The sequence below is a fragment of the Streptomyces sp. DSM 120436 genome (genome assembly GCF_055778765.1).
Genome location: NZ_JBSKBS010000001.1, coordinates 2144793 through 2599162 on the forward strand (window position 1 = coordinate 2144793; position 454370 = coordinate 2599162).

A 454370-nucleotide genomic window follows, 5' to 3' on the forward strand; every position below is an offset into this window, starting at 1 on the left:
ACCGTCACCAAGGAGGCGCAACTGCCGCCGGGCGTGAAGTGCAGCGGCGAGAGCTGCGACGGCAAGGACGCCGAGGTCATGGGGTGCAGCGGCGACCTGGTCACCACGGCCGGCACCGCGACCGTCGGCGCCACCACCGTCGAGGTCCGCTACAGCGAGGTCTGCGGTGCCGCCTGGGGACGCATCACCCAGGCCACGCAGGGGGACACGGTCGAGATCACCTCGGGGGCGTACCAGCAGACCGACTCCGTCGACGCGCCGGGCGACACGGTCACCTACACGATGATGGTCCCGGTCGCCGCCGCCACCGAGGCCAAGGCCTGCGCGGTGCTGGCCGCGACGGGCGAGAAGGGCTGCACGGAGTAGGCGGCGCGCCCCGCGTCCTGCCCGTGCGACGCGACTTCTGTCCGTGCGACGCGACTCTTGTCCGTGCGACGTGACTTCTGTCCGTGCGACGCGAGCGGCAGGCACGGTGTGTGGACGCCGACGGTGCACACCGGTCGGCACCGGCGTCCGGCCGCTCGCCGGAGACGGCTCGGTGACCCGGCGCCGACGAGGCCGCGTGGACGCGGGCGGCGGCGTCCGTCACAGCCGGCGAGGGGCGGCGGGGCGGCCGGAGCCATGTCCGTGTGGGCCGTCCGGGGCATGACATGTGAGGGATCCGTGGTGACGCGAATGCGGCGGCGCGGGGCGGGCACGCGAGAAGTACCCCCACGGGATTCCGGCACGGTCGGTTCCCGGCGGCGGCCGCCCCGTCCCCACCTCTCCCGGGCGGGGCGGCCGCCCCTCTCCTTCACCTCTCCGCCGCCCCGGTTACCCGCGTACGCGGGCGGTCACTCTGTGGGACGGGCCACAGGGAGCCCGGCCGTGCGCGCCGACGGATGCGCGATAGCCTGACCGCTGGATCTCTCTTGACGCCAAGAGATCGATCATTCGAACCGGTGATCGATCATCGTGGCGGACGCCGGTCACGAGCCGGAGCGGGATCCCGCACCAGGGGGCAGGGACCGCCCCACCGCCAGCTGTCATACGGAGAACGCCATGACCCGCACTCCCGTGAACGTCACCGTCACCGGCGCGGCCGGCCAGATCGGTTACGCCCTGCTCTTCCGCATCGCCTCCGGCCAGCTGCTCGGCGCGGACGTGCCGGTCAAGCTGCGCCTGCTGGAGATCACCCCGGCGCTCAAGGCCGCCGAGGGCACCGCCATGGAGCTGGACGACTGCGCGTTCCCGCTCCTGCAGGGCATCGACATCACGGACGACCCGAACGTGGCCTTCGACGGCGCCAACGTCGCCCTCCTCGTCGGCGCCCGGCCGCGGACCAAGGGCATGGAGCGCGGCGACCTCCTCGAGGCCAACGGCGGCATCTTCAAGCCGCAGGGCCAGGCCATCAACGCCCACGCCGCGGACGACATCCGCGTCCTGGTCGTCGGCAACCCGGCCAACACCAACGCGCTGATCGCCCAGGCCGCCGCCCCGGACGTCCCGGCCGAGCGCTTCACCGCCATGACCCGCCTGGACCACAACCGCGCGCTGACCCAGCTCTCGAAGAAGACCGGCGTCCCGGTCTCCGAGATCAAGAAGCTGACGATCTGGGGCAACCACTCCGCCACCCAGTACCCGGACATCTTCCACGCCACCGTCGCCGGCAAGAACGCCGCCGAGGTCGTGAACGACGAGAAGTGGCTGGCCGAGGACTTCATCCCGACCGTCGCCAAGCGCGGCGCCGCCATCATCGAGGCCCGCGGCGCCTCGTCGGCCGCCTCCGCCGCCAACGCCGCCGTCGACCACATCTACTCCTGGGTCAACGGCACCCCGGAGGGCGACTGGGTCTCCATGGGCATCCCGTCCGACGGCTCCTACGGCGTGCCCGAGGGCCTCATCTCCTCCTTCCCGGTCACCGTGAAGGACGGGACGTACGAGATCGTCCAGGGTCTGGAGATCAACGAGTTCTCCCGCGCCCGCATCGACGCCTCCGTCAAGGAGCTCGAGGAGGAGCGCGAGGCGGTCCGCGGCCTCGGCCTCATCTGAGCCCGGCCACCACGGCCTTCACGGGGCCCCGCACCGGTTCGCCGGCGCGGGGCCCCGCGCGCGTCCGGCACGGGCTCCGCACCGGCGCCGTCCCCCAGGCCACCGCCGTCGAAACCCGTTCGCACACGCCCGCCCTTCCCCTATGCTGATGCCCCGTCACCCCACGTGGTGGTGACGTTCGTTCGCGTATCGGGGGATCCGCGTGAGCACCGTGTTCGTGCCGCAGCAGCAGCCACAGCACCCGGGCGGGGCGCCGGACGGTCCGCCGCCCGTGCCCCCGCACGCCAGTGAGGCGTCCCGGCTGCTGTGCGCGGGGGCCTACCTGGACCCCGGCTACCGCGACCGTGTCATCGAGGAGCTGTACCTCCACGAACAGCGGGCCGTGGCGCCCTCGCTCGGTTTCGACGCCGCCCGCGTCCTCGCCCACGCGCTGCGCGCCCGGCGCCTGGAGACGCTGTGGGCGGCGGCCGTCCTCGGCCTGTGGATCGTGGGCATCCCGATCAGCGGCAACCTGCTCCTCCACTTCGTGTGGCCCAGCCTGCTGCTCGCCGTCGCGCCCCTGCTGCGCGGGCGGGCCGCCCGGCCGCCCTGGTACCGCTCGCTCGCCGCGTTCCTGGCCCGCTGGGGCGGGCGCGTCCTGACCGTTTTCGCCCTGTTCGCCCTGGTCTCCGTGGCGTTCGGCGAGCAACGGGGGAGTTCCTCGTACGCGTCCTCCTCCTACGGTTCCTACAGCTCCTCCGGTGACGACGACCTGCTGGGTGCGGTCACCGACGGGCTCACCGAGGGCGCCGAGCCCTGGCAGGCGTGGTTCGGGATCGGCGTGCTCGTGGTCATCGGCCTGTGCGTCGCGGGGCGCCGCACCCAGTCCGCCCGGGTCATCGCCGCCGAGCTGTCCCCGGCCCGCTTCCCCGACGCCGCCGGCGACCCCGCCGAACAGGCCGGCGGACCGCGGTTCCGCAGGCTGTCGCAGCGCATCCGGCTGGAGCAGCACACCCCGCTCGTCATGTACCACGAGGCGCGCCCGTTCTGCGGGGCGGGCACGGCGCACGACACCTGGGTGCTCGCCGTCGAACTGCGGCCCGACGAGGACGCGGAGCAGCAGCCGCTCGGCAACCGGGCGATCCTCGACCGGGTCAGGCCCCTGATCGAGCAGCTGCGGGTCCCCGCCGAGCACGCGGGCCCCGGGGTACGGGACCGGCTGCGCCGGCTGGAGATCGACGAGTGCGTGTTCCTGCCCGTCGAGGGACTCCTGCGCCGCGACGAGGCGCCGTACGGGCAGGCGGAGTTCGAGCAGCACCGGGCGCGGGCCGTCGAGGAGGGCGGCGAGAAGCGGCGGCACTTCCTGCGCGTCCGCGTCGGCGGCTGGGAGGAGGAGCTGGTCGTCACCGTCTTCGTCCGCGTCCACACGCAGGGCCGGATGCTGATGCTGGAGATCGCGCCGCACGTGCTGCTGCCGGTGCGCGAGGACTTCAAGGACGCCGACCGCACCGCGCACCGGTTCCTGCACGACCGGGCCGGCCGGATCACCGGCTCCGCCGCCCTGGTGCCCCGCTCCGCCGGTGACTCGCTCATCACCCTCGGCCGGGGTGCCGCCTACCTGTGGCGGCTGCTGACCGGCGGTCACGCGCACGCGCTGCCCGACGGTCCCGCCCTGTCCGTGCGGGAGCTGGCCGCGGCGCCCGCCGGGTCCACCTTCCAGGACATGGACGTCGCCCGGTACCTGCGCAGCGTCCAGGACCGCATCAGCCGCGGGGTGCGGCTGGCGCTGGGCGAAGCGGGCTACGAGACCGGCGAGTTCGTGCAGAAGATCGTCAACATCAGCAGCGGCGCGGTGCACATCGGACGCGCCGACCACTCGTCGTTCGCCTTCGGCGACCACGCGCGCGCCGAGACCACGACCGGCGGCCCCGGGCCGCAGAAGGGATCCGACTGACGATGGCGACCGACGAACCGAACGTCAGCATCGGCCGCGCCGACCACTCCTCCTTCGCGTTCGGCGCCCACGCCCGCGCCGAGACCCGCAACACCGCGGCACCGGCGCGCGACGAGTCCGCCGAGCACCTGCTGGCCGCCGTGCGGGAACTGCGCGCCGACCTCGCCCGGCTGCGGGAGAACGAGCAGGCCGCGCGGCTGGACACCACCCTCGCCGACACCGAGGAGGAGATCACCCGCACCGGGACGGCCGGCGAAGGGCGCATACAGCGGCTGCGCGAGGCGCTCACGGACGCCCAGAGCATCCTGGCCCTGTTCGCGTCGGCCGGGACCGTCGCCGGGCTGCTGGGAATGTGAGAGGAACGCCATGACCGGGGGACAGCGGTACTGGAACGAGGACACCCAGCGCTGGGAGGACGGCGCTGGCGCCACCGCCCCGGTGACCCCGCCGCCCCCGCCGCCGCCGTCCTTCGCGCCGTCCGCGCCGTCCGCGCCGGCCCCGGCGCGGGGCGGCGTGACCGACCCCGACGCGCCGGCCGGCGTGCTGCACGCGTCGCCCGGCGGAGACTGGTCCGCCCCGGAACCGCCGGGGCGCGGCCGGCCGTTCGCCGGCCGACGGCGGCTGGTGTGGGGCGTGCTGGGCGGGGCCGCGGCGGCGGGGGTCGCCGGGGCCCTGCTCCTGAGCCTCGTCGTCGGCGACGACGGCACGGACGCTCGTGCGGACGACCGGGCCGGCGGTACGGCCACGGCGCGGACGTCGCCGTCACCGGCGGGGGAGTCGGAACCCGTGGCGCCGGACGAGGGCTTCGACACCGCCGAGCCGTCGTCCGCCCCCGAGCCGTCACCCCTCCCCGAGGGCTTCGAACTGCACCGTGACGCCGAGGGCTTCACCGTCGCCCGCCCGACGGGCTGGGAACGGGAGACGGTGCCCTCCCAGCACGGCTTCGACGTCGTCAACTACCGCGACCCGGACGGCTTCCGCCGCCTCCAGGTGTACGAGGTCGAGGAGCGCTCGCCGGAGGAGTCCTTCGACCTGTACCTGTCCGACCGCACACCGAAGGCGGACGGCTTCGAGAAGGTCGCGCTGGCGCCCCTGGAGATGGAGGGGGCCTCCGGCCTGCGCCTCGAGTACCGCGCCGACTCGCTGCGCGGAGAGCCCGACGTGGGGAGCTGGCACGTCCAGGACGTGCGCTTCCGCTCACCGGCCGACGGCAAGGTGTACGCCATCGCCGCGTACGGCGCCCCCACGGACGGCGTCGACCCCGAACTCGCCCTGGTCCTCACGGCGGTCGCCCACTTCTGCCCCCCGTCGGCGCCGTGCCCGTCGCCCTGACCTGAGGCGGGTCCGCCGTCCTCTCCGCTCCCGGTGACCGCCGTGGCCCTTCCCCGCGGCCTGCGCGGGCGCCGGGCATCGCGGCGTGGCCGGTGGGCGCGCCGGCCCCCTCCGCCCGGCGCCCGCGCAGGCCGCCGTGCCGTGACCGTGCACGCTCAGCATCCGACTCCGCGCCGTCCCGCATCCGGCCCGCCCGGCCGGTGCGTACCGGACCCGCCCCCGCCGGAGGGCCCCGTCGCGCGGGACGGCCCCGCGGCGGTGCCGTGACGAAGCGCACTCCGGGCCCGCGTTCCGCATGCATCCCGTCCGGCAGGGCAGGAGCACCCGGTCTCGGGGGTAGCAGGAAGGTGACTCACGGGCGTGGAGAAGAACGGAAGGCAGTAACCGATCATGGCGGACAGCACAGAACTGCGGGCACGCGACACCATCCACGCGGGAGGCGAGTGGCGGGCCGCCGTCTCCGGGGCCACCCGGGAGATCCTCGACCCGGCGGACGCCCGGCCGTTCGCCCTGGTCGCGGAGGGCGACGAGCAGGACACCGACCTCGCGGTCGCGGCCGCGCGCCGCGCCTTCGACGAGGGCGACTGGCCGCGCACCCCCGCCGCCGAACGGGCCGCGCTGCTGCGCCGCGTCGCCGACCTGCTGGTCCGGGACCGCGAGGAGCTGGGTCTCCTGGAGAGCCGGGACGCGGGCAAGACCCTCGAGGAGGGCCGCGTCGACATCGACTGCGTGGCCGACGCCTTCCGCTACTTCGCCGACCTGGTCGCCGCCGAGTCGCCCGGCCGGGTCGTGGACGCGGGCTCGCCCGACGTCCACAGCGTCGTCGTGCACGAGCCGGTCGGCGTCTGCGCCCTGATCACCCCCTGGAACTACCCTCTGCTCCAGGCCAGTTGGAAGATCGCCCCGGCGCTCGCCGCGGGCAACACCTTCGTGGTCAAGCCCAGCGAGATCACCCCGCTGACCACGGTCGCCCTGATCGGCCTGCTGACCGAGGCGGGGCTGCCCGCCGGCGTCGCCAACATCGTGACCGGCCCCGGCCACACCGTCGGCGCGCGGATGGCCGAGCACCCCGACGTCGACCTGGTCTCCTTCACCGGCGGCCTGGTCAGCGGCACCAAGGTCGCCCAGGCCGCCGCACCGACCGTGAAGAAGGTCGCCCTCGAACTCGGCGGCAAGAACCCCAACGTGGTGTTCGCCGACGCCTGCGCCACCGAGGAGGGGTTCGACACCGCCGTCGACCAGGCTCTCAACGCGGCCTTCATCCACAGCGGCCAGGTCTGCTCGGCCGGCGCGCGGCTGATCGTCGAGGAGTCCGTGCGGGATCGTTTCGTCGCCGAACTCGCCCGCCGCGCCGAGAGGATCCGGCTCGGCCGGGGCACCGAGGACGGCGTCGAGTGCGGCCCGCTGGTCTCCGCGCAGCAGCGCGAGAAGGTCGAGGCGTACGTCGAGTCCGCGCTCAAGGAGGGCGCGGTGCTGCGCTGCGGCGGCAAGCGGCCCGAGCCGGCGCCCGAGCGCCCCGCGTCCGGCTACTTCTACGAGCCGACCGTCCTCGACCGCTGCCACCGCGAGATGCGGGTGGTGCGCGAGGAGGTCTTCGGGCCGGTCCTCACCGTCGAGACCTTCCGCACCGAGGACGAGGCCGTCGCCCTCGCCAACGACACCGAGTACGGACTGGCCGGCGGCGTGTGGACGGCCGACGCGGGCCGCGCCCGCCGGGTGGCCGGGCGGCTGCGTCACGGCACCGTGTGGATCAACGACTTCCACCCCTACCTCCCGCAGGCGGAGTGGGGCGGCTTCGGCAAGAGCGGCACGGGCCGCGAACTCGGCCCGGCCGGGCTCGCCGAGTACCGCGAGACCAAGCACGTCTACCAGAACCTGGCGCCGGCGCCGGTGCGCTGGTTCGCCGGCTGAGCGGCGGACGCGGGCCGCCGGGCGATGTCCCCCCCACCGCCACGACGGCGGCCGTCCCGGCGCCCGCGCTGTCCACCCCGTACGCGCCCCGTACGGGACGCGCTCCTCTAGCCCTTCCGGGCGGTCCGCGTCCCGTACGAGCAGCCGTCCCCGAGCGGCCCCACCGGGCCGCCGCCGCGAGACCCCCGTCCCGCACGCCACGGGACGCCCCGCCCACCTGCCCCGAGCCCCGAGGAGCACCGCCCCGATGCCCGCCGAGACCCCCGCGCGTGAGACCGAGTACGACTACGTCGTCATAGGCGGCGGCACCGCAGGTTCCGTCATCGCCTCCCGCCTCACCGAGAACCCGGACGTCACCGTCGCCGTCATCGAGGGCGGCCCCAGCGACGTCGGCCGCGACGACGTGCTGACGCTGCGCCGCTGGATGGGTCTGCTCGGCGGCGAGCTCGACTACGACTACCCCACCACCGAGCAGCCGCGCGGCAACTCGCACATCCGGCACAGCCGCGCCCGCGTCCTCGGCGGCTGCTCCTCGCACAACACGCTCATCGCCTTCAAGCCGCTGCCGTCCGACTGGGACGAGTGGGAGGCGGCCGGCGCCACGGGCTGGGGCGCCGTGCAGATGGAGGCGTACTACGCGCGCCTCAAGAACAACATCGTCCCGGTCGACGAGAAGGACCGGAACGCCATCGCCCGCGACTTCGTCGACGCCGCGCAGACCGCGCTCCAGGTGCCCCGCATCGAGGGCTTCAACAGGAAGCCGTTCGACGAGGGCGTCGGCTTCTTCGACCTGGCCTACCACCCCGAGACCAACAAGCGGTCCTCGGCGTCGGTGGCGTACCTGCACCCGGTGATGGACGAGCGGCCCAACCTGACGCTCTGGCTGGAGACCTGGGCGTACCGGCTGGAGCTGAACGGCACCCGCGCCGAGGGCGTCCACGTGCGCACCAAGGACGGCGAGGAAGTGCTGATCCGGGCCCGCGACGAGGTGGTGCTGTGTGCCGGCGCCGTCGACTCGCCGCGGCTGCTGCTGCACTCCGGCATCGGGCCGCGCGCCGACCTGGAGGCGCTCGGGATCCCCGTGGCGCACCACCTGCCGGGTGTCGGCGAGAACCTGCTCGACCACCCGGAGTCGGTGATCGTGTGGGAGACCGAAGGACCCCTCCCGGAGAACTCGGCGATGGACTCCGACGCCGGTCTGTTCGTGCGCCGCGACCCCGGCCACGCGGGCCCGGACCTGATGTTCCACTTCTACCAGATCCCGTTCACCGACCATCCGGAGCGACTGGGCTACCGGCGGCCGGAGTTCGGCGTCTCCATGACCCCGAACATCCCCAAGCCGAAGAGCCGCGGACGGCTGTACCTGACCAGCGCCGACCCCGAGGTGAAACCGGCGCTGGACTTCCGGTACTTCACCGACGAGGACGACTACGACGGCCGCACGCTCGTCGACGGCATCCGCATCGCCCGTGAGATCGCCAGGACCGAGCCGCTCGCGCACTGGCTCAAGCGCGAGGTGGCGCCCGGCCCGGACGTCACCGGCGACGAGGAGCTCAGCGAGTACGCCCGCAAGGTCGCGCACACCGTCTACCACCCGGCCGGCACCTGCAGGATGGGCGCCGCCGACGACGAACTCGCGGTCGTGGACCCCGAGCTGCGCATTCGCGGGCTCCAGGGCCTCCGCGTCGCGGACGCCTCCGTCTTCCCGGCCATGACCGCCGTGAACCCGATGATCGGCGTGCTGATGGTCGGCGAGCGCGCCGTCGATCTCCTCGGCGGTGACGCCCGCTGAGCGCGCCGGCCACGAACGTCACCGCCGCCGCTCCGGCCCCCGCGTCCGACGCGGGGGCCCCGCCCGTCCTCTGCGCCGACGGTCCGTGGCCGGTCCTCGGGCCCCGCGCCGACGGACGGGAGAAGCGGCTGCCCCGACCCCCTAGCGGTGCTGTCCCGGCTGGTAGTGACCGGGCGCCATCCGGCAGGTCACGCCGAACCGGTTCCAGGCGTTGATCACCGTGATGACGGCGATCAGCTGGGACAGCTCCGCCTCGTCGAACTGCTGGGCGGCCCGCTCGTACACCTCGTCCGGCACGAAGCCTCCCCCAGACTTCGTCTGGGAGGCGCCCCCAGCCAGGACCGTGACCGCCTCGGTCAGCTCGATCGCGGCGAGCTCCTTCTCCGTGTAGAAGTGCCGCGACTCCTCCCACGCGGAGAGCTGGACGATCCGCTCGACGCTCTCGCCCGCCGCGAGGGCGTCCTTGGTGTGCATGTCCAGGCAGAACGCGCAGTGATTGAGCTGCGAGGCGCGGACCTTCACCAGCTCGGCCAGCTTCGGGTCCAGCCCCTGCCGGGCCGCGACGTCCAGCCGGACCATCGCCTTGTAGACCTCGGGGGCGTGCTTCGCCCACTCCAGGCGGGCGGGCTCCTCCGCCGCGTACGGGACTGCCCCGGTCGTGTCGGTGTGCGTCATGCCGTCGACCCTAGGAGCGAGGCAGCCCAGGAGTATGGTCCACTTCCATGGCGGAACGCTGGGCCACTTTCGGCATCGACCTCCACCTCGACCCGCGCGGGTCCGGACTGCGGCGCGGCCTCACCGACGCCCTGCGGGAGGCCGTCCGCGGCGGCCGGCTCGCCCCCGGCACCCGGCTGCCCTCCTCCCGCTCCCTCGCCGCCGACCTGGGCATCGCCCGCAACACCGTCGCCGACGCCTACACCGACCTGGTCGCCGAGGGCTGGCTCACCGCACGCCAGGGCTCCGGCACCCGGGTCGCCGACCGCGCCGTCCCCGGCCGCCCGGCCGCGGCCCCCACGCCCCGCCGCACCCCCGGCCGGCTCCCTTACAGCCTGATGCCCGGCACCCCCGACCTCGCGTCCTTCCCCCGCGCCGCGTGGCTGCGGGCCACCCGCCGCGCCCTCGCCGCCGCGCCCCACGACGCCTTCGGCTACGGCGACCCGCGCGGCCGTCCGGAGCTGCGCGAGGCCCTCGCCGGGTACCTGTCCCGGGTCCGGGGCGTGCGCGCCGACCCCGAGCACGTCGTCGTCTGCTCCGGCTTCGCACACGGCCTCCGGCTGCTGTGCGAGGTGCTGCGCGCCCGCGGCGCCCGTACCCTCGCCGTCGAGCCGTACGGCCTCGACGCGCACTGGGACCTGGTCCGCCGCGCCGGCCTGGAGACCGTCCCGCTGGCCCGGGACGACCTCGGCACCCGCGCCGACGATCCGGGCGACGCCGACGCGGTGCTGCTCAGCCCGGCCCACCAGTTCCCGCTCGGCGGGGCGCTGCGCCCGGAGCGCCGGGCCGCCGTGGTCGCGTGGGCGCGCCGCACCGGCGGCCTGATCCTGGAGGACGACTACGACGGCGAGTTCCGCTACGACCGCCAGCCCGTCGGCGCCCTCCAGGACCTCGACCCCGGGCGGGTGGTCTACCTCGGCACCGCCAGCAAGTCCCTCGCCCCCGGCCTGCGACTGGGCTGGATGGTGGTGCCGCCGTGGCTGCTGCCGGACGTCGCCGCGCACGGCGGCGGCCGCACGGTGAGCGTCGTGGAACAGCTCGTCCTCGCCGAGTTCCTCTCCTCCGGCGCCCACGACCGGCAGGTCCGCGCCGCCCGCCTGCGCTACCGCCGCCGCCGGGACGCCCTCGTACGGGCCCTCGTCGAACGGGCGCCGCACGTCCGCGTCACCGGCATCGCCGCCGGACTGCACGCCGTCCTCGAACTGCCGCCCGGCACCGAGCAGGCGGTCCAGCGGGCGGCCACCTGGCAGGGGCTCGCCGTCAAGGGCCTGGACTTCTTCCGCCACCCCGACGTCACCGACCCGGCCGGCGACGCCCTCGTGGTCGGCTACGCCACCCCGCCCGACCACGCCTGGAACGGCACCCTGGAGGCCCTGCTCCGCGCCCTCCCGTGACCGGGGGTCCCGCGCCCTCCCGTGACCGGTTCCTGCGGGTCTCCCGTGAGCGCTGAACGGCCATTTCCCGTCAAAGGGTGACAAAGAGCCAGCGGCGGAACGGGCGGGTCCGGGGGCTCCCGTGCGGCCCGGCCGAACGGTCTCTAGGCTGTCCGCCGCGAGCCGGGACGACACGGAAACGATTCGGCGCGACACGAGGGGGAGCGAAAGGCATGGCGCAGACACGGCGACGACTGCGGTCCAGCACGGTGGTGCTGGGCGGCATGGGAGTGCTCGCGGCGGCACTGTCGGCCTGCGGGTCCGACCCGGACCGGCGGTGCGTGGACCGCGACAGCTACACCCTCGGCGACGGTTACAAGGTCGTCTCCGACAAGAACTGCTCCAGCGGCTCCCGTTCCTCCGGCTCCGTGGGAAAGGGCCGGTCGTCCCGCACCGCCGACGCCGAGTGGTACTACGACTCCGACGTCCGCAGCGGTTACGCCCGCAACGGCACCTTCAGCCGCAGCGAGGCCGTCGACCGGGGCGGCTTCGGCTGCTCCGGCAGCGGCGGGGGCTGATCCGCCGTGGAACGGCGCACCACCGAGCCCCGCCCCGGCTGGCAGCAGACCGTCGAGGAGCAGGGGCTCATCTACCCGCTGACCCGCTACCCCGACGACTCCCTGCGCCCCTACTGGGACGAGAGCGCCTACTACGTCTTCGCCCTGGACGAGGTCGAGGCGCTCGAGGAGACCGTCGAGGAACTGCACGCGATGAGCCTGGCGGCGGCCGGACACATCGTCGCCGAGGGCCGCTTCGCCGACCTCGGCATCACCGACCCCCGGGTCGTGGACGCGGTGACCGAGGCATGGCACCGCAAGGACGAACTGCCGTCCCTGTACGGCCGCTTCGACCTCCGCTACGACGGCACGGGCCCGGCGAAACTGCTGGAGTACAACGCGGACACCCCGACCTCCCTGGTGGAGGCGGCCTCCCCGCAGTGGTTCTGGATGGAGGAGCGCTTCCCCGGCGCCGACCAGTGGAACTCCCTGCACGAACGGCTCGTCGACGCCTGGAAGAAGCAGTCCGCCCTGCTCCCGCCGGGCAGCCCGCTGTACTTCGCCCACACCGCCGGCGACGAGAGCGGCGAGGACCTGATGACCGTCGCCTATCTCAAGGAGACCGCCGAGCAGGCCGGCCTGGAGACCGACTGGCTCGCCATGGAGGAGATCGGCTGGGACCGGCTCTCCGGCCGCTTCGTCGACAACCGCCTGCGGTTCATCCGCAGCATCTTCAAGCTGTACCCGTGGGAGTGGCTGACCACCGACCGCTTCGCCGACCACGTGCTCGACACCCTCGACAACGGCGGCGGTACCGGCTCCACCCTGTGGATCGAACCCGCCTGGAAGATGCTGCTCAGCAACAAGGCGCTGCTGGCGATCCTCTGGGAACTCAACCCGGGCCACCCCAACCTCCTCCCCGCCTACCTCGACGGCCCGCGCGAACTGGCGGACACCACGGGCTGGGTCGCCAAGCCGCTGCTGGGCCGGGAGGGCGCCGGCGTCACCGTGCACGAGCCCGGCACCGCCCCGGAACCCCGCGACGAGCCCTGCTGCTACCAGGGGCTCGCCCCGCTGCCCGACTTCGACGGCAACCGCGTCGTCCTCGGCACCTGGGTGGTGGAGAACGAGGCCGCGGGTCTCGGCATCCGCGAGTCCTCCGGACTGATCACCGACGAGTACGCCCGCTTCCTGCCGCACGTGATCCTGTAGCCGGCGGACAAGGAGCGGGCGGACAAGGAGCGTGCGGCTCCCGCATCGCGGACATCCCCCGCGCCGCCCCGGCACACCCGGTAACCTGGCCCACGGGCCGTGACTGGCGCGCTGGGATGGGACCAACCATCGGGGAGCGGCCCGGGAGAAACGTGCCGTGCGCCTGGGCCATCCGTACCGTGAACGCTGAACGCTACGTCCGGAGGTCCCCATGTCCGCCGAGCAGCCGCTCACCCCCGAGTCCACCGCCTTCCGCTCCGCCCTCGACGTGATCCGCGCCGTCGAGCCGCGCGTCGCCGACGCCATCGGCCAGGAGGTCGCCGACCAGCGCGAGATGCTCAAGCTGATCGCCTCCGAGAACTACGCCTCCCCGGCCACCCTCCTGGCGATGGGCAACTGGTTCAGCGACAAGTACGCCGAGGGCACCGTCGGCCGCCGCTTCTACGCCGGCTGCCGCAACGTGGACACGGTCGAGTCGCTCGCCGCCGAGCACGCCAAGGAGCTGTTCGGCGCCCGCCACGCCTACGTCCAGCCGCACTCCGGCATCGACGCCAACCTGGTCGCCTTCTGGGCCGTCCTCGCCGACCGCGTGGAGGCGCCGTTCCTGGAGAAGACCGGCGTCCGCCAGATCAACGACCTCTCCGAGGCCGACTGGGCCGAACTGCGCCAGGCCTTCGGCAACCAGCGCATGCTCGGCATGTCCCTGGACGCCGGCGGCCACCTCACCCACGGCTTCCGGCCCAACATCTCCGGCAAGATGTTCGACCAGCGCTCCTACGGCACCGACCCGGCCACCGGCCTGATCGACTACGACGCCCTGCGCGCCTCCGCCCGGGAGTTCAAGCCGCTGATCATCGTCGCCGGCTACTCCGCCTACCCCCGCCTGGTGAACTTCCGCGTCATGCGCGAGATCGCCGACGAGGTCGGCGCCACGCTCATGGTCGACATGGCCCACTTCGCGGGCCTGGTCGCCGGCAAGGTCCTCACCGGCGACTTCGACCCCGTGCCGCACGCCCAGATCGTCACCACCACCACCCACAAGTCGCTGCGCGGCCCGCGCGGCGGCATGGTGCTGTGCGACGACTCCCTGAAGGACCAGGTCGACCGCGGCTGCCCGATGGTCCTCGGCGGCCCGCTGCCGCACGTCATGGCCGCCAAGGCCGTCGCCCTCGCCGAGGCCCGGCAGCCCGCCTTCCAGGACTACGCCCAGCGCATCGTGGACAACTCCCGCGCGCTCGCCGAGGGCCTGATGCGCCGCGGCGCCACGCTGGTCACCGGCGGCACCGACAACCACCTCAACCTGATCGACGTCGCCACCTCCTACGGCCTCACCGGCCGGCAGGCCGAGGCGGCCCTGCTCGACTCGGGCATCGTCACCAACCGCAACGCCATCCCGGCCGACCCCAACGGGGCCTGGTACACCTCCGGCATCCGGGTCGGCACGCCCGCGCTGACCACGCGGGGGCTCGGGACGGCGGAGATGGACGAGGTCGCCGGTCTCATCGACCGCGTCCTCACCACCGCGGAGCCGGGCACCACCAAGTCCGGCGCGCCGTCCAAGGCGTCGCACGTGCTCGACGAGAAGGTCGCCGACGAGGTCGCGCGGCGGGCCACCGACCTGGTCGCCGGCTTCCCGCTGTACCCGGAGGTCGACCTCGGCTGAGGCCGGCCGCCGGCTGCCCGGTCATGTGTCCAGCAGTCCCCCGGCGGGGGCGGCCCCCCGGGTCCTTGCGGGCGCGGACGGCGGCCGCTCCCCGGAGCGCGTACGGGCGCAGTGTCAGGGTCAGGGCGGCTCCGGCCGCCAGACCCGGTACGGCCCACCACCAGTCGGTGCCGTCGTCCGCGACGGGGGCGGCCGCCTGGGCGGGGGCTATGTGCAGGTCCTCCCGCGGCGCCGGCTGCGCCTCTCGTCCGGTGCCGGCGCCCGTCACGCCCAGCTCCGACAGGAGCCTGCGCAGCTCCGCCGGGTGCTCGGCGGAGCGCCAGACGCCGTCGTCGCCGTCGCCGTCGGTGATGCGGGTGGACGTGTGGATCCAGGCGTCCCGGCTGCCGTCCGGGAGGACGATCTGGTCCACCCGCCACGGGGTGACGTCGTGAACCATCCACGTCACGTTGATGTGGTGGCCCGAGGCCGTCGCGAGCCGGGGCGGCCTGGCGCGCGTGCCCTGGTGCATCGGGCCGAGCAGGCGCTCCAGCTCCGTGTAGCGCTTGTCGGCGTGGTACAGCGAGGCGGTCTTGCCGCTCGTCGCCGAGACGATCAGGACGCTGGTGGGGCCTCCCGCGGAGGCCGGTGAGACGGCCCAGAGGAGCAGGGCCAGCGCCGCGATCACGGTCGCCGTCAGTTTCTGTCTTACGCCGTCCTTCCAGATGTGCATGTCGGTCCCCCACGTGGCTGGTCGAACCTTTGCGGCCCCTTCCGCGGGCCGCCTGTCACTACTGGTACACCGGCCGGTCCGGTCGGGTTCCCGCGGGGTCTCCTCGCCCTCGCCGCCCCTTCCCGTCCCGTCCCCGGGGCCGCGCCCCAGCCCCCCCTTCTCGGCCCCGGCGGGCCTCGTCCTCAAGCGTCGGACGGGCTGACATCAGCCCCTTCGGCGCTGGTCGGTGACGGACGCCGCTATGTCTCGCGCGCGCGTGCGGGACGGCACGCCCTCCAAGCGGAGCGTCACCGTGCCCGTGGGGCTCCACAGCAGCGTCGGCCCCGCCGTGCGGTCCTCGCGGGTGAACCGGCGGCCCTCCGCGTCGGTCATCCAGAAGGTCAGGACGTGCGGGCGGGGGAACCACAGGGCGGGGCCGCCCACGTCCAGCCACTCGGGGTCCTCCCGGACCGCCTTGACGAACGTGAAGTCCAGGCGGCCCGGGAACTGGTCCAGCCGGACCGTCCGGCCGCCCTCCCGCCAGCACAGGCTGATCAGGGACCGCCCCTGCGGCAAGGTGCCGACCGCCACCGCGTCCGGCGCGCCCAGCGCCTCCGGGACCACGGGCACGAACCCGGCCCGTCGCTCCGCCTCCCCCGGCGGCACCGGGTCCGCGCAGTCCGGCACCCGGGCGCCCGGCGAGGGCACCGCGGACGGGTCGTGCCGGACCTGCACGCCGTGGAAGCCGAACCAGTCGCTCACCGCCGCCCGCACCGGGGGCGTCAGCGCCAGCACCGTCAGCAGACCGCACAGCGCCGCCAGCAGGGAGCGCCGGCGCGCCCGCGTCCAGTGCCGCACCGCCCGCAGGCGGGACCGGGAGGCCGCCGTCGGGACGGGCGTCTCCTCGGCGAGCAGCTGGGCGAGCACGCGCTCGGCCATCGTCCCGCCCGTCGCCCCGTCCGGGGCGTCCAGGGAGCGGCCGTAGGCGCGCAGTTCCTCGCGCAGGCGCCGCAGCTCCTCCTCCTGCTCTCCGCTCACGCCGGCGCACCCCCTTCCCGGGCCGCTCCGGGGCGGAAGTCCGGCAACAGCCTCTGGAGCCTGCGCAGGGCGCGGTTCAGGCGTGACTTCACCGTGCCCCGGGGCCAGCCGAGGGCTTCGGCGGTCTCGCGCTCGTCCATTTCCAGCAGGTAGCGGTAGGTGACGACCAGCCGGTGCTCCTCGCTCAGCTTCTCCAGGGCCGCCAGCAGAGCCGCGCGGCGCTCGGTCTCCAGCGTGGCGACGGCGGGGTCGGCCGACTCCGGTATCACCGGCTCGGCCCCGACGAGGGCCGCCTCCCGGCCGGCCAGGGTCGTCCTGCGTGCCGCCGCGCGCACTGTGTTCCTCGTCTCATTGGCCACGATCGACAACAGCCAGGGCCGGAAGGCCGCGCCGTCCTTGAACCGCCCCAGCGCGCAGTACGCCTTCACGAAGGCCTGCTGCACCACGTCCTCCGCGTCCGCCCCCGCCCCGAGCGCGGCGGCCGCCCTGAGCGCGATGCCCGTATGGGCCCGCACCAGCTCCGCGTACGCCTCCGGCTGTCCGGCGCGTACGCGGGCGATCACCGCGGCCTCATCGACGATGCGGCCCCCCTCCCGCGTCCTCACACCTTTGTTACACCCCGCGGAACGGATCGGTTCCCACCTGTTCCCGGTCCGTTCCGGAGCGCCTCGCGGGACCTGAGAGAATGGGGGGCATGGCCTCTGATCGCCCCTCCGTCTCCCCCCAGCACCCCCAGGGGAATGGCTCCGCCATGCGGCATCGTCCTCGTGTGCTCTCCGGGATCCAGCCCACCGCGGGCTCCTTCCACCTCGGCAACTACCTCGGCGCCGTCCGCCAGTGGGTGGCGCTCCAGGAGACCCACGACGCCTTCTACATGGTCGTCGACCTGCACGCGATCACGGTCCCGCAGGACCCCGAGGAGCTGCGGGACAACACCCGGCTCGCCGTGGCCCAGCTGCTGGCCGCCGGTCTCGACCCGGACCGCTGCACCCTCTTCGTGCAGAGCCACGTGCCGGAGCACGCCCAGCTCGCGTGGGTGATGAACTGCCTCACCGGCTTCGGCGAGGCCTCCCGCATGACCCAGTTCAAGGACAAGTCCGCCAAGCAGGGCGCCGACCGCGCCTCCGTCGGGCTGTTCACGTACCCGATCCTCCAGGTCGCGGACATCCTGCTCTACCAGGCCCACGAGGTGCCGGTGGGCGAGGACCAGCGCCAGCACATCGAGCTCACGCGCGACCTCGCCACGCGCTTCAACGGCCGGTTCGGCGACACCTTCACGCTCCCGAAGCCGTACATCCTCAAGGAGACGGCGAAGATCTACGACCTCCAGGACCCGGCGGTCAAGATGAGCAAGTCGGCGTCCACGCCCAAGGGACTGATCAACCTGCTGGACGAGCCGAGGACCACCGCGAAGAAGGTCAGGAGCGCGGTCACCGACACCGACACGGTGATCCGCTACGACGTGGTGGAGAAGCCCGGCGTCAGCAACCTGCTCACGATCTACTCCGTCCTCACCGGCACCGGCATCCCCGAGCTGGAGGAGAAGTACGCGGGCAAGGGCTACGGCGCGCTCAAGACGGACCTCGCCGAGGTCATGGTCGACTTCGTGACCCCGTTCCGGGAGCGCACCCAGCAGTACCTGGACGACCCGGAGACGCTCGACTCGATCCTCGCCAAGGGGGCCGAGAAGGCGCGCGCCGTCGCGGCCGAGACCCTCGCCCGGGCGTACGAACGGGTCGGCTTCCTGCCCGCCAAGCACTGAGCCGACCACGGGGCCGACCACCCGGCCGACCACTGAGCCACCGCATCGAACCGGCGCAGTGAACCGGCCCACGGGCCCGTCCGTACCACCGCGCAGCGCTCTACATCACTCCGACTGCGCCTGCCCGCGTCCGGGTCGTGGTCGTACAGTCGAGGAACGGGTGACCGCTTCGGCGGCCGCCCGGACGCGCACCCGCTCCACCACCGCGCTTCACCACCACAACGACAGGAGACGACGTGGGGACCGTAACGATCGGTGTGTCGATCGCGGTCCCGGAGCCTCACGGCAGCCGGCTTCAGCAGCTGCGCGCGGGCTTCGGCGACGCCGCCGCCTACGGCATCCCCACGCACGTCACCCTGCTGCCGCCCACGGAGGTCGCCGACACGGTCGTGCCGGCCGTCGAGGCGCACCTCGCCGAGGTCGCGGCGGCGGGCAGGCCGTTCCCGATGAGGCTGTCGGGCACGGGCACCTTCCGGCCGCTGTCGCCGGTGGTGTACGTCCGGGTCGTCGAGGGCGCCGAGGCCTGCGCCCGGCTGCAGCAGCAGGTCCGTGACCCCTCCGGGCCGGTCGCCCGCGAGCTGCAGTTCCCCTACCACCCGCACGTCACCGTGGCGCACGGCATCGACGAGGCGGCCATGGACCGCGCCTACGAGGACCTCGCCGGCTACGAGGCCGAGTGGGCCTGCACCGGCTTCGCCCTCTACGAGCAGGGCGCCGACGCGGTGTGGCGCAAGCTGCGCGACTTCCCCTTCGGGACCCTCGTGGTGCCCCCGCAGACCGGACACGCCGACCGGGGGTCGGTCTCCGCGCGGTGACCCCGGCGGCCCGGCCTCACACCGGCAGCCGGCGGAACACCCCGCGCGGCAGATGCCGCAGCGCCGACATCACCACGCGCAGCGCGCCCGGCACCCACACCGTCTCCGAGCGGCGCCGCAGCCCCAGTTCGACGGCCGTCGCCACCGCCTCCGGGGTGGTCGCCAGCGGCGCCTCGGGCAGCCCCGCCGTCATCCGGGTGCGCACGAACCCGGGGCGCACCACCATCACGTGCACGCCCGTGCCGTACAGCGCGTCGCCCAGGCCCTGCGCGAACGCGTCCAGGCCGGCCTTGCTGGAGCCGTAGATGAAGTTGGCGCGGCGGGCCCGCTCGCCCGCGACGGAGGACAGCACCACCAGCGAGCCGTGCCCCTGCGCCTGGAGGGCGGCCGCGCAGACCAGGCCCGCGGAGACCGCGCCGGTGTAGTTGGTCTGCGCCACCCGCACCGCGGCCCGCGGGTCCCGCTCGTCGCGCGCCTGGTCGCCCAGGGTGCCGAAGGCGAGCAGCACCAGGTCGACGTCGCCCTCGGCGAACACCTTGCCGAGCGTCTCCTCGTGGCCGGCCGGGTCGAGCGCGTCGAAGTCGACGGTGCGCACCTCGGCGCCGAGGCCGCGCAACTGCCCGGCCGCCTCGTCGAGACCGGGGGAGGGGCGGCCGGCCAGCCACACCGTGCGGGTGCGGCGGGCGATCAGCCGCCGCGCGACCGCCAGCGCGATCTCGGACGTGCCGCCGAGCACGAGCAGGGACTGGGGGAGGCCGAAGGCGTCCTTCACGACAGCTCCTCAAGGGGCCGGGGCGGGGAGAGGGGGTCACAAGCGGAGGCGGCGGGACAGGTCCGAGGTGAACACGCCGCGCGGGTCCAGCTCGGCGCGCAGGGCGCGGAAGTCGTCCAGCCGGGGGTACATGGCCGCGAGCAGCTCGGGGCGCAGCCGGGAGTCCTTGGCGAGGTAGACGCGGCCGCCCGCGGCGGCGACCTCCTCGTCGAGCTCGTCGAGGAAGGAGCCGAGGCCGGGCAGCGACGCGGGGATGTCCAGGGCCAGGGTCCAGCCCGGCACGGGGAACGACAGCCAGCCCGGGTCGGCGTCCCCGAACCGTTTGAGGACGGCGAGGAACGACGGGCAGCGGCGCTCGGAGATCCGGCGCACGATCCGGCGCAGGGTGTCCTCCCGGCCGTGCCCGACGACGAACTGGTACTGCACGAAGCCGCCCCGCCCGTAGATCCGGTTCCAGTGCGGCACGCCGTCCAGCGGGTGGAAGAAGGCGGGGATCCGCTGCAGCTCCCCGGTCCGGGCGCGGGGCGCCTTGCGGTACCACAGCTCGTTGAACAGGCCCACGGTCGTCCGGCTGAGCAGGCCCTCCGGCACGAAGGAGGGAGCGGCGGGCAGGCGGGAGGTGCGGAACGACAGCGGTTCCCGGCGGGCGCGGGCGCCGCGGGGCAGGGCGTCCAGCGGGGCGTGGTCGCCACGGGTGAGGACCGCCCGGCCGGTGGCCCGGCCGCGCGCCAGCAGGTCGATCCAGGCGACCGAGTAGCGGTAGCGGTGGTCGGTGCCGGCGAGACGGGCCATCAGGTCGTCGAGGTCACCGGCGCGTTCGGTGTCGACGGACATCCAGGAGGTCTCGACGGGCTGGAGCCGCACCGTCGCGGTGAGGATCACCCCGGTCAGCCCCATGCCGCCCGCGGTCGCCTCGAACAGCGGCGTGCCCGGCGCCACGGTGCGGACCCGGCCGTCGGCGGTGAGCAGCTCGAACGACCGCACATGGCGCGAGAAGGATCCGCTGACGTGGTGGTTCTTGCCGTGGATGTCGGCGCCGATCGCCCCGCCGACCGTCACGTACCGGGTGCCGGGCGTCACCGGCACGAACCAGCCCAGCGGCAGCAGCACCTCCATCAGCCGGTGCAGGGACACGCCCGCGTCGCACCGCACGGTGCCGCCGTCGGCGTCGATCGCGTGGACGCGGTCCAGGCCGGTCATGTCGAAGACCTCGCCGCCCGCGTTCTGCGCCGCGTCCCCGTACGCCCGGCCCAGGCCCCGCGCGATGCCGCCGCGCGCCCCGCACCCCCGGACGGCCAGGGCGGCCTCCTCGCACGTCCGCGGACGGACCAGCCGGGCGGCGGACGGGGCGGTGCGGCCCCACCCCGTGACGGGAACGGTGTCGGCAGGCATGGCGGCGACCGTATCGCCCCTCTGTGCGCCGTTGGTTTAAAAACGTCAATCCCATCCCCGAAACGGGTGATTAATGGGATGTCGTCCCGAAGGGATGGAATTCCGGTGCGCCGGGGGTGAACAGTGAGCCACATGGACGACCAGCACGACCTCTCCCGGCCCCGCGGTCTGCACGGGGTGGACCACCGGATCGTCTCCGCGCTCAGGGCGTGCGGCGCCGACCCCCGCGTGGCCGGGGCCGCGCGCGCCCTGTCCTGGGCGGGGGAGCACGGCGCCCTATGGGTCGCGGCGGGCCTCGCGGGCGCCGTCGCGGACCGCCCGCGACGCACCGCCTGGCTGCGCGGCACCGCCCTCACCGCCGGCGCGCACGCGACGAGTTCGCTGGTGAAGCGGGTCGTGCGCCGTCCCCGCCCGGCGCACGTCGAGCCGCTGGTCGGCACCGTCGGACGGCACTCCTTCCCCAGCTCCCACGCCACCTCCGCGGCGGCCGCCGCCGTCGCCTTCGGCGCGCTCGGCGCCCGCGCGGTGCCCCCGCTGGCCGTCGCCGTGTGCGTGTCCCGCCTGGTGGCCGGCGTCCACTACCCGTCGGACGTGGCGGCCGGCGCCGCCCTCGGCGCGCTCACCGCCCGGCTGGGCGCCCGCTGGATGACGGGGGGCCCGGCGTGACGCTGCTGCGCGAGCGCCCCGAGCGGGAGCGGGCGGAACCGTCCGTCCGGGGCGGGCTCCTCACCGGTCTGCTGCGCACCGCGCGGCCCAAGCAGTGGGTGAAGAACGTCCTGGTGGCCGCCGCCCCGGCCGCCGCCGGCGACCTCTTCTCCGTCCCCGCCCTGACCCGGCTCGCGCTGGTGTTCGTGCTGTTCACCGCCTGCGCCGCCGCCGTCTACCTGGTCAACGACGCGCGCGACGCCGAGGCCGACCGCGCCCACCCCGTCAAGCGCCGCCGCCCGGTCGCCGCCGGACAGGTCCCCGTGCCCGTCGCCTACGCCGCCGGGACCGCCCTCGGCGCGCTCGCCCCGGCCGCCGCCGCGCTGCTCTGCCCACCCGAGCTCGCCGCGCTGCTCGCCGGCTACCTCGTCATGCAACTGGCCTACTGCGTCCGCCTCAAGCACGTCCTCGTCGTCGATCTCGCCGTCGTCACCGCCGGGTTCGTGATGCGCGCGGTGGCCGGCGGGCTCGCCCTCGGCATCCCGCTGTCCCGTTGGTTCCTCATCACCACCGGCTTCGGCGCGCTGTTCATGGTCGCGGCCAAGCGCTACTCCGAGGCCGTGCAGCTCGCCGGGAACGGCGGCGCCACGCGCGCGCTGCTCACCGAGTACACCACCGGCTACCTGCGGTTCGTCTGGCAGCTCGCGGCCGGGGTCGCCGTCCTCGGCTACTGCCTGTGGGCACTGGAGGAGGGCGGCGTGCCGCACACCAGCGTGCTGCCCTGGCGCCAGCTCTCCGTCGTGGCCTTCGTCCTCGCCGTGCTGCGCTACGCCGTCTTCGCCGACCGGGGCACCGCCGGCGAACCGGAGGACGTGGTGCTCGGCGACCGCGCGCTCGCCCTCATCGGCCTGGTGTGGGCGGCGATGTACGCCCTGGCGGTGGTCGACTGGTGAGGGAGCGCCTGCGCCGGCACCGGCGGGAACTCCTCGGCTTCGCGACCGCCGGACTGCTCGCCTACGCCGTCGACCTGGCCCTCTTCCTCTGGCTGCGCGGCCCCGGCGGACTCGGCCCGCTCACCGCGAAGGCGCTGTCCTTCGTCGCCGGCTGCACCGTCGCCTACGCGGCCAACGCCCACGGCACCTACCGCCACCGGCGCGTGCACGGCGCCCGTCCCTACGCGGTGTTCTTCGCCGTCAACCTCGCCGGCGCCGCCGTGCAGCTGCTGTGCCTGGCCGTCAGCCACTACGGGCTGGGGCTCACCTCGCAGCGCGCGGACACCGTGTCCGGCGCGGTGGTCGGCATGGCACTGGCCACCGTCGTCCGTTTCTGGGGCACCAGGACATTGGTCTTCCGGGATGCGGGCAGAGTCGGAACGTGGACTGGCTGAAAAAGCTCCCGGTGGTGGGGCCGTGGGTGACCCGGCTGTCGCTCACGCACGCGTGGCGGTCGTTCGAACGGCTGGACCGGGTGCACTGGACGCGGCTGGCCGCGGCGATGACGTTCCGCAGCTTCGTCGCGCTGTTCCCGCTGCTCACGCTGGCGGCGGCGATCGGCGCGGCGGCCCTCGGCCGGGAGCGGCAGGACGCCCTCCAGAACACCCTCACCGACCAGGTGCCCGGCATCTCCGACCAGTTGGACGTCGGGGAACTGGTGGACAACGCGGGCACCGCCGGTCTGATCGCCGGCGCCGCCCTGGTGTTCACCGGGATCAGCTGGGCCGGCGCCATGCGGGAGTGCCTGCGCGCGGTGTGGGAACTGCCCGACGACGAGGAGAACCCCGTCCTGCGCAAGGGCAAGGACGCGGGCATCCTCGTCGGGCTCGGCGGGGCCGTCCTGGTCACCCTGGCCGCCTCCGCCGTCGCCACCGCGCTGGTCGGCCGGATCAGCGCCGCCGCCGGGCTGGAGGAGGGCGGCTGGGGCGGGGTGGTCCTGCGCACCGCCGCGTTCGCCGTCGCCGCCGGCACCGACTTCCTGATCCTGCTGTACGTCCTCACCCTGCTGCCCGGCGTCCATCCGTCCCGGCGCCGGGTGACGGTCGCCGCGCTCACCGGCGCCGTCGGCATCGAACTGCTGAAGCTGCTGCTCAGCGGCTACATCCAGGGCGTGGCCGCGAAGAGCATGTACGGCGCGTTCGGCGTCCCGGTGGCGCTGCTGCTGTGGATCAACCTCACCACGAAACTCGTCCTGTTCTGCGCCGCCTGGACGGCCACCCCGAGCAAGCCGAACAAGGAGGACGAGGCCCCGCCGGTCACGGACGGGGACGGCGGCGCACCAGGTCCGGCAGCGGCCAGCGCCGGTTGACCAGGAACGCGCCGCCCGCGAGCAGCACCAGCGCCCCGCCGGTGACGCCGAGCGCCACGCCCATGCCGTCGGCGCCGCCGCCCGTGTCCGCGCTCGCCACCGGCTTCGTCCCGGCCACGACGCCGCCCGCCTCACCGGGCGACGCGGACGGACCGGGCGCGGCGGTGGCCTGCGCGACGCTCCTCGGCGGCACCAGCTCGCCCACCGGCTCGACCTTGCCGGCCGCCGCGAAGCCCCAGTCCAGGAGCCGCGCGGTCTCCTTGTAGACCCCGTTCGACTCCTTCTCCTGCGGGTTCATCACGGTCACCAGCAGCACCTTGCCGCCGCGCTCGGCGACGCCGGTGAAGGTCGAGCCGGCGTTGGTGGTGTTGCCGTTCTTCACCCCGGCTATGCCCTGGTAGACGGGCACGTCGCGGTCGCCGCTCAGCAGCCGGTTGGTGTTCTGGATCTCGAAGGACCCGCGGACCCGCTTGCCCTTCTTCCGCTCGGTCTCCCCGGGGAACTGCGCCCGCACCGTCGAGCTGTACTCCCGGAAGTCCTTCTTCTGCAGCCCGGAGCGGGCGATCAGGGTCAGGTCGTACGCGGAGGACACCTGGCCCGGGGCGTCGTAGCCGTCGGGGCTGACGGCGTGCGTGTCGAGAGCCCGCAGCTCCTCGGCGTGCGCGTTCATCTCCTCGACCGTCTTCTCCACGCCGCCGTTCATCGCGGACAGCACGTGCACCGCGTCGTTGCCGGAGCGCAGGAAGACGCCCAGCCACAGGTCGTGGACCGTGTAGGTCTCGTTCTCCTTGATGCCGACCATGCTGGAGTTCGGCCCGACACCGGCCATGTCCGAGGGCCGCACCCGGTACGTGGTCGTGCGCGGCCACTTCGGCAGCAGCGTGTCGGCGAACAGCATCTTCAGGGTGCTCGCCGGGGCCAGCCGCCAGTGCGCGTTGTGCGCGGCGAGCACGTCGCCGCTCTCGGCGTCCGCGACGATCCACGACCGGGCGGACAGCTCCTTCGGCAGCACCGGCACCCCGGCGGCCAGGTTCACCTGCGTCCCCGGCCTGCCGAGCCGCTCGCCGCCCACGGTCGACATCTTCGCCGGGGGAGCGGCCGACGGGGACGGCGACGGCCGGGGAGCCGCGAGGGCGGCCGGCGCGGTCAGCGCGGTGGACAGCAGGACGGCGGAGGCGACCAGCAGGGAGCGCCGGACGGTCTTCTCGGTAGCGGGCACGGTCCGCAAGGTACATGCCATGCCGGTGGGCGTCCCGTCCCGGTCCCCACCCCGCGAAGGGAACCGGACACGGCGCGGCGATACTGGACGTATGAAGCTCAGCCGCCCCGTCTCCTGGTTCCTGCTCGCCTTCGGGGTGTGGAGCTGGGTCATCTGGATCACTTTCGTCAAGAACCTGGTCAAGGACAGCAGCGGGCTCGCCTTCGACGACGGGCACCCCACGGCGTACTTCTTCGTTCACCTGACGCTCGCCGTCGTCTCCTTCGTACTGGGGACGGTCGTCGGGGGCATCGGGTTGCGCGGTCTGCGCGCATTGAGCCGGACGTCACGGACGTCGTGACGCCGTAACGGGAAGCAGGGGAAGTCCGCCTCGTGGCCATCGTCTTCGTACTCGTCGCACTGCTGGTCGTCGCCGTCCTGGTGACGGGCAACTGGTACGTGTGGCGCCGTCTGTTCCGGGACACCACAGCGGGGCCCGGCCCCGTGCGCCGCATCGGCGCGGCGGTGATCGCCGGGGGGTGGCTGCTGTTCGTCGGAAGCATGGTCGCCTCCCGCACCGAGGCGCCGTTCACCCTCCAGCGGGTGCTGGCCTGGCCTGGCTACCTGTGGCTGGCCCTCACCCTGTACCTGCTCCTGGCGCTGCTCGTCGGCGAACTGGTCCGCCCGGTGCTCCGCAGGGTCCTGGAGCGGAGGGCGGCGGAGCGGGCGCCGGCGCCCACGCCGGTCCGCGACCCGATACCGGCGGGTCAGAACACGGGCCCGGCCCCGGAACCGGCCGAGGGCCCGGAGACGACCGCCCCGGCGCAGGCCGTCCCCGCGGAAGGCGGCTCGGCGCAGAGCGGCACGCCGGAGAACGGTACGGCGGCTGCCGGAGCCGAGGGGCCGGGCGCCGGTCCCTCCCGCCGGCTCTTCGTCTCCCGCGTCGTCGGCGGAGCCGCCGCCGCGGCGGCGGTCGGCACCGTCGGGTACGGGACGTACGGCGTCCTGCGCGGGCCGAAGGTCAAGCGGGTCACCGTGCCGCTGGCCAAGTTGCCGCGCGCCGCGCACGGTTACCGCATCGCCGTGGTCAGCGACGTCCACCTGGGCCCGGTGCTCGGGCGCGGCTTCGCGCAGAGGGTCGTCGACACCGTCAACGCGACGCAGCCCGACCTGATCGCCGTCGTCGGCGACCTGGTGGACGGCAGCGTGCAGGACCTCGGCCCGGCGGCCGCCCCGCTTGCCCAGCTGACGGCGCGTCACGGCTCCTTCTTCGTCACCGGCAACCACGAGTACTTCTCCGGCGCCGAGCAGTGGGTCGAGGAGGTCCGCCGGCTCGGCCTGAACCCGCTGGAGAACGCCCGCACGGAACTGCCCCACTTCGACCTCGCGGGGGTGAACGACGTGGCGGGCGAGGACGAGGGCCAGGGGCCGGACTTCGCCCGCGCCCTCGGCGACCGGGACCGCGAGCGGGCCTGCGTGCTGCTCGCCCACCAGCCGGTGCAGATCCACGAGGCCGTGGACCACGGCGTGGACCTCCAGCTCTCGGGCCACACCCACGGCGGCCAGCTCTGGCCGGCCAGCCTGATCGCGGGCGCCGCGAACCCGACCCTGGCGGGCCTCGACCGGTACGGCGACACGCAGCTCTACGTCAGCCGGGGCGCCGGCGCGTGGGGACCGCCCACCCGGGTGGGGGCGCCGTCGGACATCACGGTGATCGAGCTGGCCTCCCGCCAGGCGTGACCACGCCGTGCACGGCCGCGTCCGCGCTCCGAGGGCGAGCCGGTGCGGGGCGCGGCCGGCGACCGTCAGGTGGACCGGGGGCGGGTCCCTCCCGCCGACGGGGCGTGCGTCGTGGCCGTCCCGTCGCCGGTCACCTGTCCGCCGGCGGTGACGGCCTCGCCGTGCGGGGCGCGGGCGGCGCGTGTGACCGTGGGGGACGGCCCGCACGTGCACGACGTGGAGCTCACGCCCGGCGGGGCGGACGCCGTCAGCCGGCGTCGTCGGGGCGTCCGTCGGAGGCGGGCGTTCCCTCGCCGTCGTCCTGCGCGCCCTTCCCGCGTGCGCCCCGCCGGCCGGCGGGGTCGGGCAGGGCCCGCGTCATCCCGGGCAGGAACTCCGTGAACAGCTCGTGCACGTCCCGCACCAGCGGCCGCAGCACCCGGAACCGGGCCAGGGCGACGCCCCGCGCGGTGAGCCGGGCGCCCCGCTCGGCGAGCCGGTAGCTGCGCCCGCGGCCCTCGGTGCGGTCGAAGATCCAGTACAGGCACAGCCCCATCTGGGACAGCCACATCAGCTCGGGCAGGGCGTCCCGCAGTTCCTCGGGCACCTTGGTCCTCGTCCCGGCCAGCACGGCCCGGTGCACGCTGATCGCCTCCTCGCGCGCGTGCTCCGACTCCGGGGAGAAGGGGCTGAGCGGGCTGTCCGGGTCGGCGGCGTTCTTGAAGAACTGCACCGCGAACTCGTGGTACGGCGTGGCGATGTCCAGCCACGCCTTCAGCACCCCGGCGAGGCGCGCCTCCAGGTCGGTCTCCCGGGCGAGGATCTCCCGGACCGCCGCCTGGTGCTCGGCGGCGATCCGGTCGTAGAACCCCTGGATCAGGTGTTCCTTGCCCTCGAAGTAGTAGTACGCGTTGCCGACGGAGACCCCGGCCTCCTTGGCGATGGCCCGCATGGTCGTCTTGTCGTACCCGCGCTCCTGGAAGAGCCGCATGGCGGTCTCGAGGATCAGGGCGCGGGTCTGCTCGGACTTGCTGAGGGGGGCGCCGGGGGCGGGGCCGTCGTTCTTCGCGGGCACGGGAACAGAGCCTAACGCCCGCCGTGCGCGGCCTACGGGGCGGCGCAGGCGTCGGAGCCGCAGCCCGGCGGGGTGTGATGCCAGCCGTCGCGCGGGTCGTACGCCCATCCGTCGCCCCGGCGGTGCCCGCCGCCGCCCCGCGAGGCGGTCGTCCCGCGCCACTTGGCGGCGGCCAGCACGGCACCCTTGGCGAACCGCGTCCCGGAGGGGGTGCTCAGCCGGTGCGCCAGCCGCCGGTGGTCGCGCAGCGCCCACAGGGTGACGATCCAGGCGGCGGCGCCCCGGTACACCTGCCCGCCGTCCCCGATCACGGTGATCTCGGACAGGGTGGACCGGTGGTCGAGACCGGGGAAGCGGTCCCGGGCGGCCGGCGACCCCGCGGGTACGAGCTGGAGGGGGACGAGCTGGGGCCGCTTCACCAGCCAGTCCCGGACGAACACGCACAGCGGGCAGTCCGCGTCGTACAGCACGGTCAGCCCGCGGACCGGGACGCGGCGCGCGTCCCGGCCCCCGTGCGCCGGCGCGGCGCTCACGCCTGCGCCGCCGGAGCGGTCCAGCCCTGCGGGGGCACCGGCGGGTTCTGCTCCCGCTCCATCACCCCGCGCCGCCGGATCCTGTTGAGCACGTACACGTTGCCCAGGTGCATCACACCGAGCACCAGCAGCACCACGCCGAGCTTGGTCGACAGGGCCTCGAAGATGCCGCGGGTGTCGGTGATCGTCTCGTCGTCGCTCAGGTACAGCGCGACGAACCCGAGGTTGACGAGGTAGAAGCCGACCACCAGGAGGTGGTTGACGGCGTCGGCGAGCTTCTCGTTGCCGTGCAGCACGTCGGCGAGGAAGACCCGTCCGTTGCTGCTGAGCGTGCGAGCCACCCAGACGGTCAGCCCGATGCTGACGACGAGATAGATGACATAGGCGATGACCGTGCGGTCCATGTCCCCCAGCCCTTCTTGAACGCGTTCAAAACGCTGACGGGAGAGACTCTAGACCCTTTTTTTGAACATGTTCAACCCGGTTGCGGACGGGCCTCGTCACGGCCGTCGTCCCGGCCCCGTACGGTGGTTGTCAGTGGCGGCCCGTACTGTCCTCGCCATGGGAATCGTGACGTTCGTCGACGAGACGACGACGGGGGAGCGGCGCGCGGCCTGGGGGCTGGAGATCGCCGAGGAACGGCTGACGGTGCGCGAGCTGATCAGGCGCAGGGTGTTCCAGGAGGTCGCCGAGTACAACGCCCGTACGCCGGAGGTGTTCCAGGGGCTCGTACGGCCGACGGACGCGGAGCGCGCCGTCAACGGCTACGCGCTCAAGGAGCCCCGCCGCATCGACCCGGAGGCGCAGACCGGGCTGGCGCTGCGGGCCTTCGCGGGCAACGGCTTCCTGGTCCTGGTGGGGGACCGTCAGGTCACCGACCCGGACGAGGAGATCGACCTGCCGCTGGGCACCGAGGTCACGTTCCTGAAGCTCGTGCCGCTGGTGGGTGGCTGATGCGCACGCCCACGTCGCACCTGGCGCGGCTGCGCGCCCGGATCGACGGCGGCGACCTGGACCGGGCCGCCGCCGAGGCGATGAAGGCGCTCGGTTCGCGCAGCGGCGGCTGGAGCGGGCAGTGGGACTCCGTCCTCGACGCGCTGCGGGACCTCCCGGCGGAGCACCGCCGCGCGCTGGTGCGCGCCGTGGCCGACCGCTTCGGCTCGGTCGGTGACGACCTGGAGGAGCGCGGTCGCGTCCTCGCCCTGTGCCACCGCCTTCTCGACGGCGCGGCCGACGACCCCCTCGCCGACGAGCGCCGCGAGGCCCTGGACGAGGTGGGCCGGTGGCACTCGTTCTGGTACACCTCCCGCTTCGACGTACTGGCCGAGGCGGAGCTGTCCGCGGGCCGCCCGCTCGCTCCGGCCGTCGTGGCCGTCGTCCGCCGTTCGGCGTTGAACGCCGCCACCTGCAAGGAGCTGGCCTTGTTGGGGAAGAGCCTCACCGACCCGGTCCTCAACGTCGGCGAGCAGTGGTCCGAGCAGGCCCTGCGCGACGCCACAGGACCCGACTGGGAGGCCCTGCTCGCCCACGCCGCCACCGCCGGCTCGTCCAGGCCCACCGCCGAGTGGGACACCCGGGCCCGCGCCCTCGTCGAGGCCCTCGGCGCCGACCGGGTCCGCGAGACCGTCCTGTCCTGGCTCGCGCTCGTGGGCCGCCCCCGCACCCTCCCGCTGGCCCGCCCCGGGTACGGGCCGGACCCCAACGACACCTTCGACCCCTGCAACGCCACCGCCCTGCGCGGACTGGCCTGGCTGCTCTCCCTGCTGCCGCCGCACCCCGACACCGTCCGGGCGCTGGGCGCGCTGGTCGAGACGTCCCTCAAGAAGGTGGCGGGCCTCGGCCCCCGCAGCCCCAAGGTCGCGGGCGCCGGCGTCCTCGGGCTCGCCCGGACCGACGGCGAGGCCGCCCTCGCCGAACTCGCCCGGCTCGCCACCCGCGTGACGTTCAAGACCACCGCCAAGCTCCTCGACGCGGCCCTCCAGGAGCGGGCCGCCGCCCTCGGGCTCGGCCGCGAGGAGATCGAGGAGCTGGCCGTCCCGGCGTACGGGCTGACCGGGGTCGGCCGCGCGGAGCACCGGTTCGGCGACGCCACCGCCGTACTGGAGGTGCACGGCACCCGCGCCCGGCTGACCTGGCGCAACGCGGCCGGCAAGACGGTGCGGAGCGTGCCCGCCGCAGTGCGGCGGGACCACGCCGAGGAGCTGAAGGAGCTGAAGGCCGCGGTCAAGGACGCCGACAGGATGCTCTCGGCGCAGAGCGAGCGCCTGGACCGCCTGTTCCTGGCCCGCCGCACCTGGTCCTACGCCGCCTGGCGCGAGCGCTACCTCGACCACCCCCTGGTCGGCACCCTGGCCCGCCGCCTGCTGTGGACGGTCGACGGCACGCCGGCCGGTTACGCGGACGGCGCCCTGCGCACCCTCACCGACGATCCCGTGACCGGGGGCGCCGAGGTCGCCCTGTGGCACCCGGTCGGCCGGAAACCCGCCGAGATCGTCGCCTGGCGGGACTGGCTGGAGCGGCACGGCGTCACCCAGCCGTTCAAGCAGGCCCACCGCGAGGTGTACCTGCTCACCGACGCCGAGCGCGCCACGCGCACGTACTCCAACCGCTTCGCGGCCCACGTCCTGCGCCAGCACCAGTTCCACTCCCTGGCGGCCGTCCGGGGCTGGCGCAACCAACTGCGGCTGTGCGTCGACGGTTCGGCGCCGCCGGCCACCCGCGCCCTGCCCGCCTGGGGCCTGCGCGCCGAGTACTGGATCGAGGGCGACGGCCAGGAACACGGCGTCGACACCACCGACTCCGGCACCTACCTGCGCCTGCGCACCGACCAGGTCCGCTTCTACCCGATCGACGCGCCCGGGAACTCGGCGCACTGCTACGGCGGCGAGTACTCGATGTGGCCGCGCGACGGACAGGAACCCGTCGACCCGATTCCGCTGGAGGACATACCGCCCCTGGTCCTCTCCGAAGTGCTGCGCGACGTCGACCTGTTCGTCGGCGTGGCCAGCGTCGGCAACGACCCCACCTGGCAGGACGGCGGTCCCGGCGGCCGCTTCGGGGCGTACTGGACGTCGTACGGCTTCGGCGAGCTGAACCAGAGCGCCCAGACCCGGCGCGCCCTGCTGGAGCGGCTGGTCCCCAGACTGGCGATAGCCGACCGGTGCACCGTCGAGGGCCGCTTCCTGCACGTGAAGGGCGAACGCCACACCTACAAGATCCACCTGGGCTCGGGCAACATCCTCATGACCCCGAACGACCAGTACCTGTGCATCGTCCAGAAGTCCGACCCGGCCGCCCCGCAGGCGGGTTACCTCCCCTTCGAGGGGGACCGGATGCTGGCGGTGATCCTCAGCAAGGCGATGCTGCTGGCCGACGACACGGCCATCACGGACCCGACGATCCTGAGCCAGCTCTAGCTCTGGCTCAGGCTCTGATCAGGGGTCCGCTTCGCACTGCCGGCCTCCAGGATCCCGGTCACGTCGAGGGTGACCTTGGCGCCGATGGGGTCGGGGAGGGTGACGAGCTGCCCGGGGGAGTGGAAGCGGTGGGTGGCGTACTCGCTCCCGACCGGGCCGGTCAGGACCACGGCGTGCGGGCCGTCCGGCGGCGGGGCCACGAGGAGCTGGTCTCCGGTGATCTCGACGCGGTGGCCCGGAAGGCGGTCCATGAGAAGGTTCGCCTCCGCGGTCAGCGGACGTTCGTCGGGGGACCGGTCGTGGTGGGGCCGCTCGACGGATGCTGCGGGCATCGCGTGCCTCCTGAGGGCTGGTGCCGAGAGCATCATCGTAGGGCGGAGGACGCCCTCGCGTCCGTTCCGGGCACGTTCACCCGAGCGTGTGGCATATGCCAGAGGGCCCCGTCTCCAGGGGAGACGGGGCCCTCGTGGGGTGAACGGACGGCGGGCGTCAGTAGCGGCGCGTGATCAGCGCGCGCTTCACCTCGGCGATCGCCTTGGTGACCTCGATGCCACGCGGGCAGGCGTCCGTGCAGTTGAAGGTCGTGCGGCAGCGCCACACGCCGTCACGGTCGTTGAGGATCTCCAGACGCTGCTCGCCGGCCTCGTCACGCGAGTCGAAGATGAAGCGGTGCGCGTTGACGATCGCGGCCGGGCCGAAGTACTGGCCGTCGTTCCAGAACACCGGGCACGACGTGGTGCACGCGGCGCACAGGATGCACTTGGTCGTGTCGTCGAAGCGCTCGCGGTCCTCGGCGGACTGCAGCCGCTCACGCGTCGGCTCGTTGGTGTCCTTCGTGATCAGGAAGGGCATCACGTCCCGGTACGCCTGGAAGAACGGCTCCATGTCCACGACCAGGTCCTTGAGGACCGTCAGGCCCTTTATGGCCTCGACCGTGATCGGCTTCTCGGGGTTGATGTCCTTGATCAGCGTCTTGCACGCCAGGCGGTTCTTGCCGTTGATCCGCATGGCGTCGGAGCCGCAGATGCCGTGGGCGCAGGAACGGCGGAAGGTCAGGGTGCCGTCCAGGTCCCACTTGATCTTGTGCAGCGCGTCGAGGACGCGCTCCTTGGGGTCGATCTCGATCTGGAAGTCTTCCCAGGTCGCGTCCGCGGAGATCTCCGGGTTGAACCGGCGGATCCGCAGGGTGACGGTGATGTAGGGGGAGTCGGCGAAGCCGGGCTCGGGGGAGCCGGCCGCGTCCGCCTTGTCCAGTACGGGAGTAGCCATCAGTACTTACGCTCCATCGGCTGGTAGCGGGTCTGGACGACCGGCTTGTAGTCCAGACGGACGGTCTCGGTGCCGTCGGCGCCGACCTCGCGGTACGCCATCGTGTGGCGCATGAAGTTGACGTCGTCGCGGTTCGGGTAGTCCTCGCGGTAGTGACCGCCGCGGGACTCCTTGCGGGCCAGCGCGGAGACGGCCATGACCTCGGCCAGGTCCAGCAGGTTGCCCAGCTCGACGGCCTCCAGCAGGTCGGTGTTGAACCGCTTGCCCTTGTCCTGGATGGCGACGTTCTTGTAGCGCTCGCGCAGCTCGGCGATCTTCTCGACCGCCGTCTTGATGGTCTGCTCGGTGCGGAACACCATGACGTTGGCGTCCATGGTCTCCTGCAGCTCGCGGCGCAGCTCGGCCACCCGCTCCTTGCCGGTGGAGGACCGCAGCCGCTCGATCTGCCCGACCACGAAGGACTCCGGGTCCTCCGGCAGCTCGACGAAGTCCGCGGTCTGCGCGTACTCCGCCGCCGCGATGCCGGCCCGCTTGCCGAACACGTTGATGTCCAGCAGCGAGTTGGTGCCCAGGCGGTTGGCGCCGTGCACCGACACGCAGGCCACCTCGCCGGCCGCGTACAGGCCGGGCACGACCGTGGTGTTGTCCGCGAGGACCTCACCCTGGACGTTGGTCGGGATGCCGCCCATCGCGTAGTGCGCGGTGGGCTGGATCGGGATCGGGTCCGTGTAGGGCTCGATGCCGAGGTAGGTCCGCGCGAACTCGGTGATGTCGGGCAGCTTGGCGTCCAGCTGCTCCGGCGGCAGGTGCGTGAGGTCCAGGTAGACGTGGTCGCCCTCGGGACCGCAGCCGCGGCCCTCGCGGATCTCCGTGTAGATGGAGCGGGAGACGACGTCGCGGGAGGCGAGGTCCTTCATGACAGGCGCGTACTTCTCCATGAAGCGCTCGCCGTCCTTGTTGCGCAGGATGCCGCCCTCACCGCGGGCGCCCTCCGTGAGCAGGATGCCCATGCGCCAGATGCCGGTCGGGTGGAACTGGAAGAACTCCATGTCCTCCAGCGGCAGCCCGCGCCGGTAGACGGCGGCCTGGCCGTCACCGGTCAGGGTGTGCGCGTTGGACGTCACCTTGAAGAACTTGCCGGTGCCGCCGGACGCGTAGATCACGGACTTCGCCTGGAAGATGTGGATCTCGCCGGTCGCCAGCTCGTACGCCACGACACCGGCCGACTTCTTGACGCCGTCGACCTCGGTGATCAGCTGGTCCAGGACGTAGAACTCGTTGAAGAACTCCACGCCCTCCTTGACGCAGTTCTGGTACAGCGTCTGGAGGATCATGTGGCCGGTGCGGTCCGCGGCGTAGCAGGACCGGCGGACCGGGGCCTCGCCGTGGTTGCGGGAGTGACCGCCGAAGCGGCGCTGGTCGATGGTGCCGTTCGGGGTGCGGTTGAACGGCAGGCCCATCTTCTCCAGGTCGAGGACGGAGTCGATGGCCTCCTTCGCCAGGATCTCGGCGGCGTCCTGGTCGACCAGGTAGTCACCGCCCTTGACCGTGTCGAAGGTGTGCCACTCCCAGTTGTCCTCCTCCACGTTGGCCAGCGCGGCGGCCATGCCGCCCTGCGCGGCGCCCGTGTGGGAGCGGGTGGGGTAGAGCTTGGTCAGCACGGCGGTGCGGCTGCGCTTGGTCGCCTCGATGGCGGCCCGCATACCGGCGCCACCGGCGCCGACGATGACGGTGTCGTACTTGTGGATCTTCATGATTCTCGCAGCCCCGTGCCTAGCGGATGTTCGGGTCGAAGGTGAAGATCACCAGCGTGCCCAGCAGGATGGTGAACACCGTGGCCGTGTAGAGCAGGCCCTTCAGCCACAGGCGGGTGCTCGGCCGCTCGGCGTAGTCGTTGATGACCGTGCGCAGGCCGTTGGCGCCGTGCAGCATCGCCAGCCACAGCATCAGCAGGTCCCAGACCTGCCAGAAGGGGCTCGCCCAGCGGCCCGCCACGAAGGCGAAGCTGATCTTGGACACGCCGCCGTCCAGCACCAGCTGGATCAGCAGGTGGCCGATGACCAGCACGACCAGGACGACACCGGACAGACGCATGAACAGCCACGCGGCCAGCTCGAAGTTGCCGCGGGTGCTCTTCGGGCTCTTCTTGGTCCGCTTGCGCGGGGGCTCGATGACCGGCGCCGGGTTGTCGACGGAGTACAGCGAGCCGCCCTCGACGGGGCCGACGCCCGAGGCGGGGGTTTCAGTGGTGGACATCAGCGTCAGCTCCCGAACAGTTCACGAGCGGCGTGGCCGAGGACGGGGTAGATCGCCCCGAGCATCAGCACGGTCCACAGGGCGACGACGGTCCAGAGCATCTGCTTCTGGTACCGGGCGCCCTTGATCCAGAAGTCGACGGCGATGACGCGCAGACCGTTGAGCGCGTGGAAGAGGATGGCGGCGACGAGGCCGTACTCCAGCAGCGCGACGATCGGCGTCTTGTACGTGGCCACGACGGTGTCGTAGGCCTCCGGGGACACCCGCACGAGGGCGGTGTCCAGCACGTGAACGAACAGGAAGAAGAAGATGAGGACGCCGGTGACTCGGTGAGCCACCCAGGACCACATTCCTTCCCGGCCGCGGTACAGCGTTCCAGCCGGCACGGAAATTTCCTCCGGGAGCGGGGTTCGGGGCCGCGCCGGCTTTCCTTGTCGGTCGGGCCCGGCCGGGTACGGTCCACCGGCCCCCAGCATGGTAGCGACGGATGCCCGCGGTGCTTACAGGGGGCCTGCTTGTGTGATCAAACTTGCACTCGAAAAGGGGGTGCGGGGTTTCGGGGCGGCCACCGGAGCGGGGGGTATGCGGCTATTCGCCGGGTGCGGCGGCCGGTGGGCCGCTCGCGCGGTTCTCCGCGCCCCCGAGGATGTCGTTCAGGCGCTCCCTGGCGAGGAGGCGGAGCTGGTCCCTGGTGACCGCGTGCTCCTCCTCCGGATCGTTCGCCAATCGTGACCGGATGCTCTCGAGGACGCGGTCCAGGGTCTCGTTCGCGGGGACGCCGTCCAGGCAGAGGACGAAGACGTGGCCGAACCTGGCCTCGTAGGCCGCGTGGGCGGCGTTCAGGGCGGTGTGGGCGGCCGAGTAGGCGCCCTCGGGAAGGGCGGGGAGGGGTTCACGGGCCAGGGCCTCGGCGATCTCCTCGGGGGAGAGGTCGTACGTCGCCTCGTCCGCGGCCGCCAGGAGGGACGCCGGGTCGGGGTAGGGGCGGTGGCCGGCCAGCAGCCGGGCCCAGCGGGGGCTGTGCAGACAGGACAGCAGGGCGCGCTCGGCGTCGGGCCCGGGAGCGTCGTTGAACCGCTCGAGCGGGGACGGGGCGCCGGGCGCGCCGCGGGACTGTCCGGGTATGGCGACTCGGCCGGGGAGGTCTGGGAGTCGGTGCGCAGGCAGCGTGGGTCCTCGTGGGCGTGGTGTGTGTGTCGTTGGCAGATGCTGTGAGAGTTGTGACGTCACGTTATCGAGTGGGTCCGGGACGTGTCCGATCGGTGCCCCCATTTCACCCGCACGGCAGGGTTTGGGAACGGCCCATGGACGCCTCTCACCCGAACGGGTCGTACGTTGGCAGGGTGAGTCGGCACAGGCACAGGCGGCACGGTCAGCGCAGGCGGCGTCCCGGGGCGGAGGCGACGGTGGGACGGCGGCGGGTCCTGGCCGTCGCGGTGGCCGCGGGGGCGGCGGTGGCCGCCTCCGGTGTGGGGCTGGGGCTGTGGGCCTCGGGGGACGACGGCGCGTCCGGCGGCCCGGCGGCCGCCCCGTCGTCGCCGTCGCCGAGTCCCACCCGCAGTCACCCGCTGTCCGAGGCGCCGCGGACCATACCCGCCGTGCGCGAGCACACGGCGGAGCGCGGCCCCGGGTGGCGGCCGGCCCCCGGGCACCGGGTGGTCGTCTCCGACCCGGCGCTGGCCGACGAGGGCCGGCTGACCGCCCGCGAGCTGGGGCTGGCGTACGCGGGCGAGCGCGACGACGAGCGGCCCGGCGACGTGCGCCTGGAGCTGAACCGGGACGCGGGCGCGGACCCGGAGTCGTACACCCTGACCGTGCGCGGCGGACGGGTCACCGTCAGCGGGCCGGGCGAGGCGGGCGTCTTCTACGGCACCCGCACCCTCAAGCAGGAGATACGCGGGGCCGGCGCCGCACCCGAGGGCGTGGTGCGGGACGCCCCGGCCAAGCCGCGGCGCGGCATGATGCTGGACATCGCGCGCAAGCACTACAGCGCCGGCTGGATAGAGGACCGCATACGCGAGCTGGGCGACCTGAAGTACAACGAGATCGGCCTGCACTTCTCCGACGACCAGGGCTTCCGCGTCGCGTCCGACACGCACCCGGAGATCGTCTCGGCGGAGCACCTCACCAAGGCGCAGGTCCGGAAGATCGTCGAGCTGGCGGAGAGCCGGCACATCACGGTCGTCCCCGAGATCGACTCGCCCGGACACCTCGGCGCCGTCCTCGACGCCCACCCCGACCTCCAGCTGCGCAGGGCGAACGGCGAGGCGGTGCGCGGCGCCATCGACATCGCGAACCCGAAGGCCGCCGAGATCGTCGACGACCTGCTGGAGGAGTACGCGGACCTCTTCCCCGGCGACCAGTGGCACCTCGGCGGCGACGAGTACCAGGCCCTCGTCGTGTCCGACCCCGAGGCGTCCTTCCCCGGCCTCGCCGCCGCGGCCCGCGAGAAGTACGGCCCCGGCGCCACCGTCGAGGACCTGACCACGGGCTGGCTCAACGACCGCGCCGCCACCGTCCGCGCCCACGACCGCGTCCCCCGCGCCTGGAACGACGGCTTCTTCCGCGACGGGTCCGTGCGGGCCCGCGAGGACCTCCGGGCCGCCTACTGGACCGGCAAGGAGATCGGCGCGCGCAAGCCCGCCGAGTACCTGGCCGAGGGCCGCGAGGTGATCAACTACAACGACGAGTTCCTCTACTACGTCCTCGGCGAGCCGCTCACCTTCGTCTACCCGACCGGCGAGCGGATCTACGAGCAGTGGACGCCACGGGTGCTGCGCGGCACCGACCCCGTCCCCGCGCGCTACGACCGCCAGATCCTCGGCGGGTCCTTCGCCGTCTGGGGCGACCTGCCCCGCTCCCAGACCGAGGAGCAGGTCGCGCAGGGCATCCGGATGCCGCTGCGGGCCCTCGCCCAGAAGCTGTGGGACGCGGGCGAACCCGAGCTGTCGTGGGACGGGTTCCGCGCCCTGGCGGGCCGGCTGGGCTGACGGGTCGCCGCGCACGCCTGCGGAAGCCCCGCACGGCTGTGGTGATGTTCTGGGCGAGCCGGCGGCTCGGCGCGCCGGGCCGGGAGACGACATGCGGGGGGAACACCGGCACCTGGGCCACTGGGGCTGTTTCGTCGTGGGCCGCGCGGAGCGGCCGCTGGCCGCACTGGACGCGCTGGGCGGCGCGGGCGCGGACCTGACCCTGCGCACCGGGGCGCCGGACGGCTGGCAGGTGTGGGAGCTGCCGGGCCGCGAGGGCGAGCTGGGCAGCATGAACGAGCTGGCGGAGGAGACCGGCGCGCCCGCGCTCTTCGGCTACGTCATGGACGGCGACTGCGTGGCGGTGGAGGCGGCGTCCCCCGGGAGCGGGGTGTGGACGGCCTGCCTCGGCCGGGACGCGATGGCCGGGTACCTCGACGGGCGCCAGGAGGGGCTCACCGTCGACGACTACTTCCTCGAGCCCGCCGACGCCGCCGAGCGGGCCGTCTTCCGGGCCGAGGAGGCCGGGCGCACGGCCGTCGCCGGGGACGTCCTGGAGGTGCTGACCGCGGACCCCGGACCGGTGGCCGAAAACCTCTTCTTCCGACAGCTCGACCGGCTGGGCGTGGTGCCCGAGTGACACTCCCGGCCTGTCGCACGCAGTAAGGGGAAATGCGGGTTCCGTGAGGGAAGAGGCCCGTCAAGGCCTCGTCCGGGGGCCTGCGGAACCCGCGGAGGGAGGCGTGGATGAGCCTGGAGGAACTGATCGCGCGGGCCGACGAGCGCGCACTGGCCGTGAGCGGCGTGGCTTGTTTGGATCGGTGCGTGCCGCTGCTGGGCGGCGACGACGAGGTGCTGCGGCCGCTGTGGGGAACCCTCGCGGAGGGCGCCGCCGGCGGCGACTGGGGCGAGGTGCTGCGGCAGATGTGCGAGAAGCTGGACGCGGCGGCTGCCGAGACCGCGGACGGCGGCGACGAGGCGGCGGAACTCGCACGGGGCATGCTCGCCGCCGCCCCCGCCGACCGGTCCGGGGGCGCGCTGCGGACGTGGGCCGACGGCTGCTCGGCCGACGCGCTGCGCATCCACCTCCTGCTCGACGGCGCGGGCGACGCCGAGCTGACCGCCGCGCGCCGCGAGGGCCGTACCGACGGCCTGTCCCCGCTGCTCGCCGCCGAACTGCGCCGCCAGACCGCCGTCCTGGAACTGGTCGCCGCCCACGGAACGGCGGGGCTGCGCGGCGCGCTGGAGGTGTCCACGGAGGGGCGCCGGGTGCTGCGCGCGGCGGTCTCACGCCGCAGCCGCCGCGACGGCTGACCGGCGGGCGACCGCGGGCGACCGCGGGCGACAGGCGGAGGCGAGGGCGTGCGGTGACGGTCCTGGGGTGGCCGTGCACCCGTTGCGGGAAGCCCGCCGGGTCGGGTGACGAAACGCTTCGCCGCAGCGCTCTCCAGAGTGTGACGACTGCGACGACTGTGACGACACAGCAGGAGACCAGGCCCTCGGCGGCGGCGAAGCCGGTCCGCTGGGCGGCGGACGCGGTGGCGGCGATGCGCGAGGGGGCGCGGCTGCGCCTCGACTACTCGGCGCGCAGTCTGTGGAGCGTCGACCGGGTGATCGAGGACATCCGCCGGGAGTCGGCCCCCTACGCCGCCGTGGAACTGGTGCTGCGCGGCTTCGGGGCCTACGCCGGCGAGGTGATCGTGCGCCGGACCGGCGGCGAGTGGTGGTCCTCCGGCGGCGACCACTGGGTCCGCACCCCCGACGGCCGCCTCTGGGACCCCATCGAGGAGGCCCGCCGCTGCTACACCCGGGACGGCTCCCTGCGACTCCTGTGCCGGGACGCGACGACGGGGGAGCGGCGGGACTGAACCCCGGGCGGGGGTGGAGTCCGGGCGGGCTGAACTCCGGGCGGGGGTGGAGTCCGGGCGGGCTGAACTCCGGGCGGGGGTGGAGTCTGGGCGGGCTGAACTCCGGGCGGGGGTGGGGCCTGGGCGGGCTGAACTCCGGGCGGGGGTGGGGCCTGGGCGGGGCCGGAGCCGACGAGACTGAAGCACGGCGGGGCCGCATCCGGCGGGTCCGGGACGTGGTGGGGCCGGACCGGGGCGGGGCCGGGGCTTGGCGGGACCGGTCCCGGTCCCGAAGGGTCCGGGCCTCGGGGCTGAAGCATGGCGGGGCCGGGCCTTGGCGGACCGGGCGGTGTCCGGTGGGGCGGACCTTGGCGGGGCCGGATCCCGGCGGGGCTGAACCTGGTGGGGATGAACCTGGTGGGGCGCGCCGACCGGGCCGGGCCCCGGGCGGAGTGCTCGGACGCGTCCGGAGGAAGCGTGCCGTCGGGTCCCGCGGGGCCCGTGCGAGGGCCGGGACGCGGGGTGACCTGTGACACTTTCCCGGCCGCGCACGCTGAGGTCGCTGGGGGCGTGACACGGCGGACGTGCGCACATCATGCGAGGCGCTTCGCGCTCGGTACGGACGAGGACGGTTCTTGGGCCACGGAGGGGAATCCCGCCGCACGCAGGCGTTCGACGGGGAACTGGGCGACGCCGTCGCGCGTGCCCAGCAGGGCGACGAGGCCGCGTTCGCCGTGGCCTACCGGCTCGTGCAGCCCGGACTCCTCGCGTACGTACGCGGACTGGTCGGCGCCGACGCCGAGGACGTGATGTCGGACGCCTGGCTGGAGATCGCCCGGGACCTCGGCCGCTTCAAGGGCGACGGCGCCGGGTTCCGCGGCTGGACGGCCACCATCGCCCGGCACCGCGCGCTGGACCACCTGCGCCGCCGGCGGGTGCGCCCCCGCGCGTCCCCGCTGGAACAGGACGTCCTGGAACTGCCCGCCCCGCACAGCACGCACGACCAGGCGATGGAGGCCCTGTCCACCGAGCGGGCCCTCGCCCTCGTGGGCCGGCTGCCCCGGGACCAGGCCGAGGCCGTGCTGCTGCGGGTGGTCGTGGGCCTCGACGGGCCCTCCGCCGCCCGTGTGCTCGGCAAGCGGCCGGGCGCGGTGCGGACGGCCGCGTACCGGGGCCTGCGGCGCCTGGCGCGGCAGCTCGGCGCCGACGGTGTGACGGACGGGGCGCCGCGGACGCTGGGTGAGTCGACGTGACCGTGGGCCGGGACGGCGGTCGCGCCGGACGACGCGGCGGGGCCCGCCGGGCCGGCGAGTGAACGGTCCGGGCGGACGGGCCGTATCCGTCTGTCCGGGGCCGGACGGGACTCCCACCTGGTGGGAGGGGGCGCGCCGGCCGTGAGGCAGGCGCGGGGCCGCGTCGCGCCGGGCCACCGGGCGGGACCGGGCGGTCCGGACTGTGGGGAACATCCGGATGGCCCGGACATGATCGAGCAGGGACGGAAGCGGACATGGGTGAACGGCAGAGCGACGGCGGGCGGGCCGGCCGCCGGCGTGTGCACCCCGGGCACCCCGGGCGCCCCGAGGGTGCGGTGTCCGCGCCCGGCCGTCCCGCATCCGCCTCCGTCGAGGGGCCGGCCGGGGACACGGCCCGCCTGGAGGCGCTGCTCGCCGCCGCCCTGGTCCGCGACGAGGTGGACGCCGGGGCCGAGCAGCGGGCCGTCGCCGCGTTCGTGGCCGCCCGGCAGTCGGGAGCGCATGGCGCGCGCACCCGCCGCCGGGACGACTGGCGGGCCCCTCGACGGCGGTTCGGCGGGAGGTCGCTGCGCGCGACGCTGGGCGCGCTGGTCGCGGGCTGCGCCCTGAGCGGGGTGGCGGTGGCCGGGATCCATGCGGTGGGGGCGCCGGGCGGAGGACGGCCGCCGGAGGACACGGGGCCGGCTCGGACGCCGTCCGCCGGCTCGGTCCCGAAGTCCTCGGAGATTCCGGAGGTTCCGGACGCTTCCGGTCCCTCCCCTTCCCCCCCTTCCTCCGGATCCTCCCCTTCCTCCGGAGCCGCCGGCGCCTCTGAGGCTCCGGAGGCGTCGGCGTCCGCCGGGCCGGGGCGCGACGGAGCGCGGGGCGGCGCGGGGCGGGCCGAGGCCGCGGGGGACGTCGAGGCGTGGTGCCGGGCCTACGAGCGGGTCGCCGGACGGGGGCGGGCGGTGGACGCGCCGATGGGGGAGCGGCTCGTCGCCGCGGCGGGGGGTGCGGAGCGGGTGGACGCGTACTGTGCGGGGCGCTCCGTCGCCGCGCCTCCCGCGCCGGTGCGGCCCGGTACGCCCGCGGCGTCGGAGGCCGGTGCCGTTCCGCGGGGCGAAGCGGGCGGCGCGGCCAAGGGCGAAGGCGGTCGAGGGGGCGTCGGTGTGCCTCCTGGGCGTCAGCCCTGAGCGCCGACGCCTGTCACCTGAACGGGGGGTGTTCGCGCGGCCCGGCATGTGCGAGGCGCCTCCCTCGGAGGGGGCACCCCCAGCGCCCGCCGCGCCTGCTCGACGGGGCGCGAAGGGTGACGCGCCGTCAAAGTGCCGCGCGGGGACGGCCGGGGCCGCCACCCCCCACAGGAGAGGCCCCGGCCGTCGCGCGGTACGGGCCGCGTCGCGGCCCGTACCTTCTACAGCGCCGGGCATGCGTTTTCTGTCACACGTCCCGTGTCACGGGTTAGTTGCATCTTGTACGGTCATGGACGGGCCGCGGTTTCAGGTCGTAACGTGCCTTTCGCGCCAGGCCGCGGGAGACAAACGACCACAACCTCCGCACGCGGCCTTGAGGCCGCAACGACCGATTGGGCAATGACGACGGCGAACGACCCGGTCCGCGAGAGCGGCGCCGGCTGAGGCGCAGAAGGGCGCACGCGTGCTGGGGGACGACGCGGAGCTGACCGCCGCGGTGCGCGCGGCACAGGACGGGGACGAGACCGCGTTCCGGACCGTGTACCGCGCCGTGCACCCGCGGCTCCTCGGGTACGTCCGGACACTGGTCGGCGAGCCCGACGCCGAGGACGTGACGTCCGAGGCGTGGCTGCAGATAGCCCGTGACCTGGAGCGGTTCTCCGGGGACGCGGACCGTTTCCGCGGCTGGGCCGCCCGCATCGCCCGCAACCGTGCGCTGGACCACATCCGCATGCGCGGCCGCCGCCCGGCCATAGGCGGTGACGAGACCGAGCTCACCGGGCGGCCCGCCGAGTCGGACACGGCCGGCGAGGCGATCGAGGCGCTGGCCACCGACGGCGCGTTCCACCTGATCTCCCGGCTGCCGCAGGACCAGGCCGAGGCCGTCGTCCTGCGCGTGGTCGTGGGCCTCGACGCCAAGACGGCCGCGCAGACCCTGGGCAAGCGTCCCGGCGCCGTACGGACGGCCGCGCACCGCGGCCTGCGCCGGCTGGCCGAACTGCTCGGCGACGATCCGGACGGCCATCCGGAATCCGCAGGGGTGCTCGACGCTCTTCCGCCCCAGAGAGAACCACGCCGTCGTACGGTGACGTCCGCGAGTGTGACGCAGTTGCGAACGCGGACGCAGAAGGACATGTGATGGCCGATGAGCGGTACCGGTGGCTGGACGCGGAGGCGGCGGAGCGCCTGCTGAACGGTGAGTCACCCCAGGCTGCCGGTCCCCCCGCCGATGACCAGGCCGAACGGCTCGCCGGCGTGCTCCGCGCGCTCTCCGCGCCCCCGCCCACGGCAGACGCGGAACTTCCCGGGGAGGCGGCCGCGCTGGCCGCTTTCCGCAAGTCGAGGGACGAACGGACAGGGCAGGCCGACTCGGCCCCGCACACCGGTCACGGCACCGGCCCCGGGGACGCCGATGTCGGCCTGATCCGTCTCGGCACCCCGCGCACCGGCCGTTCCGGAACGCCCGGCGGATCCCGCGGGCCGCGTCCCGCACGCCTCCTGCTGGCCGCCGCGCTGGTCGCCGGCATGGTCGGGGGCACCGCCGTGCTCGCCGGGACCGGGCTGCTGCGCACGCCCTTCGACGACTCCCGCTCCGGCCCTGCGGGCGCCGCCACGGCCACCCACCCCCAGCACCCCCTGGAGTCCCCGCCGGCGCAGGACGTCTCCCCGCAGGACCGTCGCCAGGGCGAGCCCGCCGGCGAGGGCGGCGCGAGCGCCCCGGGCGGCGAGGATCCCGACCGCACGCCGGCCGCCTCCTCCGGCGACGGCACGCTCGTCCGCGGCACCCGGAAGCTCGTCGTGTCCGCCTGCCGGGCCTGGCACGAGGGGCAGCCGGTGAACGGCGAACGCCGCCGCGCCCTGCACGAGGCGGCAGGCGGCGCCTCCCGCGTCGCCGCGTACTGCCGCACCGTCACCGCCAAGGAAGATGCCGGCCGCAAGGACGACAAGAGCGGCGAGGGCGCCGGGGGCGGGACCGGTGCGCACGACGCCGAGACGCGGACCGGCGAGGGTGAGGGCGAGCAGCAGGACACCCGCCCCGACCAGGGCGACGGCCGCCCGGACACCGGCGACAGCGGCGAGGGCGAGGGCAACAACGGCAACGGGAACGGGAACGGGAACGGGAACGGCGCGGGCCGCGGCAACAGCGGCTCCGGCACCGACAAGGCCGAGGACCACCCGGGCAAGGGCAAGGACAAGGGGCAGGGCAACGGGAACGGGAACGGCAAGGGCAACGGCAAGCAGGACTAGGCGGGCGGCCGGAACCCGCCCGTAAGCCCCGTTACCTGCACAAACTCCCCCCACGGAGCGGTTCCGTACCGCCCGGTGTGACACTTCCGGCTCTCGTGACGCAGTACTGAGTGAGCCGACTGGTCATCGGCCGTCGCACGGAGCCGGGGTTCCCCCCGTACCCGCGGCTCGTGCACCTGGCGCGGGCGGGACACGTTCCCCCGGTCCCGCCCGCGCCCCTCTTCTCACCAGTGGACGATGACCTTGTCGCCGTCGCGCACCTGCTCGTACAGCCGGGCGATCGTGTCCTCGTCGCGCACGTTCACGCAGCCGTGCGAGGCCCCCGCGTAGCCACGGGCGGCGAAGTCGGCCGAGTAGTGCACCGCCTGCCCGCCGCTGAAGAACATCGCGTACGGCATCGGCGAGTCGTACAGCGTGGAGACGTGGTGCCGGGACTTCCAGTAGACGCGGAAGACGCCCTCGCGGGTCGGCGTGTACTCGGAGCCGAAGCGGACCGGCACGGTCGACACCGTCCGGCCGTCGATCATCCAGCGCAGGGTGCGGCTCGACTTGCTGATGCACATCACCCGGCCGGTCATGCAGCGCGGGTCGGGCGGGTCGGCCGGCTGGCCGCCCATCAGGTACAGCTCCCACCGTCCCGGCTCCCGCGTCATGGCGCGCAGCCGCTCCCAGGTCACGGTGTCCGTCACCCCGGTCCGCGGCAGCCCGCGCTTGCCCTGGAAGCCGCGGACCGCCTCCGCCGTCAGGTCGTCGTAGGTGCCGGTGGGGCCGTGGAAGATCCAGGCGATCTGCCGCAGCCGCGCCTGGAGTTCGCGTATGTCCCGCCCCTGGTCGCCGGGCGACCACAGCACGCGCGCCGGCGTCGGGCGGCTGGACGGCGTGACGGACGGCGACTTCCACGCGGGCGCCTCCGGTGTCCGGCCCGGCGACGCGGGCGCCCGTGGCGCGTCCGGCGTCCGGGACGGCACCTCGATCCGCACCGGCGGTCCGCCCCGCCCGTCCGTACCGGCGGGATGCACCGTGCACCCCGCCGTGCCCACGGCCATCGCGCCCAGCGCCGCCAGGACGGTCATGCCCCTCTTCCCCACGCCCCTGCCCCTCCCACGCACCCCGGTCCCCCGTCGTCCCGCCGCACCGGCCCTGCCCGGTCGTCACCTGACTTCTACCCCGGACGTGACCGGGGCGGAACAAGCGGGCATGGTGGGGAGTGACCGGACCATGGCCGCCGGGGGAGACCCTGTGAGCGGGGTCCCACGGTGGCTGTGAGGAAGGTCCCAGCGTGTGCCCCTCCACCGGGCCGCACGCGCACCGCTACAGTCCGTCGAGGGGTCGGCCTGTACTGGTGAGTAACTGACGAGTGACTGACGAGTGACCGGCGAGTGACCGGCGATCGGATCGAGCAACGCTGCTCAGCGGGAGGCATGCACATCATGGCGCGTGAGTCGGAGTCCGGACTGCCCATCGAGCCGGTCTACGGGCCCGACGCTCTCGAGGGCTGGGACGCGGCGGAGAAGCTGGGCGAGCCGGGCGCGTACCCCTTCACGCGGGGCGTGTACCCGACGATGTACACGGGCCGTCCGTGGACGATGCGCCAGTACGCCGGCTTCGGCACGGCGACCGAGTCCAACGCCCGCTACAAGCAGCTCATCGCCAACGGCACGATGGGCCTGTCGGTCGCCTTCGACCTGCCCACCCAGATGGGCCACGACTCCGACGCGCCGATCGCGAGCGGCGAGGTCGGCAAGGTCGGCGTCGCCATCGACTCGATCGACGACATGCGGGTGCTGTTCAGCGGGATCCCGCTGGACAAGGTCTCCACGTCGATGACGATCAACGCCCCCGCCGCGCTGCTGCTCCTGCTGTACCAACTGGTCGCCGAGGAGCAGGGCGTGCCGGCGGACAAGCTGACCGGCACGATCCAGAACGACGTGCTGAAGGAGTACATCGCCCGCGGCACGTACATCTTCCCGCCCAAGCCGTCGCTGCGGCTGATCGCGGACATCTTCAAGTACTGCAGGGCCGAGATCCCGAAGTGGAACACCATCTCCATCTCCGGCTACCACATGGCCGAGGCGGGCGCGTCGCCCGCGCAGGAGATCGCGTTCACCCTCGCCGACGGCATCGAGTACGTGCGCACCGCGGTCGCGGCCGGCATGGACGTCGACGACTTCGCCCCCCGACTGTCCTTCTTCTTCGTGGCCCGCACCACCATCCTGGAGGAGGTCGCCAAGTTCCGCGCCGCGCGCCGGATCTGGGCGCGGGTGATGCGCGAGGAGTTCGGCGCGAAGAACCCCAAGTCGCTGATGCTGCGCTTCCACACCCAGACGGCCGGGGTGCAGCTGACCGCCCAGCAGCCCGAGGTGAACCTGGTGCGCGTCGCCGTGCAGGGCCTGGCGGCGGTGCTCGGCGGCACCCAGTCGCTGCACACCAACTCCTTCGACGAGGCCATCGCCCTGCCCACCGACAAGTCCGCCCGCCTCGCCCTGCGCACCCAGCAGGTCCTCGCCTACGAGACCGACGTCACCGCCACCGTCGACCCCTTCGCCGGCTCCTACGTCATCGAGAAGATGACCGACGACGTCGAGGCCGCCGCGCTGGAGCTGATGGGGAAGGTCGAGGACCTCGGCGGCGCGGTCAACGCCATCGAGCGCGGCTTCCAGAAGAGCGAGATCGAGCGCTCCGCCTACCGCATCGCCCAGGAGACCGACTCCGGCGAGCGGGTCGTGGTCGGCGTCAACCGCTTCCAGCTCGACGAGGAGGAGCCCTACGAGCCCCTCCGCGTCGACCCCGCCATCGAGGCCCAGCAGGCCGAACGCCTCGCCAAGCTCCGCGCCGAACGCGACCAGCAGGCCGTCGACACCGCGCTGGCCGCGCTGAAGAAGGCCGCCGAGGGCGACGACAACGTCCTCTACCCGATGAAGGACGCCCTGAAGGCGCGGGCCACGGTCGGCGAGGTGTGCAACGCCCTGCGCGAGGTGTGGGGCACGTACGTGCCGAGCGACGCCTTCTGAGCGTCGTTCCCGCAGGCCGGGACGGGGTCAAGGAGGGGCGCACGGCGTGCGACACTCCTTGCCATGTTCGGTGTCGTCGACCTTCCCACCTACCTGGCGGGCCTGGTGCTGATCATCCTGCTGCCGGGGCCCAACTCGCTGTACGTCCTGTCCGTCGCCGCCCGCCGCGGGGTGCGCGCCGGCTACACGGCCGCCGCCGGCGTCTGGTGCGGGGACGCCGTCCTGATGACGCTGTCGGCCGCCGGGGTCGCCTCCCTGCTCCAGGCGAACGCCGTGCTGTTCGGCATCGTGAAGTACGCCGGCGCCGGCTATCTGGCCTGGCTGGCCGTCGGGATGCTGCGCGCCGCGTGGGGCATGTGGCGCACCCGCGGGGAGGAGCGCGCGGAGCGGGCCTCCGCCGCCGGGACGCCCGGTGAGCGTCCGTTCCGCCGGGCGCTGGTGGTCAGCCTGCTCAACCCCAAGGCGATCCTGTTCTTCATCGCCTTCTTCACGCAGTTCGTGCCGAAGTCCAACCCCTTCCCCGGCTTCATGTTCCTCGGCTTCCTCGCCCAGGTCGCAAGCGTCCTGTACCTGTCGGTGCTGATCTTCGCGGGAGCCCGGCTCGCAGCGGCGTTCCGCAGGCGCAAGGCGCTCAGCGCAGGAGCGACCTCGGCGGCAGGCGCGCTGTTCCTGGGTTTCGCGGTGAAGCTGTCGCTGGCGAGCGCGTAGGGCGTCCGGGGTTCACGGCCCGGGCGCGCCGTCAGCGCCGGCCGAACCGGGCGAGGTCGATGCCGAGGGTGAGTCCGGTCGGCCCGGCGCCCACGATCAGGACAGAGGTGTCGTTCACGGTCCGCCTCCTTAACGGCGTTAAGTGATCCGCCGTCCGAGCGTCTCCCTAACGGTGTTAAGTTGTCAAGCGTGAGCACGGAACGACGCGCGCCGCTGGACCGCCGACGGGTCGCCGGGACGGCACTGAAGCTGCTGAACGAGGTCGGCCTGGACGGCCTGACCCTGCGCGCCATCGCCAGGGAACTGGACGTCAAGGCGCCCGCCCTCTACTGGCACTTCGAGGACAAGCAGGCGCTGCTGGACGAGATGGCGACCGAGATGTTCCGCCGGATGCTCGACGGGGCCGAACCCGACCCGGACGACGGCTGGCGGGAGCGGTTGCTCAGGGTCAACCGGGTGCTGCGCCGGACGCTGCTCGGCTACCGCGACGGCGCCAAGGTGTTCAGCGGCACCCGCTTCACCGGCCTGGAGCACGCCGAGCAGCAGGAGGCCGACCTCCGTCTGCTCACGTCCGCGGGGCTCACCCTCACCCAGGCGGTACGGGCGCTCCAGACGACGTTCCTCTACACGCTCGGCTTCGTGGCCGAGGAGCAGGGCGTCGAGCCGCGCCCGGGGGAGCGCCGTGCGGGCTTCGACGTCGGGGAACGCGCCCGTGCGATGGCCGGCCGGCCGCTCGCCGCCGAGGCCGGAGCCGCCCTCTTCGGCGACTACGACGAGCACTTCGAGGAGGGCCTCGCCCTGATCGTCGCGGGCATCGAGGCCCGCTACGGGCCGAGCTGATCAGTCCGCGCGCAGGAACGCCGACAGGGACGCCTTCCCGAGGTACGTGAAGCGGGTGGCGCCCGCCAGGTGGGCCTCCAGGGCCTCGGCGACCCCCGGCCACTTGGGGTCGCCGAAGTCGTCCAGCACGACGATCCCGCCCGGGGCGGCGATCTCCTCCGCCCACCGCAGATCGCCCGCGACGCCCTCGGCCGAGTGGTCGCCGTCGACGACGATCACACCGTAGCGGCGGTCCGAGACGGCGGCGCGGACCGCGGGGTCCTGCGAGAAACCCCGCTCGATCCGCGCGGCCAGGCCGGCCGGACCGGCCAGGGCGAGGTTGGTCCGCACCGTGCGCGCGTCGACCGGGGTGCCGGACGGGTCCGAGCGGCGGGGCGTGCCGGGCTGGAGCTGGATCCCGGCGAACGGGTCGACGATCGTCACGGACGGCTCACGGCCGTCGCGCTCCAGCATCCGGATCAGCCCCGCGCAGAACATGCCGTGGAGCGTGCCGATCTCCAGCACCTCGTCGTTCGGCGGGTCCAGCAGGGGGATCGTGCCGAGCTTGCCGCAGATGTTCATCGTGCCCCCGGCGATCCGCCCGGCCCCGAGCGACTCCAGGCCGACCAGCAGCCGGTAGGCCGTGGCGACGTTGCGCACGGCGGCGTCCCGGTCCCCGGCCAGCTCCGCCACCTCGGCGTGCAACCGGCCCAGCGGTCCCGGCGACACCACCCGGGACAGGCCGCGCCCGGCGGGGCCGAGCAGCAGGTCGAGGGTGAGCTGCTGGCGCTCCACCGTCCCGGCGATCTCCCGCAGCCGCTCCCGGCCCGCGGCCTCCACGGCGCGCAGCCGCCGTTCGATGCGCCGGTCGACGAGGTCGGCGACCGGCCGCAGCAACCGCCGGGCGGGGGAACTGGTCAGCAGGGCGTGGCTGTTCAGGGGCACGGGGACCTCGATCCGTCGGAGGGCGGTCGGGAGGGCCGGCACGGCGTCAGCCGAGCAGGCGGCGCAGGTTCAGCCGGCCCCACAGGAGGCTGGCGGCGAACGACAGGGTCATCACCGTGACCAGCAGACCGGCCAGCAGCAGCGCGGCCGCGGGTCCGCTCAGGTCCGGCGACACGAGGGGGGCGGCGATCTCCTCGACGAACAGCACGTGCACCATGTACGCGCCGAGCGCCGCGCCGGCCAGTCTCCGCAGCGCCGGCCGCCACCGCTCCGGCACCCGCACCCTGCTGACCAGCAGCAGGACGCAGACGCACATGACGGCGACGAACAGGTGCGCGTTGGGCATCACGTAGTGGACCCGCGTGTTGTACCAGAGCGCCCCGGCCATGGAGAGCGGCAGCAGCACGAACAGCGGCCACCGTGGCCGTACCGCCCCGGCCGGCAGGGACAGCAGCAGCGCCCCGCCCACCGCGTAGACGATCGCGTAGAAGGCGAAACCCCAGGAGGAGGCGGGCATCTCCCGGCCCGTCACCTCGGCTGCCGTGGTCAGCACGCTGGGCGTCACCGCGATGCCGAGCAGCGCCGCGCCCAGCCCCCAGGGGCGACGGCCGGACCGCAGCAGGACCACGAAGGCCAGCAGCGCGATCACCGGGATGTAGTTGTACATGAACCACAGGTGGTAGGCGGGCCGCACCGAGCCGAAGAGGGAGTCCGCCGCCAGCTCCGTCATGGGCCGCTCGTTGCGGTCGCGCAGCCAGGCCCACGCCAGGTAGACGCCCGTCCACACGAAGAGCGGCACGAGGTTGTGGACGATCCGCCGCCGCATGTGCGCGCCGTCGCGCGGAGGCGCCCCCACGAGCACCGCCCAGCCGGCGACCGCGAAGTACACCGGGACGGCGAACGGGTTGACCGCCTCGGCGACATGGCCCGCCCAGTAGGAGCCGGCGCCGTTCGCCGGGTCGTTGCCGGCGGCGTGGATGAACAGGGCGCCGACGTGGCCCACCATGATGGTCGCGGAGCAGACCAGCCGCAGAAGGTCGATGTCGTAACGGTGCTCCCGCGCGGCGGTCCGCGCCGGGGGAGAGCCGGTGCCGCCCTTCTGCTGCGGCATGCGTACGGCGATGTCGTCGGTCACCGCGCCACCGTGCACCCCCGGTGTGTACGGGAGTTGACGGGACGGTGGCGCGCCCGTGGCCGGTGCGTTCCCGGCGGCACGCGGGACCGCCGGGAGCACCGGGAGCGCTGGGAGCACCGGGAACACCGGGACCGGCGCGGCGGCCCCGTGTCACCGCTTCCGGGTACGGCGGACCGCCCGCCCCACCTTCCGCCTGGCGCGCGCCGCGCGGACCCGTGCCCGGGTGGCGGGACTGCTGCCGGGCAGCCCCAGCTCGGCCAGGCGCAGGGCGGGGAAGTACGGGGCGGGACTGTCCGCGAGGTGGGCGCGCAGCCACTCCTCCGCGGGCCCCCGCAGCGCCGGATACGTCCGGGGCTGCATGCAGAAGCCCATCGTCCGCACCAGCGGCTCCAGCGACGCGGGCGCCGCGCCCAGCACGGCCGGGGTCTCGTCCCGCTCCAGGTCCGGCACCAGGTGGTCGACCAGCGTCAGCGGGATCCGGTTGCTGTTCTGGTACGGCCGCAGCCGGTCCAGCACCAGGGCCGTCCCCACCCGTGCCACCGGCACGTCGTAGTAGGCGGACGCGGTCACCATCGCCGTGGAGAAGCAGCCGGCGACCAGCTCGGGCCGGGCGTGGTGGTACAGCGTCTCCGCGAGCAGCGGCGCGTCCAGCACGGTGAGCCGCACGCCCGCGTCGGCCGCCGCCTTGTGCAGTGCCGCCGAGTAGCCGGCGGGAGCGGTCGGGTGGGGCTTGAAGACGATCGAGCGGTGCCCGGCGCGCACCGCCCCGGTGAGCATGCGCACGTGCAGGTCCTCCTCCTCGCGCGCGCTCAGGATGTCGATCGCCGCCAGGTACTGGCCGAGCAGCACCGCCGTCGGCCGCTCCTCGCGCACGGGCGCGAGGAGCGGGTCGTCCGCCGCCTCCCGGGCGACCTCGTCCAGCACCGCGCGGAACGCCCCGTCCGGCACGATCACCGGCTCCACGCCGTACTCGGACAGCAGCAGCGGCCGCAGCCCGGGGACCAGGTCGAGGTGGAGCAGCCGCCGGACGCGCCGGCCGAGGGTCAGCGGCAGCTTCTCCCGGGTCGGTCCGTAGCTCATCAGACCGTCCGCGTAGACGTCGACGGACGCCTCGGAGAAGATCGCGACCAGCGCGCGGGCCGGGTTGGCCTGGATCGACTCGACGGCCAGATCGACCCGTTCGTCCTCGTCGATGCCCCACAGCAGCCGCAGCGCCCGCTGCCACAGCACCGTGTCCGCGCCGCGCGGGCCCCAGGCGCTCGGGTGGTACGGGCTGATCGCCTCGTTCCAGCTCACCACCGTGTCGAAGCGGGCGGCCAGCGGGCCGTAGCCGTGCATCTCGTCCAGGCGCAGCGCGGTCTCCGGGACGGCGGCGTTGTGCGAGACGAGAAGGATCCGGCGGGCCCGGCCGCGCGGTCCGAACAGGCCCGCGTCCAGCGCCGCGGCCAGGGTGGCGGCGCCGTAGAGGGTCGAGACCTGGAATATCTGCGTGGTGCGGTGCATGGGTCAGGCAGCCTTCCGCCCGTCGCGCAGGCGGCCGAGGAGCCTGCTCCGGGTGCTGTCGATGGTGGCCAGGGTCTCCTCCAGCGCGTGCTGGGGCATGCGCAGCAACGCCCCCCGCGCCTCCTGCCGCAGCCGCCGGGCCGCCGACGGCTCGTACGCGTCCGCCTTGCCGAGGTGGAAGGCGATCATGGCGCAGTAGGTGCGGACGGCCTTCGGGAGGAAGCGGTCGCACTCCGGGTCGCCCTGCACGTCCCGCAGCAGCAGGTCGTACGCCGGGATGAAGTCGAGCTGGCGGGAGTCCTTGATCTGGGTGAGGGAGGTCGCGACGCCCCGCCGGTAGAACACCCCGTGCAGTCCGAGGGACGCGTAGGTGCGCGCCGTCAGGTGCAGCCGCCAGATCCACAGCCGGTCCTCGGCGGTGCGCAGTTCGGTGACGAAGCGCATCCCGCCGTCGTCGAAGAGACGGCGGCGGTAGATGCCCGCCCAGACGAACGGGTAGTCGACCATGGTCTCCGTGTCGACGGGCGTGATCCCGTCGCGCGGGTCCATCACCGCGTTCCGCACCGGGGCCGGGGGCCGCTTGACCACCCGCTCGGTGCCGGTGGCCTGCACATGATCCGTGCGGGCGAAGTCGCAGCCCAGCTCGTCCATCGCCCGCACCATCGCGGCGAGATGCCCCGGACCGTACCAGTCGTCGCCGTCGAGGAAGGCGAGGTACTCCCCGTCGGCCGCGTCGATGCCGGAGTTCCGCGCCTGGGCGATCCCCCGGTTGGTGTCGTGCCGGATCACCCGCGCGCCCGGCAGCCTCTCCGCCCACCGGTCGATCACCCAGGGCGTGGCGTCCGTGGAGCAGTCGTCGACGATCAGGAACTCGACGTCCGGGTGCGCGTTGGCGGCGAGACTGCGCAGGGTGCTCTCCGCGAACGCCTCCACGTTGTGCATCGGGACGACGACGGACAGTTTCGGCACGGGGTTTCTCTCTTTCGGGACGGGAAGCGGCGGCGGTCGCGGTGGTTCGGGCCGGGCCGGACACCTCCCTCAGCTCGTCGCGGTCCGCCCGCGTGGTCTCCCACGGGGGCCGCCGCGCGGCGTGCGCGTCCGCCACGGCGGCCGGGTGGTCGTCGAGGACCGCGGACGCCCGCTCCGGGAGCAGCGGGCCGAGGTCCCGGTCGTGCACCGGCGGTTCCCCCTCCTCGCGGCCGATGCCGGACAGGAGGCAGGCGAGCACCGGGTGCGGGACCGTCCTCGTTCCGGACGCCGAATGTGCCCCGGCACGGCGGTCCGCCGATGGCGTCCGGGTGGACATCCGGTGAACAGTCACCGGCCAACAGCCGACCCGTGCCCGGGTGTTCGTACTCAGACGGCGCCCGGCCGGACCCGGCGCGGATACCCGGACACTTCTGGGCGCCTTCGCCCTGTCGGGCCGGGGCGGGCGCCCGGCACCGTGGTGACCGGCGGAAGGACGCGTCCCCGCCGCGCGCGGGACGACCGACGGAGGGACGGGCGCATGGCTGTGAGGACCTGGCCGCGAATACTGGCCGCCGGCGCGGTGCTGCTCGGCCTGACCGGGTGCGGTGCGGCGGACCGGGCGGTGCTCGGCGCGCCCCCGTGCCCCGACGGTCCCGCCGCGCGCCCCGGGCCGCCGCCCGCCCGGCCGGGCACGCTGTGGGTCTGGGACCCGACGGCCGGCGCCTCCCCGGGGGCGCCTGTCCTGACCGACGTCGTCTCCGTCGCGGACGGCCGCTTCACCACCGTCGCGGTCCGCGCCGACGGCACCGTCTGGTCCTACGGCACCAACATCAAGGGCAGCCTCGGCCGGGGCTCCGCGGAACGCCACCACCTCGCCGCGCCCCGGCAGGTCCCCGGCATCGACGACGCCCGCGCGGTGTACGACAGCGGCCCCACCTTCTACGTCGTGCGGCGCGACGGCACCGTGACGGCCTGGGGCAGCGACCGCTTCCTGGTCGGCGCGGGGAAGCGCGAAGGGCACGAGGGGGTGACCCGGCCGCGCCCCGTGCCCGGGGTGAAGGACGTCGTCTCGATGGGGCCGGGCTCCCTCAACGCCTTCACCCTGCGCTCCGACGGGCGGGTGCAGGGCTGGGGCATCAACCTGACCGAGGTCCTCGGCGACGCCGACGGCACCCGGCTCACCACGATCGACGGCGTCGGCGGGGTCGTCGACGTGGCCTCGGCGGGCGGCGCGGTGGTCGTCGCCCGCGCCGACGGGCTGGTCTGCGCGTGGGGCAACAACGCGCACGGCCTGCTGGGCGTCGAGCCCCGCGGCGGCCAGACCGGCCGCCCGGTCCACGTCACCGGGCTGACGGACGTCGTCCAGGTCGCGGGCGGCCACGACGTCGCCTACGCCCTGGACCGGGACGGGGCGGTACGGGCCTGGGGCCGCGGCGCCGGGGGAGCGCTGGGCGACGGCGACACCGCGGACCACAGCACCGCCACCCCGGTCCGCGTGACGGGCCTGCCCCCGGTGCGCAGGATCGCCGCGTACAGCCTCGCGGGCCTGGCCCTGGACACGCGGGGCGGACTCTGGGCCTGGGGATCGGGCCTGAACCTCGACGACGGACCCGTCGGCCGCCCGGTGCGCGTGCCGCTCCCCGGTCCGGCGGTGGACGTGTCGGGCCGCCATGTGATCCTGGCCGACGAACCCGCCGCGCGGGGCGACCTGTGACATCTTTCAGCCCCGCACGGCCGTGCGCACCCGCCGCACCACCCGCCGGGCGACCCGGCTCCGCGACAGGAACACCACCTGCCTCGGCACACCCCCCGGCAGTCCCGACGCGGCGAGCCGCCTCCGCGGAAACCACCGCCGGTCCCACGTCCCCGCCCCGAGATACCGCTCCGCGACGGCACGCAGCGAGGGACGCACCTGTGGCCGCATGGTGAAGGCGAGGGCGCCCAGAAGCCCTTGGAGGTCGTCACCGACCGCCCCGTCCCCGGCGGCGGGCCGAGCACCCGCGGGCGCGTCCCCGCCGCCGCGTGGGGCCGGCGGCGTGTCTGCGGCACGGTGTCGTGCGCCGGGCGGCGTGTCGCCGCTGTCGGGTCGAGGGCCGGCCGGGGGGTTCCCGCTGCCGCGCGGGCTGCCGGGGGGCACGTCCGTGCTGTCGTGTCGTGCGCCGGTCGGGGCGCTCCCCCCGCCGTGGCGTGCGCGGGTCTCCGTGCCGTCGCCGCTCCACCGTGCGCCGGATGGCGCGCCTCCGCCGTCCGGCCGGGTGCCGGCCGGCGCGCCCCCGCCGCCCTGCCCCGCGCCCCTCGCCGCTTCCCCGCCCCCGAGCCGTGCGGCTTCGCCGCCGGACCCGGCGGCGGGCACCGTGCCCGCCCCCGCCCCCGACCGCGCGGGCCCCGCCCCGGACCCCGCCCCCGGCAGCACCGCCTCCGCCAGGACCAGGGCGACCCGGTGCGGATGGTGATAGGGCGTCAGCCGGTCCAGCAGGCGCTCCGTGCCGACGCGGGCGACCGGGAGGCCGTACAGGGCGGACGCCGTGAACAGGGCGGTCGACGAGCAGCCGACGACCAGCGCCGGGCGGCACGCCTCGTACAGCGCCTCCGCCGGGACGGGGACGTCCAGGACCGTGAGGTCCACGCCCAGGCGTGCCGCCTCGGCCCGCGGTGCGCTGCCGTGCCGGGACGGGGAGGCGGGGTGGGGTGCGAACACCACGTGGCGGTGGCCGCGCCCGGCCGCCGCCCGCACCATCTCCGCGTGCAGCGCGTCCTCCCCGTCCGGGGCCGCGACCCCGAGGGCGGAGAGACACTGTCCGGCGACCAGCGCCGCGCCCTCCGGCACGCCCCTCACCGCCGAGGCGATCTCACCCGTCACCGCCCGGAAGGCGTCCGCCGGCACCACCCGCGCCGGCGCCCCGAACTCGCTCAGCAGCAGCGGTGTCAGGCCCGGCACCAGGTCGAGGTGCAGCACCTGCCGCACCCGCGTGCCGATCAACGGGTCGAGCTTGCCCCGTGTGGGCCCGTAGTCCGCCGGTCCGCCCGCGCAGACGTGCAGGGGCGCGCCCGTGAACACGCGGGCCACCGCCTGCGCCGGCGGGGCGTCCGGGGCGCCCAGGACCAGTTCCACGCGGTCGTCCCCGAGCCCCCACAGCCGTCGGACGTGCCGTTCGAGCAGCGGGACGTCCTCCGTGCGGGGCGTCCAGGCCGCCGGGTGGAAGGGCCGTATCGTCTCGTTCCAGGACAGCACCGCGTCGAAGCGGGCGCGCAGCCGGGCGAAGCCCGGCACCTCGTCCCACGGCGGGGCCGCCTCCGGCACCGGCGCGTCGTCGCACACCAGCAGCATCCGGCGCCCCGTCTCCGGCAGCAGCCCCGCCTCGGCCGCGGCCGCCATCACGACGACCGCCGACGGAGCGGCCGCACAGAAGATCTGCGTGCCGGCCCCCATCACGCGACTCCCTTCCCCGCGCGCAGCGGCGCCCGTCGCAGCCGCCGCAGCCGCGCCGCCCGCCCGGCGTCCATCGAGTCCAGCACCTCGTCCAGCACGTCCCGCGGCAGTCGCCGCAACGCGTCCGCGCACAGCGCCCGCAGCCGTGCGGCCACCGCCGGCTCGAACTTGTCCCGCTCGGCCAGGTGACGGTCGATCACCGCGCAGTACGTCCGCACCGCCTTCGGCAGCAGCCGGTCCGCGTCCCGGTCCGCCGCCGTCTCCGCCACCACCCGGTCGAAGGCGGGGACGAAGTCCAGCTGCCGTTCGTCCCCGATCCGGGTGAGGGAGGAGGCGACGCCCCTGCGGTAGAACACGCCCAGCAGGCCCACCACGGCGAATGACTCCGCCTCCCGGTGCAGCCGCCAGATCCACGGCCGGTCCTCGGCGGTGCGCAGCCCGTCGGGGAAGTGCAGCAGCCCCCGCTCCAGCAGCCGCCGGTGGTAGACGCCGGCCCACGCCTGCGGGTAGTCCACGGCGGTGGTCCGGTCGGCGGGCAGGATCGCCGCCCGCGGGTCCAGCACCTCGTCCCGCGGCCCGACCGGCACCCGGTGCACGGTCCGGGCACGCCCGGTGACCCGGACGTGGTCGGTGCGCAGGAAGTCGCAGCCCAGCTCCTCCGCCGCGGCGACCAGCCGGGGCAGGTGGCCGGGGGCGTACCAGTCGTCGCCGTCCAGGAAGGTCAGGTACTCGCCGCCCGCCGCGTCCAGCCCGGTGTTGCGCGCGGTGGCGATCCCGCCGGCGCGCTCCCGGCGGACGTGACGCACCCGCGCGACACGGGCCAGCTCCTCGGCGGCCCGCTCGACGAGCACCGGGGTGTCGTCCTCCGAACCGTCGTCGACCAGAACGAACTCGAAATCCGCGCGGGCATTCGCGCGCAGACTTCTGAGCGCGTCCGGCGCGTACGGACGGACATTTCGAAAAGGCACGATCACGGAAAGCTTCGGCACCCGGAAAACATTAGGAGACCGCCCGGCGCGCTTTCCGTCCGCCGGCCGTACGGGCGGTGAACTCCGTGTGTCGGTCCGGTGGACCGCGTCCGACTCCGGCGTTTTCCCGGCCGGGTTCGGTTCTCGGTGGGCTGTTGTTAACGTTTCGTTGAGGTGCGGTTGGGCCGTTCGCGGAATTCGCTTCCTAACTTCTCCGGCGTGCCAGCAAGTGCAACGAAGCCCCTCAGGGTGGCGGTCCTCGCGGATTCCGACACCCGCTGGAAATGGGGCACGCTCACCGCGAAACGCATCGCGCCGCGCGACATCCGCCTGGACGGATACCTGCTGCGGGGCCGCGCCACGCCCACCGCCCGCCAGCTCGGCGAGGTCGGCGTCCGCGCGGACTCCCTGCGGGAGGTCACCGCGGCCGAGTTCCTGCACGCCCTGCGCGAGGAGACGTACGGGTCGTACGACGTTCTCGTGCTCGCGCTGGTCGGCGGCGGGGTGCAGGCGATGCTGCACGGGCTGGGACGCGTCTGGGCCGGCCGGCCCAGACGGCCCGTCGTCGTCACCGGCTACGTCGGCGTCGTCTACGAGAAGCTCACCGACGGCCTGCTGCTGCGCCACGGCGCCGACCTGGTGCTGGCCAACTCCCGCCAGGACGCGGAGCGTTTCCGCGCCGTCTACGAGGGGGTCGGCGCCGACGCCGGCGCGGTCACCGAGGTCGCGCTGCCGTTCCTCGGCGGCGCGCCCCACACCGGCGACCACGAGCCCCGCCGGGTGGTGTTCGCCGCCCAGCCGTCCGTGCCGGACACCCGCGCGGACCGCACGTACCTGCTGAACCGGCTGGTCGAGCACGCCCGCCGCCACCCCGAGCGCGAGGTGCTGCTGAAGCTGCGCTCCCGGCCCGGCGAACACACCACGCACATCGAGGAACTGCCCTACCAGAAGCTGGCCCGCGGCCTCGTCCTCCCCGCCAACCTGCGCCTGGTCTACGGGCACATGGGCGAGGTCCTGGACCGCACCGACCTCCTCGTCACCGTCAGCTCGACGGCCGCCCTGGAGGCGCTGCACCGGCGCGTCCCCACCGCCGTCCTCACCGACCTCGGCATCCGCGAGGCGCTCGGCAACCACCACTTCGTGGGCTCCGGCTGCCTCGCCTCCTGGGACCAGCTCGACGCCGGACACCGCCCGGTGCCCGACGAGGAGTGGCTGGCCCGCCAGGGCGTCGCGGCGGACGGCTCGTACGCGACGGCCTTCGACGCGGCCCGCGCCCGCATCGCCGAGCTGCTCGACGAGCCCGGCGGACTCCCGCCGCTCACCCCGTACTACACGCCCGTCACCGCGCCCGGCTACCTGCCCGGCATCCTCGCCCGCCACCACCTCGGCCCCGACGGGACGCCGCTGCCCGGCGCGCCCGCCGCCGGCCGGGACCCCGGGCCGGTCCGGCGGATCGTGCGCCGCACCGCACGCGGCGCCTACCGCCACGGCGTGCAGCGCGTGGCTCCCGCGATCCGCCGGATGGGCGAGCTGTGACCGCCCCGACCCCCCTTCGAGGAGCTGACCCCATGTCCGACTCTCCGGCCGCCCGCCGGGTGCTCGCCGTGATACCCGCACGCGGCGGCTCCAAGGGCGTCCCCGCGAAGAACCTCGCCCCCGTCGGCGGCGTGCCCCTGGTGGCCCGCGCCGTACGGGAGTGCCGCGCCGCCCGGCACGTCACGGACGTGGTGGTCTCCACCGACGACGCGGCCATCGCCGAGACCGCGCGCCAGGCGGGCGCCGAGGTCGTGCTGCGGCCCGCGGACCTCGCCGGGGACACCGCCACCTCCGAGGCGGCCGTGCTGCACGCCCTGGACGCCCACGAGGCGCTGCACGGCGCGCGGGTGGACGTCGTCCTGCTCGTGCAGTGCACCAGCCCCTTCCTCACCCGCGAGGACGTCGACGGGGTGGCCGCCGCGGTCGCCCACGGCGGCGCCGACACGGCGGTGACGGTCGCCCCCTTCCACGGCTTCGTCTGGCGTCACGGCCCCGGCAGCGGCGACCCGGCGGCCGGCGGCGGACGCGGCGTCAACCACGACAAGGCCGTCCGCCCCCGCCGCCAGGACCGCCCCCAGGACTTCCTGGAGACCGGCGCCGCCTACGCCATGGACGCCGCCGGCCTGCGCGAGCACGGCCACCGCTTCTTCGGCCGCACCGACCTCGTGCGCACCGACCCGGCGCGCGTCCTGGAGATCGACGACCCGCACGACCTCGCGCGGGCCCGCGCCCTCGCGCCGCTCCTCGACGCCGGCCGGACCGGCCCGCCCACCGCCGGCGACATCGACGCGGTGGTCCTCGACTTCGACGGCACCCAGACCGACGACCGGGTGCTGATCGACGCGGACGGACGGGAGTTCGTCTCCGTGCACCGCGGCGACGGCCTCGGCATCGCCGCCCTGCGCCGCAGCGGCCTGAAGCTGCTGATCCTGTCCACCGAGCAGAACCCGGTCGTCGCCGCCCGCGCACGCAAGCTGAAGCTCCCCGTGCTGCACGGCGTCGACCGCAAGGACCTCGCCCTCAAGCAGTGGTGCGAGGAGCAGGGCATCGCGCCCGAGCGCGTGCTCTACGTCGGCAACGACGTCAACGACCTCCCGTGCTTCGCCCTCGTCGGCTGGCCCGTGGCGGTCGCGAGCGCCCACGACGCCGTACGCGGCGCCGCCCGCGCGGTCACCACCCTCCCCGGCGGTGACGGCGCGATCCGAGAGATCGCCGGCTGGATCCTCGGTCCCTCTCTCGAAACCCTCCCCCAGTAAGGAAACCCCTGGTCATGAGCGACTCCCGTATCCGCACCCTCGGCTCCCGCGAGGCCGGCCCCGGCCGCCCCGTCTACGTCACCGGCGAGATCGGCATCAACCACAACGGCGACCTCGAGAACGCCTTCAAGCTGATCGACGCCGCCGCCGAGGCCGGCTGCGACGCCGTCAAGTTCCAGAAGCGCACCCCGGAGATCTGCACCCCGCGCGACCAGTGGGACATCGAGCGCGACACCCCCTGGGGCCGGATGACGTACATCGACTACCGGCACCGCGTGGAGTTCGGCGAGGACGAGTACCGGCAGATCGACGCCTACTGCAAGGAGAAGGGCATCGACTGGTTCGCCTCCCCGTGGGACACCGAGGCCGTCGCCTTCCTGGAGAAGTTCGACGTGCCCGCCCACAAGGTGGCCTCCGCGTCCCTGACCGACGACGAGCTGCTGCGCGAACTGCGCGCCACCGGCCGCACGGTCATCCTGTCCACCGGCATGTCCACCCCGAAGCAGATCCGCCACGCCGTCGAGGTGCTGGGCAGCGACAACATCCTGCTCTGCCACGCCACCTCCACCTACCCGGCGAAGGCGGAGGAGCTGAACCTGCGGGTCATCCACACCCTCCAGCAGGAGTACCCGAACGTCCCGATCGGCTACTCCGGCCACGAGACCGGCCTGCAGACCACCCTCGCCGCGGTCGCCCTCGGCGCCTGCTTCGTCGAGCGGCACATCACCCTCGACCGCGCCATGTGGGGCTCCGACCAGGCCGCCTCCGTCGAGCCGCAGGGCCTGGCCCGCCTGGTCCGCGACATCCGCACCATCGAGGCCTCCCTCGGCGACGGCGTGAAGAAGGTCTACGACTCCGAGCTCGGCCCGATGAAGAAGCTGCGCCGCGTGGCCGGTGTCGTCGCCGAGGCGGAGATCGCCACGGCCGCCGGCGAGCCCGTGGCCGTCTGACCCGCCCCCACCCACCCCTACGACGGGAACGGTCGTACGTCGATGAGCCCCCGCACCGGCCCCCGCACGCTCGCCTTCGTGGAGAGCCCGGTCCAGCTGCTCAACGTGCTGGAGTGGGCGCACGCCCACGCGCCCGGCGCGGGACTCGCCCTCGTCGTGCTGTCCCCGGTCGACCCGATGACCCGCGGCCAGCTCCGCCGCATGGCGGAGCTGGCCCGCGAGGAGGGGCACGACGTCCGCTGGGAGGAGGCGCGCGGCGGAGCGGGCGCCCCGCTGCGCACCATAGGCGGCCTCGCCGCGCCGCTGCGCCGGGCCCGGCGGGTCGTCCTCGGCGACCCGTTCTCCCGGTACGTGCAACTGCTGCTGACCCTCACCCGGGCCCCCGAGGTGGTGGTCGTCGACGACGGCACGGCGACCATGGAGTTCGCCGGCCAGCTCGCCCGCGGCGAACGCCTGGTGCGCTGGCACCGCAAGGGCGGCCGCCCCGGCCCCCGCGACCTGGTCCTCGCCCCGGTGTCCGCCGCCGCCCGGCGCCGGCTCACCCCCGGCGAGGACCGCACGGTGGAGGTCTTCACCTCCATGCCGATGGCGGACGTCCCGCCCGGCGTCACCGTCCGCGCCCACACCTTCGCCTGGACCCGCGACCGCTTCGGACCACCGCGCGTCACCCGGGGCGCCGACCTGGTGGGCACCTCCCTGGTGGAGACGGGCGTGGTGGACGCCGACGCCTACGTGCGGGCGGTCGGCGCCCTCGCCCGGACGCACGGCGCCCGGCGCTACTTCGCGCACCGCCGCGAGACCACCGAGAAGCTGCACCGGCTGGCCGTGGAGACCGGCCTGGAGATCGTCCGCCCCGAGCTGCCCCTCGAACTGGTCGCCCGCCGCGGCCCCGTCGGCCGTACGGTCGTCAGCTTTCCCTCCACCGTCGTCCACACCCTGCCGCTCGCCCTGGCCGGCACGGGTGTGCGGATCGCGGTGTGCGACATCGACCCGGAGTGGCTCACCGCCCACGCCTCCCCGCGCGCCCGGGGCTTCCTCGCCGACGTCGCCGGCACCGCGCGGGACACCCACCACCTGCGCGCCGTCGCCCCGCACCGCCCCGCGGGCCCCGGCCCGGCGGCCCCGCGCCCGCGCCCCTGCTGAACCCGCCCCCGCGCCCCTGCTGAACCCGCCCCGGACGCCCCGGGGCCGTCGCCCGCTGTCCGCCGTATGAACCGCTCAGCGTGGGTTGGGCCGAGCGTGGTAACCGTGGAAGTACGGATGGTGCCGACGCCCGCGCGGGGGCTGTGACCGGCCTCATGGCCCGGCAGGCCGGAACGCCCCTACCCTCACAAAAGGGGCGGTGAGTGTACCCATCTCACTGGACAGCTATGCGTAGGGCAGCCGGATTTTCTCCCTCCAACGGGCTGATTTTTCTTGATCAGGGGACAGTGGAGCGCTTCGGAGCCCTACCCTTCAAAGGGTGAAGCCACTGATGTCACTGGAGTCCGAGATCGATCTCCCCGGGGGAGCGGTGCTCCCCGGCGCGCTGCCCGAGGCGCTGCGCACGGAACTCGTGGCGTTCCGACGAGACCTCCACATGCACCCGGAGCTGGGCAACCAGGAGTTCCGTACCACCGCCGCGATCAAGGAACGCCTGCAGCGCGCGGGCCTGCGCCCCCGGGTGCTCTCCAGCGGGACCGGGGTGATCTGTGACATCGGGACGGACGAGGAGGCCGGCACCGACGCGGCGATGCTCGCCCTGCGCGCCGACATCGACGCCCTGCCCATCCCCGACATGAAGGCCGGCTGCGCCTACCGGTCCACCGTCCCCGACCGCGCCCACGCCTGCGGTCACGACGTGCACACCACCGTGGTGCTGGGCGCCGGCCTGGTGCTGGCCGAACTGCACCGCCAGGGCCTGCTGCCCCGCCCGGTCCGGCTGATCTTCCAGCCCGCCGAGGAGGTGCTGCCCGGCGGCGCCGCCGAGGTCATCGCCGACGGCGCGCTCGACGGCGTGGGCCGGATCCTCGCCGTGCACTGCGACCCGCGCGTCGACGCCGGGCGGATCGGGCTGCGCCAGGGCGCCATCACCTCCGCCTGCGACCGGCTGGAGATCGCGCTGGAGGGCCCCGGCGGCCACACCGCCCGCCCGCACCTGACGACCGACCTGGTCACCGCCGCCGCCCGGGTCGTCACCGACGTGCCCGCGCTGGTCGGCCGCCGGGTCGACAGCCGCAGCGGCCTCGCCGTCACCTGGGGCCGGGTCGAGTCCGGCCACGCGCCCAACGTCATCCCGCAGCACGCCGAGCTCTCCGGCACCATCCGCTGCCTGGACCTGGAGACCTGGCGGCAGGCGCCGGACATCGTGGTCGAGGCCATCGACGAGGTGGCCAATCTGCACCGCGCCAAGTCGCAGATCACCTACGTGCGCGGCGTCCCCCCGGTCGTCAACGAGGCCGGGGCCACCGAGCTGCTGCGCGACGCGATGATCGCCCGGCGCGGCACGGAGTCCGTCGAGGGCACCGAACAGAGCCTCGGCGGCGAGGACTTCTCCTGGTACCTGGAGCGCGTCCCCGGCGCCATGGCCCGCCTCGGCGTCCGTCCCCCCGGCGAGCGGATCGTGCGCGACCTGCACCAGGGCGACTTCGACGTGGACGAACACGCCATCACGGTGGGCGTGGAACTGTTCACCGCCGCCGCCCTGCTGGACGCCCTGCGATGACGGCGCACGCGTGACGAGGGCGGCCGTGTCCCCGGCGGACACGGCCGCCCTCGCGTGCGTCACCTGCCCCGGCGCCCTCCGCTTGCGGCCCGGCCCCGGGAGGTGCAGCGTGGGCCCCGTGCAGACGCGTACGCCCGCCCGGCTCCCCTGCGACCCCACGGCTCACCGGGGCGTGACCGGCCATCGGCACGAATGGATAACGGCCCCGCGCCATCCCGTTCCCAGGAGTGTCTACGCGCGTTAATGTGCGCCGAACCGAGCACCCGCTGCGGGGCTTTGGAGAATGGGGAACTTCAGATGCGTCGGATATCCACACTGACCCGCGTAGCGGTGGGGGTCGCCTCGCTCGCGCTCGCCGCCACCGCCTGCGGCGGAACCAGCGGTGACAACGGTGACAGCGGGGGTTCCAAGGACGACCTCGGCGTCGCCATCGCCTACGACATCGGCGGCAAGGGCGACCAGTCCTTCAACGACGCCGCGTTCGCCGGCCTCGCCAAGGCCAAGGAGGAATTCGGCTTCAAGACCGCCGACGTCGAGCCCACCGAGGGCGAGACCGACGCGGACAAGGAGCAGCGCCTGGCCTCGCTGGCCCGCCAGGGCTACAACCCGGTCATCGGCGTGGGCTTCGCCTACGGCCCCGCGATGGAGGCCGTGGCCGCCAAGTACCCCGACACCACCTTCGGCATCGTCGACTCCGTCGTCGAGGGCGAGAACGTCGCCTCCCTGGTCTTCGCCGAGGAGCAGGCCTCCTACCTCGCCGGTGTCGCCGCCGCCAAGGCCACCAAGAGCGACACCGTCGGCTTCGTGGGCGGTGTGGACATCCCGCTGATCCACAAGTTCCGGGCCGGTTACGAGCAGGGTGTCAAGGAGACCGACCCCAAGGTCCGGGTGATCTCGCAGTTCCTCACCCAGACGGCCGAGGAGGGCGGCTTCTCCAGCCCCGACAAGGGCAAGGCCGCCGCCGAGGGCCAGATCGAGAAGGGCGCCGACGTCATCTACCAGGCGGCTGGCCTCTCCGGCCAGGGCGTCATCGAGGCGGCGGCCAAGGCGAAGGTCTGGGCGATCGGCGTCGACTCCGACCAGTACAAGCAGGAAGCCCTCGCCGGCTACAAGGACTACATCCTCACCTCCGCCCTGAAGGACGTCGGCGGCGCGGTGTACACGCTGACCAAGTCCGTCCAGGACGGCGAGCCGTTCACCGGCACCCAGGTCTTCGACCTGAAGGTGAACGGCGTCGGCCTCTCCGACAGCAACCCCAGGATGGCCGAGGTCGCCGGCCTGCAGGAGGCCGTGGACGAGGCGAAGAAGGGCATCACCGACGGCACCATCGAGGTGAACACGGAGTGACCCCCGTGCCGGGCCGTCCCCGGCACCGGCCTCCCGTACGAAGCGGGCGGGCGCACACGGCGCCCGCCCGCTTCGCCGTCCCCCCTCCGCGCCCCTCTCCGCCTCCCTCCGGACCCTCCCGAAAAGCGCCGGACGCTCACCCAAAGCCACCCTCCGTTCGCGAACAGCAACCCCTTGTCCCGGTGGACGGAACCGGGTTGAACACGGGCGCATAACAAGGTGGACAGAAGGGGTTTTCAGGCAGGTCTACGCGCGTTAATCTGCGGCGAAGCCAGCGCCGTAGCTGTACCGTCCCGGCGCTTTGTACGACTAGGAGCACCACACATGCGCCGGATTTCCCGGATCACGGTCGCAGGCGCAGCGACCGCCTCCCTGGCCCTCGCCCTCTCCGCCTGCGGCGGCACCTCGACCTCCTCGGGCTCCTCGGAGTCGAAGGAGGGCAAGGGCCTCGCCATCGCGTACGACGTCGGCGGGCGCGGCGACCAGTCCTTCAACGACGCCGCCTTCGCGGGCCTGCAGCAGGCCAAGAAGGAGTTCGGCTACGAGACGGCCGACGTCGAGCCCACCGACGGTGAGACGGACGCCGACAAGGAGCAGCGTCTCGTCTCGCTGGCGAAGCAGGGCTACAACCCGGTGGTCGGCGTCGGCTACGCCTACGCGTCCGCCGTCAAGGGCGCCGCGGAGAAGTTCCCCGACACCACCTTCGGCATCGTCGACGACGCCACCGTCGAGGCGGAGAACGTCGCCGACCTGGTGTTCTCCGAGGAGCAGGCCTCCTACCTGGCCGGCGTCGCCGCGGCCAAGACCACCAAGACCGGCACCGTCGGCTTCGTGGGCGGCGTGGACATCCCGCTGATCCACAAGTTCCGCGCCGGCTACGAGCAGGGCGTCAAGGACACCGACCCCAAGGTCAAGGTCATCTCGCAGTTCCTCACGCAGACCGCGGAGGAGGGCGGCTTCTCCAGTCCGGACAAGGGCAAGAGCGCCGCCGAGGGCCAGATCGAGAAGAAGGCCGACGTGGTCTACGCGGCCGCCGGTCTGTCCGGTCAGGGCGTCATCGAGGCCGCCGCCGCCAACAAGGTGTGGGCGATCGGCGTCGACTCCGACCAGTACAAGCACGAGGCCCTCGCCAAGTACAAGGACTCGATCCTCACCTCGGCGATGAAGGATGTCGCCAAGGCGGTGTACAACCTGGCGAAGTCGGTCGAGGACGGCAAGCCCGCGACCGGTATCGTCAAGGGCGATCTGAAGACGGGTGAGGTGAGCCTGTCGAACTCCAACCCGAAGTTCGCGGACGACGCCGAGCTCCAGAAAGCCATCGAGACGGCCAAGGAGAAGATCGTCAGCGGCGAGATCAAGGTCAAGTCGAGCTGAGTCACACCCTGAACCACCGCGGGGTCGCGACCGCTCGACGGGGTGCGAGGAGCCCGGCTCCTCGCACCCCGTCGGTCAGGTGTGCCACCCCTTTGTCTGCCGAAGGGGCGCTACGCGCGTAGACGGCCCCCGTCCCCAGGAGAGTGCGTCATCAACGCGTCCAGCAGCCCTCCGGCCGGAGCGGCGGCCCACACGGCGGTGGCCGCCGTGGAGCTCGCCGGTATCACCAAGCGCTTCCCCGGAGTCGTCGCCAACCACGACATCCACCTGACCGTCCGCAAGGGCACCGTCCACGCCCTCGTCGGCGAGAACGGCGCCGGCAAGTCGACCCTGATGAAGATCCTCTACGGCATGCAGAAGCCGGACGAGGGCACCATCACGGTCCACGGCGAACAGGTGAACTTCTCCTCGCCCGCCGACGCCATCGCCCGCGGCATCGGCATGGTGCACCAGCACTTCATGCTGGCCGACAACCTCACCGTCCTCGAGAACGTCGTCCTCGGCAGCGAGAAGCTCCACGGCATCGGCGGCAGGGCCCGCCGCCGCATCAAGGAGCTGTCCGAGCGCTACGGCCTGGACGTGCGCCCCGACGTCCTGGTCGAGGAGCTGGGCGTCGCCGCCCGCCAGCGCGTGGAGATCCTCAAGGTCCTCTACCGCGGCGCCACCACCCTGATCCTCGACGAGCCGACGGCCGTGCTCGTCCCGCAGGAGGTCGACGCGCTCTTCGACAACCTGCGCGAGCTCAAGGCCGAGGGCCTGTCCGTCATCTTCATCTCCCACAAGCTGGGCGAGGTGCTGTCCGTCGCCGACGACATCACCGTCATCCGCCGCGGCACCACGGTCGGCACCGCCGTGCCGTCCGAGACCACCCCGCGCCAGCTCGCCGAGCTGATGGTCGGCAGCGAGCTGCCCACGCCGGAGACGGCCGAGTCCACGGTCACCGACCGGCCCGTCATCACCGTCGACAAGCTGCGCCTGGCCGCCCCCGGCGGCAAGGCCCTCCTTGACGACATCAGCTTCACCATCCACGAGGGCGAGGTCCTGGGCATCGCCGGCGTCGAGGGCAACGGCCAGACCGAACTGGTCGACGCCCTCATCGGCCTGCGCCACGCCGACTCCGGCGTCATCCGGCTGGCCGACGAGGAGATCACCGCCTGGCCCACGCGCAAGCGCCGTGAGGAGGGCATCGGCTACATCCCCGAGGACCGCCACCGCCACGGCCTGCTCCTCGAAGCCCCCCTCTGGGAGAACCGCATCCTCGGCCACGTCACCGAGAAGCCCAACGCCAAGGGCATCTGGCTGGACCCGAAGGCCGCCCAGGAGGACACCCGCCGGATCGTCACCGAGTACGACGTCCGCACCCCCGGCATCGACGTCACCGCGGCCTCCCTGTCCGGCGGCAACCAGCAGAAGCTGATCGTCGGCCGGGAGATGAGCCACAAGCCGCGCTTCCTGATCGCCGCCCACCCCACCCGCGGCGTGGACGTCGGCGCGCAGGCCGCGATCTGGGACCACATCCGCGAGGCCCGCCGCGAGGGCCTGGCCGTGCTGCTGATCTCCGCCGACCTGGACGAGCTGATCGGCCTGTCCGACACCCTCCGCGTGATCTACGACGGCAAGCTGGTCGCCGACGCCGACCCGGCCACCATCACCCCGGAGGAACTCGGCACCGCCATGACCGGCGCCGCCGAGGGCCACCTCGAACACGAAGAGACCCCTGCCGAGACCCAGGCCGACCTGTCCAAGTCCGCCGAGTCTCCGGAAGACGAGGCCCGCTGATGAAGAAGTTCGACAAGGAGCGCGTGCTCCTCGCGGTGGCCGGCCCGGTCATCGCGCTCGCCGTGGCCTTCGCGCTGAGCGCGATCGTGCTGGTCGCCTCCGGCAAGAACCCGGTCGAGCCGTTCGCCCTCATGTTCGAGCAGGTCGGGTACTCGGACGTCCAGGTACTGATCCTCAACCAGGCCTCGATGTACTACATCGCGGCCCTGGCGGTGGCCATCGGCTTCCGGATGAACCTGTTCAACATCGGCGTCGACGGCCAGTACCAGCTCGGCGCGATGATGGCCGCCATCGTCGGCGCGCACGCCAACCTCCCGGCGTTCCTCCAGGTCCCCCTGCTGCTGCTGACCGCCGTGTGCACCGGCGCCTTCTGGGCGGGCGTCGCCGGCGTCCTCAAGGTCACCCGCGGCGTCAGCGAGGTCGTCGCCACGATCATGCTCAACGCGATCGCCACCTCGCTGATCGTCTACATGTGGAAGCCGGACGTCTTCGGCGTCAAGATCGGCAACAACAGCACCACCGGCGAGATGCACGAGTCCGGCTGGATCCCGGGCATCGACCTCGGCGCGGCCGGCGAGATCTACGGCCTGGTGATCCTCGCCGTCCTCCTCGGCATCGGCTACTGGGTCGTCCTCAACCGCACCCGCTTCGGCTTCGACCTGCGCGCCTCCGGCGCCTCCAGCTCCGCCGCGGCCGCCAGCGGCGTCGACCCCAAGCGCATGGTCCTCACCGCCATGCTGCTCTCCGGCGCCATCGCCGGCCTCGCGGGCCTGCCGATCCTGCTCGGCGACTCCCACACCTACAACCTCAACTTCCCCACCGGCATCGGCTTCCTCGGCATCGGCATCGCCCTGCTCGGCCGCAACAGCCCGGTCGGGATCGTCTTCGCCGCCCTGCTGTGGGCCTGGCTCGACAAGGCGTCGCCCGAGCTGGACTTCCACGGCTACGACAAGGAGATCGCGGTCATCATGCAGGGCCTGATCGTCCTCTCGGTGGTCGTCTCCTACGAGGCCGTCCGCGAGTGGGGCCTGCGCCGCCAGCAGCGCCGGGTCGGCGCCGAACTCGCCGCGGGACACGTCCTGGGCGCCGACAACAACACCACGAAGGAGGTGGCCGGCCGATGACCGCTCCGACCACAGCGACCGACGTCAACCAGCCGTCGCTGGAGCACGCCCCGCAGACCGGCCGCCGCATGTCGCTGCCCGTCCTGATGCTCGTCATCGCCGGAGGGCTGGCGCTGACCTCGATCGTGCGCCTGATCACCGGCGCCGACGGCATCACCAACGTCAGCCAGATGTCCACCGCGCTCCAGCTCGCCGTGCCGATCGGCCTCGCCGGCCTCGGCGGCCTGTGGGCCGAGCGCGCGGGCGTGGTGAACATCGGCCTCGAAGGCATGCTGATCCTGGGCACCTGGTTCGGCGCCTGGGCCGGATTCCAGTGGGGTCCGTGGACCGGCGTCCTCGTCGGCATCATCGGCGGCTGCCTCGGCGGCCTGCTGCACGCGATCGTGACCGTCACCTTCAACGTCAACCACATCGTCTCCGGCGTGGCGATCAACATCCTCGCCCTCGGCGCCACCCGCTACCTGGCCCCGCTCGCCTTCGAGGGCCACCAGGGCGGCTCCGCCAAGCAGTCCCCGGCGGTCGAGTCCCTCGGCAACTTCACCGTGCCCGGACTCTCCGACTGGCTGACCGACCTCAACGCCAAGGGCTGGTTCTTCGTCTCCGACATCGCCGGCCTGCTCGGCGGCCTGGTCACCGACGTCTCCTGGCTGACCCTGATCGCCGTCGCGCTCATCCCCGCCACCTGGTGGATCCTGTGGCGCACCCCGTTCGGCCTGCGGCTGCGCTCCTGCGGCGAGAACCCGGTGGCCGCCGAGTCCCTCGGCGTCAACGTCTACAAGTACAAGTACCTCGCCGTGATCATCTCCGGCGGACTGGCCGGCCTCGGCGGCGTCTTCCTGTCCATCGTGGCCAACCCCTTCTACCTGGAGGGCCAGACCAGCGGCCGCGGCTACATCGGCCTCGCCGCGATGATCTTCGGCAACTGGATGCCGGGCGGCCTCGCCATCGGCGCCGGCCTCTTCGGCTACACCGACAGCCTCAACCTGCGCGGCGGCTCCACCAACGTGCACGCCCTGCTGCTGCTCGGCGCGCTGCTGCTGGTCATCGGCGCCATCTGGCTGGCCGTCCGCAAGAAGTACGTCCACGCGGTGATCACCCTGATCGTCGGCGCCCTCGTCTTCGCCTGGTACGCCGGCACCAACGAGGTCCCGAGCCAGGTCGTCGCCGCCACGCCGTACGTCATCACCCTGGTCGTCCTCGCCCTCTCCGCCCAGCGGCTGCGCATGCCGAAGGCGAACGGCATGCAGTACCGGAAGGGACAGGGCAAGTGACCGCGGCCGACGACGTCGACTGGGAGGCGCTGCGCGCGGCGGCGCGGGACGCCATGTCCCACGCCTACGCCCCCTACTCGGGGTACCCGGTCGGCGTCGCGGCCCGGGTCGACGACGGACGCACGGTCACCGGCTGCAACGTCGAGAACGCCAGTTACGGACTCGGCCTGTGCGCCGAGTGCGGACTCGTCTCGGAGCTGCAGCGCACCGGGGGCGGCCGGCTCACGCACTTCACGTGCGTGGACGGCGGCGGCGAGATCCTCGTCCCGTGCGGCCGCTGCCGCCAGCTGCTGTACGAGTTCGGCGGACCCGGACTGCTGCTGGAGACGCCCGAGGGCATCCTGCCCCTGTCCGAGATGCTGCCCCAGGCCTTCGGCCCCCAGCACCTCACCAAGTAACTCCCGTGCGGCCCCTCCCGACGGCACCCGGCACCCCGGGCGGCGTCGAGCGGAGGGGCCGTGCTCTTCGCACTCCGGAAGGAACGCCAGCCATGGCCATGGACGTCATCTCCGTCATCCGCACCAAGCGGGACCGCGGCGAACTCACCGACGAGCAGATCGACTGGGTCATCGACGCGTACACCCGCGGGGAGGTGGCCGACGAGCAGATGTCGGCCCTCGCCATGGCGATCCTGCTCAACGGCATGAACCGCCGGGAGATCGCCCGCTGGACCGCCGCGATGATCGCCTCCGGCGAGCGCATGGACTTCACGTCCCTGTCCCGCCCCACCGCCGACAAGCACTCCACGGGCGGCGTCGGCGACAAGATCACCCTGCCGCTCGCGCCGCTGGTCGCCGCCTGCGGCGCCGCCGTCCCGCAGCTCTCCGGCCGCGGCCTCGGCCACACCGGCGGCACCCTCGACAAGCTGGAGTCGATCCCCGGCTGGCGCGCCCTGCTCTCCAACGAGGAGATGCTGCACGTCCTCGACACCACCGGCGCGGTGATCTGCGCGGCCGGCGACGGACTCGCCCCCGCCGACAAGAAGCTCTACGCCCTGCGCGACGTCACCGGCACCGTCGAGGCGATCCCGCTGATCGCCTCCTCGATCATGTCGAAGAAGATCGCCGAGGGCACCGGCTCGCTGGTCCTGGACGTGAAGGCCGGCTCCGGCGCCTTCATGAAGACGATCGAGGACGCCCGCGAGCTGGCCTCGACCATGGTGGGCCTCGGCACCGACCACGGCGTGAAGACGGTCGCCCTGCTCACCGACATGTCCACCCCCCTCGGTCTCACCGCGGGCAACGCCCTGGAGGTCCGCGAGTCGGTGGAGGTCCTGGCGGGCGGCGGCCCCGCGGACGTCGTCGAGCTGACCCTCGCCCTGGCCCGCGAGATGCTCGACGCGGCCGGCCTGAAGGACGCCGACCCGGCGAAGGCCCTCGCCGACGGCTCCGCGATGGACGTCTGGCGCCGCATGATCAGCGCCCAGGGCGGCGACCCGGACGCGGAACTCCCGGTCGCCCGCGAGCAGCACGTGCTGAAGGCGCCGTCCTCCGGCGTCCTGACCCGCCTGGACGCCTACGACATCGGCGTCGCCGCCTGGCGCCTCGGCGCGGGCCGCGCCCGCAAGGAGGACCCGGTGCAGGCGGGCGCGGGCGTCGAGATGCACGCCAAGCCCGGCGACCGCGTCACCGAGGGCCAGCCCCTCCTCACCCTCCACACGGACACCCCGGACCGCTTCGAGTACGCGCTCCGGTCCCTGGAGGGCTCCTTCGACATCGGTTCCGGCGCGGACTTCACCGCCACGCCGGTGGTCCGGGAACGCATCGCCTGACCTGGGCTTTCCCCTTTCGGGTGAACGGGACCGGTGGACCTCCGCCGGTCCCGTTCGTCATGCTGTACTCGGCGACGTACCGATAGGAGACCGCCGTGAGCGCACTCACCGTGAGCCAGGACCCCGAGCAGAGCTGGGACGACCTCGTCCGGTTCTGGGAGGAGATGGAGTGGCCCGAGGGCAGCAAGGTGGAGATCATCGAGGGGATCGTCACCGTGTCACCCGCTCCCGCGTATCGCCACAACGTGATCGCGGCCCGCATCCAGCGTCGCCTCTACTCCGCGATCCCCGAGCACTGGGAGATCTTTCAGACCCTCGCCGTCGCCGTGCCGTCCCGACTGGGCATGCTCATCCCGGATCTTGTGGTCGCGCCCGTGCACGACCACACCGAGTTCGAAACCCACATCCCGGCCGGTCTGGCCGAACTGGTCGTCGAGATCACCTCCAAGTCCAACACCCGCCACGACCGCGTCAGCAAGCCCGCCGCCTACGCGGCCGCCGGTGTCCCCCTCTATCTGCTGGTCGATGCCTGGGCCCCGGACGGTCCGACCGTGACGCTCTACGGTGAACCGAGGGGCGACGTCTACCGGCCGTTGAAGACCGTGAAGTTCGGCGAGCCCCTCACGCTCCCCGCCCCCCTCGGCCTGGTCATCGACACGGCCGAGTTCCCGGAGGCCTGATCACCCCGGCTCCCGCCTCGCCTGCCTCAGCAGGCTCCCGGTGTCGGTGCTGAAGCTCGACGGCTCCTTCGTGCGCGGCTTCCGGATCGAGGACCGCAGGGCGAAGGCCGGCCCGGCGGACGAGGTCATCGTCGAGGCGACGGTGCGACTCGCCCACCGGCTGGGGCTGACCGTCACCGCGGAGCGCGTGGAGACCTCCACGCAGGCCACACCGGTCAGGGCCGGCTGTACTCACGGCCCATCCTGCCCGGCCGCGTCTCCGAACTGCTCGGCACACCCCGCCGGAGGCCTGATCACCCCAGCACCGCCGCCACCGTCACCAGGACCGGGACCGACAGGGCCGTCGAGACGAGGATGGCCTCGCGGGCCAGTCGCTCGCCCACGCGGTAGCTGCTCGCGTAGGTGAAGAGGTTCTGGGCGGCCGGGAGGGCCGAGGTGACCACCACGTCCAGCAACTGTGCGCCGCGCAGGCCGAAGACGCCGGCCGCCAGTGCCCAGGCGGCCAGCGGCTGGCCCACGGCCTTCAGGCCCACGGCCAGCAGCACCGCACCGCGGTCACCGCCGCGCAGCGGCAGGGCGCTGCCGCGCAGGGAGATGCCGAAGGCGAGGAGCACCGCCGGGACCGCCATGTCGCCGATCAGCCGCACCGGGTCCCACACCGGGCCGGGGATCTCCACCCCCGACGCCGCCACGGCGACCCCCGCGAGCGACCCCAGGGCGACCGGATTGCGCACGGGGGTCAGCAGCCGCCGCCACAGGGGCTGTTTCCCGCCCGCCGTGGACAGGTCCAGGACGGTCAGCGCGATCGGCGTGACCACGACGAGCTGGAACAACAGCACCGGCGCCACCAGTGAGGCGTCGCCGAGCACGTACACGGCGATCGGGATGCCCAGGTTGCCGGCGTTGACGTAGCCGGAGCACAGGGCGCCGATGGTGGTACGGCCCACACCCCAGCCGCGCGCCACGCCCACCGCGACGAAGACGCCCGCCACCGCGGCCGTGCTCACCGCGGTGACCAGCAGACGGCCGGAGAAGACCACCGACAGGTCCGCGCGGGCGAGCGTGGTGAACAGCAGCGCCGGGGACGCCACGTGGAACGCCAGGGTGGTCAGCACCTCGCCGCCCTGCGCGCCGAGATCCCCCCGCCGGCCGATGACGTAGCCGACGCCGATGACGACGGCGATCACCAGGAACCCGCTCAGCACCCCCTGCACGGCGGCTCCCCGTGGCGGCGGAGGGCACCGGACACCAGGGGCGGAGATGATCTGTGGCGCATACAGCCAACCCTCCGTGGAGGGCCGCGCCCGGTCAATGTGATCCTCGGCGCCGCGCGATGAGTTACCGGTCCCCGGCCGGTCTACCGGTCGTGGACGCCATGACACCGCCCGTACTCGTGCTCAGCGGCCCCCTCACCACGGACGAGGTGAGCGGGCCGTGCCAGGCGCTGCGCGCCCTGCTGGAGGGCGGGGGGCGCGGCGGTGTCGTGGTGTGCGACGTCGCCGGGCTGGGGCCGCCGGGCCTGGCCGCCGTGAACCTGCTGGCCCGGCTGCAGCTCACCGCCCGCCGGGCCGGCGGGCGGATCCGGCTGCGCGCCCCCTCCCCGGCGCTATGCGCCCTGCTCGACCTCGTCGGTCTCCGCTTCGAGACGGAGGGGCAGCCCGAACAGCGGGAACCACCGCTGGGTGTCCAGGAAGCAGTGGAACCCGGTGATCCGGCCGTCTGAGATCTCCAGCGCCTGCACCGCCCACGGCGTGTGTCCGCCGTTCTCCGGGTCGGGCTTGTACTGCGCGAACCCGGGCAGGCCGTTGACCTCGACGGGCACCAGCCGCGAGTTCGCGCACGCGGCGCCCAGCGTCGTCATGAAGCCCGTGATGTCCTCGGCGCCGGTCAGCCACAGGTCGAATGGCGGCATCGTCATGACGGCGTCCTCGTGCAGCAGCGCGGTCAGCGCCGACATGTCGTACCCCTCGAAGGCGGCCACGTAGCGGTCGAGGAGCTTCTTCTGGTCCTCGTCCAGCGGGTCGGAGACCGCCGCGTCGGCGCCCGCCTCCCGGCGCTCGGCGAGCGTCGCCCGGGCCCGCTGCAGCGCGCTGTTGACCGACGCGACCGACGTGCCGAGCAGCTCGGCGACCTCGCTCGCCTTCCAGGCCAGCACCTCGCGCAGGATCAGCACCGCCCGCTGCCTGGCGGGCAGTTGCTGCAGCGCCGCCATGAACGCCAGCCGCACGGACTCCTTGGCGACCGCGGCCTCCGCCGGGTCGGCGGGGGTGGGCAGCACCCGGTCGTCGGGCATGGGCTCCAGCCAGGTGTGGTCGGGGCGGGGGGAGAGGGCGGCCCGCGCCAGCGGCGTGGACTCCGTCAGGTCCATCGGGCGGGCGCGCTTGTTGCCCGCGGACAGCATGTCCAGGCAGACGTTGGTCGCGATGCGGTAGAGCCAGGAGCGGAGGCTGGACCGGCCCTCGAACTTGTCGAGGCTGCGCCAGGCACGGACCATCGTGTCCTGCACCGCGTCCTCGGCCTCGAAGGCCGAGCCGAGCATCCGGTAGCAGTACCCGGTCAGCTCGACCCGGTACTGCTCCAGCGTGGCGTCCGGATCCGTCGTCGCCGTGCCGTTCGTCATCGTCCACCCACCCCAAGCGCACTCGTGGCGGCGCGCCGTCGCGTCCACCACCTCGGAAGCTACCGCAGCCCACTGACAGCGGCCCTCCGAGTGGACGAATCCGCAGGTGAGGGGCAGGGCGGGACCGGCCGTGCGTGCGCCCCAGGGACAGCCGTCAGGCGGTGCGGGCCTCCCCGGCGCGGACCGCCGCCCGGGTCCCGGCCAGGGTGATCCCCGCGACGCCCGTCACGGCCACGAGCCCGACCGCGACCGTCCCGGCCCAGCCGCCCGCGTGGAAGGCCAGCGCGCCCACCGTGCTGCCGGCGCTCGACCCGATGTAGTACGCGGACTGGTACAGCGCCGCCGCCTGCGCCCGGCCCTCCGTCGCGGTCCTGCCCACCGCCGACGACGCCACCGCGTGCCCCGCGAAGAACCCGGCCGTGATCAGCACCAGGCCCAGCAGCACCACCGGCAGCGACCCGGCCAGCGACAGCAGCAGCCCGGCCGCGGTGGTCGCGCCGCCCGCGTACAGGGCGCCCCGGCGGCCCAGCCGGCCCACCAGCCGTCCGGCCGCGGACGCCGAGACCGTGCCGACCAGGTACACCAGGAACACCGACCCGGCGACACCCTGCGGCAGCGAGAACGGCTCCTCGGTCAGCCGGTACCCGATGACCGTGTACACGCCCCCGAACACCGTCATGAACAGCGCGCCGATCGCGAACAGCCGCCGCAGCAGCGGGTTCGCCAGGTGACGGCGGACCGTGCCGGCCAGCACGCGCGGCGCGAGCGACCCGGGCCTGAAGTGCCGCGGCGCCGGCAGCAGCAGCCGGAAGGCCACCGCGCACGCCACCGCGACGACGCCGATCACGCCGACGGCGACCCGCCAGCCCCACTCCTGCGCGACCCATCCGGTGATCACCCGGCCGCTCATCCCGCCGACGCTGTTGCCGGCCACGAACAGCCCGATCGCGGTCACCAGCGCCTTCGGCGTGACCTCCTCCGCGAGGTACGCCGTCGCCGACGCGGGCAGCCCGGCCAGCGCCGCGCCCTGCAGCGCCCGCAGCGCCACCAGCGCCCCGAGCGACGGGGCGAACGGCACCAGCAGCCCGAGGGTCACCGCGACGGCCAGCGAGGCCGTCATGACCGTGCGCCGTCCGAACCGCTCGGACAGGGCGCTCATCGGCAGCACGAACAGCGCCAGGCCGCCGGTCGCCGCCGACACCGTCCAGCTCGCGTCGCTCGCACTGACCGTGAAGTCGCCGGAGACCAACGGGAGGAGGGCCTGGGTGGAGTAGAGGAGCGCGAAGGTCGCGACGCCCGCGAGGAACAGGGCGAGACTCATCCGGCGGTAGCCGGGGCCGCCCGGGGACATCCGGGTCTCGTCGGCGGGCGGCGGGGAGGAGGGAACGGATGCGACGGCGTCCACGCGGGCGGACGCCCCGGTACTGGCGGGAGTCATGCCTCGAACGTACGGAGGCCTCCGCTCATCCGTCCAATGCACGGAATCGCCATAATCGTTCCCATGGAGCATCAGCAGAGGTCAGGCGGTCGGCTGTCACGGACCGGTGACATACGAGACAGGGAGGAGATGGCGCGGCTGCTCGCGCCGCGCCTCGCCCACTTCGCCGGGGTGGCCCGCACCGAGCACGTCACCCGGGCCGCCCAGGAGATGCAGGTGCCGCAGTCCACCCTCTCCCGCGCCCTGGTCCGGCTGGAGGAGGACCTCGGCGTCGACCTGTTCGCCCGGCACGGCCGCACCGTCTCCCTCACCCCGGCCGGCCGCACCTTCCTCGCCTCCGTCGACCGCGCCCTGGACGAGATCGGACGCGCCGCCGAGGAGGTCCGCGCCGACGCCGACCCCGCCACCGGCAAGGTCGCCTTCGGCTTCCTGCACACCATGGGCGCCGAGACCGTGCCCGGCCTGCTGCACGCCTTCCGCGCCGACCACCCGGGCATCCGCTTCAGCCTGGTGCAGAACCACGGCGAGGCCATGCTGGAGGGACTGCGCGCGGGCGAGCTCGACCTGTGCCTGACCTCGCCCGTGCCGTCCGCCCCGGACCTGGTGGCCCGCCGCCTCGACGAGCAGAAGCTGCGGCTGGTCGTCCCCGCCGACCACCGCCTCGCCGACCGCCGCCGGGTCCGCCTGGCCGAGGCCGCCGACGAGACCTTCGTGACCCTGGAACCCGGCTACGGACTGCGCCGCATCACCGACGACCTGTGCGCCCGGGCCGGCTTCGCGCCGCGCATCGCCTTCGAGGGCGAGGAGGCCGAGACCCTGCGCGGCCTGGTCGCGGCCGGCCTGGGCGTGGCCCTGCTGCCTCCGCCCCCCTTCCCCCGCCCCGGCGTGGCCGAACTGGCGGTGACCGCCCCCAGGGCGGCCCGCGAGATCGGCGTGGCCTGGCCGGCGGGCCGCCCGGACACGCCCCCGGTGGCGGCGTTCAAGAAGTTCCTGCTGTCGAAGCGGGGGAGCCTGCTGCCGGGGTAGCAGGGGGGCGGCCTCAGCGCCGTGACGACGTCCCGAACCCCGCCGCCAGCGGCATCCGCAGCCCCAGCGGCGGGGGCGCCGCCAGCGCGTCCTGCACCGGGCGGGAGAAGGCCCGCCCGAACAGCACGCCCACCACGAAGTCCTCGACGAGCGCCAGCACTTCCTCGCGGTACTGGCTCAACCCGTGGCTGTCCGCGTGCACTTCGAAGCGGCACACCTCACGGTTGGCCTTCTTCGCCCGTGCCGCCAGCCGGAAGGACAGTTCGGGGTCGGTCCGCGCGTCGTTCGTGCCGTGCACGATCAGCACCTGCCGGCCGGCGAGCTGCCGCACCGGTTCGGCCGGGGCCGTCCCGTCCTCCTCCGGCAGCCAGGGGGCCAGCGCCACCACGGAGGTGACGGCCTCGTGGCCCGCCGCGCGCAGCGCCGCCCTGCCGCCCATGCCGAGGCCCACCAGACAGACGGGCACGTCCCCGTAGCGCCGCACGGCCTCGTCGGCGGCCCAGGCGGCGTCGTGCGCGAGGCGCGCCTCGTCGCCGTTCCAGCCGCGGTAGCGGTAGTGGACGGCGTGGACGGCGAGATGCCGGTCCCGTCCCGCGCGGGCCAGCCGGCGCCCCAGGCCGCGTACGGGGACCGCCGCCATCGGCGAGGGTCTGCGGGCGGAGGCCTCCTCCCCGTTCGGGAGCAGCAGCACCACCCCGTTCACCGTGGCCGGCTCCGCGCCGAGCGCCCTCCCCAGCCGGGCCGTGCGGACCGGCGTCGCTTGCTGTGCCATGGCTGAACATTCTCAGAAAACAGGGGCACGCGACCCGTCCGTGCGGTCACCTTTCCGTATCGGCACGTTTGCGCGCCGGGTGATCTACGCGCGTAGGAGTTATGGTGCGGAGATGACGAGCCAGACCATCGCGAACGCCCCGACCGCGGACCGGATCCGCCGGGCGCCCAAGGTTCTGCTGCACGATCACCTCGACGGCGGACTGCGCCCCGGCACCGTCGTCGACCTGGCCCGGGAGACGGGTTACACAGGCCTGCCCCACACCGATCCCGACCAGCTCGCCCTGTGGTTCCACCAGGCCGCCGACTCCGGCTCCCTGGAGCGGTACCTGGAGACGTTCGCGCACACCGTCGGCGTCATGCAGACCCGCGACGCGCTGGTCCGGGTCGCCGCCGAGTGCGCCGAGGACCTCGCCGAGGACGGCGTCGTCTACGCGGAGGTGCGCTACGCGCCCGAGCAGCACCTCGCCGGCGGGCTGACCCTGGAGGAGGTCGTCGAGGCCGTCGACGAGGGCTTCCGCCAGGGCGAGCGGCGGGCCCGGGAGAACGGCCACCGCATCCGCGTCGGCGCCCTGCTCACCGCGATGCGGCACGCCGCCCGCGCCCTGGAGATCGCCGAACTCGCCAACCGCTACCGCGACCTGGGCGTCGTCGGCTTCGACATCGCGGGCGCCGAGGCCGGCTACCCGCCCACCCGGCACCTCGACGCCTTCGAGTACCTGAAGCGGGAGAACAACCACTTCACGATCCACGCCGGCGAGGCGTTCGGGCTGCCGTCCATCTGGCAGGCGCTCCAGTGGTGCGGCGCGGACCGGCTCGGGCACGGGGTGCGGATCATCGACGACATCCGGGTGCGCGACGACGGCACGGTGGAGCTCGGCCGGCTCGCCGCCTACGTCCGGGACAAGCGCGTCCCGCTGGAGCTGTGCCCCAGCTCCAACCTCCAGACCGGCGCCGCCGCCTCGTACGCCGAGCACCCGATCGGACTGCTGCGCCGGCTGCACTTCCGGGCCACGGTGAACACCGACAACCGGCTGATGTCCCACACCAGCATGAGCCGCGAGTTCGAGCATCTGGTCGAGGCTTTCGGGTACACGCTCGACGACATGCAGTGGTTCACCGTCAATGCGATGAAGTCCGCGTTCATTCCTTTCGATGAACGGCTGGCGATGATCAATGACGTGATCAAGCCCGGATACGCAGGGCTGAAATCCGAATGGCTGTTCCGTCAGACCGCTTCCACCAGCGATTCCTCCCCCAAGGGCGGCTGAAAAGCGCATCACCGGGAAAGGTGAGCGCGCAACGCTTTCACCATCCGTCCGTATTTCGATGTTTGCGGCGGGCGGGGATGCCTGATTACGGTCACAGCACCGCTCACATCCCCGTATCCCATGTCGAGGACGCCTTTCATGAAGCAATCTGCTGCCAAGACCCTCGGTGTCGCCGCTCTCGGTGCCGCCTTCGCCGCCGCCGGTGCGGGCGCCGCCCAGGCGGCCCCGGCCCTGCCGGACGCCCCGGGGCTGGACACCGTCACCCAGGCCGTGCCGGCGGACCAGGTGTCCAGCGCGCTGCCGGGCCCGGCCGAGGCGCTGTCGACGGGCCAGGACGCGGCCGGCAAGGGCCTCGGGGCCGCCAAGCCGGTCGCCGACGAGCTGGGCTCCAAGGTCCCGGGCGCCGGTCTCCTCGGCGGGCTGCCGCTGAACCAGCCGCCGACCCAGGGCCTCAACGTCAACGGCGTCCCGCTGGGCGGCGGCCGCTGACCTCCCCGGTCGACGACGGGCCGATGGGGCGCACCCGGGAACGGGTCGCGCCCCATCGGCGTGCTCGGAGGTACACGGTCCCGTGCGAGCCTCGGGGAGACGATGCCGGAGGGGACCGGGCGGACGGCGCGCGGCGCCTCGGGGGTGAGGGCGCCGCACGGCCGCCCTACCAGGCCGTGCGGGCCTTGTCCCCCGAGGGCAACAGGATCCACAGCGCCAGGTACAGCAGGAACTGCGGGCCCGGGAGCAGGCACGAGACCAGGAACACGACGCGCATCGTCTTCGCGGAGGTGCCGAACCGCCGGGCCAGCCCGGCGCAGACACCGCCGATCATCCGGCCGTCGGTCGGGCGGGCGAGGCTGCTCATCGCGACTCCTTCGTGAACGGTGCGAGGCCGCCTGTCCGGCTGCCTCCGTACCTCCACGTTACGGAGACGAAGGGGGCAAAGCGTCACTCCACGGGGCGATCCCGACCCTGGGAATCGTCGGGGTCCGCCCCGGAGGGGCCTCCTCCCGCAAGGCGGCCCCGTCCGTCCCCAGGACCACCCGGCGGCGCAGCCGGGCACGTCCCGCGGGCACCACGGCGGCGTGGACGAGCGCGGCGCCCGCCGTGTTCAGCAGCAGCGAGTCGACGTCCACCACCTGGCCCGGCACCGCGGTCTGCAACAGCTCCACGGCCAGCGACACCAGAGCGGCCGCGGCCATGGTGCGGATCAGCGAGCCCAGCCGGGACACGGCCAGCCGGCCCCCGGCCATCGGCAGCAGCACGCCCAGCGGCGCGAGCAGCGCCATCGACTCCCCGGTCCGGCGCAGCCCCGTCGCCCAGCCCAGCGCGAAGTCGGCCCGGATCCCGTCCAGCGGCCGCAGATTGGCGGGCATCACCCACGGAACGTCCAGGGGGCGCAGCGTGTACCAGGCGACGAACGCCAGATGCGCGGCCAGGAGAACACCTCCGGTCACACGGATACGGGATGCGGCGTTGCCGCCGATGAAGCCTTGACGCTGCACGACCCCCAAGACGCGGCGTGCGCCTCGGCCGGTTCCGGGGGGTCACCCGTTCCACGGCTGAGGCGTGCGCCACACCGCGGCGCCGTCCCTCCGAGCGCCTGGCGGGTCAGCCTCCGAGGGCTTCCGCGGAGGGCGGTTTCCCCGCCGCCGGACGGGCCCGTACGTCGTCCGTGCACCGGTAGCGGCGCGGCGTCGCCTCGTCGGGGCCGCCCAGGATCACCGAGCCGTCGCCCTCGGCCGCGGCCGAGTCGGAGAAGGTGCACACGATCTGCGCGAGCGCCGTGGCCGACAGCTCGGCGGGCGGCGTGCTCAGTCGCAGCGTGTCCTCCGGGTCGCCGGCCCGCGGCCCGGTCACGGTCGTCCCGGGCCGTACCCGCGTGGTGTAGCCGGCCTCCCGTTCGGCGGCCGTCGGCTCCCGCGTCAGCTCGTCCATCAGGCCCTGCGCGACCAGCACCCGGCGCGCGTCCGTGGCGCCGTCCCGCACCCGCACCGCCCGGTCCACGGCCACCAGCGACGGCCCGCACACCAGGAACACCTGCACCACCAGCCCGCCCGCGGTCCGGCCGGACCCCTCCGGCTCACCCAGCGAGCAGCCCACCCGCGAGGGCGCCGGACCGAAGTCGGTCGGCACCTCCGTGGCCCGGATGCCGCACCCGGACAGCAGCGCGCCCAGCGCCGCGGCCCCCACGACGGCCGACAGGGCCGCCCTGCGTCGTCCTCTCATCAGGCGTCCCCCTCGGCGCCCTCGGTCCCGGCGTCGCCGGCCTTCTCCCCGGACTCCGCGGCGGACACGTCCCGCGGCAGCCGCAGGGTGAACACGGCGCCGCCCTCGGGCGAGTTGACCGCCGTGATCTCGCCGCCGTGGATGTGCGCGTTCTCCAGTGCGATGGACAGGCCCAGACCGCTGCCCTCGGAGCGCGGCCGGGAGGCGCTGGCCTTGTAGAAGCGGTCGAAGACGTGCGGCAGGACCTCCTCCGGGATGCCCGGCCCGTGGTCCCGCACCTGGATGACGACCGTGTCGTCCGCCGCGCCCGCCCCCTCGGCGCCCTCGGCGGGCTCCTCCCGCACGGACACCCGTACCGGCGAACCGCCGTGCTTGAGCGCGTTGCCGATCAGGTTGGCGAGGATGACGTCCAGCCGGCGCGGGTCGAGCCGGGCGTGGATGCCGCGCTCGGCGTCCAGCTCCACCGCGTCCAGCCAGGCCCGCGCGTCGATGCAGGCGGTTATCTGGTCGGCGACGTCGACGTCGTCGAGGACCAGCCGGGCGGTGCCCGCGTCGAAGCGGGTGACCTCCATCAGGTTCTCCACCAGGTTGTTCAGCCGCCGCGTCTCGCTCACGACCAGCCGCACCGCGGGCTGGATCATCGGGTCGATGCCGCCGCCCTCGAACTCCAGCTCCTCCTCGAGGACCTCGGTGACCGCGGTGATCGCGGTCAGCGGGGTGCGCAGCTCGTGGCTCATGTCCGCGACGAACCTGCGGGACGCCTCGTCCCGCGCCGCCATGTCCGCGACCCGCTTCTCCAGCGCCTCGGCGGCCTTGTTGAACGTCCGTGAGAGATCTGCCAGTTCGTCGGTGCCCGACACCCTCAGCCGGGTGTCCAGCTTCCCCTCCCCGAGCCGCCGCGCGGCGGTCCCCAGCCGCTGCACCGGCTTCAGCACGGTCGTCGCGGCGGCGTGCGCGAGGAGGGCGGAACCTATCAGCGCCAGACCGGTGGCGATCCCCAGCGACCAGGCCAGCGAGCTCAGGTCCTTCGCCTCCGGCTCCAGCGACTTCAGCATGTAGCCGGTCGTCCCGCCGCCGATCAGCCTGGTCCCGGCCACCAGGTACGGGGTGCCGTCCTCGACGATCCGCTGCCAGTACAGGCGGTGCGGGTACGCGTTGCCGGACGTGATCTTCTGCCGCTCGGTCACCGCCTCGCGCAGCGACTCCGGCACATCGCCCAGCGAGAAGCCGTTCAGCCCGCCCGAACTGCCGTACACCGTCTGGCCCTCGGGGTTCTCGGCGACGAGCAGCACGGTGAAGCGCTGGCTGCTGTTGGCCATCTGCCCGGCCGTGCGCTGCAGTTCGTCCTGAGCGGGGTGCTCGGGCAGCGCGCCCGCGCGGTTCTGCATCTCCTTCTCGAAGTCGCGCAGCACCGCGTCCTGCGTGCGGGTCAGCACCGACTCGCGGTTCAGCCAGTACGCGATCCCGGACGCGGACACGGCGGCGGTCAGCGCGACCAGGCCGAACACGACGACCAGCCGCAGGCGCAGGCTCGTGAGGCGCAGCCGTGACCAGACTCCCTTGCGCGCCGCGGACCAGCCGCGGCTCCCCTCCTGGTGCTCCTGTGTCACTGAGGCGGATCCAGCCGGTAGCCGACACCGCGGACGGTGCGGATCAGCGTCGGGGACGACGGCACGTCCTCGACCTTGGCCCGCAGCCGTTGGACGCACGCGTCCACCAGCCGCGAGTCGCCGAGGTAGTCGTGTTCCCACACCAGCCGCAGCAACTGCTGGCGGGACAGCGCCTGTCCGGGCCGCCGGCTCAGCTCCAGCAGCAGCCGCAGCTCGGTCGGTGTGAGCTGGAGGTCCTCGCCGTTCTTCGTCACGGTCATCGCCGCGCGGTCGATGACCAGACTGCCGAAGGTCGCCGAGTCGCTGGACTCGCGCTCCCCGCGCCGCAGCACCGCACGGATCCGGGCGTCCAGCACCCGGCCCTGCACGGGCTTGACCACGTAGTCGTCGGCGCCGGACTCCAGGCCGACCACGACGTCGATGTCGTCGCTGCGCGCGGTGAGCAGGATGATCGGCAGCTGGTCCGTGCGCCGGATGCGGCGGCACACCTCGAAGCCGTCGATGCCGGGCAGCATCACGTCCAGCACGATCAGGTCCGGCCGGTGTTCGCGCAGCAGCTTCAGACCGTCCTCACCACTGGCAGCGGTCGCCACGCGGTGACCCTGGCGCGTCAGTGAGAGCTCCAGGGCCGTGCGGATGGCGTCGTCGTCCTCGATCAGCAACAGGGAAGGCACGCGCTCATTCTGGCCCATGGAGGGCTTCCTGTTCGACCCGTGCGCCAGGCACGCCCCCCGGGCCCGGCACGTGCCGCTTCGCGCCCCGCGAACGGTGAGGGACGTGCGCGGTCACGGCGGCCGGCCCCTGTGACAGGTCTGTGACAGTCGGCGGACACGGCCATGAAAGTGGCGCGGCAAGCTTTTGCACAGCACAACGGCAGGCAGAACACCGGAAGTCCACGACGGGGGGCGCGAGATGAACACGCTGCACGGCACCAGCACCAGCGCAGTGGTCACGCGTCTGCACGACGTGCACCGGGGTTCCGGGAAGTCCGGCGCCGCGGGCATGCGGGGGTGCGCTCGCGGCGCCGGGCGTCAGCACACCGCGATCATGGCGGTGGTTGACGCGTCCACGGGGGACGCCGACGGGGGAAGCGCGTACAGGGAGGAACCGGGGGAGCGCCGCTCGGTGAGCGAGGCGGAGTTCACCGCCTACGTCCAGGAGCGCCGCGCCTCCCTGTACGCCACCGCCTACCACCTGACCGGCGACCGCTTCGAGGCCGAGGACCTGCTGCAGAGCGCGCTGTTCTCGACCTACCGGGCGTGGGACCGGATCAGCGACAAGGCGGCGGTCGGCGGGTACCTCCGCCGCACCATGACCAACCTGCACATCAGCGCGTGGCGCCGCCGCAAGCTGAACGAGTACCCGACCGAGGAGCTGCCGGAGACGGCCGGCGACACGGACGCGATGCGCGGCACCGAGCTGCGCGCCGTGCTGTGGCAGGCGCTGGCCCGGCTGCCCGAACTCCAGCGCACCATGCTGGTCCTGCGCTACTACGAGGGCCGTACGGACCCGGAGATCGCGGACATCCTCAACATCAGTGTCGGCACGGTGAAGTCCAGCATCTGGCGGTCGCTCCGCCGACTGCGCGAGGACGAGGTCCTCAGCTTCGGCCGTGACGAGGAGAACGCCTTCGGGGAGCTCGTCGCCTGAGGGTTCGGGGGACCAGGGGGGACCGAGGGGAACCGGGGGCTCCCGGGCCGGAGGGGCCGGGAGCGTGAGACGGGGGGACCGCCAGGACGTCGGGGGGCGTCCGCGCGGTGAACGGGGGACCGGGGGGTCCGGGGGAGCGAGGGGGGCACCACGGGGGGTGCGGAAACAGCGGGACTGCGCAGGGCCGGGGGGCCCGTCACGCGGTCCCGCTTTTTCGTGTCGTGCCGCCTGGGTCGAAGCGCGTCCCGCGGCCGCTCAGGGGGCGCCCGTCGGCGCCGGACGTCCGGCGACCGCCGCGGCGGCCAGCCGGCTCAGCGCCTCCTCGCGGTCGCAGGCGTACGCGCCCAGCGCCGTCTGACGGGCGACGATCGACCGCTCGAGACGCATCAGCCGCCAGCCGCGCCGCAGCAGGAACGGCACCGACTTGCGGCCCTCCTTCAGGTCCCGCAGGAAGCGCCGCCGGAACGTCCGCACCGGACCCCGGCTCAGGCACAGCGCGTCGGCCAGCAGCCCCAGCTCCCGGCAGCGCTCCACGATCTCCGCGGCGAAGATGCCCTCGGCGATGAACAGCGGCGTCCCGCCGATGTCCACGGTCGTCTCACCGGTGCGCGCGCTCAGCGCGATGTCGTACACCGGGACCTGCGCGGTGCGCGTCCTGCACAGGTGCTCGATGACGGCGACCGCGGTGTCCGCGTCCCAGGAGGCGGGGTCGTCCCAGTCGATGTCGGAGGTGCCCGCCACCAGCGGCAGCGTCGGGTCGTCGCCCTCCTTGTAGAAGTCGTCCAGGCGCAGCACCGGGAGGCCGGAGCGGGCCGAGACGAGGGACTTGCCGGAGCCGGAGGGGCCGCAGAGCAGCACGACTCGCGCGGATAGGGGCGACTGGGAACTCACGGGACACCAGTGTGAGGCATCGCGCGGGCGGTGTACGACCCGGCGGCCCGGCTTTGAAGCGCGCGTCACATCTCCACTACGCTGCGCGTCGGACCGTTGACCCTGCGAAGTCAAGAGGTGGCACAGCGATGGCCCGACACAAGGCACCCAGGACGTCCGCCGTCCGGCGGGGTACGGCCGTTCTCGCGGCGGCCGGGGTGGCGCTCGGCGTCGGGGCGGCGGCCGCGTCCGCCGCGGAGGCGCGGCTGCTGCCCGACGACGCCGGCCAGGTCGTGGGGACGGTCGCGGACCTCAAGCCCAACCCGCTCGCGGGCACCGGCGTGGACCCGCTCGACAACGGCGTCGCGACGCAGGTCGCCGACTTCCGCGCGGTGGACTCGCGCGAGGTGACCGGCCCGGTCGCCCAGGCGGAGTCGGTGGACGGCATCCCGGGGGTGGCCCCGGCCACGGACGCGCTCAGGGGCTGACCGGGCGCGCACGACACGGCGGAGCGCCGTGCCCCTCCCGGGTGGAGGAGGGGCACGGCGCTCCCGCCGTGCGGGCCGGGGGCGGCTCAGTAGGCGGAGCCGGACGCGCCCAGCGAGCCCGTCGGGTGCCAGACCGTCTTGGTCTCCAGGAAGGCCGTCATGCGGTCCGTGCCGGGCGTAGCCGCCCAGTCGTCCACAGGCTGTGGACGCAGGACGCGCTTCAGGTTGTCCGCCGCCGCGATCTCCAGCTCCTTCGCCAGCGCCTCGTCGGCGCCCGCCAGGTCGATCGCGTTGACGTCCTGGTGCGCGGCGAGCGGCGCGGCGATCTCCGCCGTGCGGCCCGAGAGGATGTTGACCACACCGCCGGGCAGGTCGGAGGTGGCCAGCACCTCGCCGAGCGAGAGCGCCGGGAGCGGGTGCTTCTCGCTCGCGACCACCACCGCCGTGTTGCCCGTCGCGATCACCGGGGCGACCACGGAGACCAGGCCCAGGAAGGACGACTCCTGCGGGGCGAGGACCGCCACCACGCCGGTCGGCTCCGGGGAGGACAGGTTGAAGAACGGGCCCGCGACCGGGTTGCCGCCGCCCACCACCTGGGCGATCTTGTCGGTCCAGCCGGCGTACCAGACCCAGCGGTCGACCGCCGCGTCCACCTGCGCCGCCGCCTTCGACCTCGACAGGCCCTCGGCCTCGCCGACCTCCCGGACGTACTGGTCCCGGCGGCCCTCCAGCATCTCCGCGATCCGGTACAGGATCTGGCCGCGGTTGTACGCCGTCGCGCCGGACCAGGCGCCGAACGCCTTGCGGGCCGCGACCACCGCGTCACGGGCGTCCTTGCGGGACGACTGCGGTGCGTTGGCCAGCCACTCGCCCTTGGCGTCAGTCACCTCGTACACCCGGCCGCTCTCGGAACGCGGGAACTTCCCGCCGACGTACAGCTTGTAGGTCTTGAAGACGGAGAGTCGCTCGGTCTTCTCGGGCTTGTCAGACATCGAGGTACGCCTCCAGGCCGTGGCGGCCGCCCTCGCGGCCGAAGCCCGACTCCTTGTAGCCGCCGAACGGCGAGGTCGGGTCGAACTTGTTGAACGTGTTGGACCAGATCACGCCCGCGCGGAGCTTGTTCGCCACCGCCAGGATCCGCGAACCCTTCTCGGTCCAGATGCCCGCCGACAGGCCGTACGGGGTGTTGTTGGCCTTGGCGACCGCCTCGTCGGGCGTGCGGAACGTCAGCACCGACAGCACCGGGCCGAAGATCTCGTCACGGGCGATGGTGTGCGCCTGGGTGACGCCCGTGAACAGCGTCGGGGCGAACCAGTAGCCGTTCTCCGGAAGTTCGCAGGCCGGCGACCAGCGCTCGGCGCCCTCCGCCTCGCCCTGCTCGGCCAGCGCGGTGATCCGCGCCAGCTGCTCCGCGGAGTTGATCGCGCCGATGTCGGTGTTCTTGTCCAGCGGGTCGCCGAGGCGCAGTGTGGACAGCCGGCGCTTCAGGGAGTCCAGCACCTCGTCGTGGACCGACTCCTGGACCAGCAGGCGCGAGCCCGCGCAGCAGACCTGGCCCTGGTTGAAGAAGATGCCGTTGACGATGCCCTCGACGGCCTGGTCGACCGGCGCGTCGTCGAAGACGATGTTGGCGCCCTTGCCGCCCAGCTCCAGCGTCAGCTTCTTGCGGGTGCCCGCGACCGTGCGCGCGATCTCCTTGCCGACGGCGGTCGAACCGGTGAAGGCGACCTTGTTCACGTCCGGGTGGGCGACCAGCGCGGCCCCGGCGCGGCCGTCACCGGTGACGATGTTGACGACGCCCCTCGGCAGACCCGCCTGACGGCAGATGTCCGCGAAGAACAGGGCCGAGAGCGGGGTGGTCTCGGCGGGCTTCAGCACCACCGTGTTGCCCGTCGCGAGCGCGGGGGCGATCTTCCACGCCAGCATGAGGAGGGGGAAGTTCCAGGGGATGACCTGGCCGGCCACGCCCAGCGGCCTCGGGTGCGCGCCGTAGCCGGCGTGCTCCAGCTTGTCGGCCCAGCCCGCGTAGTAGAAGAAGTGCGCGGCGACCAGCGGGAGGTCCGCGTCACGGGTCTCCCTGATCGGCTTGCCGTTGTCCAGGGTCTCCAGGACGGCCAGCTCGCGGCTGCGCTCCTGGATGATCCGGGCGATGCGGAAGAGGTACTTCGCGCGCTCGGAGCCGGGGAGCGCCGACCACTTCTCGAAGGCCCTGCGGGCGGCCTTCACGGCCCGGTCGACGTCCTCCTCCGCGGCCTCGGCGACCTCGGAGAGGACCTCCTCCGTGGAGGGGGAGACGGTCTTGAAGACCTTGCCGCCGGCCGCCTCGGTGAACTCGCCGTCGATGAACAGGCCGTAGGACGGGGCGATGTCGACGACCGAGCGGGACTCGGGCGCCGGGGCGTAGTCGAAAACAGGTGCCATGGTGATCAGTCCACCGTCACGTAGTCGGGGCCGGAGTAGCGGCCGGTGGCCAGCTTCTGACGCTGCAGCAGCAGGTCGTTCAGCAGCGAGGAGGCGCCGAAGCGGAACCAGTGGTTGTCCAGCCAGTCCTCGCCCGCGGTCTCGTTGACCAGGACCAGGAACTTGATCGCGTCCTTGCTGGTGCGGATGCCGCCGGCCGGCTTCACACCGACCTGGACGCCGGTCTGCGCGCGGAAGTCGCGCACCGCCTCCAGCATCAGGAGGGTGTTCGCCGGGGTCGCGTTCACCGCGACCTTGCCGGTCGAGGTCTTGATGAAGTCCGCCCCGGCCAGCATGCCGAGCCAGCTCGCGCGGCGGATGTTGTCGTACGTCGACAGCTCGCCGGTCTCGAAGATGACCTTCAGGCGGGCGCTCCCGCAGGCCTCCTTCACGGCGGTGATCTCGTCGTACACCTTCCGGTAGTTCCCCGCGAGGAACGCGCCGCGGTCGATGACCATGTCGATCTCGTCCGCTCCGGCGGCGACGGCCTCACGGACGTCCGCCAGCTTCACGGCGATCGGGGCGCGGCCGGCCGGGAACGCGGTGGCGACGGAGGCGACCTTGACGCCGGAGCCGGCGACGGCCTCCTTCGCCGTGGCCACCATGTCGGGGTAGACGCAGACCGCGGCCGTGGCGGGCGTCGAGCGGTCGGTCGGGTCGGGGCGGACCGCCTTCGCGCCGAGCGCCCGGACCTTGCCCGGGGTGTCCGCGCCTTCCAGCGTCGTCAGGTCGACCATCGAGATGGCGAGGTCGATGGCGTACGCCTTCGCGGTCGTCTTGATCGAGCGGGTGCCGAGGGAGGCGGCACGCGCCTCCAGGCCGACCGCGTCGACGCCGGGCAGCCCGTGGAGGAAACGGCGCAGCGTGCTGTCGGACGCGGTGACGTCGCTCAGAGCGTGGGGTGCAGTGGTGGGCATGGTCACCAGACGAGCATATCTACGCGCGTAGCTGCTGTACAGCCCCGGACCGGGATCCGGAGCGCGGGCCGGGGCGGGAGTTCCGGTCGGGGCGGGAGCGGAGGAGTGCCTTCGGGCCGGGCGCGGCAGTCGTGCAGAATCGGAGGCATGACGACCCCCGACCCGTCGCGCGAACCGAAGCCCACGAAGCCCGCCGGGACCGCGACCACCCAGTACAAGGACCGCGTCTACCGCTCGCCCGCGGGCGTCGCCGGCGGCGTGCTGGTGCTCGCCGTCATCGGCTGGCTCGGCATCGACGCGGTCGTCACCGGCGAAGGCCGCACCCCGTGGCTGGCCCTCGCCGTCCTGCTCCTCCTCGCTCCCCCGGTCTTCGCCTACACCGTGCGGCCCGCCATCCACGTCAACGACGACCGGCTGCGCGTCCGCAACCCGCTGCGGCTGATCGTGCTGCCGTGGGGGCGGGTCGCCTCGCTGCGGTCCGGGTTCTCCAACGAGGTCGTCGACGACTCCGGCACGAAGTACCAGCTGTGGGCGCTGCCCGTCTCCCTGCGGGCCCGCAGCAAGGCCGCACGGCAGGAGTCGCGGGCGGCCGCGCGGGCGGCGCGCGCCGAGGCGGGGCAGGGGAGCGGAGGCCGTGGCGGCCGCGGAGGTCTCGGGGGTGCGGTGGGCGCCGATCTGGGCGCGGGCGCCGCCGTGGCCGCGGGCGGACCCCGGCGGGCCGAGACCGACCAGGCCATGGACGAGCTGCGTGAGCTGCACGAGCGGCGGCAGGAGGAGGCGGGCGCGCAGGGGGAGGTCACCGTGCGGTGGGCCTACGAGATCATCGCGCCCGCCGTGGCGGGGGCTGTGCTGCTGGGTGTGCTGTGGGGGCTGGGCTGACGTTTCGTCGCGGTGCGTCGGCAGTCGGGTGATCCGTCGGCAGCGGGGCGGTCCGTCGGCAGCGGGGCGGTCCGTCGGCAGCGGGGGCGGTCCGTCGGCAGCGGGGGCGGTCTTCGGCCGCCCCCGCTGCCGTGTCCCGTGGGGGGCTGTTCGGGGGGTTGTTCTCAGATGCCCGCTGCCCTGGACAGGTCCTGCTTGATCGTGGTCAGGAGCGCTGTCGCCTCGGTACGGGCCTCGGGGAGGTCCGCCTTGGCGGCCACCGGGACCACCACCTCCAGGTAGCACTTCAGCTTCGGCTCCGTGCCGCTGGGGCGGACGACCACCCGCGCGCCGTCCAGCGTGTAGCGGAGGCCGTCCGTGGGCGGCAGCTTCTCCGTGCCCTCGGTGAGGTCCTCCGCCTTCGTGATGCGCAGGCCCGCCAGCTCCGTGGGGGGCTGCTCGCGCAGGCGGCGCATCGCGGCGGCGATCAGGCCGAGGTCCTGCACGCGGACGCTGAGCTGGTCCGTGGCGTGCAGGCCGTGCTCCACGGCGAGGTCGTCGAGGAGGTCGAGGAGCGTGCGGTGCTCGGCCTTGAGCTCGGACGCCAGTTCCGTGAGGAGGAGGGCCGCGGTGATGCCGTCCTTGTCGCGTACGCCGTCCGGGTCCACGCAGTAGCCGAGGGCCTCCTCGTAGCCGTAGCGCAGGCCGTCGACGCGGGCGATCCACTTGAAGCCGGTCAGGGTCTCCTCGTAGGGGAGGCCCGCCTTTTCGGCGATGCGGCCGAGCAGGCTGGAGGAGACGATCGACTCCGCGAAGGCGCCGGTCGCGCCGCGGCGGACCAGGTGGGCGGCGAGGAGCGCGCCGACCTCGTCGCCGCGGAGCATGCGCCAGGCGCCGCCGTCCTTGACGGCGGCGGCGCAGCGGTCGGCGTCCGGGTCGTTGGCGATGACCAGGTCGGGGTCGGTCTCGCGGGCCTTCGCGAAGGCCAGGTCCATCGCGCCGGGCTCCTCCGGGTTGGGGAACGCGACGGTCGGGAAGTCCGGGTCGGGGTCGGCCTGCTCGGTGACGAGGTCGGGGGCCGGGAAGCCGGCTCGGGCGAAGGCGGCGAGGAGGACGTCCTTGCCCACGCCGTGCATCGCGGTGTAGACGGTGCGGGCGGTGCGGGGGGAGTCCTGGGAGAGGACGGCGTCCGTGCGGGCGAGGTAGGCGTCCAGGACGGTGTCGTCGAGGGTCTCCCAGCCGGTGGTGGGGCGGGGGACGGCGGTGAGGGAGGCGATCGCCTCGATCTCCGCGGCGATCTCCGCGTCCGCCGGGGGGACGATCTGGGAGCCGTCGCCCAGGTACACCTTGTAGCCGTTGTCGCGGGGCGGGTTGTGGCTGGCGGTGACCTCCACACCGGCGACCGCGCCGAGGTGCCGGATGGCGAAGGCGAGGACGGGGGTGGGGAGGGGGCGGGGGAGGACGGCGGCGCGGAGGCCGGCGCCGGTCATGACGGCGGCGGTGTCCTCGGCGAAGGTCCGCGACTTGTGGCGGGCGTCGTAGCCGATGACGACGAGGCCGTTGGTGTGGCCGTTCCTCTTGAGGTACGCGGCGAGTCCGGCGGCGGCGCGGATGACCACGGAGCGGTTCATGCGGAGGGGGCCGGCGCCGAGCTCGCCGCGGAGGCCGGCGGTGCCGAACTGGAGGGTGCCGGCGAAGCGGGCGGTGAGTTCGGCGTGGTCGCCGGAGTCGATGAGGCGGGCGAGTTCCTCGCGGGTGTCCGGGTCGGGGTCCTCGGCGAGCCATGCCCGGGCCTGTGCGATGAGCGCGTCGTGTTCCACGGTCGGTCGGCCTCTCTGGGTGGTCGTGTGGTCAGGTTCCTGGGGGTGGGGGGTTCATGCGTGTGGTGCGGGGTTCCGCCCGGTGAGGGAGGTCCGGTGGGGGGCGCGGTCTGATGCCTGCGGCGCAGGGTTGCTGTGCGGTGGGGGTGCGGTTCTACGCCTGCGGCGCAGGGTTGCTGTGCGGTGGGGGTGCGGTTCTACGCCTGCGGCGCAGGGTTGCTGTGCGGTGGGGGCGGGTGTAGCGCCTACGGGGGGTGGGTGGTGCGGGGCCGCGGTGGGGGCGGTCGTCCTCGGTCTGGCGCGAGAGTGCGTCTTGGTGAGTGAAGGGCGTGGACGCGCCAGCCGCTGCGGGCGCCCACCCCCACTCCGTCCCCTCCCCGCCGTACGCGGCTACGCCCCGCCCACGCCAGGTTCCCCGCCTCGCCGTACGCGGCTCCCGCCCCGGCCGGACGGTCAGGCGCGGCCCTTCGCCGACTGCGGGCAGTCGTGTCTCCGCAGTGCCTTGAGGGCCTGGGAGGCGCCCCCTCCGGGGGAGGCGCTCCGCCGGCGCCGGGTCGAGCGAACACCCCCCGGCCCGCACCCGCCCCGCCGACAAAGGAGCCGCGCTGCTCCCAGGTGGGTTACAGACGCCCCAGCACCTGGGTGAGGAGCGCGCCCATGCGTGTCGCGCTGTCACGGCCCGCCTGGAGGACCTCCTCGTGGTTGAGGGGCTCGCCCGTCATCCCCGCGGCCAGGTTGGTGACCAGGGAGATGCCGAGGACCTCCGCGCCGGCCTCGCGCGCGGCGATGGCCTCCAGGACCGTGGACATGCCGACGAGGTCCGCCCCGATGACGCGGGCCATGCGGATCTCCGCGGGCGTCTCGTAGTGGGGGCCGGGGAACTGGGCGTAGACGCCCTCCTCCAGGGAGGGGTCGATCTCCTTGCACAGGGCGCGCAGGCGCGGGGAGTACAGGTCGGTGAGGTCCACGAAGTTCGCGCCCACGATCGGCGAGGTCGCCGTCAGGTTGATGTGGTCGCTGATCAGGACCGGCTGCCCGGGGCGCATCCCCTCGCGGAGCCCTCCGCAGCCGTTGGTCAGCACGATCGTCTTCGCGCCCGCCGCGACCGCCGTGCGGACGCCGTGCGCGACGGCGGCCACCCCGCGGCCCTCGTAGTAGTGCGTGCGGCCCAGGAAGACCAGGGCCCGCTTCGCGCCCACGCGGTAGGAGCGGATCTTGCCTCCGTGGCCTTCGACCGCCGGCGGCGGGAAGCCCGGCAGCTCGGTGACCGGGTGCTCGGCCTCGGGGGTGCCGAGGGCGTCCACGGCCGGGGCCCACCCGGAGCCCATCACGAGGGCGACGTCGTGGGTCTCGGCGCCTGTGAGGTCGCGCAGACGGGCTGCGGCGGCGTCGGCTGCGGCGTACGGGTCGCCCTGGATGTCGTCCGGAAGAAGAGAAGCGTTCACGTCGACGAGGGTAGCCGCAATTCGCCTACGCGCGTAGATGTGGGAGGCGACGGGATGGCGATCGTTGTCTTGTCGTTTCCCTCAACAGGGACGCTTGCGGAGTTCCATCACATAGTCGTGGGGCGCCCCCGCGGACTCCGCCGCGTCGGCGATCTCACCCAGGTAGCGGGCCGAGGGCAGGCCGCCCTCGTAGGAGTTCAGGACGTAGGTCCAGGCGCCCTCCTCGCCGTCCAGGGTGTGCGCGCGGACCCGGGTGCGGCGGTAGACGCCCAGGCCCGTCCCCTCCCAGCGGTCCAGGGACTCCTCGTCCATGGGCGCGATGTCGTAGAGGGAGACGAAGACCTGGGAGAGCGGGTCCTCGACCAGGGTGGCCAGCGCGCCCTCCCAGCCCATGTGCTCGCCGCCGAACGTCAGCCGCCAGCCGTTGAGCCAGCCGGTGGCCCGCAGCGGGGAGTGCGGGGCGCGGCGGGACATCAGCCGTGCGTCGAGGTTGCCGGCGTAGGCGGCGTAGAGCGACATGGGGGGAAGGGTACGGCAGGGGGTGCCGGGGACCGCGGTCATCGGGGAGGAGTCACCCCCGGGCGGTCGCACGGTGAAGTGTGCGGGACAATGGAGTACGTGACTCGGATCGTGATCATCGGTGGCGGACCCGGCGGATACGAAGCGGCGCTGGTCGCCGCGCAGCTCGGCGCGGAGGTGACCGTCGTCGACTGCGACGGCCTGGGCGGGGCGTCGGTGCTGACCGACTGCGTGCCGTCCAAGACGCTGATCGCCACGGCCGAGGTGATGACCACCTTCGACTCCTCCTACGAGGAGCTGGGGATCATCGTCGCCGACGACACCCCGCCGCTGGAGCAGTCCGCCCGGGTGGTCGGCGTGGACCTGGGGAAGGTCAACCGGCGTGTGAAGCGGCTCGCGCTGGCGCAGTCGCACGACATCACCGCCTCCGTGACGCGCGCCGGCGCGCGGGTGATGCGCGGGCGCGGGCGGCTGGACGGGATGCAGGCGCTCGACGGGTCGCGCAAGGTCGTCGTGACCGCCGCCGACGGCACCGACGAGACGCTCACCGCGGACGCCGTGCTGATCGCGACCGGCGGTCATCCGCGTGAGCTGCCGGACGCGCAGCCCGACGGCGAGCGGATCCTGAACTGGACCCAGGTGTACGACCTCGACGAGCTCCCCGAGGAGCTCATCGTGGTCGGTTCGGGTGTCACCGGCGCCGAGTTCGCCGGCGCCTACCAGGCGCTCGGCTCCCGCGTGACGCTGGTCTCCTCGCGCGACCGCGTGCTGCCGGGCGAGGACCCGGACGCGGCGGCCGTGCTGGAGGACGTCTTCCGGCGGCGCGGCATGAACGTCATGGCCCGCTCGCGCGCGCAGTCCGCCAAGCGGGTCGGGGACCGGGTCGAGGTGACGCTGGCGGACGGCCGGGTCATCACCGGCACGCACTGTCTGATGGCCGTCGGCGCCGTCCCCAACTCCGCGGGCATGGGCCTGGAGGAGGCCGGGGTACGGCTGCGGGACTCGGGTCACATCTGGACCGACAAGGTGTCGCGGACCACGGCCCCGGGCGTGTACGCGGCGGGTGACGTCACCGGTGTCTTCGCGCTCGCCTCGGTGGCCGCCATGCAGGGGCGGATCGCGATGTACCACTTCCTGGGGGACGCGGTCGCGCCGCTCAACCTGAAGACGGTCTCCTCCAACGTCTTCACCGACCCCGAGATCGCCACCGTCGGGTACACGCAGGCCGACGTGGACGGCGGGAAGATCGACGCGCGCGTGGTGAAGCTGCCGCTGCTGCGCAACCCGCGCGCCAAGATGCAGGGCATCCGCGACGGCTTCGTCAAGATCTTCTGCCGTCCGGGCACCGGCATCGTGGTGGGCGGTGTCGTCGTGGCGCCGCGCGCCTCGGAACTCATCCACCCCATCTCGATCGCGGTCGACAACAACCTGACCGTCGAACAGATCGCGAACGCCTTCACCGTGTACCCGTCGCTGTCGGGCTCGATCGCCGAGGTCGCCCGGCAGCTGCACACGCGGAAGGCGGGCGGCGAGGGCTGACCCGGCCCTATACCACTTGCCGTGGGGCCGTGCGAACAACTTCTGCTATTCAGCGCAAACTGCTGAAAACAGACGGTCGCCGGCGTTACTGTCAGTTTCGTGTTCGCTGCAGAACGTCGCCAATTGATCCTCGAAATGGTGCGAGCGAACGGAGCCGTGTCGCTCCGTGAGCTCGCCCGCGTCGTCCAGACCTCCGAAGTGACCGTACGGCGGGACGTGCGCGCGCTGGAGGCAGAAGGACTCCTCGACCGCCGGCACGGCGGTGCGGTACTGCCGGGCGGTTTCACACGCGAGTCCGGCTTCCCGCAGAAGTCGCACCTCGCCACCGCCGAGAAGACCGCCATCGCCGACCTCGCCGCGAGCTTCGTGGAGGAGGGCGAGGCCATCGTGGTCGGCGCGGGCACCACCACGCAGGAGCTGGCCCGCCGGCTGGCCCGGGTGCCCGGACTGACGGTCGTCACCAACTCCCTGCTGGTCGCCCAGGCGCTCGCCCACGCCAACCGGGTCGAGGTCGTGATGACCGGCGGCACGCTGCGCGGTTCGAACTACGCCCTCGTCGGCAGCGGCGCCGAGCAGTCCCTGCAGGGGCTGCGGGTCTCCCGGGCCTTCCTCTCGGGCAGCGGTCTGACCGCCGAGCGCGGGCTGTCCACGTCCAACATGCTGTCGGCGTCCGTCGACCGGGCGCTGGTGCAGGCGGCGGCCGAGGTGGTGGTCCTCGCCGACCACACCAAGCTCGGCACGGACACCATGTTCCAGACCGTGCCGACCGACCTGATCACCCGCCTGGTGACCGACGAGCCGCCCGCGCACGACGACCGCGCGGCGACCGAGCTCCAGGCGCTGGCCGACCAGGGCGTGCAGATCGCCGTCGCGGGGGCGCCGGGGGGAAACGGCGGCGCGGGACATGACGGGCCGCCGTCGGGGCGGCAGCGCCGTGACGTCCCGCTGCCCGGCCCCCGACGCCAGGCGCCCGGACTGCGTACGGCGGTGGGGCTGGGCGCCGCGCCCGACCAGGGGCAGGGCGCCGAGCGGGCGGCCCGGGTGGCGGACCTGCGGCGGCGCTGACCGGGACCGCCGATACGACAGCGCCCGGCGTCCCCTCGCAGGAGGAGCGCCGGGCGCTGCGGTGCCGGCGGGTGTCAGTCCTTGATCTCGCAGATCGCGGCGCCGGACGTGACCGAGCCGCCGACCTCCGCGGTCAGGCCCTTGACGGTGCCGGAGCGGTGGGCGTTGATGGGCTGCTCCATCTTCATCGCCTCCAGGACGACGACCAGGTCGCCCTCCTGCACCTCCTGGCCCTCCTCGACCGCGACCTTGACGATCGTGCCCTGCATCGGGGAGGCGAGGGTGTCACCGGAGGCCGCCGGGCCCGACTTGCGGGCGGCACGGCGCTTGGGCTTGGCGCCGGCGGCCAGGCCCGTGCGCGCCAGGCTCATGCCGAGCGACGCGGGCAGGGAGACCTCCAGACGCTTGCCGCCGACCTCGACGACGACCGTCTCGCGGCCCGCCTCCTCCTCGGCGTCCGCGTCCGCGGGCGAGGCGAAGGGCTTGATGTCGTTGACGAACTCGGTCTCGATCCAGCGCGTGTGCACCGTGAACGGCTCGCCGGAGCCGGTCAGTTCGGGGGCGAACGCCGGGTCCTTCACCACCGCGCGGTGGAACGGGATGGCCGTGGCCATGCCCTCGACCGTGAACTCCTCCAGTGCACGGGAGGCGCGCTCCAGCGCCTCCTTGCGGGTGCGGCCGGTGACGATCAGCTTGGCCAGCAGGGAGTCCCACGCCGGGCCGATCACACTGCCGGACTCCACGCCCGCGTCCAGCCGCACGCCCGGGCCGGACGGCGGGGCGAAGGCGGTGACGGTGCCGGGGGCCGGGAGGAAGTTGCGGCCCGGGTCCTCGCCGTTGATGCGGAACTCGAAGGAGTGGCCGCGCAGCACCGGGTCGCCGTAGCCGAGCTCCTCGCCGTCGGCGATGCGGAACATCTCGCGCACCAGGTCGACGCCGGCGACCTCCTCGGTCACCGGGTGCTCCACCTGGAGGCGGGTGTTGACCTCGAGGAAGGAGATCGTGCCGTCGTTGCCGACGAGGAACTCCACGGTGCCCGCGCCGACGTAGCCGGCCTCCTTGAGGATGGCCTTGGACGCGCGGTACAGCTCCTCGACCTGGGCGTCGGTGAGGAACGGCGCGGGGGCCTCCTCGACCAGCTTCTGGTGGCGGCGCTGCAGCGAGCAGTCACGGGTGGAGACGACCACCACGTTGCCGTGCTGGTCGGCCAGGCACTGGGTCTCCACGTGCCGCGGCTTGTCGAGGTAGCGCTCGACGAAGCACTCGCCGCGGCCGAAGGCGGCGACCGCCTCGCGGACGGCCGAGTCGTAGAGCTCGGGGACCTCTTCCAGGGTGCGGGCGACCTTCAGGCCGCGTCCGCCGCCGCCGAACGCGGCCTTGATGGCGATCGGCAGGCCGTGCTCCTCGGCGAACGCGACGACCTCCTCCGCGCCGCTCACCGGGTCGGGCGTGCCCGCGACCAGCGGGGCGCCCGCGCGCTGCGCGATGTGCCGGGCGGCGACCTTGTCGCCGAGGTCGCGGATGGCCTGCGGGGGCGGGCCGATCCAGATCAGGCCCGCGTCCAGCACCGCCTGGGCGAAGTCGGCGTTCTCCGAGAGGAAGCCGTAGCCCGGGTGGATCGCGTCCGCACCGGAGTCCTTGGCCGCCTGCAGCACCTTGTCCATGTCCAGGTAGCTGGTGGCCGGAGTGTCACCGCCCAGGGCGAACGCCTCATCCGCGGCGCGGACATGCAGAGCGTCCCGGTCCGGGTCGGCGTAGACGGCAACGCTCGCGATTCCGGCATCCCGGCAGGCCCGGGCCACGCGGACAGCGATTTCGCCACGGTTGGCGATGAGCACCTTGCGCACGATTGAGGCTCCCTCCTTGAAACAAGCCGAGTTTAGGGACTGCCGACACGGCACTTCGACCCGTCCCCAGTGGTGAGCTTGCCCACACGGAGCGTGACGCGAGGCTTGCTCGACCCGCGAAAGCCCTTGTCGCACCTCGGTACGCAGGACTCCTCCCGAAAACACTAGCCCCGTCGTGTGGTCAAGGTCTCTGTGAGAGCGTGCCGCGGCCCACTTGGTTTCTTTGTGGAGTCCCTACGAATGGCCCAATGGTTCTTTGCCCTTGGCGGATCCCTTGTACCGAGGTTTACCGGTTAGTAGCCTTCGCGTCGTCCCGAAGGTACCCGGGGTGACCACAGTCGTGCTCGAAGGTGGGTGGGGGCCGGTGCTCCGCAGACCGGTGGCGTGGATCGTCGCGCTCGTGCTGTTCGCCGAGGCGCTGGGCGTGCTGGGGCTGAACTGGTTCCTCGGGGTCGTCGTGGACCGGCAGGACATGTCGCTGGCCGGCCTCGACCCGGACGTGATGTCGGTGTCGTCGAAGGCCGGCGGAGTGGTGTTCGGCCTCTACTTCGCGCTGTGCGGCCTGGTGTCCCTGCTGGTCGCCGTGCGCGACCGGGCCCCGGCCGGATCCGGCACGGTGCTGCTGATCAGCGCCGCGGTGGTGCACGCGCTGCTCGGCGCGTTCGCGTGGGGGCTCGTCGGCTGGACGGCGTTCCTCTTCATGGTCGTCGTCCTCGCGCTCATCGTGCTGCTCCTGATGACGTACGACGGGAAGCCCGAGGAGCCGGCGGACGCCGCTGCGGGGACGGGGAGCGGCGGCCCGGGCGGGACCGGCGCGCCGGTCAGTCCGCCCGCGGCGCCCACAGCTCCGTGATGCCGACGCCCAGTTCGGCCAGCAGGCGGCGGACCAGCGGCAGGCTGATGCCGATCACGTTGCCGTGGTCGCCGTCGATGCCGTCGATGAACGGGGCCGAGCGGCCGTCCAGGGTGAACGCCCCGGCCACGTGCAGCGGTTCGCCGGACGCCACGTAGGCCGCGATCTCCTCCTCGGAAGGTTCGCCGAAACGGACGACCGTCGAAGCGGTGGCGGAGGCGTAACGCCCGCTGACGGTGTCGTAGACGCAGTGACCCGTCTGGAGGACGCCCGCCCGGCCGCGCATCGCCTTCCAGCGCGCCGTGGCCTCCTCGGCGTCCGCGGGCTTGCCGAGGGCCTGGCCGTCCAGCTCCAGCACCGAGTCGCAGCCGATCACCAGCGCACCCCGCACCTCGGGCTTCGCGGCGACGACGGACGCCTTGGCCTCGGCCAGGGCGAGCGCCAGTTCGGCGGGGGTGGGGGCGGAGACGGCGTCCTCGTCCACCCCGCTGACCATCACCTCGGGGTCCAGTCCGGCCTGGCGGAGCAGCCCGAGCCGGGCGGGGGACTGGGAGGCGAGCACGAGGCGGCGACGCGGCTGATCTGTCATACGGTCAGCGTAGCGACGTCGCCCGGACGCCTCACCTCACGCCGATCACGAGCATCGCGAGCACCATGGCCAGCGCCATGAGAACACCCAGCCGCCGCAGCATCTCCTGCGCGTCGCGCAGTTCCTTCGGCGGTTTGTTCTCGGGGTCGGACCACAGCATTCCCCCAGCGTGCGGCGGAATCGGAGGAGGGCGCCTGAGTACGCGTACTCAACTTGGCGGGGCGGGGAGATTCGGCGGGGGCGCGGCGCGGTGCGGCGGGACGGGCCGTACGCCGTGCGTACGGCCCGTCCGGGACGCCGTCGCCGGATCAGGCGCCCGGCCAGTACGTCCGCGACCACGACGCCGGGCCCGGCCGGGGCACGCGGCGGGCGGCGATGCGCGACGGGTCGGACCAGGCGTCGCGGACCGCGGGCGCGCCGGACGGCAGGGCGGCCGCCGCCGCGGCGCGCGCCCTGACCACCGCCAGTGCGGCGGCCAGCTCCTCCGGGGTCGGGTTGCCCCGTACGACCTTGATCGTCACAGCGGCTCCTTACAGGGGGATGTTGCCGTGCTTCTTCGGGGGCAGGCTCTCGCGCTTGGTGCGCAGCTGGCGCAGGCCGCGCACGATGTGGCGGCGGGTGTCGGACGGCATGATCACCGCGTCGACGTAGCCGCGCTCGGCCGCGACGTAGGGGTTGAGGAGGGCGTCCTCGTACTCCCGCATCAGCCGGGCCCGGGTCGCCTCCGGGTCGTCCGACTCGGCGATGGCGCGGCGGTGCAGGATGCTGACGGCGCCCTGCGCGCCCATCACCGCGATCTGGGCGGTGGGCCAGGCGAGGTTGAGGTCGGCCCCCAGGTGCTTGGAGCCCATCACGTCGTACGCGCCGCCGAACGCCTTGCGGGTGATGACGGTGATGAGGGGGACCGTGGCCTCGGCGTAGGCGTAGATCAGCTTGGCGCCGCGGCGGATGATGCCGTCGTGCTCCTGGTCCACGCCGGGCAGGAAGCCGGGGACGTCGACGAAGGTCAGCACCGGGATGTTGAAGGCGTCGCAGGTCCGCACGAAGCGGGCCGCCTTCTCCGACGCGGTGATGTCCAGGCAGCCGGCGAACTGCATCGGCTGGTTGGCGACGATGCCGACGGGGCGGCCCTCGACGCGGCCGTACCCGGTGAGGATGTTCGGCGCGAACAGGGGCTGCGTCTCGAAGAACTCCGCGTCGTCGAGGACGTGCTCGACGACCGTGTGCATGTCGTACGGCTGGTTCGCCGAGTCCGGGACGATCGTGTCGAGTTCGCGGTCCTCGTCGGTGACCGTGAGGTCGGCCTCCTCGGGGAACGCCGGGGGCTCCGAGAGGTTGTTGGACGGGAGGTAGGAGAGGAGCTGCTTGACGTACTCGATCGCGTCCTTCTCGTCGCCCGCCATGTGGTGCGCCACGCCGGACGTGGCGTTGTGCGTGCGGGCGCCGCCGAGCTCCTCGAAGCCGACGTCCTCGCCGGTGACCGTCTTGATGACGTCCGGGCCGGTGATGAACATGTGGCTGGTCCGGTCGACCATGATCGTGAAGTCGGTGATCGCGGGGGAGTAGACCGCGCCGCCCGCGCAGGGGCCGACGACCAGGCTGATCTGCGGGATCACGCCGGAGGCGTGGGTGTTGCGGCGGAAGATCTCGCCGTACGCGCCGAGGGAGGCCACGCCCTCCTGGATGCGGGCGCCGCCGGAGTCGTTGATGCCGATGACCGGGCAGCCGGTCTTCAGCGCGAAGTCCATGACCTTCACGATCTTCTGGCCGTAGACCTCGCCGAGGGCGCCGCCGAAGACGGTGAAGTCCTGGGAGAAGACGGCGACCGGACGGCCGTCGACCGTGCCGTAGCCCGTGACGACGCCGTCGCCGTACGGGCGGTTGGCGTCGAGGCCGAAGTGGGTGGAGCGGTGCCGGGCGAACTCGTCCAGTTCGACGAAGGAGCCCTCGTCGAGCAGGAGGTCGATCCGCTCACGGGCCGTCAGCTTGCCCTTGGCGTGCTGCTTCTCGACGGCGCGTGCGGAGCCGGCGTGCGTCGCCTCTTCGATACGGCGCTGGAGATCCGCGAGCTTGCCCGCGGTGGTGTGGACGTCAGGCTGCTGCTCTTCCGGCTCGGACATCGGGATGCGGCTCCCTGCCTGCTCAAAAGGGGGGACGGTTACTCAGCCGTAGCGTAGTGGGGGGCCGTGTGTTCGGCAGTGCGGTGTTTCCCACACCTAGTGTGGGTTGCATGACACCCCGAGATGACTCCGAATCCGCCGGGCCCCGTCGTAGCCGGTGGTCCGACCTCGACCGGCCGCCGTTGAACGCCGCTGCGCTGCGGCGGGCTCTGGTACGGGAGGGAAGTCTGTGGCGGGAGGTGGACGTGGTGCAGCGGACCGGGTCCACGAACTCCGATCTTGTGGCGCGGGCCGGTGCGGGGGGGCTGCGGGAGGGGGTCGTCCTCGTCGCGGAGGAGCAGACCGCCGCGCGGGGGCGGCTGGACCGGAAGTGGGTGGCTCCTGCTCGGTCCGGGTTGTTCTTCTCCGTGTCGTTGCGGCCGGGGGACGACGTGCCGGTGGAGCGGTGGGGGTGGCTGCCGTTGCTGACGGGGGTCGCCGTGGCTGCCGGACTGGCGCGGGCCGGGGGCGTCGACACGGCGTTGAAGTGGCCCAATGACGTGCTGGTGACGGTGGGGGGAGAGGAGCGGAAGGCCGGGGGGATCCTGGCGGAGGCCGCGGGGACGGCGGGGGCCTCGGGGGGCGGTGGCGTGGTCGTCGGGGTCGGCGTCAACGTGAGCCTGCGCGCTGACGAGCTGCCGGTGCCCACGGCGGGATCGTTGGCGTTGGCGGGGGCCGTGAGTACGGACCGGGATCCGTTGCTGCGGGCGATGCTGCGGGGGCTGGAGGACTGGTACGGGCGCTGGCGGGCCGCCGGCGGTGACGCGGGGGCGTGCGGACTGCAGGAGGCGTACGCGGCGGGGTGCGCGACGCTGGGGCGGGTCGTACGGGCGGAGTTGCCGGGGGACCGGGCGCTGGTGGGGGAGGCGGTGGCCGTGGACGGGGACGGGCGGCTGGTGCTGGCGACGGAGGCGGGGGTGCAGGAGCCGGTGGGGGCGGGGGACATCGTCCATCTGCGGGCGTGAGACGGGGGATGCGTGCGGTGCGGGTTCTGTGGGCGGGGGCCGGCGCGTGGGGCAGTGTTCCGTCCGGTGGGGAAGACGGTCTGACGCCGGTGGCGCAGGGCTCTGTTCGGTGGGGGCGGGCGTAGCGCCTACCCGCCCGCGCCGGTGCGCGCCACCCGCCCCGTCCGCGCGACCGTGGCTGAAAAGGGTCCCCGGGGTCGCGCCCGGGCGCGCGGGGCAGGGGGGCGCGACCCGTGCCTCACCCGCGGCCCAACCTGGCGGAGTGAGCTACCGCACACCTGCCGTAGAGTTGAGCCCGGTCGAGACATGGCCGTGACAGATCGGAAGGGCAGCAACGCGTGAGCGTCGACGACTCGGGTTCCGGTGCGGACGCGCAGGGCGACGGCGAGGATCCGCTTGCTCTGCGCCTCGAGCAGCTCATCCTGGGCGCCGAGCGCCGTTACACGCCGTTCCAGGCGGCCCGCAGCGCCGGCGTCACGATGGAGCTCGCCACCCGCTTCTGGCGCGCCATGGGCTTCGCCGACGTCGGCCAGGCGAAGGCCCTGACGGAGGCGGACGTCCTCGCCCTGCGCCGCCTCGCCGGTCTGGTGGAGGCGGGCCTGCTCAGTGAGGCGATGGCCGTGCAGGTCGCCCGGTCCACCGGCCAGACCACCGCACGTCTGGCCGAATGGCAGATCGATTCCTTCCTGGAAGGGCTCACGGAGCCGCCCGAGCCCGGCATGACCCGCACCGAGGTCACCTATCCGATCGTCGAGCTGCTCCTTCCCGAGCTGGAGGAGTTCCTCGTCTATGTCTGGCGGCGGCAGCTCGCCGCCTCGGCCGGGCGCGTGGTGCAGGCGGCCGACGACGAGGAGATGGTGGACCGGCGGCTCGCCGTCGCCTTCGCCGACCTCGTCGGCTTCACCCGCCTGACCCGGCGGATGGAGGAGGAGGAGCTCGGCGAGCTGGTCGAGGCGTTCGAGACCACCGCCGCCGACCTGGTCGCGGCGCGCGGCGGACGGCTCATCAAGACCCTCGGCGACGAGGTGCTGTACGCCGCCGACGACGCCGGGACCGCCGCGGAGATCGCCCTGCGGCTCATCGAGACCATGGCGAACGACGAGACCATGCCGGAACTGCGGGTCGGCATGGCCTTCGGCACCGTCACCACCCGGATGGGCGATGTCTTCGGCACGACCGTCAATCTGGCCTCCCGTCTCACCTCCATAGCCCCCCGCGACGCGGTGCTCGTGGACGCCGACTTCGCCCAGGAGCTGATCCGCACCGGTGACGCGCCGGCCAGTGAGGCCGCCGCGGCCGAGGCGGCGGCAGCGGCCGAGAAGGAGGGTGAGGAGCCGCCCTCGTACCGTTTCGCCCTCCGGCCGATGTGGCAGCGGCCCGTGCGTGGTCTCGGCGTGGTCGAGCCCTGGCTGCTGACCCGCCGGAACGACGCGGAGCCCTCCGCCTGAGTCCCCTCAGCCGCCCAGGCAGAGGCTGAGCAGCGGCAGGCAGAGGCTCCGGTCACCGCCGTCGTCAGGCGGAGGGGGCGGGGGCGTGGGGGTGGGCGTGGTCGCCGGCGGGGGTGGTGTCGTCGGCTGGTGCTGGTCCGGTGAGGGCTGGGGCGCCGGTGACGTCCGGGGCGGGGTGGTGCGGGGGCGGGTGCGTTCGTCCGGTGGTGGTGTGGTCCGTGGTTTCGGGGGTGGCGTTTCGACGCCGGGTGGGATGAGGGGAGCTTGTGCTCTGCCGCCCAGGGGCCTCGGGGACGTCGGGCCGGGGCGAGGGGGCGGCGGGGGTGTGGAGTCTTCGGGGGGTGTGGCGCCCGGGCTCGGTGTGGGGGCGCTGGTCTCGGGGCGGGGGAGTGGGGCCGCCTTCGTGGCCCTGGGCGGGGTGTCCGGGGTCGCCAGGTGGAGGAGGGCCGCCGCGCACGTCGTCAGGGCCAGGGCGCCCGCGGCCAGGAGGGCGCGGCGGTCGCGGGGTCTGCGGTGGCGTCCTCGGGGGACGGCGCGGGTCTCGTGCGGTGTCATCGTCTGTCTCCCCCCTGCGGCGCGCCGCGGTGTGCGCACGCTACGCGCCGGGCGGGGCGCGGCTCAGCCGAGTCGGTCGTATGTCACTCGAACGGGTGGACCCTTTTCCTCGGCGGCTCCCGGCTGCCATGATCGGGGCGAGTCACGTTAACCCGCGTTAACCGGAGGGTGTCATGAGTGAGGAGCGGTTCGGGGAGTTCGTGCTGGTGCGGCGGCACGAGCGGGGGCATGTCGCGGAGCTCGTCCTCGACCGGCCGAAGGCCATGAACGCGGTGTCGACGGAGATGGCCCGCTCGATCGCCGGGGCCTGCGCGGCGCTGGGGGAGGACCGTGACGTACGGGCGGTGGTGCTGACCTCCTCGCACGAGCGGGCGTTCTGCGTGGGGGCCGATCTGAAGGAGCGGAACGCGTTCAGCGACGCGGACCTGGTGCGGCAGCGGCCGGTGGCGCGCGCTGCTTATACGGGGGTGCTGCGGTTGCCGGTGCCCGCCGTTGCCGCCGTGCACGGGTTCGCGCTGGGGGGCGGGTGCGAGCTGGCCCTGTCGTGCGACGTGATCGTGGCCGACCGTACGGCTGTGCTGGGGCTGCCCGAGGTGTCCGTCGGGGTGATCCCGGGCGGGGGCGGTACGCAGTTGCTGCCCCGGCGCGTGGGCGCGGCGCGGGCGGCCGAGCTCATCTTCACCGCGCGGCGGGTGGAGGCCGCCGAGGCGCGGGAGATCGGGCTCGTGGACGTGCTGGTGGAGGAGGGGCGGGACCGCGAGGAGGCGCTCGCCATGGCCGCGCGGATCGCCGGGAACTCGCCCGTGGGGCTGCGGGCCGCCAAGCGGGCGCTGCGGCTCGGGCACGGGCTCGATCTGCCCGCCGGGCTGGAGGTCGAGGACGCGGCCTGGCGGTCGGTGGCGTTCTCCGGGGACCGGGCGGAGGGTGTCGCGGCCTTCAACGAGAAGCGGCGGCCGGAGTGGCCGGGGGAGTGACTCCCGCGTCGTCCTCGATGTCTCGATGAGCGGAGAATCTCCCTAATCTGGGGGAATGGGTGAGGAGAGCCGGCTGGCGGCCGTGGTGGCGCTGGCTCAGGGCATGGCCGCCGCGCACAGTTCGCGGGAGGCGTGGCGGGCCGCCGCCGGCGGGGCCCGCCGGGCGCTGGGCGGGAGTTTCGCCGCGCTGTCGGTGTGGGAGCGGGAGCTCGGACGGCTGCGGGTGCTGGTGAACGTCGGGGAGCTGGCCGAGGGGGAGGAGGAGTTCCCCGAGGACGAGTCGTACCCGGTGCACCAGTTCGCCGAGATCACCGAGTTCCTGCACGAGCGGTGGGCCGGCGGGGGCGAGCCCGACGCCTGGGTGGAGACCGCGCAGGGCCCCGAGGAGGGGCGCGCCGGCTACTGCCACCAGCGGGTCGCGGCGCTGCGGCGGCGCGGGCGCGGCTGCTGTGTGGTCGCGCCGATCGTGCTGCACGGGCGGGCCTGGGGCGAGCTGTACGTGGCCCGGCCGGTCGGTGAGCCCGTGTTCGGGCGCGCGGACGCCGACTTCGCGACCGTGCTGGCCGCCGTGGCGGCCGCGGGCATCGCGCAGACCGAGCGGCTGGAGGAGGCGCGGCGGCTGGCCTTCACGGACTCGCTGACCGGGCTGGCCAACCGGCGGGCCGTGGACGCCCGGCTGGACGAGGCGGTCGAGCGGCACCGGCGGGACGGGGCCGTCGTCAGCCTGGTGGTGTGCGACGTGAACGGGCTGAAGCGGGTCAACGACACGCTCGGGCACGCCGTGGGCGACCGGCTGCTGGAACGATTCGGCACGGTGCTCTCGCTGTGCGGGGCGATGCTGCCGGGCGCCCTGGCGGCACGGCTCGGCGGGGACGAGTTCTGCCTGCTGGCGGTCGGGCCGCCCGCCGACGAGGTGGTCAAGGCGGCCGACGAGGTGTGCCGGCGGGCCGTCGAGCTGGGCATCGGGGACGGGGTCGCGTGCGGGGTGGCGTCCACCGAGGACCCGATCGGACCGGTGCACTCCGCCCGGCGGCTGTTCCGGCTGGCCGACGCGGCGCAGTACCGGGCCAAGGCCGAGCGGGCCGCGCATCCCGTGGTGGCCGGGCGGGAGGGGCCGGGCGACCCCGTGGTGCGGCTCGCGGACGAGCCGTCGCGGGCGGCCGACGGGGAGCGGCGCCGGTTCCGCGGGCGGCACGCGCCCGGGTGAGGGGCGCGGGTCCGGTCCGGTGGTGACAGTGCGACATTCACTGCGTAGGCTCCTGAATATGGATATGCACACTGTGGTGGTGGGGACGTCGGGCGTGACCGCGTCCGACGTGCGGGCCGTGGCGCGCGACGGCGCCCGCGTCGAACTGTCCGCGGAGGCGGTCGCCGCCCTCGCCGCGTCCCGCGAGATCGTGGACGCCCTGGCCGCCGAGCCGGACCCCGTCTACGGGGTGAGCACCGGCTTCGGCGCCCTGGCGACCCGGCACATCAGCCCCGAGCTCCGCGCCCGGTTGCAACGCAACATCGTCCGCTCGCATGCCGCCGGCATGGGGCCGCGCGTGGAGCGGGAGGTCGTCCGGGCGCTGATGTTCCTGCGGCTGAAGACCGTCTGCTCCGGACACACCGGTGTCCGGCCCGAGGTCGCGCAGACGATGGCCGACGTGCTGAACGCCGGGATCACCCCGGTGGTGCACGAGTACGGCTCCCTCGGCTGCTCCGGCGACCTCGCCCCGCTCTCGCACTGTGCGCTCACGCTGATGGGCGAGGGGGAGGCGGAGGGCCCCGACGGCGGCGTGCGGCCGGCCGGTGAACTCCTCGCCGCCCACGGCATCCGCCCGGTCGAACTGCGCGAGAAGGAAGGACTCGCCCTCCTCAACGGCACCGACGGCATGCTCGGCATGCTGGTCCTGGCCCTCGCCGACCTGGACCTCCTCTACCGGTCCGCCGACGTCACCGCCGCGCTGAGCCTGGAGGCGCTGCTCGGCACCGACAAGGTGCTCGCCCCCGAGCTGCACGCCATCCGCCCGCACCCCGGACAGGCCGCGAGCGCCGCCAACATGCTGGCCGTGCTGGAGGGTTCGGGCCTGACGGGACATCACCAGGACGACGCCCCCCGGGTCCAGGACGCCTACTCGGTGCGCTGCGCCCCGCAGGTCGCCGGCGCCGGACGCGACACCCTGGCGCACGCCCGGCTGGTCGCCGAGCGCGAACTCGCCGCCGCCGTCGACAACCCGGTGGTTCTTCCTGGGGGCACCTCCCGGGCTTCCGGCTCCGGGGGAGGCCGCGTGGAGTCCAACGGCAACTTCCACGGGGCGCCGGTCGCCTACGTGCTGGACTTCCTCGCCATCGCCGTCGCCGACCTCGCCTCCATCACGGAGCGCCGCACCGACCGGCTGCTCGACAAGAACCGCAGCCACGGACTGCCGCCGTTCCTCGCCGACGACGCCGGCGTCGACTCCGGGCTGATGATCGCCCAGTACACGCAGGCCGCCCTGGTCGGCGAGCTGAAGCGGCTGGCCGTACCGGCGTCGGCGGACTCCATCCCGTCGTCCGCGATGCAGGAGGACCACGTCTCCATGGGCTGGTCGGCGGCGCGCAAGCTGCGCACCGCCGTCGACGGCCTCGCCCGGGTCGTCGCCGTCGAGCTGTACACCGCCGCGCGGGCCGTGGAACTGCGCGAGGGGCTCACCCCGGCCCCGGCGACGCGGGCGGTGCTGAAGGCGCTGCGGGAGGCCGGCGTGGGCGGCCCCGGCCCGGACCGGTACCTGGCGCCCGACCTCGCCGCCGCGGAGACGTTCGTACGGGACGGGCGGCTGGTGGCGGCCGTGGAGCGGGTCACCGGGCCGCTGAGGTGAGGCGGCCGGGGCCCCGCGGACGCGTCCGCGGGGCCCCGGTACGCCGTGGGGGAGTTCAGAACTCCAGGCGCTCCCTGCGGACCGAATAGACGACGAAGCCGGCGCCGAGGGCCAGACAGGCCGTGCCGCCGACGATGTACGGGGTGCTGTCGAAGCTGCCGGTGTCCGCGAGGCGGACGTCCTGGCCGGTGGTCTCCAGCGAGGCCGACGTCACGCTCGACACGCCTCTCGCCTGCTCGGTGACCTGCGGGGACGGACCCGCGGACGGCGCGGTCCCCGCCGGGGCGTCCGAGGTCGCGTTCGCGGACGGGACGAACCACAGGACGCACAGCAGGGTGCCCGCGGCGGTGGCGGTCAGCAACGGACGGAGCGCGGATGACACGGAATATCGATCCCCTTGTGGCGCTGGCGAATTGGCCGTGTGGGCTGATGGTAGTGAACCGCGCGGGTCACGGGAAAGTCACGGGCGTCCGTCCCCGTGCGCTCCGGGCGTGAGCGCGTCGGAGACCTCATGGTTTGCCGGATTCGTCCGGAGGGTGTTCTCGGGACCGGTGACGCGGGGCCGCCGGCCGGCGCCGCACTGCGGGGCGTCGAGGACGGCAGGGGGCGGCGGGCGGCGAACGGGCCCGGGCGGAAAGGGCTGTGACGGAGGACACAATGGAAGCCCTGGTTCATCTCGTGGGCCCGTTCGCGCTGGTCGGAGAGGTGTCGGGGTGGAGCTGCCGCGGGCCTCCTGGGGCGGTGAGCGGATCGACCGCGGCCCGGATTCGCCTGAAGGGGGCGTCGGCGGCGAGGATGAGAGCCTGTTCGACGGGGACGGCGAGAGCTGCGACGGGGAGTCCGACGGCGAAGAGCCCCTCCCTGACGCGTCCTCCGGCGGCGGGTCCCGCGCCCACGGGGACGACTTGGGGAAATGTTGACCCGCGAGGCAACCGGCGCACCGGATCGGAACGTCTCAAACGACGCCAAGACCGGCGTTCCCGCGGTCCGCGTCGGCGGACGTGGTGAGTCCCACACGCGTGGGCCTCGGGAACCGGATCACCCGGTCGTAGCGTTGAACGTTGTGGACGAGACGCCTCGGCTTTTGCCGGGGTCTCGTGGGGTTGGGATTCTGGCGACGATGGAGAAGCGTGTGATGACGGACGGTAAGCGGCGGCGCAGGGGTCTGGCGGCCGCGTCCGCTCTGCTCGGCGGAGTGCTGGTGCTCTCGGCGTGTTCCGGCGGGGACGACGACGCCGCCGCGGGGTCCGACGGCAAGGACACCTCGCAGGCGCAGGTCGACGAGGCGGCGGCCAAGAAGTCCTCCGAGGCGCGGATCGAGATCACGCCCAAGAACGGCTCGAACAACGCCTCCATCAACAACTCGGCCACCGTGACCGTCGACAAGGGCACGCTCACCAAGGTCACGATGACCAGCTCCGACGGCACCGTCGTCGAGGGCGAGATATCGGCCGACAGGAAGAGCTGGAAGCCCGGCGTCCAGCTCGAGCGCGCCACCACCTACAAGCTGGCCGTGGCCGCGAAGGACTCCCGGGGCCTCGTCGCCCACGAGAACGCGTCCTTCACGACGGTCTCCCAGGCCAACAGCTTCATCGGCACCTTCACCCCGGACAACGGCACCACGGTCGGCGTGGGCATGCCGGTGTCGATCAACTTCGACAAGGCGATCACGGACAAGGCCGCCGTGCAGAAGGGCATCACCGTGTCCTCCACCAGCGGCCAGGAGGTGGCCTGCCACTGGTTCAACGCCAACCGCATGGACTGCCGCCCCGAGCAGTACTGGCAGGAGGGCTCCACCGTCACCCTGAAGCTGGCGCTCGACGGGGTCGAGGGCGCCGAGGGCGTCTACGGCGTCCAGCAGAAGACGGTCACCTTCAAGATCGGGCGCAACCAGGTCTCCTACGTCGACGCGAAGACCAAGCAGATGAAGGTCACGCAGAACGGCAAGACCGTCAAGACCATCCCGATCTCCGCCGGCGCGCCCGAGACCAAGACGTACGAGGGCCAGATGGTGATCTCCGAGAAGTTCAAGGAGACCCGGATGAACGGCGCGACGGTCGGCTTCACCGACGACGACGGCAAGGGCGAGTACGACATCGCGGACGTGCCCCACGCCATGCGTCTGAGCACCTCCGGCACCTTCATCCACGGCAACTACTGGGGCGCGAAGTCCATCTTCGGCAGCGTCAACACCAGCCACGGCTGTGTGGGCCTCGCCGACACCAAGGGCGCGAACGACCCGAGCACGCCGGGCGCCTGGTTCTACAACAACTCGATCATCGGTGACGTGGTCGTCGTGCAGAACACCGGCGACAAGACCATCGCCCCGGACAACGGCCTCAACGGCTGGAACATGGACTGGGAGCAGTGGAAGGCGGGCTCCGCGATCTGACGCCCCCTCCGCCACGACGGAAGACCCACACCACCCGGCCGATGCCCTCGAACCCTCCCTCGGGAGCGGTGACGGGGGCATCGGCCGTTTCCGTCCCTCCGTCCCCAACCGCGCGATTCTGTAACGGAGTTCCGGCGATGACATCACAGTCACCCGGCGACTTCCCCACCTCTTCCGATCCCCCTTGAGCCGGTTGATCGTCCGTCGGCATACTCCGAGCACCGGGGGGTGCGCGCAGGCGTACGAGACCACCCCCGGCCGGGTGGTGCTTCGGCCGCCCGGCGACTCCGCTAGGGGGAACCTTGCGCAGACAAGTGAAAAGAGCACGCGCGGCCACGATCGCCACGGCGACCGCCGTGGCGCTCGCGGCGGGCATGGCCGGCCCCGCGTCGGCGAACGGGGAGGGCGCCACGGCCGCCGGCTCGTCCGCGAGCGCGGCCGCACTCAAGGGCAAGCACCGGATCACCCTCATCACGGGCGACCGGGTCACGCTGGACGCCGAGGGCCGCGTGGTGGGCCTGGAGCCGGCCGAGGGCCGGGAGCGCATACCCGTCCAGATCCGCCGCGACGACGGCCACACGCTGGTCGTGCCGGCCGACGCCGCCCGGCTGGTCGCGTCCGGCAAGCTGGACCGACGGCTCTTCGACGTCACGGAGTTGAGCAAGGCGGTGACCCGCACCGCGCACCGGAGCGGTCTGAAGGTCATCGTCGGCTACCAGGGCTCCGCGAGGACCGCCAAGGCCGAGGTCCGTGACGCGGGCACGGTCCGCCGGGCGCTGACGTCCCTGAACGCGGAGGCGGTGCAGACGCCGCACGAGGCCGCCGCCGAGCTGTGGGACGCCGTCACCGACGGCGACCGCACCGCCTCCGGTGTCGCCCGCGTCTGGCTGGACGGCGTCCGCAAGGCGTCCCTGGACACGTCCGTCGGGCAGATCGGCACCCCGAAGGCCTGGAAGGCCGGCTACGACGGCAAGGGCGTCAGGATCGCCGTCCTGGACACCGGCGTGGACGCCACCCACCCCGACCTCAAGGGCCAGGTGAGCGCGTCCAAGAACTTCACCTCCGCGCCCACGGCCGGGGACGTGGTCGGCCACGGCACCCACGTCGCGTCCATCGCGGCCGGCACGGGAGCCCGGTCGAAGGGCACGTACAAGGGCGTCGCGCCCGGCGCGACGATCCTCAACGGCAAGGTCCTCGACGACAGCGGCTTCGGCGACGACTCCGGGATCCTCGCGGGCATGGAGTGGGCGGTCGCGCAGGGCGCCGACATCGTCAACATGAGCCTCGGCGGCATGGACACCCCGGAGACCGACCCGCTGGAGGCGGCGGTCGACAGGCTCTCCGCCGAGAAGGGCGTCCTGTTCGCCATCGCGGCGGGCAACGAGGGTCCGCAGTCGATCGGTTCGCCCGGCAGCGCGGACTCCGCCCTCACCGTCGGCGCCGTCGACGACAAGGACCGGCTCGCCGACTTCTCCTCCACCGGCCCGCGCCTCGGCGACGGGGCCGTCAAGCCGGACGTCACCGCCCCCGGCGTGGACATCACGGCCGCCTCGGCGAAGGGCAACGACATCGCCGGGGAGGTCGGCGAGAAACCGGCCGGCTACATGACCATCTCCGGCACCTCGATGGCCACCCCGCACGTCGCGGGCGCCGCCGCGCTGCTGAAGCAGCAGCACCCGGAGTGGACGTACGCGGAGCTGAAGGGCGCGCTCACCGCCTCCACCAAGGGCGGCACGTACACCCCCTTCGAGCAGGGTTCGGGCCGCGTCCAGGTGGACAGGGCGATCGCGCAGACCGTGATCGCGGAGCCGGTGTCGCTGAACTTCGGCGTGCAGCAGTGGCCGCACACCGACGACAAGCCGGTCACCAAGAAGCTCACCTACCGCAACCTCGGCACCGAGGACGTCACGCTGAAGCTGACGTCGACCGCCACCGGACCGAAGGGCAAGGCCGCCCCGGCCGGCTTCTTCACCCTCGGCGCCTCCACCCTGACCGTCCCGGCGGGCGGCACGGCCTCCGTGGACGTCACCGCCGACACCCGCCTCGGCGGCACGGTCGACGGCGCGTACTCGGCGTACGTGGTCGCCACGGGCGGCGGCCAGACCGTGCGCACCGCCGCCGTGGTGGAGCGCGAGGTCGAGTCCCACACCGTCACGCTGAAGGTCCTCGACCGCTCCGGCAAGGCGACCGCGAACTACTCGACGTACCTGTCGGGCCTCGCCGGCCTGGGCAAGGACCGGTCGTTCGCGCCGTACGAGGCCGACGGCACCGTCAGCGTGCGCGTGCCCAAGGGCAGTTACGTCCTGGACGCCAGCGTGTTCGTGGGCGCCGACCCGGAGAAGTGGCGGGGCGCCGACTGGCTCGCCCAGCCGAAGCTGGACGTCACCAGGAACACCACCGTGACGGTGGACGCCCGCAAGGCCAAGCCGGTGAAGGTCACCGTGCCGGGCAAGGGCGCCAAGACGGAGTTCGCCCTGGCCGACTACACCGTCGAGACCAATGACAGCGCGGTCTCCTACGGCTGGTGGCTGGCGTCCTTCAGCGGCTTCCGCACCGCCCACCTCGGACCGCAGGTCACCGACGGCACGCTGATCCAGCAGTGGAACGCCCACTTCAGCAAGGGTTCCACGACGCAGTACAGCGCCGTCACCGGCGGCAAGGTGAAGAAGGTCGCCACCGGTTACACCCGCGCCCTCAAGGCCAAGGAGTTCGCCACCGTCCAGGTCGGCATGGGCGCGGCGGCGAGCGGCAAGAAGGGCTCCGTCAGCGCGTACGGCTGGCTGCCGGGCGGCTCCGGCGCCTCCGGGTTCGGCATGGAGCAGAAGCTGCCCAGCACCCGCACGCTGTACCTGTCCGCGGTCAACGGCGTGAAGTGGGACCTCGACTTCGAGCAGCAGAGCGGGGTCGACAAGGAGGGCTGGCCCGTCTACGACGCCGGCTACACCATCGGCGTCGACAAGGCCTACAAGGGCGGCAAGAGCTACCGGGAGACCGTCAACACGGCCGTCTTCGGGCCGCATCTCACCTCGGACCACGGCGTCTTCCGCGACGGCAACGACCTCTACGGCATGATCCCGCTGTTCTCCGACGGCAAGGGCCACGTGGGCTCCTCGGAGATCACGTCCGCCACGACGACCCTCTACCGCAACGGCAAGAAGGTCGGCTCCAACAAGGACCCGCTGTCCGGTGAGGCCTTCACCGTCCCGTCCGGTGACGCCGCCTACCGGCTGACCACCTCGGTCAAGCGGAGCGCCAAGGTCGCCGCCGCGTCCACCCGCGTCGACGCGAGCTGGACCTTCCGGTCCAAGAAGACCTCCGGCGAGAAGCACCTGCCCGTCTCCTCGGCCCGGTTCGCCGCGGTCACGGGGCTGGACAGCAAGGTCCCGGCCGGCAAGAAGGCCACCTTCCCGGTCGTCGTGGAGGGCGCCGCCCAGGGCAAGAACCTCAAGTCCCTGGCGGTGTACGTCTCCTACGACGGCGGCAAGACCTGGAAGAAGACCACGGTCAAGAAGGGCAAGGTGACCGTCAAGAACCCCGCCAAGGGCAAGGCGATCTCCTTCCGCGCCAAGATCACCGACAAGAAGGGCAACGCGTCCCTGATCTCGGTCTACAACGCCTACCGCGGCAAGTAGTCCCCGACGGACGTGACCACGGCGCGGTGAGACCGCGCGACGCACGACGGCCCGCCGGAGGCATCCGCCTCCGGCGGGCCGCCGCGTCGTGGCCCGGGCGTGCGCGGCCCGTCCCCGCCGGCGGCAGGCACAGCGAGCGTGGGCACAGTGAGCGTGGGCACACCAGGAAGTCTGGGTACGCGTTGCGCGTTGTCGCAGGCTGGACACCCGTGGGCCCGGCGGAGGACGCTCCGGGCGCACGACCCACCGAGGAGGAGAAACGCCGTATGACCACTGTCGCCGCGTACGCCGCGCCCGCCGCCAAGGCACCGTTGGAGCGCACCACGATCGAACGGCGCGCCGTCCGCGAGCACGACGTGCTGATCGACATCAAGTTCGCCGGGATCTGCCACTCGGACATCCACCAGGTCCGTGAGGGCTGGGGCGAGGCGATCTTCCCGATGGTGCCCGGCCACGAGATAGCGGGCGTCGTGTCCGAGGTCGGCCCCGGCGTGACCCGGTTCGAGGTCGGCGACCGGGTGGGCGTCGGCTGCATGGTCGACTCCTGCCGCGCGTGCGAGAACTGCCGGGCGGGCAAGGAGCAGTACTGCGTCCAGGGCCAGACTCCGACCTACAACGGCATCGGCCGGGACGGCGAGCCCACCTACGGCGGCTACTCCGAGAAGGTCGTGGTCGACGAGGACTTCGTCGTGCGCATCCCGGACGGCCTCGCCCTCGACGTCGCCGCGCCGCTGCTGTGCGCGGGGATCACCCTGTACTCCCCGCTGAAGCGCTTCGGCGCGGGGCCGGGCCGCAAGGTCGCGATCGTCGGCCTGGGCGGCCTGGGCCACCTGGGCGTGAAGATCGCGCACGCGATGGGCGCCGAGGTGACGGTGCTGTCGCAGTCCCTGCGCAAGAAGGACGACGGGCTGCGGCTGGGCGCCGCCCACTACCACGCCACCGGCGACCCGAAGACCTTCGAGGAGCTGCGGGGCGCCTTCGACCTGATCGTGTCGACGGTGTCGGCGCCGCTGGACTTCGGCGCGTACCTGTCGCTGCTGAAGACGGAGGGCACGCTGGCGAACGTGGGCGCGCCCGAGGACCCGGTCTCCCTGAACCTCTTCTCGCTGATCGGCGGCGGCCGCACCCTGGCCGGTTCGATGATCGGCGGCATTCCGGAGACCCAGGAGATGCTGGACTTCTGCGCCGAGCACGGCATCGGCGCGGAGATCGAACTGATCGCCGCGTCCGAGATCAACGAGGCCTACGAACGCGTCGAGAACAGCGACGTCCGCTACCGCTTCGTGATCGACACGGCGACGATCTGAGCCACGCCGCCGCGCGGGTCCGCGTCAGCGCCCCGCGGGCGACCCTGCGGCGGACCCGTGGGCCGCACGCGTGCGGGGCGGCGCCCCGTGGGCCGGGCGACCGGCTCCGGCGCCCGCCGGACCGGTGGGCGCCGCACGCGTCGTCCGGACGGGCGAGGTGCCCCGGGGCGCCCCGCCCGCCGTTCGCCTCACGCGTCCGCGTACTCCACGTACAGGGGACTGGCGACCAGGAGACCCGGGGATTGCGTGGCGGGGAAGCCCGTGGTGACGCGGGCGTAGCCGCGCATCGTCGCCGCCGTCTCCGGGTGGGTCTGGGCGTCGACGCGGGCCAGGAGGGCGTGGAGGGCGGTGACGAGGGAGGGACGGCGGCCGTCCGGGCCGGTGCCGAGGTCGTCGGAGAGGGCGGCGAGCAGCGCGCCGGGGGCGCTGGCGTCGGAGCCGAGGAGGTTCCGTACGAGCGCGCCGGACTGGCGGGTCTCGTCGGTGACGCGGGGCGGCGGTCCGGCGATCAGGTGGTCGGCCGAGCCGTGCAGCAGCAGCCGGACGGGACGGTCCGGCTCCGGGGCGTCCGCGAAGAACACCATCGTCGGGTCGGCGCCGTCCAGGACGAAGTAGTTGAGCGGCGCCTCGAAGGCGATCCACTGCCCCGGCCGCACCCCCGCCTCCGTGTACCAGCGCGCCGACTCCTCGACGCGGCGCACCACCCGCAGCAGGTGCCGGCCCCACAGGTCGGACGCGGGGCCGGGTGACGGGTCCACCTCCACCCCGCCGAACGGCGTGGAGACGCTGACCCGCTGCCGGGGCCACGCGGACCGCAGTCCGGGCAGAAACCGCGAGAGTTTCCGGTCGGACAGGTAGATGACTTCCTGCACTCCTGCTCCGTTCTTCACACGTCCTGGAGACCGAGGAACTCGAAGGCCGCCGGCGGCAGCAGCTCCGAGGGCCGGCAGAGCCCGTCCGGGCCCGGTTCCATGTCCCGCACGATGCGGTCCAGCAGTTCGTCGAGGCCCGGCCGTCCGTCCGGGTCCGGCCGCAGGCACGGCGCGACGACGTCCACGAAGGCGTCCGGCACGCCGCGGAGGTCGGGCTCCTCGGACTGCATGCGCAGCATGGTGCGCACGGGGTCGCTGCCCGGGTACGGGCTGTGCCCGGTCGCGGCGAACACCAGCACGGCGCCCAGCGCGTACACGTCGCTCGCGGACGTGACCTTCCGGGCGTCCAGCGCCTGCTCGGGCGACATGTAGGCGGGCGTGCCCAGCGTGGTGTGCGCGACGGTCAGCTTGCTGGCCGCCGCGGCCGCCGCCAGGGCGAGCCCGAAGTCGATCACCCGCAGACCGTCCACGCCGACCAGCACGTTGGACGGCTTGAGGTCGCGGTGGACGATCGCCGCCGCGTGCACCGACCGCAGCGCCTCGGCCAGCTGCGCCGCCACCCAGCGCAGCGCCCGCAGCGGCAGCGGCCCGCACGCGTCGACGAGGTCCTTCAGGGACGGCGCCGAGACGTACGCGGTGGCCAGCCAGGGGATGTCGCCGGCGGTGTCCGCGTCCACGACGGGCGGCGCGTAGAAGCCGTTCACACCCCGCGCCGCGGCCACCTCGCGCTGGAAGCGCCTGCGGAACTCCGGGTCGTCGGCCAGCTCCTCCTTGACGACCTTGACGGCGAGCAGCCGCCCGGCCGGGGTCCGCCCGAGGAACACCCGGCCCATCGACCCGCTGCCGATCCGCCGCAGCACCGTGTACGGCCCGACCCGGCGCGGGTCGAAGGGCTGCAGCGGCTTCCAGCGGGACGTGGGGTCCCACTCGTGGTGCTGGGGCCGCAGCACCGAACCGGCAGGCGGCGCCGCGGGCGACGGCACCCGGGGGAGGGACGCGGCGGCCTCCCGCACGACGCCGAGGGCGTCGATCAGCTCCCGGACCACCGGCGCCTCGACCGTGGCCGACGCCGACCGTACGGAGTGGCCCAGCTCGGTCATCTTGTCCAGGACGGCCTTGCTGTCGACCCCGACTGTCCTGGCCAGCTCGTAGACCCGTACGTTCGCCACACCCGACTCCTCCACCGGAGGCCCGTCCTGGCCTCGCAGGGGTCAAGAATATGGGTGCGGACGGGGCAATATACGGACAAACGCCGGGGCGTCGCGCGGGTGTTGACGTCAGTGCGGCGGCGTGGGCCGACGTCAGTGGGGCAGCGAGGCCGGACTGCCGCCGTTCGCCTCGTAGCCGGCGACCGCCAGGGCGCGGTACACCGCGAACTCGGCGGCCGGGTCCGGGGAGAGCGTCCACGGCAGCGCGCCGACGTGCCCGTCGACGTGTATGAGCTGGCTCATGGCCTCCGCCCAGCGCTCGGCGCGCACCAGGAAGAAGATCAGCATGTGCCGTACGTGCGCCAGCATCGGGTCGTCCGGGCGGGCCGCGTGCACCGCGTGCAGCGCGCCGTGGATCGCCTTGGAGACGGTCTCGCTCTGGTAGAACCCGCTGACCAGATTCACCTCCGGAAGGTGCTCGAACACCGCGAACAGCGGCATCGCGGCCAGCAGGGACCCCTGGGGCGCCCGCGCCGCCGCGGCCTCCGCGAAGTCGAACGCCTGCTGCCGCGAGCCGTGCCACTTCTCGCACCAGTAGTGCAGCGCGGCCAGGTGCGCGCCCATGTGCGCCGGGGCGCGGTCCAGGATCTTCAGCCAGACCTGCTCGAACTCCTGCTGCGAGTAACCGAGTCCGCGCGCCACGGACAGCTCCACGAGGTACGGCACCGGGTCGCCGGGGGCCAGCAGCGCGGCCTGGCCGCACGCCGCCTTCGCCTCCTCCATGATGATCCGGAACTCGTCCGTGCCGGGCGCGGCCGTGCGCCAGGCCTGCTGCACCAGGAACTCGGCGTGCACCGCGGCGCCGCCCGCGTCCTTGGGCGCCTCGGAGCGCCACACCCGCAGCCACTGGCCGCCCGGCGCCTCGGAGACCCCGCCGGGCCGCTGCGCCAGCTCCAGGGACGCGGCGCCCGCGAAGGCCTGCACCCGCTGCCAGCGCTGCTCGCCGTCCGCGGGCGTGCCCGCCAGCAGTTGCTGCGCCGCGCGGTAGTCCTGGGTGCGCTGCACCACGTCGAGGACGTCCAGCAGGTCCTGGTCGGGGCCGGGCATGCGGATGTCCAGCTCCTCCTGGAGCGCGAAGCCGTAGTCCGCCGGGTCCGCCGCGTCCGGGTGGCCGGGCGGGACCAGGCCCACGGCGCCGCGCCGGCGGCGAAGGAACGGCAGCACCACGAAGCCGAGCATGACGAGGGCGATCAGGACCCACAGAATCTCCATGTCACCAGCGAACCAGACCGCGCGGCCGGATGGCCAACCCGCTGCCCGGACCTGTGGAAAAACCCCGCCGCCCGCCCTCGGAAAGGCCCCTCCGCCCCGCCCGGCCGGCCGCGGACGTCATCACGGCGTTCCGCGCACTACCCTCGGGCGCATGAGCGACAGGCACATCAGTCAGCACTTCGAGACGCTCGCGATCCACGCGGGCAACACCGCCGACCCCCTGACGGGCGCGGTCGTCCCGCCGATCTACCAGGTGTCCACCTACAAGCAGGACGGCGTCGGCGGCCTGCGCGGCGGTTACGAGTACAGCCGCAGCGCCAACCCGACCAGGACCGCGCTGGAGGAGAACCTGGCCGCCCTGGAGGGCGGCCGCCGCGGGCTCGCGTTCGCGTCCGGACTGGCGGCCGAGGACTGCCTGCTGCGTACGCTGCTCGCGCCCGGCGACCACGTGGTCATCCCCGACGACGCGTACGGCGGCACGTTCCGCCTGTTCGCCAAGGTCGTGGCCCGCTGGGGTGTGGAGTGGTCGGTGGCCGACACCTCCGACCCGGCCGCGGTGCGGGACGCGATCACCCCGAAGACCAGGGCGATCTGGGTGGAGACCCCCTCCAACCCGCTGCTCGGCATCACCGACATCGCCGCCGTCGCCCAGGTGGCGCGGGACGCCGGCGTCCGGCTGGTCGTCGACAACACCTTCGCCACGCCGTACCTGCAGCAGCCGCTCGCGCTCGGCGCGGACGTCGTCGTGCACTCCCTGACCAAGTACATGGGAGGCCACTCGGACGTCGTCGGCGGCGCCCTGGTCACCGCCGACGCGGAGCTGGGCGAGGAGCTGGCGTTCCACCAGAACGCGATGGGCGCGGTCGCCGGGCCCTTCGACGCGTGGCTGGTGCTGCGCGGCACCAAGACGCTGTCGGTGCGCATGGACCGGCACAGCGAGAACGCGACCCGCGTCGCCGACATGCTCACCCGCCACCCGCGCGTGACGAGCGTGCTCTACCCGGGCCTGCCCGACCACCCCGGTCACGAGGTCGCCGCCAAGCAGATGCGCGCCTTCGGCGGCATGATCTCCTTCCGCGTCGAGGGCGGCGAGCAGGCGGCCGTCGAGGTGTGCGACCGCGCGCAGGTGTTCACCCTCGGCGAGTCCCTGGGCGGCGTCGAGTCGCTGATCGAGCACCCCGGCCGGATGACGCACGCGTCGGTCGCCGGTTCGCAGCTCGAGGTGCCCGCCGACCTGGTGCGCCTGTCCGTCGGCATCGAGAACGTCGACGACCTGCTCGAGGACCTGCAGCAGGCGCTGGGCCGCTAGGGTCCGGACGAGAAGTCCGCTCACCAGCCGGTCAGGGGTGGGGTCGTCTCCGACGGCGGCTCCACCCAGGGCCGGGCGGTCAGCGCCCACACGGTGAACGCCACGGCCGCCGCGCACAGCAGCAGCCACATCGCGCGCCGGGCGTACCTCCGGCGCCGCAGCACGCGGGCGCCGCGGCGCACGGCCTCCGCGGCGAGGTCGGGCGGCAGGACCGGGGGCCCCTGCCCCATCAGCCGCCGCACGCGCTCCTCGCGGTCCGTCCGGTTCACGCCGCCTCCCCGGTCATGACGGCACCGTGCCGACGCGTCCCGGCGCGGGGGCCGGCTGCGACGCGGGGCGCAGCATGACGGCCATCGCGCGGTTCTGCACGGCCCGTACGCGCTCGGCGGGGAGCCCCAGCAGGGCCGCCGTCCGGTCCTCGCCGATGCCCTCGTGCAGCCGCATGACCAGGACCAGCCGCTCCTGCGGGCTCAGCCCGGCCAGCGGGCCGCCGGGACGCGGACGGAAGGGGAGCCGCCCGCCGTGACGCAGGGTGCCGAGCGCGAACCTGATCACCAGGTACTGCCGGGTGTGGTCGTACGGGTCCTCGCCGTGCAGCCGGTCCCAGCAGGCGTACGTACGGGCCAGGGCGAGGGTGAGCAGGCGCCGGGCCCGCGGGTTGGCGTCCCGCGGCTCGGCGGTCAGCAGGGTCGCGGTGTGCAGCAGCCGTCCGCCCGCGCCCGCGACGTACGCCCGGAACTCCTGGGCGCGACGGACGTCGTCGCACGCATGCCCTGGTTGCACCCGCACCTCCCGTGGCCCCCGCGGGGGGCCGCCCCGTGCCGTGCGGCGGACGGGGACCCCCTCCCCATATCAGGCCAGGGCGTGCGCCCGGGTCAAGAGGCGCGCACGATGCGGGCGCGCGGCCGGATCAGGAGTCGCCGCGGTCGTGCCCGGCCATCCGGGCGGACAGTGCGCCGTTGAACCGGGTGAGGAGCGCGCAGAACGCCTCGCGCTCCCCCGGCGCCCAGTCTTCGGTCAGCTCGGCCATCAACTGCCGCCGGGAGGAGCGCACTTCCTCCAGGCGGGCCTGGCCGCGCGGGGAGAGCTGGAGCACGACCGCGCGGCCGTCCTCGGGGTGCGAGGCCCGCTTGACCAGGCCGGTGTCCACGAGCGGCGCCACCTGCCGGGTGACGGTGGAGGAGTCGATCCCCATGCTCGCGGCCAGGGCCTTGACGCCCATCGGGCCTTCCTTGTCGAGCCGGTTGAGCAGCAGGTAGGCGGCGCGGTCCATGGAGTTGCGGACCTGGCCGACCCCGCCGAGCCGGGTCTGTTCGGCACGGCGGGCGAAGAGCGCCACCTCGTGCTGCAGAGTGTCGAGAAGACCGGTGTCACCGTCCGCGGCCGGATCGGTCGTCAGGTCCATCGACATGTCAGGTGTAGTGGGCATGGCGGGGGGCTCACTTCGTGATGGGCTGCTGATGGGACGACAGGGTACGCGGCCGGGGCGCGGACCGTACCGGGGCTGTGGAAAGCGGCTGTCCGCGGGCCGGTCACAGCGCCCGCCCTCCCCGGGGGAACTGCGATGCTGGGGACATGAGCCACAGCACGGCCGGCCGACTGCGGACCGTCACCCTCGACGACGTGCACGGCGCTCGGAAGACGCTCTCCGGCGTGGCCCGCACGACCGCTCTGGAGGGCAGCCGGCACCTGTCCCGGCAGGTGGGCGCGCCGACGCTGCTGAAGTGCGAGAACCTTCAGCGGACCGGGTCCTTCAAGCTGCGCGGCGCGTACGTGCGGATCGCCGGGCTGCTCCCCGAGGAGCGGGCCGCGGGGGTCGTCGCGGCGAGCGCGGGCAACCACGCGCAGGGCGTGGCGCTGGCGTCGGCGCTGCTCGGGGTGCGGTCCACGGTGTTCATGCCGAAGGGCGCCCCGCTGCCGAAGATCAGCGCGACCCGGGAGTACGGCGCCGAGGTGCGCCTGCACGGCCAGGTGGTGGACGAGTCGCTGGCCGCGGCGCAGGAGTACGCGCGCGAGACGGGCGCGGTGTTCATCCACCCCTTCGACCACCCGGACGTCATCGCCGGCCAGGGCACGGTGGGGCTGGAGATCCTGGAGCAGTGCCCCGAGGTGCGCACGATCGTCGTCGGGGTCGGCGGGGGCGGCCTGGCCGCCGGGGTCGCGGTCGCGGTGAAGGCGCTGCGGCCGGACGTGCGGATCGTCGGCGTGCAGGCGGAGGGCGCGGCGGCCTACCCGCCGTCGCTGGCCGCCGGGCACCCGGTGTCGCTGGACCACCCGGTCACGATGGCCGACGGGATCAAGGTGGGCCGGCCCGGTGACGTGCCGTTCGAACTGGTCGGCGAGCTGGTGGACGAGGTGTGCACGGTCACCGAGGACGAGCTGTCGACCGCGCTGCTGCTGTGTCTGGAGCGGGCCAAGCTGGTGGTCGAGCCGGCCGGGGCGAGCCCGGTCGCGGCGCTGCTGAGCCGGCCCGGGGCCTTCGAGGGGCCGGTCGTCGCGGTGCTGTCCGGCGGCAACGTGGACCCGGTGCTGATGGAACGGGTGCTGCGGCACGGCATGGCGGCGCAGGGCCGCTACCTGGCCGTCCGGCTGCGGCTGACGGACCGGCCGGGCGCCCTGGCGTCGCTGCTGGGGGCGCTGTCCGCGGTCGACGCCAACGTCCTCGACGTGAGCCACATGCGGACCGACCCGCGGCTGGGACTCACGGAGGCGGAGGTCGAGCTGCACCTGGAGACCAAGGGGCCGGCGCACTGCGCCGAGGTCCGGCAGGCGCTGCGCGACGCGGGTTACCCGGTGATCGGCTGAGGCCGGAGGCGGCTTCACCCTTTCGGGTAAATCCGTTGAGAGACGCGATACATCGCGTTAGCGTGTGTCTCTCGTCACGGTGTGGCCGTCGGCGCCCCGGCGCCCTCCCGGGCGCACACCCGGCACATGCCGGGGCACGAACCTAGGCTTTTCCGAAGAATCACGACGACGGGGAGGTTCCTATGCCAGGTGCCATTCAAGCCGAAGGTCTGGTGAAGACCTTCGGAAACGTCAAGGCACTGGACGGCGTCGACCTCGAGGTCCCCGAGGGAACCGTCCTGGGACTGCTCGGGCCCAACGGCGCGGGCAAGACCACCACCGTCCGCTGTCTCACCACCCTGCTGCGTCCCGACAGCGGCAGGGCCGTCGTCGCCGGCATCGACGTGCTGAAGCACCCCGACGCCGTGCGCCGCTCGATCGGCCTGTCCGGCCAGTTCGCCGCCGTCGACGAGTACCTCACCGGCCGGGAGAACCTCCAGATGGTCGGCCAGTTGTACCAGATGAGGGCCAGGGCCGCCCGGGCCCGCGCGGACGAGCTGCTGGAGCAGTTCCACCTGGCGGACGCGGCCGACCGCACGGCGAAGACCTACTCCGGCGGCATGCGCCGCCGGCTCGACCTCGCCGCCGCCCTGGTCGTCTCCCCGCCCGTGATGTTCATGGACGAACCGACGACCGGTCTCGACCCGCGCAACCGCCAGCAGCTCTGGGACGTGATCAAGGACCTCGTCTCCGGCGGCACGACCCTGCTGCTCACCACGCAGTACCTGGAGGAGGCCGACCACCTGGCGCACGACATCGCGGTCGTCGACCAGGGCCGGGTCATCGCCCAGGGCACCTCCGACCAGCTCAAGACCCGCACCGGCGGCGAGCGCGTCGAGGTCGTGGTGCACGAGCGCGAGCACATCCGCACCGCGGCCGCCCTCCTCGACAAGTACAGCCTGCGCGGCCCCGGCCACGGCGACACCACGGTCGAGGAGCACATGCGCAAGATCACCACACCGGTCTCCGGCGGGGCGAAGCTGCTCGCCGAGATCATCCGCGAGCTCGACGCCGACGGCATCGAGATCGACGACATCGGGCTGCGCCGCCCCACCCTCGACGACGTGTTCCTCTCCCTCACCGGCCACGCCGCCGAGTCCGCCCCGTCCGACGCCGAGGAGGCCGCGAAGTGAGCGCCGTCACCGAATCCACGCGGGTCGCGTCCCCCGGCAACGCCTTCAGCCGTTCGGTCCGCGACTCGCCGGTCGTCGCCAAGCGCAAGCTGATCCGCATGGCCCGCATCCCGAATTTTGTCCGCTCAGCTGGATTTCGTTTCCACTCACGCTGCATCCCTGGTCGCCGCCTGATCGGGAGAGAGGGGGGCGCCGCATGAGCACGGTCGCCGACTCGCTGGTCATCGCCCGCAGGAACCTCATTCGGATGACCAGGATTCCTGAAATGATCCTTTTTGGTGTCATCCAGCCAGTTATGTTCGTAGTTCTGTTCACGTACGTCTTCGGCGGCTCCATCAATATTCCGGGGGCGCCCTCGGGTAGCGCGAGCGCCTACAAGGAATTCCTGATGGCCGGCATCTTCGCCCAGACCGTCACGTTCGCCACGGCGGGCGCGGGGGCGGGCATCGCCGACGACATGCACAAGGGCCTCATCGATCGCTTCCGCTCCCTGCCGATGTCACGTGGTGCGGTGCTGACCGGCCGCACCCTCGCCGACCTGGTGCAGACGGCCGTGACGCTGGCCGTGCTGGCGGGCGTGGCCCTGATCGTAGGCTGGCGAGCCGACGAGAACCTCGGCAAGGTGCTCGCGGGCTTCGGTCTCCTCCTTCTCCTCGGGTACGCGTTCACCTGGATCGGCGCGTTGATCGGCCTGTCCGTACGCACTCCCGAGGCCGCGACCTCGGGCGGCCTGATCTGGCTGTTTCCGTTGACGTTCATCTCGAACGCCTTCGTCCCGGTCAACGGCATGCCCACGTTCCTTCAGTACGTCGCGGAGTGGAATCCGTTCAGCGCCACAGTGGCGGCGGCGCGCGGGTTGTTCGGCAACACGTTTGACGGTGTGCCGAAGTCGGTGACTGGCGCATGGCCGATGGAACACCCGGTCTGGGCCTCGTTGGCCTGGTCCGTGCTGATCATCGTCGTCTTCCGAACGCTGGCAGTGCGCAAGTACCGCAAGGCAGCGCACTGAGCGCGACTCCGGGCGGCGTCTGACATGGAGCGGACAGCAAGTGGCCCAGAGCCGAACCCTCCAGCTCTGGGCCGCCTGCTGCTGCATGACGTCAGCAGAAGAGCTTGTAGGGCGTGCTGCCCTGCCAGACGGTGCGCCCGTTGTAGACCGCAGCGGCCCACGTGGTCATGTTTCCGCATGCCGGCTTGGGGGCCGACACCCTGTGAGTGCCGGCGGTGAACGTCTTGCAGCCGGACGCGACTGTGATGTCCGGGTAGTAAGGGTGCTGTGTATTGAGGTAGACACAGAGCTCGGTGCCGATCGGGTTGGGCCCGTACAGGGTCGCCTCGGCGTAAACCCTGCCACCAGACAGGTAGGGGAGCTTGGCCACGCCAGTGGCCTGCGCACCCGCCTGGGCCGAGAACGCCGTGCCCATCACCAGGGTCGCCGCCGCCACACCCGTTCCGAGTATCTTCGTCAATACCTTGATCAGGATCAACTCCTCGCGTCTTGATGATCTCGTCGCGCCTCACGGTGTTCGATCGAGGCTGAGAGTACGCAGCGTCGTAACTGAGCGAACAGCTGATTTCTAGCCCCGAAATGCTCATTTTGGGCTGGTTCAGCTCATCAGGTTCGTGGTGCTGTTCACCTACGTGTTCGGCAACCCGGGCGTCTCCACCTCGGACGCCTGGCCGATGCAGCACCCGGTGTGGGCGTCGGTGATCTACTCGGTGCTGATCATCGCGGTCTTCCGGACCCTGGCCGTGCGCCGGTACCGCTCGGCGGCGGCATGACGGAGCCCCCGGCGCCGCTCAGGCGCAGGGGGCCCGTGGGGACTCGCGTGCGTCGGGTCAGCCGTCGTACGGCTCGGCCTTGAGGATCTTCACCGACGCCTTCTTGCCGTTCGGCAGTTCGTACTCCGCGTCCTCGCCGACCTTGTGGCCCATCACGCCGGTGCCCAGCGGGGACTGCGGTGAGTAGGTCTCGATCTCGGAGCTCGCGTACTCGCGGGAGGCGAGCAGGAAGGTCAGCGTGTCGTCCTCGTCACCGTCGAAGGCGATCGTCACGACCATGCCCGGCGCCACCGTGCCGTCGGCCGCAGGGGGCGTGCCCACCTTGGCGTTCTCGAGGAGCTGGGTGAGCTGGCGCACACGGAGCTCCTGCTTGCCCTGCTCCTCCTTGGCCGCGTGGTACCCGCCGTTCTCACGCAGGTCGCCCTCCTCACGCGCGGCGGCGATCTTGGCGGCGATCTCCGTGCGCGCGGGACCAGTAAGGTACGCAAGCTCTTCCTTGAGCTTGTTGTACGCCTCCTGGGTCAGCCAGGTGACGTTCTCGCTGGTCTGGGTCACAGGTGCTCCTCGTAGTTACCGGGAATACAAAGCAACGCCCTCCCAGAAGGATGGTCCTCCGGGGACGGGCGAAACCACGAGCCTAACAATTGAGTGCCCGTAGGGGGAGGACATAAGCCGCCGTACCCGCGTCAGCGCAGGTCAGCGGCCCGTTATTCCCCGTCGCGTCACTCGGCGTGACAGCCGAGGAGCTCCGCACTGGTGCCGGGGGAGGTGGTGCGCAGCGTGACCACCTCGTCGATGCGGGTGGCGTCCCCGTCGAAGCGGAAGTCGGCGCGGCCGACCTCGGCGCCGTCCGCGGACTGGGAGCGCACGGTGCAGTAACCGACGACGCCGGCGTCCTTGTGCACCTCCAGGTGCACCTTCACCGCGTCCTCGCCGGTCTCGAAGCGGATCAGCTCGGCGCTGATCTCGTTCTGCGCGACGTAGTGGTAGCCGAACCAGCCGATCATGGCGGCGAACAGGACGGCGAGCACCCCGCCGACGACCTTGAGCGTGCGGTCGGCGCGCTGGTCCGAGGAGCGGCCGTAACGGCCCTCGGGGGTCCGCGTGCTCGACGTGCTCATGATCGTCTCCTCGGCAGGAAGGGACCGGCGTCCCCGGACCGTCCCCGGGAGCGGCGCTCCGGAATTTTTCGCCCCCCGGTTCCGTCACTATAGAAGCCTGCCACTGCGCCGCCGCACACAGGGCGCCCAACGACTTGAGGATTGAGTCTTGACTGACCAGCTGCGACTGATGGCCGTGCACGCCCACCCCGACGACGAGTCGAGCAAGGGCGCGGCCACCATGGCGAAGTACGTGTCCGAGGGGGTGGACGTGCTGGTGGTGACCTGCACGGGCGGGGAGCGCGGCTCCATCCTCAATCCCAAGCTCCAGGGGGACCCGTACATCGAGGAGCACATCCACGAGGTGCGCAAGAAGGAGATGGACGAGGCGCGCGAGATCCTCGGCGTGAAGCAGGAGTGGCTGGGCTTCGTGGACTCCGGGCTGCCCGAGGGCGACCCGCTGCCGCCGCTGCCGGAGGGCTGCTTCGCCCTGGAGGACGTCGACAAGGCGGCGGGCGAGCTGGTGCGCAAGATCCGCTCCTTCCGGCCCCAGGTGATCACCACCTACGACGAGAACGGCGGCTACCCGCACCCCGACCACATCATGACCCACAAGATCACGATGGTGGCGTTCGAGGGCGCGGCGGACACCGAGAAGTACCCGGAGGGCGAGTTCGGCCCGGCGTACCAGCCGCTGAAGGTGTACTACAACCAGGGCTTCAACCGGCCCCGCACCGAGGCGCTGCACCGGGCGATGCTGGAGCGCGGCCTCGAGTCGCCCTACGGCGACTGGCTGAAGCGGTGGGACGAGTTCGAGCGCAAGGAGCGCACGCTCACCACGCACGTGCCGTGCGCCGACTTCTTCGAGATCCGCGACAAGGCGCTGATCGCGCACCGCACGCAGATCGACCCCGACGGGGGCTGGTTCCGGGTGCCGCTGGACCTCCAGAAGGAGGTCTGGCCGACGGAGGAGTACGAGCTCGCGAAGTCGCTCGTGGACACCTCCCTCCCCGAGGACGACCTCTTCGCGGGCATCCGGGACAATGGCTGACATGAGCGCAAGCGCAAGCCTGGCAATGACCCACCTGGTCCCCCTCGCCCAGGAATTCGACGAGGACAAGGTCACCCCCGGCGTCCTCGGCTTCATCGTCTTCGCGGTGATGGCCGTGGCGGTCTGGGGGCTGATGAAGTCGATGAACCGGCACATGGGCCGCGTGAACTTCGCGGAGGCGGACGAGACCGCCGCGGACGGCGCCGTCTCCGACGGCGGCAACTCCACGGCCTGACACCAGGCCCACAGCCCTACGGCACCCGGCAGCTACGCCGGGTGCCGCATGCCGTGCGCCTGCGGCCGGCCCCGGTCGCCGTGCACCGCGCGCCCGGTGCGCGCCCCCGGCGAGGGCGGCGCACGCCGACGGCGTGGCTGAGCGGCCCCGGGCCGGCCCCCGGCGCTCGGCCCGCGGCGTTTGCACACGCCTCGCGACCGCCGTCCCGGCGGCCCGTCCCGGCGGCTGGGCGCAGCCGCGAGGAATCCGGCCCGCAAGCCGCGCCCCCGCGTGCCCCGGAGGCGCCCCGGAGGGGGTTCTCACGCGTCCAGCGGGACCGGCACCCCCATCACCTCGCGGGCGTGGCGGCCCGGGACCAGGCCGAGGTTCCAGGCCTGCCAGCCGGCGTCGAGGCTGACGCCGCGCTCCAGGAGGAGCCGGTAGGCCTCGACGCAGTCGGTGAGTTTCGGGTCGCGGGCCGGGTGGACCGCGGCGGCCAGGTCGGCGAGTTCCTGCTGGGCCACCGCCGTGCCGACCTCCGTGCCGCCCGGGGCCGCGTACGGCAGGAGTGTGCAGCGCAGGAAGCGCGCCCAGTCCTCGCCGCGCCGGTCGCCGTAGGAGGCGAACAGCGTCACCGCCTCGTCGCACAGCGCCAGCGCCTGCTGGGTGCGGGCGTTGCCCGCGTCGACGACCGCCAGCTCCAGGCACGTCCACGCCTCGCCGTGCGCCACCTGGATCCGCTGGAAGTCGGCGCGCGCGTCCACCAGGAGCTGCCGGGCGAAGCCGGAGTTGCGCAGTGAGCCGGTCCGGGCCGCCCGCTGGTCGCGGGTCACCCGCGCCGAGTGGTGGCGGGCACAGGCCAGACCGTAGACGTCCCGCATGCGGGAGAACATCGTGCGGGCGCGTTCCAGCTCGCGCACCGCGCGGTCCAGGTCGCCGCTCTCCTCCAGGGCCTGCCCCAGGTAGTACAGCGTCCACGCCTCGCCGCGCGCGTCCTCGTTGTCCCGGTGCCGGGCGGTGGCCCGGCGCAGCTCCTCCACCGCCGGCCCCGCGTCCCCGTCCACCAGCCGGGCCCGCGCCAGCTCGGTCAGCGCCCACGCCTCGCCGCGCGCGTCGCGGGTGCGGCCGTACAGGCCGAGGGCGGTGCGCAGCTCCTCCTCCGCGCGGGGCACGTCGCCGCGCCGCAGGTGCAGCTGTCCGAGCTGGAAGTGCGCCCACGCCTGCCCGTGCAGGGACTCGCCCGCGCGGTGCAGCACCAGCGACCCGGTGAGCAGCTCCAGCGCCTCCGCCAGCCGGGCCCGGTCCCGCTCCACGGCGGCCAGCGCGTGCATCGTCCAGGCGCGGTCGGTGGCCAGCGCGTCGGACGCCTGGAGGTCCATCGCCTCCCGCAGCCGCGCCGACGCCTCCGTCAGGTTGCCCTGGTGGTGCAGGGTGATGCCGAGCGAGGTCAGCGCCCGCGCCGCCCCCGCCTCGTGCCGCGCCTCCCGGTACAGGTCCACCACGGACGTCAGGGTGGTCCGCGCCGTGTCCAGCTCGCCGAGCTGCCGTGCCGCGATGCCCGTGCGCCACTGCACGGAGCGGACCAGCAGCCCCTCGTCGACGGTCTGCGCCAGCTCGTTGATCTCGCCCAGCCGGTAGAGGTCGCCGCGCAGCAGGCAGTAGTCGCACAGGGCGCCCAGCAGGTTCAGCACCGCGGCCCGGTTCACGCCCTCGGCGTGCCGCAGCGCCGCCGTGATGAAGCTGGACTCGTCGTCCAGCCAGCGCAGCGCCTCGTCCAGGGAGGTGAAGCCGTACGGGCCGAAGCGGTCGGAGCGGGTCGACATGTTGCCGTCGACCAGCCGCAGCACCGAGTCGGCGAGCTCGGCGTAGGTGACGATCAGCCGTTCGTGCGCGGCGGCGCGCTCCTCCGGGTCCTCCTCGTCGAGGAGGCGGGCCTGCGCGAAGGCGCGCACCAGGGCGTGCAGCCGGTACCGGCCGTGCCGGACGCGGTCGATCAGCCCGGCCCGGTGCAGCGCCTCCAGGTGCCGGGTGGCCTCCGCCTCGTCGGTGGAGAGCAGCGCCGCCGCGGCGGCCGCGCCCAGCGAGGCGCGCCCGGCCAGGGCCAGCCGGCGCAGCAGCCGCCGTACGGTGTCCGGCTGGTCGGTGTAGCGCAGCCACAGGGCGCGCTCGACGGGTTCGACGGGCCCGTAGCCGCCGAGGTCGGTGGCGAGGGTGAGCGCGGAGCGCGGCCCGAGGGCGGCACCGGCCAGCCGCAGCGCCAGCGGCAGGCCCCCGCACAGCTCCCGTACCCGCTCCGCGGACTCGGCGTCGTAGGGGCCGGAGGCGTCCTGTGCGGCGGCGGTCAGCAGTTCCTCCGCGCCGGCCGCGTCCAGCGGCTCCACCGGCAGCCGGTGCACCCGCGCGGGCAGGTCCTCGGGCAGCCCCAGCGGGGAGCGGGAGGTGACCAGCACCAGGCTGTCGGAGCGCTCGGGGAGGAGCGTGCGGACCTGCTGCGGGTCGGAGGCGTCGTCGAGGACGATGGTGACCGGTGTGCCGGTCAGATGCTGGTGGTACAGCTCGCTCAGCCGTCTGACCTGCTGGTCCGGGGAGGTCCGCTCCCGGAACAGCAGCTGTTCGCGCGGCGCGCCGAGCCGGTTCAGCAGGTGCAGCAGCGCGTCCCGCGTGGACAGCGCGGGCTCGCCGGAGCCGTCGCCGCGCAGGTCGACCACGCAGGCCCCGCGGAAGTAGTCCTTCAGCTCGTGCGCCGCCCGCACCGCCAGCGTCGTACGGCCGCTGCCGGGCGCCCCGTGCAGCACCACCACCGTGGGTCTGGTCTCCGTGCTCGCGCGGGCCGCCTGCACCCACTGCCGGATCCGCGCCATCTCCTGCCGCCGCCCCGCGAACGGGCCGTGCGGCTCCGGGAGCTGCCCGAACGACTGCTCCAGGACACTCCGTCCGCGGGCCGCCGCGCTCTTGTCGGCGCCCCGCAGCCGCGGCCCGGTCCGTTTCGGCGCCGTGGACGCGGCGAGGATCCGCTGCTGGTCGAGGAAGGGCCGGATGCCGCGCACCTCCAGCGCCGTCAGCCACTGCAGCCGCAGCTGCTCCACCCCGCCCGGCTGGCCGGCCGCGCCGGCGCGGTGGTGAGCGGCGGGCAGGTGCGACCCGGCGACCTTCACCACGGTCGTCGCCGCTCCGGCCACCCCGACGGCCACGCCCGCGCCGAGCGCGGTCCCGGTGCCCGTGCCGAGCGCCATGTCGGCGACGACCGCCGCCACACCCGCGACCCCGGCCACCAGCAACGGCGTCCCGCCGCCCTCACGGGCGTACCGCTGCCGGAACGTGAGCCGGTCCGCCTCCGCCTCGTCCAGGGCGCGGGTGTACGCCGCGTACTCCTCGGCCGCCGTGCGCGCCATCGCGTCCAGCGCGCCACGCGCCCGGGAGAGCAGCACCTTGCCGTCGGTGCGCCCGCCCGACCGGCGCACCTCCTCCTCCACGGCCCGCGCCAACAGCCGTTCGGCATCGGCCCGATGACCGTCCCTCATGTCCCGTCCCCCTCCGGCGGCGATCGCGTCCCTACGAGTGTGCTGCGGCCGGGGCCCCGGCGCGAGGGTGTGACGGCCCTCGACCGCGCCGTCATGCTCCCTTCACGCGCCGGGGCGCCCGGGGCGCGGGACGTGCCGCGGCGCCGCCCGTCCCGCGCCGGGCGGGCGGAGTGCGCGAGGATGGAGACATGGCGAACCGACTTGCGCAGGCCACGTCCCCCTACCTCCTCCAGCACGCCGACAACCCCGTCGACTGGTGGACCTGGTCCGAGGAGGCCTTCGCGGAGGCGCGGCGGCGCGACGTGCCGGTGCTGCTGAGCGTCGGCTACTCCAGCTGCCACTGGTGCCACGTCATGGCCCACGAGTCCTTCGAGGACCGGGCCACCGCCGACGAGATGAACGCGCACTTCGTCAACATCAAGGTCGACCGCGAGGAGCGGCCGGACGTCGACGCCGTGTACATGGAGGCGGTGCAGGCGGCGACCGGGCACGGCGGCTGGCCGATGACGGTGTTCCTCACCCCCGACGCCGAGCCGTTCTACTTCGGCACCTACTTCCCGCCGGAGCCCCGGCACGGCATGCCGTCGTTCCGGCAGGTGCTGGAGGGCGTCCGGCAGGCCTGGGAGGAACGGCGGGACGAGGTCGGCGAGGTCGCCGGGAAGATCACGCGGGACCTGGCCGGCCGGGAGCTGTCCGTCGGCGACGACCAGGTGCCCGGCGAGCAGGAGCTGGCGCAGGCGCTGCTCGGCCTGACCCGCGAGTACGACGCGCGGCGCGGCGGCTTCGGCGGGGCGCCGAAGTTCCCGCCGTCCATGGTGATCGAGTTCCTGCTGCGGCACCACGCCCGCACCGGCGCGGAGGGCGCGCTGCAGATGGCGGCGGACACCTGCGAGCGGATGGCGCGCGGCGGCATCTACGACCAGCTCGGCGGCGGCTTCGCCCGCTACTCCGTGGACCGCGACTGGGTGGTCCCGCACTTCGAGAAGATGCTCTACGACAACGCCCTGCTCTGCCGGGTCTACGCCCACCTGTGGCGGAGCACCGGCTCGGAGCCGGCGCGCCGGGTCGCGCTGGAGACGGCCGACTTCATGGTCCGCGAGCTGCGCACACCGGAGGGCGGGTTCGCGTCCGCGCTGGACGCCGACAGCGACGACGGCACCGGACGGCACGTGGAGGGCGCCTACTACGTGTGGACGCCGGCGCAGCTGCGCGAGGTGCTCGGCGACGCGGACGCGGAGCTGGCCGCCCGGTACTTCGGGGTGACCGAGGAGGGCACCTTCGAGGAGGGCGCGTCGGTGCTCCAGCTCCCGCAGCGCGACGAGGTGTTCGACGCGTCCCGCGTCGACGGCATCCGGGAGCGGCTGCTCGCGGCGCGCGACCGGCGGCCCGCGCCCGGACGGGACGACAAGGTGGTCGCCGCCTGGAACGGCCTGGCGATCGCCGCGCTCGCCGAGACCGGCGCGTACTTCGGCCGGCCGGACCTGGTCGAGGCCGCGGTGGCCGCCGGTGACCTGCTGGTGCGGGTGCACCTGGACGAGCACGCCCGCATCGCCCGGACCAGCAAGGACGGCCGGGCGGGCGGCAACGCGGGCGTGCTGGAGGACTACGCCGACGTCGCCGAGGGCTTCCTGGCGCTGGCGTCGGTGACCGGCGAGGGCGTGTGGCTGGACTTCGCGGGCCTGCTCGTCGACCACATCCTGACCCGCTTCCGGGACGCCGGGTCGGGCGCGCTGTACGACACGGCGTCGGACGCGGAGCGGCTGATCCGGCGCCCGCAGGACCCGACGGACAACGCGGCCCCGTCCGGCTGGACCGCCGCCGCGGGCGCGCTGCTCGGCTACGCCGCGCACACCGGCTCCGAGCCGCACCGCACGGCCGCCGAGCGGGCCCTGGGCGTGGTGAAGGCGCTCGGCCCGCGCGTGCCGCGGTTCATCGGCTGGGGCCTGGCGGTCGCCGAGGCCGTGCTGGACGGGCCGCGCGAGGTCGCGGTGGTCGGGCGGGGCCCGGACGACCCGGCGACCGCGGAGCTGCACCGCACGGCCCTGCTGGGCACCGCGCCCGGCGCGGTGGTCGCCGTGGGCACGGCAGGCGGCGACGAGTTCCCGCTGCTCGCGGACCGCCCCCTCGTCGACGGCGCCCCGGCCGCCTACGTCTGCCGCGACTTCACCTGCGACGCCCCGACCACCGACCCGGACCGGCTGCGGACGGCGCTCGGCGGGCGGGCGTGAGAGTCGTCGTACGGCGTCGTCAGCCGCGCTCCGCCCGCGACGCCACCGCGCGCTCCACGATCGCCTCCAGTTGCTCGTGGTGCGCGCCCTTCCAGTAGGCACGCCCGCAGTCGCAGCACTGGGCGAACACGTCGTACGTGCGGTGGGTGCCCTCCTCGAGCTGGTCGGCGACGTCCTCCTTGCCGGCCGCGCGCAGCAGCCCGTTGCAGGCGGTGCAGCGGGTCCAGGGCCGCAGCTCGGGGGCGAACCGGTCGAGGACGTACGCCAGCTGCTCCTCGGGGCGGGTGCTGTAGACGAAGGCGCCCGCCCACAGTTCGCGGCGGCGCAGCAGGCCCCGGTCGCGGCTGAGCATGACCCGCTGCTCGGCGGCCGAGCGGGCGGCCAGCGCGGGGTCGCCGATGTCGGTCGACTCGTACGCGGTGTCCACGCCCAGCAGCCGCAGCCGGCGGGCGAGGGTGCCGAGGTGGACGTCGAGCAGGAAGCGCAGGGGGGCGCCGGGCACCCGCTGCGGGTGGGCGTGGGGGCGGACGGTCACCGACTCGCCGGCGGCCGGGACGTGTCCGGCGGGCACCTCGCGGCCGTCCACCAGCAGCGTGCCGACCTCGGTCAGCGGGACGCCGAGGGACTCGACGACGTGGCCGAGGCTGGAGACGCCGTCGGTGGGTGTCCGGAGGGTGCCTGTGGGGCGTGCCCGGGGGACGAAGAGGAGCAGCTCGGGAGCGAACTCGACGCGGATCTCGGGACCGTTCACCCGGTCAGGATGGCACGTCCGGGGCGCGGCGCCGCGGGAGGTCGCGGCGGGCAGGCCGTGCTCGGCGGCGTCGATGGCGTCGACGGCCCGGTCGGTGGGGCCGGTGGGCCGCCGTGGCCGTCGCGGTGGCGTCCCGTCCGGGTACGCCGCGTCGGCGGAGCGGGCGGGGGCGAGGGCGGGCAGGGCGAGCCGCTCGGCGACGGCGTGGGCGTCGCACAGGCGGCGGGCCCGGGCGTCGCGCCGGTAGTGCCGGGCGTCGTGCCCGGTGGCGCAGGGCCGGGCCGCGTCCGCCCCAGGGCCGGCGGCCGGAGCGCGTCCGGGCACGAGACCGGAGCGCGTCCGGGCACGAGAAAGGCCGCGGCATCGGTGCCGCGGCCTTGCGTGCGGGGCGGAACGCTCCCCGGGGCCCCTACGCGTGCTGGTGGGCCACCAGCGAGATCCCCACGTAGTGGGCGATGAAGGCGGCCAGGGTGAAGGAGTGGAACACCTCGTGGAAGCCGAACCAGCGGGGCGAGGGGTTGGGCTTCTTGAGGCCGTAGACGATGCCGCCGACGCTGTAGAGCACGCCGCCCACGATGACCAGGACGACCACGGCGACGCCGCCGGCGCGCAGGAAGTCCGGCAGGTAGAACACCGCGGCCCAGCCCATCGCGATGTAGCAGGGCGTGTAGAGCCAGCGCGGGGCGCCGACCCAGAAGACGCGGAAGAGGATCCCGGCGGCCGCCGCGGCCCAGATGCCCCACAGCAGCCAGCGGCCCTCGGAGTCGGGCAGCAGCAGGACCGTCAGCGGGGTGTAGGTGCCCGCGATGATCAGGAAGATGTTGGCGTGGTCGAGGCGGCGCAGCACGCCGTCCATGCGGGGGCTCCAGTCGCCCCGGTGGTACAGCGCGCTCACGCCGAAGAGCAGGCAGGCGGTCAGGGCGTAGACACCGCAGGCGAGGCGGCCCCGGGGGGAGTCGGCGGACGCGGTGAGGGCCAGCCCGGCGACCAGTGCGGCCGGGAACATGCCGAGGTGGAGCCAGCCGCGGAGCTTCGGCTTGACGGGATGCGGCAGAGAGGTCGCCACCGGGCCCCGGCCTTCGGCCTGAGGGTCCTTGGGCGTGTCGGGGGCGAACGCAGTCATGTCGGCATGGTACCTACGGGACCGTAAGTTACGCCTCTGGACGATCTGTCGGGCCCTGCGAAGTGGCCATCCTCTCACGCCGGCCGGTGCGCCCCGTCACGCAAAGATTCGGTCTCGTCCCCTCCATGTGCGCGTAAAGCCGCACGACAACCGTGGTCAGCGTCACGTTGCTCACTTGTGAGGCCCTCTGGACAGATGGGCGCGCACATCGGATGATCAAATGAGTGCGGTCGACACCGGATGAGCGCCCAAGTCACCACTTCCCGCATCCGGGTCGCAGCCCCCACGGGGCCTCCACAACCACAAAACCCTCATTTAGGAGCAAACGTGGCGCGCGACATCGCGGAACCCGGCGTCCCCACCACCCACCAGGGACTGATCTCCTGGGTCAACGAGATCGCAGAGCTGACGCAGCCGGACAACGTGGTCTGGTGCGACGGCTCGGAAGCCGAGTACGAGCGCCTGTGCGAGGAGCTCGTCGCCAAGGGCACGTTCAGGAAGCTCGATCCGGTCAAGCGCCCGAACTCCTACTACGCGGCCTCCGACCCGACCGACGTCGCCCGGGTCGAGGACCGGACCTTCATCTGCTCCGAGAAGGAGGAGGACGCCGGCCCGACCAACCACTGGAAGGCCCCCGCCGAGATGCGGGAGATCTTCCAGGGCGAGAAGGGCGTCTTCCGCGGCTCCATGCGCGGCCGCACCATGTACGTCGTCCCCTTCTGCATGGGCCCGCTCGGCTCGCCGCTGTCCGCCCTCGGCGTGGAGATCACCGACTCCGCGTACGTCGCCGTCTCCATGCGCACCATGACCCGCATGGGACAGCCGGTCCTGGACGAACTCGGCTCCGACGGCTTCTTCGTCAAGGCCGTGCACTCCGTCGGCGCCCCGCTGGAGCCCGGCCAGGAGGACGTCCCCTGGCCCTGCAACAGCACCAAGTACATCTCGCACTTCCCCGAGGACCGCGAGATCTGGTCCTACGGCTCCGGCTACGGCGGCAACGCCCTGCTCGGCAAGAAGTGCTACGCCCTGCGCATCGCCTCCGTCATGGCCCGCGACGAGGGCTGGCTCGCCGAGCACATGCTGATCCTCAAGCTCACCCCGCCGCGCGGCGAGTCCAAGTACGTCGCCGCCGCCTTCCCGAGCGCCTGCGGCAAGACCAACCTCGCCATGCTGGAGCCGACCGTCCCCGGCTGGACGGTCGAGACCATCGGCGACGACATCGCCTGGATGCGCTTCGGCGAGGACGGCCGCCTCTACGCCATCAACCCCGAGGCCGGTTTCTTCGGCGTCGCGCCCGGCACCGGCGAGCACACCAACGCCAACGCCATGAAGACCCTGTGGGGCAACTCCGTCTTCACCAACGTCGCCCTCACCGACGACGGCGACGTGTGGTGGGAGGGCATGACGGAGGAGCCCCCGGCCCACCTCACCGACTGGAAGGGCAACGACTGGACCCCGGAGTCGGGGACCCCGGCGGCCCACCCCAACGCCCGTTTCACGGTGCCCGCGTCCCAGTGCCCGATCATCGCGCCGGAGTGGGAGGACCCCAAGGGCGTGCCGATCTCGGCGATCCTCTTCGGCGGCCGCCGCGCCACGGCCGTACCGCTGGTGACGGAGTCCTTCGACTGGAACCACGGCGTCTTCCTCGGCGCCAACGTGGCCTCCGAGAAGACCGCCGCCGCCGAGGGCAAGGTCGGCGAGCTGCGCCGCGACCCGTTCGCCATGCTGCCGTTCTGCGGCTACAACATGGGCGACTACATGGCCCACTGGATCGACGTGGCGAAGGACAAGGACCAGTCCAAGCTGCCGAAGATCTACTACGTCAACTGGTTCCGCAAGAACGACGAGGGCGCGTTCGTCTGGCCCGGCTTCGGCGAGAACAGCCGCGTCCTGAAGTGGATCGTGGAGCGCCTGGAGGGCAAGGCGGAGGGCGTCGAGACGCCGATCGGCATCCTGCCGACGAAGGACGCCCTCGACACGGACGGCCTCGACCTCTCCGACAGCGACCTGGACTTCCTGCTCACCGTGGACAAGGAGGTGTGGCGCGAGGAGGCCGCCCTGGTCCCCGAGCACCTCGACACCTTCGGCGACCACACCCCGAAGGAGCTGTGGGACCAGCACCGGGCGCTGGTGGAGCGCCTGGGCTGACCACGCCCGCACAGACCCCGCGGCCGGCCGGTATGAGGATGCCCTGACCAGCGATCGTCACGATCCGGCCGGCCGCGGAACACACCGGCGGGACCCCGCACAACGGCGTGCGGGACACCGGTCCCGGCGCCGCCCCGTCCGTCCGCCCCGACGGACGACCACGCGGCACCGGGCCCGCCCCCGCCTCTTTCGGCACGGCCCGCCCAGGGGCTCACGAACGTGCCGGGACCCGACGGACGCCCCGGTCCTCCCGGACCGGGGCGTCCGGCTGTCCGCCGAGGCACCCGCGACGGCGCTCAGGCCGCGTGGTCGTGGGCGGTGAAGGTCACGCGCGCGCCGTCGTCGTCCAGGGGGCTTCGCGGCACGCGCCCGCCGCACGCGCCCGCCGCACGCGGCACGCGCCCGCCGCACGCGGCGACGGCTGCCGGAGGCCGGGTCTCGGGCCGTCCCCCCGATCGCACTTGACCTGGAGCGCGCTCCAGATCTGAGGATGGGGGGCATGGACATCGACACCACTGACCCCCAGATCGTCCTCGGGACGATGGACTTCGGTACCCGCGTGGGCCCGGACGACGCTTTCGCGATCCTCGATTCCTTCGTCGGCGGAGGCGGTGTCTGGCTCGACACCGCGAACTGCTATTCCTTCTGGGCCGATCCGAGTGGCGTCGGCGGTGCCAGCGAGCGTGTCATCGGCGCGTGGCTCCGATCCCGCCCCGGCGCGCGCGACGCGGTGCGGATCGCGACGAAGGTCCGGCAGAATCCGCTCGTTCCGCACTCCTGGCCACAGAGCGCCGAAGGGCTTTCCGCCCCTGCCGTACGCATGGGTGTCGAGGGGAGCCTGGGGCGCCTCGGGGTCGACCACGTCGATCTCCTCTGGGCTCACGCCGAGGACCGCACTGTGCCGCTGGAGGAGACCGTCGGCGCCTTCGGCGAGCTGGTCACGAAGGGAGCGGCTCTGCGCGTCGGGGCGGCGAATCATGCTGCCTGGCGCGTCGAGCGCGCCCGGTCACTCGCCCGGGAGCAGGGCGTGGAGCCGTGGACGGCCCTGCAGCTGCGCCACTCACTTGTCCAGCCGCGCCCCCTCACCCCGCTCGCGGAGGGCGGCCATCGCCTGCTCACCGACGAGGACCTGGACCTCGCGCGGTCGGAGGGGCTCACCATGTGGTCGTACAGCTCGCTGATGTGGGGTTCCTACGTGCGCGCGGACAAGCCCCTTCCGCGGACCTATGATCACCCCGGTACCACCCGGGTGCTCTCGGTTCTGGACGACGTGGCCGGCGAACTGGCGGCCACGAGGAACCAGGTCGTCCTCGCATGGCTGATGCGCCGGGGGATCGACCCCATCGTCGGCGTGAGCCGGGTGGAGCAGATCGAGGAGGCACTCGCCGCACGCCGTGTGCGGCTGAGCGACGAACACCTGGCGCGCTTCGCCGAAGCGCGGTAGCAACGGCCGGACAAGGAGCCCTGTGACCACTCTCCTCACCCCGGCAGCAGCGGCCGACCGCACCGGCGTCTCCATCGACACACTGCGCTACTACGAGCGCGAAGGGCTGATCGGACCGATCCGGCGCTCCCCCGGGGGGCGCCGGGAGTACACCGAGGACGACCTTTTCTGGATCGGTCTGGTCACGTGCTTTCGTGACGCCGGCCTCGGCATCGCGGATCTGCGGGAATTCGTCGCCATCCTGCGCGCCGAGCATTCTGCGCAGGACCGGGTCGCCTTCCTCCGCGAGCGCCGTGCCACCCTGGAGCAGCGGGTGGCGGCGCTGCGCCGGGCCCTGGAGGTCCTCGACGACAAGATCGCCTACTACAGCTGAGTGCCGCGGGTCCCGCGCTCGACGTGGGCTCCGCCCACCGCACATCGCCCACCGCCCCTGCTCCCTCGCCATCTGAAGCCGGCAGTGGCACGCCGTCCGTGCTCACTCGGGCGGACAGATGGGCTCACGGCATTCCCGCTGTCACCTCGGTCCCCGTTGCGTGATCCCCGCGCCGAACAACGGGGCCGAGATGATCGACAACGATCCACCCCGCAGGTGACGACGAGCCCGCCTGTGCGGCACCTGTCGCGCTACGGCTCAGCCGGTGCCCCGTCCAAGCGGCTGAGGATGTGCGGAGGGGCAAGCAGCGGGATGGACTTGGGCGCTGCCGTCCGGCGCAGGAGCAGCAACGGCGACGGCGGCGACTGCGTCGAGGCCTGCGACGCCCGCACCGCCGGCGTCCCCGTCCGCGACTCCAAGGCCCCGGCGGTCCCGTCCCGACCGTCGCGGCCCCTGCCCGGGCCTCCTTCGTGGAGGCGCTCGAGTAACAGGGGCCGTGCGCCGGGGACGGCCGGGTGGTGCGTACAGCCCGAGCCGGGACGTGGTGTGGCGCCCGGTCCGCGCGTCGCTGCGGGTTGCGCGCGGACCGGGGCCGTACGGGGGAGCCCCGTGGGGGCTCAGTGGGCGGAGGACGCGAGGGGGCGCGGCTTCAGGGCCGCGGTGTGCGCGTCCATCCGCTCGGCGGCCAGGATCGCCGCCGTCGTGTCCGCCCGGGACGCGGCGACGACCAGGGCGCGTCCGGCGAGCGCGTGCGCCCTCCGGTGCAGGGCCGCCGGGTCGGGCTCGCGGCGGTGCGCGGCCGCCGTCGCACGGGCCGGCGTACGTCCTCCCCGCAGGCGGGTGATCTCCTGGGCGAGCCGCTCGGCCGCGGTCTCCAGATCGGCCGAGGGCGCTGCCGCGCGCAGCTCGTCGGTGACGGCGAGCAGGGCGGCGAGATGGCCCGCGAGCTGGATGTCCAGCTCCTCCTCGCGGGACCTGTGGGGGAAGTCGTGGGGGCCGGCCATCGTGCTGTGGACCGACTTGGAGCGGATCGGTTCGTACATGGATGGCCTCCTGGGTGCTGACAGGAAGACATCCTAGCTTAGATTCTGTCTAAAGTTGAGTCGGGTTTGGAATTGACCGGTTTCAGGTGTGGTGCGCGGGTCGCTCCGGCGTGCGCGGCCGGCCGGGCCGGCGTGGCGCCGGCCCTCAGTGCTGGCTGTAACCGTCGAGGAAGCGGGCGATGCGGCCGACCGCGTCCCGCAGGTCGGTGACCGACGGCAGGGTGACCACCCGGAAGTGGTCCGGGTCCGGCCAGTTGAAGCCGGTGCCCTGCACGACCATGATCTTCTCGCTGCGCAGCAGGTCCAGCACCATCCGCCGGTCGTCCTCGATCGTGAAGACCTTGGGGTCCAGGCGCGGGAAGAGGTACAGCGCGCCCTTGGGCTTCACGCAGCTCACGCCCGGGATCTGGGTCAGCAGCTCGTAGGCCGCGTCCCGCTGCTCGCGCAGCCGCCCGCCCGGCAGCACCAGGTCGTCGATCGTCTGGCGGCCGCTGAGCGCCGCGACCACCCCGTGCTGGCCCGGCATGTTCGCGCACAGGCGCATGTTGGCCAGGACGGTCAGGCCCTCGATGTAGGAGTCGGCGTGGGCGCGCGGGCCGGAGATCGACATCCAGCCCACCCGGTAGCCGGCCACCCGGTACGCCTTCGACATGCCGTTGAAGGTGAGGGTGAGCAGGTCGGGGGCGACGGACGCGGTCGGCACGTGCCGCGCGTCGTCGTAGAGGATCTTGTCGTAGATCTCGTCCGAGCAGACCAGCAGGTTGTGGCGGCGGGCGATGTCGGTCAGGCCCTTGAGCACCGCCTCGTCGTAGACCGCGCCGGTCGGGTTGTTCGGGTTGATGATCACGATCGCCTTGGTGCGGTCGGTGACCTTGCGCTCCACGTCGGCGAGGTCCGGCATCCAGTCGGACTGCTCGTCGCAGCGGTAGTGCACCGCCGTGCCGCCGGAGAGGGAGACGGCGGCCGTCCACAGCGGGTAGTCGGGCGCGGGGACGAGCACCTCGTCGCCGTCGTCGAGCAGGCCCTGCATCGCCATCACGATCAGCTCGGACACGCCGTTGCCGATGAAGACGTGCTCGACGTCGGTCTCGATGCCGAGCGTCTGGTTGTGCATGACGACCGCCCGGCGCGCGGCCAGCAGGCCCTTGGCGTCGCCGTAGCCGTGCGCCGTCGACACGTTGCGGAGGATGTCCTCGAGGATCTCGGGCGGGCACTCGAAGCCGAACGCCGCCGGGTTGCCCGTGTTCAGCTTGAGAATGCGGTGACCGGCCGCTTCCAGCCGCATCGCCTCCTCGAGCACCGGGCCCCGGATCTCGTAACAGACGTTGGCGAGCTTGGTCGACTGGATCACCTGCATGCTGGGAGCTTACGGCCCGGTATGGCCCCTCGGGCCGTGTTTTCCGCCACGTGAGACGCGTCGGTTCGGGTGTTTTCGTCCCCGGTGGGGCGGTCGCGGGCGCGCGTCTCCCCCGCCCCTGCGCCGGGCCTCCGCGTGCCCGGCGTTCAGGGATGGGCCTCTTGGCCGTCCCGTGTCCGGCCGCCGCCGGAAACGCGCCCTTGTCCGCCCGGCGTCCCCATGCTGACAATGCGCATGACAATTTTGTGGGCGGTCGGAGCGATCCGGCCGCCCGACGCCGCATTGAGGGGACCCCACATGAGAAAACCTCTCGTCGTCGCGCTCTGCGCCCTGGCGCTCGCCGGGGCGGGCGCGGCCCCCGCGGTCGCCGCCGCGCCTCACCCCACGGGCGCGGCCCCGGCCCCGGCCGGGGCCGTCGCGGACACCCTGCCGGGGCGCACCGCGCCGAAGGCCGCCGCGGTGAACTTCGCGGGCACCGTCTCGCTGAGCAACTGCTCCGGCTCCGTCGTCCGCATGCCGGGCTCGGCCGCCACCGACCCGGCGCTGGTGCTCACCAACGGCCACTGCCTGGAGAGCGGCTTCCCCGCGCCCGGCCAGGTCCTCACCGACCGGGCGTCCAGCCGCACCTTCGGCCTGCTGAACGCCTCCGGCACCAGGGTCGCCACCCTGCGCGCCGACCGGCTGGTCTACGCGACCATGACCGACACGGACGCCGCGATCTACCGCCTGAACACCACGTACGCGCGCATCAAGAGCTCGTACGGGATCGACCCGCTGACCCTCAGCGGCAGCCGCCCGGCCGCCGGCACCGCCATCAGCGTGGTCTCCGGCTACTGGAAGCGGATCTACCGCTGCTCCGTCGACGGCTTCGCCCACCGGCTGAAGGAGGGCGACTGGACCTGGAAGGACTCGGTCCGCTACACCTCCGCCTGCGACACCATCGGCGGGACCTCCGGTTCCCCGGTGGTCGACGACGCCACCGGACAGGTGGTCGCCGTCAACAACACCGGCAACGAGGACGGCGGCCGCTGCACGCTCAACAACCCGTGCGAGGTCGACGCGAACGGCGGCGTCACGGTCCGCCAGGGCGTCAACTACGCCCAGCAGACCTACCCCTTCACCGCCTGCTTCACCACCGGCAACCGGCTCGACCTGAGCGCGAGCGGCTGTACCGTGCCCAAGCCCTGACAGGCCCGGCGGGGCGGACGGTCAGCGCGGACTCCTGCGCACCGCCCGCCCCGCCAGCACGTCCGTGCGCCGCCCGTCCTCGATCACGAACCGCCCGTCGACCAGGACGTACGGGATGCCCCTGGGCAGCGTGCGCGGCTCGGCGAAGGTCGAACCGGCGTCCACCGTGCGCGGGTCGAACAGCACCAGGTCCGCCTTGTAGCCCTCGCGGACCAGCCCCCGGTCCGCCAGCCGCAGCCGCGCCGCCGGGCGCGAGGTCAGGTGCGCCACGCACTCCTCCAGCGACAGCACCCCCAGCTCCCGCACGTAGTGGCCCAGATAGCGGGGGAACGTGCCGTACGCCCGCGGGTGCGGCTTGGCGCCCTGGAGGATGCCGTCCGAGCCGCCGGTGTGCACCCGGTGGCGCATGATCGCCCGGACGTTCTCCTCGTGGCCCACGTGCTGGAGGATCGTCGGGGCGAGCCGGTCCTTCAGCAGCAGCTCCCTCGCCACCGCCCACGGGGCCTCCCCGCGCGCCCGCGCCGACTCCAGCACCGTACGGCCCACGTACGCGGTCAGCGCCGGGTCGCCGACCCCGGAGATCTCGATGGTCTCCCACTCCACCGGCACACCGTGGCAGCCGTCCGAGCCGGTGACCTCCAGGTCGTGCCGGATCCGCGCGGCCGTCCCCTCGTCCGCGAGCCGCCGCAGGATCTCCTCCGGGCCGCCCTCGCTCGCCCAGCTCGGCAGCAGCGCCACCAGGGTGGTGCAGCCGGGGGTGTACGGGTAGGTGTCGAGGGTGATGTCGGCGCCCGCGTCCAGCGCCTCGTCCAGCAGCGCCAGCAGTTCGGGCGCCCGCCCCTTGTTCACGCCGAAGTTCATGGTGGCGTGCGCGAGGTGCAGCGGGCAGCCCGCCTCCCGGGCCAGCGCCACCGTCTCCGCGTACGCCTCCAGCGCGCCGGCGCCGTAGGAGCGGTGGTGCGGGCAGTAGTAGCCGCCGTACGAGGCCACCACCCGGCACAGTTCGGTCAGTTCGGCGTCCGGGGCGTACATGCCGGGCGGGTACGTCAGCCCCGACGACATGCCGACCGCGCCCTGCTCCATGCCCTCCGCGACCAGCCGCCGCATCCGGTCCAGCTCTTCGGGCGTCGCCTCGCGGTCCTCCCAGCCGACGGCGAGCGCGCGCACGGTGCCCTGCGGGATCAGGTACGCCGCGTTCACCGCGACGCCCCGGTCCAGCCGGTCCAGGTACTCGCCCACCGACCGCCAGTCGACGTCCACGTCGTCACCCGGGCCGTTCCACCCGGCGATCGCCCGCCGCACCTCGCCCAGCGTCCGGTCGTCCACCGGCGCGTACGACAGCCCGTCCTGGCCCAGCACCTCGAGGGTGACGCCCTGCGCGGCCTTGGCGCTGTGGTCGGGGTCCCGCAGCAGCGCCAGGTCGCTGTGCGCGTGCATGTCGATGAAGCCCGGGGCCAGCACCAGCCCCTCCGCGTCCAGTTCGCGCCGCGCCTTCGGACGCTGGCACCCCGCGTCCGCCGCCTCCTTCACGAGGGAGACGATGCGGCCGCCGTCCACCACCACGTCCGCGCGGTACGCGTGTTCACCGGAGCCGTCGACGACGTCCGCGTCCCGGATGACGAGTTCTTCCACGGCCCTGCCTCCTAGAAGAAGGTGCGGATGTAGTCGACGACCGTGCCGTCCGCCTCCGCCACGGGGATCAGCGCCCACTTGTCGAAGGACGTGCAGGGGTGGGACAGCCCGAGCCCCACCCAGTCTCCCACCTCCAGATCCGCCTCCGCGGAGGTGCGCAGCCACGCGTGCTGGTCGGACAGGCCGGTCACCTCGATCCCCGTGGCCGGCCGCTCCGTCCCGTCCCTGCGGACCACCCGGGCGACCGGCAGGTCCAGGTCGTACGCCGCGTCCCGCTTGCCCGCGTTGGTGAACGCCTGCTCCGCCGACGGCCGGGACACCACCTGCGTCCACAACCGGAACGCCGGCTCCAGACCGCCCTCTCCCGGCACCCGGTTGAAGGGGGTCAGCCGCTGGTAGTGCCCGTCGTCGTGCGACACGTACGCCCCGGACCGCAGCAGCTTCAGCACCGGCGCCGACAGCTCCGGAACCTCCGCGAAGACGTCCGCCACCGCGTCGAACCAGGCGCTGCCGCCCGCGCTCACCACGATCTCGTCCAGCCCCGCGAACCGCCCCGCCGCATCGAGGTCCACGGCCAGGGCCACCAACCGCCGCAGCCACGCACGCACCCGCTCCGGATCGGCCCGCGGCACCTCGCCCTCGTACCCGGCCACCCCGACCAGCCGCAGCACCCGCGCGGCGGCCACAGCGCCGGCGACGGCCGCGCACTCCGCCTCGGTCCGCGCCCCGGTGCGCGCACCCTCGCCGGCGGCCAGCTCGACCACCACGTCCACCGGCCGGGACGCCCCGCCCAGCGCCGCGTCCATCAGCTCCACCCCGCGCACGGAGTCCACGCAGCAGACGAACCGGAACGCGGGATCGGCGTCCTGCTCGGCGGCGATCCACCGCAGCGCCGCCGGGTCGACCAGCTCGTTGGCCAGGAACACCCGCTCGATCCCGAACTCCCGCGCCACCCGCACCTGGTGCGGCACCGCCAGCGTGATCCCCCACGCCCCCCGCTCGACCTGGCGGTGGAAGAGCTGCGGCGCCATGGAGGTCTTGCCGTGCGGGGCGAAGGCGAGGCCGTGCCGCTCGGCGTACCTCTCCAGCGCCGCCAGGTTGTGCTCCAGACGCTCGGCGGACAGCGCGAGCACGGGGGTCGTGAAGCCTCCCGTGAAGAGGTTCCGGCGCTGCGCGGCCAACTCGCCCACGGTGAGGTCCGCGGCGTCCGGCGGGAGACCCTTGAAGCGGTGGCCGACCCGTTCCCCGGCGAGGCGGGCGAGAGCATCGAGGACCATGGAGCCTCCCTGATCAGCAGCGTTGCACTAATTGCAACACTCGTTGCGTATATCGCTCACCGCTGTCTAACATCTCCGCCACACGCGGTCAACGGACACCGCACCCCCGCCCCGACGAGGAGCCCGGCATCGTGACCGTCACCGGAAACGGCAACGCCCCCGACGTCGTGGACGTCGTCGCGCTCGGCGAGTCCATGGTGACGTTCCTGCCGTCCCGGCCCGGCCCCCTCGCCGACGTCCCCTCCTTCCACCGGTCGATCGGCGGCGCGGAGTCCAACGTGGCGTGCGCGCTCGCGGCGGCGGGCCACACCACCCGGTGGGTCAGCCGGGTCGGCGCCGACGGCTTCGGCGACCACCTCCTCGCCGCGATCGGCGGCCACGGCGTCGACGTGTCGTACGTCCGCCGCGACCCGGACCGCCCCACCGGCGTCTACTTCCGCACGGCCGGCGACAGGGCGGGCGCCTCGCACGAGGTCGCCTACTACCGGGCGGGCTCGGCGGCGTCGGCGATGACGCCGGCCGGCGTGGACCTGGACGCCGTGCGCGCCGGACGCGTCCTGCACCTCTCCGGCATCACGGCGGCGCTCTCGCCCGGCTGCCTGGACCTGCTGCGGGAGCTGACGTCCCCGCACCCGGGACGCCCCTTGATCTCCTTCGACGTGAACCACCGCCCGGGGCTGCGGCGGGACGGGTACGGCCCGGAGGTCCTGCTGGAGCTGGCCCGGGGGGCGGACATCGTCTTCGTGGGAGAGGACGAGGCGGAGGCGGCCTGGGGCATCTCGGGCGGCCCGGCCGCCGTCCGGGACGCCCTCCCCGGCCCGAACACCCTGGTGGTGAAACAGGGCGCGGAGGGTGCGGTCGCCTTCCGCACCAGCCGCGGGCAGTCGTGCCTCCCCCCGTGCCTTGAGGGCCCGGGAGGCACCCCGCAAGCGCCGGGCTGCGACGACGCCCCCCGCCCAGCCGCAACAGCCCCCGCCCTGAAAGTCGACGTAGTCGCAACGACCGGCGCAGGCGACGCCTTCGCAGCAGGCTTCCTCTCCGCGACGTTGCGCGGCCTGCCGCTCAGGACACGGCTCCGCCACGGCCACCTCATGGCGGCAGCCGCCCTCACCGCCCCCGGCGACCTCGCCACGCCCCCCGCCCGCGCCCTCGCCGACCGCCTCGCCGCCCTCGACGACACCGCGTGGGGGACACTGCGACTCGGCCCCGGCTGGACAGCAGCCGACGCAGGGGCCGTAGAGGAGGCACGCACCCCATGAGCCAGACCGTAGACCGCGCCCTGAGCATCCTTCCGCTGCTCGCGGAGGGCCCCGCCGACCTCGGCCGGGTCGCCGACCGCCTCGGCGTGCACAAGTCCACGGCGCTGCGCCTGCTGCGCACCCTCCACGAGCACGGCCTGGTCTACCGCCAGTCCGACCAGCGCTACCGCCTCGGCGCGCGCCTCTTCGCCCTCGCCCAGGAGGCGATGGAGAACCTCGACGTCCGCGAGATCGCCCACCCCCACCTCGTCCGCCTCAACGAGAGCTGCGGCCACACCGTCCACCTCGCCGTGTACGAGGAGAACGAGGTCCTCTACATCGACAAGGTGGAGAGCCGCTACCCGGTGCGGATGTACTCCCGGATCGGCAAGCCCGTCGCCATCACCGTCGCCGCCGTGGCCAAGCTGCTCCTCGCCGACCTGCCCGAGCCCGAGCGCCGCGCCCTCGCGGAGCAGCTCGACTACCCCATGTACACGCCCCGTTCGACACCCCACGCGGCCGCGTTCCTCCAGGAGCTGGCCAGGGTGCGCGAACAGGGCTGGGCCACCGACCTCGGCGGCCACGAGGAGTCCATCAACTGCGTCGCCGCGCCGATCCGCGGCGCCGACGGCCGGGTGGTCGCCGCGATGTCGGTCTCCGCGCCGAACGTCGTCGTCACCGCCGACGAACTCCTCACCCTGCTCCCGCAGGTGCGCCGTACCGCGGACGCCATCAGCGGCGAGTACTCCGGCCGGACCCCGGCAGAACCGAAGTGAAGGACACCCCCGCATGACCGAGAAAGTCGCGCTGACCCCGAAGACCCACACCACCCCGCCCGCGCGGTTCTCGCACGGCGTCCGCAAGGGCGACATCCTGCAGGTCGCCGGCCAGGTCGGGTTCCTGCCCGCCGAGGAGGGCGAGCCGCCCACGCCGGCCGGCCCCACCCTGCGCGAGCAGACCCTCCAGACCCTCGCCAACGTCAAGGCGATCCTCGAGGAGGGCGGCGCGAGCTGGGACGACGTGATGATGATCCGCGTCTACCTGACCGACGTGGACCACTTCGCCGAGATGAACGAGATCTACGACGCCTACTTCGAGGAGCAGGGCCTCACCCAGCCGCCCGCCGCCCGCACGACCGTCTACGTCGGTCTCCCCGCCGGCCTCCTCGTCGAGATCGACGCGCTCGCCGTCCTCGGCTGAGCCGCCCCCTCCCGCGGCACACCCGCATGCCGCACGGCACGGCGCCCCGCACCCCGCAGGCGCCGTGCCGCGATCCCCGCTGCCCGCGTGGCGCTCGTCGTCATGGCCGTCCCGGCGGGCTCGGTCTTCGCCTCGCACGTGAACGACGGCGGGTTCCGGACGGTCGCCGAGCACTTCGGCATCAGCGAGCGGGACACCCTCACGCCGTGGACCGTGCCGGAGAACGCGCTGTCCGTCGCCGGCTTCGTCGTCGCGGCGGCGCTGAGCCTGGTCGTGTGAGCCCGGCGGGGCCGGTGGAGGGGCGGCGTCCGTGTAGGCGTCCGATAACGAAGTCGGGGCTGACTGTGACGCGCACGGGATTGTCGACCATACTCCTGCGGTGTGGAGCAGCGCATAGGTTCGAGCAGCAGCAAGCCCCTGGAGGGCGCCGGGTTCGACCCGGCCTTCGTCCCCGGGCTCACCGCGCCCGCGACCGGCCGTGAGGAGGACGCGGAGGACGCGAAGGACGCGGCCCCCGAAGGCGTCCCGGGGACCGGGGAGTCGGAGAAGCCCGCCGACTCCCCGGCCGCCGGGTCCGCCGAGGCCCCCGAGCCCGTCGGGTCCGCCGGTGACACCGGGGACGACGAGCCGGGCCCCGTCCCCGACGGTCCCGTCTTCGAGGCGTCCGACCGCCGTGCCGCCCTCGTCGCCGACCACCGCGGCGTACGGCTGAAGCTGGACGACCAGGAGTGCGAGTTCCGCTGGGACGAGATCGGTGCGGTGGAGACGGAGACGGCCCGCTTCGGCAAGCGGTACACCGTCACCGTCCACACCCCCGACCGGCGTTGGTACCCCATCGAGATCGACGCCGACTCACGCCGCCGGTTCGACGAGTGGGACGCCGCCCTGGACGAGGTCCTCGACGCGTACTTCGACGACGGCTCCGGGGAGACGGCCGAATCCGGGGAGACGGCCGGGTCCGATGAGCAGGCCGGACCCGGGGCGGGCGACGAGCCGGATGAGGACAGGGCCGGGGCCGACCGCGCCTAGCCGCAGTACTGGCCCTCCTTGCCGATCACCCGGTACATGCAGTCGGCGTTCTCCAGGAGCTGGAGGACGGCGTCACGGTTGCGGGACGTCTCCCGCTCGATGACCTCGTCGGGCGGGTAGAAGCCGCCGCCCGACGCCGACCTCGGGTACATCTCGAAGGTGTAGCCGAAGATCTTGTGGGTGCCCCAGAGGTAGTCGTCGATCGACCCGTCGGTGATGTACAGGTCGCTGGACTGCTGGGCCGTGTAGCCGTTGCTGGCGGCCATCTTCTGGCCGACGGCCTTGAAGGCCGCGTGGTCGTCGGCCGTCATGCCGGTGGTGGTGTCGGCGTAGGTGTAGCCGAAGGGCCAGAGCACCAGCTCGCTGTAGGTGTGGAAGTCGATGCCGGCCTTGATCTGCTGCACCCCGCCGACGACCCGGCTGCGCACGAAGTCGGCGACCACCTTCACCTCGGGCGCGGACTCGGGCGCCGAACCCCGGTACGTGTCCGAGGACTTGCTGCCCGACGACCCGCCGCAGCAGCCCCAGCGGTAGTTCCAGTTGCGGTTCAGGTCCGTGCCGACGGCCGTGGAACCGGAGTTGGGCTGGCGGTTCTTGCGCCAGGAGCGGTAGGAGCCGGTGGCGATGTCGTACTCGCCGCCGTCCGGGTTGAGGTCGGGGACGATCCAGATCTCCCGCTGCTGCACCATCCGGGTGATCCGGGTGTCGGTGCCGTACCCGGCGCCGAGTTCGCGCAGCAGGTACAGCGCCATCTCCACGGTGAGGTGCTCGCGGGCGTGCTGGTGGTGGGTGAACAGGACCTCGGGCTCGGCCTCGTCGGTGCCGACGTTGTCGCTGACCTTGACGGCGACGATGTCCCGGCCCTGGTAGGACTTCCCGATCACGCGCTTGCTCATGATCGACGGGTACGCCGCGATCCGCTGGTCGATCTCCGCGGTCATCTCGGCGTAGTTGTGGTAACGGGAGTCGGCCGAGGGGAAGTCGAACAGGCGCAGGCCGTCGGCGGCCGTCGAGCGGTCCGGGGCCGCGCCCAGCGGGGTGATCTCGTACCCCTGGCGGCGCAGTGCGCGGATCTGGTCCGCGCGGCCGGAGACGACCACGGTCTCCTCGTCGGCCTCGTCCACGGTGACGCCGGCCTGCTGGATCGCCGTGCGGGTGACGGGGGTGGTGTGCTGGTGGATCTCGTACTGGCGGACGTCGTCCGCCGAGGAGGCCGCCGGGCGTGCCCCGTCGGCGCCGGCCGGGGCGGCCGCGGTGAGCGACAGGGGCGCGGCCAGTGCGAGGGCGAGGAGTGCGGCGAGCGCGGCGGGGCGTCTGCCGCGGGAACGGAGTCGCATGAATGCTCCTTGTGGGGAGGTGGGGTGGCGCACGGCGACGTGCGGGTGCGGTGCGGTGGGGTCATCGTCGAGACATGACATGATCAGGTCAAGGGTGCGAAGTCGCCGCGCGGCCAGGTGGAACCGGTGAGGATCCCGGCACGCCCTCTTGCCGGACCGGCACCCGTCCGCTTTCTTGACCCCATGGCGGACACCACGGGAAACACCCAGGACACCGGGGCGAAGGCCGGGCCCGGCCCCCACGCGCGCACGTCCAGTTGGCGCCACATCGGCCCCGGCATCGTCGTCGCCGCGACCGGCGTGGGCGCCGGCGACCTCGTGGCCACCCTCATCGCCGGCAGCAACTTCGGCTACACCCTGCTGTGGGCCGCGGTCGTCGGCTGCCTGGTGAAGATCTCCCTCGCGGAGGCCTGTGGACGCTGGCACCTGTCCACCGGACGCACCCTGTTCGACGGCTGGGCCGGCCTGGGCCGCTGGACCACCTGGTTCTTCGCCGTCTACGCCGTCATCTGGGGCTTCGTCTACGGCGCGGCCGCCATGTCGTCCAGCGCGCTGCCGCTCCAGGCGCTGTTCCCGGGCGTGATGGACCTCGAGTACTGGGGCATCGCCTGCGGCCTGGCAGGCCTGGCCTTCGTCTGGTTCAACAAGTACGCGGTGTTCGAGAAGGTCATGACCGTCCTGGTGGGCGTCATGTTCGTGGTGACCGTCTACCTGGCGTTCCGCGTCACGCCCCACCTGGGCGACGCCTTCGCCGGCCTCCTTCCCGTGCTGCCCGACGAGGAGGACTCCGTCCTCAACACCCTCGGCCTGATCGGCGGCGTCGGCGGCACCATCACGCTGGCCGCCTACGGCTACTGGGTCAACGCCAAGGGCTGGACCGGCGCCGGCTGGATGAGGGTCATGCGGCTGGACAACCGGGTCGCCTACCTCACCACCGGCGTCTTCGTCGTCGCGATGCTCTTCGTCGGTGCGGAGCTGCTGCACTCGGCCGGCATCGCCCTCTCCGGCGGCGACCAGGGGCTGGTCCAGCTCGGCGACATCCTGGAGGACCGGTACGGAACGACCACCGGCACGCTGTTCCTGGTCGGCTTCTTCGCCGCCTCCTTCACCTCCCTGATCGGCGTCTGGCACGGCGTGAGCCTGATGTTCGCCGACTTCCTGACCCGGCAGCGCGGCGAGCGGCGGGCGCACGCCGACGAGCTGGCCTCCGGGCGCCGGGAACGCTCCTGGGCCTTCCGCGCCTACCTGCTGTGGCTCACCTTCCCGCCGATGATCCTGCTGTTCCAGGACGAGCCGTTCCGTCTGATCATCGTCTACGGCGTCCTCGGCGCGGCCTTCATGCCGTTCCTCGCCCTGACCCTGCTGTGGCTCCTCAACTCCTCCCGCACCCCGCGCGAATGGCGCAACGGCCCCCTGAGCAACGGCATGCTGGCGGCCGCGGGCCTGCTCTTCCTGGTCCTGGCCGTCAAGCAGATCTGGGACCAGCCGTGGTCGGAGTTCTTCTGAGGCGACGGCCGGCCCGCCTCACGCCCCCGCGTCCCACTCCGTGCTCAGCGCGATCTCCCGCAGCTGCCCGAGGGTGAGCGCGGGGGCGTCACGGGTGGCGTCCTCGTGCTGGGCGGCCGCGTTGAAGGCGCTGACCACGACCCGCAGCCCGTCGGGACGCAGGGTGTCGGCGGTCCACATGACGACGCCCGCGCCGCCCTTCTCCCCGGGCGACTTCCGGGTGGTGACCAGGGTGCCGTCGGGCAGCGTCTCGGCGTCCCCGAAGAGAGCGCCGGCCACGTCGCCCATGCCGGGCTGCACGTTGATCTGGACGAGGCTCCCGCCCTCGCCGTCGTCGACGACGAGGTAGGCGTACTCGCTCTCCTGGCCGCCCTCGCCGGTCACGGTGAGCCCGTCGGGCAGCAGACCGGTGAGCGTCTCGGCGATCGCCCTGCCCGGCATCCCCGCCGGAGGCGCCTGGCCGGTGACCGACGGCTTCGGGCTCCTCGGCATGGCGTCCACCACCCGCCGCCACACGTCGGCGGTGACGACCTCCTTCAGCTGCTCGACGGTCAGCGGAGGCCGCGGGCGGGAGACCGGGGCGTCCTTCTGCGCCGGCGCGTTCCACTCGCTCAGGGACACGTGATGCCCCTGGGGCGTGACCAGCTCGGCGTTCCACCACTTGGTCTCCACCCGCCGGTCCGGGTACTCGTAGCCGCGGAACAGCATCAGCCGGGAGCCGTCGGGCAGCGTGACGGAGGTGCAGTCGTCGTGGGGGACGAGCGCCTTGTCCGGGCAGTTCGCCAGCTCGCGGGCCTGCTCGCTGCCGGGCTCCACACGGTTGAGGCTCAGGCCGACGGCCGCCGCACCCCTGCCGTCGTCGAACACCACCTGCGCGTGCGGGGGCGTCAGCGACTCCGTGCCCTGGGCCTCCCCCTCGAGGTACGTGCCCCTCGGCAGCAGCTCCTTGAGCGAGCGCAGGACGTCGTCGCCCGAGAAGGCCGCGGCGGGCGAGGGGCTCGCGGCCGAGGGGCTCGCGGTCGCGGCCGGACCGGCGGCCGCGGAGGTCCGCCGGGGGTCCGTCGCGTCGGACGGCAGGAGCAGCGCCCCGCCCACGCCGGCCAGGGCGACGCCGGCCGCCCCGCCCAGCACGGCCGTCCGCCGCAGCAGCTGGGCCCGGCGCCCGCGCACCCGGCCCCCGGTGACGAGGGCGGCCGGGTCGTCGGTGCGGAAACCGTGGCCGGCGTCGCGCAGAGCTGCGGCGAACCGGTCCTCGAAGAGGTCGTGGTCCTGGTTCTCGGGCATGACGAACCACCCTTTCCGCGGGTGTGAGGCGTGAGGTCTGGGGTCTGAGGTGTGAAGCCGGACGTCAAAGGGAGGGCCGGGCGGCCGGCGTCAGGGGCGGGCGTACTCGTGGACGTCCTCGCCCAGCAGCTCCCGCAGCCGGCCGAGCGCGCGGACGCACCGCGTGCGCACGGCCGCCGAGCTGACGTTGAGCACGTCGGCGGTCTGTTCCACCGAGCGGTCCTCCCAGTAGCGCAGGACGACGACGGCCCGGTCCTTGGCGGGCAGCCGGGCGAGCGCGGCCATCAGCGTCAGCCGCAGCGGCGCGTCCCCGTCGGCGGCGCCGGGCAGGTCGGGGAACGTGTCGGTCGCCCGCTCCCGGCTGCTGCGCAGCCGCCGGTGGGCGAGGAAGGTCCGGGTGAGCACGGTCTGCGCGTACGCGGCCGGGTTCTCGGCCCGGGACACGCGCCCCCAGCGGACGTACAGCCGGCCGAAGGTCTCCTGCACGAGGTCCTCGGCGAGGTGAGTGTCCCCGGCCGTCAACAGGCACGCGGACCGGTACAGGTGTCCCGCCCGCGCGGCGGCGAACTCCGCGTAGTCCGCCGTGCGCTGCTGTCGCATTCCGCCGTCCCCCGTCGCGTCCCCCGAACCGTTCTCACCTCATTGATGCGGTGGGCCCCGGGAAATGTTTCATGTGGCGCCGGCCACAGCCCGCGCCGCCCGTTGTCAGTGGCCGCTGTCAGGACGACCGCGCCGTCGGCGCACACGACCGCCGACCGCCGATCTCCCCTGGAGCCGCACGTGAGCCGGGATGCCTGCCGTACGGCCGGCGCGCCCCGCACGGCCTGCCCTTCCCGCACGGCCTTGACGGACCGGTGCGCCGTGCGGGCGTGCCGGGTCCGCTCGATCGCGTGGGGTGGTCGCCGCCACGCCTCCCGCCCGGCTGACCGAGGGGGGCGCCCCGGCCGCCCCGGCCGCGGCCGGCGTCCGCCCCACGAGCGTCCGGGAGCGCGGGGGCCGCGGGACGAGGTGACCGCCCACCACGAGGCCCTGGCGGCGTACGTCCGGGCGGCGGCCCGTGACGGGGACGGCGTCCTGGTCCGGATCAACTGAGCACGGACGCCGCCGCCCCTGCCCGGTGAGCCCCGGGCAGGGGCGGCGGTCCGCGACGCGGCTCACGCGTCCGAGGGCCGCGTCAGGGCCGCGTGTGTCCGGCTACGGCAGGGCGTGGACGTGCGGGCCCACCGCGTTGGACCAGGCGTTGCCGGCCGTCGCGTCCCAGTTGGTGGACCAGGTCATCGCGCCGCGCAGGTCCGGGTAGGTCCTCGACGGCTTGAAGGAGCCGCAGTTGGTGCCGCGGGTCAGGCAGTCCAGGGCGGCGTTCACCACGGACGGCGCCACGTAGCCGCTGCCCGCGCCCCGCGTCGAGGCCGGCAGGCCGAGACCCACCTGCGAGGGGTCGAGGCCGTTCTCCAACTGGATGCAGGCCAGCGCGGTGAGGAAGTCCACCGAGCCCTGGCTGTAGACCTTGCCGTCGCAGCCCAGCATGGAACCGCTGTTGTAGTACTGCATGTTGACGACCGTGAGGATGTCCTTCACGTTCAGCGCGGTCCGGAAGTAGGAGTTGGACGTCGACTGCATGTCGATGGTCTGCGGCGCCATCGTCAGGATCATCGACGGGCCCGCCTTCGCGGACAGCGCGCGCAGCGCCTGCGTCATGTAGGTCGCGTTGAGGCCGTTCTCCAGGTCGATGTCGACGCCGTCGAAGCCGTACTCCTGCATCACGGCGTACACCGAGTTGGCGAAGTTCGTCGCGGAGGCGGAGTCGTTCACCGAGACGGTGCCCTTCTCGCCGCCCACCGAGATGATGACCTTCTTGCCGGCCGCCTGCTTGGCCCGGACGTCCGCCTTGAACTGGTCGACGGTGTAGCCGTCCAGGCCCGCCGTGTCCAGGGTGAAGGTGACGGCGCCCGGGGTGCCGGTGGCGTCGGCGAAGGCGACCGCGATGATGTCGTACTGGTCCGGGACGTCCGAGATCCGCTGCACGGTCGCGCCGTTGTCGAAGTTCTGCCAGTAGCCGGTCACCGCGTGCCGGGGCAGGTCGCCGCCCCCGCCGCCGCCGTTCTCCCGCGTCCGCACGGACACCGCCGCCGACTTCGCCGACTCGCCCGCCGCGTTGGTCGCCGCGACCTGGAAGGAGTACGACGTCGAGGCCGCCAGCCCGGTCACCGTCGCCGAGGTGCCGGTCACGGCGGTCACCCGGGCGCCGTCGCGGTAGACGGTGTAGCCGGTCGCGCCGGACACCGCGTTCCACGCCAACGTCACCGAGGTCGCCGTCGTGCCGGAGACGGTCAGCCCGCCCGGCGTGCCCGGGACCGACGGCTCCGGGTCACCGCCGCCGCCCCCGTCGGGGCCGAGGACGGACACGTCGTCCGCGTAGTAGGGCTGCTGGCCGTACCAGCCGTGCGTGTAGATCGTCACCGACGTGGTGTCGGCGCCCGTGGAGAAGCTGGTCGACAGCTGCTTCCAGGCGGCCGAGTCCGGCGTCCAGGTGGACACGTCCGTGGTGCCGGTGCCGGTCACGCCCAGGTAGGCGTACCCGCCCCGCACCCACCCGGACAGCCGGTACGTGGAGTCGGGCCGCACCGCGACCGTCTGGGAACAGCGGGCGTTGTCCTGCCCGGCGGGCGTGGCCTTCAGCGCGGCCGAACCGCCGTGCACCGGGGAGGGGACGACGCTGCCGCTGTTCGCGGAGCAGGTCCAGCCGCTCAGTCCCGACTCGAAGCCGGGGTTCTTCGCGTTGTTGACGTCGGCCGCGGTCGCCTGGCCCGCGCCGGCGAGCGGGAGGGCGAGGGCCAGGGCGGAGACGAGGGCGGCCGCCCAGGGGCGTCTGCCGCGTCCGGGCGTGCGTGGTGCGCGGTCCACTTGGGGCCTCCGGTGGGGGAGTTGGGGAGGGATAGCGACGGTGGCCACCGTTGATGCCCACACCGTGGTCCAGACCAATCCCCTTGTCAATAGGTCCAGACCGGAAACGGGGGCGTCCGTCCGCGCGTAGGGCGGCGGGCGGATGGGAAGCGTGGCCCGGAGGACCCGGGGCGGGTCCGGCGTCAACCCGGTGCGCGGAACCCGCACCGTCGGTGCCGTACCGAGACCGGCGAGATGATCGACCTGCCCCGTTTTGGTGCGCTGTGTGCCCGGGAGTTGCCGACCGGCTGCTCGAAGGCTGTTCTCCGGCCACAGACCCGCGGATACAGTGCTGAGGTAGTCACGCAGTGAAGTCACGAGGGTGCACCGGAGTAACACCCGGTGGGCCGACGGGCATGGGGAGAACGGGGAGCCGCGCGTGCCAACCGCCATTGCCGTGACCGGCGCCGACATGGCGCTGCCGGCGCAGGACGAACGGACCCTGCCCGCCGTGGTGCTGCGCGACGTCGGCACCCGCCCGCTCGACCAGGTGCTGGCCGAACTCCAGGCCGTCGTCGAGCTGCACGGCCACGTCGTCGTCGTGTGCTCCCCGGCCACCCCCGCCCCCGTCCTGCGGCGGCTGCACACCCTGCGCTCCCTCCTGGAGAGCGACCGGATAGCCCTGTTCCGCCCCGACCTGCCGCCGCTCGCCGTGGCCGTGCTGGCCCGCCAGTTACGCCAGCTCGCCTCCTGCGACATCGGACCCGGCGTGCTGGCCTCGGCCGGCCGCCTGCTCACCCACTACCTCCACGCCGGGGCGCTGCTGAGCTCCGTCGCCCGCCTCGACCGGGTGCCCGTCGACCTCAAGCAGCACGCCAGGTCCTGGATGCCCGGCAGCCAGTTCGCCGTCCTCGCCCACCCCCAGCCGCAGCTTGTCCGCCTCGGCCCCGGCACCACGCTGGACGGACCCGAGTTCGGCACCTGGATGCTCGTCGCCCGCGGCCAGCTCCCGTCCGACTGGGTCACCACCACCCTCGCGCCCGCCTGGCGGGTGCAGGGCCTGCGCGAGGCCCCGCTGCCCGCCGAGTCGGGCGCCTGGTGGGGCACCGGCAAGCTCGTCGAGTTCTGCACCTACCTGCCCGACCTGTCCGTGCTCTACCAACTGGTCACGTCCGTACGGCGCGGCGCCTGCCACTGGTGCGGCATCGACGTCATCGGCGACCGCTGCGTGTTCTGCTCGGCCACCCCGCCCGCACCCGAGGGCAGACCGGCCCTCACCCGAGGCACCTGACCCGTCCGCCCACCGCACGAACCCGCACCGCCCCGCCCGACCGCCCCACCCCAACGAGGTTGCACGGTTCATGAACTCTCGTCAGCGCCGCGGCGTGATACTCATCCTCCTGTCGGTCCTGTGCGCCCTCGGCGCGTTCGCCGGCGTGCTCTCCGTCATCGACGACGTGCGCTCCAAGGTCGGCCCCGAGGTCGCCGCGTACCGCCTGAAGACCGACATCGCGCCCTACACCACGCTCGGCGCCGACCAGTTCGAGCGGATCGAGATGCCCGAGCGGTGGTTGTCGGAGAACGCCGTCACCGACCTCGACGACCTCCGCGGCAAGATCGCCGTCACCACCCTGCGCAAGGGGTCGCTGCTGCAGAGCGACATGATCGTGGACCGGCCCGCCCTCCGGCCGGGGCAGCAGGAGGTCGCCATCATGATCGACGCGGCGACCGGCGTGGCCGGCAAGATCACCCCCGGTTCCACGGTCAACGTGTACGCCACCTTCGAGGGGCAGCGCGAGGGCGACCCGGACCAGTCGAAGATCATCGTCACCGGCGCCAAGGTCCTCGACGTGGGCCGGCTCACCGCCCTCCAGCCGGACGAGGACGACCGCCGCGGGCCCGCCGACGCCGTCCCGATCACCTTCGCGCTGTCCCCCCTCGACGCCCAGCGCATCACCTACGCCGAGTCGTTCGCCCAGCGGGTGCGGCTCGCGCTGGTCGGCCCCGGGGGCGACACCGGCGTCCCCGAGAAGGACCGGACGTACGAACTCGCGCAGGACAAGTGAGAGGCCCGCATGTCCACCAGGATCCTCCCGGCAACCGGCGACGCGGACGCGGTCCGGTCCCTCACCACCCTGCTCAGCCAGCTCCCCGACGCCGAGCCGCTGCCCCCGGCGACCGACTCCACGCAGCTCGTCGACACCCTCTCCCGGCTGGCCGCCGAATCCCTCGACGAACTGCCCGAAGTGGTCGTCGTCCACGAGCGGATCGGCCCCGTCCCCGCACTGGAACTGATCCGCGAGGTCGCCCTCCGCTTCCCCGCCGTCGGCGTCGTCCTCGTCACCTCCGACGCGAGCCCCGGCCTCTTCCAGGCCGCCATGGACCACGGCGCCCGCGGCCTGGTGGCCCTCCCGCTCGGCTACGAGGAACTCGCCAACCGGGTCCAGGCGGTCGCCCAGTGGTCGGCCGGCGTACGACGCCACCTGGGCGCCGCCGGCGACCCGTTCACCGGCGCGGGCGGCACCGTCGTCACCGTCAGCGGCGCCAAGGGCGGGGTCGGCGCCACCCTCACCGCCGTGCAGCTCGCGCTCGCCGCCCAGACCTCCGGACGGGCCACCGCCCTGGTCGACATGGACCTGCAGACCGGGGACGTCGCCTCCTACCTGGACGTCCAGTTCCGCCGGTCCGTCGTCGACCTCGCCGCGATCAGCGACATCTCCCCGCGCGTCCTCGCCGACGCCGTCTTCCGCCACGACAGCGGCCTCGCCCTGCTCCTCGCCCCCGCCGAGGGCGAACGCGGCGAGGAGGTCACCGACCGGGCCGCCCGCCACATCGTCAGCGCCCTGCGCTCCCGCTACGAGGTCGTCGTCATCGACTGCGGCGCCCAGCTCGGCGGGGCGGGCGCGGCGGCCGTGGAGAGGGCCGACCGGGCCCTCCTGGTCACCACCCCCGACGTCATCGCCGTACGGGGCGCCAAGCGGACGGTGCGGATGTGGGACCGGCTGCAGATCCGCAAGGCGGAGGAGACCACGGTCGTCGTCAACCGGCACACCCGGTCCACGGAGATCCAGCCGCCGCTCATCGCGCGGATCACCGGCACCGCGGTCGCCGCCACCACGGTCCCCGCCCACTTCAAGGAGCTCCAGGGCGTGGTGGACGCCGGGCGCGTGCACGAGCTGGAGGCCAAGAGCACCGTGAAGCAGGCGATGTGGGCGCTGGCCGGCGAACTCGGCCTGGTGCGGGCCGCGGAGACCGTCCACAAGGGCGGACGGCTGCGCGGTGACCGGGGCGCGGTCAGCTTCCGGCGGCGCAGGGACGGCACGGGATGAGCGGCGGCAGGCGGGCCGCGGGGACGACGGGACGCAGACGGCCGGCCGTCGGTGCGGGGCGGCCGTACGGCGACTCGGGGCGGCTGTACGGCGACTCGGGACGGCCGTACGGCGACCGGGGGCGGCTGTACGGCGACCGGGGGCAGGTCACCGTCGAGTTCCTCGGCATGACCCCGACGATCCTGGTCACGCTGGTCGTGCTGTGGCAGCTCGTGCTGGTCGGCTACACCTTCACGCTCGCCGGGAACGCCGCCGACGAGGCGGCGCGGGCCGGGACCGCCGCGTCCCCCGGCGCACGCCAGGGCGCCTGCCAGGAGGCCGGCCTGGACAAGCTGTCCGGGGCCTGGGGGAGCGGCGCGACGGTGACCTGCGCGACGGGCGGCGGCATGGTCACCGCCGACGTGAAGCTCACGGTGCCGATCCTCTTCCCCGGCACCCTGTCGTTCCCGTTCGACGTGACCGGTCACGCGGGCGCGGTCGAGGAGGAGACGGACTGACATGCCGTACCGACGCGCTGACCTGCCGTACCGCCGCAGTGACATGGCGTACCGAGACACTGAGCTGCCGTACCGACGCCCTGACGGCCGCCGCCGCGACCGCGGGCAGGTGGCGATCGAGTACCTGGGGTTCCTGCCGATCCTGCTGATCGTGGCGATGGCCGGGGTGCAGCTCGGCCTGATCGCCTACACCGCCCAGCAGGCGGGCACCGCCGCCCGCGCGGGCGCCCGCAGCGCCTCCCTGGACCGGGGCGCCCAGGCCGCCTGCGCGGCAGCCGTCAGCTCCTGGCTGGCCGACGGTACCTCCTGCGGCACGGCGGGGGGCGGCGAGGAAGTCACCGTCACCGCCCGGATCGACATCCCGTCGATCGTGCCCGGCTGGGACTTCGGGTCGGCGGGAAGGAGCGCCACGATGCCCGTCGACCACTGAACCGACCGGCGACCGGCCGGACGACGACCGACGACCGGGGCCGCATCGAACGACGGCCGAGGACCGACACGCCCGACGGCGACCGACGGCGACCGACGACCGACACGCCCGACGGCGACCGACGACCGACGACGAGGACCGGGAAGCGGACGAGGACCGGGACGAGGACGAGGACGAGGAGCGAGCGACTCATGAGCCTGCGGGCACGCATCAACTCCCCCGAGGAGAGGACCGGGCGGGGCGAGGACGGCCACCTCGTCGCGTCCTACCGCGCCAAGCTCCTGGAGGAGATCGACCTCGCGGAGATGAGCGCGCTGTCCCCGGCCGAGCGCCGGGCCCGGCTGGAACGCGTCCTCGGCCACATCATCAGCCGCGAGGGCCCCGTCCTGTCGACGGTCGAACGCTCCCAGCTGATCCGCCGCGTCGTCGACGAGGCCCTCGGCCTCGGCATCCTGGAACCGCTGCTGGAGGACCCGTCCGTCACCGAGATCATGGTGAACGGCCCGGACGCCATCTTCGTCGAGCGCGGCGGCCGGGTGGAGCAGCTGCCGCTGCGGTTCGCCTCCAACGACCAGCTCATGCAGACGATCGAACGCATCGTCTCCACCGTGAACCGCCGCGTCGACGAGTCCAACCCCATGGTCGACGCCCGGCTGCCGTCCGGCGAGCGCGTCAACGTGATCATCCCGCCGCTGTCCCTGACCGGCGCGGTCCTCACCATCCGCCGCTTCCCGCGCTCCTTCACCCTCCAGGAGCTGATCGGCCTCGGCTCGCTCGACGAACCCATGCTGTACCTGCTGGCCGGACTGGTGCAGGCCCGTTTCAACATCATCGTGTCCGGCGCCACCGGCACCGGAAAGACGACCCTGCTCAACGCCCTGTCCGGGCTGATCCCCGAGGGCGAACGCATCATCACCATCGAGGACTCCGCCGAACTCCAGCTCCAGCAGCCGCACGTCATCCGCCTGGAGTCCCGCCCGCCCAACGTCGAGGGCAAGGGCCGCGTCACCATCCGCGACCTGGTGCGCAACTCCCTGCGCATGCGGCCCGACCGCATCGTCGTCGGCGAGGTCCGCGGCGGCGAGTCCCTGGACATGCTCCAGGCCATGTCCACCGGCCACGACGGCTCCCTCGCCACCGTCCACGCCAACAGCGCCGAGGACGCCCTCACCCGGCTGCAGACCCTCGCCTCCATGTCCGACGTGGAGATCCCCTTCGTCGCCCTGCACGACCAGATCAACAGCGCCGTCGACGTGATCGTCCAGCTCACCCGGTTCGCCGACGGCGCCCGCCGCATCACCGAGATCGCCCTGCTGGAGAGCCACGGCGGGGAGCCGTACCGGCTGGCCACGGCCGCCCGCTTCGACGCGCTCCCGATGACCCCCGACGGCCGCGTCCACGGCTCCTACGTCCACCATCCCCTGCCCCGGCGGACCGCCGACCGCCTCTACATGGCGGGCCAGCCCGTCCCGCAGGCGTTCGGCATCGCCCACCACGCCGACCAGCTCGCCACCCGAGAAGCCAGGTAGGTACCACCCCCATGGAGCTGCAGAACCTGATCACGCTGACCACCGGCGTCACCCTGCTGACCTGCGTCCTCGCGGTCGCCGGCGTGCACTTCTACGCGGCCGGCCGGGCGCAGCGGCAGGCGCTGGTGGACCGGCTCTCGGCCACCGGGGAGCTCCCGTCCGCCGGACGCCGGCGCCGCTTCCCCACGCTGGACCGCAGGCTGCGCCGCACCCGCCTCGGCCGCAGACTGGAGCTTCGCCTGCTCGCCACCGGCCTGGACGTCACGCCCGGCGAGTTCTTCGTGGCGATGCTCGCCGCCGTCGCCGGACTGTGGCTGGTCGGCCAGGCCGCCCTCGCCCCCTTCTTCGGCCCCGTCGCGGGGCTGCTCGGCGTGTGGGCGGCCGTGCAGTTCCTCACCTGGCAGCGGCAGAAGCGCATCGAGCGGTTCATCAACCAGCTTCCCGAGCTGGCCCGCATCCTCGCCAACGCCGCACAGGCGGGCCTCGCCCTGCGCACCGCCATCGGCATCGCCGCCGAGGAGCTGGAGGCCCCGGCCGGCGAGGAACTGGCCAAGGTGGCCAACCAGCTCGCGATGGGCGCCTCGATGGAGGACGCCCTCGGCGAACTGTCCGACCGGCTCCCCTCCCGCGAACTCGTCGTCCTCGTCACCACGCTGGTGCTGTCCCACCGGGCGGGCGGCCAGGTCGTGAGCGCCCTGCGGAACCTCACCGAGACGCTGGAGGAACGCAAGGAGACCCGGCGCGAGGTCCGCACCCAGCTCTCCCAGGTCAGCCTGACCTCGTACGCCGTGCCCGTGCTCGGCGTCGGCTCGCTGTTCCTGATGAACGGCGTGAAGGACGGCGCCCTGGAGCGCATGACCGGCTCACCGGCCGGACAGATCGCCGTCCTCGTCGCCTTCGGCCTGTACGCCGTCGGCTTCCTGCTCATCCGCCGCCTGTCCCGCATCGACGTCTGAGCCGGGAAGGGGACGACGACATGGCACTGCTGCTCGCCGCGCTCATGGCCCTCGCCGTGTGCGGCATCTTCGCCGGCATCCGCATGTACCGGGCGGAGGCGAAACTCCCCGGCGACCTGATGCTCGCCCTGGAGGTCGGTTCCACCCGCACCGGCGCGGTCGACTCCCTCATCGACCGCATGGGCATGCGCTACGCCCCCGCCGTGCTGCGCCTCATGGGCCCGACGCTGGTCGCCAAGTACCGCCGCAAGATCGACCTGGCGGGCAACCCCGGCGGTCTCACCATCCACCGCTACGCCGCCCGCCGCGCCGTCTACGGCGCCCTCGGCGGCTTCGGCTTCCTGGTCTTCCTGATGCGCGGCCAGCTCCTCGTGGCCCTGCTCCTGCTCGCGTTCGGCGCGTTCTGGACGGAGGTCGGCATCTGGTCGGCGATCCGCGTCCGCAGGGACGTCATCGAGCGCACCCTGCCCGACTTCCTGGACGTCCTCGCGGTCGTGGTCAGCGCCGGCCTCGGCTTCCGGCAGGCCCTGGAGCGCGTCGCGTCCCAGTACGAGGGCCCCTGGGCGGACGAACTGCGCATCACCCTGCGCCAGATGGACCTCGGGATGAGCCGCCGGCAGGCCTTCGCCGAACTGCGCCGGCGCAACGACTCCGAGCAGGTCGCCATGTTCGTCACCGCGCTCCAGCAGGGCGAGGAGCTGGGCGCGCCGATCGTCGACACGCTGGTGGCGCTCGCCAAGGACATGCGCCGCACGGACGCGCAGCACGCCCGCCGCAAGGCGGCCCGCGCGGTCCCCAAGGCCACCATGATGATCACCACCTTCATGGTCCCGGCCACGATGATCCTCCTCGGAGCCGGCCTGATCCTCGGCTCCGGCACCGACTTCGGCTCGCTCACGGGCGAGTGACGAGGGGCGGGACGTGATGACGACGACGAGGGAACGGACGTGGCGGCGAGGGCGCCGCCGTCCGGCGGCTCAGCGGGGGGCCGGGACGCCGGCAGCGGCGTGCGCCCGGACCCCGCAGGGACTCACGGGGACGCCCCCGGCCCCCGGCCCCGCCCGGCGGTACGCGCCCGCGCCCGAGGCTCCCCAGGAGCCGGCCGCCCCGCCGGTCGCGGACACCCAGCTCCAGGTGAACGCCCTCCAGGCGCTCTGCCGCCAGGCCTTCGGCTTCCGGCTCGCGATGATCGCCGTCGCCGCCCCGTCCGCCCTCCTCAACGCGGGACCCGGCTGGGGCGTACGCCTGGTCGGCATCGCGGTCGTCGTCACCTTCACGGCGTCGTACGCCCTCTTCCGCGACTGGGAGCGCTTCGGCCCCCTCCTCCTGCGCCACCCCACCCTCCTCGCGGCCGACACCCTCTTCGGCGCCCTGCTGCTGGTCTCCGCCGGCCCCGACACCACCCTCGCCTACGTCAGCGTCTGCACCCCGCTGCTCGCGGGCCTCATCTACGGCTGGCGCGGCGCCGCCGTCTTCGCCTCGCTCCAGGGCCTGATCCTGCTGCTGGTCCACGCGGCGCTGGACAACCCGCACACGGAACCCGCCGAGACGCTGATCCTGCCCGGCCTGTGCGTGATCGCGGGAGCGGTCGGTTCCAGCCTGCGCAAGCTGATGCTCCGCCTCGGCGAGGCGACCCGCGCCCTGGCCGCCGTCCGGGCCCGGCTCGCCGTCACCGAGGCGGTCAACGCCGAACGGGCGCGGCTGGCACGGGAGATGCACGACTCGGTCGCCAAGACGCTGCACGGGGTCGCCCTCGCGGCGGACGGCCTGGCCTGCTCGGCCGGCGCGGCCCGCATGGACCCGGCCCTGGTCCGACGCCAGGCGGGACTCGTGGCCCGGTCCGCGCGGAGGGCCGCGGCCGAGTCGCGCGAGCTGCTGACGGACCTGCGGCGGGAGGGGGACCCGGGCCGGGAGGTGGACGTCCTGTCCGAACTGGCGTGCGCGGTCCGTGACTTCAGGGCACGCGGTGAGGCGCCGGTGTCGTACACGAGGACCGGTGAGGCGCCCGCCCCGCCCGTCCCCCCGGCGGTGGCCCGCCAACTCCTCTCCATCACCTCGGAGGCGCTGGAGAACGCCCACCGCCACGCACGGGCGACGAGCATCGACGTCCGGGCCGGCGTCCAGGGCGACCTGCTGACCGTCACCGTCCGCGACGACGGCACCGGCCTCCCCGCCGACACCGACCTCGCCCGCTTACGCCGCTCGGGCCACTTCGGTCTGGTCGGCATGGCGGAACGGGCCGCCTCGGTCGGCGCACGCATCAGCTTCGGGCGGGGCGAACGGGGGCGCGGCACGGAGATCCGCCTGGAACTGCCGCTCGCGGCGGTGACGACGAGCAGTGTCCTGGAGGCCCACCATGACCGGTGAACCGAACCCCTTCGGGGAGGTCCCGCCCCCGGAACCCGTCCGCGTGGTCGTGGCCGACGACAACCCCGTGGTCCGCGCGGGGCTGACGGCGCTCCTCACCGGCCACGAGAACCTCGAGGTGGTGGCGGAGGCGGCGGACGGCAAGGAGGCGTACGAGGCGACGCTCGCCCACGGTCCCGACGTGGTGCTCCTGGACGTCCGCATGCCGGGGGTGGACGGCCTCACGGCCCTCCCGCACCTGGTGCCGCTGACGGCGGTCCTGATGCTGACGTACAGCGGGGAGTCGGACATCGTCCACGAGGCACTGCGGCGGGGCGCGAACGGGTACCTGGTGCACGGTGAGTTCACGTCCGACGAACTGGTGACGGCGGTACGGGACGCCCGGCGGGGGAGACCGCACCTGACGCCGACGGCGACGGGGAAGTTGCTCGCGCAATTGCGGGCGGGGGGCGCGGGAAGCCCCGTGCCCGTGGCGGAATCCGGCGGGAGTCGGTCCAACGAAAGACGTACTTCTAGGGAAAACCTTTCGCAGCTGCAACCGGATGTGGCACAGTCGGTGTCTGACAGGTCGACATACGGGCTGAGCGCGAGGGAGGCGGAGATCATGGAGCTCATCGCGTCCGGCATGACCAACCAGCAGATCGCCGCCACCTGCTTCATCAGCGAGAAGACGGTCAAGAACCACATCAACCGCATCTTCGCGAAGCTGCACAGCACGAGCCGTTCCGAGGCCATCGCGAAGTGGCTGGGGACGGGACGCGATTCGGCCGAGGAGGGGGTTGGACGGTGGTGAGGCGCACGCGCACAATGCGATGGGCCCGCATGTGGGTCCGGAATTGGGCCTCGGGACCCTTCACGGGCCTCGCCGCCCACTCGTACGGTGCCGAGGTCGACAGCGGCCCCGGGACCCAGGCCGCCACCGCGTCAGCCGGAGGGGAACACCATGGGCAACTGGATCAACACGACGGTCAGGCACCTCCAGTCCCGCGCGGTCCGTCACGACGACCGGGGCCAGACGGCGGTGGAGTACCTGGGCATCATCGCGGTGGTGGTGGCCATTGTGCTGGCGATCACGGGGACGGACATCGGGCAGACGATTTATCAAGCCATCGTGGACAAGGTCGACGAGCTCGTCGGCTGACCCGGCGACACCTTTGCGCTGACACAGGGCAGGCATTCCCCATCTACATCACGGTGGTGGGGGGCCTGCTTTTCCTCGCGTTCGCCTATCTGGCAGTCGGCCAAGCTGCAGCGAACAGAAACGGCGCCCAGACCGCCGCCGACGCAGCAGCACTTGCGGCCGCTCAGGAAAGGCGTGACCAACTGTCCGGGGCGTGGCTGGGCAATCTCCTTGACCCGGAGAAGTGGCAGGACATCTTCGACGGAATGACGCAGGGGCTGACACCGTCCTGTTGGCGAGCCGAGCAACTGGCCGCCAGCAACGATGCCACGGTCCTGAGCTGCAATGCGGATGGTCCCCTCAGGTACACGGTCGAAGTGCAGACGAACAAGACAGTCGGGGACTCCATTGTTCCCGGCACCGAAACGAAGAAGTCACGGGCGACGGCCACTGCGGTGATCGAGCCCCGTTGTGGCTTCGAACTCCCCGCCGCGGACGAGGACGCGGAGGCGGAGGAAACGCTCCCCACGCTCAACTGCAAGGGCGGAGCCGACTGGGAATTGGACCCGGAGACTCCTAAGAACCTGTTGCCGAAGCCTGAGGATCTTTTCGACGTGCACCTGGCTGACTGACAAGCAAACGACGAGCGACTGAGGATGCAGGGTATGAGTGTTCGGTTCACAGCGAGATCCCGAACGGGGGCAGTTGCGCTGGTTGTTGCGGCCGGGCTGGCCTTTGGCGTCGTCGGGTGTGGTGGAGGCGGCGATAGCGAGAAAGGGAAGTCGAAGGAATCGGCCTCCGCTTCGAAGGAGAATGGCTCCGACCCGAGCACTCAGGAGGGCGCCGACGAGACTCTGTCGGAACTTCGCGGCGAGGGAGGTCTGACCCTCAAGATCACCTCGGCGATGAGAGACGCGGGCGGCTTCGTCACGGTGAACGGGGAGATCAAAAACGACAGCTCTGAGCCTGCACGAGTTCCGGTCCAAGCTTCGGGAAACGAGACGGAGATCATCGCGCACGGGCGGTCGCTCGGCGGTGCCACACTCGTCGACAGCGCGAGCAAGAAGCGCTACTACGTTCTGCGGGACACCGAGGGTCGTCCGCTCACCACGACGAACATGCCGCGTCTGAAGGCCGGCGAGTCGATTCCGGTGTTCATGCAGTTCCCGGCCCCGCCAGCCAACTCGTCAGAGGTCACCTTTCAGTTGCCGACATTCGCCAGCGGCACCATCCAGATCTCTGGGTGAGGCAGAGGATGACACACACGCGCCTCCTTCTCATCGGCACGCTGGCCACCCTGCTGGCCACCGGTCCGGCCGTAGCCCACGCCGACGACGGACCGAGCGTCCCCCCGGGCACGGAAGCCAGCGCCTCCGCGCCCGTGGAGCTGGACCCCAACGACCCCGACCTGAAGCTCCCGGACGGTGCCACCCTCGCGGAACCGAAGGTCCTGGACATCAAGTCCGTCGTCGAGGACCAGAGCGGGGACGAGCGACGCGAGGACACGAACACGGATGTGAAGTTCGCCCTCCAGGCGGAAGTGCTCTTCGGCAAGGACAGCGCCAAGATCTCCGCACAGGCGAGGTCCCGCATCACCGTCATCGCGAACGAGATCAAGACGCAGAACGCGACCCGCATCCGCGTCTTCGGCTTCACGGACAACCTCGGCTCGTCCGCCCACGGCGACGTGTTGTCCCGCAAGCGGGCCAACGCGGTGCACGGCATCCTCGAACAGGAGCTGAGCGACGCGAACATCACGTACGAGGTGCGCGGTTACGGCGAGGACTACCCGATCGCCGACAACTCGACGGAGGCCGGCCGGAAGAAGAACCGAAGGGTGGAGATCTCCTTCCCGCGAGGAGAGAACTAAGGCGACTCAACCCCCCTCTTGCCCCACCACCTCCACCACGGCCCCCCCGACCAGCCCCCACCCCTCCATCGCCCCCGCCTCGGCCTCGATCACATGCCGTGCCCGGACGCGTGGCCGCCCCAGCCGTCCGGGCGGCATGGTGCGCACGGCGAGGACCCGGAGCCGGCGGTCCAGATAGGCGACGTCGATGGGCATGCGCATGCGGAAGGTGTGGATGCTGCTCGCGGGGGTGAGCAACAGAGCGCCCTCCAGGCTGTCCCGCCCCAGCAGCCCCCGGGTCCGCGCCCGATAGGAGGCGGCGACCTCCAACGGCACGCGCGCGCTGACGGCTCCGTCCCGCCCCCGCACGACCAACTCCCCACGCCCGTCCCGCCACCGCACGACCGCGCCTCCCCTCGCCCCCGGCGAACGTACCCCGCACTGGACAACGTGACCCCACGAAAGCGACGCCTCGCCCCACGCCGCGGCTCAAACCGAGCAGTTCATCGAGGCTTATGTCGAAGCGAGAGCGCGGGTCACCGGGGAGTACCGCTCCTACGAACCTGCGGGCCAGGTGGGCGACGGCGGCTCGGCCTGGTGGGTCCATTGCGAGGACCGGAGCAAGGCGTTCGACACGTACCCCAAGGACGAGAAGGTCAACAAGACGCCCGTCACCGAGAACAGTGACGTCTTGTACAACACGCAGCTGAAGAAGAACGACAAGGGCGTGTGGGTCATCGCCAAGTTGCTGTCCGAGAGGGGGCACGACCAGTGCCAGCCCTGAGGTGGGGCGTCCGCGTCCCCATTCGGTATGGGCTGTGTTGCAGTTGACCCGTTCGCTCTGGTGCCGCACTGCGTGGGCTGGGTAGCGTTGGCGCGCCCATGTGACGCCTCGCCCCACCGGGAGCCGACTGTGAACCGCCGTCCCACCCTGCTCGCAGCGCTCGCGCTGACCGCCACCGCGGCTCTGACGCTGTCCGCGTGCGGAAGCGACGACGACTCTCCCGCGAAGGACAGCGACAAGATCGCGGGGGCCGACACGGGCGACAGAAAGTCGGCCTCGCCCTCCCCGAGTGACCCCGTTGCATCCGAAGGACGCCCGGAGATCACTTTCCCGGCCGACGCGAAGAACGTCTTCGAGGGCGGTAAGACGGGCGACCCGACGAAGGACGCGGTCCTCGCCGACAGCGCCTCCGGCATCAACTCCGTCGACGAGGCCATCTTCAAGGGCAGTACGGACACGGAGGCGCTCGGCTTCTACAACGCCGGCAAGGCGTTGAGCTCGGCCATCACCTACGTACAGCGCTACATCGACGCCAATGACACATGGACGGGCGAGACGCGGTACTTCAACCGCAAGGTGACGCTGAACGGTGCCAAGAAGGCGTACGTCACCTATTGCTCGGACGAGAGCAAGTCGTACATCAAGAGCAAGAAGACCGGCAAGGTCGACAAGTCGCCGGCGTCCTCGGACAGCTACGTGCTCTACAACGCGGCGCTCACCGAGAACGCCGAGGGTGTCTGGCAGACCACCGAGATCGTCTCGCAGAGGGGGGCCAAGGAGTGTCAGCCGTAAGGAGCGCGGGTAGGGCGGCGACGATTCTGGCAGTCGTCTGTGCCTCCCTTTTCACCGCCCAGGCGGCCTTCGCCGAGAGGGGCAAGCACGGAAACCACGGGGACACGGACCAGAACGCCAACCTCGACGACGACGGCACCCTCTCCGTCTCCGCCGGTGGTGTCGTCTTCGACCACTCGAAGAACGGCAAGGGCGGAAAGGTCGGCGGGCTCACGTCGACGACCTCGTGGACGCCGCCGCCCTGCTGGTACGCGCCCAAGTACACCCCGGAGGAGCTGCAGGCGTACCTGGAGCCGATCTGGGAGGCCGGGTCCACCGGCCACGAGTGGGACAACGAGCAGCGCGAGAAGTACCTGAACCCGGACGACCCGGAGAAGGACTTCAACAAGGACAAGTCCGGCAAGGGCTACTGGTGGGATTCGTACGTCAACAAGAGTTACCCGCCCGGCTGGGACTCCTGCGACGAGGACTACTTCTGGGTGGACGAGGGCGAGGCCCCACCTGCGGACATCGAGAACGCCGTCACGCCCGAGCTCCTCGCCGAACTCGCCTACGCGGAGATCCGCGTCCCCGGCACCGAGGTCACCCTCGCACCCGCCCAGGCGACCAAGGTGAACCTGCCGACCTGGTCGTGGTTGGACGGCGCGCAGTTCCAACCGGTCTCGGTGACCGCGTCCGTGCCGGAGATCGGCATCGAGGCGACCGCCACGGCGGAGCCGGTCTCGCTGAAGATCCAGCCCGGTACCCCGGACGCCGAGACGTACCCCGCCTCCGGTGTCTGCGCGATCGACAACGGCCGTATCGGTGAGCCCTACGCCAAGGGCAAGGCGGACCGGACGCCCCCGTGCGGCGTGAAGTACCTCCGTTCCTCGGGTGACGGGACCTTCCCGTTGCAGGCGACGGTCACCTGGGAGGTCCACTGGACCGGCTCCGGCGGCGCGGGCGGCGACCTGCCCGACGGTGAGTTCGGAGCGACCCAGGACGTCGTCGTCCAGGAGATCCAGGCCGTCAACCGCTGACCGCACCTCCACGTGCGCGCCCGCCCCGGCAAAGGTTTGCCGGGGCGGGCCCGCGTGGGTAGGTACACCCGCATGACCACGACACTCGGTGCGGTGTTCCGCCCCCAGCTCGCCCCCGAGCGGCTTCGCTCCGTCGTGCGGGCCGCCGACGCGGCCGGGCTCGACGAGCTCTGGCTGTGGGAGGACTGCTTCCGGGAGGGCGGCATCTCCACCGGAGCCGCCGCCCTCGCGTGGAGCGAGCGCCTGCGCGTCGGCATCGGGTTGTTGCCCGTCCCGCTGCGGAACGTCGCCGTCACCGCCATGGAGGCCGCCTCCCTGCACCGGATGTTCCCGGGCCGTCCGGTCCTCGGCGTGGGGCACGGCGTGCAGGACTGGATGGGGCAGGTCGGCGCGCGCGCCGCGTCGCCCCTCACCCTGCTCCGGGAGCATCTGCTCGCCCTCCGCGCCCTGCTGGCCGGCGAGACGGTCACGACCAAGGGCCGGTACGTCACCCTCGACGACGTCGCGCTCGACTGGCCCCCGCCCGGCCCCGTCGACGTCCTGGCCGGCGGTATGGGCCCCCGCACCGTACGACTCACCGGGGAGGCCGCCGACGGCACCATCCTCACCGCCGACACCTCCGCCGACGGCGTCCGGCAGGCACGCCGGCTCATCGAGGAGGGACGGGTCGCGGCGGGGCGTGACCCGGCCGGTCACCGGGTCGTCGTCTATCTGCTGACCGCGACCGGCGACGGTGCGCGCGAGCGGCTGCGGGCCGAGCTGGTCGCCGAGGGGCACGGCGCTGACGCCCAGCTCGGGGTCGCCGGGGACGCCCGCGCCGTCGCCGAGGCTGTGCGGCGGCTGGCCGAGGCGGGCGCCGACTCGGTCGTCCTCCAGCCGACCGGCGACGAACCCGACCCGGAGGGCTTCGTGCGCTTCGCCGCCGAGGAGGTACGGCCCCTCGTGGCGTGAACCCACGCGTGCGCGGGGCGGGACGGGACGGGAAAAGCGCGCGACGGTCGGCCCCGCGCTCGGGCATCCTCGCCCCATGCCCCGTCCCCGGCCACGACCCCAGCCACGACCCCGCACCCGCACCCGCACGTTCGACGAACTCCTCGCCGAAGGCGCCTCCGTGCCCACCGAGGGGTGGGACTTCTCCTGGTTCGAGGGGCGCGCCGTCGAGGCCCGTCCCTCCTGGGGGTACGCCACCACCCTGGCCGGCCGGCTGGGCACGGTGGACGGGCCCGTGCTCGACGTGCAGACCGGCGGGGGAGAGGTCCTCGCGTTCGCCCTCGGCCGGGCCCGGCGACGACCCCCGCTCGTCGTCGCCACCGAGGGCTGGCCGCCCAACGTCCGCAAGGCCGCGCGGACGCTCCGGCCGTACGGCGCCGCCCTTGTCGCGGCGGCCGAGGCCGTGCCGCTGCCGTTCGCCGACGGTTCCTTTCCCCTCGTCACCAGTCGGCACCCCGTCCGGCCGCACTGGCACGAGATCGCCCGGGTGCTCCAGCCCGGCGGCGCCTACCTCGCCCAGCACGTGGGGCCCGCCAGCGCCTTCGAACTCGTCGAGTTCCTCCTCGGCCCGCGGCCCGAGGAGAGCCGTACCGCGCGCGATCCGGAGCGGGAGCGGCGGGACGCCGAAGCGGCCGGGCTCGAGGTCGTGGAGCTGCGGGCCGAGCGGCTGCGCATGGAGTTCTTCGACATCGCCGCGGTGGTGCACTTCCTGCGCAAGGTGATCTGGATGGTCCCCGGCTTCACCGTCGAGGAGTACCGGCCGAGGCTGCGGGAGCTGCACGAGCGGATCGAGGCCGAGGGCTCCTTCGTGGCCCACAGCTCACGTCACCTCGTCGAGGCGCGCAGGCCACGTGGACCGGGCGGTCCGGGCGGTCCGGGCGGTCCGGGCGGTCCGGAGGCAGCCGCATCCGGTCGACGCGCGTAGTTGCCGCATCGTTATGGGTGAGGGCTGGTTCCGGAGGCGGCCCGGCACTTAGGTTCGGACCAAGTCGATTCGCGTCAGCAAAGCTGCGCGGAAGGGTCACCGCGCAGTGGAGGGGGCTGCGCGGTGTCCGCACCACCCGCCCCCCCGGCAGCCTTCGCCCCCGGCGGCCTCCGCCTCCCGGGGCAAGCCCTTCCCCGTCGCCCCGCCTCCGGGTCAAGCCGGAGCCGCCGCCGGGGTCACTCGTCGGGGGGACAGCCGGAAGAGTGGCCGGAAAGGTGCAGGGTTGGTGTCACCCCGTGCACAGAGTCCCCACAGCGCTCCCTCCGTGCTCGTTCTTCGCATGTTTTCGCCGGATTCCGGCCAGGAAAGACCCCTGAATCGGCCTCTCCAAAGGCATCCAGGCGTCGCCGGGCGGTTCCGGAGAGTAGTTGTGGCGCGCCGATGCACGCAGCATCACTTACGAAGGGTTATGGTGGAAACCCCCCCTCGGGCCGGTCCGTCTCCCCCCCACGGACCGGCCCGTTTTTCTTGCCCGCCGTTCCGCGCCGGCGCACCCCGCCCGCGACGACCCCCTCGGTCTCCTCCGGCCCCTTCGCCTCCTCCGGCCCCTTCGCCTCCTCCGGCCCCCTCCGGTCCCTTCCGGCCCCCACCCCCACGGCCGGCCCGGTGCCGCGCCTTACCCGGGAGCTGCCGTGCCCGTCGGCATGCCCGGCCCCGTCCGCGCCGCGCAGATCGTGATCTTCGCGACGTTCGGCATCGTCGTGCTGCTGACCGTCCTGGTCGCCGCCGGCGCGGGAGCGGAGGAGGCGGGGCGGTTCTTCAGCGCGTACCTGATGACCGCCGTGCTGTTCGGGCCGGCGTTCCGGTTCCCGGAGGCGGGCAACGGCGTGCGCGTGGCCTCGATGGCGCTGGCCTGCGTGCAGATCCTCTTCGCGCTCGGCGCGGTGGGACGGGGTGTTCCGCTCGGCATCCTGCCGCTCGGTTCCGCCGTCGCCGTCCTGGTGCTGCTCTGCGGGAAGCCCGCGCAGTACTGGTTCCGGCGGCACCAGGCAAACCGCGTGCCCCCGCAGTGCGGCTGACAAAGCGCGCCACACCGGACGTTGGGGACCCCTGCCCCCGCGGGGGTACGCTTCGCCTCTGGGGACCGCCATCCGGGCAGGGACCGCCCGCGGCCGGGACCGGGCCGCTTGCCGCGCGACGCGGCGGGGTGCCGCGCCTGTCCGATCCGCACGGAGGGGCTGACGATCACGTGAACCTGCGCGACAAGCTGCGGAGCCTGCTGGTCAGGCTGTACGCACGCCGGGTGGAAGGTCACCTGGACACCGCTCAGGTGCCCAAGCACATCGGCGTCATCATGGACGGCAACCGCCGCTGGGCGAAGGCCGCGGGTTCCAGCACCGTGCACGGCCACCGGGCCGGCGCCGACAAGATCGAGGAGTTCCTCGGCTGGTGCAGCGAGACGGACGTCGAGGTGGTCACCCTGTGGCTGCTGTCGACGGACAACTTCGACCGGCCCGAGGAGGAACTCGTCCCGCTCCTCGGCATCATCGAGGACGTGGTGTGCACGCTCGCCGCCGACGGCCGCTGGCGGGTCCACCACGTGGGCACCCTCGATCTGCTGCCCGCCGGGATGCAGACCGTCCTGAAGGAGGCCGAGGCGGCCACCGCGCACGTCGACGGGATAGTCGTCAACGTGGCCATCGGGTACGGCGGACGCCAGGAGATCGCCGACGCCGTGCGCTCCATGCTCTTCGAGGCCCAGGACAAGGGCGTTTCGATGGACGAGCTCGCCGAGTCCGTGGACGTCGAGATGATCGGACGTCACCTCTACACCAAGGCGCAGCCCGACCCGGACCTCGTCATCCGCACCAGCGGCGAACAGCGGCTGTCCGGATTCATGCTGTGGCAGACGGCCCACTCGGAGTACTACTTCTGCGAGGTCTTCTGGCCGGCCTTCCGCAAGGTGGACTTCCTGCGCGCGCTGCGCGACTACGCCGCGCGCCACCGGCGCTTCGGCGGCTGATCGCCGCACCCGCCGCACCCGCTCCACCGGGTGCCACCGCGTACGGTCATCGCGCGCCGGCGCGTATCGCCACGCCTTCCCCTCGTGCGCCCCCACACCCCTTCCGCACCACCCTCGGGTCACCGGGCGTCACGCGCCGTTCACCTGCGCGCCGTCAGGGACCGTGGCATGGCGGCGCTTGTTCGAGGGCATAACTGAGTCAGGTCGACGCCCGAACCACGGGTGTCGTATCTCAGCGGACGGCACGGGTGCCGTCCGCCCGGGAGGCCCTTTGCACCAGCCCGACCGTGCGGTCACGGCACGGAAGAAGCGGCGGAGGGCCGGTTCTCGGCCCGCTGTGCATCGCGGCCGTCGACCGGTCCAGCTCCGCCTCGTCGCTCCCCGACCTCATCCGAGGGGGTTCGTCCTTCCGTGGTGACCAGCGCAAAGCGCCACAAGCCCGACCGGCGCACCTACGTTCTCGACACCAGCGTCCTGCTGGCCGACCCCCATGCCCCGGCCCGCTTCGACGAGCACGAGGTCGTGCTCCCCGTCGTCGTGGTGACCGAGCTGGAGGCCAAGCGGAACCATCCCGAGCTCGGCTACTTCGCCCGCCAGGCCCTGCGCCTGCTGGACGACTACCGGGTGCGGTACGGCCGTCTCGACGCCCCCATCCCGACCGGGGACCTCGGCGGAACCCTGCGGGTCGAGCTCAACCACTCGGACCCCAGCGTGCTGCCCAGCGGCTACCGCCTGGGGGACAACGACTCCCGCATCCTCGCGGTCGCCCGCAATCTGCAGGCCGAGGGGTTCGACGTCACCGTGGTGTCGAAGGACCTCCCGCTCAGGATCAAGGCGTCCTCCGTCGGCCTCCTCGCCGAGGAGTACCGCGCGGAGCTCGCCATCACGGACTCCTCCGGCTGGACCGGAATGTCCGAGCTGACCCTGCCCGGCGAGCAGGTGGACATCCTCTTCGAGGAAGGCCACGTGTACGTGCCCGAGGCCGCGGACCTGCCCGTGCACACCGGTCTGACCATCCAGTCCGAGCGCGGCAAGGCCCTCGGCCGGGTCACCGCCGAGGGCAACGTGCGTCTGGTGCGCGGCGACCGGGAGGCGTTCGGCGTCAAGGGCCGCAGCGCCGAGCAGCGGATCGCGCTCGACCTGCTGCTCGACCCGGACGTCGGGATCGTGTCCATGGGCGGCCGGGCCGGCACCGGCAAGTCGGCGCTCGCGCTGTGCGCGGGCCTGGAGGCCGTGCTGGAGCGGCGGCAGCACCAGAAGGTGATGGTCTTCCGGCCGCTGTACGCGGTGGGCGGGCAGGAGCTGGGTTATCTGCCCGGCTCCGAGGCCGAGAAGATGAGCCCCTGGGCCCAGGCCGTGTTCGACACGCTGTCGGCGGTCACCAGCCGGGAGGTCATCGAGGAGGTCACCGCGCGCGGCATGCTGGAGGTCCTGCCGCTCACCCACATCCGGGGCCGCTCGCTGCACGACGCGTTCGTCATCGTGGACGAGGCCCAGTCCCTCGAGCGGAACGTCCTGTTGACCGTTCTGTCCCGGATCGGGGCCAATTCCCGGGTCGTTCTGACACACGACGTGGCGCAGCGGGACAACCTGCGGGTCGGCCGGTACGACGGTGTGGTCGCCGTCGTCGAGAAGCTGAAGGGGCATCCGCTGTTCGCCCACGTGACCCTGAACCGGTCCGAGAGATCCCAGATCGCGGCTCTTGTGACCGAAATGCTCGAAGACGGTCACATCTGAATCTCGCGCCCCAACGCGAGTCGGTGACGCGGTAGTTGGCGCCGTCCGGGAAAGGTGTAGAGCCTAACCGGGCGGCGTCGGCGCGTGTGCGGCTTTCCGGTGATCCCTGGGGGCGAACGACATGTGAGCTTTCACACGCGGCAGAGAATTGCCTTGCGCCACCCGGTTACGGCAAAGTCTCACTCCTGTCAGGCCCCGCATACGACACAGCTGTACCCCGTGGGGGTGCCCCCGAGCCGTCAAGGCGGCGGGGGAGGTACACAACCGCACAGGAACGACCTTTCAACTCCATAGCGTCGTCGTATGCCGCCCGAGCACCACGCGGCGCTCCTGTCGAAGGAGTTGCCCACCGGGCCCGTGCCTCCCGTGACCCGTAGTTGGGGAGGCCAGTGTCAGGGGCACGATTGCGTCCGCGAGGGTCACCGGAGCGGGCGATGCTGGAAGGAAACCGTGTGAGCCGGATCTCGGTCCGGGGATTCGCAGTGGCCTCGGCCACGGCGGTCACCGCTGTCGGAAGCGTCGTCGGCGTTGCCTCGGGCAGCACCGCAGCGCAGAACAACGACGCCGAAGCGACGGCAGCCGGCACCACGCTGCTCGCGGACATCCCCGCGGGGGAGCAGGCGCAGGTGCAGACCGCGTCGCTGACGCAGCAGGCCCAGACGATGGCCATCGCCGCGGACGCGACCGCCAAGAAGGACGCGGAGGAGGCGGCCCGCAAGGCCGCCGCCAAGACCGCGATCGCGAAGAAGAAGGCAGCCGAGAAGGCCGAGCAGGCCAAGCGCGACGCCCAGGAGCGCGAGCAGGCCGACAAGGCCGCCGCCGCCAGCCGTTCCGCCACGCGTGACGCGTCCTCCTTCGCGGTCCAGGCCTCCTACTCGGTCGCCGAGGTCCAGGCCATGGCCCGCCAGATGGTGCCCGCCGACCAGTTCCAGTGCTTCAGCAACATCGTGGAACGCGAGTCCACCTGGAACTACCAGGCCACCAACCCCTCCTCCGGCGCCTACGGCCTCGTGCAGGCCCTGCCGGGCTCCAAGATGGCCTCCGCCGGCGCCGACTGGCAGACCAACCCGGCCACCCAGATCAAGTGGGGCCTCAACTACATGGACGACCGCTACGGCAGCCCGTGCGGCGCCTGGGAGTTCTGGCAGGCCAACCACTGGTACTAGGTCCGCGGACCCGTCCGTCGCCGCGAGGCGCGCTCGACTCCGGCACAGCCCCGCACCGTCCTACGGTGCGGGGCTTTCGCCCTGTACCGTCTGACCGACGGTTCCAGGGGGACTGGTGGGGAGAAACGGGGGAAGAGGACGGATCATGTCGCGACTGCCAGGGTGGCTCGGCCGGGTCGGAGCCGGGCTGACGAAGGTCGGCAAACGGCTGGAGGAGCGCCGCGCCGAAGTCACGGGCGACCGCGGGCCGGGCGACGACCCGGCGCGCCTCACCGCCGACCCCGACCGGCCGCCCCCGCCCCCCGAGTACGCCCAGGTCGTCCTCCCGGTGCGCCCCGACCCGGCGCAGGCCGTGCCCTGGGGCGTCCGGGTCGCCGCCGAGGCCGGCTGGCGCCTGCTGGTGCTCGCGGGCACCGTCTGGGTGCTGATGCGCATCATCAGCGCCGTCCAGCTGGTGGTGCTGGCGTTCGTCGCCTCGCTGCTCATCACCGCGCTGCTCCAGCCCACGGTCGCCCGGCTGCGGCGGCTCGGGGTGCCGCGCGGACCGGCCACCGTGCTGACCGCGCTGTCCGGCTTCGTCGTCATGGGACTCATCGGCTGGTTCGTGACCTGGCAGGTCATGGAGAACATCGACACCCTCGCCGACCAGATCCAGGACGGCATCGACGAACTGCGCAACTGGCTGCTCAACAGCCCGTTCCACGTCACCGACAAGCAGATCAACGAGATCGCCAAGAACCTGCGCGAGGCGGTCGGCGCCAACACCGAGCAGATCACCTCGGCGGGCCTGGAGGGCGTGACGGTCGTCGTCGAGGCGCTCACCGGCCTGCTGCTGGCGCTCTTCTCGACGCTGTTCCTGCTCTACGACGGCAAGCGGATCTGGCAGTGGTCGCTCAAGCTGGTCCCGGCCGTGGCCCGTCCGGGCGTCGCCGGCGCCGGCCCGGTCGCCTGGCGCACGCTCACCGCGTACGTGCGCGGCACGGTGGTCGTGGCGCTGATCGACGCCATCTTCATCGGCCTCGGCATCTACTTCCTCGACGTGCCGCTGGCGGTGCCGCTCGCGGTCTTCATCTTCCTGTTCTCGTTCATCCCGCTCGTGGGCGCGGTGGTGTCCGGCGCGCTGGCCGTGGTCGTCGCGCTCGTCACCCAGGGCGTGTTCACCGGCGTGATGACGCTCGTGGTGGTGCTGGCGGTCCAGCAGATCGAGGGCCACATCCTGCAGCCGTTCATCCTCGGGCGCGCGGTGCGGGTCCATCCGCTCGCGGTGGTGCTGGCCGTCACCACCGGCGGCCTCGTCGCGGGCATCGGGGGCGCGGTGGTCGCCGTGCCGCTCGTCGCGGTCGCCAACACCGTCGTGGGCTATCTGCGGGCCTACTCCCATGAGGTGGCCGTGCAGTCGCCCCGGCCGCGCGGCGCCACGGCCATGTCCGCGCCGGACGCCCCGGCCCCGGCACATTCCGAACATTCCGAACCGCAGCCCGAACCGCAGCCCGCGGAGACGGAGTCCGACCGGCCCCAGGGGCCCGCGGACTGACGCCCGTTCCGCGCGGCGGCGTCCCGGAACGGCGACGGGCCCGCCCACCCCCGGGGGGTGGACGGGCCCGTGTCACGCGGGTGACGGGACGGCCGCGGAGGCGTCACTCCGCGAGCGCCGCCTCGGCGTCGAGGGTCGCGGCGACGGCCTGGACCACCGCGGCGATCTTGAACGCCTCCTGGACGACGTCACGGTCCACGCCGGCCTTGCGCAGCACCTGCTCGTGCGAGTCGAGGCACATGCCGCAGCCGTTGATCGCGGACACGGCGAAGGACCAGTACTCGAAGTCGACCTTGTCGACGCCCGGGTTGCCGATGACGTTCATCCGCAGACCGGCCCGCAGGTTGCCGTACTCGTGGTCCGACAGCAGGTGGCGGGTGCGGTAGAAGACGTTGTTCATCGCCATCACCGCGGCGGCGGCCTTGGCGGCCGTGTAGGCCTCCGGCGACAGGTTCGCCTTCGCCTCCGGCTCCAGCTCGCGCAGCACGATCGGGGAGCGCGAGGCGATGGCGGTCGCCAGCACCGTGCCCCAGAGCTGCTGGGCGGGCAGGTCGGAGTTGCCGATGACCGAACCCAGGTTGAGCTTCAGGTCCTTGGCGTAGTCCGGTATGCGGGACTTCAGGGAGTCGAGGGACATGTCAGCTCACTCCCCGGCCAGCAGCGCGACCGGGTCCAGGGTCTCGTCGCCCTTGGACCAGTTGCACGGGCAGAGCTCGTCGGTCTGCAGGGCGTCCAGGACCCGCAGGACCTCCTTCGGGTTACGGCCGACGGAGCCGGCGGTCACCATGGAGAACTGGATCTCGTTGTTCTGGTCCACGATGAACACGGCGCGCTTGGCGTAGCCGTCCTCGCCCTCGATGCCGAGGTCGCGCATCAGTTCGTGCTTCGGGTCCGCCATCATCGGGAACGGCAGGTCGCGCAGGTCGTCGTGGTCCTTGCGCCAGGCGTGGTGGACGAACTCCGAGTCACCGGAGAAGCCGAGGATCTGGGCGTCGCGGTCGGCGAACTCGTCGTTCAGCTTGCCGAACGCGGCGATCTCGGTCGGGCACACGAAGGTGAAGTCCTTGGGCCACGCGAACACGACCTTCCACTTGCCCTCGTAGGTCTTGTGGTCGATCGTCTCGAACTCCTTGCCCTTCTCCAGCGAGACACAGGCGGTCAGTTCGAACTCGGGGAACTTGTCACCGACAGTGAGCACAGACTCTCCTTGCAGCGAAGAAACACCCCGATTGCGGGTGTTTCCCAACGGTTGGACCGAGTTGATGTTGGCACAGAGTGCATTGATCAAAGAAATAGCTACACTCGGGCGTGTTGATCGGAGGGACCTATCAGTGACTGTGGGTGACCGGCGTCGGCAGCCGAGCCTGGCGCAGCTCCGGGCGTTCGCGGCGGTGGCCGAGCATCTGCACTTCCGCGACGCGGCCGCGGCCCTGGGGATGAGTCAGCCCGCGCTGTCCGGCGCGCTGTCGGCGCTGGAGGAGACGCTCGGCATGACGCTCGTGGAGCGTACGACACGCAGGGTGCTGCTCACTCCGGCCGGGGAGCGGCTCGCCGCCCGCGCCAAGGGCGTGCTCGCGGAGGTCGGCGCGCTCATGGAGGAGACGGACGCGCTGCGGGCGCCGTTCACCGGGGTGCTGCGGCTCGGCGTCATCCCGACCGTCGCGCCGTATCTGCTGCCCACGGTGCTCCGGCTGGTCCACGAACGCTATCCGCGCCTCGACCTCCAGGTGCACGAGGAGCGCACCGCCGGCCTGCTCGACGGGCTGACCGCGGGCCGGCTCGACCTGCTGCTGCTCGCCGTGCCCCTCGGGGTCCCCGGGGTGACCGAACTGCCGTTGTTCGACGAGGACTTCGTGCTGATCGCCCCGCCCGGACACCCGCTCGGCGGGCGCTGCGGCATACCCCGCACGGTGCTGCGCGAGCTGAACCTGCTGCTGCTCGACGAGGGGCACTGCCTGCGCGACCAGGCCCTCGACATCTGCCGCGAGGCCGGCAGCGCGGGGGTGGCCGCCACCACCACGGCGGCCGGACTGTCCACGCTGGTGCAGCTCGTGGCGGGCGGTCTCGGCGTCACCCTGCTGCCGCGCACCGCCGTCGAGGTGGAGACCAGCCGCGCCGACCGCCTCCTCACCGCGCGCTTCGCCGACCCCGCCCCGAAACGCCGCATCGCCCTCGCCATGCGCACGGGCGCGGCGAGGGCGGCGGAGTACGAACAGCTCGCGGCGGCGCTGCGCGAGGCGCTGCGCGACCTGCCGGTCCATACGGTGGAGGACCGCGGTCCCGTCACTCGGTCCGCAGGCCGTCCGGGCGCATCATCCGCAGCAGCGGCGGCAGGCTGAGCAGGGTGACCAGGGCGACCACGCCCGCGCCGACGCCCGTCACCCCGAGCACGGTTCCCCAGTCCACCCGGACCGGGGTCGCGGTCATCCGCAGCAGCACCGCGCCCAGGACCGTGCCCACCAGTGCGGAGAGCGCGAGGCCCAGACCGATCGGGACCGCCGTCTGCCACAGCACCGACAGGCTCAGCGTGCGGCGCCGGGTGCCGAAGGCGACCAGGGCCGACAGCAGCTTGCGGCGCTCCCGCAACTGCTCCAGCTGCGAGACCAGCAGGCTCGCCCCGATGAGCGCCAGCACGGCGGTGGCGCCGACGAACAGGCCGGTGCGCAGCGAGTCGAACCGGGCGGTGCGCTCGGTGGCGACCCAGGTGGACGCGTGGGCCAGCGGGTGGACGGCGGCGGCCGTGTTGCGCACCAGCTCCTGCACGTCGGGCGCCGACTCGTCGATGGCGAGCCACAGCCTTCCGTGCACCCGTTTCCCGACGTCGGGCGTCACGGCGCCCGGCGTCAGCAGGAAGCCGCTGCTCAGCATCCCGGTGGGGTCCTGCACGGCGACGGCGCGCTTCACGCCCCCGGGCACGGTCCAGACGGCGTCGCCGCGCGTGCCGGGCGTCTCGCCGGGTTCCAGGTGCAGTGCGCGGCCCGGCTTGTTCAGGACCGGGGTGTCCGTGTCGTAGTCGGCGCCGGTCAGCGCGAAGACGTCACCGTCCGCGCAGCCGGTCAGCTTCGCGACCATGCGCAGGGCCTCGCAGTCGCCGACGGTCAGCTGGGTGCCGCGGCCCGGTTCCGCGGAGTCGGCGGGCTTCTCGTGGAGGTATCCGTAGGAGAGCGCGTGGACGTCGCGCACGCCCTCGGTCTGCTCGAAGTCCGCCGCGGCCGGGGTCGCCGGGACGCCGTCGGGCAGCTCGACCTGCATCTGGGCGCGGGAGACGTCCTGCCCCGTGTCGCGGGTGTACTGGTCGTCGATGCCGGCGAACAGCGTCTGCAGGGCGATCGCGCCGGCCACCGCCACGGCGATGCCGTTGACCATGCGGGCCGCCGTGCCGCTGCTCAGCTGGAGCCGGCGCACGGCGAGCTGCCAGGCCAGACCGCCCGCGCCGAGCCGGGCGACCACCGCCTCCACGACCCACGGCAGCAGGGCGGTGATGCCGATGAGGAGGCACAGCACACCGCCGACGACCAGGTACTGGTTGAAGTCGCCGTTGTCGCGGCCCTGGCCGGTCATCGGGAGGAGCAGGCCGATCCCGGCGAGCGGCAGCAGCAGCCGCCACCACAGCCGGCGGCGGGCCGGCCGTGCCGTGCGGACCACGCCCAGCGGCTCGATCACCACGCCGCGCAGCGCGAACAGGGTGACCAGCACCGCGGCGGCCGGGACCGCGACCGCGACCAGCAGCGCCAGCAGCGGCGAGGGGTCGAGGTCGCTCGGGAAGACACTGACGTGGAACAGCTCGACGGACCCCGCGAACTCGCGTCCGGCCAGGAAGAACCCGGTGCCGAAGACCAGCCCGAGCACCGCGCCGGCGAGCGCCTCGCCCGCGGCGATCCGCCGGGTCATCCGGCTGTCGGAACCGACCAGCCGCAGCGCGGCGAGCCTGCGGTCGCGCCGCTCGCCGCCGAACCGCACGGCGGTGGCGATGAACACGGCGACCGGCACCAGCAGCACCACGAAGACGACCAGCGTCAGCATCATGAGGACCGGGTCCGGCGGCTCGGCCAGTTCGGACTGGTCCATGCCGAAGGCGTCGATCCGCATGACCGTCGGGCTGTCCAGCTGCTCGGCGAGGCCGGTGCCGCCCGCGTACCAGGCGAGTTCCCGGGAGCCGATCAGCCCCTGCTTGCCGATGGTGCCCACGATGTCGTACGGCAGCCGCTCGCGCAGCAGCGCGCCCTCGTCGGAGGCGAGGAGCTCCTTCAGGGCGGGGGAGACCACCATCGAACCGGGCTCGGGGAGTTCGCTCACGCCGGGCGGCACCGGGGCGTCCGGCCCCTCGGGCTCGACCAGGCGGCCGCGGAGGTCGCGCTCCCTGAAGTCGCTGTTGGCGTGCGCGATGAGCAGGGTGTCGTCCGACGGGCGCAGGGTGTCCTGGATGTACGCGTTGTCCTGGCGGGCGTCCTCCCGCCGGTCGCGTCCGTCGAGCAGGTTCGGCACGGCGGTGGTGAGCAGCAGCAGCGCCACCCCCAGTCCGACGCCCACGGCGGTGAGCAGGGCCCGGGTCCAGCCCTCGCGGCCGCCGGTGACGGCGAAGCGGACGCCCAGGGCGAGGTCCCGCGCCGCCCCCCAGGCTCTCGGCTCCGCCCGGGCGGGGCGCTCGTCCCCTCGCGCGCTCATACGACCCGCTCCATGTCGCGCGCCTTGCCGTCCCGGACGACGATCTCGCGGTCGGAGTACGCGGCGACCCGCGCCTCGTGCGTCACGAGGACGACGGCGGCGTCGGTGGACCGGGCGGCCTCGGTGAGCAGCTCCATCACCCGCTCGCCGTTCAGCGAGTCCAGCGCGCCGGTCGGCTCGTCGGCGAACACCACGCGCGGTCCGGTGACCAGCGCGCGGGCCACCGCGACCCGCTGGCCCTGACCGCCGGACACCTCGCCGGGCCGCTTCCCGCGGACGTCGTCGACCTCCAGGCGCTCCATCCAGGACAGGGCGGTGCGCTCGGCCTCCTTGCGGGGCGTGCCGTTCAGCCGGAGCGGCAGCGCGACGTTCTCCACGCAGGTCAGCTCCGGCACGAGCTGGCCGAACTGGAACACGAAGCCGAAGTCGGAGCGGCGCAGGGCGCTGCGCTCGGAGTCGTTCATCGCGGTCAGCTCACGGCCGTGGTACGCGATCGACCCGGCGTCGGGGGTGACGATGCCGGCGAGGCAGTGCAGCAGGGTGGACTTGCCGGAGCCGGAGGGACCCATCACGGCGACGACCTCGCCCGGGTGGATCGAGAACGCGGCCCCGTCGAGGGCCTTGGTCGGGCCGTAGGCCTTCTGCAGGTCCCTCGCGACGAGCAGGGAACCGGCGGGTGCGGACGTGGTCATCGGGCCACCGCCTCACGGAGTCTGTCGAGGCGTGCGGCGGTCAGCTCCAGCCAGCGCAGGTCGGCCTCGAGGTGGAAGAGTGCGTGGTCGCAGATGAGCTGGTCGGCGAGGTCGCCCTTGCGTTTGCGGTCGGTGAGGACGCGCATGCTGCGCAGGTGTTCCGAGCGCTGCGTGTCGAGGACGTCGGCGGCGTCGCGCTCGGTGAGGAGGGCGAGGACGACCTTGGTGTAGAGCGTCGACTGGAGGTACGGCTCGGGCTTCTCCGGCGTGGCGAGCCACTGGGCGACATCGGTGACGCCGGCCTCGGTGATGGCGTACCGCTTGCGCTCGGGACCGCCGCCGGCCTCGATGCCGTCGACCTCGACGAGGCCGTTCTTCAGCAGCCGGGACATCGTCGAGTAGACCTGGCCGTAGTGCAGTGGCCGGTCGTGGCCGAACTTCTCGTCGAAGGCGCGCTTCAGGTCGTAACCATGACGCGGACCCGACTCCAGGAGACCCAGAAGGGTGTGACCGATGGACATGCGGAGCACTCTACACACCATGTATACGCGCTGTGTATACATGCGGTGCAGAGTCCGTGCGGGAGAGGGGAACGCCCCTGGTGAGGGGGCATTGTCACGGTTGCGTCACCGGTCCGGCCCTGCCGCGGGCGTGCGTGCGGCCCTCGCCCGGATGGCGGCGAGGGCCGGTTCAGTCCCCGGGCTGCCCGGGGGCCGGGGCGCCGCCCGGAGGCGGCCCGGCGGGGGGAGTCGGAGGCGCGGGAGCCGGGCCGGAGCCCGAGGCCGGGCCCGGCCTCGGGCGTCCGCCGCCGGCCGTCGTGCCGGAGCCGGGGGGCCGCCCCCGCCGGGGCAGGGGCCTCGTCTCGCCGGGGAGGCGGCCGGCTTCCGCCAGGGCCCGGCGGAGCAGGAACTCGATCTGTGCGTTCGCCGAGCGCAGTTCGTCGCCCGCCCAGCGGGCCAGTGCCTCGTACACCGCCGGGTCCAGCCGCAGCAGCACCTGCTTGCGCTGCGGCCGGCGCTGCGGGGCCGGGTCCCCGGACGGCGCGGTCACTGGTAGAGCGTCCCGGTGTTGAGGACCGGCTGCGCCGAGCGGTCGCCGCACAGCACGACCATCAGGTTGGACACCATGGCCGCCTTGCGCTCCGGGTCGAGGTCCACGATGTCCTGCTCCTGGATCCGGGCCAGGGCCGTCTCGACCATGCCCACGGCGCCCTCCACGATCAGCTGCCGTGCCGCGACGACCGCGCCCGCCTGCTGCCGCTGGAGCATCGCCGAGGCGATCTCGGGGGCGTAGGCGAGGTGCGTGAAGCGGGACTCGATGATCTGCACGCCGGCCGCCTCGACGCGCGCGTGCAGCTCGACCGCCAGCTTCTCGGTGATCTCCTCCGCGTTGCCGCGCAGCGACAGGCCGTCCTCGTCGTGGGCGTCGTAGGGGTACTCGATGGCGATGTGCCGCACGGCCGCCTCGGTCTGGGTGGAGACGAACTCGACGTAGTCGTCCACCTCGAAGGTGGCCTGCGCGGTGTCCTCGACCCGCCACACCACGACCGCGGCCAGCTCGATCGGGTTGCCGTAGGCGTCGTTCACCTTCAGCACCGCGGTCTCGTGGTTGCGCACCCGGGTGGAGATCTTGGTGCGGGAGGTGAAGGGGTTCACCCAGCGCAGACCGTCCTGCCGGAGGGTGCCCCGGTAGCGGCCGAAGAGCTGCACCACCCGGGCCTCGCCCGGCGCGACCATGTTCAGCCCGCACATCGCGATGAACGCGGCGAGCACGACGGCGATGCCGCCGGCGATGAGCCCGGCCTTGGCGCCGGTGCCGTCCACCGTCGTGGCGACGACGATCATCGCCGCGCCGGCCAGCAGCCCGAGCAGTCCGAGGAGCAGGGCCGGCCCGCCGCCGATGCTGTGCGCCGGGACCTCCCGGACGCGCGGGGCCGGCATCTCGGGCACGTCGGCCGTGATCTGCGGGTCGTGTGTGGTCATGGGTGCCCCCGATTCCCCGTGCGCCTCGGCACGGCGTCCGATCGTCTAGCTCTTTCCTAGCTAAGTGATATCACATTATTGGTTCACGGCAACCTCAGGCCTCTCTCGTACGTCGGTTCCGTTGGGGCGGGTGCTGATTGTCACGTCCGTAAAGACCGGATCGGCAGCCCTTTGTCATAGCTCCCGGTGTTAGCTTGCTGAGCTGACCTGAGCGGCGAACTCGTGTGCCACCTGGGCGCACAGATACGAAGCGGAGCGGAACAGGCGTATGGGACGAGCGGAAGAAAGACGCGCACGGCAGCGCGGCGGGCGCCGTGCGGCACCCAAGGGCCGCGCCGTCGGCGCGGGCGGCCGCACCGGCATACGCCGCCTCTTCACCCTGAAGAAGATCGCCGGGACCTTCATCGGCCTGTGCCTGCTCGGCATGGGCGCCTTCATCGTGCTGTACATGGTGATCGACATCCCGGAGGGCAACGCCGACGCCGAGCTGCAGAGCAACGTCTACGAGTACAGCGACGGCAGCCTGCTGGCCCGCGACGGCGACCGCAACCGCGAGATCGTCGACCTGTCCCGGGTCCCCAAGCCCGTGCAGCGCACGTTCGTCGCCGCCGAGAACAAGACGTTCTACAAGGACGCCGGCGTCGACCTGAAGGGCACCGCCCGCGGCGTCCTCAACACCCTGTCCGGCAAGGGCGCGCAGGGCGGCTCGACGATCACCCAGCAGTACGTCAAGAACTACTACCTGACGCAGGAACAGACCGTCTCCCGCAAGCTCAAGGAGCTGGTCATCTCCCTGAAGCTGGACCGGGAGAAGTCCAAGGACTACATCCTCGCCGGGTACATCAACACCAGCTACTACGGCCGCGGCGCCTACGGCATCCAGGCCGCCGCCCAGGCCTACTACCGCGTCGACGCCGAGGACCTCACCGTCGAACAGGGCGCCTACCTCGCCGCGCTGCTCCAGGCGCCCAACCAGTACGACTGGGCGATCGCCGGCGACACCGGCAAGAAGCTCGTCCGGGAGCGCTGGGACTACGTCCTGGACAACATGGTCGAGCAGAAGTGGCTGGACGCCGGCGAGCGGGCCGGCATGAGGTTCCCGGTGCCCAAGGAGCCCAAGACCGCCCCCGGCATGGAGGGCCAGACCGGCTACCTGGTCGAGGCGGCCAACGCTGCGGTCAGGAAGCAGCTCGTCGAGCAGGGCGCCGCCGAGGACCTGGAACAGGCCAAGGCGCTGCTGGACCGCGGCGGCTACACCATCACGCTGAACATCGACAAGAAGAAGCAGAAGGCGCTGGAGAAGGCGGTCGAGGAACGGCTCACCAGCAAGCTCGACCCCGAGGAGCGGGACGTCGACGCCGACGTCCAGGCCGGCGCCGTCTCCGTGGACCCGAAGACCGGCAAGGTCGTGGCGATGTACGGCGGCGTCGACTACGTGAAGCACTACACCAACAACGCCACCCGCTCGGACTACCAGCCGGCCTCCACCTTCAAGCCGGTGATCCTCGCCGCGGCCGTCGACCGGGGCGCCGAGACCCAGGACGGCGAGCCGATCACGGCCGACAGCGTCTACGACGGCGACAGCGAGCGCCCCGTCGTCGACGGCGGCGAGGAGGTCGGCTTCGCCCCGCCCAACGAGGACGACAAGGACTACGGCGACATCACCGTCCAGGAGGCGATGAACAAGTCCGTCAACTCCGTCTTCGCGCAGATGGGCGTCGACGTCGGCATGACGGACGTGATGGAGACCGCGACCGCGCTCGGCATGAGCGAGGACCTGGACCCGTTCCCCGCGCAGACCCTGGGCACCATGGGCGCCAGCCCCCTGCAGATGGCCGGCGTCTACGCCACCCTCGCCAACCACGGCAAGCAGATCACGCCGTCGATCGTGAAGTCGGTCGAGCACAAGGACCGCACCGTCGAGATGCCCGACCCGGTCGGGCAGTCGGTCATCAGCCGCGGGGCCGCCGACACGGTCACCTCGGTGCTCACCGGAGTGGTCGACGACGGCACCGCCCGCGCCTCCGTGCGCGACAACCCGCTGCGCGACGGCCAGCAGGTGGCGGGCAAGACCGGTACCTCCGACGACAACAAGTCGGCCTGGTTCACCGGCTACACACCCGAACTGGTCACCTCCGTCGGCCTCTTCGGCGAGGACCCGGAGAACGGCGAGCAGGTCCCGATGTACGGGGCGGGCGGCGTCGACCACCGCGTCAACGGCGGTGGCTTCCCCGCCGAGATCTGGGCCGCGTACACCTTCGGCGTGACGGACGAGGTCTCCGAGTTCGACCTGGAGACCGAACAGGGTGCGGCCGTGACGCCCACCAAGAGCCCCTCGCGGTCCGAGACGCCGTCGTCGACCCCGAGTCAGGAGCCGACGACGCAGGAGCCGACCACCTCGGCGCCGCCGTCCACCACGACCGCGCCGCCGCCGACGACGACGGAGCCGCCGACGCAGACGCCGACGAGCCCGTCGCAGTCCGAGACGACGACGACCTCCCCGCCGCCGACCTTCGACCTGCCGGACGGCCCGGAGGACCCGCTCGACGATCGCGAGTAGACCACCGCGCCCCGCGCCCCCGAGGGGCGCGGGGAACTGCGCGAGCAGCCCACGCCCCGCCGCGCCCGGCACCGGCCGGGACCCCCGCGGCGGGGCGGGCCGCACTCACGGGGAACGGCGCCGGCGCCCCGCGTGCGCTCAGCCGTGGTTCAGCTCGAACCACACCACCTTGCCGGTGCTCAGCCGGGTCGCGCCCCAGCGCCGGGCCAGCCGGTTCACCAGGTACAGCCCGCGCCCGCCCTCGTCCGTGGCGCGCGCCTGCCGCAGCCGCGGCAGCTGCGGCACGTCGTCGCCGACCTCGCAGCGCAGCACGTCGGTGCGCAGCAGCCGCAGCGTCACCGGCCGGGTGGCGTACCGCACGGCGTTGGTCACGACCTCGCTGACCAGCAGCTCCACCGAGTCGCTCAGCTCCTCCATGCCCCAGCGGGCCAACTGCCGCCGGGCCAGTCGGCGGGCCCGGCCGGGCGCCGCGTCCTCCGGCTCCAGGAACCAGTACGCCACGTCGCTCGGCGCGATCCCGTCGAAGCGGGCGGCGAGCAGCGCGATGTCGTCGTCCCGGTCGCCCGGACCGAGCATGTCGAGCACCTCGTCGCACAGCGCCTCCAGCGGCGGCGGATGGTCCGGACCGGTGAGCTGCGCGGTCGCGGCGAGCTTCTCGCGCAGTTGCTCGATACCGGTCCACACGTCCCGCAGCCGGGACTCCACCAGGCCGTCGGTGTAGAGCAGCAGGGTCGCCCCGGCGGGCGCCTCCAGCTCCACGGCCTCGAAGTCCACCCCGCCCACGCCGATCGGGGCGCCCGCGGGCACCCGCAGCACCTCCGCGCGCCCGCCCAGGTGCAGCAGCACGGGCGGCGGATGGCCGGCGTTGGCGATGGTGATGCGGTGCGCGACCGGGTCGTACACCGCGTACAGGCAGGTCGCCATGCGGTCCACGCCGAGCCGCTGGGCCTGCTCGTCGAGGTGGTGCAGCACCTCCTGCGGCGGCAGGTCGAGCCCGGCGAGCGTCTGGGCGGTGGTGCGCAGCTGGCCCATGATCGCCGCCGACGTCATGGAGTGGCCCATCACGTCGCCGACCACCAGCGCCACCCGGCTGCCGGGCAGCGGGATCGCGTCGTACCAGTCACCGCCCACCCGGGCGGTCTCCGCGGCCGGCAGATACCGCGACGCCAGCCGTACGCCGGTGCAGCGCGGCAGGGTCTCCGGCAGCATCGTGCGCTGCAGCTCGTCCGCGATGTACGCCTCGCGCCCGTACAGCACGGCCTTGTCGATGCCGAGCGCGCTGTGCGTGGCGAGCTGCGCCGCCACCAGCAGGTCGTCGGCCTCGAACGGGATGCGCTCGGGGCGGCGCAGGAACAGCGCCGCGCCGATCACCCGGCGGCGGCCGCGCAGCGGCGCGAGGACGGCCCGCTGGCCGTCCGGGACCGCCGCCGCGCCCTCCTCGCCGAGGAGCTCGGGCAGCGCCGCCCGCGCGGCGGGGGCGTCCGTGAACACCGGGCGGACCCCGCGCAGCACCTCGGCGAGCGCGCTGCCGGGCCGCACCGTGCACAGCTCCTCGCCGACCGCGTCCAGCCCGGACGGCTCCGGTGGCGCGATCGGCATGAACCCGCCGCCCTCGGTGTCCCGCTCCGGCGGGATCCGGTCGGTGCGGCGCAGCCGCAGCACCAGCGGGCCCGTCGGCCGCTCGTCGCCGACCGGCAGCGGGTCCCGCAGGTACACCAGGATCGCGTCGGAGAAGGTGGGCACGGTCGCCCGGCACAGCCCCATCACGATCTCGTCCAGGTCGATGCCGCGGGCGATCCGCCGGGTGGCCGCCCCGACGAAGCGCAACCGGTCCCCGTCCCGCCGCATCGGCGTGGGACGGCCCGGCCGTGCCACCTGGCCCGTGCGGCGCTCGGTGCCGCCCGGGGGCCGGGCCACCCGGTCCTGCCCGTCGGCGGGCTGCACCGGGATGCCGTCCGGCGCGGGCCGCGGACGGTGGGCGTCCGGCTCCGCGTCCGGACCGGCGCCCGGCTGGGAGTGCTCGGAGACGGGACCGTCCGCCGCATCGGAGCCGGAACCGCCGGGCGCGGGGGGCTCACCGCCGGAGCGGCCCTGTGCCGGTAAGGCGGCCCCGGTGCCGGCCGCCCGCTCCGGGGCCGGGGAACGCGGGAACGCCCCACGGGGATCCGCGGGGTCCACGCCCGGCTGGGGGCGCTCGAAGGAGGTCGGCTGCTCCGTCACGCGTGTCGAGTCCATCCGTCCGGCGCACGCCGTGCGCGCGGTTCGCTCCGCCGGAACTCCGATACCCGGAACAGGCGCCCCCGGAACGGATCCCGCGTGTGGTCAGAGGTTGTTCCTGCGACGCCGGCCGGCCGTCCTCGGCCCGTACCGGTGTTTCCGTACCCCTCGCTCACGTCCTGCCGCCCCTCGGTGACGTCCGGTCAAGCCTCGCGCGCGCTCCTGTGGTTGCTGCTCCGCGCCCTTGCGGACGACGATCCTACGTTTCCCGCCCGGGGGCGCAGCAAGGGTCTCACGGGGACGCGTGCGCCGGTGTGCGGTCCCAGTCCTGTGGCAGTGACGGTACCGCCCACGCCGGATCCGGACGCCAGTTCTCCCAGCCGTCCGAGAACGGCGGCCCCCAGGCGTCGATCACCGCGACCGCGGCGCGCCCGGCCGCGCGCACCCGCCGGGCCAGCGCGGAGTCCATCAGGCCGTCCCGCTGGGCCTGCGCGAACTCGTCCTCGTCCCGCCAGTGCCAGCCGCGGTCCGGCCGCACGGAGATGTCCAGGAAGTGGTCCTCGGAGTCCACCCCGCCCGCCCAGCGGGCGAGCGGCTCCTCCAGGTTCACGTACCAGTTCTTGAACCGCCAGCCCGGCTCCCAGAACAGCCACACCGACCACGGCTCGCCGGGCCGGGCCAGCTTCAGCACGCCGGTGCCGAACCAGCGGTCCCGCTGCACCGTGCGCGGCTTGGTGTAGCGGGTGGCGAGGGGTTCCCGGTGGACCGGGGTGCCGTCGGCGAGGACGGGCCTCACGCACTCGGTGCCGGGCGCCATCCACACGGCCAGCAGCTCCGGGTCGTCGCGCACGACCGTGACGGGGCGCGCGATGTGGATGCGCGCGCCGCCGTTCTCCCGGTACCGCCACAGGATCTGCGCCCCGGGCTCCCAGTGGCGGGCCGCCCCGCCCGCGCGGCCGTGCGTCGTGGTTCCACCCTCTGTCATGGGCAGATATTAGGTGGCCCGGCCACGCGACGCTGCGGCCCCGGTCACGGTCCACCCCCCGGCGCGCCGGGCCCTACGGGCGTGTCATCCGCAGGACGTCCAGCGCCTCGTCGAGCTGCTCCACGGTCAGGTCGCCGCGCTCGACGTAGCCGCTCTCCAGCACCACCTGACGGATGGTCTTGCGCTCCGCGAGGGACTTCTTGGCGACCTTCGCGGCCTCCTCGTAGCCGATGTACTTGTTCAGCGGGGTGACCACGGACGGCGAGGACTCGGCGTACTCACGGGCCCGCTCCCGGTCGGCGACGATCCCGTCGACCGTGCGGTCGGCGAGCAGGCGGGAGACGTTGGCGAGCAGCCGCACCGACTCCAGCACGTTCTTGGCGATCACCGGCAGCATCACGTTGAGCTCGAAGTTGCCGGACGCGCCGGCCGCGGCGACGGTCGCGTCGTTGCCCATGACCTGGGCGCACACCATCAGCACGGCCTCCGGGATCACCGGGTTGACCTTGCCGGGCATGATCGAGGAACCGGGCTGGAGGTCGGGCAGGACGATCTCGGCGAGGCCGGTGCGCGGCCCCGACGCCATCCACCGCAGATCGTTGGCGATCTTCGTCAGGCCCACGGCGATGGTCCGCAACTGCCCGCTGGTCTCCACCACGCCGTCCCGGGCGCCCTGCGCCTCGAAGTGGTCCCGCGCCTCGGTCAGCGGCAGCCCGGTCGCCCGCGCCACCTCCTCGATCACGGCGGCGGAGAACCCGGGCGGGGTGTTGATGCCGGTGCCGACGGCGGTGCCGCCCAGCGGCAGCTCGGCCAGCCGGGGCAGGGAGGCGTGCAGCCGCTCCACGCCGTACCGCACCTGGGCGGCGTACCCGCCGAACTCCTGGCCCAGGGTGACGGGCGTGGCGTCCATCAGGTGGGTGCGTCCGGACTTCACCACGTCGGCGAACTCCTCCGCCTTGCGCTCCAGGGCGGCGGCGAGGTGCTCCAGGGCCGGGATCAGGTCCCGGGTGACCGCGGCGGTGGCGGCGATGTGCAGCGACGAGGGGAAGACGTCGTTGGACGACTGCGAGGCGTTGACGTGGTCGTTGGGGTGCACGTCCCGGCCCAGCCGCTCGGTGGCGAGGGTGGCGACGACCTCGTTGGCGTTCATGTTGGACGAGGTCCCGGACCCGGTCTGGAACACGTCCACCGGGAAGTGCTCGTCCCACCGGCCCTCGGCGACCTCCGCGGCCGCCTCCTGGATCGCCTCGGCGATGTCCTCGTCCAGCACCCCGAGCCGGGCGTTCACCTTGGCGGCGGCGCCCTTGATCCGGGCCAGCGCCTCGATGTGGGCGCGCTCCAGGCGCTGCCCGGAGACCGGGAAGTTCTCCACCGCCCGCTGGGTCTGCGCCCGCCACTTGGCGTCGGCGGGGACGCGCACCTCCCCCATGGAGTCGTGCTCGACGCGGTGGTTCCGGGTGTCGTCCGTGGTCGTCATCGTGTGTACCTCCGTGGAGCACGGCAGCGGTGTCGGACGAGCGTATTCCCCGAAAAGGCCGTCCGCCCCGCCGCGACGGCGCGCGGCGGGGCGGAACCACCCGTGGGGGGCGTCAGGCGTTCCGCAGACTCACGTCGTCCAGCAGGAAGCCGGTCTGCAGGCTGTAGTCCTCGGTGGCGGTGAACGTCACGGTCACCGTCTGCCCGGCGTACCCGGACAGGTCGGCCGAGCGCTGCGTCCAGCCGCCGCCCGCGTGCACGTTGGACCAGGTGCCGAGCGTGGTGCCGTTCACCCGGACGGTGAACGTGTCGTACGCCCGGGTGCCGGACTCGGCGGTCTCGACGCGCAGCCAGAAGTCCAGCGACGCGCGCGTGCAGCCGGCCGGCACGGTCACCGTCTGGCTGATCGACTCGGTACCGGTGGAGCCGTTGCCGCCGAGCCAGGCGAAGCGGGTGCCGCCGTGCGCGGGCCGGCCCGTGTGGGCGGCGATGGCCGCGGTGGTCCCGGTCCACGGCGCGGTACCGCTCTCGAATCCGCCGTTGCCGATCACGCCGGCGGTGTCGCAGGCGCCGCCGCCGCCGGCGCCGACGGCCTGCTGCCACAGGGTGTACGCGATGCCGTCGGCCGCGCGGTCGAGGCCGGTGGTGTTGATGTTGGAGAGGGTGTCGCACGCCCGGTGGTAGCAGGGGTCGTACGACGCGCCGGAGGTGCCGCCCCACTTGGCGGCCTGCGCGGCGGTCTTCCGGGCGCCCGCGCCCATCGCGTAGCCGGACGTGGGGATGGAGTACCGCTCGAAGGAGTAGTCGTCGCTGCGGCCCGCGCCCTCGGTGTTCTCCTCGGGCCGGAGGCCGAGGGAATCCCAGTACGCCTTCATCGGAGCGGCGGCCGCGGAGGTGATGTGGTTGATGAAGTAGCCGCCGTTGACCGAGGCGATCATGTCGAAGTTGTAGTACGCCCTGATCCGGGAGCGTTCCGCCGACGACAGCGAACGGACGTAGAAGTAGCTGCCGTTGAGGCCCTGCTCCTCGTCGGTCCACCAGGCGAAGCGGACCCGGTTGCGCAGGTCCGGGTTCTCCCGGGCGAGCGTCAGGGCGTTCTCCAGCAGGGCGGCGGAGCCGGAGGCGTTGTCGTTCATGCCGGGTCCGGCGGAGACGCCGTCGAGGTGGGCGCCGAACATGTACACGTTGTCGGCGTCGCCCCGGGGCCACTCGGCGATCAGGTTGGGTCCGGCGCCGCTGGTGCAGCCGGAGGTGCAGGGCTGCTCGGTGACGGTGTAGCCGGCGGCCTGCAGCCTGCCCTTCACGTAGGCGACGGAGTCGCGGTAACCCTGGGTGGTGGACCGGCGGTTGCCGCCGTTGCGGGCGGCGACGGCGCTGAGTTCCTCGAGGTGGGCCCGTACCGCGGTGACGCTGATGTCGGGGGCGGCGAGGGCGGTGGTGGTGGAGGCGGGGGACGTGCCGGACGGGGTGGCCGCGGCGGGGAGTGTGCCGAAGCCGAGCACGAGGGCGAGCAGGGTGCCCGCCAGGGCGAATCTTCGTTTCACCTGGACTCCTCCGGACGGTGGCTGTGGGGTCGCCACGCGGGGGACCGGGCATGGCATGTGCATGCCTGGCTGCCAGGAAGAGTCACAGCAAGTGGTTGAGGCCGTCAACGGCGTCGGACGGGGCGGAACCGCTTTTGTCCGAAAGCAGCACAGGGGTTCCGCTATGCGGACGTGGGCGGGGCGGCGGGGGAGTCCACCCCCGCCGCCCCGCCCACGTCCGGGCCCGTAAAGGCCGCTGAAGTCTCAGGCGAGTCCGGGCCCCCGCACCGGGATCGACGTGAACGTCGGCTGGGGCGCCGGGTCTTGGAAGAAGTCGTTCCCCTTGTCGTCCACGACGATGAACGCGGGGAAGTCCTCGACCTCGATCCTCCAGACCGCCTCCATCCCCAGCTCCTCGTACTCGACGACCTCCACCTTCTTGATGCAGTCCTGTGCGAGCCGCGCCGCCGGGCCGCCGATGGAGCCGAGGTAGAAGCCGCCGTGCGCGGCGCACGCGTCGGTGACCTGCTTGCTGCGGTTGCCCTTCGCCAGCATCACCAGCGACCCGCCGGCCGCCTGGAACTGCTCCACGTAGGAGTCCATCCGCCCGGCCGTGGTGGGCCCGAAGGACCCGGACGCGTAGCCCTCCGGCGTCTTCGCGGGGCCGGCGTAGTACACCGGGTGGTCCTTGAGGTACTGCGGCATCTCCTGGCCCGCGTCCAGCCGCTCCTTGATCTTCGCGTGCGCGATGTCGCGCGCCACGACCAGCGGGCCGGACAGCGAGAGCCGGGTCTTCACCGGGTACTTGGTCAGCTCCGCGAGGATCGCCTTCATCGGCTGGTTGAGGTCGATCCGCACGACGTCGCCGGAGTCGTCGAGCTGCTCGTCCGTGGTCTCCGGCAGGAAGCGCGCCGGGTCGGTCTCCAGCTGCTCCAGGAACACGCCCTCGGCCGTGATCTTCGCGACCGCCTGGCGGTCGGCCGAGCAGGAGACCGCGATGGCGACGGGGCACGACGCGCCGTGCCGCGGCAGGCGCACCACGCGCACGTCGTGGCAGAAGTACTTGCCGCCGAACTGGGCGCCGATGCCGATCCTCTGGGTCAGCTCGAAGACCTTCTCCTCGAGCTCCTTGTCCCGGAAGCCGTGCCCGAGCGGCGAGCCCTCGCTCGGGATCTCGTCCAGGTAGTGCGCGGAGGCGTACTTCGCCGTCTTCAGCGCGTACTCGGCCGAGGTGCCGCCGACGACGATCGCCAGGTGGTACGGCGGACAGGCGGCCGTGCCCAGCGAACGGATCTTCTCCTCCAGGAACTTCATCATGGAGGCCTCGTTCAGGACGGCCTTCGTCTCCTGGTACAGGAAGCTCTTGTTGGCGGAGCCGCCGCCCTTGGCCATGAAGAGGAACTTGTACGCGTCGCCGTCCGTCGCGTACAGCTCGATCTGCGCGGGGAGGTTGGAGCCGGTGTTCTTCTCCTCCCACATGGTGAGCGGAGCCATCTGCGAGTAGCGCAGGTTGAGCTTCTGGTAGGCGTCGTAGACGCCCCGGGACAGGGCCTCCTCGTCGCGGCCCTCGGTCAGCACGTCCTGTCCGCGCTTGCCCATGACGATCGCCGTGCCGGTGTCCTGGCACATCGGCAGCACGCCCGCCGCCGCGATGTTCGCGTTCTTCAGCAGGTCCAGGGCGACGAACTTGTCGTTGCCGGAGGCCTCGGGGTCGTCGATGATGCGGCGCAGCTGGGCGAGGTGCGCGGGGCGCAGGTAGTGCTGGATGTCGCGGATGGCCTCCTCGGCGAGCCTGCGCAGCGCCTCCGGCTCGACCTTGAGGAACGTCCGGCCGTCGGCCTCGAAGGTGGACACACCTTCGGAGGTCACCAGCCGGTAGGGGGTGGTGTCCTCTCCCATGGGGAGCAGATCGGCGTACTCGAACTCAGGCATCTCGCCCATTCCTCACTCGACGGAAGACCGCCCGCCTCCGTCGGCGGGCCTTCCCAGCCTAGGACCTGCCCCGGACGGCGGTCCTGTGAGGTCGTCCTCAGTCGCCCGCTCCGCGGGGTAGTCGCGATCTATCGCGTTTGGGTACGCTGCTGCCGTGGACCTTCAGAAGCACGCCCAGCAGCCGGACCCGGCGCCGCGGAGCGCCGGGCTGCGCGCCTCCGACGCCGACCGTGACCGTATCGCCGAACTCCTGCACGAGGCGCACGCCGAGGGCCGGCTGACCGCCGACGAGCACGCCGAGCGCGTCGAGGGCGTGCTGTCCGCCAAGACGCTGGGCGAGCTGGAGGGGTTCATCCAGGACCTGCCCGCCGCCCACCGGCGGCACGCGGCCCCCGCTGCCGCGCCCGGCCGCCCCGCCGCGGGCGTCTTCCCGGTGGACCCCGACGAGAACGTGGTCGCGGTGTTCAGCGCCGCCGCCCGCAAGGGCCGCTGGCGCACCGGCCGCCGCATCCACGCGTACGCGGTCTTCGGCAGTGTGGAGATAGACCTCAGCGAGGCGCTGTTCGACCACCAGCAGGTGATGATCAAGGCGTTCTCCGTCTTCGGCAGCGTCGAGATCCGCGTCCCGGAGAACGTGTCGCTGCGCGGCACCGGCGGCGGCGTGCTCGGCGCCTTCGAGGTGGTCCCGCAGGACTCGTCCGACGACAGCGCCCCGGTGGTCTACGTCGACGGCTGGGCGGTCCTGGGCAGCGTCGAGGCCCGCCCGAAGCGCGGCAAGCTCGTGAAGGACATCCTCGACCGCGTGCAGCGCACGGTCGACCGCGGCATGCGCAAGCACCTGGGGCACTGAACACGGCGCGGGCCGAGGCCGGTCGGGGACTCTGTGCATAGGCGCGCGCACATCGGGTAAGCCTTGACGCATCGTCTCCTTGGAGGGCGCCAGGGATTCACGCCGGGCCGTCCCACGTGCATCCACGGCACTCGCCAGCTCGCGAAGCCGTCGTCAGGAGTAGACCGTGCTGCAACCGCCGCATTCGTCCCTGCAGGTAGCCGCCGTTCCGGCCCAGCGAGTGGCAGCGCGGGACAGGGACCAGGACGCCCCCTGGCACACCGAGGCGGTGTGCCGGCGCGACGAGGCGGGCCTGTTCTTCGCGCCGTCGAAGGAACCGACCGCCGCGCGGCTGTCCCGGGAGGAGGCGGCCAAGCGGGTCTGCGCCCGCTGTCCGGTCATGGTGGAGTGCCGCGAGCACGCCCTGCTCCAGCCCGAGCCCTACGGCGTCTGGGGCGGCCTGACCGCGGCGGAGCGCCGCGTCGTCCTGGCCCGCCGCAGGCGCCGCGACATGGAGCTGAAGAAGACCGCCCGGCAGAACCGCATAGCCGCCGCGGGCTGATCCCCGCACCCGACGGAAGGAGGCGCCCTCCCCGCACAGAGGACGCCTCTCCTTCCGGTGGCTCCGTCGTTCTTCCGGTGGCTCCGGGGTCACTTGGCCCGGTCGAAGTCGATCGCGCTGTAGGCCCGCAGCTTGCTGAGCCGGTGCTCGGAGTCGATGCGCCGCACCGTCCCCGACTTGGACCGCATCACGATCGAGTCGGTCGTCGCCGTCTCCGAGCGGTAGCGCACGCCCCGCAGCAGCTCGCCGTCGGTGATGCCGGTCGCCACGAAGAACACGTTGTCGCCGGTGACCAGGTCCTCCGTGGTCAGCACCCGGTCCAGGTCGTGCCCCGCGTCCATCGCCCGCTGCCGCTCCTCGTCGTCCTTCGGCCACAGCTTGCCCTGGATGGTGCCGCCCAGGCACTTCACCGCGCAGGCCGAGATGATGCCCTCGGGGGTGCCGCCGACGCCCAGCAGCAGGTCGATGCCGGTGCCCTCGCGCAGCGCCAGGATCGAGCCGGCCACGTCCCCGTCGGAGATCAGCTTGATGCGCGCCCCGGTCTCCCGGATCTCCTTGATGATGCCCTCGTGCCGCGGCCGGTCCAGGATCACCACGGTGACGTCCTCGGGGGTGGCCCGCTTCGCCTTGGCGACCCGGCGGATGTTCACGCTCACCGGGGCGTTGATGTCGACGAAGTCGGCCGCCTCCGGACCGGTGACCAGCTTGTCCATGTAGAACACGGCCGACGGGTCGAACATCGAGCCGCGCTCGGCCGCCGCCAGCACCGCGATGGCGTTGGTCATGCCCTTGGCCGTCAGCGTCGTGCCGTCGATCGGGTCGACCGCGATGTCGCACTCCGGGCCGGTGCCGTCGCCCACGCGCTCCCCGTTGAAGAGCATCGGGGCCTCGTCCTTCTCGCCCTCGCCGATGACGACGACGCCGTTCATCGAGACGGTGGAGACCAGGGTGCGCATGGCGCGGACCGCGGCTCCGTCGGCGCCGTTCTTGTCACCGCGCCCTACCCAGCGGCCCGCGGCCATCGCGGCCGCCTCGGTGACCCGTACGAGCTCCAGGGCGAGGTTGCGGTCGGGGGCCTCGGAGGGGACATCGAGCTCGGACGGCAGATGGTGGTGTTCGGTCATCGGAGCGCACCTTTCTGTACGACGACGGCCGGTTGAGGGTATGGCCATGACTCTATCGCCAGACAGGCAGAATGAGCAGGGGACCCCACGGATGAGCGCCGCGGACACCTGCGACGATAGGAGGCGTGGCAGGAACGAACAGCATCCAGAAGTCGGCCAGGGACATGGTCCTGTCCCTGGCGCTCATCGTGCTCGCGGCGGGAGTGGTGTGGCTGTTCCTCCCGCACACGGGCGGTGAGCCCGAGATCAAGCGCGTCGACTACCGCATCGACCTGCTGACCGCCCGCCGGGCCGCCTCCTACCCGGTGGCCGCCCCCGAGGGGCTGCCCGAGGCGTGGAAGCCCACGTCCGTGCGCTACCGCGCGGCCGAGGACGAGTCCTGGCACCTGGGCTTCCGCACCCCCGACGGCGAGTACGCGGCGGTCGAGCAGTCCACCGGCAAGCGCGCGGCGTTCATCGAGGACAAGACGCAGCGGGCCGAGCCGACCGGGGCGACCCAGCGGATCGACGGCAAGACCTGGACGCGCTACGAGGGCGAGCACTACGACGCCCTGGTGCTGGAGGGCACCCCGGACTCGACGACCGTGGTGACCGGCACGGCGTCCTTCGGGGAGCTGACGAAGATGGCGGAGGCGCTGCGCACGGAGTGACCGGCGCGCACGCACGAGGGGCGGGGCCCCGGATCACCGATCCGGGGCCCCGCCCCTCTCCGTCGTCCCGCCCGGGGCTCAGACGGTGGTGACGACCTGCTCGTACTCCAGGCGCGGGCTGCGCGGGAACCAGGCGTCGGGGCCGGGGCGGCCGATGTTCACGACCATCAGCGGGGTGTGGTCGTCGTCCAGGAACTCCTTGCGCACGCCCTCGAAGTCGAGGCCGGTCATCGGGCCGGCGGCCAGACCGGCGGCACGGACGCCGATGATGAAGTACGCGGCCTGGAGGGAGGCGTTCAGCGCGGCGGAGGCCTCCCGGACCGGGCGCTCGCCGAAGACGGCGTCCTTGGCCTGCGGGAAGTGCGGGAAGAGGTGCGGCATCTCCTCGTGGAACTCGTTGTCCGCGGAGAGGATCGCGACGAGCGGCGCGGTGGCCGTCTTGGCCCGGTTGCCCTCGGCCATGTGCCGCACCAGGCGCTCGCGGGCCTCGGGGGAGCGGACCAGCGTGATGCGCAGCGGCGACTGGTTCATGGACGTGGGGCCGTACTTGATCAGGTCGTAGACCGCCCGGACCTGCTCGTCGGTCACCGGCTCGTCGGTGAACGCGTTGGCGGTGCGCGCCTCGCGGAACAGCAGGTCCTGGGCGGCGGGGTCGAGAAGGAGAGACATGCGTGACCTCATGGGGTGTGTGACGGCCCGTACGGAATTAACGGACCACGGTCCGGTTTACGGGACGAGCGTACCCCTATGAAGTTCAACGTTCAACCGAAGTCAGTCCTCCTCGGCGGCCCCGGCCTCCTCCTCCTCCGCGAGCGCCGCGTCCAGCCGGGCCCGCGCCCCGTCCAGCCGGCGCCGGCACACCTTCGCCAGCTCCTCGCCCCGCTCCCAGAGCGCGAGCGACTCCTCCAGCGTCGTACCGCCCGCCTCCAGACGGCGTACGACCTCGATCAGCTCGTCCCGCGCCTGCTCGTAGCCGAGCGCCTCGGCCGCCGCCTGCTCCGTCCTGCCGGTCATCCCATCCACCTCACGCATCGACCCGTACCGTGAACTCGCCCGCGGACACCCGCGCCCGCAGCACCTCGCCCGCCTCCACCTCACCGGGAGCGCGCACCGCCTGCCCGTCCTCCCGCTGCAGCACCGCGTACCCGCGCTTCAGCGTGGCGGCCGGGGAGAGGGCCACCACGCGCGCGTGCGTGTGCGTCAGCTCGGAGTCGGCCCGGTCCAGCCGGTGGCGCAGCGCCCGCCGGCCCCGGTCCAGCAGCGCCGTGACCTCCTCGGCCCGCGCGTCGACCATCCGGTGCGGATCCTGGAGCGACGGCCGGGCCAGCGCGTGCGCCAGCCCCCGCTCCTCCCGCTCCAGCAGGGCGCCCACACAGCGGCGCGCGCGGTCCCGCAGCATCCGCACCCGCTCGTACTCCTCGCCCACGTCCGGCACCACCTTCTTGGCGGCGTCGGTCGGCGTGGAGGCGCGCAGATCGGCGACCAGGTCCAGCAGCGGGCTGTCCGGCTCGTGCCCGATCGCCGAGACGACCGGCGTACGGCAGGCCGCCACCGCCCGCACCAGCTGCTCGTCCGAGAACGGCAGCAGGTCCTCCACGCTGCCCCCGCCCCGCGCCACGACGATCACGTCCACCTCGTCGAGCGCGTCCAGCTCCCGCACGGCCTGGACCACCTGCGGCACCGCGTGCACCCCCTGCACCGCGACGTTCCGCACCTCGAAGCGGACCGCCGGCCAGCGGTGCCGCGCGTTCTCCAGCACGTCCCGCTCGGCCGCCGACGCGCGCCCGCACACCAGCCCGACCAGCCGCGGCAGGAACGGCAGCGGCTTCTTGCGCTCCGGCGCGAACAGCCCCTCGCGCGCCAGCGACTTCTTCAGCTGCTCCAGCCGCGCCAGCAGCTCCCCGACCCCCACCGGCCGGATCTCGGCGGCCCGCAGCGACAACTGCCCCCGGGGCGCGTACCACTCCGGCTTGCAGTGGACCACCACCCGCGCGCCCTCGCTCACGACGTCCGCGACGGCGTCGAACACCTGCCGGTAGCAGGTCACCCCCACCGAGACGTCGTACGAGGGGTCGCGCAGCGTCAGGAACACCACCCCCGCACCCGGCCGCCGCGACAACTGGGTGATCTGCCCCTCCACCCACACCGCGCCGAGCCGGTCGATCCACCCGCCGATGAGCCGCGACACCTCTCCCACCGGCAGGGGGGCGTCCGCGGACGTGTTCACAGCCATGCCCGCGAGCGTAGTGCGCCCCGCCGACACCGGTACGCCGCCACCGGCGGAGCACCGCGCCCGGACCCCGCGCACACGGCCCGTACGATGGGACGCATGACCGCTTCGACTGGCCGCCGTGTCCTGCTCGCCGCCCCCCGGGGCTACTGCGCGGGGGTGGACCGCGCCGTGATCGCCGTCGAGAAGGCCCTGGAGCAGTACGGGGCTCCCGTCTACGTCCGGCACGAGATCGTGCACAACAAGTACGTCGTGCAGACCCTGGAGAAGAAGGGCGCGATCTTCGTCGAGCGGACGGAGGAGGTGCCCCCGGGCAACATCGTGATGTTCTCCGCGCACGGCGTCGCCCCGGTCGTCCACGAGGAGGCCCAGCGCGGCCGGCTCGCCACCATCGACGCCACCTGCCCGCTGGTCACCAAGGTCCACAAGGAGGCGGTCCGCTTCGCCAAGGAGGACTACGACATCCTCCTGATCGGGCACGAGGGCCACGAGGAGGTCATCGGCACCTCCGGCGAGGCCCCCGACCACATCCAGCTGGTCGACGGCCCCGGTGACGTGGAGAAGGTCGAGGTCCGCGACCCGTCGAAGGTCGTCTGGCTCTCCCAGACCACGCTCAGCGTCGACGAGACCATGGAGACCGTCGACGCCCTCAAGGAGAAGTTCCCCCAGCTCATCTCCCCGCCGAGCGACGACATCTGCTACGCCACGCAGAACCGCCAGCTCGCGGTGAAGCAGATGGGCGCCGAGGCCGACCTGGTCATCGTGGTCGGCTCCCGCAACTCCTCCAACTCCAAGCGGCTGGTCGAGGTCGCCAAGCTGGCCGGCGCCCGCGACGCCCACCTGGTGGACTTCGCCGACGAGATCGACGAGGCCTGGCTGGAGGGCGTCTCCACGGTCGGCGTCACCTCGGGCGCCTCGGTGCCGGAGGTGCTGGTCGAGCAGGTCCTGGAGTGGCTGGCGCAGCGCGGCTTCGAGGACGTGGAGATCGTCAAGGCGGCCGAGGAGTCCATCATCTTCTCCCTGCCCAAGGAGCTCCGCCGTGACCTGCGCGAGGAGGCCGCCGCGCTGGCGGCCGAGCGCGGCGGCGCCGGCGGCGAGGGCTAGCCGTATTGCCCCGCGTGCTCACCCGGGGGCGGTCGCGGTCACGGCGTTCGACCCCGTGGCCGTCCCCCGGTCGTCGTACCGTGGTGCCATGCAGATCTTCGGCGTGGACATCGGCGGATCCGGGATCAAGGGCGCCCCGGTCGACCTCGACAAGGGGGACCTGGCGCAGGAGCGCTGCAAGGTCCTCACCCCGCACCCGGCCACGCCGGACGCGGTGGCCGACGGGGTGAAGCAGGTCGTCGACCACTTCGGCTGGACCGGTCCGGTCGGCGTCACCTTCCCCGGCGTCGTCACCGACGGCACCACGATCCGCACGGCGGCCAACGTCGACAGGGGCTGGATCGACACCGACGCGCGCGTCCTGCTCGGCGACCGCCTGGGGGGCCTGCCGGTGACGGTGGTCAACGACGCGGACGCGGCCGGCATCGCCGAGATGCACTTCGGCGCCGGCCGGCACCGCAAGGGAACGGTGATCGTGCTGACCTTCGGCACCGGCATCGGCAGCGCCCTGTTCGCGGACGGCGTCCTCGTCCCCAACACCGAGCTGGGGCACCTGGAGCTGGAGGGTCACGACGCGGAGACGCGGGCGTCCAGCAAGGCCAGGGAGGACCACGACCTGTCGTGGGACGAGTGGGCGCACCGGGTGCGGAAGTACCTCGCCCACGTGGAGATGCTGTTCTCGCCCGAACTGTTCGTGATCGGCGGCGGCGTCAGCCGCAAGGCGCACAAGTTCCTGCCGAGGATCGAGGGCATCAAGGCGGAGATCGTCCCGGCCCACCTGCAGAACAACGCGGGCATCGTGGGGGCGGCGATGCGGGCGGCGACGGGGGTGTAGGCCGGGAGGGCCGGCCGGGTCCGTGCGGGCGGCGGGCGTCGGACCCCCGGGCCCCGGGGCTTGTTGCCGGGCGGGCGCCGTGTCGGGCCCGGGGGCGGTTGTGGGGCAGGCGTCGCGCCGGGCCCGCAGGGGCGCGCGGGCGCGGGCGTTGCGTCGGGCCCGGAGGCGGTCGTGTGGGGGCAGGCGTCGCGCCGGGCCCGCAGGCGATCGCCGGGCGGGCGCCGTCAGGCAGCCGCCTCGTCCGCCCGCTCCTGTGCGAGGCGCCGGTTGGCCGTGCGGACCCGCCGCACCCGGCGGACGATCACCAGCACACCCGCGACCAGCGTCCCGCCGTAGAGCCACCCGGCCTGGGTGGCGAGACCGGTCACCATGCCCATCAGCCGGTCCGGCGTGCTCCCGCCGCCCTCGTCGGCGACCGGCACCAGCCCCACGGCGAAGGCGATCGGCACCACCACGGGCGCGATGAGCAGGTCCCCGTCGCGCACCCACAGCGCGGTCAGCACGCACACCGGCAGGAACAGCACCCCGTACACGGTCGGCGAGGCGCCGAACAACACCTCCGTGAGCAGCCCGAGCACCAGCATCACGGCCCCGCAGAACAGTCCGCCGCCCAGCCCGGTGAGCCGGGGGCCGGGCACGCGCCGCGCGGTGGGCGGGGGAGCGGGCCGGTGTCGCGGGGACCCCTGGGCGCGCGGGGACCGGGTGACCCCGCTGCCCGCCGCCCGCCCCGCCCGCGGGGGCAGCGGCGGCCCGGGCAGCCGTGACGTACGGGGGGTCGCCGACGGGCTCGGCGCCGGCTCACGTCGCGGTCCGTGCTGGGCGGGGCGCGTCCTGGGTTGCTCCACCGGACCAACTTAGGTCGTTTTATGTGCCCGGCAGCCCCGCAGACACGCCGGTATCCGGCCATCGGCCGGGTGTTCGGCACAACCGCCGGTCGGCCGCGGACACGCCGTAGACTGGTGGATCGGTCCACGCCGGCCCCTCGGCCGGTCCTCGCCCCCCTCCTCACGTACGGGAAGTCGCAACGTGTCGCTCACGATCGGAATCGTCGGTCTGCCGAATGTCGGCAAGTCGACCCTGTTCAACGCCCTGACCAAGAACGACGTGCTGGCGGCCAACTACCCGTTCGCCACGATCGAGCCCAACGTGGGCGTCGTGGGCGTCCCCGACCCCCGGCTGACCAAGCTGGCGGAGATCTTCGGCTCGCAGCGGATCCTCCCGGCCACGGTCGACTTCGTCGACATCGCCGGCATCGTGCGCGGCGCGTCCGAGGGCGAGGGCCTGGGCAACAAGTTCCTCGCGAACATCCGCGAGTCCGACGCGATCTGCCAGGTCATCCGCGCCTTCAAGGACGAGAACGTCGTCCACGTCGACGGCAAGGTCTCGCCGAAGGACGACATCGAGACGATCAACACCGAGCTGATCCTCGCCGACCTGCAGACCATCGAGAAGGTCCTCCCGCGCCTGCAGAAGGAGTCGCGGATCAAGAAGGACGTCGCGCCCAAGGTCAAGGCGGTCGAGGAGGCCAAGGAGATCCTGGAGAAGGGCGACACGCTGTTCTCGCAGGGCATCGTCCAGGGCAGCGAGCGCGCGGAGCTCCTCCACGACCTGCACCTGCTCACCACCAAGCCGTTCCTCTACGTCTTCAACGTCGACGAGGACGAGCTGACCGACGAGGACTTCAAGAACGACCAGCGCGCGCTGGTCGCCCCCGCCGAGGCGATCTTCCTCAACGCCAAGCTGGAGGCGGACCTCGCCGAGCTGGAGGAGGACGAGGCGCTCGAGCTGCTCCAGTCCGTCGGCCAGGAGGAGCCCGGCCTCGCCACCCTCGCGCACGTCGGCTTCCGCACCCTCGGCCTGCAGACCTACCTGACGGCCGGCCCCAAGGAGTCCCGCGCCTGGACCATCAAGAAGGGCGCCACCGCCCCCGAGGCCGCCGGTGTCATCCACACCGACTTCCAGAAGGGCTTCATCAAGGCGGAGGTCATCTCCTTCGACGACCTGGTCGAGACCGGCTCGGTCGCCGAGGCCCGCGCGAAGGGCAAGGCCCGCATGGAGGGCAAGGACTACGTCATGCAGGACGGGGATGTGGTGGAGTTCCGCTTCAACGTGTGAGCGATTCGTCGCTGTAAGTCAAGGGCTTCGTCAAGTCCGCAGGCGGCAAGGGGTTGGCCTTTCCGGGGGTCGACCCCTTGTTGTTGCCCGCGCCGGGGTGTCGCTGGGGTGTCTGCTCCTTCGCCGGGCGTCTGCTCTGTCCATGAGCAGTAAAAGTGGTACGTTATTCGGTACCACTGCGGGGAAGGGTGAGGTCATGTCCATAACTGCGAGCGAGGCCCGCAAGGCTCTCTTTCCGCTGATCAAGAAGGTCAACGACAACCACGAGGCCATCGAGATCGTTTCCAAGCACGGCAATGCCGTGCTCGTCTCAGCCGAGGACTATGCGGCATTGCGTGAGGGCTCGTACCTGCTGCGCTCGCCGGCGAACGCTCGCCGGTTGCTCAAGGCGTACGAGAACGCCCTGGCCAACATCAACGTGTCAGAGCGAGAGCTGATCGACCCCGACTCGCCGGATGCGGCCAGTGAGGGTGCTGAGTGAGGCTCGTCTTCGAAGACCAGGGCTGGGAGGACTACACGTCCTGGCTCAAGAACGACCGCAAGATGCTCGCTCGGATCAACAAGCTCATCGAGGACGTCAAACGCGACCCCTTCACTGGAATCGGTAAGCCCGAGCCACTCAAGTACCACCTGCCAGGTGCTTGGTCGCGGCGGATCGACGACGAGCACCGCCTGGTCTACCTGGTCACGGACAAGGAGATCGTGATTCTCGCGGCTCGCTATCACTACTGAGTTCTCGGTCGGAGTCGGCATACGGGACAGGCCGCTCCCCGCCCTCCCCGCAGAGGAAGTACGTGCCGCCGGCTATCGGGTGCAGTGGCCTTCCCGGCGGGAGGACAAGGTTCTCGACGGAGGTCCGGCGATCGATGTCGAAGTCGCCTGCCGGGCCGGTGCGGCAGCCGGCGACGGGTCTTGCTCGAGGCGGCGGAGCAGAGCGTCTGATGCGGTCATGGGCGGAAGGTGACAGCGCCATCGGACGCGAGGTCCACTCTGGCGAACCTGTGAAGAGGGAGACGGCCAGAGGGGGACAACAGGCACCGGCAGAGCAACAATCCTCGGCGCGTCTCGCAGCGCTCCTCGACGTCATGGACGTGTCCGTCCGTCGGCGAAGTCGCACGGGAGGTCCGTCTGGCAGCGCTGCTCGGCGGGGGTGTGACCGGGGTGGTCGCGGAGGTGGGCCAGGGCGTTGACCCACTGGTCCCAGAGACCGTCAGGCTGGGTGAAGCGGTCCGCGTGGTGGGTGCCGAGCTGGGCGTCGAGGCGGAGAAGGGCGCCGAGGGCTGCGGGCTGGTCGCCCAGCGGATGCCGACGGACTCGGTCCAGTCCGGTGGGGTCGCCCGTTCCAGGCAGGCGCGGTAGGCGCGGCGCAGGGGCTCGATGGCGCCGTCGATCTCAAGGCTCGCCAGGGCCATGGCCGCCCATTCGCGGACGGTCGGGTTGTCGCTGTCCAGCAGGCCGATGAGAGAGGGGCCGCAAGGGGGATCGCCCACCTCCTCGAAGACCTCGATGGCGGCCAGCTGGCCGAAGCCGCTGAGGGAGGGGAGCCCGTCGACGATGGTGGGGATGGCGTCGGAGCCGAGCCGGATCAGCTCCGCGCGGGCGTCGTAGGACTCGTTGGCCTTGCCGTCGAGCCGCTGGACGAGTGTTTCGGTGTGGGAGGTCGTGACGCGGAGTGGTCCCGGCGCCAGAAGGTGGGCAGCCACCAGCAGAGCACCGAGTGGTCGTCGGGCCACGGGGTGCGGTCCTCCGTCGCCCAGTCCTCGAAGGAGTCCCGTGTCAGGTCGATGGGGCGCCAGGCGGGGTCGAGCGGCTCGTCCTCGGCCGGCGGGCGGACGTATCGTCGGCCGTGCTGGTCGCAGGCGCCGAAGTCCTGGTAGTTGCGCTGGGCCTCGATCAGGGAGACCTTGTTCGCCCCGCGGCCCATCGTCGGCCAGCGGAACTGGACCCCGTCGTCCTCCCAGAAGCAGACGGGGCAGATCTCGTACGAGCCGGGCATCGCGTCCAGCACGCGGTGCCCGCAGCACGGGCAGGGGCAGCAGCCGCTCACCTGCGCAGTCTCCTTGTAGACCCCGCCCGTGTGCCATGGTTTTCTCTGCCTCGGGACCCCTGGCCAGTCCGCAGCCAGTCCGCAGGACACCCGTGAATGGCCGTCGGGAGCCAACGCATGCCAACCAGGAAACCTCAGGTCAGAGCCCTGAGTGAAGCTCCGCCGCAGGTCAGGATCAGTCCGCAGACATTCCGCTTCAACGTGTAGCGCCTGATCGCCGGAAGCGGCTGGTCGGGGTAGGAAACCCCAGGTCAGGGGTCAGATCCTCGGGTCTGGCCCCTTCCTTCTTTCTCCTGCGGATGTGGGCCGTTTCCGGGTCGTGCGCTGACTTGGCGCCGACCCTCCGGCCGGGTGTCGGCCGGGGATCACGGGAGGTCAGACGGTACGGATGACAGGGGCGGGTTTGATGTCCTGGGCGTTGATGAGGGTGTGGATGTCGTCCGGGTCGGAGGTCCAGATGACGGCGCCGAGGGTGGCGGCCATGACGACGACGGTGGCGTCGACGACATCGGCAGTGCCTGCCTTGCCGCACAGGATGCCCGCAGCCTTGGCGGTCTCCAGGCCCATGGGCGCGACATCGCATCCGGCGAGGAACTTGCCGAGCCGGACCTGGCGCCGGGCGTCCCGCCACGCTTGGCTCACGACGACAGAGGGGACGTGGATGTCCCGGCCGTCCTCCAGAGCCAGATGGTGGCGGGCCCACATGCGCCGGTCGCCGTTGTCGATGGCGAGGAGCGCACCGGCGTCGTACAGGTAGGGGATGTTCACGCGGCCGAGGTCCTTGAGCTGCTGAGGTACTCGGCGTCGGCGTCGGCCATCTCGGAGCGGGCGGCGGCGAGCTCTTCGGGGGTGAAGCCTCCGTGCTCCGCCTGCCACTCCTGGACCACGGCCCGTCCGGCTCTCAGCCGCAACTCCCGCTCAGCTGCTCCGGCGACGAGCCGGGACAGCGGGATGCCTTCGTCCTCGGCGGCGTCCGCCAGGGCCGCGACCAAGGATTCATCGAGGGTGATCGTCACCTTCTTGGTAGCCATATCAACACCATACTCCTGTATGGCGCCGATGTGGGACGGGTTTCAAGGGGGTGGGGATGACCCCTGTGTCTTTTCCGCTCGACCGCTGGGGCCGGGTGTGTCAATTTAACGGCCCTGTCCCGCGCGTGGCGGTAACGGAAAGTCATTGCTGATGTGCCTGGTCCGAGCTTCAAGGGGGGAGCCGCATACGCGCCATCGAGCAGGACCAGCACGGTGCCGACGGTCGGTTGTTCGAGCGGGAGCGGTGCCCGCCGTCACTGCGATCGTCAGGGAAGCCGGGGTGTCCCCGGCGGCGCGAAGCGGGGCATGGACGTGAAAAGGGGACGGAGTGTGGCGATCTCGGCACGGTAGCGGCTGGCGCGACTGCTCGGTGGCTCGGACCCGGGCGGCTCGTTCGCCGCCTGGATGAACGCGCCGGCCGACGCGCTCCGGCTGGACGTGGAGGGTGTTGGGCCGGTGGTGCTTCCGCTGCGCGCGCCGCGTACGAAGAAGCTGATCGAGGTGGCGCGGCCGGCGAAGTTCGGGCGCGGTGAGGAGACGTTGAGCGACTCCGGTGTCCGCGACACCTGGGAGATCACTCCTGACCGGTTCGAACTGGGCGGGACAGGGGGGCGCCGATGTTGGGCGCCGCCCTGGAATACTTCCGTGACGAGCTCGGGCTGCCGGCGAAGACCCGGCTGCGGGCCGAGCCGCACGCGCTTCTCGTGTACGGCAAGGGCCAGTTCTTCCTTCCCCCACCAGGACTCCGAGAAGGACGACGCGATGGTGGGGACGCTGGTGGTGTCGCTGCCTTCGGCGCACACCGGCGGCGAACTGGTGGTGGAGCACGGCGGTGAGAGCAGGGTCTACCGGGCGTCGAAGGAGCGGCTGACCTTCGTCGCCTTCTACGCCGACTGCCGGCACGAGGTCAAGCCGGTGAAGTCGGGCTATCGGGTGACCCTCACCTTCAACCTGCTCGCCGAAGCCGAAGCCGAAGCCGAAGCCGAAGCCGCGTCCGGGGACGTCGGCCCGGTCGCCGACCTCGCGGTTTGCCTGACCGAACACTTCGCCGAGCCGGCCCTCCCGCGCTGGGGAGGCCGGGAACTGCCTCCGCCGAACCGGCTGGTCTACTTGCTTGACCACGAGTACACCCAGCGCGGACTGTCCTGGAGCCGCCTCAAGGGCGCGGACGCCGAGCGCGCCGCGCTGCTGCGTACCGCCGCGGCGCGGGCCGGCTGCGAGGCGGTGCTCGCGCTTGCCGAGGTGAAGGAGACCTGGGACGCCTGTCCGCCCGGCGGCGGTGACCCGTGGGACCGCAACTACTACGACGACTCCTATGACGAGGAGGATGAGGAGGACCTGGCCCCCGGCGCCGGGAGCGGCGCCCACGAAGACTATGCGGACTACGAGCTCAACGACCTGATCGACGACGAGATCACTCTCGGCTGGTGGACCCGCCCGGACGCCGGGGGCGGCGAGGCGATCTGTCTGCCCGTCTCCTATGAGGAGCGGTGTGCCTCCACGCCGAACAAGAACCTGGAGCCCTTCCGGTCGGAGTATGAGGGCTACATGGGCAACTACGGCAACACCCTTGACCGTTGGTACCGACGTTCCGCGGTCCTGCTGTGGCCGCACGAGCGGGCGTTCGCGGCCCGGGCCGAGGCCGGCCCCGAAGGCGCGCTGGCCGAGCTGCGCGACCGGATCGCGGCTGGGGAGCTGGACAGGGTCCGGGCCGATGCGATCTCGGGCCAAGAGGCGCTCATCCGGTACGCCGCTGCACTGGGCGGCGAACTGCACCAGACGATCTACTTCGACAACGGGGACATCGCGGCCATCGCATGACGTGGCTGCCCGACTGAGCTGCCAAGCCGTTGGTCCGCGGAGTGCTGCCGCATGCTGGTCGGCTGCTGGTGCGAACATCCCGCGCGCCGCCCGGTGCGCTGTTTAAAGGCGGCGATGGCGCTCTCGTGCAGCGACACGGACACGGGCCGGACAGGGCCCTTCCCGGGAACGGATGCGGCGTCAGCCGTGTCGGCCGCTTCAACGGGGGTTTTGTCGTTCGGTTCGGGTGTTCGGTCGGTCCGCCGCGTGCGCTCATACTCGGGACATGAACCGGGCAGGGACGTATGACTATTTCGGGGACGTCGGCCGCGTTCCCGAATTGCTGGCGCGGGTCGAGCGTGGGGACGACGCCGAGGCGTGGGAGGAGCTGGGGCGCCGGCTGCTGCTCGAGCACGACACCGTGTTTCCCGCCAGCTTCGCCGCACTGCCGCGGCTGGTGCCTCTCGCGTCGCACCGTGCGCAGGCGCGTGAGCTCGCCGGGTCGATCGTGATGTGCGCCGCCGGCCCTCATGGCTGTGACGATCTGCTGGCGGATTGCGCCGACGCGATCGCGGCGTTCCGCGAGATCCTGGACCGGCACCTGCGGTCGAGGCCGGAAGGCTACCTGGCGAGCTTCCGCTTTCTGCTGGCGACCGAGGAGCAGCACCACTGGAGCGCGGTACTGGGGGACTTCTCGGACGACTTCTACGAGGTCGCCTGCCCGCACTGCGCCGCCGACGTGACGATCGCCATCGGCGAGTACGGACGGTACTCGGCGGTCCGGGACTGGAACCTCGGGGACGTGGACCGACGCGAACTGCGGCGCGCGGACTCGGCGGCCCTCTCCGGTGTCGGACGGTGGATGCACGAGACGGCCGTCCGCGATGGCCAGGACCTGCTCGCCGACGGCATCGCCCACCTCTTCGGCCGAGCGGAATGCCCCCGCTGTGCCAGCGCCTTCACCATCGCTGAGGAGTACACGGCCGCCAACCGTCCGGTCATGCGGGCGGTAGGTCAGTAACATCGATGTTAGTGACTGTGAGGTCAGCAACAGGCGGGCGTCAGACCAGTTCCGGCCGTGCGTCCGGCGACTCGGGCGATTCAGGCGACTTCGGGGAGTCGGCCGTCCCCTGTGACTCGGCCGCCTCCGTCACCTCGGTCGGCTTCCGGAATCCTGCCGCCTCCGGTGCGGACCGAGGGCCCGGAATGGACACCTCTGCGTCCCGCCCCCGCGCCGTCCGCACGTACGCGTGGATCACCCCGCCGGTCACCAGCAGCAGGAGCGGGCCGAACAGCCACGGGCGGGCGGCCATTTCCGCCGGCAGCCAGCGGTACGCCGACAGCAGCGCGGCGAAGACGCTCGTACCGAGGGCGACCAGGCGGACGCTCGCGCGGTCCCAGCCGTGCGCGGAGCACCGCACCGCCGTCTCGATCGTCAGGGCGAACACCACGCCGGCGAGCAGGTCGGCGCCGTAGTGGTAGCCGAAGCCCAGGGTCGCGGCGAGGGTGCCGGCCAGCCAGAAGGCGCCCGCCCAGCGCACCGCGCGGGAGCCGTCGCGGGTGTGGACGAACAGGGTGACCGCCCACGCGGTGTGCAGGCTGGGCATGCAGTTGCGCGGGGTGACGCCGTCGAACGGGATCGGCTGCGGGTCGGTCACCGGCGGCAGGGTTTCCGGCCAGAGGTCCGCCGTCGCCCAGGCGCCGCCGTCCGTGCCGTACGCGAAGACCGGACCGACCACCGGGAAGATCATGTAGATCGCGGGGCCGAGCAGGCCGATCACCAGGAACGTGCGCACCAGGTGGTGGGCGGGGAAGCGGCGCTCCACCGCGACCCGGCGCAACTGGTAGAGGCCGACGAGGGCGGCGGCCAGCGGGAGTTGGCCGTAGACCACGTTCAGGACGCCCGTGCTGACCGGCGCGGTGGCGTCCAGGAGGCGGCCGGCCAGCCACGACGGATCGGCCAGGGCGTGGTCCGCGGCCGCCACGTAGGCGTCGAGGACGGTCGGCCGGGTCTCCGACGTGATCAGCAGCCAGGTGTCACCCGTCTTGTGGCCGGCCACCAGCAGCAGGCCCAGGCCGGTGCCCTTCAGCAGCAGCATCCGTTCCTGCCCGGTGCGGCGCGTGAGGCCGAGGACCGCGCAGCCCAGCACCACCCACAGCGCGCCGTTGCCGAAGTTCATCTCGGCGTCGAGCGCCCACCGGACCAGGAAGAAGACGACGTCGACGCCGGCGGCGACGCTCAGCGCGATCAGCCGCTGCCGCCAGGTGAGCACCACCATCGTCAGTGCCAGACCGCCGTAGAGCAGCGGACCCGACTCGGGGGCGAAGATCGCCTCCCGCGACTGTTCGGTGATCGGCCCCGAGAAGCCGTAGCCGCGCGCCACGATCTCCAGCGCGACGAGGAAGCCCAGGGTCGCCGCACCCGCCGCGGTCCACAGGACCACGCGGGGCCGGCGCCACGTGGCGGGCTGCGTCCCGCGGTCGTCCCGCGGCGGTATTCGAGTGGGTTCGGTTGTCAACTGGTTCGCCTGGTGATTCGTTTGCGGGCAGGTGGCTTCACGGGCATGGGGCGCATATGCGCCGAAGGGCAGGGTGGGCTGGGTCTTCCGGTGGACAGCCGGTGAATGAGGACATCCGTCGTGAGCTCGAACATGTTAACGGGGGTGGGCGGGGAGTCCATGGGTCGGCTGTGTCGCGGCTGTGTCGCAGCTGTGTCGGGCGGTCGTGCCGCATCCGTGCCGGGCGGTTGCGCCGCATCTGTGCCGGGTGTCCGGTGTCCGGATCGGAACGGCGGGGTCCATAGGTCGTCGAGGCACCCTTGTGCAATTCCTGTAGAACCCTCAATCTTTCGGCTGACGCGCCTGGATGTGACGGCTGCATTGTCATGATCCTGTCACGCAAGCGTGCTCCGGCACGTGCGCACCCGTGCGTCGCCGCACCGCCCCGCACCATCCCCCACATGAACGCGCACCACCGATTGAGGAGGAACCCTCCATGGCAGTGATGCGTCACCCCCGGCGAAGACTGGCCGTCCTCGGCGCCGCGGCCTCCGCGGCGCTCGTCACGAGCCTGGTCTCCGCACTCCCCGCGGGAGCGGCGCCGGCCGCACCCGAAGGCCGCATCCAGTACGCGGGCGCCGCGAACGCCGTCGACGGCAGCTACATCGTGACCCTGAAGGCCGACGAGGCCCGTTCGACCACCGGCGAGGGCCGTGCCCTGGCCGAGAAGTACGGCGCCGCCATCGAGCGCACCTACAGCAAGGCGCTCAACGGCTACGAGATCGAGGCATCCGAGGCCGAGGCGAAGCGTCTCGCCGCGGACCCGGCCGTCGCCTCGGTGGTGCAGAACCGCACCTTCACCGTCACCGCGACCCAGTCCAACCCGCCCTCCTGGGGCCTGGACCGGATCGACCAGCGCAACCGCCCCGTCAACCGGGCCTACACCTACCCCGACTCGGCCGGGCAGGGCGTGACGGCGTACATCATCGACACGGGCGTCCGCATCAGCCACAGCGACTTCGGCGGCCGCGCGTCCAACGGTTACGACGCCGTCGACCGCGACAACGTGGCCCAGGACGGCAACGGCCACGGCACCCACGTCGCCGGCACCGTCGCGGGCAACGCGTACGGCGTCGCCAAGAAGGCGAGGATCGTCGGCGTCCGCGTGCTCAACAACTCCGGCTCCGGCACCACCGCGCAGGTCGTCGCCGGCATCGACTGGGTGGCGCGCAACGCGGTCAAGCCGGCCGTCGCCAACATGTCGCTCGGCGGCGGCGCGGACAGCACGCTCGACGCGGCCGTCCGCAACGCCATCGCGGCCGGCGTCACCTTCGTCGTCGCGGCCGGCAACGAGTCCACCAACGCCTCCACCAAGTCCCCGGCCCGGGTGTCCGAGGCGATCACGGTCGGCGCCACCACGTCCACCGACTCCCGCGCCAGCTACTCCAACTACGGTTCGGTGGTGGACCTGTTCGCGCCCGGTTCCTCCATCACCTCCGCCTGGCGCACCAGCGACACGGCCACCAGCACCATCTCCGGCACCTCGATGGCCAGCCCGCACGTCGCCGGCGCCGCCGCCCTGTACCTGGCCGGCAGCCCGTCGGCCACCCCCGCCCAGGTCTCGTCCGCGCTGACCTCCTCCGCCACCACCGGCGTGGTCACCAGCCCGGGCAGCGGTTCGCCCAACCGCCTGCTGTACGTGGGCTGAGCGCACCCGCTCCGTACGCGCCGGGCGCACGCGCTCCCTGCGTGCTGAGCGCACCCGCTCCGTACGCGCGGGGCGCACCCGCCGAGGTGCGGACACAGAGCGCCGGTCCGGCGGACCGGCACCCCGCCCCGGGAGGCATCCCCCGGGGCGGGGCCCGTCACCGTCCGCTTACGATGCGCGTCGTGTCGATACCTCCGCCCGCCGGGCCGCAGCACGAAGGCGGCGCCCAGCCGCCGCACTTCCCCCACCAGGGCGCGCCCGGTCCCGCGCCGTACTTCCTCTACGGCCCGTACGGGCCCCGGCCGCCCGCCCCCGTCAACGGTGTCGCCATCGCCGCCCTGGTCCTCGGGGTGCTGTGCTTCCTGCCCGCCGCGGGGCTGGTGCTGGGGCTGATCGCGCTGCGGCAGATCGAACGGCGGGGGGAGCGCGGGCGGGGGATGGCGGTCGCCGGCGTCGCGCTGTCGTCGCTCGGGCTGGCGCTGTGGACGGTGTCGCTCGCCACCGGGTTCGCTTCGGACGTCTGGGAGGGCTTCAAGGACGGGGCACGCGCCGACAGCGTCCTGTCCCTGCGCGAGGGCGACTGCTTCACCTCGCCCGGCGGACTGGAGGGCTGGACCACCGAGGCCGTCCGGGTGCCCTGCGCCGACGAGCACGACGGCGAGGTCTTCGCCCTCGTCACCGTCCCCGGGAGCGACTTCCCCGGCGACGACAGCCTCGTCGAGCTGAGCGAGGACCGCTGCTACGCACTGCGGGCCGCCTACGTCATGGACACCTGGTCCCTGCCGGAGGAGGTCGGCGTCTACTACTTCGTCCCGTCCCGGCAGAGCTGGAGGTACGGCGACCGCTCCATCGCCTGTGTGCTCGGCCGTGAGGACGGGACCCGCCTCACCGGGTCGCTGCGCAGCGACGAGACCACCCTCGACGTCCACCAGCTCACCTACCTGGAGGCGGCCGGGGTGCTCAACGCCGTGCTGGACGAGGCGCCGGGGTCCGACCACCCCGACGACGACGTGAGCGACGACCGGGAGTGGGCCGGGCAGGTCGAGGAGGCCGTCGCCGAGCAGGCGCGGCTGCTGCGCGCGCACGAGTGGCCGAAGGAGGCGCGGGGGCCGGTGAACGAGCTGATCGTGGACCTGGGCAGGGCGCGGGTCGCCTGGGGGCGGGCGGCGAGCGCCACCGACCCGGACTCCTACTGGACCCACGAGGAGGACGCCTGGGACGCGACCGACCCGTCCCTTTCTGTCACCGTGCGCGAAGCCTTGGGGCTGGCCACCTCACCGCCCGCATACGACGAGGGGGCCGAACCGGAGCCGGAAGCCGGTGAGATGCAGGTGTGAGAGCTCCCATAGTGGGGAGAAAGTGCCTGCGTGAAGCCCTCTCGCGGCAGAAATCATCACTTCGAGTGATTCTTTGGCCTTCGCTTGCTTCGGACAACCCAGAGTTGCCACTCTGTTGCTTTCTGTGCAACCTGAGGGGAGTGGCCAGTGACATTCGGTGAGCAGCCGGCGTACCTGCGCGTCGCGGGTGATCTCCGCAAGAAGATCGTCGACGGTCAGCTGCCGCCCCACACCCGGCTCCCCTCCCAGGCCCGCATCCGCGAGGAGTACGGCGTCTCGGACACGGTCGCGCTGGAGGCGCGCAAGGTGCTGATGGCCGAGGGGCTCGTCGAGGGCCGCTCGGGCTCGGGAACGTACGTGCGGGAGCGGCCCGTGCCGCGGCGGGTCGCCCGGTCCGGGTTCCGCCCGGAGCGCGGGGCGACGCCGTTCCGGCAGGAGCAGGCCGACGTCGGCGTGCGCGGCACCTGGGAGTCCAGCAGCGAGCAGACGGACGCCAGCGCGTCGATCGCCCAGCGGCTGGGCATCGACGTGGGGGACCGCGTGATGCGCACGAAGTACCTCTTCCGGGAGGCCGGTGAGCCGATGATGCTCTCCACGTCCTGGGAGCCGCTCGCCCTCACCGGGCGCACGCCCGTGATGCTGCCCGAGGAGGGCCCGCTGGGCGGCATGGGCGTCGTCGAGCGCATGCGCGCGATCGACGTCATCGTGGACAACGTCACGGAGGAGGTCGGCGCGCGTCCCGGCCTCGCGGAGGAGCTGCTGCTGCTCGGGGGCGTCCCCGGCCACGCCGTCCTGGTCATCCAGCGCACGTACTGCGCGTCGGGCCGCCCGGTGGAGACGGCGGATGTCGTCATCCCGGCGGACCGGTACAGGGCGGCGTACCACCTGCCGGTGAAGTAGGGGGTTCCGGGCGGCCCGCGTGGGGCCGGCCGTCACGGGCGGGGGGCGTGGGGGACCGGCATCGAGGGCTCCCGCATCTCCCTGACCGGTCGTCGCGCCGAGCGTGGCACGGGGACGGGGGCGGAGGGCTCCCGCCCGCCCGGGCGCGCGGCGCGCGGAGCGGCCGGGGGGTCCCGAGGCCGCAGGGCTCTCGGCACCCGCCCGCCGATCGTCGCGGCGCGCGGGCCCGCACCCGGGTGCCCGGAGCCCCGCCCCCGCCCGCCCGCCGGCGCCTCATCCCGTCAACGCCTCAGCCCGCTCTCTCCGCAACTCGCCCTCCCCGCAGCTCGCCCAAAGGCACCCGCGCCTCCCCATCCGCCCCATCACCCCCTCGCGCTCCCCTCCGCGCCCCGGACCACGCCTCCGCTCCGGCGCGTCATGCGTGTCGCACCGGCCCCGCGGCCGAAGCAATTTGGCCGTTCTCGCAGGTCGCTCCAGTGGCCGGGCGAGGACGGCCCTACGCCGCTGACCGGACATGTCACCCCCGGCGCACGGCGCATCCGCCGCCGTGCGCCCCCTTCGCGCTGGCCGGTTGCGTGCCTGTTCGTGAAAAGGCGTATTCGCTCAGTGAAGGTAAGGCGTAGGCTCGGGCATATGCGGACTGCGGTTTCCTTACCGGGCGGGGTGCGGCACAGGCCGCGGAAGGCAAGTGGAGGGGAGCGATGAGCGACGGCACGGTGACTCTTCCCTGGCTCGTCGTGCGTCAGGACGACAACGGCAACCGCTACCGGGTGGGCCGTTACGCGACCCGCGCCGAGGCGGAGAAGATCGCGGACAGCCTCGACGGCCGCGGCCACAAGCAGCTCTACTGGGTCGAGCGCATCGGCCAGAACGGCCGCACCGTCGGCTGAGCCGGTCCCGGACAGATGATGGCCCGTCCCTCCCGTAGGCTCCGGCGCATGAGCGAGCGGATCGTGGTGGTCGGAGCCGCCCTGTGGCACGGGGGACGGCTCCTCGCCGCCCGCAGGAGCGCGCCCGCCGAGCTGGCCGGGCTCTGGGAGCTGCCCGGTGGCAAGGTCGAACCGGGGGAGGCTCCGGACGCGGCCGTCGTCCGGGAGCTGCGCGAGGAACTCGGCGTCGACGCCGAGGCCGGGGAGCGCGTCCCGGGCCAGTGGCCGCTGCGGACGCCGTACGTCATGCAGGTGTGGACCGCGCGCCTGCGCCCCGGGTCCGCCGCCCCGCGCCCCCTCCAGGACCACGACGAGCTGCGATGGCTCGCCCCCGACCGTGTCTGGGACGTCGACTGGATCGAGCACGACGTGCCCGCCGTGCGGGACACCCTCATCCATCTCGGGTCACGCGACGGCGTGTGACGCGTTTCCGGCGCATCCGCGGGGAGTGACGGTGTGTGAGCGCGCCGTGGGCGTCGTCCCGCGCGGGCGGCCTGCGGCTCGCGCCGTTGTGCGCGGTACTCCGTCCGGGATACCGGGTATGTGGCTATTGACCACATGAAACCGGACACGGTCGGACTGCCTGACTCGCTCGGCGGGGAGGTGATCCGCGTGACCGACACCGACGGCGACCGGGCCACGTGGACCCTCGCCGCGGCCCCGGACGCGGACGCGGTGCGTGCCGCCCGTTGTGCCGTGCGCGAACAGCTCGGCCGGTGGGAGCTCGACGGCGTCGCCGATCTCACGGTGCTGCTGGTCAGCGAACTCGTCACCAACGCCCTGCGGCACGCCACCGGACCCGTCGGCGTCTGCCTGACCCGGCCCGCGGGACGGTCCGGGGTGCTGCTGGTCGAGGTGTCCGACCCGGACCCCGAGCCGCCGCACGAACGCGTCGCCCGGCCCGAGGACGAGGGCGGGCGCGGTCTCCAGTTGCTGGCCCGCTCCTCCCGTCGCTGGGGGCACCGGTCCGGTCCGCACGGCAAGACGGTGTGGTGCGAACTCGTGGTCCCCCGGTGAGGTCCCGCACGGCCGTTCGCGGGTCTCGACGTGCTCGAGCCGCCTGCGTGACCGGTCCCCTTCCGTGACGGTTGTCGAACCGGGGATTCGACGGCGTGTCCGCTGGTTAGAAGACTGGGAGTGTTCTCACGGCGCGGACCGAAAAGCATCGGGACCGTGCTGTGATCGTGAACACCGTGTTGCGCGGCGCCGTAGTGCTGGATACTGCGGGCAGCCGCCCCCGGCGACCGGTGCCGGACGCGGTGAGCTGGAGGGGACGGTTCGCGTGAGCGAGATACCAGCGAAGGCCACGGAGTCCGAGGACTCGTCGGGCGGCTCGAGGGACGAGGCCGCCGACGGCCTCGTGTCCGGCGACGCTCCGTCCGGCGACGCGATGTGGCAGACCGCCCCGCCCGGCTCCATGTACGACTACATCAAGGTCGCGTCCTTCTCCATCGGCCCCGACGGGCTGGTCGACCAGTGGAGCCTGCGCGCCGAGCAGATCTTCGGGATCCCCGCGGAGCGCGCCGTCGGCATGGACCCGATCGAGGCGTTCCTCGAACCCGTCCGCAGGGAGCGCGGCCAGCGCAAGATGGCCGAGATCCTCGACGGCCGGGAGTGGACCGGGGTCGTGCCGTTCCGGCTGCCCGCCGGCCTGGCGGCGGACGAGCGCGACCGGGAGGGCATCGCCGAGGTCTACGTCATGCCGACGCGGACCGAGGCGGGCGAGAAGGCCGCCGTCTGCATCGTCGTCGACGTCCGCACCCTGCGCCGTATCGAGACGGATCTGGCCGCCTCGCAGGCCATATTCGGCCAATCTCCCTTCGGCTTCGTGCTGATCGACCCCGACCTGCGGGTCCGCCGGGCCAACGAGCGGTTCGCGTCCCTCTTCGGCGGCACGCCCGACGACCACCGCGGCAAGGGCGTCCACGACTACCTTCCGCGCGGGGAGGCCGAGCGGGTCGCGGCGACCCTGCGGAGGGTGCTGGAGACCGGCGAGTCGATCACGGACATGCACGTCACCGGGTCCGTCCCCGGCTCCGACGAGCGCCGTCACTGGTCCGTCAACCTCTACCGGGTGCACAGCGGCAGCGGCCGCCCCATCGGCGTCGCCTGGCTGGGCACCGACATCACCGCCCGGCGCGCCGCCGCCCGCGAGGCCGCCGCCGCGCGGCGCAATCTCGCCCTCCTCAACGAGGCCGGTGCGCGCATCGGCAACTCCCTCGACCTGGAGACCACCGCGCGCGAACTGCTCGACGTGGTCGTGCCCGGCTTCTGCGACCTGGCCACCGTCGACCTCTACCAGGGGCTGCTGGCCGGCGACGAGACCCCGCCCGGGCTCGCCGACGGCAGCGCCGAGGTGCGTCGGGTCGCCTTCGCCAGCGCCGTGTCCGACGGCCCCATCAGCGGCACCGGGGAGCCGGTGAAGCTGGGCGCCGTCCACCACTACCCGTTCAACTCGCCCTGTGCGGGGGCCCTGCGCACCGCCCGCCCGCAGACCGTGCCCGGCGAGGACGGCGGCCTGGTGCAGTCCACGCTCGCGGTGCCGATGGTCGCCCACGACACCGTGGTGGGCCTCGCCCAGTTCGCCCGCACCAAGGGCAGCGAGCCGTTCGGGGACCGCGACCGCGACCTCGCCGTCGAACTGGCCGCGCGTGCCGCCGTCTGCATCGACAACGCCCGCCTGTACCGGCGCGAGCACGAACGCGCGCTGATACTCCAGCGGTCCCTGCTCCCGCCCGGCGACCCGGAGGCGTCCGGCCTGGACATCGCCTGCCGCTACCTGCCCGGCAACGCGGCGACCGGACGGGCCGGCGAGGTCGGCGGCGACTGGTTCGACGTCATCGAGCTGCCCGGTCACCGCACCGCGCTGGTCGTCGGCGACGTCATGGGCCGCGGCCTGCGCGCCGCCGTCGCGATGGGCGAACTGCGCACGGCCGTGCGGACCCTGGCGCAGCTCGACCTCGAACCGGCCGAGGTGCTCGCCCAGCTCGACGAGATCGCCCGCGGTCTCGGCGCGCCCGGCGGGCCCTCCCAGGCGTTCGCCGGAGGCGTCCAGCAGGCGACCAGAGCCGCCCGCCGCCCGCGCGAGGCGGACCTCTCCGAGGTGTACCTGGCCACCTGCGTCTACGCCGTCTACGACTCCGTCACCCGCCGCTGCACCTTCGCCAACGCGGGCCACCTGCCGCCCGTCCTGGTCGAGCCCGGTGAGAACGCGCTCATGCTCGACGTGCCGCCCGGCATGCCGCTCGGCGTCGGCGGGGAGCCCTTCGAGGAGGTGGAGGTCGAGCTGCCCGAGGGCGCCCTGCTCGCGCTCTACACGGACGGACTGGTCGAAAGCCGCGATCACCCCCTCGACGAGGGCCTCCAGGCGTTCGTGGGCACGCTCACCGACCCCTCCGCCCCGCTGGAGGACGTCTGCGACCACGTCCTCAACACGCTCGACACCCGTCACGGCGAGGACGACATCGCGCTGCTGATGGCACGTGTACAGGGCCTGCCCGCCGACTCCGTGGGCGACTGGACCCTGCCGCGCGAGCCGCGCAGCGTCGGCCGGGCCCGCGAGCACGCCCGTGCCCAGCTCCTCGCCTGGGACATGGAGCCCCTGGTCGACACCACGGAGCTGCTGGTCAGCGAGCTGGTCACCAACGCCCTGCGGTACGGCGAGGGGGAGATCAGACTCCGGCTGCTGCTCGACCGCACCCTGGTCTGCGAGGTCTGGGACTCCGGCCTGGTCCAGCCGCGCAGGCGGCGCGCCCGTGACACCGATGAGGGCGGCCGCGGCCTCCAGCTCGTCGGCCTGCTGAGCGCCGCCTGGGGCTCGCGGCGCACCCACCGGGGCAAGACGGTGTGGTTCGAGCTGCCGCTGCCCGGGTCCGACACCGGCCTCACCGACCCGGCGGAGGCGCTGCTCAGCCTCTTCTGACGCCCCGTCGACCCGGCGGTGACCCCTCGTGATCATGTGCCGTGACCGCAACCGGAACACCCGTTCCCCTCGTCCTCACCCGCAACATCCGACGACGAGGGGAACGGCGGCATGGAGCACACGGAGCCGCGGGACGGGACACCCGGCGAGAGCGGCACGGAGTCCGCGCCCGAGTCCTCGCCTGAGTCCTCTCCCGATCCCGCGCCCGAGGAGAAACGCCGCCGCAGACCCTGGGTGCGGCGGGTCGGGCGCACCGCCCTGGTGCTCGCCCTGGCGCTGATCGTGCCGCTCCTCGCCATCGAGACCGCGCTGCGGGTCAACTACACGGGCGACCCGGCGGACGGCACCCGCACCCGCGACCGGGACGCCATGTGGCTCGGCCACGCCTGGGTCGACGGACGCAAGAAGGACGCCGACGTCACCGGCCTCGCCCGCCGTCTGAAGGACACCGGCATCCGGGACCTGTACGTCCACTCCGGTCCGCTGGAGCACGACGGCACGCTGCCGGAGTCGGCGTATCCGCGCGCCCGCTGGTTCATCGGCGCGGTGCACCGGGAACTGCCCGGCGTCCGGGTCCAGGCGTTCCTCGGGGACGTCCTCGCCAACGGCGGTCCCGACGGCCTGGAGCTGAGCGACGCCGCCACCCGCGCCGAGGTGGTGCGCAGCGCCGGCCAGGTCCTCGACGCCGGCTACGAGGGCGTCCACCTCGACCTGGAGCCGCTGCACTCCGACGACCAGGACTACCTGGACCTGCTGGACGACCTGCGGAGACTCACCCGGGACCGGGACGCGACACTGTCCGTCGCCGCGCACCAGATCGACCCGCTCCCGCACCTGCACACCGTCGCCGGATTCTTCGCCGACCACCCCAAGTGGTGGTCGCAGGAGTTCTTCGGCCAGGTGGCCCGGCGCGTCGACCAGATCGCCGTGATGTCGTACGACACCGCGCGCCCCTTCGAGAGCACCTACGGCGGATACGTGGCCCAGCAGACCTCGCTCGCCCTGGAGGTCACCCCGCCCACCACCCACCTGCTGATGGGCCTGCCCTTCTACTACGAGAACAACCCCAGCCACTGGGGCCACGCCGAGACCGTCGCCGCCGCCGTCCGGGGCGCCCGCCTCGGCCTGTCCCGCACGGACCCCGACCGGAAGCTCTTCGGCCTCGCCCCCTACATCGACTTCGCGGCGACGGAGACCAACTGGAAGGAGTTCGAGGACGGCTGGCTCCGCTGACCTGCTAGGACCGGCGGCGGATCCGGTCGCCCAGCCACACGAGCGGGTCGTACTTGCGGTCCACCGCCCGTTCCTTCAGCGGGATCAGCGCGTTGTCCGTGATCTTGATGCCCTCGGGGCAGACCTCCGTGCAGCACTTGGTGATGTTGCAGTAGCCGAGGCCGTGTTCGTCCTGGGCCGTGCGCCCGCGGTCCAGGCCGGCCTCCTCGGCCGCGTCCAGCGGATGCATGTCCAGCTCCGCCACCCGCATCAGGAAGCGGGGACCGGCGAACGCCCGCTTGTTCTCCTCGTGGTCGCGGACGACGTGGCAGGTGTCCTGGCACAGGAAGCACTCGATGCACTTGCGGAACTCCTGCGGGCGGTCCACGTCCTCCTGCTTCATCCGGTACTCGCCCGGACCGAGCCCGGCCGGCGGCACGAACGCCGGCACCTGCCGCGCCTTGGTGTAGTTGTAACCGACGTCCGTCACCAGGTCCCGGATCACCGGGAACGCCCGCAGCGGCGTCACGGTGACCGTCTCGTCCCGGCCGAACACCGACATGCGGGTCATGCACAGCAGCCGGGGGCGCCCGTTGATCTCCGCCGAGCACGAACCGCACTTCCCGGCCTTGCAGTTCCAGCGCACGGCGAGGTCGGGGGCCTGGGTGGCCTGGAGGCGGTGGATGATGTCGAGGACCACCTCGCCGTCGTTCACCTCGACCCGGAAGTCCTCCAGGCCGCCTCCGTCGACGTCCCCCCGCCACACCTCGAAGCGGGCCTCGTAGCTGCTCACTCGTAGAGCTCCTCTTCGGCCAGGTACTTGACCAGCTCGTCCTTCTCGAAGAGGGCGAGCAGGTCGGGGCGGATGGGTTCGGTGGTCTCGCGGGTGAGGGTGATCTGCCCGCGTACCGCGTCGGTGGCGGCGAGCCCGCCCGTGGGGTCGGTCAGCGTGCACAGCAGGTTCACGTTGCGCCAGGCGCGGTCCATGGCGGCGTGGTCCTCCCGGGTGTGGCCGCCGCGCGACTCGGTGCGCTCCAGCGCCGCCCGGGCCACGCACTCGCTGACCAGCAGCATGTTCCGCAGGTCCAGCGCCAGGTGCCAGCCCGGGTTGAACTGCCGGTGGCCCTCCACGCCCGCGCGACGGGCCCGGGCCCGCAGCTCGGCGAGCTTCTCCAGCGCCTGCCGCATCTCGTGCTCCCGGCGGATGATGCCGACCAGGTCGTTCATCGTCTGCTGGAGTTCCTGGTGCAGCGTGTACGGGTTCTCGGGCGGGCCGTCGTCCACCGCCTCCCCGCCCTCCGCCGAGAACGGCCGCAGCGCCTCGGCCGCCGCCGCGTCCACCTGGGCGTCGTCCGCGCGGGGCCGCGCCCCGGCCCGGGCGCTCGCGTGGTCCGCCGCGTACCGGCCGGCCCGGCGGCCGAAGACCAGCAGGTCGGACAGCGAGTTGCCGCCGAGCCGGTTGGAGCCGTGCATGCCGCCCGCGACCTCACCGGCCGCGAACAGCCCCGGCACCCCGCGCGCCGCCGCCGAGTCGGAGTCGACGGCGATGCCGCCCATCACGTAGTGGCAGGTCGGCCCGACCTCCATCGGCCCGGCCGTGATGTCGACGTCCGCCAGCTCCTTGAACTGGTGGTACATCGACGGCAGCCGGCGCTTGATGACCTCCGCGGGCATCCGGCTGGACACGTCCAGGAAGACCCCGCCGTGCGGGGAGCCGCGGCCCGCCTTGACCTCGGCGTTGATGGCGCGGGCCACCTCGTCGCGGGGGAGCAGCTCGGGCGGGCGGCGGTGGTGGTCCGGGTCGTCGTACCAGCGGTCGGCCTCCTCCTCGGACTCCGCGTACTTGTCCTTGAAGACGTCCGGGACGTAGTCGAACATGAACCGCTTGCCCTCGGAGTTGCGCAGCACCCCGCCGTCCCCGCGCACCGACTCGGTGACCAGGATGCCCTTCACCGACGGCGGCCAGACCATCCCCGTCGGGTGGAACTGCACGAACTCCATGTTCAGCAGCGGCGCGCCCGCGAGCAGCGCCAGCGCGTGCCCGTCGCCGGTGTACTCCCACGAGTTCGACGTGACCTTGAAGGACTTGCCGATGCCGCCGGTGGCGATCACCACCGCGGGCGCCTGGAGGACGAAGAAGCGGCCGGACTCGCGTGCGTAGCCGAAGACGCCGCTGACCTGGTCGCCGTCCTTCAGCACCCGGGTGACCGTGCACTCCTGGAAGACCTTCAGCCGGGACTCGTGGTCGCCGGTCTCGGCGAAGTCCTCCTGCTGGAGCGCGACGATCTTCTGCTGGAGGGTGCGGATCAGTTCCAGGCCGGTGCGGTCGCCGACGTGCGCCAGGCGCGGGTACTCGTGGCCGCCGAAGTTGCGCTGGGAGATCCGCCCGTCCTCGGTCCGGTCGAACAGCGCGCCCCAGGTCTCCAGCTCCCACACCCGCGCGGGCGCCTCCTGGGCGTGCAGCTCCGCCATCCGCCACTGGTTGAGGAACTTCCCGCCGCGCATGGTGTCGCGGAAGTGCACCTGCCAGTTGTCGCCGGAGTTGACGTTGCCCATCGCCGCCGCGATGCCGCCCTCGGCCATCACGGTGTGCGCCTTGCCGAACAGCGACTTGCAGATCACGGCCGTACGGGCGCCCCGCTCGCGCGCCTCGATCGCGGCGCGCAGGCCCGCGCCGCCGGCCCCGACCACGACGACGTCCCACTCCTGTCGGTCGACCACGGACATAGGCAAGGCCCCCAGCTAGAAGAAGCGCGGATCGTCGAAGACACCGGACGCGAGGAGATAGACGTAGAGGTCGGCGAGCGCCACGCTGACCAGCGAGGCCCAGGCGAGCTGCATGTGCCGGGCGTTCAGCCGGCTCACCCACTGCCACATCCGGTAGCGCACCGGATGCTTCGAGAAGTGCTTGAGCTTCCCGCCGACGATGTGCCGGCAGGAGTGGCAGGAGAGCGTGTACAGCCAGATCAGCACGATGTTGACCAGGAAGACGAGCGTGCCGAGGCCCATGTGACCCCAGGCGTAGTCCTCGTCCCGGAAGGCCAGCACCGTGTCGTAGGTCAGGACGAGCGCGACCAGCAGCGCGGCGTAGAAGAAGTACCGGTGGACGTTCTGCAGGATCAGCGGGAAGCGGGTCTCGCCGGTGTACTTCGTGTGCGGTTCGGCGACCGCGCAGGCCGGCGGGGACGCCCAGAAGCTGCGGTAGTAGGCCTTGCGGTAGTAGTAGCAGGTCAGCCGGAAGCCGAGCGGGAAGATCAGGATGATGACCGCCGGCGAGAGGCCCCACCAGCCGCCGAACAGCTCCCAGTTCGGGCCGCCGCGCATCGGCTCGCAGTTCTCCGCCAGGCACGGTGAGTAGAACGGCGACACGTACGGCGCCGCGTAGTAGTCGGCATGGGAGAGCGCCCGCCAGGTCGAGTAGACGACGAAGGCGAGCAGCCCGGCCGCGGTGGCGGCCGGGGCCAGCCACCAGCGGTCGGTCCGCAGGTGCGGGGCGGAGATCGCGGCGCGCGTGCCGGATCTCACGCCGCCGCGGCGCTCGGGTTCGGTCGCGGGGGGTTCCGTACCAGTGGCCACGTCGTCCACTCCGGTAGGGGTCGGGGGCGCCGGTCTCGGCGGGGGGCGGCGGTCGGGCGGGGTCAGGGGGCGCGGCGGTCGCGGGCGCCGAGACCCTCGTCGTCGGTGTCCACCCACAGCGACGGGTCGTAGGGGGTGTCGGAGATGGTCACGAGGTCGAGCCGCTCGGCCGGGCCCGCCGCGGCGACGGCGGTCTCCCGGAGCAGCGCGAGGCTCTCGCGCAGGTGGTTGGTGTCGGAGCGGACGCGGCGGATCTCCAGACCGCCGCCGCCCAGCTGCTTCTCCAGCCGCCCCACCGACCTGACCAGGTCGTCGAGGCAGCGCTGGACGGTCGTCAGTTCATCGTGCACGGACATGACGTGACCTCACTTCCACGGGTCCTTCAGGCCCAAGGCGGTGCAACGGTCATGCGCCTGAGAGTGTCGCGCGTCACACCTTGCGCTGTGAAGGGATGTGCATCGATTGGCCGAGGCCCATGGGTGCATCGTCCGGTGCGCGGCCGTGTCCCGCCGGGTGCGTTGCGCCGCACGGGTGGCGCGCGGTCCCCGGCCGCCGTGTCGCCCGGGAATGCAGAACCCTTTCCTCTTCAGTGGGCCGCATACATCGGATGAACACCCCATATCACGTGTGATCACCGTGCCCGCGGCTTTCCGGAGGTATCCAGAGATGTCCCACGACGGCATCGGACCGCGCGCGGTCCTGCGTTCGGTCGCCTTCCTCACCGCCGGCGTGCTCACCGTGCCCGCCCTCGCCGGGTGCGGTTCCGAGGACCCCGCGGGCAAGCCGCTCGCGGGCGCGGACGTCGCGGCCGCCAACCGGTCGGACATCGCCGACGGCGGGACCCTGCGCTGGGCCGTGGACACCGTCCCGGACACCCTGAACACCTTCCAGGCCGACGCCGACACCACCACCGCCCGGATCGCCGAGGCCGTGCTGCCGTCGATGTACCGCACGGACGGCCGGGGCCGGACCGTGCGCAACCCCGACTACCTGGCCTCCGCCGAGGTCGTCGACACCGAGCCCAAGCAGGTGGTCGTCTACCGGCTCGCCCAGCAGGCCGTCTGGAGCGACGGCCGGGAGATCGGCGCCGCCGACTTCGCCGCGCAGTGGCGCGCCCTGTCCGGCAAGGACACCGCCTACTGGACCGCCCGCAACGCCGGCTACGACCGCATCGAGAAGGTCGAGCGCGGCGCGAACGACCTCGAGGTCAAGGTCACCTTCAGCCGCCGCTACGCCGACTGGAAGTCGCTGTTCACCCCGCTCTACCCCAAGGAGGTCATGGGCACCCCGGACTCCTTCAACGACGGGGCGCGCAAGAAGCTGAAGGTCACCGCCGGACCGTTCACGGTGGACGAGGTGGACACCGAGGAGGACGAGGTCGTCCTCGCCCGCAATCCGCGCTGGTGGGGCAGCCCGGCCATGCTGAAGAAGATCGTGCTGCGCGCCGTGCCGCACGACAAGCGCGTCTCCGCGCTCAGCGACGGCACCCTCGACCTGGCCGAGATCGGCCCCGAGGCCGCCCGCCGCATCACGGCCGCCGCCCTGCCGCAGGACGGCGGCACCCCCCTGACGGGCCCCGAGGTCGACCGCTCCGCCGCGGACGCGCTGCGCTCCTGGGCGGTCGCCCACGGCTCCGACGAGGACGCCGCCGACGAGGAGATCTCCGCCCGCGAGAAGCTGCGCAAGAAGGCCGAGAAGTACGCCCGGCAGCAGAAGGCGCTCGGCGGCTTCGAGGTGCGCACGTCACTGGAGCCCGCCTACACCCAGCTCGCCCTCAACGGCGCCGAGGGACCCCTCTCCGACGAGCGGGTCCGCCGGGCCGTGGCCCGCGCCCTGGACCGTGAGGACCTCGCCGGGACCGTGCTGAAGCCGCTCGGCCTGCCCGCCGAGCCCGTCGGCAGCCACTTGGCGCTGCCCGGCCAGGCCGCCTACGCCGACGGCAGCGGCGCCCTCGGCACGCCGGACGCCAAGGAGGCCAGGGCCCTGCTCTCGGACGCCGGATGGGTGCCGGGCGGTCCGGTGAAGGAGGAGAAGGAGAAGGAGAAGGAGGAGGACGCGGGGGAGAAGAAGGACGAGGACGAGAAGAAGGACGAGGGGGAGAAGGCGGCCGGCTCCGAGGCGGACGACTCCGGGGACTCCGGGGACTCCGGGGACTCGGACGAATCCGGGGACTCGGAGAACTCGGGAGACGGCGACGACGGCACGTACATCGTCGGCGAGGACGACGGGAAGAACCACGGCGACGGCAAGGCCTCGCACGACCCGGACACCGGCGCCGGCACGCTGAAGCAGAGCGGCGGCGCCCCCGCCGGCGCCTACGCCCCCCAGGGCACCGCGGCCCCGGCCCGCGCGGACACGGCCCCGGTCGCCAAGGACGGCAAGGCGCTCGTGCTGCGGTTCGTGCTCCCGTCGGGGCCCGGCTCGCAGACGCTGGAGACCGTGGCCGGCCGGATCGCGACGATGCTGGAGAGGATCGGCGTCCGCACCGACATCTCCAAGGTCGACGACGACAGCTACTTCAAGGACCACATCGCGTCCGGCGACTTCGACCTGGCCCTGTACTCCTGGCCCGCGACCGCCTTCCCCGCCACCGACGCCCGCCCCGTCTACTCCAAGCCGGTCCCGGCCGCCGACGGCTCGCTGAACGTGGAGCAGAACTGGACCCGCGTCGGCACCGACCAGGTGGACCAGCTCTTCGACCAGGCCGTCGCCACCCTCGACGACGCCGAGCGGCGCGACCTGATCCGCAAGGCCGACTCCCGGATCTGGGCGGCGGCCGGCTCCATCCCCCTCTACCAGCGCCCGCAGCTCGTCGCGGCCCGCGAGAACCTCGCCAACGCCGGCGCCTTCGGCTTCGCCACCCCGGTCTACGAGGACATGGGCTTCCTGAAGAAGTCGGCGCAGGGGGCCGAGGGGTCGCCGGGGGCGGGGAACGACGAGGCCGGCACGGAGGACTGAGGCCCCGGGAGCGACCCTGGCGGCGCCGGCCGCGAGCCATAGCCGCCGCGGGGCCGTACCATAGGGTGAGGCCGTGGCGTGTTCAGCCCGGCAGGGCCCCCGCTCGCCAGAGCTTCTCGTGCAGGGCCTTCCTCAGCACTCCGGGAGATACGCCTTTCATGGCACCGTCCGCAACGCGTCACGACATCCGCAACGTCGCCATCGTCGCCCATGTCGACCACGGCAAGACCACCATCGTCGACGGCATGCTCAAGCAGGCCGGCGCCTTCGCCGCCCACCAGCTCGACCAGGTCGACGACCGCATGATGGACTCGAACGACCTGGAGCGTGAGAAGGGCATCACGATCCTCGCCAAGAACACGGCGGTGAAGTACCACCCCAAGGACGGCGGGGAGCCCATCACGATCAACATCATCGACACCCCCGGCCACGCCGACTTCGGCGGCGAGGTCGAGCGCGGTCTGTCGATGGTCGACGGCGTCGTGCTGCTGGTGGACGCCTCCGAGGGCCCGCTGCCGCAGACCCGCTTCGTGCTGCGCAAGGCGCTGCAGCAGCGGCTGCCGATCATCCTCTGCATCAACAAGACGGACCGGCCCGACGCCCGCATCGACGAGGTCGTCAACGAGACCTACGACCTCTTCCTCGACCTGGACGCCGACGAGGAGCAGATCGAGTTCCCGATCGTCTACGCCTGCGGCCGTGACGGCGTCGCTTCGCTGACCAAGCCCGAGGACGGCACGGTCCCCGCCGACTCCGACTCCCTCGAGCCGTTCTTCTCGACGATCCTCGAGCACATCCCCGCCCCCACCTACGAGGAGGGCGCCCCGCTCCAGGCCCACGTCACCAACCTCGACGCCGACAACTTCCTCGGCCGCATCGCCCTGCTCCGCGTCCACCAGGGCGAGCTGAAGAAGGGGCAGACCGTCGCCTGGATGAAGCGTGACGGCTCCGTGCAGAACGTCCGCATCTCCGAGCTGATGATGACCGAGGCGCTCACCCGCAAGCCGGCCGAGAAGGCCGGCCCCGGTGACATCTGCGCGGTCGCGGGCATCCCCGACATCATGATCGGCGAGACGCTGGCCGACCCGGAGAACCCGGTCGCCCTGCCCCTGATCACGGTCGACGAGCCGGCGATCTCCATGACCATCGGCACCAACACCTCCCCGCTGGTCGGCCGCGGCGGCACCGGCAAGGGCGCCGACAACAAGGCGGCCGTCAAGGACCGCAAGGTCACCGCCCGCCAGGTCAAGGACCGCCTGGACCGCGAACTGATCGGCAACGTCTCGCTCCGCGTCCTGGAGACCGACCGCCCCGACGCCTGGGAGGTGCAGGGCCGCGGCGAGCTGGCGCTGGCCATCCTGGTCGAGCAGATGCGCCGTGAGGGCTTCGAGCTCACCATCGGCAAGCCGCAGGTGGTCACCAAGGAGGTCGACGGCAAGGTCTACGAGCCGGTCGAGCGCATGACCATCGACGTCCCCGAGGAGCACATGGGCGCGGTCACGCAGCTCATGGGCGTCCGCAAGGGCCGCATGGACAACATGTCCAACCACGGCTCCGGCTGGGTGCGCATGGAGTTCGTGGTCCCCTCCCGCGGTCTGATCGGCTTCCGTACCGAGTTCCTGACCCAGACCCGCGGCACCGGCATCGCCCACTCCATCCACGAGGGCCACGAGCCCTGGTTCGGCACGCTGACCACCCGCAACAACGGCTCGCTGGTCGCCGACCGCGCCGGTGCGGTCACCGCGTTCGCGATGACCAACCTGCAGGAGCGCGGCGTGCTCTTCGTCGAGCCCGGCACCGAGGTGTACGAGGGCATGATCGTCGGTGAGAACTCCCGCTCCGACGACATGGACGTCAACATCACCAAGGAGAAGAAGCTCACCAACATGCGGTCGTCCACGGCCGACGTGGCCGAGTCGATCGTGCCGCCGCGCAAGCTGTCGCTGGAGCAGTCCCTGGAGTTCTGCCGTGACGACGAGTGCGTGGAGGTCACCCCGGAGGCCGTCCGCATCCGCAAGGTGAACCTGGACGCCCGCGAGCGCGCCCGCGCCGCGAGCCGCGCCAAACACGGCTGACGCCACCGCACCGGTACACGGCACCGGACACCCCGGCGAGGGGGGTCCGGTGCCGTTCGCGTACCCGGACCGGGCACGAAGCGAGGCCCCGCCGCACTGCCCCGGGCAGGGCGGTCCGGGTACGGGAAGGCGACGGGAGGAGGATAGGGAAAACCCTTGATGACGAGCTGATCAGGCCGAATCGGCTCGTATACGCACTACCCTGCTCCCGGAACGGCGCGTCCGCGCCCGGAGGTTCCCGGTCGGCGAGGCCCGCCACCGTGGTCGCGCCGGCTCGGCGGGCTCAGCGCCCGGTCGCCCCTCAGGGGCACCCTGCACGCCGGGCAGTCCGGCGCCATCGGTTTTCCCGGCGGAACGTCCGACATGCGGACACCGGTCACCGGTAGATGTGTAACAAGTCCGTTTCGCAGGGATCTTTCGCCAAACCGTTTGTCCGGATTTTGGAAGATGTAGGACACAGCTGTGATCGAACCGAAACCTCGGGGGTGTGGCTCAGTCGTGGCGCATGGCAGATAGTTAGGCGCGTAGAGCTCGGCTGAACAGGTCATGCGCTGACGGCGCCGACTTACGAGCGCGGGGCACCTGATGATCTCGGACACCGGCGACGGGCGGTGGACGGTGACGCGTCGCGTGCTCTTCTTTGTGGTGAACCAATGGACTCATGAGGAGGAACCCATGCGCGGTGCCAGGAGCGCCAAGTGGGTCGCGGGGGCGATAGTGGTCGCCCTGGCCGCCACCGCCTGCGGCGGCGGCGACGGTGGCAGCGAGGGCAAGAGCAAGGGCTCGGGCCCTGAGGGCTATGTCTCGATCGACGTGGGCGAGCCGCAGAAGCCGCTGATCCCGTCAGACACCAACGAGACCAACGGCGCGTATGTCATCCAGTCCCTGTTCACCCCGCTGATCGATTTCGACGCCAAGGGCGAAATCGTCTACATGAACGCCGAGTCGATCACCACCGAGGACTCGAAGACCTGGACGGTCAAGCTCAAGAAGGGCTGGAAGTTCCACAACGGCGAGGACGTCACCTCCAAGTCGTACATCGACGCCTGGAACTGGAACGCCAACATCAAGAACAACCAGCAGAACGCCTTCTGGTTCCAGGACATCAAGGGCTACGACGACGTCCACCCGGCGAAGGGTGAGCCGAAGGCCGACGCCATGTCCGGTCTGAAGGCCGTGGACGACCACACCTTCACGATCGAGCTGAAGTACACGATGCCGTACTTCAACTACAAGCTGGGCTACGCGACCTGGGCGCCGCTGCCCAAGGTCTTCCACGACGACCCGAAGGCCTTCGGCCAGAAGCCGATCGGCAACGGTCCCTACACCTTCGAGAAGTGGGACCACAAGAAGCTCATCCAGGTCAAGGCCTGGGACGAGTACCAGGGCTCGAACAAGGCCAAGAACAAGGGCGTCCAGTTCAAGGCCTACACGACGCTCGAGGCCGCCTACAAGGACGTCGTCTCCGGCAACCTGGACATGATCCGCCAGGTCGGCCCGACGGACCTGCCGAAGTACAAGCAGGACCTGGGTGACGGGGCCATCGAGCAGCCGTACGCGGCCATCCAGTCGCTGAACCCGGCGTTCTACTCGAAGACCTTCAAGGACATCGACCCGAAGGTCCTGCAGGGCCTGTCGATGGCGATCGACCGCGAGACGATCACCAAGACGGTTCTGAACAACACCCGTACGCCGGCCAAGGGTTTCACGCCGCCGGGAGTCAAGGGCTTCCAAAACCTGGACACCGACGTCTTCACGTACAACCCGGAGAAGGCCAAGCAGCTCATCAAGGAGGGCGGCGGCGTTCCGGGCAACAAGTTCACCATTCAGTACAACACTGACGGTGGGCACAAGGAGTGGGTGACCGCCGTCTGCGAGTCCATCCGCAAGGCCACGGGCGTCGACTGCGTCGGTGACCCCAAGCCCGACTTCGCCACGGACCTCGAGGCCCGTGACAACGACCAGGTGAAGGGCATGTACCGCGGCGGCTGGGTCGCCGACTACCCGATCAACGCCAACTTCATGAAGGAGCTCTACCACACCACCGCCGAGGCCAACAACGGTCGCTTCTCCAACAAGGAGATCGACACGCTGATGAACAAGGCCGACCAGGCCAAGACCCTCGACGAGTCGGTGAAGGCCTTCCAGGAGGTCGAAAAGAAGCTGGTCGAGCACATGCCGGCCATTCCGCTCTGGTACTACCGCATCAACGGTGGTCACGGTAAGAACGTCGACAACGTCAACGTCGACTTCCACGGTGACCTCGAGGTCTGGGCCGTCACGACGAAGTAGTCGAGCCCCTGGGTCTCATCCCCAACTTGGCCGTTGACCCACCGCCGCCGCGAGGCGCGGTGGAAGGTTGCACGGGGCCGCCCCCTGGATCAGGAGGCGGCCCCGGTACCTGTAGTAACCCCTCACGGAGGCACCTATGGGGCGCTATGTCGCACGACGACTGCTCCAGATGATCCCGGTGTTCATCGGGTCGACTTTGCTCATCTTCTGCATGATGTACGCCCTGCCCGGGGATCCCGTCCGGGCGATGATGGGGGATCAGGCATACGACCCGACGGTGGTCGCGAACATCAAGAAGGACCTCGGACTGGATCAGCCGCTCATCCAGCAGTACGTGAACTACATGACGGGGCTGCTCCAGGGTGACTTCGGCACCCAGATCGCCAGCCAGCGACCGATCGCGGACATCATCGCGGACGCGTTCCCGGTGACGATCCGGCTGACGATCTTCGCTTTCACCTTCGTCGCGCTGGTGGGCATCGGTCTCGGTGTCGTGGCCGGTCTGAAGCCGGACACGCTGCGCGACCGTGGACTGCTCACCCTGACGCTGGTGCTCGTCTCGATGCCGTCCTTCGTGCTGGGCTTCCTGCTGCAGTACCTGCTCGCCTTCAAGTGGTCCGTCACCACCCCCACGGTGACGGACTCGATGAACTTCTCCCAGCTCGCGCTCCCCGCCACCGTGCTGGCGTCGCTGTCGCTCGCGTACGTCGCCCGGTTGACCCGCACGTCGATCGCGGAGAACCTCCGCTCCGACTACATCCGTACCGCCGTGGCCAAGGGCCTGCCTCGCCGCCGCATCATCGGCGTCCACCTGATGCGCAATTCGCTGATCCCCGTGGTCACCTTCCTCGGTATCGAGATCGGCAGCTTGATGACCGGCGCCATCGTGACCGAGGGCATCTTCAACGTGCGAGGTATCGGTATCGAGATTTACGAGGCGCTCACCAGGCGGGAGGGTGCCACGGTCGTGGGCATCGCGTCGCTGATGGTGCTCGTCTACCTCGTTGCCAGCTTGATCGTCGACCTGCTCTACGCGGTCCTGGACCCGAGGATCCGGTATGCCTGACAAGACCGCTGAAAAGGTCGCGACCGCGACCGGCGAGCCGATCGCCGCCGTCGTGCCCACGGACGCCGGACCCGCTCCGGCCAAGGCGCGCAGCCTCTGGTCCGACGCCTGGCACGATCTGCGGCGCAACCCGCTGTTCCTCATATCGAGCGTCCTGATCGTGTTCCTGCTGGTGATGGCGATCTGGCCGGGCCTGTTCACCAGCGCTTCGCCGCGTGACGCCGACCTGGCCAAGCACTACCTGGGCAAGCCGAACTGGGGCCACTTCTTCGCCCCCGACTGGCTGGGCTACGACGTCCAGGGGCGGTCGATCTACGCGCGGGTGGTGTACGGCGCCCGTGCGTCCATCGCCGTCGGCCTCGGGGTGACCGTCTGCGTCACGGTTCTCGGCACCGTCATCGGCATGGTGGCCGGCTACTTCGGCGGCTGGGTCGACGCGCTGCTCTCGCGGATGACCGACATCTTCCTGGGCATCCCGTTCCTGCTCGGCGCCCTGGTGGTGCTGAACTCGTTCACGGACCGCACCGTCATCGTCGTCATCCTGGCCCTCGCCTTCCTGGGGTGGACGCAGATCGCCCGTGTCGCCCGCGGCTCGGTGATCACCATCAAGCAGGCCGACTACGTGGTGGCGGCCAAGGCACTGGGGGCGTCGACCTCCCGCATCCTGATCCGTCACGTCCTGCCCAACGCGCTCGCGCCCATCATCGTCGTGGCGACCATCGCGCTCGGCGGTTACATCGCGGCCGAGGCGACCCTGTCCTTCCTGGGCGTGGGTCTCGGTGACACCGCGGTGTCCTGGGGCGGCGACGTGGCGCGAGGGCGTGAGCAACTCCGTATCGCTCCGCACACTCTGATCATTCCCTCGGTGATGGTCTCGATCACGGTGCTCTCGTTCCTTATGTTCGGCGATGCGGTACGCAACGCCCTCGACCCCAAGCTGCGCTGAGGGAGGCGTACACGTGACCACCATCGACACATCGTCCGGCGTCCTCGACCTCGACGGCTCGGACGACTACGCCGGACCGCTGCTCGAAGTCCGTGACCTGCATGTGGAGTTCAGGACCCGGGACGGCGTCGCCAAGGCCGTGAACGGTGTCAACTACACCGTCAGCGCCGGCGAGACCCTCGCCGTACTCGGCGAGTCGGGCTCCGGCAAGTCCGTGACCGCGCAGACGATCATGGGGATCCTGGACATGCCGCCGGGCCATGTCTCCAAGGGAGAGATCCTCTTCCGCGGGCAGGACATGCTCAAGATGTCGGGTGAGGAGCGGCGCAGGATCCGGGGCCGGAAGATCGCCATGATCTTCCAGGACGCGCTCTCCTCACTCAACCCGGTGCTCTCCGTGGGCTACCAGCTCGGCGAGATGTTCCGCGTGCACCTGGGCATGTCCAAGAAGGACGCCAAGGCCAAGGCCATCGAGCTGATGGACAAGGTCAAGATCCCTGCTGCCGCGGCGCGGGTCAACGACTACCCCCACCAGTTCTCCGGCGGTATGCGTCAGCGCATCATGATCGCGATGGCGCTCGCTCTGGAGCCGGACCTGATCATCGCGGACGAGCCCACCACCGCACTCGACGTGACGGTCCAGGCCCAGGTCATGGATCTGCTCGCCGAGCTCCAACGCGAGTACCACATGGGTCTGATCCTGATCACCCACGATCTCGGCGTCGTCGCCGACGTGGCGGACAAGATCGCTGTGATGTACGCGGGCCGGATCGTCGAGACCGCGCCCGTGCACGAGTTGTACAAGCGTCCGGCCCACCCTTACACCAAGGGCCTGCTCGACTCGATCCCGCGCCTGGACCAGAAGGGCCAGGAGCTGTACGCGATCAAGGGCCTGCCGCCCAACCTCACCCGGATTCCGAGTGGTTGCGCTTTCAACCCGCGTTGCCCGATGGCCCAGGACGTCTGCCGCACGGACGTCCCACCGCTGTTCCCGGTGACCGAGCGGGACGGCGGCGAACTGGCCGGGCGCGGCAGTGCCTGCCACTTCTGGAAGGAGACGATCCATGGCTGAGCTGAGCAAGAGCAACGAGCCGGCGGACGCCACTCCGAACGTCTCCGACGTCGAGGTGGTGGAAGCGGCCGTCGAGTCGGAGGCGGTCGCCGCGCTCGACGCCCCCGTCGAGCGGGGTGAGCCGATCCTTCAGGTACGCAACCTGGTCAAGCACTTCCCGCTGACCCGGGGCGTCCTGTTCAAGAAGCAGGTCGGTGCGGTCAAGGCTGTCGACGGAATCAGCTTCGACCTGTATCAGGGCGAGACTCTCGGCATCGTGGGCGAGTCCGGTTGCGGCAAGTCCACGGTGGCCAAGCTGCTGATGATGCTGGAGACGGCCACGGCCGGCGAGATCTTCTACAAGGGCCAGGATGTCACCCGGCTGTCGGGGCGTGCGCTCAAGGCGGTGCGCCGCAACATCCAGATGGTCTTCCAGGACCCGTACACCTCGCTCAACCCCCGTATGACGGTGGGTGACATCATCGGTGAGCCCTTCGACATCCACCCCGAGGTGGCGCCGAAGGGCGACCGGCGCAAGCGCGTGCAGGAACTCCTCGACGTGGTCGGTCTGAACCCCGAGTACATCAACCGTTACCCGCACCAGTTCTCCGGCGGTCAGCGTCAGCGCATCGGTATCGCGCGCGGTCTGGCCCTGAACCCCGAGATCATCATCTGCGACGAGCCGGTCTCCGCGCTGGACGTCTCGGTCCAGGCACAGGTCATCAACCTGATGGAGCGGCTGCAGGACGAGTTCAACCTCTCCTACATCTTCATCGCGCACGACCTGTCGATCGTCCGTCACATCTCCGACCGGGTGGGGGTGATGTACCTGGGAAAGATCGCGGAAATCGGTACCGACACCCAGATCTACGATCACCCGACTCACCCGTACACCCAGGCGCTCCTTTCCGCGGTGCCGGTCCCGGACCCCGAGGTTCGCGAGCACCGCGAGCGGATCATCCTCACCGGCGACGTTCCTTCCCCGGCCAACCCGCCCTCGGGCTGCCGTTTCCGGACGCGCTGCTGGAAAGCCCAGGAGAAGTGCGCCGAGGAGGTGCCCCTGCTGGCGATCCCCGAGCGCTTCAAGTCGACCGATTCCCCGGCGGCCCATGAGTCGGCGTGCCACTTCGCGGAGGAGAAGGACGTGGTCCACGCGGCCTGATCCGACACAGTGCCCTGGCCGGTTCCCGGTGCCTCCCCAGGCGCGGGGAACCGGCCGTTTTCGTGCCACTTCCCCCGTCTGATCGATAATGGCTTTGTCCGGATCTGCGAACGCCAGGGCGTCCTCATCCTGGCCGACCGTGCCTATGCGGGCGCCGGCCCCTGGGTCACCACCGGACGCAAACGACCGTCCGGCAGGCAACTGACCCCGACTCAGCAGACGATCGACCGGGCCCTCGCCGCCTCCCGAGCACCCGTCGAACGCGGCATGGCACGACTCAAGTCCTGGCGAATCTTCCGAAGATCGCGATGCAGCCCGAACCGCATGACGTCAATCGCCAAGGCCATCCTCACCCTGGAGCGCTCGCGGCCCCAAATGACCTGCGTGACCTGGCCGGCGCGCTGCGGGACGTGCTCCGCATCCGAAACCAGGGCGACCGGGGCTGTCAGCTGGGACAAATTAGGAGATGCGGCCCATTATGTAGGCGGTGCCTACCCTATCTTCCTCGGGTGAGTCCGCCTGGATCGCGAGACTCGGCCCGGCCGTGGTGAAGTCGAACCCGTTCGTCATCGGCTGCGTGCAGTCGACGCGCTTAGCTGTCTTGGCGGCGCCTGAGACGACCGTGAAGGTGACCGTGCCCTCCCCTGCGCACGCCACCTCCACCCGCAGGGCCGTGCCCGACTTGATGGTTTCGTCCAGGTTCTCTCCGGGCACCGCGAGGGAACCGGCCGAGACCAAGCCCGCCTCATCCGACTCCAGGCGATCCGCCATGTTGAGCAAGTCGCGAGCTTCCATGTCCAACTGCTCCCTGCCGGACTGGGAGGGCGGCTGAGCTGTGGGAGCCGCGGCGGAGCTCCCCGCCTTCTCGGACTGCGAAGCCTTGGACACCGTAGGCGAGTCAGAGCAAGCGGATGCCATACCGGTAATCAGCGCGACGGCAGTCAGAGCATGTCGGCAACGCCTGAAAACGTGCCACCTCCAACGGATGAAAAGTGGCCCGTCTGAACCGTCTGGCTCGTTGAGCCAGGCAGGGAGGAAGGGTGATCAGCGTGGAGGACTGGGCGGAGATCCGCCGGTTGCACCGGTCCGAGGGCATGCCGATCAGAGCGATTGCTCGGAAGCTCGGGATCTCGCGGACGACGGTGCGGCGGGCGGTGTCCAGTGACCGGCCGCCGAAGTACGAGCGGGCCTCGAAGGGATCGGTCGTGGATGAGGTCGAGCCGAGGATCAGGGAACTGCTCGAGGTCTGGCCGGACATGCCGGCAACGGTGGTGGCCGAGCGGATTGGCTGGCAGCGGGGGATGACGGTCCTGCGGGACCGGCTGCGGGACCTGCGCCGGGACTATGTTCCGGCGGACCCGGCGTCCAGGACGGCTTATGAGCCGGGTGAGCTGGTCCAGTGCGATCTGTGGTTCCCGTCGGCGGAGATTCCGCTGGGGTTCGGGCAGACCGGCAGCCCACCGGTCCTGGTGATGGTCAGCGGTTACTCGCGCTGGATCATGGCGAGGATGCTGCCGACCCGGTCGGCTGCGGATCTGATCGCGGGGCACTGGCGGCTGCTGTCAGGGCTCGGAGCGGTTCCCAGGGCTTTGGTCTGGGACAACGAGGGTGCGGTCGGTTCCTGGCGGGGCGGGCGGCCGCGGCTGACGGAGGACTTCGCCGCGTTCGCCGGACTGCTGGGAATCCGGATCATCCAGTGCCGTCCGGGTGATCCGGAGGCGAAGGGCCTGGTCGAGCGGGCCAACGGCTATCTGGAGACCTCGTTCCTGCCCGGGCGGGTGTTCGCCTCGCCGACCGACTTCAACATTCAGCTGGAGGACTGGCTGCGGCGGGCGAACCGCCGGGTCCACCGCACTCTGCAGGCGCGTCCCGTCGACCGCATCGACGCGGATCGGGCGGGGATGCTGCCCTTGCCGCCGGTCGATCCGCCGGGCTGGTGGCGCACGTCGCTGCGGCTGCCGCGCGACCACTACGTCCGTGTCGACACCTGCGACTACTCCGTCCACCCTCTCGCCATCGGCCGCCGGATCGAGGTCAAGGCCGGCCTGGACGAGGTCCTGGTGTTCTGCGAGGGCACCGAGGTCGCCCGGCACGTCCGCTGCTGGGCCCGCCACCAGAGCATCACCGACCCCGCCCACTCCGCGGCGGCCGGCGCCGCCCGCCTGGCGGCCTGCAAGGAACCCGCCGCCGACGACGGTGAGGTCGAGGTCGAACAGCGGTCGCTGGACACCTACGACCGGATCTTCGGCGTCATCGAGGGCGGCCTCGGCAAGGAGGAGGAGATCGCATGACCACCACCACGGCCACCTCGTCAGGCCGGGACGTCACCTCCGAACTGGCCTATCTGACCCGGGTCCTCAAAGCCCCGGCCCTGCGGGAGGCAGCCTCCCGGCTGGCGGAGCGGGCGAAGGCCGAGCAGTGGGGCTTCGAGGAGTATCTGGCGGCCTGTCTGCAGCGGGAGGTCGCCGCCCGCGACGCGCACGGCGCCGAGAGCCGCATCCGCGCGGCCCGGTTCCCTTCCCGCAAGTCGCTCGAGGACTTCGACTTCGAGCACCAGCGGTCGGTGAAACGGGAGACGATCACCCACCTGGGCACCCTCGACTTCGTCGCGGGCAAGGAGAACGTGATCTTCCTCGGCCCGCCCGGCACGGGCAAGACGCACCTGGCCACGGGTCTGGGGATCCGGGCCTGTCAGGCCGGTCACCGGGTCGCGTTCGCGACCGCCGCCGAGTGGGTCGCCCGCCTCGCGAAGGCCCACGAGACCGGCCGCCTGGACGACGAGCTGGTCCGGCTCGGCCGGATCCCGCTGATCATCGTCGACGAGGTCGGCTACATCCCCTTCGAGCCCGAGGCCGCGAACCTGTTCTTCCAGTTCATCTCGGGCCGCTACGAGCGGGCCTCGGTCATCGTGACCAGCAACAAACCCTTCGGCCGCTGGGGCGAGGTCTTCGGCGACGACACCGTCGCCGCCGCCATGATCGACCGCCTCGTCCACCACGCCGAAGTCGTCTCCCTCAAGGGAGACAGCTACCGCATGCGCGGCCGCGACCTCGGACGGGTCCCCGCCGCCAACACCAGGGAATGACCAACATCAACTGACAAGCGGTCCACTTTTCATCCGCTGCCTCTGGTCCACGATTGCGCCGTTACCGACAAGAGCACTGCCAGTGCGGCGAGTGAAGCGGTACAAAGGGTCCCCCGAAGTGCAGTCAGAAGCCAAGTAAACGTGCAGAGCAAGGTGATCATCCTGTGTGGACACCCGCGTCACCTCGGCAATCTGGGCATCGGCACCAGATTGGTACACAGGTTTGACGCGTTTCCCCCGCAAGAGGCGGTTCCCTGGTGGCCGCAAACATTCCGAAGGCCGCGGCGATGTGGGCAAGGAGGTGCGGCGGGAGCTCGCAGCGGCACTCACCCTCACGGTGACGATGAGCATCGTGGCCCACTCGACCAGGGCGTGAGGCTTCGACCACTCCCTCAACAGTCACGGGGGCCTCATGCGTTGCGGCCCGCCCCCGCCAACAGCCCCGTCACCCGATCGGTGGCCAAGCTGAAAAGGCTCATTGAACCTCTTTCATCCTGTGCTGGCGGGTGAAACGGGCTGGTCAGCTGGTGTGGTGACGAGGCAGGGCCCCTCGTCGTTGGTGTGGTGATTCCACTCAGCACACCGGCGACCGAAGGGGCCCTGTTGGTTTCCGTATCCTGCCACGCTCGACGTCCCGCACGAGCTCGTCGAGCATGTCTCGTGGCTGCTGTACGAGCACCGCCGGACCCGCAACACCCGCTGGCGCAAGCTCGGCTGCTTCGACCAGGCACTGCTCACGCTGGTCCACCTACGCAAGAACGAGACGTTCGCCCAGCTCGGCGCCGGGTTCGGGATATCGCAGGCCACCGCCTGGCGGTACGTCGACGAAGCCCTGGAGGTGCTGGCTGCCTGGGCTCCCGGCCTTCATGAAGCCCTCACCGGTCTCGGTGAGGGCGACCATGTCGTCGTTGACGGCACTCTGATCCCCATCGACCGCGTCCGCGCGGACGAACCGTACTACTCGATGAAACACCGCAAGCACGGCATGAACGTGCAGGTCATCGCCCGCCCCGACGGCACCCCGCTGTGGTTCTCCCGCGCAACGCCGGGCAGAACCCATGACCTGACCGCGGCCCGGGCCCACGGCATCGTGCAAGCCTGCCTCACCCGGCAGATCCTTGTCCTGGCCGACCGCGCCTACCAGGGTGCCGGCGCCACCTTCCGCACCCCCTACCACCACCACAGCGAACAGCCCGAGCACTACCAGCAGTTCAACCGCAACCACGCCCGACTGAGAGCCCCCGGCGAACGCGCCTTCGTCCGACTCAAGTCCTGGCACATCATACGCAGAGCACGCTGCTCGACCCGCCGTATCAGCCGCACCGTCCAAGCCATCCACGTACTACTGACCTGCGACTATTCAGGATGAAAGAGGTTCAGTGAGGGCGGCTGTAGTCAAAATGATGCGTTGAATCCAGTGGGCGACCTCCTTTACAGAGAGTGGAAAATCCCCTGCGATCCTCACCAGGAAGATGGAGGACGTCCCAGTGAAAAGGCGCAGTTTCGCCAGTGTAGTCGGTCCCTCACACAGGCGATCGTAGCTTCGGGCTGGCGTTCGAACTTGTGAGGTTTTTCTTGCACCCCATCGCTCAATAGTTTCCTCTAATGGCTTGCCATCTTGTATGGCGAAGCTCACTCCTCACCGGAGCGATGGCGCAATCAGAAAGCCCATCGGATCCGGTAAACGGTCAAGCGATCGATTTCAAGGAATGAAGATGGCGAGTGAACGTGCCAGTTCTTCCAGGTCAGCAGCAGCGTGCATGATCCTGGCAACGTCTTCGGTGGCCGTCCAGACAACTACATCCGCTTCATGTTCAGTTACTTGCCACGCATATCGCACACAGGCCAGTACATGCGGCGAATCTTCCTGAGTTACGTACCGGAACGTTGTCATACCCTCGCCCAGGTATTCGGAGCGAAAGGGCTTCACCACAGGTGGCTCCACGGCGTTCGGGTCGTCTGCCTCGGTCAGAGCGCGCAGGGTCGGGTAGCGCGGTTCTTTCGCCGGGCCGATTGCTGCGCAGACCGGGAGCGGGACATCTGTTGGATGGTCAAGATGTAGAAACAGCCAGTGGTCCGACCCGGGAGGGCAGAAGGATTTGGCGCAACGCGCCAGGGTATTACCTACGAACTCCACGCCCCTGGGGCCTGGATCGAGTTCTCGATCCGCCCACAGGTCCTCGGCCCGTTCCAAACACCAGGATTTGATGTCATCCCATTCCTCGAAGGGAGCTGAGGCGCCTGACCGTGGAGGGATAATTACCCATGGGTAGGGGTCGACGTATTCAATGTCGATGATTGGCCAGAAAACGCTGCTCATTCAACCCTCCAGCGAAAGGTTGCCATAACTGCATCAAACCACTCGACGAGAACCTCTGCCAGTTCATCTCTCGGGTCCCCTCCTCCGACCGTCGAGAAGGCGGCCACGAGCCACCGGGCAGGATCCCCGGGGATAGATGCGATGTACTCGACACGGCGAGAGGCAACCTCTACTCCATGGTTGGAATCTGCCTCTGCCATGAACTCACGCCGGACAGCGACTGCACCGTCGACCTCACCAGAACTGAGATCAGCGTTCAAACCCTCTCGGGATAGCAATTGAACCACCAGATCAGTGGGATTTGCGTACGTTGCTCCCCGTTCTCTTTCCGGTAGGGTAGTTTCCGTCACGAGAATTGACGCGCCGAGGTTAAATTCTTGATCACCCATAGGCTTCACCGGAATATATAGATCGAGTCCGTTTCTCTGCTGAGCCTGGACAACGGAGTTTCGAAGTCGTTTCGCGATTTCCTTTTTGTAAGGTTCGATCTTGTCCGGGGGTGCGTCTTTCGGAATGCGCGAGAACACGTCCGCGAGGATGCGGTTGACAGCTTCTTCTGTGCCCTGACGTAGAGGTACTTGAGACCATTGGGAAGGTAGCAAAAGGCGGTAACCTCTCGCAGGCTTGCTAATTTCATCCGCCGCAGCGGTCTGCTCAGTGGTCATGAACGGACTTCCTGCGGTCGAGGTAGTGAATTCCTGCCAACCCGCCAAGGCTCGCGGCCACCCCCAGCCAGAGGATCCACTCACCTTGGAACAGCGCGAACGCCAACGCGTAGAGCAGGTAGAACGTCAGCGCGATTCTGAGGAACATCCGCTCACCGGACAGTGTCTCCCAGTCGGCCGGGCGGTGTGCCAGCCAGAGGAGAACCACCGGTGTGACAGAACACAGGGCCCACTCCCAGGTGGGCATGGGTAGCAACTCTTCCCCGAAGATGTCCCCGGTGAAGGGGCCGGCCAGCACGCGGAAGACGGCCAGGACGAAGACCACCTTGACGCCTGCGACGCCGTATGGGAGCCAAGGAACCGCTTGGTCTGCTGCTCTGGTCTACGAGGTTCTTTCATCGATCGGAACTCCTTCACCATTAGGACCCTACGGGCGCGGTCATGCGGTCCTTCATTCTTCTGTAACCATCATTGATCAAGGAGTCCGCGCCCTTGTCCGCTACGTCCAATCCAGTGGAAACAGCCCATGAGCCCTGGACCACGTCTTTGTGGCGCTGAGCTTGACTGGCGTTGGAGGCGAGTTCGGCGCTGTCCGGGTACGTGTCACGCCATTTTCTAATGTCCTTCACCTGCTGGGCAAGGTTCCTGTCGCCGATGGCGCTGGTCTTTTCCCGCGCGGTGATCTGAGGCATCTCGGAATCGCGCACCTCATCGGCGGCACGCTTCCCTGCAGTGCGGTTCTCGCCCTCTAGGCGCAACCGTTTGGCTCGGGCGCGCTCGCGGTTCTTCCGTGATGTACCGCCGCGCCTTCTTTCCGCTCTGGCCGCAGTTTTCCGAGCCCCTGCGTTGGTCTGGGCGGCCTGCGCGGTAGACTTTTGTTTAGCTAGACCAGCTGCTGTCTTGCGCGAATTTTGCTGCAAAGCTTTGACGGCCTTCGCCGCCTTCAATCCGTTACGCGCCAATTTTAGTGCACCAAGGTCCATCACCACGTCGAACCAAGACCCGTTTCCGGTGACGGCCTGTGTGATGTGGATAGCCGCAACGACAACGGTGAGGGCAAACGCAATCACGCCCACGGCAGGGAAGAACATAGCCACGACGCCGACAAGAGTTGCCACCTTGCTGGCCCATTCAGCGATTTCTCCCAGCCAGTCTGCGTCAGCCACCCAGCCCTTGATATCGTTCCACCAGTCTGTCCTTCATGTCGTCATCGATGGACGACCTAATTTTGCTGGCAAAGTGACCGGAGCGTTCCTGGTAGCCCTCCTCTGCCGAGTTAAGGCGATTACGGGCGTCCTCGAGGTCTTCCTTGGCCTGTTTAAGGACCGGGTCTTCGTCGGATCTGCCTCCCTCGTCTTTCTTTTTGTTGTCAGAGGATTGATCGTCGCTCTTGGAGCGGATTTCAATGGACCGTTGGGCGTCCTGGGCATCACTGAGTGCCTTGTCCGCCTTCTTTTGAAATTCCTCCAGCTCATCAGCCCAGTTGGATAGGTGTCCCTTTACCTCGCGATAGCGATCTTCTGCTAGATCGAGTTTGCGTCCCAGCCCACGGGCGTTCTCGGCCAGTTCGTCGGCATATTTACCTTTCAGGTTGTCGGCATCCGCCATGGCGGTAAGCGCCTCCGCCTGAGTGCGTAAATACTCGGCGATCTTTTTCATGTGCTTGACCTGTTCGCGGATCTCAATTGGATCGCCAGGTACTGGGTCGCTCTCGCGTAGTGGATGCCAGTCCTTAGGCCTTGCCATTATTTGTCCCTCAGGGGCTGTATGAAGTAATCAGATGAAGTCGTTACTTGTCTTTTTTCTTGCCGGTTTTGGCCAACTCGTCGTCAAGCCCTTGGAAAGCTTCGCGTGTCGCCTCAACCATCTTTCCAACGTTCTCCAACGACTCAAGTAGACGCTTCCTGTTGTCATCCCAGTTGTCGATGAAGTCCGTCATGGCGCTCTTGAGTTCAGTGGCCCCGACTGCGGAGGTGATCTCACCCTTCCACTCGCCGAGGTTGCTGAATTCCTTTTGAATTGCTTTGAGTTGCTTTGCGGACTTCCTCAGAAGTGCAAGATCGACGGTCAAGTCTGCCATGTAGAGGATTCCAAGCTGCCCGGAGTAAGTGTTGGATCTGGGCCAAGAGGAAGGACGGTCAGTAACCTCTTTCATCCTGAATAGTTGCAGGTCAGCAGTGTATGAACGGCTTGGACGATGGTGCCGGTGCGGCGCGTGGAGCATCTGGCTCGTCGAAGCAGCCGCCAGGATTTCAACTGCGCGAAGGCGCGTTCGCCGGGGGCTCTCAGTCGGGCGTGGTTGCGGTTGAACTGCTGGTAGTGCTCGGGCTGTTCGCTGTGGTGGTGGTAGGGGGTGCGGAAGGTGGCGCCGGCACCCTGGTAGGCGCGGTCGGCCAGGACAAGGATCTGCCGGGTGAGGCAGGCTTGCACGATGCCGTGGGCCCGGGCCGCGGTCAGGTCATGGGTTCTGCCCGGCGTTGCGCGGGAGAACCACAGCGGGGTGCCGTCGGGGCGGGCGATGACCTGCACGTTCATGCCGTGCTTGCGGTGTTTCATCGAGTAGTACGGTTCGTCCGCGCGGACGCGGTCGATGGGGATCAGAGTGCCGTCAACGACGACATGGTCGCCCTCACCGAGACCGGTGAGGGCTTCATGAAGGCCGGGAGCCCAGGCAGCCAGCACCTCCAGGGCTTCGTCGACGTACCGCCAGGCGGTGGCCTGCGATATCCCGAACCCGGCGCCGAGCTGGGCGAACGTCTCGTTCTTGCGTAGGTGGACCAGCGTGAGCAGTGCCTGGTCGAAGCAGCCGAGCTTGCGCCAGCGGGTGTTGCGGGTCCGGCGGTGCTCGTACAGCAGCCACGAGACATGCTCGACGAGCTCGTGCGGGACGTCGAGCGTGGCAGGATACGGAAACCAACAGGGCCCCTTCGGTCGCCGGTGTGCTGAGTGGAATCACCACACCAACGACGAGGGGCCCTGCCTCGTCACCACACCAGCTGACCAGCCCGTTTCACCCGCCAGCACAGGATGAAAGAGGTTCATTGGACTCATTCACCTAGGCCGTGTTTTGAAAGTGGTGCACGATGGGGTCGACCTCGTGTCAATCGAAAGAAGCCTTGTGGTTGACCCCGTACTCAAGCACGCCCTGCGTCATCTCCGCTCTGTGAAGTCGCAGCAGCCGTCCGATGCGGACTCCGTCGAGTTCGCTGACTGGCGGGAGAGGATCGCCGAGGCCTTGGACGCGTTGGCTTGCGTGCTGGTCTTCGAGGAGGACCGGGTCAGAGCCAGAGCAGAGGCAGCAGTGGCCCGGGAGCAGGCTGCAGAGGTTCGACGCCAGGGTGAGATCAGGGCTAGCGAGCGCTGATACTGCGGGCGACCATCCAGATGGTGAGGTCGCGAGCGATGCCGTTGATGCTGGTCAAAGTGGTCACCTCGTGTTCGTTTCGCGTGGTGTCGCGGCGGACGACCTCGTAGCGGCCTTCGTCCAGCACGGCCACCGAGGCGAACCAAACGGGGTCGTCCTCGTCGGGCTGGACGACCACGAAGGTGTTGTCGGAGTCGTTGAGGTCGCTGATCATCATGAACAGCGCGTCCTCGGAAGGGTCGTCGATGCGGTCGCCGTTCTCACTGTCGGCACCGTAGTACCGAGCGCCCATCAGCGTGTTTCCTCTCGCTCCGCTCGACTTGGTCGCGGTCAGCATGGCATGCGGGGCCGACGCATCCGACACGTCACAGCCATTCGCCTACCGCGGCGATCTGGACGGTGGCCTCGAAGCGGACTGCGAGTTTGTCGAACCGTGTGGCCACCGCCCGGTTGCGCTTGAGCCGGTTGATCCCGCACTCGACAGCGTGCCGAGCCTTGTAGTCCTCGGGGTCGAAGGCTGGAGGCCGTCCGCCGGCCTTCCCACGTCGCTTGCGGTTCCTGACCTGATCGGCCGGCTCCGGGATCGTGCACCGGATCCCCCTCTTGCGCAGATAGGACCGGTTGGCGCGGGAGGAATAGGCTCTGTCTCCCCGCACGCGCAGCGGACGGACTCGCGGACGTCCCAGTCCGATTCGAGGCACCCGGATGCGTTCAAGAACGGCCGTGAACTGGGGGCTGTCGCCGCGCTGTCCGGCGGTGACCAGCAAGGAGAGCGGCCGCTGGCCTTGTTCGCAGGCCAAGTGGATCTTGGTGGTGAACCCTCCCCGGGACCGGCCCAGTCCATGATCGTCGGGCTCGTTGCGGATACCGCCAGGCGGCTCCTTCTGAGTCTGTCCGTCACGGCGGGCACCTGCGGCGTGCTGATGGGCCCGGCAGATCGTGGAGTCGACATTGACCTCCCAGGTGATCAGCCCTGCCGCGTCTGCCTGGGCCTGCAGTCTGGTCAGCAGCTCGGACCAGGTGCCGTCGCGCTGCCAGCGGCGGAAGAGTCCGTAGACCGTCTGCCACGGTCCGTACTCCCGCGGCAGATCCCTCCAGGGAGCACCCGTCCGCACCCGCCAGCGAATCCCATCGATCAGCTTCCGGCGACCCACCGACGGCCTGCCCAACACCGCGACCGGCAACAACGGTTCCAGCACCGACCACTGCTCGTCAGAAAGATCCCCTCGCCCCACACCGAAATCATCACGATGCGGGACGGGGAGCGAAGCCGACTTTCAAAACACGGCCTAGGGCTTCTGGGGTACGGCCGTCCTGCCACAAGCTGAAGCTTCCCCTTGATCGTGGACACCTGGAGACTGGGACCTGAGTGGTTTCAGAGGAAGTAGCACCAGGTGGGAAGCAAGTACACGAAGAGGTACACCGAGGAGTTCAAGCGGGACGCGATCGCGCTCGTGGATTCCTCGGGCAAGACGGTCACCGCTGTTGCTCGGGAGCTCGGTATCAGCTCGGAGTCCCTGCGCGGCTGGTATCGCCGGGGCGAGGGCGAGTCCGGTGAGCTGACCAGCGCCGAGCACGAGGAACTCAAGCGGCTGCGCAGGGAGGTCCGCGAACAGCAGCAGACGATCGAGATCCTGAAAAAAGCGACCTTAGATTCAACCGGTCAGAGCAACAGTGCTGGTTGAGGGCGGTATACGTGGCGAGACTGGGTCGGCCGGGGATGTCGGACGAGATGAAGGCCGACCTGTGGCGACGGTGGAGGGCCGGGGAGTCGATCAGCGTCATCTCCAGGCAGATCGGTAAGCCGCCGGGCTCGGTGTTCACCGTCCTCAAGCACCACGGAGGGATCGCTCCTGAATCCCGCAAGACACGGTCCGGAAGCCTGACCATGGACGAGCGGGAGGGAATCTCGCGCCGGCTCTGTGCCGGTGAGTCCTACCGAACGATCGCCGGCCTCCTGGGACGCGCGGTGTCGACGATCAGCCGTGAAGTCAACAACGGCGGACGCGACGCTTACCGGGCAATTGCTGCACGGGAGCGCGCACTTGACCGCGCTCGACGCCCGAAGCGGTGCCTCCTCGCCCGCAGACCCGTGCTGAGGCAGACGGTGGTGAGGCTGCGGGAAGAGGAGTGGTCGCCCGAGCAGATCGTCGGCCACCTGCGTCGGCATCACGGTGACGACCCCGTCATGCGGATCAGCCACGAGACGATCTACCGATCGGTCTGCACCACCCGCTGGAAAGTGATCCCGCGCGAGCTGTGCAAGCGCCTGCGGACTGGCCGCCCGATCCGGAAGAACAAGCACCACACGGTGAAAGGCCAGTGGCGCTCACAGATCACCGATGCCCGGCCGATCGAGGAGCGGCCCCGGGCGGCAGAAGACCGCAGCGAGTCCGGGCACCTGGAAGGCGATCTGGTGATCGGCTCGAACAACAGCCAGGTCGCCACGCTGGTCGCCCGGAAGTCACGGTTCCTCACAGTCGTGAAGCTCACCAGCCGCCACACCACCGTGGTCGTTCCCGCTCTCATCGAAACCTACGAACGTATGGACCCCCGACTACGCAGCACGCTGACCTGGGATCGCGGCATGGAACTGGCAGCCCACAAGCGGCTCACCGCCGACACCGGTGTCGACGTGTTCCTCGCGGCCCCGCGTGGCCCTGGCAACGCGGCACCAACGAGAACACCAACAAGCTCCTCCGGCAGTACCTGCCCAAAGGCACCAACCTGTCGACGTTCAGCCGGGACGGCCCTGACGCCATCGCGACGAAGCTCAACAACCGTCCACGCAAGTGCCTGGGATTCCGCACACCAGCCGAAAGTGTTGCCTTGACCGGTTGAATCCGGTGAATACACATCGGCCCAGTTCCGGGAACGAGTACGGGAGTTGGGGCTGCGGCAGAGCTGCGGACGCACCGGATCATGCTTCGACAATGCCGCCGCGGAGAGCTTCTGGGCCCTGCTCAAAGAGGAGATCGGCACCCGCACCTGGCCCGACCGGGCCACCGCCCGCGCGGAGGTCTTCAACTTCATCGAGACCTTCTGCAACCGCCGCCGCCTGCGCAAGCACAAGACCTTCGGCTATCTCACCCCGGTCGAGACCAGGCAGCGGCATCAGCACGCCCTCGCGGCATAACGATCACGTGTCCGAAATCACGGGGAAACTTCAAGCCTCGCATCAGCAACAGGTGAGGGCGCTCCCGCAACGGATGCTCTGTTGTGAGCCGCACCAGGTCGGCGACTGCTGAACGCGACCGGCCCAGTTCCAGCTCCGCCTCTGCCCTGGCCTCCTCGGCCATGATGCGGAGCTCGGGGAGACATTGGCGGTCCGTCACCATGACGGGCAGGTCGGGCAGGGGGTCGCCGCGCACAAGGCGAGAGCATCGTCCTGCAGACGATATGCCTCCGACCAGTTACCGCGCGCCGGTGCCCGCAATCCTTCCCTGATAAGGGAATCAAAGACGAACACGTCCACCTCGGAGGGGGCGACGCGGAAAATGCAACCGGGTTTCCGGGTGGCCAGCAGATCGGCTCCACGTGGGCCGAGGGCGTGACGGACCTCGCCGATCTCGCCGCAGTCCGGCTGCCGGTTCCGAATCCGGTGCTGGAAGGCGCGGGGCAAGTGCGCCACCGAGGAGCCGCCGCTGGTGCGGATCGAGGGCAGCACCGAGGGCCACCTGACGGCGTGCCTTTTCCCGGAGAGCCGACCACGGAGTCCCGCGGCGAGGACATCGTCCTCGACCCGACGCTGAAGGCCATGGAGGAGTCGGCCGGGAAGGACTGATTTCCAAGAGCGACACCCGCGGCTGCCGTCCGGTCCCCAAAGAGGCCGGACGGCAGCCGCTTTGGACTGCGGCAGGAAGCGGCAGCGACGATATCAGCCGCAGCGCCGGGGGCCTCCTGGTGCGACCCGCAGAAGCCACTGGGAGCCGGCTGCACCATCACTGTCAAGCACGGCTGGACCTTCGGAAACGGCGAGAAGGTCGCCGCCCGGTCCTTCGCGGACGCCTGGAACCGCAGCGCAGGCCTGGAGAACAGCCGGGGCGACGCCACTGATGTGGAACCTCCCCGTTTTGCTTCGGGTAATGAGTCCAGCGATTGCCGGCCAGGGTGTGCTGAAGGATGTTTGAAAGGCACGTGAAAACGCTGCGGTCGAAACTTTTCCGAGTAAGCGATCGAACCCGGCGAAAGGAAGCAACCGTGGAGCGGAACGAGCACGTCGACCCCTTCCACTCGCAGACCGAGCGTGCCGAGACGGTGCCGACGGAGTCGAGCGAGTTCATCGAGATCCGGCTTCTGGACAAGATCGAGACCATCGAGAGCAAGGCCGTCGCGCGGTAGTGGGTCCTGTGCCGGCGGTCGAACCGCCGTCGGCACAGGCTTCGTCGGAGGGTGCCATGAGGTTTCCACGAGTCAAGCCCGAACACGCACCGCACCGTTTCACGGACGGCATCATCCGGATCGGTGGGGCCGTTTACGGGATGGCGGCGGAGATACGGGACACGGGCGGATGGGGCTGGGACGCGCTGATGCTCATGGACGGCGTCACACCTGTCGAGGAGGTGGAGAAGCGTCTCCTCGTGGCCTATCCGAGCCTGGGGCCGGACGGCGTCCGGGAGGTGCTGGACGCTCTGTTCCGTTCGGGCTACGTCGAGGACACGGCCGTATGCGAACCGGCTGGGTTGTCCGCGCGCGAGAAGGAGCGGTACAGCAGGAACCACTCGTACTTTCGTCGCGTGGATCTCCGTCCCGGGATGAGCTCCTGGGAGCCGCAGCGCCGGCTGAAGGAGGCACGGGTCGTGGTGCTCGGGCTCGGTGGCACCGGGAGCCATACGGCCTGGGCGCTTGCCGCCACCGGCGTGGGAGGAATTCACCTGGTGGATCACGATGTCGTCGAGGAGTCCAACCTCACGCGTCAGGCGTTGTACACGGAAGGGGACGTGGGAAGACCGAAGGCCGAAGTGGCCGCCGAACGTCTACGCGCGGTCAACTCGGCTGCCCGTGTCATCTGCGACGTCCGGAAGGTTGACACCGAGGACGGCCTGCGCGAACTCGTCGCGAACTGCGATGTTTTCGCCCTGTGCGCCGATGAACCCCGCAATGATCTCATCGCAAAAATGACCAATCGGGTCTGCGCAGACTCCCGAACTCCCTGGGTGTGCGCGGGATACAGCGGCCCACTCACCACGGTGGGCGTGTACGGTCCGGACGGGCCGTGCTACGAGTGCGTCGGGGCGGGCGAGGAAGCGAAGCTCAAGCCCGGCTGGACGCCAGACATTGGCGGCATCGGCGTGCTGGCCCCCGCGGCCGGCATCTCAGGTCAGACTCCTCGCGCATGAGGCCGTCTCATTGCTCACGGGCGTCACCAGGGTCCGCCCCGGCTACGTCCGCGGGGTGAACCTGATTGCCCCCGACCATCTGGTCCACGTCCGGCATCCAGCCCGGCCCGAGTGCCAGGTCTGCAGCCCGTGACCGGTTCGGCGGCTCCGCTTGACGCCCGGGTCTCGTTCCATCCGCTGGAGTTCCGCCAGGACCGCGCCGAGTGGGTCGTAGGCCGGCAGGGGAACGATCAGGTCATCGCCCTGCCCCACGTCGGTCTGACCGCACTGCGGCTGCTGGAGTCCGGCCACACGGTCGGGGAGACACAGGAGCGGTTGCGTGTGGAGACCGGACGCCACTTCGACATCGCCGCCTTCGTAGCGGGGCTCACGACTGTCGGATTTGTAGCAGCCATCGGAGACAGGTCGTTCCAGGCGTCGCACGGGCGTGTGCCGTTGCCCTGGCTCGACGGCCGCCGCTTGCGCTGGACACTCCGCCCTGCTGTGCATGCCGCCGTCCTGGCCGTGCCAGTGGTGGGCCTGGCCGTACTCCTGCTGAGTGAGCGGCCTCTGCCGTCCTGGAGCGGTCTGCTGTGGTCCGAGTACGGCTCGGTCAACCTCGTGGTGCAGTCCATCATCGCCTGGTGCCTGATCGGCCTTCATGAGCTCGCGCATCTGATCACCGCGCGGGCCGCCGGCGTCCAGGCACGGGTGCGGCTGGGTACGCGGCTCCAATTCCTGGTGGCCCAGACGGAGGCTTCGGGAATCTGGCTCAAGGGGCGGCGCGAGCGGCTCACCGTGTATCTGGCGGGTCTCGCGATGAACGGAGCGATCTGCGGCTGGTGCCTCCTGGCCATGGGGTTTGGCGCACGGACCCCCTTGCTGACGGTCGTCGTAATGACACTGGTGCTTTCCTTCGCGAACCAGTGCATGATCTTCATGCGTACGGACTTGTACTTCGTGGTCCAGGACCTGTTTGGTTGCCGCAATCTCTACAGCGACGCCGGGAGGTACCTCCGATATCTGGTGAAGCGTGCCGCAGGGTGGTGGCGAGGCATCCATCCACTTGACGCCCTGCACCCTGTCGAACGAACAGTCGTCCGAGCCTATGCCCTGGTCGCCTCACTGGGGACTGCCGTCTGCGTCTTCGTTGGCCTGCACGTATTCCTGGACGTCACCATGCCGTTGCTCAACAGGTCCATGAACCGGCTCATGAACTCCGGGAACCCGGTGCTGTGGCTAGACAGCGCCGTAACGACCCTGGTCCTCGTGGCACTCCAGGCTCTCTGGGCGCGCGTGTGGTGGCGGCGGCACGGCCCTCGTGTACGGACCGCGGTCAAGGCCACCATCCGGACTGTCAGGCCCGTGACACGCTCGGGCACCTCCTGACCATGATCATTGACTGTCTGTGCACTGCTGGTCTACTTTCGGATACGTGATCGGTAGCGGTGTTCGCTTCAACCTCCTCGGCCCGTTCGGGGTGGAGGTCCAGGGACATGCGGTCGCGTTGACTTCTCGTCAACGTGCTTTGTGCACCGTGCTGCTGATGTACGCCAATCACGTGGTGTCGGTCGATCGGATCATCGATCAGCTCTGGGAGGATCGGCCTCCGCAGGCCGGTGCCGCCCGGGTTCGGGCACTGGTGGCCGAGGTGCGGCGTGCGCTCGGTGAGAAGGGGCGACTGTCACTCGAGACCCGAAGCCCCGGATACATTTTAACCTTGAGCAAGGACGCCCTCGACCTGGCGCAGTTCGAGGGAGCTGGTGGGGCAGGGAGGCAGGGCCGAAGCCCGCCGGGAGTGGGCCGCTGCGGCGGCCCGCTACCGCGCGGCGCTCGGTCTGTGGCGCGGCGACCCGCTGCCGGACCTGTCGACGGTCGCTGCGACGGTGGAGCGCCAACGGCTCGAGGAATTGCGCCTGGTTGCCGCTGAGGGAGCGGCCTCGGCGGAGATCGAGGAGGGGGACTGCCGACGGGCCATCGGTGAGCTCCTGCAGTTCGTCGTACAGTACCCGTTTCGCGAGCGCCCGCACGCGTTGCTCATGCGAGCCCTGAAACGTGACGGGCGTGTGGCCGAGGCTCTGGGCGTCTACACGGCATTGCGGCGTCGCATGGTGGACGAATTGGGTATGGAGCCCTCCGCTGAGCTCAACGCCCTGTACCGCCGCTTCCTAAGTGCGGACGGTGACGGAGAGGCCGCGCCGGCATCCGCCATCGGGGAGCGGCGACTTCGTTTCACCAGGCCACGCCAGCTTCCTCTGCCGCCACGCCATTTCGTGGGCCGAGACAGAGAACTGGCACATCTGGATGCATGTCGAAACGAGGGGGAACCCCTCGTCCTGGTCGTCGGTCCGGCAGGCATCGGCAAGAGTGCGCTGGCACTTCACTGGGCCGACACCGCCGCACAGCACTTTCCGGACGGCCAACTCTTTCTTGACATGCGCGGATTCGACGACGCCGAGCCGATGACACCGGAGGAAGCGCTTCCGGTGTTGTTGCAGGGTATGGGGTACTTCCCGAAAGACGTCCCGTTGGGACTGAACGCTCAGAAGGCCCTCTACCGCAGCCTGCTGGCCGATCGCCAGGTGCTGGTCGTCCTGGACGACGCCGCCGATGCGTCCCAGGTGCGCCCCCTGCTACCAGCGTCCGGCGGCTCTATGACGGTGGTGACCAGCCGTAAGACGCTCGGCTCCCTTGTGGCCCTGGATGGGGGCCGTCGAATCACATGCAGTCTCCTTGACTCGCAGGACGCGCTACGGCTGTTGAGTTCCGCGGCCGCAGCGGAGGCGGTGGCCGCGGAGCCGGATGCCGCACGGCAGTTGGTGACGCTTTGCGACGGGCTGCCCCTTGCGTTGTGCATCGCACGTTCCTGGCTGGACGGAGGGCGTCCCGACGCACTGCGTGCCTATGTCGAAGAGCTAGCCGACTGCGGACGACTTGCACGGCTGCACGCGGACCACGACGAGAACGTGGCGGTCCGGGCGGCACTGGACCTGTCGTACAACACCCTGTCCGAGGAGGCCCGGCTGGTCTTCCGCTCGCTTGGTCTCATGCCAGGAACGGGACGTTCCGCCGCGGCGGCGGGAGCGGCGGCTGGAACCGACGCCCGCCGCTCCGCGGAGTTGCTGCGGCTCGCTGAAGGGGTGCACCTGGTGCAGGATCGGGGGGCCGGACGTTGGGCCTGGCACGACCTGGTGCACGAGTACGCCGGTGCGCGTGCACGGTTGGAGGACGACAAACCGACCCGACGGGCGACCGTGGAACGCCTCCTCGCCCATTATCTGCTCAGTGTCGTCGCTGCTGCACGGATTTCGGGCTACTACCTGCCCAGAGTCGAACTACCTGAGGTCGCGGGCTCGGCCCCGAAGGTGTTCGGTACCCAGGAGGAGGCCGTCGCCTGGTTCGACGGCGAGTGGGACGACATCGCGGCGGCGATCAACTACGCGGCCGAGCACGGGCCCGTGCGCTACGCCTGGTTGCTGGTGGACGCCCTGCAGGACCTGTTCCACCACCGGCGCCCGCTCGCGGACTGGATACGCCTCGCCGACCTCGCCAGGAACGCGGCGGAGCGATGCGGCGACGAGGTCGGTCGGGCGTGCATGTCCATGTCGCTCGGACACGTGCGATGGCGAGACGGCGATCTGTACGGAGCGCTCGGTGCATACGAGCACGCCGAAGCGGCGGCGCGTCGCGCGCGGTGGCCGCACGGCGAGGCGATCAGTCTCCAGGGTAAGGGCGTCTCTCTGAAGGTCCTGGGCAAGGTGCGCGAAGCCCTGCCGTGCTACGAGGAGGCGATCGCCCTGTACCGGTCGCTCGGTGACACGAGCAGCGAGGCGGTGATGATGATGAACATGGCCTCGCTGGACATCTCCCTCGGCCGCCTTGACGAGGCCGAGGCGGCGGCGGACGCCGCGCTCGGCATGTCGACGAAACGGTGGCACCTGCGCTCGATGGGGCTGGCCACACTGGCCCGGATCAGGCAGAGACAGGGCCGGCTCACCGAGGCCGTACCACTGCTGCGGGAATCGCTGTCGCTGTGCCGGGACTCGGATTTCCCGTACGCGGAAGCACTGACCCTGGAGATCCTGGGCCGGGTGCACGCCGACGCGGGGCGGGACGTGACAGCACGGCTGGCGTTCATGGACGCCCTGTCGGTCGCCCGCCTGGCGGAGAACCGCAACTGTCAGGTCGACTGCCTCGTGGAGCTCGGTCACCTCGCGCTCCGCGCGGGACTCCACCACGAGGTGTGCCGCCTTCTCAACCGGGCCGAGAGCTTGATCGACCCGAAGGAGTACCCCGCGGGGCTGATCGGCCTGCTGTTCACCCGCGCCGCACTGCATGAGGTGAGGGGTGACACTGGCAAGACCCGCTCCCTGCTCCAGCAGGCTTCGCGCCTGGCCGAGGAGAGCGATGTCCTCGGCCAGGCGCGACTGCGCGGCGCCGCATCGGCGAACCTGCTGGCGCGCGGGGACGTGAATGCCGCCGTGCGTGCGGCCGAGGAGGCGACCGTGCTGGCGCGGGACACCGGGCAGTCGATGTCGCTGGCACGGGCCTGTCTGAGCCTGGCGGCGGCGCTCGGGGCGGCCGGGGCCACCGGGGCTGCCGAGGCCGTCCGTCGAGAGGCGGATGACCTGTTCGACGGCATCGGCACCCCGCCGAGTCACCGCTGCGCGTTGTCCTGGCACGTGCCGGCTGACGCGCCGCGTACCTTGCCCGAGCTGCCACGCGGCGTATGGGACGTCGACGGCCATGAGCTGCCCCTGGAAGCAGTAGCGCGCGTGGACCGGTATCTGGCCGACTACTTCGCCGACGCGGACGCGTAGGGGAGTGTCCGGGCCGTCCCTTCCCCGGACAGGAGGTGTTCGTGAAGGCCGCGCAGGTCAGGGCCGGGTTCGCAACCGAGGACGTCGACCATACGGCTGCGCGTCAGCCTGTAGAGCCCAAGTGCCTCGGTCCGGCGTCCGCTGCGGGCGAGCGCGAGCATTAGCAGACCGGTGAGCTGTTCGTCGAACGGGTCGTCGGCCATGAACCAGTGCAGCGCGGGCACGTATTCCTCGGGTCGTCCCGAGCGCAGAGCCAGCCGAACGGCGCCGACGAGAGCCTCACGGTACTCGTGTCTGAGAGCGACCCTGACCGCGTCGGCCCAGCCGGTCCGCACGTCGCAGAGGGGCTCCCCGTGCCACAGAGCCAGGGCTTCGGCGTACAGGCGTGTCGCCGTCTCGTCGACCCCGCCGTAAGCAGCCTGGCCCGCCCGCCGTACCAGACTGCGGAACCTGGCGACGTCGATGCACTCCTTGCTGAGCGTGAGGAGATATCCGCCGTTCCTGCGGATCACGTGCTCACCCCGGGAACCCAGCGCCTTGCGCAGTCGCGTCGCCACGACGTACAGGGCGTCCCGTGGGTTCCGGGGAGCCGGACGGTCTTGCCAGACCCGGTCGATGGCCAGTTCGTCGGGCACGAGGCTGCCAGGAGTCCAGGCCAGGACAGCCAGCAGCACATTGGCTCCACCCGGGACCTGGACCGGACCATGGCCCGGGATCTCGGTCTCGATGCAGCCCAGAAGTTGCACGTTCATGATGCCCCTCATCGCCAGCGATCATCTGCCGACGACCACTGTGGTTCCGAAGCGCTCGGATGCTGCATGGAAACCGCATGGTCCTGGGCGAGGGGTGCCCATCACTGGCTGACCTCCACGCCTTTGGCTCACAGGGCGCCGAGTCGATGCTCTCGACGTGGCCCATGGCCGGGCTCATCCGGAGCCCGGATGCGTCATACACAGCGATCACAGAAGCGAGTACGCATCCGCCCAATCCCGCGACGCCTTAAGTGAGTTGGGGCTACGGCAGAGCTGCGGACACACCGGCTCAGGCTTCGACAACGCCGCTGCGGAGAGCTTCTGGGCTCTACTCAAGAAGAGATCGGCACCCGAACCTGGTCCGACCGGGCCACCGCCCGCGCCGAGGTCTTCACTTTCATCAAGACCTTCTGCAACCGCTGCCGCCTGCGCAAGCACAAGGCCTTCGGCTACCTCACCCCAGCCGAGACCAGACAGCGGCACCAACACACCCTCACGGCATAACGAGCGAGTGCCCAGGATCACAGGAAAACATCAGAGATCCCCTGCACCACACAGCGGGACCCCACCGACGACCGGCGCCGTCCAGTGCGTCAGAGTCGTCGACACACGGCACCGAGGACCCTGTCTACCGGGAAGGGACCCATCTGGCGCGAGTCGAAACTGACGGCGGCGTTGTCCCCGAGCAGCAGCAGATGACCTGAAGGAACACACTCGATCAGGCCCGCCTCCGTCGACCACGTGTCCCCCGCCGTCGCGGCGACCCTCTTGACGAGCCACTGGCTCTCGGTGACAGGCCGTCGGGTGCTGCCTAGCCCGGCCGGGGGCAAGTCCCAGGCTCTGCGTTCCGTGCTCGGCTGTTCCACGACGACCACACCCCCGCGTTCCGGTACCGTTCCGCGCCGAATCAGGACCCGGTCACCGGGCCGGTAGGCGGGAAGCATGCTGTGTCCCACGACCGTGACCGACACGAGCCGTCTGCGCAGGACCAGAAGCACCGCGCCGGCAAGGCAGGAGAAGGTCATCCCGGTCAGGAGACCGATGCCGATCACAACGCGGCACCTTCCACGGATGGCGACACCAGCTCCCCGGTGTAGCCGGATGCCTGCAGAGCGAACAGACGTGCGTACGCGCCACCCTGCGCCATCAGCGCGCCATGATCCCCCTCTTCCACGATCCGCCCTTCGGACAGCACGACGATCCGGTCTGCATCCCGGAGGGACCCGAGCCGGTGGGAGATGAGCAGGCTGGTCCTGCCCCGCTGGAACTCCCTTATCCGGGTGTGAATCTCGTACTCGGCCTCGGCGTCGAGCCCAGAGCTGGGTTCGTCCAGGATCAGGAGATCGCGCCGTTCGCGTACCAGGGCGCGTGCCAGAGCAAGCCGTTGCGCCTGGCCACCGGAAAACAGGACGCCCGTCGCCGCGGTGTCCTCCTCGGTGCCGCCGAAGAAGGTGCGGGTGATGAGGGTGTCGTACCCCTGAGGGAGGTCGGCGATCTTCTCGTGCACTCCCGCTCTTCGGGCGGCTGCGGTCACCCGGGGTTGATCGTCCAGTGCTGTCAGATCGCCGAGGGCGACGTTCTCCCGCGCCGTTAGGTCGTAGTGCATGAAGTCCTGGTACACCGCGCTGGTTCTGAGACGCAGTTCGTCCGGGTCGACGTCCCGGATGTCGACGCCGTCCCAGAGGATCGCGCCGCGTGTCGGGTCGTAGAACCGACAGAGCAGTTTGACCAGAGTCGACTTGCCCGCTCCGTTCAGCCCCACCAAGGCAAGGCTCTGGCCTTGGGGAATCATCAGGTCGACGCCCTTGAGGATCCACGGCTGATCCTCGCTGTAGCGGAACCAGACGCCCCGGAGTTCAATCCCCTCACGCAGGGCCGGCAGGGTGGGCGGCCTCTTGGGGCGCTCCAGGTCCGGGCCCGCGGTGCTCACCTCCTGGTAGTGCCCGAACAGGACCAGTGCCTGGTGTGCCTGGGCCAGGTTGGTCGCCAGTTGGGCGACCGACATCTGGACTCCCGCGACGGCCACGATGAAAATGGCGATGTCACCCAAGGTCAGCGTGCCAAACCGGGCCGCGTGGACGGCCCAGACCAGGCCGGCTCCGGAGACCAGCGCCGCGAGCAGGGCCAGGAGCGACTGTGCGGCCAGTTCGTGACGGTCGACGCGGCGTCGTTCGGCGTCCGCTGCCCGCCGTTCGTCCTGCATACGCCCGAGCAGAAAGCTGCCAGTACCGAACAGGCGCACTTCCTTGGCCGCGTCAACATCGGAGAGCAGGTGATCGAAGAACATCTCACGACGCTCCCGTGGGCTGATGCGCCAGAGCATGTGCGCGCGTCCCCGGGACAGGACGATCTCCGCAGCGAGGACGGGAAGGGCAAAGACGAGGACGAAGGCGGCCATCAACGGGGCGAGTGCAATGAGCGAAGCCAGAAATCCCGAGATGGTGATACCAGCCCGGACAACTCCCAGCGACCCTTTGACCACCATGCCTGGCGCCGTTCTCCCCGACTGCTTGGCCATCCGCAGCTTGTCGAGAAGGGTCGGGTCCTCGAAGGGGCCCAGTCCCACGAACCGTGTCACAGCGGAGAAGAGCCGCCCCTGGGCGAGCGTCCCGGTGGCACGATCGACCTCACCCTGCAGATAGGTGATGACGTGTGGGACGACACCCTGGACGACACCGACGGCGGCGAGTCCGACGGCCACTGCCATCAAGGTGTGCGCCGGGGCCTGACCGCTGAGCCGGTCGAGGGCCATCTTGGTGAGCCAGCCGACGGCGACCGGCACGACACCGCTGACCAGGTCCAGTACGGCGTAGATGATCAGCTTCGGGCCGGCGGACTCGTAGGCGAGGGACAGAGCGCCCCTCAGGCGGGACGGCCCCGGTGACGCGAGGACCGTTTCATGAGCCGGTTTGCCGCGTTGGCTCCGTGGCGCGTGTAGAGGCATGGGGATCAGGCACTCACAGGAACCGGCGCGAGAAGCCCGGCACCGACCTCGGCCAGTCGGGACGAACTCTGGGGAGACGCCAGCACCCGTCCGTTCCCGTCCACGACGAGGTATGTCGGGAACATCGAAATACCGAGCTCCTCCACGAGCCGCAGCGCGTTGTCCGCCCCGTGGACGACATGGGCGTACTCACCGAGTTCGTCGTTGTAAAGGGATACTCCGTCTTCGTCGCCGACGACGACAGCGAACACCCGGCCCCGGGCAAGTGCCATGTTCCGCAGGAACTTCTTGTACACCGGAAGCTGCTGCTTGCAGCCGGTGCACCCGACGGCCTGAAAAGTCAGGACCCAAGGCTCCGAACCGTCGGCAGGCAATTCCACTTGCGCCCCGTCCATATCAACCACAGCGCCCGGCCTGGGAACCAGTGATCCCGGCTCGGGGCCCTCGACACGGCGGCCACTCAGCAATCCCTCCTGGGTCAGCGGGTCGAGGAGCTTCTTGACCCGCAGCGCCACGGTCACGGATAGACCGCATGCGGCAGACGCCAGCAGCAGACCGAGGGCTGACAGTGCGATGCCCATGTGCACTCCATTTTCATTTCACATGTGTCATACGGAAAAGTGAGACCAGCTCCGCGAGGTAGAGCAGGGTGATGCCGGTAACCGCCGCAGGCGCGGCGGCGATCGCGTAGTGGGATAAGCTCGGCCCGCTCGTGAAGACCACTGCCCACCAAGTGCCCGTGGTCAGGGCCAGCAGAATGGCGTTGCGTAGCAGGTGCGCTCCCGACACCGGCGTGCCGCTCGCTCCCGCACAGCCGCAGGAAGCGTTGGACCGTGTGCGCAGAAGGTTGAGCAGATAGACGGTGAAAGCGGCCAGAAGAAGCAAGGCCGTAGCCAGCCCGACGCGTTTCAGAGGGCGGACCATCAGGGACGCGACGACACCCAGCTCCATCAGAAGAACAGCCGTCGCGAGCATGCCTGATGAGAGTCGGCCGAGCCGTGGGACCGTAGTCGACACGTGACCGCGGAAGATACGGAACCCGTGCATTTTCTGCCCGCCGGACCAGGCGAACACCGTGATCAGGCACAGCTGACCAAACGCCTCGACCACTTGCATGGCTTCCTCAGGTCAGGTCTGACGTGGTGGGCGGAACCGCCGCCGCGCGCAGCGCGGCGGCGGCGACACACCTCAGGGGCACCGCAGTACGCACTTGGGGGTCCAGCAGCACTTGTAGGTGTACATCTGACCGTTCTTGTAATCGGTGAAGGTTTCGCAACCCCCGCAGCCCGCGGCTGCGGACGTCTGGGGAAGTAGCCTGTCGGCAATCCGACCCACCATGCCACTGAGCATCCTGGACATCGGCACTCTCCTATAGTTCGGGTTCACCTGCCGGACTTCCTATCTGCCCGGCCTCTGCAGCCACTCTCCACGGCCGTACTTTCCAGGTTCTTTCAGCTCTCTTTCCGCCGCCGTCGCTCATTGAGCCTTTTCAGCGTGGCCACCGATCAGGTGACGGCTGGGAGGCCGCAACGCACGAGGCACCCGTGCCGTTGAGGGAGATGTTCGACGTCTCAACTCATCAGCGCAGGTGCCTCGTTTGTTCCCTATCCTGCCGCACTCGACCTGTCACACGCTCTGGTCGAGTGGGTAACCATACTCATCGTCACCCGCGAGGGTGACCGCCGCTGCAAGCTTCCGCCGCACCAGCGTGCGCTGGTCGCTCTGGTGTACCTACGCAAGCACGACACCCTGACCCAGAGCGCCGCGGGCTTCGGCATATCGGTCGGCACCGCCCACGCCTACACCACCGCGGTCATCGACCTCCTGGCCGACCGGTCACCGGGCCTGCTGAGGTCCTGCGCGAGACCGACCCGGAATACGTTTTGCTCGACGGGACGCTCGCGGAGTGCGACCGGGTGGGCGACGGGCAGGCCGACTACTCGCACAAGCACCGCCGCCACGGTGTGAATGTGCAGGTCGTCACCGACCCGACCGGCCAGGTGCTGTGGATCTCCCCTGCCTTGCCCGGCCAGTGTCACGACCTGACCGCGGCCCGCACCCACCGCATCATCCGGATCTGCGAACGCCAGGGCGTCCTCATCCTGGCCGACCGTGCCTATGCGGGCGCCGGCCCCTGGGTCACCACCGGACGCAAACGACCGTCCGGCAGGCAACTGACCCCGACTCAGCAGACGATCGACCGGGCCCTCGCCGCCTCCCGAGCACCCGTCGAACGCGGCATGGCACGACTCAAGTCCTGGCGAATCTTCCGAAGATCGCGATGCAGCCCGAACCGCATGACGTCAATCGCCAAGGCCATCCTCACCCTGGAGCGCTCGCGGCCCCAAATGACCTGCGTGACCTGGCCGGCGCGCTGCGGGACGTGCTCCGCATCCGAAACCAGGGCGACCGGGGCTGTCAGCTGGGACAAATTAGGAGATGCGGCCCATTATGTAGGCGGTGCCTACCCTATCTTCCTCGGGTGAGTCCGCCTGGATCGCGAGACTCGGCCCGGCCGTGGTGAAGTCGAACCCGTTCGTCATCGGCTGCGTGCAGTCGACGCGCTTAGCTGTCTTGGCGGCGCCTGAGACGACCGTGAAGGTGACCGTGCCCTCCCCTGCGCACGCCACCTCCACCCGCAGGGCCGTGCCCGACTTGATGGTTTCGTCCAGGTTCTCTCCGGGCACCGCGAGGGAACCGGCCGAGACCAAGCCCGCCTCATCCGACTCCAGGCGATCCGCCATGTTGAGCAAGTCGCGAGCTTCCATGTCCAACTGCTCCCTGCCGGACTGGGAGGGCGGCTGAGCTGTGGGAGCCGCGGCGGAGCTCCCCGCCTTCTCGGACTGCGAAGCCTTGGACACCGTAGGCGAGTCAGAGCAAGCGGATGCCATACCGGTAATCAGCGCGACGGCAGTCAGAGCACTGCCAGTGCGGCGAGTGAAGCGGTACAAAGGGTCCCCCGAAGTGCAGTCAGAAGCCAAGTAAACGTGCAGAGCAAGGTGATCATCCTGTGTGGACACCCGCGTCACCTCGGCAATCTGGGCATCGGCACCAGATTGGTACACAGGTTTGACGCGTTTCCCCCGCAAGAGGCGGTTCCCTGGTGGCCGCAAACATTCCGAAGGCCGCGGCGATGTGGGCAAGGAGGTGCGGCGGGAGCTCGCAGCGGCACTCACCCTCACGGTGACGATGAGCATCGTGGCCCACTCGACCAGGGCGTGAGGCTTCGACCACTCCCTCAACAGTCACGGGGGCCTCATGCGTTGCGGCCCGCCCCCGCCAACAGCCCCGTCACCCGATCGGTGGCCAAGCTGAAAAGGCTCATTGAGCCTTTGCAGAGTGGCCACCGGATGGGTGACGAGGCCGGCGCCCGCAACGCACGAGGCTCCCGTGCCGTTGAGAGAGGCGTTCGACGTCTCAACTCATCAGCGCGGGAGCCCCGGTGGTTCCATATCCTGCCGTACTCGACCTGCCTCACGCTCTGGCCGAGTGGGTAACCATGCTTATCGTCAACCGTGAGGGTGACCGCCGCTACAAGCTCCCGCCGCACCAGCGTACTTTCGTCGCCCTGGTCTACCTCCGGCGGCACGACACCCTCGCGCAGCTCGCTGCGGGCTTCGGCATATCCGTGGGCACCGCCCACGCCTACGGCACCACCGTCGTCCGGCACCTGGCGAACAAGGCGCCAGGACTGCTGAAGGTACTGCGCGAGACAGACCCCGACTACGCGCTCCTGGACGGCACCCTCGCCGAGTGCGACCGGGTCGGCGACGGACAGGCCGACTACTCCTTCAAGTGCAAGCGGCACGGAGTGAACGTGCAGGCCGTCACGGATCCGGCCGGCGAGATTCTGTGGCTGTCGCCGGCGTTGCCGGGCCGGACCCAAGATCTGACGGCAGCCCGCACTCACAAGATCATTTGAATCTGTGAGCGCCAGAGCGTCCCCATCTGGCTGACATGGCCTACATCGGAACCGGAGACTGGGTCACCACCGCGAAGCGCCGCCCGCCGGGCAGCGAACTCACCCCCACCGAGCGGACGGTCAACCGGGCCCTGTCCGCCGCCCGGGCGCCTGTCGAACGCGGAGTCGCCCGCCTGAAGTCCTGGCGGAGCTTCCGACGCGCCCGCTGTAGCCCGACACGCCTCATCGCGATCGCTGCCGTGGTCCTCACCCTGGAGAGGCAACGCTGAAAAGGCTCATTACAACGCAGCTGTCGGGAATCTAGGGTGATCCGTTCTCAGTTGGTCGGTTCTTCGGAGCCGACTCACTCCTGGGCCAGCATCGGATCCGGTCTTGTCAGTGGTATGTCAGCGATCTGTCGTGCCGTACTGGGGGCAGGCCTCTCCTCGCCACGCGAAGGGGTGAGTGAGCGTGCTCGGTGGAACGCTGGCGCCCAACCTGGCTCGAGGGCGGCCCGTATGGCCGACCTCGAAGGGGTCGGCGGGTCGTATCCAGGCTTACCCATGCGCAGTTCGCAGTCCGCGAGGAGGGACAGCTGGTCAAAGAGCCGGCCGCGACGGCAGACCGGACCGGCGCCTGACGTCGAAGTGGATGAGGACGGTGATCGGGCGCCACTTTCACGGGCTCCCCGGGTGGTGGACGGATCTGAAACCGGAGGCAGCCCGGAATGCGGCAGGAACAACCGGCACCACGCCGTCAGACGCCCTCGCTATCCAACGGCAAGACCCCCGAACGGGCCGCGTCGGCGTGCGGAGTGTGAGGCGGCGCCGCATATTTCGTTGTGACGGATCGTGAACACGAGGAGGCACCCCATGCGCGGAGCCATGCATGCCAAATGGGCCGTCTGCGCCGTGGCGCTCGTCCTCGCCGCGGCGGGGTGCGGAGGCGGGGGCGGCAGCGGCGACTCCGAGGCCGTGCTGAGCGCCTCCTGGGGCGATCCGCAGAACCCGCTGGAGCCGTCGAACACCAACGAGGTGCAGGGCGGCAAGGTCCTCGACATGATCTTCCGGGGGCTGAAGCGGTACGACCCGGAGACCGGCGAGGCACAGGACATGCTCGCCGAGAGCATCGAGACCTCGGACTCGCAGAACTTCACCGTCACCGTCGAGGACGGCTGGACCTTCAGCAACGGCGAGAAGGTCACCGCCCAGTCCTTCGTGGACGCCTGGAACTACGGCGCGAGCCTGCGCAACAACCAGCGCAACGCGTACTTCTTCAGTTACATCGAGGGCTACGACCAGGTGCACCCGGAGGAGGGCGAGCAGACGGCGGACACCCTGTCCGGGCTGAGGGTGACCGGTGAGCGCACCTTCACCGTCAGGCTCAGCCAGAAGTTCTCCACGTTCCCCGACACCCTCGGCTACGCGGCGTTCGCGCCGCTGCCCCGGGCGTTCTTCGACGACCACGACGCCTGGGTGCGAAAGCCCGTCGGCAACGGTCCCTACCTGGTCGAGTCGTACACCCGCGGTTCGCAGATGTCGCTGCGCGCGTGGGACGACTACCCGGGCGACGACAAGGCGCAGAACGGCGGCGTCGACCTGAAGGTCTACACCGACAACAACACCGCCTACACCGACCTGCTGGCCGGCAACCTCGACCTGGTCGACGACGTGCCGGCCGCGCAGCTGAAGAACGTGAACGACGACCTGGGCGACCGCTACCTCAACACCCCCGCCGGCATCATCCAGACCCTCGCCTTCCCGTTCTACGACGACGCCTGGAACACCGAGGGCGCGACGAAGGTCCGCCAGGGCCTGTCCATGGCGATCGACCGCGAGCAGATCACCGACACGATCTTCCAGAAGACCCGCACCCCCGCCACCGACTGGACCTCCCCGGTGCTCGGCGAGGACGGCGGCTTCCAGGAGGGACTGTGCGGCGAGTACTGCGAGTTCAACCCCGACGAGGCGAAGAAGCTGATCGAGGAGGGCGGCGGACTGCCCGGCGGCAGGGTGACCATCACCTTCAACGCCGACACCGGCTCCCACCGGGAGTGGGTCAACGCCGTCTGCAACTCCATCAACAACGCGCTGGACGACGAGCGCGCCTGCACCGCCAACCCGGTCGGCACCTTCGCGGACTTCCGCAACCAGATCACCGACCGGAAGATGACCGGGCCGTTCCGGGCCGGCTGGCAGATGGACTACCCGCTCATCCAGAACTTCCTCCAGCCGCTGTACTACACCAACGCCTCGTCCAACGACGGCCAGTGGTCGAACGAGGAGTTCGACGCCCTGGTGGACCGCGCCAACCAGGAGACCGACACCGCCGAGGCCGTCGGCCTGTTCCAGCAGGCGGAGGAAGTGGTCCGCGACAACATGGCCGCGATCCCGCTCTGGTACCAGAACGGCAGCGCCGGCTGGTCCGAGCGGCTCTCCGACGTCAAGCTCAACCCCTTCAGCGTCCCCGTCTACCACGAGATCAAGGTCAGCTGAGCGGCCATGGGGCGCTACGTCGTCCGGCGGCTGCTCCAGATGATCCCGGTCTTCGTCGGGGCCACGCTGCTGATCTTCCTCATGGTCAACGTGATGGGCGACCCCATCGCGGGACTGTGCGGGGAGCGGCGGTGCGACCCGGCGACGGCCGCCCGCCTGGAGCAGGAGTTCGGCCTCGACAAGCCGGTCTGGCAGCAATACCTGACGTACATGGGGAACGTCTTCACCGGCGACTTCGGCACGGCCTTCAACGGCCAGGAGGTCACCGAGCTGATGGCGACGGCGTTCCCCGTCACCGTCCGGCTCACCCTGATCGCGATCCTCTTCGAGATCGTCGTCGGCGTCACCCTCGGCGTGGTCACCGGGTTGCGCCGGGGCCGGCCGGTGGACACCGGGGTGCTGCTGCTGACCCTCGTCGTGATCTCCGTGCCCACCTTCGTCACCGGTCTGCTGCTCCAGCTGCTGCTCGGCGTGAAGTGGGGCTGGATCCGGCCCTCGGTGTCCTCCGAGGCGCCCTTCGGCGAGCTGATCCTGCCCGGCCTGGTGCTGGCGTCGGTCTCCCTCGCCTACGTCACCCGGCTGACCCGCACCTCCATCGCGGAGAACCGCCGCTCCGACTACGTCCGCACCGCGATCGCCAAGGGCCTGCCCCGGCGCCGGGTCGTCGTCCGCCACCTGCTGCGCAACTCCCTGATCCCCGTGGTCACCTTCATCGGCGCCGACATCGGCTTCCTGATGGGCGGGGCGATCGTCACCGAGCGGATCTTCAACATCCACGGCGTCGGCTACCAGCTCTACCAGGGCATCCTGCGGCAGAACACGCAGACGGTGGTCGGCTTCGTCACCGTCCTGGTACTGGTCTTCCTCGTCGCCAACCTCGTCGTCGACCTCCTGTACGCCGTACTCGACCCGAGGATCCGCTATGTCTGACCGTCATCACGAACGCGACCCCGCCATCGCGGGGACCGGCATGGGCGGCGCCATGGACCTGGGCGTCGACGAGGCCGAGAGCCTGGAGAAGCGGCCGGCCGGACCGGACGGCGCCGGGCCGGAGGAACGGCCCCGCTCCCTGTGGTCCGACGCCTGGCGGGACCTGCGCCGCAACCCCGTGTTCCTCGTCTCCGCGCTGGTCATCCTGTTCCTGGTCCTCATCTCCCTGTGGCCGTCGGCGATCACCTCCGGTTCCCCGCTCACGTGCGACCTGTCCAAGGCGCAGGAGGGCTCGCAGCCCGGCCACCCCTTCGGCTTCGACGGGCAGGGCTGCGACGTCTACACCCGCACCGTGTACGGCGCCCGCACCTCCGTCGCGGTCGGGGTGCTCGCCACCCTCGGGGTCGCCGTCCTCGGCAGCGTGCTGGGCGCGCTCGCCGGGTACTTCGGCGGCGTCTCCGACGCGATCCTGTCCCGGATCACCGACGTCTTCTTCGCCATCCCGGTCGTCCTCGGCGGTCTGGTGCTGCTCTCCGTCATCACCAGCAACACCGTCTGGCCGGTCATCGGCTTCATCGTGCTGCTCGGCTGGCCGCAGATCTCCCGCATCGCCCGCGGCGCCGTGATCACCGCCAAACAGAACGACTACGTGCAGGCCGCGCGGGCGCTCGGCGCCTCCCACTCCCGGCTGCTGCTGCGCCACATCGCGCCCAACGCGGTCGCCCCGGTCATCGTCGTCGCGACCATCGCGCTGGGCACGTACATCGCGCTGGAGGCGACCCTGTCGTACCTCGGTGTCGGGCTGAAGCCGCCCAGCGTCTCCTGGGGCATCGACATCTCCGCGGCCTCGCCCTACATCCGCAACGCCCCGCACGCGCTGCTGTGGCCCTCGGGGGCGCTGGCGATCACGGTGCTGGCGTTCATCATGCTCGGCGACGCGGTGCGCGACGCCCTCGACCCGAAGCTGAGGTGAGCCGCGGTGCTGCTGGAAGTGCGCGACCTGCACGTGGAGTTCCGCACCCGGGACGGGGTGGCGAAGGCGGTCAACGGGGTCACCTACGGCGTGGACGCGGGGGAGACCCTGGCCGTGCTGGGCGAGTCCGGCTCCGGCAAGTCGGTGACCGCGCAGGCGGTCATGGGCATCCTCGACACCCCGCCCGGCCGGATCACCGGCGGCGAGGTGGTCTTCCAGGGCCGGGACCTGCTGACGCTCAAGGAGGAGGAGCGGCGGCGGATCCGGGGCGCCGAGATGGCGATGATCTTCCAGGACGCGCTGTCCGCCCTGAACCCCGTGCTCACCGTCGGCGACCAGCTCGCGGAGATGTTCACCGTGCACCGGGGCGTGTCCCGCAAGGACGCGCGGGCCAAGGCGGTCGAGCTGATGGACCGGGTGCGCATCCCGGCCGCGCGGGAGCGGGTGCGGCAGTACCCGCACCAGTTCTCCGGCGGCATGCGCCAGCGCATCATGATCGCGATGGCGATCGCCCTGGAACCTGCCCTGATCATCGCCGACGAGCCGACCACCGCCCTCGACGTCACCGTCCAGGCCCAGGTGATGGAGCTGCTCGCGGACCTCCAGCGGGAGTACCGGATGGGGCTCGTCCTCATCACCCACGACCTGGGCGTGGTCGCCGACGTCGCCGACCGCATCGCGGTGATGTACGCGGGACGGATCGTGGAGTCGGCGCCGGTGCACGACATCTACAAGGCCCCGGCCCACCCGTACACCCGCGGTCTGCTGGACTCCATCCCGCGCCTGGACCACAAGGGCCGGGAGCTGTACGCCATCAAGGGCCTGCCGCCCAGCCTCACCCGCATCCCGCCGGGCTGTCCCTTCCACCCGCGCTGCCCGCTGGCCCGGGACGTCTGCACGACCGACGACCCGCCGCTGTACGAGGTCTCCGGCACGCGCGGGAGCGCCTGCCACTTCTGGAGGGAGTGCCTGGATGGCTGAGCCGATCCTGGAGGTCAGCGGCCTGGTCAAGCACTACCCGCTGACCCGGGGCGTCGTCTTCCGCACACAGGTCGGCGCCGTGAAGGCGGTCGACGGCGTGGACTTCCGCCTGGACCGGGGCGAGACGCTGGGCATCGTGGGGGAGTCCGGCTGCGGCAAGTCGACGGTCGCCAAGACGCTGGTCAACCTGGAGCGGCCGACGGCCGGTTCGATCCGCTACAAGGGCGAGGACATCACCCGGCTGTCCGGCAAGGCGCTCAAGGCGGTGCGCCGCAACATCCAGATGGTCTTCCAGGACCCGTACACCTCGCTCAACCCCCGCATGACGGTGGGCGACATCATCGGGGAGCCGTACGACATCCACCCCGAGGTGGCGCCGAAGGGGGACCGGCGGCGCCGGGTGCAGGACCTGCTGGACGTGGTGGGCCTGAACCCGGAGTACATCAACCGCTATCCGCACCAGTTCTCCGGCGGCCAGCGGCAGCGCATCGGCATCGCGCGGGGCCTCGCGCTGCGCCCCGAGGTGATCGTCGCGGACGAGCCGGTGTCCGCGCTGGACGTGTCGGTGCAGGCCCAGGTCATCAACCTGATGGACCGGCTGCAGAGCGAGTTCGACCTGTCCTACGTCTTCATCGCGCACGACCTGTCGATCGTGCGGCACATCTCCGACCGGGTCGGGGTGATGTACCTCGGCCGGATCGTGGAGACCGGCACGGACACCGAGATCTACGACCACCCCACGCACCCGTACACGCAGGCGCTGCTGTCCGCGGTGCCGGTGCCGGACCCCCGGGCACGGGAGCACCGGGAGCGGATCGTGCTGAGCGGGGACGTGCCGTCGCCGACGAACATCCCGTCCGGCTGCCGCTTCCGCACCCGCTGCTGGAAGGCGCGGGAGCGGTGCGCGGTGGAGGTTCCGGCGCTGGCGGTGCCGCCCTGGTTCGCGGAGACCGGAGGCCCGGCCGCGCACGACTCGGCGTGCCACTTCGCGGAGGAGAAGCACGTGGTGCCGGTGGAGGAGCGGGGCGAGGGCCCCGGCTGACGGGGCGCCGGCGGCGACAGCGGGTGACGGGCCGGGGCGACATGGCGCACCCCGGCCCGCTCACGGCACCCGCACGGCCGTACGCCGACCAGTCTCCCCGGCCCGTGTGGCGGCGCCGTTTCCGCGGTGTTGCCCCGGTGTCAACGCGTGGCGGGTGCGTCCGGGAGGGACAGGGCGCGCTTGAGGAAGCCGAGCTGGAGACGGAGCAGGTTCTCGGCGACCTCCTCCTGCGGCGTCATGTGCGTGACGCCGGACAGCGGCAGCACCTCGTGCGGGCGGCCGGCCGCCAGCAGGGCGGAGGACAGCCGCAGCGAGTGGGCGACGACCACGTTGTTGTCCGCCAGCCCGTGAATGATCATCATGGGCCGGTGCGGCTCTGCCGCGTCGACCAGGCCGGCGTCGTCGACCAGCGAGTTGCGGCGGTAGAGCTCCGGCCGCTCGTCCGGGTGCCCCACGTAGCGCTCCTGGTAGTGGGTGTCGTACAGGCGCAGGTCGGTGACCGGGGCGCCCACCACGGCCGCGTGGAACACGTCGGGGCGGCGCAGCGCCGCGAGGGCCGCCAGGTAGCCGCCGAAGGACCAGCCGCGGATCGCGACCCGGTCCAGGTCGAGCGGGAAGTCCCCGGCCAGCGCCTGGAGCGCGTCGACCTGGTCCTGGAGGACGACGGCCGCGATGTCGTCCTTGACGGACTTCTCCCAGGCGGGGGAGCGGCCGGGGGTGCCGCGGCCGTCGGCGACGACCACGGCGAAGCCCTGGTCGGCGAACCACTGCGAGGCCAGGTACGGATTGTGGGCGGCCGTCACCCGCTGGCCGTGCGGGCCACCGTAGGGGTCCATGAGCACCGGCAGAGGGGTGTCACCGGCGTAGTCCCGAGGCATAAGCACGGCGCACGGAATACGGCGTGCGCCCCCCTGTGTCAGCGTCACCCGGGGGGACAAACCGGGGTCTTCGGCGTACGAGGGGACAGCCGCCGTCTGTTTCCCGTCACGGAGCACCCGCACGCGCGAACCTGGCCGATCCAGGGTCGCCGAGACGAGTACCGTGACCCCTCCGGAGCGCACCGCGGTGTGCACGCCGGGCTCCTCCGAGACCCGCTCCACGCCCAGTTCGTTCACCCGGTGGACGTGCACCTCGCCGATCTCCGGGTCGGCCGCCTCCGCGCCCGCCGACGCCGAGACCAGCACGTCGTCGTCCGAGACGTCGAGGACCGCACGGATGTGCAACTGCGGTCCGGTGAGCGGCCGTTCCCCCACGACGAGGCGCCGGGCGCCCCCTTCGTCGGCGATCCGGACGAGCTGTCCCGAGGGGCTCCAGCACGGCACGCCGGGGAAAAGTTCCAGCCAATCCGGGTCCTCGTCGGCGTGCACCATCCGGGTCGCCCCGGTGTCCGGGTCGACGGCCAGGATCAGTTGCGCCCGCTGGTCGCGCGCCTGGACGAGCAGCAGGGGGGCACCCGCCGCTGACCAGTGCACTCGTGCCAGATACGGGTAGCGCGCCCGGTCCCAGGAGACCTCCGTGCGCGCCCCTGCGAGGTCCACGACGAACAACCGTACGTCCGCGTTCGGGGTGCCGGCCGCCGGGTAGCGGACGTGACGCGGCTCACGTTCCGGGTGGGCGGGGTCGGAGATCCACCACCGCCGTACCGGCGTGTCGTCCACCCGCGCCACCAGCAGCCGGTCCGACTCCGGGGCCCACCAGAAGCCGCGCGAACGGTGCATCTCCTCGGCCGCGATGAACTCGGCCAATCCGTACGTGACGTCCTCCGCTTCGGGGGTGGTGAGCGCGCGGTCGTCCGCCCCCTCCGCCGAGACCACCCGCAACGCGCCCCGGGCGACGTACGCGACGTGCCGTCCGTCGGGTGACGGACGGGGGTCGATCACCGGTCCGGGGGTGGGCAGTTCGCGCGCCGTGCCGGCCCTCAGCTCCGCCGTGAAAAGCCGCCCTGACAAGGCGAAAGCCGCCAACTCGACGGCCGCGTCGGTGGCGTAGCCGACGATGCCGGCGCCTCCCTCACGGCTGCGTTCGCGCCGTGCGCGCTCCTCGGCGGAGAGCTGCTCGGAGGCGCCGTTCAGCAGAGCGCGCGGGTCGGCGGCCACGCGCTCCCCGCCCTCGTCCGCGTCGAGCACCCACAGGGCGTTGGCCCGGTCCGAACCGGAACTCGAGCGGAGGAACACGACACGTGAGCCGTCGGGCGCCACGCTGAACGAACGCGGCGCGCCGAGCGTGAAGCGGAGGGTGCGGGCGTGCCGCCGGGGGAAGGAGTCCGTCTCGGTCGTCATGCCCTGACCATATTGGCCATGCGCCCCCTTGTGCGGCTGTGCGCCGATCGATGCGCACGTACGGATAGTTATGATCGTTAGCGCATAGTGGGTATGAACCTGCTGCCCGCTGTGTGAATGTGCTGTGTGAACGTACTGCCCCCATATTCCTGACCCCCGCGCCCCTGGGATCCTTGGAGGTGAGCCGCCGTGGCACTCTCGATTTCGGCGGTGGTGCTGCTGGCGATCATCGTCTTCCTGCTGATCAAGAAGTCGGGACTGAAGGCAGGGCACGCGATCGTGTGCATGCTGCTCGGCTTCTACCTGGCCTCGTCGACGATCGCGCCCACGATCAACGAAGTCACCTCCAACATCGCGGGGATGATCGGCAGCCTCAGCTTCTGAGCGCGGCCGCCGTCGGCCTCTCGCGTGTTACCCGTCGGTAAGCGATGATGGGCGAGCCATCATCCACGCGCGCAGGGCGGAGCCGACGGTGACGACTTCCGAGGAACAGAGCCAGGGACGCGACGAGGCGCGGACCAGGGTCCACGTCTTCCGTGACGACGCCCTGCGCGACCTGGACGCGGTCGGCCTCGCCGCGGCGATCCGCCGGGGCGAGGTGAGCGCCGCCGAGGTCGCACGGGACGCGGCGGCCCGGGTCCGGGACGCCGACGCCCGGCTCGACGCCGTCCAGGTGCACCTCGACATCCCCGCCCACGCCCCGGCCGGCGGTGGCGCGTTCGCCGGGGTGCCGACCTTGGTGAAGGACAACACCGACGTCGCGGGTCTGCCCACGGGCCACGGCAGCGCCGCGTTCGTGCCCCGTCCGGCCCGGCGGCACGCCGCGTTCACCCGCCAGCTGCTGAGCACCGGCGTCACGGTGCTCGGCAAGACGCGGCTGCCCGAGTTCGGCTTCAGCCCCACCACGGAGTTCGAGGAGGGCCCGCCGGTCCGCAACCCCTGGCACACCGGCCACTCGGCGGGCGGCTCCTCCGGCGGCAGCGCCGCCCTGGTCGCCGCGGGCGCCGTACCGGTCGCGCACGCCAACGACGGCGGCGGCTCCATCCGCATCCCGGCCGCCGCCTGCGGACTCGTCGGCCTCAAGCCGACCCGCGGCCGGACCGTGCCGAACGCGCAGGGCCGCCGGCTCCCCATCGACATCGTCGTGGACGGCATCGTGAGCCGCACGGTCCGGGACAGCGCGGCGTTCCTCACGGCGGCCGAACTGCACCACCGCAACCCGAGGCTGCCCGCTGTCGGGCTGGTCGAGGGCCCGGCGAGCCGCCGGCTGCGGATCGGTCTGCTGGTGGACTCCCCGAACGGCGCCCGCACCGACGAGGACACCCGCGCGGCCGTCACGGAGACGGCCCGGCGGCTGGAGCGGCTGGGCCACACGGTGACCCCGGTGGAGCTGGCCGTCGACCCGCACTTCACCGAGGACTTCCTCACCTACTGGGGCATGCTGTCGTTCCTCATCGGCACCACGGGCCGGACCCTGGGCACGGACTTCGACCGCCGCCGCATGGACGGCCTCAGCCACGGCCTGCGCGCGACCTACGTCGCCAACTGGCGCCGTACGCCGGAGGTGTTGCGGCGGCTGAAGCGGACGCGGGAGGCGTACGCGGCGGCGTTCCGGGGCCTGGACGTCATCCTGTCCCCCGTCCTCGCCCACACCACCCCGCCGCTGGGCCACCTCAGCCCGTCCGTCCCGTACGCCACCCTGATCGAACGCATCCTCGCCTACGTGGCGTTCACCCCGGTCAACAATGTCGTCGGCACCCCGTCGATCTCCCTCCCGGCCGCGCACACGACCCCGGACGGCCTGCCCGTCGGCGTCATGTTCTCGGGCCGCCCGGGCGCGGAACGGACGCTGCTGGAGCTGGCGTTCGAGCTGGAGGCGGACCGGCCGTTCCGGCGGCTCCAGGACGACTGAGGGGGGGCGGGGAAGGTGTCGGCGAAACCGTGAGCATGTCGGCCCTCACTGTTCTCGGGGTGCTCACTTGAGCGCCTGGCTGACGTTTCCCTTCCCGGTGTTCACGGGGCCGAAGGGCTGATCGCCGTCGCCTGGGGCGGCGCACACGTCTGCGGTGGCGGGCGCCCGGCACCGGATCGGCGGGCGCCGTCACGGGCCGGTGCCCGTCGTGACGGCACGTCGGGGTAACGAAGTCATAACAGGGCGGGACGGGTCGGGCCTCGCCCACTCCTCACCGGTGATCCCTTCCCCGGAGAGAACTGGACCTCCCTGATGTCTCAGCACCGTGCGTCACACGGCAGGACCCGCGCGAAGACCGGCCGTTCCCATGCGAAGACCGGCACCCCGCGTATCCGGATCCTCGCGGCGTCCGGCGTCCTCCTCGCGCTGGGCGGAGCGGCCGCGCTGACGTGGCAGAGCGGCTCGGACACCACCGGCGCCGCGGCGTCCGGGAAGCCGCAGGGGCGGCAGTCCGCCGACGCCCGTGCCGTCGAGGCGAACGACACGCGCGTCGAGGCGATGCACGCGGAAGAGGGCGAGGCCGACGAGGCGGCCGAGCGGCGGATACGCGAGGAGGAACAGAAGGCCCGCGCGCACGCCGCGAAGGCGGCGCACGAGAACCAGCGGGAAGCCGAGCGCAAGAGCGAGGCCGCGGCGGAGGAGGCCCGTGAGAAGGCCGCCAGGACGAAGCAACGGCAGAAGGAGGCCGCGGACGCGGCCACCTCGGGCAGCGGCGGCTCCGCTTCCGGCAGCTCGGATTCCGGCGGATCAAACCCCGGAGGCTCCGCTTCCGGCGGTTCGCAGTCCGGCGGCTCGTCCTCCACCGGCATGTCCGCCGACGAGCGCCGGCTCATCTCCCTGCTCAACGAACGTCGCCGCGCCCTGGGGCTCCCGCCCGTCGCGGAGAGCGCCGGCCTGGCCGGCCAGGCCGAGGAGTGCTCCGCGCGCAACCTCCGGAACGGAAGCCTCACGCACTGCGGCCACGAGGTCCTCTTCATGGGCGGCAGCGGCAACACCCCCGAGGCGATGATCGAGGCATGGTTCAACAGTCCGGGCCACAAGACCGCGCTCACCTACGGGAGTTCGACCGAGGCGGGCGCGGCGATCGTCACCGACGGCGCCGGCCGGCTCGTCGCCGCCATCAACATCAACTACTGAGCGGCGTCCCGTCGACCGTCCCGCCCCGGCCCCCGGCGTCTTCCCCGGGCCGTCGCGCGACAGAGGGACGTTTCCGGTTCCTCCGGGACTCCTCCGGCGAGCGGATCCGCCGCTCCTGCGCGGACGCCCCGCTCGGCAGTGCGCCGGTGACGGTCGACACCGGCGTCGACGTCCCCCCGTGCGGCCGGCCGGGTCCGCCGGAAGCGCCCCGCGCCAAATAGGGTGGGGTCCATGACGGAACTGCCCGAGCGGCGTCTGATGCTGGTGCACGCGCACCCGGACGACGAGTCGATCAACAACGGCGCGACCATGGCGCGCTACGCGGCCGAGGGAGCCCACGTGACGCTGGTCACCTGCACCCTCGGTGAGCGCGGCGAGGTCATCCCGCCCGAGCTGCGGCACCTCGGCGGCGCGGCCCTCGGCGGACATCGGCTCGGTGAGCTGCGGGAGGCCATGGCGGCGCTCGGCGTCACGGACTTCCGGCTGCTCGGCGGGGCCGGGCGGTACTGCGACTCCGGGATGATGGGCCTGCCCGACAACGACGACCCGGCCTGCTTCTGGCGGGCCGACGTCGACCAGGCCGCCGGGCTGCTCGCCGAGGTGATCCTCGAGGTGCGGCCGCAGGTGCTGGTCACGTACGACGACAACGGCGGCTACGGGCACCCGGACCACATCCAGGCCCACCGCGTCGCCATGCGCGCCGTCGAGCTGGCCGCCGAGGGCGGGTGGGACGTGCCCAAGGTCTACTGGAACCGCGTGCCGCGCTCCGTGGCCGAGGAGGCCTTCGCCCGGCTGGAGCGCGACCTGCCCGCCCTGCCCTTCGACACGTCCGCCGCGGTGCGGGACGTCCCCGGCGTGGTGGACGACGCACGGATCACGACCGCCGTCGACGGCACCGCGTACGCCGGCGCGAAGGCCGCCGCGATGCGCGCCCACGCCACCCAGATCACCGTCGCCGACCAGCCGTACTTCGTGCTGTCCAACGAGCTCGCGCAGCCGCTGTTCACCACCGAGTACTACGAACTGGTGCGCGGCGAGCGGCCCGCGGGCCGGGAGGACGACCTGTTCGCCGGCGTCGGCACGGGGGAGGCGTCGTGAGCGGCGACCGCGTGCCCGCGTTGGCGCAGCCGCTGCGTCCGCCCTCCCCGGGACGCGCCGCGGCCCTGCTCGGACTGCTGGTGCTCGGCGCCGTGGTCGGCGTCGCCGGGGCGCTGGTCCAGCCCGCGTGGTTCCCCGGCGGGCTGCTGCTCGCCCTGGTCGGCGAGGCCGGACTGGTGCTCGGGGCGGCGCGGATGACCCGCGGCCGGTCGGGCGGGGTGGCCGTCGCCGCCGGCTGGATGATCACCGTCATCCTGCTGACGGCCAGCCGTCCGGAGGGTGACTTCCTGTTCGCCGCGGGAATCGGCTCCTACCTCTTCCTGATCGGAGGCATGGCCGTGGCTGTGATCTGCGCCACCATCGGGCCCGGGAAGCAACCGGACGGGGACCCCGCCCGACTTCGCAAGTGACGTACCGCTTCGCCGTGCCAAGGGCGTGACGGTCCGGTGCGGGTTTCCCCGACGGTACTGGGATACCGGCCGGATATGGCCAGTAAGGTGGTGCGCGCCGCCGAGCCTCCTTCGCACCCTCGGCCTCGCCCGAGCTGGGAGGACCCCCACCGTGAGGTCGTGACGGGCGGCGGAGCCAACCGGGAGAACCTGCCTTGAGTCGTGAAACTGACACCCCGTCCTCCGGGCCCGACGGGCGCGGCGGAGCCGCCTACCCGTCGGGCACCCCGCCCTACGGGATCCCGGCGATTCCGGACGAGGACACGGACGCGGGCCGTCCGGCCGCGCGGCCGGAGGACCGCAAGACCGAGACCACGCTGACGACCCGGATCCGGATCAACATCCCCGGATCGCGGCCCATTCCGCCGGTCGTCGTGCGCAAGCCCGTCACGGACGCGGAGAGCAAGAAGGGCGCCGGCGCCGCCGAGGCCGCCGCCGAGCCCGCTCCCGCCGCACCGCCCGCCGACCCGGTCGAGCCGCCCGCGCGGCCCGAGGCGGCCGAGAAGCCCGCCGCCGGGGAGAAGCCGGCCAGCGACTGGTTCGCGCCCCGCAAGCCCCCTGCCGCCAAGCCCGGTCAGACCGGCGGTGCGGCCGACGGCGCTGCCGCGCCCGGCACTTCCGGCGCGCCCTCCGGCACCGCTCCCGGTGTGCCGTCGGGCGGCCCGTCGAGCGGTCCGACGGGAGCCGCGCCGGGTGCGCCCAAGCCCCCGAACGGCGCGCGTCCCGGCGCCGGACGGCCCGGCGGCGTGGTCGGCTCCACGGGCGCGCCGGGCGGACCCCGCCCCGGCGGCCCGAAGGCGCCCGGACCCACCGGCGCGACCGGTGCGACCGGCGGACCCGTGGCCCCCGGTCACGGCGGCGGCACCGGCTCCTTCGACGTGACCGAGGCGCTGGCCGGCGCCCCCGGCGCCCCCGGCGCCCCCGGCGCCCCCGGCGCCCCCGGCGGCAACCGAGCCGACCGCGGCGGCGAACCGCGCCGCGACGACCTGCCGTACGCCGCGGACGACGCCGGGGGCGGCCCCCGGCGCGGCCCCGGAGGTCCCGGTGGCCCCGGAGGTCCCGGTGGCCGTGCCGGAGCCCGTCCGGGCGGCGGCGTGCCCGGCGCCGGGCGTCCCGGCGGCCCGAAGGCGCCCTCCGGCCCCACCGGCGGCCCCGTCACCGGCGACGGCCCGATGGCCCCGCCCGCCGGCGGCACGCCCTTCACGGAGGAGCGCACCGGCTCCCACGCGGTCCCCGGCGGCGGACTGAGCGACGACACCGCGATCCTCACCCCGCAGAAGCTCGCCGCGCCCGGCGACCCCGGCTACCCGCGCCACGACAACGTCCCCGGGAACACCGTGACCAGCGGCAGCCCCGTGGTCCCGCCCGGCGCCTCCTTCGACGCGCCCGGCACGGGCCCCGGCGCCCCTGGTCCGCGCCCCCTGCCCAAGCTGCCCGATCCGGTCGCCCCGGCCCCGGCGAGCTCCTCCAAGGCGCCGAAGAAGAAGGGCCGCAGCAAGCTCGTCCTGCTCGCCACCGGTGTCGTCCTCGTCGCCGGCGTCGCCTACGGCGCGGGTCTGCTGATGAACCGTTCCGATGTGCCCAAGGGCACCACGGTGCTCGGCGTCGAGATCGGCGGCGGCACCCGCGACGAGGCCGTGAAGAAGCTGGACGGCGCGCTCGACGGCCGGCTGGACAAACCGCTGAAGCTGTCGGTCGACGGCAGGACCGTCGAACTCCAGCCGGACAACGCCGGCTTGCAGGTCGACATCGACGCCACCGTCGGCAAGGCCGCCACCAGCGACTACAACCCGGTCAACGTGATCGGCTCGCTGTTCGGCCAGTCGCGCGTGGTCGAGCCGGAGATCCCGGTCGACCACGAGAAGCTGCAGGCCGCCCTGGAGGACGCCGCCGGGGGCGCCGGCACGGTCAAGGAGGGCTCGATCACCTTCGAGTCCGGCAAGGCCGTCCCGGTGTACCCGCAGGCGGGCAAGGGCGTCGACGTCGCCAAGGCCGCCGACGTGGTCGCCGAGGCGTACCGCACGCAGGTGGAGACGGGCGCCGCCGCCGCGGTGAACGTCCCCACGACGGCCCAGCAGCCGAAGGTCACCAAGGCCGAGGTCGACCGGATGATGAAGGAGTTCGCCGAGCCCGCGATGTCGGACCGGGTCACCGTGCAGACCGACCCGGCGCACTCGGTGCCGATGAGCCCCGAGAAGTCGCTGTGGAAGTTCCTGCGCGTCGAGGCGGTCAACGGCAAGCTCGTCGAGAAGCCCGACCTGAAGGCCCTGGAGGAGCTGTACGGCCAGGCCTTCGACGGCGTGCTCATCACCCGGGGCAACGGCGAGAAGACCCCCGTCACCCCGCAGGACGTCTACGGCGCCCTGCGCCAGGCGCTGGTCAGCACGACCGACCGCACGGCCGTCATCGAGACGGACCCGAGCTGACGCGACGGACGACGACGGCGGCGGCGCCGCACGGAGTGCTCCGTGCGGCGCCGCCGCCGTGCGTGCGGGTCTCAGTGCGCCACGACGGGCACCGGGGCCTCGGCGGCGGTCTCCTCGGGGGAGCGGCGGCGGATGCCGGCCACGGCGACCGCGGCGCCGATCAGGCACAGGACGCCGGTGACGGTGACCGCGGCGTGCATGCCGTTGACGAACGCCTGCGCGCTGCCCTCGACGACCGCGGCCCGCAGCCCCTCGGGCATGCCGGGGGAGACCGGGGCGATGCCCATCGCCACGGCGTCCTCCGCCCCCTCCAGGCCGTGCGCCACGGCGGACGGCACGCCCGCCCCGGTCAGCTCGCCGTACAGCGAGGAGCCGACCTTGCCGGCGATCACCGTGATCAGCACCGACGTGCCCAGCGCGCCGCCGATCTGCAGCATCGTGGACTGCAGCCCGGACGCCACCCCGCCGTCCCGGACCGGGGCGTTGCCGATGATCGCGGCGGCGGTCGCGGGCAGCACGATGCCGACGCCCAGGCCCAGCGCGATGTACGGCGGCCACATGGTGGCGTAGGAGGAGTCGGTGGACCAGGTGAGCATGCCGAACATGGCGGCGGCCGACAGCACCAGGCCCAGCGGGATGGTGGCCCGCGGGCCGAAGCGCGCGGTGAGCTGCGAGCCGAGCGGTGAGGCGACCAGCGAGGCGAGCGACATCGGCAGCGTGCTGATGCCGGCCTCGACGGGCGTGTAGCCGCGGACGTTCTGCAGGTACAGCATGATGAAGAAGATCCCGCCGAGCATCACGAAGAAGTTCAGCGCGGTCATCACGGACCCGGTGGTCAGCGACCGGTCCCGGAACAGGCGCATCGGCAGCAGCGGGTGCTCCTGCCGGGTCTCGTACCAGCCGAAGAGGACCAGCAGGACGACGCCGGCGGCGATCGAGCCGAGGGTGCCGCCGGAGGCCCAGCCCCAGGTCTCGCCCTTCACGATGCCGAACACCAGGGCGAGCAGGCCGGCGGCGAGCACGGCGACGCCGGCCACGTCGAAGCGCTGCTCCCCGTCGGCGTTCCTCGACTCCCTCAGCACGGCCGCGCTGAACAGCAGGGCGACGACGCCGATGGGGAGGTTCAGGTAGAACACCCAGGTCCAGTCGACGTGCTCGACGAGCAGACCGCCCAGGATCGGGCCCAGCGAGGTGGACACGGCGGACACCATGCCCCAGATGCCCACCGCGAGCCCGAACGTCCGCGGCGGGAACACCGCGCGCAGGATGCCCAGCGTGTTGGGCATGAGGATGCCGCCGCACAGGCCCTGGAGCGCGCGGAAGGCGATGACGCCCTCGATGGTGCCGGCCAGGCCGATGCCGACCGACGCGACGACGAAGCCGGCGACGCCGGCGAGGTAGTACCGGCGGCGGCCGAACCGGTCGCCGAGCTTGCCGCCGAGGATCATCGAGGCGGCGAGGGCCAGCAGGTAGGAGTTGGTGACCCACTGCAGCTCGGCCGTGCCGGCGTCGAGGTCCTTGCCGATCACCGGGTTGGCGATGGCGACGACGGAGCCGTCGAGCTGCACCATGAGCAGGCCGAACGACACGGCGACGAGGGCGAGCCAGGGATTGCCCCGGCGCGCGGTGGAGCGATCCACGGACGTGGACGACGACATGGGGAAGCCGTTTCTTTCTCAGAGGGGGAGAGCGACCTGCGCGCGGAACGGCGCCCGGGGCACCGCCGCGCGGGGCGACGCGCGTGACGGGGGAGCGCCCGGAACGGGCGTGGGTCAGCGGGTCGCCGGGTGAAGGTGGCCGGCGAGGGCCTTGAGGGCGCCGAGCGCCGAACCGAGCGCGTCCATCTCGCCGTCGGTGACCGAGCGCAGGGCCTCGCCGAGCAGACGCTCCTCGAGGGCGCGGACCTCGGCGATCCGGCGGCGCGAGACGGCGGTGAGGTGGAGGCGGGCGATCCGCTTGTCCGCGGGGTCCTGGCGGCGCTCCAGCTCGCCCCGCTCGATGAGCTGGGAGACGAGCGCGCTGACGTTGTTGGGCTTCATCAGCAGCGCCGAGGCCGCCTCGCCGACCGTGGCGCCCTCGTGCCGCGCGACGTGACGCAGCAGCGCCAGCTGTCCCTCCGGCGGCTTCGGATGCGGGTACTCGCCCGCGACCCGCCGGTCCAGTGCCCGGTGCAGCGCGGGCAGGCACGCCGCGAGCTCGGCGGCCAGGTGCGCGACGCGCTCCTCGGAGGCACGGGTGGGGGACATGTACGTGAGGATAGGTATCCAGACATATCTATGTCAAAGGCGGGCGGTGCCGCGCCGCCGGGCCTGCGTCAGTTGAGCAGGGCCCGGGCGGCCAGCGCCTCCCCCCGGATGCGGTCGGCCGCCTGTGGGTCGACCGCCGCGACGACGTCCGCGTACGCCTCCAGTTCGGCCGCGCCCGCCGTGAACTCGCCGCGCTGCACGAGGAGCTGGGCGCGTTCGTAGCGCAGACGGGCGGGGCGGGACGGGAGGAGCAGGGAGAGGTCCAGGGCCCACAGGCCGACGTCGGTGCGCTCGGGGCGGGTCGCCGCCCAGGCCCGGACGTTGTTCAGGACGCGCGCGACCACCTCCAGCGCCCCCGCCGGGGTCAGCATGGACGGCTCCAGCGGGCCTCCGGTGGCCCCGGCGACCAGCAGCTCCGCGTCCGGTCCGGTCAGCACCCGGCCCCCGTCGAACGGGTCGGCCAGCACCTGCCCGGGGCCCGCCCCGTGCGGGTCGCCGAAGCCCACGACGAAGTGCCCGGGCAGCGCCACGCCGTACACCGGCGCGCCCGCCCGGCGGGCCACCTCGATCCACACCACCGACAGCAGGATCGGCAGCCCGCGCCGCCGCCGCAGCACCGCGTGCAGCAGCGAGGACTCCAGCCGCCGGTAGTCGTCCGGCAGGCCGTGGAAGCCGTACCGCCCGCCCAGCAGGTCCCGCAGCGCCACCGCCCACGCGTGCGGCGATCCCGGCCGGTGCGGCAGCTCGCCCGCCAGCCGGTCCAGCTCGATCTCCACCGCGTCCATGCCCGCCTCGTCGAGCGTGCCGTCGCCCTCCGCCGCCACCAGGAGGCACAGCGCGGACAGGCCGGGCCGCTCGCAGCGGGCCTCCTCGGCGAAGCGCCGGCGCAGTTCGGCGGAGCGTCCGGGCGGCGGGGGCCAGGGGGAGCGCATACCCGGTTCGTGCCCGCTCACAGCGGCCCGTCACCCGCCCGGGCCGGCGCATCCTGAGCGGAGCCCTCCGACGGGTCCGGCGAGTCCGGTACGGGTTCTTCCGGCGCGCGGTAGTGGTGGTACGCGTGGTGCGGGGCGAAGCCCAGGCGGTCGTACAGCGCCCGCGCGCCCTCGTTGTCCACCTCGACCTGCAGCCAGGCCGCCGAGGCGCCCTCCTCCAGGGCCCGGGCGGCCAGCGCCGCCATCACCGTCGTGGCCAGCCCCCGCCGCCGCCGCGCCGGATCCACCTCGACCGCCGCGAACCCGGCCCACCGGCCGTCCACGACACACCGCCCGATCGCGGCGGGCGCCTCGGCGCCCGGCTCACCCGGCACGGTCGCGAACCACACCGACGGCTCACCCGGGGACGGCTCACCCGGGGACGCCTCGTCCGGGGAGCCCCCGCCCAGCACCCGCAGGGCCACCTCGCTCACGCCCTTGCGCCGGTACCGCGCCAGCCACGCCGTGTCCGCCCGCCGGGACAGCAGCACACCGGAGGCCGTCCCGCCGCCCAGGTCGGCGACCGGGGCCAGCCCGCCCGTCCACAGCTCGGCGGTCACCTCGCGGACCCACCCGCGCCGCTCCAGCTCCGCGCACAGCAGCTCCTGCGCGCCCTCCGCGCCGGTCGCGGCCTGGACGTACGCCGGCAGCCCCCGGGCCGCGTACCAGCGGCGCACGGCCGTCAGCGCGTCGTCGAGCGGCAGGCCCGGGTCGCCCAGCGGCAGCGCGGAGTTGGCCCGGCGGGTGAAGCCGGCGGCCGCCCGCAGCTCCCAGTCGCCGAGCCGCTCGCTCTCCACCGGCCGCCAGCCCCGCGCGGCCACCCGCGCCAGCTCCGCGCAGGAGGCCGCCGGGCCACGCCGGCGCGCCGGGGCGGCCGGCACGACCTTGCCCGCCACCAGCGCGGACTCGGCGACACGGACGCTCTCCCCGCTCCTCCTTGTGATCTGCAACACACCGTTGTCCCATGATGTGAGAACGCCGACCGTGTCGCTGAACTTCTCACCCGAAGGGCCATGTTCGATCAGGCTCCTCACGGAGACCCGTTTCCCCACGTCAGCAGCGGTGACACGGACCTCGAGGCGCCCGGCGGCTGAGATTTCCACAGGTCAGTTCACCCCTCCTGTTCGGATCATGCTCCGGAACGGAGATACTAGGGGCGGGCATCGACGACGCCGCGCTCCCGCGCGCCAGGCGGCGGAGCCTGAGGAGGCCCGCCAGCGCCCTATCCGAGGAGGAACGACAGCGTGACCTACGTCATCGCGCAGCCTTGTGTCGACGTCAAGGACAAGGCGTGCATCGAGGAGTGCCCGGTCGACTGCATCTACGAGGGCCAGCGGTCCTTGTACATCCACCCGGACGAATGCGTCGACTGCGGCGCCTGTGAACCGGTCTGCCCGGTCGAGGCCATCTTCTACGAGGACGACACTCCGGAGGAGTGGAAGGACTACTACAAGGCGAACGTCGAGTTCTTCGACGAGCTCGGCTCCCCCGGCGGCGCCAGCAAGCTCGGTCTGATCGAGCGGGACCACCCGTTCATCGCCGCGCTGCCGCCGCAGGCGTAGCCCGTCCCGCAGGCGGTCCGCACCGACGCGCCGCCTCGGTCCCGTACGGCCCGCCCGCCGTACGGGACCGAGGCGTTTGCCGTACCAGAAAGTGAGCCACCACCCGTGTCCGCAGTCTCCGACCGGCTGCCCGCCTTCCCCTGGGACAAGCTGGAGCCGTACAAGAAGACGGCCGCAGCGCACCCCGACGGCATCGTCGACCTCTCGGTCGGCACACCCGTCGACCCGGTGCCCGAGCACATCCAGAAGGCGCTGACCGCCGCGGCGGACTCGCCGGGCTACCCCACGGTGTGGGGCACCCCGGAACTGCGGGACGCGATCACCCGCTGGGTGGAACACCGGCTCGGCGCCCGCGAGGTGACCCACCGGCACGTGCTGCCGGTCGTCGGCTCCAAGGAACTCGTCGCCTGGCTCCCCACCCAGCTCGGCCTCGGCCCCGGCGACCAGGTCGCCTTCCCGCGCCTGGCCTACCCGACGTACGAGGTCGGCGCCCGCCTGGCGCGCGCCGAGCACGTGGCGTACGACGACCCGACCGAGCTGGACCCGGCGCGGCTGAAGCTGCTGTGGCTCAACTCGCCGTCCAACCCGACCGGCCGGGTGCTCCCCAAGGAGGAACTGACCCGGATCGTCGCCTGGGCCCGCGCGCACGGGGTCCTCGTCCTGTCCGACGAGTGCTACATCGAGCTGGGCTGGGAGGCCGACCCGGTCTCGGTGCTGCACCCGGACGTCAACGGCGGCTCCTACGACGGCATCGTCGCCGTCCACTCCCTGTCCAAGCGGTCCAACCTGGCCGGCTACCGCGCCGCGTTCCTGGCAGGCGACCCGGCCGTGCTCGGCCCGCTGCTCCAGATCCGCAAGCACGGCGGGATGATGACCCCGGCCCCCACCCAGGCGGCCGTGGTGGCGGCCCTCGGCGACGACGAGCACGTCCGCGTCCAGCGCGAGCGGTACGCGGCCCGCCGCACCGCCCTGCGCGACGCGCTGCTCGCCCACGGCTTCCGCATCGAGCACAGCGAGGCCAGCCTGTACCTGTGGGCCACGCGTGACGAGTCCTGCTGGGACACCGTCGCCCACCTCGCCGACCGGGGCATCCTGGTCGCCCCCGGCGACTTCTACGGCCCCGCAGGCGACCGCTTCGTCCGCGTCGCCCTGACCGCGACGGACGAACGGGTCCAGGCCGCGGCGCGCCGCCTGACCGCCTGACACCGGCACGCCGGACCCACCACCGGACCGGGCCGGCCGCCGGACGGCAACGCGGCGACCGGCCCCCGCCCCGCAGCGAGGCGCCACGCCGTGGCCCTCGAGCCGTGGGCGGTCACGCGGCGACGGACCGCCTCGCCTTCGACGGTGAGGCGCCGGGTCCGCCCGCCGCGGCGAACGCGGCTGAGCGTCGCGGGGTGGCGAGGCGTGGATGCCGACCGCGCGGAAGGCACGGGCCGACACGGCCGAGCGGTCGCGGCAGGCCGGCCCCGCCGAGCTCCCGCGGCCTCCCCACGCCGCCGCGTCGCCCCGGCGCCGGGACAGCGCGGCGAGTGCGGCGGGACGTGCGGCAGGACGTGCCGAAGGGGCCCGGGGGAGAGGTCCCGGGCCCCTTCGGCTCGCTGCTCGGGTCGCCTTCGGCGAGGGGATCAGCCGAGAGGCAGGCCCTTGACCGGCAGGTTCTTCGTGGGGCCGCCCTTGCCGAGGGAGTCGGTCGGCAGCTCCTTCACCACCGGCACGGCCTTCTTCACGGTCGTGCCCGCCGCCGGGGCCACCTCGGTGGCGTCGGGGGCGGTCTTGCCGACGCCCCGCGTCACGTTGTCCACGGTCTTGCCGGGCGCACCGTCCAGGGCGCTCAGCCCGAGGTTCGGGGCGGACGGCAGCGCCGGCGCCGCGCTCGCGGAACCGGCCGCACCGACCCCGGCGGCCGCTCCCGCAGCGACGAGCAGCGCGGCACGGGCGATCCGACGGGTCAGGGGGAGGGACATGATGCTCCTTCGACGGCAGACAACGGTGGGGTCCGGCCGCCCGGGGACGACCCACTGGCGGTCGGCCGTCCGTGACCGGGCCCGGACGCACTGATTACCGCCCGACCGCCGGGAAGGTTGCGCGCGTGTCCGGCAAAGAGTCGGCAATGCGGCGCAATGTCGGTCCCGCGCAACGCCTCCGGGTGATCTCCCGCACGCCTGCGCGGGAACGCCCCGGGCTACCGCCCCGTGGTGATCCGGACCGCGTCCGCTTCCGCGTCGGAGCTCGCGGATCCCTTGCCGTCCAGCGGCCGCCACTGGCTGTCGGTGCGCCCGGCGATCCACTCCCGGCCCGCGTAGGACACACTCCGTATGTGCAGCTCGGAGGCGTTGGCCACGGCCCAGTGGGCCAGCTGCCAGCCCCGCGCCGTGGCGTCCCGCCGGTCACCGGAGACGGTGGTGACCGGCAGTGTCACGGTGCCCCCGCCGGATTCCGCTTCCAGGCTGGGCGCGCCCGGCGAGGAGGGCCGTCCCTTGGCGTCGTCCACCTCGGCGCCCGCCGGCTCCAGCACGTCGCGCCCGAAGTCCCGGGCCAGCGCGGTCCGTACCGCGTCCGCGCCCTTCGCCCGGGTCGCCGCGGGACGGCCGTCGCAGGTCAGCGTCGCGCCCGAGCGGCCGGTGAGGGCGGCGGCCAGCAGCGCCGCGTCCGGCTCGTGCTTGGCGTACGCCTGCGGGAAACCGCTGCGCTGCACCTTCTGCGCGGCCACGGTCAGCGGCAGCCGCGTGTAGCCGGGCACCTCCTCCAGGTGCTCGTAGAACTTCTCCGCCGCGTACGCCGGGTCCATGATCTGCCGCGGCGTGCCCCAGCCCTGCGAGGGACGCTGCTGGAACAGGCCCAGCGAGTCACGGTCGCCGTAGTCGATGTTGCGCAGCGCCGACTCCTGCAGGGCGGTCGCCAGCGCGATCGTCACGGCCCGCTCGGGCAGGTCGCGCGCGGTGCCCACGGCGGTGATCGTCGCCGCGTTCACCGCCTGTTCGGGTGTGAACTCGTACGTCGCCCCGCCACCCTCGCCGGACACGACCTCGCAGCCCGGGCCGCCCGTGCCTCCGGTGACGTACTGCACCGCGAGGTAACCGGCGACCGCCGACAGCACCGCGAAGGCCGCGCCGCAGCGGAGCAGACGGCCACGGCGCTTGCGCTTGAGAGGGGGGGACTGCTCTGGCACGCGTACAAGGTACTGGAGAGTACGTTCGCGCGGGAGCCGGGTGTGGACAGTGGGGCCGCGGGCCCCGCGCTAGGGTCGACGGCATGGCCGACACCCCGCTTGACCTCACGCTGGACGCCGCGCGCCTGACCGCGCAGCTCGTCGACTTCCCCTCCGAGAGCGGCACCGAGAAGCCGCTCGCGGACGCGATCGAGGCGGCGCTGCGCGCGCTGCCGCACCTGAGGGTCGACCGGCACGGCAACAACGTCGTGGCCCGCACCCGGCTGGGCCGCCCGGAGCGGGTGATCCTCGCCGGCCACATCGACACGGTCCCGATCGCGGACAACGTCCCCTCGCGCCTCGACGAGGACGGCGTCCTGTGGGGCTGCGGCACCTGCGACATGAAGGCGGGCGTCGCCGTCCAGCTGCGCATCGCGGCCACCGTCCCCGAGCCCAACCGCGACCTCACCTTCGTCTTCTACGACAACGAGGAGGTCGCCGCCGACCTCAACGGGCTGGGGCACGTCGCCGAGGCGCACCCCGACTGGCTGGAGGGCGACTTCGCGGTGCTGCTCGAACCCTCCGACGGGCAGGTCGAGGGCGGCTGCCAGGGCACCCTGCGGGTGCTGCTGAAGACCTCCGGCGAGCGCGCCCACTCCGCGCGCGGCTGGATGGGCTCCAACGCCATCCACGCCGCCGCCCCGATCCTGGAGCGCCTGGCCTCCTACGAGCCCCGGTGGCCGGTCGTCGACGGCCTGGAGTACCGCGAGGGCCTCAACGCGGTCGGCATCTCCGGGGGCGTCGCCGGCAACGTCATCCCCGACGAGTGCGTCGTCACCGTGAACTTCCGCTACGCCCCCGACCGCAGCGAGGAGGAGGCCCTGGCGCACGTCAGGGAGGTCTTCGCGGACTGCGGCGTGACCGAGTTCGTCGTCGACGACCACAGCGGCGCGGCCCTGCCCGGCCTGTCTCACCCGGCCGCGGCGGCCTTCATCGAGGCGGTGGGCGGCACCCCGCAGCCCAAGTACGGCTGGACCGACGTCTCCCGCTTCTCCGCGCTCGGCGTCCCCGCCGTGAACTACGGCCCCGGCAACCCCCACCTGGCCCACAGGAGGGACGAGCGCGTCGACACCGCCAAGATCCTCGCGGGCGAGGAGCGGCTGCGGTCCTGGCTGACCGCCTGACATCACCCGTACGGGTGGCGTCGCGTTTGGAACGCCCGTCCGTGGACATGCTGACGTCCCCCGCACGTAACCCGCGTAGATCTACGCTGAGGCGGTACGACCTGGCAATCGGAGGGAGCGCACATGGCCACGGGCAACCCTGAGGGGAAGCGGCAGCCGCCGGAGGAGAAGCGTCTGGGGCCGGTCCTCCGACGGCGCGGTCAGGTGCAGTCCAGCACCACCGACCAGCGGCTGCTCGACGAGCGCGCGCCGAGCGACTGGGTGCACACCGACCCCTGGCGGGTGCTGCGCATCCAGTCGGAGTTCATCGAGGGCTTCGGCACCCTGGCCGAACTCCCGCCCGCGATCAGCGTCTTCGGCTCCGCCCGCACCCCCGCGGACTCACCCGAGTACGACGCCGGGGTGCGGCTCGGCCGGGGCCTGGTCGAGGCGGGCTTCGCCGTCATCACCGGCGGCGGCCCGGGTGCCATGGAGGCGGCCAACAAGGGCGCGCTGGAGGCCGACGGCGTCTCGGTCGGCCTCGGCATCGAGCTGCCCTTCGAGCAGGGCCTCAACCGGTACGTCGACATCGGCCTGAACTTCCGGTACTTCTTCGTCCGGAAGATGATGTTCGTCAAGTACGCGCAGGGCTTCGTGGTCCTGCCCGGCGGCCTCGGCACGCTCGACGAGCTCTTCGAGGCGCTCACCCTGGTGCAGACCCAGAAGGTGACCCAGTTCCCCATCGTGCTGTTCGGCACGGAGTACTGGGGCGGCCTCGTCGACTGGCTCCGCAAGACGGTGATCGGCCAGGGCAAGGCGGCCGAGAAGGACCTGCTGCTGTTCCACGTCACGGACGACGTGGACGAGGCGGTGGCCCTGGTCTCCAAGGAAGCGGGCCGCTGACGGCCCAGGACCCCCAGGGGCGGGCGGGGGCCGACGGCCCCGCCGCCCCGCGGCGTCCCGTCCGGTCCTACGCCAGCCCGCGCCGCGCCACCGCCGGCTCCCGGTCCCCGGCGATCGACGACACCATGTCCAGCACCTGACGCGTCTCGGCGACCTCGTGCACCCGGTACACCCGGGCGCCCAGCCACGCCGACACCGCCGTCGTCGCGAGCGTCCCCACCACCCGCTCCTTCACCGGGCGGTCCAGCGTCTCGCCGACGAAGTCCTTGTTGGACAGCGACACCAGCACCGGCCACCCGGTGGCCACCATCTCCCCGAGCCGCCGGGTCGCCTCCAGGCTGTGCCGGGTGTTCTTCCCGAAGTCGTGCCCCGGGTCGATCATCACCGACTCCCGCGGCACCCCCAGCGACACCGCCCGCTCGGCCAGCCCCACGGTCACGTCGAGGATGTCCGCCATCACGTCGTCGTACGTCGCCCGGTGCGGCCGGGTCCGCGGCTGCGCCCCGCCCGCGTGGGTGCACACCAGCCCCGCGCCGTACCGCGCGGCCACCTCGGCCAGACGCGGGTCCACCCCGCCCCACGCGTCGTTCAGCACGTCCGCGCCCGCCTCGCAGGCGGCCTCGCCGACCTCGTGCCGCCAGGTGTCCACGCTGATCACCACGTCCGGGAAGCGGCGGCGCACCTCGGCCACGAAACCGACCGTCCGGCGCGCCTCCTCCTCGGCCGAGACCTCCTCGCCGGGCCCCGCCTTCACCCCTCCTATGTCGACGATCGCGGCGCCCTCGGCCACCGCCTGTTCCACGCGGGCGAGCGCCGGCTCGTCGCGGAAGGTGGCGCCCTGGTCGTAGAAGGAGTCCGGGGTCCGGTTCACGATCGCCATGATCACCCGCTCGTGCGGTGCGAATTCCCGCCTGCCCAGCCTGAGCATCCCCTGGAACCTCTCCTCGTCCGGCCGTCCGGGCCACCTCCGTCCGGCCGGCGGCCCCGGGTGTCAGACTCGCATGGCACGATCGGAGCCACACATCCGACTCCGACTCATCCGACCGTGGGGGCCCCGGCGATGGTTATGTTCCTGTTCCTGGTCGTCGCGCTGGCCGTCGTGGTGGCCGCGGTGACCCTCGCCGTGGTGGGCGGCGGCGACAACGCCCCGCTGCCCGAGGCGGAGCCGGAGCGGCTCCAGGACTTCCTGCCGCCGGACCGCCCGGTCAGCCGCGCGGACGTCGACCGCCTGCGCTTCCCCCTCGCCGCCCGCGGCTACCGCATGGCGGACGTCGACGACGCCCTCGGCCGCCTCGCCGCCGAACTCGCCGAGCGGGACGCGCGGATCGCCGACCTGGAGGCCGCGCTGGCCGGCGCCCGCGCCGCCGCGGCGCACCTGTCGGCGGACAAGCCCGCCCCGCACCCGGAGGACGATCAGCGGTGAGCGCCACCGCGGGCGGGCAGCCGGCCGGTCCCGACGGTCTGCCCCGCTGCCCCTGGGCGCTGTCCGCCCCGGACTACCTCGCCTACCACGACGAGGAGTGGGGCCGCCCGGTGCACGGCGACGACGCCCTCTTCGAGCGCCTCAGCCTGGAGGCGTTCCAGTCCGGGCTGTCGTGGATCACGATCCTGCGCCGCCGCCCCGGCTTCCGCGCCGCCTTCGCCGGCTTCGAGATCGCCGCGGTCGCGGAGTTCACCGACGTCGACCGCGAGCGCCTGCTCGCCGACACCGGCATCATCCGCAACCGCGCGAAGATCGACGCGACCCTCGCCAACGCGCGCCTGCTGGCCGGCTGGGAGCCGGGCGAACTGGACGCCCTGATCTGGTCCCACGCCCCTCAGGAGCCCGGCCCGGCCCCCCGCACCCTCGCGGACGTCCCCGCGGTGACGAAGGAGTCCACGGCCCTCGCCAAGACCCTCAAAAAACAGGGCCTCCGCTTCGTGGGCCCCACCACGGCCTACGCCCTGATGCAAGCCTGCGGCCTGGTCAACGACCACCTGGAAACATGCGCGGCAAGGGGATAGGGGCGCCGGGAACTGCGCGCCCGGCCACGACGGACCCGCACCCGGCGACCCCGCCGCGACCCGGCCTCACCGCCCCAGATACCTCGGCTTCTCCTTGTTCACGAACGCCCGCACCGCGATCGCGTGGTCCTCGGAGGTGCCCGCCCGGGTCTGCAGCTCGTCCTCCTTCTCCAGCGTCTCCTCCAGCGAGTGGCTCATCCCGTACGCCACCGACTCCTTGAGCGCCGCGTACGCCACCGTCGGACCCTGGGCCAGCGCGCGGGCCGCCTTCTCGGCCTCCGCGCGCAGCTCGCCGGCCGGCACCAGCCGGTTGGCGATGCCCAGCTCGTACGCCTCCTGCGCGGAGATGTTCCGCGGGAAGAGCAGCAGGTCGGTGGCGCGGCCCGGGCCGATCACCCGCGGCAGCGTCCAGGAGACGCCGGAGTCGGCGGTCAGCGCGACACCGGCGAACGAGGTGTTGAACGCCGCCGTCTCCGCGACGATCCGGTAGTCCGCGGCCAGCGCGAACCCGAAACCGGCGCCCGCCGCCACGCCGTTCACCGCCGCCACCACCGGCTTCGGCGCACCGGCGATGGCCTTCACGATCGGGTTGTAGTGCTCGCGCACCGTGCTCATGGTCCGCCCCGAACCGTTCTCCCGGTCGGCGGCCAGCAGCCCGATGTGCTCCTTGAGGTCCTGCCCGACGCAGAACGCCCGCTCCCCGGCCGCGGTCAGCAGCACGGCCCGTACGGCGTCGTCGTCCGCGGCGGACCGGACCGCGTCCCGGAGAGCGACCTTCGCCGCGACGTTCAGCGCGTTCATCGCCTCGGGGCGGTTCAGCGTGATCGTGGCGAGTCCGTCGCTCACCTCGTAGAGCACGGTGTCGGCCATGGTCGTATCCCTCCGTGTGCGGCTCGGGGCGTACGGGTGAGTACATCCTCTTCCGGAGGACAGCATGACCCAGTTCACGGGGCCCGGCGGACGGCCTCGGTGTGACCTGCGTCAAACGGCCATGTCGGGTTTCCGGTGCCCGGACGTCGGTGGGGGAGCGCAGTATCGCAGCCACATCGCCGAATTGAGTGGTTTTGCTCACGTGCGTTGCCCAAGCGATGCCAACTGATGTTGGTCATCGGGTCCCGCCATGCGGGATAATGGCCTGGAAGCAATGTGTTCGATGCCGGTGGCGTGTGTCCTGCTTCAAGGACCGCAGGTGCCCTTCAGTGGGCCGTCGGCTCAGACGGTTTAGCTGGGTTTCAGGAAGGGGAACGAGCATGGCGGCCATGAAGCCGCGGACGGGTGATGGCCCGCTCGAGGTGACCAAGGAGGGGCGGGGCATCGTCATGCGCGTTCCGCTCGAAGGCGGCGGTCGGCTCGTCGTCGAGCTGACCCCGGACGAGGCCGACGCGCTCGGCGACGCCCTCAAGAAGGTCGTCGGCTGACGCGCAAGCGACCATACCCTTTCAGCCGCCCCGGTGCCGCACGCGGTGCCGGGGCGGCTGTTTCGCGCATGCGTCGGGGCGGCGGGTGTCAGCGGCGCGCCGTGCGACGGTTCGTCACCGTTTCACGGCACACAGCAGCCCGTCCCCCACGGGCAGGAGCGAGGACACCAGCTCCTGGCTCTCGCGAACGGTCCGCACCAGCTCCCGCAGCCGCAGCACCTCCGTCGGCTGGGGGCCGGAGTCCACGGTGCGCCCGTTCGCGAAGACGCCTTCGAAGGCGACCAGGCCTCCAGGGCGCAGAAGGCGCAGCGATTCGGCGAGATAGTCCTGGTACTCCTGCCGGTCGCCGTCGCAGAAGACCAGGTCGTAGCCCGAGTCCGCGAGGCGCGGCAGCACGTCCAGCGCCGGACCGGGGATGAAACGGGCCCGGTTGCCGGCGAAACCGGCCTCACGGAAGGCCTGCCGGGCCGACTGCTGGCGCTCCGGATCCTGGTCGACCGTGGTCAGCACCCCGTCCGGGCGCATGCCGTGCAGCAGATGGATCCCCGACACGCCGCAACCGGTGCCGATCTCCGCGACCGCCTTGGCGTCCACGCTGGCGGCGAGCAACCGCAGGGCCGCGCCCGTGCCGGGCGACACCGAACGCAGGCCTGCCTCGCGAGCCCGGTCGCGAGCCCGGTGCAGCGCCTCGTCCTCGGCGACATAGGCGTCGGCGAACGCCCAGCTCGTCTGCCGGTTGGCGGTAATGACCCTCTCCTGTCCCCATGGTTGCCTGGGCGTGACTGTATCCGTTGGCGCCGGGAACCCGCAGATGGGACCAGTCGTTCAAAGGGGCAGGAGAGAGGTGCGTGCCGGGAAGGGGGGCGAGGAGTGGACGCGGACGCCGAGCAAGTGCAGACGCAGTCGTACGAGCCGTGGCAGCGCAGATCAAATTCTCGTAAAACCGCTTATCCGGAGCTAACGGGCGAGGTGGCTATGGTAGGGGCTCCACTGGACACCACCAGAGCCGACAGGGGAGGTGCGGCTGCGCCTGTGGATCGTGCAGGAGGGCTGCGGCGCTTCCTCGGGTCGGCGGGCAGGCCGAAATCCGTGAACAACACCGCTGCTGACCATGACCGCGCCGGCGACCCGGCCCAGACCGCGACCTTCTCCGGCGACGCGGACGGGCACGCGTGGACTCCCCCCACCTGGGAGGAGATCGTCAGCATGCACAGCGGCCGGGTCTACCGGCTCGCCTACCGCCTCACCGGCAACCAGCACGACGCCGAGGACCTCACCCAGGAGGTCTTCGTCCGTGTCTTCCGCTCCCTGTCGACGTACACGCCCGGCACCTTCGAGGGCTGGCTGCACCGCATCACCACCAACCTCTTCCTGGACATGGTCCGCCGCAAGCAGCGCATCCGCTTCGACGCGCTCGGCGACGACGCGGCCGAGCGGCTGGCCAGCAAGGAGCCCACGCCGCAGCAGGTCTTCAACGACGCGCACTTCGACGCCGACGTCCAGCAGGCCCTCGACACGCTCGCCCCGGAGTTCCGCGCCGCCGTCGTGCTGTGCGACATCGAGGGGCTGTCGTACGAGGAGATCGCGGCCACCCTGGGCGTGAAGCTCGGCACCGTCCGGTCCCGCATCCACCGAGGCCGCTCCCAGCTGCGCAAGGCCCTCGCGCACCGTTCGCCCAAGGCGCGCGCGGACCGCCCCTCCTTCGTGTCGCGTGTCCCCGCACTGGGGGGAGGGGGCGCGAGCGCGTGAGCAGTTCACTGCCGAAGTCTTCCGAGGGGCGCCTCGCGGAGCATCATCTGGGAGACCGGCTCGCCGCCCTGGTGGACGGAGAGCTCGGTCATGACGCGCGTGAGCGCGTACTGGCGCACGTCGCCACCTGCGCCAAGTGCAAGACGGAGGTGGACGAGCAGCGCCGTCTGAAGAACGTCTTCGCGGCGGCCGCCCCGCCGCCGCCCTCCGAGAGCCTCCTGGCGCGCCTGCAAGGGCTGCCCGCCGGGGGCGGGCTCGGCGACGGCGGGTCCCCGCCGGGCGGTTCCGCGCTGCCGGGCGGCGCCTCCGCCGGCGTCTTCGGGGCCCGGCGGGGCGAGCGCTTCGAATTCGCCTACGCGCCCGTGCGGCGCCACCAGCCCGCGGCCGCCGCGGTGGCCCTCACCGGCCGGCACCACGCCGACCGGCCGTCCTCACGCGGTCTGCGTCTCGCGTTCGTCGCCGCCGGCGCGGTGTCGCTGGCCGCGATCGCCCTCGGCGGTGTCTCCACCGTCGCCCCCGCCGACGCGGAGACGCGCGGCCAGGGCAAGGGGAGCAACGTGACACCGATGCGCACGCAGGGCGCGGGCGCCGCCACCACGCCGGACTCCCGGCGCCGGGGCGTCGGTCCGCTGCTCGGTCAGGTGGCGGGCGGCCAGAGCGGGCTGGGAGCGGCTCCCGTCGTCCCCACCGGCGTCGCGGCCCCGCTGCTGCCCGGCATCCCGGCGCCCCCGCACATACGGCCGCTGAACACGACCCCGCCGCTCGGACTGGGCGCGTGGGCTGCGGCGGCCGGGCTGAAGACGCCCGGCCTGGTCACCGCCGCGCCGTCACCGGCCCCCTCGCCCACGCACAGCTCGCAGGCGGCCCGCTGACCGGGCCCCTGCGCGGGGGCGCGCGAACCTGATTAGATTCCGGGTGGCGCGCCCAGGCCCTCCGCGGCCGGGCGCCGAGCCGGGCTCCACCGCACGGACGGTACCGGAGCACGGTGCCGACGATCCGTGCCGGTCCAGCCGTGGGGAGAGCATGAACGAGGGGAAGCCGGGCACACCGGGGGAGTCCGAAGAGCCCGACGGCGACTTCGAACTCGCCCGCCCGAAGCCCGTGCGGTCCCCCCGCACGGGCCCGGACGGCGACTACGAACTGGACCGGCCCCTCGACACGGCGCCCGCCCCGGCACCGGAGGACGGGGCGCCTGACGGCATCGCGAACACCGGGTCGGGATCCGTGCCGGCGCCAGGTGCGGAGGTCCCCTCCTCCTGTGTCACCGGTACCACCGTGCCCGCGCCTGATGTGGAGACCTCCGCGCCCGGCCCCATCGGCACCGTGCCCGCGCCTGATGTGGAGACCTCCGCGCCCGGCCCCATCGGCACCGTGCCCGCGCCTGATGTGGAGACCTCCGCGCCCGGCCCCATCGGCACCGTGCCCGCGCCTGATGTGGAGACCTCCGCGCCCGGCCCCATCGGCACCGTGCCCGCGCCTGATGTGGAGACCTCCGCGCCCGGCCCCATCGGCACCGTGCCCGCGTCGGTTGCCGAGACCCCCGCGCCCGGCTCCATCGGCACCGTGCCCGCCCCCGGCGTCGCCCCGCCCGCCGACGAGCAGCCGAGGCCTCTCCACGACCCCGACCCCTACAGCACCCCGCCCTACGGGGAGCCCGGCCCCTGGGCGCCCGCGCCGCCGGTGCAGCACCCGGCGGCCACCCCTGCGCACGGCGTGCCCGTGGGCGCGCCTCCCACGGTGCCGGAGGCGGCCCCCGCTGCCCAGGACGCCCCCGCGGCCGACCCCTGGGCGCGGTACGACCCCTGGGCGGTCGCGGCGAGCGCCCCGCTGCAGCAGGCCGGCCCCGCCGACGGGGACGCGAACCGGCGTCGGGGTCGCCGTAAGCGCGCACTGATCGGCGCCGCCGTGCTCATCGCGCTCGTGTCCGGCATCGCCGGAGGCGTCGTCGGCGTCCAGTTGGAGCGGAACGGCGGCATCGGTGCCGTGGAGCTGCCGCAGGCCGGTGTGGAGGCGCCCGACCGGGACCCCGACAGCGTCGCCGGGATCGCCGCGCAGGCGCTGCCCAGCGTCGTCACCCTGCACGTCAGCGGCGGCGGCAGGGCCGGCACCGGCACCGGCTTCGTGCTGGACGACCGGGGCCACATCCTCACCAACGACCACGTCGTCGAGCCCGCCGGAGCCGACGGCGACATCACCGTCACCTTCCACAGCGGCGACACCGCCGAGGCGACCGTCGTCGGCCGGGACAGCGGCTACGACCTCGCCGTCGTACGCGTCAAGGGCGTCCGCGGGCTCGCCCCGCTGCCGCTCGGCAACTCGGACAACGTGCGGGTCGGCGACCCCGTCGTCGCCATCGGCGCCCCCTTCGACCTGGCCGGCACCGTCACCTCCGGCATCATCAGCGCCCGCGAGCGGCCCATCACCGCCGGCGGTGAGAAGGGCGACGGCAGCGACGTGTCGTACGTCGACGCCCTGCAGACCGACGCGCCGATCAACCCCGGCAACTCCGGCGGCCCGCTGCTCGACGGCAAGGGCCGGGTGATCGGCATCAACTCGGCCATCCGCTCGGCCGACGGCGGCCTGGATCCGGAGGGCGGGTCCGGCTCCATAGGGCTGGGCTTCGCCATCCCGATCAACCAGGGCAAGCGGGTCGCCGAGGAGCTGATCGAGACCGGCAAGGCCACCCACCCGGTGATCGGCATCACCCTCGACATGGACTACAGCGGCGACGGCGCCCGGGTCGCGACCGAGGGCGGCGACGGCGGACCCCCGGTCAGCACCGGCGGTCCCGGCGCCGAGGCGGGCATCCGGCCCGGCGACGTCATCACCGAGGTCGACGGCCGCCCCGTGCGCTCCGGCGAGGAACTGATCGTCAAGACCCGCGCCCACCGCCCCGGCGACCGGCTGGAGCTGACCCTGGAGCGGAACGGCGAGGAACGCACGGTGTCCCTGGTGCTCGGCTCGTCGGACGGCGGCTGACGCGGACGGCGGCCGGAGGACATCGCGGGACGCCGGAACGGTACCGGTCGTACGGGAGGTCCGGGTACCGTGGACCCGGCCCGGACCACGGAAGGCGATCGACCGGCACCGGGGGCCGATGACCGAAGGCATCGCGAGGAGCTTCAGGTGTTCAATGACATAGGACCGCTCGAGCTGGTGACGCTCATCGTCCTCGCCGTGCTCATCTTCGGTCCGGAGAAGCTCCCCAAGGTCATCCAGGACGTGAGCCGCACGATCCGCAAGATCCGGGACTTCTCGGAGAGCGCCAAGCAGGACATCCGGCAGGAACTGGGCCCGGAGTTCAAGGACTTCGAGTTCGAGGACCTCAACCCCAAGACGTACATCCGCAAGCAGCTGGACAACGACGACCTGGGGCTGAAGGAGATCCGCAACGGCTTCGACCTGAAGAAGGAGATGGCCGAGGTCACGGACGCCGTCCACGGGCGCGACGCCGACCCGTCCCCCTCGCCCGCCCCCTCCGGCGGACGGGTGGACATGACGAAGAAGCCCGAGAAGCCGGCGGCCGACGACCGCCCGCCCTTCGACATGGACGCCACCTGATCGGTCCCCGTGGGCGTGCGCCCGCGCGTACGTGACGCGTTTCATACTCCACCTGAGCTGCGGACGGCCCGATCGGGGCGTCCGAACGCCCTACGCGCCGGGCGGTTTCCCTGCCCGTGACGGCAGGGTGGTTATGCTGCCGAGTTGTTGTGCGGAACGGACGAGTACGCCCGAAAGGGGGGCGGGCCGCCCGGTCCGACGAGAGCGAGGAGGCGTCCGGGCACATGGAGACGACGAGTTCGGCAGTCGCGCAGGCGCCGGCCGCGGAGGACGGACAACCAGTCCCCTCCGCCCGGCGTACGGTCGACGGCTACCTGCGTGCGCCCTTCCCGTGGTACGGCCTCGACGAGGCCTTCACGGGGGCGCGCTGGCTGATGCAGGTCGGCCTGTCGGCCGACGGGGCCGTGGAGCACGGATCGGTCGGACACGGCGACGAGCCGTCCGTCCGCAGCGAGTTCGCGGCCGGGGGCGACCAGGACGCCAAGGAGAAGTTCGCGGTCGTGGTGACCGTGGCCGCCAACCCGGTCCGCCGCAGCGCCGACGGCACGGGCCTGCTGGAGGCCACCTCGGTCTCCTCCGCCGCCTGGCTCGCCGGCGTGGGGCTGCTGTCCTTCACCTGGCCCGGCCAGATGGACCACTCCCTGCGCGACGACTGGCTGGAGCAGCAGACGGAGACCGCCTGGGTGCTCGCCGACGACCTGGAGGGCGAGGACTGGTCGACGCTGTCCCTGCCGGTGGACGGCGTGCCGACGCCGTTCCACTACCGGGAGTCCGAGTACGGCTGGGTGCTCGCCGGTTCCACCCGGTCCGGCGTCCACGTCGGCGCGTACGGCCGGGGGATGAGCGCGTACGGGCTCGGCTTCGCCGTGGTGGAGGACATCGCCGCGTACGAGGGCTGAGCGGGCCCGTACAGCCGCTCGAGAACGCCGGAGGGCGCCGTCCGCCGTGGACGGCGCCCTCCGGCGTGTGCACGGGGCTCAGAACTTGTTGCGCGGGGTGATCCCCAGGGACATGCCCGACAGGCCGCGCTGCCGGCCGCCCAGCTTGCCCGCGATGGAGCGCAGCGCCGAGCCCGCCGGGGAGTCCGGGTCGGACAGCACCACCGGCTTGCCCTCGTCGCCGCCCTCACGCAGCCGCACGTCGATCGGGATGGCGCCCAGCACCGGGACGTTCGCGCCGGTGGTGCGGGTCAGGCCGTCGGCGACGGTCTGGCCGCCGCCGGTGCCGAACACGTCGACCATCTCGCCGCAGTGCGGGCAGGGCAGCCCCGACATGTTCTCGACCACGCCGACGATCTTCTGGTGCGTCTGCACGGCGATGGAACCCGCGCGCTCGGCCACCTCGGCCGCGGCCTGCTGCGGGGTCGTGACGACCAGGATCTCCGCGTTCGGCACGAGCTGCGCGACCGAGATCGCGATGTCGCCGGTGCCGGGCGGCAGGTCGAGCAGCAGTACGTCCAGGTCGCCCCAGTACACGTCCGCCAGGAACTGCTGGAGCGCGCGGTGCAGCATCGGGCCGCGCCACACCACGGGCGCGTTGCCCGGGGTGAACATGCCGATGGAGATGACCTTCACGCCGTGCGCCGACGGCGGCATGATCATGTTCTCGACCTGGGTGGGACGCCCGTCGGCTCCCAGCATGCGCGGCACCGAGTGGCCGTAGATGTCGGCGTCCACGACACCGACCTTCAGGCCGTCGGCCGCCATCGCCGCCGCCAGGTTCACCGTCACCGAGGACTTGCCGACGCCGCCCTTGCCGGACGCCACCGCGTAGACCCGGGTGAGGCTGCCCGGCTTGGCGAAGGGCACCTCGCGCTCGGTCTGGCCGCCGCGCAGGGCGTTCGCCAGCTCCTTGCGCTGCTCGTCGCTCATGACGTCCAGCGTCACGTCGACCCCGGTCACGCCCTCGACGCGGGAGACCGCGTCCGTCACGCGCTGCGTGATGGTGTCGCGCATGGGGCAGCCGGAGACCGTCAGGTACACGGTGACCGCGACCGCACCGTCCGCACCGATCTCCACCGATTTGACCATCCCGAGCTCGGTGATGGGCCGGTTGATCTCGGGGTCGTTCACCGTCGCCAGTGCTTCGCGCACCGCGTCTTCCGTAGCCATAAGGACGATGGTACGGCTCCGGGCACACCCGCCGGTAAGGAAGTCAACGGTCGTCTGCGTCACGTCCCGGCGGCCGTTCCGCCCGCATCGCCGGGTGCGGGCCGTGCTGCTCCTTGTGGCCGTTCTGCCGGATCTCCAGCTCCTTGACCAGGTCCTGCAGCTCCGAGCGGATCCAGTCCCGGGTGGCCACCTCGCCGAGCCCGATGCGCAGCGCGGCGACCTCACGGGTCAGGTACTCGGTGTCGGCGATCGACCGCTCGTTCTGCTTGCGGTCCTGCTCCAGGTTGACCCGGTCGCGGTCGTCCTGCCGGTTCTGCGCGAGCAGGATCAGCGGGGCCGCGTAGGAGGCCTGGAGGGACAGCGCCAGGGTCAGGAAGATGAACGGGTACTCGTCGAACCGCAGCTCCTTCGGCACGGAGACGTTCCACAGCACCCACAGGATGATGACGACCGTCATCCAGACGATGAACCGCCCGGTGCCCAGGAAGCGGGCGATGCGCTCCGAGAGCCGCCCGAAGGCGTCCGGGTCCCACTCGGGCAGGATGCGGCGCCGGGGAGGGCGCGGCTGGTCCAGCCGGGGCGTCCGCGGCCGTCCGGCGGCCGTGGCCCCCGCCGGCAGCCGCTCGCGCACGCCGTCGCGCTCACCCGCCATCGGGCACCTCCCCTTCCTCCAGATGGAACTCGGTCTCCCGCCAGTCGCCCGGCAGCATGTGGTCCAGCACGTCGTCCACCGTCACCGCGCCCAGCAGCGACCCCGCCTCGTCCACCACCGGCGCCGCCACCATGTCGTACGTGGCGAAGAACCCGGCGACCACGGGCAGCGAGGCCTCCGGCTCCAGCGGCTGCAGGTCGTCGTCCAGCATGGAGCCGACCAGGGTGTAGGGAGGATCGCGCAGCAGCCGCTGGAAGTGCACGGTGCCCAGGTACTTGCCCGTCGGGGTCTCCTCCGGCGGCCGGCAGACGTACACCTGCGCCGCGTGCGCGGGCGACAGGTCCGGCTCGCGGATCCGGGCGAGGGCGTCCGCGACGGTCGCGTCCGGCCGCAGGATGATCGGCTCCGTGGTCATCAGCCCGCCCGCGGTGTGCTCCTCGTACGACATCAGGCGGCGCATGTCGGCCGCGTCCGCGGGCCGCATCAGGCTCAGCAGCCGCTCCTTGTCCGCCTCCGGCAGCTCGCCCAGCAGGTCGGCCGCGTCGTCGGGGTCCATCGCCTCCAGCACGTCGGCGGCCCGCTCCTCCGCCAGCACGCCCAGGATCTCGATCTGGTCGTCCTCGGGCAGCTCCTCCAGGACGTCCGCGAGCCGGTCGTCGTCGAGGGCGGCGGCCACCTCCGCCCGCCGCTTGGGGGAGAGGTGGTGCAGCACGTTGGCGAGGTCGGCGGGGCGCAGCTGCTCGAAGGTGGCCAGCAGGTTCTCGGCGCCCTGCCCGTCCTCCTCCAGGGAGAAGCCGGTGACGGCGGACCACTCCACGGTCAGCGTCTCGCCCTTGCCCCGCCGGAACGCCCCGCCCTTCCTGCCCTTGCGCACGAAGACCCGGTCGATCTCCCACTCGCGGCGCGCCGGGAGCTGATGCACCGACAGGTCCAGGACGGTGACCTCCTCGCCGCCGTCCACCAGCGTCACCCGCCGGTCGAGCAGTTCGCCGAAGACCAGCCGCTCGGTGGGCCGCTGCTCGAAGCGGCGGACGTTGAGCACCCCGGTGGTGATGATCTGGCCGGCCTGCACGGCGGTCACCCGGGTCATGGGCAGGAAGATGCGGCGCCGGGTGGAGAGTTCGACCACCAGGCCGAGCAGCCGGGGCGGGCGCCGGCCGGGGCGGAGGATGACGACGAGATCGCGCACCCGCCCCACCTGGTCGCCCGCCGGGTCGAAGACGGCGACACCGGAGATGTGCGAGACGAAGAATCGGGGTGCGCCCGATGCCATTCCGGCGGCTCCTTTGCGTGCGTGCGGGGTGCTTCCCCGCCGTGTGCTGTCTGGTGCGTCTGTTATCCGGATTGCCCGCTCGGGTGGGCTTCAGGCTAGCCCGTCCCGATCGGCGGTGCGCCCGCGGCCGGTCCGGACGGACTGACTCCGACCGGCGCCGCCGACCCCGGTACTCTGCGGTACGCCGTTCAGGTCCCCCGTCAGAGAGGCAGCCCACCTGTGATTCCGATCTCCCAGGGCCGTACCCGCAGGGCCACGCTGGCCGGCGCCGTGTGCGCACTGCTCGTGGCGGGGACGGCGCTCACGGGATGTTCCGAGGATCCGAACGAGGGGACGAACGGCGTCGGCAGGCTCCCCGCCGACCAGATCCAGTCCAAGGCCCAGAAGGCCGCCGCGTCCGTGGGCACCGTGCGGCTGCACGGGACGGTGGAGACCAGCGGCCGCGCCTACACGCTCGACATGCGGCTGAAGGAGCGGGGCGGCATCGGCTCGGTCACCGCCCAGGGACAGACCTTCCGACTGCTGCGGGTCGGCCAGGAGCTCTTCCTGAAGGCCGACGCCGCGTTCTGGGGGAAGGGCAGCGGCGGCGGGGAGAACGACTCCAAGGCCGCGGACAAGCTCGCCGCGAAGTACGTCAAGGTGCCCAAGGACGACCCCTCGTACACCAAGTTCATCGGCTTCACCGACAAGAACGTGCTGCTCAGCGGTCTGCTGACGCTGCACGGGGAGCTCAGCACGGACGGCCACCACGAGCAGGGAGGCGTGCGCACCGTCCGGGTCACCGGCGACGACGGGGCCGGCGGCACCCTGGACGTCTCCCTCGAGGGCACGCCGTATCCGCTGCGGCTGGTGCGCGCCGGGGAGGCGGGCACCCTCACCTTCTCCGCCTGGGGCGCCGACTTCCCGCTGGAGAAGCCGGCCAAGGACGACACCCTCGACTACGGCAAGCAGTCTCCCGACCTCTTAGACCGCGTTCCCCCGCCCTGTCGGCCAAGGATGAAGCGCGGCTGCTGAGCGGGCGCGCTCACCGGCCGACCCGGCACGAGGCAGGGACGTCGGTCACCTTGACCCGAGCCCCGGCCCTCCCGCTGGTCTGCGACGCTTCCGGAACCGGGACACGGTCGCGACCATCATCGGCGGGACGATGAGCCCCGCGGCGATCAGGCGGACCAGGCCGACGGGCCAGGCCTCCTCGCGACCGGTGAGGCCGGACCAGCCGAGGGCTGTGACCGTGCCCCCGAGCAGGACGAAACCGACGGACCAGCAGCGCTGTGTCCACCGTGGTCCGCCCGACGCGATGTAGGGAATCTCGTCCGGCCTGCGCCACGTGTTCCAGCCGACCCACGAGATCAGCGGTCCCATCAGCAACGTGACCACGTCGACGACCACATCGACCACGGACTCGACCACCGCGTCTCCTCTGGCTTCTCTGGCTTCTCCGGCCTTTCGGCCGACCGGCTCGAGGCGGTGCGGGTGCCCCGGCCTTCATCAGGGGCCCGGGCCCGCGCCACCATGATGATCGAGCCGCTCGGCGCGCACCCCGTTGGGCCGCGGCAGCCTCGACGGCGAGATCCTGCCGGAATCCGGCAAGCATCGGGGCCGGCCGCCGTCCGACGGCCGTGACGTGGAGTGCGCACGGCAGTCAAGGAGTCCTTTTCAGCGGGGCGGGGCCGGGCGGGGACGGCCATCCGGATGCGGGTGGTCGTACGGCAGCCCCGCGAGCATCGGCAAGGGCTGGACGACCGGATGAGCACGTGAGGCCGGACCGGTGACAGCGCCACCGCTCAGCGGGCTCACCCGGTTCCCGAGCCCTGGGCGAGCGGCGGGTCCCCCGTCGCGACGGCGAACCGCCCGACCGGAACGGATCTTCGTCCTGGCGAACGCCGGCCCCGGCCCAACGGCCGGACGGCCCACTTCGGTCACGTCCTTCCCGGCAGGGCAGTGACCGTCACCACCTGGAGGCGTGCGCCGCCACTGGAGCGCTGAACGTGTTCAGGGAAATCCTCTGAGCGACGCGGGCCGCTGCCGCGTCAGCCGCGCCGCTTGCGCCTGCCCGGCCGGCGCGGCGGCCCGGCCGGCACCGGCGTCCGGGTCGTCGCGGGGGTGGGCGGCGGGACCGCGGCGAGGTCGCCGTCGGGCAGCGCGGCCGTCGCGCCCGTCGGCTCCAGGCGCAGCACCCGGCACTCGCGGGCCCAGCGCCGCGGCATCGCCTCGCCGTCGGGGGCGTTGAGCCGCTTGCCCTTGAGGCTGTCGACGGCCGCCGTCCACTCCTCGGAGCCCGAGGCCAGTTCACGGACCGCGGCGGTCCAGGTGACCAGCCGGCCGCCCTTGTCCTTGCTGCGCACGGTCACCTCGGCCCGGACCCCCTCGGCGAGTCCCGTCAGGGGCTGTTCACCGGGGCCGTCGCCGACCACGCAGGCGGCGCCCTCGTGCCACACGTGCCACAGCGGACGGGCCGGGACGCCGGGTCCCCCGACCCAGATGAGGCCGGACTTCTTCGTGGCCTCCTCGATGAGGGCCCGGTCGAGCAGCTCGCCTGTCATGCGCCCAGCCTATCCAGGCGCGGGGACCCGGTTCAGAGCCATCCGTTGCGCTTCAGCATGCGGTGGATGCCGAGACAGAGGGCGACCGTGACGCCGAGGACCACCGGGTAGCCGTACTTCCAGTGGGTCTCCGGCATGTAGTCGAAGTTCATGCCGTACACCCCGCACACCATCGTCGGCACGGCGATGATCGCGGCCCACGAGGTGATCTTGCGCATGTCCTCGTTCTGCGCCACGGACGCCTGCGCGAGGTTGGCCTGGAGGATGGAGTTCAGCAGCTCGTCGAAGCCGATGACCTGCTCCTGCACCCGGGCCACGTGGTCGGCGACGTCCCGGAAGTACTTCTGGATCTCCGGGTCGATCAGACGCATCGGCCGCTCGCTGAGCAGCTGCATCGGCCGCAGCAGCGGGGCCACGGCCCGCTTGAACTCCAGCACCTCGCGCTTGAGCTGGTAGATCTCGCCGGCGTCCGTGCCGCGCGGGGTGCCCTTGCGGCCGGGGGAGAAGACCTTGGTCTCGACCTCGTCGATGTCGTCCTGCAGGGCGTCGGCGACCGCGATGTAGCCGTCCACCACGTGGTCGGCGATGGCGTGCAGCACCGCCGAGGGGCCCTTGGCCAGCAGCTCCGGATCGTCCTCGAGGCGGTGGCGCAGGGCGCGCAGGGAGCCCTGGCCGCCGTGCCGGACGGTGATGAGGAAGTCCCGGCCGGTGAAGCACATGACCTCGCCGGTCTCCACGATCTCGCTGCTGGAGGAGGTGCGGTCGTGGTCGAGGTAGTGGACGGTCTTGAAGACCGTGAACAGGGAGTCGTCGTAGCGCTCCAGCTTGGGTCGCTGGTGGGCCTGGACGGCGTCCTCCACGGCCAGCGGGTGCAGTCCGAACTCGGCGGCGATTCCCGCGAATTCGGCCTCCGTGGGCTCGTGCAGGCCGATCCAGACGAAGCCCCCGTCGCGGCGCACCCGGCGCATCGCGTCCTGGGGGCCGAGCGGGCCGCCCTCGGTGTCCAGGCGGCGGCCGTCCCGGTAGACGGCGCAGTCGACGACGGCGGTGGCCGTCGCGGGCTCCCGCGTGGTCTCGTACGGGCCGCTGTTCTTGCGCAGCGAGACACGGGAGGGACGGACCACGGCGCGCAGGTCGCGGATCATCGACATGGCGGGCTCCTTCGCGAACGGGCAACGAAAGGCGCCGGGGCGACGGGTGGAACAACCCGGAATGAAGACGTCCTGGACTGCGGATGTTTGGCACGTCCACAAAGCGGGCAGCACCGCACCGTCGCGGTGGCGGGCTTCGTCGCTGACACAGCTACTGGGGCAGATCGGTCAGAACGAAACGAGTGCTCTTCCGATGAAGACGCGCGAAGCGAAAGGCGGGAGCCGAAAGGAGAACAGCTACCTCAGCGGGCGGAAGAGCGGGTGATACTGCACGGTCGACTTCGGTCCATGCCAGCCCCACCTCCTCCGGCCGGTCCCTCGTGAGGGACGATCGTGATCCCCTAAAGGATTCCCCTGTCAACGGGGAGTGTCATACGGGCGTTCGGGCATCGAGCGGACTTCCCCGGAGCCCCCTGAAGGCCTGGGTGGCGCCGCCATGCCGTGCTGCCCGAACCACCGGCCAAGCGTATCAGCCGACCGCTGTGTCAAGGCCTTGCTTTGCCCGGTACTGACGAGTTCTATGCTCGCCGCATGGCTGATGTTCTTCCTCTGGTCGAGGCCCGGCTGCGCACCGCGCTGGGCGAACCGGACGCGCGCGCGGCGGTCACCTTCCTGGGCACGGACCGCATCGAGGTGCTGCGGTTCCACGAGGGGGACATCGTGCGCTACGCGTCCCTCGGCATGTCCGCGCAGCCCATGACGGACCCCACGGCCATGGTCGCGGACCCGGTCGCGGGACCCCGGGCCGAGCTGGTGCTGTCCGTGCGCGGCGGCGTCGCCGACACCGACAAGGTGCTCCGCCCGCTCGCCGTGCTCGCCGCGTCCCCGCAGGTCGAGGGGCTCGTCGTGGCCCCCGGCGCCTCGCTCGACGTGGGGGAGCCGCTGTGGCCCGGCGCCCCGTTCACCTCGGTGCTGGTCGCCGAGCCGGGCGGCCTGGTGGAGGACCTCGAACTCGACGCGCCCCTGGAGCCCGTGCGCTTCCTGCCGCTGCTGCCGATGACGCCGAACGAGGCCGCCTGGAAGCGCGTGCACGGCGCCCAGGCGCTCCGGGAGCGGTGGCTGAACCACGGCACGGACCTCAGGGACCCGTCCCGGAAGTCCGTGCCGCTGGAGTGAGCAAGCTCACCAACGCCGCCGCCGGGAGGCTCAGTTGGCGAAGACGCCGACCTCGGTGGCGTGCCGGGGCCGGAGTCTCTCCCGCCTCGGCGGTGAGCACGTCGGCCCGATGCTTCAGCCGCGGGGCGTGGGGAGGCGCCGGACGGCGGGCCGGAGAGGGACGGAAAGCGCACGCGACAGACGGGCCGCACATGCTTGATGCCTAGGGCATCTGCCTCGGTCCGTGCGCCGCCGTTCCGCCCGGTCGGGTGATCGTCCTTGACGTGGCGCCGCGGACCTAGGACCGTGGGGCTCTATGAGGGGCGAACCCAGTTGCCCGAAGTGCGGTGGCCGGGTCAGGGCTCCCGGCCTCTTCTCGGATGCCTGGCAGTGTGACGCGCACGGCGCCGTGCACCCGCTGCAGCCCGTGATACCGCCGAGCGTCGAGGCCCTCGAGGTCGTCGTGCGCCGCACCAAGGTGCCGGTGTGGATGCCGTGGCCGCTGCCGGTGGGCTGGCTCTTCACCGGCGTGGCGTCCGCGGGCGACGACCGCGGCGGGGGCCGGGCGACGGCCGTCGCGTGCACCGGCCCCGGGCCGCTCGGCGGGATGGGTGAGCTCATCCTGGTCGCCGAGGAGCTCGGCGTCGGGCTCGGCGCGCGGTACGCGGGCATCGACGGCCCGGATCCCGGGCCCTCCATGGACGTCGAGAAGCCGCCTCCGGTCAAGGTGCTGGCCGCGGGACGCCCCACCCCGCTCTGGCACGTCTCCCGCACGCCCGACGACCGCGCCGTGTTCGCGGGCGAGGCGCTCGGCCTGTGGCTGTGGGCCGTGGTGTGGCCCGAGCAGTCGGGGCTGCTGATGTACGACGAACTGGTCCTCGCCGACCTGCGGGACGCCGGCGCCGAGGTGGAGCTGGTGCCCTGCGGCGCCCTGTCGCCGCGGCTGCTGGAGGCGTAGCCGGGCGCGGCCGACGATGTAGGGGGCGCTTGCCGGGTTCGGGTGTGACAGGGGCGGCTGAAAATCCGGTTATCCTGGAGCGTCCCCATCCGTCCGTCACGCTTGGAGTAACGCGTCGTGCGCATCGACCTGCACACCCACTCCACCGCGTCCGACGGCACGGACACCCCGGCCGAGCTGGTCCGCAAGGCCGCCGCGGCCGGGCTCGACGTCGTCGCCCTCACCGACCACGACACCACGCGCGGCCACGCCGAGGCGCTCGCGGCGCTGCCGCAGGGCCTCACCCTGGTCACCGGCGCCGAACTCTCCTGCCGCCTCGACGGTGTCAGCATGCATCTGCTGGCCTACCTGTTCGACCCCGAGGAGCCCGCCCTGCTCGCCGAGCGCGAGCTGGTCCGCGACGACCGGGTACCGCGCGCCAAGGGCATGATCGCCAAGCTGAACGAGCTGGGCGTGCCGGTCACCTGGGAGCAGGTCGCCCGGATCGCCGGCGACGGCTCGGTGGGCCGCCCGCACGTGGCCAGCGCGCTCGTCGAACTCGGCGTGGTGGCGAGCGTGAACGACGCGTTCACCCCGGAGTGGCTGGCCGACGGCGGCCGGGCGTACATGCCCAAGCACGAGACCGACCCCTTCGAGGCCGTACGGCTGGTGAAGAACGCGGGCGGCGTCGCCGTCTTCGCGCACCCGGCCGCGGTCAAGCGGGGCCGGACCGTGCCGGAGTCCGCGATCGCGGAGCTGGCCGGGGCCGGTCTCGACGGCATCGAGGTCGACCACATGGACCACGACCCCGGCACGCGCGCGCGGCTGCGCGGCCTGGCGGGCGAGCTGGGGCTGCTGGTGACCGGATCGAGCGACTACCACGGCAGCCGGAAGACCTGCGCCCTCGGCGAGTTCACCACGGACCCCGAGATCTACGGCGAGATCACGCGGCGGGCGACCGGGGCGTTCCCGGTGCCGGGGGCCGGCGGGGCGGCCTGAGCCCCGCGGGGACCGGCGGGCCCTGAGCCCCGCACCCCCGCTCTCCCTCCCTCTTCTCTTCATCCCTCCTTTTCTTTCTTCGTTCTCGCGCAAGGCAGTCATGTTCGACGTCGCCGTCTTCGGCTCTCTCTTCCTGACCCTTTTTGTCATCATGGATCCCCCGGGGATCACCCCGATCTTCCTCGCGCTGACCGCGGGCCGCCCGGCCAAGGCGCAGCGGCGCATGGCCTTCCAGGCCGTCTGTGTGGCGGGCGGTGTGATCACCGTCTTCGGTCTGCTCGGCCACCAGATCCTGGACTACCTGCACGTCTCCGTCCCGGCGCTGATGATCGCCGGCGGTCTGCTGCTCCTGCTGATCGCGCTGGACCTGCTCACCGGCAAGACCGACGAGCCCAAGCAGACCAAGGACGTCAACGTCGCGCTGGTTCCGCTGGGCATGCCGCTGCTGGCCGGGCCGGGCGCGATCGTGTCGGTCATCCTCGCCGTGGAGAAGGCCGACGGCGCCACGGGGCAGGTGTCGGTCTGGTCGGCGATCCTCGCCATCCACGTCGTCCTGTGGCTGGTGATGCGCTACTCGCTGCTGATCATCCGGGTCATCAAGGACGGCGGCGTGGTGCTGGTGACGCGACTGGCGGGCATGATGCTCTCCGCCATCGCCGTGCAGCAGATCATCAACGGCGTCACGCAGGTGATCCAGGGCGCCTGACCCGCGCCCGGCCCCGGTGCCGCGAGGCACACCGGAGCCCCCGTACCGAGCGGGTACGGGGGCTCCTCAAGCATGCGCGCAGTGCACCGGGAAGCGGCTCGTACGGCCGCCCGCCCGCGGTGCGGGAGTTACGAGGCCGGTGTGTCGGCCGGGCGGATCCACAGGCGCTGCCCCACGGCGGCAGCCTGCTGAACGATGCGGTTGACGGAGGCGGCGTCCACGACGGTCGAGTCCACGGGCGTGCCGTCGACGTCGTCGAGTCGCATGATTTCGAAGCGCAAGGGCTTCTCCCTTCGTCTGGTCATCCTCCTGAAGGAGAACTACTGGGTGAAGGCCCACGGACCGGACGGGCCCGTGTGCCGCACAGGGTCCAACGGGCTGTGTGGTGCAAACATTCCCTACACTAAGGAAAACTTTCAATCGGCTAAATACTGGCGAGTAAGGTTTTCGAGGAGGACCGACCGGGACCGGTTGTGTTCGCAGCGTGACCAGCGGAACAATGACAGGTGATGAACGACGACCTCGCGGCCCTGCACGCCCGTATCGACCGCACGAACGAGCTGCTCCAGCGCATGCTCGCCGAGGTGGCCAAGACGCCCTCGACCCACGCGATCTTCGTGGACGCCGGCTACCTCTACGCGGCCGCCGGGCGGCTCGTCGCGGGGACGGAGGACCGTCGCGCCTTCGACCTCGACGCCGAGGGGCTGATCGACGCGCTCATCGACCGCGCCCGCACGGTCTTCGCCGACAGCAGGCTGCTGCGCGTCTACTGGTACGACGGGGCCCGGCGCCGCATCCACACCGCCGAGCAGCAGTCCATCGCCGAACTGCCCGACGTCAAGGTCCGCCTCGGCAACCTCAACGCCAACAACCAGCAGAAGGGCGTCGACTCCCTGATCCGCTCCGACCTGGAGTCACTGGCCCGGCACCGTGCCATCAGCGACGCGGCCCTGCTCGGCGGCGACGAGGACCTGGTCTCCGCCGTCGAGGCGGCCCAGGGGTACGGCGCCCGGGTCCACCTGTGGGGCATCGAGGCGCCCGAGGGCCGCAACCAGGCCGAGCCGCTGCTCTGGGAGGTCGACAGCCAGCGCACCCTCGACCTGGACTTCTTCAAGCCCTACGTCTCCCGGCGCACGGCGCCCGCGTACGAGTCGGCGGGCGGCCGGCCCACCCGCGAGGACGTCCGCTTCGTCGGCGCGCAGATCGCCGCGAAGTGGCTGGTCTCGCGCGGCCGCGAACCCATGATGGAACTGCTCCCCGGCCATCCGTACCTGCCCGGCTCCGTCGACCAGGACCTCCTGGTCGAGGCCGAGGGCCTCCTCCAGTACTCCCTCCGCGGCCAGGCCGACCTCCGCCGCGCCCTCCGCGACGGCTTCTGGGACCACCTCCAGGCGCAGTACTAGGCCGACGGGGTCTCCGCGAGGCCGCCCCGGCCGACGGCGACCGCCCAGGTCACGCCGGACGGGGCGGTCACGCGCACGGTCCCGGCCCGGCGGGCGGCCGGGAGGGCGAGCGCGTGGGACGTGACGGAGGGCTTCCCGGCGCCGCACACGGCCGGGAAGTCCGCGCGCAGCACGGGTATCCGCACCCGCACGGTCCCGGCGCCCCGGCAGCTGACGGCGACGGTCAGGGCCTCGTCCCGGGCGCCGGCCGCGTAGGAGAAGGCCGCGTTGCCGTGGGCGGGGCCGTGCGCGCCGGCCGTGCTGCCGTCGAGCGCCGGCGGGGTCACCGGGGCGCTCGGCCGGGCGGCGGGGCTGCTGCTGGTGGTGGCCGGCGGGGAGGGGGCGGGGCGGCCGGGGGCGGCCGCCTCCGCCGTGCAGCCGACGGCCGCCGAGAGCAGGAGCAGGACGCCGGCGCTGCGGGCGTGGTTCATGAGGCCACCAAGGTGTCGAAGAAGCCGGCGAGGGCCTGGGCGGTGGGGGCGGGGCGGTCGACGGTGGGCGTGTGACCGGCGCCGTCGACGATCGTACGGCGGGCCGACAGGCGACGGGCCATGGCGTCGAGGTCCGGGACCGGCCAGGTGTCGTCGTGCGAGCCGGAGAGGACGTGGAACGGCAGGGGAACGGCGGCCAGTTCCGCGACCCGGTCCGGCTCCGCGCACAACTGCCGTCCGGTGGCGAGCAGTTGTGCGGGCCTGGTGCTCAGCCAGCGTTTCCTGAGCTGCTCCGGGCCGCCGATCCCGCGTGCGGGACCGCCCACTTCCTCCGGCGGGCCCATCGCCAGGATGGCCTCCCAGCACTCCTCCATCGACATCACCGCGAGGGCGTCCCGCAGCAGCCTCACCCGCTGCTCCTGGGAGGCGGAGACGCGGGCGGCGCCCGAGGAGACGAGCGTCAGCGAGCGGAAGGGGGAGTGGTCCAGCAGGACCGCCGCGCGGGCGATCTGGCCGCCCATCGAATGGCCGACGAGATGCACGGGCGCGCCGCACGCGCGCGCCTGCGCCAGCACGTCCTTCGCCAACTCGTCCTGCGCGTACGCCGTTTCGTCGTCGGCGGGCCCGTCCGACCCGTGCTGGCCGCGCCCGTCCACGGCGACGGCACGGTAGCCGCGCGCCGCGAGCGGTGCGAGGACCAGCGTGAAGTCCTCCTTGCTGCCGGTGTATCCGGGCAGGAGCAGCACGGTCCCCCGCACCGGGGTCCCGGCGGCCGGCGGCACGTCCAGGACGGCGAACTCGCCCCGCACGGTGGGGAACCGGCGAGGGCGGAGGGCGGGGAGGTGAGCGGGGGAGGAGGTGGTGATCACCCGGGTGAGGGTAGCGGGACGCGCACACGCCGACGGCCCGGTCCCACGAGCGGGGCCGGGCCGTCGGCGTCGGTGCGGTGTCAGCTCTCCGCGGTCTCCGCGGGGGCCGCGGTCTTACGGGTGCGGCGGACCTTCGGCTCCGCCGTCTCCGTGGCCTCCGGCGCGGACGCGGCGGCCTTGCGGGTCCGGCGGCGCGGCGCGGCGGCCTCAGCGGTCTCCCCTTCCGGGGCGGCCTGCGCCGGCACCGTCTTGCGGGCGCGGCGCGGCGTGGCCTCGGCGCCCTCCGCCGTGTCGGCGGCGGCCTCGGCCTTCTTGGCCGTGGTCTTCCGCGTACGCTTCGGCTTCTCCTCGGCCTCCGGAGCGGCCTGCGCCGGGATCTCCACGGCCTCCGCCTCGGCGGCCTTGCGCGTCCGGCGGCGCGGCGCGGCCTCGGCGCCCTCGGCCGCGTCCACGGCGGCCTCCGCCTTCTTGGCAGCGGTCTTCCGTGTGCGCTTCGGCGCGGCCTCGGCCGTGGCGTCGGCCTCGGCGGCGACCGCCTTCTTGCGGGTGCGGCGCGGCGTGGCCTCGGCGGCGCCTTCGGCGGTCTCGACCGCGGTCTCCGCCTTCGCGGCGGCCTTACGGGTGCGCTTGGGCGCGGCCTCGGCGGCCTTTGTGACGCCCTCGGCGGTGTCGACCGTCGTCTCGGCGGTCTGGGCGGCCGGGGCCGTCTTGCGGGTGCGGCGACGGCGCGGCGCGGCGTCCTCCGCCGGAGCGGGCTCCGCCGGAGCGGGCTCCGCCGTGGCGGACTCCTCGGCGGCGGGCTCCGGGACCGACGGCTGGTCCGCCACGTCCTGGGCCTGCTCGGCCGACCGGCGGGTACGGCGACGGCGTGGCTTCTCGGCGGGGGCCGCGGACGTCTCGGGGCCGTCCACCGACGGGCCCTCGGCCGTGTCGACGGCGGTCTGTGCCGCCCCCTGCTCCACCGGGGTCACCGCGGCGGCGGTGACCCCGCCGCGGGTGCGGCGACGACGGCGCGGGGTGCGCGCGGGGGCCTCACCGGCCTCCGCCTCCCCGGCGTCCACGGCGGCCGGCGCGGCGGACTGCCGGCCCGCCTCGTCGACCGGCGCCCCGTTACGGGTACGGCGACGGCGGCGCGGCGTACGCGACGACGCCTCACGCTCCTCGGAACGGGAACCGCGGTGCCCGTCACGGCCGCCGCGTCCGCGCGGTCCACGGCCGCCGACCTCGCCCAGGTCCTCGATCTCCTCCGCCTCCAGCCCGGCCCGGGTGCGCTCCGACCGGGGCAGGATGCCCTTGGTGCCCTCGGGGATGCCCAGGTCCGTGTACAGGTGCGGGGAGGTGGAGTAGGTCTCCGCCGGGTCGCCGAGGCCCAGGTCCAGCGCCTTGTTGATCAGCTGCCAGCGCGGGATGTCGTCCCAGTCGACCAGCGTGATCGCCGTACCCTTCGCGCCCGCGCGGCCGGTGCGGCCGATGCGGTGCAGGTACGTCTTCTCGTCCTCGGGGGACTGGTAGTTGATGACGTGCGTGACGCCCTCGACGTCGATGCCGCGCGCGGCGACGTCGGTGCAGACGAGCACGTCCACCTTGCCGTTGCGGAAGGCGCGCAGAGCCTGCTCACGGGCGCCCTGGCCGAGGTCGCCGTGGACCGCGCCGGAGGCGAAGCCGCGCTGCTTCAGCTGGTCGGCCAGGTCCGCGGCGGTGCGCTTGGTGCGGCAGAAGACCATGACCAGGCCACGGCCGTCGGCCTGCAGTATCCGCGCGACCATCTCGGGCTTGTCCATGTTGTGCGCGCGGTAGACGAACTGCTTGGTGTTCGCGACCGTGGCGCCCTCGTCGTCCGGCGCGGTGGCGCGGATGTGCGTGGGCTGCGACATGTAGCGGCGGGCCAGACCGATGACCGCGCCCGGCATGGTGGCCGAGAACAGCATGGTCTGCCGCTTCACCGGAAGCAGGTTGATGATCTTCTCGACGTCGGGCAGGAAGCCGAGGTCCAGCATCTCGTCGGCCTCGTCGAGGACGAGGGCCTTGACGTGGGACAGGTTCAGCTTCTTCTGCCCGGCGAGGTCGAGCAGCCGGCCCGGGGTGCCGACGACCACGTCGACGCCCTTCTTCAGGGCCTCGACCTGCGGCTCGTAGGCCCGGCCGCCGTAGATCGCGGTGACGCGCACGTTCCGCACCTTGCCGGCGGTCAGCAGGTCGTTGGTGACCTGCGTGCACAGCTCGCGGGTGGGGACGACGACCAGCGCCTGCGGCGTGTCGGTGAGGTCCTCGGGCTTCGCGCGGCCCGCCTCCACGTCGGCGGGGACGGTGACCCGCTCGAGGAGCGGAAGGCCGAAGCCGAGCGTCTTTCCGGTGCCGGTCTTGGCCTGGCCGATGACGTCCGTGCCCGACAGGGCCACGGGGAGCGTCATCTCCTGGATGGGGAAGGGCGTGGTGATGCCGACGGCTTCAAGGGCTTCGGCGGTCTCGGGGAGGATCCCGAGCTCTCGGAACGTCGTAGTCAGGGTGCTGCCTCTTCTGTGTACGCGGTGCGAGGCGAGCGCGGGGGTCGTGTAGGGACCGTGCCGGGGACGACGGCTGCCGTACGGTCGAGGCCGTAGGACACGGGACCACTGCCGACGCTCGAGCGCTCGTACCGCTGAGGTGTCCCTCCGGACTCCGTACGCGATGTGCCGTACGACTTCAGAGGGCTGTCGGGTCGGAGCCGATCGGGCCACCGACCGGGCATCCTCATATACATGCGGCCCGTCGGGCACGTCCGAGTACGTGGGAGTACGTCGGAATGCTCAGCAGGCGCATTACCACCATACCCCGGATTCGCGCACACGCCATGGCCGATTTGGTCACGTAGCCGTCGTCACACTGATCGGCCGGATCCTCCGGGGCAGGCCGGGCGGACTATTGTGCGCAGCATGACGAGCCCTGACAGCCCTGCCAGCCCGGACAACGCCGCCGACACCCCCGAGACCCCCGCCGAACGGACCGGCGTCGCCGCCATGGACTGGGCCGCCGCCTCCGCCGACCCTCAGTACCGCGCCGCTGTCGTGGATCTGCTCGGCGCGCTCGCGTACGGGGAGCTGGCGGCGTTCGAACGGCTCGCGGAGGACGCCAAGCTGGCGCCGACGATGGCGGACAAGGCGGAGCTGGCGAAGATGGCCTCGGCGGAGTTCCACCACTTCGAGCGGCTGCGGGACCGGCTGGCCGAGATCGGCGAGGAGCCGACGCAGGCCATGGAGCCGTTCGTCGCCGCCTACGACGGCTTCCACAAGCAGACGGCGCCGTCCGACTGGTTGGAGGGCCTGGTCAAGGCGTACGTGGGCGACTCCATCGCCAGCGACTTCTACCGCGAGGTCGCGGCGCGCCTGGACTCCGACACCCGCGCGCTGGTCCTGGCCGTCCTGGACGACACGGGGCACGGCGGCTTCGCCGTGGAGAAGGTGCGCGCGGCGATCGAGGCGGACCCGCGCGTCGGCGGACGGCTCGCGCTGTGGGCGCGTCGGCTGATGGGCGAGGCGCTGTCCCAGTCCCAGCGGGTGGTCGCCGACCGGGACGCGCTGTCGACGATGCTCGTGGGCGGCGTCGCGGACGGGTTCGACCTGGCCGAGGTCGGCCGCATGTTCTCCCGCATCACGGAGGCCCACACCAAGCGGATGGCGGCGCTGGGTCTGGCCGCCTGACGGCACCCGGCGCAGGTGCCCGACCGCCGCGGCCGGCCGGTTCCCCCGGCGGAGGCGTCAGGCGCGGCGGCGGCCCGACGACGGCGGCACCGGTACGGTCCGGCGGGGTGATCCGGGGAGGCGGTCGGTGGCGGTGGTCGGCCGAAGAAGGGGAGGGCCGCCCGGCGGGGCGGACGGAGTCCGGTGGCCGGCGGGACGGCCCGGGCAGGTGGTCGGTCGCGGTGGTCGGCGCCCAGCGCCCGGCCGCAGAGGCGGACGACCGCCCGGCAGGGCGGTCAGGCCGGCGCCGAGTGGCGGAGGCGGCCCGCAGGGCGCAGCAGCAGGGACAGCGAGGCGGCCGAGACGATCGCCGCGCCGAGCAGCATCGTCAGCAGGTTGCCCGCGTCCAGCGCGGTGTTCATGAGGAAGGCGCCGAACAGCGCTCCGACCACACCGGTCGCCAGGACCAGCGCGCGCCGGGGGAGCCGGTGCGACAGGCGGTGGTAGGCCCCCCACGCCAGGGACAGGCCGAGGATCGCGGAGCTGAGCGCTTCCAGAAGCACGTCGGGGTCCCTCCCACATGGCCGGCCTGCTCGTCCAGTGTTTTTGTCCTGTCCCGACTTACCCCTGACCTGCGGAATCCAATCCACCCCGGACGGCATCGGGTGTAGGCCGTCCGGGGGTTTCCCGGTCCCGGAGCGGACCCGGGCCGGGACCGGACGCGAGAGAGGGGCCCGGCGGTTCTCACAGCCGGGCCCCTCTCGTACGCGTTCCGCTCTCGGCCCGCCCTACAGCGCGCCGAAGCCCACCTTGCGGGGGGCGGGCTCGCCGATCTCGACGTAGGCGAGACGGTCGGCCGGGACCAGGATCTTGCGGCCGTGCTCGTCCACGAGGCTCAGCAGCTGTGACTTCCCGGCCAGCGCCTCGCTCACCACGCGCTCGACCTCCTCGGCGCTCTGACCGCTCTCCAGAACGATCTCGCGGGGCGCGTGCTGCACGCCGATCTTGACCTCCACGGCTATGTCCCTCCGACGGTCAGTGAAGTGCGCGGCCTTCCGCGCCGTACCTGCACACATTAGCCCGGTGAGGGGATGTGCACGCTTCGCCCGGCAACGCCAACAGCGAACAGCCGACGGGAACAGACGACCGTCGGTCCCCGCCGGTCAGTGGTGCTGGTCGCTGCCGTGCAGCGGGAACCCGGCGATGCCACGCCAGGCCAGCGAGGTCAGCAGCTGCACCGCCTGGTCGCGCGGCACACTGCGGTCGCTGTGCAGCCAGGACCGCGCCACCACCTGGGCGAGCCCGCCGAGCCCCGACGCCAGCAGCATCGACTCCGCGCGCGACAGGCCGGTGTCCTCGGCGATGACGTCGCAGATGGCCTCCGCGCAGTCGTTGGTGACCTTGTCGACGCGCTCGCGCACGGCGGGCTCGTTCGTCAGGTCCGACTCGAAGACCAGGCGGAAGGCACCGCCGTCGTCCTCGACGTACGCGAAGTAGGCGTCCATGGTCGCCCGCACGCGCTGCTTGTTGTCCGTCGTCGACGCCAGCGCGTGCCGCACCGACTGGATCAGCGCCTCGCAGTGCTGGTCCAGCAACGCCAGATACAGGTCGAGCTTGCCGGGGAAGTGCTGGTACAGCACCGGCTTGCTGACACCCGCGCGCTCGGCGATGTCGTCCATCGCCGCCGCGTGGTAACCCTGCGCGACGAAGACCTCCTGGGCGGCGCCCAGCAACTGGTTCCGCCGGGCACGGCGCGGAAGGCGTGTACCCCTCGGGCGTACCGCGTCCGTCTGCTCGATGGCTGTCACGCCGCCTCCCATTGTCGTCCACATGCGGGGTCAGCCGCGCCGCCATCGTACTTTTCGGTAACCCTGATGTGCGCGGTGCACGTGCAGGATTTCACGGACCGGACAACGGAAGAAGGGGTGCGGACGGTTTCAAACGCTGTCAGAGCGGGCAAGGACTGTCCCCTTCCGGGTCGCTGACGTCCCGGTCGCCGACGTCTCGGCCGGAGCGCTCCTCACCGGTAGTCGTCCTCGTCGAGCGAGACGACACGGGCCTGTTCCACCAGGTCCGCCTCGCTCGCGCGGCCGGGGTCGACCTCGGTCAGCGGGTCGTCCTCCTCCGGCCGCACCTCCGTCTGCTGCTCGGCCGCGTCGACATCCGGCGCCTCGACGTCGTACTCCAGGCCCTCCTGCACGTCCTCGTCCTCCTCGAACGTCTCGGGGTCGGTCGGATCCACGGCCATCGCCGGGCTCCCTTCTCGGTCACGCCCCCGAGGCATGCGGGGGCCACGTACGGGTGCCCTCTGTACGAGCCTAGGAGACACCCGATTTCGACGCCATGCGATCCGCGGCCGGAGCGTGACGCGGACGCGCGCCCGGCGCGAAGAGCGTGCGAAGCGGGTACGAAGCGGGTACGAAGGGGGCGCGACAGCGGCGCACGGAGTCACGCGGCCCTCCTGTGACACCGAACACGTGAACCAGGGTGTGATCGTCTCGTAACATTGCCGCATGTCTTCGACCGAGTTGCCGTTCGTGCCGCCCACCAGCGCGCTGCCCGAGCCGGCCGCGGTCAGGGTGGCCGAGGGTGAGCGGCTGAGGTCGGTGCGGCTGCCCGGCGTCACGCTCACGGTCAGATCCCGCCCCCCGGCCCGTGAAGGACTCCCGCCCGCCTTCTTCGTCCACGGGCTCGGCGGCTCGTCCCTCAACTGGTCGCCCCTGATGGCCCTGCTGGACGACGTCGTCGACAGCGAGGCCGTGGACCTCCCCGGGTTCGGCGACTCCCCGCCGCCGGACGACGGCGACTACTCGATCACCGCGCACGCCCGCGCGGTGATCCGCTGTCTGGAGGCCGCCGGCCGCGGGCCGGTGCACCTCTTCGGCAACTCCCTCGGCGGCGCGGTCGCCACGCGGGTCGCCGCCGTGCGCCCCGACCTCGTCCGCACCCTCACGCTCGTCTCCCCGGCCCTGCCCGAACTGCGCCCGCAGCGCACCGCCGTCCCCACCGGACTGCTGGCCGTGCCCGGGATCGCGCCGCTGTTCACCCGCCTCACCCGTGAATGGACCGCCGAACAACGGGTCCGCGGCGTGATGAACCTCTGCTACGGCGACCCCTCGCGGGTGACGCCGGAAGGCTTCCGGCACGCCGTGCAGGAGATGGAGCGGCGGCAGCGGCTGCCCTACTTCTGGGACGCGACGGCGCGCTCCGCGCGGGGGCTCGTCAGCGCCTACATGCTCGGTGGCCAGCAGGGACTGTGGCGTCAGGCCGAGCGGGTGCTCGCGCCGACCCTGCTCGTCTACGGCGGCCGGGACCGGCTCGTCGGCTTCCGCATGGCGCAGCGCGCCGCCCGCGCCTTCCGCGGCTCCCGGCTCGTGACACTCCCGGACGCGGGACACGTGGCGATGATGGAATATCCCGAGACCGTCGCGTCGTCGTTCCGTGAACTCCTGGCGGATGCGACGGATTCCGCGGACGAGGGGAGTACTGTGCAGCCGGACGCACAGGGCGACCCGGGTCCGTCCGCCGACCCCGGCGGCCCGACCATCACGACCGAGACGACGAGGGGCTGAGGCGCGACGTGGGACGCCACAGCCGTCGCGGACCCGCTCCGAAGGGCGACACCGCGGACACCACAGCCGCCGCCCGCGGCGTACGTGACGCGGCCGAGGCGCGGTACGACGAGCGCCGGGACGCCCGCCACGCGGCGGCGCAGGCACAGCAGCGGACACGCCGGCCGCAGCCGGGCGCCGAGCAGGGGTACGGCCCGTCCTGCGACCCGTCCCACGGCGGTTCTTCCACCGGCGCCCCGCCGCAGGGCACCCCGCCGCACGGCACGCCGGGGCACGGGTACGGGACGCCGGGGCACGGCAGGCCGGGTCAGGGCGTACCGCCGCTGCCGGACGGCTGGCAGCAGGAGGGAACCCCGGCGCGGGGCGTTCCTCGGTACGACGATCCCGCGCGGGGCGTTCCTCGGTACGACGATCCCGCGCGGGGCGCGCCTCGGTACGGGGACGGAACTCCTCCGCGCGGTGTCCCCCGGTACGGCGACGAAGCCCCGCCGCGCGGTGTGCCGCCGTACGGTGAGGCAACTCCCGCGCGTGGCGTCCCGCGTCCTGGCGACGGAACCCCCGCACACGGTGCCCCCCGGTACGGCGACGGAACCCCGCCGCGCGGTGTCCCGCGGTACGCGGACGGGACCCCCGCGCACGGCACCCCACGGGTCCGGGGCGGGCACCCCGAGCAGCGGGAGCCCGGGGACGGCTGGGGGACGCTGCACGGACGTACCGCCGCCGGAGCCGGGTACGGCGCGCCCCCCGCCGGGCGGCAGGACGTGCCCCTGCCGAGGCAGCGTCAGGCGCCCTCCGAGGGGCCGCGCCGGGACTACGTGGAGGCGTTCGACGACACCGACGACCTCTTCACCCCGCGCAAGCCCGTCACCCGCAGCCCGGCGGATCTCTACGGCACCGTCACCGACCGGGACGGCACCCCGGCCGCCGGCGTCCCCTCGGACACCGGCACCGCCGACGGCGGGCCGCCGACGGGCGTCCCCGCGCAGACCAGGGGCGGCAAGGGGCGCGCGTTCACCGGGATGGCGGCCGCCGCCGTCACCACCGTGCTGGCCGTCGTCGTCGCCGGGCAGGTCGCCGACAAGCACGACGCCCCCGGTGTCCAGGCACAGTCCGCCGGCGAACAGGCGCGCGACGCGCGGGACCCCGCCTCACGCGGGATCGACCGGGAGACGCCCGGGGCGGCCACCCCCCGCCCGCTGACGTACGAGCAGAAGATGGACCGGAAGTTCAGCCCGGCGGCCACCCGTGCGGGCACGGGGAAGTTCGACGCCGTCCGGGGGATCGACAAGGCGCCCGGCAAGGGGCGGAAGATCGCGTACCGGGTGGATGTGGAGCGGGGGCTCGACCTCGACGGCGCCCTGTTCGCCGAGGCCGTGCACCGGACGCTCAACGACCGCCGGAGCTGGGCGCACGACGGCCTCGCCTTCGAGCGGATCCAGTCCGGACAGCCGGATTTCGTGATCACCCTGGCCAGCCCCGAGACGACCGCCGACTGGTGCGCCAAGTCCGGCCTGGACACCACCCAGGACAACGTCTCCTGCGACTCCGCGGCCACCGAGCGCGTGCTGATCAACGCCTTCCGGTGGGCGCAGGGCGCCGAGACGTACGGCGACGAGATGCTCGCCTACCGTCAGATGCTGATCAACCACGAGATCGGCCACCGCCTCGGCCACAACCACGTCACCTGTGACAAGGACGGCGACCTGGCCCCGGTGATGCAGCAGCAGACCAAGTTCCTCGACCACGACGGGATCAGCTGCCGCCCCAACCCCTGGCCCTACCCCAAGGGTTAGAGCCCCGGCCGCCGGGTCCCCCGCCCCGTTCGCCACGGGGCGCTCGCCGGGTGACGGCCCCGGCCCGGCGCGCACCCGTCGTGCGCCGGTCTCAGCACGGCGAACGCGATCCGCGCGGGAAAGTCACGCCCGTTCACCCCTTTTAGTGGCGTGATGGACAACCGTCCATCACGCCACCGTCCTGTCCGCATACGTTCGTCCCGCTGCGAGCCGCCGGGCCGACGGCGGCTCCCGAGACGGGAGAACGGGGGTGCACACGTGCGCATCGGACTGCTTACGGAGGGTGGCTATCCGTACGTGGGCGGTGAGGGCGGGGTGTGGTGCGACCGCCTGGTGCGCGGGCTCGACCGGCACGAGTTCGACGTCTACGCGTTCAGCGCCGGCCAGGACCAGGAGGACGCGGGCTGGGTCGAGCTGCCGCCCCAGGTCACCAGGGTGCGCACGGCGCCGCTGTGGACCGCCGAGGGGGACGGAGCGGCGTACGGCCGCCGCGCACGTCGGCGCTTCACCGAGCACTACGGCGAACTGGCCGCCGCCCTCTGCACCGCCGCGGAGCCCGGCACCGCCGAGGCGGACCGTTTCGCCAACGCCCTCCACGGACTCGCCGAGCTCTCCCGCGACGAGGGCGGACTGGTCGCCGCGCTGCGCTCCGAGCAGGCCGTGCGCGCCCTGGAACGCGCCTGCCGTACGCCGGGGGTCCGCCGCGCGGCGCGCGAGGCCCGCGTCCCCGATCTGCTGGCCGTCGCCGCGTACCTGGAGCGCGCCCTGCGCCCCCTCTCCCTCGACTGGTACGAGGAGGACGGCCTCGGCGCGGTGGACCTCTGCCACGCCGCGTCCGGCGGCGCCGCGGCGCTCCCGGGCCTGCTCGCCCACCACTTCTTCGGCGTCCCGCTCCTGGTCACCGAGTACGGGGTGCGCCTGCGCACCCACTACCTCACGCGCCCCGACGCCACACCCGCCGTGCGGTCGCTGCTCGCCGCCTTCCACGGCCTGCTGACCGCCGAGACCTACCGCACGGCCTCCTACCTCGTCCCCGGCAACGCCCACGCCCGCCGGTGGCAGGAGCGCTGCGGCGCCGACCGGGCCAGGCTGCGCACCATCCACCCCGGCATGGACGCGGCGCCGTTCGCGCGCGTCGGGGAGGACCGACCGGGGGGCCGGGAGCAGCGCGAGCGGGCCGACCCGCGCACGCTCGTCTGGATCGGCCGGGTGGAGCCCGCCAAGGACCTGGTCTCGCTGCTGCACGCCTTCGCGGAGATCCGCGCGGCCGAGCCCGGAACCCGGCTGCGCATGGTCGGCCGCCCCTCCGGCCCGGAGGGCGGCGCCTACCTCGGCCACTGCAGGGCCCTGGCCGCACAGCTCTTCCCGGACGAGGCCGACGGCCCGCACGCCGTCGGGCAGAACCCGGTGTCCTTCGAGGAACTCGGCGGCCCCGGCGCGGAGACGGCCGCCGACGTCCACGCCGGCGGGACCGTCACCGTGCTCTCCAGCGTCGTCGAGGGGTTCCCGTACGGGCTGGTCGAGGCGATGTTCTGCGGACGCGCGACGGTCTCCACGGACGTCGGCGCGGTCGTCGAGGTGATCGGAGGCACCGGCCTCGTCGTACCGCCGCGCAATCCGCGGGCGCTCGCCGAGGCGTGCGTCTCGCTGCTGCGCGACCCCGAGCGTCGTGCACGGCTCGGAGCGGCCGCGCGCGCCCGGGCGCTCGAACTGTTCAGCGTCGAGCAGAACGTCACGGCCTACCGCGGCCTCTACCTCGAGACCGTCGCGCGGACCCCGGTACGCCGGCCCGTCCTCGACGGCACCGGAGAGCCGCTGCCCTTCGCCGCGCCCGCCGAGGCCCACGTCCCCGGCCGCTGGACCGAACCCACCGCCCGCGCCGTCCCCACCTGGGCCGTGGAGACGCCGGAGCCCGTCACGGAGACCGTCCGATGACCGACCTGAGCGAACTCGACCGCGGCGCCGCGCCCGGCGCGGCCGACCCGGTCAAGGTGCTGCTGCACCGCCACCGCGAGCTGTGCGAACGCGCCGTGGACCCCTTGGAGATCGCGGCGGGCCTGGAGGCCCACGGCATCACCGACCGGACCGCCGCCCGCTTCCGCCACCGCGACGTCTTCTCCCTCGCGGAAGAGCTCTACGCCCGCGTCCCGCGCGACACCGACACCGCGGCGGACGGCCCCGCCGCACCGGACGCCCCGCGCCGGGAGACGGCCGGCCGCCGGTCCTTCGCGGCGGTGCTCCTGCTCCCGCTGCTGCCCGGCGCGCTCTGCGCGGCCTTCCTGGCCGCCCTGCTCCGCACCCACGGCCAGACCCGCCTGTACGCGGCGGCCGTCGGCACGCTCGCCGTCGCCCTCACCCTGCGCGCCGCACTGCGCCGCGGGCCGCTGGCCGCCCCCGACGGCCTCTCCTCCCGGGCGGCCACCGGCTCCTGGACCTGCTGGCTCCTCGCCTACGCCGTGCTGGGTGACGGCCTGCTGCGCACCGCGATCGCCGGCGGCCCCGACGGACTGCCCGACGGCACCGCGGACGGTGACTGGCCGCTGACCCTCGCGCCGCTCCTGACCCTCACCCTCGCCGCCGCGCCCGCGACCTGGGCGGCCGGTCTCTTCACCACCCGCGCCCGCCGTAGGCTCGCCTCCAGCCGCGGCCTCGAGGACTTCGCCGCTTCGGTACGGCCCGCGCTGCTGGGCGCGGTCGCCCTGTTCCTGGGGGCGCTGGCCGCGCTCGTCGCCCTGTGCGCGCCGTTCCTCGGCACGGAGCCCTTCTCCCCGGCCGTCCTCGCGCTCGGCGCCCTCCTCTTCGTCGCCCGCCTGCTCACCGTGCACGGCTTCACCCGCGCCCCGCGCGTGATCCTCATGCTCACCGCGACCGCCCAGGTGCTCGCGCCCGCTGCCGTCTTCGCGGCCCGGCTGCCCGGCTGTGCCGCGCTGGGCGCGCCGGTGGAGGCCCTCACCACCGCCTGGGGTCCCGCCGCCGTACCCGTTCTGACCTGCGGTGCGGGCGCCCTGATCCTGTTGGGCCACGCCTCCCGCACCCTCACCCGCGCCTCGGCGCACCAGCGGCCGGAGCAGCCGCGGTGACCGGCCGCGACGCCCGCGGCCCGGAGCACCCGGCCCGATTCGAAGGAGAACCCCGCATGAACTGCCGTCCCGTCACCGACCACCGCGAAGGAGCCGACCGATGAGGGTCCTGCTGATCGGAGCCAACGGTTACATCGGCCGCTTCGTGGCCGACCGCCTGCTCGCCGACCCCGCCGTCCAGCTCACCGCCCTCGGCCGCGGTGACGACGCCGACGTCCGCTTCGACCTCGCCACCGGCAGCCCCGGTGCCCTCACCCGCTTCCTCGACGCCGTTCACCCCGGTGTGGTCGTCAACTGCGCGGGCACCACCCGGGGCGGCGCCCGTGAACTCACCCGGCACAACACGGTCGCCGTCGCCACCGTCTGCGAGGCGCTGCGCCGCAGCGGCTGCGGGGCGCGGCTCGTCCAGATCGGCTGCGGCTCCGAGTACGGGCCCAGCCAGCCGGGCTCCTCCACGGCCGAGGACGCCGTCCCCCGCCCCGGCGGCCCGTACGGCGTCAGCAAGCTCGCCGCCACCGAACTGGTCCTCGGCTCCGGCCTGGACGCCGTGGTGCTGCGGGTCTTCTCGCCCGTCGGCCCCGGCACCCCCGCCGGCTCCCCGCTCGGCCGGCTCGCCGAGGCGATGCGCCGCGCCATGCAGTCCGGCGACGGCGAGCTGAAGCTCGGCGGGCTCGGGGTCCAGCGCGACTTCGTCGACGTCCGGGACGTGGCCCGCGCCGTGCACGCCGCGTCGCTCTCCGCCGCGCAGGGCGTCATCAACATCGGCTCCGGCCGCGCCGTCCGCCTCCGGGACGCCGCCGCGCTCCTCGCCCGGGTGGCCGGCTACGGCGGCGCCCTCAACGAGCTCGACGGCCTGCCGCACCACGGGCCCGTCCCCGCCACGCACACCGCCCACGCGCCCCACCTGCGGGCGACCATCGGGCATCCGCGCGCCGAGACGGACCACCACCCCACCGCGACCGCCGCCCTCCCGTACCCCGACGGGTGCGGGGCCTGGCAGCAGGCCGACGTGCGCACCGCTCGCGACCGCCTCGGCTGGCGCCCCCGCATCCACCTCGAGGAGTCGCTGGCGGACATCTGGATGGAGGCGGCATGCCGTATCTGACCCGGCCGAGACAGGGCGCCACGGCCACCGGGCTCGGCACCGGCCTCGGCGTTCCGGGCGTCGCCCACCCGCTCCTCGCCCCCGACGAGTGGAACCGGCTCAACCGGCCCGGCACCCCCCTGCACTGGGTGGTGCTGAACGTGGCCGACGGCCCCGGCGTGCAGCCGGACCCGCGCTGCCTGGACGCGGCGGGCCGACTGCGCAACGCGGGCGTACGCGTCCTCGGCCACGTCGACACCGCCCACGGGCTGCGGAGCTTCGGGGAGATCGTCTCGGACGCCCACCGCTTCCTCGACTGGTACCGGGTCGACGGCTTCCTCCTCGGCCGCTGTCCCGCCGGCCGCGAGGACCTGCCCGGGCTGCGGCGCGCCGTCGCCGCCCTCCGGGTGATCCACGAGGACGCCCACATCGTCCTCGGCCACGGCACCCACCCGTACCCCGGCTACGCCGAGCACGCCGACCAGCTCGTCACCTACTCCGGCCCGTGGAGCGACTACCGCTGGTCCCAGGCGGCCGAGTGGACCGCCGACCATCCGCCCGAGCGGTTCTGCCACTTCGTGCACGGCGTGCCCCGGCCGCACCTGGAGGAGGCGCTGCGCATCGCCCGCTGGCAGGGCGCCGCCACCCTCTACTTCACCGACCACTCGGACCGCTTCTCCGGTCGCGCGGGACCGGCGGATCCGTGGGGGCCGCTGCCCGGCTACTGGGACGACATCGTCTCGCGGGTCGGAACGGGTGTCTCGGAATGAAAAAGGCCGTGGCAGTGTTGGCCGGAGAACAACCGTAGTGATCGACCGACCATCGGAGTCCCCGTGTCGCTGCCACCCCTGGTCGAGCCGGCCCCCGAGCTCACCGTAGACGAGGTCCGCAGGTACTCCCGCCACCTGATCATCCCCGACGTGGGCATGGACGGGCAGAAGCGGCTGAAGAACGCCAAGGTGCTCTTTGTGGGCGCCGGCGGCCTGGGTTCGCCGGGTCTGATGTACATGGCCGCGGCGGGCGTCGGCACGCTCGGCATCGTGGAGTTCGACGAGGTCGACGAGTCGAACCTGCAGCGCCAGGTCATCCACAGCCAGGCCGACATCGGCCGCCCCAAGGCCGAGTCCGCGCGTGACACGATCAAGGGCATCAACCCTTACGTGAACGTGGTCCTGCACGAGGAGCGGCTCGAGGCCGACAACGTGATGGACCTGTTCAGCCAGTACGACCTGATCGTCGACGGCACGGACAACTTCGCGACCCGCTACCTGGTCAACGACGCCTGCGTGCTGCTGAACAAGCCGTACGTGTGGGGCTCCATCTACCGTTTCGACGGCCAGGCCTCCGTCTTCTGGTCCGAGCACGGCCCCTGCTACCGCTGCCTCTACCCGGAGCCCCCGCCCCCCGGCATGGTCCCCTCCTGCGCCGAGGGCGGCGTCCTCGGCGTGCTCTGCGCGTCCATCGGCTCCATCCAGGCCAACGAGGCCATCAAGCTGCTGGCCGGCATCGGCGAGCCCCTCGTCGGCCGCCTGATGGTCTACGACGCCCTGGAGATGCAGTACCGCCAGGTCAAGGTCCGCAAGGACCCGGACTGCGCCATCTGCGGCGAGAACCCGACCGTCACCGAGCTCATCGACTACGAGGCCTTCTGCGGCGTCGTGTCCGAGGAGGCCCAGGCGGCCGCCGCCGACTCCACGATCACTCCCAAGCAGCTCAAGGAGTGGCTCGACGACGGTGAGAACGTCGAGCTCATCGACGTCCGCGAGCCGAACGAGTTCGAGATCGTCTCCATCCCGGGCGCCCGGCTGGTCCCCAAGAACGAGTTCCTCATGGGCAACGCCCTGGAGGGCCTGCCGCAGGACAAGAAGATCGTCTTGAACTGCAAGACGGGTGTCCGCAGTGCGGAAGTCCTTGCGGTCCTGAAGTCCGCGGGCTTCTCCGACGCCGTCCACCTCGGCGGCGGCGTCATCGGCTGGGTCAACCAGATCGAGCCGGAGAAGCCGGTCTACTAGACCGCCCCGGCCGAAGCGGTCCTCCGGGTCGCGCCGGCCGTCACCGGGTCCTCGTCGGGGGCTCCGGACACCACCTCGGGTGCCCGGAGCCCCCGACGCCGCTACGAGCAGACCTTGCCGTCCTGCGGCACCGTGCCGTCCAGCAGGTAGGCGTTCACCGTGGAGTCGACGCAGTCGCTGCCGCTGCCGTAGGCGCCGTGTCCCTCGCCCTTCCAGGTGAGCACCACCCCGACGTCCTCGCCGAGCTCGTCCGCCATCCGCCGCGCCCCCTCGTACGGCGTGGCCGGGTCGCCCGTGTTGCCCACGACCAGGATCGGCGCCGCGCCCGGGGCGCTCACCTCCGGCGTCTCGAACTGTCCCGGCACCGGCCAGTCGTGGCACCAGCCCGCCGTGTCCCAGCCCAGGAACGGACCGAAGACGGGGGAGAGCTCCTCGAACTCGGGCAGCAGCTTCTTCGTCTCCGCCAGAGTCGGCCGCTGCTTGTCGTCCAGGCACGATATGACCCGCTGCGCGTGGGTCGTGGTGCCGTAGCGCCCGGAGGCGTCCCGCTCGTTGTACCCGTCCGCCAGGGCCAGCAGCTCCGTGCCGTCCCCCTCCTCCGCCGCCTCCAGCGCGCTGGTCAGCGCCGGCCAGCCGGACTCGCTGTAGAGGGGCAGCACGATGCCGATGACCGCCAGCGACTGCGTCAGTTCCCGGCCGGAGGAGGAGGTCGGCAACGGCTCGGCGTCGATCCGGTCCAGCAGGTCCGCGATCTCCCGCGAACCCTGCTCCGGGTCGCGTCCGGTGGACCTCAGGTAGTTGTCGAGGGCGGTCTGGAAGCCGCGGGTCTGGTTCTTGGCGTGGCCGATCGTGTCGGCGGTCGGGTCGACCACCGCGTCCAGCGTCATCCGGCCCACCTTGTCGGGGAAGAGGTGGGCGTAGACCCCGCCCAGCTCGGTGCCGTAGGAGATGCCGAAGTAGTGCATCCGGTCGTCGCCGAGGGCCTGCCGGATGCGGTCCATGTCACGGGCGGTGTCGGTGGTCGAGACGTGCGCCATCAGCTTCCCGGCGGCCTTCCGGCAGCCCTTGCCGAAGTCGGCCGCGTCCGCCAGGAACACCCGCTCCTCCGCCGGGGTGTCCGGGGTCCAGTCCACGGAGGACTCGGCGGCCTCGATGGCTTTGTCGCCGCGGCAGCGCACGCCGCTGCTCCCGCCCGTCCCGCGCGGGTCCCAGCTCACCAGGTCGTACCGCTCGCGCAGCTCGGCGGCCGTCTCGGCGTAGGCGGGCAGGGTGGAGACGCCCGAGCCGCCCGGCCCGCCGAAGTTGAACAGCAGGGAGCCGATGCGGTCGTCACCCGTGGCCCCGGCGCGGATGAGGGCCAGGCCGATCGTCTCGCCGTCCGGCTCCGACCAGTCCAGTGGCACCTGGAGCGTGGCGCACTGCCACTCGTCACCGGGCGCCGGCGCGTCCGCGGTCGCCTCGCAGCGCCCCCAGTCGAGCGCGGTCCCGCCACCGCCCCTGTCGTCCTTGCCGGAGCCGTCGTCCGGCGGGCCGCCGCCGCTGCAGCCCGCCGCCAGCAGTGCGGCGGCGACCGTCAGGGCCGTCCACCGTGTGAACCGGGTCATGTGCCACTTCCCCCCTCGCGGGCCGTCCACGTCGTGCGGCGGACGGCTGTCCCGACATCGTAGGCAGTTCCGGCGCCGACCGGGGAAGCCTGTGGAAAACCCGCTGAGCTGGGCTTTCGCCGGATCCCGCTCGGTAAGGCCGGGCGTGTCAGGGGCAGATCGTCCCGGCCTCCGGCACCGTGCCGTCCAGCAGATAGCCGTGGACCGCGTTCCGCACGCAGCGGTCCCCGCTGTTGTAGGCGCCGTGCCCCTCCCCCCGGTACGTGAGTTCCACGCCGACCCCCTCGCCGAGAGCCCTCGCCATGCTGCGCGCCCCCTCGTACGGGGTGGCCGGGTCGCCGGTGTTGCCGATCACCAGGATCGGGGCCGCGCCCGGAGCGCTGACGTCCGGGTGGTCGGCGGCGCCCGGCACCGCCCAGTCGGTGCAGGTGAGCATTCCCCAGGCCATGAAGTCCCCGAAGAGCGGGGACGCCTCGCGGAACGCGGGCAGCAGCCGCTCCACGTCCGCCGGGGTGTAGCGGGGCTTGGCGTCGGCGCAGTTGATGGCGACGTTGGCGGGCACGAGGTTGCTGTACTCGCCGTTCTCGGCGCGGCCGTTCATGGAGTCGGCCAGCACCGTCAGGATCGTGCCGTCCCCGTCGTACGCCTGCTCCAGGCCGTCGGTGAGGAACTCCCAGAAGTCCTGCGAGTACAGGGCCTGCGCGATCCCGCTCGTCGCCGTCGTCTCGGTGAGCCGGCGCGGGAAGACCCCGGGAACGGGCCGGCGGTCCAGGTCCCGCAGCAGCCCGGCGATGCGGTCCTTCACGTCCTGGACGCTGTCGCCGACGGGGCAGTCCTCGGTCCGGGACACGCAGTCCTCGGCGTAGTTGTCGAGGGCGCGCTGGAAGCCGCGGGCCTGTCCGAGCGAGGCCTGCTCGTAGTTCTGCGCCGGGTCGACGACCGCGTCGAACACCGCGCGGCCCACCGTGTCGGGGAACAGGTGGGCGTGGACGCCGCCGAGCTCGGTGCCGTACGAGATGCCGAAGTAGTACAGCTTGTCGTCGCCGAGGACCCGGCGCATCAGGTCGAGGTCGCGGGCCGCGTCCGTGGTGCGCACGTGCGGCAGGACGCGCCCGGAGCTGTCCTCGCAGGCCGCGTTGAACTCCTTGATGCTGTCCAGCAGTTCCGTGCGTTCGGCGTTGTCGTCCGGGGTGCCGTCCTGCTGGAGGTGCTCGTCGAGCTCCTGGTCGTCCTCGCAGGTCACGGGTGCGCTGCGGCCGACCCCGCGCGGGTCGAAGCTCACCAGGTCGTACCGGGTGCGCAGGGCGGCGTAGTCCTGGCCGAACGCCGGCAGCGTGGTGACGCCGGAGCCGCCGGGACCGCCGAAGTTGAAGATCAGCGAGCCGATGCGCTCGCTCTCCGGGCCGCTCGACCGGGCGCGGATCAGGGCGAGACCGATGGTGTCGCCCTCGGGATCGTCCCAGTCCAGCGGCGCCTTCAGCGTCGCGCATTCCCACGCGCCCCGGGCACCGGGCAGCGGCGAGGGCGCCGGACCGCCGCCCTGGGCCTCGTCGGGGGCGGGGCAGGCCGTCCAGTCCAGCTTCTGCCGCGTCAGGTCCCGGGCCGGGTCGTCGCCCACGACGCACCCCGTCAGCAGTGCGGGCAGCAGGACGGCACAGGCGGACAGGGCGGCGGCGCGCAGCCGGGAGGGACGGGACATGTCCCCATCCTGCGGTCGTCCGTGGCCGGGTGCGCGGGACACGGGCCGTACGAGGGAGGACCGCGCACGGCCGGTGTCTCGGCCGGTCACAGGGCACGGCCGGTGTCTTGGCCGGTCACAGGGCACGGCCGGTGCCTCAGCCGGTCACAGGGCCGCTTTGCGGGTGAGGTGGTTGAAGGCGAGCCAGCCCGGCAGCACCGGCAGCCACAGGGTCAGCAGCCGGAAGAGCAGCACCGCCGGCGCGGCGACCTCCTTGGGCAGGCCGACCGCGATCAGACCGACGGTCAGGGTGGCCTCGACGGCGCCCACACCGCCCGGCGTCGGCGCCGCGGACCCGAGCGCGTTGCCCGCGAGGAAGACGACGGCGACGCTGGCGATGCTGACCGAGGTCGACTCGTCGCCGAACGCCCGGATCGAGGCGTCCAGGCACATCACGAAGCAGGCGGTCAGCAGCAGCATGCCGCCGATGCCGGTGATCAGCTTCTGCGGCCGCTGCAGCACGTCGAGCATGCGCGGCACGACGCCCGCGAACAGCGACCGCACGCGTGTGACGACGAACTTCCGCAGGAACGGCACCGAGGTCACCACGAGCACCAGCACCGCGACCGTCAGCAGACCGCCGATGACCGTGCGGGACGGCGTCAGCGAGGGCGTCTTCTCGGTACCGGTCAGATAGCCGAACGCCAGCAGCATCAGGATGTGGCAGCCGAGCCCGAACAGCTGCGACGCGCCGACACTCGCCACCGCGAGCCCCGGACGCACCCCCGCGCGCTGGAGGAAGCGCGTGTTCAGGGCGACGCCGCCGACGGCCGCCGGGGCGACGATCTTCACGAAGGACCCGGCGACCTGGGCGGCCACCGTGCGCGGGAACGGCACCCGCTCCGGCACGAACCCGAGCAGCGCCATCGCGGCCGCCACATAGCTCAGTGCGGAGAACAGCACCGCCGCGGCCACCCAGCCCCACTCCGCGTTGGAGACCAGCGGGCCGAACTCGATGTGGGTGAGCTGCGTCAGCAGGAAGTACGCGCCGATCGCGCCCGCGATGAAGCTGATCAGCGTGCGCGGACGCACCCGTTCGAGGCGGGCCGGCTCGACCGGCGCCTGCGGCCTGATCCGCAGCACCTCGTGCCGGATCTGGCTGAGCAGGTCCTCCTCGCGCGCCTCCTCCAGCGCCTCGTCGATGGCCCGCTTCTCGGCCCGTTGCTCCGCGCGTACGGCCTTCTTGCCGGCCTTGTCCAGGGCGGCGGGACGGGACTCGGCGTCGGCGTCGTGCGCGCGGGCCGGGCGGGACTGCCGGGAGGCCTCCAGGACCGCCTCGCGCTCCCGCTCCGCCCGCTCCCGGGCGAGTCTGCGCAGCGTCGCGCGCGTGGAGCGGCTCAGCGCGATCGGCTGGAGCATCGGCAGGCAGTCCGCCACGGCGTCGGGACCGAGGACGCTCAGCGCGGAGGCCACCGCGCGTTCGGCGCCCACCCGCAGGCCGAGCGTCACCAGCAGCTGGGCGACGTCCATGCGCAGCACCAGGTCGCCGGAGGCGATCTCCCCGCCGCGCAGGTCGGTGAGGATCACCGCGCCGGAACGGTCCACCAGGATGGCGTCGCCCACCAGCCTGCGGTGCGCGATGCGGCGGGACTGCAGCGCCTTCACCTGGTGCCAGGTGCTGCGCAGCAGCTCGTCGGTGAGCTCCTCGTCCGGCAGCGAGTCCAGCGTGCGGCCGCCGGTGTGCTCGTAGACGAGCATCACGGCGTCGGGGCCCAGCTCCGAGGTGGCGATCAGCTTGGGCGCGTTGGCGCCGGCCGCGATGGCGGCGTAGGCCAGCAGGGCCTCCTGCTCCAGCGCCTGGCGCAGCGACTGCAGGCTCCTGCGGGTGGCGAAGCCGCGCAGCGTCAGGTTGCGCCACGCGCGGTAGAAGAAGCCCTGCGCCTGCTGCTCGCGGTCGACCACGGTGACGTCCAGGGGCGGGCCGTCCTCCAGGGTGACGAAGTAGCGGCGTCCCCGGTCGCCGCCCTCGGAGGCGTCGGCAGGCTCCTCGCGGGACGCGGTCACCGGGCGGAAGCCGACCGTCCGCAGTCCCGCCATCAGGGTGCGCCCGGTGGGCCGGACATTGGGCGAGCCGACCGCGTAGAGCGTGCCGTAGGCGACGGACCAGCCGATCAGCACGGTGAGGACGATCGAGAACGGGGTGGTGTACCCGGTGACCAGCATCGAGAAGGCGTCGAGCAGCAGCACCACCCACAGCACCGCGCGCCACCGTGGTCTGCGGGACATCCCGACGGCCGTCATGTACGCGATGACGGGCGCGAGGTAGCCGTGCACCGGGTCGGTGAGGGCGTGGACGTCGCCGGGCGAGGGCTGGGTCAGGGCGTCCTGGATCGAACCGGGGGCGGCCCGCGCGACCCACAGGTCGGTGGCGAGGGTCACCCCGTGCGCGAGCACGGCGGCGAGCACGCCGTCGGCGATCCGCAGCCCGTCCCGTTTGATCAGACGTTCGATCGCGAAGGCGACCGGGACCAGCAGGATGGCGATGCTGGAGGCCAGGCCCGCGATCTTGATCAGCAGGTCGGGCGCCTGTCCGGTGCCCTTGTTGATGTCCTGTTCCAGCCCCGAGGTGGTGCCGTGGGCGAACGCGGCGACGGTCAGCAGCACCACCACCGCGAGCACGCCGCCCACCAGCCGCATGAGGTCGGACGGGCGGTGCACGCGTGCGGGGAGCAGCGGTTCGTCGCCCTCCACCTCGTCGATGTGCGCGACGTCCCGGTGCGCGGTGTCCGGCTGCTGTGCGGTGTCCGGGCGCGACGAGGCGTCAGGGGTGCCCTCCGCGTCCTCGGGGTGCGCACCCTGCTGCTTCATCGTCTCTTCTCGATCTCGTATCACCGGTCACCGCCCGCATGATGGTGGCATGCCGTACCGCCACAAGGGGGCGCCAGGGTCCGCAAGCGGGGCGGCACAGTCTGCCCGAAGCGCTGCTCCGGGGCGAGTCGCCCGTCCGGGTCCGCGGCCGCGCCGCGTTGTCGGTGGGGTGGGGCAGGATGGTCCGGATGAGCCAGGAGAGTCTTCCGTCCGACGGCGGCCCGGGGCACCCGGACGCCCTGCCCGCGTACGCCGAGCGGGTCCTGGAGGTGGCCGAGCTGATCCCGCCGGGCCGGGTCATGACGTACGGGGACGTGGCCGAGTGGCTCGGGGAGGGCGGGCCCCGGCAGGTGGGGCGCGTGATGGCGCTGTACGGCGGGGCCGTCCCCTGGTGGCGCGTGGTCCGCGCGGACGGCGTGCTGCTGCCGGGCCACGAACTGCGGGCCCTCGGCCACTACCGCGCGGAGGGCACACCGCTGCGGGAGGCGGGCCGGGCGGCGGAGGGCCATGTGCCACGCCTCGACATGAGACGCGCGCGGTGGGACGGCGGCGCGGACACCGGGGGTCACACCTGACAGCTTCCGCCATCCCGGCCGCCGCCGTGTGACCTGTGATCCTCCAGGGGGACATGAGGCACATCCGCAGCATGACGTACGTTCGTGAGTCGAGGGACGCGAGTGCCCGGAGTGACGGGAGGGAAGAGGTGGAAACCCTGCTTCCGTTCTTGCCCCCGGCGTAGCGTCGGCCGCGCGTGTCCCTCTCACCCCCCGACCACCGCCCCGCATGCGCGGCGGAACGCCCCACAGCACACCCACCAGGACCGGCGAACCACGTGAGCTCCTCTTCCTCCACCAGCGGCCTGTCGCACCCCCCGGTGCGGCGGGGGAGCCGTGGCGCCTATCGACTGGTGCGTACCCCGCCGGCCCGCGTGGATCCCCCTCCACTGGACGCCGCCCAGCGCTCCGTGGTTGAGCACGGCTCCGGACCGCTGCTCGTCCTCGCCGGTCCGGGCACCGGCAAGACCACCACGCTCGTCGAGTCCGTGGCGGCCCGCATCGCCCGCGGCGGCGACCCCGAGCGCATCCTGGTGCTCACCTTCAGCCGCAAGGCCGCCGTCGAGCTGCGCGACCGCATGGCGCTGCGCATCGGCGCCGCCCGCGCCCCGCAGGCGACCACCTTCCACTCCTTCTGCTACGCCCTGGTCCGCGCCCACCAGGACAGCGCCCTGTTCGTGGAGCCGCTGCGGCTGCTGTCCGGGCCCGAGCAGGACGTCACCGTGCGTGAGCTGCTCGCCGGCCAGGTGGACCTGGAGCGGCTCGGCCTGTCCCACGTGCGCTGGCCGGACGAACTGCGCGCCTGCCTGACCACCCGCGGCTTCGCCGACGAGGTCCGCGCGGTGCTCGCCCGCAGCCGCGAGCTCGGGCTCGACCCCGAGGCCCTGGACGCCTTCGCCCGCCGCATCGGCCGGCCCGACTGGCGCGCCGCCTCCGCCTTCCTCGCCGAGTACCTCGACGTCCTCGACCTCCAGGGGGTCATCGACTACGCCGAACTCGTCCACCGCGCGGTGCTCCTCGCCCGGCGCCCCGAGACCGCCGGGCGGCTCGCCGACCGCTACGACGCCGTCTACGTCGACGAGTACCAGGACACCGACCCCGCCCAGGTACGGCTGCTGCACGCCCTGGCGTCCGGCGGCCGCACCCTCGTCGCCTTCGGCGACCCCGACCAGTCGATCTACGCGTTCCGGGGCGCCGACGTCGGCGGCATCCTGGAGTTCCCGCACGCCTTCCCGCGCGCGGACGGCCGCCCCGCGCCCGTCCAGGTGCTGCGGACCTCCCGGCGCTCCGGCGCCGGACTCCTCGAGGCCACCCGGCGGATCACCCGGCGCATGCCGCTGCCCCGGCTCCCCGCCGAGAAGGTCCGCCTGCACCGGGAGCCGGCGCCCGTGCGCGAGGGCGGCCGGGCCGAGGTGTACACCTACCCGACGGCCGGCGCCGAGCTGGACAACATCGCCGACATCCTGCGCCGCGCCCACCTGGAGGACGGCGTCCCCTGGAACGACATGGCCGTCCTGGTCCGCGCGGGCAGCCGCACCCTGCCGACGGTGCGCCGCGCCCTCACGTCCGCGGGCGTCCCCGTCGACGTCGACGGCGACGACCTCCCCCTGCGCCACGAACCGGCGGTCGCCCCGCTGCTGACCGCCCTGCGCGCGGTGGCCACGGCGGAGGCGGGGGAGCGGGAGGACACCGTGGACGCGGAGGACGCCGCTCCCGGCGACCGCTGCTGGCTCGACACCGAGACCGCGCTCACCCTGCTCACCTCCCCCCTCGCCGGCATGGACGCCGCCGACCTGCGGCGGCTCGGGCGTGCGCTGCGCGAGGAGGAGCGGGCGGCCGGGAACCCCCTGCCGCCGCCCTCGGACGAACTGCTCGCCCGCGCGCTGGCCGAGCCCGAGCGGCTCGCGGTGCACGACCCCGTCCACGCGCGTGGTGCGCAACGGCTCGGCGCACTGCTGCGCCGGGCCCGCGCGCACCTGGCCGGCGGCGGCACGGCCGAGGAGGCCCTGTGGGAGCTGTGGGACGGCACCCCCTGGCCGCAGCGCCTGGAGCGCGCCGCCCGCCGTGGCGGCGCGGCCGGACGCAACGCCGACCGGGACCTCGACGCCGTGTGCGCGCTGTTCGCCACCGCCGCCCGCGCGGAGGAGCGCACCGGAGGCCGGGGCGCCCTCAACTTCCTGGAGGAGATCGAGGCCGAGGACATCGCCGCCGACACCCTCACCCGACGTGCCGTCCGCCACGACGCCGTACGCCTGATGACCGCGCACCGGTCCAAGGGCCTGGAGTGGGGCCTCGTCGTCGTGGCCGGCGTCCAGGAGGGCCTGTGGCCCGACCTGCGCCGCCGCGGCTCCCTGCTGGAGGCCGACCGCATCGGCCGCGACGGACTCGCCGAGCCGCTCACCCCCGGCGCGCTGCTCGCCGAGGAGCGCCGCCTGTTCTACGTCGCCGCCACGCGCGCGCGTGACCGCCTCGTCGTGACGGCCGTGAAGGCGCCGTCCGACGACGGCGACCAGCCCTCCCGCTTCCTGACCGAGCTCGGCGTCGAACCCGAGGACGTCACCGGACGCCCGCGCCGCCCCCTGTCCGTCGCCGCGCTCGTCGCCGAACTGCGCGCCACCACGGTCGACCCCCGCGTCTCCGAGGCCCTGCGGGAGGCCGCCGCCCGGCGGCTGGCCCGGCTCGCGGCGCTCGCCGACGAGGACGGCCGTCCCCTGGTGCCGTCCGCGCACCCCTACCGCTGGTGGGGCATGGACGAACCGACGCACAGCAAGGTGCCGCTGCGCGACCGCGACCAGCCCGTGGTGCTCTCCGGCAGCGCCCTCGACCAGCTGGCCAACACCTGTGCCCTCCAGTGGTTCCTGGGCCGCGAGGTGAAGGCCGACGCGCCCGCCACCGCCGCCCAGGGCTTCGGCAACGTCGTCCACGTCCTCGCCGACGAGGTCGCCTCCGGGCACACCCCCGCGGACCTCGACGTCCTCATGGAACGCCTCGACTCCGTGTGGAACGCCCTCGCCTTCGACGCGCCCTGGAAGTCGGTCCAGGAGAAGGAGAACGCGCGCGTGGCGCTCGAGCGCTTCCTGGAGTGGCACGTCATGGACCGCACCGGGCGCACCCCGGTGGCCAGCGAGCACGACTTCGACGTCACCCTGGAGGCCGGCGACTACCGGGTCCGCGTCCGGGGCCAGATGGACCGAGTCGAGGCCGACGGCGAGGGACGCGCCTACGTCGTCGACTTCAAGACCGGCAAGCAGGCGCCCAGCTCCAAGGAGGTCGAGCGCCACCCCCAGCTCGCCGTGTACCAGCTCGCCGTCCGCGAGGGCGCCGTCGACGAGGTCTTCGACGGGGCACGCCCCGAACCGGGCGGCGCCGAACTCGTCCAGCTGCGGCAGGGCGCCGCCAAGCGGGACGGCGGCGAGACCCTGCCCAAGGTGCAGGCGCAAAAGCCGCTGGAGGGGGAGTGGATCGGCGACCTGCTGGCCACCGCCGCGGGCAAGGTCCTCGACGAACGGTTCACCCCGACCGCGGGACAGCACTGCGCGCACTGCGCCTTCCGGGCGTCCTGCAGCGCCCGCCCCGAGGGCCGCCACGTCGTCGAGTGAAACGCGTGAACGGCACGCGTGACGTATCGCACCACCCCCGCCGACCTGCGGTTCTTCCCGCCCGGTGGGCTCGGCGGGCCCGCGTTGTCAGTGACCGCCGCTAGATTCTCGGTGTGCCCGCCCGTATCACCGATCCCGAACAGCTCAAGGAGCTGCTCGGGATCCCGTTCACCCCGGAGCAGACGGCCTGCATCACCGCGCCGCCCGCCCCGCAGGTGATCGTGGCCGGAGCGGGCTCCGGCAAGACGACGGTGATGGCGGCCCGCGTGGTCTGGCTCGTCGGCACCGGCCAGGTCGCCCCCGAGCAGGTCCTCGGCCTCACCTTCACCAACAAGGCCGCCGGCGAACTCGCCGAGCGCGTCCGCACGGCCCTGATCAAGGCCGGCGTCACCGACCCGGACCCCCTCCCGTCACCCGACCACCACCCCTCGACGACGGCGCTTCGCGCCGGCCCCTCCCCGTCGGACCCGGACGACCCCCCGGGCGAGCCGGTCATCTCCACGTACCACGCCTTCGCCGGCCGTCTGCTCACCGACCACGGGCTGCGCATCGGCCTCGAACCGACCTCCCGGCTGCTCGCCGACGCCACCCGCTACCAGCTCGCCGCACGCGTGCTGCGCGAGGCGCCCGGCCTCTACCCGGCCCTCACCCGCTCCTTCCCCGACCTGGTGGGCGACCTCCTCACCCTCGACGCGGAACTCTCCGAGCACCTGGTGCGGCCCGAGGACCTGCGCGCCCACGACACCGAACTGCTGCGCGCCCTGGAGAACGCCAAGCTCAGCAACGCCGACCTGCGCAAGGTGCCCGAGGCCGCCGCCGCCCGCCGTGAACTGGCCGAGCTGGTGCTGCGCTACCGGGCCGCCAAGCGCGAGCGCGACCTGCTCGACTTCGGCGACCAGATCGCGCTGTCCGCCCGGCTCGCCACCCTGCCCGAAGTGGGCCGCCTGCTGCGCGACGAGTTCCGGGTGGTCCTCCTCGACGAGTACCAGGACACCTCCGTCGCCCAGCGCGTCCTCCTGGCCGGCCTCTTCGGCGGCGGCACCGGCCACCCGGTGACCGCCGTCGGCGACCCCTGCCAGGCCATCTACGGCTGGCGCGGCGCCTCCGTCGCCAACCTCGACGACTTCCCCGAGCACTTCCCGCACGCCGACGGCCGCCCCGCCACCCGCCAGTCGCTCAGCGAGAACCGCCGCAGCGGCGGCCGGCTGCTCGACCTCGCCAACGGCCTCGCCGGGCCGCTGCGCGCCATGCACGCGGGCGTGGAGGCCCTCCGCCCGGCCCCGGGCGCCGAGCGTGACGGCATCGTCCGCTGTGCCCTGCTGCGCACCCACACCGAGGAGATCGACTGGATCGCCGACTCGATCGCGCACCTGGTGAACACCGGGAAGGCCCCCGGCGAGATCGCCGTCCTGTGCCGCACGGCCACGGACTTCGCCGAGATCCAGGCCGCCCTGGTCGCCCGTGACGTGCCCGTCGAGGTCGTCGGCCTGTCCGGGCTGCTGCACCTGCCGGAGATCGCCGACCTCGTCGCCGTCTGCGAAGTCCTCCAGGACCCCGGCGCCAACGCCTCCCTCGTCCGGCTGCTGACCGGCCCCCGCTGGCGGATCGGCCCCCGCGACCTCGCCCTGCTCGGCCGCCGCGCGCGCCTGCTGGTGTCCCACGCGCGCGTGGACGGCGACGACGACCCCGACCGGCGGCTCGCCGAGGCCGTCGAGGGCGTCGACCCCGCCGAGGTCATCTCGCTCGCCGACGCCCTCGACACCTTCCTGGAGACCCCGCTGGAGGGCGGCGGGGACGACGACGGGCTGCCCTTCTCGCCGGACGCGCGCGTGCGCTTCGCCCGCCTCGCCGCCGAACTGCGCGACCTGCGCCGCTCCCTCGCCGACCCGCTGATGGACGTACTGCACCGGGTGCTCGCCGTCACCGGACTCGAGGTCGAGCTGTCCGCGTCCCCGCACGCGCTGGCCGCCCGGCGCCGGGAGACCCTGTCCAACTTCCTCGACATCGCCGCGTCCTTCGCCGCCGGCGACAACGAGGCCACCCTGCTCGCCTTCCTCGGTTTCCTGCGCACCGCCGCCCAGTACGAGAAGGGCCTGGACAACGCGCTCCCGGGAGGCGAGAACACCGTCAAGGTGCTCACCGCCCACAAGTCCAAGGGCCTGGAGTGGGACGTCGTCGCCGTCCCCGGCCTGGTCACCGGCGCCTTCCCCAGCGACCGGGGCCGCGACAAGTGGACGGCTCAGGGCAGGGTGCTGCCGCACCGGCTGCGCGGCGACGCCGACACCCTCCCCGACGTGCCGTCCTGGGACTCCCGTGGCCTGAGGGCCTTCCACGAGGCCATGAAGGAGCACCAGCACACCGAGGAGCTGCGCCTCGGCTACGTCACCTTCACCCGGCCCCGCTCCCTGCTGCTCGGCTCCGGCCACTGGTGGGGACCGAGCCAGAAGAAGCCGCGCGGCCCCTCCGCGTTCCTGCTCGCTCTCCACGACCACTGCGCCGCCGGACACGGCGAGACCGAGGCGTGGGCGGACGAGCCCGCCGAGGACGAGGAGAACCCGGCGCTGCGGCAGGCCGGCGACGTCCAGGCGTGGCCGCTGCCCCTGGACGACGCCGCCCTCGCCCGGCGCCGCGCCGCCGCCGCGATCGTCCTCGCCCACCTCGACCGCCTCGCCGCCCACCCGCACGGCACGGCGGCCGTCCACGACCCGGACGCCCACGACGACCCGGAGTGGCCGCCCCCGCCGGACGACGAGGAGCCGTTCCCGGAGGACCTCCCCGACGATCCGTACGCGGAAGAGCCGTACCCCGACGACCCGTACCCCGACGACCCGTACCCGGACGCCCCACACCCAGGGGGGCCGTGTCCCGACGAGCCCGGCGCGGTGGACGCCGCCCCCGGCGACTGGGACTCCTGGGCCACCGAACGCCCGGTCGTCCCGCACCAGGCGGCCGCCCCGGACGCGCCCCGCGCACAGCCGCCGCGCGTGCCCGCCCCCCTCCCTGCCCCCGCGCCCGCGGAGTCTCGTCTCGCCCCCGAGGAGGCGCGCACCGTCGCCTCCTGGGACCGCGACCTGGACGCCCTCACCGGGGAGCTGCTGCGCGCCCGCGAGACCGTCACCGAGGTCCGGCTGCCTGCCTCCCTCACCGCGTCCCAGCTGCTCCGGCTCGCCGCCGACCCCGACGGCTTCGCCCGGGAGCTGGCCCGCCCCATGCCGCGCCCGCCGCAGCCCGCCGCGCGCCGGGGCACCCGCTTCCACGCGTGGGTCGAGGCGCGCTTCGAAGAGCTGACCCTGCCCATGCTCGACCCCGACGAGCTGCCCGGCGGCGATGCCGAGATCGCCGACGAGCGCGACCTGGAAGAGCTCAAGGAGGCCTTCGAGCGCACCGAGTACGCCCACCGCACGCCCTACCGCGTGGAGGCGCCCTTCCAGCTGTCGATCGCCGGCCGTGTCGTCCGGGGCCGCATCGACGCCGTGTACCGGCACGAGGACGGCGACGTGACCACGTACGAGATCGTCGACTGGAAGACCGGCCGGAGCCGCACCGCCGATCCGCTGCAGCTCGCCGTCTACCGGCTCGCCTGGGCCGAGCAGCAGGGCGTCCCGCCGGAATCCGTCACCGCCGCGTTCCTGTACGTGCGCACCGGCGAGGTGGTCCGCCCCGAGCCCCTCCCCGGCCGCGCCGAGCTGGAGCGACTGCTGCTCGACGAGCCGCACGGTGAGATACCGCACTCCGAGGACACTTCCGCGGGCCTATAGGCTCGTAGACATGAGCCAGCCCGTTGACAGTGCCGTCGACGCCGTCCGTACGTACATCGCAGACCACCGCACGGCGTTCCTCGACGACCTCACCGCGTGGCTGCGCATCCCGTCCGTCTCGGCCCAGCCCGATCACGCCCCCGACGTGCGCCGCAGCGCCGACTGGCTCGTGGCCGCCCTGAAGGACACCGGCTTCCCCGCCGCCGAGGTCTGGGACACCCCCGGCGCCCCGGCGGTCTACGCCGAGTGGCCCAGCGACGACCCCGGGGCGCCGACCGTCCTGGTGTACGGCCACCACGACGTCCAGCCCGCCGCGCGTGAGGACGGCTGGACCAGCGACCCGTTCGAGCCCGTCGTCCGCGGCGACCGCCTCTACGCGCGCGGCGCGGCCGACGACAAGGGCCAGGTCTTCTTCCACACCCTGGGCGTGCGCGCCCACCTCGCCGCCACCGGTCGCACCAGCCCCGCCGTCCACCTCAAGCTGTTGATCGAGGGCGAGGAGGAGTCCGGTTCCCCGCACTTCCGGGCACTCGTCGAGCAGCACGCGGACCGGCTCGCCGCCGACGCCGTCATCGTCTCCGACACCGGCATGTGGTCCGAGGACACCCCGACCGTGTGCACCGGCATGCGCGGCCTCGCCGAGTGCGAGATCCGCCTGTACGGACCCGACCAGGACATCCACTCCGGTTCCTTCGGCGGCGCCGTGCCCAACCCGGCCACCGCCGCCGCCCGGCTGGTCGCCGCCCTGCACGACGAGCAGGGCCGGGTGGCGATCCCCGGCTTCTACGACGGCGTCGTCGAGCTCACCGACCGCGAACGCGACCTCTTCGCCCGGCTGCCCTTCGACGAGGAGCGGTGGCTGCGCACCGCCAAGTCGCACGGCACGGGCGGTGAGGCCGGCTACAGCACCCTGGAGCGCGTCTGGGCGCGCCCCACCGCCGAGGTCAACGGCATCGGCGGCGGCTACCAGGGCCCCGGCAGCAAGACGATCATCCCGTCCTCCGCGCTGGTGAAGCTCTCCTTCCGGCTGGTCGCCGGCCAGGACCCCGCACACATCCGGGACGCGGTCGGCGCCTGGGTGCCCACCCGGCTGCCCGAGGGCGTCCGGCACGAGATCACCTTCAGCCCCGCCACCCGCCCCTGCCTCACCCCGCTCGACCACCCCGCCCTGCGGTCGGTGGTCCGCGCCATGGGCCGCGCCTTCGACAAGCCCGTGCTGTTCACGCGCGAGGGCGGATCCGGCCCGGCCGCCGACCTCCAGGACGTCCTCGGCGCACCGGTGCTCTTCCTCGGCATCTCCGTCCCGTCCGACGGCTGGCACGCCCCCGACGAGAAGGTCGAGCTGGACCTGCTGCTCAAGGGCGCCGAGACCAGCGCCCACCTCTGGGGCGACCTCGCCGAGCACTGGCGGCACGCCCCCTGACCACCCGCGCCGTCCGAAGCGGGCGCCCGCGCGCGGCACACTGGAAGAGCCGCGCCGTCGCCGCGTCCCCGGACCCGGTCCCTCCCGTTCTCGTCCGCCAGACCGCCCGCGACCCGATCCGTTCCCCCGGGGGAGTTGGAAGCACCCGTGACCACCAGGACCGACCACACCGCCGACCGGCCCATCTCGCTCACCGCCCCGAGTGGCATCGACCGCGCCGCCCACCACCGGCTCGACGAGGCATGGCTCGCGGCGGCGTGGAGCCACCCCTCGACCCGCTGCTTCGTGGTCTCCGGCGGCCAGGTCCTCCTCGACGAGACTCCCGACGGGCGCACCGAACTCGTCATGACCCCGTCCTTCGAGGCCCCGCTCACCGAGGCCCACCGCTACTTCCTCGGCATCGACGAGGACGGCGTCAGCTACTTCGCGCTGCAGAAGGACTCCCTGCCCGGACGCATGGACGACTCCGCCCGCCCCGCGGGCCTGCGCGAGGCCGGGCTGCTGCTGTCACCCCGCGAGGCAGGCCTGATGGTGCACGCCGTCGCCCTGGAGAACTGGCAGCGGCTGCACCGCTTCTGCTCCCGCTGCGGCGAGCGCACCGTCATCGCCGCCGCCGGCCACATCCGCCGCTGCCCCGCCTGCGGAGCCGAGCACTACCCGCGCACCGACCCCGCGGTGATCATGGCGGTGATCGACGACCAGGACCGCATCCTGCTCGGCCGCCAGGTCCACTGGCCCGAGGGCCGCTTCTCCACCCTCGCCGGGTTCGTCGAGCCGGGGGAGGCCATCGAGCAGTCGGTGCGCCGCGAGGTGCACGAGGAGGTCGGCATCACCATCGGCGAGGTCGAGTACGTCGCCAGCCAGCCCTGGCCGTTCCCCTCCAGCCTCATGCTCGGCTTCTTCGCCCGCGCCACCTCCTCCGAGATCACCGTGGACGGCGACGAGATCCACGAGGCCCGCTGGTTCTCCCGCGACGAACTCCGCGCCGCCTTCGAGTCCGGCGAGGTGCTCCCGCCCTACGGCATCTCGATCGCGGCCCGGCTGATCGAGCGCTGGTACGGCGAGGACCTGCCGACCCGCAACGCCTTCTGACCCGGGGCGTCACACGACGAAGCGGGGCGGCCGGTCCCGTGAGGGACGGCCGCCCCGCTTCGTGACGCGCGGGCCGCTCAGACGCCGATCTTCTGCTTCACCTGCGCGAGCGAGGGGTTGGTGAGCGTCGAACCGTCGGGGAACAGCACGGTGGGCACCGTCTGGTTGCCGCCGTTCGCCTTCTCCACGAAGGCCGCCGACTCGGGGTCCTGCTCGATGTTGATCTCGGTGTACGCGATGCCCTCGCGGTCCATCTGGCTCTTCAGCCGGCGGCAGTAGCCGCACCACGTGGTGCTGTACATCGTCACAGTGCCCTGCATGCCTCTCGCGCTCCTTCGGCGGCTCGGGGAAGTCCTCGGTCTCGGGGGAAACGTATGGGAAAGCGCGGGCATTCCCGCCGCCGCCCCGCCTCATCCCGCCCCCGCAGCCGGTGACGTGACGCTTGTCGCATTCGTACGACCGCGAGGCCTCCCCTGTGGACAACCGGCTCACCTGTCCCGGGCGACCTGGCAGCATGGCGGTGTGACAGCAGCAACGCACTCCACCCTCTTCCCGCGGGTACCGGACTCGGCCGACGCGGTGCTCGAAGGTCTCGACCCCGAGCAGCGCGCCGTGGCGACCGCGCTGCACGGGCCGGTGTGCGTGCTGGCGGGCGCCGGCACCGGCAAGACCAGGGCGATCACCCACCGCATCGCCTACGGGGTGCGCGCCGGGATCCTCCAGCCCTCCAGCGTCCTCGCCGTCACCTTCACCAACCGCGCGGCGGGGGAGATGCGCGGACGGCTGCGCCAGCTCGGCGCCGTGGGCGTCCAGGCGCGCACGTTCCACTCGGCGGCCCTGCGCCAGCTCCAGTACTTCTGGCCGAAGGCGGTCGGCGGACCCCTGCCCCGGCTCGTCGACCGCAAGATCCAGCTGGTCGCCGACGCGGCCGCCGCCTGCCGGATCCGCCTCGACCGGGGCGAGCTGCGGGACGTCACCGCCGAGATCGAGTGGTCCAAGGTCACCCAGACCGTCCCCGCCGACTACACGGCCGCGGCCGACAAGGCCGGCCGGGACGCGCCCCGCGACCCCGCCGAGATCGCCCAGCTCTACGCCGCCTACGAGGACCTCAAGCGCGAGCGCTCCGTCATCGACTTCGAGGACGTGCTCCTGCTGACCGTCGCCGTCCTCCAGGACCGGCACGACATCGCCGAGCAGGTGAGGGCCCAGTACCAGCACTTCGTCGTCGACGAGTACCAGGACGTCAGCCCTCTCCAGCAGCGCCTGCTGGAGCTGTGGCTCGGCGACCGGGAGAACCTGTGCGTGGTCGGCGACGCCAGCCAGACCATCTACTCCTTCACGGGCGCGACCCCGGATCATCTGCTCGACTTCCGCGTCCGCCACCCGGGCGCCACCGTCGTCAAGCTCGTCCGCGACTACCGCTCGACCCCCCAGGTGGTCCGCCTGGCCAACGGTCTGCTCGCCCAGGCGAAGGGCCGCGCCGCCGACCACCGGCTGGAGCTGGTCTCCCAGCGTCCCGCGGGACCCGACCCGGTCTTCACCGAGTACACCGACGAGCCCGCCGAGGCCGAGGGCGCCGCCCGGAGCATCCGCGAACTGATCGACTCGGGCGTCCCGGCGAGCGAGATCGCCGTCCTGTTCCGCACGAACTCCCAGTCCGAGACCTACGAGCAGGCCCTCGCCGACGCGGGCGTGCCCTACCAGCTGCGCGGGGCCGAGCGGTTCTTCGACCGTCCCGAGGTGCGCAACGCGATCACCGCCCTGCGCGCCGCGGCCCGCTTCGGCGGCAACGACGCGCTGCTCGACGACGCCCCCGACCTGCCCTCCCAGGTGCGCGCCGTGCTCTCGGGCAAGGGCTGGACGCCCCAGCCGCCCGCCGGGTCGGGCGCGGTCCGGGAGAGCTGGGAGTCCCTGGCCGCCCTGGTGCACCTCGCCCAGGACTTCGCCGCCGCCCGGGCCGGCGCCACGCTCGCCGACCTCGTCGTCGAACTGGACGAACGGGCCGGCGCCCAGCACGCCCCCACGGTCCAGGGCGTCACCCTCGCCTCGCTGCACGCGGCCAAGGGTCTGGAGTGGGACGTCGTCTTTCTGGTCGGCGTCGCCGAGGGCATGATGCCGATCACCTACGCGAAGACCGACGAGCAGATCGAGGAGGAGCGCCGCCTCCTCTATGTGGGCGTCACCCGTGCCCGCGAGCGTCTCCACCTCTCCTGGGCGCTCTCCCGCTCACCGGGCGGCCGCCCGAACCGGCGCCCCAGCCGGTTCCTCACCGGACTGCGCCCCGGCTCGCACGCCGTCGCGGGCCGTGCGGGCGCGGCAGGCGCGGGAGGAGTGGAGCGCGGCTCCTACACGACGGCCGCCGCCGTCCCCGAGCAGGCCCCGCGCCGCCGGCAGCGCACCCCCGCCCGCTGCCGGGTCTGCGGCCGCACGCTGACCGACGGCGGTGAGATGAAACTGATGCGCTGCGAGGACTGCCCCTCCGACATGGACGAGGGACTGTACGAGCGGCTGCGCGAGTGGCGCGGCGAGCAGGCGCGGCGCAGCGGCCAGCCGGCCTTCTGCGTCTTCACCGACAAGACGCTGATCGCCATCGCGGAGGCGGTCCCCGAGGACGAGCACGGACTGGCCCGCATCCCCGGGGTGGGCATGCGCAAGCTGCGCCGTTACGGCGCCGACGTGCTGGCCCTCTGCGCGGGCCGGGACCCCGCCGAGAGGCAAGATCAGGACTGACGCGAACTCGTCGGAAAAATAGTTTGCGCATGCCCCGGGAATCCCCATAGGTTCTTAGCCACGGGGACAGCGGCCTTCTCGGAGGCCCTGATTCCGTGTTGTACTTGCACATCCGCGGACCGGTTCGCCCGGTCCCTGAGACGCCGAGAGGAGGCGAGTCCAGTGATCAGCATCAACATCAGCACCAGCGTCAAACTGACCGATCGCTCGGCCGTCTCCCTGTGCATGCTCGGCGCCTCGAACCAGGGCACCGGTCTGTCCGGCATCCGTGCCGTGCGTCCGGCGTCCTCCGTCGCTCCCGCGGGCCTTGTCGTCCGTGAGCGCGATGAGCGACCGACCGAGGCACTGGAAGCGGCAGTAGTGGCACAGGCGCAGGCCTATGCCTTTGCGGCGACCGGTGCCGGATTCCGGAAGCAGACGACGCAGCACCACCTGATGTGGGCCTTCCGTGGGCCAGAACCCTGGAGTGATCCAGCCTGATTCGCTCAGGCCGGCGCCTTCAGGGCCGCGGAACCCCATCCGGGATCCGCGGCCCTTCTGTTTGCCCGAACGGGAAAACAGGACAAGGCGCCTCGGGACAAGAAAAGAACCCGGTACCAGCCGCACACCCGGCCGACCGGCCGGAAACGACCAGACGAGGAAGACCAGCCGTGCAACTCGAAGCGCACGCCCCGTCCGTACCGCCTTCCGACACGATCCCCAAGCCCGGCTCCACGGAGGACCCGACCTTGACTCCGCTCACCGCGCTCACCGCGCTCGACGACGCCATCGAGAACCTCGGCGTGCCCGTCCCGTGCCGTTCCTACGACCCGGAGGTCTTCTTCGCCGAGTCGCCCGCGGACGTCGAGTACGCCAAGTCCCTCTGCCGCACCTGCCCGCTGGTCGAGGCCTGCCTCGCCGGCGCCAAGGAGCGGCGTGAGCCCTGGGGCGTCTGGGGTGGCGAGCTGTTCGTCCAGGGAGTTGTCGTCGCCCGGAAGCGGCCGCGTGGCCGCCCGCGCAAGAACCCGGTCTCGGCATGAACACCCCCGGAACGATCGACCGCCCCCTCACGCACGACCCCCAGAAGCAGGCCCCGATGACGCCGTCCACCCACGAGCCCGCAGGCTCCGCGACCGAAGACTTCACCACCAGCGGTGCGAACGACTCGCGCCAGAACAGGACCCGAGAGATGCAACTCATCCCAGAAGCCCTGGCTCGTGCGCATATGCACGACCGACTGCAGGAGGCGCACCGGGAGCGGCAGGCCAACGGTCTGCTCACCGCGCGCCGGATGCAGCGCCGGGCCGAGCGCGCCTCGCGGCGCGCCCGCCGGGCGCTCGCCATGGCGGTCATGCAGTAGGGCACGCCGCCTGAAGCGACGGTCTCCCCAGTCGGAGGCCCCGATCTCTCCGCGGGGGCCGGTCCGTGTGAACGGGCCGGTCCCCGCGGTGCGTTGAGGGAGCGGCGCGCTCGGCACGGGGTTGTCGTCGCCGCGTGACCAGTCCCCACGACGGCGATGGCGACGACGGCTCCGCCAGGGAGCCGGAGCCACCGGTGTGCGCCCGCCGCGGCGTCCGCGCCGACGGGCCCCGGCCGGCCTGGACCCTCTCCGTGGAGAACGGCGCCCGCCTGCACTACCGCGAGCGCTGGTCCCGCGAGAACCTGCGCGCGATCGAGGGACGCCTCGACAGCCGGTGGTGGTGGGATCCGCCGTGCCTCACGCGCGCACGACGGCCCCGCGCGCGGTCAGGCCTGCGCCGCTTCCTCCTCCTCGCCCGGCTGCCCGGGGACGAACTCCGGCAGCCAGTCCTCCAGTTCGTCCCGCAGCCGCACCGTCGCCCCGAGTTGGCACAGCACACCGATCGTGCTCAGCGTGACCCGGTGGATCAGCAGGTAGGCCGGCGGGAGGTTGAGCTGCTTGGCCAACTGGTGGGCCGGGGACCGGACGTCCGCTATCCGGGCCGCCTGACTGCGCATCCAGCCACGGGTGAAGGTGAACGCCTCGACCCGCGCCGGCTCGATGATCGGCGAGAGGTAGTCGAGGACCGCGTCGGGGTCCAGCTCGACGGTTTCCTTGACGAAGCCCTCCGTGCGGAGCATGTCGTAAACGGCCTCCGCCTCGCCGTCCAGGGTCATCCGCAGCGCCTCGCCGATGGGAGCGGGCAGCCCGCCGGGGAGCCGGTCGACGGTGCCGAAGTCCAGGACCCCCAGACGCCAGTCGTCCTCGCCGCCGGGGCCTCCGGGCAGCAGACGGAAGTTGCCCGGGTGCGGGTCGGCGTGCAGCAGGCCGGTCCGGGCGGGACCGGAGAACAGGAAGCGGGCCAGGAGTTGTCCGGCCCGGTCGCGCTGCTGCTCGGTGCCGTCCGCGATGATCTCCGACAGCGGTGTGCCGTCGATCCATTCGGTGACCAGCACCTGCTCGCACTGGTGCACCACGTCCGGCACCACCACGTCGGGGTCGCCGGCGAACTCCTCGGCGTGCGCCCGCTGGGCCTGCGCCTCCAGGCCGTAGTCCAGTTCCTCGGAGACCCGGTCCTTGAGCTCCGTGATCAGGGGCTTGACGTCCATGCCGGGGACCAGCGGGCCCAGCAGCCGGGCGAAGCGGCTCAGCTGGTTGAGGTCGGACAGCAGCGCCTCGCCCGCGCCCGGGTACTGCACCTTGACCGCGACCTCACGGCCGTCGTGCCACACCGCCCGGTGGACCTGGCCGATGGAGGCGGCCGCGGCCGGCTTGTCGTCGAACTCCTGGAACAGCTCCTGCCAGTTCTCGCCCAGCCGCTCTTCCAGCACCCCGTGCACCGCGCGGGTCGGCATGGGCGGGGCGGCCTCCTGAAGCTTGGTCAGGGCGGCGCGGTAGGGGCCGGCGACCTCCTCGGGCAGGGCCGACTCGAAGACCGACAGGGCCTGGCCGAACTTCATGGCGCCGCCCTTGAGCTCGCCGAGCACCTTGAACAACTGCTCGGCGGTGCGCTGCTGGAGTTCCCGGCCGACCAGCTCCGCGGACTCGCCCACGATCCGCTTGCCGAGTCCCCAGGTGGCCCGCCCGGCGAAGCCGAGCGGGAGCGCGGCCAGCTTGGCGGTGCGGGTGACCGCCTTGCGGGGAAGATCAGACATGCGCCCTCCAGGTCCCTGCCGGCCGCTCCGCGTCCGCCTGGCGGCGCGAATCCTTCGACGGCCCGTGCCCAGCCATTGTCTCGTGCGACCCCCCGTCGGCGGAGGTGTGTTCTCCCTTACCTTCGCCCGGGTCGCTGTCACCCGGACCCGGACCGCCGGCGGCCCCGCACGGACAGCGGCGGTGCGGCACGACCGGCCGCGGCTGCCAGTGCAGCTGAGGCAGGGACACCTCCCAGCGGTTGCCCGCGCTGGACGGGAGGCGTCCGTCGAGGAAGACCAGCGCGTGCGCGGCGGCCAGCCCCGCCACGGTCGAGGCCAGCGCCAGATCGCAGGCCCCCACCCTGCGCTGCCGGCCCGAGCGCCACTGGGCCACCAGCCGGGGCCACACCGGGTCACGGTCGATCCGGTCCTCCTGGAGACAGCCGGCACACCCGGTCTCACCGGGCAGGACGAGCGGACCGACCACACCGGTGCCCTCGACGACCCCGGCGTGGAGATGAGGGGTGCCCGACGCCATGAGGGGCTCGGCGGACACCGGATCCGGCGCGTGCACCGCGACGTCGTCGCGCGGGGCGAGCACCACCAGGGAATGGCCGGTGTTCTCGGCGAGGGGCGAGCGGGCCGTGCGGCGCGGCGGAGGATCCGGAGCGCACCGGCGTACGACGCGGCGGGCCGCGTCCTCCCTGCGCTCGCCGACCGCCTCGACGGGCAGCCCGCCCGGCGCCACGTCCCACGGCTCCACCCGCCCCACGTCCCGCACCTCGACCTCGCCGACGCCCGCCCCCGACAGCAGCGCCGCCACCGCCGCCCCCACCCGGCCCGCGCCTCTGACCTGCACACGCATGCTCCGCCGCGCCGCCAGCGCCTGGAGCGGGTCGCCCGGCCCGGCGGTGGTCAGGCCGAGCGAGGCCCAGTCCGGGCGCAGCCGGTCCAGCACACCGGGCCTCCCGCGCAGGGCGTCGGCGGCCGGCCCGCCGCCCCGGGAGTCGTCCAGCAGTCCCGCCCGTGACAGCCGCCGCACCAGCCGGTCGACGTGACCGTCGGGCAGTTCCATGCGCCGGCCCTCCTCGCGCAGCAGCTCCAGCCCCCGGGTGCCGTCGAGCAGCTCCAGCAGGCTGCCCGTGGCGGTGTCCACCGGACCCAGGGTCAGCGCCTGGGCCGGCGTCATCCCGAACTGCACGGTGTCGCGGTCGCGCCAGCCGCGCCTGAGGGCGGGCTTGAGCATCGGATGCATGACTGACCCCCGTCTGTTCTGATACGTGCCGATGGCCGGGCCGGGTCCGCCGCGGGTCCCGGCCGGCGCTGCCAGCATGCCCGGAGCCGCCGAGGGGCCGTCTAGAGTTGTCCACAGGTGACCGAATTCATCGTACAAATCCGGCGGCCGGTGGCGGGATCGTCGGAGAAGCGTCCCGGAGCCGGGACTTCCCCCGGTCCACCGGGTACCGTCGGGGCGTGCCCGCCGACCCACTGCACCGCGCCGGAACGTCCCAGCGCAGCGCGAAGAGCCAGCCGACGGACGGCTCACGGGCGAGCGCGATCGAGGTCCGCAGGAGTGCCCGCCGACGCAGGACGGTCTCCGCGTACCGCGAGGGCGATCGCACCGTCGTGCTCATCCCCGCCCGGATGTCCGAGGCGGAGGAGCAGCGCTGGGTGCGCGTCATGCTCGACAAGCTCGCCGCGCAGGAGAGCAGACGGACCCTCGGGGACGCCGAGCTGGCCGAGCGCGCCCAGCGGCTGTCGGAGCAGTACTTCGGCGGACGGGCCCGCCCCCGCTCGGTGCGCTGGGTGACCAACCAGAACACCCGCTGGGGTTCGTGCACCCCGTCCGACGGCAGCATCCGGTTGTCCCACCGGCTCCAGGGCATGCCGGAGTACGTGGTCGACTACGTGCTCTGCCACGAGCTGGCCCACCTCCTGGTGCCCGGTCACGGGCCCCGGTTCTGGCGGCTGCTCGAGGCGTACCCGCGGACCGAACGGGCCCGCGGCTACCTCGAGGGCGTGGTCGCGGCCGACCGGCTGCCGCACGTCCCCGGCGCCCGGGACGAGTGACCGCCGCCCCGAGCCGCCCGGAGTGAACGCGGAGCGAGGGCGCCTGCGCGCTGTGTACCGGGTCTGTACCGACTTCTTCCGGTGTCGGGGATTGCGGTTAGCCTGGCGCGACGCACTCACATACGGGATGGGGGACGGTCGTACGTATGGCCAGGGAATTCCAACGCGGCCACAAGGCCAGGATCAGTGACCTCACCGCAGGCACGGACCTGTACGTAGGGGTACAGATCTCCGGCCCGGGACTCGGCTTCGACATCAGCTGCTTCGGACTCGACGCCGACGAGCGGCTCTCCGACGACCGGTACTTCATCTTCTACAACCAGCCGAAGTCCCCCGAGGAGTCCATCCAGCTGCTGGGCGCCCAGGCGGGCGACACGGAATCCTTCCGCGTGACGCTGGACCGGATCCCGCAGCGGATCAAGAAGCTGTCCTTCACGGCGACCATCGACGGCGCCGGGCAGATGTCGCAGATCGGTCCCGGGTACATCCGTATCGTCGCCGGCGGCGAGGAGGTCGCGCGGTACCCGTTCAGCGGCTCGGAGTTCTCCACCGAGCGGGCCGTGATGCTCGGCGACTTCTACTTCAAGGACGTGTGGCGGTTCGCCGCCGTGGGACAGGGCTTCGACGGCGGGCTGGACGCGTTGCTGCGGAACTTCGGCGGCGAGGTGGCCGAGGACGAGCCCGCGGTCGAGCCGCAGGCCCCGCAGGCCGCGCCCGGTTTCGCGCCACCCGCGCAAGCCGCCCCGCCCGCGTTCGGCGCCCCCGCGCCTGCCCCCGCCCCCGCGCCTGCCCCCGCCCCCGCGCCGCAGCCCGCCGCCCAGGGGTTCGCGCCCCCGCCGCCTCCCGCGCCCGCCCCGCCGCCGGTGCACGCCGCGCCGACCATCGTGGCGCCCCTGCAGACACCGCCCGGCGGCTCGCCGGTGCCGCCCCCGGCCCCGGCGCCCGCTCCCTACGGCGGCCAGACACCCCCGCCGCCTCCGGGCTACGGGCAGCCGCCCGCCCCGCCGCAGGCCCCTGCCCCGCCCCCCGGCTACGGCCAGTCTCCGGTCCCGCCGCAGGCCCCTGCCCCGCCCCCCGGCTACGGCCAGCCGCCCGCCGCGCCCCAGGCCCCCGCGCCGCCGCCCGGTTACGGCCAGCAGCCGCCGCCCGGACAGGTACCGCCCGGTCAGGTGCCCCACCAGCAGGCCTCCTACGGCGCACCCCAGGGGATGCCGCAGGGCGCCCCGCAGGCGGCCGGCGTCCTCGGCGCGCTCCAGCAGTTCAAGGAGACGCCCACCGGACAGCGCTGGACCCAGCAGAACAAGAAGCTGGTCCGCGCCGACCTGAGCATCGGCGGTACGGCCGTGCTGGCCCGGCAGGGCAGCATGGTGCTCTACCAGGGCAAGGTCGACTTCAGCTACAAGGGCGCCGGATTCACCGGCCGCATCGTCGGCAACGCCACCGGCCAGGAGATGCAGCTGATGCGCTGCACCGGCCAGGGACAGGTGTTCTTCGCCGAGAACTCCACGATGCTGCACCCGATCGAACTCCAGGGCGACGCCGTGTGCGTCTCCGCGGAGAACGTCCTCGCCTTCGACGAGGGCCTCCAGTACGAGGTCCGCCGCATCGAGGGGCACGGCATCCCCGGCGGGGCGCTGTTCACGATGCAGTTCCAGGGCACCGGCACGATCGTCGTCAAGACCCACGGCACGCCCGTGGTGCTGCCGGTCACGCCCACCACGTTCGCCGACGCCAACGCCGTCGTCGCGTGGTCGGCCGCCGCCCAGGTGGTCGTCTCCAGTCAGGTCCGGATGCGCCGCAACTCCTACCCCGGCGCCACGGGGGAGAGCGTCAACCTGCAGTTCCGGGGAGCGCCCGGCAACTTCATCGTCGTCCAGCCGTACGAGATCTGAGGGAGCCCGTCATGAACCAGCCACTCGCGGGCTACGCCCCCGCCCCCGTCACCGCCCGCATGGAGAACCACGGCAACCACATGCTGAAGGTCGCCATGCAGACCGGGCACGACCTCTTCGCGCGCGTCGGCTCGATGGTCGCCTACGAGGGCTTCGTCCAGTACGAGCCCAACCCGCCGGCCGTCCGCCAGATCGCCAAGGACTGGCTCACCGGTGAGGGCGCGCCCCTGATGAAGTGCTCCGGCGACGGTCTGCTCTACCTGGCCGACTACGGGGCCAACGTCGTCGTGATCAACCTCAACGGCGAGGGCATCTCCGTCAACGCCACCAACCTGCTCGCCTTCGACGCGCACCTCACCTGGGGCGTGGAGCGGGTCAAGGGCCTGGCGAAGTTCGCCGGGCAGGGCCTGTGGAACACCAGGATCTCCGGGCAGGGCTGGGTCGCGCTCACCTCGCGCGGCAAGCCGATCGTCGTCGACTGCGGAGGCGGTGAGGACGAGACGTACGTCGACCCCGACGCGCTGGTCGCCTGGTCCCCGAACCTCAAGGTGAAGGGCAAGCGCAGCTTCCGCGCCCAGTCGCTGATCGGCCGGGGCAGCGGCGAGGCCTACCAGATGGCCTTCTCCGGTCAGGGCATCGTCGTCGTCCAGCCCAGTGAGGACAGCACCGACCGTCTCCGGATCCGGGGCTGAGGGGGAGCGAGCACACCATGCAGAGTCCGCTTTTCGCGTACAACGAGCAGCAGACCCAGGACCGCTGGAGCCTGCAGAACCAGCAGATGCTCCGGGTCGCCCTCGACGGCCACGAGGACGTCCTCGCCCGCAAGGGCGCCATGGTCGCCTACCAGGGGCTCGTCGAGTTCGACGCCGAGTACCAGAGCAACAGCGGGGCACACGCGCGGGCGCACACCGGCGAGGGCCTCGACCTGATGCGCTGCCACGGGCAGGGCACCGTCTACCTCGCCAACCTCGCCCAGCGCATCCACATCATGGACGTGGAGCCGGACGGCCTGACGGTCGACAGCAGCTACGTCCTCGCGATGGACTCCTCGCTGCACCACGAGGTCATCGCCGTGGACAGCCTCTACGGCATCTCCGGCTCGGGGAAGTACCAGCTCAACATCACCGGCCGGGGCAAGGTCGCGCTGATGACCTCCGGCATGCCGCTGCTGCTCCAGGTGACGCCGGACAAGTACGTCAACTGCGACGCCGACGCGATCGTCGCCTGGTCCACCTCGCTGCGCGTGCAGATGCAGGCCCAGACGCACTCCTCGGGGGTGTGGCGGCGCCGCGGCAACACCGGTGAGGGCTGGGAGCTCAGCTTCATGGGCAACGGCTTCGCGCTGGTCCAGCCGAGTGAACTGCTGCCGCCGCAGAACGCCCAGACCGGCTCCGGCCTCGCCGCGCAGTACGGCATGGGCCAGCAGGGCGCCCGCGGCCAGAACCAGGGCAACGTCTGGAGCTGAGCGCGCACCGATGCGCCGGGGCCGCACCCTCGAGAGGGTGCGGCCCCGGCGTACTTCTCAGGCCCCGAGCCTCGCGCGCGTCGCGTCGAGCAGCCGCACGACGGAGTCGTCCGCCACGTCCGGCACCTCGTCGTACGGGAACCAGCGCACGTCCAGGGACTCGTCGCTGACCGCGTGGACGGCGTCCGGCGTGGCCAGGGCCGCGTACTGCACGTCGAAGTGGCAGTGGCAGGGCGGCGGTACGGGATGCCGGTCCAGCCGCACGGGACCGCCCGGGAGGAGCGTCAGACCCGCGACACCGGACTCCTCGGTCGCCTCCCGCAGTGCCGCCGCGGCGAGCGTGGCGTCACCGGGCTCGCAGTGGCCGCCCGTCTGGAGCCACATCCGCAGTTTCCGGTGCAGCGTCAGCAGCACCCGGCCGCGCTCGGGATCGACCACCAGCGCGCTCGCCGTGAGGTGGCCGGCCCCGCAGGCCTTCCACAGGCCGTCCTGATGCGCGGCCAGGTGCTCCAGATAGGCGTCCCTGAGCCCGGGCTGGTCCTGGTACGCCTTGAGGACCAGCATCGCGTCGTCGTGCAGGCTCACTCGGCGCCGTCGCCCTTGCTCTCGTCGCCCTTGCCGCCTTCGCCGTCGCCCTGGGGGTTCTGGGTGTCCTCGGCGTCCTTCTTGCGCAGGCCGGGCTTGTCGGCGGCCTCGCCGAGCATCTTGTCCAGCTCGGAGAAGTCGATCTGCTCCCGGTGCACGAAGCCGTCCGGGTCGTCCAGGTCGGTCGCCGTCGGCAGCATGTCCGGGTGGTGCCACAGGGCGTCCCGGCCGTCGACCCCGCGCGCGTCGGTGAGCGAGGCCCACAGACGCGAGGCGTCACGCAGCCGGCGCGGACGCAGCTCCAGGCCGATCAGCGTGGCGAACGTCTGCTCGGCCGGGCCGCCCGAGGCGCGGCGGCGCCGCAGCGTCTCCCGCAGGGCGTCGGCCGACGACAGCCGTGGCTTGGCCGCCGCGTGCACGACCGCGTCCACCCAGCCCTCGACGAGCGCCAGTGCCGTCTCCAGCCGGGCCAGGGCCGCCTTCTGCTCGGGCGTGTCCTCCGGCTGGAACATGCCCTGCTGAAGCGCCTCCTGCAGCTGCTCGGGGTTCTGCGGGTCGAACTGGCCGACCACGTCCTCCAGCTTGCCGGTGTCGACCTTGATGCCGCGGGCGTAGCCGTCGACCGCGCCGAACAGATGCGACCGCAGCCACGGCACGTGCGCGAAGAGCCGCTGGTGGGCGGCCTCGCGCAGGGCGAGGTACAGCCGCACCTCCTCCTGCGGGACGCCCAGGTCCTTGCCGAAGGTCCCGACGTTCAGCGGCAGCAGCGCGGCCTTGCCGGCCGGCCCCAGCGGCAGGCCGATGTCGGACGAACCGACGACCTCGCCGGCCAGCACGCCGACGGCCTGGCCGATCTGCGTGCCGAACATGGCGCCGCCCATGGAGCGCATCATGCCGATCAGCGGGCCGGCCATGGCCTGCATCTCCTCCGGCAGGACGTCGCCCATCGCGTTGCCGACGCGCTCGGCGACCGGGTCGACCAGCTCCCGCCACGCGGGCAGGGTCGCCTCGACCCACTCCGCACGGCTCCAGGCCACCGCGGAGTGCGCGCCGGACGGCAGGGAGGTGGCGTCGTCCAGCCAGAGGTCGGCCAGCCGGACGGCCTCCTCCACGGCCCTGCGCTCGGCGGGGCCGACACTGGCGTCCTTGGAACCCTGCGCGGTTCCCTGGGCGACCGTCTGGCGGGCGATCTGCTTGGCCATGTCCCAGTTCACCGGTCCGCCCTCGTAGGAGAGCATCTGGCCGAGCTGCTGGAACGCGGCGCCCAGATCGCCCGGGTTCATCGACCCGAACATCGCGGCGAACGGATTGTCCGCACCGGGTCCGCCAAATCCGCCCGCCCCGGGCATGCCGAAGCCGAACGGGTTGGCCGGGCCCTGACCACCGCCGCCCTGCGGGTCCTTCTTCTTGCCTTCGTCGCCGTCGTCCGGCTCCTCCGGCGGAAGGCCGAATCCGAATGGGGTGTCACTCACGGGTTTCCTCGGCTTGTAGGGCCACCGGTTCTTTCCGGCGGCACGGCTGCCCGACAACACCACCCAGCGTAGACACCTGAGACGGTTCGGGCCTCGGTGCTTCGCCGACAGAGAGCCTGCGGCAGGATGGATGCCACCTGGTACGCACGCGTCGCTCGCGCTCGTACTGAAGACAACCGCTGGAGACGCCCGGTGAGTTCCCCAGATCCGCAGGTTCGCGCAGCGCGAAACAAGTCAACCAGTCCTCCGCCCCGCGGGCCCGTCGTGGCGGTCACCGGTGCCGCCTCCGGCGTCGGGGCCCTGCTGACCGAGCGGCTCGCGGCGTCGGAGGAGGTCAAGCAGGTCGTCGCCATCGACGAGCGGCGCGGCGAGTGCGCCGAGGCCGAGTGGCACATCCTGGACGTCCGGGACCCCGCGATCGCGGAGCGGCTGCGCGGCGCCGACGTGGTCGTCCACCTGGCCCTCGACCTGGACCTGGAGACCGACGCGGCCGCCCGGACGGCCTACAACGTCCGCGGCACGCAGACGGTGCTGACCGCGGCCGCGGCCGCCGGGGTGCACCGGGTGGTGCTGTGCACCTCGACCATGGTCTACGGGGCGCTGCCCGACAACGAGCTGCCGCTGTCCGAGGACGCGGAGCTGCGCGCCACCGCCGAGGCCACGGGCGTCGGCGACCTGCTGGAGATCGAGCGGCTGGGCCGCCGGGCGCCCCGCGCGCACCCCGGGCTCAACGTCACCGTGGTGCGCCCCGCCGTGCTGGTCGGCGGCACCGACACCGCGCTGACCAGGTACTTCGAGTCGCCCCGGTTGCTGGTGGTGGCCGGTTCCCGGCCCGCGTGGCAGTTCTGCCACGTCGACGACCTGTGCAGCGCCCTGGAGTACGCCGTGCTGGAGAAGGTCGACGGCGAGCTGGCCGTGGGCTGCGACGGGTGGCTGGAGCAGGAGGAGATCGAGGAGCTCAGCGGCATCCGGCGGATGGAGCTGCCGTCGGCGGTGGCGCTCGGCGCGGCGGCCCGGCTGCACCGGATCGGGCTCACCCCGTCCCCGGCCGGGGACCTGGCGTACACGATGTACCCCTGGGTGGTCAGCGGCAGCAGGCTGCACGACGCCGGGTGGCGTCCCGCGTACACCAACGAGGAGGTGCTCGAGCAGCTCCTCGACGAGGTGTCCGGCCGGCACACGGTCGCGGGCCGCCGCCTGGGCCGCAAGGACGCGACGGCCGCCGGCGCGGCGGGCGCGACGGTGGCGCTGCTCGGCGCCGCGGCGGTGGTGCGCCGGGCCCGGAAGGCGCGCCGGCGGATCTGACGCGGACGGACCCCCTTGGGGGAGCCGCCGCGGCACCACGCGCGCGTACCGGGCGATGACGCTGTTCCGCCCGGTCGGCGGGGTGGGGCACGATGGGGCCCATGGCACCTACGACGGACCACCCCGGTGAGCAGCCCGCCCAGGACCCGGTCAAGCTGATCGCGATCCGTGACACCCCGCTGTCGGTGGACGAGATCCTGCGCGCGGTCGGCGACGACGCGGCCGGCGGGACGGCGCTCTTCGTGGGGACCGTGCGCAACCACGACGGGGGCGCCGACGTGGACGAACTGGGCTACTCCTGTCATCCGAGCGCCGAGGACGAGATGCGGCGGATCGCGGAGAAGGTCGTCGCGGACTTCCCCGTCCGGGCGCTGGCCGCGGCCCACCGGGTGGGGGACCTGCGGGTCGGGGACCTCGCCGTGGTCGTCGGCGTGTCGTGCGCGCACCGGGGCGAGGCCTTCGAGGCCTGCCGCAAGCTCATCGACGACATCAAGCACGAGGTGCCCATCTGGAAGCACCAGCGCTTCTCCGACGGCTCGGAGGAGTGGGTCGGCGTCTAGGGTCCGGCCGGCGGGACCGAGCCGGGGAAACCGGCAGAGCTGCGCGGCACAGGTGAGCGGGGCCGGCCGGCGGCAGCGCCGCGGGGACGCGTGCCCGGCCCCGCGTGCCCGGCAGGATCCGCCGGACAGGCCGGAGCGCGCCCGTCCCGTGCGGTTGCGTGACCGCACCCCTGAGGTGAGCGTGGTCACTGCGGATGGTTAATCTGCTGATCAGTCAGTATGGCGGACGCTCATGGGGTTGGGAGGTCGGCATGGCGGCTCTTGCCTGGTTGCTGATTCCGCTGATGGCCGTGATCGGAGCGGGACTGTGGGGCAGTTGGGCCAACCGGACCCGCAAGGTGCGCAGCGACGGTCCCGAACTCATCGGCTACGCCCGTTTCCGTGAGGCGATGGAGAAGGAGCGGGCGGGCCGCTGAGCCCGGAGAGCGCGGGCCGGGACGGACGGTGGGGCCGGGGCCGCTCGACCGGGCGGCCCTGACGGTGCGCTGACAGGTCCGTCCCGTACTGTCGTTGCATGCCACGCCGTACGGTGACGATGCTCGCCTCCACCCTGATGCTGATCGCGCTCCTGTGCGCGGGAGTCTTCATCCCCGTGCCCTACGCGGAGATGTCGCCGGGGCCGACGGTGAACACGCTGGGTGAGCACGAGGGCGAGCCGGTGCTCCAGATCGCCGGACGCAAGACCTACCCGGCGGACGGCAACCTCAACATGACCACCGTGCGGGTCACCAGCGCCGACTACCGCATGAACCTCGTCGAGGCCGTGTACGGCTGGCTCGCGCACGACACCAAGGTCGTCCCGCACGACACCCTCTACCCGGACGGCAAGACGGAGGAGGAGTCGACCCAGGAGAACGCCGAGGAGTTCAGCCAGTCCCAGGAGAGCGCCAAGGTGGCGGCCCTGAAGGAGCTGGGCATCCCGGTGAAGTCCTGGGTGATCGTCTCCACGGTCGTCAAGGGCGCGCCCGCCGAGGGCAAGCTGCACGCCGGAGACGTGATCAAGGCCGTCGACGGCAAGGCCGTGAAGGAGCCCTCCGACGTCGCCGAGCTGGTGACCGAGCACGAGCCGGGCGAGGACGTCGTCTTCACCGTCGTGCCCGCCAAGGAGCAGGCGGCCGCCGAGAAGGAGAAGCGGACGGCGGTGCGGACCGAGGAGGTCACCGTCACCACCCGGGCCTCCGACGACGCCGGCGAGGAGCGCGCCGTCGTCGGCATCTCGGCGGGGACCGACCACACCTTCCCGTTCGCCATCGACATCAAGCTCGCCGACGTGGGCGGCCCGAGCGCCGGACTGATGTTCGCCCTCGGCATCTACGACAAGCTCACCCCGGGCGCTCTGACCGGCGGCGCGTTCGTCGCGGGCACCGGCACCATCGACGACGAGGGCAAGGTCGGGCCGATCGGCGGCATCGAGATGAAGACGGTCGGCGCGCGCGACAAGGGCGCCGAGTACTTCCTCACGCCCGCCGACAACTGCGCCGCCGCCGCCAAGGACACCCCCGACGGCCTCACCCTGGTCAAGGTCGGCACCATGGACGACGCCCTGGACGCCCTGAAGGACATCCGGGCGGGCGACACCGCCGGCCTGCCGACGTGCACCGCGTCCTGACCGGAGCGGCTACTCCTCGAACGTCGCGGTCAGCGCCCGGGCCAGACCCGGCACCAGGTCCGAACCCGTGAGCACCTCGGTCGGGGAGTCCTTCTCCCGCAGCCGGAGCGCCGACTCACGGGAGCCGTCGCGCAGCACCGCGACCGTCATCCGGACCTCCTGACGCTCCGGGTGCTCCGCCACCCACCTGGTGAGGGCGGCCTCGTCCAGGTCCTTCGGGACCTCGGCCTCCGCGGACGGCGGCAGCATCAGCCGCTCCACGCTGAGGGCGCAGCCGGTGACCGCGTCGGGCCAGGCGATGGTGCCGAGGAACTCGTCGAGCGGCTTGCCCGCGGGGATCTCCTCCTGCTCGATCGGGGTGAGGGCGGCGGACTCCTCCCCGCCGTCCAGGCCGAGGCGGTCCGCGAGGGAGGGCTGTTCCGCCCGAAGCCGGGCAGTGTCTACGAGGGCGAACAGTCGGGCGGGCTGGTCCCAGCCCAGTCCGGACACGTACTCGTCGATCTCGAGCACGGCCCGGGTGAGGGGGTTCGCGGCCATGGGTGTGTTGGACATGGTCACAATCCTCTCTCGTTCCCGGCCCGAATCGGGAACCGAGTAAAGGGTGAGTAAGTTGCATAGGTGTGGGCCCACGATCACGGGGGACCACGACGGTCCGTGAAGACGCGGGCTCGACGAATCAACAGCGAACTTCGAGGTGCCTACCTTGGCTTTCCAGATGCCGGACCGCGGCGGAGGCCCGACGGGGCCACGGATCAGAGTGGGCCGGCCGTCCCGACGGGTCCGGACCCTCCTCATGACACTGGGCGTCCTTGCCGTCCTCGGCATGGTGTTCACCATGTTCGCGGGGTTCTGGACCGACTGGCTGTGGTACCGATCGGTCAACTACTCGTCGGTGTTCACGACGACCCTGTGGACCAAGATCGGGCTGTTCTTCGTCTTCGGTCTGCTCATGGCCGTCTCGGTCGGCTTCAACGTCTGGCTGGCCCACCGCCTGCGGCCGCCGCTGAGCGCCATGTCGATGGAGCAGCAGAACCTCGACCGGTACCGGATGGGGATCGCGCCCTACAAGAAGTGGCTGCTGCTCGGCGTCACCGCGCTGGTGGGCCTGATCGCGGGCGCCTCGGCGTCCAGCCAGTGGCGCACCTGGCTGATGTGGGTCAACGGCGTGCCGTTCGGCCAGAAGGACCCCCAGTTCAACCTGGACGTCTCCTTCTACGCCTTCGACCTGCCCTGGTACCGGTTCCTGCTGGGCTTCGGCTTCGCCGCCGCCGTCCTGGGACTGATCGCCGCCGCGCTCACCCACTACCTGTACGGCGGGCTGCGCATCACCAGCCCGGGCGCGCGCGCCACGGCCGCCGCCACCGGGCACCTGTCGGTGCTGCTCGGCATCTTCGTCGCCCTGAAGGCGGTCGCGTACTGGCTCGACCGGTACGGACTGGCCGTGAAGTCCAGCGACTTCAAGGCCACCGACAGCTGGACCGGTCTGCGGTACGTCGACGCGAACGCCTACCTGCCCGCGAAGACGATCCTGTTCTGCATCGCCGTGATCTGCGCGCTGCTGTTCTTCGCCACCCTGTGGCGGCGCACCTGGCAGCTTCCGGTGATCGGCTTCGGCCTCATGGTGCTGTCGGCGATCCTGATCGGCGGCCTCTACCCGGCGATCGTGCAGAAGTTCCAGGTCCAGCCGAACGAGCAGGCCAAGGAAGCGCCGTACGTCGAGAAGAACCTCAAGGCCACGCGTGAGGCCTACGGGATCGACGACTCGCAGGTGACCGACTACCCGGGCGTCGCCCAGACCGAGGACCAGGCGAAGCTGCGGGACGACGTCACCGACGCGGCCAGCATCCGGATCATGGACCCGAACGTCGTCTCCCCGACGTTCCAGCAGCTCCAGCAGATCAGGAACTACTACGCCTTCCCGACCAACCTGGACGTCGACCGGTACACCAAGGACGGCAAGGAGCAGGACACCGTCATCGGCCTGCGCGAGCTGAACTACGCGGGCATCCCGAAGCGGAACTGGATCAACGACCACTTCCGCTACACCCACGGGTACGGTGTCGTCGCCGCCGAGGGCACCAGCGCCGACGCGGGCGGACGCCCGGCGTTCACCGAGTCCGACCTGCCGTCCAAGGGCGACCTCGGCACGTACGAGCAGCGCGTCTACTACGGCGAGCGGACGACCACGTACTCGATCGTCGGCGGTCCCCAGAAGGAGATCGACTACTCCGACGACAGCGGTGAGAAGACGTACAGCTACAAGGGCGACAGCGGCGTCAACCTGGACAACCCGGTGAACCGCGCCGCCTACGCGGTCGCGTTCGGCGAGCCGCAGATCCTGTACTCCGGCGCCATCGGCGAGGGTTCGCGGATCCTGTACAACCGCACGCCCAAGGAGCGCGTCGAGGCGATCGCGCCCTGGCTGACCATCGACGGCGACGCCTACCCGGCGGTCGTCGAGGGCCGGATCCAGTGGATCGTCGACGCCTACACGACGACCAACGGCTACCCGTACGCGTCCCGGACGACGCTCGGCGACACCACGGCCGACTCGCTGACCGCCACCAACGACCAGCGCGCGGTGGTGGCCCAGCAGAACCAGGTCAACTACATCCGCAACTCGGTGAAGGCGACCGTCGACGCGTACAGCGGCGAGGTCAAGCTCTACCAGTGGGACACCGAGGACCCCGTCCTGAAGACGTGGATGAAGGCGTTCCCGGACACCGTGGAGCCGCGGAGCGAGATCTCCAAGGCTCTGATGGACCACCTGCGGTACCCGCAGGACCTGTTCAAGGTCCAGCGTGAGCTGCTCACCCGCTACCACGTGAAGGACGCCAACACGTTCCTCTCGGGCAGCGAGGTCTGGCAGGTGCCGGACGACCCGACGAACAAGACGGGCGAGACGGTCCCGCCGTACTACCTGAGCATGCGGATGCCGGACCAGCAGGAGCAGGTGTTCTCGCTCACCACGACGTTCACGCCGAACGGCCGTGACAACCTGAGCGCGTTCATGGCGGTCAACGCCGATCCGGGCACCAAGGACTACGGCAAGATCAGAATCCTGAAACTGCCGACCAGCACCACGGTCTCCGGACCCAAGCAGGTGCAGAGCCAGTTCAACTCCCAGCAGGACATCGCCGAGACGATCAGGCTGCTGCGAGGCGGCGACTCCGAGGTCGAGTACGGCAACCTGCTGACGGTCCCGCTGGACGGCGGACTGCTCTACGTGGAGCCGGTCTACGTACGCGGTGGTGGACTGAAGTACCCGCTGCTGCGCAAGGTGCTGGTGACCTACGGCGGCCAGACGGCGTTCGAGGACACGTTGGAGCAGGCGCTCGACAAGGTCTTCGGCGGCGAGGGCACCCCCGTCGACCCGCCGGCCGACGAAGGGACCGGCGAGGACGAGGGCACCGGCGAGGACGAGGGCACCACGCCCCCGCCGAGCACGGAGCGGCCCTCGACGGCCCAGGAGGCCCTGAACGACGCGCAGGAGGCCTTCGAGGCCGGCCAGGAAGCCCTGAAGAACAACGACTGGGAGGCCTACGGCCGGGCGCAGGAGGACCTCGAGGACGCGTTGCGCAGGGCCGAGGAGGCGCAGTCCGGCGGGGCCGGCGGCGCACGGAGCAGTCCGAGCGCCGACCAGAGCACGAGTCCACGCTCGAACAGTTGACCAGGAGGCCTGGTCACAGGCCCACCCCGCGCCGTGCTACGGTTGCAGCACAACGGCGCGGGGTGGAGCAGCTCGGTAGCTCGCTGGGCTCATAACCCAGAGGTCGCAGGTTCAAATCCTGTCCCCGCTACTGACGTCGCACGACAGCGACACCAAAGGCCCGGATTCCCCAGGGAATCCGGGCCTTTGTGGTGGGCGAACGCATGTGCCCGCTCTTCCGACGGCCGTGCCGCCGACGGGAGTTGGGCGGTTTGTGTTTGACTTGTCTCTCTGTGGGCATGTCGACAAAACGCTGAAGTGACCTCACTGACTGCGGTATACCAGGTGTACCCAGGTTGCAGGTGGTGCGACGATGGATGTTATGGGGGACAAGGCAACTCTGTTCGAGTCAGGGCGTTTTGTGCAGTCCTCCCCTCGGGAGGAACCCCCCCACGACGCGGGGGAGCCGGCCGACGAGGCGGCGGAGGAGCTGCGCCGGCGGCTCGCCGCCGAGGCCGGTGACGTCGAGGCGATGAGCGTCCTCGGCGCCATGCTGCTGCGCCGTGGTGACCTCGACGGTGCCGAACCCCATCTGCGCGCCGCCACCGCCGCGGGCGACCGTGCCGCCGCCAACAACCTGGGCGTCCTGCTGCATCAGCGGGGCTACCCCGACGAGGCCGCCGGATGGTGGCGGATCGCCGCCGTCGCCGGTTCCACGGCCGCGGCCCACGCGCTCGGCCGCCACCACCGCGAGCGCGGCGACGAACCCGCCGCCGAGTACTGGCTGCGCCAGTCCGCCGAACAGGGCCACACCCTCGGCGCGTACGCCCTCGCCGACCTCCTGGAGCACCGGGGGGACACCGAGGGCAGCGAGCGCTGGATGCGGGCCGCCGCCGAACGCGGGCACCGCGAGGGCGCCTACCGGCTCGCCCGCGCCCTGGACCGCAAGGCCGTTCGGGTCTCCGGCGACGACGGCGCGGCGCTGGTCGAGGAGGCCGAGCAGTGGTACCGGCAGGCCGCCGCGCGCGGACACCGCCGGGCCGCGCTGCACCTGGGCACGATCCTGGAGAAGCGCGGCGAGCTGAAGGAGGCGGGCCGCTGGTACCTGACCTCCGCCAAGGACGGCGAACCGCGCGCCGCGTGCGCGCTCGGCTTCCTGCTGCGCGACGCCGGGGACACCGAGAACGCCGCCGTGTGGTGGCTGCGCGCCGCCCAGGACGGTGACGGCAACGCCGCCAACGCGCTGGGCGCCCTGCACGCCGAGCGCGGTGAGACGCAGACCGCCGAGCGGTGGTACCGGGCCGCCATGGACGCCGGCGACATCAACGGCGCGTACAACCTCGGTCTGCTCTGCGCCGACCAGGGGCGCACCACCCAGGCCGAGCAGTGGTACCGCCGGGCCGCCTACGCCGGACACCGCGAGGCCGCGAACGCGCTGGCGATCCTGCTGCTGCGGGCGGGGGACGAGACCGGCGCGGAGCCGTGGTTCTCCAAGGCCGCGGAGGCGGGCAGCGTGGACGCCGCCTTCAACCTGGGCATCCTGCACGCCGGGCGGGGCGAGGAGCGGGCCGCGCTGCGCTGGTACGAGCGGGCGGCGGCGGCCGGGCACACCGAGGCGGCGCTCCAGGTCGGCATGGCCCGGCTGCGGGACGGCGAGGAGGGCGAGGCCGAGCGGTTCCTGCGGTGTGCTGCGGGGGGCGGCAGCGCGGAGGCGGCGTACCGGCTGGCGACCGTGCTGGACGCCCGGCGCCCGCCGGAGCCCGCGCACGAGCTGGGGGAGCCGGTGCACCGGCGCAGCGAGTGCGAGGAGTGGTACGAGCGGGCGGCCTCGCAGGGGCACCGGCGGGCGCAGGTGCGGGTCGGCATGCTGGCCGCGGCCCGCGGCGACGTGACGGAGGCGGCCCGGTGGTACCGGGAGGCCGCGGAGGCCGGCTCGCGCAACGGCGCGTTCAACCTGGGGCTGCTGCTGGCGCGGGAGGGCAGCGAGCCGGAGGCGGTGGTGTGGTGGACCCGCGCCGCCGACGCCGGCCACGGCCGCGCGGCCCTGCGCCTCGCCCTGGTCCACGCCCGCAGGGGCGAACTCGCGGAGGGCCAGCGCTGGGCCGACCGCGCGGCGGAACTGGGCCCCCAGGCGGTCAAGGAGCGGGCCACCCGCCTCCGCGACGCCCTCCGGGAGGAACTCTCCGCGTAACCCCGGTGGGCGCGGCCCGCCCGGGGCATCGGGGGCCGAGGGAGGCGCGCCCCCGATGGGAAGGCGCCGGCGCGTGGCGCCGGCCGAGGGGTACGGGCGGCCGAGGGGTACAGGCGGGCCGGGGTCCGGGACGGGACCCGCTGGGGTGCGTCCTTGGGCCCGGGCAGGTTCCCGGTGCTTCCGGGCCGGTCCGCGTAAGTCCGAAGGGACGGTTCTGGCGGAGCCGGGGAGGGAGTCGGGGGCAGGCGCCTGCTGGGGTGCGTCCTTGGGCCCGGGCAGGTTCCCGGTGCCTCCGGGGGCCGGTCCGCGTAAGCCCGAAGGGACGGTTCAGGCGGGGCGCCGGGGAGGGAGCCGGAGGCAGGCGCCTGCTGGGGTGCGCCCTTGGGCCCGGGCAGGTTCCCGGTGCTTCCGGGCCGGGTCGGCCGACGTGAAGCCCGAAGGGACGGTTCTGGCGGAGCCGGGGAGGGAGTCGGGGGCAGGCGCCTGCTGGGGCGCGCCCTTGGGCCCGGGCAGGTTCCCGGTGCCTCCGGGGGCCGGTCCGCGTAAGCCCGAAGGGACGGTTCAGGCGGGGCGCCGGGGAGGGAGCCGGAGGCAGGCGTCCGCTGAGACGTGCCCCAGGGCCGGCAACGGCCCCGTAGTCCAGGGGAGTGACCCGCTCGGGCGGGCCCCGGGCAGGCTCGGGGAAGGGATTTGCTTCCGTCGGGCGTCTTGACGTAGCGTTGGGGACATCGCCGCGGGGTGGAGCAGCTCGGTAGCTCGCTGGGCTCATAACCCAGAGGTCGCAGGTTCAAATCCTGTCCCCGCTACTGATGGCCGAGGGCCGGAACCCAAAAGGGTTCCGGCCCTCGGTCGTTCCCCTGGCGAGGCGTCCAGTGTTCAGGCATGACCGTCCAGTGTTCAGGCATGACGAAGAGCCCCGGTCGCTCGGAAGTGGCCGGGGCTTCGTGAAGGCCCTGGGTGCCGGCTACGCCGCCGCGCAGGCGGGGCACAGGCCGCGGTACGTCACCTCGACGTCGGACACCGTGAAACCGAACCGCTCCGTGTCGGGGAGGTCGGCCAGCGGGTTGCCGGTCGGGTGGACGTCGCGGATCGACCCGCACTGCGCGCACACCAGATGGTGGTGCGGGCGGTGCGCGTTCGGGTCGTAGCGCTTGGCCCGCTGGTCCGTCGCGACCTCCAGCACCTCACCGAGCGAGACCAGCTCGCCCAGGGTGTTGTAGACGGTCGCCCGGGAGATCTCGGGCAGCTTGACGACAGCTCTGGCGTGCACCTCGTCGGCCGTCAGGTGGACGTGTTCGCCGTCGAGGACCTCGGCCACCACACGGCGCTGCGCGGTCATCCGCCAGCCGCGTCCGCGAAGTCGTTCCAGAAGGTCACTCATAGGCACCAGCCTAACAGCAGGGGGGAGTCGAGCCCCCGAACGGATGCGATTTTGGAGCTTTACTTGACTTAGACATTGTCCATTGTAGGATCGAGCTCGGCTTTGGCCAAGGGACCAGTTGGTCGGTAAATGACGCAGGAGGCGCACGTGACGCAGGGACCGCTTACTACGGAGGCCGGTGCCCCGGTTGCCGACAACCAGAACAGCGAGACCGCGGGCGTCGGCGGCCCGGTCCTCGTCCAGGACCAGCTCCTGCTCGAGAAGCTGGCCCACTTCAACCGTGAGCGCATCCCGGAGCGCGTGGTGCACGCCCGCGGCGCCGGTGCGTACGGCACCTTCAAGGTGACCGCCGACGTCACGAAGTACACCCGGGCGAAGTTCCTGTCCGAGGTCGGCAAGGAGACCGAGGTCTTCCTGCGCTTCTCCACGGTCGCGGGCAACCTGGGCGCCGCCGACGCGGTGCGTGACCCGCGCGGTTTCGCGGTGAAGTTCTACACCGAGGAGGGCAACTACGACCTCGTCGGCAACAACACCCCGGTGTTCTTCATCCGGGACGCCATCAAGTTCCCCGACTTCATCCACACCCAGAAGCGCGACCCGTACACCGGTTCGCAGGAGGCGGACAACGTCTTCGACTTCTGGGGCCTGTCGCCCGAGTCCACGCACCAGGTGACCTGGCTGTTCGGTGACCGCGGCATCCCGGCGTCCTACCGCCACATGGACGGCTTCGGATCCCACACCTACCAGTGGAACAACGAGGCCGGCGAGGTCTTCTGGGTCAAGTACCACTTCAAGACGGACCAGGGCATCAAGAACCTGACCGCCGAAGAGGCCGAGATCCTCGCGGGCAAGGACCCCGACTCGCACCAGCGCGACCTGCGCGAGGCCATCGAGCGCGGTGAGTACCCGTCCTGGACCGTCTACGTCCAGATCATGCCGGCGGCCGAGGCCCCGACCTACCGCTTCAACCCGTTCGACCTGACCAAGGTCTGGCCGCACGCGGACTACCCGCTGATCGAGTTCGGCAAGCTGGAGCTCAACCGCAACCCGGAGAACATCTTCGCCGAGGTCGAGCAGTCGATCTTCAGCCCCGCCCACTTCGTGCCGGGCATCGGTCCCTCCCCGGACAAGATGCTCCAGGGCCGTCTCTTCGCGTACGGCGACGCCCACCGCTACCGCGTCGGCATCAACGCCGACCACCTGCCGGTGAACCGCCCGCACGCCACCGAGGCGCGCACCCACTCCCGTGACGGCTACCTGTACGACGGCCGCCACAAGGGCGCGAAGAACTACGAGCCGAACAGCTTCGGCGGCCCCTTCCAGACGGACCGCCCGCTGTGGCAGCCCGTCCCGGTCACCGGGGTCACCGGCGAGTCGGTCACGCCCGTCCACGCCGAGGACAACGACTTCGTCCAGGCGGGCAACCTCTACCGGCTGATGTCGGAGGACGAGAAGGAGCGCCTGGTGAAGAACCTGGCGAACGCCATCTCGGGCGTGACGCGCGACGACATCGCCGAGCGCGCGATCAACAACTTCCGCCAGGCCGACGAGGACTTCGGCAAGCGGCTGGAGGCCGCGGTGCAGGCCCTGCGCGGCTGATTCCAGCGCTGGACCGCTTGTCGATCGACGGGCCGGACTCCCTCACGGGGGGTCCGGCCCGTTCCCGTGCCGTCAGGCGGGCACCTGCGGGACCCGCTGCCGCACGGGCGCCCAGCAGCGGATGATGTCGCGGACCGAGACGATGCCCGCGGGCTCGTCCCGGTCGAGGACGATCAGGTGCCGGAAGCCCCCGTGGGTCATGGCGGCCGCCGCCTCCTCGACGGTCCAGGAGGGGGTGGCGAAGACGACGTCGGTGGTGGTGTGGGCGTGGGCGCGCTCCGCGTCGGGGTCCTGGCCGAGACCCACGGAGTTGAGGACGTCCCGTTCGGTGAGGATGCCGATGCCGGTGCCGTCGGGGTCGAGGACCACGGCCGCGCCCACCCGGCGCGCGGACATCAGGGCGGCGGCCTGGCGGAGCGTGTGGGCGGGGCCGATGGTGAGGACCACGGTGCTCATGGCGTCACGGACGAGCATGGATGGAGCCACCTCCTACCGGAAAGCACGAGGTCACGGGCGGGCGGACCCGCTCGTGCGCGCTTTCACAAGTTCACAAGTGGGGGAGGCTCTCAGAGTGGCAGGCAAAGCGGGGGTCAACAAGAGGGCGCACGCGGCCGGCCGGGGGCGCGGGAGCCGGCCGCGGCCGGTTCAGTACCGCTGGTTGAGGTACCCCAGCAGTTCGTCGTGGAGCAGACCGTTCGACGCGGCGGCGTTGCCGCTGTGCGGGCCCGGGCGGCCGTCGAGCCCGGTGAAGGCGCCGCCGGCCTCCGTCACCACGATCGCCGTGGCCGCCATGTCCCACAGTGACAGCTCCGGCTCCGCGCACAGGTCGACCGACCCCTCGGCGACCATCATGTACGGCCAGAAGTCGCCGTACGCGCGCGTGCGCCACACCTCGCGGGTGAGGTCGAGGAAGCCGTCCAGCCGCCCCTGCTCCTCCCAGCCGGTGAGCGAGGAGTACGCGAAGGAGGCGTCGGAGATCCGCGAGACGCGGGAGACCTGGAGCCGGGTGGCCGAGGACAGGCTGCGCCCGGCATAGGCGCCGTGACCCCGCGCCGCCCACCAGCGGCGGCCCAGGGCGGGGGCGGACACCACGCCGACGACCGGCTGGAAGCCTCCCCCGTCGTCGGCCTCCATGAGCGCGATCAGCGTGGCCCAGACGGGCACGCCGCGCACGTAGTTCTTGGTGCCGTCGATCGGGTCGATCACCCAGCGGCGCGGACCGGTGCCCTCGACGCCGTACTCCTCGCCCAGGACGGCGTCGCGCGGGCGGGCGCGCTGGAGGTGGCCGCGGATGAGCTCCTCGGCGGCCTTGTCCGCCTCGCTCACCGGCGTCATGTCGGGTTTGGTCTCCACCTTGAGGTCGAGAGCCTTGAACCGGTCCATGGTCGCGGCGTCGGCGGCGTCCGCGAGGACATGGGCGAGACGCAGGTCGTCGAGGTAGTCGGGCATGTGACGAACGGTATCGGCCGAGGTCGGTCCCGGGCCACCGGGGCCCGGTTCCGCGACCCCTTGACAGCGCCCGGAGGCCCGTCAAACCTGACCGCAGGGTCGGCCGCTCGCCCCGAGGGAGGCGATGATGCCTGCAGCGCGGGAATCTCTGCTGGACGCCGCTCACGCCGCCCTGGCCCGCCGTCCGTGGTCCGCCGTGCGCATGGTGGACGTGGCCGCCGCGGCCGGGGTCTCCCGCCAGACGCTCTACAACGAGTTCGGCAGCAAGGACGGTCTCGCCCGTGCCCTGGTCCGCCGGGAGGCCGACGGCTACCTGGCCGGCGTCGACCGGGCCCTCACCGCCCACGCCGACCCCCGCGACCGCCTCACCGCGACCGCCGAGTGGACCATGCTGAGCGCCCGCGAGAACGCCCTGGTGCGGGCCATGCTCACCGGCTGCTGGGGCGAACGTCTGCCCGCGCCCGTCCCCGGGGCCGTCCCGTCCGGCTCCCCGGAGCCCGCGCAGCGCCGCGCCGACGGGCCGCTGCCCGCGCCCGCCGACTTCGTGCACCTGGTCCGCGACCGGGCCGTCGCCGTGCTCGCCGGGCCGGGGCACGCCCGGGGCGACACCGCCGACCTGGCCCGCTCCTGCGAGCTGGTGATCCGCCTCGCCCTGTCCTGCGTGGTCGCGCCCCCGCCCGACGACGGCGTGGCCGGACTGGTCAGGGGCGCCCTGCACCGGCAGCCGGTGCCGTAGCGAGCAGCCGTACGGAGGGGGAGCGGCTCAGTGGGCCGAGCCCGAGAGCTGGAGCCCGATCACCCCGAGGATCACCAGGGTGATGGAGACGATCTTCAGGGTGGACACCAGGTCCCCGAGGAACACCATCCCGTAGACGGCCGTCCCCGTCGCCCCGATGCCCGTCCACACCGCGTACGCCGGCCCCACGTCCAGCTTCTTCAGCGCCAGCGTCAGCAAGCCGAAGCTGCCGAGGGCGAACGCGCAGAAGGCGATGGTCGGCCACAGCCGGGTGAAGCCGTGCGACAGCTTCAGGCACACGGCGAAACCGGTCTCGAGCAACCCGGCGACGATGACCAGCAGCCACGCCATGTGTGTCCTCCCGCATGCCCCGCGTACAGTGACCGCTTCGTCCGGTTCGTGTCAGGCTCGGTGTGATTATGCACTTACCGGCTGCGGGTCGGGGCGAACGCGACGCGGGTCAGTCCCCGTCGGTGCGCTCCCGCGAGGCGAGCAGCCGCCGCAGCGAGTACAGCCGCGCCGGGTCCGCGTGGCCCTCCGTCACCCAGTCGTCCAGCGCGCAGTCCGGTTCGTCGTGGCTGCACGCGCGCGGACAGCCCTCCGTGCCCGACTCCAGGTCGGGGAAGGCGTGGATGACCCGCGACGGGTCGACGTGGGCCAGCCCGAACGACCGCACGCCCGGCGTGTCGATCACCCAGCCCTCGGCGCCCGCGAGCGGCAGCGCCAGCGCGGACGTCGTGGTGTGGCGCCCCCGCCCGGTCACCGCGTTGACGTGGCCGGTGGAGCGCCGCCGCTCCTCCGGGACCAGCGCGTTGACGAGGGTCGTCTTGCCGACCCCCGAGTGGCCCACGAACGCCGTGATCCGGCCGTCGAGCTGCTCGCGCACCCGCTCCACCGCCGCGCCGCTCTCCAGCTCCGCGCGGCTGGTGACGACGTAGGGGATGTCCAGGTCGCCGTAGAGCTCCAGCAGCTTGTCGGGCGGGGCGAGATCGGACTTGGTGAGCACCAGCAGCGGTTCCAGGCCGCCGTCGTAGGCGGCGACCAGGCAGCGGTCGATCAGCCGCGGCCGGGGCTCGGGGTCGGCGAGAGCGGTGACCACGGCGAGCTGGTCGGCGTTGGCGACGACCACCCGCTCGTAGGGGTCGTCGTCGTCGGCGGTGCGGCGCAGCACCGACGAGCGCTCCTCGATCCGCACGATCCGGGCGAGGGTGTCCTTCCTCCCGGACAGGTCGCCCACCAGGGCCACCCGGTCGCCCACCACGGCGGCCTTGCGGCCCAGCTCGCGGGCCTTCATCGCGGTCACGACGCGGTCCTCGACGAGGCAGGTCAGCCGGCCCCGGTCGACCGTGAGGACCAGGCCCTCGGCGGCGTCCTCGTGCTTGGGCCTGATGTGGGTGCGCGGCCGGTTGCCCCTGCGGTTGGGGCGGGAGCGGATGTCGTCCTCGTCGGTGTGCTTGCCGTAGCGGCGCATCGTGAACCCCTACGCCCCGAGCATCCCGGTCCACAGCTCGGGGAAGTCCGGCAGGGTCTTCGCCGTGGTCGCCACGTTCTCGATCTGCACGCCCTCGACCGCCAGGCCGATGATCGCACCGGCGGTGGCCATGCGGTGGTCCTCGTAGGTGTGGAAGACCCCGCCGTGCAGCCGTCGGGGGCGGATGTGCAGGCCGTCGGCCGTCTCGGTGACGTCGCCGCCCAGCTCGTTGATCTCCTTGGTGAGCGCGGCCAGCCGGTCCGTCTCGTGCAGCCGCAGATGCGCCACGCCCCGCAGCGTCGACGGGGAGTCCGCGAGGGCCGCGACGGCCGCGACGCCCGGCGTCAGCTCGCCCACCTCGCCGAGGTCCACGTCGATGCCGTGCACCGCCCCGGAGCCGGTGAAGACCAGCCCGTACTCGGTCAGCTCGCAGGAACCGCCCATCTCGGTGAAGATCTCCCGCAGCCGGTCGCCGGGCTGGGTGGTCCGCGCGGGCCAGTCGGGGATCACCACCTTGCCGCCGGTGACCAGCGCGGCCGCCAGGAACGGCTGCGCGTTGGACAGGTCCGGCTCGATCGTCAGGTCCCGGCCGAGCAGGGCGCCCGGGGTGACCCGCCAGACGTTCGGCTCGCCGCCCGACTCGGGGGTGTCGACCTGGGCCCCGACCGCGCGGAGCATGTCGACGGTCATCCGGATGTGCGGCACCGACGGCAGCGTCGCGCCGGTGTGCCGCACCTCCACGCCCTGGTTGAAGCGCGGCGCCGACAGCAGCAGCGCGCTGACGAACTGCGACGAGGACGACGCGTCCACCTCGACCGTGCCGCCGTCCAGCGCGCCCCCGCCGTGCACCGTCATCGGCAGCGCGCCCCGGTCGTCGTCGTCGATCCGGGCGCCCAGCCGGCGGAGCGCGTCGATGACGCCGTTCAGGGGACGCTCGTGGGACCGCGGGTCGCCGTCGAAGCGCACGGGGCCGTCCGCGAGGGTGGCCACCGGCGGCAGGAACCGCATCACCGTGCCCGCGTTGCCCACGTCCACGGTGGCCGGGCCGTGCAGACCGGCCGGCACCACCCGCCAGGCCTCGCCCGTCCCGTCGGGACCGATCCCCTCCTCGATCTCCACGCCCATGGCGCGCAGCGCGCCCGCCATCAGCAGCGTGTCGCGCGAGCGCAGCGGGCGGCGCAGCCAGCCCGGCTCGGAGGCGAGGGCGGCGAGCACGAGGGCGCGGTTGGTGACCGACTTGGACCCGGGCACGTGGACCGTCGCGTCGACGGCTCCGCTCGCGTGCGGGGCGGGCCAGAGGGCGGTGTGCGTGGGGTTCGGGGCCATGGGGCCACTTTATAAGGAGGCGGGGAGACAGGCCGTTCCGTGCCCGCCGGGCGGAACACGCCGGCCGGTGGCCCCCGCCGCCCGCCCGGCCGGCCGCGCGCCCCGGCGCGAGCGCGGGCTTCCGTGCGCCCCAGCCTGGTGGAGGGTTCCAGCCGGCGGTGCGGGCGGGTGCCCTGCCCGGCCGGAGCCCGGCGTGATCGTGGGCCTCCGTACGCTTCCGGCCCGGCGGAAGGCACCGGTCACCGGTGCGGTCGGGCGCCCCGCCCGGCCGGGGCCTCGCCGTCCGCCCGGTCTGGTCGCGGGTCTCGTCCGGTCGGGCGTCCCGTCCCGGCCGGTGGTTTCCGCTGCCGGTCGGGTCAGGTGCCTCACCCGGTCGGGGGCCTCGCCGCCCGCCCGGTCACAGCCCCAGCAGCCAGCGCCCTCCGCCGAGCAGGGAGCACAGCGACACCGCGTGGAACAGGAACAGCCACAGCCCCGCCGGCACATGCGTCAGCCGGGAGAGCTGGTCCGCGTCCGAGTCCCCGGCGCCCCCGCGGCGCCGCTTGGCCTGCAGCTCGAACGCCGGGCGCACCCCGCCCAGCAGCAGGAACCACACCACGGCGTACGCGAACGCCGCCTGCACCTGCGGGCCCGTCAGCCACGACACCAGCACGAACGTGCTCCCGGTGACCAGCACCGACACCGCCCCGTAGGCGTTGCGGATCATCACCAGCACCGCCAGCAGCAGTGCGGTGGCCAGCCACAGCAGCAGCGTGATGCGCCCCGTGCCGAGCAGCGCGGCGCCGCCCAGGCCCAGCAGCGGGGGAGCGGTGTAGCCGGCGGCGGCCGTGAGGATCATGCCGATGCCGGTCGGCTTGCCCCGGCTCACGGTCAGGCCGCTGGTGTCCGAGTGCAGGCGTATCCCCGTCAGCGTGCGGCCGGTGAGCAGCGCCACCAGGCCGTGCCCGCCCTCGTGGGCGATGGTGACGGCGTTGCGCGCCACCCGCCAGGGCGCCTGGGGCACGACCACGGCGGCGGCCGTCACCAGCGTCGCGACGACCACCCACAGGTCGGGGTCGGGCTGGGTGCCCGAGACCTCGTCCCAGAGGGAGGCGAGGGAGGCGGACGCGGTGCTGACCATGCTCGTCATGTGTTTCGGATCGCTCCCTGTGCGCGTGCGGAGTCTGGCAGTGTTGCATGTATGTGCGGACGGTATGCAGCGAGTCGCAGGCCCGAGGAGCTCGCCGGGATCTTCGGGGTCGAGAAGTGGGAGCCCGAGGAGACCCTGGAACCCGATTACAACGTGGCGCCGACCAAGAAGGTCCACGCCGTCCTCGACCGCCCTCTGAAGGACGCGGACGACCCCCGCCCGGTTCGGCAGCTCCGCACCCTCAAGTGGGGACTGGTGCCCTCGTGGTCCAAGACCCCCGAGGGCGCCGCCCGGATGATCAACGCCCGCGCGGAGACCGTCCACGAGAAGCCGTCCTACCGCCGCGCCTTCGCCTCCCGCCGCTGCATCCTCCCCGCCGACGGCTACTACGAGTGGGTCACCGGCAAGCAGGAGCGCGAGCTGGAGGTCGAGGGGAAGAAGAAGCGGCCCCGCAAGCAGCCCTACTTCGTGACCCCGGCCGACGGCTCGGTCTTCGCGATGGCCGGACTGTACGAGTTCTGGCGCGACCGCACGCTGCCCGACGACCACCCGCAGGCCTGGTGGGCGACCTGCTCCGTGATCACCACCGAGGCGGAGACGAGCCCGCTGGCCGTGGCCCCGGCGGAAGGCCCGCGCTCCCTGGCCGAGATCCACCCGCGCATGCCGCTGATGCTCACCCCGGACCGCTGGGACGCCTGGCTCGACCCGGCCCGGACCGACCCCGAGGACCTGCGCGCGCTGCTCGCCCCGCCGGCGCCCGGCCTGATGCGCGCCTATCCGGTCGCCACCACCGTCAGCAACGTCCGCAACAACGGCCCGGAGCTGCTGGAGGAGCTGGCCGCCCCGGAAGAGGGCACACTCTTCTGACGTGACCACCGACACCACCCCGCGCACCCAGGACGTCCTCACCGACGCCGGCACCGCCCGCGTCACCTGGCACCACGCCCCCGGCCGCGCCCGTCTCGTCCTCGCGGCGGGCCACGGCGCGGGCGGCGGCATCGAGGCCCGCGACCTCGCCGCGCTCGCCGCCGTCCTGCCCGCGCACGGCGTCACCGTCGCCCTCGTCGAACAGCCCTGGCGGGTGGCCGGCAGGAAGGTCGCCCCGGCGCCGAAGACCCTGGACACCGGCTGGCGCGGCGTCTGGCCCGCGCTGACGGAGCCGGGCCTGCCGGTGATCTCCGGCGGACGCAGCGCCGGCGCCCGCGTCGCCTGCCGCACCGCGGCGGACCTGGGCGCCCGTGCCGTGCTCGCGCTGAGCTTCCCGCTGCACCCGCCGGGCAGGCCGGAGAAGTCCCGCGCGCAGGAGCTGCTGGGCGCGGGCGTCCCCACGCTCGTCGTCCAGGGCGGCAACGACCCCTTCGGGAAACCGGCCGAGTTCCCCGAGGGCGACCACGAACTGGTCGAGGTGGCGCGGGCCGACCACGGCTTCGCGGTGCCCGGGCGGGCGGACCTCACCCAGGAGGAGGCGTTGCGGGTGATCACGGACGCGGTCGTGCGGTGGACCGCGGCCCTCGGCTGAGCGGTGCCGGGAATGCGTGGACCGTCCCCCGCTGTTGTGGGGAGCGTACGTGCCGGTCGCACGGCGCCGCCGTCGTAGGAGAGGAAGTCCACCGCATGGGTTCCACGTTCTGCCCGAGCCGCAGTGCCCGCGCCGACCTCGACTGGACGGTGCTGCACGCGGCCAGGACCGTCCCGATCCGGGCGGCGGGCGGACCGGATCGTCGTCTATCCTCCGATTCGGGTGAGGCCGGTCTCGGTCTCACGACGACACTTGAGGAGGTGGGTCCGGTTCCCGGTACCGACGCAGGGACCGAACACGGCCAGGCGGAGCAGCCCCAGGGCCGGGGCGGCACGGGCGCGGAATCGGCCGCGGAGCGCAGCGCGCGCTTCGAACGGGACGCGCTCGAGTTCCTCGACCAGATGTACTCGGCCGCCCTGCGCATGACGCGCAACCCGGCCGACGCCGAGGACCTGGTGCAGGAGACGTACGCCAAGGCGTACGGGTCCTTCCACCAGTTCCGCGAGGGCACCAACCTCAAGGCATGGCTCTACCGGATCCTCACCAACACCTTCATCAACTCGTACCGCAAGAAGCAGCGCGAGCCCCAGCGCAGCGGTGCCGAGGAGATCGAGGACTGGCAGCTCGCGCGCGCCGAGTCCCACATGTCCACGGGTCTGCGCTCCGCCGAGTCGCAGGCGCTGGACCACCTGCCGGACTCGGACGTGAAGGAAGCCCTGCAGGCGATCCCGGAGGAGTTCCGCATCGCGGTGTACCTCGCCGATGTGGAGGGCTTTGCCTACAAGGAGATCGCCGACATCATGGGGACACCCATCGGTACGGTGATGTCCCGTCTTCACCGGGGACGTCGTCAGCTGCGCGGCATGCTCGAGGACTACGCGCGTGAGCGCGGACTGGTCCCGGCCGGTGCCGGAGAGTCGAACGAAGCGAAAGGCTCGGGGTCATGAGCTGCGGAGAGCCGCACGAGACGGATTGCAGCGAGATCCTCGGTCATCTCTACGAGTTCCTCGACCGTGAGATGCCGGATGCCGACTGCCGGAAGTTCGAGCACCACTTCGAGGAGTGCTCGCCCTGCCTGGAGAAGTACGGGCTGGAGCAGGCGGTCAAGAAGCTCGTCAAGCGGTGTTGCGGGCAGGACGACGTGCCGGGCGACCTGCGGTCGAAGGTCATGGGCCGGATCGAGCTGATCCGCTCCGGCCAGGCCGTGCCCGAGCAGGACGTCACGGCCGCTCCGCAGGAGTCCTGACCCCTCCCCAAGGGCCGCGTCACCCGATGGTGCTAATCCGCGGGCGGTCCCCCCGCCGCGGCGCCCCGGCCCGTCCTAGGCTCCAGAAGCCGGCGGGCGACGTGAAGGACGCGCGCGGCACGGTCGGGGGAGGGGCTCATGGAGGCGTTACCGGCGCGGGCCCGGGTGTATCTCGTCGGCGTCACCCTGCTCGCTCTGCTCTGTCTGCTTCCCCTGCCGGGTGTGTCCTGGCCGGGAGTGCTGTCGTCCCTGCCGGGCCCGCGCCTCCCCTGGTGGCCGGTCGTCCTGCTCGCCGCCCTGTACGCGGGATGCGAGCGGCTCGCCCGGTCCCGTCTCGTCGCCGGCCCGCACCCCGGCGGCGCCTTCCACCCCGTGCTGCTCGCCGGGGCCTTCCTGCTGCCGCCCACCGCCGCCGCCCTCGTCGCGCTGCCCGGGGCGCTGCTGCTCCCCGTCGAGCACCGTCCCCGCCTCGCGCGCCGGCTGTGGCGCACCGGCCGGCTCGTGGTCGCCGTGTGGACCGCGAGCCTGGTCCATCTGAGGACCGGGGGCCGGGACGCGGTGGCGCGGTGCGACATGCCCGGCGCCCTCGCCACGGCGGGCGCCGCGGTGCTCGCGTTCTGCCTCGTCCTCACCCTGCTCGACGGCGGCGTCCCGGCGCCCGCACCCGGCGGCCTCCCGCGCAGCCGTCCCGCGGCCGCCTGGTGGCGGCTGTTCCTCGGCTCCCTGGCGCCGCTCACCGTGCACGGCCTCGCCGGACTGATGATGGCCCTGCTGTGGCGCAGCCCGTACGGCCCGGTGGCGGCGCTGCTGGTGCTGCTGCCGATGGGCGTCTCCTGGTGGGCGTTCGCCCAGTACCACCGGGAGCGCGCCGCCCACCAGGCCACGATCCGCGCGCTGGTGCAGGCCGTCGACATCAAGGACGGCTACACGCGCGGGCACAGCGAGCGCGTCGGCCGCGCCTCCATGCTCATCGCGCGCGAGCTCGGCATGGACGACGAGCGGGTCGAGACGCTGCGGTTCGCGGGCATCCTGCACGACGTCGGCAAGCTCGGCGTGCCCACCCGGCTGCTCACCAAGAACGGCCCGCTCACCCCCGAGGAACGCCGGGTCATCGAACTGCACCCCGAGTACGGGCACGAGATGGTGCGCGGCATCTCCTTCCTCGGCGAGGCCCGCGCGGCCGTGCTGCACCACCACGAGCGGATCGACGGCACCGGTTACCCGTACGGACTGGCGGGCGGTCAGATCCCGGAGTCCGCGCGGGTGGTCGCGGTCGCCGACGCCTTCGACGCGATGACCTCCACCCGCAGCTACAGCAGGGCGCGCCCGGTGCCCGTGGCGCTGGAGGAGCTCCAGCGGTGCGCGGGGACGCACTTCGACCCGCGGATGGTGCAGGCGCTGGTCCGCGCGATCGGCCGCACCGGCTGGCACCCGGCGGTGACCGCCGACGAGCCGCGGCGGGCGGCCGTCCCCGGCCCCGCCGCACCCGTCACCGGCCGCCCCGGGGCGTGCCGGTGAGGCCCCGGCTGCACACCGTCGTGCATCTGTGCGCCGCCGTCCTCGCGGCCGGGGCGCTGGGCGCGACGCTGTACCACGGCGTCGAGGACCGCTCCACCGCGCTGGCCTTCGGCACGCTCGTCGCGGTCGGCGAGCTCACCCGGAGGGGCGGCCGGGGGATCCGCGAGGCCGCGCCGCTCGCCGCGGCCGGCTCCCTGGCGTACGCGCTGCTCGGCGAGGTCGCGGGGCGGCCCGCCCAGCACGGCGCCGCCCAGGCCGTCACCGTGGTGCTCGCCGCGTCGCTGCTCGGCAGCGTCCCGCACGTCGGACGCGGCGACGGACCCGCCCTCGACCCGGTGACCCGCCGGGTGCTGACCGTCGGCTTCGTCGCCGTCTGCTTCCACCCGCTGCACGCCCGGGGCGCGTTCGACGACCTCGGCGGGCCGGGACACGCGCTGCTGCTGCTCGTGCTGCTGACCCTGACCGCGCTGTGCGACGCCGTGCTCGCCGCCGCGCTGGCCCGCTCCCGCACCGGCTGGCCCTTCCCGCCGCTGCTGCGCGACGAACTGCGGGCCGTGCCCGGCATCGGGGCCGCCGTCATCGCCACCGGCGCCGTGATGGCGCTGGGCGTGGCGGTCGTGGGCCTGTGGGCGCTGCCGGTGTTCTCCGTGCCGCTGCTGCTCGCGCAGCTCTCCCACCGGCGGTACACGGCGGTGCGCGCCACCTACCGGCAGACCATCGCGTCCCTCGCGCGGGCCACCGAGATCGCCGGGTGCACCCCGCCCGGACACGCGCGCCGGGTCGCCGCGCTCAGCCAGGCGGTGGGCCGTGACCTCGGTCTGACGGAGCCGGAGCTGACCGTGCTGGAGTACGCGGCGCTGATGCACGACATCGGACAGCTCAGCCTCGTCGACCCGGTGCCCGCGGGCGCCACGGCGGGGCTGCCGCCCGAGGAGCAGCGGCGGATCGCGCTCCTCGGCGGCGCGGTGGTGCGGCAGACCGGGGTGGACCCCCGGGTCGCCGGGATCGTCGAACGCCAGGCCGACCCGTACACCGAGCAGCCGCCGGCCGCCCGGATCGTCAGGGTGGTGAACGCGTACGACGAGAAGTCCCGGGAAGGAGGGCCCACAGGGCCGCTGACCGCGCTGGAGGAACTGCGGCTCGAGGCCGCCGGGGAGTACGCGCCGGAGGTCGTCGAGGCCCTGGCCAGGGTGCTGTCCCGGGACGCGGAGGGGACGCGTGAGCAGGTGGATCGGTCGTGGTGAGAAGCCGGAGCAGGCGGTCTGGTCCCCGGCCGTGCTGGGTAACCCATGGGTAATGAGCGCCCTCGCGGCCGTACGTGGTTGGATGCGAAGGAGAGGGTGTCCGGGGGCGCCGACCGCTGCGGCCGGCCCACCGAACGGAACGGGCAGGCGGGAATCGTGAGGATCTTCGGCAAGGGACGTCACCGGCCCTCCGCCTCCTGGCGGCAGGCCACGGACCGCGCGTTCACGCTCATCGGCGACGGCCGGTACGAGGACGCGGGCGCGCTGCTGACACGCGCCGCCGACCTGGAGCCCTGGCTGTCGGAGTCCTGGTTCAACCTCGCGCTGCTGCACAAGTTCCGGCACGACTGGGAGCAGGCGCGCGCGGCGGGACTGCGTGCCGTCGCGCTGCTCGACCGCGACACCGGGGCGCCGGACTGGTGGAACGTGGGCATCGCCGCGACCGCCCTCCAGGACTGGCCGCTGGCCCGCCGCGCCTGGCAGGCGTACGGGCTGAAGGTGCCCGGCCCCGCGACCGACTCCGGCGAGCCCCTCGGCATGGACCTGGGCAGCGCGGCCGTACGGCTGTCGCCGGAGGGGGAGGCCGAAGTGGTGTGGGGGCGGCGGCTCGACCCCGCCCGCATCGAGGTGCTGTCCATCCCCCTGCCGTCCTCCGGGCGGCGCTGGGGCGAGGTCGTGCTGCACGACGGGGTGCCGCACGGCGAGCGGAGCACCGCCGCCGGGCACACCTACCCGGTGTTCGACGAGATCGAGTTGTGGGCGCCCTCGCCGGTGCCGACCTGGGTGGTGCTGCTGGAGGCCGCGTCCGAGGCCGACCGGGACGCGCTGGAACAGCTCGCCTCCGACGCCGGGTTCGCGGCCGAGGACTGGTCGTCGTCGGTGCGGCTGCTGTGCCGCATGTGCTCGGAGTCGCGGATGCCGTCCGACGAGGGCGACGGCGAGCACCTCGACCCGCACGACCACAGCGAGCCGGGGCACCCCGGGCCGCTCGGGCACCGTACCGACGGGCAGTTGTGGGTGCCGGAGCGCGAGTGCGGTCTCGCCGCGCCGGCGTCGCTGGTGCGGGGGCTGCTGGACGGGTGGGTCGCGGACAGCCCGGACTCCCGGGACTGGCGTGATCTCGAGGAGGTCTGTTAGGGCCGGGGCCGCGGACCGTTCGCCGTACCCTGTATCAGCAGCACACTCCGGTTTCACCCAGGAAGGCACACGTCGGTCATGGCTCAGCAGGACACCGATCAGCAGCACGCGGGCGTGCTCCCCGTCGACGACGAGGGGTACGTCATCGACACGGAGGACTGCGAGGAGCGCGAGGCGGCCTGGCGGGAGCGCGGCACGTCGCGTCCGATCACCGTGGTCGGCAACCCGGTGCTGCACAAGGAGTGCAAGGACGTCACGGACTTCGGCGAGGAGTTCCAGCAGCTGGTCGCCGACATGTTCGCCAGCCAGCGCACCGCCGAGGGCGTGGGCCTGGCGGCCAACCAGATCGGTGTCGACCTGAAGGTCTTCGTCTACGACTGCCCGGACGACGAGGGCGTGCGTCACGTCGGCGTGGTCTGCAACCCCGAGCTCGTCGAACTGCCCGCCGAGCGGCGCCGGCTGGACGACAGCAGCGAGGGCTGCCTGTCGGTGCCCACCGCGTACGCGCCGCTGGCCCGCCCCGACTACGCCGAGGTGACCGGCCAGGACGAGAAGGGCAACCCGATCCGGGTACGCGGTACGGGCTACTTCGCGCGCTGCCTCCAGCACGAGACGGACCACCTGTACGGCTACCTCTACATCGACCGGCTGTCGAAGCGGGAGCGCAAGGCCGCGCTCAAGCAGATGGCCGAGAACGAGCCGCGCTACCCCGTGGTCGCCAACGACTGACCGCCGTCACGGCCCCCTTCCCCTCGCGCGCACGGCGCCCGATCCGGCACATCCCGGACGGGCGCCGTTCCGTTGTGCGGGCCCCTCGGTGCGCGTCCGTGCGCGTCCGTGCGCGCCCGAAGGGAGTGAAAGAAGCAAATCCGTTCCCAGAACGGTCGCTTGTGGTGCTGAATGGAGGTGCGGGGACACACACGGCGTACGCCCGGCTCAGGGGCGGGCGCTCAACTGGCGGCTGAGAGGGGATTGTTCGTGCATGCTTTGTCACACGGCACCACATCGACACCGACCACCATCGCGGTTCCACCGGCGCTGTCCCTCCCGGTGATCGAGACGGCGTTTCCCCGGCAACTCCACCCGTATTGGCCGAAGCTCCAGAGGGAGACCCGGGCGTGGCTGCTCGAAAAGCGGCTCATGACACCGGAGAAGGTGGAGGAATACGCCGACGGCCTGCGCTACACGGACCTCATGGCGGGCTACTACATCGGCGCCCCCGACGAGGTCCTCCAGGCGATAGCGGACTACAGCGCCTGGTTCTTCGTCTGGGACGACCGGCACGACCGCGACATCGTGCACGGCCGTCCCGCCGCCTGGCGCCGGCTGAAGGACCTGCTGCACAGCGCCCTCGACCGCCCCGGCGACCACCTCGGTCACCAGGACCCCGTGGTCGCGGGCCTCGCCGACAGCGTGCAGCGGCTCTACGCCTTCCTGCCGGGCGGCTGGAACGCCCGCTTCGCGCGCCACTTCCACACCGTGATCGACGCGTACGACCGGGAGTTCCACAACCGCACCGAGGGCATCGTCCCGACCGTCGAGGAATATCTGGAACTGCGCCGCCTCACCTTCGCGCACCGGATCTGGACCGACCTTCTGGAACCGAGCGCGGGTCTCGAACTCCCGGATGCGGTGCGGAAGAACCCGGCGTACCGGAGAGCGGCACTGCTCAGCCAGGAATTCGCCGCCTGGTACAACGACCTCTGCTCGCTGCCGAAGGAGATCGCCGGAAACGAGGTGCACAATCTCGGCATCAGTCTCGTCACCCACGAGGGAATGACTCTCGAAGAGGCGATCGCCGATGTGCGGCGCCGCGTGGAGGAATGCATCAGCGAATTCATGGACGCGGAACAGGAGGCATTACGGTTCGCCGACCGGCTCGACGACGGGACGGTGGGCGGAAAGGAGACGAGCGCCGCCGTGCGCGCCTGCGTCGGCAACATGCGGAACTGGTTCAGCTCCGTCTACTGGTTCCACCACGAGTCCGGCCGGTACCGGGTCGACAGCTGGGACGACCGGTCCACGCCCCCGTACGTCAGCAACGCGACGGAAGGTGAGAAATGACCGTCGAGTCGGTACGCCCGAGGGACGCCGCCGCACCGGTCGAGCCGCCCGTGGCGGGCGGCGCCGTCCCGCTCCTCGGCCACGGCTGGCGCCTGGCGCGCGACCCCCTGGCCTTCCTGTCCCAGCTCCGCGACCACGGCGACGTGGTGCGCCTCAAACTGGGACCCAAGACCGTCTACGCCGTCACCACCCCCGCCCTCACCGGCGCGGTGGCGCTCAGCCCGGACTACATCATCGCCGGGCCCCTGTGGGAGTCGCTGGAGAGCCTGCTCGGCAAGGAGGGCGTGGCCACCGCCAACGGCAAACTGCACCGCCGCCAGCGGCGCACCATCCAGCCGGCGTTCCGGCTCGACGCGATCCCCGCCTACGGCCCGATCATGGCCGGGGAGGCCCAGGCGCTGGTGGAGCGCTGGCGGACCGCGGGCGGGGCGCTGGACGTCACGGCGGAGTCCTTCCGCGTGGCCGTGCGGGTCGCCGCCCGCTGCCTCATGCGCGGCAGCTACATGGACGCCCGCGCCGAGCGCATATGCGCCGACCTCACCACTCTGTTCGCCGGAATGTACCAGCGCATGGTGGTGCCGCTCGGACCGCTCTACAAGGTTCCGCTCCCGGCCAATCGGGAATTCAACCGCGCACTGGCCGATTTGCACGTCCTGGTCGACGAGATCGTCGCCGACCGACGGGCGAGCGGTCAAAGACCGAACGATTTGCTGACGGCTTTGCTGGAGGCGGAGGACGACAATGGCGATCCCATCGGCGAACAGGAGATCCACGATCAGGTTCTCGCCATCCTGACCGCCGGCGCCGAAACCGTCGGGTCCACGATCATGTCGCTGCTCCTGGTCCTCACCGAGCACCCGGAACTCGGCGACAAGATCCGCGACGAGGTGAAAACCGTCGTCGGCGACCGACCGGTCGCATTCGAGGACGTGCGGAAGCTGACGTACACCGCGAATGTCGTCACGGAGACCCTGCGGCTGTATCCGGCCGTATGGATATTGACCCGCCGCGCGGTCGCCGCCACGGAACTCGGCGGTTACCGCATTCCGAAGGGCGCGGACCTGATCTACAGCCCGTACGCGATCCAGCGCGACCGGCGGTCGTACGAGCGGAACGAGGACTTCGACCCGGACCGCTGGCTCCCGGAGCGGTCCAAGGACGTGCCCAAGTACGCGATGAGCCCGTTCAGCGTGGGCAACCGCAAGTGCCCCAGCGACCACTTCTCCATGGCGGAGCTCACGCTCATCACCGCCGTGGTCGCCGACGCGTACCGCTTCGAGCACGCCGCCGGCTCCGACGCCCGGCCGCGCATCGGCATCACGCTGCGGCCCCGCCGGCTGATGCTGCGGGCGCTGCCCCGCTGACCGGCCGTGCGGCGCGCGTTCAGGCGGCCTCCGGGCCCCTGAACGCGCGCCGGTAGGACTGTGGTGTGGTTCCCACCACGCGCACGAAGTGGTGGCGCAGGGCGGCCGCGTTGCCGAAGCCGGTACGGCCGGCGATCGCGTCCACCGTCTCGTCCGTCCGCTCCAGCAGGTGCTGGGCCAGCAGCACCCGCTGGCCCAGGATCCAGCGGTAGGGCGTGGTGCCGGTCTCCTGCTGGAAGCGGCGGGCGAAGGTGCGCGGGGACATGTGGGCGCGGGCGGCGAGCTGCTCGACGGTGACCTCCTCGTCGAGGTGCCGCTCCATCCACACCAGCACCTCGGCGACGGAGTCGCCCCCGGACTGCGGCAGCGGGCGCTCGATGTACTGGGCCTGCCCGCCGTCGCGGTGCGGGGGCACCACCATCCGCCGGGCGATCCGGTTGGCCACCTCGGGCCCCTGCTCCTTGCGCACCAGGTGCAGGCAGGCGTCGATGCCCGCGGCGGTGCCCGCCGAGGTGAACACCGGGTCCTCGTCGACGTAGAGCACGTCGGGCTCCGCCGTCAGACGGGGGTGCCTGCGGCTCAGCTCCTCCGCGTGCTTCCAGTGCACGGCGGCGCGGCGGCCCTCCAGCAGCCCGGCGGCGGCCAGTACGAACACCCCCGAGCACACGCTGAGCACCCGCGCGCCCCGGTCGACGCCCCGGCGCAGGGCGTCCAGCAGCTCGGGCGGGAACTCCCGCGTCACGTAGGAGGCGCCGGCCGGCACGGTGATCAGGTCCGCCGTCTCCAGACGCTCCAGACCGTGCTCGACCTGGAGGGAGAAGCCCGTACTGGCGCGCACCGCCGGCCCGTCCGCCGAGGCGACGGCGAAGTCGTAGACCGGCAGCCCGTCGTCGCTGCGGTCGATGCCGAACACCTCGCAGACCACGCCGAGTTCGAAGGGGTTCACGCCGTCGAGGAGGACGGCCGCCACATTCCGGAGCATGCCTCCAGTGTGCCGCACGGCTGGCAGTAAATCGATGGTGTACGGCAGTCCTGCCACTCCCGGTCAGGAGCGTCCGGCGCGACAGTGGTGTCCATGAACACGACGCAGAGGGAAGCACTGATCTCGATGGTGGCCGTTCTCGGCCTGTTCGTCCTCATGACCGCACCCGCCGTGATCGGCATCCTGCGCGACCGCCGCCTGGCCCGGCAGATCCGCCGGGCCGCGGCCACGGCGGCCGCCGAGCCCCCGCCCCGCCGGCCGCCGCCCGCCCGGCCCGTCCGGCGCGCGGGACCTCCTCCCGCCGCACCGCTCGGGCGGCGTGAGGAGACACCCGGCCCGGTCTGCGGGCCCCGGAAGTTCCCGGACCCGGTGCCAGGGTCCTAGAAGTCCTCGTCCAGGTCGACCGTGCCCTCCACGGCGACCTGGTACGCGGACGGACGGCGCTCGAAGAAGTTGGTCAGCTCCTGGACGCCCTGCAGCTCCATGAAGGGGAACGGGTTCTCCGAGCCGTACACCGGCGCGAAGCCCAGCCGCACCAGCCGCTGGTCGGCGACGCACTCCAGGTACTGCCGCATCGACTCGGTGTTCATGCCGGGCAGGCCGTCGCCGCACAGGTCCCGCGCGAACTGCAGTTCCGCCTCGACCGCCTCGCGCAGCATGTCGGTGACCTGCCGGCCGAGCTCCTCGTCGAACAGCTCCGGCTCCTCCTTGCGCACGGTGTCCACCACGTCGAACGCGAACGACATGTGCATCGTCTCGTCGCGGAACACCCAGTTGGTGCCGGTCGCCAGACCGTGCAGCAGACCCCGGCTGCGGAACCAGTAGACGTAGGCGAAGGCGCCGTAGAAGAACAGGCCCTCGATGCACGCGGCGAAGCAGATCAGGTTGAGCAGGAAGCGGCGCCGGTCGGCCCGCGTCTCCAGCCGGTCGATCTCCTCCACCGAGTCCATCCACCGGAAGCAGAACTCGGCCTTCTCCCGGATGGACGGGATGTTCTCCACGGCCGCGAACGCCGCCGCCCGGTCGTCCGGGTCGGGCAGGTAGGTGTCCAGCAGCGTCAGGTAGAACTGGACGTGCACGGCCTCCTCGAACAGCTGCCGCGACAGGTACAGCCGCGCCTCGGGCGAGTTGATGTGCTTGTACAGCGTCAGCACCAGGTTGTTCGCCACGATCGAGTCGCCGGTCGCGAAGAACGCCACGAGCCGGCCGATCAGGTGCTGCTCCTCCGGTGTCAGCTTCGCCAGGTCGGCGACGTCCGAGTGCAGGTCCACCTCCTCGACGTGCCAGGTGTTCTTGATCGCGTCCCGGTAGCGCTCGTAGAAGTCGGGGTAGCGCATGGGGCGCAGGGTCAGCTCGAAGCCGGGGTCGAGCAGGTTCTTGGTCGTGCTGGTGGTCACTGGCAGGCCTCGCAGGATTCGGGGTTCTCGAGGGAGCAGGCGACGGCCTCGGGGTCGGCCGGCTGCTGGACGGGGACGGCGGCGCGGGCCGCGCGGGCGATCCGGGTCGCCGGGCGGGAGCGCAGGTAGTAGGTGGTCTTCAGCCCCTGCTTCCAGGCGTAGGCGTACATCGAGGAGAGCTTCCCGATGGTCGGCGTCTCCAGGAACAGGTTGAGCGACTGCGCCTGGTCGAGGAACGGGGTGCGGGCGGCGGCCATGTCGATCAGGCCGCGCTGCGGGATCTCCCACGCGGTGCGGTACAGCCGCCGCACGTCCTCGGGGATCCACGCGACGTCCTGCACCGAGCCGTTCGCCTCGCGCAGCGCCTCCCGGGTGCGCGCGTCCCACACGCCGAGCCGCTTGAGGTCCTCCACCAGGTACGAGTTGACCTGGAGGAACTCCCCGGACAGCGTCTCGCGCTTGAACAGGTTGGACACCTGCGGCTCGATGCACTCGTACACGCCGGCGATGGACGCGATGGTCGCGGTGGGCGCGATCGCCAGCAGCAGCGCGTTGCGCATGCCCGTCGCGGCGATCCGGCTCCGCAGCGCCTCCCAGCGCTCCGGCCAGGCCAGTGTGACGTCGTAGTGGTCGGGGTGCAGCACGCCCCGGGCGGTACGGGTCTTCTCCCAGGCGGGCAGCGGGCCGTGCCGCTCGGCCAGCTCGGCGGACGTCTCGTACGCGGCGAGCATGATCCGCTCGGCGATCCTCGTGGAGAGCGCCTTCGCCTCAGGGGAGTCGAAGGGCATCCGCAGCCGGAAGAACACGTCCTGCAGCCCCATCACGCCCAGGCCCACCGGGCGCCAGCGGCTGTTGGACCGGGACGCCTGCTCGGTCGGGTAGAAGTTGATGTCGACCACCCGGTCCAGGAACGTCACGGCGGTGCGGACCGCGGCGTCCAGGCGCTCCCAGTCCATGCCGTCCCCGTCGGTGAAGGCCGCGAGGTTGACCGAGCCCAGGTTGCAGACCGCCGTCTCCCCGTCGTCGGTGACCTCCAGGATCTCCGTGCACAGGTTCGAGGAGTGGACGACGTGACCCGGCTCGGCGGTCTGGTTGGCGGTGCGGTTGGCGGTGTCCTTGAAGGTCATCCAGCCGTTGCCGGTCTGCGCGAGGGTGCGCATCATCCGGCCGTACAGCTCGCGGGCCGGGAGCGTCCTGCGGGCCAGGCCCCTGGCCTCGGCGGCGCGGTAGGCCGCGTCGAACTCCTCGCCCCACAGGTCGGCCAGCTCGGGCACGTCGGCCGGGGAGAACAGCGACCACGCCGCGTCGTCGGCGACCCGGCGCATGAACTCGTCCGGCACCCAGTGCGCCAGGTTCAGGTTGTGCGTACGGCGGGCGTCCTCACCGGTGTTGTCGCGCAGCTCCAGGAACTCCTCGATGTCCGCGTGCCAGGTCTCCAGGTAGACCGCGGCGGCGCCCTTGCGCCGGCCGCCCTGGTTCACGGCGGCGACGGAGGCGTCCAGCGTCTTCAGGAACGGCACGATGCCGCCTGAGTGCCCGTTGGTGCCGCGGATCAGCGAGCCCCGGGCGCGGACCCGGGAGAAGGACAGGCCGATGCCGCCGGCGTGCTTCGACAGGCGGGCGACCTGGTGGTAGCGCTCGTAGAGGGAGTCCAGCTCGTCCTTGGGGGAGTCGAGGAGGTAGCAGGACGACATCTGCGGGTGGCGGGTGCCGGAGTTGAACAGCGTGGGGGAGGAGGGCAGGTAGTCCAGCCGGCTCATCAGCCCGTACAGCGCGGCGACCTCCTCCAGCGCCCGCACGCCGTCGTCCTCGGCGAGACCGCAGGCGACCCGCAGCAGGAAGTGCTGGGGCGTCTCGACGACCTTGCGGGTGACCGGGTGGCGCAGCAGGTAGCGGCTGTGCAGGGTGCGCAGCCCGAAGTAGCCGAAGCGGTCGTCGGCGCCGGTGTCGATCAGCGCGTCCAGACGGGCCGCGTGCAGCCGGACGAAGGCGGCGGTCCGGTCGCTGATCAGGCCCTCCCGGTGCCCGGCGGCCACCGACCCGGTGAACGAGGTGACGCCCTGCGAGGCGGCCTCGGCGCGGATGCCGAGGGTCAGCAGCCGGGCGGCGAGCCGGGAGTAGGCGGGGTCCTCGGAGATCAGTCCGGCCGCCGCCTCGGTGGCCAGGTCCCGCAGCTCCGCCTCGTCGGCGGCGGCGGACCGGCCGCGCAGCGCGGCGGCGGCCACCCGGCCGGGGTCGGCGTCGGGCAGGTCGGCGGTCAGCTCCGTCAGGGTCCGCAGCAGCGCGGCCCCGGGGCGGTCGCTCTCCTCGGTCACGCCGGTCGCTGAAGCCGGATCGGCTGGCGCGATGGTCACGTGGGGCTCTCCCTCGCTCGGCACGGGGGCCTCGAAGAGCGCAGGGGGCAGCACACGAGCGCACGCGGCGTCGCGTCCACCGGCCCATTCCACGAGGCCCGGACGTCAGGGCACCCGGACCGGAAGGGCCGGGCGCACTGTCGGCAGGTCCTCGGACTGACTCCCGTGCGCGCCCGTGGGCAGGCATGGGTACACCGTTGCGGGACAGTTCCGGATTCGCACCGGATTCCCCTGCGGCGACAGCGAGCATGAGCATACATCTTGTGCCGGGTGCCGCCGACGGACCCATATGTTGTGTCGCGCAGGGGTTAGGGTGGTGCCGGGCGGAAGGGCCGGGCGCAACCGTCAGAGCGTCAGCCCGTAGACGAGCAGCGTGATGTCGTCCAGCTCCGGCAGCGGGTTCCAGTCCCGCCGGGGGTCGCGGGTGAAGCCCAGCCGTTCGTACACCCGGTGTGCGGCGTGCATGGTGTGCTGGGTGGACAGCACCATCCGCGCGCACCCGAGCGCCCGCGCCCGGTCGACGCAGGCGCGCACCAGGGCCTCGCCGGCGCCCCGGCCGCGGTGGGCGCGGGACACCGCCAGCATCCGTATCTCCGCCTCGCCGGGCTCCGCGATGTCGGCCATGGGTCCGGGGCCCGGCACGAAGGTCACCCCGCCCAGCAGCGTGCCGTGCTCCACGGCGACCAGCACCTCGGCGGCCGCCGCGCGCTTCGCCACGTCCCGCAGCTCGCCGAGGTAGGCGTCGCTCTCCCCGAAGTCCAGCAGACCGTCGCCGAGATAGGCCTGCGCGGTGATCTCACCGAGTTCCGCGTGCTCGCCGGGCGTCACCGGCCGGATGACGATGTCCATGCGGGGGAGTCTGCCGCACGGGTACGACAGCGGGCCGCCGGTTCTCCACCGGCGGCCCGCCGCCCCCGTGCCCTGCCGCGTCAGTGCGCGCTGCCCGCCGTGGCCGGCGGGAGCTCGACCCGCACGCCCGGGTCGCCGGCGTCCGCCGTGTAGTCCTGCGGCTTCGTCTCGTCGACGCCCTCCGGCGCCTTGACCGCCCTCAGGACGAAGGTCAGGACGACCGTGACCAGCACGTTGATCACGAAGGCGGTGAGACCGATGTAGCCGATCTCGCCGATGCCCGGGATCTTCTCGGCGGAGCCGCCGAAGTGCTTCTGCGTCGGCGACGCCACCCCGTACGCGGCGACCGTGCCGTAGATCATGCCGACCGCCCAGCCGCCGATCAGCGCCCAGCGGTGGAACCACCGGGTGAACAGGCCGCCCACCAGCGCCGGGAAGGTCTGCAGGATCCAGATCCCGCCCAGCAACTGGAAGTTGATGGCGACCGTTTTGTCCATGGTCAGCACGAAGGCCAGCGCGCCCACCTTCACCAGCAGCGACACGACCTTGGAGACGGCGGTCTCCTGCCTGGGCGTCGCGTCCGGCCTGATGAAGTCCTTGTAGATGTTGCGGGTGAACAGGTTCGCCGCCGCGATCGACATGATCGCCGCCGGCACCAGCGCGCCGATGCCGATCGCCGCGAAGGCCACGCCGGCGAACCAGTCCGGGAACATGGTCTCGAACAGCTGCGGGATGGCCAGCTGGCCGTTCTGCACCTCCACCCCGGCCGCGATCGCCATGAAGCCGAGCAGCGCCAGCAGGCCCAGCATCAGCGAGTACAGCGGCAGGATCGTGGTGTTGCGGCGGATCACCTCACGGCTCTTGGAGGACAGCGTCGCGGTGATCGAGTGCGGGTACATGAACAGCGCGAGCGCCGAGCCCAGCGCCAGCGTGGCGTACGTCCACTGGCCCGCCTCGCCCGGCACCAGCGAGCCGCGCGGCGCGCCCGTGGCCGGGTTGGTCTCGCTGTACGCCTCCCGCGCGGAGGCGAAGATCTCGTCGAACCCGCCCAGCTTGATCGGGATGTAGATGATCGCCACCGCGATGACCAGATAGATCAGCGTGTCCTTGACGAACGCGATCAGCGCGGGCGCCCGCAGCCCGGACGAGTAGGTGTACGCCGCGAGCACACCGAACGCGATGAGCAGCGGCAGGTCCTTGACGAACCAGTTGGTGTGCTCGCCGCCGCCGACGCCCATCACGTCCAGGACGGCCTGGATGCCGACCAGTTGCAGCGCGATGTACGGCATCGTCGCCAGGATGCCGGTCAGCGCGACGGCCAGCGACAGCCCCTTCGAGCCGAACCGCCCGCGCACGAAGTCGGACGTCGTCACATAGCCGTGCTTGTGCGACACCGACCACAGCCGGGGCAGGAAGGTGAAGATCAGCGGGTACACCAGGATCGTGTACGGCACCGCGAAGAAGCCGGCCGCGCCCGCCGCGTAGATCGCCGCAGGGACGGCCACGAAGGTGTACGCGGTGTACAGGTCGCCGCCCAGCAGGAACCAGGTGACCCAGGTGCCGAACGAGCGCCCGCCCAGGCCCCATTCGTCCAGGGTGTGCTCGTTCGCGGCCTTGCGCCAGCGCGCGGCCAGGAAGCCCATCACGGTGACGAGCACGAAGAAGAAGACGAAGACCGCGAGTGCCACGCCGTTCACGCCGTCGTTCACCGCTGCGCACCGCCCTTCCCGGCCGAGCGGGCGCGCTGGTCACGCTGCCACAGCTTGTACGCGACCATCGTCAGCGCGGTCGAGATCAGCACCCAGGCCATCTGGTACCAGTAGAAGAACGGGATGCCGATGAACACCGGGTCGGTCTTGGCGTAGGACCCGACCCACAGCATGGCAACGAACGGTGCGACGAGACAGAGGCCGATGACGACGCGCACGGGCGTCACCACCGGCTCTCGTGGTGTTTCCGGGGCTTGTGACATCAGACGGCTCCCGTCCCCTCACTGATCGCCGACGTTGGCTCGCGGCAATGTAGGGGAGGGACCGGGGCCGTCGGAACCCCCCGTAAGGGGGGAGGTGTGCGGCAGCAGCGCACCCGCGAGGCGACAGCGACGAAAACCCCGTCAGCCGCCCGGTCCGCCGGGCGGTGCGGGACGGCGGAGGGCTGCCCGGAGGCGTCCGGTCTCAGTCCTGCGGGCGCTTGAGGCGCGCGACGAACTTGTACCGGTCGCCCCGGTACACCGACCGCACCCACTCCACGGGCTGCCCCCCACGGTCGAGCGAGTGCCGGGACAGCATCAGCATCGGCAGGCCGACGTCGGTGCCGAGCAGGCCCGCCTCGCGCGGCGTGGCCAGGGACGTCTCGATGGTCTCCTCGGCCTCCGCGAGGTGGACGTCGTACACCTCGGCGAGGGCGGTGTAGAGGGAGGTGTACTTGGCCAGGCTGCGGCGCAGCGCGGGGAAGCGCTTGGCGCTGAGGTGGGTGGTCTCGATGGCCATCGGCTCGCCGTTCGCCATGCGCAGCCGCTCGATGCGCAGCACCCGGCCGCCGGCGGTGATGTCGAGCAGGCCGGCCAGCCGGTCGTCGGCCGTGATGTACCCGAGGTCCAGGAGCTGCGAGGTCGGCTCCAGGCCCTGGGCGCGCATGTCCTCGGTGTACGAGGTGAGCTGGAGCGCCTGGGACACCTTGGGCTTGGCGACGAAGGTGCCCTTGCCCTGGATCCGCTCCAGACGGCCCTCGACCACCAGTTCCTGCAGCGCCTGGCGCACGGTGGTGCGCGAGGTGTCGAACTCGGCCGCCAGCGTGCGCTCGGGCGGGACCGGCGTGCCGGGAGGCGCGGTCTCGGTCATGTCGAGCAGGTGCTTCTTCAGCCGGTAGTACTTGGGCACGCGCGCCGTACGGACGACGGTCCCGCCCTCGTTCTCCGCACTGCTGACGTCGGTGCTCATGCTCTGCCTTCCCGGCTCCGGCTGCCGAAGCGGCCGACGGACCGTCGGCCACGGCTGACATCGTGGCACGGCTCCGGGCGGGGGCGGGCCCCTCGCACGCTCCGTGATCCCTTTTGTATACCCCTGTGACCGTGATGGTCCAGACCACGGGCGGGGGTCAGATGCCCTGCCACTCCGGCTTGCCGGCGTAGGTGTGCCGGAAGTAGTCGGCGAGCTTCAGCTTGGAGGCGGCGGCCTCGTCGACCACCACGGTGGCGTGCGGGTGCAGCTGCAGCGCGGACGCCGGGCACACCGCCGCGACCGGGCCCTCGACGGTGGCGGCGACCGCGTCCGCCTTGCCCTCGCCGGTGGCCAGCAGCACCAGGTGCCGGGCCTCCAGGATGGTGCCGATGCCCTGGGTGATGACGTGGCGCGGGACCTGGTCGACGTCGCCGTCGAAGAAGCGGGCGTTGTCCGCCCGGGTCTGCTCGGTCAGGGTCTTGATCCGGGTGCGCGAGACGAGCGAGGAGCACGGCTCGTTGAACCCGATGTGGCCGTCGGTGCCGATGCCGAGGAGCTGGAGGTCCACACCGCCGGCCTCGGCCAGCTCCCGGTCGTAGCGCTCGCACGCGGCCTGGACGTCCTCGGCCGTGCCGTCGGGGCTCAGGAAGGCGTCCACCGGGATGCCGAGCGGATCGAGGACCTCGCGCCGGAGCACCGAGCGGTAGGACTCGGGGTGGTCGGCGGGCAGCCCCACGTACTCGTCGAGCTGGGCCACCCGCGCACGGGAGGTGTCCACGGCGCCGGCGCGGACCTTCGCCGCCAGCGCCTCGTAGACGGGCAGCGGGGTGGAACCGGTGGCCACGCCGAGCAGGGCGTCGGGCTTGCGCCGCAGCAGCTGGGCCATGGCCTCGGCGACGAGCTCGCCGCCCGCCTTGGCGTCCGCGACGATGACAACTTCCACGATGGGCCTGCCGATCTTCCGGTGGACTCGACTGGGACGGGCCCCGGGGCACCGGGGCCAGGTGGTGTAGACCAATCTCAATCTAGCAGAGGAGCGCCCGTCCGCCCAGGTGAGACCGGCCCTTGGGACGGAACCGGCGCCCGGGTCCGGGTGCCCCGGAAATCCCGCGTCCGACCGGCCCCGCCGGCACACCTCTCGGGTTAGGCTGCGTACTGGACCCGCCCGCGTCCGCGGGGACGCCGAGGGACGGCGAAGAACCCTCGTACGACGCATTTACAGGCGCAGTGGTCTAGTCCACAATGCGTAGCAGGACACACAGACCTGCCTTCCCCGCACAGGAAGGCGGACCGAGGATCCGAGGCTCTCTGCCCTGACTGCCCCGGCTCCTCATCCTTCGGCCGACCGGGACCGCACACCCCACCGGCCGATATTGCTCCGGGCTGCGGTGCCGGGAGGGTTGAGGGTCCCTCTCAGGCGCCGCGGCCCGCGGGTGTTCCAAGGCCGGACGATCCCGCGGGTACGCTCGCTGACGTGCCCTCCATGAACGAACTCGTACGCCAGCACACCGCCCTCGACGACACCGACCTCGAGTGGCTCCACCTGCTGGTCTCGGAGTGGCAGCTGCTCTCCGACCTCTCCTTCGCCGACCTGGTGCTGTGGGTCCCCACGCGCGACGGCACGCGCTACGTCTCCGTCGCCCAGATGCGGCCCAACACCGGCCCGACCTCCTACCAGGACGACATGGTCGGCCATCTGGTCCCGCGCGGCCGCCGGCCCATGCTGGACGCGGCCCTGGACGAGGGCCGCATCGTGCGTGAGGGCGACCCGGAGTGGCGGGAGGAGGTCCCGGTCCGCGTCGAGTCCATCCCGGTACGGCGCGAGGGGCGGGTCCTCGGCGTCATCGCGCGCAACACCAACCTGCTCACCGTGCGCACCCCGAGCCGGCTGGAGCTCACCTATCTGCAGAGCGCCTCGGACCTCGCCCAGATGATCGCGGCGGGCGCTTTCCCCTTCGCGAACCAGCAGCTGGAGATGGACGCCTCGCCGCGGGTCGGCGACGGCCTGATCCGGCTCGACGCCGACGGCGTGGTCCAGTACGCGTCGCCCAACGCCCTGTCCGCCTACCACCGGCTGGGCCTGGCCGCGGACCTGGTGGGCCATCACCTCGGGCGGACCACCGCCGAACTGGCACCCTCGCGCGGGCCGGTGGACGAGGCGCTGGCCAAGGTCGCGAGCGGCTGGGCGCCCCGCGAGTTCGAGATCGAGTCCGGCGACGGCGTGATCCAGTTCCGCGCGATCCCGCTCAAGCCCAAGGGCACCCGCATCGGTTCGCTGGTGCTGCTCCGGGACGTGACCGAACTGCGCCGCCGCGAACGCGAATTGATCACCAAGGACGCCACCATCCGGGAGATCCACCACCGGGTGAAGAACAACCTCCAGACGGTGGCCGCGCTGCTGCGGCTCCAGGCCCGCCGGATCGGGTCGGAGCGCGGGCGCGCGGCGCTGGAGGAGGCCGTGCGGCGGGTCGGGTCCATCGCCATCGTCCACGAGACGCTGTCCCAGAACCTGGACGAGCGCGTGGAGTTCGACGAGATCGCCGACCGGGTGCTCGCCATGGTCGCCGAGATCTCCCCGGGCAAGGTCACCGGCCGGCGCTCGGGCCGCTTCGGGATACTCGACGCCGAGGTGGCCACGCCGCTGTCGATGGTGCTGACCGAGGTGCTGCAGAACGCCCTGGAGCACGGCTTCCGGGAGGGCGAGACCGGCACCGTCGAGGTGTCGGCGGTGCGCGGCGGCACTTCCCGGGAGGCGCGTCTGCTGGTCACCGTGCAGGACGACGGGGTGGGGCTGCCCGAGGGGTTCGACCCGCACACCGCGGGCAACCTGGGCCTGCAGATCGTACGGACGCTGGTGGAGGGGGAGTTGGGCGGCGCCTTCGACATGGTGCCGGCGCCGGAGCGGGGGACCCGGGTGATCCTCGACATCCCGGTGCAGTCCCCCGCGTAGCCGCCGGGCCCGACGTGACGCGGGCCCGGACAGCAAAAGGCCCCGGACCACGGTCCGGGGCTGATGCTCGTTCCTTCGCTTCCCCTGCCCGACCGGGTCGGGCACCGGGGGAACGTCGCGCTGCGGCTCGGGGCGGGAGATGCGTGTGCGCCGTCCACGGAATCATCCGGACGGGCGCACACGCGCCGCCAAGCTCAGGCTGTTCGCGGGGGCGGGGTCGTCAGGCGGAGGCCTGACGCGCCCGGTTGCGGGCAGCGCGGCGCTTCATCGCGCGACGCTCGTCCTCGCTGAGACCACCCCAGACGCCGGAGTCCTGACCGGACTCGAGCGCCCACTGCAGGCACTGCTCGATCACCGGGCAGCGGCGGCAGACGGCCTTGGCTTCCTCGATCTGCAGCAGCGCGGGACCGGTGTTGCCGATGGGGAAGAAGAGCTCGGGGTCTTCTTCGCGGCAAACGGCGTTGTGACGCCAGTCCATGGCTGCTACCTCTCCTTGGTATTACTGCGGTTAGCTTGTGAATGTGAACGCTTTCACGAATCCCTCAACAAGGGAAGGGCCGACTGCCAGGGTCCCTGGCGTGGTCCTTGGGTTTGAAGAGGGGTTCCGGTGATCTGTGGAGGCCGGTGTGGCGGGCCGTCCCGATCGCCAAGAAGAGACTCGCAAACCTCGGCGGCGGATACAACCCCTTCCGAAAAGTTTTTTTTGATTCTTCGGTGTCGACTAGGTCACAGCCGTACTTCCATGGGGTGGATCCTGGCCTAAACGTTCGACTGAAAGGACTTTGGGCCTTTCTGCTCACACAATCACACGCAGTGCACGGCGTACGCCTGTGAACGTCACGCTCGTACGCAGCCCCAGGTGGTCACCGTCCATCTGAAGGGGCAACGGCACCTTCGAATGCAAGGTGAAGCGTGTCAGATCGTGCCGCGACACCGCGTGCTTGCCGCGAGGGCCGCGCTCCGGGGACGAAGTGAGCAACTGCGTGCCATACCGGGCAACCGCGGCGGTGGACATCCGCGTGAGACCGAAGAGATCGAGTCCCGCGTCGAACGACGCCCGGGGCGACGCGTAGATCGGGCGGTTGCCGAGGAACGTCCACGGCGAGGTGTTCGAGACTATGGACAGCACCAGGTCCTCGACCGGCTCCTCGCCCTCGAGATCCAATGTGATCATCCCGTGCCGGCGGTGCGGGTCGCCCAGCAGCTGACGCACCACCTGGCGCATGTACAGCGCGTGCGTCGACCTTCTGCCCCGCTCCCGCTGCTGCTCCACCCGGCCGACCACGCCGGCGTCGAAGCCCAGCCCCGCGTTGAAGGTGAACCAGCGGGCCGGCACCGCCTCGTCCTCGGTGCCGGGGGTGCCCGAGGTCAGCCCCAGGCCCACGGTCCGCTCCCGGCCCTCGCGCAGGGCGTCCAGCAGCGCGCCGGTCGCCTCCACGGGCTGGTTGGGCAGCCCCAGGGCGCGGGCGAAGACGTTGGTGGAGCCGCCGGGGACCACGGCGAGACCGGGCAGGTGCTCCGGGTCGGGTCCCGCGTGCAGCAGGCCGTTGACCACCTCGTTCACCGTGCCGTCGCCGCCCAGGGCGACCACCAGGTCGACCTCGCCGCTCTCCGCCGCCTGCCGGCCCAGGTCGCGGGCGTGTCCGCGGTACTCGGTGGTCACCGCGTCCAGCTTCATCTCGCTGGCGAGCGCGTGGATCAGCACGTCGCGTGTGCGCGCACTGGTGGTGGTTGCCGCCGGGTTGACCACGAGGAGTGCACGCATGACGTGCAGGGTACCTACTGAGCGGTACCCGGCCCAGACCGAGGTCCCGCCCCCGCGGACGGCGCGGGCGTGAACCTCGCCACGGGGCGGCTCCCCGGCGGCGGCTACCCTGCAGGGGTGAGCAGCGAGCAGACCCCCGCCACCAGCCCCGACGACACCGGCGCCCGTCCGCGCCGCCTGACGTACGCAGCGGCCCTGGCCGCGTTCGAGGGACTGGCGCTGGTCGTGGGCGGCGTCTGGCTGCTGGTGCTCGGTCTCGCGGGCGATCCGGACGGCCGGGCGCAGGCCGTCACCGGCGGGGTCACCCTGATCGTGCTGGCGCTGCTGCCGCTGCTGGCCGCGCGCGGCCTGTTCGCCCGGCGGAGCTGGAGCCGCGGGCCCGCCGTCATCACGCAGATCATGGCGCTGCCGGTGGCCTACAACATGCTGCTGTCCGACGGGGCGGCGATTCCCGCCGGGATCGTGCTCGCCGTCGTCGCCGTGACCGCGCTGGTGCTGCTGGTCAACGCGGAGACCACCCGGGCCCTCGGCATCCGCGGGCCCGGGAACGCGGGCGACGCCGCGAAGTGACGCGCCGGGGCGGCGCCGGCGCTCACTCCTCGACGAGCAGCTTCTCCCGCAGCTGGGCCAGGGTGCGGGCCAGCAGCCGGGAGACGTGCATCTGCGAAATGCCGACCTCCTGCGCGATCTGCGACTGGGTCATGTTGCCGAAGAAGCGCAGCAGCAGGATCCGCTTCTCGCGCGGCGGGAGGTCCTCCAGCAGCGGCTTGAGCGACTCCCGGTACTCCACGCCCTCCAGCGCCTCGTCCTCCGCGCCGAGGGTGTCGGCGACCGCCGGGGACTCGTCGTCGGTGTCGGGGACGTCCAGGGACAGCGTGGAGTAGGCGTTCGCCGACTCCAGGCCCTCCAGGACCTCCTCCTCGGAGATGGCCAGTTTCTGCGCCAGCTCGTGCACCGTGGGGGAGCGGCCGTGCAGCTGGGACAGCTCCGCCGTGGCCGTGGTGAGCGCCAGCCGCAGCTCCTGGAGCCGCCGCGGCACGCGCACCGCCCAGCCCTTGTCGCGGAAGTGCCGCTTGATCTCGCCGACGACCGTCGGGGTGGCGTACGTGGAGAACTCCACGCCGCGGTCCGGGTCGAAGCGGTCGACGGACTTGATCAGCCCGATGGTGGCGACCTGGGTGAGGTCGTCCAGCGGCTCGCCGCGGTTGCGGAAGCGGCGCGCCAGGTGCTCGACGAGCGGCAGATGCATCCGCACCAGACGGTTGCGCAGCTCCGCGTACTCCGGAGTGCCGTCCTCCAACGTGCGCAGTTCGAGGAAGAGGGCGCGCGCCCCGCTGCGGTCCTGCGGGTCGTGGTGCGCGTGCGTGCCCGGCACACCCGGTGTGCTCCGTGCGCCGGGGGCGGGCGCCGCCCGCTCCTCGGCCTCTCGCTCGTGCTCGCTCATCGTCCCGCCCGTCGCCCTTCCCCGAGCGCTCGCCTCGTCCCCCGCCGCCGGCTCGGCCCGGGCGGGGGCGTCCCCGCCGGGAGCGGCCGGTCCGGCCGCGGACGTGCCCCGCACGGCACCGCCGGCCTGCCCGCCGCCCGGCCGGACGTCCCTGGCGGAATCGTCCTCCGGATGCGGCCGGGCCTGCTCGGGGATGCCGTCGATGCCGTCCGGCACGCGCTCGGCCGGCAGCTTTCGTGTGCCGCGTTCTTCGTCCCGCACCGGCCCGTCCTCGCTCCTCACGCCGGCCCGGGTCCCGCGCCGCGCTGTTTGTAGAGGCTGATCGACACGGTCTTGTCCTCGTCCACGGCCGAGGAGACCTTGCCCGCGAGCGCGGACAGCACGGTCCAGGCGAAGGTGTCCCGCGAGGGGGCGTGGCCGTCCGTGGTGGGCGCCGAGACGGTGACCTCCAGCGAGTCGTCGACGAGCCGGAAGACGCAACTGAGCACCGATCCCGGCACGGCCTGCTGCAGCAGGATCGCGCAGGCCTCGTCGACCGCGATGCGCAGGTCCTCGATCTCGTCGAGGGTGAAGTCCAAACGGGCCGCGAGACCGGCCGTGGCCGTACGCAGCACCGACAGGTAGGCCCCCGCGGCCGGCAGCCGGACTTCCACGAAGTCCTGGGTCGCGGGCTCGCCTGCGATCTGGGACACCCTCACCTCCAAGGTGGTACAAGCGTTTCAGGGCCTGTGTTCGCCCCCGGGCAACGCGCTACGTGGTTCAGCCGTGACGCTATCGCGCTCCCGGCGGTCCTGTCGCCGGGACCCCGACCCGCTTCCGTCACTCATAGTAAAACCCTGAACACGCTCCGTGGCTAGGGGTCTGCGGCGACCAAATGGGAAGAGCGCGCGCCGCATTGACGTACCCAGGCGCCGGACCGTCGAACCGTCCGGCACCGGGAGTCCCGCCGCGTCACACCGGTACGCGGTCGACGGAGGGCCGGAGCCGGTCCTCGCCGGGCTCGTGGGTCCGCGTCACGGGACGGCCGGTCTCCCCGCGGCGCCGCGTCGCGTGCCGCTGCGGCGAGGCGCCGCAGCGGCCGGCGTGCCCGCAGGTGGGACGGAGGCGCGACCGCACCGGATCCGTCCCCTTCCGCGGACACTCCGGACACGTCCCACCGAGCGGCGCCGGTTCCGGGTACGGCAACGCCTCGACGTGCGTGCACTGGTTCATGATGGCCAGATTACGACGGGCGCGCGGACGCCCGCGCGGAAAAAGGAGGGTGGGCCGGACGCGGACGGGACGCCCCTGCCGCTGCGGCTGCCCGGGCGCGGCCCGCGGGCCGGGGTCCTGGCCGGTGCCGAGGCGCGGGCGCGGGCGTCCCGGGCCGCCGAGGAGCGCCTCGGCCGAGCCGGTGGACGACACCCGCCGGCGTCCGTCCCAGGGGATGGCCGGCGTCGGGCATGCGGTGTCCGTGAGACCGCGCGACGGGCGCCCCGTCGGCGACGAGGCGCTGCGGACGCTGACGCGCCGGCCGGCCCCGGAGGAGGCCGCGGCCCGCCGGAGACGCGGCAGGTCCCGGCGGCTCACGGGAACGGACGTCCGGTGATGACCGCGGCGACCGTGCTCCCGCGCGGGAAGGCGCCCTCTCCGGCCAGGGTGACCAGGGCACGAAGCAGCTTGGCGACATAGATACGTTCCACGGGGACGCCGTGGCGCTGTTCGAAGTCCGCGGCGAACGCCTCGAGGTGCGCCGGGACGCGCGCGTAGCCGCCGCAGTGGAACCGCTCGTCCAGGCTCCAGTCCCCGCGCGGCCCGCCGAACGCCTCCGTCTGCAGCGCCCGTGTCCGCGCGCCGAGGAAGCCGCCCTTGAGCACCGGTATGCCGAGGACGCGCGCGCTGCCGGCGAGCCCGGCGGCCAGCCCCGCGAGCGTGCCGCCGGTGCCGCAGGCCACCGCGGCCACGTCCGCCGCTCCCGCCAACTCCCCGCCGAGACCCACGCACCCGCGCACCGCGGCGGCGTTGCTGCCGCCCTCGGGCACGACGTACGCGTCCTCCGCGTCCGCCGCGCGCAGCACGGCCGCGAGGGTGTCCGGATCGGTCGTGCGGCGGTACACCGACCGCTGGACGAAGTGCAGCCGCATGCCGTCGGCCGCGCACCGCGCCAGCGACGGATTGAGCGGCCGGCCGGCGAGTTCCTCGCCGCGCACCACGCCCACCGTGGGCAGACCGAGCAGCCGGCCGGCGGCGGCCGTGGCCCGCAGATGGTTCGAGTACGCCCCGCCGAACGTGACCACCGTCCGCCCGCGGGCCGCCGCGAGGTTCGGGGCGAGCTTGCGCCACTTGTTGCCGACCAGCTCGGGATGGACGAGGTCGTCCCGCTTCAGCAGCAGCCGCACCCCGTGCCGCTCGAACCGCGCGTCGACGGCCTCCTCCAGCGGCGAGGGGAGCCGCGGGCGCAGGGCGGTCAGGGCGTCGGGGCCGGGGGCGTCAGAGCTGGTCACGCGCGCCATTGTCGCCCGGGGCGGGACACGGGCGCGTCCCGGGCGGCGGCCGGACGGGGGCGCCGGTGTTCCGCGTGGGGGGTGTCAGGAGGGCGGAACACCTGCGGCGAGGGCCCCGGCGCCGGGTCAGGCCGGACGGGGCACTTCGTCCCGGTCACGCCGTCCGGGGCATTTCATCCGGGCCGCTTCGTCCGGGTCACTTCAGACGGTCACGGATCCGCTTGCGCATCGCGTTCATGGTGAATCCGCGCGGGTCCACCTTGCCCGGCTGCCACTCCAGGTGGCCGATGACCGACTGCTCGTTCCAGCCGTGGTACCGGCAGACCGCCGCCGCGGCCTTCTCGATGGCCTCCAGCTGCGCCGCCGGCCACGGGTCCTTGCCGTCGCCGAGGTTCTCGCACTCGAAACCGTAGAAGTGCCGGTTGCCGTCGGTGTTGGCCTCGTTGTCCGACGGGAACGTCTTCTTCTCGGCGATCACCGCCCGCAGCACGTCGTCGTCGCCGAGCCCCGCGTGGTTGGCCCGGCCGTAGCCGACGAGGTGCACCCGGCCGTCCTTGGTGATCACGCCGTGGCACAACGGGCCGGGCAGACCCGAGTAGCCCCTGCGGCAGATGTCCACCGTTCTGGCGCTGCCCTTGGTCACGGTGTGATGGATCATCACACCGTGCACCGGCCCCCAGGGACCCTTGTGGTTCCGGTTGTGCTCGCGCCAGTCGCCGACCTCGACGACCGTGAGACCCTCGGCCTTGAGAGCGCGCAGGAACGCGCTCGCGGACATGGGTGGGGCCATGCCGCCCTCCTCCGTGCCGGACGACGGCCGCCGGGCGCGGCCGTCTGGTACAGGGCCTATAGCCGAAAGTCAGCTTTTCAAGTACTCGTTCGGAGGCCGTGCGAGTCGATCCGGACAACTTCCTTCCGCCTGCGCGTCTTTGAACAGCCGGTCAGCCTGCCCAGTCTCCCCAAGACCCAACCCCGCTCGATCGGGTAATGGCGCGGGCACGGTGTGTGAGGAACGCTTGATCACGCACTGCGACGCCCGGCACGGCCGGGCGTGGATCTATCGGGGAGGGCAATTCTCTATGTCGGCAGGCGAAGAGGTCCGCACGGAGCAGACCAGGCAGCAGCAGAGCCTCGGTACGGCCGCGGCGCGGAACCTGGCCACCACGACCAAGTCCGTGCCGCAGATGCAGGAGATCAGTTCCCGCTGGCTGCTGCGGATGCTGCCCTGGGTCGACGTGCAGGGCGGCACGTACCGGGTCAACCGGCGGCTCACCTACGCCGTGGGCGACGGCCGGCTCACGTTCGTGAAGACGGGCGACCGGGTGGAGATCATCCCCGCCGAGCTGGGCGAACTGCCGGTGCTGCGCGACTACGAGGACGAGGAGGTGCTCACCGAGCTGGCCTCCCGCTGCCGGCAGCGGGAGATCGAGGCCGGTCAGGTCATCGCCTCCTTCGGCAGCCCGGCCGACGAGGTGTACCTGCTGGCGCACGGCAGGGTGGAGCGCGTCGGCACCGGCCCCTACGGCGAGGACGAGTCGCTCGGGGTGCTCGCCGACGGCGCCTACTTCGGCGAGCAGGCCCTCCAGGACGACGACGCCATCTGGGAGTACACGGTCCGCACCCTCACCGCCTGCACGGCCCTGGTGCTGCCCCGCGACGCGGTCGACCAGGTCGCCGAGCGGTCCGAGTCCCTGCGCGAGCACCTGCGCCGGCGGGTCGACCTCCCGCGGCAGCGCACCAACAAGTACGGCGAGAAGGAGATCGACCTCGCGGCCGGTCACAGCGGCGAGCCGGACATCCCGCACACGTTCGTCGACTACGAGGCCCGGCCCCGCGAGTACGAACTCAGCGTCGCCCAGACCGTGCTGCGCATCCACACGCGCGTCGCCGACCTCTACAACCAGCCGATGAACCAGACGGAGCAGCAGATCCGGCTGACCGTCGAGGCGCTGAAGGAGCGCCAGGAGCACGAGCTCATCAACAACCGCGACTTCGGCCTGCTGCACAACTGCGAGTACGACCAGCGGATCCAGCCGCACGACGGCGTGCCCGGCCCGGACGACATGGACGAACTGCTCAGTCGGCGCCGCGGCACCCGGCTGCTGCTCGCCCACCCGCGCGCCATCGCCGCGTTCGGCCGCGAGCTCAACAAGCGGGGACTCGTCCCGGAGACCGTCGACGTGGGCGGCAACCGCATCCCCACCTGGCGCGGCGTGCCGATCTACCCGTGCAACAAGATCCCGGTGACCGAGGCCCGCACCACCTCCGTCATCGCGCTGCGCACCGGCGAGGAGGACCAGGGCGTCATCGGCCTGCGGGCGGCCGGCATCCCCGACGAGATCGAGCCGAGCCTGTCCGTGCGGTTCATGGGCATCAACGAACAGGCCATCATCAAATACCTGGTCACGTCCTACTACTCGGCAGCGGTGCTGGTCCCGGACGCGCTGGGCGTCCTGGAGAACGTCGAGATCGGCCGGTGGCGGTGACCGCCCGCCGGCTCCCGCCGCGCGCACCGTGTCCCCGCCCGCCCGGACGGGTAGACCGGGGGGGAACGTGCTCGACGGGTGCGGAAGCGCCGTCCTCCCGTGCCTCCACCGAGTCGGTCCCAGGGGGCAGCCGATGACGGAGTTCATGGCCCGGCCCACGACGGGCCGGCCGGAGCAGCGCACGGCACGCACCGCGCCCGACAGCGCGCCCGGACCGGACCGGCACACCGGGGACGGACACGAGGCGGCCGTCCTGCTGGAGCGCACCAGGGCCGCGGTCGACCCGGTGCTGCGCACGGCCCTCGGGTCCCTGCCCGCCCCGATGCGCCGCATCGCGCTCTACCACTTCGGCTGGCAGAACGCGGACGGCACCCCGGCCGGCGGGGGCTCGGGCAAGGCGATCAGGCCCGCCCTGGTGCTCGCGGCGGCCTCCGCCCTGGGCGGCCCCGCCGCCCGGACGGCGGCCCTGCGGGCGGCGGCCGCGGTCGAGCTGACCCACAACTTCACGCTCGTCCACGACGACGTGATGGACCGGGACACCACCCGCCGCCACCGCCCCACGGTGTGGGCGGTGTTCGGGGACGCCGACGCGATCCTCGTGGGGGACGCCCTCCAGGCGCTCGCCCTGCGGCTGCTCGCCGAGGACCCCCACCCGGCCGCCCCGGCCGCGGCGGCCCGGCTCGCCCAGTGCGTGGTCGAACTGTGCGCCGGGCAGCACGTGGACACGGCCATGGAACGGCGCCCGCCCGACGAGGTCGCCCTGGGGGAGGCCCTCGCCATGGCGGAGTCCAAGACCGGGGCGCTGCTCGGCTGCGCCTGCGCCGTCGGCGCGCTGTACGCGGACGCCGGGGACGCGGAGGTGGCGGCGATGGACGCGTTCGGCCGGGAGGCCGGGCTGGCGTTCCAGCTGATCGACGACGTGATCGGCACCTGGGGCGACCCGCGCCGCACCGGCAAGCCGGCCGGCGCGGACCTCGCCGCCCGCAAGAAGTCACTGCCGGTCGTCGCCGCGCTCACCTCCGGCACGCCGGCAGCGGCGGAGCTGGCCGCCGTGTACGCCGCCCCGCACCGGGAGGGAGACGTCGAACACCTCACCCGGCTCGTGGAGCGGGCCGGCGGACGCGACTGGGCGCAGACCCAGGCCGCGGACCGGATGGCCCGTGCGATGCAGGAGGTGGCCCGAGCGGTGCCGGACCCGGAGGCGGCGGGAGGGTTGCTGGCCCTGGCCGAGTTCGTGACCCGGCGCACCACCTGACGGGACGGCGCAGGCCGTCCCCCCCGGCCCCGGGACCACGCGCCGCCGTGCGGACCTGACCCGTACGGCGCGGTGGTTCCGGACGGGCGGGTCCCGCACTTCCCCACGGTGTGCGGGATCCGCCCCTCTTCCCCGGCCGTCCAGCTAGTCTCAACCCCCGTACACACAACGGTGGTTGATATGAAGGGGCGCACATGGGCGTGGCGATCCGGACGGCCGGCGGGGACGACCGGGAGCTGGTGGTCCGGCTGCTGGACGAGGCGTTCCAGGACGATCCGGTCAGCAGCTGGGTGTTCCCGGGCGCGGAGTACCGCCGCAGGACGCACCACCGGCTCATGGCCGCCTTCACCGACGTCACCCTCGCCGAGGGGCGCGTCGACCTCGTCGAGGACGGCTCGGCGTGCGCCCTGTGGACGTCCGTGCCGGCGGAGGACCCGGGCCACGGCGAAGAGACCGAGGGCGGGGACGAGTTCGCCGAGCTGCGCCGGGCCGTCGACCCGGACAACGAGCGGGTGGAGCTGATCGGCCGGCTCACCGCGGGCATCCACCCGCAGGGCCGCGCCCACGAGTACCTGTGGATGATCGGCGTGGCTCCCGGCCGGCAGGGCGAGGGCCTCGGCACCGCGCTGATCGGCTCCGTCCTCGACCGCTGCGACCGCGAGGCGCGCGCCGCGTACCTGGAGGCGAGCAGTGAACGCAGCGTCCGCCTGTACCGCCGCCTCGGCTTCGAGCCCACCGGCGAACCCCTGCGCCTCCCGGACGGTCCCTTGATGTACCCCATGTGGCGCGAACCCCGCCTCAGCGGCCCGCAGCGCTGACCCGCGGGCCGGCGCCGGCTGCCCCGAAGGCTGATCCCCGAGGTCGCCGCGCTGGGAACGGGGAAGTGAGCGATGGCGCAGCCCGTCCTCGCCCTCGGGTGCGCGCTGGTCACCGGCGCCGGCTGCGTCTGGTACCTGCCGGCCCTCGCCGACCTGCGGGCGGGGGCCGCCGACCGGCCGCCCTCCCGCCGGACCGCGGCGTTCGCCTGCCTGACCGGCTGGGGCACGGTCGCGGCGCCTCGGACTGGCGCTGCTCGTGGCGCCGGTCCGGTGGGCGCCGTGCGCGGTGGCGGCGGTGGGCGGCACGGCCGCCGCCGTCCTGCGGGTGCGGGCCGCGGTGCGGCGCGCCGGCGAGCGGCGGGAGACGGCACGGCTGTGGGCCGGACTGATCCCCGGCGGCCCGCTGCCGCCGGGCTCCGTCCCGCGCGGGGTGGTCGCCGCCCTGGCCGTCGGCCTCCCGGTCGCCGTGACGGCGGCCGTGCTGGTCCCGGTCGCGAGCGTGGCGCCGGCCGCGCTGGTGGTGGGGCTGGGGCTGGTCACCGCCGTCCGGCACGGCCGCGCGGCGCACCGCGCGACGGCACACCGGGGGCGCGGACAGCTCCTTGCGCCCTCGTGCGGCGGTGCATCGCCTCCCGCACGCTGGGGAGCCCCCCGGTCCCGACGCCGGGACCGTCTCCGACGGCCTGGCCGGCCGGGCGCGCGCTGAAGGCGGAGGCCGGCGCGGACGGCGTCCGTCCGTGCGGCGGGGCCGAGCCGGCCGGCGCGCTGGTGCGGACGTACCGCGGGAAGCGCTGAACGGGCGGGCGTTCAGTCCGCGGGGCGCTCCAGGAAGCGCACCATGTTCCCCGCCGGGTCGCGGAACGCGCAGTCCCGCATCCCGTACGGCTGGTCCACCGGCTCCTGGAGGACGTCGGCGCCCGCGGCCCGCACCCGCTCGAAGAGGGCGTCGCAGTCGGTGGTGGTGAAGTTGACCCCGCGCAGCATGCCCTTGGCCAGCAGCTCGGCCATCGCCTGCTTGTCGGCGGGGGAGGCGTCCGGGCTCGCGGCGGGCGGCTCCAGGACGATCTCGACGTCCTGGCCGGGGGGAGCGACGGTCACCCAGCGCATCCCCTCGTACCCCACGTCGTTGCGCACCTCGAAGCCCAGCACGTCGCAGTAGAAGGCCAGCGCCTTGTCGTGGTCGTCGACCGCGATGAAGCACTGCGCGAGCCTCACGTCCGTCGCCCTGTCCATACCGTTCCTGCCGTCCATGCCGTCCCTGCTAGAAGTTCCCGCTCGGATCGGCCCGCCGCCGCACCCGGACCGGGCGGGTGTACGTCCGCACCACGCACGGCGGGATGACCGCGCTCTCCTCGTGCGAGCGGGCGCGATAGGCGCTCGGCGTCTCCCCGACCAGCTCGGTGAACCGCGAGCTGAACGACCCGAGCGAGGTGCAGCCGACCGCCAGGCACACCTCGGTCACCGAGAGGTCGCCCCTGCGCAGCAGCGCCTTGGCCCGCTCGATGCGCCGCGTCATGAGATAGGCGTACGGCGTCTGCCCGTACGCGGCCCGGAAGCTGCGCTGGAAGTGCCCGGGCGACATCAGCGCCGTCCGCGCCAGCTCCGGGATGTCGAGCGGCTCGGCGTACTCCCGGTCCATCCGGTCCCGGGCCCGCCGCAGCCGGACCAGGTCCTCCAGCTCCATGCGCCCAGCATTCCACGCCCTGTGCGGGGGACGCTGGGAAACAGTGAAGCGGACCCGTCGCGAACAGCGAGGCCGGGCCCCTCCACGCCTCGCGGAATACCCCCCGGGGTAATGCTGTTAAGGTGGGCAGTACATACCCCCCGGGGTACATCGCTTCCTGTGGAGGAGCCGTAGCCGTGTTCTTCGTCGACACTCTGGAGTTCGAGGGCCTGGGCAACCGCAGCTACCTGGCCGGCGGGTCCGCCGCCGCGGTGGTCGTCGATCCGCCGCGCGACATCGACCAGGTGATCGCCGCCGCGGCGAAACGCGGGGTGCGCATCGCGTACGTGGTGGAGACCCACGTGCACAACGACTACGTCACCGGCGGTCCGGAGCTGGCACGCGTCACCGGAGCCCGGTACCTGGTGCCGGCCGGGGCCCACGTGTCCTTCGCCCGTACCCCGGTCGCCGACGGCGACACCGTGACGGTGGACGAGGGACTGGTGCTGCGCGCGATCGCCACCCCCGGGCACACCCCGCACCACACCTCCTACGCCCTCACCGAGGACGGCCGCGGTGTGGCGGCGTTCACCGGCGGGTCCCTGCTCATCGGCACCGTCGGCCGGCCGGACCTGGTCGAGCCGCGGCTGACCGAGCAGCTCGCCCGGGCCCAGCACGCCTCCGCCCACCGGCTCGCCGACGAGCTGGACGACGAGGTGCCGGTGCTGCCCACCCACGGGTTCGGCAGCTTCTGCTCCTCCTCCCAGGCCGAGGGGGAGACGACCACGATCGGCGCGGAGCGCACGGCCAACGACGCGCTGACCCTGGACGTGGACACCTTCGTCACCCGGCTGCTCGCCGGGCTGGACGACGTGCCCGCCTACTACGCGCACATGGGCCCGGCCAACGCCGCGGGACCAACCCCGGTCGACCTCACCCCGCCGGGGCGGGCGGACGCCGAGGAGATCGCCGCCCGGCTGGCCGCCGGTGAGTGGGTGGTGGACCTGCGCAGCCGGGTGGCCTTCGCCGAGGGGCACGTGGCCGGGTCGTTCAACTTCGAGGGCGAGGGCAAGCTCGCCACCTACCTGGCCTGGCTGATCCCGTGGGGCAAGCCCGTCACCCTGCTCGCCGACACCTCGGAGCAGATCGCCGCCGCGCAGCGGGAGCTGGCACGCGTGGGCATCGACCGCCCGGCCGCCGCCGCCACCGGCGACCCGGCCGGCTGGGTCCGCGAGGGCGAGGAGCTCGCCTCCTACCCCCGCGCCCGCTTCGCCGACCTCGCCGACGTGCGCAGGCGCGGCGAGGAGGTGGTCGTCCTGGACGTGCGCCGGAACTCCGAGCGCGCCGGCGGCCACATCGAGGGCTCGGTCCACATCCCGGTCCACGAGCTGCACGGCCGCCTCGGCGAGGTGCCGGACGGGACGGTGTGGGTGCACTGCGCCGGCGGGATGCGCGCGGCGATCGCCGCCTCCCTGCTGGACGCCGCCGGCCGTGACGTGGTCGCCGTCGACGACGGCCTCGACGCCGCGGCGGACGCCGGGCTGTCCCTGACCTCCGGCTGACCGGCGACCGTTCTCCCGCAAGGCCTACAAGGAAGGAAGCGTGTGATGTCCCTCTTCCGCCGACCCGGTCCCCGTGCCACGGTCGACGAGGCACGCAGCCGTACCGGCGGCGACCGGCCCGAGGCGGTCCTGCTGGACGTCCGGGAGGAACCCGAGTGGGCCGCGGGCCACGCGCCGGACGCCGTCCACGTACCGCTGACGAAGCTGGTCGCCGGCGCCGCCCTGCCCGCCGAGGCGCGGGGACGTCTGCTGGTGGTGATCTGCCGCAGCGGCCACCGCTCCCAGCAGGCGGCGAAGCTCCTCGCCGGGCGGGGAGCGCAGGCGGTGGACGTCGAGGGCGGCATGAAGGCCTGGACCGCCGCCGGGCACCCGGTCGTCGACGAACGCGGGAACAGCGGCCGGATCACGTGACCGTCCTCGTTCTCGCCCTCGTCGCCGGCGCCGTCGTCGGTCTCGCGCTCGGATCCCTCGGTGGCGGCGGCAGCGTGCTCGCCGTACCGGTGTTGATCTACCTGCTCGGCTTCACCCCCGCCGCCGCCACCACCGCCGGCCTGATCATCGTCACCGCCACCTCCGTCACCGCCCTGTACGCGCACACCCGCGACGGGAACGTGGCCTGGAGGACGGGAGCGCTGTTCGCCGCGGCGGGCACCGCCCCCGCCTTCCTCGCCGGCGCTGTCGCCGGACGCCTGCCCGAAGCGGCGCTCACGGCGGCGTTCGCCGTCATCGCCGCGCTGGCGGCCCTGCGCATGCTGCGTCCGCCGACGTCCGCGCCGCCGGACCGCATCCGTCCCGGCAGGGCGGCCGGAGCCGGCGCCGGCCTGGGCGCCGTGACGGGCTTCCTGGGGGTCGGCGGGGGGTTCCTCGCCGTGCCCGCCCTGGTGAACGTCCTGGGACTGCCCATGCGACGGGCGGTGGGCACCGGCCTGCTCGTCGTCACGGTGAACGCGCTCGCCGCGCTCGCCGCCCGCACCGGCGCCGGCGGCGGCGCACTGCACTGGGAGATCATCGGGCCTTTCACCGGAGCCGCGATCCTCGGCGCCTGGGACGGCAAGCGGCTCGCGGCGAAGCTCTCCGGCACCACCCTCCAGAAGGTCTTCGCCGGGGTCCTGCTGGCGGTGGCGGCCTTCATGCTCGTCGACGTGATCGCCTAGCCGCCGGAGCCGGCACCGGAGCCGCCGACGGCCCAGGACACGGACCGGGAGAGCCGCTGCGGCCGGCCGCGCGTCCCAGGACCGCCCTCGGCCCGGCTCCCGTCGGACCGAACCCCACCCCATTCCGACACACAAGGATGACATCTGCCATGACCACACCCACGGCCCTCGCCACCGACGAGGCACGCGCCCGCCTGCACGAGCTGACCGTCATCGACGTGCGCACCCCGGGCGAATACGCCGGCGGCCACCTCCCCGGCGCGCTCAACGTCCCCCTCGACCGGATCCAGCGCGCCCTGCCCGACCTCCGGCACGCCGCCGACCGCGGTGACCTCCTGGTCGTCTGCGCCTCGGGCGCCCGCTCCGAGAACGCCTGCCGGATCCTCGCGGAGAACGGTGTCACCGCCGCCACCCTGTCGGGAGGCACCGGCGCGTGGGCGGCCGGCGGCCACGAACTCCACCGGCCCCAGGGCGCCTCGCGTGCCACCTGGGGCATGGAACGGCAGGTGCGGCTCACCGCGGGAGTGATCGTGCTGCTCGGCCTGCTGCTCGGGTACGTCGTCCACCCCGCCTTCCAGCTCCTCTCCGCCGGCATCGCGGGCGGTCTGGTCTTCTCCGCCCTGACCGACACCTGCGGCATGGCCGCCCTGCTCGCCAAGCTGCCCCACAACCGTCCCCGCGCCGCCGAGCTCGACGACGCGCTGGCCGCACTGCGCGGCCGCTGAGCCACGCGGGAAAGCGGCCGCTGAGCCACGCGGGAGAGGGGGAGGGATCCGGATCCCTCCCCCTCTCGTACGCCGGGGCACGCGGCCACCGGCCCGGTCACCCGCGCGCGGACGTCTCCTGGTCCGGCGACGGCCGCGGATCGCGCCTCCTCACCGGTGCGGAGCAGCACCAGCAGTGCGCCCAGCGCCGCCACCGCGGCCAGGACCAGCAGCACCAGCCGGCCCGACGCCCCCGCGCCCACCCCCGCGCCGAGGCCGGACAACCGCTCTTCCAGGGCGAACCCGGCGTCGGTGCCCAACACCGACGGCAGCGCGGACCTGCCGTCGAAGGCCAGGAAAGCCGCACCGAGCGCGATGCACAGCACGCCGCCGACGGCCGAGGTGCTGTGCGGGGCCGGGTCCACCCGGAGGACCCGGCCCCGCCGCCAGCGCGTGCGGACCAGGCCGAAGCGGTCCCCCACCGACGCCGGCACGCACATCGGGACCGCCGTCCCCCAGGCGTGGACGGCGAGCAGCGCCCCGCCGTGCAGGGGGCCGCCGGTCACGGCCGCCACGGTCAGGACGGAGCCGAGGACCGGCCCCGCACAGAACCCCGCCGGCCCGTACACCGCGCCCGGCGCGAACACCGACGGCGCCGAGCCCGAACGGCGCCCGCCCGCGGCCTGCGCCATCCGGCGGGAGCCGAAGCCCACTCCGGCGATCCGGGCCACGCCCAGCACGATGACCGTCCACCCTCCCGCTGTCACCAGGGCGTCCCGATGGCCGTGGAAGAGGCGGCCGGCGAACGAGCCGGCCACACCGAGCGGCACGCGTGTCGTGCACGCGCTGCGGTGGAACAGGCCGGTGCGCGCCACCGGCCGGGTGCGGCTGGTGAAGGAGCAGGCGAGGAAGGCCGGCAGCAACAGGGCGCCGCACGGGCGGCGCCGCACGGGCTGAGCGGAGCCAGCAGACCGCCGAGGAACGCGACCGTCAGAGGGCCACCGGCCGACGGGACGGGCGATCGGGTGTCACGGCTCAGGCCAGTGAGAGGAACAGCTTCTCCAGCCGGGCGCGCATCTGCTCCCGGTCGCCGGAAGCGGCCATGTCCTCGTCGGTCAGGCAGTGCTGCAGGCCGGTGGCGATGATCGCGAAACCCGCCTTGTCCAGAGCCCGGGACGCCGCCGCGAGCTGGGTCACCACGTCCTCGCAGTCCCGCCCCTCCTCGATCATCTTGATCACGCCGGCGATCTGGCCCTGCGCCCGGCGCAGCCGGTTGACCACCGTCTTCAGTTCCTCAGCCGCCATCGCCAGTTCCACGCCCACACTCCTTCTGGATACCCCCTTGGGTATCGTAACGAAGTGCTGACCCGAATGGGCGAAGAAAGCGCCCGGGGCTCAGCCGCCGGCCCGCCGTCGTCCGGGCCGGCATCCGTTCCGCACGGGTCTTCGAACGCCTCTTCGCGCGCCTCCGCGAAGACGGACGCCCGCCCTCTGGAAGGGCTCGGCGCGGACTGCGGGCGGGCTCGTCCCGCCGGGCGCCGAAGCGCCGGTCCGGTGGAGCCTCGGGCGCGTCTCGGCCGTCATCACGCGGCGGATCCACGCGCACCCGCGGCCGGGAGAGGGCGACCGCACCCGGGCCGCCATGGACGCCGTGCTCGGCGTCTGCGGGCCGGGTGCGGACGGCTGGGCCCCTTGACCCGCGCTTTCGCGGGTCAAGGGGCCCAGGTGACGATCAAGCCTTCTTGGTCTCCCAGAAGATCTTGTCGATCTGGGCGATGTAGTCCAGCGCCTTCTGGCCGGTGGCCGGGTCGGTCGACGCCTTGGCGGCCGAGAGGGCCTTCAGGGTGTCGTTGACCAGCTGGTGCAGCTCCGGGTACTTCTCGAAGTGCGGGGGCTTGAAGTAGTCGCTCCACAGCACGGAGACGTGGTGCTTCGCCAGCTCGGCGCGCTGCTCCTTGATGACCGTGGCACGGGCCTGGAAGTGCGGGTCGTCGTTGCCGGCCATCTTCTCCTGGACGGCCTTGACCGACTCCGCCTCGATGCGGGCCTGGGCCGGGTCGTACACACCGCAGGGCAGGTCGCAGTGCGCGCTGACCTTGACCCTGGGGGCAAACAGGCGGGAAAGCATGAAGCGTTCCTTCCTCGTGATCGTCTTCTCACAGGGGACATTACTCCGTGGCGGACCGGTTTTCGCGGGTGCCCCCGTGGGCTTAGGACAAAAGTCCGGGGTCAGACTGAGACTGGTGGGGAAGAACCGGGGAGGTGCCGGGAGATGCCGGAGCTGCCGCAGGACGCCGAGCGGGTGAGGGCGCCGCTGCCCTTCGGGGTGGCCGAGGTGACCGGACCGTCGATGGTGCCGACGCTGCACCACGGGGACCGGCTCCTGGTCCACTACGGGGCGCGGGTGAGACGCGGCGACGTGATCGTGCTGCGCCATCCGTTCCAGCAGGACCTGCTGGTCGTCAAGCGGGCGGCCGAGCGGCGCGACGGCGGCTGGTGGGTGCTCGGGGACAACGCGTACGCGGGCGGTGACAGCACCGACTACGGCGTCGTCCCCGACGAGCTGGTGCTGGGCCGGGTCCGCTTCCGCTACCGGCCGCGCTCCGCGGGCCGGCGGTCGCCGCTGTCGCTGCTGGCCCGGGCGCTGACGTCGGTCCGGCCGGTGCTTTCCGACCGGTCCGCCTCCAGGCGCTTGCGGGCGCGGTAGGCGGCCACGTTGGCGCGGGTGGCGCAGCGGTCCGAGCAGTAGCGCCGGGAGCGGTTGGTGGAGGTGTCCAGGTAGGCGTTGCGGCAGGGTGCGGCCTCGCAGAGGCCGAGGCGGTCGACGCCGTACTCGGTGAGGTGGAAGGCCAGGCCCATCGCGGCGATCGCGGCGTAGCCCGCGGTCGCGTTGGACGGGTGGTCGGCCAGGTGCATGTGCCACAGCGGGCTGCCGTCGTCGTCGCGGAAGTCGTGGCCGGAGATCTGCGGGCTCACCGGGAACTCCAGCAGCAGCGAGTTCAGCAGGTCCACGGCGAGGGTCTCGTCGCCGCCGTCGGCCGCCTCGAAGACCGACCGGAGCCTGGCCCGGACCGAGCGGAACCGCGTCACGTCCGCCTCGGTGGCCCGCCGGGCGGCCGACCGGTTGCCGCCGAACAGGTCGCGCACGGCCTCGACCGAGGTGAGCGTGTCCGTGCCCCGGCCCGGCTCCTCGGTGTTCACGAGACGTACGGCGTAGTCCGAGTAATAGGCCAGTTCCACTTGTAGTCCTTACGCAGGGGCTCTAGGGTCGTGCGTGCGGTCGGGTAACAGACGATCGTGCCCCCAGGGTATTACGGAGTGCATCGCGAGGGAGGGCCCATGACGGACTCGCACACCACCACGGCCGGTACGGACTGGCAGGCCTGGCAAGAGAGCTGGGACCGGCAGCAGGAGTGGTACCTGCCCGACCGGGAGGAACGCTTCCGGGTCATGCTCGACATGGTCGAGGCGCTCGTCGGCACCGCCCCGCGCGTCCTGGACCTGGCCTGCGGCACCGGCAGCATCACCGCCCGGCTGCTCGCCCGCTTCCCGGACGCCACCAGCACCGGTGTCGACCTGGACCCGGCGCTGCTCGCCATCGCCGAGGGCACCTTCGCGGGCGACGAGCGGGTCACCTTCGTCACCGCCGACCTCAAGGACCCCGACTGGGCGGCCCAGCTCCCGCACGACTCCTACGACGCCGTGCTGACCGCGACGGCCCTGCACTGGCTGCACCGGGAACCCCTCGCCGACCTCTACGGGCACCTCGCGGACCTGGTCCGCGACGGCGGCGTCCTCATGAACGCCGACCACATGATCGACGAGACCACGCCCCGGATCAACGCGGCCGAGCGCGCCCAGCGCCACGCCCGCATGGACCGGGCCAAGGAGCAGGGCGCCCTCGACTGGGCCGAGTGGTGGCAGCTCGCCGCGCAGGACCCCGTCCTCGCCGGCCCCACCGCCCGCCACTTCGAGATCTACGGGGAGCACGCCGAGGGCGACATGCCGTCCCCGGCGTGGCACGCGCGCGTGCTGCGCGAGGCGGGCTTCGCGGAGGCGCGCCCGGTGTGGTGCTCACCGTCGGACACCCTGCTGCTGGCCCTGAAGTAGCGCGCCCGGAGCAGAGGGGAGGGGGCGGTACGGATGCCCGTACCGCCCCCTCCCGCGCGCGTGCGGGTCCGAGGTCAGAGGACCTTGGACAGGAACGACTTGGTGCGCTCGTGCTGCGGATCGGTCAGCACGTCACGCGGGTGGCCGGACTCGACCACCACACCGCCGTCCATGAACACCAGGCTGTCGCCCACCTCGCGGGCGAAGCCCATCTCGTGCGTGACGACGATCATCGTCATGCCCGACTCGGCCAGGTCGCGCATGACGTCGAGGACGTCACCGACCAGCTCCGGGTCGAGCGCCGAGGTCGGCTCGTCGAACAGCATCAGCTTGGGGTCCATGGCGAGCGCGCGCGCGATCGCCACCCGCTGCTGCTGGCCGCCGGAGAGCTGGGAGGGGTAGTTCCCGGCCTTGTCGGCGAGACCCACGCGGTCCAGCAGCTCGAGCGCGCGCTGCCGGGCCTGGGTCTTGTTGACGCCCTTGACCTGCACCGGCGCCTCCATGACGTTCTCGACGGCCGTCATGTGCGGGAACAGGTTGAAGCGCTGGAAGACCATGCCGATGTCCCGGCGCTGCTGGGCGACCTCGCTGTCCTTCAGCTCGTAGAGCTTGTCGCCCTTCTGGCGGTAGCCCACCAGCTCGCCGTCGACGTAGAGCCGGCCGGCGTTGATCTTCTCCAGGTGGTTGATGCACCGCAGGAAGGTCGACTTGCCCGAGCCGGAGGGGCCGATGAGGCAGAACACCTCGCCGGTCCGCACCTCCAGGTCGATGCCCTTGAGGACCTGCACACCGCCGAAGGACTTGTGGACGCCCTCGGCCTTCACCATGGCCGTCATACCGTGCTGCTCCTCTCGCGGCTGAAGGCCATCAGGTTGACCTTGACTTTCTGCCACGGGGTCGGCGGCAGGTTCCGGGACGAGCCGCGCGCGAAGCGGCGCTCCAGGTAGTACTGGCCGACGCTGAACACGCTGGTGATGACCAGGTACCAGATGCACGCCACGAACAGCATCTCCATCACGGCGTACGAGGTGGAGCCGATCGTCGAGGTGGCGCGCAGCAGTTCGTTGTACGTCACCGCGTACACCAGCGACGAGGTCTTCAGCATGTTGAGGAACTCGTTGCCGGTCGGCGGCACGATCACCCGCATCGCCTGCGGGATCACGATGCGCCGCAGCGTCTTGCCGTGGCTCATGCCGAGCGCGTGCGCCGCCTCGGTCTGGCCGTCGTCGACGGACTGCAGGCCGGCGCGGCAGATCTCCGCCATGTACGCCGCCTCGTTCAGGCCGAGACCCAGCAGGGCCGCCATGAACGGCGTCATGACGTCGACCATCTCGTCCTTGTAGAGCGGACCGAGGTTCAGCACCGGGAAGATCAGCGCCAGGTTGAACCACAGCAGCAGCTGCACGTAGACCGGGGTGCCGCGGAAGAACCAGATGTAGGCCCACGCCACCCAGCTGGTCACCGGGTTCTTCGACATCCGCATCACGGCGAGGATCACGCCGAGGACCACGCCCATGACCATGGCCAGGACGCTGATCAGCAGGGTGCGGCCGGCGCCGGCCAGCACGGTGCCGTCGAAGACGTAGTCGCCGACGGCCTGCCACTGGATCTTCTCAGCGGTGGCGAAGGCGTTGATCAGCAGGCCCACCAGGGCCAGCACGACGACGGCGCTGACCCACCGGCCGTAGTGACGGACCGGGATGGCCTTGATCGCCGCGGGCTCCACGGGGGCGGGCCCGTCGTCCTTGGAGACGGGGGCCGCCGGCCGGGCGCCGCCCGTCCCCTTGTCGAGTTTGTCGGTCACTGTGACTGCCCTTCAGTACGTGCCCGGGACCGTCACTTGCCGCCGTTGATCACGGCCTTGTCGATGGCGCCGGTCTCGGCGCCCCACTTCTCGAGGATCTTCTTGTACGTGCCGTCCTCGATGATGGCGTTGACGGCGGCCTCCAGGGCCTCCGTGAGCTGCTTGTTGTCCTTGTTGACCGCGATGCCGAACGGACCGGCGTCCACCTGCTCGCCGACCACCTCGAAGGCGTTGCCGTCGTCCGCCTTGCGGGCCAGGTCGACCGCGACCGGGTAGTCGTTCACACCGGCCACCGCGCCGCCGGACTTCACACGGGTCTGGGCCTCGGTGTCGTTCTCGAACGACTGGATGGTGATCTTCTTCTTGCCGGCGTCCACGCACTTCTGGGACTGGTCCTGCAGCGCCTTCTCGTACGTGGTGCCGCGCTGCACGGCGGCCGGCTGACCGCAGAGGTCCTCGATGGAGTTGATCCCCTTCGGGTTGCCCTTCTGGACGTACACGGCGGTGCCGGCCATGAAGTAGTCGACGAAGTCGACACCCGGGCCGAGCTTCTTGCCCTTGTCGTCCAGGCCCTCCTGCCGCTGCTTGTTGTCCGTGATGGACGACATCGCGATGTCGTAGCGGCCCGAGTTCAGCGCGGTGATCAGACCGTCGAAGTTGCCGGAGGTGAACTCGACCTCGACACCCAGCTTCTCGCCCAGCGCGGCGGCGATGTCGGGGTCGACGCCGACGATCTTCCCGCCCTCCTGGAACTCCATCGGGGCGTACTCGGCGTTGGTGCCCGCCTTCAGGACGCCGGCCTCCTGGATCTTCTTGGGCAGCTTGTCGAACAGCGGAGCGGAGTTGGACGCGTCCGACCCCTTGGCGTCCGAGTCGCCGCTGCCTTCGGTCTGGTCACCGCAGCCGGTGAGAAGCAGTGCGCCTGCGACCGCGATCGCGCCGACCGCTGCAATCCGTGAGCGCGCTGCGGTGGTACGACGGGTGGTGCTTGCGGTCATGGTGGGTTCCTCCGGCGGATGGGTGGAGTTGCCGATGGGCCGGCGACGGCCGGTCGGCGTCGCCGCGGGGTCGACGGAGGCACACACCTTCGAGTGCCGCGACCTCGTGTGATTACCGCATCTTGCCATTCGGATTGGGCCGTTCAGGGGGCCTGTGATGTCAAAATCGGATAACGGAGGGTTCTCCAACCCGACCACTCCGGTACATCGCGACCGAAGACTCTTCGGGAATCCTTAATTCCGGCCGCAAGATCTTCACTAATACGCCCATTGGGCGGACGACCCGCCGAGTCCGCGCTCCACTTGAGGGTTTGCTGAGACTTCGTCCGGGTCTTGTCCTGATATCGGACGAAGATTCATGGCGTCGGCATGTGACCTTCGCGTTATGGACTCGTCGCCGACGGCGTCCGTCCGGTAAGAAGGTTCTTCACACCCCTCATCCGGGGCTCAGGGCGCGTGTGCGGCGCGCCCGTCGCGTTCGGCCCGTACGTATCAACCCCTCCGGGCCCGGCGCGGTCCCGCCCGCTCCTCACCAGGAGTGGCAACCCTCAAACCATGAACACTTAAGGGGTAAAACCAAGTGGCAGCGGAGATTGTCAATCCTCGCAGCGACAGCGAGAACCGGGACGCTTCCGAGCAGGACGGCGGGGCGGAGCCCCTGGAGTCCTTCGACCCGGCGTTCGCGCTGCACCGCGGCGGCAAGATGGCCGTGCAGGCCACCGTGCCGGTCCGCGACAAGGACGACCTGTCCCTGGCGTACACGCCCGGCGTCGCGAAGGTGTGCAGCGCGATCGCCGAGCAGCCGGAGCTGGTCCACGACTACACGTGGAAGTCCTCGGTCGTCGCCGTCGTGACGGACGGCACGGCCGTGCTCGGGCTCGGCGACATCGGGCCCGAGGCCTCCCTCCCGGTCATGGAGGGCAAGGCCATCCTCTTCAAGCAGTTCGGCGGTGTGGACGCGGTCCCCCTCGCACTGGACTGCACCGACGTCGACGAGATCGTCGAGACCGTGGTCCGGCTCGCCCCGTCCTTCGGCGGGGTGAACCTCGAGGACATCTCGGCGCCGCGGTGCTTCGAGATCGAGCGGCGGCTCCAGGAGCGCCTGGACATCCCGGTCTTCCACGACGACCAGCACGGCACGGCCGTGGTGACGCTCGCGGCGCTGCGGAACGCGGCGCGGCTCAGCGGGCGTCCGCTGGGCGAGCTGCGGGCGGTGATCTCCGGCGCGGGCGCGGCGGGTGTCGCGATCGCCAGGATGCTGGTCGAGGCCGGCATCGGGGACGTCGCGGTGGCCGACCGCAGGGGTGTCGTCTCGCGGGACCGCGAGGACCTCACGCCGGTCAAGGCCGAGCTGGCGTCGTTCACCAACAAGGCCGGCGTCTCCGGCACGCTGGAGTCCGCGCTGGCGGGCGCCGACGTCTTCATCGGCGTCTCCGGCGGCACGGTCCCCGAGCCCGCGGTGGCGTCGATGGCCGAGGGCGCGTTCGTCTTCGCCATGGCCAACCCGAACCCGGAGGTGCACCCGGAGGTCGCGCACAGGTACGCGGCCGTCGTGGCCACCGGCCGGTCGGACTTCCCGAACCAGATCAACAACGTCCTGGCGTTCCCCGGCATCTTCGCGGGCGCGCTCCAGGTGCGGGCCTCCCGGATCACCGAGGGCATGAAGCTCGCCGCGGCCGAGGCGCTGGCCTCCGTCGTCGGCGACGACCTCGCCGCCGACTACGTCATCCCGTCCCCGTTCGACGAGCGGGTCGCCCCCGCGGTGACGGCGGCGGTGGCCGCGGCCGCCCGGGCCGAGGGCGTCGCCCGGCGCTGAGCGCACGTGTGAGGGGCCCCGTCCAGGCCGTGGACGGGGCTCACGCATGTCCGGGGCCGCACCGCGAGCGGGGCCCGGTCCGGCGCAAGAGGGCGTGTGTCACAGCCGGGCACGGTTCCTTCGGCGGGACGCGGAACCTATCGTCGAGGTCATGTTCGCTGTCTACGCCGCCCGAATCGATCGCGACCAGCCGCTCACGGGACTGGAGTCGGGAGAGCGACCCGCTCCCGAGTCCCGGCCGGGCTGGAGCACCGTCACGGTCAAGGCCGCCTCCCTCAACCACCACGACCTCTGGTCCCTGCGCGGCGTCGGCCTCGCGGAGGACAAGCTGCCGATGATCCTCGGCTGCGACGCAGCCGGTGTCGACGAGGACGGCAACGAGGTCGTCCTGCACTCGGTGATCGGCCAGACCGGTCACGGCGTGGGCCCGAAGGAGCCCCGCTCCATCCTGACCGAGCGCTACCAGGGCACCTTCGCCGAACAGGTCTCCGTGCCCGCCTGGAACATCCTGCCCAAGCCCAGGGAGCTGTCCTTCGAGGAGGCGGCCTGCCTGCCCACGGCCTGGCTGACCGCCTACCGGATGCTGTTCACCAACGCCGGCGTGCGGCCCGGTGACGCGGTGCTGGTGCAGGGCGCCGGCGGCGGTGTCGCGACCGCCGCGATCGTGCTCGGCAAGGCGGCGGGGCTGCGGGTCTTCGCCACCAGCCGGGACGAGGCCAAGCGCAAGCGGGCGCTGGAGCTGGGCGCGGTGGAGGCCGTGGAGCCCGGCGCGCGGCTGCCGCAGCGGGTCGACGCGGTGATCGAGACCGTGGGGGCGGCCACCTGGTCCCACTCGGTGAAGTCGCTGCGCCCCGGCGGCACGCTGGTGATCTCCGGAGCCACCAGCGGTGACCGGCCCTCGCACGCCGAGCTGACCCGCGTCTTCTTCCTGGAGCTGAAGATCGTGGGGTCGACGATGGGCACCAAGGACGAGCTGGAGGACCTGCTGTCCTTCTGCGCCGCGACCGGGGTGCGGCCCGTCATCGACGAGGTGCTGCCTCTGGACCGGGCCCGTGAGGGCTTCGAACGGATGGCGTCAGGCGAGCTGTTCGGGAAGATCGTGCTCACCAACCCCTGACGCGGCTCGCCTCCCTCCCGCGGCACCCCTGCGGCCGGTCCGGTTCTCCGGGCCGGCCGCGGTTTTGTCAACTAGGGTTGACGTAATCGGCGTGTCAACGTACGTTGACATCATGACTGAGGCAACCGATCTCGCCGAGCGGGCGGGCGACCGCGACCCGCGGGTCGGCCTGCGGGCCGTCGCCGCGCTGCGCAAGCTGCTCGAGCAACTGGAGGCCGTGCAGGTGCGCAACGCGCGCAACCACGGCTGGTCGTGGCAGGAGATCGCCACCGAACTCGGGGTCAGCAGGCAGGCCGTGCACAAGAAGTACGGGAGGCATTGATGTTCGAGCGGTTCACCAAGGACGCCCGGGACGTGGTCAAGGAGGCCGTCGCCCAGGCCGAACGGGTGGGAGCGGCCCGCGTCGGCGCGGAGCACCTGCTCCTCGCCCTGCTCGACCGGGAGGGCAGCCGCGCCTCCTTCGCCCTGACCGCCCTGGGGCTCGACGAGCGCCGCGAGCCGGTACGGGAGGCCCTGGAGCGGGCGCGACGGCGGGGCGGGCTCACCCAGGCCGAGACCGACGCCCTCGCCGGACTGGGCATCGACGTGCCGGAGATCGTCGCCCGGGTGGAGGAGGCGCACGGCCCCGGGGCCCTGTCGGGGGAGCGGCCCCGCACCCGGTGGCGGGGGCACCGGCCCTTCGACCGGACGGCCAAGGACGTCCTGACCGGGGCGCTGCGCACCGCCACCGCCCGCGGCCACCGCCACATCGGCGACGAGCACCTGCTCCTCGCCCTCACCGCCCGCCCCGGTGTGCCCGCCGAGGTCCTCGCCGACCACGGCGTGACCCACGCGTCGGTCACTCGTGTGCTCCACGGCGACGGCGAGGCCAAGGCGGGCTGACGGGGCTCAGGGCTTCGGCGCCCGCAGCAGCGCCCTGATACGGGCCGCCGCCTCCGACAGGTGCCCACGGGCGTCGCGGAGCTGTTCCTCGGTGACCCCGTGGTCCCGCGCGGCGTCCCGGACGTCGTCCCGGAAGCGGTCCAGCAGCCGCTCCAGGTCGCGTGCCGGGTCGCCGGTGGACTCCGCCGCGCTCGCGTGGCCCCAGGAGGGGGCGTAGTCGGCCGGGAAGTCCTCGGGGGTCGTGGAGTACGACGGACGGGAGTCCGCCGCCTTCCCGGAATCCGTGCGGCCGAAGGGGAAGTCCTTGCCGAACTCGCCCATCTCCTTGACCAGTTCGCCCAGGCCCTCGCGGAGTCCGGACGGCCAGTCGCCGCGGGCGAAGTGGCCCTGCACCTGCTCCTGGACCTGCCGGACGAGGCGCTGCACCTGCTCCTGTGCCCGGTCCTGGGCCTCCTTGGCCTGGCGGCGGGCGCGCTGGGCCTCCTCGCGGGAGCGCCGGCTCTCGTCCTTGGCGCGCCGGGCCTGCTCCTTCCACTCCTGCTTGGCGCGGCGCATCTCCTCCTTGGCGGCGCGCCAGGCGTCCTTGTCGCCGAACACCGAGAAGTCGCCGAGGCCGAAGTCGCCGAAGGGGGCCTCCTTGCCGCCGGACGCGCCACCGCCCCGCGACTGCCGGGCCCGGCCGGCCTCGGCGCGCATCTCGCGGCGCAGGTCGCCCGCCGCGCCGCTGACGTCGGCCCGTATCTCGGCGGCGAGCTCGGCGACCGACTCGCGGATCTCCAGCTCCAGGTCGGCCAGCTCGCCGCTGCGGTCGGCCAGCTCGGCGCGGCCGGCGTCGGTGATCGAGTAGACCTTGCGGCCGCCCTCGGTGGTGTGGGTGACCAGCCCCTCCGCCTCCAGCTTGGCCAGACGGGGGTAGACCGTGCCCGCGGACGGCGCGTACAGCCCCTGGAAGCGCTCCTCGAGGAGGCGGATCACCTCGTAGCCGTGCCGGGGGGCCTCGTCGAGCAGCTTCAGCAGGTAGAGGCGGAGGCGTCCGTGGGCGAAGACGGGGGGCATGTCAGAGCACCTTCTTGTCGGTCGTACCGGCATTGTCCTCCGGGCCGCCGCGCCGGTCCGGCTCGTCCTCCCGGGGCGGGCGGCGCAGCAGGGCGATGGAGCCGGAGACGGTGGTGGCCCGCAGGGTGCCGCTGCCCGCGCCCAGGCGGCCGGTGAGCTTGTGGGCGCCCCACATCCCCTGGACCCGCAGGTCGTCGAAGGCGTTGGAGATGGCGCCGCTGGCCGTGTTGGCCTCCACCTCGGCGTCCGCCGGGTCGGGCAGCCGGACCGCGATCTCGCCCGAGACGCTGGTCAGCCGGACGTCGGTGGGGCCCTCGGGGTCCAGGTCCACGATCAGCGAGCCGCTGACGGTGTCCGCCCGGACGGAGGGGCCGGAACCCTCGACGACGGTGAGGTCGCCGGAGACGGAGGCGAAGCGGAGGTCGCCGGTCACGGACTGGGCCTCCACGCTGCCGGAGACGGTGTCCGCGCGGACGGGCCCCGAGAGGCGCACCAGGGTGGTGTCGCCCGCGACGCCCTTCACCGCGGCGGGGCCCCGGATGCCCGAGACGACGGCGCCGGCCCCGACGACGCCGACCTCCACGCGGGTCCGCGCGGGGACGGCGAGGGAGACCACCGCGCTGCGGCGCCAGCCCTTGCCGTCCAGCCAGGTGAGGAAGCCCTTCCAGGGGAGGTCGTCGTAGGCGACGGTCAGGACGCCGTCCTCCTGCGTCACCACCAGGGGCGGGCCCTCCACGTCGGAGACCTGGAGGCGGGCCTCGTCCTCGTCGGTCCCCACGACGTTCACCGTGCCGTTGACGAGGCGGACGTTGAGGCGGGTCAGGGGGGCGTCGAAGGTGAGGTCTGTCGTGTCCTTCACGGACCACTCGGGCATGGACGGCCTCCTGATCGCGGATGTGCTCCCGGTGCGGGCATGCGTTGCGTCATATCGCGTATTACTCGATTCACGATATATCGCGGCGCATGAAAGTCAAGGCACTCGTTCTGGTGAACGGTGCCTCGGGTTCGCGATGGGGGGAGGTGCGCGATGGGGGGAGGTGCGCAAGGGGGCGGAGGTGCGGCCCGGCGCCTACGGAGCGCCGTCGCGCCCGTCCGTGCCCGCTCGGAGGCACGGACGGGCGCGGCTCACTCGTCCTCGTCCTCGTCGTCCAGGCGGGCCAGCCAGGTCGCCAGGCGCTCCACCGGGACCTCGAAGTCGGGGTTGAGGTCGACGAAGGTGCGGAGCTGCTCCGCGAGCCACTCGAAGGTGACCTCCTCCTCGCCGCGCCGCTTCTCCAGTTCCTCGATGCCACGGTCCGTGAAGTACATGAGGTCAAGGATATGGGGCGGAGAACGGGGCGGGCCGCACCCCCGGGGAGGGGGTGCGGCCCGCTCGGTCACCGCGTCTTCGCGCCGGTCAGGCCTCGAAGACCTCGCGCACGAGCTGCTCCTGCTCGGCCTGGTGGCGCTTGGCGGAACCGACCGCCGGGGACGAGCTGTGCGGCCGCGAGATGCGGCGCAGACGCTCGGCGTGCGGCAGGTCGGCGCCGACCGCCAGGTCCAGGTGGTCGATCAGGTTGAGCGCGATGAACGGCCAGGCACCCTGGTTCGCCGGCTCCTCCTGCGCCCACAGGTACTTCTCGGCGTTCGGGTACTTCTTGATCTCCGCCTGGAGCTCGGCGCCCGGCAGCGGGTACAGGCGCTCGATGCGGATGATCGCCGTGTCGTCCGCGCCGCGCTTCTTCCGCTCGGCGACCAGGTCGTAGTAGACCTTGCCGGCGCAGAAGACGACCTTCTTCACACCGGCCGGGTCGACCGTGTCGTCGCCGATGACCGGGCGGAACTGGCCCGTGGTGAACTCCTCCGCCTTCGACGCGGCGGCCTTCAGGCGCAGCATCGACTTCGGGGTGAAGACCACCAGCGGCTTGTGGTGCGGGTTGTGCACCTGCCACCGCAGGAGGTGGAAGTAGTTCGACGGCGAGGTCGGCATGGCGACCGTCATGTTGTTCTGGGCGCAGAGCTGCAGGAAGCGCTCCGGGCGGGCCGAGGAGTGGTCCGGGCCCTGGCCCTCGTAGCCGTGCGGGAGGAGCAGGACCACACCGGAGGTCTGGTTCCACTTCTGCTCGGCCGACGAGATGAACTCGTCCACGACCGTCTGCGCGCCGTTGACGAAGTCGCCGAACTGCGCCTCCCACAGCACGAGCGCGTCCGGGCGGGCCAGCGAGTAGCCGTACTCGAAGCCCATGGCCGCGTACTCGGACAGCAGGGAGTTGTAGACGTTCAGCCGCGCCTGGTCCTCGGAGAGGTACTGCAGCGGCGTGTACTCCTCGCCCGTCTCACGGTCGATGATGACCGCGTGGCGCTGGCCGAAGGTGCCGCGCTGGGAGTCCTGGCCGGCGAGCCGGACCGGGACGCCCTCGAGGAGCAGTGAGCCGAAGGCGAGGGTCTCGCCCATGCCCCAGTCGATGGTGCCGTCCTCGACCATCGCCGCCCGGCGCTGCAGCTGCGGCAGCAGGCGCGGGTGGACGGTGATGTGGTCGGGGATGTTCACCTGCGACTCGGCGATCCGCTTCACGATCTCCGTGCTCACCGCGGTGTTCACGGCGACCGGGAACTCGGCCTGCGGGTCGGCCGGGGCGACCGCGGTCGGCTGCGAGGTGGCCTCGCGGACCTCCGTGAAGACCTTCTCGAGCTGGCCCTGGTAGTCCTGCAGCGCCTGCTCGGCCTCTTCCAGGGTGATGTCGCCGCGACCGATGAGGGACTCGGTGTAGAGCTTGCGCACCGAGCGCTTCTTGTCGATCAGGTCGTACATCAGCGGCTGGGTGAAGGCCGGGTTGTCCGACTCGTTGTGACCGCGGCGGCGGTAGCAGATGAGGTCGATCACCACGTCCTTGTTGAACGCCTGGCGGAACTCGAAGGCCAGGCGCGCGACGCGCACGACCGCCTCCGGGTCGTCGCCGTTCACGTGGAAGATCGGGGCCTCGATCATGCGGGCCACGTCCGTCGCGTACATGGAGGAGCGCGAGGACTCGGGGGCCGCGGTGAAGCCGACCTGGTTGTTGATGACGATGTGGACCGTGCCGCCGGTGCGGTAGCCGCGCAGCTGCGACATGTTCAGGGTCTCGGCCACCACGCCCTGGCCCGCGAAGGCCGCGTCGCCGTGGATGGCCACCGGCAGGACGGTGAAGTCCGTGCCGCCCTTGTTGATGATGTCCTGCTTGGCGCGGGCGACGCCCTCGAGGACCGGGTCGACGGCCTCCAGGTGCGAGGGGTTGGCGACCAGCGAGACCTTGATCTGCTCGCCGTCCAGGCCGGTGAAGGTGCCCTCGGCGCCCAGGTGGTACTTCACGTCGCCGGAGCCGTGCATCGACTTCGGGTCGAGGTTGCCCTCGAACTCGCGGAAGATCTGCGCGTACGACTTGCCGACGATGTTGGCGAGGACGTTCAGCCGGCCGCGGTGGGCCATGCCGATGACGACCTCGTCCAGGCGGGACTCGGCGGCCGAGTCCAGCACCGCGTCGAGCAGCGGGATGACGGACTCGCCGCCCTCCAGCGAGAAGCGCTTCTGGCCGACGTACTTGGTCTGCAGGAAGGTCTCGAAGGCCTCCGCCGCGTTCAGCCGGCGCAGGATGCGCAGCTGCTCCTCGCGCTCCGGCTTGGTGTGGCCGCGCTCCACGCGGTCCTGGATCCACTTGCGCTGCTTGGGGTCCTGGATGTGCATGAACTCGATGCCGGTGGTGCGGCAGTACGAGTCGCGCAGCACGCCGAGGATGTCGCGCAGCTTCATCATCGACTTGCCGGCGAAGCCGCCGACGGCGAACTCGCGCTCCAGGTCCCACAGGGTGAGGCCGTGCTCGACGATGTCCAGGTCGGGGTGCTTGCGGACCTTGTACTCGAGCGGGTCGGTGTCGGCCATGACGTGGCCGCGGACCCGGTAGGAGTGGATCAGGTCGAAGACCCGGGCGGCCTTGGTGACGTCGTCGTCGTGGCTGGCGTCGATGTCCTTGAGCCAGCGGACCGGCTCGTAGGGGATGCGCAGGGCCTCGAAGATCTCGTCGTAGAACTTGTTCTCGCCGAGCAGGAGGTTCGCGACCTGGCGCAGGAACTCGCCGGAGGCGGCGCCCTGGATCACCCGGTGGTCGTAGGTCGACGTGAGCGTCATGACCTTCGAGATGCCGAGCTTGTTCAGGGTGTCCTGGGAGGTGCCCTGGAACTCCGCCGGGTAGTCCATGGAGCCGACGCCCATGATCACCGACTGGCCGGGCATGAGGCGCGGCACGGAGTGCACGGTGCCCAGGCCGCCGGGGTTGGTCAGGGAGACCGTGACACCGGTGAAGTCGTCCATCGTCAGCTTGTTGTCGCGGGCGCGACGGACGATGTCCTCGTAGGCCTGCCAGAACTCGAAGAAGTTCAGCGTCTCGGCCTTCTTGATCGCCGCGACGACGAGCTGGCGGTCGCCGTTGGGCTTGACCAGGTCGATGGCGAGACCGAGGTTGACGTGCTCCGGCTTGACCAGGGTGGGCTTGCCGTCCACCTTGGCGTACGACCAGTTCATCGCCGGCATGGCCTTGATGGCCTGCACCATCGCGTAGCCGATGAGGTGCGTGAAGGAGATCTTCCCGCCCCGGGCGCGCTTGAGGTGGTTGTTGATGACGATGCGGTTGTCGAACAGCAGCTTCACCGGGACCGCCCGCACGGACGTGGCCGTGGGCAGCTCCAGCGAGGCGTCCATGTTCTTCGCCACGGCGGCGGACGGACCGCGCAGGGTGACCTGCTCGGGGCCGCTCTTCGCCCCGCCCGCCGGCTCGGCCTTCTCGGCCGGGGCCGGCTTGGCGGCGGGAGCGGCCTGCTTCTTCGGCTGGGCGGGCGCCTGGGCCTTGGCGGGAGCCTGAGCCGGGGCCTCGGCCGCCGGAGCGGCGGCGGGCTTCGCGGCCGGGGCGGGCGTCTCGGCCTTCGCGGGCGCGGCCGGCCGGGACGGAGCGGTGGGGGTCACCGCGGCCCCCGCGGCCGCGTCACCCGCCGGAGCCGGGGTCGCGGACGCGCCCGGCTTGTAGTCGGCGAAGAAGTCCCACCAGGCTCGGTCCACCGAGTTCGGGTCCTGGAGGTACTGCTGGTAGATCTCGTCGACGAGCCATTCGTTGGCACCGAAGGCCGCAGCGGGGTTCTTGCCCGCTTGGTCGGTGTCGGTCGAGATGCTCGAGTTACTGGGGGACTGTGGCGACACGGCGTCAACCGCCCTCTTCCGCTTCGCAAGATGATGGACAGCGGAAATAAAGGCTACGCCTCCCCGCGCGAGAAGGTCAGGCCGGGCCCGTGCAACGTCGTGCACATCACATCTCGGCGGGTGTTTCGCCTCTGGAATTGGCGGGAAACAAGCGAAGTTCCGCTTCTTTCGACGGTATCAGGCATCGCTGGACCAGGGCCCGTCGCGCCCCGCGCGCGGGTCTGTGCCTGATCACACGTGTCCGCCAGGGCGAACACAGATGGATCTTGAGGCTCCGCTTCGAACTTTACGTCAACTTGGCAGAGCGGAGGGCCCTGGAAGAGTGATCAGAATCCGGCAACCCCGCTCGGATTCCGCCACCCCGATCCGCCCGCCGTGCAGGTCCACGGCCCAGCGGGCGATCGCCAGGCCCAGCCCGGTGCCGCCGTCGCTGCCGGGGCCGTGCGGCCGGTTGACGTTGCCGCGGTTGAACCGCTCGAAGACCCGGTGCCACTCCGTGCGCGGGATGCCCGGACCCTCGTCCAGCACCTCCAGCTCCAGCGACTCCGGCTCGGGGCCCCGCCGGGCCCGGACGGTCACCCTGCCGTGCGGCGGGCTGTGCTTGACCGCGTTGTCGATCAGGTTGGCGACCACCTGGTGGATCCGCTCGGGATCGGCGTGCGCGACCAGCTCGGGCGGCGAGACGTCCAGGTGCAGATGCACGTCCGTACGGGTGTGGCTGCCGGAGCCGGAGGCCATGCCCGCGCGGGCGGAGGCGACCATGTTGGCCTCCTTCAGCACCCCCGACAGGTACGGCCACACCTCGAAGCGGCGCTTCCTCAGCGGCACCACGCCGTTGTCCAGGCGGGACAGGTCCAGCAGCGTCTCCACCAGACGGCCGAGCCGCTCGGTCTGCTTCAGGGCCGTGCGCATCGTCTCGGGGTCGGCCTCGGTGACGCCGTCGACGATGTTCTCCAGTACCGCGCGCAGTCCCGCGATGGGCGTGCGCAGCTCGTGCGAGACGTTGGCCACCAGCTCCTTGCGCTGGCGGTCCTGCGCCTCCAGCTCGTCGGCCATGACGTTGATCGTCTGCGCCAGGTCGCCCAGCTCGTCCCGGCGGCTCTCGCGCACCCGGCGGGTGTAGTCGCCGTGCGAGATGGACCGCGCGACGGCGTTCATGTCGTCCAGCGGAGCGGTGAGGGAGTGCGCCACGAACTGGGTGATCAGCAACGTGGCGATCATCGAGAAGACGGTGATGAAGCGCAGCTCCGTCTTGGTGTGCACGGCGATCACCGACAGCCCGGTGGTGATCAGGACCGAGACGACGACCAGCGCGCCCAGCTTGGTCTTGATCGAGAACGGGCGCACACCGCCCCACGGATCCTTCTTCCCCTGTCCGCGCCGCGCCGGACCCCCGCTCATGGCGTCGGCGTCTCCAGGGCGTAGCCCACGCCGTGCACGGTGCGGATGCGCTCGGCGCCGATCTTCCGGCGCAGCGCCTTGATGTGGCTGTCCACGGTCCGGGTGCCGGAGGCGTCCGCCCAGTCCCAGACCTCGGCGAGCAGCTGCTCGCGGGAGAGGACCGCGCGCGGAGTGTTGGCCAGGCACACCAGCAGGTCGAACTCGGTGGGCGTCAGGTGGACGTCCTCGCTGCGCACCCGCACCCGGCGCTGGGCGTGGTCGATCTCCAGCTCGCCCAGGCGCAGGATGCCGCTGCGCGGGGTGGTGGCCGCGAGGGCGGCGCGCTCCACGCGGCGCAGCAGCACGTGCACGCGGGCGGCGAGCTCGCGCATGGAGAACGGTTTCGTCATGTAGTCGTCGGCGCCGACGCCGAGGCCCACCAGCATGTCGGTCTCGTCGTCGCGCGCGGTGAGCATCAGCACCGGCACCGGCCGCTGGGCCTGCACGCGCCGGCAGACCTCCAGGCCGTCGAAGCCCGGCAGCATGATGTCGAGGATCAGCAGGTCGGGCTGCCAGGCCTCGGCCGTGTCGACCGCGGAGGGGCCGTCGCCCGCCGTTTGCACGAGGAATCCCTCGGCGCGCAGGCGGGTCGCGATGGCGTCCACGATCGTCGCGTCGTCCTCGACCACCAGGACCCTGCGCTGCGCGCCGGGGGTGGTCGCCGCCGTGCCGTTGTGGGAGGTGTGTGTCTGCTCCATCGCCCGCCCCTGAAGTGTGCTTTTTCCGGAATCCGTGGGGTGATCCGTCGTCTGCGCATCACTGCGACCGACGCTTGGATGATCTGCGCCAGGGCAGCAGCGTACGGGGACGCGCCACGGGTTTGCTATCCAGGGCGGACGCCGATGTGCACGACGTCCGGAACGCCCCGGGCAACGGGGATCTCTTCGGTACGCACCTGCCGGAACCCGGCATTCCGCAAGGTTCCCTCGAATTCCGGAGAGGGCTTGGCGGACCATACCGCGAGGACCCCGCGCGGCTTCAACACCCTTGCGCACGCCGCGAGTCCGTCCGGCGTGTACAGCCCCTCGTTGCCCTCGTCCACGGTCCAGTCGGGCCCGTTGTCGACGTCGAGGCACAACGCGTCGAAGGTGACGGACGTCTCCTTGACGTAGGTCGCCAGGTCCTGCTCGACGACCTCCGTCCGGGGATCGGCGAGCGCCTCGCCGGAGAGTTCGGCCAGCGGGCCCGTGCGGTGCCACTCGATGATCGCGAGCTCCCGCTCCACCACCGTGATCCGCCCCCAGCGCGGCTGCCCGGCCGCGTGCGCCAGGGAGAAGCCGACGCCCAGCCCGCCGATCAGCACCCGTGGATCCGCCGCCTCCGGGTCCAGGGCGGCCAGGGCGGCGTCCACCAGCAGCCGCTCGGAGCGTCCGTCGGAGGTGTCCATCAGGAAGCAGCCGTTGGCGATGATCTGCAGCAGACCGCCGTGCCTGCGCAGCGCGACCTCGCCGTACGGGCCCTCGCGGCGGTCCAGGACTTCTGGAGCTTCGGGAATGTCGTACGGGGTGGACATGCGTTCATCCTGGCAGGTCCCCCGTCCCGGCGGTCCGGGGCCGTGGCGCCCGGCCCGGTGATCGCTCAGAGCGAACGCCACTCCGGGAACATTCGGCGGCTCCCCTGCATTGAGTCGACATAGCTCAACTTGACTGCCGAAGGGGAGATCATGGCTGCTGAGTCCACACCGCTCGCCCTGCCCGTGCTGCCGCTCGACGACGAGGTCGTGCTGCCGGGGATGGTGGTTCCGCTGGACCTGAGCGACTCCGAGGTGCGCGCGGCCGTGGAGGCCGCCCAGGCCGCCGCCCGCGACGAACCGGGCAAGCCCCGGGTGCTGCTGGTGCCGCGCGTCGACGGGACCTACGCCGGGACCGGCGTGCTGGGCACGGTCGAGCAGGTGGGCCGGCTGGCCGACGGCGACCCGGGCGCCCTGATCCGCGGCCGGGGGCGGGTGCGCATCGGCGCCGGCACCACCGGGCCGGGCGCGGCGCTGTGGGTGGAGGGCGTCCGCATCGACGAGAGCGTGCCCGACCCGCTGCCCGGCCACGTGACCGAACTGGTCAAGGAGTACAAGGCGCTCGCCACCGCCTGGCTGCGCAAGCGCGGCGCCTGGCAGGTCGTGGACCGGGTCCAGGCCATCGACGACGTCTCCGCCCTCGCCGACAACTCCGGCTACTCGCCGTTCCTCACCACCGACCAGAAGGTCGCCCTGCTGGAGACCACCGACCCGGTGGCCCGGCTGAAGCTCGCCACCCAGCAGCTGCGCGACCACCTCGCCGAGCAGGACGTCGCCGAGACCATCGCCAAGGACGTCCAGGAGGGCGTCGACAAGCAGCAGCGCGAGTTCCTGCTCCGCCGCCAGCTCGAGGCGGTCCGCAAGGAGCTGCGCGAGCTGAACGGCGAGAAGGAGGGCGAGGAGTCCGACGACTACCGGGCCCGCGTCGAGGCCGCCGAGCTCCCCGAGAAGGTCCGCGAGGCCGCGCTCAAGGAGGTCGACAAGCTGGAGCGCGCCTCCGACCAGTCGCCGGAGGGCTCCTGGATCCGCACCTGGCTCGACACGGTGCTGGAGATGCCGTGGAACGAGCGCACCGAGGACTCCTACGACATCCGCGGCGCCCGACAGGTGCTGGACGCCGAGCACGCGGGCCTGCAGGACGTGAAGGAGCGCATCACCGAGTACCTGGCGGTGCGCAAGCGGCGCAGCGACCGGGGCCTGGGCGTCGTCGGCGGGCGGCGCGGCGGCGCCGTGCTGGCCCTGGTGGGCCCGCCCGGCGTCGGCAAGACCAGCCTCGGCGAATCCGTCGCCCACGCCATGGGCCGCACGTTCGTCCGGGTCGCCCTCGGCGGCGTCCGCGACGAGGCGGAGATCCGCGGCCACCGCCGCACCTACGTCGGCGCCCTGCCCGGCCGGATCGTGCGCGCCGTCAAGGAGGCCGGGTCGATGAACCCGGTCGTCCTGCTCGACGAGATCGACAAGGTCGGCTCCGACTTCCGCGGCGACCCGGCCGCGGCCCTGCTGGAGGTCCTCGACCCGGCGCAGAACCACACCTTCCGGGACCACTACCTGGAGGTCGAGCTCGACCTGTCCGACGTGGTCTTCCTCGCCACCGCCAACGTCCTGGAGGCCATCCCGGAGGCCCTGCTCGACCGCATGGAGCTGGTCCGCCTCGACGGCTACACCGAGGACGAGAAGATCGTCATCGCCCGCGACCACCTGCTCCCGCGCCAGCTGGAGCGCGCCGGTCTGGACACCGACGAGGTCACCCTCGACGAGGGCGCGCTGCGCAAGCTGGCCGGCGAGTACACGCGCGAGGCGGGCGTGCGCAACCTGGAGCGGTACATCGCGCGGCTGCTGCGCAAGGTGGCGGCCCAGCACGAACTGGGCGAGCGGGAACTGCCGTTCACCGTGACCGAGGGCGACCTGCGGGACCTGATCGGACGGCCGCACCACGTGCCGGAGTCCGCCCAGGAGCCCGCCGAGCGGCGCACCGCCGTGCCCGGTGTCGCCACCGGGCTCGCCGTGACCGGCGCCGGCGGTGACGTCCTCTACGTCGAGGCGTCCCTGGCCGACCCGGAGACGGGCGCGGCGGGACTCACCCTGACCGGCCAGCTGGGCGACGTGATGAAGGAGTCCGCGCAGATCGCGCTGAGCTTCCTGCGCAGCCACGGCGCCGAGCTGGAACTGCCGGTGGGCGACCTGAAGGACCGGGGCGTGCACATCCACTTCCCGGCGGGCGCCGTGCCCAAGGACGGCCCGAGCGCGGGCATCACGATGACCACGGCCCTGGCCTCGCTGCTCTCCGGGCGGCTGGTCCGCACGGACGTGGCGATGACCGGCGAGGTGTCGCTGACCGGGCGGGTGCTGCCGATCGGCGGGGTGAAGCAGAAGCTGCTCGCCGCGCACCGGGCCGGCGTCACCACCGTGATCATCCCCAAGCGCAACGAGCCCGACCTGGACGACGTCCCGGCGGAGGTGCTGGAGAAGCTGGACGTGCACGCCGTCACCGACGTCCGCCAGGTCCTGGAACTGGCGCTGTCCCCGGCCGCCGACGAGGCGGCGCCGGAGGTTCCGGTGGCCGCGTGACCGGGGCTGCCGGATGAGGAGGGCCCGGGTTCCGTGAGGGAGGCCCGGGCCCTTCCCCGGCCCGGTCCGCTTCTGCGCCGGGCGCCCGGGGCCGTCTCGTGCCGGAGGCGCCGGGGCCGTTGGTCCGCTTCCGTGCCGGGCGCCCGGGGCCGTCTCGTGCCGGAGGCGCCGGGGCCGTTGGTCCGCTTCCGTGCCGGGTGCCCGGGGCCGTCTCGTGCCGGAGGCGCCGGGGCCGTTGGTCCGCTTCCGTGCCGGGCGTCCGGGGCCGTCTCGTGCCGGAGGCGCCGGGGCCGTTGGTCCGCTTCCGTGCCGGGTGCCCGGGGCCGTCTCGTGCCGGAGGCGCCGGGGCCGTTGGTCCGCTTCCGTGCCGGGCGCCCGGGCCCGTCCCGTGCCCGAGGCGTCGCACCGGCGCCGGGGCCGTCGGGTCAGTCGCCGGCGGCGAAGGCCCGCACCCGGTCGAGGGTGCCGTTGAAGCGGTCGTGGTCGCCGACGACCGGGCCGGTCGAGGTGTACTGCCACATCGTGTACGTGCTCCAGCCGGCGGGCAGTTCGCCGACGGTGGAGGCGTACCGGGCGATCCACAGCGGGGTGCCGGCGGCGAAGCCGGCGTGATTGCCGGTGCACTGCTTCCACCAGCTTGGTGGCGGTGTAGAGGACGGCGTCGCGGCCGGTACGGGCGCGGTAGCGGTCGAGGAAGTCGCGGATCCAGCTCACCATTTCGCTCGTCGACTTGCCGTAGCAGGCGTCCCCGTACGGGTTCCACTCGATGTCCAGGACGCCGGGCAGGGTGCGCCCGTCGGCGGACCAGGCGCCGCCGTGGTCCACGAAGTAGTCGGCCTGTGCGGCGCCGCTCGCGGTGTCGGGCGTCGCGAAGTGGTAGGCGCCGCGGACCATGCCGACGTCGTGGGAGCCGTTGTACTGCTGCGGGTGGTACGGGTTGGTGTAGTACGTGCCCTCCGTGGCCTTGGCGTAGGCCCAGCGCACCCCGCTGTCCCACAGGGTGGCCCAGGCGACGTCGCCCTGGTGGCTGGAGACGTCCACGCCCTCCGTCTGGGTGGAGCGGGCGGTGGGCAGACCGGCCCGGCCGTCGTGGGCGAGGACGCCCATGCCCATGTGGGCGGAGCCGCGCGGCGGGACGGTCGGGGCGGCGCCGTCGGCGACGGCGGCGCCCTGCGGAAGGGCGAGCAGCGCGAGCAGGACGGCGCCGGCGACGCCGAGCGCGCGCATGCGGACGAGTGGTCGGGATCTGGGCACAGGCATGACGCATCTCCGAACGGTCAGGGGACGAACCCGGAAGGCGACCCACCTCGCATGCGGTGGGCATGCCACGTAAGGGCCTGAGGGAGAAACCGCGGGGCGCCGACCGCGGCGGCGGGCGCGAGCACCGCGCACCGCCGCTGGTCTACGCCTGCGAAATACTGGTGGAGCTGCGACGACGCCGCCACTCGACGGAAACTTTCAGAACGGGAAACCGAGGCAGGGGCCAACGTGCACGAAGACGGAAACGGCGGCGGGGAGCACGCCGCCTCGCCGGAACCCGGGTCCGGTGCGGAACAGCCCGCGCTCCTGGCGCTGGAACGCGAGTTGACGGTCCTGCTGCGACGCGCCCGGGCCAACCAGGGGGAGATGGCGCGCGAGGTCCACCCCGACCTCGAGCCGTCCGCGTACGGGCTGCTGGTCCGTCTGGAGGAGTGCGGGCGGCAGCGGGCCACCGAACTCGCCGCCTACATCGGCATCGGCAAGGCGACGATGTCGCGTCAACTGCGCGCCCTGGAGGACCTCGGGCTGGTGGGCCGCGAGCCCGATCCCGCAGACGGCCGCGCCTGGCTCGTCACCCTCACCGAGGAGGGCCGCCACCGCGTGAGCCGCGTCCGCGAGGCCCGCCGCGCCCGCTACGCCGGCCGCTTCGCCGACTGGGACCCGGAGGAGGTCGCCGAGCTGGCCCGGCTGCTGCACCGGCTCAACCGGGGGATGGAGAGGTAGGGCTTCCCCGGTGCGGGACCCCCGCGGTGCGGGACCCCCGCGGTGCGGGACCCCCGCGGTGCGGGACCCCCGCGGTGCGGGACCCCCGCGGTGCGGGACCCCCGCGGTGCGGGACCCCCGCGGTGCGGAGGCCTCGCGTCGACGGGTCCGCCGCCCGGACGACGGTGGCCACGGCGCGTCAAGGGTGGCGCGGCCTCACCGGTCGGCCGTGCGGGTGACGTCGTCAGCTCGGCGGCAGCTCGACGTGGACGACCGTCGCGTCGTCGTGGGTCTTGCCGCCCGGGGGACGGCCCCGTTCCAGGGCGCGGACGCGCTTCACCAGGCTCCGGGCGCCCTCCTGGCGGATCAGGGCCACGCAGTCCGCCCAGTCGCCCTCGCCGAAGCGGTCCACCCAGCGGGTCGCGCCGTCCGTCAGCGCCGTCAGGGCGCGCACCCGGTCCCGGGGCAGGGAGACGGTGACGGCGCGTGAGGACACCGCCGGGTCGGCCGCGGCGGTGAAGAAGCCGCCCTCCTTGTTGCGCAGGGTGGTGTCCACGACGGTGTGGCTGGCCAGGGCCGAACGGGGCAGCCGGTCCAGCCGGTCGTCCCGGACCGCCGTGACCGCGCCGTCCGGCGACTCCACCAGCAGGACCGAGTCGGACAGCACGAGACAGTCCACCGCGTCGGGTGACCAGCGGGCCAGCACCACCGTCGCCTGCGGCGTCCGGGGGTGAGAAAGGTCACAGATCGCGGCGTGGCTCTCGGCCGTGCGCGCGATGCCCCGGGACAGCAGCCCGGCCGGCGGAACATCCGGGAGGGAAACGGTCAGTTCGGTCAGCGCGCCGCCCAGCCGGGCGGTGAACCAGGGGACCGAATGCAGACAACCGCCCCCGTCCGACGGCGGCGTGACACCGTCGAGGACCACGAGCGCGCCGCCCTGCCCGGACGCCGGGAGCGCGACGCTCGCGAAGTCCTCGTTGGGGCGCCCCGGATCACCGGGTTCCGAGACGAGTTCCGTGCGCATCCGGCCAGTCTGCACGAGCTCCCCGCGTCGGCCGCCGGGGCCCGGCGACGACCGCCCGTTCTCCCGCGGGCGCGCAGGTCAAGCGCCTGATTTGGGAGGGAATGCAGGGGTCGGGGAAGGCGTGGCGGCGAATATTGCCACCGCCCGCCGCAGACGTCCAACCGGCGTGCCACCGGAGCCCGCCGTGGGGCACAACGGAACTTGCTCCTCAACTCGCCTCCGATGTTCACTCCTTCGAGTGGCGGGTCAGGTGATGCGCATCCACTGTCCACGGCCACTGGGAGGGTCGGGGAGCGTGGGGGGCGCCTCGCTGTCCGAGCGCGGCCAGCGGCTCGGGGAACGCGCCCGCGCCCGTTGACGGAGCGTCACCCGGGCCCACGGGTACACGAGCAGGAATGCGAGCACCGGTGCAGAAGACGCGGCCTCGTCGCAAGGACAAGCAGGCGGCCCTCGCGGGGGACGCGCAGCAGACGCCCACCGTCGGCAGGGGCCGCCCCACCCACGTACGCAACCGTCTCGTCGTCGCCGTCGCCGTGGTGGCCGCGGCGATCGCCGGGGCGGGAGCGCCCTCCGTGCTGGCGGCCTCCCGGCAGCTGCACGACGCCCAGGAACTGGTGACCCTCGCCGAGCGGACCGAGGACGCGCTCACCCTGGCCCACTCCCTCGCCGACGAGCGCGACGAGGTCGTCCCCTACATCGCGGCGGGCCGCCCCGAGTCCGAGGCGCCCTCCAAGGAGCACAGCGCCCGGGTGGACCGCCAGGTCGAGGAACTGCGCGCCGACGAGGACACCTCCCAGGACCTGCGCGACGAGCTCGACGCCGTCGCCGCCGTACGCCGCGCCGCCCTCACCGGCAAGAGCGGCGCGCTGGAGGCGCACCAGGCCTACTCCACCGTCATCACCCAGCTGCACCGGCTCGCCGTCCGGCTCGCCGACCGGACCCCGCCCCGCGCGAGCTCCGGCGGCCACGCGCTCGCCGAGCTGGACACGGCCGTCCAGCAGGCCGCCGCCACCCGCGGGCTGCTGCTCGCCGCGCTGAACGTGCCCAGCACCACCGAGACCGTGACCGACCCGGTCACCGGCCTGCCGGTCACCGTCGACAGCGCGTCGGAGGCCGACGAGGAACGGCGCGACGAACTGACCGCCGCCGCGCTCCAGGCACGGGTCCGCTCCGACGCGGCCCTCGCCGGCTTCCGCGACACCGCCCCGGAGGCCGCCCGCGCCTCCTACGACTCCACGGTCACCGGCCCCGAGGCGGACACCGCCGAGGAGTACCTCGGGAAGCTCACCGACAAGCCGACCCTCTCCGACTCCGAACTCGACACCGGCACCCAGAAGCTGGCGGCGGCGCTCACCGCGCGGATCGACATGATGCGGGGCGTCGAGGCCGCGCTGTTCGACCAGCGCACCAAGGACCTCGCCCAGCTCCGCGACGAGGACGTCACCGAGCTGGAGATCCGGATCGCCGTCCTCGGCGCCCTCATGCTGCTCGCGGTCGGCGTCGCCACCGCGATGGCCCGCACCCTCACCCGGCCGCTGTCGGTGCTGCGCCGCGGCTCCGCCCGGCTCGCCGAGGCGGAGGACCCGGCCGCCGAGGAGCCGGTCACCTTCACCGGCCGCAACGACGAGTTCGCGCAGGTCGTCCGCTCCGTCAACACCCTGCACGCGCACGCCGCCGGACTCGCCCAGCGGATCGCCACGCTGGAGGCCGACCGCAAGCACCTCGTCGGACAGCGGCAGAAGATGGCCGACGCCCGCGAGGAGCTGCGCAACGAACTCGCCGAGGCCACCGCCCGCATGGAGCGGATGCGCCACAGCATCGGCGGCACCTTCGTCAACCTCGCCCTGCGCACCCTCGGCCTGGTCGAGCGGCAGCTCGGCGTCATCGAGGGGCTGGAGCAGCGGGAGGACGACCCCGATCGCCTGGCCACGCTGTTCAAGCTCGACCACTTCGCCACGGTGATGCGCCGGCACAGCGAGAACCTGCTGGTCCTCGCCGGCACCGAGCACGGCCGGCAGACCGCGGGCCCGGTCCCGCTGGTCGACGTCGTACGGGCCGCGGTGAGCGAGATCGAGCGGTACGAGCGGGTACGGATCGCCGCGCTGCCGCCGCACGCGCACATCGCCGGGTTCGCCGCGGACGACCTGTCCCACCTGCTCGCCGAACTCATGGAGAACGCGACCTCGTTCTCCCCGCCCGACCGGCCCGTCGAGGTCTCCGGCTGGCTGCTGGAGAACGGCGAGGTCATGCTCTCCGTCCAGGACGAGGGCATCGGCATGGCCGAGGACCGGCTGGAGCGGCTCAACACCCGGCTGTCCGAGTTCGACCCGGAGACGGCGTACGACGCGGAGTCCGACGACGGTCTCGGCCTCGGCCTGTACGTCGTGGCCCGGCTCGCCCACCGGCACGGGGTGCGGGTGCGGCTGCGCAAGCAGAAGCAGGGCGGGATCGCCGCGGTGGTCGTCCTCCCGGACCCCCTGCTGGCCCCCGCCACGCCCACGGCCGTCCCCGGCGGCGCCCCCACGGTGTCCCTGCCGGGCGCCGACGCCGAGGCCAACTCCAACGAGCTGCGGGGCCGCGGCACCTCGGGTGACCCGCTGGTCGACCTCGCGGAGAAGGCCCTGGAGGCCCGAGCGGCGGCCGGGACGTCCGGCTCGGCCGCCTCAAAGACGCCGCCCGCGCGGGGTGCGCAGGAGGCGGGGGAGACCCCGGAGCCCTCGGCCGCGACGCAGACGCCGCCCGCCGCGGACACCCCGGCGACGCCGGACGCCGGTACGCCGCACGGCCCGGACGAGGCCGCCCCGGCCGCCGTGACCCAGCAGGAACCCCCGGCCCCGCACGCGGCTGCCGACTCCGCCGGGGAACGGACTCAGGGCGAGTCCGCCTCGGACGCCCCGGACACGCCCGCCGCGCACGCGACCGCCCCCGGTGCCGTCACGGCGTCGGCTCCCGGCGAGGCCGCCCCTGACGCCGGGGAAGAGGCGAGGCCCCGCGCGGCGGCTCCGGGTATCCCGGACACGCCCACCGTGCAGGTGGCCGCCCCCGGTGCCGTCGGGGAATCGACTTCCGGCGAGGCCGCCCCGGGAGCCGCGGAGGAGACGCGGTCCCGCACGGGAGCCCCGGGCGCCCCGGACACGCCCGCCGCGCACGCGACCGCCCCCGGTGCCGTCACGGCGTCGGCTCCCGGCGAGGCCGCCCCTGACGCCGGGGAAGAGGCGAGGCCCCGCGCGGCGGCTCCGGGTATCCCGGACACGCCCACCGTGCAGGTGGCCGCCCCCGGTGTCGTCGGGGAATCGACTTCCGGCGAGGCCGCCCCGGGAGCCGCGGAGGAGACGCGGTCCCGCACGGGAGCCCCGGGCGCCCCGGACGCGCCCGCCGCGCACGCGGCCGCCCCCGGTGCCGGCGAGGAACCGCTCCCCGGCAGCGAGGCCACCCCCGTCACCCCCCAGGCCCCGGAGCCGCACGCGGCCACCTCGGCTGCCGGCGCCGAGCCCGCTCCCGGCGAGGCCGCCCCGGCGTCGGAGCCGAGCCAGGATGTCCCCGCTGCCCCCGGCGCCGGTGCGTCCCTCCCGGACGCCGACCCGGAGCCGGAGGCGCGCCAGGCCGCGGTCACGGCTTCCGACGTGCCGCTCCCGGACACCGCACCGGAGCCGCACCGGGACGCCGCCGCCGACGAGCCCCGGACGCACGACGTCCCCCGGGCCCGCGCGGGCGACCCCGCCCCCGGGCCGGAGGCGCAGGCCCCCGTCGAGCGCCTCGCCGAGACCACCATGGAGTTGTTCCTCCCGGCCCAGTCGGACGGCCGTACCCCGGCGGAGGCCGGGGGCGCGGCGTCCGACGACCGCCCCACGGCGGCCGGAGGCCACGGCGCCGGGACCGCCCCGCCCGCCGACGAGGCCGTACGCCCGGGCGCCGGGCACGCACCCGTCCCCGGCCCGCGGCCGCACGGCAGCGGGTCCGCACCCGAGGCGGCACAGGCACCCGGGCCCGCACCCGTCCCCGGCCCGCGGCCGCACGGCAGCGGGTCCGCACCCGAAGCGGCACAGGCACCCGGGGGCCCCGCCCCCGAACCCGCCGCCGCCCCGGAGGGGTCCCGCGCCGGGCTGCCCGGCCGCCCTGTCACCGGTGACGCCGCCGGCAGGCCCGAGCACGCGCGGGTCGCCGACGGCCTCGCCGAGGACGAACCCGTCACCGCCAAGGGACTGCCGAAGCGGACGCCGAAGATCACCGCGCCGGTCGCCCCCCCGCGGTCGCGGTCGGGGTCGGTGGACGCCGAGGCCCTGCGCCGGCGGCTCGGCGGCTTCCGCCGGGGCGCGGACGCCGGACGGCGGGACGCGCAGGCGGAGCGGGCGGCCGAGCCGTCCCGCGGGGACCGGACGCCGTCCGGCACGGACGCCGCAACCGAAGAAGCCACGGGGGGCACCGTCGAGGAGGCAAGCAGTTGACCGCGCCCAGTACCTTCGGACTGAGCAGTGAGGCCCGCAACCTGCACTGGCTGCTGACGAACCTCGTCGAGGAGGTGCCCGGCATCCTGTCCGTCGTGGTGGTCTCCTCCGACGGCCTGCTGCTCCTGTCCTCCGACGAGACGCTCGCCCGGGCCCGCAGCGGCCCGGACGGCGCCGCACCGGCACCCGGCGAACGGGGAGCGGGGCGGCCCGGCCCGCGCGGCTCCTCCGCCGACCTGGCCACCGTCGTCTCCGGCATCGGCAGCCTCACCGTCGGCGCCTCGAAGCTGATGGACTACGGGTCCGTCAAGCACACGATGGTCGCCATGGACGAGGGCAGCCTCTTCGTGATGTCGATCAGCGACGGCTCGCTGCTCGGCGTGCACGGCTCGGCGGACTGCGACATGAGCGTCGTGGCGTACCACATGGCCCTCTTCGTGGGCCGCGCCGGCCACGTCCTGACCCCCGAGCTGCGCGGCGAGCTCCGCAGGAACCTCGAGTCGGCGAGAGGCGGGGAGCACGAGGCCGCCGGGAGCCCCCGATGACCCGCCCCCCGAAGAAACACCTCCCGGTACGCGGCGGTGACCGCAGGCCCGCCCGGGTGCGCCCCTACTCGCTCACCGGGGGCCGCACCCGCTTCGGCCACGTGCTGCTGGTGGAGACGTTCGTCGGCGCCACGGCCGGCGCCGCCGGGCTGGAGGCCGCCGAGGAGCGCAGGGAACTCGCCTCCGGCGGTCTCGCCCGGGTCATGCCGGAGGCGCACGCCATCGTCGAACTGTGCCGCCGCCTGCGGACGGTGGCCGAGATCGCCGCGCTGCTGAAGATGCCGCTCGGCGTGGTCCGCGTCCTGCTGAGCGACCTCGCGGACCAGGGAAAGATCCGTGTCTACGGGACGGGCACCGGCCACGGCACGGGCCGCCCGGACCGCGCGCTGCTGGAAAGGGTGCTGAGTGGACTCCGCCGTCTCTGACGCCGCCCCGGGCGTCGCCCCGCTCGCCGAGGAGGACGAGCCCCTGCTGCCCTGGCAGACGGACCCCACCCGGGCCCCGGTCGCCACGAAGATACTCGTGGCCGGCGGCTTCGGCGTCGGCAAGACCACCCTCGTCGGCACCGCCTCCGAGATCACGCCCCTGCGGACCGAGGCGCTGATGACCGAGGCGAGCGAGGGCACCGACGACCTCACCGCCACGCCGGGCAAGGCGACCACCACCGTGGCCCTGGACTTCGGGCGCATCACGCTCGACGACGACCTGGTGCTGTACCTGTTCGGCACGCCCGGCCAGGAGCGGTTCTGGTTCATGTGGGACGACCTGGTGCGCGGCGCGATCGGCGCCGTCGTGCTGGCCGACACCCGCCGGCTGAAGGACTGCTGGCCGGCGCTGGACTACTTCGAGAGCTGCGGGCTGCCGTACGTCGTGGCGGTCAACCACTTCGACGGCAGCGAGCGGTTCGACCCGGAGGACGTGCGGGAGGCCCTCGCGATCCCCGCGCACATACCTGTCATGATCATGGACGCGCGCCGCCGGATCCCGGTCATCGAGACCCTCTTGACCCTCGTGGGCCACGCGCTCGACGAAACCCCCGAGCAGCCCTCTTAGGAGCGTCCCCCGCATGCGGAAGATACTCGTCGTCGGAGCCGGCCAGTCCGGCCTCCAGCTCGCCCTGGGACTCCAGTCGCACGGGTACGAGGTCACCCTCATGTCCAACCGGACGGCGGACGAGATCCGCACCGGACGGGTCATGTCGACGCAGTGCATGTTCCACACCGCCCTGCGGCACGAGCGCGACCTCGGGCTGAACTTCTGGGAGTCGCGGGCCCCGAGGATCCAGGGCCTCGGCGTCTCGGTCGCCGCCCCCGGCTCCTTCGACCCGGGCCCCGCGCGGCGGGCGGTCGACTGGCTGGGCCGCCTCGACGGGTTCGCGCAGTCGGTGGACCAGCGGGTGAAGATGGCCGGCTGGATGGAGACCTTCGCCCAGCGCGGCGGACAGCTCGTCATCCACGGCGCCGCCGTCGGCGACCTGGACTACCTCTCCCGCGTCTACGACCTGGTGCTCGTCGCGGCCGGCAAGGGCGAGCTGGTGCGGATGTTCGCCCGCGACCCCGGGCGCTCCCCGTACAGCACGCCGCAGCGCGCCCTCGCCGTCGCCTACGTGCACGGTCTCGGCCCGCGCCCGGAGCACCCGGACACCGAGGCGGTCCGCTGCAACCTGGTCCCCGGCGTCGGCGAGATGTTCGTCATGCCGACGTACACCGTCTCCGGCCGCGCCGACATCCTGTTCTGGGAGGGCGTCCCCGGCGGCCCGCTCGACGCCTTCAAGGACGTCAGGGACCCGGCCGAGCACCTCTCCCTGACCCTGGAGCTGATGGAGAGGTTCCTGCCCTGGGAGCACGCCCGCGCCACCAGGGTCGAGCTGACCGACGCCGGCGCCACCCTGGCCGGCCGCTACGCCCCGACCGTCCGCCACCCCGTCGGCCGGCTGCCCTCCGGAGGCCTGGTGCTGGGCGTCGCCGACGTCGTCGTCGCCAACGACCCGATCACCGGCCAGGGCGCCAACTCCGCCTCCAAGTGCGCCGCCTCCTACCTCGCCTCCATCCTCGAGCAGGGCGAGAAGCCCTTCGACGAGGCGTGGATGCGGCGGACCTTCGACCGCTACTGGGACACCGCCCGGCACGTCACCAAGTGGACGAACGCCATGCTGGCCCCGCCGCCGGAGCACGTCCTCAACCTGATCGGCGCCGCAGGCGAGCTCCAGCCGGTCGCCGACCGCTTCGCCAACGGCTTCGACGACCCGGCGGACTTCGAGAACTTCTTCTACGAGCCGGAGAAGAGCGACGCCTACCTGGCCGAGGTCTCCGCCGCGGCCGGCGCGTAGGCGGCGTCGTACCCCTCGTCGGACCCGTCCGTCGCCCCCTCGGGGAGCTCCGGCGGCACGTAGTGCTCCAGGGGCTCCCCGCCGGGGTCGGGCCGCACCGCGCCCAGCACCGGGTTGGCCGCGACCGGCGACACCTTGATCCGCGCGCCGGGCCGGGGCGCCTGCACCACCTTGCCGTCGCCCAGGTAGAGGGCGACGTGCGTGGCGTCGTCGAAGTACACGACGAGGTCGCCGGGGCGCAGGTCCACCAGCTCGATCCGCTCCAGCCGCGCCCACTGCTCCTGGCTGGTCCGGGGGACCTCCGCGCCCGCCGCGCGCCACGCCTCGGAGGTGAGCCCCGAGCAGTCGTAGGCCTCCGGGCCCTCCGCGCCCCACTCGTACGGCTTGCCGAGCTGCTCCACCGCGTACCGCACGGCCCGCTCACCGGCCGCGGACGGGGCGTGGGCGCCGTTCAGCGCGCCGGACGCCACCAGCTCCCGCTGCGCCCCGGCGACCCGGCTCCGCTCCAGCTCGGCCAGCTCCGCGAGCTGACCGGCGGTCAGCGAGGCCAGCAACTCCTCCACGTCCCGCAGCCGTTCGACCACCTGGTCGCGTTCCTTCTCGCGCCGCTCGGTGAGCGCGATCCGCTCGTCCAGCGCCTCGCGCGCCCGCCGCGCCAGCTCGCCCGCCCGCCGCGCGTCACCGGTCAGCCGGCCCACCGTCCGCGCCCGTTCCCGCGCGAGCCGCCCGATCACGTGCCCCTGCTCCAGCGCGCGCTGCGGGTCGCGGGCCAGCAGCAGACGCACGTAGGGGGAGAGGCCGCTCAGGCTCTGGTACTGCTGCCGGGCGAGCCGTCCGGCGGCGCCCCGGCTGTCGTGCAGGGAGAGCCGGGTGCGGGCGAGCGCGCGTTCCAGCCGCTCGGTCTCGGCGCGCTGCTCGTCCAGCGCCTCCTCGGTGGCGTTGTAGCGTTCGGTGGCCTTCTCGGCCTCGCGGTACCGGGTCTGAAGGTCCGTCAGCAGCGCGGCGACGGAGCGGTCGCCGGACGCCGTGGCGCCGCCGCCCGGCTCCGGGGCGGCCGCCGCGGGCACGGGTGCGAGAACGGTCCCGGCCGCCAGCGCCGCCGTACACACCAGACGCAGAAGCATTCCTGACACGCCATCACCTCCGACGCGGGGCGGCTCGTCCGCTCCGCACCGCGAGCATCAGGGGAGGCGTGCGCGGTCCGCTCGCCGAGTGTGCGCGGTTCGGCGCAACGGGGTCACCCTTCGGCGTCGTCCGGCTTGCCCTGCGGCGTGGCGTCCGGATGCGGCCGCGGCCTCGACCACGGCCAGCGCGGTCCGTCCCCGGCCCGGCCGGCGGGGTCGTAGAGGTACTTCCAGCGGGCGGTCAGGCCGGTGAGCCGGCTGTTCCCGCGGGGCACCCGCCGGTACACCAGCACGGTGGGCGGGCCCCCGTCCGGGGCGGGCACGGGGATGCGGTACGTCTTGGGCGGGTGCCCGGTGATGCCGAGCAGCACGGGCAGGACGCGCCCGTCCATGGGGCCGCCCTCGAACGGGGTGTCTTCGCTCTTCACCCCACCAGTCTCGGCCATCGGCCGCGGGTCGCGGCTTCGTGGCTGGTGTCCGCACCAGTGCGTCGCTCTGCGTGTCCTGTCGCGCGGGTCGCGGCTTCGTGGCTGGTGTCCGCACCAGTGCGTCGCTCTGCGTGTCCTGTCGCGCGGGTCGCGGCTTCGTGGCTGGTGTCCGCACCAGTGCGTCGCTCTGCGTGTCCTGTCGCGCGGGTCGCGGCTTCGTGGCTGGTGTCCGCACCAGTGCGTCGCTCTGCGTGTCCTGTCGCGCGGGTCGCGGCTTCGTGGCTGGTGTCCGCACCAGTGCGTCGCTCTGCGTGTCCTGTCGCGCGGGTCGCGGCTTCGTGGCTGGTGTCCGCACCAGTGCGTCGCTCTGCGTGTCCTGTCGCGCGGGTCGCGGCTTCGTGGCTGGTGTCCGCACCAGTGCGTCGCTCTGCGTGTCCTGTCGCGCGGGTCGCGGCTTCGTGGCTGGTGTCCGCACCAGTGCGTCGCTCTGCGTGTCCTGTCGCGCGGGTCGCGGCTTCGTGGCTGGTGTCCGCACCAGTGCGTCGCTCTGCGTGTCCTGTCGCGCGGGTCGCGGCTTCGTGGCTGGTGTCCGCACCAGTGCGTCGCTCTGCGTGTCCTGTCGCGCGGGTCGCGGCTTCGTGGCTGGTGTCCGCACCAGTGCGTCGCTCTGCGTGTCCTGTCGCGCGGGTCGCGGCTTCGTGGCTGGTGTCCGCACCAGTGCGTCGCTCTGCGTGTCCTGTCGCGCGGGTCGCGGCTTCGTGGCTGGTGTCCGCACCAGTGCGTCGCTCTGCGCGTCCCGTCGCGTGGGTCACAGCTCCGCGGCCAGCGCCCGCACCCGCGCGTCGCTCTGCGCGTCCCGTCGCGCGGGTCACAGCTCCGCGGCCAGCGCCCGCACCACCGCGTCGCTCTGCGCGTCCCGCCGCGCGGTGACCGTCAGCACCGCCACGAACTGCTCCACGAGCCAGTCCCGCAGCTCCTCCGGCGGCGGCTGCTTGTCCTCGTCGAGCCAGATCAGCGAGGCGGCCTCCACGGCGGTGATCCACATCCGGATGGTCATCCGCAGCCGGGGACCGGGATCGGCGACGTCGAGGTGGCGGAGGATGTGCTCGGCGGCGGCCC

General features: G+C 72.5%; 414 protein-coding genes, 2 tRNA genes, 14 pseudogenes and 2 riboswitches (2 of these 432 cut by a window edge). Of the genes and pseudogenes, 245 read left to right on the forward strand and 185 right to left on the reverse strand.

Annotated features, from left to right (window positions below):
• The 7 genes from ACWH4W_RS09900 to ACWH4W_RS09930 all read left to right on the forward strand — a co-directional run.
• Positions 1-366 carry the end of a helix-turn-helix domain-containing protein gene (locus ACWH4W_RS09900; protein WP_473075395.1) on the forward strand. Its footprint begins 729 nt before the window's first position, so only the last 366 of its 1095 coding nucleotides appear in the window; its start codon lies beyond the left edge, outside the window; its stop codon occupies positions 364-366.
• Positions 367-1041: 675 nt separating this feature from the next.
• Complete coding sequence (locus ACWH4W_RS09905; protein ID WP_473075396.1) at positions 1042-2031, forward strand: malate dehydrogenase; 990 nt, start codon at positions 1042-1044, stop codon at positions 2029-2031.
• Between the two features lie 202 nt (positions 2032-2233).
• Positions 2234-3964: a hypothetical protein gene (locus tag ACWH4W_RS09910; RefSeq protein WP_473075397.1), complete on the forward strand. Its 1731-nt coding sequence runs from the start codon at positions 2234-2236 to the stop codon at positions 3962-3964.
• A gap of 2 nt (positions 3965-3966) precedes the next feature.
• On the forward strand, positions 3967-4320 hold the full coding sequence (locus tag ACWH4W_RS09915; protein ID WP_106412807.1) for a hypothetical protein: 354 nt from the start codon (positions 3967-3969) through the stop codon (positions 4318-4320).
• A 10-nt stretch (positions 4321-4330) separates the two neighbouring features.
• Positions 4331-5296 (forward strand): hypothetical protein, encoded by a 966-nt coding sequence (locus tag ACWH4W_RS09920; RefSeq protein ID WP_473075398.1) that lies wholly within the window; start codon positions 4331-4333, stop codon positions 5294-5296.
• Positions 5297-5686: 390 nt separating this feature from the next.
• Complete coding sequence (locus ACWH4W_RS09925) at positions 5687-7207, forward strand: aldehyde dehydrogenase family protein (protein ID WP_473075399.1); 1521 nt, start codon at positions 5687-5689, stop codon at positions 7205-7207.
• 247 nt (positions 7208-7454) lie between these two features.
• Positions 7455-8999 carry a GMC family oxidoreductase gene (locus ACWH4W_RS09930; protein ID WP_473075400.1) on the forward strand — a complete coding sequence of 515 codons (1545 nt, stop codon included), beginning with the start codon at positions 7455-7457 and terminating at the stop codon, positions 8997-8999.
• A gap of 141 nt (positions 9000-9140) precedes the next feature.
• Here ACWH4W_RS09930 and ACWH4W_RS09935 read toward each other — a convergent pair whose 3' ends face one another.
• Positions 9141-9674, reverse strand: a complete 534-nt coding sequence (locus ACWH4W_RS09935) for a carboxymuconolactone decarboxylase family protein (RefSeq protein ID WP_473075401.1) — start codon at positions 9672-9674, stop codon at positions 9141-9143.
• A gap of 47 nt (positions 9675-9721) precedes the next feature.
• Here ACWH4W_RS09935 and pdxR point away from each other — a divergent pair, with 47 nt between their 5' ends.
• From pdxR to ACWH4W_RS09955, 4 genes are all read left to right on the forward strand, one after another.
• Positions 9722-11107 carry a MocR-like pyridoxine biosynthesis transcription factor PdxR gene (gene pdxR / locus ACWH4W_RS09940; protein ID WP_473075402.1) on the forward strand — a complete coding sequence of 462 codons (1386 nt, stop codon included), beginning with the start codon at positions 9722-9724 and terminating at the stop codon, positions 11105-11107.
• Positions 11108-11319: 212 nt separating this feature from the next.
• The gene (locus tag ACWH4W_RS09945) at positions 11320-11664 is read left to right on the forward strand and encodes a hypothetical protein (protein ID WP_473075403.1); all 345 of its coding nucleotides are present in this window, start codon (positions 11320-11322) and stop codon (positions 11662-11664) included.
• Positions 11665-11670: 6 nt separating this feature from the next.
• Positions 11671-12855, forward strand: coding sequence for a glutathionylspermidine synthase family protein (locus ACWH4W_RS09950; RefSeq protein ID WP_473075404.1), 1185 nt, complete (start codon positions 11671-11673; stop codon positions 12853-12855).
• A gap of 89 nt (positions 12856-12944) precedes the next feature.
• Positions 12945-13031: riboswitch (ZMP/ZTP riboswitch) on the forward strand.
• Positions 13032-13066: 35 nt separating this feature from the next.
• A complete protein-coding gene (locus tag ACWH4W_RS09955; RefSeq protein ID WP_473075405.1) occupies positions 13067-14518 on the forward strand; it encodes a glycine hydroxymethyltransferase in 1452 nt (483 codons plus the stop codon).
• Between the two features lie 916 nt (positions 14519-15434).
• Here ACWH4W_RS09955 and ACWH4W_RS09960 read toward each other — a convergent pair.
• A complete protein-coding gene (locus ACWH4W_RS09960; protein ID WP_473075406.1) occupies positions 15435-16247 on the reverse strand; it encodes a hypothetical protein in 813 nt (270 codons plus the stop codon).
• A complete protein-coding gene (locus ACWH4W_RS09965) occupies positions 16244-16810 on the reverse strand; it encodes an RNA polymerase sigma factor (RefSeq protein WP_473075407.1) in 567 nt (188 codons plus the stop codon). The genes ACWH4W_RS09960 and ACWH4W_RS09965 overlap by 4 nt, the downstream gene beginning before the upstream one ends.
• Positions 16811-17016: 206 nt before the next feature.
• Here ACWH4W_RS09965 and trpS point away from each other — a divergent pair, with 206 nt between their 5' ends.
• Together trpS and ACWH4W_RS09975 are read left to right on the forward strand one after the other, a co-directional pair.
• Positions 17017-18009 (forward strand): tryptophan--tRNA ligase, encoded by a 993-nt coding sequence (gene trpS, locus ACWH4W_RS09970; protein WP_473075408.1) that lies wholly within the window; start codon positions 17017-17019, stop codon positions 18007-18009.
• 236 nt (positions 18010-18245) lie between these two features.
• Entirely contained in the window at positions 18246-18824 is a 579-nt protein-coding gene (locus ACWH4W_RS09975; protein ID WP_473075409.1) for a 2'-5' RNA ligase family protein, read from the forward strand.
• Between the two features lie 16 nt (positions 18825-18840).
• Here the strand turns inward: ACWH4W_RS09975 and ACWH4W_RS09980 are convergent, their stop codons facing one another.
• Together ACWH4W_RS09980 and ACWH4W_RS09985 are read right to left on the reverse strand one after the other, a co-directional pair.
• Positions 18841-19596: a decaprenylphospho-beta-D-erythro-pentofuranosid-2-ulose 2-reductase gene (locus ACWH4W_RS09980; RefSeq protein WP_473075410.1), complete on the reverse strand. Its 756-nt coding sequence runs from the start codon at positions 19594-19596 to the stop codon at positions 18841-18843.
• A gap of 36 nt (positions 19597-19632) precedes the next feature.
• Positions 19633-20988: a decaprenylphosphoryl-beta-D-ribose oxidase gene (locus tag ACWH4W_RS09985; protein WP_473075411.1), complete on the reverse strand. Its 1356-nt coding sequence runs from the start codon at positions 20986-20988 to the stop codon at positions 19633-19635.
• Positions 20989-21120: 132 nt separating this feature from the next.
• Here ACWH4W_RS09985 and ACWH4W_RS09990 point away from each other — a divergent pair, with 132 nt between their 5' ends.
• From ACWH4W_RS09990 to ACWH4W_RS10005, 4 genes are read left to right on the forward strand one after another with little or no spacing between them, the layout of a single operon-like run.
• Positions 21121-21654 (forward strand): phosphatase PAP2 family protein, encoded by a 534-nt coding sequence (locus ACWH4W_RS09990; protein WP_473075412.1) that lies wholly within the window; start codon positions 21121-21123, stop codon positions 21652-21654.
• Positions 21651-22586 (forward strand): decaprenyl-phosphate phosphoribosyltransferase, encoded by a 936-nt coding sequence (locus ACWH4W_RS09995; protein WP_473075413.1) that lies wholly within the window; start codon positions 21651-21653, stop codon positions 22584-22586. The genes ACWH4W_RS09990 and ACWH4W_RS09995 overlap by 4 nt, the downstream gene beginning before the upstream one ends.
• Entirely contained in the window at positions 22583-23020 is a 438-nt protein-coding gene (locus ACWH4W_RS10000; protein ID WP_473075414.1) for a GtrA family protein, read from the forward strand. The genes ACWH4W_RS09995 and ACWH4W_RS10000 overlap by 4 nt, the downstream gene beginning before the upstream one ends.
• A complete protein-coding gene (locus ACWH4W_RS10005) occupies positions 23008-23934 on the forward strand; it encodes a YihY/virulence factor BrkB family protein (RefSeq protein ID WP_473075415.1) in 927 nt (308 codons plus the stop codon). Before ACWH4W_RS10000 ends, ACWH4W_RS10005 begins: the two co-directional genes overlap by 13 nt.
• Here the strand turns inward: ACWH4W_RS10005 and ACWH4W_RS10010 are convergent.
• Positions 23882-25153, reverse strand: a complete 1272-nt coding sequence (locus ACWH4W_RS10010) for a D-alanyl-D-alanine carboxypeptidase family protein (protein ID WP_473075416.1) — start codon at positions 25151-25153, stop codon at positions 23882-23884. The genes ACWH4W_RS10005 and ACWH4W_RS10010 overlap by 53 nt on opposite strands.
• A 91-nt stretch (positions 25154-25244) precedes the next feature.
• Here ACWH4W_RS10010 and ACWH4W_RS10015 point away from each other — a divergent pair, with 91 nt between their 5' ends.
• Together ACWH4W_RS10015 and ACWH4W_RS10020 are read left to right on the forward strand one after the other, a co-directional pair.
• On the forward strand, positions 25245-25493 hold the full coding sequence (locus tag ACWH4W_RS10015; RefSeq protein ID WP_048457923.1) for an SCO4848 family membrane protein: 249 nt from the start codon (positions 25245-25247) through the stop codon (positions 25491-25493).
• A gap of 32 nt (positions 25494-25525) precedes the next feature.
• On the forward strand, positions 25526-26872 hold the full coding sequence (locus ACWH4W_RS10020; protein ID WP_473075417.1) for a metallophosphoesterase: 1347 nt from the start codon (positions 25526-25528) through the stop codon (positions 26870-26872).
• A gap of 247 nt (positions 26873-27119) precedes the next feature.
• Here ACWH4W_RS10020 and ACWH4W_RS10025 read toward each other — a convergent pair whose 3' ends face one another.
• From ACWH4W_RS10025 to ACWH4W_RS10035, 3 genes are read right to left on the reverse strand one after another with little or no spacing between them, the layout of a single operon-like run.
• The gene (locus ACWH4W_RS10025) at positions 27120-27926 is read right to left on the reverse strand and encodes a TetR/AcrR family transcriptional regulator (protein WP_473075418.1); all 807 of its coding nucleotides are present in this window, start codon (positions 27924-27926) and stop codon (positions 27120-27122) included.
• Between the two features lie 32 nt (positions 27927-27958).
• Positions 27959-28459: a thiol-disulfide oxidoreductase DCC family protein gene (locus tag ACWH4W_RS10030; RefSeq protein ID WP_473075419.1), complete on the reverse strand. Its 501-nt coding sequence runs from the start codon at positions 28457-28459 to the stop codon at positions 27959-27961.
• Positions 28456-28863: a hypothetical protein gene (locus ACWH4W_RS10035; RefSeq protein ID WP_473075420.1), complete on the reverse strand. Its 408-nt coding sequence runs from the start codon at positions 28861-28863 to the stop codon at positions 28456-28458. Before ACWH4W_RS10035 ends, ACWH4W_RS10030 begins: the two co-directional genes overlap by 4 nt.
• Positions 28864-29020: 157 nt before the next feature.
• On the opposite strand from ACWH4W_RS10035, the gene ACWH4W_RS10040 reads away from it, so the two are divergent.
• Together ACWH4W_RS10040 and ACWH4W_RS10045 are read left to right on the forward strand one after the other, a co-directional pair.
• Entirely contained in the window at positions 29021-29413 is a 393-nt protein-coding gene (locus ACWH4W_RS10040) for a hypothetical protein (RefSeq protein ID WP_473075421.1), read from the forward strand.
• Positions 29413-31875 carry a DUF4132 domain-containing protein gene (locus ACWH4W_RS10045; RefSeq protein WP_473075422.1) on the forward strand — a complete coding sequence of 821 codons (2463 nt, stop codon included), beginning with the start codon at positions 29413-29415 and terminating at the stop codon, positions 31873-31875. Before ACWH4W_RS10040 ends, ACWH4W_RS10045 begins: the two co-directional genes overlap by 1 nt.
• Here ACWH4W_RS10045 and ACWH4W_RS10050 read toward each other — a convergent pair.
• The 7 genes from ACWH4W_RS10050 to ACWH4W_RS10080 all read right to left on the reverse strand — a co-directional run bounded on the left by ACWH4W_RS10050 (position 31872) and on the right by ACWH4W_RS10080 (position 36955).
• The gene (locus ACWH4W_RS10050) at positions 31872-32207 is read right to left on the reverse strand and encodes a hypothetical protein (RefSeq protein WP_473075423.1); all 336 of its coding nucleotides are present in this window, start codon (positions 32205-32207) and stop codon (positions 31872-31874) included. The two genes, ACWH4W_RS10045 and ACWH4W_RS10050, sit on opposite strands and share 4 nt — an antisense overlap.
• A 157-nt stretch (positions 32208-32364) precedes the next feature.
• Positions 32365-33144, reverse strand: a complete 780-nt coding sequence (locus ACWH4W_RS10055; RefSeq protein WP_473075424.1) for a succinate dehydrogenase iron-sulfur subunit — start codon at positions 33142-33144, stop codon at positions 32365-32367.
• Positions 33144-34898, reverse strand: a complete 1755-nt coding sequence (gene sdhA / locus ACWH4W_RS10060; RefSeq protein ID WP_473075425.1) for a succinate dehydrogenase flavoprotein subunit — start codon at positions 34896-34898, stop codon at positions 33144-33146. The genes ACWH4W_RS10055 and sdhA overlap by 1 nt, the downstream gene beginning before the upstream one ends.
• 19 nt (positions 34899-34917) lie before the next feature.
• Positions 34918-35400 (reverse strand): succinate dehydrogenase hydrophobic membrane anchor subunit, encoded by a 483-nt coding sequence (locus ACWH4W_RS10065; protein ID WP_473075426.1) that lies wholly within the window; start codon positions 35398-35400, stop codon positions 34918-34920.
• A gap of 5 nt (positions 35401-35405) precedes the next feature.
• The gene (gene sdhC, locus ACWH4W_RS10070; RefSeq protein WP_106412780.1) at positions 35406-35786 is read right to left on the reverse strand and encodes a succinate dehydrogenase, cytochrome b556 subunit; all 381 of its coding nucleotides are present in this window, start codon (positions 35784-35786) and stop codon (positions 35406-35408) included.
• Positions 35787-35988: 202 nt separating this feature from the next.
• Positions 35989-36630 (reverse strand): 2-oxo-4-hydroxy-4-carboxy-5-ureidoimidazoline decarboxylase, encoded by a 642-nt coding sequence (locus ACWH4W_RS10075; protein ID WP_473075427.1) that lies wholly within the window; start codon positions 36628-36630, stop codon positions 35989-35991.
• 142 nt (positions 36631-36772) lie between these two features.
• On the reverse strand, positions 36773-36955 hold the full coding sequence (locus ACWH4W_RS10080; protein WP_473077564.1) for a hypothetical protein: 183 nt from the start codon (positions 36953-36955) through the stop codon (positions 36773-36775).
• On the opposite strand from ACWH4W_RS10080, the gene ACWH4W_RS10085 reads away from it, so the two are divergent.
• The 8 genes from ACWH4W_RS10085 (at position 36870) to ACWH4W_RS10120 (ending at position 44888) form a co-directional block, all read left to right on the forward strand.
• Entirely contained in the window at positions 36870-38390 is a 1521-nt protein-coding gene (locus ACWH4W_RS10085; protein WP_473077458.1) for a beta-N-acetylhexosaminidase, read from the forward strand. The two genes, ACWH4W_RS10080 and ACWH4W_RS10085, sit on opposite strands and share 86 nt — an antisense overlap.
• A 112-nt stretch (positions 38391-38502) precedes the next feature.
• A complete protein-coding gene (locus ACWH4W_RS10090; RefSeq protein WP_473077459.1) occupies positions 38503-39009 on the forward strand; it encodes a hypothetical protein in 507 nt (168 codons plus the stop codon).
• Between the two features lie 107 nt (positions 39010-39116).
• Complete coding sequence (locus ACWH4W_RS10095; RefSeq protein WP_473075428.1) at positions 39117-39683, forward strand: hypothetical protein; 567 nt, start codon at positions 39117-39119, stop codon at positions 39681-39683.
• Between the two features lie 158 nt (positions 39684-39841).
• Positions 39842-40237, forward strand: coding sequence for a hypothetical protein (locus ACWH4W_RS10100; protein ID WP_473075429.1), 396 nt, complete (start codon positions 39842-39844; stop codon positions 40235-40237).
• A gap of 614 nt (positions 40238-40851) precedes the next feature.
• Positions 40852-41469 carry an RNA polymerase sigma factor gene (locus ACWH4W_RS10105; protein ID WP_473075430.1) on the forward strand — a complete coding sequence of 206 codons (618 nt, stop codon included), beginning with the start codon at positions 40852-40854 and terminating at the stop codon, positions 41467-41469.
• A gap of 254 nt (positions 41470-41723) precedes the next feature.
• Positions 41724-42641, forward strand: a complete 918-nt coding sequence (locus tag ACWH4W_RS10110; RefSeq protein WP_473075431.1) for a hypothetical protein — start codon at positions 41724-41726, stop codon at positions 42639-42641.
• 463 nt (positions 42642-43104) lie between these two features.
• On the forward strand, positions 43105-43779 hold the full coding sequence (locus tag ACWH4W_RS10115) for an RNA polymerase sigma factor (RefSeq protein ID WP_473075432.1): 675 nt from the start codon (positions 43105-43107) through the stop codon (positions 43777-43779).
• The gene (locus ACWH4W_RS10120) at positions 43779-44888 is read left to right on the forward strand and encodes a hypothetical protein (protein WP_473075433.1); all 1110 of its coding nucleotides are present in this window, start codon (positions 43779-43781) and stop codon (positions 44886-44888) included. Before ACWH4W_RS10115 ends, ACWH4W_RS10120 begins: the two co-directional genes overlap by 1 nt.
• A gap of 224 nt (positions 44889-45112) precedes the next feature.
• Here ACWH4W_RS10120 and ACWH4W_RS10125 read toward each other — a convergent pair whose 3' ends face one another.
• Positions 45113-45961 carry a L,D-transpeptidase family protein gene (locus ACWH4W_RS10125; protein WP_473075434.1) on the reverse strand — a complete coding sequence of 283 codons (849 nt, stop codon included), beginning with the start codon at positions 45959-45961 and terminating at the stop codon, positions 45113-45115.
• Positions 45962-46318: 357 nt separating this feature from the next.
• Between ACWH4W_RS10125 and ACWH4W_RS10130 the strand changes: the two genes are divergently transcribed.
• Together ACWH4W_RS10130 and leuE are read left to right on the forward strand one after the other, a co-directional pair.
• Positions 46319-47899 (forward strand): acyl-CoA mutase large subunit family protein, encoded by a 1581-nt coding sequence (locus tag ACWH4W_RS10130; protein WP_473075435.1) that lies wholly within the window; start codon positions 46319-46321, stop codon positions 47897-47899.
• Positions 47900-47962: 63 nt separating this feature from the next.
• The gene (gene leuE / locus ACWH4W_RS10135; protein WP_473075436.1) at positions 47963-48607 is read left to right on the forward strand and encodes a leucine efflux protein LeuE; all 645 of its coding nucleotides are present in this window, start codon (positions 47963-47965) and stop codon (positions 48605-48607) included.
• 40 nt (positions 48608-48647) lie between these two features.
• Here leuE and ACWH4W_RS10140 read toward each other — a convergent pair.
• Positions 48648-48725 (reverse strand): annotated as a pseudogene (locus tag ACWH4W_RS10140) (FAD-dependent monooxygenase); the annotation flags it as partial.
• A 71-nt stretch (positions 48726-48796) separates the two neighbouring features.
• Between ACWH4W_RS10140 and ACWH4W_RS10145 the strand changes: the two are divergent.
• Positions 48797-49447, forward strand: a complete 651-nt coding sequence (locus ACWH4W_RS10145; protein ID WP_473075437.1) for a TetR/AcrR family transcriptional regulator C-terminal domain-containing protein — start codon at positions 48797-48799, stop codon at positions 49445-49447.
• On the opposite strand, the gene ACWH4W_RS10150 is transcribed toward ACWH4W_RS10145, so the two are convergent.
• From ACWH4W_RS10150 to ACWH4W_RS10165, 4 genes are all read right to left on the reverse strand, one after another.
• Complete coding sequence (locus tag ACWH4W_RS10150; protein WP_473077460.1) at positions 49448-50365, reverse strand: class I SAM-dependent methyltransferase; 918 nt, start codon at positions 50363-50365, stop codon at positions 49448-49450. It abuts the gene before it with no gap.
• A gap of 52 nt (positions 50366-50417) precedes the next feature.
• Positions 50418-51506 (reverse strand): acyltransferase, encoded by a 1089-nt coding sequence (locus ACWH4W_RS10155; protein WP_473075438.1) that lies wholly within the window; start codon positions 51504-51506, stop codon positions 50418-50420.
• Positions 51507-51656: 150 nt separating this feature from the next.
• Positions 51657-53009, reverse strand: coding sequence for a polysialyltransferase family glycosyltransferase (locus ACWH4W_RS10160; RefSeq protein ID WP_473075439.1), 1353 nt, complete (start codon positions 53007-53009; stop codon positions 51657-51659).
• Positions 53010-53012: 3 nt separating this feature from the next.
• Positions 53013-53978: a glycosyltransferase family 2 protein gene (locus tag ACWH4W_RS10165; protein WP_473075440.1), complete on the reverse strand. Its 966-nt coding sequence runs from the start codon at positions 53976-53978 to the stop codon at positions 53013-53015.
• Positions 53979-54516: 538 nt separating this feature from the next.
• On the opposite strand from ACWH4W_RS10165, the gene ACWH4W_RS10170 reads away from it, so the two are divergent.
• Positions 54517-55692, forward strand: a complete 1176-nt coding sequence (locus tag ACWH4W_RS10170) for an RCC1 domain-containing protein (protein WP_473075441.1) — start codon at positions 54517-54519, stop codon at positions 55690-55692.
• 6 nt (positions 55693-55698) lie between these two features.
• Here the strand turns inward: ACWH4W_RS10170 and ACWH4W_RS10175 are convergent, their stop codons facing one another.
• Positions 55699-57408: a polysialyltransferase family glycosyltransferase gene (locus ACWH4W_RS10175; RefSeq protein WP_473075442.1), complete on the reverse strand. Its 1710-nt coding sequence runs from the start codon at positions 57406-57408 to the stop codon at positions 55699-55701.
• Entirely contained in the window at positions 57408-58397 is a 990-nt protein-coding gene (locus ACWH4W_RS10180; RefSeq protein ID WP_473075443.1) for a glycosyltransferase family 2 protein, read from the reverse strand. The genes ACWH4W_RS10175 and ACWH4W_RS10180 overlap by 1 nt, the downstream gene beginning before the upstream one ends.
• 198 nt (positions 58398-58595) lie before the next feature.
• On the opposite strand from ACWH4W_RS10180, the gene ACWH4W_RS10185 reads away from it, so the two are divergent.
• From ACWH4W_RS10185 to ACWH4W_RS10250, 14 genes and pseudogenes are all read left to right on the forward strand, one after another.
• Positions 58596-59912: a DUF6716 putative glycosyltransferase gene (locus ACWH4W_RS10185; protein ID WP_473075444.1), complete on the forward strand. Its 1317-nt coding sequence runs from the start codon at positions 58596-58598 to the stop codon at positions 59910-59912.
• A gap of 32 nt (positions 59913-59944) precedes the next feature.
• The gene (locus tag ACWH4W_RS10190; RefSeq protein ID WP_473075445.1) at positions 59945-61168 is read left to right on the forward strand and encodes a cytidylyltransferase domain-containing protein; all 1224 of its coding nucleotides are present in this window, start codon (positions 59945-59947) and stop codon (positions 61166-61168) included.
• Between the two features lie 14 nt (positions 61169-61182).
• Complete coding sequence (locus ACWH4W_RS10195; RefSeq protein WP_106412759.1) at positions 61183-62118, forward strand: N-acetylneuraminate synthase family protein; 936 nt, start codon at positions 61183-61185, stop codon at positions 62116-62118.
• Between the two features lie 42 nt (positions 62119-62160).
• Entirely contained in the window at positions 62161-63261 is a 1101-nt protein-coding gene (locus ACWH4W_RS10200) for a hypothetical protein (protein WP_473075446.1), read from the forward strand.
• 331 nt (positions 63262-63592) lie between these two features.
• The gene (locus ACWH4W_RS10205) at positions 63593-64822 is read left to right on the forward strand and encodes a M20 family metallopeptidase (protein ID WP_473077461.1); all 1230 of its coding nucleotides are present in this window, start codon (positions 63593-63595) and stop codon (positions 64820-64822) included.
• Between the two features lie 297 nt (positions 64823-65119).
• The gene (locus ACWH4W_RS10210; protein WP_473075447.1) at positions 65120-66169 is read left to right on the forward strand and encodes a BMP family lipoprotein; all 1050 of its coding nucleotides are present in this window, start codon (positions 65120-65122) and stop codon (positions 66167-66169) included.
• 324 nt (positions 66170-66493) lie between these two features.
• A complete protein-coding gene (locus tag ACWH4W_RS10215) occupies positions 66494-67543 on the forward strand; it encodes a BMP family lipoprotein (RefSeq protein WP_473075448.1) in 1050 nt (349 codons plus the stop codon).
• A gap of 198 nt (positions 67544-67741) precedes the next feature.
• Entirely contained in the window at positions 67742-69322 is a 1581-nt protein-coding gene (locus tag ACWH4W_RS10220) for an ABC transporter ATP-binding protein (protein WP_473075449.1), read from the forward strand.
• Positions 69322-70446, forward strand: a complete 1125-nt coding sequence (locus ACWH4W_RS10225) for an ABC transporter permease (protein WP_473075450.1) — start codon at positions 69322-69324, stop codon at positions 70444-70446. Before ACWH4W_RS10220 ends, ACWH4W_RS10225 begins: the two co-directional genes overlap by 1 nt.
• Complete coding sequence (locus ACWH4W_RS10230) at positions 70443-71717, forward strand: ABC transporter permease (protein ID WP_473075451.1); 1275 nt, start codon at positions 70443-70445, stop codon at positions 71715-71717. The genes ACWH4W_RS10225 and ACWH4W_RS10230 overlap by 4 nt, the downstream gene beginning before the upstream one ends.
• On the forward strand, positions 71714-72115 hold the full coding sequence (locus ACWH4W_RS10235; RefSeq protein WP_473075452.1) for a cytidine deaminase: 402 nt from the start codon (positions 71714-71716) through the stop codon (positions 72113-72115). Before ACWH4W_RS10230 ends, ACWH4W_RS10235 begins: the two co-directional genes overlap by 4 nt.
• A 98-nt stretch (positions 72116-72213) precedes the next feature.
• The gene (locus ACWH4W_RS10240; RefSeq protein WP_473077462.1) at positions 72214-73488 is read left to right on the forward strand and encodes a thymidine phosphorylase; all 1275 of its coding nucleotides are present in this window, start codon (positions 72214-72216) and stop codon (positions 73486-73488) included.
• 95 nt (positions 73489-73583) lie between these two features.
• Entirely contained in the window at positions 73584-74168 is a 585-nt protein-coding gene (locus ACWH4W_RS10245; protein WP_473075453.1) for a Uma2 family endonuclease, read from the forward strand.
• A gap of 10 nt (positions 74169-74178) precedes the next feature.
• Positions 74179-74444: pseudogene (locus tag ACWH4W_RS10250) on the forward strand (EAL domain-containing protein); the annotation flags it as partial.
• Positions 74445-74461: 17 nt separating this feature from the next.
• Here the strand turns inward: ACWH4W_RS10250 and ACWH4W_RS10255 are convergent.
• Positions 74462-75382 carry an AEC family transporter gene (locus ACWH4W_RS10255; protein WP_473075454.1) on the reverse strand — a complete coding sequence of 307 codons (921 nt, stop codon included), beginning with the start codon at positions 75380-75382 and terminating at the stop codon, positions 74462-74464.
• Positions 75383-75543: 161 nt separating this feature from the next.
• Between ACWH4W_RS10255 and ACWH4W_RS10260 the strand changes: the two genes are divergently transcribed.
• Positions 75544-75891, forward strand: a complete 348-nt coding sequence (locus ACWH4W_RS10260; RefSeq protein ID WP_290011381.1) for an STAS domain-containing protein — start codon at positions 75544-75546, stop codon at positions 75889-75891.
• Here the strand turns inward: ACWH4W_RS10260 and ACWH4W_RS10265 are convergent.
• Together ACWH4W_RS10265 and ACWH4W_RS10270 are read right to left on the reverse strand one after the other, a co-directional pair.
• Positions 75775-76788 (reverse strand): sigma-70 family RNA polymerase sigma factor, encoded by a 1014-nt coding sequence (locus ACWH4W_RS10265; RefSeq protein WP_473075455.1) that lies wholly within the window; start codon positions 76786-76788, stop codon positions 75775-75777. The genes ACWH4W_RS10260 and ACWH4W_RS10265 overlap by 117 nt on opposite strands.
• Before the next feature lie 154 nt (positions 76789-76942).
• On the reverse strand, positions 76943-78226 hold the full coding sequence (locus ACWH4W_RS10270; RefSeq protein WP_473075456.1) for an MFS transporter: 1284 nt from the start codon (positions 78224-78226) through the stop codon (positions 76943-76945).
• A gap of 63 nt (positions 78227-78289) precedes the next feature.
• On the opposite strand from ACWH4W_RS10270, the gene ACWH4W_RS10275 reads away from it, so the two are divergent.
• Positions 78290-79252, forward strand: coding sequence for a LysR family transcriptional regulator (locus ACWH4W_RS10275; RefSeq protein WP_473075457.1), 963 nt, complete (start codon positions 78290-78292; stop codon positions 79250-79252).
• A gap of 13 nt (positions 79253-79265) precedes the next feature.
• Here ACWH4W_RS10275 and ACWH4W_RS10280 read toward each other — a convergent pair whose 3' ends face one another.
• Positions 79266-80024 (reverse strand): alpha/beta hydrolase family protein, encoded by a 759-nt coding sequence (locus tag ACWH4W_RS10280; protein ID WP_473075458.1) that lies wholly within the window; start codon positions 80022-80024, stop codon positions 79266-79268.
• A gap of 112 nt (positions 80025-80136) precedes the next feature.
• On the opposite strand from ACWH4W_RS10280, the gene ACWH4W_RS10285 reads away from it, so the two are divergent.
• Together ACWH4W_RS10285 and ACWH4W_RS10290 are read left to right on the forward strand one after the other, a co-directional pair.
• Positions 80137-81294 carry an adenosine deaminase gene (locus ACWH4W_RS10285; RefSeq protein ID WP_473075459.1) on the forward strand — a complete coding sequence of 386 codons (1158 nt, stop codon included), beginning with the start codon at positions 80137-80139 and terminating at the stop codon, positions 81292-81294.
• A gap of 138 nt (positions 81295-81432) precedes the next feature.
• A complete protein-coding gene (locus tag ACWH4W_RS10290) occupies positions 81433-81783 on the forward strand; it encodes an ATP-binding protein (RefSeq protein WP_473075460.1) in 351 nt (116 codons plus the stop codon).
• 166 nt (positions 81784-81949) lie between these two features.
• On the opposite strand, the gene ACWH4W_RS10295 is transcribed toward ACWH4W_RS10290, so the two are convergent.
• The 5 genes from ACWH4W_RS10295 to afsQ1 form a co-directional block, all read right to left on the reverse strand.
• Entirely contained in the window at positions 81950-82150 is a 201-nt protein-coding gene (locus ACWH4W_RS10295; protein WP_473075461.1) for a PspC domain-containing protein, read from the reverse strand.
• 58 nt (positions 82151-82208) lie between these two features.
• Positions 82209-82790 carry a VanZ family protein gene (locus ACWH4W_RS10300; RefSeq protein WP_473077463.1) on the reverse strand — a complete coding sequence of 194 codons (582 nt, stop codon included), beginning with the start codon at positions 82788-82790 and terminating at the stop codon, positions 82209-82211.
• Between the two features lie 106 nt (positions 82791-82896).
• The gene (locus ACWH4W_RS10305) at positions 82897-83514 is read right to left on the reverse strand and encodes a hypothetical protein (protein ID WP_473075462.1); all 618 of its coding nucleotides are present in this window, start codon (positions 83512-83514) and stop codon (positions 82897-82899) included.
• A complete protein-coding gene (locus ACWH4W_RS10310; RefSeq protein WP_473075463.1) occupies positions 83514-85124 on the reverse strand; it encodes an ATP-binding protein in 1611 nt (536 codons plus the stop codon). The genes ACWH4W_RS10305 and ACWH4W_RS10310 overlap by 1 nt, the downstream gene beginning before the upstream one ends.
• Entirely contained in the window at positions 85121-85798 is a 678-nt protein-coding gene (gene afsQ1, locus ACWH4W_RS10315; RefSeq protein WP_473075464.1) for a two-component system response regulator AfsQ1, read from the reverse strand. Before afsQ1 ends, ACWH4W_RS10310 begins: the two co-directional genes overlap by 4 nt.
• A 238-nt stretch (positions 85799-86036) precedes the next feature.
• On the opposite strand from afsQ1, the gene ACWH4W_RS10320 reads away from it, so the two are divergent.
• Positions 86037-86774 (forward strand): SigE family RNA polymerase sigma factor, encoded by a 738-nt coding sequence (locus ACWH4W_RS10320; RefSeq protein ID WP_473075465.1) that lies wholly within the window; start codon positions 86037-86039, stop codon positions 86772-86774.
• Positions 86775-87029: 255 nt separating this feature from the next.
• Here the strand turns inward: ACWH4W_RS10320 and ACWH4W_RS10325 are convergent, their stop codons facing one another.
• Complete coding sequence (locus tag ACWH4W_RS10325) at positions 87030-87734, reverse strand: uridine kinase family protein (protein WP_473075466.1); 705 nt, start codon at positions 87732-87734, stop codon at positions 87030-87032.
• A 59-nt stretch (positions 87735-87793) separates the two neighbouring features.
• Here ACWH4W_RS10325 and ACWH4W_RS10330 point away from each other — a divergent pair, with 59 nt between their 5' ends.
• Positions 87794-88132, forward strand: coding sequence for a hypothetical protein (locus ACWH4W_RS10330; protein ID WP_473075467.1), 339 nt, complete (start codon positions 87794-87796; stop codon positions 88130-88132).
• Positions 88133-88218: 86 nt separating this feature from the next.
• On the opposite strand, the gene ACWH4W_RS10335 is transcribed toward ACWH4W_RS10330, so the two are convergent.
• Genes ACWH4W_RS10335 through deoC form a run of 3 tightly spaced genes read right to left on the reverse strand, consistent with a single transcriptional unit; the run spans position 88219 to position 91509 of the window.
• On the reverse strand, positions 88219-89124 hold the full coding sequence (locus ACWH4W_RS10335) for an aldehyde dehydrogenase family protein (protein ID WP_473075468.1): 906 nt from the start codon (positions 89122-89124) through the stop codon (positions 88219-88221).
• A complete protein-coding gene (locus tag ACWH4W_RS10340; protein WP_473075469.1) occupies positions 89117-90553 on the reverse strand; it encodes an aldehyde dehydrogenase family protein in 1437 nt (478 codons plus the stop codon). The genes ACWH4W_RS10335 and ACWH4W_RS10340 overlap by 8 nt, the downstream gene beginning before the upstream one ends.
• A 5-nt stretch (positions 90554-90558) precedes the next feature.
• Positions 90559-91509 carry a deoxyribose-phosphate aldolase gene (gene deoC / locus ACWH4W_RS10345; RefSeq protein ID WP_473075470.1) on the reverse strand — a complete coding sequence of 317 codons (951 nt, stop codon included), beginning with the start codon at positions 91507-91509 and terminating at the stop codon, positions 90559-90561.
• A gap of 147 nt (positions 91510-91656) precedes the next feature.
• Here deoC and ACWH4W_RS10350 point away from each other — a divergent pair, with 147 nt between their 5' ends.
• Positions 91657-92388, forward strand: coding sequence for a PH domain-containing protein (locus ACWH4W_RS10350; protein WP_473075471.1), 732 nt, complete (start codon positions 91657-91659; stop codon positions 92386-92388).
• Positions 92389-92552: 164 nt separating this feature from the next.
• On the opposite strand, the gene ACWH4W_RS10355 is transcribed toward ACWH4W_RS10350, so the two are convergent.
• From ACWH4W_RS10355 to ACWH4W_RS10365, 3 genes are all read right to left on the reverse strand, one after another.
• Positions 92553-94187, reverse strand: a complete 1635-nt coding sequence (locus tag ACWH4W_RS10355; protein ID WP_473075472.1) for a phospho-sugar mutase — start codon at positions 94185-94187, stop codon at positions 92553-92555.
• Positions 94188-94807: 620 nt separating this feature from the next.
• Positions 94808-95632: a purine-nucleoside phosphorylase gene (locus ACWH4W_RS10360; protein WP_473075473.1), complete on the reverse strand. Its 825-nt coding sequence runs from the start codon at positions 95630-95632 to the stop codon at positions 94808-94810.
• A gap of 81 nt (positions 95633-95713) precedes the next feature.
• Positions 95714-96151 carry a gamma-glutamylcyclotransferase family protein gene (locus tag ACWH4W_RS10365; protein ID WP_473075474.1) on the reverse strand — a complete coding sequence of 146 codons (438 nt, stop codon included), beginning with the start codon at positions 96149-96151 and terminating at the stop codon, positions 95714-95716.
• 90 nt (positions 96152-96241) lie between these two features.
• On the opposite strand from ACWH4W_RS10365, the gene ACWH4W_RS10370 reads away from it, so the two are divergent.
• Entirely contained in the window at positions 96242-97690 is a 1449-nt protein-coding gene (locus ACWH4W_RS10370; RefSeq protein WP_473075475.1) for an NAD(P)H-quinone dehydrogenase, read from the forward strand.
• A 99-nt stretch (positions 97691-97789) separates the two neighbouring features.
• Positions 97790-98755: a DeoR/GlpR family DNA-binding transcription regulator gene (locus tag ACWH4W_RS10375; RefSeq protein WP_473075476.1), complete on the forward strand. Its 966-nt coding sequence runs from the start codon at positions 97790-97792 to the stop codon at positions 98753-98755.
• A 74-nt stretch (positions 98756-98829) separates the two neighbouring features.
• On the opposite strand, the gene ACWH4W_RS10380 is transcribed toward ACWH4W_RS10375, so the two are convergent.
• Positions 98830-100602, reverse strand: a complete 1773-nt coding sequence (locus ACWH4W_RS10380) for an acetyl/propionyl/methylcrotonyl-CoA carboxylase subunit alpha (RefSeq protein ID WP_473075477.1) — start codon at positions 100600-100602, stop codon at positions 98830-98832.
• 364 nt (positions 100603-100966) lie between these two features.
• Between ACWH4W_RS10380 and ACWH4W_RS10385 the strand changes: the two genes are divergently transcribed.
• Positions 100967-101455 (forward strand): hypothetical protein, encoded by a 489-nt coding sequence (locus tag ACWH4W_RS10385; protein ID WP_473075478.1) that lies wholly within the window; start codon positions 100967-100969, stop codon positions 101453-101455.
• Here ACWH4W_RS10385 and ACWH4W_RS10390 read toward each other — a convergent pair.
• From ACWH4W_RS10390 to ACWH4W_RS10405, 4 genes are all read right to left on the reverse strand, one after another.
• Entirely contained in the window at positions 101424-102044 is a 621-nt protein-coding gene (locus ACWH4W_RS10390; RefSeq protein WP_473075479.1) for a Maf family protein, read from the reverse strand. The two genes, ACWH4W_RS10385 and ACWH4W_RS10390, sit on opposite strands and share 32 nt — an antisense overlap.
• Before the next feature lie 31 nt (positions 102045-102075).
• Positions 102076-102204: a morphogenic membrane protein MmpB gene (mmpB, locus tag ACWH4W_RS10395; RefSeq protein WP_274543353.1), complete on the reverse strand. Its 129-nt coding sequence runs from the start codon at positions 102202-102204 to the stop codon at positions 102076-102078.
• A gap of 148 nt (positions 102205-102352) precedes the next feature.
• Positions 102353-102565: an acyl-CoA carboxylase epsilon subunit gene (locus ACWH4W_RS10400; protein ID WP_473075480.1), complete on the reverse strand. Its 213-nt coding sequence runs from the start codon at positions 102563-102565 to the stop codon at positions 102353-102355.
• Positions 102566-102574: 9 nt separating this feature from the next.
• Positions 102575-104164: an acyl-CoA carboxylase subunit beta gene (locus ACWH4W_RS10405; RefSeq protein WP_473075481.1), complete on the reverse strand. Its 1590-nt coding sequence runs from the start codon at positions 104162-104164 to the stop codon at positions 102575-102577.
• A 110-nt stretch (positions 104165-104274) separates the two neighbouring features.
• On the opposite strand from ACWH4W_RS10405, the gene ACWH4W_RS10410 reads away from it, so the two are divergent.
• The 5 genes from ACWH4W_RS10410 (at position 104275) to hutH (ending at position 110985) form a co-directional block, all read left to right on the forward strand.
• Positions 104275-105168, forward strand: coding sequence for a biotin--[acetyl-CoA-carboxylase] ligase (locus tag ACWH4W_RS10410; protein WP_473075482.1), 894 nt, complete (start codon positions 104275-104277; stop codon positions 105166-105168).
• 338 nt (positions 105169-105506) lie between these two features.
• Positions 105507-106616 carry an adenylate/guanylate cyclase domain-containing protein gene (locus tag ACWH4W_RS10415; protein ID WP_290007962.1) on the forward strand — a complete coding sequence of 370 codons (1110 nt, stop codon included), beginning with the start codon at positions 105507-105509 and terminating at the stop codon, positions 106614-106616.
• 728 nt (positions 106617-107344) lie between these two features.
• A complete protein-coding gene (locus tag ACWH4W_RS10420) occupies positions 107345-108145 on the forward strand; it encodes an enoyl-CoA hydratase/isomerase family protein (protein WP_473075483.1) in 801 nt (266 codons plus the stop codon).
• Between the two features lie 55 nt (positions 108146-108200).
• On the forward strand, positions 108201-109352 hold the full coding sequence (locus ACWH4W_RS10425; RefSeq protein ID WP_473075484.1) for a GGDEF domain-containing protein: 1152 nt from the start codon (positions 108201-108203) through the stop codon (positions 109350-109352).
• Positions 109353-109416: 64 nt separating this feature from the next.
• A complete protein-coding gene (gene hutH / locus ACWH4W_RS10430) occupies positions 109417-110985 on the forward strand; it encodes a histidine ammonia-lyase (RefSeq protein WP_473077464.1) in 1569 nt (522 codons plus the stop codon).
• 55 nt (positions 110986-111040) lie between these two features.
• Here hutH and ACWH4W_RS10435 read toward each other — a convergent pair whose 3' ends face one another.
• On the reverse strand, positions 111041-111367 hold the full coding sequence (locus ACWH4W_RS10435; RefSeq protein ID WP_473075485.1) for an LAETG motif-containing sortase-dependent surface protein: 327 nt from the start codon (positions 111365-111367) through the stop codon (positions 111041-111043).
• A 753-nt stretch (positions 111368-112120) separates the two neighbouring features.
• On the opposite strand from ACWH4W_RS10435, the gene ACWH4W_RS10440 reads away from it, so the two are divergent.
• The 3 genes from ACWH4W_RS10440 (at position 112121) to ACWH4W_RS10450 (ending at position 118316) form a co-directional block, all read left to right on the forward strand.
• Complete coding sequence (locus tag ACWH4W_RS10440) at positions 112121-113377, forward strand: L,D-transpeptidase (RefSeq protein WP_473075486.1); 1257 nt, start codon at positions 112121-112123, stop codon at positions 113375-113377.
• 374 nt (positions 113378-113751) lie between these two features.
• Positions 113752-117009 carry a S8 family peptidase gene (locus ACWH4W_RS10445; RefSeq protein ID WP_473077465.1) on the forward strand — a complete coding sequence of 1086 codons (3258 nt, stop codon included), beginning with the start codon at positions 113752-113754 and terminating at the stop codon, positions 117007-117009.
• 266 nt (positions 117010-117275) lie between these two features.
• Positions 117276-118316 carry an NAD(P)-dependent alcohol dehydrogenase gene (locus tag ACWH4W_RS10450; protein WP_473075487.1) on the forward strand — a complete coding sequence of 347 codons (1041 nt, stop codon included), beginning with the start codon at positions 117276-117278 and terminating at the stop codon, positions 118314-118316.
• Positions 118317-118504: 188 nt separating this feature from the next.
• On the opposite strand, the gene ACWH4W_RS10455 is transcribed toward ACWH4W_RS10450, so the two are convergent.
• The 3 genes from ACWH4W_RS10455 to ACWH4W_RS10465 all read right to left on the reverse strand — a co-directional run bounded on the left by ACWH4W_RS10455 (position 118505) and on the right by ACWH4W_RS10465 (position 121608).
• Positions 118505-119188, reverse strand: a complete 684-nt coding sequence (locus tag ACWH4W_RS10455) for an SAVMC3_10250 family protein (RefSeq protein ID WP_473075488.1) — start codon at positions 119186-119188, stop codon at positions 118505-118507.
• Positions 119189-119202: 14 nt separating this feature from the next.
• Complete coding sequence (locus ACWH4W_RS10460) at positions 119203-120357, reverse strand: translation initiation factor IF-2 N-terminal domain-containing protein (protein ID WP_473075489.1); 1155 nt, start codon at positions 120355-120357, stop codon at positions 119203-119205.
• Between the two features lie 132 nt (positions 120358-120489).
• Positions 120490-121608: a hypothetical protein gene (locus ACWH4W_RS10465; protein WP_473075490.1), complete on the reverse strand. Its 1119-nt coding sequence runs from the start codon at positions 121606-121608 to the stop codon at positions 120490-120492.
• A 151-nt stretch (positions 121609-121759) separates the two neighbouring features.
• Here ACWH4W_RS10465 and ACWH4W_RS10470 point away from each other — a divergent pair, with 151 nt between their 5' ends.
• Positions 121760-122917, forward strand: coding sequence for a cystathionine gamma-synthase (locus ACWH4W_RS10470; RefSeq protein ID WP_473075491.1), 1158 nt, complete (start codon positions 121760-121762; stop codon positions 122915-122917).
• A 20-nt stretch (positions 122918-122937) separates the two neighbouring features.
• On the opposite strand, the gene ACWH4W_RS10475 is transcribed toward ACWH4W_RS10470, so the two are convergent.
• The 3 genes from ACWH4W_RS10475 to ACWH4W_RS10485 form a co-directional block, all read right to left on the reverse strand.
• Positions 122938-123186, reverse strand: coding sequence for a hypothetical protein (locus ACWH4W_RS10475; protein WP_473075492.1), 249 nt, complete (start codon positions 123184-123186; stop codon positions 122938-122940).
• A gap of 13 nt (positions 123187-123199) precedes the next feature.
• Positions 123200-123700 carry a sigma factor-like helix-turn-helix DNA-binding protein gene (locus tag ACWH4W_RS10480; RefSeq protein ID WP_473075493.1) on the reverse strand — a complete coding sequence of 167 codons (501 nt, stop codon included), beginning with the start codon at positions 123698-123700 and terminating at the stop codon, positions 123200-123202.
• Between the two features lie 127 nt (positions 123701-123827).
• Entirely contained in the window at positions 123828-124328 is a 501-nt protein-coding gene (locus tag ACWH4W_RS10485; RefSeq protein WP_473077466.1) for a MarR family winged helix-turn-helix transcriptional regulator, read from the reverse strand.
• 164 nt (positions 124329-124492) lie between these two features.
• On the opposite strand from ACWH4W_RS10485, the gene ilvA reads away from it, so the two are divergent.
• From ilvA to ACWH4W_RS10505, 4 genes are all read left to right on the forward strand, one after another.
• Complete coding sequence (gene ilvA, locus ACWH4W_RS10490; RefSeq protein ID WP_473075494.1) at positions 124493-125722, forward strand: threonine ammonia-lyase; 1230 nt, start codon at positions 124493-124495, stop codon at positions 125720-125722.
• Positions 125723-125904: 182 nt separating this feature from the next.
• Positions 125905-126894: an ATP-binding cassette domain-containing protein gene (locus ACWH4W_RS10495; protein ID WP_473075495.1), complete on the forward strand. Its 990-nt coding sequence runs from the start codon at positions 125905-125907 to the stop codon at positions 126892-126894.
• Positions 126891-127094: a hypothetical protein gene (locus ACWH4W_RS10500; RefSeq protein ID WP_473075496.1), complete on the forward strand. Its 204-nt coding sequence runs from the start codon at positions 126891-126893 to the stop codon at positions 127092-127094. The genes ACWH4W_RS10495 and ACWH4W_RS10500 overlap by 4 nt, the downstream gene beginning before the upstream one ends.
• Positions 127091-127903 (forward strand): ABC transporter permease, encoded by an 813-nt coding sequence (locus ACWH4W_RS10505; protein WP_473075497.1) that lies wholly within the window; start codon positions 127091-127093, stop codon positions 127901-127903. Before ACWH4W_RS10500 ends, ACWH4W_RS10505 begins: the two co-directional genes overlap by 4 nt.
• A gap of 91 nt (positions 127904-127994) precedes the next feature.
• On the opposite strand, the gene ACWH4W_RS10510 is transcribed toward ACWH4W_RS10505, so the two are convergent.
• Positions 127995-128381, reverse strand: a complete 387-nt coding sequence (locus tag ACWH4W_RS10510; protein WP_473075498.1) for a hypothetical protein — start codon at positions 128379-128381, stop codon at positions 127995-127997.
• Between the two features lie 154 nt (positions 128382-128535).
• On the opposite strand from ACWH4W_RS10510, the pseudogene ACWH4W_RS10515 reads away from it, so the two are divergent.
• Positions 128536-128676: pseudogene (locus ACWH4W_RS10515) on the forward strand (ABC transporter permease); the annotation flags it as partial.
• 57 nt (positions 128677-128733) lie between these two features.
• On the opposite strand, the gene greA reads toward ACWH4W_RS10515, so the two are convergent.
• Together greA and ACWH4W_RS10525 are read right to left on the reverse strand one after the other, a co-directional pair.
• Positions 128734-129231, reverse strand: a complete 498-nt coding sequence (gene greA / locus ACWH4W_RS10520) for a transcription elongation factor GreA (protein ID WP_473075499.1) — start codon at positions 129229-129231, stop codon at positions 128734-128736.
• 167 nt (positions 129232-129398) lie between these two features.
• Positions 129399-129797, reverse strand: coding sequence for a DUF4307 domain-containing protein (locus ACWH4W_RS10525; protein WP_473075500.1), 399 nt, complete (start codon positions 129795-129797; stop codon positions 129399-129401).
• Between the two features lie 148 nt (positions 129798-129945).
• Between ACWH4W_RS10525 and mca the strand changes: the two genes are divergently transcribed.
• Together mca and ACWH4W_RS10535 are read left to right on the forward strand one after the other, a co-directional pair.
• Positions 129946-130827 (forward strand): mycothiol conjugate amidase Mca, encoded by an 882-nt coding sequence (gene mca, locus ACWH4W_RS10530; RefSeq protein WP_473075501.1) that lies wholly within the window; start codon positions 129946-129948, stop codon positions 130825-130827.
• The gene (locus tag ACWH4W_RS10535; protein ID WP_473075502.1) at positions 130820-131062 is read left to right on the forward strand and encodes a hypothetical protein; all 243 of its coding nucleotides are present in this window, start codon (positions 130820-130822) and stop codon (positions 131060-131062) included. Before mca ends, ACWH4W_RS10535 begins: the two co-directional genes overlap by 8 nt.
• 299 nt (positions 131063-131361) lie before the next feature.
• Here the strand turns inward: ACWH4W_RS10535 and ACWH4W_RS10540 are convergent, their stop codons facing one another.
• Positions 131362-134562 carry a tetratricopeptide repeat protein gene (locus tag ACWH4W_RS10540; RefSeq protein ID WP_473075503.1) on the reverse strand — a complete coding sequence of 1067 codons (3201 nt, stop codon included), beginning with the start codon at positions 134560-134562 and terminating at the stop codon, positions 131362-131364.
• A gap of 188 nt (positions 134563-134750) precedes the next feature.
• On the opposite strand from ACWH4W_RS10540, the gene ACWH4W_RS10545 reads away from it, so the two are divergent.
• Positions 134751-136790 carry a thioredoxin domain-containing protein gene (locus ACWH4W_RS10545; RefSeq protein ID WP_473075504.1) on the forward strand — a complete coding sequence of 680 codons (2040 nt, stop codon included), beginning with the start codon at positions 134751-134753 and terminating at the stop codon, positions 136788-136790.
• Between the two features lie 19 nt (positions 136791-136809).
• Here the strand turns inward: ACWH4W_RS10545 and ACWH4W_RS10550 are convergent, their stop codons facing one another.
• Positions 136810-137541: a Mut7-C RNAse domain-containing protein gene (locus tag ACWH4W_RS10550; RefSeq protein WP_473077467.1), complete on the reverse strand. Its 732-nt coding sequence runs from the start codon at positions 137539-137541 to the stop codon at positions 136810-136812.
• A 409-nt stretch (positions 137542-137950) separates the two neighbouring features.
• Positions 137951-138664: a PAQR family membrane homeostasis protein TrhA gene (gene trhA / locus ACWH4W_RS10555; protein WP_473075505.1), complete on the reverse strand. Its 714-nt coding sequence runs from the start codon at positions 138662-138664 to the stop codon at positions 137951-137953.
• Positions 138665-138991: 327 nt separating this feature from the next.
• Here trhA and ACWH4W_RS10560 point away from each other — a divergent pair, with 327 nt between their 5' ends.
• The 3 genes from ACWH4W_RS10560 to ACWH4W_RS10570 all read left to right on the forward strand — a co-directional run bounded on the left by ACWH4W_RS10560 (position 138992) and on the right by ACWH4W_RS10570 (position 142629).
• Positions 138992-140812, forward strand: a complete 1821-nt coding sequence (locus tag ACWH4W_RS10560; protein WP_473075506.1) for a phosphoenolpyruvate carboxykinase (GTP) — start codon at positions 138992-138994, stop codon at positions 140810-140812.
• Between the two features lie 490 nt (positions 140813-141302).
• Complete coding sequence (locus ACWH4W_RS10565) at positions 141303-142256, forward strand: aldo/keto reductase (protein WP_473075507.1); 954 nt, start codon at positions 141303-141305, stop codon at positions 142254-142256.
• A 22-nt stretch (positions 142257-142278) separates the two neighbouring features.
• Positions 142279-142629 (forward strand): MerR family transcriptional regulator, encoded by a 351-nt coding sequence (locus tag ACWH4W_RS10570; RefSeq protein ID WP_473075508.1) that lies wholly within the window; start codon positions 142279-142281, stop codon positions 142627-142629.
• Positions 142630-143246: 617 nt separating this feature from the next.
• Here the strand turns inward: ACWH4W_RS10570 and ACWH4W_RS10575 are convergent.
• Both ACWH4W_RS10575 and ACWH4W_RS10580 read right to left on the reverse strand, forming a co-directional pair.
• Complete coding sequence (locus ACWH4W_RS10575) at positions 143247-143672, reverse strand: SCO4983 family protein (protein WP_473075509.1); 426 nt, start codon at positions 143670-143672, stop codon at positions 143247-143249.
• A gap of 145 nt (positions 143673-143817) precedes the next feature.
• Complete coding sequence (locus tag ACWH4W_RS10580; protein ID WP_473075510.1) at positions 143818-145029, reverse strand: pyridoxal phosphate-dependent aminotransferase; 1212 nt, start codon at positions 145027-145029, stop codon at positions 143818-143820.
• A 297-nt stretch (positions 145030-145326) separates the two neighbouring features.
• On the opposite strand from ACWH4W_RS10580, the gene ACWH4W_RS10585 reads away from it, so the two are divergent.
• Positions 145327-146217: a S1 family peptidase gene (locus tag ACWH4W_RS10585; RefSeq protein ID WP_473075511.1), complete on the forward strand. Its 891-nt coding sequence runs from the start codon at positions 145327-145329 to the stop codon at positions 146215-146217.
• 21 nt (positions 146218-146238) lie between these two features.
• Here the strand turns inward: ACWH4W_RS10585 and ACWH4W_RS10590 are convergent, their stop codons facing one another.
• Both ACWH4W_RS10590 and ACWH4W_RS10595 read right to left on the reverse strand, forming a co-directional pair.
• Positions 146239-147849, reverse strand: coding sequence for an N-acyl-D-amino-acid deacylase family protein (locus ACWH4W_RS10590; protein ID WP_473075512.1), 1611 nt, complete (start codon positions 147847-147849; stop codon positions 146239-146241).
• An 11-nt stretch (positions 147850-147860) separates the two neighbouring features.
• Positions 147861-149126 (reverse strand): amino acid deaminase, encoded by a 1266-nt coding sequence (locus tag ACWH4W_RS10595; protein WP_473075513.1) that lies wholly within the window; start codon positions 149124-149126, stop codon positions 147861-147863.
• A 131-nt stretch (positions 149127-149257) separates the two neighbouring features.
• Between ACWH4W_RS10595 and ACWH4W_RS10600 the strand changes: the two genes are divergently transcribed.
• The 5 genes and pseudogenes from ACWH4W_RS10600 to ACWH4W_RS10620 all read left to right on the forward strand — a co-directional run bounded on the left by ACWH4W_RS10600 (position 149258) and on the right by ACWH4W_RS10620 (position 152593).
• A complete protein-coding gene (locus tag ACWH4W_RS10600; protein WP_473075514.1) occupies positions 149258-150385 on the forward strand; it encodes a sugar kinase in 1128 nt (375 codons plus the stop codon).
• Positions 150382-151140: an IclR family transcriptional regulator gene (locus tag ACWH4W_RS10605; RefSeq protein WP_473075515.1), complete on the forward strand. Its 759-nt coding sequence runs from the start codon at positions 150382-150384 to the stop codon at positions 151138-151140. Before ACWH4W_RS10600 ends, ACWH4W_RS10605 begins: the two co-directional genes overlap by 4 nt.
• A 13-nt stretch (positions 151141-151153) precedes the next feature.
• Positions 151154-151564, forward strand: coding sequence for a RidA family protein (locus ACWH4W_RS10610; RefSeq protein ID WP_473075516.1), 411 nt, complete (start codon positions 151154-151156; stop codon positions 151562-151564).
• 81 nt (positions 151565-151645) lie between these two features.
• Positions 151646-151843, forward strand: a pseudogene (locus ACWH4W_RS10615) (GntT/GntP/DsdX family permease); the annotation flags it as partial.
• Positions 151844-151945: 102 nt separating this feature from the next.
• Positions 151946-152593, forward strand: a complete 648-nt coding sequence (locus tag ACWH4W_RS10620) for an MYST family histone acetyltransferase (protein ID WP_473075517.1) — start codon at positions 151946-151948, stop codon at positions 152591-152593.
• On the opposite strand, the gene ACWH4W_RS10625 is transcribed toward ACWH4W_RS10620, so the two are convergent.
• Positions 152590-153930, reverse strand: a complete 1341-nt coding sequence (locus ACWH4W_RS10625) for a M14 family metallopeptidase (RefSeq protein WP_473075518.1) — start codon at positions 153928-153930, stop codon at positions 152590-152592. The two genes, ACWH4W_RS10620 and ACWH4W_RS10625, sit on opposite strands and share 4 nt — an antisense overlap.
• A gap of 183 nt (positions 153931-154113) precedes the next feature.
• Here ACWH4W_RS10625 and ACWH4W_RS10630 point away from each other — a divergent pair, with 183 nt between their 5' ends.
• Positions 154114-155436, forward strand: coding sequence for an Nramp family divalent metal transporter (locus ACWH4W_RS10630; protein ID WP_473075519.1), 1323 nt, complete (start codon positions 154114-154116; stop codon positions 155434-155436).
• Positions 155437-155454: 18 nt separating this feature from the next.
• On the opposite strand, the gene ACWH4W_RS10635 is transcribed toward ACWH4W_RS10630, so the two are convergent.
• From ACWH4W_RS10635 to ACWH4W_RS10645, 3 genes are all read right to left on the reverse strand, one after another.
• Positions 155455-156720 carry a hypothetical protein gene (locus ACWH4W_RS10635; protein ID WP_473075520.1) on the reverse strand — a complete coding sequence of 422 codons (1266 nt, stop codon included), beginning with the start codon at positions 156718-156720 and terminating at the stop codon, positions 155455-155457.
• Between the two features lie 90 nt (positions 156721-156810).
• Positions 156811-157320 carry a SigE family RNA polymerase sigma factor gene (locus ACWH4W_RS10640; RefSeq protein WP_471587196.1) on the reverse strand — a complete coding sequence of 170 codons (510 nt, stop codon included), beginning with the start codon at positions 157318-157320 and terminating at the stop codon, positions 156811-156813.
• Between the two features lie 594 nt (positions 157321-157914).
• On the reverse strand, positions 157915-159624 hold the full coding sequence (locus ACWH4W_RS10645) for a chitinase (RefSeq protein WP_473075521.1): 1710 nt from the start codon (positions 159622-159624) through the stop codon (positions 157915-157917).
• A gap of 436 nt (positions 159625-160060) precedes the next feature.
• Between ACWH4W_RS10645 and ACWH4W_RS10650 the strand changes: the two genes are divergently transcribed.
• The 14 genes from ACWH4W_RS10650 (at position 160061) to ACWH4W_RS10715 (ending at position 171701) form a co-directional block, all read left to right on the forward strand.
• The gene (locus ACWH4W_RS10650) at positions 160061-160894 is read left to right on the forward strand and encodes a hypothetical protein (RefSeq protein ID WP_473077468.1); all 834 of its coding nucleotides are present in this window, start codon (positions 160061-160063) and stop codon (positions 160892-160894) included.
• Between the two features lie 70 nt (positions 160895-160964).
• A complete protein-coding gene (gene cpaB / locus ACWH4W_RS10655) occupies positions 160965-161669 on the forward strand; it encodes a Flp pilus assembly protein CpaB (protein WP_473075522.1) in 705 nt (234 codons plus the stop codon).
• A 9-nt stretch (positions 161670-161678) separates the two neighbouring features.
• Complete coding sequence (locus ACWH4W_RS10660; RefSeq protein WP_473075523.1) at positions 161679-162932, forward strand: CpaE/TadZ family protein; 1254 nt, start codon at positions 161679-161681, stop codon at positions 162930-162932.
• Between the two features lie 167 nt (positions 162933-163099).
• Entirely contained in the window at positions 163100-163429 is a 330-nt protein-coding gene (locus ACWH4W_RS10665; protein WP_241911228.1) for a pilus assembly protein, read from the forward strand.
• A 43-nt stretch (positions 163430-163472) separates the two neighbouring features.
• A complete protein-coding gene (locus ACWH4W_RS10670; protein ID WP_473077469.1) occupies positions 163473-163859 on the forward strand; it encodes a TadE/TadG family type IV pilus assembly protein in 387 nt (128 codons plus the stop codon).
• Positions 163860-164050: 191 nt separating this feature from the next.
• Positions 164051-165388 carry a TadA family conjugal transfer-associated ATPase gene (locus ACWH4W_RS10675; RefSeq protein WP_473075524.1) on the forward strand — a complete coding sequence of 446 codons (1338 nt, stop codon included), beginning with the start codon at positions 164051-164053 and terminating at the stop codon, positions 165386-165388.
• A gap of 11 nt (positions 165389-165399) precedes the next feature.
• The gene (locus tag ACWH4W_RS10680; RefSeq protein WP_473075525.1) at positions 165400-166344 is read left to right on the forward strand and encodes a type II secretion system F family protein; all 945 of its coding nucleotides are present in this window, start codon (positions 165400-165402) and stop codon (positions 166342-166344) included.
• Between the two features lie 20 nt (positions 166345-166364).
• A complete protein-coding gene (locus ACWH4W_RS10685; RefSeq protein ID WP_290008054.1) occupies positions 166365-167252 on the forward strand; it encodes a DUF5936 domain-containing protein in 888 nt (295 codons plus the stop codon).
• A gap of 16 nt (positions 167253-167268) precedes the next feature.
• Positions 167269-168711: a sensor histidine kinase gene (locus tag ACWH4W_RS10690; RefSeq protein WP_473075526.1), complete on the forward strand. Its 1443-nt coding sequence runs from the start codon at positions 167269-167271 to the stop codon at positions 168709-168711.
• The gene (locus tag ACWH4W_RS10695) at positions 168701-169504 is read left to right on the forward strand and encodes a response regulator (RefSeq protein ID WP_473075527.1); all 804 of its coding nucleotides are present in this window, start codon (positions 168701-168703) and stop codon (positions 169502-169504) included. Before ACWH4W_RS10690 ends, ACWH4W_RS10695 begins: the two co-directional genes overlap by 11 nt.
• 150 nt (positions 169505-169654) lie before the next feature.
• Positions 169655-169852: a Flp family type IVb pilin gene (locus ACWH4W_RS10700; RefSeq protein WP_473075528.1), complete on the forward strand. Its 198-nt coding sequence runs from the start codon at positions 169655-169657 to the stop codon at positions 169850-169852.
• Positions 169849-170463 carry a pilus assembly protein TadG-related protein gene (locus ACWH4W_RS10705; protein ID WP_473077470.1) on the forward strand — a complete coding sequence of 205 codons (615 nt, stop codon included), beginning with the start codon at positions 169849-169851 and terminating at the stop codon, positions 170461-170463. Before ACWH4W_RS10700 ends, ACWH4W_RS10705 begins: the two co-directional genes overlap by 4 nt.
• Positions 170464-170496: 33 nt before the next feature.
• A complete protein-coding gene (locus ACWH4W_RS10710; RefSeq protein ID WP_473075529.1) occupies positions 170497-171078 on the forward strand; it encodes a hypothetical protein in 582 nt (193 codons plus the stop codon).
• A gap of 8 nt (positions 171079-171086) precedes the next feature.
• Positions 171087-171701, forward strand: a complete 615-nt coding sequence (locus ACWH4W_RS10715) for an OmpA family protein (RefSeq protein WP_473075530.1) — start codon at positions 171087-171089, stop codon at positions 171699-171701.
• A gap of 6 nt (positions 171702-171707) precedes the next feature.
• Here the strand turns inward: ACWH4W_RS10715 and ACWH4W_RS10720 are convergent, their stop codons facing one another.
• Entirely contained in the window at positions 171708-172082 is a 375-nt protein-coding gene (locus tag ACWH4W_RS10720; RefSeq protein ID WP_473075531.1) for a DUF192 domain-containing protein, read from the reverse strand.
• Positions 172083-172593: 511 nt separating this feature from the next.
• Between ACWH4W_RS10720 and ACWH4W_RS10725 the strand changes: the two genes are divergently transcribed.
• The 9 genes from ACWH4W_RS10725 (at position 172594) to ACWH4W_RS10765 (ending at position 182650) form a co-directional block, all read left to right on the forward strand.
• Positions 172594-173256 carry a hypothetical protein gene (locus ACWH4W_RS10725; RefSeq protein WP_473075532.1) on the forward strand — a complete coding sequence of 221 codons (663 nt, stop codon included), beginning with the start codon at positions 172594-172596 and terminating at the stop codon, positions 173254-173256.
• The gene (locus ACWH4W_RS10730) at positions 173244-174275 is read left to right on the forward strand and encodes a hypothetical protein (protein WP_473075533.1); all 1032 of its coding nucleotides are present in this window, start codon (positions 173244-173246) and stop codon (positions 174273-174275) included. The genes ACWH4W_RS10725 and ACWH4W_RS10730 overlap by 13 nt, the downstream gene beginning before the upstream one ends.
• A gap of 72 nt (positions 174276-174347) precedes the next feature.
• Positions 174348-175226: an LLM class flavin-dependent oxidoreductase gene (locus tag ACWH4W_RS10735; protein WP_473075534.1), complete on the forward strand. Its 879-nt coding sequence runs from the start codon at positions 174348-174350 to the stop codon at positions 175224-175226.
• Between the two features lie 76 nt (positions 175227-175302).
• Complete coding sequence (locus tag ACWH4W_RS10740) at positions 175303-176190, forward strand: class I SAM-dependent methyltransferase (protein ID WP_473075535.1); 888 nt, start codon at positions 175303-175305, stop codon at positions 176188-176190.
• A gap of 692 nt (positions 176191-176882) precedes the next feature.
• Positions 176883-177269, forward strand: coding sequence for a hypothetical protein (locus ACWH4W_RS10745; protein ID WP_473075536.1), 387 nt, complete (start codon positions 176883-176885; stop codon positions 177267-177269).
• Between the two features lie 170 nt (positions 177270-177439).
• Positions 177440-178213 carry an isoprenyl transferase gene (locus tag ACWH4W_RS10750; protein ID WP_473075537.1) on the forward strand — a complete coding sequence of 258 codons (774 nt, stop codon included), beginning with the start codon at positions 177440-177442 and terminating at the stop codon, positions 178211-178213.
• A gap of 411 nt (positions 178214-178624) precedes the next feature.
• Positions 178625-179950, forward strand: a complete 1326-nt coding sequence (locus ACWH4W_RS10755) for a PhoH family protein (protein ID WP_473075538.1) — start codon at positions 178625-178627, stop codon at positions 179948-179950.
• A gap of 452 nt (positions 179951-180402) precedes the next feature.
• The gene (locus ACWH4W_RS10760) at positions 180403-181116 is read left to right on the forward strand and encodes an aggregation-promoting factor C-terminal-like domain-containing protein (RefSeq protein ID WP_473075539.1); all 714 of its coding nucleotides are present in this window, start codon (positions 180403-180405) and stop codon (positions 181114-181116) included.
• A 145-nt stretch (positions 181117-181261) separates the two neighbouring features.
• A complete protein-coding gene (locus ACWH4W_RS10765) occupies positions 181262-182650 on the forward strand; it encodes an AI-2E family transporter (protein ID WP_473075540.1) in 1389 nt (462 codons plus the stop codon).
• Between the two features lie 103 nt (positions 182651-182753).
• Here the strand turns inward: ACWH4W_RS10765 and ACWH4W_RS10770 are convergent, their stop codons facing one another.
• On the reverse strand, positions 182754-183287 hold the full coding sequence (locus ACWH4W_RS10770; RefSeq protein ID WP_033272206.1) for an alkyl hydroperoxide reductase: 534 nt from the start codon (positions 183285-183287) through the stop codon (positions 182754-182756).
• 6 nt (positions 183288-183293) lie between these two features.
• Positions 183294-183848: a peroxiredoxin gene (locus ACWH4W_RS10775; protein WP_473075541.1), complete on the reverse strand. Its 555-nt coding sequence runs from the start codon at positions 183846-183848 to the stop codon at positions 183294-183296.
• Between the two features lie 133 nt (positions 183849-183981).
• On the opposite strand from ACWH4W_RS10775, the gene ACWH4W_RS10780 reads away from it, so the two are divergent.
• Positions 183982-184989: a LysR substrate-binding domain-containing protein gene (locus ACWH4W_RS10780; RefSeq protein ID WP_473075542.1), complete on the forward strand. Its 1008-nt coding sequence runs from the start codon at positions 183982-183984 to the stop codon at positions 184987-184989.
• On the opposite strand, the gene ACWH4W_RS10785 is transcribed toward ACWH4W_RS10780, so the two are convergent.
• From ACWH4W_RS10785 to ACWH4W_RS10805, 5 genes are all read right to left on the reverse strand, one after another.
• Positions 184934-187315 carry an ABC transporter permease gene (locus tag ACWH4W_RS10785; protein ID WP_473075543.1) on the reverse strand — a complete coding sequence of 794 codons (2382 nt, stop codon included), beginning with the start codon at positions 187313-187315 and terminating at the stop codon, positions 184934-184936. The two genes, ACWH4W_RS10780 and ACWH4W_RS10785, sit on opposite strands and share 56 nt — an antisense overlap.
• Positions 187312-188007 carry an ABC transporter ATP-binding protein gene (locus ACWH4W_RS10790; RefSeq protein WP_473075544.1) on the reverse strand — a complete coding sequence of 232 codons (696 nt, stop codon included), beginning with the start codon at positions 188005-188007 and terminating at the stop codon, positions 187312-187314. Before ACWH4W_RS10790 ends, ACWH4W_RS10785 begins: the two co-directional genes overlap by 4 nt.
• Entirely contained in the window at positions 188004-188528 is a 525-nt protein-coding gene (locus ACWH4W_RS10795) for a PadR family transcriptional regulator (protein WP_473075545.1), read from the reverse strand. The genes ACWH4W_RS10790 and ACWH4W_RS10795 overlap by 4 nt, the downstream gene beginning before the upstream one ends.
• A gap of 169 nt (positions 188529-188697) precedes the next feature.
• Positions 188698-189057: a type II toxin-antitoxin system antitoxin gene (locus tag ACWH4W_RS10800; protein ID WP_473075546.1), complete on the reverse strand. Its 360-nt coding sequence runs from the start codon at positions 189055-189057 to the stop codon at positions 188698-188700.
• A complete protein-coding gene (locus tag ACWH4W_RS10805) occupies positions 189054-189989 on the reverse strand; it encodes an SPFH domain-containing protein (protein WP_473075547.1) in 936 nt (311 codons plus the stop codon). The genes ACWH4W_RS10800 and ACWH4W_RS10805 overlap by 4 nt, the downstream gene beginning before the upstream one ends.
• Before the next feature lie 268 nt (positions 189990-190257).
• Between ACWH4W_RS10805 and ACWH4W_RS10810 the strand changes: the two genes are divergently transcribed.
• The gene (locus ACWH4W_RS10810; protein ID WP_473075548.1) at positions 190258-192549 is read left to right on the forward strand and encodes a transglycosylase domain-containing protein; all 2292 of its coding nucleotides are present in this window, start codon (positions 190258-190260) and stop codon (positions 192547-192549) included.
• 138 nt (positions 192550-192687) lie between these two features.
• On the opposite strand, the gene ACWH4W_RS10815 is transcribed toward ACWH4W_RS10810, so the two are convergent.
• The 5 genes from ACWH4W_RS10815 to ACWH4W_RS10835 form a co-directional block, all read right to left on the reverse strand.
• Complete coding sequence (locus ACWH4W_RS10815; RefSeq protein WP_473075549.1) at positions 192688-194784, reverse strand: SpoIIE family protein phosphatase; 2097 nt, start codon at positions 194782-194784, stop codon at positions 192688-192690.
• A gap of 274 nt (positions 194785-195058) precedes the next feature.
• On the reverse strand, positions 195059-195751 hold the full coding sequence (gene fomD / locus ACWH4W_RS10820; RefSeq protein WP_473075550.1) for a cytidylyl-2-hydroxypropylphosphonate hydrolase: 693 nt from the start codon (positions 195749-195751) through the stop codon (positions 195059-195061).
• 73 nt (positions 195752-195824) lie between these two features.
• The gene (locus tag ACWH4W_RS10825; protein WP_473075551.1) at positions 195825-197228 is read right to left on the reverse strand and encodes a class II fumarate hydratase; all 1404 of its coding nucleotides are present in this window, start codon (positions 197226-197228) and stop codon (positions 195825-195827) included.
• 112 nt (positions 197229-197340) lie between these two features.
• Positions 197341-198771 carry a M20/M25/M40 family metallo-hydrolase gene (locus ACWH4W_RS10830; protein WP_473075552.1) on the reverse strand — a complete coding sequence of 477 codons (1431 nt, stop codon included), beginning with the start codon at positions 198769-198771 and terminating at the stop codon, positions 197341-197343.
• Positions 198772-199014: 243 nt separating this feature from the next.
• The gene (locus ACWH4W_RS10835) at positions 199015-200691 is read right to left on the reverse strand and encodes a fumarate hydratase (RefSeq protein ID WP_473075553.1); all 1677 of its coding nucleotides are present in this window, start codon (positions 200689-200691) and stop codon (positions 199015-199017) included.
• Positions 200692-200836: 145 nt separating this feature from the next.
• Here ACWH4W_RS10835 and ACWH4W_RS10840 point away from each other — a divergent pair, with 145 nt between their 5' ends.
• Positions 200837-201532: a DUF1707 SHOCT-like domain-containing protein gene (locus ACWH4W_RS10840; protein ID WP_473075554.1), complete on the forward strand. Its 696-nt coding sequence runs from the start codon at positions 200837-200839 to the stop codon at positions 201530-201532.
• A 166-nt stretch (positions 201533-201698) separates the two neighbouring features.
• Complete coding sequence (locus ACWH4W_RS10845; RefSeq protein ID WP_473075555.1) at positions 201699-202073, forward strand: WhiB family transcriptional regulator; 375 nt, start codon at positions 201699-201701, stop codon at positions 202071-202073.
• A gap of 89 nt (positions 202074-202162) precedes the next feature.
• Here the strand turns inward: ACWH4W_RS10845 and glpX are convergent, their stop codons facing one another.
• Positions 202163-203197 (reverse strand): class II fructose-bisphosphatase, encoded by a 1035-nt coding sequence (glpX, locus tag ACWH4W_RS10850; protein WP_473075556.1) that lies wholly within the window; start codon positions 203195-203197, stop codon positions 202163-202165.
• 125 nt (positions 203198-203322) lie between these two features.
• Between glpX and ACWH4W_RS10855 the strand changes: the two genes are divergently transcribed.
• On the forward strand, positions 203323-203847 hold the full coding sequence (locus tag ACWH4W_RS10855; protein ID WP_473075557.1) for a DUF4245 domain-containing protein: 525 nt from the start codon (positions 203323-203325) through the stop codon (positions 203845-203847).
• Between the two features lie 78 nt (positions 203848-203925).
• On the opposite strand, the gene ACWH4W_RS10860 is transcribed toward ACWH4W_RS10855, so the two are convergent.
• The 3 genes from ACWH4W_RS10860 to xseA all read right to left on the reverse strand — a co-directional run bounded on the left by ACWH4W_RS10860 (position 203926) and on the right by xseA (position 206080).
• Entirely contained in the window at positions 203926-204516 is a 591-nt protein-coding gene (locus ACWH4W_RS10860) for a malonic semialdehyde reductase (RefSeq protein ID WP_473075558.1), read from the reverse strand.
• A gap of 102 nt (positions 204517-204618) precedes the next feature.
• Positions 204619-204861: an exodeoxyribonuclease VII small subunit gene (locus tag ACWH4W_RS10865; RefSeq protein ID WP_473075559.1), complete on the reverse strand. Its 243-nt coding sequence runs from the start codon at positions 204859-204861 to the stop codon at positions 204619-204621.
• A 10-nt stretch (positions 204862-204871) separates the two neighbouring features.
• Complete coding sequence (xseA, locus tag ACWH4W_RS10870) at positions 204872-206080, reverse strand: exodeoxyribonuclease VII large subunit (protein ID WP_473075560.1); 1209 nt, start codon at positions 206078-206080, stop codon at positions 204872-204874.
• 87 nt (positions 206081-206167) lie between these two features.
• On the opposite strand from xseA, the gene ACWH4W_RS10875 reads away from it, so the two are divergent.
• Positions 206168-207181: a 4-hydroxy-3-methylbut-2-enyl diphosphate reductase gene (locus ACWH4W_RS10875; RefSeq protein WP_473075561.1), complete on the forward strand. Its 1014-nt coding sequence runs from the start codon at positions 206168-206170 to the stop codon at positions 207179-207181.
• Between the two features lie 88 nt (positions 207182-207269).
• On the forward strand, positions 207270-208016 hold the full coding sequence (gene ppgK / locus ACWH4W_RS10880) for a polyphosphate--glucose phosphotransferase (RefSeq protein WP_473075562.1): 747 nt from the start codon (positions 207270-207272) through the stop codon (positions 208014-208016).
• Positions 208017-208240: 224 nt separating this feature from the next.
• On the opposite strand, the gene ACWH4W_RS10885 is transcribed toward ppgK, so the two are convergent.
• Positions 208241-208654, reverse strand: coding sequence for a DUF6542 domain-containing protein (locus ACWH4W_RS10885; RefSeq protein ID WP_473075563.1), 414 nt, complete (start codon positions 208652-208654; stop codon positions 208241-208243).
• A 388-nt stretch (positions 208655-209042) separates the two neighbouring features.
• Here ACWH4W_RS10885 and ychF point away from each other — a divergent pair, with 388 nt between their 5' ends.
• The 3 genes from ychF (at position 209043) to ACWH4W_RS10900 (ending at position 210863) form a co-directional block, all read left to right on the forward strand.
• The gene (gene ychF / locus ACWH4W_RS10890; RefSeq protein ID WP_473075564.1) at positions 209043-210131 is read left to right on the forward strand and encodes a redox-regulated ATPase YchF; all 1089 of its coding nucleotides are present in this window, start codon (positions 209043-209045) and stop codon (positions 210129-210131) included.
• Positions 210132-210327: 196 nt separating this feature from the next.
• Positions 210328-210612: a type II toxin-antitoxin system Phd/YefM family antitoxin gene (locus ACWH4W_RS10895; protein WP_111005329.1), complete on the forward strand. Its 285-nt coding sequence runs from the start codon at positions 210328-210330 to the stop codon at positions 210610-210612.
• Positions 210609-210863: a Txe/YoeB family addiction module toxin gene (locus ACWH4W_RS10900; RefSeq protein ID WP_009321768.1), complete on the forward strand. Its 255-nt coding sequence runs from the start codon at positions 210609-210611 to the stop codon at positions 210861-210863. The genes ACWH4W_RS10895 and ACWH4W_RS10900 overlap by 4 nt, the downstream gene beginning before the upstream one ends.
• Before the next feature lie 215 nt (positions 210864-211078).
• Here the strand turns inward: ACWH4W_RS10900 and ACWH4W_RS10905 are convergent, their stop codons facing one another.
• The 4 genes from ACWH4W_RS10905 to ACWH4W_RS10920 all read right to left on the reverse strand — a co-directional run bounded on the left by ACWH4W_RS10905 (position 211079) and on the right by ACWH4W_RS10920 (position 213209).
• On the reverse strand, positions 211079-211834 hold the full coding sequence (locus tag ACWH4W_RS10905) for a HEAT repeat domain-containing protein (RefSeq protein WP_473075565.1): 756 nt from the start codon (positions 211832-211834) through the stop codon (positions 211079-211081).
• Positions 211717-212178, reverse strand: coding sequence for a CPCC family cysteine-rich protein (locus ACWH4W_RS10910; RefSeq protein WP_473075566.1), 462 nt, complete (start codon positions 212176-212178; stop codon positions 211717-211719). The genes ACWH4W_RS10905 and ACWH4W_RS10910 overlap by 118 nt, the downstream gene beginning before the upstream one ends.
• Positions 212179-212553: 375 nt before the next feature.
• Positions 212554-212946, reverse strand: a complete 393-nt coding sequence (locus ACWH4W_RS10915) for a PIN domain-containing protein (RefSeq protein ID WP_473075567.1) — start codon at positions 212944-212946, stop codon at positions 212554-212556.
• Positions 212943-213209, reverse strand: coding sequence for a hypothetical protein (locus tag ACWH4W_RS10920; protein WP_473075568.1), 267 nt, complete (start codon positions 213207-213209; stop codon positions 212943-212945). The genes ACWH4W_RS10915 and ACWH4W_RS10920 overlap by 4 nt, the downstream gene beginning before the upstream one ends.
• A 405-nt stretch (positions 213210-213614) precedes the next feature.
• Here ACWH4W_RS10920 and ACWH4W_RS10925 point away from each other — a divergent pair, with 405 nt between their 5' ends.
• Positions 213615-215030 (forward strand): 2OG-Fe(II) oxygenase, encoded by a 1416-nt coding sequence (locus ACWH4W_RS10925; protein ID WP_473075569.1) that lies wholly within the window; start codon positions 213615-213617, stop codon positions 215028-215030.
• A gap of 265 nt (positions 215031-215295) precedes the next feature.
• Positions 215296-216030 carry a hypothetical protein gene (locus ACWH4W_RS10930; protein WP_473075570.1) on the forward strand — a complete coding sequence of 245 codons (735 nt, stop codon included), beginning with the start codon at positions 215296-215298 and terminating at the stop codon, positions 216028-216030.
• A gap of 40 nt (positions 216031-216070) precedes the next feature.
• Here the strand turns inward: ACWH4W_RS10930 and ACWH4W_RS10935 are convergent, their stop codons facing one another.
• A complete protein-coding gene (locus tag ACWH4W_RS10935) occupies positions 216071-217453 on the reverse strand; it encodes a phosphatase PAP2 family protein (protein WP_473075571.1) in 1383 nt (460 codons plus the stop codon).
• A gap of 550 nt (positions 217454-218003) precedes the next feature.
• On the opposite strand from ACWH4W_RS10935, the pseudogene ACWH4W_RS10940 reads away from it, so the two are divergent.
• The 8 genes and pseudogenes from ACWH4W_RS10940 to ACWH4W_RS10975 form a co-directional block, all read left to right on the forward strand.
• Positions 218004-219212: pseudogene (locus tag ACWH4W_RS10940) on the forward strand (S8 family peptidase); the annotation flags it as partial.
• Between the two features lie 176 nt (positions 219213-219388).
• Positions 219389-220552 carry a DUF4190 domain-containing protein gene (locus ACWH4W_RS10945; protein ID WP_473075572.1) on the forward strand — a complete coding sequence of 388 codons (1164 nt, stop codon included), beginning with the start codon at positions 219389-219391 and terminating at the stop codon, positions 220550-220552.
• A 147-nt stretch (positions 220553-220699) separates the two neighbouring features.
• Entirely contained in the window at positions 220700-221452 is a 753-nt protein-coding gene (locus tag ACWH4W_RS10950; protein WP_473075573.1) for a GntR family transcriptional regulator, read from the forward strand.
• Positions 221453-222129: 677 nt separating this feature from the next.
• Positions 222130-222342 (forward strand): annotated as a pseudogene (locus ACWH4W_RS10955) (hypothetical protein); the annotation flags it as partial.
• A 48-nt stretch (positions 222343-222390) separates the two neighbouring features.
• A complete protein-coding gene (locus tag ACWH4W_RS10960) occupies positions 222391-222804 on the forward strand; it encodes a (deoxy)nucleoside triphosphate pyrophosphohydrolase (RefSeq protein ID WP_473075574.1) in 414 nt (137 codons plus the stop codon).
• Positions 222805-222939: 135 nt separating this feature from the next.
• Positions 222940-223398, forward strand: a complete 459-nt coding sequence (locus ACWH4W_RS10965; RefSeq protein WP_473077471.1) for an ATP-binding protein — start codon at positions 222940-222942, stop codon at positions 223396-223398.
• 265 nt (positions 223399-223663) lie between these two features.
• Complete coding sequence (locus ACWH4W_RS10970) at positions 223664-226303, forward strand: SpoIIE family protein phosphatase (RefSeq protein WP_473075575.1); 2640 nt, start codon at positions 223664-223666, stop codon at positions 226301-226303.
• Positions 226304-226414: 111 nt separating this feature from the next.
• The gene (locus ACWH4W_RS10975) at positions 226415-227536 is read left to right on the forward strand and encodes a hypothetical protein (RefSeq protein WP_473075576.1); all 1122 of its coding nucleotides are present in this window, start codon (positions 226415-226417) and stop codon (positions 227534-227536) included.
• Between the two features lie 4 nt (positions 227537-227540).
• On the opposite strand, the gene ACWH4W_RS10980 is transcribed toward ACWH4W_RS10975, so the two are convergent.
• The 4 genes from ACWH4W_RS10980 to ACWH4W_RS10995 form a co-directional block, all read right to left on the reverse strand.
• Positions 227541-228308: a succinate dehydrogenase/fumarate reductase iron-sulfur subunit gene (locus ACWH4W_RS10980; RefSeq protein WP_473075577.1), complete on the reverse strand. Its 768-nt coding sequence runs from the start codon at positions 228306-228308 to the stop codon at positions 227541-227543.
• On the reverse strand, positions 228305-230242 hold the full coding sequence (locus ACWH4W_RS10985) for a fumarate reductase/succinate dehydrogenase flavoprotein subunit (protein ID WP_473075578.1): 1938 nt from the start codon (positions 230240-230242) through the stop codon (positions 228305-228307). The genes ACWH4W_RS10980 and ACWH4W_RS10985 overlap by 4 nt, the downstream gene beginning before the upstream one ends.
• Before the next feature lie 15 nt (positions 230243-230257).
• Positions 230258-231091, reverse strand: a complete 834-nt coding sequence (locus ACWH4W_RS10990) for a hypothetical protein (protein WP_473075579.1) — start codon at positions 231089-231091, stop codon at positions 230258-230260.
• 62 nt (positions 231092-231153) lie between these two features.
• Positions 231154-231447, reverse strand: coding sequence for a hypothetical protein (locus tag ACWH4W_RS10995; RefSeq protein WP_365414909.1), 294 nt, complete (start codon positions 231445-231447; stop codon positions 231154-231156).
• Between the two features lie 310 nt (positions 231448-231757).
• On the opposite strand from ACWH4W_RS10995, the gene ACWH4W_RS11000 reads away from it, so the two are divergent.
• The 8 genes and pseudogenes from ACWH4W_RS11000 to ACWH4W_RS11035 all read left to right on the forward strand — a co-directional run.
• Entirely contained in the window at positions 231758-234049 is a 2292-nt protein-coding gene (locus ACWH4W_RS11000) for an ABC transporter family substrate-binding protein (protein ID WP_473075580.1), read from the forward strand.
• A gap of 158 nt (positions 234050-234207) precedes the next feature.
• Positions 234208-236124: a translational GTPase TypA gene (typA, locus tag ACWH4W_RS11005; protein WP_473075581.1), complete on the forward strand. Its 1917-nt coding sequence runs from the start codon at positions 234208-234210 to the stop codon at positions 236122-236124.
• Positions 236125-236799: 675 nt separating this feature from the next.
• A complete protein-coding gene (locus tag ACWH4W_RS11010; protein ID WP_473075582.1) occupies positions 236800-238416 on the forward strand; it encodes a peptide ABC transporter substrate-binding protein in 1617 nt (538 codons plus the stop codon).
• 136 nt (positions 238417-238552) lie between these two features.
• The gene (locus ACWH4W_RS11015; protein ID WP_473075583.1) at positions 238553-239482 is read left to right on the forward strand and encodes an ABC transporter permease; all 930 of its coding nucleotides are present in this window, start codon (positions 238553-238555) and stop codon (positions 239480-239482) included.
• Positions 239475-240428, forward strand: a complete 954-nt coding sequence (locus tag ACWH4W_RS11020) for an ABC transporter permease (RefSeq protein WP_473075584.1) — start codon at positions 239475-239477, stop codon at positions 240426-240428. Before ACWH4W_RS11015 ends, ACWH4W_RS11020 begins: the two co-directional genes overlap by 8 nt.
• Positions 240429-240441: 13 nt before the next feature.
• Complete coding sequence (locus ACWH4W_RS11025) at positions 240442-241500, forward strand: ABC transporter ATP-binding protein (RefSeq protein WP_473075585.1); 1059 nt, start codon at positions 240442-240444, stop codon at positions 241498-241500.
• Positions 241493-242641 carry an ABC transporter ATP-binding protein gene (locus ACWH4W_RS11030; RefSeq protein ID WP_473075586.1) on the forward strand — a complete coding sequence of 383 codons (1149 nt, stop codon included), beginning with the start codon at positions 241493-241495 and terminating at the stop codon, positions 242639-242641. The genes ACWH4W_RS11025 and ACWH4W_RS11030 overlap by 8 nt, the downstream gene beginning before the upstream one ends.
• A gap of 96 nt (positions 242642-242737) precedes the next feature.
• A pseudogene (locus tag ACWH4W_RS11035) lies at positions 242738-243010 on the forward strand (transposase family protein); the annotation flags it as partial.
• Positions 243011-243100: 90 nt separating this feature from the next.
• Here the strand turns inward: ACWH4W_RS11035 and ACWH4W_RS11040 are convergent.
• Positions 243101-243436 (reverse strand): hypothetical protein, encoded by a 336-nt coding sequence (locus ACWH4W_RS11040; protein ID WP_473075587.1) that lies wholly within the window; start codon positions 243434-243436, stop codon positions 243101-243103.
• A gap of 245 nt (positions 243437-243681) precedes the next feature.
• Here ACWH4W_RS11040 and istA point away from each other — a divergent pair, with 245 nt between their 5' ends.
• The 3 genes and pseudogenes from istA to ACWH4W_RS11055 all read left to right on the forward strand — a co-directional run bounded on the left by istA (position 243682) and on the right by ACWH4W_RS11055 (position 247095).
• The gene (istA, locus tag ACWH4W_RS11045) at positions 243682-244932 is read left to right on the forward strand and encodes an IS21 family transposase (protein WP_473074291.1); all 1251 of its coding nucleotides are present in this window, start codon (positions 243682-243684) and stop codon (positions 244930-244932) included.
• The gene (gene istB, locus ACWH4W_RS11050; protein WP_473074290.1) at positions 244929-245726 is read left to right on the forward strand and encodes an IS21-like element helper ATPase IstB; all 798 of its coding nucleotides are present in this window, start codon (positions 244929-244931) and stop codon (positions 245724-245726) included. Before istA ends, istB begins: the two co-directional genes overlap by 4 nt.
• Positions 245727-246287: 561 nt before the next feature.
• Positions 246288-247095, forward strand: a pseudogene (locus ACWH4W_RS11055) (IS5 family transposase).
• A gap of 333 nt (positions 247096-247428) precedes the next feature.
• On the opposite strand, the gene ACWH4W_RS11060 reads toward ACWH4W_RS11055, so the two are convergent.
• The 7 genes and pseudogenes from ACWH4W_RS11060 to ACWH4W_RS11090 all read right to left on the reverse strand — a co-directional run bounded on the left by ACWH4W_RS11060 (position 247429) and on the right by ACWH4W_RS11090 (position 251670).
• Positions 247429-248046 carry a hypothetical protein gene (locus tag ACWH4W_RS11060; RefSeq protein WP_473075588.1) on the reverse strand — a complete coding sequence of 206 codons (618 nt, stop codon included), beginning with the start codon at positions 248044-248046 and terminating at the stop codon, positions 247429-247431.
• A complete protein-coding gene (locus tag ACWH4W_RS11065) occupies positions 248043-248711 on the reverse strand; it encodes a hypothetical protein (RefSeq protein ID WP_473075589.1) in 669 nt (222 codons plus the stop codon). Before ACWH4W_RS11065 ends, ACWH4W_RS11060 begins: the two co-directional genes overlap by 4 nt.
• Positions 248701-249036, reverse strand: a complete 336-nt coding sequence (locus tag ACWH4W_RS11070) for a hypothetical protein (RefSeq protein ID WP_473075590.1) — start codon at positions 249034-249036, stop codon at positions 248701-248703. The genes ACWH4W_RS11065 and ACWH4W_RS11070 overlap by 11 nt, the downstream gene beginning before the upstream one ends.
• 94 nt (positions 249037-249130) lie before the next feature.
• Entirely contained in the window at positions 249131-249877 is a 747-nt protein-coding gene (locus tag ACWH4W_RS11075; protein WP_473075591.1) for a hypothetical protein, read from the reverse strand.
• A complete protein-coding gene (locus ACWH4W_RS11080) occupies positions 249870-250370 on the reverse strand; it encodes a hypothetical protein (RefSeq protein ID WP_473075592.1) in 501 nt (166 codons plus the stop codon). Before ACWH4W_RS11080 ends, ACWH4W_RS11075 begins: the two co-directional genes overlap by 8 nt.
• Before the next feature lie 130 nt (positions 250371-250500).
• Complete coding sequence (locus ACWH4W_RS11085; protein WP_473075593.1) at positions 250501-250791, reverse strand: hypothetical protein; 291 nt, start codon at positions 250789-250791, stop codon at positions 250501-250503.
• 71 nt (positions 250792-250862) lie between these two features.
• Positions 250863-251670 (reverse strand): annotated as a pseudogene (locus tag ACWH4W_RS11090) (IS5 family transposase).
• Between the two features lie 159 nt (positions 251671-251829).
• Between ACWH4W_RS11090 and ACWH4W_RS11095 the strand changes: the two are divergent.
• The gene (locus ACWH4W_RS11095) at positions 251830-252075 is read left to right on the forward strand and encodes a hypothetical protein (protein WP_473075594.1); all 246 of its coding nucleotides are present in this window, start codon (positions 251830-251832) and stop codon (positions 252073-252075) included.
• On the opposite strand, the gene ACWH4W_RS11100 is transcribed toward ACWH4W_RS11095, so the two are convergent.
• Together ACWH4W_RS11100 and ACWH4W_RS11105 are read right to left on the reverse strand one after the other, a co-directional pair.
• Positions 252062-252412, reverse strand: a complete 351-nt coding sequence (locus tag ACWH4W_RS11100) for a hypothetical protein (RefSeq protein WP_473077472.1) — start codon at positions 252410-252412, stop codon at positions 252062-252064. The two genes, ACWH4W_RS11095 and ACWH4W_RS11100, sit on opposite strands and share 14 nt — an antisense overlap.
• A 28-nt stretch (positions 252413-252440) precedes the next feature.
• Positions 252441-253310 carry an IS5 family transposase gene (locus tag ACWH4W_RS11105; RefSeq protein ID WP_473075595.1) on the reverse strand — a complete coding sequence of 290 codons (870 nt, stop codon included), beginning with the start codon at positions 253308-253310 and terminating at the stop codon, positions 252441-252443.
• 159 nt (positions 253311-253469) lie between these two features.
• On the opposite strand from ACWH4W_RS11105, the gene ACWH4W_RS11110 reads away from it, so the two are divergent.
• From ACWH4W_RS11110 to ACWH4W_RS11120, 3 genes are read left to right on the forward strand one after another with little or no spacing between them, the layout of a single operon-like run.
• Complete coding sequence (locus ACWH4W_RS11110) at positions 253470-253760, forward strand: transposase (RefSeq protein WP_473075596.1); 291 nt, start codon at positions 253470-253472, stop codon at positions 253758-253760.
• Positions 253761-253807: 47 nt separating this feature from the next.
• Positions 253808-254908 (forward strand): IS30 family transposase, encoded by a 1101-nt coding sequence (locus tag ACWH4W_RS11115; RefSeq protein ID WP_473075597.1) that lies wholly within the window; start codon positions 253808-253810, stop codon positions 254906-254908.
• Between the two features lie 54 nt (positions 254909-254962).
• On the forward strand, positions 254963-255211 hold the full coding sequence (locus tag ACWH4W_RS11120; protein ID WP_473075598.1) for an integrase core domain-containing protein: 249 nt from the start codon (positions 254963-254965) through the stop codon (positions 255209-255211).
• Here the strand turns inward: ACWH4W_RS11120 and ACWH4W_RS11125 are convergent.
• Entirely contained in the window at positions 255162-255413 is a 252-nt protein-coding gene (locus ACWH4W_RS11125; RefSeq protein ID WP_473077473.1) for a BTAD domain-containing putative transcriptional regulator, read from the reverse strand. The genes ACWH4W_RS11120 and ACWH4W_RS11125 overlap by 50 nt on opposite strands.
• Positions 255407-255742, reverse strand: coding sequence for an AfsR/SARP family transcriptional regulator (locus tag ACWH4W_RS11130; RefSeq protein ID WP_473077565.1), 336 nt, complete (start codon positions 255740-255742; stop codon positions 255407-255409). The genes ACWH4W_RS11125 and ACWH4W_RS11130 overlap by 7 nt, the downstream gene beginning before the upstream one ends.
• Here ACWH4W_RS11130 and ACWH4W_RS11135 point away from each other — a divergent pair.
• The 6 genes and pseudogenes from ACWH4W_RS11135 to ACWH4W_RS11160 all read left to right on the forward strand — a co-directional run.
• Positions 255636-255859, forward strand: a pseudogene (locus ACWH4W_RS11135) (dipeptide/oligopeptide/nickel ABC transporter ATP-binding protein); the annotation flags it as partial. The gene ACWH4W_RS11130 and the pseudogene ACWH4W_RS11135 sit on opposite strands and share 107 nt — an antisense overlap.
• A gap of 416 nt (positions 255860-256275) precedes the next feature.
• A complete protein-coding gene (locus tag ACWH4W_RS11140) occupies positions 256276-256416 on the forward strand; it encodes a hypothetical protein (RefSeq protein ID WP_386501260.1) in 141 nt (46 codons plus the stop codon).
• Between the two features lie 56 nt (positions 256417-256472).
• Positions 256473-257414, forward strand: coding sequence for a HesA/MoeB/ThiF family protein (locus ACWH4W_RS11145; RefSeq protein WP_473075599.1), 942 nt, complete (start codon positions 256473-256475; stop codon positions 257412-257414).
• 129 nt (positions 257415-257543) lie between these two features.
• A complete protein-coding gene (locus ACWH4W_RS11150; RefSeq protein ID WP_473075600.1) occupies positions 257544-258782 on the forward strand; it encodes a hypothetical protein in 1239 nt (412 codons plus the stop codon).
• Positions 258783-258939: 157 nt separating this feature from the next.
• Positions 258940-259050 (forward strand): annotated as a pseudogene (locus tag ACWH4W_RS11155) (SARP family transcriptional regulator); the annotation flags it as partial.
• A gap of 106 nt (positions 259051-259156) precedes the next feature.
• Positions 259157-262213 (forward strand): AfsR/SARP family transcriptional regulator, encoded by a 3057-nt coding sequence (locus tag ACWH4W_RS11160; RefSeq protein WP_473075601.1) that lies wholly within the window; start codon positions 259157-259159, stop codon positions 262211-262213.
• Here ACWH4W_RS11160 and ACWH4W_RS11165 read toward each other — a convergent pair.
• The 5 genes from ACWH4W_RS11165 to ACWH4W_RS11185 form a co-directional block, all read right to left on the reverse strand.
• On the reverse strand, positions 262189-262965 hold the full coding sequence (locus tag ACWH4W_RS11165) for an AfsR/SARP family transcriptional regulator (protein WP_473075602.1): 777 nt from the start codon (positions 262963-262965) through the stop codon (positions 262189-262191). The two genes, ACWH4W_RS11160 and ACWH4W_RS11165, sit on opposite strands and share 25 nt — an antisense overlap.
• Positions 262966-263558: 593 nt before the next feature.
• Positions 263559-264017 (reverse strand): S26 family signal peptidase, encoded by a 459-nt coding sequence (locus tag ACWH4W_RS11170; protein ID WP_473075603.1) that lies wholly within the window; start codon positions 264015-264017, stop codon positions 263559-263561.
• Positions 264014-265909, reverse strand: a complete 1896-nt coding sequence (locus ACWH4W_RS11175; protein WP_473075604.1) for an ABC transporter ATP-binding protein — start codon at positions 265907-265909, stop codon at positions 264014-264016. The genes ACWH4W_RS11170 and ACWH4W_RS11175 overlap by 4 nt, the downstream gene beginning before the upstream one ends.
• Positions 265910-265914: 5 nt before the next feature.
• Positions 265915-266490 carry a TlpA family protein disulfide reductase gene (locus tag ACWH4W_RS11180; protein WP_473075605.1) on the reverse strand — a complete coding sequence of 192 codons (576 nt, stop codon included), beginning with the start codon at positions 266488-266490 and terminating at the stop codon, positions 265915-265917.
• A gap of 13 nt (positions 266491-266503) precedes the next feature.
• Positions 266504-267025 (reverse strand): MauE/DoxX family redox-associated membrane protein, encoded by a 522-nt coding sequence (locus ACWH4W_RS11185; RefSeq protein ID WP_473075606.1) that lies wholly within the window; start codon positions 267023-267025, stop codon positions 266504-266506.
• A 462-nt stretch (positions 267026-267487) separates the two neighbouring features.
• Between ACWH4W_RS11185 and ACWH4W_RS11190 the strand changes: the two are divergent.
• Positions 267488-268251 (forward strand): annotated as a pseudogene (locus tag ACWH4W_RS11190) (transposase); the annotation flags it as partial.
• 90 nt (positions 268252-268341) lie between these two features.
• Here ACWH4W_RS11190 and ACWH4W_RS11195 read toward each other — a convergent pair.
• Positions 268342-268677, reverse strand: a complete 336-nt coding sequence (locus ACWH4W_RS11195; protein WP_473075587.1) for a hypothetical protein — start codon at positions 268675-268677, stop codon at positions 268342-268344.
• A gap of 674 nt (positions 268678-269351) precedes the next feature.
• Here ACWH4W_RS11195 and ACWH4W_RS11200 point away from each other — a divergent pair.
• The 6 genes and pseudogenes from ACWH4W_RS11200 (at position 269352) to ACWH4W_RS11225 (ending at position 276231) form a co-directional block, all read left to right on the forward strand.
• A pseudogene (locus ACWH4W_RS11200) lies at positions 269352-270100 on the forward strand (transposase).
• A 582-nt stretch (positions 270101-270682) separates the two neighbouring features.
• A complete protein-coding gene (locus ACWH4W_RS11205) occupies positions 270683-272305 on the forward strand; it encodes a peptide ABC transporter substrate-binding protein (RefSeq protein WP_473075607.1) in 1623 nt (540 codons plus the stop codon).
• Between the two features lie 6 nt (positions 272306-272311).
• Positions 272312-273235 (forward strand): ABC transporter permease, encoded by a 924-nt coding sequence (locus ACWH4W_RS11210; protein ID WP_473075608.1) that lies wholly within the window; start codon positions 272312-272314, stop codon positions 273233-273235.
• Complete coding sequence (locus ACWH4W_RS11215) at positions 273228-274208, forward strand: ABC transporter permease (protein ID WP_473075609.1); 981 nt, start codon at positions 273228-273230, stop codon at positions 274206-274208. Before ACWH4W_RS11210 ends, ACWH4W_RS11215 begins: the two co-directional genes overlap by 8 nt.
• 6 nt (positions 274209-274214) lie before the next feature.
• Entirely contained in the window at positions 274215-275189 is a 975-nt protein-coding gene (locus tag ACWH4W_RS11220; protein ID WP_473075610.1) for an ABC transporter ATP-binding protein, read from the forward strand.
• A complete protein-coding gene (locus ACWH4W_RS11225) occupies positions 275182-276231 on the forward strand; it encodes an ABC transporter ATP-binding protein (RefSeq protein WP_473075611.1) in 1050 nt (349 codons plus the stop codon). The genes ACWH4W_RS11220 and ACWH4W_RS11225 overlap by 8 nt, the downstream gene beginning before the upstream one ends.
• Positions 276232-276371: 140 nt before the next feature.
• Here ACWH4W_RS11225 and ACWH4W_RS11230 read toward each other — a convergent pair whose 3' ends face one another.
• On the reverse strand, positions 276372-278510 hold the full coding sequence (locus ACWH4W_RS11230; protein ID WP_473075612.1) for a S9 family peptidase: 2139 nt from the start codon (positions 278508-278510) through the stop codon (positions 276372-276374).
• Positions 278511-278699: 189 nt separating this feature from the next.
• On the opposite strand from ACWH4W_RS11230, the gene ACWH4W_RS11235 reads away from it, so the two are divergent.
• The 6 genes from ACWH4W_RS11235 (at position 278700) to ACWH4W_RS11260 (ending at position 285592) form a co-directional block, all read left to right on the forward strand.
• The gene (locus tag ACWH4W_RS11235) at positions 278700-278894 is read left to right on the forward strand and encodes a hypothetical protein (protein ID WP_106412612.1); all 195 of its coding nucleotides are present in this window, start codon (positions 278700-278702) and stop codon (positions 278892-278894) included.
• An 88-nt stretch (positions 278895-278982) separates the two neighbouring features.
• The gene (locus tag ACWH4W_RS11240) at positions 278983-280422 is read left to right on the forward strand and encodes an amidase (protein ID WP_473075613.1); all 1440 of its coding nucleotides are present in this window, start codon (positions 278983-278985) and stop codon (positions 280420-280422) included.
• Between the two features lie 312 nt (positions 280423-280734).
• Positions 280735-281619, forward strand: coding sequence for a CAP domain-containing protein (locus ACWH4W_RS11245; protein WP_473075614.1), 885 nt, complete (start codon positions 280735-280737; stop codon positions 281617-281619).
• Between the two features lie 231 nt (positions 281620-281850).
• Positions 281851-282717 carry an N-acetyl-1-D-myo-inositol-2-amino-2-deoxy-alpha-D-glucopyranoside deacetylase gene (gene mshB, locus ACWH4W_RS11250; protein ID WP_473075615.1) on the forward strand — a complete coding sequence of 289 codons (867 nt, stop codon included), beginning with the start codon at positions 281851-281853 and terminating at the stop codon, positions 282715-282717.
• On the forward strand, positions 282714-283127 hold the full coding sequence (locus ACWH4W_RS11255; protein WP_473075616.1) for a DUF6113 family protein: 414 nt from the start codon (positions 282714-282716) through the stop codon (positions 283125-283127). The genes mshB and ACWH4W_RS11255 overlap by 4 nt, the downstream gene beginning before the upstream one ends.
• Positions 283128-283321: 194 nt before the next feature.
• Positions 283322-285592, forward strand: coding sequence for a hypothetical protein (locus tag ACWH4W_RS11260; RefSeq protein ID WP_473075617.1), 2271 nt, complete (start codon positions 283322-283324; stop codon positions 285590-285592).
• Between the two features lie 71 nt (positions 285593-285663).
• Here ACWH4W_RS11260 and ACWH4W_RS11265 read toward each other — a convergent pair whose 3' ends face one another.
• From ACWH4W_RS11265 to ACWH4W_RS11280, 4 genes are all read right to left on the reverse strand, one after another.
• Entirely contained in the window at positions 285664-287250 is a 1587-nt protein-coding gene (locus tag ACWH4W_RS11265; protein WP_473075618.1) for an MFS transporter, read from the reverse strand.
• A 114-nt stretch (positions 287251-287364) separates the two neighbouring features.
• Complete coding sequence (locus tag ACWH4W_RS11270; protein ID WP_473075619.1) at positions 287365-287838, reverse strand: MarR family winged helix-turn-helix transcriptional regulator; 474 nt, start codon at positions 287836-287838, stop codon at positions 287365-287367.
• Between the two features lie 68 nt (positions 287839-287906).
• On the reverse strand, positions 287907-288770 hold the full coding sequence (locus tag ACWH4W_RS11275) for a transglutaminase-like domain-containing protein (RefSeq protein WP_473075620.1): 864 nt from the start codon (positions 288768-288770) through the stop codon (positions 287907-287909).
• Between the two features lie 17 nt (positions 288771-288787).
• Complete coding sequence (locus ACWH4W_RS11280; protein WP_473075621.1) at positions 288788-289912, reverse strand: GNAT family N-acetyltransferase; 1125 nt, start codon at positions 289910-289912, stop codon at positions 288788-288790.
• 141 nt (positions 289913-290053) lie between these two features.
• Between ACWH4W_RS11280 and fdxA the strand changes: the two genes are divergently transcribed.
• Both fdxA and ACWH4W_RS11290 read left to right on the forward strand, forming a co-directional pair.
• Positions 290054-290371, forward strand: coding sequence for a ferredoxin (gene fdxA, locus ACWH4W_RS11285; RefSeq protein ID WP_004926152.1), 318 nt, complete (start codon positions 290054-290056; stop codon positions 290369-290371).
• Between the two features lie 105 nt (positions 290372-290476).
• Positions 290477-291574: a bifunctional succinyldiaminopimelate transaminase/glutamate-prephenate aminotransferase gene (locus tag ACWH4W_RS11290; RefSeq protein ID WP_473075622.1), complete on the forward strand. Its 1098-nt coding sequence runs from the start codon at positions 290477-290479 to the stop codon at positions 291572-291574.
• 425 nt (positions 291575-291999) lie between these two features.
• Here the strand turns inward: ACWH4W_RS11290 and ACWH4W_RS11295 are convergent, their stop codons facing one another.
• Complete coding sequence (locus ACWH4W_RS11295; protein ID WP_473075623.1) at positions 292000-292338, reverse strand: ATP-binding protein; 339 nt, start codon at positions 292336-292338, stop codon at positions 292000-292002.
• A 218-nt stretch (positions 292339-292556) separates the two neighbouring features.
• On the reverse strand, positions 292557-293543 hold the full coding sequence (locus ACWH4W_RS11300; RefSeq protein ID WP_473075624.1) for a VldE C-terminal domain-containing protein: 987 nt from the start codon (positions 293541-293543) through the stop codon (positions 292557-292559).
• A gap of 83 nt (positions 293544-293626) precedes the next feature.
• Here ACWH4W_RS11300 and dapE point away from each other — a divergent pair, with 83 nt between their 5' ends.
• Both dapE and ACWH4W_RS11310 read left to right on the forward strand, forming a co-directional pair.
• Complete coding sequence (dapE, locus tag ACWH4W_RS11305; protein ID WP_473075625.1) at positions 293627-294706, forward strand: succinyl-diaminopimelate desuccinylase; 1080 nt, start codon at positions 293627-293629, stop codon at positions 294704-294706.
• A gap of 123 nt (positions 294707-294829) precedes the next feature.
• Entirely contained in the window at positions 294830-295588 is a 759-nt protein-coding gene (locus ACWH4W_RS11310; protein ID WP_473075626.1) for an LOG family protein, read from the forward strand.
• Positions 295589-295655: 67 nt separating this feature from the next.
• On the opposite strand, the gene folP is transcribed toward ACWH4W_RS11310, so the two are convergent.
• Positions 295656-296516: a dihydropteroate synthase gene (folP, locus tag ACWH4W_RS11315; protein ID WP_473075627.1), complete on the reverse strand. Its 861-nt coding sequence runs from the start codon at positions 296514-296516 to the stop codon at positions 295656-295658.
• A gap of 132 nt (positions 296517-296648) precedes the next feature.
• On the opposite strand from folP, the gene ACWH4W_RS11320 reads away from it, so the two are divergent.
• Together ACWH4W_RS11320 and ACWH4W_RS11325 are read left to right on the forward strand one after the other, a co-directional pair.
• Positions 296649-297011, forward strand: a complete 363-nt coding sequence (locus tag ACWH4W_RS11320) for a DivIVA domain-containing protein (RefSeq protein ID WP_473075628.1) — start codon at positions 296649-296651, stop codon at positions 297009-297011.
• Complete coding sequence (locus tag ACWH4W_RS11325) at positions 297008-297592, forward strand: DNA-3-methyladenine glycosylase I (protein WP_473075629.1); 585 nt, start codon at positions 297008-297010, stop codon at positions 297590-297592. Before ACWH4W_RS11320 ends, ACWH4W_RS11325 begins: the two co-directional genes overlap by 4 nt.
• Before the next feature lie 66 nt (positions 297593-297658).
• Here ACWH4W_RS11325 and chcB read toward each other — a convergent pair whose 3' ends face one another.
• Positions 297659-298462 carry a 2-cyclohexenylcarbonyl CoA isomerase gene (gene chcB / locus ACWH4W_RS11330; RefSeq protein WP_473075630.1) on the reverse strand — a complete coding sequence of 268 codons (804 nt, stop codon included), beginning with the start codon at positions 298460-298462 and terminating at the stop codon, positions 297659-297661.
• A 380-nt stretch (positions 298463-298842) separates the two neighbouring features.
• Here chcB and ACWH4W_RS11335 point away from each other — a divergent pair, with 380 nt between their 5' ends.
• On the forward strand, positions 298843-299010 hold the full coding sequence (locus tag ACWH4W_RS11335) for a DUF3117 domain-containing protein (protein WP_003966491.1): 168 nt from the start codon (positions 298843-298845) through the stop codon (positions 299008-299010).
• Positions 299011-299124: 114 nt separating this feature from the next.
• Here ACWH4W_RS11335 and ACWH4W_RS11340 read toward each other — a convergent pair whose 3' ends face one another.
• A complete protein-coding gene (locus ACWH4W_RS11340) occupies positions 299125-299823 on the reverse strand; it encodes an O-methyltransferase (protein ID WP_473077474.1) in 699 nt (232 codons plus the stop codon).
• A 276-nt stretch (positions 299824-300099) separates the two neighbouring features.
• On the opposite strand from ACWH4W_RS11340, the gene sigE reads away from it, so the two are divergent.
• The 5 genes from sigE (at position 300100) to ACWH4W_RS11365 (ending at position 305219) form a co-directional block, all read left to right on the forward strand.
• Entirely contained in the window at positions 300100-300759 is a 660-nt protein-coding gene (gene sigE, locus ACWH4W_RS11345) for an RNA polymerase sigma factor SigE (protein WP_473077475.1), read from the forward strand.
• A complete protein-coding gene (locus ACWH4W_RS11350; protein ID WP_473075631.1) occupies positions 300756-301631 on the forward strand; it encodes an anti-sigma factor family protein in 876 nt (291 codons plus the stop codon). The genes sigE and ACWH4W_RS11350 overlap by 4 nt, the downstream gene beginning before the upstream one ends.
• A gap of 151 nt (positions 301632-301782) precedes the next feature.
• Positions 301783-303738: a S1C family serine protease gene (locus tag ACWH4W_RS11355; RefSeq protein WP_473075632.1), complete on the forward strand. Its 1956-nt coding sequence runs from the start codon at positions 301783-301785 to the stop codon at positions 303736-303738.
• A 147-nt stretch (positions 303739-303885) separates the two neighbouring features.
• On the forward strand, positions 303886-304320 hold the full coding sequence (locus ACWH4W_RS11360) for a sec-independent translocase (RefSeq protein ID WP_473075633.1): 435 nt from the start codon (positions 303886-303888) through the stop codon (positions 304318-304320).
• Between the two features lie 224 nt (positions 304321-304544).
• A complete protein-coding gene (locus tag ACWH4W_RS11365; protein ID WP_473075634.1) occupies positions 304545-305219 on the forward strand; it encodes a hypothetical protein in 675 nt (224 codons plus the stop codon).
• 78 nt (positions 305220-305297) lie between these two features.
• On the opposite strand, the gene ACWH4W_RS11370 is transcribed toward ACWH4W_RS11365, so the two are convergent.
• The 3 genes from ACWH4W_RS11370 to ACWH4W_RS11380 are packed head-to-tail and all read right to left on the reverse strand — an operon-like array spanning position 305298 to position 308356.
• Positions 305298-306431, reverse strand: a complete 1134-nt coding sequence (locus tag ACWH4W_RS11370; RefSeq protein WP_473075635.1) for an Mrp/NBP35 family ATP-binding protein — start codon at positions 306429-306431, stop codon at positions 305298-305300.
• A gap of 43 nt (positions 306432-306474) precedes the next feature.
• The gene (locus tag ACWH4W_RS11375; protein WP_473075636.1) at positions 306475-307083 is read right to left on the reverse strand and encodes a DUF1003 domain-containing protein; all 609 of its coding nucleotides are present in this window, start codon (positions 307081-307083) and stop codon (positions 306475-306477) included.
• A complete protein-coding gene (locus tag ACWH4W_RS11380) occupies positions 307073-308356 on the reverse strand; it encodes a magnesium transporter MgtE N-terminal domain-containing protein (protein ID WP_473075637.1) in 1284 nt (427 codons plus the stop codon). Before ACWH4W_RS11380 ends, ACWH4W_RS11375 begins: the two co-directional genes overlap by 11 nt.
• Positions 308357-308575: 219 nt before the next feature.
• Between ACWH4W_RS11380 and ACWH4W_RS11385 the strand changes: the two genes are divergently transcribed.
• Positions 308576-309370 (forward strand): hypothetical protein, encoded by a 795-nt coding sequence (locus ACWH4W_RS11385; protein WP_473075638.1) that lies wholly within the window; start codon positions 308576-308578, stop codon positions 309368-309370.
• Between the two features lie 45 nt (positions 309371-309415).
• Here ACWH4W_RS11385 and ACWH4W_RS11390 read toward each other — a convergent pair whose 3' ends face one another.
• From ACWH4W_RS11390 to ACWH4W_RS11400, 3 genes are all read right to left on the reverse strand, one after another.
• Positions 309416-309766 carry a hypothetical protein gene (locus ACWH4W_RS11390; protein WP_473075639.1) on the reverse strand — a complete coding sequence of 117 codons (351 nt, stop codon included), beginning with the start codon at positions 309764-309766 and terminating at the stop codon, positions 309416-309418.
• 620 nt (positions 309767-310386) lie between these two features.
• Complete coding sequence (locus tag ACWH4W_RS11395) at positions 310387-310899, reverse strand: hypothetical protein (RefSeq protein WP_473075640.1); 513 nt, start codon at positions 310897-310899, stop codon at positions 310387-310389.
• 32 nt (positions 310900-310931) lie between these two features.
• Complete coding sequence (locus ACWH4W_RS11400; protein WP_473075641.1) at positions 310932-312050, reverse strand: magnesium and cobalt transport protein CorA; 1119 nt, start codon at positions 312048-312050, stop codon at positions 310932-310934.
• A 531-nt stretch (positions 312051-312581) separates the two neighbouring features.
• On the opposite strand from ACWH4W_RS11400, the gene ACWH4W_RS11405 reads away from it, so the two are divergent.
• The 4 genes from ACWH4W_RS11405 to ACWH4W_RS11420 all read left to right on the forward strand — a co-directional run bounded on the left by ACWH4W_RS11405 (position 312582) and on the right by ACWH4W_RS11420 (position 315787).
• Positions 312582-313166, forward strand: coding sequence for a suppressor of fused domain protein (locus tag ACWH4W_RS11405; RefSeq protein ID WP_473075642.1), 585 nt, complete (start codon positions 312582-312584; stop codon positions 313164-313166).
• Between the two features lie 295 nt (positions 313167-313461).
• A complete protein-coding gene (locus ACWH4W_RS11410; RefSeq protein WP_473075643.1) occupies positions 313462-314103 on the forward strand; it encodes a DUF6758 family protein in 642 nt (213 codons plus the stop codon).
• 117 nt (positions 314104-314220) lie between these two features.
• Positions 314221-315081, forward strand: a complete 861-nt coding sequence (locus tag ACWH4W_RS11415) for a PHP domain-containing protein (protein ID WP_473075644.1) — start codon at positions 314221-314223, stop codon at positions 315079-315081.
• A gap of 100 nt (positions 315082-315181) precedes the next feature.
• A complete protein-coding gene (locus ACWH4W_RS11420) occupies positions 315182-315787 on the forward strand; it encodes a MarC family protein (RefSeq protein WP_473075645.1) in 606 nt (201 codons plus the stop codon).
• A 128-nt stretch (positions 315788-315915) separates the two neighbouring features.
• On the opposite strand, the gene ACWH4W_RS11425 is transcribed toward ACWH4W_RS11420, so the two are convergent.
• On the reverse strand, positions 315916-316068 hold the full coding sequence (locus tag ACWH4W_RS11425) for a hypothetical protein (protein WP_006134551.1): 153 nt from the start codon (positions 316066-316068) through the stop codon (positions 315916-315918).
• Positions 316069-316296: 228 nt separating this feature from the next.
• Here ACWH4W_RS11425 and ACWH4W_RS11430 point away from each other — a divergent pair, with 228 nt between their 5' ends.
• Positions 316297-317190, forward strand: a complete 894-nt coding sequence (locus ACWH4W_RS11430) for an NYN domain-containing protein (protein WP_473075646.1) — start codon at positions 316297-316299, stop codon at positions 317188-317190.
• Here the strand turns inward: ACWH4W_RS11430 and ACWH4W_RS11435 are convergent.
• The 3 genes from ACWH4W_RS11435 to ACWH4W_RS11445 all read right to left on the reverse strand — a co-directional run bounded on the left by ACWH4W_RS11435 (position 317187) and on the right by ACWH4W_RS11445 (position 320940).
• The gene (locus ACWH4W_RS11435; protein ID WP_473075647.1) at positions 317187-317660 is read right to left on the reverse strand and encodes a hypothetical protein; all 474 of its coding nucleotides are present in this window, start codon (positions 317658-317660) and stop codon (positions 317187-317189) included. The genes ACWH4W_RS11430 and ACWH4W_RS11435 overlap by 4 nt on opposite strands.
• Positions 317657-318529, reverse strand: a complete 873-nt coding sequence (locus ACWH4W_RS11440; protein ID WP_473075648.1) for an alpha/beta fold hydrolase — start codon at positions 318527-318529, stop codon at positions 317657-317659. The genes ACWH4W_RS11435 and ACWH4W_RS11440 overlap by 4 nt, the downstream gene beginning before the upstream one ends.
• An 80-nt stretch (positions 318530-318609) precedes the next feature.
• The gene (locus ACWH4W_RS11445) at positions 318610-320940 is read right to left on the reverse strand and encodes a DEAD/DEAH box helicase (protein ID WP_473075649.1); all 2331 of its coding nucleotides are present in this window, start codon (positions 320938-320940) and stop codon (positions 318610-318612) included.
• Between the two features lie 492 nt (positions 320941-321432).
• Between ACWH4W_RS11445 and ACWH4W_RS11450 the strand changes: the two genes are divergently transcribed.
• Positions 321433-322206, forward strand: a complete 774-nt coding sequence (locus ACWH4W_RS11450) for a ferritin-like domain-containing protein (protein WP_473075650.1) — start codon at positions 321433-321435, stop codon at positions 322204-322206.
• A gap of 275 nt (positions 322207-322481) precedes the next feature.
• Here ACWH4W_RS11450 and ACWH4W_RS11455 read toward each other — a convergent pair whose 3' ends face one another.
• The 4 genes from ACWH4W_RS11455 to ACWH4W_RS11470 all read right to left on the reverse strand — a co-directional run bounded on the left by ACWH4W_RS11455 (position 322482) and on the right by ACWH4W_RS11470 (position 324433).
• The gene (locus ACWH4W_RS11455; protein WP_473075651.1) at positions 322482-322748 is read right to left on the reverse strand and encodes a hypothetical protein; all 267 of its coding nucleotides are present in this window, start codon (positions 322746-322748) and stop codon (positions 322482-322484) included.
• Positions 322749-322973: 225 nt separating this feature from the next.
• On the reverse strand, positions 322974-323201 hold the full coding sequence (locus ACWH4W_RS11460; protein ID WP_106412574.1) for a DUF3107 domain-containing protein: 228 nt from the start codon (positions 323199-323201) through the stop codon (positions 322974-322976).
• Between the two features lie 147 nt (positions 323202-323348).
• The gene (locus ACWH4W_RS11465) at positions 323349-323993 is read right to left on the reverse strand and encodes a TetR/AcrR family transcriptional regulator (RefSeq protein ID WP_106416251.1); all 645 of its coding nucleotides are present in this window, start codon (positions 323991-323993) and stop codon (positions 323349-323351) included.
• 212 nt (positions 323994-324205) lie between these two features.
• Complete coding sequence (locus ACWH4W_RS11470) at positions 324206-324433, reverse strand: hypothetical protein (protein WP_473075652.1); 228 nt, start codon at positions 324431-324433, stop codon at positions 324206-324208.
• A gap of 265 nt (positions 324434-324698) precedes the next feature.
• On the opposite strand from ACWH4W_RS11470, the gene ACWH4W_RS11475 reads away from it, so the two are divergent.
• The 7 genes from ACWH4W_RS11475 to moeZ all read left to right on the forward strand — a co-directional run bounded on the left by ACWH4W_RS11475 (position 324699) and on the right by moeZ (position 333726).
• Positions 324699-325757, forward strand: a complete 1059-nt coding sequence (locus tag ACWH4W_RS11475; RefSeq protein ID WP_473075653.1) for an alpha/beta fold hydrolase — start codon at positions 324699-324701, stop codon at positions 325755-325757.
• A gap of 761 nt (positions 325758-326518) precedes the next feature.
• Positions 326519-327550: a DUF3152 domain-containing protein gene (locus tag ACWH4W_RS11480; protein ID WP_473075654.1), complete on the forward strand. Its 1032-nt coding sequence runs from the start codon at positions 326519-326521 to the stop codon at positions 327548-327550.
• 258 nt (positions 327551-327808) lie between these two features.
• On the forward strand, positions 327809-329485 hold the full coding sequence (locus ACWH4W_RS11485) for a DUF3492 domain-containing protein (RefSeq protein WP_473075655.1): 1677 nt from the start codon (positions 327809-327811) through the stop codon (positions 329483-329485).
• On the forward strand, positions 329482-330630 hold the full coding sequence (locus ACWH4W_RS11490) for a hypothetical protein (protein ID WP_473075656.1): 1149 nt from the start codon (positions 329482-329484) through the stop codon (positions 330628-330630). The genes ACWH4W_RS11485 and ACWH4W_RS11490 overlap by 4 nt, the downstream gene beginning before the upstream one ends.
• Before the next feature lie 100 nt (positions 330631-330730).
• Positions 330731-331735 carry an NAD-dependent epimerase/dehydratase family protein gene (locus tag ACWH4W_RS11495; RefSeq protein ID WP_473075657.1) on the forward strand — a complete coding sequence of 335 codons (1005 nt, stop codon included), beginning with the start codon at positions 330731-330733 and terminating at the stop codon, positions 331733-331735.
• Positions 331723-332484, forward strand: coding sequence for a spherulation-specific family 4 protein (locus ACWH4W_RS11500; protein ID WP_473075658.1), 762 nt, complete (start codon positions 331723-331725; stop codon positions 332482-332484). Before ACWH4W_RS11495 ends, ACWH4W_RS11500 begins: the two co-directional genes overlap by 13 nt.
• Positions 332485-332547: 63 nt before the next feature.
• Positions 332548-333726 carry an adenylyltransferase/sulfurtransferase MoeZ gene (gene moeZ, locus ACWH4W_RS11505; RefSeq protein WP_473075659.1) on the forward strand — a complete coding sequence of 393 codons (1179 nt, stop codon included), beginning with the start codon at positions 332548-332550 and terminating at the stop codon, positions 333724-333726.
• Between the two features lie 101 nt (positions 333727-333827).
• Here moeZ and ACWH4W_RS11510 read toward each other — a convergent pair whose 3' ends face one another.
• The 3 genes from ACWH4W_RS11510 to ACWH4W_RS11520 all read right to left on the reverse strand — a co-directional run bounded on the left by ACWH4W_RS11510 (position 333828) and on the right by ACWH4W_RS11520 (position 339876).
• Positions 333828-335330, reverse strand: a complete 1503-nt coding sequence (locus ACWH4W_RS11510; RefSeq protein ID WP_473075660.1) for an alpha/beta hydrolase — start codon at positions 335328-335330, stop codon at positions 333828-333830.
• Between the two features lie 148 nt (positions 335331-335478).
• The gene (locus ACWH4W_RS11515; protein WP_473075661.1) at positions 335479-337029 is read right to left on the reverse strand and encodes an alpha/beta hydrolase; all 1551 of its coding nucleotides are present in this window, start codon (positions 337027-337029) and stop codon (positions 335479-335481) included.
• Between the two features lie 144 nt (positions 337030-337173).
• Complete coding sequence (locus ACWH4W_RS11520; protein ID WP_473075662.1) at positions 337174-339876, reverse strand: lysylphosphatidylglycerol synthase transmembrane domain-containing protein; 2703 nt, start codon at positions 339874-339876, stop codon at positions 337174-337176.
• Positions 339877-340064: 188 nt separating this feature from the next.
• On the opposite strand from ACWH4W_RS11520, the gene ACWH4W_RS11525 reads away from it, so the two are divergent.
• From ACWH4W_RS11525 to nudC, 5 genes are all read left to right on the forward strand, one after another.
• Positions 340065-340451: an MGMT family protein gene (locus ACWH4W_RS11525; RefSeq protein ID WP_403545729.1), complete on the forward strand. Its 387-nt coding sequence runs from the start codon at positions 340065-340067 to the stop codon at positions 340449-340451.
• 257 nt (positions 340452-340708) lie between these two features.
• Positions 340709-344029, forward strand: coding sequence for an ATP-dependent helicase (locus ACWH4W_RS11530; RefSeq protein ID WP_473075663.1), 3321 nt, complete (start codon positions 340709-340711; stop codon positions 344027-344029).
• A 113-nt stretch (positions 344030-344142) separates the two neighbouring features.
• Entirely contained in the window at positions 344143-347787 is a 3645-nt protein-coding gene (locus tag ACWH4W_RS11535) for an ATP-dependent helicase (RefSeq protein ID WP_473075664.1), read from the forward strand.
• A gap of 10 nt (positions 347788-347797) precedes the next feature.
• Positions 347798-349210 carry a dipeptidase gene (locus ACWH4W_RS11540; RefSeq protein ID WP_473075665.1) on the forward strand — a complete coding sequence of 471 codons (1413 nt, stop codon included), beginning with the start codon at positions 347798-347800 and terminating at the stop codon, positions 349208-349210.
• Between the two features lie 135 nt (positions 349211-349345).
• Positions 349346-350302: an NAD(+) diphosphatase gene (gene nudC, locus ACWH4W_RS11545; protein ID WP_473075666.1), complete on the forward strand. Its 957-nt coding sequence runs from the start codon at positions 349346-349348 to the stop codon at positions 350300-350302.
• Positions 350303-350379: 77 nt separating this feature from the next.
• Here nudC and ACWH4W_RS11550 read toward each other — a convergent pair whose 3' ends face one another.
• On the reverse strand, positions 350380-350622 hold the full coding sequence (locus ACWH4W_RS11550; RefSeq protein WP_033272097.1) for a mycoredoxin: 243 nt from the start codon (positions 350620-350622) through the stop codon (positions 350380-350382).
• Between the two features lie 202 nt (positions 350623-350824).
• Here ACWH4W_RS11550 and ACWH4W_RS11555 point away from each other — a divergent pair, with 202 nt between their 5' ends.
• The 4 genes from ACWH4W_RS11555 to ACWH4W_RS11570 all read left to right on the forward strand — a co-directional run bounded on the left by ACWH4W_RS11555 (position 350825) and on the right by ACWH4W_RS11570 (position 354371).
• Positions 350825-353032, forward strand: coding sequence for an ATP-dependent DNA helicase UvrD2 (locus tag ACWH4W_RS11555; RefSeq protein ID WP_473075667.1), 2208 nt, complete (start codon positions 350825-350827; stop codon positions 353030-353032).
• A gap of 162 nt (positions 353033-353194) precedes the next feature.
• A complete protein-coding gene (locus ACWH4W_RS11560) occupies positions 353195-353512 on the forward strand; it encodes a hypothetical protein (protein ID WP_106412556.1) in 318 nt (105 codons plus the stop codon).
• A 170-nt stretch (positions 353513-353682) separates the two neighbouring features.
• On the forward strand, positions 353683-354051 hold the full coding sequence (locus ACWH4W_RS11565) for a WhiB family transcriptional regulator (protein WP_006134966.1): 369 nt from the start codon (positions 353683-353685) through the stop codon (positions 354049-354051).
• Positions 354048-354371, forward strand: coding sequence for a hypothetical protein (locus ACWH4W_RS11570; protein WP_471587289.1), 324 nt, complete (start codon positions 354048-354050; stop codon positions 354369-354371). The genes ACWH4W_RS11565 and ACWH4W_RS11570 overlap by 4 nt, the downstream gene beginning before the upstream one ends.
• Positions 354372-354757: 386 nt before the next feature.
• On the opposite strand, the gene ACWH4W_RS11575 is transcribed toward ACWH4W_RS11570, so the two are convergent.
• Together ACWH4W_RS11575 and ACWH4W_RS11580 are read right to left on the reverse strand one after the other, a co-directional pair.
• A complete protein-coding gene (locus ACWH4W_RS11575) occupies positions 354758-356125 on the reverse strand; it encodes an ABC1 kinase family protein (RefSeq protein ID WP_473075668.1) in 1368 nt (455 codons plus the stop codon).
• Positions 356118-357359: a TOMM precursor leader peptide-binding protein gene (locus tag ACWH4W_RS11580; RefSeq protein ID WP_473075669.1), complete on the reverse strand. Its 1242-nt coding sequence runs from the start codon at positions 357357-357359 to the stop codon at positions 356118-356120. Before ACWH4W_RS11580 ends, ACWH4W_RS11575 begins: the two co-directional genes overlap by 8 nt.
• 218 nt (positions 357360-357577) lie before the next feature.
• On the opposite strand from ACWH4W_RS11580, the gene ACWH4W_RS11585 reads away from it, so the two are divergent.
• The 4 genes from ACWH4W_RS11585 (at position 357578) to ACWH4W_RS11600 (ending at position 361531) form a co-directional block, all read left to right on the forward strand.
• Positions 357578-358174 carry a M48 metallopeptidase family protein gene (locus tag ACWH4W_RS11585; RefSeq protein ID WP_106412551.1) on the forward strand — a complete coding sequence of 199 codons (597 nt, stop codon included), beginning with the start codon at positions 357578-357580 and terminating at the stop codon, positions 358172-358174.
• Between the two features lie 146 nt (positions 358175-358320).
• A complete protein-coding gene (locus ACWH4W_RS11590) occupies positions 358321-360066 on the forward strand; it encodes a TerD family protein (RefSeq protein ID WP_473075670.1) in 1746 nt (581 codons plus the stop codon).
• 11 nt (positions 360067-360077) lie between these two features.
• Complete coding sequence (locus ACWH4W_RS11595) at positions 360078-360758, forward strand: AIM24 family protein (protein WP_290005880.1); 681 nt, start codon at positions 360078-360080, stop codon at positions 360756-360758.
• Positions 360759-360775: 17 nt separating this feature from the next.
• Positions 360776-361531 carry an AIM24 family protein gene (locus ACWH4W_RS11600; RefSeq protein ID WP_473075671.1) on the forward strand — a complete coding sequence of 252 codons (756 nt, stop codon included), beginning with the start codon at positions 360776-360778 and terminating at the stop codon, positions 361529-361531.
• A 57-nt stretch (positions 361532-361588) separates the two neighbouring features.
• Here ACWH4W_RS11600 and ACWH4W_RS11605 read toward each other — a convergent pair whose 3' ends face one another.
• Both ACWH4W_RS11605 and ACWH4W_RS11610 read right to left on the reverse strand, forming a co-directional pair.
• A complete protein-coding gene (locus ACWH4W_RS11605) occupies positions 361589-362116 on the reverse strand; it encodes an NUDIX hydrolase (RefSeq protein WP_473075672.1) in 528 nt (175 codons plus the stop codon).
• On the reverse strand, positions 362113-363588 hold the full coding sequence (locus ACWH4W_RS11610) for a zinc-dependent metalloprotease (protein ID WP_473075673.1): 1476 nt from the start codon (positions 363586-363588) through the stop codon (positions 362113-362115). The genes ACWH4W_RS11605 and ACWH4W_RS11610 overlap by 4 nt, the downstream gene beginning before the upstream one ends.
• Before the next feature lie 192 nt (positions 363589-363780).
• On the opposite strand from ACWH4W_RS11610, the gene ACWH4W_RS11615 reads away from it, so the two are divergent.
• The 4 genes from ACWH4W_RS11615 to ACWH4W_RS11630 all read left to right on the forward strand — a co-directional run bounded on the left by ACWH4W_RS11615 (position 363781) and on the right by ACWH4W_RS11630 (position 367062).
• Positions 363781-364893 carry an SDR family oxidoreductase gene (locus tag ACWH4W_RS11615; RefSeq protein WP_473075674.1) on the forward strand — a complete coding sequence of 371 codons (1113 nt, stop codon included), beginning with the start codon at positions 363781-363783 and terminating at the stop codon, positions 364891-364893.
• 101 nt (positions 364894-364994) lie between these two features.
• Positions 364995-365453: a molybdenum cofactor biosynthesis protein MoaE gene (locus tag ACWH4W_RS11620; protein ID WP_473075675.1), complete on the forward strand. Its 459-nt coding sequence runs from the start codon at positions 364995-364997 to the stop codon at positions 365451-365453.
• Between the two features lie 251 nt (positions 365454-365704).
• Positions 365705-365869, forward strand: coding sequence for a hypothetical protein (locus ACWH4W_RS11625; protein ID WP_473075676.1), 165 nt, complete (start codon positions 365705-365707; stop codon positions 365867-365869).
• 98 nt (positions 365870-365967) lie between these two features.
• Complete coding sequence (locus tag ACWH4W_RS11630; RefSeq protein WP_473075677.1) at positions 365968-367062, forward strand: YlbL family protein; 1095 nt, start codon at positions 365968-365970, stop codon at positions 367060-367062.
• 9 nt (positions 367063-367071) lie between these two features.
• On the opposite strand, the gene ACWH4W_RS11635 is transcribed toward ACWH4W_RS11630, so the two are convergent.
• Positions 367072-367614 (reverse strand): PPA1309 family protein, encoded by a 543-nt coding sequence (locus tag ACWH4W_RS11635; protein ID WP_473075678.1) that lies wholly within the window; start codon positions 367612-367614, stop codon positions 367072-367074.
• A 163-nt stretch (positions 367615-367777) separates the two neighbouring features.
• On the opposite strand from ACWH4W_RS11635, the gene ACWH4W_RS11640 reads away from it, so the two are divergent.
• The 4 genes from ACWH4W_RS11640 to ACWH4W_RS11655 all read left to right on the forward strand — a co-directional run bounded on the left by ACWH4W_RS11640 (position 367778) and on the right by ACWH4W_RS11655 (position 373708).
• A complete protein-coding gene (locus tag ACWH4W_RS11640; protein ID WP_473077476.1) occupies positions 367778-370732 on the forward strand; it encodes a UPF0182 family membrane protein in 2955 nt (984 codons plus the stop codon).
• A gap of 56 nt (positions 370733-370788) precedes the next feature.
• A tRNA-Met gene (locus ACWH4W_RS11645) sits at positions 370789-370862 on the forward strand.
• Between the two features lie 222 nt (positions 370863-371084).
• A complete protein-coding gene (locus ACWH4W_RS11650) occupies positions 371085-372902 on the forward strand; it encodes a tetratricopeptide repeat protein (RefSeq protein WP_473075679.1) in 1818 nt (605 codons plus the stop codon).
• Between the two features lie 732 nt (positions 372903-373634).
• Positions 373635-373708: transfer RNA gene (locus tag ACWH4W_RS11655), tRNA-Met, on the forward strand.
• A 158-nt stretch (positions 373709-373866) separates the two neighbouring features.
• On the opposite strand, the gene ACWH4W_RS11660 is transcribed toward ACWH4W_RS11655, so the two are convergent.
• A complete protein-coding gene (locus ACWH4W_RS11660) occupies positions 373867-374283 on the reverse strand; it encodes a Fur family transcriptional regulator (RefSeq protein ID WP_473075680.1) in 417 nt (138 codons plus the stop codon).
• A 147-nt stretch (positions 374284-374430) separates the two neighbouring features.
• On the opposite strand from ACWH4W_RS11660, the gene ACWH4W_RS11665 reads away from it, so the two are divergent.
• Complete coding sequence (locus tag ACWH4W_RS11665; RefSeq protein WP_106412538.1) at positions 374431-375882, forward strand: catalase; 1452 nt, start codon at positions 374431-374433, stop codon at positions 375880-375882.
• A 72-nt stretch (positions 375883-375954) separates the two neighbouring features.
• Here the strand turns inward: ACWH4W_RS11665 and ACWH4W_RS11670 are convergent, their stop codons facing one another.
• Both ACWH4W_RS11670 and hisN read right to left on the reverse strand, forming a co-directional pair.
• Positions 375955-376356, reverse strand: coding sequence for a CBS domain-containing protein (locus ACWH4W_RS11670; RefSeq protein ID WP_473075681.1), 402 nt, complete (start codon positions 376354-376356; stop codon positions 375955-375957).
• Positions 376357-376527: 171 nt separating this feature from the next.
• On the reverse strand, positions 376528-377331 hold the full coding sequence (gene hisN, locus ACWH4W_RS11675) for a histidinol-phosphatase (protein WP_473075682.1): 804 nt from the start codon (positions 377329-377331) through the stop codon (positions 376528-376530).
• Positions 377332-377455: 124 nt separating this feature from the next.
• On the opposite strand from hisN, the gene ACWH4W_RS11680 reads away from it, so the two are divergent.
• A complete protein-coding gene (locus ACWH4W_RS11680) occupies positions 377456-378067 on the forward strand; it encodes a TetR/AcrR family transcriptional regulator (protein ID WP_473075683.1) in 612 nt (203 codons plus the stop codon).
• 27 nt (positions 378068-378094) lie between these two features.
• On the opposite strand, the gene ACWH4W_RS11685 is transcribed toward ACWH4W_RS11680, so the two are convergent.
• The 4 genes from ACWH4W_RS11685 to ACWH4W_RS11700 form a co-directional block, all read right to left on the reverse strand.
• Positions 378095-378418, reverse strand: a complete 324-nt coding sequence (locus tag ACWH4W_RS11685; protein ID WP_473075684.1) for a DMT family transporter — start codon at positions 378416-378418, stop codon at positions 378095-378097.
• A 109-nt stretch (positions 378419-378527) separates the two neighbouring features.
• Positions 378528-379538: a ribosome small subunit-dependent GTPase A gene (rsgA, locus tag ACWH4W_RS11690; RefSeq protein WP_473075685.1), complete on the reverse strand. Its 1011-nt coding sequence runs from the start codon at positions 379536-379538 to the stop codon at positions 378528-378530.
• A 9-nt stretch (positions 379539-379547) separates the two neighbouring features.
• A complete protein-coding gene (gene aroA / locus ACWH4W_RS11695) occupies positions 379548-380864 on the reverse strand; it encodes a 3-phosphoshikimate 1-carboxyvinyltransferase (protein ID WP_473075686.1) in 1317 nt (438 codons plus the stop codon).
• A 397-nt stretch (positions 380865-381261) separates the two neighbouring features.
• Positions 381262-381984, reverse strand: coding sequence for a M50 family metallopeptidase (locus ACWH4W_RS11700; RefSeq protein WP_473077477.1), 723 nt, complete (start codon positions 381982-381984; stop codon positions 381262-381264).
• A 60-nt stretch (positions 381985-382044) separates the two neighbouring features.
• Here ACWH4W_RS11700 and ACWH4W_RS11705 point away from each other — a divergent pair, with 60 nt between their 5' ends.
• The 10 genes from ACWH4W_RS11705 (at position 382045) to ACWH4W_RS11750 (ending at position 392085) form a co-directional block, all read left to right on the forward strand.
• Positions 382045-382860 (forward strand): SOS response-associated peptidase, encoded by an 816-nt coding sequence (locus ACWH4W_RS11705; RefSeq protein ID WP_473075687.1) that lies wholly within the window; start codon positions 382045-382047, stop codon positions 382858-382860.
• Between the two features lies 1 nt (position 382861).
• Positions 382862-383512, forward strand: a complete 651-nt coding sequence (locus ACWH4W_RS11710) for an alpha/beta hydrolase family protein (protein WP_473075688.1) — start codon at positions 382862-382864, stop codon at positions 383510-383512.
• A gap of 260 nt (positions 383513-383772) precedes the next feature.
• A complete protein-coding gene (gene sigR, locus ACWH4W_RS11715; RefSeq protein WP_198602713.1) occupies positions 383773-384459 on the forward strand; it encodes an RNA polymerase sigma factor SigR in 687 nt (228 codons plus the stop codon).
• Complete coding sequence (gene rsrA / locus ACWH4W_RS11720) at positions 384456-384758, forward strand: mycothiol system anti-sigma-R factor (RefSeq protein WP_473075689.1); 303 nt, start codon at positions 384456-384458, stop codon at positions 384756-384758. Before sigR ends, rsrA begins: the two co-directional genes overlap by 4 nt.
• Before the next feature lie 138 nt (positions 384759-384896).
• The gene (locus ACWH4W_RS11725; protein WP_473075690.1) at positions 384897-386276 is read left to right on the forward strand and encodes an HD-GYP domain-containing protein; all 1380 of its coding nucleotides are present in this window, start codon (positions 384897-384899) and stop codon (positions 386274-386276) included.
• Positions 386267-387520, forward strand: coding sequence for an HD-GYP domain-containing protein (locus ACWH4W_RS11730; protein WP_473075691.1), 1254 nt, complete (start codon positions 386267-386269; stop codon positions 387518-387520). Before ACWH4W_RS11725 ends, ACWH4W_RS11730 begins: the two co-directional genes overlap by 10 nt.
• Positions 387521-387676: 156 nt before the next feature.
• The gene (locus ACWH4W_RS11735; protein ID WP_106416248.1) at positions 387677-388657 is read left to right on the forward strand and encodes a tetratricopeptide repeat protein; all 981 of its coding nucleotides are present in this window, start codon (positions 387677-387679) and stop codon (positions 388655-388657) included.
• Positions 388658-388735: 78 nt separating this feature from the next.
• The gene (gene def, locus ACWH4W_RS11740) at positions 388736-389386 is read left to right on the forward strand and encodes a peptide deformylase (RefSeq protein WP_431990971.1); all 651 of its coding nucleotides are present in this window, start codon (positions 388736-388738) and stop codon (positions 389384-389386) included.
• A gap of 249 nt (positions 389387-389635) precedes the next feature.
• The gene (gene cyc1 / locus ACWH4W_RS11745; protein ID WP_473075692.1) at positions 389636-390721 is read left to right on the forward strand and encodes an epi-isozizaene synthase; all 1086 of its coding nucleotides are present in this window, start codon (positions 389636-389638) and stop codon (positions 390719-390721) included.
• Entirely contained in the window at positions 390718-392085 is a 1368-nt protein-coding gene (locus ACWH4W_RS11750) for a bifunctional albaflavenone monooxygenase/terpene synthase (RefSeq protein ID WP_473075693.1), read from the forward strand. Before cyc1 ends, ACWH4W_RS11750 begins: the two co-directional genes overlap by 4 nt.
• 19 nt (positions 392086-392104) lie before the next feature.
• Here ACWH4W_RS11750 and ACWH4W_RS11755 read toward each other — a convergent pair whose 3' ends face one another.
• Positions 392105-393067: a GlxA family transcriptional regulator gene (locus ACWH4W_RS11755; protein WP_473075694.1), complete on the reverse strand. Its 963-nt coding sequence runs from the start codon at positions 393065-393067 to the stop codon at positions 392105-392107.
• A gap of 93 nt (positions 393068-393160) precedes the next feature.
• Between ACWH4W_RS11755 and ACWH4W_RS11760 the strand changes: the two genes are divergently transcribed.
• The gene (locus ACWH4W_RS11760; protein ID WP_473075695.1) at positions 393161-393451 is read left to right on the forward strand and encodes a hypothetical protein; all 291 of its coding nucleotides are present in this window, start codon (positions 393161-393163) and stop codon (positions 393449-393451) included.
• Here the strand turns inward: ACWH4W_RS11760 and ACWH4W_RS11765 are convergent.
• The 7 genes from ACWH4W_RS11765 to nagB form a co-directional block, all read right to left on the reverse strand.
• Complete coding sequence (locus ACWH4W_RS11765; RefSeq protein WP_473077478.1) at positions 393448-394404, reverse strand: ribonucleotide-diphosphate reductase subunit beta; 957 nt, start codon at positions 394402-394404, stop codon at positions 393448-393450. The two genes, ACWH4W_RS11760 and ACWH4W_RS11765, sit on opposite strands and share 4 nt — an antisense overlap.
• 56 nt (positions 394405-394460) lie before the next feature.
• Positions 394461-396818, reverse strand: coding sequence for a ribonucleoside-diphosphate reductase subunit alpha (locus ACWH4W_RS11770; RefSeq protein ID WP_473075696.1), 2358 nt, complete (start codon positions 396816-396818; stop codon positions 394461-394463).
• 125 nt (positions 396819-396943) lie between these two features.
• Positions 396944-397114, reverse strand: a riboswitch (cobalamin riboswitch).
• A gap of 49 nt (positions 397115-397163) precedes the next feature.
• Positions 397164-397667 carry a GNAT family N-acetyltransferase gene (locus ACWH4W_RS11775; protein WP_473075697.1) on the reverse strand — a complete coding sequence of 168 codons (504 nt, stop codon included), beginning with the start codon at positions 397665-397667 and terminating at the stop codon, positions 397164-397166.
• Positions 397668-397747: 80 nt separating this feature from the next.
• On the reverse strand, positions 397748-399376 hold the full coding sequence (gene mctP, locus ACWH4W_RS11780; RefSeq protein WP_473075698.1) for a monocarboxylate uptake permease MctP: 1629 nt from the start codon (positions 399374-399376) through the stop codon (positions 397748-397750).
• Positions 399373-399639: a DUF3311 domain-containing protein gene (locus tag ACWH4W_RS11785; protein ID WP_473075699.1), complete on the reverse strand. Its 267-nt coding sequence runs from the start codon at positions 399637-399639 to the stop codon at positions 399373-399375. The genes mctP and ACWH4W_RS11785 overlap by 4 nt, the downstream gene beginning before the upstream one ends.
• A gap of 202 nt (positions 399640-399841) precedes the next feature.
• Positions 399842-400606, reverse strand: a complete 765-nt coding sequence (locus tag ACWH4W_RS11790; RefSeq protein WP_473075700.1) for a GntR family transcriptional regulator — start codon at positions 400604-400606, stop codon at positions 399842-399844.
• A 157-nt stretch (positions 400607-400763) separates the two neighbouring features.
• The gene (gene nagB, locus ACWH4W_RS11795) at positions 400764-401549 is read right to left on the reverse strand and encodes a glucosamine-6-phosphate deaminase (protein WP_473075701.1); all 786 of its coding nucleotides are present in this window, start codon (positions 401547-401549) and stop codon (positions 400764-400766) included.
• A 540-nt stretch (positions 401550-402089) separates the two neighbouring features.
• On the opposite strand from nagB, the gene ACWH4W_RS11800 reads away from it, so the two are divergent.
• Positions 402090-403556, forward strand: coding sequence for a histidine kinase N-terminal domain-containing protein (locus ACWH4W_RS11800; protein ID WP_473077479.1), 1467 nt, complete (start codon positions 402090-402092; stop codon positions 403554-403556).
• Positions 403557-403776: 220 nt separating this feature from the next.
• Here the strand turns inward: ACWH4W_RS11800 and ACWH4W_RS11805 are convergent, their stop codons facing one another.
• Positions 403777-404034, reverse strand: coding sequence for a WhiB family transcriptional regulator (locus tag ACWH4W_RS11805; protein WP_003992873.1), 258 nt, complete (start codon positions 404032-404034; stop codon positions 403777-403779).
• Positions 404035-404352: 318 nt separating this feature from the next.
• Complete coding sequence (locus ACWH4W_RS11810) at positions 404353-405321, reverse strand: diacylglycerol/lipid kinase family protein (protein WP_473075702.1); 969 nt, start codon at positions 405319-405321, stop codon at positions 404353-404355.
• Positions 405322-405438: 117 nt separating this feature from the next.
• Here ACWH4W_RS11810 and ACWH4W_RS11815 point away from each other — a divergent pair, with 117 nt between their 5' ends.
• The gene (locus ACWH4W_RS11815; protein ID WP_473075703.1) at positions 405439-405891 is read left to right on the forward strand and encodes a hypothetical protein; all 453 of its coding nucleotides are present in this window, start codon (positions 405439-405441) and stop codon (positions 405889-405891) included.
• Positions 405892-405913: 22 nt separating this feature from the next.
• Here the strand turns inward: ACWH4W_RS11815 and ACWH4W_RS11820 are convergent, their stop codons facing one another.
• The 4 genes from ACWH4W_RS11820 to ACWH4W_RS11835 all read right to left on the reverse strand — a co-directional run bounded on the left by ACWH4W_RS11820 (position 405914) and on the right by ACWH4W_RS11835 (position 410038).
• Positions 405914-407026: an RNA polymerase sigma factor SigF gene (locus ACWH4W_RS11820; protein ID WP_473075704.1), complete on the reverse strand. Its 1113-nt coding sequence runs from the start codon at positions 407024-407026 to the stop codon at positions 405914-405916.
• Between the two features lie 17 nt (positions 407027-407043).
• On the reverse strand, positions 407044-407457 hold the full coding sequence (locus ACWH4W_RS11825; protein ID WP_004925829.1) for an ATP-binding protein: 414 nt from the start codon (positions 407455-407457) through the stop codon (positions 407044-407046).
• An 873-nt stretch (positions 407458-408330) separates the two neighbouring features.
• Entirely contained in the window at positions 408331-409257 is a 927-nt protein-coding gene (locus ACWH4W_RS11830; RefSeq protein ID WP_473075705.1) for a 1-aminocyclopropane-1-carboxylate deaminase/D-cysteine desulfhydrase, read from the reverse strand.
• Positions 409258-409444: 187 nt separating this feature from the next.
• Entirely contained in the window at positions 409445-410038 is a 594-nt protein-coding gene (locus ACWH4W_RS11835) for an N-acetylmuramoyl-L-alanine amidase (RefSeq protein WP_473075706.1), read from the reverse strand.
• Positions 410039-410327: 289 nt separating this feature from the next.
• Between ACWH4W_RS11835 and ACWH4W_RS11840 the strand changes: the two genes are divergently transcribed.
• The 4 genes from ACWH4W_RS11840 (at position 410328) to ACWH4W_RS11855 (ending at position 414513) form a co-directional block, all read left to right on the forward strand.
• Complete coding sequence (locus ACWH4W_RS11840) at positions 410328-411734, forward strand: family 2B encapsulin nanocompartment shell protein (protein ID WP_473075707.1); 1407 nt, start codon at positions 410328-410330, stop codon at positions 411732-411734.
• Positions 411735-411867: 133 nt separating this feature from the next.
• Positions 411868-412989, forward strand: a complete 1122-nt coding sequence (locus ACWH4W_RS11845; RefSeq protein WP_473075708.1) for a family 2 encapsulin nanocompartment cargo protein polyprenyl transferase — start codon at positions 411868-411870, stop codon at positions 412987-412989.
• A 194-nt stretch (positions 412990-413183) separates the two neighbouring features.
• Positions 413184-413807, forward strand: a complete 624-nt coding sequence (locus ACWH4W_RS11850; protein WP_473075709.1) for a GNAT family N-acetyltransferase — start codon at positions 413184-413186, stop codon at positions 413805-413807.
• Positions 413808-414102: 295 nt separating this feature from the next.
• A complete protein-coding gene (locus ACWH4W_RS11855) occupies positions 414103-414513 on the forward strand; it encodes a hypothetical protein (protein ID WP_473075710.1) in 411 nt (136 codons plus the stop codon).
• 101 nt (positions 414514-414614) lie between these two features.
• Here the strand turns inward: ACWH4W_RS11855 and ACWH4W_RS11860 are convergent, their stop codons facing one another.
• Together ACWH4W_RS11860 and ACWH4W_RS11865 are read right to left on the reverse strand one after the other, a co-directional pair.
• Positions 414615-415040, reverse strand: a complete 426-nt coding sequence (locus ACWH4W_RS11860) for a VOC family protein (protein ID WP_473075711.1) — start codon at positions 415038-415040, stop codon at positions 414615-414617.
• 28 nt (positions 415041-415068) lie between these two features.
• Positions 415069-415491: a helix-turn-helix domain-containing protein gene (locus tag ACWH4W_RS11865; RefSeq protein WP_473075712.1), complete on the reverse strand. Its 423-nt coding sequence runs from the start codon at positions 415489-415491 to the stop codon at positions 415069-415071.
• Between the two features lie 176 nt (positions 415492-415667).
• Here ACWH4W_RS11865 and ACWH4W_RS11870 point away from each other — a divergent pair, with 176 nt between their 5' ends.
• From ACWH4W_RS11870 to ACWH4W_RS11890, 5 genes are all read left to right on the forward strand, one after another.
• Positions 415668-417032 (forward strand): rhodanese-like domain-containing protein, encoded by a 1365-nt coding sequence (locus ACWH4W_RS11870; protein ID WP_473075713.1) that lies wholly within the window; start codon positions 415668-415670, stop codon positions 417030-417032.
• Between the two features lie 45 nt (positions 417033-417077).
• Positions 417078-417443, forward strand: coding sequence for a rhodanese-like domain-containing protein (locus ACWH4W_RS11875; protein WP_473075714.1), 366 nt, complete (start codon positions 417078-417080; stop codon positions 417441-417443).
• Complete coding sequence (locus ACWH4W_RS11880) at positions 417440-418186, forward strand: sulfite exporter TauE/SafE family protein (protein ID WP_473075715.1); 747 nt, start codon at positions 417440-417442, stop codon at positions 418184-418186. The genes ACWH4W_RS11875 and ACWH4W_RS11880 overlap by 4 nt, the downstream gene beginning before the upstream one ends.
• A gap of 149 nt (positions 418187-418335) precedes the next feature.
• Complete coding sequence (locus ACWH4W_RS11885; protein WP_473075716.1) at positions 418336-418911, forward strand: rhodanese-like domain-containing protein; 576 nt, start codon at positions 418336-418338, stop codon at positions 418909-418911.
• Between the two features lie 291 nt (positions 418912-419202).
• A complete protein-coding gene (locus tag ACWH4W_RS11890; protein WP_473075717.1) occupies positions 419203-419847 on the forward strand; it encodes a hypothetical protein in 645 nt (214 codons plus the stop codon).
• 78 nt (positions 419848-419925) lie between these two features.
• On the opposite strand, the gene ACWH4W_RS11895 is transcribed toward ACWH4W_RS11890, so the two are convergent.
• Both ACWH4W_RS11895 and sodN read right to left on the reverse strand, forming a co-directional pair.
• The gene (locus ACWH4W_RS11895) at positions 419926-420207 is read right to left on the reverse strand and encodes a metal-sensitive transcriptional regulator (protein WP_098750301.1); all 282 of its coding nucleotides are present in this window, start codon (positions 420205-420207) and stop codon (positions 419926-419928) included.
• A 415-nt stretch (positions 420208-420622) separates the two neighbouring features.
• Positions 420623-421018: a superoxide dismutase, Ni gene (gene sodN / locus ACWH4W_RS11900; protein WP_006136256.1), complete on the reverse strand. Its 396-nt coding sequence runs from the start codon at positions 421016-421018 to the stop codon at positions 420623-420625.
• A 144-nt stretch (positions 421019-421162) separates the two neighbouring features.
• Between sodN and sodX the strand changes: the two genes are divergently transcribed.
• On the forward strand, positions 421163-421597 hold the full coding sequence (gene sodX / locus ACWH4W_RS11905) for a nickel-type superoxide dismutase maturation protease (protein WP_473075718.1): 435 nt from the start codon (positions 421163-421165) through the stop codon (positions 421595-421597).
• On the opposite strand, the gene ACWH4W_RS11910 is transcribed toward sodX, so the two are convergent.
• Positions 421480-422130 (reverse strand): CGNR zinc finger domain-containing protein, encoded by a 651-nt coding sequence (locus tag ACWH4W_RS11910; RefSeq protein WP_473075719.1) that lies wholly within the window; start codon positions 422128-422130, stop codon positions 421480-421482. The genes sodX and ACWH4W_RS11910 overlap by 118 nt on opposite strands.
• A gap of 99 nt (positions 422131-422229) precedes the next feature.
• Here ACWH4W_RS11910 and ACWH4W_RS11915 point away from each other — a divergent pair, with 99 nt between their 5' ends.
• Positions 422230-423000: a class I SAM-dependent methyltransferase gene (locus ACWH4W_RS11915; protein WP_473075720.1), complete on the forward strand. Its 771-nt coding sequence runs from the start codon at positions 422230-422232 to the stop codon at positions 422998-423000.
• 74 nt (positions 423001-423074) lie between these two features.
• Here the strand turns inward: ACWH4W_RS11915 and ACWH4W_RS11920 are convergent, their stop codons facing one another.
• The 3 genes from ACWH4W_RS11920 to ACWH4W_RS11930 are packed head-to-tail and all read right to left on the reverse strand — an operon-like array spanning position 423075 to position 425802.
• Complete coding sequence (locus ACWH4W_RS11920) at positions 423075-423836, reverse strand: amino acid ABC transporter ATP-binding protein (RefSeq protein ID WP_473075721.1); 762 nt, start codon at positions 423834-423836, stop codon at positions 423075-423077.
• On the reverse strand, positions 423833-424804 hold the full coding sequence (locus tag ACWH4W_RS11925) for an amino acid ABC transporter permease (RefSeq protein WP_473075722.1): 972 nt from the start codon (positions 424802-424804) through the stop codon (positions 423833-423835). The genes ACWH4W_RS11920 and ACWH4W_RS11925 overlap by 4 nt, the downstream gene beginning before the upstream one ends.
• A 32-nt stretch (positions 424805-424836) precedes the next feature.
• A complete protein-coding gene (locus tag ACWH4W_RS11930; RefSeq protein WP_473075723.1) occupies positions 424837-425802 on the reverse strand; it encodes an ABC transporter substrate-binding protein in 966 nt (321 codons plus the stop codon).
• A gap of 580 nt (positions 425803-426382) precedes the next feature.
• Between ACWH4W_RS11930 and ACWH4W_RS11935 the strand changes: the two genes are divergently transcribed.
• From ACWH4W_RS11935 to ACWH4W_RS11950, 4 genes are all read left to right on the forward strand, one after another.
• A complete protein-coding gene (locus ACWH4W_RS11935; protein ID WP_473075724.1) occupies positions 426383-427618 on the forward strand; it encodes an NAD(P)-dependent malic enzyme in 1236 nt (411 codons plus the stop codon).
• 151 nt (positions 427619-427769) lie between these two features.
• Positions 427770-428735: a zinc-binding dehydrogenase gene (locus tag ACWH4W_RS11940; RefSeq protein ID WP_473075725.1), complete on the forward strand. Its 966-nt coding sequence runs from the start codon at positions 427770-427772 to the stop codon at positions 428733-428735.
• A 112-nt stretch (positions 428736-428847) separates the two neighbouring features.
• Positions 428848-429057 carry an HTH domain-containing protein gene (locus ACWH4W_RS11945; protein ID WP_028959309.1) on the forward strand — a complete coding sequence of 70 codons (210 nt, stop codon included), beginning with the start codon at positions 428848-428850 and terminating at the stop codon, positions 429055-429057.
• Complete coding sequence (locus ACWH4W_RS11950; RefSeq protein WP_473075726.1) at positions 429057-429617, forward strand: Clp protease N-terminal domain-containing protein; 561 nt, start codon at positions 429057-429059, stop codon at positions 429615-429617. Before ACWH4W_RS11945 ends, ACWH4W_RS11950 begins: the two co-directional genes overlap by 1 nt.
• A 6-nt stretch (positions 429618-429623) precedes the next feature.
• On the opposite strand, the gene ACWH4W_RS11955 is transcribed toward ACWH4W_RS11950, so the two are convergent.
• The 7 genes from ACWH4W_RS11955 to ACWH4W_RS11985 form a co-directional block, all read right to left on the reverse strand.
• Entirely contained in the window at positions 429624-430673 is a 1050-nt protein-coding gene (locus tag ACWH4W_RS11955) for a PadR family transcriptional regulator (RefSeq protein ID WP_473075727.1), read from the reverse strand.
• 1 nt (position 430674) lies between these two features.
• A complete protein-coding gene (locus tag ACWH4W_RS11960; protein WP_473075728.1) occupies positions 430675-431547 on the reverse strand; it encodes a DUF4097 family beta strand repeat-containing protein in 873 nt (290 codons plus the stop codon).
• A gap of 251 nt (positions 431548-431798) precedes the next feature.
• Entirely contained in the window at positions 431799-431981 is a 183-nt protein-coding gene (locus tag ACWH4W_RS11965) for a DUF6104 family protein (protein WP_003961784.1), read from the reverse strand.
• A gap of 88 nt (positions 431982-432069) precedes the next feature.
• Positions 432070-435876 carry a multifunctional oxoglutarate decarboxylase/oxoglutarate dehydrogenase thiamine pyrophosphate-binding subunit/dihydrolipoyllysine-residue succinyltransferase subunit gene (locus tag ACWH4W_RS11970; RefSeq protein WP_473075729.1) on the reverse strand — a complete coding sequence of 1269 codons (3807 nt, stop codon included), beginning with the start codon at positions 435874-435876 and terminating at the stop codon, positions 432070-432072.
• A 291-nt stretch (positions 435877-436167) separates the two neighbouring features.
• Positions 436168-437277 (reverse strand): sensor histidine kinase, encoded by a 1110-nt coding sequence (locus ACWH4W_RS11975; protein ID WP_473075730.1) that lies wholly within the window; start codon positions 437275-437277, stop codon positions 436168-436170.
• Positions 437274-438014, reverse strand: coding sequence for a response regulator transcription factor (locus ACWH4W_RS11980; RefSeq protein WP_473075731.1), 741 nt, complete (start codon positions 438012-438014; stop codon positions 437274-437276). The genes ACWH4W_RS11975 and ACWH4W_RS11980 overlap by 4 nt, the downstream gene beginning before the upstream one ends.
• A 125-nt stretch (positions 438015-438139) precedes the next feature.
• Positions 438140-438829 carry a spermine/spermidine synthase domain-containing protein gene (locus ACWH4W_RS11985; protein ID WP_473075732.1) on the reverse strand — a complete coding sequence of 230 codons (690 nt, stop codon included), beginning with the start codon at positions 438827-438829 and terminating at the stop codon, positions 438140-438142.
• A 150-nt stretch (positions 438830-438979) separates the two neighbouring features.
• Here ACWH4W_RS11985 and lon point away from each other — a divergent pair, with 150 nt between their 5' ends.
• The gene (lon, locus tag ACWH4W_RS11990; protein WP_473075733.1) at positions 438980-441394 is read left to right on the forward strand and encodes an endopeptidase La; all 2415 of its coding nucleotides are present in this window, start codon (positions 438980-438982) and stop codon (positions 441392-441394) included.
• A gap of 425 nt (positions 441395-441819) precedes the next feature.
• On the opposite strand, the pseudogene ACWH4W_RS11995 reads toward lon, so the two are convergent.
• A pseudogene (locus ACWH4W_RS11995) lies at positions 441820-442654 on the reverse strand (lysozyme).
• A gap of 228 nt (positions 442655-442882) precedes the next feature.
• On the opposite strand from ACWH4W_RS11995, the gene ACWH4W_RS12000 reads away from it, so the two are divergent.
• Positions 442883-443377: a MarR family winged helix-turn-helix transcriptional regulator gene (locus ACWH4W_RS12000; RefSeq protein WP_473075734.1), complete on the forward strand. Its 495-nt coding sequence runs from the start codon at positions 442883-442885 to the stop codon at positions 443375-443377.
• A gap of 223 nt (positions 443378-443600) precedes the next feature.
• On the opposite strand, the gene ACWH4W_RS12005 is transcribed toward ACWH4W_RS12000, so the two are convergent.
• The gene (locus tag ACWH4W_RS12005) at positions 443601-444380 is read right to left on the reverse strand and encodes a hypothetical protein (RefSeq protein WP_473075735.1); all 780 of its coding nucleotides are present in this window, start codon (positions 444378-444380) and stop codon (positions 443601-443603) included.
• Positions 444381-444787: 407 nt separating this feature from the next.
• On the opposite strand from ACWH4W_RS12005, the gene ACWH4W_RS12010 reads away from it, so the two are divergent.
• Genes ACWH4W_RS12010 through ACWH4W_RS12030 form a run of 5 tightly spaced genes read left to right on the forward strand, consistent with a single transcriptional unit; the run spans position 444788 to position 451699 of the window.
• The gene (locus ACWH4W_RS12010) at positions 444788-448825 is read left to right on the forward strand and encodes a sensor histidine kinase (RefSeq protein ID WP_473075736.1); all 4038 of its coding nucleotides are present in this window, start codon (positions 444788-444790) and stop codon (positions 448823-448825) included.
• Positions 448822-449370, forward strand: coding sequence for a roadblock/LC7 domain-containing protein (locus tag ACWH4W_RS12015; protein ID WP_473075737.1), 549 nt, complete (start codon positions 448822-448824; stop codon positions 449368-449370). Before ACWH4W_RS12010 ends, ACWH4W_RS12015 begins: the two co-directional genes overlap by 4 nt.
• Positions 449367-449795 (forward strand): DUF742 domain-containing protein, encoded by a 429-nt coding sequence (locus ACWH4W_RS12020; RefSeq protein ID WP_473075738.1) that lies wholly within the window; start codon positions 449367-449369, stop codon positions 449793-449795. The genes ACWH4W_RS12015 and ACWH4W_RS12020 overlap by 4 nt, the downstream gene beginning before the upstream one ends.
• Positions 449776-450423: a GTP-binding protein gene (locus ACWH4W_RS12025; protein ID WP_473075739.1), complete on the forward strand. Its 648-nt coding sequence runs from the start codon at positions 449776-449778 to the stop codon at positions 450421-450423. The genes ACWH4W_RS12020 and ACWH4W_RS12025 overlap by 20 nt, the downstream gene beginning before the upstream one ends.
• A 13-nt stretch (positions 450424-450436) precedes the next feature.
• Positions 450437-451699: a styrene monooxygenase/indole monooxygenase family protein gene (locus ACWH4W_RS12030; protein ID WP_473075740.1), complete on the forward strand. Its 1263-nt coding sequence runs from the start codon at positions 450437-450439 to the stop codon at positions 451697-451699.
• On the opposite strand, the gene ACWH4W_RS12035 is transcribed toward ACWH4W_RS12030, so the two are convergent.
• From ACWH4W_RS12035 to ACWH4W_RS12045, 3 genes are all read right to left on the reverse strand, one after another.
• A complete protein-coding gene (locus ACWH4W_RS12035; protein WP_473075741.1) occupies positions 451663-452832 on the reverse strand; it encodes a C40 family peptidase in 1170 nt (389 codons plus the stop codon). The genes ACWH4W_RS12030 and ACWH4W_RS12035 overlap by 37 nt on opposite strands.
• A 104-nt stretch (positions 452833-452936) precedes the next feature.
• Positions 452937-453251: a hypothetical protein gene (locus ACWH4W_RS12040; RefSeq protein WP_473075742.1), complete on the reverse strand. Its 315-nt coding sequence runs from the start codon at positions 453249-453251 to the stop codon at positions 452937-452939.
• Between the two features lie 868 nt (positions 453252-454119).
• Positions 454120-454370 carry the final stretch of a TetR/AcrR family transcriptional regulator gene (locus ACWH4W_RS12045; protein ID WP_473075743.1) on the reverse strand. Its footprint extends 403 nt past the window's final position, so the window shows 251 of its 654 coding nt (coding positions 404-654); the start codon falls outside the window, past its right edge; the stop codon is at positions 454120-454122.

Bases quoted from the DNA above. Each gene is read 5' to 3' on its own strand.
- ACWH4W_RS10815 (WP_473075549.1), bottom strand. From the start codon at position 194,784: ATGGACTCGACACGCGTGACGGAGCAGCCGACCTCCTTCGAGCGCCCC.
- ACWH4W_RS11405 (WP_473075642.1), top strand. From the start codon at position 312,582: ATGGCTGATGTTCTTCCTCTGGTCGAGGCCCGGCTGCGCACCGCGCTG.
- ACWH4W_RS10640 (WP_471587196.1), bottom strand. From the start codon at position 157,320: ATGCGACAGCAGCGCACGGCGGACTACGCGGAGTTCGCCGCCGCGCGG.
- ACWH4W_RS10540 (WP_473075503.1), bottom strand. From the start codon at position 134,562: ATGAGGGACGGTCATCGGGCCGATGCCGAACGGCTGTTGGCGCGGGCC.
- ACWH4W_RS10680 (WP_473075525.1), top strand. From the start codon at position 165,400: ATGGAGCTGCAGAACCTGATCACGCTGACCACCGGCGTCACCCTGCTG.
- ACWH4W_RS10200 (WP_473075446.1), top strand. From the start codon at position 62,161: ATGAGCCCCCGCACCGGCCCCCGCACGCTCGCCTTCGTGGAGAGCCCG.
- sdhA (WP_473075425.1), bottom strand. From the start codon at position 34,898: ATGAAGATCCACAAGTACGACACCGTCATCGTCGGCGCCGGTGGCGCC.
- ACWH4W_RS10270 (WP_473075456.1), bottom strand. From the start codon at position 78,226: ATGACTCCCGCCAGTACCGGGGCGTCCGCCCGCGTGGACGCCGTCGCA.
- ACWH4W_RS10630 (WP_473075519.1), top strand. From the start codon at position 154,114: ATGGCGGACACCACGGGAAACACCCAGGACACCGGGGCGAAGGCCGGG.
- ACWH4W_RS11700 (WP_473077477.1), bottom strand. From the start codon at position 381,984: ATGGTCAGCACCGCGTCCGCCTCCCTCGCCTCCCTCTGGGACGAGGTC.
- ACWH4W_RS10690 (WP_473075526.1), top strand. From the start codon at position 167,269: ATGACGACGACGAGGGAACGGACGTGGCGGCGAGGGCGCCGCCGTCCG.
- ACWH4W_RS09955 (WP_473075405.1), top strand. From the start codon at position 13,067: ATGTCCGCCGAGCAGCCGCTCACCCCCGAGTCCACCGCCTTCCGCTCC.
- ACWH4W_RS10685 (WP_290008054.1), top strand. From the start codon at position 166,365: ATGGCACTGCTGCTCGCCGCGCTCATGGCCCTCGCCGTGTGCGGCATC.
- rsgA (WP_473075685.1), bottom strand. From the start codon at position 379,538: ATGCGCCGCTACGGCAAGCACACCGACGAGGACGACATCCGCTCCCGC.
- ACWH4W_RS10965 (WP_473077471.1), top strand. From the start codon at position 222,940: ATGAAACCGGACACGGTCGGACTGCCTGACTCGCTCGGCGGGGAGGTG.
- ACWH4W_RS11620 (WP_473075675.1), top strand. From the start codon at position 364,995: ATGGCACCTACGACGGACCACCCCGGTGAGCAGCCCGCCCAGGACCCG.
- ACWH4W_RS10055 (WP_473075424.1), bottom strand. From the start codon at position 33,144: ATGGCTACTCCCGTACTGGACAAGGCGGACGCGGCCGGCTCCCCCGAG.
- ACWH4W_RS10545 (WP_473075504.1), top strand. From the start codon at position 134,751: ATGGCGAACCGACTTGCGCAGGCCACGTCCCCCTACCTCCTCCAGCAC.
- fomD (WP_473075550.1), bottom strand. From the start codon at position 195,751: ATGACAGAGGGTGGAACCACGACGCACGGCCGCGCGGGCGGGGCGGCC.
- ACWH4W_RS09930 (WP_473075400.1), top strand. From the start codon at position 7,455: ATGCCCGCCGAGACCCCCGCGCGTGAGACCGAGTACGACTACGTCGTC.
- ACWH4W_RS11570 (WP_471587289.1), top strand. From the start codon at position 354,048: ATGAACACCCCCGGAACGATCGACCGCCCCCTCACGCACGACCCCCAG.
- ACWH4W_RS10450 (WP_473075487.1), top strand. From the start codon at position 117,276: ATGACCACTGTCGCCGCGTACGCCGCGCCCGCCGCCAAGGCACCGTTG.
- ACWH4W_RS11020 (WP_473075584.1), top strand. From the start codon at position 239,475: ATGCCTGACAAGACCGCTGAAAAGGTCGCGACCGCGACCGGCGAGCCG.
- ACWH4W_RS10215 (WP_473075448.1), top strand. From the start codon at position 66,494: ATGCGCCGGATTTCCCGGATCACGGTCGCAGGCGCAGCGACCGCCTCC.
- ACWH4W_RS11145 (WP_473075599.1), top strand. From the start codon at position 256,473: ATGAGGTTTCCACGAGTCAAGCCCGAACACGCACCGCACCGTTTCACG.
- ACWH4W_RS11960 (WP_473075728.1), bottom strand. From the start codon at position 431,547: ATGCCCGAGTGGTCCGTGAAGGACACGACAGACCTCACCTTCGACGCC.
- ACWH4W_RS10275 (WP_473075457.1), top strand. From the start codon at position 78,290: ATGGAGCATCAGCAGAGGTCAGGCGGTCGGCTGTCACGGACCGGTGAC.
- ACWH4W_RS11215 (WP_473075609.1), top strand. From the start codon at position 273,228: ATGTCTGACCGTCATCACGAACGCGACCCCGCCATCGCGGGGACCGGC.
- ACWH4W_RS11580 (WP_473075669.1), bottom strand. From the start codon at position 357,359: ATGCATCCGATGCTCAAGCCCGCCCTCAGGCGCGGCTGGCGCGACCGC.
- ACWH4W_RS10670 (WP_473077469.1), top strand. From the start codon at position 163,473: ATGGCGTACCGAGACACTGAGCTGCCGTACCGACGCCCTGACGGCCGC.
- xseA (WP_473075560.1), bottom strand. From the start codon at position 206,080: ATGGCTGTGAACACGTCCGCGGACGCCCCCCTGCCGGTGGGAGAGGTG.
- leuE (WP_473075436.1), top strand. From the start codon at position 47,963: ATGTTCGGTGTCGTCGACCTTCCCACCTACCTGGCGGGCCTGGTGCTG.
- aroA (WP_473075686.1), bottom strand. From the start codon at position 380,864: ATGGCCCCGAACCCCACGCACACCGCCCTCTGGCCCGCCCCGCACGCG.
- ACWH4W_RS10110 (WP_473075431.1), top strand. From the start codon at position 41,724: ATGGGTGAACGGCAGAGCGACGGCGGGCGGGCCGGCCGCCGGCGTGTG.
- ACWH4W_RS11470 (WP_473075652.1), bottom strand. From the start codon at position 324,433: ATGGCCGTGGATCCGACCGACCCCGAGACGTTCGAGGAGGACGAGGAC.
- ACWH4W_RS10625 (WP_473075518.1), bottom strand. From the start codon at position 153,930: ATGCGACTCCGTTCCCGCGGCAGACGCCCCGCCGCGCTCGCCGCACTC.
- hisN (WP_473075682.1), bottom strand. From the start codon at position 377,331: ATGCCCGACTACCTCGACGACCTGCGTCTCGCCCATGTCCTCGCGGAC.
- ACWH4W_RS10120 (WP_473075433.1), top strand. From the start codon at position 43,779: ATGGCCGATGAGCGGTACCGGTGGCTGGACGCGGAGGCGGCGGAGCGC.
- ACWH4W_RS10320 (WP_473075465.1), top strand. From the start codon at position 86,037: ATGAACACGCTGCACGGCACCAGCACCAGCGCAGTGGTCACGCGTCTG.
- ACWH4W_RS10740 (WP_473075535.1), top strand. From the start codon at position 175,303: ATGCCCCGTCCCCGGCCACGACCCCAGCCACGACCCCGCACCCGCACC.
- ACWH4W_RS11640 (WP_473077476.1), top strand. From the start codon at position 367,778: ATGCCGGACCGCGGCGGAGGCCCGACGGGGCCACGGATCAGAGTGGGC.
- ACWH4W_RS11500 (WP_473075658.1), top strand. From the start codon at position 331,723: ATGCCGTATCTGACCCGGCCGAGACAGGGCGCCACGGCCACCGGGCTC.
- ACWH4W_RS11860 (WP_473075711.1), bottom strand. From the start codon at position 415,040: ATGGACAGGGCGACGGACGTGAGGCTCGCGCAGTGCTTCATCGCGGTC.
- ACWH4W_RS10810 (WP_473075548.1), top strand. From the start codon at position 190,258: ATGGGACGAGCGGAAGAAAGACGCGCACGGCAGCGCGGCGGGCGCCGT.
- ACWH4W_RS11965 (WP_003961784.1), bottom strand. From the start codon at position 431,981: ATGTACTTCACGGACCGTGGCATCGAGGAACTGGAGAAGCGGCGCGGC.
- ACWH4W_RS11950 (WP_473075726.1), top strand. From the start codon at position 429,057: ATGTTCGAGCGGTTCACCAAGGACGCCCGGGACGTGGTCAAGGAGGCC.
- ACWH4W_RS11670 (WP_473075681.1), bottom strand. From the start codon at position 376,356: ATGCTCGTCCGTGACGCCATGAGCACCGTGGTCCTCACCATCGGCCCC.
- sodN (WP_006136256.1), bottom strand. From the start codon at position 421,018: ATGCTTTCCCGCCTGTTTGCCCCCAGGGTCAAGGTCAGCGCGCACTGC.
- ACWH4W_RS11755 (WP_473075694.1), bottom strand. From the start codon at position 393,067: ATGCTCCGGAATGTGGCGGCCGTCCTCCTCGACGGCGTGAACCCCTTC.
- ACWH4W_RS10580 (WP_473075510.1), bottom strand. From the start codon at position 145,029: ATGCAGGTGATCCAGTCGACCAAGCTCGCCAACGTCTGTTACGAGATC.
- ACWH4W_RS11930 (WP_473075723.1), bottom strand. From the start codon at position 425,802: ATGACCGCAAGCACCACCCGTCGTACCACCGCAGCGCGCTCACGGATT.
- ACWH4W_RS10735 (WP_473075534.1), top strand. From the start codon at position 174,348: ATGACCACGACACTCGGTGCGGTGTTCCGCCCCCAGCTCGCCCCCGAG.
- ACWH4W_RS10290 (WP_473075460.1), top strand. From the start codon at position 81,433: ATGAAGCAATCTGCTGCCAAGACCCTCGGTGTCGCCGCTCTCGGTGCC.
- ACWH4W_RS10585 (WP_473075511.1), top strand. From the start codon at position 145,327: ATGAGAAAACCTCTCGTCGTCGCGCTCTGCGCCCTGGCGCTCGCCGGG.
- ppgK (WP_473075562.1), top strand. From the start codon at position 207,270: ATGCAGATCTTCGGCGTGGACATCGGCGGATCCGGGATCAAGGGCGCC.
- ACWH4W_RS11775 (WP_473075697.1), bottom strand. From the start codon at position 397,667: ATGGACATCGTCATCCGGCCGGTGACGCCCGGCGAGCACGCGGAACTC.
- ACWH4W_RS11205 (WP_473075607.1), top strand. From the start codon at position 270,683: ATGCGCGGAGCCATGCATGCCAAATGGGCCGTCTGCGCCGTGGCGCTC.
- ACWH4W_RS11790 (WP_473075700.1), bottom strand. From the start codon at position 400,606: ATGAGCACCGACGTCAGCAGTGCGGAGAACGAGGGCGGGACCGTCGTC.
- ACWH4W_RS11210 (WP_473075608.1), top strand. From the start codon at position 272,312: ATGGGGCGCTACGTCGTCCGGCGGCTGCTCCAGATGATCCCGGTCTTC.
- ACWH4W_RS10995 (WP_365414909.1), bottom strand. From the start codon at position 231,447: ATGTCCGTGCACGATGAACTGACGACCGTCCAGCGCTGCCTCGACGAC.
- ACWH4W_RS10285 (WP_473075459.1), top strand. From the start codon at position 80,137: ATGACGAGCCAGACCATCGCGAACGCCCCGACCGCGGACCGGATCCGC.
- ACWH4W_RS10410 (WP_473075482.1), top strand. From the start codon at position 104,275: ATGACACCCCGAGATGACTCCGAATCCGCCGGGCCCCGTCGTAGCCGG.
- ACWH4W_RS10230 (WP_473075451.1), top strand. From the start codon at position 70,443: ATGACCGCTCCGACCACAGCGACCGACGTCAACCAGCCGTCGCTGGAG.
- ACWH4W_RS10210 (WP_473075447.1), top strand. From the start codon at position 65,120: ATGCGTCGGATATCCACACTGACCCGCGTAGCGGTGGGGGTCGCCTCG.
- ACWH4W_RS10045 (WP_473075422.1), top strand. From the start codon at position 29,413: ATGCGCACGCCCACGTCGCACCTGGCGCGGCTGCGCGCCCGGATCGAC.
- ACWH4W_RS11125 (WP_473077473.1), bottom strand. From the start codon at position 255,413: ATGGTGACGGACCGCCAATGTCTCCCCGAGCTCCGCATCATGGCCGAG.
- ACWH4W_RS11180 (WP_473075605.1), bottom strand. From the start codon at position 266,490: ATGGGCATCGCACTGTCAGCCCTCGGTCTGCTGCTGGCGTCTGCCGCA.
- ACWH4W_RS10260 (WP_290011381.1), top strand. From the start codon at position 75,544: ATGACACCGCCCGTACTCGTGCTCAGCGGCCCCCTCACCACGGACGAG.
- ACWH4W_RS11000 (WP_473075580.1), top strand. From the start codon at position 231,758: ATGTCCCACGACGGCATCGGACCGCGCGCGGTCCTGCGTTCGGTCGCC.
- ACWH4W_RS10390 (WP_473075479.1), bottom strand. From the start codon at position 102,044: ATGACAGATCAGCCGCGTCGCCGCCTCGTGCTCGCCTCCCAGTCCCCC.
- ACWH4W_RS10425 (WP_473075484.1), top strand. From the start codon at position 108,201: ATGGGTGAGGAGAGCCGGCTGGCGGCCGTGGTGGCGCTGGCTCAGGGC.
- ACWH4W_RS10445 (WP_473077465.1), top strand. From the start codon at position 113,752: ATGGCCGGCCCCGCGTCGGCGAACGGGGAGGGCGCCACGGCCGCCGGC.
- ACWH4W_RS11595 (WP_290005880.1), top strand. From the start codon at position 360,078: ATGAACCAGCCACTCGCGGGCTACGCCCCCGCCCCCGTCACCGCCCGC.
- ACWH4W_RS10635 (WP_473075520.1), bottom strand. From the start codon at position 156,720: ATGCCCGAGAACCAGGACCACGACCTCTTCGAGGACCGGTTCGCCGCA.
- ACWH4W_RS10595 (WP_473075513.1), bottom strand. From the start codon at position 149,126: ATGGTCCTCGATGCTCTCGCCCGCCTCGCCGGGGAACGGGTCGGCCAC.
- ACWH4W_RS11845 (WP_473075708.1), top strand. From the start codon at position 411,868: ATGACGGAGTTCATGGCCCGGCCCACGACGGGCCGGCCGGAGCAGCGC.
- ACWH4W_RS11800 (WP_473077479.1), top strand. From the start codon at position 402,090: ATGAACGAACTCGTACGCCAGCACACCGCCCTCGACGACACCGACCTC.
- folP (WP_473075627.1), bottom strand. From the start codon at position 296,516: ATGCTCAGGCTGGGCAGGCGGGAATTCGCACCGCACGAGCGGGTGATC.
- ACWH4W_RS10930 (WP_473075570.1), top strand. From the start codon at position 215,296: ATGAACCGGGCAGGGACGTATGACTATTTCGGGGACGTCGGCCGCGTT.
- ACWH4W_RS11635 (WP_473075678.1), bottom strand. From the start codon at position 367,614: ATGTCCAACACACCCATGGCCGCGAACCCCCTCACCCGGGCCGTGCTC.
- ACWH4W_RS11115 (WP_473075597.1), top strand. From the start codon at position 253,808: ATGAAGGCCGACCTGTGGCGACGGTGGAGGGCCGGGGAGTCGATCAGC.
- ACWH4W_RS10790 (WP_473075544.1), bottom strand. From the start codon at position 188,007: ATGACCACGTCCGCACCCGCCGGTTCCCTGCTCGTCGCGAGGGACCTG.
- ACWH4W_RS11225 (WP_473075611.1), top strand. From the start codon at position 275,182: ATGGCTGAGCCGATCCTGGAGGTCAGCGGCCTGGTCAAGCACTACCCG.
- ACWH4W_RS11185 (WP_473075606.1), bottom strand. From the start codon at position 267,025: ATGCAAGTGGTCGAGGCGTTTGGTCAGCTGTGCCTGATCACGGTGTTC.
- ACWH4W_RS10920 (WP_473075568.1), bottom strand. From the start codon at position 213,209: ATGGCTACCAAGAAGGTGACGATCACCCTCGATGAATCCTTGGTCGCG.
- ACWH4W_RS11270 (WP_473075619.1), bottom strand. From the start codon at position 287,838: ATGTCCCCCACCCGTGCCTCCGAGGAGCGCGTCGCGCACCTGGCCGCC.
- ACWH4W_RS10470 (WP_473075491.1), top strand. From the start codon at position 121,760: ATGAGCGACAGGCACATCAGTCAGCACTTCGAGACGCTCGCGATCCAC.
- ACWH4W_RS11750 (WP_473075693.1), top strand. From the start codon at position 390,718: ATGACCGTCGAGTCGGTACGCCCGAGGGACGCCGCCGCACCGGTCGAG.
- typA (WP_473075581.1), top strand. From the start codon at position 234,208: ATGGCACCGTCCGCAACGCGTCACGACATCCGCAACGTCGCCATCGTC.
- ACWH4W_RS10485 (WP_473077466.1), bottom strand. From the start codon at position 124,328: ATGTCGATGGACCTGACGACCGATCCGGCCGCGGACGGTGACACCGGT.
- chcB (WP_473075630.1), bottom strand. From the start codon at position 298,462: ATGGCCGACACCGTGCTCTACGAGGTGAGCGACGGACTCGCCACGATC.
- ACWH4W_RS11985 (WP_473075732.1), bottom strand. From the start codon at position 438,829: ATGTCCACCCCGTACGACATTCCCGAAGCTCCAGAAGTCCTGGACCGC.
- ACWH4W_RS10770 (WP_033272206.1), bottom strand. From the start codon at position 183,287: ATGTCCCTCGACTCCCTGAAGTCCCGCATACCGGACTACGCCAAGGAC.
- ACWH4W_RS11590 (WP_473075670.1), top strand. From the start codon at position 358,321: ATGGCCAGGGAATTCCAACGCGGCCACAAGGCCAGGATCAGTGACCTC.
- ACWH4W_RS10340 (WP_473075469.1), bottom strand. From the start codon at position 90,553: ATGGCACCTGTTTTCGACTACGCCCCGGCGCCCGAGTCCCGCTCGGTC.
- ACWH4W_RS11915 (WP_473075720.1), top strand. From the start codon at position 422,230: ATGACGGACTCGCACACCACCACGGCCGGTACGGACTGGCAGGCCTGG.
- ACWH4W_RS10895 (WP_111005329.1), top strand. From the start codon at position 210,328: ATGTCCATAACTGCGAGCGAGGCCCGCAAGGCTCTCTTTCCGCTGATC.
- ACWH4W_RS11540 (WP_473075665.1), top strand. From the start codon at position 347,798: ATGAGCCAGCCCGTTGACAGTGCCGTCGACGCCGTCCGTACGTACATC.
- ACWH4W_RS11085 (WP_473075593.1), bottom strand. From the start codon at position 250,791: ATGGCAGACTTGACCGTCGATCTTGCACTTCTGAGGAAGTCCGCAAAG.
- ACWH4W_RS10130 (WP_473075435.1), top strand. From the start codon at position 46,319: ATGGCGCGTGAGTCGGAGTCCGGACTGCCCATCGAGCCGGTCTACGGG.
- ACWH4W_RS10160 (WP_473075439.1), bottom strand. From the start codon at position 53,009: ATGCACCGCACCACGCAGATATTCCAGGTCTCGACCCTCTACGGCGCC.
- ACWH4W_RS11410 (WP_473075643.1), top strand. From the start codon at position 313,462: ATGAGGGGCGAACCCAGTTGCCCGAAGTGCGGTGGCCGGGTCAGGGCT.
- ACWH4W_RS11840 (WP_473075707.1), top strand. From the start codon at position 410,328: ATGTCGGCAGGCGAAGAGGTCCGCACGGAGCAGACCAGGCAGCAGCAG.
- ACWH4W_RS10335 (WP_473075468.1), bottom strand. From the start codon at position 89,124: ATGTCTGACAAGCCCGAGAAGACCGAGCGACTCTCCGTCTTCAAGACC.
- ACWH4W_RS11435 (WP_473075647.1), bottom strand. From the start codon at position 317,660: ATGAACCACGCCCGCAGCGCCGGCGTCCTGCTCCTGCTCTCGGCGGCC.
- ACWH4W_RS09990 (WP_473075412.1), top strand. From the start codon at position 21,121: ATGGACGACCAGCACGACCTCTCCCGGCCCCGCGGTCTGCACGGGGTG.
- ACWH4W_RS11650 (WP_473075679.1), top strand. From the start codon at position 371,085: ATGGATGTTATGGGGGACAAGGCAACTCTGTTCGAGTCAGGGCGTTTT.
- ACWH4W_RS11805 (WP_003992873.1), bottom strand. From the start codon at position 404,034: ATGGACTGGCGTCACAACGCCGTTTGCCGCGAAGAAGACCCCGAGCTC.
- ACWH4W_RS10835 (WP_473075553.1), bottom strand. From the start codon at position 200,691: ATGGGCGAGATGCCTGAGTTCGAGTACGCCGATCTGCTCCCCATGGGA.
- ACWH4W_RS10465 (WP_473075490.1), bottom strand. From the start codon at position 121,608: ATGGAGATTCTGTGGGTCCTGATCGCCCTCGTCATGCTCGGCTTCGTG.
- ACWH4W_RS11525 (WP_403545729.1), top strand. From the start codon at position 340,065: ATGAGCCAGGAGAGTCTTCCGTCCGACGGCGGCCCGGGGCACCCGGAC.
- ACWH4W_RS10945 (WP_473075572.1), top strand. From the start codon at position 219,389: ATGCGCGTCGTGTCGATACCTCCGCCCGCCGGGCCGCAGCACGAAGGC.
- ACWH4W_RS10495 (WP_473075495.1), top strand. From the start codon at position 125,905: ATGCCAGGTGCCATTCAAGCCGAAGGTCTGGTGAAGACCTTCGGAAAC.
- hutH (WP_473077464.1), top strand. From the start codon at position 109,417: ATGCACACTGTGGTGGTGGGGACGTCGGGCGTGACCGCGTCCGACGTG.
- ACWH4W_RS10575 (WP_473075509.1), bottom strand. From the start codon at position 143,672: ATGTACGAACCGATCCGCTCCAAGTCGGTCCACAGCACGATGGCCGGC.
- ACWH4W_RS10065 (WP_473075426.1), bottom strand. From the start codon at position 35,400: ATGTCCACCACTGAAACCCCCGCCTCGGGCGTCGGCCCCGTCGAGGGC.
- ACWH4W_RS10330 (WP_473075467.1), top strand. From the start codon at position 87,794: ATGGCCCGACACAAGGCACCCAGGACGTCCGCCGTCCGGCGGGGTACG.
- mshB (WP_473075615.1), top strand. From the start codon at position 281,851: ATGACGGAACTGCCCGAGCGGCGTCTGATGCTGGTGCACGCGCACCCG.
- ACWH4W_RS10765 (WP_473075540.1), top strand. From the start codon at position 181,262: ATGTCGCGACTGCCAGGGTGGCTCGGCCGGGTCGGAGCCGGGCTGACG.
- trhA (WP_473075505.1), bottom strand. From the start codon at position 138,664: ATGACTGCGTTCGCCCCCGACACGCCCAAGGACCCTCAGGCCGAAGGC.
- ACWH4W_RS10350 (WP_473075471.1), top strand. From the start codon at position 91,657: ATGACGACCCCCGACCCGTCGCGCGAACCGAAGCCCACGAAGCCCGCC.
- ACWH4W_RS10785 (WP_473075543.1), bottom strand. From the start codon at position 187,315: ATGAGCGCGCGAGGGGACGAGCGCCCCGCCCGGGCGGAGCCGAGAGCC.
- ACWH4W_RS10805 (WP_473075547.1), bottom strand. From the start codon at position 189,989: ATGACCACACACGACCCGCAGATCACGGCCGACGTGCCCGAGATGCCG.
- ACWH4W_RS10225 (WP_473075450.1), top strand. From the start codon at position 69,322: ATGAAGAAGTTCGACAAGGAGCGCGTGCTCCTCGCGGTGGCCGGCCCG.
- ACWH4W_RS10240 (WP_473077462.1), top strand. From the start codon at position 72,214: ATGGACGTCATCTCCGTCATCCGCACCAAGCGGGACCGCGGCGAACTC.
- glpX (WP_473075556.1), bottom strand. From the start codon at position 203,197: ATGACCGAACACCACCATCTGCCGTCCGAGCTCGATGTCCCCTCCGAG.
- ACWH4W_RS10265 (WP_473075455.1), bottom strand. From the start codon at position 76,788: ATGACGAACGGCACGGCGACGACGGATCCGGACGCCACGCTGGAGCAG.
- ACWH4W_RS10975 (WP_473075576.1), top strand. From the start codon at position 226,415: ATGGAGCACACGGAGCCGCGGGACGGGACACCCGGCGAGAGCGGCACG.
- ACWH4W_RS10035 (WP_473075420.1), bottom strand. From the start codon at position 28,863: ATGGACCGCACGGTCATCGCCTATGTCATCTATCTCGTCGTCAGCATC.
- ACWH4W_RS11375 (WP_473075636.1), bottom strand. From the start codon at position 307,083: ATGGCGGGTGAGCGCGACGGCGTGCGCGAGCGGCTGCCGGCGGGGGCC.
- ACWH4W_RS12020 (WP_473075738.1), top strand. From the start codon at position 449,367: ATGACCCGCCCCCCGAAGAAACACCTCCCGGTACGCGGCGGTGACCGC.
- ACWH4W_RS10660 (WP_473075523.1), top strand. From the start codon at position 161,679: ATGTCCACCAGGATCCTCCCGGCAACCGGCGACGCGGACGCGGTCCGG.
- ACWH4W_RS10040 (WP_473075421.1), top strand. From the start codon at position 29,021: ATGGGAATCGTGACGTTCGTCGACGAGACGACGACGGGGGAGCGGCGC.
- ACWH4W_RS10695 (WP_473075527.1), top strand. From the start codon at position 168,701: ATGACCGGTGAACCGAACCCCTTCGGGGAGGTCCCGCCCCCGGAACCC.
- ACWH4W_RS10050 (WP_473075423.1), bottom strand. From the start codon at position 32,207: ATGCCCGCAGCATCCGTCGAGCGGCCCCACCACGACCGGTCCCCCGAC.
- ACWH4W_RS11065 (WP_473075589.1), bottom strand. From the start codon at position 248,711: ATGACCACTGAGCAGACCGCTGCGGCGGATGAAATTAGCAAGCCTGCG.
- ACWH4W_RS11010 (WP_473075582.1), top strand. From the start codon at position 236,800: ATGCGCGGTGCCAGGAGCGCCAAGTGGGTCGCGGGGGCGATAGTGGTC.
- lon (WP_473075733.1), top strand. From the start codon at position 438,980: ATGGCTGCTGAGTCCACACCGCTCGCCCTGCCCGTGCTGCCGCTCGAC.
- ACWH4W_RS11395 (WP_473075640.1), bottom strand. From the start codon at position 310,899: ATGACAGGCGAGCTGCTCGACCGGGCCCTCATCGAGGAGGCCACGAAG.
- ACWH4W_RS11365 (WP_473075634.1), top strand. From the start codon at position 304,545: ATGGAGACGACGAGTTCGGCAGTCGCGCAGGCGCCGGCCGCGGAGGAC.
- ACWH4W_RS11245 (WP_473075614.1), top strand. From the start codon at position 280,735: ATGTCTCAGCACCGTGCGTCACACGGCAGGACCCGCGCGAAGACCGGC.
- ACWH4W_RS11975 (WP_473075730.1), bottom strand. From the start codon at position 437,277: ATGAGCGGGGGTCCGGCGCGGCGCGGACAGGGGAAGAAGGATCCGTGG.
- ACWH4W_RS10095 (WP_473075428.1), top strand. From the start codon at position 39,117: ATGAGCCTGGAGGAACTGATCGCGCGGGCCGACGAGCGCGCACTGGCC.
- ACWH4W_RS10860 (WP_473075558.1), bottom strand. From the start codon at position 204,516: ATGTCTCTCCTTCTCGACCCCGCCGCCCAGGACCTGCTGTTCCGCGAG.
- ACWH4W_RS11760 (WP_473075695.1), top strand. From the start codon at position 393,161: ATGAACACGACGCAGAGGGAAGCACTGATCTCGATGGTGGCCGTTCTC.
- ACWH4W_RS10295 (WP_473075461.1), bottom strand. From the start codon at position 82,150: ATGAGCAGCCTCGCCCGCCCGACCGACGGCCGGATGATCGGCGGTGTC.
- ilvA (WP_473075494.1), top strand. From the start codon at position 124,493: ATGAGCCACAGCACGGCCGGCCGACTGCGGACCGTCACCCTCGACGAC.
- ACWH4W_RS11165 (WP_473075602.1), bottom strand. From the start codon at position 262,965: ATGAACGTGCAACTTCTGGGCTGCATCGAGACCGAGATCCCGGGCCAT.
- ACWH4W_RS10190 (WP_473075445.1), top strand. From the start codon at position 59,945: ATGTCCGACTCTCCGGCCGCCCGCCGGGTGCTCGCCGTGATACCCGCA.
- ACWH4W_RS11725 (WP_473075690.1), top strand. From the start codon at position 384,897: ATGGAGGCGTTACCGGCGCGGGCCCGGGTGTATCTCGTCGGCGTCACC.
- ACWH4W_RS11400 (WP_473075641.1), bottom strand. From the start codon at position 312,050: ATGTCGATGATCCGCGACCTGCGCGCCGTGGTCCGTCCCTCCCGTGTC.
- ACWH4W_RS11320 (WP_473075628.1), top strand. From the start codon at position 296,649: ATGGTTATGTTCCTGTTCCTGGTCGTCGCGCTGGCCGTCGTGGTGGCC.
- ACWH4W_RS11945 (WP_028959309.1), top strand. From the start codon at position 428,848: ATGACTGAGGCAACCGATCTCGCCGAGCGGGCGGGCGACCGCGACCCG.
- ACWH4W_RS11575 (WP_473075668.1), bottom strand. From the start codon at position 356,125: ATGTCTGATCTTCCCCGCAAGGCGGTCACCCGCACCGCCAAGCTGGCC.
- ACWH4W_RS10795 (WP_473075545.1), bottom strand. From the start codon at position 188,528: ATGTCCATCGGTCACACCCTTCTGGGTCTCCTGGAGTCGGGTCCGCGT.
- pdxR (WP_473075402.1), top strand. From the start codon at position 9,722: ATGGCGGAACGCTGGGCCACTTTCGGCATCGACCTCCACCTCGACCCG.
- ACWH4W_RS11630 (WP_473075677.1), top strand. From the start codon at position 365,968: ATGCCACGCCGTACGGTGACGATGCTCGCCTCCACCCTGATGCTGATC.
- ACWH4W_RS11265 (WP_473075618.1), bottom strand. From the start codon at position 287,250: ATGTCGTCGTCCACGTCCGTGGATCGCTCCACCGCGCGCCGGGGCAAT.
- ACWH4W_RS11015 (WP_473075583.1), top strand. From the start codon at position 238,553: ATGGGGCGCTATGTCGCACGACGACTGCTCCAGATGATCCCGGTGTTC.
- ACWH4W_RS11475 (WP_473075653.1), top strand. From the start codon at position 324,699: ATGTCTTCGACCGAGTTGCCGTTCGTGCCGCCCACCAGCGCGCTGCCC.
- ACWH4W_RS10370 (WP_473075475.1), top strand. From the start codon at position 96,242: ATGGAGTACGTGACTCGGATCGTGATCATCGGTGGCGGACCCGGCGGA.
- ACWH4W_RS11685 (WP_473075684.1), bottom strand. From the start codon at position 378,418: ATGGCGTGGCTGCTGGTCATCGTCGCCGGGTTGCTCGAGACCGGTTTC.
- deoC (WP_473075470.1), bottom strand. From the start codon at position 91,509: ATGCCCACCACTGCACCCCACGCTCTGAGCGACGTCACCGCGTCCGAC.
- ACWH4W_RS11040 (WP_473075587.1), bottom strand. From the start codon at position 243,436: ATGGAAGCTCGCGACTTGCTCAACATGGCGGATCGCCTGGAGTCGGAT.
- ACWH4W_RS10015 (WP_048457923.1), top strand. From the start codon at position 25,245: ATGAAGCTCAGCCGCCCCGTCTCCTGGTTCCTGCTCGCCTTCGGGGTG.
- ACWH4W_RS11515 (WP_473075661.1), bottom strand. From the start codon at position 337,029: ATGTCCCGTCCCTCCCGGCTGCGCGCCGCCGCCCTGTCCGCCTGTGCC.
- ACWH4W_RS10985 (WP_473075578.1), bottom strand. From the start codon at position 230,242: ATGTCCGTGGTCGACCGACAGGAGTGGGACGTCGTCGTGGTCGGGGCC.
- def (WP_431990971.1), top strand. From the start codon at position 388,736: ATGGCTCAGCAGGACACCGATCAGCAGCACGCGGGCGTGCTCCCCGTC.
- ACWH4W_RS10700 (WP_473075528.1), top strand. From the start codon at position 169,655: ATGGGCAACTGGATCAACACGACGGTCAGGCACCTCCAGTCCCGCGCG.
- ACWH4W_RS11835 (WP_473075706.1), bottom strand. From the start codon at position 410,038: ATGGCCCCACCCATGTCCGCGAGCGCGTTCCTGCGCGCTCTCAAGGCC.
- ACWH4W_RS11230 (WP_473075612.1), bottom strand. From the start codon at position 278,510: ATGACGACCGAGACGGACTCCTTCCCCCGGCGGCACGCCCGCACCCTC.
- cpaB (WP_473075522.1), top strand. From the start codon at position 160,965: ATGAACTCTCGTCAGCGCCGCGGCGTGATACTCATCCTCCTGTCGGTC.
- ACWH4W_RS11885 (WP_473075716.1), top strand. From the start codon at position 418,336: ATGACCACACCCACGGCCCTCGCCACCGACGAGGCACGCGCCCGCCTG.
- ACWH4W_RS11865 (WP_473075712.1), bottom strand. From the start codon at position 415,491: ATGGAGCTGGAGGACCTGGTCCGGCTGCGGCGGGCCCGGGACCGGATG.
- ACWH4W_RS09985 (WP_473075411.1), bottom strand. From the start codon at position 20,988: ATGCCTGCCGACACCGTTCCCGTCACGGGGTGGGGCCGCACCGCCCCG.
- ACWH4W_RS10610 (WP_473075516.1), top strand. From the start codon at position 151,154: ATGACCGAGAAAGTCGCGCTGACCCCGAAGACCCACACCACCCCGCCC.
- ACWH4W_RS10420 (WP_473075483.1), top strand. From the start codon at position 107,345: ATGAGTGAGGAGCGGTTCGGGGAGTTCGTGCTGGTGCGGCGGCACGAG.
- ACWH4W_RS10535 (WP_473075502.1), top strand. From the start codon at position 130,820: ATGGCTGACATGAGCGCAAGCGCAAGCCTGGCAATGACCCACCTGGTC.
- ACWH4W_RS10960 (WP_473075574.1), top strand. From the start codon at position 222,391: ATGAGCGAGCGGATCGTGGTGGTCGGAGCCGCCCTGTGGCACGGGGGA.
- ACWH4W_RS11660 (WP_473075680.1), bottom strand. From the start codon at position 374,283: ATGAGTGACCTTCTGGAACGACTTCGCGGACGCGGCTGGCGGATGACC.
- ACWH4W_RS09945 (WP_473075403.1), top strand. From the start codon at position 11,320: ATGGCGCAGACACGGCGACGACTGCGGTCCAGCACGGTGGTGCTGGGC.
- ACWH4W_RS10125 (WP_473075434.1), bottom strand. From the start codon at position 45,961: ATGACCGTCCTGGCGGCGCTGGGCGCGATGGCCGTGGGCACGGCGGGG.
- ACWH4W_RS11550 (WP_033272097.1), bottom strand. From the start codon at position 350,622: ATGCAGGGCACTGTGACGATGTACAGCACCACGTGGTGCGGCTACTGC.
- ACWH4W_RS11175 (WP_473075604.1), bottom strand. From the start codon at position 265,909: ATGCCTCTACACGCGCCACGGAGCCAACGCGGCAAACCGGCTCATGAA.
- ACWH4W_RS11430 (WP_473075646.1), top strand. From the start codon at position 316,297: ATGAACGACGACCTCGCGGCCCTGCACGCCCGTATCGACCGCACGAAC.
- ACWH4W_RS10665 (WP_241911228.1), top strand. From the start codon at position 163,100: ATGACCCCGACGATCCTGGTCACGCTGGTCGTGCTGTGGCAGCTCGTG.
- istB (WP_473074290.1), top strand. From the start codon at position 244,929: ATGACCACCACCACGGCCACCTCGTCAGGCCGGGACGTCACCTCCGAA.
- ACWH4W_RS11275 (WP_473075620.1), bottom strand. From the start codon at position 288,770: ATGCGCTCCCCCTGGCCCCCGCCGCCCGGACGCTCCGCCGAACTGCGC.
- dapE (WP_473075625.1), top strand. From the start codon at position 293,627: ATGGCCGACACCCCGCTTGACCTCACGCTGGACGCCGCGCGCCTGACC.
- ACWH4W_RS10505 (WP_473075497.1), top strand. From the start codon at position 127,091: ATGAGCACGGTCGCCGACTCGCTGGTCATCGCCCGCAGGAACCTCATT.
- ACWH4W_RS10865 (WP_473075559.1), bottom strand. From the start codon at position 204,861: ATGACCGGCAGGACGGAGCAGGCGGCGGCCGAGGCGCTCGGCTACGAG.
- ACWH4W_RS11490 (WP_473075656.1), top strand. From the start codon at position 329,482: ATGACCGACCTGAGCGAACTCGACCGCGGCGCCGCGCCCGGCGCGGCC.
- ACWH4W_RS10170 (WP_473075441.1), top strand. From the start codon at position 54,517: ATGGCTGTGAGGACCTGGCCGCGAATACTGGCCGCCGGCGCGGTGCTG.
- ACWH4W_RS11380 (WP_473075637.1), bottom strand. From the start codon at position 308,356: ATGGCATCGGGCGCACCCCGATTCTTCGTCTCGCACATCTCCGGTGTC.
- mmpB (WP_274543353.1), bottom strand. From the start codon at position 102,204: ATGCTGTGGTCCGACCCCGAGAACAAACCGCCGAAGGAACTGCGCGAC.
- ACWH4W_RS10675 (WP_473075524.1), top strand. From the start codon at position 164,051: ATGAGCCTGCGGGCACGCATCAACTCCCCCGAGGAGAGGACCGGGCGG.
- ACWH4W_RS10710 (WP_473075529.1), top strand. From the start codon at position 170,497: ATGAGTGTTCGGTTCACAGCGAGATCCCGAACGGGGGCAGTTGCGCTG.
- ACWH4W_RS11875 (WP_473075714.1), top strand. From the start codon at position 417,078: ATGTCCCTCTTCCGCCGACCCGGTCCCCGTGCCACGGTCGACGAGGCA.
- ACWH4W_RS12030 (WP_473075740.1), top strand. From the start codon at position 450,437: ATGCGGAAGATACTCGTCGTCGGAGCCGGCCAGTCCGGCCTCCAGCTC.
- ACWH4W_RS10205 (WP_473077461.1), top strand. From the start codon at position 63,593: ATGTCACTGGAGTCCGAGATCGATCTCCCCGGGGGAGCGGTGCTCCCC.
- ACWH4W_RS09905 (WP_473075396.1), top strand. From the start codon at position 1,042: ATGACCCGCACTCCCGTGAACGTCACCGTCACCGGCGCGGCCGGCCAG.
- ACWH4W_RS11765 (WP_473077478.1), bottom strand. From the start codon at position 394,404: ATGCGCTACCCCGACTTCTACGAGCGCTACCGGGACGCGATCAAGAAC.
- ACWH4W_RS09935 (WP_473075401.1), bottom strand. From the start codon at position 9,674: ATGACGCACACCGACACGACCGGGGCAGTCCCGTACGCGGCGGAGGAG.
- ACWH4W_RS11370 (WP_473075635.1), bottom strand. From the start codon at position 306,431: ATGGCTACGGAAGACGCGGTGCGCGAAGCACTGGCGACGGTGAACGAC.
- ACWH4W_RS11520 (WP_473075662.1), bottom strand. From the start codon at position 339,876: ATGAAGCAGCAGGGTGCGCACCCCGAGGACGCGGAGGGCACCCCTGAC.
- ACWH4W_RS10405 (WP_473075481.1), bottom strand. From the start codon at position 104,164: ATGTCCGAGCCGGAAGAGCAGCAGCCTGACGTCCACACCACCGCGGGC.
- rsrA (WP_473075689.1), top strand. From the start codon at position 384,456: ATGAGCTGCGGAGAGCCGCACGAGACGGATTGCAGCGAGATCCTCGGT.
- ACWH4W_RS11335 (WP_003966491.1), top strand. From the start codon at position 298,843: ATGGCGGCCATGAAGCCGCGGACGGGTGATGGCCCGCTCGAGGTGACC.
- ACWH4W_RS10605 (WP_473075515.1), top strand. From the start codon at position 150,382: ATGAGCCAGACCGTAGACCGCGCCCTGAGCATCCTTCCGCTGCTCGCG.
- ACWH4W_RS10305 (WP_473075462.1), bottom strand. From the start codon at position 83,514: ATGAGAGGACGACGCAGGGCGGCCCTGTCGGCCGTCGTGGGGGCCGCG.
- ACWH4W_RS11940 (WP_473075725.1), top strand. From the start codon at position 427,770: ATGTTCGCTGTCTACGCCGCCCGAATCGATCGCGACCAGCCGCTCACG.
- ACWH4W_RS11830 (WP_473075705.1), bottom strand. From the start codon at position 409,257: ATGGCGCGCGTGACCAGCTCTGACGCCCCCGGCCCCGACGCCCTGACC.
- ACWH4W_RS11495 (WP_473075657.1), top strand. From the start codon at position 330,731: ATGAGGGTCCTGCTGATCGGAGCCAACGGTTACATCGGCCGCTTCGTG.
- ACWH4W_RS10525 (WP_473075500.1), bottom strand. From the start codon at position 129,797: ATGAGCACGTCGAGCACGCGGACCCCCGAGGGCCGTTACGGCCGCTCC.
- ACWH4W_RS11100 (WP_473077472.1), bottom strand. From the start codon at position 252,412: ATGCTGACCGCGACCAAGTCGAGCGGAGCGAGAGGAAACACGCTGATG.
- ACWH4W_RS10440 (WP_473075486.1), top strand. From the start codon at position 112,121: ATGACGGACGGTAAGCGGCGGCGCAGGGGTCTGGCGGCCGCGTCCGCT.
- ACWH4W_RS11195 (WP_473075587.1), bottom strand. From the start codon at position 268,677: ATGGAAGCTCGCGACTTGCTCAACATGGCGGATCGCCTGGAGTCGGAT.
- ACWH4W_RS11785 (WP_473075699.1), bottom strand. From the start codon at position 399,639: ATGTCACAAGCCCCGGAAACACCACGAGAGCCGGTGGTGACGCCCGTG.
- ACWH4W_RS11980 (WP_473075731.1), bottom strand. From the start codon at position 438,014: ATGGAGCAGACACACACCTCCCACAACGGCACGGCGGCGACCACCCCC.
- ACWH4W_RS09925 (WP_473075399.1), top strand. From the start codon at position 5,687: ATGGCGGACAGCACAGAACTGCGGGCACGCGACACCATCCACGCGGGA.
- ACWH4W_RS09920 (WP_473075398.1), top strand. From the start codon at position 4,331: ATGACCGGGGGACAGCGGTACTGGAACGAGGACACCCAGCGCTGGGAG.
- ACWH4W_RS11295 (WP_473075623.1), bottom strand. From the start codon at position 292,338: ATGTCCCTCCCCCTGACCCGTCGGATCGCCCGTGCCGCGCTGCTCGTC.
- ACWH4W_RS09915 (WP_106412807.1), top strand. From the start codon at position 3,967: ATGGCGACCGACGAACCGAACGTCAGCATCGGCCGCGCCGACCACTCC.
- ACWH4W_RS11310 (WP_473075626.1), top strand. From the start codon at position 294,830: ATGGCCACGGGCAACCCTGAGGGGAAGCGGCAGCCGCCGGAGGAGAAG.
- ACWH4W_RS11810 (WP_473075702.1), bottom strand. From the start codon at position 405,321: ATGCGTGCACTCCTCGTGGTCAACCCGGCGGCAACCACCACCAGTGCG.
- ACWH4W_RS11705 (WP_473075687.1), top strand. From the start codon at position 382,045: ATGTGCGGACGGTATGCAGCGAGTCGCAGGCCCGAGGAGCTCGCCGGG.
- ACWH4W_RS10825 (WP_473075551.1), bottom strand. From the start codon at position 197,228: ATGACGACCACGGACGACACCCGGAACCACCGCGTCGAGCACGACTCC.
- ACWH4W_RS10715 (WP_473075530.1), top strand. From the start codon at position 171,087: ATGACACACACGCGCCTCCTTCTCATCGGCACGCTGGCCACCCTGCTG.
- ACWH4W_RS11920 (WP_473075721.1), bottom strand. From the start codon at position 423,836: ATGACGGCCATGGTGAAGGCCGAGGGCGTCCACAAGTCCTTCGGCGGT.
- ACWH4W_RS11060 (WP_473075588.1), bottom strand. From the start codon at position 248,046: ATGAGCAGCGTTTTCTGGCCAATCATCGACATTGAATACGTCGACCCC.
- ACWH4W_RS10280 (WP_473075458.1), bottom strand. From the start codon at position 80,024: ATGGCACAGCAAGCGACGCCGGTCCGCACGGCCCGGCTGGGGAGGGCG.
- ACWH4W_RS12005 (WP_473075735.1), bottom strand. From the start codon at position 444,380: ATGCGCACGGAACTCGTCTCGGAACCCGGTGATCCGGGGCGCCCCAAC.
- ACWH4W_RS11955 (WP_473075727.1), bottom strand. From the start codon at position 430,673: ATGCCCCCCGTCTTCGCCCACGGACGCCTCCGCCTCTACCTGCTGAAG.
- ACWH4W_RS11030 (WP_473075586.1), top strand. From the start codon at position 241,493: ATGGCTGAGCTGAGCAAGAGCAACGAGCCGGCGGACGCCACTCCGAAC.
- ACWH4W_RS11510 (WP_473075660.1), bottom strand. From the start codon at position 335,330: ATGACCCGGTTCACACGGTGGACGGCCCTGACGGTCGCCGCCGCACTG.
- ACWH4W_RS10175 (WP_473075442.1), bottom strand. From the start codon at position 57,408: ATGGGGGCCGGCACGCAGATCTTCTGTGCGGCCGCTCCGTCGGCGGTC.
- ACWH4W_RS11625 (WP_473075676.1), top strand. From the start codon at position 365,705: ATGGCGGCTCTTGCCTGGTTGCTGATTCCGCTGATGGCCGTGATCGGA.
- ACWH4W_RS11080 (WP_473075592.1), bottom strand. From the start codon at position 250,370: ATGAAAAAGATCGCCGAGTATTTACGCACTCAGGCGGAGGCGCTTACC.
- ACWH4W_RS11600 (WP_473075671.1), top strand. From the start codon at position 360,776: ATGCAGAGTCCGCTTTTCGCGTACAACGAGCAGCAGACCCAGGACCGC.
- ACWH4W_RS11355 (WP_473075632.1), top strand. From the start codon at position 301,783: ATGAACGAGGGGAAGCCGGGCACACCGGGGGAGTCCGAAGAGCCCGAC.
- ACWH4W_RS11850 (WP_473075709.1), top strand. From the start codon at position 413,184: ATGGGCGTGGCGATCCGGACGGCCGGCGGGGACGACCGGGAGCTGGTG.
- ACWH4W_RS11420 (WP_473075645.1), top strand. From the start codon at position 315,182: ATGTTCGACGTCGCCGTCTTCGGCTCTCTCTTCCTGACCCTTTTTGTC.
- ACWH4W_RS10195 (WP_106412759.1), top strand. From the start codon at position 61,183: ATGAGCGACTCCCGTATCCGCACCCTCGGCTCCCGCGAGGCCGGCCCC.
- ACWH4W_RS11680 (WP_473075683.1), top strand. From the start codon at position 377,456: ATGATGCCTGCAGCGCGGGAATCTCTGCTGGACGCCGCTCACGCCGCC.
- ACWH4W_RS11445 (WP_473075649.1), bottom strand. From the start codon at position 320,940: ATGACGCTCCCCGTGGCCCTGTCGGGCACGGACGTCATCGGCCAGGCC.
- ACWH4W_RS10875 (WP_473075561.1), top strand. From the start codon at position 206,168: ATGGGACGCATGACCGCTTCGACTGGCCGCCGTGTCCTGCTCGCCGCC.
- ACWH4W_RS10365 (WP_473075474.1), bottom strand. From the start codon at position 96,151: ATGTCGCTCTACGCCGCCTACGCCGGCAACCTCGACGCACGGCTGATG.
- sodX (WP_473075718.1), top strand. From the start codon at position 421,163: ATGCCGGAGCTGCCGCAGGACGCCGAGCGGGTGAGGGCGCCGCTGCCC.
- ACWH4W_RS10925 (WP_473075569.1), top strand. From the start codon at position 213,615: ATGAACGCGCCGGCCGACGCGCTCCGGCTGGACGTGGAGGGTGTTGGG.
- ACWH4W_RS10565 (WP_473075507.1), top strand. From the start codon at position 141,303: ATGGGGGGCATGGACATCGACACCACTGACCCCCAGATCGTCCTCGGG.